Origin of the sequence: Geotalea uraniireducens, from assembly GCF_027943965.1 — a bacterium.
Classification (GTDB): Bacteria; Desulfobacterota; Desulfuromonadia; order Geobacterales; family Geobacteraceae; genus Geobacter; species Geobacter uraniireducens.
Window position 1 is genome coordinate 3,865,111 of the sequence record NZ_AP027151.1, and the last position, 328,001, is coordinate 4,193,111.

Annotated in this window: 308 protein-coding genes, 1 tRNA gene, 1 other RNA gene and 1 riboswitch (1 of these 311 running past the window's edge); of the genes, 107 read left to right on the plus strand and 203 right to left on the minus strand. The window is 62.6% G+C overall.

The annotated features are described in order from the left end of the window. Both QMN23_RS18050 and QMN23_RS18055 read right to left on the minus strand, forming a co-directional pair. A protein-coding gene (locus QMN23_RS18050) for an HD-GYP domain-containing protein (RefSeq protein WP_282000722.1) crosses the window boundary here: on the minus strand, nt 1-494 show its 5' portion. 448 nt of this gene lie to the left of the window's left edge; only the first 494 of its 942 coding nucleotides appear in the window; its start codon is at nt 492-494; its stop codon lies off the left edge, out of view. Between the two features lie 192 nt (nt 495-686). After that, nucleotides 687-1,559, minus strand: a complete 873-nt coding sequence (locus QMN23_RS18055) for a bifunctional 5,10-methylenetetrahydrofolate dehydrogenase/5,10-methenyltetrahydrofolate cyclohydrolase (protein WP_282000723.1) — start codon at nt 1,557-1,559, stop codon at nt 687-689. Nucleotides 1,560-1,779: 220 nt separating this feature from the next. Here QMN23_RS18055 and QMN23_RS18060 point away from each other — a divergent pair, with 220 nt between their 5' ends. Further along, complete coding sequence (locus tag QMN23_RS18060) at nt 1,780-3,483, plus strand: methyl-accepting chemotaxis protein (RefSeq protein WP_282000724.1); 1,704 nt, start codon at nt 1,780-1,782, stop codon at nt 3,481-3,483. A 280-nt stretch (nt 3,484-3,763) separates the two neighbouring features. Here QMN23_RS18060 and QMN23_RS18065 read toward each other — a convergent pair whose 3' ends face one another. From QMN23_RS18065 to QMN23_RS18080, 4 genes are all read right to left on the minus strand, one after another. Beyond that, nucleotides 3,764-4,750, minus strand: coding sequence for a serine/threonine protein kinase (locus tag QMN23_RS18065; RefSeq protein ID WP_282000725.1), 987 nt, complete (start codon nt 4,748-4,750; stop codon nt 3,764-3,766). Nucleotides 4,751-4,834: 84 nt separating this feature from the next. Continuing rightward, nucleotides 4,835-6,346 carry a B12-binding domain-containing radical SAM protein gene (locus tag QMN23_RS18070; RefSeq protein ID WP_282000726.1) on the minus strand — a complete coding sequence of 504 codons (1,512 nt, stop codon included), beginning with the start codon at nt 6,344-6,346 and terminating at the stop codon, nt 4,835-4,837. Between the two features lie 51 nt (nt 6,347-6,397). Then, entirely contained in the window at nt 6,398-6,664 is a 267-nt protein-coding gene (locus QMN23_RS18075) for a DUF2917 domain-containing protein (RefSeq protein ID WP_282000727.1), read from the minus strand. A 23-nt stretch (nt 6,665-6,687) separates the two neighbouring features. Continuing rightward, nucleotides 6,688-7,692, minus strand: a complete 1,005-nt coding sequence (locus tag QMN23_RS18080) for a GlxA family transcriptional regulator (RefSeq protein ID WP_282000728.1) — start codon at nt 7,690-7,692, stop codon at nt 6,688-6,690. Nucleotides 7,693-7,960: 268 nt separating this feature from the next. Between QMN23_RS18080 and scpB the strand changes: the two genes are divergently transcribed. Next, a complete protein-coding gene (gene scpB / locus QMN23_RS18085) occupies nt 7,961-8,740 on the plus strand; it encodes a methylmalonyl-CoA decarboxylase (RefSeq protein ID WP_282000729.1) in 780 nt (259 codons plus the stop codon). 33 nt (nt 8,741-8,773) lie between these two features. Here scpB and QMN23_RS18090 read toward each other — a convergent pair whose 3' ends face one another. Further along, on the minus strand, nt 8,774-9,403 hold the full coding sequence (locus QMN23_RS18090) for a hypothetical protein (protein ID WP_282000730.1): 630 nt from the start codon (nt 9,401-9,403) through the stop codon (nt 8,774-8,776). 224 nt (nt 9,404-9,627) lie between these two features. Between QMN23_RS18090 and QMN23_RS18095 the strand changes: the two genes are divergently transcribed. Beyond that, on the plus strand, nt 9,628-10,548 hold the full coding sequence (locus tag QMN23_RS18095) for an MBL fold metallo-hydrolase (protein ID WP_282000731.1): 921 nt from the start codon (nt 9,628-9,630) through the stop codon (nt 10,546-10,548). A 6-nt stretch (nt 10,549-10,554) separates the two neighbouring features. On the opposite strand, the gene QMN23_RS18100 is transcribed toward QMN23_RS18095, so the two are convergent. Beyond that, nucleotides 10,555-11,391 carry an MBL fold metallo-hydrolase gene (locus tag QMN23_RS18100; RefSeq protein ID WP_282000732.1) on the minus strand — a complete coding sequence of 279 codons (837 nt, stop codon included), beginning with the start codon at nt 11,389-11,391 and terminating at the stop codon, nt 10,555-10,557. A 387-nt stretch (nt 11,392-11,778) separates the two neighbouring features. On the opposite strand from QMN23_RS18100, the gene QMN23_RS18105 reads away from it, so the two are divergent. The 3 genes from QMN23_RS18105 (at nt 11,779) to QMN23_RS18115 (ending at nt 13,974) form a co-directional block, all read left to right on the plus strand. Then, on the plus strand, nt 11,779-12,267 hold the full coding sequence (locus QMN23_RS18105) for a hotdog domain-containing protein (RefSeq protein ID WP_282000733.1): 489 nt from the start codon (nt 11,779-11,781) through the stop codon (nt 12,265-12,267). A 130-nt stretch (nt 12,268-12,397) separates the two neighbouring features. Next, nucleotides 12,398-13,414: a hypothetical protein gene (locus QMN23_RS18110; protein WP_282000734.1), complete on the plus strand. Its 1,017-nt coding sequence runs from the start codon at nt 12,398-12,400 to the stop codon at nt 13,412-13,414. Between the two features lie 26 nt (nt 13,415-13,440). After that, nucleotides 13,441-13,974 (plus strand): hypothetical protein, encoded by a 534-nt coding sequence (locus QMN23_RS18115; protein WP_282000735.1) that lies wholly within the window; start codon nt 13,441-13,443, stop codon nt 13,972-13,974. A 14-nt stretch (nt 13,975-13,988) separates the two neighbouring features. On the opposite strand, the gene QMN23_RS18120 is transcribed toward QMN23_RS18115, so the two are convergent. The 7 genes from QMN23_RS18120 to QMN23_RS18150 all read right to left on the minus strand — a co-directional run bounded on the left by QMN23_RS18120 (nt 13,989) and on the right by QMN23_RS18150 (nt 21,478). Continuing rightward, nucleotides 13,989-15,074, minus strand: a complete 1,086-nt coding sequence (locus QMN23_RS18120; protein ID WP_282000736.1) for an ADP-ribosylglycohydrolase family protein — start codon at nt 15,072-15,074, stop codon at nt 13,989-13,991. A gap of 52 nt (nt 15,075-15,126) precedes the next feature. Next, nucleotides 15,127-15,324 carry a hypothetical protein gene (locus QMN23_RS18125; RefSeq protein ID WP_282000737.1) on the minus strand — a complete coding sequence of 66 codons (198 nt, stop codon included), beginning with the start codon at nt 15,322-15,324 and terminating at the stop codon, nt 15,127-15,129. A gap of 473 nt (nt 15,325-15,797) precedes the next feature. Next, on the minus strand, nt 15,798-17,864 hold the full coding sequence (locus QMN23_RS18130) for a transglycosylase domain-containing protein (RefSeq protein ID WP_282000738.1): 2,067 nt from the start codon (nt 17,862-17,864) through the stop codon (nt 15,798-15,800). A 155-nt stretch (nt 17,865-18,019) separates the two neighbouring features. After that, a complete protein-coding gene (ablB, locus tag QMN23_RS18135) occupies nt 18,020-18,880 on the minus strand; it encodes a putative beta-lysine N-acetyltransferase (protein ID WP_282000739.1) in 861 nt (286 codons plus the stop codon). Continuing rightward, nucleotides 18,873-20,183 (minus strand): lysine 2,3-aminomutase, encoded by a 1,311-nt coding sequence (gene ablA, locus QMN23_RS18140; RefSeq protein WP_282000740.1) that lies wholly within the window; start codon nt 20,181-20,183, stop codon nt 18,873-18,875. Before ablA ends, ablB begins: the two co-directional genes overlap by 8 nt. A gap of 355 nt (nt 20,184-20,538) precedes the next feature. Next, nucleotides 20,539-21,090 carry a glycine zipper family protein gene (locus tag QMN23_RS18145; protein ID WP_282000741.1) on the minus strand — a complete coding sequence of 184 codons (552 nt, stop codon included), beginning with the start codon at nt 21,088-21,090 and terminating at the stop codon, nt 20,539-20,541. Between the two features lie 4 nt (nt 21,091-21,094). Next, nucleotides 21,095-21,478, minus strand: a complete 384-nt coding sequence (locus tag QMN23_RS18150; RefSeq protein WP_282000742.1) for a hypothetical protein — start codon at nt 21,476-21,478, stop codon at nt 21,095-21,097. 265 nt (nt 21,479-21,743) lie between these two features. On the opposite strand from QMN23_RS18150, the gene QMN23_RS18155 reads away from it, so the two are divergent. Continuing rightward, the gene (locus QMN23_RS18155; protein ID WP_282000743.1) at nt 21,744-22,373 is read left to right on the plus strand and encodes a dTMP kinase; all 630 of its coding nucleotides are present in this window, start codon (nt 21,744-21,746) and stop codon (nt 22,371-22,373) included. Nucleotides 22,374-22,383: 10 nt separating this feature from the next. On the opposite strand, the gene QMN23_RS18160 is transcribed toward QMN23_RS18155, so the two are convergent. From QMN23_RS18160 to QMN23_RS18185, 6 genes are all read right to left on the minus strand, one after another. Continuing rightward, the gene (locus QMN23_RS18160; RefSeq protein WP_282000744.1) at nt 22,384-24,012 is read right to left on the minus strand and encodes an ABC-F family ATP-binding cassette domain-containing protein; all 1,629 of its coding nucleotides are present in this window, start codon (nt 24,010-24,012) and stop codon (nt 22,384-22,386) included. Nucleotides 24,013-24,034: 22 nt separating this feature from the next. Further along, nucleotides 24,035-25,672 carry an ABC-F family ATP-binding cassette domain-containing protein gene (locus QMN23_RS18165; protein ID WP_282000745.1) on the minus strand — a complete coding sequence of 546 codons (1,638 nt, stop codon included), beginning with the start codon at nt 25,670-25,672 and terminating at the stop codon, nt 24,035-24,037. A 130-nt stretch (nt 25,673-25,802) separates the two neighbouring features. Next, on the minus strand, nt 25,803-26,666 hold the full coding sequence (locus QMN23_RS18170; RefSeq protein WP_282000746.1) for a CvfB family protein: 864 nt from the start codon (nt 26,664-26,666) through the stop codon (nt 25,803-25,805). A 51-nt stretch (nt 26,667-26,717) separates the two neighbouring features. Beyond that, a complete protein-coding gene (locus QMN23_RS18175; protein WP_282000747.1) occupies nt 26,718-26,978 on the minus strand; it encodes a DUF3862 domain-containing protein in 261 nt (86 codons plus the stop codon). A gap of 205 nt (nt 26,979-27,183) precedes the next feature. After that, nucleotides 27,184-27,687 (minus strand): hypothetical protein, encoded by a 504-nt coding sequence (locus QMN23_RS18180; protein WP_282000748.1) that lies wholly within the window; start codon nt 27,685-27,687, stop codon nt 27,184-27,186. Beyond that, nucleotides 27,684-28,112 carry an arsenate reductase family protein gene (locus QMN23_RS18185; RefSeq protein ID WP_282000749.1) on the minus strand — a complete coding sequence of 143 codons (429 nt, stop codon included), beginning with the start codon at nt 28,110-28,112 and terminating at the stop codon, nt 27,684-27,686. Before QMN23_RS18185 ends, QMN23_RS18180 begins: the two co-directional genes overlap by 4 nt. Before the next feature lie 233 nt (nt 28,113-28,345). On the opposite strand from QMN23_RS18185, the gene QMN23_RS18190 reads away from it, so the two are divergent. Both QMN23_RS18190 and QMN23_RS18195 read left to right on the plus strand, forming a co-directional pair. After that, the gene (locus QMN23_RS18190; RefSeq protein WP_282000750.1) at nt 28,346-28,720 is read left to right on the plus strand and encodes a VOC family protein; all 375 of its coding nucleotides are present in this window, start codon (nt 28,346-28,348) and stop codon (nt 28,718-28,720) included. Nucleotides 28,721-28,931: 211 nt separating this feature from the next. Next, nucleotides 28,932-29,792 carry a hypothetical protein gene (locus QMN23_RS18195; RefSeq protein WP_282000751.1) on the plus strand — a complete coding sequence of 287 codons (861 nt, stop codon included), beginning with the start codon at nt 28,932-28,934 and terminating at the stop codon, nt 29,790-29,792. Between the two features lie 98 nt (nt 29,793-29,890). On the opposite strand, the gene QMN23_RS18200 is transcribed toward QMN23_RS18195, so the two are convergent. Both QMN23_RS18200 and QMN23_RS18205 read right to left on the minus strand, forming a co-directional pair. Further along, entirely contained in the window at nt 29,891-30,388 is a 498-nt protein-coding gene (locus QMN23_RS18200; RefSeq protein ID WP_282000752.1) for an SRPBCC family protein, read from the minus strand. Continuing rightward, nucleotides 30,385-31,158, minus strand: coding sequence for a SagB/ThcOx family dehydrogenase (locus tag QMN23_RS18205; RefSeq protein ID WP_282000753.1), 774 nt, complete (start codon nt 31,156-31,158; stop codon nt 30,385-30,387). The genes QMN23_RS18200 and QMN23_RS18205 overlap by 4 nt, the downstream gene beginning before the upstream one ends. A 79-nt stretch (nt 31,159-31,237) precedes the next feature. Continuing rightward, nucleotides 31,238-31,314, plus strand: a riboswitch (cyclic di-GMP riboswitch). A 59-nt stretch (nt 31,315-31,373) separates the two neighbouring features. Between QMN23_RS18205 and QMN23_RS18210 the strand changes: the two genes are divergently transcribed. Next, on the plus strand, nt 31,374-32,306 hold the full coding sequence (locus QMN23_RS18210) for a DUF4382 domain-containing protein (protein ID WP_282000754.1): 933 nt from the start codon (nt 31,374-31,376) through the stop codon (nt 32,304-32,306). Nucleotides 32,307-32,509: 203 nt separating this feature from the next. Here the strand turns inward: QMN23_RS18210 and QMN23_RS18215 are convergent, their stop codons facing one another. Continuing rightward, entirely contained in the window at nt 32,510-33,238 is a 729-nt protein-coding gene (locus tag QMN23_RS18215; RefSeq protein WP_282000755.1) for a cupin domain-containing protein, read from the minus strand. 33 nt (nt 33,239-33,271) lie between these two features. Then, nucleotides 33,272-33,850, minus strand: a complete 579-nt coding sequence (locus QMN23_RS18220) for a hypothetical protein (RefSeq protein WP_282000756.1) — start codon at nt 33,848-33,850, stop codon at nt 33,272-33,274. A 337-nt stretch (nt 33,851-34,187) separates the two neighbouring features. On the opposite strand from QMN23_RS18220, the gene QMN23_RS18225 reads away from it, so the two are divergent. Together QMN23_RS18225 and QMN23_RS18230 are read left to right on the plus strand one after the other, a co-directional pair. Beyond that, nucleotides 34,188-34,487: a P-II family nitrogen regulator gene (locus QMN23_RS18225; protein WP_282000757.1), complete on the plus strand. Its 300-nt coding sequence runs from the start codon at nt 34,188-34,190 to the stop codon at nt 34,485-34,487. Between the two features lie 120 nt (nt 34,488-34,607). Further along, complete coding sequence (locus QMN23_RS18230; RefSeq protein WP_282000758.1) at nt 34,608-35,516, plus strand: NmrA family NAD(P)-binding protein; 909 nt, start codon at nt 34,608-34,610, stop codon at nt 35,514-35,516. Between the two features lie 86 nt (nt 35,517-35,602). Here QMN23_RS18230 and QMN23_RS18235 read toward each other — a convergent pair whose 3' ends face one another. Together QMN23_RS18235 and QMN23_RS18240 are read right to left on the minus strand one after the other, a co-directional pair. Then, nucleotides 35,603-36,436 carry a DUF2238 domain-containing protein gene (locus tag QMN23_RS18235; RefSeq protein WP_282000759.1) on the minus strand — a complete coding sequence of 278 codons (834 nt, stop codon included), beginning with the start codon at nt 36,434-36,436 and terminating at the stop codon, nt 35,603-35,605. A gap of 54 nt (nt 36,437-36,490) precedes the next feature. Beyond that, nucleotides 36,491-37,126: an HAD family hydrolase gene (locus QMN23_RS18240; RefSeq protein WP_282000760.1), complete on the minus strand. Its 636-nt coding sequence runs from the start codon at nt 37,124-37,126 to the stop codon at nt 36,491-36,493. A 145-nt stretch (nt 37,127-37,271) separates the two neighbouring features. On the opposite strand from QMN23_RS18240, the gene QMN23_RS18245 reads away from it, so the two are divergent. After that, nucleotides 37,272-38,480 carry an MFS transporter gene (locus QMN23_RS18245; protein ID WP_282000761.1) on the plus strand — a complete coding sequence of 403 codons (1,209 nt, stop codon included), beginning with the start codon at nt 37,272-37,274 and terminating at the stop codon, nt 38,478-38,480. Between the two features lie 109 nt (nt 38,481-38,589). On the opposite strand, the gene QMN23_RS18250 is transcribed toward QMN23_RS18245, so the two are convergent. Then, entirely contained in the window at nt 38,590-39,225 is a 636-nt protein-coding gene (locus QMN23_RS18250) for a flavodoxin family protein (RefSeq protein WP_282000762.1), read from the minus strand. 134 nt (nt 39,226-39,359) lie between these two features. Between QMN23_RS18250 and QMN23_RS18255 the strand changes: the two genes are divergently transcribed. Continuing rightward, nucleotides 39,360-39,704 (plus strand): winged helix-turn-helix transcriptional regulator, encoded by a 345-nt coding sequence (locus tag QMN23_RS18255; protein ID WP_282000763.1) that lies wholly within the window; start codon nt 39,360-39,362, stop codon nt 39,702-39,704. Between the two features lie 78 nt (nt 39,705-39,782). Here the strand turns inward: QMN23_RS18255 and QMN23_RS18260 are convergent, their stop codons facing one another. The 4 genes from QMN23_RS18260 to QMN23_RS18275 all read right to left on the minus strand — a co-directional run bounded on the left by QMN23_RS18260 (nt 39,783) and on the right by QMN23_RS18275 (nt 41,869). Continuing rightward, nucleotides 39,783-40,301 (minus strand): hypothetical protein, encoded by a 519-nt coding sequence (locus QMN23_RS18260; RefSeq protein WP_282000764.1) that lies wholly within the window; start codon nt 40,299-40,301, stop codon nt 39,783-39,785. Between the two features lie 96 nt (nt 40,302-40,397). Next, nucleotides 40,398-40,733 carry an MGMT family protein gene (locus tag QMN23_RS18265; RefSeq protein WP_282000765.1) on the minus strand — a complete coding sequence of 112 codons (336 nt, stop codon included), beginning with the start codon at nt 40,731-40,733 and terminating at the stop codon, nt 40,398-40,400. Nucleotides 40,734-40,761: 28 nt separating this feature from the next. Then, nucleotides 40,762-41,460, minus strand: a complete 699-nt coding sequence (locus QMN23_RS18270; RefSeq protein WP_282000766.1) for an LrgB family protein — start codon at nt 41,458-41,460, stop codon at nt 40,762-40,764. Further along, nucleotides 41,447-41,869, minus strand: coding sequence for a CidA/LrgA family protein (locus QMN23_RS18275; RefSeq protein WP_282000767.1), 423 nt, complete (start codon nt 41,867-41,869; stop codon nt 41,447-41,449). The genes QMN23_RS18270 and QMN23_RS18275 overlap by 14 nt, the downstream gene beginning before the upstream one ends. Nucleotides 41,870-41,967: 98 nt before the next feature. On the opposite strand from QMN23_RS18275, the gene QMN23_RS18280 reads away from it, so the two are divergent. Beyond that, entirely contained in the window at nt 41,968-42,855 is an 888-nt protein-coding gene (locus tag QMN23_RS18280; RefSeq protein WP_282000768.1) for a LysR family transcriptional regulator, read from the plus strand. A 92-nt stretch (nt 42,856-42,947) separates the two neighbouring features. Here the strand turns inward: QMN23_RS18280 and QMN23_RS18285 are convergent, their stop codons facing one another. The 3 genes from QMN23_RS18285 to QMN23_RS18295 all read right to left on the minus strand — a co-directional run bounded on the left by QMN23_RS18285 (nt 42,948) and on the right by QMN23_RS18295 (nt 44,536). Beyond that, nucleotides 42,948-43,493, minus strand: a complete 546-nt coding sequence (locus QMN23_RS18285; RefSeq protein WP_282000769.1) for a YkgJ family cysteine cluster protein — start codon at nt 43,491-43,493, stop codon at nt 42,948-42,950. A 29-nt stretch (nt 43,494-43,522) separates the two neighbouring features. Next, nucleotides 43,523-43,978, minus strand: a complete 456-nt coding sequence (locus QMN23_RS18290; protein WP_282000770.1) for a YaiI/YqxD family protein — start codon at nt 43,976-43,978, stop codon at nt 43,523-43,525. Nucleotides 43,979-44,053: 75 nt separating this feature from the next. Next, nucleotides 44,054-44,536, minus strand: a complete 483-nt coding sequence (locus QMN23_RS18295; RefSeq protein WP_282000771.1) for a transcription elongation factor GreAB — start codon at nt 44,534-44,536, stop codon at nt 44,054-44,056. A gap of 414 nt (nt 44,537-44,950) precedes the next feature. Here QMN23_RS18295 and QMN23_RS18300 point away from each other — a divergent pair, with 414 nt between their 5' ends. Both QMN23_RS18300 and QMN23_RS18305 read left to right on the plus strand, forming a co-directional pair. After that, the gene (locus QMN23_RS18300; RefSeq protein ID WP_282000772.1) at nt 44,951-46,102 is read left to right on the plus strand and encodes a Fic family protein; all 1,152 of its coding nucleotides are present in this window, start codon (nt 44,951-44,953) and stop codon (nt 46,100-46,102) included. A gap of 272 nt (nt 46,103-46,374) precedes the next feature. Beyond that, a complete protein-coding gene (locus tag QMN23_RS18305) occupies nt 46,375-46,881 on the plus strand; it encodes a methyltransferase (RefSeq protein WP_282000773.1) in 507 nt (168 codons plus the stop codon). Between the two features lie 251 nt (nt 46,882-47,132). On the opposite strand, the gene QMN23_RS18310 is transcribed toward QMN23_RS18305, so the two are convergent. The 25 genes from QMN23_RS18310 to QMN23_RS18430 all read right to left on the minus strand — a co-directional run bounded on the left by QMN23_RS18310 (nt 47,133) and on the right by QMN23_RS18430 (nt 77,967). After that, nucleotides 47,133-49,844 carry a restriction endonuclease gene (locus QMN23_RS18310; RefSeq protein ID WP_282000774.1) on the minus strand — a complete coding sequence of 904 codons (2,712 nt, stop codon included), beginning with the start codon at nt 49,842-49,844 and terminating at the stop codon, nt 47,133-47,135. Nucleotides 49,845-49,919: 75 nt separating this feature from the next. Beyond that, nucleotides 49,920-51,152, minus strand: a complete 1,233-nt coding sequence (locus tag QMN23_RS18315) for an LL-diaminopimelate aminotransferase (RefSeq protein WP_282000775.1) — start codon at nt 51,150-51,152, stop codon at nt 49,920-49,922. A gap of 189 nt (nt 51,153-51,341) precedes the next feature. Next, nucleotides 51,342-52,145 (minus strand): 4-hydroxy-tetrahydrodipicolinate reductase, encoded by an 804-nt coding sequence (gene dapB / locus QMN23_RS18320; RefSeq protein WP_282000776.1) that lies wholly within the window; start codon nt 52,143-52,145, stop codon nt 51,342-51,344. Between the two features lie 159 nt (nt 52,146-52,304). Next, nucleotides 52,305-53,177 (minus strand): 4-hydroxy-tetrahydrodipicolinate synthase, encoded by an 873-nt coding sequence (dapA, locus tag QMN23_RS18325; protein ID WP_282000777.1) that lies wholly within the window; start codon nt 53,175-53,177, stop codon nt 52,305-52,307. A gap of 108 nt (nt 53,178-53,285) precedes the next feature. After that, on the minus strand, nt 53,286-54,539 hold the full coding sequence (gene lysA / locus QMN23_RS18330; RefSeq protein WP_282000778.1) for a diaminopimelate decarboxylase: 1,254 nt from the start codon (nt 54,537-54,539) through the stop codon (nt 53,286-53,288). A gap of 136 nt (nt 54,540-54,675) precedes the next feature. Further along, a complete protein-coding gene (lptM, locus tag QMN23_RS18335) occupies nt 54,676-55,428 on the minus strand; it encodes an LPS translocon maturation chaperone LptM (RefSeq protein WP_282000779.1) in 753 nt (250 codons plus the stop codon). A 51-nt stretch (nt 55,429-55,479) separates the two neighbouring features. Then, complete coding sequence (gene argH / locus QMN23_RS18340; protein ID WP_282000780.1) at nt 55,480-56,865, minus strand: argininosuccinate lyase; 1,386 nt, start codon at nt 56,863-56,865, stop codon at nt 55,480-55,482. Nucleotides 56,866-56,880: 15 nt separating this feature from the next. Further along, nucleotides 56,881-58,062 (minus strand): hypothetical protein, encoded by a 1,182-nt coding sequence (locus QMN23_RS18345; protein ID WP_282000781.1) that lies wholly within the window; start codon nt 58,060-58,062, stop codon nt 56,881-56,883. A gap of 31 nt (nt 58,063-58,093) precedes the next feature. Next, nucleotides 58,094-58,537 carry an NUDIX domain-containing protein gene (locus QMN23_RS18350; protein WP_282000782.1) on the minus strand — a complete coding sequence of 148 codons (444 nt, stop codon included), beginning with the start codon at nt 58,535-58,537 and terminating at the stop codon, nt 58,094-58,096. A gap of 52 nt (nt 58,538-58,589) precedes the next feature. Next, nucleotides 58,590-59,807: an argininosuccinate synthase gene (locus QMN23_RS18355; protein ID WP_282000783.1), complete on the minus strand. Its 1,218-nt coding sequence runs from the start codon at nt 59,805-59,807 to the stop codon at nt 58,590-58,592. Between the two features lie 111 nt (nt 59,808-59,918). Then, nucleotides 59,919-60,830: an ornithine carbamoyltransferase gene (argF, locus tag QMN23_RS18360; protein WP_282000784.1), complete on the minus strand. Its 912-nt coding sequence runs from the start codon at nt 60,828-60,830 to the stop codon at nt 59,919-59,921. Next, nucleotides 60,827-62,029 (minus strand): acetylornithine transaminase, encoded by a 1,203-nt coding sequence (locus QMN23_RS18365; protein ID WP_282000785.1) that lies wholly within the window; start codon nt 62,027-62,029, stop codon nt 60,827-60,829. The genes argF and QMN23_RS18365 overlap by 4 nt, the downstream gene beginning before the upstream one ends. Beyond that, nucleotides 62,029-62,904 carry an acetylglutamate kinase gene (gene argB, locus QMN23_RS18370; RefSeq protein WP_282000786.1) on the minus strand — a complete coding sequence of 292 codons (876 nt, stop codon included), beginning with the start codon at nt 62,902-62,904 and terminating at the stop codon, nt 62,029-62,031. Before argB ends, QMN23_RS18365 begins: the two co-directional genes overlap by 1 nt. Before the next feature lie 88 nt (nt 62,905-62,992). After that, on the minus strand, nt 62,993-64,150 hold the full coding sequence (locus QMN23_RS18375) for an ATP-binding response regulator (RefSeq protein ID WP_282000787.1): 1,158 nt from the start codon (nt 64,148-64,150) through the stop codon (nt 62,993-62,995). Between the two features lie 37 nt (nt 64,151-64,187). Continuing rightward, on the minus strand, nt 64,188-66,818 hold the full coding sequence (gene alaS / locus QMN23_RS18380) for an alanine--tRNA ligase (RefSeq protein ID WP_282000788.1): 2,631 nt from the start codon (nt 66,816-66,818) through the stop codon (nt 64,188-64,190). 21 nt (nt 66,819-66,839) lie between these two features. Beyond that, nucleotides 66,840-67,313, minus strand: a complete 474-nt coding sequence (locus QMN23_RS18385; RefSeq protein WP_282000789.1) for a regulatory protein RecX — start codon at nt 67,311-67,313, stop codon at nt 66,840-66,842. Further along, nucleotides 67,314-68,471, minus strand: a complete 1,158-nt coding sequence (locus QMN23_RS18390; RefSeq protein WP_282000790.1) for a type IV pilus twitching motility protein PilT — start codon at nt 68,469-68,471, stop codon at nt 67,314-67,316. A 3-nt stretch (nt 68,472-68,474) separates the two neighbouring features. Next, a complete protein-coding gene (recA, locus tag QMN23_RS18395; RefSeq protein ID WP_282000791.1) occupies nt 68,475-69,494 on the minus strand; it encodes a recombinase RecA in 1,020 nt (339 codons plus the stop codon). 115 nt (nt 69,495-69,609) lie between these two features. Next, nucleotides 69,610-71,748: a sensor histidine kinase gene (locus QMN23_RS18400; protein ID WP_282000792.1), complete on the minus strand. Its 2,139-nt coding sequence runs from the start codon at nt 71,746-71,748 to the stop codon at nt 69,610-69,612. Nucleotides 71,749-71,789: 41 nt separating this feature from the next. After that, on the minus strand, nt 71,790-73,031 hold the full coding sequence (locus tag QMN23_RS18405; protein WP_282000793.1) for a competence/damage-inducible protein A: 1,242 nt from the start codon (nt 73,029-73,031) through the stop codon (nt 71,790-71,792). Then, nucleotides 73,031-73,480 carry a phosphatidylglycerophosphatase A family protein gene (locus QMN23_RS18410; RefSeq protein WP_282000794.1) on the minus strand — a complete coding sequence of 150 codons (450 nt, stop codon included), beginning with the start codon at nt 73,478-73,480 and terminating at the stop codon, nt 73,031-73,033. The genes QMN23_RS18405 and QMN23_RS18410 overlap by 1 nt, the downstream gene beginning before the upstream one ends. Further along, a complete protein-coding gene (gene larC, locus QMN23_RS18415) occupies nt 73,477-74,649 on the minus strand; it encodes a nickel pincer cofactor biosynthesis protein LarC (RefSeq protein WP_282000795.1) in 1,173 nt (390 codons plus the stop codon). Before larC ends, QMN23_RS18410 begins: the two co-directional genes overlap by 4 nt. A gap of 22 nt (nt 74,650-74,671) precedes the next feature. Further along, the gene (gene larB / locus QMN23_RS18420) at nt 74,672-75,421 is read right to left on the minus strand and encodes a nickel pincer cofactor biosynthesis protein LarB (RefSeq protein ID WP_282000796.1); all 750 of its coding nucleotides are present in this window, start codon (nt 75,419-75,421) and stop codon (nt 74,672-74,674) included. Nucleotides 75,422-75,557: 136 nt separating this feature from the next. Then, nucleotides 75,558-76,166 (minus strand): DUF2269 family protein, encoded by a 609-nt coding sequence (locus QMN23_RS18425; protein ID WP_282000797.1) that lies wholly within the window; start codon nt 76,164-76,166, stop codon nt 75,558-75,560. 217 nt (nt 76,167-76,383) lie between these two features. Then, nucleotides 76,384-77,967 carry a peptide chain release factor 3 gene (locus tag QMN23_RS18430; RefSeq protein WP_282000798.1) on the minus strand — a complete coding sequence of 528 codons (1,584 nt, stop codon included), beginning with the start codon at nt 77,965-77,967 and terminating at the stop codon, nt 76,384-76,386. Between the two features lie 152 nt (nt 77,968-78,119). Here QMN23_RS18430 and QMN23_RS18435 point away from each other — a divergent pair, with 152 nt between their 5' ends. Beyond that, nucleotides 78,120-78,818 (plus strand): PilZ domain-containing protein, encoded by a 699-nt coding sequence (locus QMN23_RS18435; protein WP_282000799.1) that lies wholly within the window; start codon nt 78,120-78,122, stop codon nt 78,816-78,818. Nucleotides 78,819-79,127: 309 nt separating this feature from the next. On the opposite strand, the gene QMN23_RS18440 is transcribed toward QMN23_RS18435, so the two are convergent. After that, complete coding sequence (locus QMN23_RS18440; protein WP_282000800.1) at nt 79,128-79,577, minus strand: DoxX family protein; 450 nt, start codon at nt 79,575-79,577, stop codon at nt 79,128-79,130. 234 nt (nt 79,578-79,811) lie between these two features. On the opposite strand from QMN23_RS18440, the gene hemB reads away from it, so the two are divergent. Further along, complete coding sequence (hemB, locus tag QMN23_RS18445; RefSeq protein ID WP_282003941.1) at nt 79,812-80,825, plus strand: porphobilinogen synthase; 1,014 nt, start codon at nt 79,812-79,814, stop codon at nt 80,823-80,825. 84 nt (nt 80,826-80,909) lie between these two features. Here hemB and QMN23_RS18450 read toward each other — a convergent pair whose 3' ends face one another. Further along, the gene (locus QMN23_RS18450) at nt 80,910-81,872 is read right to left on the minus strand and encodes an NADPH:quinone reductase (protein ID WP_282000801.1); all 963 of its coding nucleotides are present in this window, start codon (nt 81,870-81,872) and stop codon (nt 80,910-80,912) included. A gap of 228 nt (nt 81,873-82,100) precedes the next feature. Between QMN23_RS18450 and QMN23_RS18455 the strand changes: the two genes are divergently transcribed. Continuing rightward, on the plus strand, nt 82,101-83,189 hold the full coding sequence (locus QMN23_RS18455; RefSeq protein ID WP_282000802.1) for a ribonuclease Z: 1,089 nt from the start codon (nt 82,101-82,103) through the stop codon (nt 83,187-83,189). A 12-nt stretch (nt 83,190-83,201) separates the two neighbouring features. Here QMN23_RS18455 and rdgC read toward each other — a convergent pair whose 3' ends face one another. Continuing rightward, the gene (rdgC, locus tag QMN23_RS18460) at nt 83,202-84,368 is read right to left on the minus strand and encodes a recombination-associated protein RdgC (protein WP_282000803.1); all 1,167 of its coding nucleotides are present in this window, start codon (nt 84,366-84,368) and stop codon (nt 83,202-83,204) included. Between the two features lie 257 nt (nt 84,369-84,625). Here rdgC and QMN23_RS18465 point away from each other — a divergent pair, with 257 nt between their 5' ends. The 4 genes from QMN23_RS18465 to QMN23_RS18480 all read left to right on the plus strand — a co-directional run bounded on the left by QMN23_RS18465 (nt 84,626) and on the right by QMN23_RS18480 (nt 87,091). Continuing rightward, the gene (locus QMN23_RS18465) at nt 84,626-85,135 is read left to right on the plus strand and encodes a chemotaxis protein CheX (protein ID WP_282000804.1); all 510 of its coding nucleotides are present in this window, start codon (nt 84,626-84,628) and stop codon (nt 85,133-85,135) included. A gap of 88 nt (nt 85,136-85,223) precedes the next feature. Then, nucleotides 85,224-85,742, plus strand: coding sequence for a thiol peroxidase (tpx, locus tag QMN23_RS18470; protein WP_282000805.1), 519 nt, complete (start codon nt 85,224-85,226; stop codon nt 85,740-85,742). Nucleotides 85,743-85,863: 121 nt separating this feature from the next. After that, nucleotides 85,864-86,661, plus strand: coding sequence for a DUF4350 domain-containing protein (locus QMN23_RS18475; protein WP_282000806.1), 798 nt, complete (start codon nt 85,864-85,866; stop codon nt 86,659-86,661). Nucleotides 86,662-86,710: 49 nt separating this feature from the next. Beyond that, nucleotides 86,711-87,091, plus strand: a complete 381-nt coding sequence (locus tag QMN23_RS18480; RefSeq protein ID WP_282000807.1) for a desulfoferrodoxin — start codon at nt 86,711-86,713, stop codon at nt 87,089-87,091. Nucleotides 87,092-87,145: 54 nt separating this feature from the next. Here the strand turns inward: QMN23_RS18480 and QMN23_RS18485 are convergent, their stop codons facing one another. The 6 genes from QMN23_RS18485 to QMN23_RS18510 all read right to left on the minus strand — a co-directional run bounded on the left by QMN23_RS18485 (nt 87,146) and on the right by QMN23_RS18510 (nt 93,253). Next, the gene (locus tag QMN23_RS18485; RefSeq protein ID WP_282000808.1) at nt 87,146-89,422 is read right to left on the minus strand and encodes a Tex family protein; all 2,277 of its coding nucleotides are present in this window, start codon (nt 89,420-89,422) and stop codon (nt 87,146-87,148) included. Nucleotides 89,423-89,514: 92 nt separating this feature from the next. Next, the gene (locus QMN23_RS18490; protein ID WP_282000809.1) at nt 89,515-89,991 is read right to left on the minus strand and encodes a MaoC family dehydratase; all 477 of its coding nucleotides are present in this window, start codon (nt 89,989-89,991) and stop codon (nt 89,515-89,517) included. Next, on the minus strand, nt 89,988-90,719 hold the full coding sequence (locus QMN23_RS18495; RefSeq protein WP_282000810.1) for a uracil-DNA glycosylase family protein: 732 nt from the start codon (nt 90,717-90,719) through the stop codon (nt 89,988-89,990). The genes QMN23_RS18490 and QMN23_RS18495 overlap by 4 nt, the downstream gene beginning before the upstream one ends. 32 nt (nt 90,720-90,751) lie before the next feature. Continuing rightward, nucleotides 90,752-91,798, minus strand: coding sequence for a M48 family metallopeptidase (locus tag QMN23_RS18500; protein ID WP_282000811.1), 1,047 nt, complete (start codon nt 91,796-91,798; stop codon nt 90,752-90,754). Beyond that, complete coding sequence (locus QMN23_RS18505) at nt 91,795-93,069, minus strand: YjgN family protein (protein WP_282000812.1); 1,275 nt, start codon at nt 93,067-93,069, stop codon at nt 91,795-91,797. The genes QMN23_RS18500 and QMN23_RS18505 overlap by 4 nt, the downstream gene beginning before the upstream one ends. After that, nucleotides 93,056-93,253, minus strand: a complete 198-nt coding sequence (locus QMN23_RS18510; protein WP_282000813.1) for an RNA-binding S4 domain-containing protein — start codon at nt 93,251-93,253, stop codon at nt 93,056-93,058. The genes QMN23_RS18505 and QMN23_RS18510 overlap by 14 nt, the downstream gene beginning before the upstream one ends. Before the next feature lie 98 nt (nt 93,254-93,351). Here QMN23_RS18510 and QMN23_RS18515 point away from each other — a divergent pair, with 98 nt between their 5' ends. Together QMN23_RS18515 and QMN23_RS18520 are read left to right on the plus strand one after the other, a co-directional pair. Next, nucleotides 93,352-93,915: an elongation factor P gene (locus QMN23_RS18515; RefSeq protein ID WP_282000814.1), complete on the plus strand. Its 564-nt coding sequence runs from the start codon at nt 93,352-93,354 to the stop codon at nt 93,913-93,915. Between the two features lie 64 nt (nt 93,916-93,979). Beyond that, nucleotides 93,980-94,055: transfer RNA gene (locus QMN23_RS18520), tRNA-Phe, on the plus strand. A gap of 261 nt (nt 94,056-94,316) precedes the next feature. Here the strand turns inward: QMN23_RS18520 and QMN23_RS18525 are convergent. The 3 genes from QMN23_RS18525 to QMN23_RS18535 are packed head-to-tail and all read right to left on the minus strand — an operon-like array spanning nt 94,317 to nt 95,520. Beyond that, nucleotides 94,317-94,745, minus strand: coding sequence for a hypothetical protein (locus tag QMN23_RS18525; RefSeq protein WP_282000815.1), 429 nt, complete (start codon nt 94,743-94,745; stop codon nt 94,317-94,319). A 15-nt stretch (nt 94,746-94,760) separates the two neighbouring features. Next, nucleotides 94,761-95,111 (minus strand): nucleotidyltransferase domain-containing protein, encoded by a 351-nt coding sequence (locus QMN23_RS18530; protein WP_282000816.1) that lies wholly within the window; start codon nt 95,109-95,111, stop codon nt 94,761-94,763. Between the two features lies 1 nt (nt 95,112). Then, nucleotides 95,113-95,520 (minus strand): nucleotidyltransferase substrate binding protein, encoded by a 408-nt coding sequence (locus QMN23_RS18535; protein WP_282000817.1) that lies wholly within the window; start codon nt 95,518-95,520, stop codon nt 95,113-95,115. Between the two features lie 327 nt (nt 95,521-95,847). On the opposite strand from QMN23_RS18535, the gene QMN23_RS18540 reads away from it, so the two are divergent. Beyond that, nucleotides 95,848-96,297 carry an SH3 domain-containing protein gene (locus QMN23_RS18540; protein WP_282000818.1) on the plus strand — a complete coding sequence of 150 codons (450 nt, stop codon included), beginning with the start codon at nt 95,848-95,850 and terminating at the stop codon, nt 96,295-96,297. Nucleotides 96,298-96,339: 42 nt separating this feature from the next. Here QMN23_RS18540 and QMN23_RS18545 read toward each other — a convergent pair whose 3' ends face one another. The 14 genes from QMN23_RS18545 to ttcA form a co-directional block, all read right to left on the minus strand. Beyond that, on the minus strand, nt 96,340-97,038 hold the full coding sequence (locus QMN23_RS18545; protein WP_282000819.1) for a Bax inhibitor-1/YccA family protein: 699 nt from the start codon (nt 97,036-97,038) through the stop codon (nt 96,340-96,342). Nucleotides 97,039-97,142: 104 nt separating this feature from the next. Beyond that, a complete protein-coding gene (locus QMN23_RS18550; protein WP_282000820.1) occupies nt 97,143-97,898 on the minus strand; it encodes a DUF169 domain-containing protein in 756 nt (251 codons plus the stop codon). Between the two features lie 98 nt (nt 97,899-97,996). Beyond that, nucleotides 97,997-99,301, minus strand: coding sequence for a pyridoxal phosphate-dependent aminotransferase (locus QMN23_RS18555; protein ID WP_282000821.1), 1,305 nt, complete (start codon nt 99,299-99,301; stop codon nt 97,997-97,999). A 266-nt stretch (nt 99,302-99,567) separates the two neighbouring features. Then, nucleotides 99,568-100,167 (minus strand): hypothetical protein, encoded by a 600-nt coding sequence (locus QMN23_RS18560; RefSeq protein WP_282000822.1) that lies wholly within the window; start codon nt 100,165-100,167, stop codon nt 99,568-99,570. Beyond that, a complete protein-coding gene (locus QMN23_RS18565) occupies nt 100,164-100,637 on the minus strand; it encodes a WbuC family cupin fold metalloprotein (protein ID WP_282000823.1) in 474 nt (157 codons plus the stop codon). Before QMN23_RS18565 ends, QMN23_RS18560 begins: the two co-directional genes overlap by 4 nt. Nucleotides 100,638-100,646: 9 nt before the next feature. Beyond that, nucleotides 100,647-100,997: a VOC family protein gene (locus QMN23_RS18570; protein WP_282000824.1), complete on the minus strand. Its 351-nt coding sequence runs from the start codon at nt 100,995-100,997 to the stop codon at nt 100,647-100,649. Between the two features lie 154 nt (nt 100,998-101,151). Beyond that, nucleotides 101,152-101,628, minus strand: a complete 477-nt coding sequence (locus QMN23_RS18575) for a HyaD/HybD family hydrogenase maturation endopeptidase (RefSeq protein ID WP_282003943.1) — start codon at nt 101,626-101,628, stop codon at nt 101,152-101,154. 4 nt (nt 101,629-101,632) lie between these two features. Continuing rightward, on the minus strand, nt 101,633-102,295 hold the full coding sequence (cybH, locus tag QMN23_RS18580) for a Ni/Fe-hydrogenase, b-type cytochrome subunit (protein ID WP_282000825.1): 663 nt from the start codon (nt 102,293-102,295) through the stop codon (nt 101,633-101,635). 12 nt (nt 102,296-102,307) lie between these two features. Then, a complete protein-coding gene (locus QMN23_RS18585; protein WP_282000826.1) occupies nt 102,308-104,008 on the minus strand; it encodes a nickel-dependent hydrogenase large subunit in 1,701 nt (566 codons plus the stop codon). Nucleotides 104,009-104,011: 3 nt separating this feature from the next. Beyond that, entirely contained in the window at nt 104,012-105,121 is a 1,110-nt protein-coding gene (locus QMN23_RS18590; RefSeq protein ID WP_282000827.1) for a hydrogenase small subunit, read from the minus strand. A gap of 250 nt (nt 105,122-105,371) precedes the next feature. Further along, nucleotides 105,372-106,094, minus strand: coding sequence for a ComF family protein (locus QMN23_RS18595; RefSeq protein ID WP_282000828.1), 723 nt, complete (start codon nt 106,092-106,094; stop codon nt 105,372-105,374). A 3-nt stretch (nt 106,095-106,097) separates the two neighbouring features. Then, a complete protein-coding gene (locus QMN23_RS18600) occupies nt 106,098-106,751 on the minus strand; it encodes a lactate utilization protein (protein ID WP_282000829.1) in 654 nt (217 codons plus the stop codon). An 88-nt stretch (nt 106,752-106,839) separates the two neighbouring features. Next, nucleotides 106,840-107,817 (minus strand): 4Fe-4S binding protein, encoded by a 978-nt coding sequence (locus tag QMN23_RS18605; protein WP_282000830.1) that lies wholly within the window; start codon nt 107,815-107,817, stop codon nt 106,840-106,842. Between the two features lie 226 nt (nt 107,818-108,043). Next, complete coding sequence (ttcA, locus tag QMN23_RS18610) at nt 108,044-108,817, minus strand: tRNA 2-thiocytidine(32) synthetase TtcA (RefSeq protein ID WP_282000831.1); 774 nt, start codon at nt 108,815-108,817, stop codon at nt 108,044-108,046. A 171-nt stretch (nt 108,818-108,988) separates the two neighbouring features. On the opposite strand from ttcA, the gene priA reads away from it, so the two are divergent. The 4 genes from priA (at nt 108,989) to QMN23_RS18630 (ending at nt 113,580) form a co-directional block, all read left to right on the plus strand. Continuing rightward, nucleotides 108,989-111,274, plus strand: coding sequence for a replication restart helicase PriA (priA, locus tag QMN23_RS18615; protein ID WP_282000832.1), 2,286 nt, complete (start codon nt 108,989-108,991; stop codon nt 111,272-111,274). Between the two features lie 82 nt (nt 111,275-111,356). After that, on the plus strand, nt 111,357-111,860 hold the full coding sequence (def, locus tag QMN23_RS18620; RefSeq protein ID WP_282000833.1) for a peptide deformylase: 504 nt from the start codon (nt 111,357-111,359) through the stop codon (nt 111,858-111,860). Between the two features lie 9 nt (nt 111,861-111,869). Then, on the plus strand, nt 111,870-112,829 hold the full coding sequence (gene fmt / locus QMN23_RS18625) for a methionyl-tRNA formyltransferase (protein ID WP_282000834.1): 960 nt from the start codon (nt 111,870-111,872) through the stop codon (nt 112,827-112,829). Next, nucleotides 112,822-113,580, plus strand: coding sequence for a DUF116 domain-containing protein (locus QMN23_RS18630; RefSeq protein WP_282000835.1), 759 nt, complete (start codon nt 112,822-112,824; stop codon nt 113,578-113,580). Before fmt ends, QMN23_RS18630 begins: the two co-directional genes overlap by 8 nt. A 360-nt stretch (nt 113,581-113,940) precedes the next feature. Here QMN23_RS18630 and QMN23_RS18635 read toward each other — a convergent pair whose 3' ends face one another. Genes QMN23_RS18635 through QMN23_RS18700 form a run of 14 tightly spaced genes read right to left on the minus strand, consistent with a single transcriptional unit; the run spans nt 113,941 to nt 128,915 of the window. After that, complete coding sequence (locus QMN23_RS18635; RefSeq protein WP_282000836.1) at nt 113,941-115,398, minus strand: NADH-quinone oxidoreductase subunit N; 1,458 nt, start codon at nt 115,396-115,398, stop codon at nt 113,941-113,943. Nucleotides 115,399-115,430: 32 nt separating this feature from the next. Next, nucleotides 115,431-116,996: an NADH-quinone oxidoreductase subunit M gene (locus QMN23_RS18640; protein WP_282000837.1), complete on the minus strand. Its 1,566-nt coding sequence runs from the start codon at nt 116,994-116,996 to the stop codon at nt 115,431-115,433. 33 nt (nt 116,997-117,029) lie between these two features. Beyond that, nucleotides 117,030-119,039, minus strand: a complete 2,010-nt coding sequence (nuoL, locus tag QMN23_RS18645; RefSeq protein WP_282000838.1) for an NADH-quinone oxidoreductase subunit L — start codon at nt 119,037-119,039, stop codon at nt 117,030-117,032. Between the two features lie 53 nt (nt 119,040-119,092). After that, a complete protein-coding gene (gene nuoK / locus QMN23_RS18650; RefSeq protein WP_282000839.1) occupies nt 119,093-119,395 on the minus strand; it encodes an NADH-quinone oxidoreductase subunit NuoK in 303 nt (100 codons plus the stop codon). Nucleotides 119,396-119,413: 18 nt separating this feature from the next. After that, entirely contained in the window at nt 119,414-119,917 is a 504-nt protein-coding gene (locus tag QMN23_RS18655) for an NADH-quinone oxidoreductase subunit J (protein ID WP_282000840.1), read from the minus strand. Between the two features lie 10 nt (nt 119,918-119,927). Then, nucleotides 119,928-120,326, minus strand: coding sequence for an NADH-quinone oxidoreductase subunit NuoI (gene nuoI / locus QMN23_RS18660; protein WP_282000841.1), 399 nt, complete (start codon nt 120,324-120,326; stop codon nt 119,928-119,930). A 25-nt stretch (nt 120,327-120,351) separates the two neighbouring features. Beyond that, on the minus strand, nt 120,352-121,386 hold the full coding sequence (gene nuoH / locus QMN23_RS18665) for an NADH-quinone oxidoreductase subunit NuoH (protein WP_282000842.1): 1,035 nt from the start codon (nt 121,384-121,386) through the stop codon (nt 120,352-120,354). A gap of 50 nt (nt 121,387-121,436) precedes the next feature. Next, entirely contained in the window at nt 121,437-123,926 is a 2,490-nt protein-coding gene (locus tag QMN23_RS18670) for a molybdopterin-dependent oxidoreductase (protein WP_282000843.1), read from the minus strand. Nucleotides 123,927-123,966: 40 nt separating this feature from the next. Then, complete coding sequence (gene nuoF, locus QMN23_RS18675; RefSeq protein WP_282000844.1) at nt 123,967-125,748, minus strand: NADH-quinone oxidoreductase subunit NuoF; 1,782 nt, start codon at nt 125,746-125,748, stop codon at nt 123,967-123,969. Nucleotides 125,749-125,784: 36 nt separating this feature from the next. After that, nucleotides 125,785-126,291 (minus strand): complex I 24 kDa subunit family protein, encoded by a 507-nt coding sequence (locus tag QMN23_RS18680; RefSeq protein ID WP_282000845.1) that lies wholly within the window; start codon nt 126,289-126,291, stop codon nt 125,785-125,787. 26 nt (nt 126,292-126,317) lie between these two features. Then, the gene (gene nuoD / locus QMN23_RS18685; protein ID WP_282000846.1) at nt 126,318-127,490 is read right to left on the minus strand and encodes an NADH dehydrogenase (quinone) subunit D; all 1,173 of its coding nucleotides are present in this window, start codon (nt 127,488-127,490) and stop codon (nt 126,318-126,320) included. Nucleotides 127,491-127,531: 41 nt separating this feature from the next. Continuing rightward, entirely contained in the window at nt 127,532-128,017 is a 486-nt protein-coding gene (locus tag QMN23_RS18690; RefSeq protein ID WP_282000847.1) for an NADH-quinone oxidoreductase subunit C, read from the minus strand. A 35-nt stretch (nt 128,018-128,052) separates the two neighbouring features. After that, entirely contained in the window at nt 128,053-128,568 is a 516-nt protein-coding gene (locus QMN23_RS18695) for an NADH-quinone oxidoreductase subunit B (RefSeq protein WP_282000848.1), read from the minus strand. Continuing rightward, nucleotides 128,559-128,915 (minus strand): NADH-quinone oxidoreductase subunit A, encoded by a 357-nt coding sequence (locus QMN23_RS18700; protein WP_282000849.1) that lies wholly within the window; start codon nt 128,913-128,915, stop codon nt 128,559-128,561. The genes QMN23_RS18695 and QMN23_RS18700 overlap by 10 nt, the downstream gene beginning before the upstream one ends. Nucleotides 128,916-129,212: 297 nt before the next feature. Here QMN23_RS18700 and hemL point away from each other — a divergent pair, with 297 nt between their 5' ends. The 5 genes from hemL (at nt 129,213) to atpE (ending at nt 132,191) form a co-directional block, all read left to right on the plus strand. Beyond that, entirely contained in the window at nt 129,213-130,499 is a 1,287-nt protein-coding gene (hemL, locus tag QMN23_RS18705) for a glutamate-1-semialdehyde 2,1-aminomutase (RefSeq protein ID WP_432613084.1), read from the plus strand. 66 nt (nt 130,500-130,565) lie between these two features. Further along, entirely contained in the window at nt 130,566-130,802 is a 237-nt protein-coding gene (locus tag QMN23_RS18710; RefSeq protein WP_282000850.1) for an AtpZ/AtpI family protein, read from the plus strand. Next, nucleotides 130,783-131,172 carry an ATP synthase subunit I gene (locus tag QMN23_RS18715; protein WP_282000851.1) on the plus strand — a complete coding sequence of 130 codons (390 nt, stop codon included), beginning with the start codon at nt 130,783-130,785 and terminating at the stop codon, nt 131,170-131,172. Before QMN23_RS18710 ends, QMN23_RS18715 begins: the two co-directional genes overlap by 20 nt. Nucleotide 131,173: 1 nt before the next feature. Then, nucleotides 131,174-131,863, plus strand: coding sequence for a F0F1 ATP synthase subunit A (locus QMN23_RS18720; protein WP_282000852.1), 690 nt, complete (start codon nt 131,174-131,176; stop codon nt 131,861-131,863). 52 nt (nt 131,864-131,915) lie between these two features. Continuing rightward, nucleotides 131,916-132,191: an ATP synthase F0 subunit C gene (gene atpE, locus QMN23_RS18725; RefSeq protein ID WP_282000853.1), complete on the plus strand. Its 276-nt coding sequence runs from the start codon at nt 131,916-131,918 to the stop codon at nt 132,189-132,191. A 50-nt stretch (nt 132,192-132,241) separates the two neighbouring features. Here the strand turns inward: atpE and QMN23_RS18730 are convergent, their stop codons facing one another. Both QMN23_RS18730 and QMN23_RS18735 read right to left on the minus strand, forming a co-directional pair. After that, nucleotides 132,242-133,735 (minus strand): leucyl aminopeptidase, encoded by a 1,494-nt coding sequence (locus QMN23_RS18730; RefSeq protein WP_282000854.1) that lies wholly within the window; start codon nt 133,733-133,735, stop codon nt 132,242-132,244. A 75-nt stretch (nt 133,736-133,810) separates the two neighbouring features. Continuing rightward, on the minus strand, nt 133,811-135,205 hold the full coding sequence (locus tag QMN23_RS18735) for a DegQ family serine endoprotease (protein WP_432613085.1): 1,395 nt from the start codon (nt 135,203-135,205) through the stop codon (nt 133,811-133,813). Nucleotides 135,206-135,391: 186 nt separating this feature from the next. Here QMN23_RS18735 and gspC point away from each other — a divergent pair, with 186 nt between their 5' ends. The 12 genes from gspC (at nt 135,392) to gspN (ending at nt 146,558) form a co-directional block, all read left to right on the plus strand. Continuing rightward, nucleotides 135,392-136,255: a type II secretion system protein GspC gene (gspC, locus tag QMN23_RS18740; protein WP_282000855.1), complete on the plus strand. Its 864-nt coding sequence runs from the start codon at nt 135,392-135,394 to the stop codon at nt 136,253-136,255. A 91-nt stretch (nt 136,256-136,346) separates the two neighbouring features. Beyond that, nucleotides 136,347-138,251: a type II secretion system secretin GspD gene (gene gspD, locus QMN23_RS18745; protein ID WP_282000856.1), complete on the plus strand. Its 1,905-nt coding sequence runs from the start codon at nt 136,347-136,349 to the stop codon at nt 138,249-138,251. Continuing rightward, nucleotides 138,248-139,810 carry a type II secretion system ATPase GspE gene (gene gspE / locus QMN23_RS18750; protein WP_282000857.1) on the plus strand — a complete coding sequence of 521 codons (1,563 nt, stop codon included), beginning with the start codon at nt 138,248-138,250 and terminating at the stop codon, nt 139,808-139,810. The genes gspD and gspE overlap by 4 nt, the downstream gene beginning before the upstream one ends. Next, nucleotides 139,791-141,002 carry a type II secretion system inner membrane protein GspF gene (gspF, locus tag QMN23_RS18755; RefSeq protein ID WP_282000858.1) on the plus strand — a complete coding sequence of 404 codons (1,212 nt, stop codon included), beginning with the start codon at nt 139,791-139,793 and terminating at the stop codon, nt 141,000-141,002. Before gspE ends, gspF begins: the two co-directional genes overlap by 20 nt. Before the next feature lie 21 nt (nt 141,003-141,023). Next, nucleotides 141,024-141,467: a type II secretion system major pseudopilin GspG gene (gspG, locus tag QMN23_RS18760; RefSeq protein ID WP_282000859.1), complete on the plus strand. Its 444-nt coding sequence runs from the start codon at nt 141,024-141,026 to the stop codon at nt 141,465-141,467. Next, a complete protein-coding gene (locus QMN23_RS18765; RefSeq protein ID WP_282000860.1) occupies nt 141,436-141,978 on the plus strand; it encodes a pilus assembly FimT family protein in 543 nt (180 codons plus the stop codon). Before gspG ends, QMN23_RS18765 begins: the two co-directional genes overlap by 32 nt. Next, nucleotides 141,975-142,337 carry a prepilin-type N-terminal cleavage/methylation domain-containing protein gene (locus QMN23_RS18770; RefSeq protein ID WP_282000861.1) on the plus strand — a complete coding sequence of 121 codons (363 nt, stop codon included), beginning with the start codon at nt 141,975-141,977 and terminating at the stop codon, nt 142,335-142,337. Before QMN23_RS18765 ends, QMN23_RS18770 begins: the two co-directional genes overlap by 4 nt. Continuing rightward, nucleotides 142,291-142,950 carry a type II secretion system protein GspJ gene (locus QMN23_RS18775; RefSeq protein WP_282000862.1) on the plus strand — a complete coding sequence of 220 codons (660 nt, stop codon included), beginning with the start codon at nt 142,291-142,293 and terminating at the stop codon, nt 142,948-142,950. The genes QMN23_RS18770 and QMN23_RS18775 overlap by 47 nt, the downstream gene beginning before the upstream one ends. Then, nucleotides 142,947-143,855, plus strand: coding sequence for a type II secretion system minor pseudopilin GspK (gene gspK / locus QMN23_RS18780; protein WP_282000863.1), 909 nt, complete (start codon nt 142,947-142,949; stop codon nt 143,853-143,855). The genes QMN23_RS18775 and gspK overlap by 4 nt, the downstream gene beginning before the upstream one ends. Further along, a complete protein-coding gene (gspL, locus tag QMN23_RS18785; RefSeq protein WP_282000864.1) occupies nt 143,855-145,171 on the plus strand; it encodes a type II secretion system protein GspL in 1,317 nt (438 codons plus the stop codon). Before gspK ends, gspL begins: the two co-directional genes overlap by 1 nt. Beyond that, complete coding sequence (locus tag QMN23_RS18790) at nt 145,168-145,719, plus strand: general secretion pathway protein GspM (RefSeq protein WP_282000865.1); 552 nt, start codon at nt 145,168-145,170, stop codon at nt 145,717-145,719. Before gspL ends, QMN23_RS18790 begins: the two co-directional genes overlap by 4 nt. Continuing rightward, nucleotides 145,716-146,558 carry a type II secretion system protein GspN gene (gene gspN / locus QMN23_RS18795; RefSeq protein WP_282000866.1) on the plus strand — a complete coding sequence of 281 codons (843 nt, stop codon included), beginning with the start codon at nt 145,716-145,718 and terminating at the stop codon, nt 146,556-146,558. The genes QMN23_RS18790 and gspN overlap by 4 nt, the downstream gene beginning before the upstream one ends. 74 nt (nt 146,559-146,632) lie before the next feature. Here gspN and QMN23_RS18800 read toward each other — a convergent pair whose 3' ends face one another. From QMN23_RS18800 to QMN23_RS18815, 4 genes are all read right to left on the minus strand, one after another. After that, nucleotides 146,633-147,901 (minus strand): M48 family metallopeptidase, encoded by a 1,269-nt coding sequence (locus tag QMN23_RS18800; protein WP_282000867.1) that lies wholly within the window; start codon nt 147,899-147,901, stop codon nt 146,633-146,635. A 74-nt stretch (nt 147,902-147,975) separates the two neighbouring features. Next, nucleotides 147,976-148,710, minus strand: coding sequence for a DNA-binding protein (locus QMN23_RS18805; RefSeq protein ID WP_282000868.1), 735 nt, complete (start codon nt 148,708-148,710; stop codon nt 147,976-147,978). A gap of 167 nt (nt 148,711-148,877) precedes the next feature. Next, a complete protein-coding gene (locus QMN23_RS18810; RefSeq protein WP_282000869.1) occupies nt 148,878-149,981 on the minus strand; it encodes a general secretion pathway protein GspE in 1,104 nt (367 codons plus the stop codon). Nucleotides 149,982-150,125: 144 nt separating this feature from the next. Continuing rightward, a complete protein-coding gene (locus QMN23_RS18815; protein ID WP_282000870.1) occupies nt 150,126-150,914 on the minus strand; it encodes a J domain-containing protein in 789 nt (262 codons plus the stop codon). A gap of 235 nt (nt 150,915-151,149) precedes the next feature. Here QMN23_RS18815 and QMN23_RS18820 point away from each other — a divergent pair, with 235 nt between their 5' ends. Further along, complete coding sequence (locus tag QMN23_RS18820; protein WP_282000871.1) at nt 151,150-151,512, plus strand: hypothetical protein; 363 nt, start codon at nt 151,150-151,152, stop codon at nt 151,510-151,512. Nucleotides 151,513-151,518: 6 nt separating this feature from the next. On the opposite strand, the gene QMN23_RS18825 is transcribed toward QMN23_RS18820, so the two are convergent. The 7 genes from QMN23_RS18825 to hypB form a co-directional block, all read right to left on the minus strand. After that, the gene (locus tag QMN23_RS18825; RefSeq protein WP_282000872.1) at nt 151,519-151,917 is read right to left on the minus strand and encodes a PilZ domain-containing protein; all 399 of its coding nucleotides are present in this window, start codon (nt 151,915-151,917) and stop codon (nt 151,519-151,521) included. 172 nt (nt 151,918-152,089) lie between these two features. Beyond that, complete coding sequence (locus QMN23_RS18830) at nt 152,090-152,947, minus strand: patatin-like phospholipase family protein (RefSeq protein ID WP_282000873.1); 858 nt, start codon at nt 152,945-152,947, stop codon at nt 152,090-152,092. 42 nt (nt 152,948-152,989) lie between these two features. After that, on the minus strand, nt 152,990-154,000 hold the full coding sequence (hypE, locus tag QMN23_RS18835) for a hydrogenase expression/formation protein HypE (protein ID WP_282000874.1): 1,011 nt from the start codon (nt 153,998-154,000) through the stop codon (nt 152,990-152,992). Between the two features lie 45 nt (nt 154,001-154,045). Beyond that, nucleotides 154,046-155,137: a hydrogenase formation protein HypD gene (gene hypD / locus QMN23_RS18840; RefSeq protein ID WP_282000875.1), complete on the minus strand. Its 1,092-nt coding sequence runs from the start codon at nt 155,135-155,137 to the stop codon at nt 154,046-154,048. After that, the gene (locus QMN23_RS18845; RefSeq protein ID WP_282000876.1) at nt 155,134-155,364 is read right to left on the minus strand and encodes a HypC/HybG/HupF family hydrogenase formation chaperone; all 231 of its coding nucleotides are present in this window, start codon (nt 155,362-155,364) and stop codon (nt 155,134-155,136) included. The genes hypD and QMN23_RS18845 overlap by 4 nt, the downstream gene beginning before the upstream one ends. Before the next feature lie 2 nt (nt 155,365-155,366). After that, nucleotides 155,367-157,688, minus strand: coding sequence for a carbamoyltransferase HypF (gene hypF, locus QMN23_RS18850; RefSeq protein WP_282000877.1), 2,322 nt, complete (start codon nt 157,686-157,688; stop codon nt 155,367-155,369). 4 nt (nt 157,689-157,692) lie between these two features. Next, nucleotides 157,693-158,454, minus strand: coding sequence for a hydrogenase nickel incorporation protein HypB (hypB, locus tag QMN23_RS18855; protein WP_282000878.1), 762 nt, complete (start codon nt 158,452-158,454; stop codon nt 157,693-157,695). Between the two features lie 309 nt (nt 158,455-158,763). On the opposite strand from hypB, the gene QMN23_RS18860 reads away from it, so the two are divergent. The 9 genes from QMN23_RS18860 (at nt 158,764) to QMN23_RS18900 (ending at nt 168,236) form a co-directional block, all read left to right on the plus strand. Next, a complete protein-coding gene (locus QMN23_RS18860; protein ID WP_282000879.1) occupies nt 158,764-159,099 on the plus strand; it encodes a cytochrome C in 336 nt (111 codons plus the stop codon). Continuing rightward, on the plus strand, nt 159,099-160,547 hold the full coding sequence (gene pyk / locus QMN23_RS18865) for a pyruvate kinase (protein WP_282000880.1): 1,449 nt from the start codon (nt 159,099-159,101) through the stop codon (nt 160,545-160,547). The genes QMN23_RS18860 and pyk overlap by 1 nt, the downstream gene beginning before the upstream one ends. A 13-nt stretch (nt 160,548-160,560) precedes the next feature. Continuing rightward, entirely contained in the window at nt 160,561-161,685 is a 1,125-nt protein-coding gene (locus QMN23_RS18870; protein ID WP_282000881.1) for an NADH:flavin oxidoreductase, read from the plus strand. An 80-nt stretch (nt 161,686-161,765) separates the two neighbouring features. Next, complete coding sequence (locus QMN23_RS18875; protein ID WP_282000882.1) at nt 161,766-162,671, plus strand: AEC family transporter; 906 nt, start codon at nt 161,766-161,768, stop codon at nt 162,669-162,671. Between the two features lie 81 nt (nt 162,672-162,752). Next, a complete protein-coding gene (locus QMN23_RS18880) occupies nt 162,753-164,048 on the plus strand; it encodes a putative DNA modification/repair radical SAM protein (RefSeq protein ID WP_282000883.1) in 1,296 nt (431 codons plus the stop codon). Further along, entirely contained in the window at nt 164,049-164,795 is a 747-nt protein-coding gene (locus QMN23_RS18885; protein ID WP_282000884.1) for a TIGR03915 family putative DNA repair protein, read from the plus strand. It abuts the gene before it with no gap. Between the two features lie 173 nt (nt 164,796-164,968). Continuing rightward, nucleotides 164,969-165,265, plus strand: coding sequence for a DUF2288 domain-containing protein (locus QMN23_RS18890; RefSeq protein WP_282000885.1), 297 nt, complete (start codon nt 164,969-164,971; stop codon nt 165,263-165,265). Then, nucleotides 165,258-165,986 carry a DUF1847 domain-containing protein gene (locus QMN23_RS18895; protein WP_282000886.1) on the plus strand — a complete coding sequence of 243 codons (729 nt, stop codon included), beginning with the start codon at nt 165,258-165,260 and terminating at the stop codon, nt 165,984-165,986. The genes QMN23_RS18890 and QMN23_RS18895 overlap by 8 nt, the downstream gene beginning before the upstream one ends. Before the next feature lie 33 nt (nt 165,987-166,019). Continuing rightward, on the plus strand, nt 166,020-168,236 hold the full coding sequence (locus tag QMN23_RS18900) for an ATP-binding protein (protein WP_282000887.1): 2,217 nt from the start codon (nt 166,020-166,022) through the stop codon (nt 168,234-168,236). Nucleotides 168,237-168,262: 26 nt separating this feature from the next. Here QMN23_RS18900 and uvrA read toward each other — a convergent pair whose 3' ends face one another. From uvrA to aroF, 3 genes are all read right to left on the minus strand, one after another. Continuing rightward, nucleotides 168,263-171,076: an excinuclease ABC subunit UvrA gene (gene uvrA, locus QMN23_RS18905; RefSeq protein ID WP_282000888.1), complete on the minus strand. Its 2,814-nt coding sequence runs from the start codon at nt 171,074-171,076 to the stop codon at nt 168,263-168,265. A 243-nt stretch (nt 171,077-171,319) separates the two neighbouring features. Beyond that, nucleotides 171,320-171,498, minus strand: a non-coding RNA gene (ssrS, locus tag QMN23_RS18910) — 6S RNA. Nucleotides 171,499-171,538: 40 nt separating this feature from the next. After that, nucleotides 171,539-172,573 carry a 3-deoxy-7-phosphoheptulonate synthase gene (gene aroF / locus QMN23_RS18915; RefSeq protein WP_282000889.1) on the minus strand — a complete coding sequence of 345 codons (1,035 nt, stop codon included), beginning with the start codon at nt 172,571-172,573 and terminating at the stop codon, nt 171,539-171,541. A gap of 158 nt (nt 172,574-172,731) precedes the next feature. On the opposite strand from aroF, the gene QMN23_RS18920 reads away from it, so the two are divergent. The 10 genes from QMN23_RS18920 (at nt 172,732) to QMN23_RS18965 (ending at nt 184,378) form a co-directional block, all read left to right on the plus strand. Beyond that, nucleotides 172,732-173,019 carry a DUF507 family protein gene (locus tag QMN23_RS18920; RefSeq protein WP_282000890.1) on the plus strand — a complete coding sequence of 96 codons (288 nt, stop codon included), beginning with the start codon at nt 172,732-172,734 and terminating at the stop codon, nt 173,017-173,019. 40 nt (nt 173,020-173,059) lie between these two features. Further along, nucleotides 173,060-173,332: a DUF507 family protein gene (locus QMN23_RS18925; protein WP_282000891.1), complete on the plus strand. Its 273-nt coding sequence runs from the start codon at nt 173,060-173,062 to the stop codon at nt 173,330-173,332. Continuing rightward, a complete protein-coding gene (locus QMN23_RS18930; RefSeq protein ID WP_282000892.1) occupies nt 173,326-173,901 on the plus strand; it encodes a hypothetical protein in 576 nt (191 codons plus the stop codon). Before QMN23_RS18925 ends, QMN23_RS18930 begins: the two co-directional genes overlap by 7 nt. Nucleotides 173,902-174,066: 165 nt before the next feature. Beyond that, nucleotides 174,067-174,354 carry a co-chaperone GroES gene (groES, locus tag QMN23_RS18935; protein ID WP_282000893.1) on the plus strand — a complete coding sequence of 96 codons (288 nt, stop codon included), beginning with the start codon at nt 174,067-174,069 and terminating at the stop codon, nt 174,352-174,354. Nucleotides 174,355-174,490: 136 nt separating this feature from the next. Next, the gene (gene groL, locus QMN23_RS18940) at nt 174,491-176,143 is read left to right on the plus strand and encodes a chaperonin GroEL (protein ID WP_282000894.1); all 1,653 of its coding nucleotides are present in this window, start codon (nt 174,491-174,493) and stop codon (nt 176,141-176,143) included. 235 nt (nt 176,144-176,378) lie between these two features. Further along, complete coding sequence (locus QMN23_RS18945; protein ID WP_282000895.1) at nt 176,379-178,439, plus strand: serine protein kinase PrkA; 2,061 nt, start codon at nt 176,379-176,381, stop codon at nt 178,437-178,439. Nucleotides 178,440-178,568: 129 nt separating this feature from the next. Continuing rightward, complete coding sequence (locus tag QMN23_RS18950; RefSeq protein ID WP_282000896.1) at nt 178,569-179,939, plus strand: DUF444 family protein; 1,371 nt, start codon at nt 178,569-178,571, stop codon at nt 179,937-179,939. 69 nt (nt 179,940-180,008) lie between these two features. Beyond that, nucleotides 180,009-181,649, plus strand: coding sequence for a SpoVR family protein (locus QMN23_RS18955; RefSeq protein WP_282000897.1), 1,641 nt, complete (start codon nt 180,009-180,011; stop codon nt 181,647-181,649). A 13-nt stretch (nt 181,650-181,662) separates the two neighbouring features. Next, entirely contained in the window at nt 181,663-183,954 is a 2,292-nt protein-coding gene (locus QMN23_RS18960; protein ID WP_282000898.1) for a serine protein kinase PrkA, read from the plus strand. Nucleotides 183,955-183,988: 34 nt separating this feature from the next. Continuing rightward, nucleotides 183,989-184,378, plus strand: coding sequence for a hypothetical protein (locus QMN23_RS18965; protein WP_282000899.1), 390 nt, complete (start codon nt 183,989-183,991; stop codon nt 184,376-184,378). Nucleotides 184,379-184,473: 95 nt separating this feature from the next. Here QMN23_RS18965 and QMN23_RS18970 read toward each other — a convergent pair whose 3' ends face one another. Further along, nucleotides 184,474-186,294, minus strand: coding sequence for a KUP/HAK/KT family potassium transporter (locus QMN23_RS18970; protein WP_282000900.1), 1,821 nt, complete (start codon nt 186,292-186,294; stop codon nt 184,474-184,476). A gap of 131 nt (nt 186,295-186,425) precedes the next feature. Here QMN23_RS18970 and QMN23_RS18975 point away from each other — a divergent pair, with 131 nt between their 5' ends. The 5 genes from QMN23_RS18975 to QMN23_RS18995 all read left to right on the plus strand — a co-directional run bounded on the left by QMN23_RS18975 (nt 186,426) and on the right by QMN23_RS18995 (nt 192,875). Then, nucleotides 186,426-188,798: a peptidase U32 family protein gene (locus QMN23_RS18975; RefSeq protein ID WP_282000901.1), complete on the plus strand. Its 2,373-nt coding sequence runs from the start codon at nt 186,426-186,428 to the stop codon at nt 188,796-188,798. A gap of 58 nt (nt 188,799-188,856) precedes the next feature. Further along, nucleotides 188,857-189,762, plus strand: coding sequence for an Hsp33 family molecular chaperone HslO (gene hslO, locus QMN23_RS18980; protein ID WP_282000902.1), 906 nt, complete (start codon nt 188,857-188,859; stop codon nt 189,760-189,762). 71 nt (nt 189,763-189,833) lie between these two features. Then, nucleotides 189,834-190,517: a cyclase family protein gene (locus QMN23_RS18985; RefSeq protein ID WP_282000903.1), complete on the plus strand. Its 684-nt coding sequence runs from the start codon at nt 189,834-189,836 to the stop codon at nt 190,515-190,517. 10 nt (nt 190,518-190,527) lie between these two features. Continuing rightward, nucleotides 190,528-192,309, plus strand: a complete 1,782-nt coding sequence (locus QMN23_RS18990) for a diguanylate cyclase (RefSeq protein WP_282000904.1) — start codon at nt 190,528-190,530, stop codon at nt 192,307-192,309. A gap of 65 nt (nt 192,310-192,374) precedes the next feature. Further along, nucleotides 192,375-192,875 (plus strand): BCAM0308 family protein, encoded by a 501-nt coding sequence (locus QMN23_RS18995; protein WP_282000905.1) that lies wholly within the window; start codon nt 192,375-192,377, stop codon nt 192,873-192,875. Nucleotides 192,876-192,926: 51 nt separating this feature from the next. Here QMN23_RS18995 and QMN23_RS19000 read toward each other — a convergent pair whose 3' ends face one another. The 3 genes from QMN23_RS19000 to QMN23_RS19010 all read right to left on the minus strand — a co-directional run bounded on the left by QMN23_RS19000 (nt 192,927) and on the right by QMN23_RS19010 (nt 194,845). Further along, nucleotides 192,927-193,274 (minus strand): hypothetical protein, encoded by a 348-nt coding sequence (locus QMN23_RS19000; protein ID WP_282000906.1) that lies wholly within the window; start codon nt 193,272-193,274, stop codon nt 192,927-192,929. A 132-nt stretch (nt 193,275-193,406) separates the two neighbouring features. After that, on the minus strand, nt 193,407-194,327 hold the full coding sequence (locus QMN23_RS19005) for an RluA family pseudouridine synthase (RefSeq protein WP_282000907.1): 921 nt from the start codon (nt 194,325-194,327) through the stop codon (nt 193,407-193,409). Then, a complete protein-coding gene (locus QMN23_RS19010) occupies nt 194,324-194,845 on the minus strand; it encodes an NUDIX hydrolase (protein WP_282000908.1) in 522 nt (173 codons plus the stop codon). The genes QMN23_RS19005 and QMN23_RS19010 overlap by 4 nt, the downstream gene beginning before the upstream one ends. 204 nt (nt 194,846-195,049) lie before the next feature. Here QMN23_RS19010 and QMN23_RS19015 point away from each other — a divergent pair, with 204 nt between their 5' ends. After that, complete coding sequence (locus QMN23_RS19015; protein WP_282000909.1) at nt 195,050-196,645, plus strand: sensor domain-containing diguanylate cyclase; 1,596 nt, start codon at nt 195,050-195,052, stop codon at nt 196,643-196,645. A 9-nt stretch (nt 196,646-196,654) separates the two neighbouring features. Here QMN23_RS19015 and QMN23_RS19020 read toward each other — a convergent pair whose 3' ends face one another. After that, complete coding sequence (locus QMN23_RS19020) at nt 196,655-197,098, minus strand: hypothetical protein (protein WP_282000910.1); 444 nt, start codon at nt 197,096-197,098, stop codon at nt 196,655-196,657. Between the two features lie 224 nt (nt 197,099-197,322). Between QMN23_RS19020 and QMN23_RS19025 the strand changes: the two genes are divergently transcribed. After that, a complete protein-coding gene (locus QMN23_RS19025; RefSeq protein ID WP_282000911.1) occupies nt 197,323-198,384 on the plus strand; it encodes a hypothetical protein in 1,062 nt (353 codons plus the stop codon). After that, nucleotides 198,381-199,676, plus strand: a complete 1,296-nt coding sequence (locus QMN23_RS19030; protein ID WP_282000912.1) for a M16 family metallopeptidase — start codon at nt 198,381-198,383, stop codon at nt 199,674-199,676. Before QMN23_RS19025 ends, QMN23_RS19030 begins: the two co-directional genes overlap by 4 nt. Before the next feature lie 6 nt (nt 199,677-199,682). Here the strand turns inward: QMN23_RS19030 and QMN23_RS19035 are convergent, their stop codons facing one another. From QMN23_RS19035 to nifH, 4 genes are all read right to left on the minus strand, one after another. After that, on the minus strand, nt 199,683-201,146 hold the full coding sequence (locus QMN23_RS19035) for a transglutaminase-like domain-containing protein (RefSeq protein WP_282000913.1): 1,464 nt from the start codon (nt 201,144-201,146) through the stop codon (nt 199,683-199,685). A gap of 107 nt (nt 201,147-201,253) precedes the next feature. Further along, a complete protein-coding gene (locus QMN23_RS19040) occupies nt 201,254-201,466 on the minus strand; it encodes a hypothetical protein (RefSeq protein WP_282000914.1) in 213 nt (70 codons plus the stop codon). Between the two features lie 406 nt (nt 201,467-201,872). Then, a complete protein-coding gene (locus QMN23_RS19045) occupies nt 201,873-202,268 on the minus strand; it encodes a NifB/NifX family molybdenum-iron cluster-binding protein (protein WP_282000915.1) in 396 nt (131 codons plus the stop codon). Nucleotides 202,269-202,308: 40 nt separating this feature from the next. Next, entirely contained in the window at nt 202,309-203,178 is an 870-nt protein-coding gene (gene nifH, locus QMN23_RS19050; RefSeq protein WP_282000916.1) for a nitrogenase iron protein, read from the minus strand. Between the two features lie 511 nt (nt 203,179-203,689). Between nifH and QMN23_RS19055 the strand changes: the two genes are divergently transcribed. Next, a complete protein-coding gene (locus QMN23_RS19055) occupies nt 203,690-204,118 on the plus strand; it encodes an FKBP-type peptidyl-prolyl cis-trans isomerase (protein ID WP_282000917.1) in 429 nt (142 codons plus the stop codon). Between the two features lie 47 nt (nt 204,119-204,165). On the opposite strand, the gene QMN23_RS19060 is transcribed toward QMN23_RS19055, so the two are convergent. Beyond that, nucleotides 204,166-204,759, minus strand: coding sequence for a hypothetical protein (locus QMN23_RS19060; RefSeq protein WP_282000918.1), 594 nt, complete (start codon nt 204,757-204,759; stop codon nt 204,166-204,168). Between the two features lie 54 nt (nt 204,760-204,813). Continuing rightward, a complete protein-coding gene (locus QMN23_RS19065; protein WP_282000919.1) occupies nt 204,814-206,028 on the minus strand; it encodes an ABC transporter substrate-binding protein in 1,215 nt (404 codons plus the stop codon). A gap of 467 nt (nt 206,029-206,495) precedes the next feature. Here QMN23_RS19065 and QMN23_RS19070 point away from each other — a divergent pair, with 467 nt between their 5' ends. Together QMN23_RS19070 and QMN23_RS19075 are read left to right on the plus strand one after the other, a co-directional pair. Continuing rightward, nucleotides 206,496-208,787 (plus strand): sigma 54-interacting transcriptional regulator, encoded by a 2,292-nt coding sequence (locus QMN23_RS19070; protein WP_282000920.1) that lies wholly within the window; start codon nt 206,496-206,498, stop codon nt 208,785-208,787. A 204-nt stretch (nt 208,788-208,991) separates the two neighbouring features. Next, entirely contained in the window at nt 208,992-209,180 is a 189-nt protein-coding gene (locus QMN23_RS19075) for a ribbon-helix-helix protein, CopG family (RefSeq protein ID WP_282000921.1), read from the plus strand. Between the two features lie 98 nt (nt 209,181-209,278). Here the strand turns inward: QMN23_RS19075 and cysS are convergent, their stop codons facing one another. The 6 genes from cysS to QMN23_RS19105 form a co-directional block, all read right to left on the minus strand. Next, nucleotides 209,279-210,727 (minus strand): cysteine--tRNA ligase, encoded by a 1,449-nt coding sequence (gene cysS / locus QMN23_RS19080; protein ID WP_282000922.1) that lies wholly within the window; start codon nt 210,725-210,727, stop codon nt 209,279-209,281. A gap of 47 nt (nt 210,728-210,774) precedes the next feature. Further along, entirely contained in the window at nt 210,775-212,442 is a 1,668-nt protein-coding gene (locus tag QMN23_RS19085) for a glutamine--tRNA ligase/YqeY domain fusion protein (protein WP_282000923.1), read from the minus strand. Nucleotides 212,443-212,473: 31 nt separating this feature from the next. Beyond that, a complete protein-coding gene (ispF, locus tag QMN23_RS19090) occupies nt 212,474-212,950 on the minus strand; it encodes a 2-C-methyl-D-erythritol 2,4-cyclodiphosphate synthase (RefSeq protein ID WP_282003949.1) in 477 nt (158 codons plus the stop codon). Nucleotides 212,951-212,979: 29 nt separating this feature from the next. Further along, the gene (gene ispD / locus QMN23_RS19095) at nt 212,980-213,696 is read right to left on the minus strand and encodes a 2-C-methyl-D-erythritol 4-phosphate cytidylyltransferase (RefSeq protein ID WP_282000924.1); all 717 of its coding nucleotides are present in this window, start codon (nt 213,694-213,696) and stop codon (nt 212,980-212,982) included. Between the two features lie 165 nt (nt 213,697-213,861). Continuing rightward, the gene (gene selA / locus QMN23_RS19100) at nt 213,862-215,250 is read right to left on the minus strand and encodes an L-seryl-tRNA(Sec) selenium transferase (protein WP_282000925.1); all 1,389 of its coding nucleotides are present in this window, start codon (nt 215,248-215,250) and stop codon (nt 213,862-213,864) included. A 108-nt stretch (nt 215,251-215,358) separates the two neighbouring features. Further along, nucleotides 215,359-216,066: a GntR family transcriptional regulator gene (locus QMN23_RS19105; protein WP_282000926.1), complete on the minus strand. Its 708-nt coding sequence runs from the start codon at nt 216,064-216,066 to the stop codon at nt 215,359-215,361. Between the two features lie 164 nt (nt 216,067-216,230). Here QMN23_RS19105 and QMN23_RS19110 point away from each other — a divergent pair, with 164 nt between their 5' ends. Together QMN23_RS19110 and QMN23_RS19115 are read left to right on the plus strand one after the other, a co-directional pair. Then, nucleotides 216,231-217,286: a potassium channel family protein gene (locus QMN23_RS19110; protein ID WP_282000927.1), complete on the plus strand. Its 1,056-nt coding sequence runs from the start codon at nt 216,231-216,233 to the stop codon at nt 217,284-217,286. After that, on the plus strand, nt 217,279-218,049 hold the full coding sequence (locus QMN23_RS19115) for a sugar phosphate isomerase/epimerase family protein (protein WP_282000928.1): 771 nt from the start codon (nt 217,279-217,281) through the stop codon (nt 218,047-218,049). Before QMN23_RS19110 ends, QMN23_RS19115 begins: the two co-directional genes overlap by 8 nt. On the opposite strand, the gene cls is transcribed toward QMN23_RS19115, so the two are convergent. Next, nucleotides 218,050-219,480 (minus strand): cardiolipin synthase, encoded by a 1,431-nt coding sequence (gene cls, locus QMN23_RS19120; protein WP_282000929.1) that lies wholly within the window; start codon nt 219,478-219,480, stop codon nt 218,050-218,052. It abuts the gene before it with no gap. A gap of 273 nt (nt 219,481-219,753) precedes the next feature. Here cls and htpX point away from each other — a divergent pair, with 273 nt between their 5' ends. From htpX to QMN23_RS19145, 5 genes are read left to right on the plus strand one after another with little or no spacing between them, the layout of a single operon-like run. Then, nucleotides 219,754-220,608 carry a zinc metalloprotease HtpX gene (gene htpX / locus QMN23_RS19125; RefSeq protein ID WP_282000930.1) on the plus strand — a complete coding sequence of 285 codons (855 nt, stop codon included), beginning with the start codon at nt 219,754-219,756 and terminating at the stop codon, nt 220,606-220,608. A 58-nt stretch (nt 220,609-220,666) separates the two neighbouring features. Further along, nucleotides 220,667-222,013 (plus strand): 16S rRNA (cytosine(967)-C(5))-methyltransferase RsmB, encoded by a 1,347-nt coding sequence (rsmB, locus tag QMN23_RS19130; protein WP_282000931.1) that lies wholly within the window; start codon nt 220,667-220,669, stop codon nt 222,011-222,013. Nucleotides 222,014-222,039: 26 nt separating this feature from the next. Next, nucleotides 222,040-222,705 (plus strand): ribulose-phosphate 3-epimerase, encoded by a 666-nt coding sequence (gene rpe / locus QMN23_RS19135; RefSeq protein ID WP_282000932.1) that lies wholly within the window; start codon nt 222,040-222,042, stop codon nt 222,703-222,705. Between the two features lie 37 nt (nt 222,706-222,742). Then, nucleotides 222,743-223,342: a CoA pyrophosphatase gene (locus QMN23_RS19140; RefSeq protein ID WP_282000933.1), complete on the plus strand. Its 600-nt coding sequence runs from the start codon at nt 222,743-222,745 to the stop codon at nt 223,340-223,342. A gap of 43 nt (nt 223,343-223,385) precedes the next feature. Continuing rightward, nucleotides 223,386-224,315, plus strand: a complete 930-nt coding sequence (locus QMN23_RS19145) for a diguanylate cyclase (RefSeq protein WP_282000934.1) — start codon at nt 223,386-223,388, stop codon at nt 224,313-224,315. Here the strand turns inward: QMN23_RS19145 and QMN23_RS19150 are convergent. The 10 genes from QMN23_RS19150 to QMN23_RS19195 form a co-directional block, all read right to left on the minus strand. After that, nucleotides 224,301-224,969, minus strand: coding sequence for an endonuclease III domain-containing protein (locus QMN23_RS19150; RefSeq protein WP_282000935.1), 669 nt, complete (start codon nt 224,967-224,969; stop codon nt 224,301-224,303). The two genes, QMN23_RS19145 and QMN23_RS19150, sit on opposite strands and share 15 nt — an antisense overlap. Next, nucleotides 224,966-228,145: a bifunctional [glutamate--ammonia ligase]-adenylyl-L-tyrosine phosphorylase/[glutamate--ammonia-ligase] adenylyltransferase gene (gene glnE / locus QMN23_RS19155; RefSeq protein WP_282000936.1), complete on the minus strand. Its 3,180-nt coding sequence runs from the start codon at nt 228,143-228,145 to the stop codon at nt 224,966-224,968. Before glnE ends, QMN23_RS19150 begins: the two co-directional genes overlap by 4 nt. Further along, nucleotides 228,142-229,182 (minus strand): S-methyl-5-thioribose-1-phosphate isomerase, encoded by a 1,041-nt coding sequence (gene mtnA / locus QMN23_RS19160; protein ID WP_282000937.1) that lies wholly within the window; start codon nt 229,180-229,182, stop codon nt 228,142-228,144. Before mtnA ends, glnE begins: the two co-directional genes overlap by 4 nt. Nucleotides 229,183-229,191: 9 nt before the next feature. Then, complete coding sequence (gene gatB, locus QMN23_RS19165; protein ID WP_282000938.1) at nt 229,192-230,631, minus strand: Asp-tRNA(Asn)/Glu-tRNA(Gln) amidotransferase subunit GatB; 1,440 nt, start codon at nt 230,629-230,631, stop codon at nt 229,192-229,194. 32 nt (nt 230,632-230,663) lie between these two features. Beyond that, nucleotides 230,664-232,121, minus strand: a complete 1,458-nt coding sequence (gatA, locus tag QMN23_RS19170) for an Asp-tRNA(Asn)/Glu-tRNA(Gln) amidotransferase subunit GatA (protein WP_282000939.1) — start codon at nt 232,119-232,121, stop codon at nt 230,664-230,666. Between the two features lie 19 nt (nt 232,122-232,140). Further along, a complete protein-coding gene (locus tag QMN23_RS19175) occupies nt 232,141-232,485 on the minus strand; it encodes a hypothetical protein (protein ID WP_282000940.1) in 345 nt (114 codons plus the stop codon). Then, entirely contained in the window at nt 232,463-232,750 is a 288-nt protein-coding gene (gene gatC / locus QMN23_RS19180) for an Asp-tRNA(Asn)/Glu-tRNA(Gln) amidotransferase subunit GatC (protein ID WP_282000941.1), read from the minus strand. Before gatC ends, QMN23_RS19175 begins: the two co-directional genes overlap by 23 nt. A 167-nt stretch (nt 232,751-232,917) precedes the next feature. After that, on the minus strand, nt 232,918-233,715 hold the full coding sequence (locus QMN23_RS19185; protein ID WP_282000942.1) for an ABC transporter ATP-binding protein: 798 nt from the start codon (nt 233,713-233,715) through the stop codon (nt 232,918-232,920). After that, nucleotides 233,712-234,620: an ABC transporter permease gene (locus QMN23_RS19190; protein ID WP_282000943.1), complete on the minus strand. Its 909-nt coding sequence runs from the start codon at nt 234,618-234,620 to the stop codon at nt 233,712-233,714. The genes QMN23_RS19185 and QMN23_RS19190 overlap by 4 nt, the downstream gene beginning before the upstream one ends. 121 nt (nt 234,621-234,741) lie before the next feature. Beyond that, a complete protein-coding gene (locus QMN23_RS19195) occupies nt 234,742-235,737 on the minus strand; it encodes an ABC transporter substrate-binding protein (protein ID WP_282000944.1) in 996 nt (331 codons plus the stop codon). A 231-nt stretch (nt 235,738-235,968) separates the two neighbouring features. On the opposite strand from QMN23_RS19195, the gene QMN23_RS19200 reads away from it, so the two are divergent. After that, nucleotides 235,969-236,703, plus strand: coding sequence for an SDR family NAD(P)-dependent oxidoreductase (locus QMN23_RS19200; RefSeq protein ID WP_282000945.1), 735 nt, complete (start codon nt 235,969-235,971; stop codon nt 236,701-236,703). 20 nt (nt 236,704-236,723) lie between these two features. Here the strand turns inward: QMN23_RS19200 and QMN23_RS19205 are convergent, their stop codons facing one another. Genes QMN23_RS19205 through QMN23_RS19225 form a run of 5 tightly spaced genes read right to left on the minus strand, consistent with a single transcriptional unit; the run spans nt 236,724 to nt 240,242 of the window. Continuing rightward, nucleotides 236,724-237,416 carry a class I SAM-dependent methyltransferase gene (locus tag QMN23_RS19205; protein ID WP_282000946.1) on the minus strand — a complete coding sequence of 231 codons (693 nt, stop codon included), beginning with the start codon at nt 237,414-237,416 and terminating at the stop codon, nt 236,724-236,726. A 37-nt stretch (nt 237,417-237,453) separates the two neighbouring features. Continuing rightward, entirely contained in the window at nt 237,454-237,921 is a 468-nt protein-coding gene (locus QMN23_RS19210; protein ID WP_282000947.1) for a methylglyoxal synthase, read from the minus strand. Further along, a complete protein-coding gene (locus tag QMN23_RS19215; protein ID WP_282000948.1) occupies nt 237,918-239,450 on the minus strand; it encodes a C13 family peptidase in 1,533 nt (510 codons plus the stop codon). Before QMN23_RS19215 ends, QMN23_RS19210 begins: the two co-directional genes overlap by 4 nt. 5 nt (nt 239,451-239,455) lie before the next feature. Next, nucleotides 239,456-240,004, minus strand: a complete 549-nt coding sequence (locus QMN23_RS19220; protein ID WP_282000949.1) for a MerR family transcriptional regulator — start codon at nt 240,002-240,004, stop codon at nt 239,456-239,458. A 52-nt stretch (nt 240,005-240,056) separates the two neighbouring features. Continuing rightward, nucleotides 240,057-240,242 carry a hypothetical protein gene (locus QMN23_RS19225; RefSeq protein WP_282000950.1) on the minus strand — a complete coding sequence of 62 codons (186 nt, stop codon included), beginning with the start codon at nt 240,240-240,242 and terminating at the stop codon, nt 240,057-240,059. Between the two features lie 317 nt (nt 240,243-240,559). On the opposite strand from QMN23_RS19225, the gene QMN23_RS19230 reads away from it, so the two are divergent. Next, nucleotides 240,560-241,216, plus strand: coding sequence for a hypothetical protein (locus QMN23_RS19230; protein ID WP_282000951.1), 657 nt, complete (start codon nt 240,560-240,562; stop codon nt 241,214-241,216). A gap of 15 nt (nt 241,217-241,231) precedes the next feature. On the opposite strand, the gene QMN23_RS19235 is transcribed toward QMN23_RS19230, so the two are convergent. Beyond that, on the minus strand, nt 241,232-243,460 hold the full coding sequence (locus tag QMN23_RS19235; RefSeq protein ID WP_282000952.1) for an ATP-dependent helicase: 2,229 nt from the start codon (nt 243,458-243,460) through the stop codon (nt 241,232-241,234). 219 nt (nt 243,461-243,679) lie between these two features. On the opposite strand from QMN23_RS19235, the gene QMN23_RS19240 reads away from it, so the two are divergent. From QMN23_RS19240 to QMN23_RS19255, 4 genes are all read left to right on the plus strand, one after another. Further along, nucleotides 243,680-245,098 (plus strand): B12-binding domain-containing radical SAM protein, encoded by a 1,419-nt coding sequence (locus QMN23_RS19240; RefSeq protein ID WP_282000953.1) that lies wholly within the window; start codon nt 243,680-243,682, stop codon nt 245,096-245,098. A gap of 4 nt (nt 245,099-245,102) precedes the next feature. After that, entirely contained in the window at nt 245,103-245,699 is a 597-nt protein-coding gene (locus QMN23_RS19245; protein WP_282000954.1) for an acyloxyacyl hydrolase, read from the plus strand. A 40-nt stretch (nt 245,700-245,739) separates the two neighbouring features. Further along, nucleotides 245,740-247,308 (plus strand): carotenoid oxygenase family protein, encoded by a 1,569-nt coding sequence (locus tag QMN23_RS19250; protein ID WP_282000955.1) that lies wholly within the window; start codon nt 245,740-245,742, stop codon nt 247,306-247,308. Nucleotides 247,309-247,401: 93 nt separating this feature from the next. Next, complete coding sequence (locus tag QMN23_RS19255) at nt 247,402-248,433, plus strand: lysophospholipid acyltransferase family protein (RefSeq protein WP_282000956.1); 1,032 nt, start codon at nt 247,402-247,404, stop codon at nt 248,431-248,433. A gap of 61 nt (nt 248,434-248,494) precedes the next feature. Here the strand turns inward: QMN23_RS19255 and QMN23_RS19260 are convergent, their stop codons facing one another. Next, nucleotides 248,495-249,193 (minus strand): Crp/Fnr family transcriptional regulator, encoded by a 699-nt coding sequence (locus QMN23_RS19260; protein WP_282000957.1) that lies wholly within the window; start codon nt 249,191-249,193, stop codon nt 248,495-248,497. Nucleotides 249,194-249,300: 107 nt separating this feature from the next. Between QMN23_RS19260 and merA the strand changes: the two genes are divergently transcribed. Next, complete coding sequence (merA, locus tag QMN23_RS19265; RefSeq protein WP_282000958.1) at nt 249,301-250,707, plus strand: mercury(II) reductase; 1,407 nt, start codon at nt 249,301-249,303, stop codon at nt 250,705-250,707. A gap of 71 nt (nt 250,708-250,778) precedes the next feature. Then, on the plus strand, nt 250,779-251,579 hold the full coding sequence (locus tag QMN23_RS19270) for a hypothetical protein (protein ID WP_282000959.1): 801 nt from the start codon (nt 250,779-250,781) through the stop codon (nt 251,577-251,579). Here QMN23_RS19270 and QMN23_RS19275 read toward each other — a convergent pair. The 26 genes from QMN23_RS19275 to QMN23_RS19400 form a co-directional block, all read right to left on the minus strand. Further along, nucleotides 251,573-252,484 carry a peptidoglycan endopeptidase gene (locus QMN23_RS19275; protein ID WP_282000960.1) on the minus strand — a complete coding sequence of 304 codons (912 nt, stop codon included), beginning with the start codon at nt 252,482-252,484 and terminating at the stop codon, nt 251,573-251,575. The genes QMN23_RS19270 and QMN23_RS19275 overlap by 7 nt on opposite strands. Before the next feature lie 16 nt (nt 252,485-252,500). Next, nucleotides 252,501-252,833, minus strand: coding sequence for a DUF3147 family protein (locus QMN23_RS19280; RefSeq protein WP_282000961.1), 333 nt, complete (start codon nt 252,831-252,833; stop codon nt 252,501-252,503). Between the two features lie 27 nt (nt 252,834-252,860). Beyond that, on the minus strand, nt 252,861-254,252 hold the full coding sequence (locus QMN23_RS19285) for an NADH-quinone oxidoreductase subunit N (protein ID WP_282000962.1): 1,392 nt from the start codon (nt 254,250-254,252) through the stop codon (nt 252,861-252,863). Further along, nucleotides 254,249-255,745 (minus strand): complex I subunit 4 family protein, encoded by a 1,497-nt coding sequence (locus QMN23_RS19290; protein ID WP_282000963.1) that lies wholly within the window; start codon nt 255,743-255,745, stop codon nt 254,249-254,251. The genes QMN23_RS19285 and QMN23_RS19290 overlap by 4 nt, the downstream gene beginning before the upstream one ends. Continuing rightward, nucleotides 255,745-257,649, minus strand: coding sequence for an NADH-quinone oxidoreductase subunit L (gene nuoL / locus QMN23_RS19295; protein WP_282000964.1), 1,905 nt, complete (start codon nt 257,647-257,649; stop codon nt 255,745-255,747). Before nuoL (QMN23_RS19295) ends, QMN23_RS19290 begins: the two co-directional genes overlap by 1 nt. Before the next feature lie 10 nt (nt 257,650-257,659). Further along, nucleotides 257,660-257,968, minus strand: a complete 309-nt coding sequence (nuoK, locus tag QMN23_RS19300) for an NADH-quinone oxidoreductase subunit NuoK (protein WP_282000965.1) — start codon at nt 257,966-257,968, stop codon at nt 257,660-257,662. Nucleotides 257,969-257,984: 16 nt separating this feature from the next. Beyond that, nucleotides 257,985-258,473, minus strand: coding sequence for an NADH-quinone oxidoreductase subunit J family protein (locus QMN23_RS19305; protein ID WP_282000966.1), 489 nt, complete (start codon nt 258,471-258,473; stop codon nt 257,985-257,987). 9 nt (nt 258,474-258,482) lie between these two features. Then, on the minus strand, nt 258,483-258,689 hold the full coding sequence (locus QMN23_RS19310) for a hypothetical protein (RefSeq protein ID WP_282000967.1): 207 nt from the start codon (nt 258,687-258,689) through the stop codon (nt 258,483-258,485). 12 nt (nt 258,690-258,701) lie between these two features. Continuing rightward, a complete protein-coding gene (nuoI, locus tag QMN23_RS19315; protein ID WP_282000968.1) occupies nt 258,702-259,232 on the minus strand; it encodes an NADH-quinone oxidoreductase subunit NuoI in 531 nt (176 codons plus the stop codon). A gap of 78 nt (nt 259,233-259,310) precedes the next feature. Then, nucleotides 259,311-259,733 (minus strand): ankyrin repeat domain-containing protein, encoded by a 423-nt coding sequence (locus QMN23_RS19320; protein ID WP_282000969.1) that lies wholly within the window; start codon nt 259,731-259,733, stop codon nt 259,311-259,313. A gap of 108 nt (nt 259,734-259,841) precedes the next feature. Further along, on the minus strand, nt 259,842-260,840 hold the full coding sequence (nuoH, locus tag QMN23_RS19325; RefSeq protein WP_282000970.1) for an NADH-quinone oxidoreductase subunit NuoH: 999 nt from the start codon (nt 260,838-260,840) through the stop codon (nt 259,842-259,844). 9 nt (nt 260,841-260,849) lie between these two features. Next, nucleotides 260,850-262,784 carry an NADH-quinone oxidoreductase subunit NuoG gene (gene nuoG, locus QMN23_RS19330; RefSeq protein WP_282000971.1) on the minus strand — a complete coding sequence of 645 codons (1,935 nt, stop codon included), beginning with the start codon at nt 262,782-262,784 and terminating at the stop codon, nt 260,850-260,852. A 1-nt stretch (nt 262,785) separates the two neighbouring features. Then, nucleotides 262,786-263,355, minus strand: a complete 570-nt coding sequence (locus QMN23_RS19335; protein ID WP_282000972.1) for a zinc ribbon domain-containing protein — start codon at nt 263,353-263,355, stop codon at nt 262,786-262,788. Then, on the minus strand, nt 263,352-264,623 hold the full coding sequence (locus tag QMN23_RS19340; RefSeq protein ID WP_282000973.1) for a complex I 51 kDa subunit family protein: 1,272 nt from the start codon (nt 264,621-264,623) through the stop codon (nt 263,352-263,354). Before QMN23_RS19340 ends, QMN23_RS19335 begins: the two co-directional genes overlap by 4 nt. 82 nt (nt 264,624-264,705) lie before the next feature. Then, entirely contained in the window at nt 264,706-265,044 is a 339-nt protein-coding gene (locus QMN23_RS19345) for a DUF488 domain-containing protein (protein WP_282000974.1), read from the minus strand. Then, complete coding sequence (gene nuoE / locus QMN23_RS19350) at nt 265,019-265,537, minus strand: NADH-quinone oxidoreductase subunit NuoE (RefSeq protein ID WP_282000975.1); 519 nt, start codon at nt 265,535-265,537, stop codon at nt 265,019-265,021. Before nuoE ends, QMN23_RS19345 begins: the two co-directional genes overlap by 26 nt. A gap of 45 nt (nt 265,538-265,582) precedes the next feature. Beyond that, nucleotides 265,583-267,958, minus strand: a complete 2,376-nt coding sequence (locus QMN23_RS19355) for an NADH-quinone oxidoreductase subunit B/C/D (RefSeq protein ID WP_282000976.1) — start codon at nt 267,956-267,958, stop codon at nt 265,583-265,585. Then, nucleotides 267,945-268,376 (minus strand): NADH-quinone oxidoreductase subunit A, encoded by a 432-nt coding sequence (locus QMN23_RS19360; RefSeq protein WP_282000977.1) that lies wholly within the window; start codon nt 268,374-268,376, stop codon nt 267,945-267,947. The genes QMN23_RS19355 and QMN23_RS19360 overlap by 14 nt, the downstream gene beginning before the upstream one ends. Nucleotides 268,377-268,479: 103 nt before the next feature. Then, a complete protein-coding gene (locus QMN23_RS19365; protein ID WP_282000978.1) occupies nt 268,480-268,932 on the minus strand; it encodes a thioredoxin family protein in 453 nt (150 codons plus the stop codon). A gap of 3 nt (nt 268,933-268,935) precedes the next feature. Next, nucleotides 268,936-269,403: a peroxiredoxin gene (locus QMN23_RS19370; protein WP_282000979.1), complete on the minus strand. Its 468-nt coding sequence runs from the start codon at nt 269,401-269,403 to the stop codon at nt 268,936-268,938. 58 nt (nt 269,404-269,461) lie between these two features. Beyond that, the gene (locus tag QMN23_RS19375) at nt 269,462-270,697 is read right to left on the minus strand and encodes an acetate kinase (RefSeq protein ID WP_282000981.1); all 1,236 of its coding nucleotides are present in this window, start codon (nt 270,695-270,697) and stop codon (nt 269,462-269,464) included. A 58-nt stretch (nt 270,698-270,755) separates the two neighbouring features. Beyond that, nucleotides 270,756-270,947: a ferredoxin gene (locus QMN23_RS19380; RefSeq protein WP_282000982.1), complete on the minus strand. Its 192-nt coding sequence runs from the start codon at nt 270,945-270,947 to the stop codon at nt 270,756-270,758. 53 nt (nt 270,948-271,000) lie between these two features. Next, nucleotides 271,001-275,542, minus strand: a complete 4,542-nt coding sequence (locus tag QMN23_RS19385) for a glutamate synthase-related protein (RefSeq protein ID WP_282000983.1) — start codon at nt 275,540-275,542, stop codon at nt 271,001-271,003. Between the two features lie 20 nt (nt 275,543-275,562). Continuing rightward, entirely contained in the window at nt 275,563-277,173 is a 1,611-nt protein-coding gene (locus tag QMN23_RS19390; RefSeq protein WP_282000984.1) for a thiolase family protein, read from the minus strand. Between the two features lie 161 nt (nt 277,174-277,334). Next, entirely contained in the window at nt 277,335-278,354 is a 1,020-nt protein-coding gene (locus QMN23_RS19395) for a hypothetical protein (RefSeq protein WP_282000985.1), read from the minus strand. A gap of 232 nt (nt 278,355-278,586) precedes the next feature. After that, nucleotides 278,587-279,831 (minus strand): MFS transporter, encoded by a 1,245-nt coding sequence (locus QMN23_RS19400; protein WP_282000986.1) that lies wholly within the window; start codon nt 279,829-279,831, stop codon nt 278,587-278,589. Nucleotides 279,832-280,005: 174 nt separating this feature from the next. Here QMN23_RS19400 and QMN23_RS19405 point away from each other — a divergent pair, with 174 nt between their 5' ends. From QMN23_RS19405 to QMN23_RS19415, 3 genes are all read left to right on the plus strand, one after another. Beyond that, nucleotides 280,006-280,725, plus strand: coding sequence for a cytochrome c biogenesis protein (locus tag QMN23_RS19405; protein ID WP_282000987.1), 720 nt, complete (start codon nt 280,006-280,008; stop codon nt 280,723-280,725). Between the two features lie 14 nt (nt 280,726-280,739). Next, nucleotides 280,740-281,444 carry a cytochrome C biogenesis protein ResB gene (locus tag QMN23_RS19410; RefSeq protein ID WP_282000988.1) on the plus strand — a complete coding sequence of 235 codons (705 nt, stop codon included), beginning with the start codon at nt 280,740-280,742 and terminating at the stop codon, nt 281,442-281,444. 107 nt (nt 281,445-281,551) lie between these two features. Next, entirely contained in the window at nt 281,552-282,676 is a 1,125-nt protein-coding gene (locus QMN23_RS19415; protein WP_282000989.1) for a hypothetical protein, read from the plus strand. 86 nt (nt 282,677-282,762) lie between these two features. On the opposite strand, the gene QMN23_RS19420 is transcribed toward QMN23_RS19415, so the two are convergent. The 3 genes from QMN23_RS19420 to QMN23_RS19430 form a co-directional block, all read right to left on the minus strand. Then, nucleotides 282,763-284,193 carry a DUF4139 domain-containing protein gene (locus tag QMN23_RS19420; protein ID WP_282000990.1) on the minus strand — a complete coding sequence of 477 codons (1,431 nt, stop codon included), beginning with the start codon at nt 284,191-284,193 and terminating at the stop codon, nt 282,763-282,765. Nucleotides 284,194-284,262: 69 nt separating this feature from the next. Then, nucleotides 284,263-284,853 (minus strand): peptidylprolyl isomerase, encoded by a 591-nt coding sequence (locus QMN23_RS19425; RefSeq protein WP_282000991.1) that lies wholly within the window; start codon nt 284,851-284,853, stop codon nt 284,263-284,265. Between the two features lie 138 nt (nt 284,854-284,991). Further along, nucleotides 284,992-285,588, minus strand: coding sequence for a 50S ribosomal protein L11 methyltransferase (locus tag QMN23_RS19430; RefSeq protein WP_282000992.1), 597 nt, complete (start codon nt 285,586-285,588; stop codon nt 284,992-284,994). Between the two features lie 172 nt (nt 285,589-285,760). On the opposite strand from QMN23_RS19430, the gene QMN23_RS19435 reads away from it, so the two are divergent. From QMN23_RS19435 to ppk1, 3 genes are read left to right on the plus strand one after another with little or no spacing between them, the layout of a single operon-like run. After that, entirely contained in the window at nt 285,761-287,170 is a 1,410-nt protein-coding gene (locus QMN23_RS19435; protein ID WP_282000994.1) for a phosphoglucomutase/phosphomannomutase family protein, read from the plus strand. A 36-nt stretch (nt 287,171-287,206) separates the two neighbouring features. Then, nucleotides 287,207-288,160, plus strand: a complete 954-nt coding sequence (gene corA / locus QMN23_RS19440; protein WP_282000995.1) for a magnesium/cobalt transporter CorA — start codon at nt 287,207-287,209, stop codon at nt 288,158-288,160. A gap of 3 nt (nt 288,161-288,163) precedes the next feature. Continuing rightward, nucleotides 288,164-290,326, plus strand: coding sequence for a polyphosphate kinase 1 (gene ppk1 / locus QMN23_RS19445; RefSeq protein ID WP_282000996.1), 2,163 nt, complete (start codon nt 288,164-288,166; stop codon nt 290,324-290,326). A gap of 24 nt (nt 290,327-290,350) precedes the next feature. On the opposite strand, the gene QMN23_RS19450 is transcribed toward ppk1, so the two are convergent. Beyond that, on the minus strand, nt 290,351-290,989 hold the full coding sequence (locus QMN23_RS19450) for a LexA family protein (RefSeq protein ID WP_282000997.1): 639 nt from the start codon (nt 290,987-290,989) through the stop codon (nt 290,351-290,353). 212 nt (nt 290,990-291,201) lie between these two features. On the opposite strand from QMN23_RS19450, the gene QMN23_RS19455 reads away from it, so the two are divergent. After that, nucleotides 291,202-291,558 carry a hypothetical protein gene (locus QMN23_RS19455; RefSeq protein WP_282000998.1) on the plus strand — a complete coding sequence of 119 codons (357 nt, stop codon included), beginning with the start codon at nt 291,202-291,204 and terminating at the stop codon, nt 291,556-291,558. A gap of 70 nt (nt 291,559-291,628) precedes the next feature. Here QMN23_RS19455 and QMN23_RS19460 read toward each other — a convergent pair whose 3' ends face one another. From QMN23_RS19460 to QMN23_RS19475, 4 genes are all read right to left on the minus strand, one after another. After that, nucleotides 291,629-292,855 (minus strand): c-type heme family protein, encoded by a 1,227-nt coding sequence (locus tag QMN23_RS19460; RefSeq protein WP_282000999.1) that lies wholly within the window; start codon nt 292,853-292,855, stop codon nt 291,629-291,631. A gap of 87 nt (nt 292,856-292,942) precedes the next feature. After that, complete coding sequence (locus QMN23_RS19465; protein WP_282001000.1) at nt 292,943-294,904, minus strand: hypothetical protein; 1,962 nt, start codon at nt 294,902-294,904, stop codon at nt 292,943-292,945. Nucleotides 294,905-294,917: 13 nt separating this feature from the next. Next, nucleotides 294,918-295,736 carry an AAA family ATPase gene (locus tag QMN23_RS19470; RefSeq protein ID WP_282001001.1) on the minus strand — a complete coding sequence of 273 codons (819 nt, stop codon included), beginning with the start codon at nt 295,734-295,736 and terminating at the stop codon, nt 294,918-294,920. 46 nt (nt 295,737-295,782) lie between these two features. After that, nucleotides 295,783-295,971, minus strand: a complete 189-nt coding sequence (locus QMN23_RS19475; protein WP_282001002.1) for a hypothetical protein — start codon at nt 295,969-295,971, stop codon at nt 295,783-295,785. 104 nt (nt 295,972-296,075) lie between these two features. Between QMN23_RS19475 and QMN23_RS19480 the strand changes: the two genes are divergently transcribed. Beyond that, nucleotides 296,076-296,975, plus strand: coding sequence for a protoglobin domain-containing protein (locus tag QMN23_RS19480; RefSeq protein ID WP_282001003.1), 900 nt, complete (start codon nt 296,076-296,078; stop codon nt 296,973-296,975). On the opposite strand, the gene hemH is transcribed toward QMN23_RS19480, so the two are convergent. Together hemH and QMN23_RS19490 are read right to left on the minus strand one after the other, a co-directional pair. After that, on the minus strand, nt 296,972-297,952 hold the full coding sequence (gene hemH, locus QMN23_RS19485; protein ID WP_282001004.1) for a ferrochelatase: 981 nt from the start codon (nt 297,950-297,952) through the stop codon (nt 296,972-296,974). The genes QMN23_RS19480 and hemH overlap by 4 nt on opposite strands. Then, a complete protein-coding gene (locus tag QMN23_RS19490) occupies nt 297,952-298,902 on the minus strand; it encodes an aldo/keto reductase (protein WP_282001005.1) in 951 nt (316 codons plus the stop codon). The genes hemH and QMN23_RS19490 overlap by 1 nt, the downstream gene beginning before the upstream one ends. 195 nt (nt 298,903-299,097) lie before the next feature. Here QMN23_RS19490 and QMN23_RS19495 point away from each other — a divergent pair, with 195 nt between their 5' ends. Genes QMN23_RS19495 through QMN23_RS19505 form a run of 3 tightly spaced genes read left to right on the plus strand, consistent with a single transcriptional unit; the run spans nt 299,098 to nt 302,016 of the window. Beyond that, on the plus strand, nt 299,098-301,041 hold the full coding sequence (locus QMN23_RS19495; protein ID WP_282001006.1) for an ATP-binding protein: 1,944 nt from the start codon (nt 299,098-299,100) through the stop codon (nt 301,039-301,041). Next, complete coding sequence (locus QMN23_RS19500; protein WP_282001007.1) at nt 301,038-301,430, plus strand: response regulator; 393 nt, start codon at nt 301,038-301,040, stop codon at nt 301,428-301,430. Before QMN23_RS19495 ends, QMN23_RS19500 begins: the two co-directional genes overlap by 4 nt. After that, entirely contained in the window at nt 301,423-302,016 is a 594-nt protein-coding gene (locus tag QMN23_RS19505) for a CheB methylesterase domain-containing protein (protein ID WP_282001008.1), read from the plus strand. Before QMN23_RS19500 ends, QMN23_RS19505 begins: the two co-directional genes overlap by 8 nt. A gap of 54 nt (nt 302,017-302,070) precedes the next feature. Here QMN23_RS19505 and QMN23_RS19510 read toward each other — a convergent pair whose 3' ends face one another. Next, nucleotides 302,071-302,274 carry a SlyX family protein gene (locus QMN23_RS19510; protein ID WP_282001009.1) on the minus strand — a complete coding sequence of 68 codons (204 nt, stop codon included), beginning with the start codon at nt 302,272-302,274 and terminating at the stop codon, nt 302,071-302,073. Between the two features lie 163 nt (nt 302,275-302,437). On the opposite strand from QMN23_RS19510, the gene QMN23_RS19515 reads away from it, so the two are divergent. After that, a complete protein-coding gene (locus tag QMN23_RS19515; RefSeq protein WP_282001010.1) occupies nt 302,438-303,742 on the plus strand; it encodes an HD-GYP domain-containing protein in 1,305 nt (434 codons plus the stop codon). A gap of 113 nt (nt 303,743-303,855) precedes the next feature. Further along, nucleotides 303,856-305,130, plus strand: coding sequence for a thioredoxin family protein (locus QMN23_RS19520; protein WP_282001011.1), 1,275 nt, complete (start codon nt 303,856-303,858; stop codon nt 305,128-305,130). Here the strand turns inward: QMN23_RS19520 and QMN23_RS19525 are convergent. The 15 genes from QMN23_RS19525 to dnaN all read right to left on the minus strand — a co-directional run bounded on the left by QMN23_RS19525 (nt 305,120) and on the right by dnaN (nt 328,001). Next, nucleotides 305,120-305,932: an alpha/beta hydrolase gene (locus tag QMN23_RS19525; RefSeq protein ID WP_282001012.1), complete on the minus strand. Its 813-nt coding sequence runs from the start codon at nt 305,930-305,932 to the stop codon at nt 305,120-305,122. The genes QMN23_RS19520 and QMN23_RS19525 overlap by 11 nt on opposite strands. A 123-nt stretch (nt 305,933-306,055) precedes the next feature. Continuing rightward, nucleotides 306,056-307,078, minus strand: coding sequence for a uroporphyrinogen decarboxylase (gene hemE, locus QMN23_RS19530; RefSeq protein WP_282001013.1), 1,023 nt, complete (start codon nt 307,076-307,078; stop codon nt 306,056-306,058). A 140-nt stretch (nt 307,079-307,218) separates the two neighbouring features. Continuing rightward, nucleotides 307,219-308,289: a radical SAM/SPASM domain-containing protein gene (locus QMN23_RS19535; protein WP_282001014.1), complete on the minus strand. Its 1,071-nt coding sequence runs from the start codon at nt 308,287-308,289 to the stop codon at nt 307,219-307,221. A gap of 82 nt (nt 308,290-308,371) precedes the next feature. Then, on the minus strand, nt 308,372-309,127 hold the full coding sequence (locus QMN23_RS19540) for an ABC transporter permease (RefSeq protein ID WP_282001015.1): 756 nt from the start codon (nt 309,125-309,127) through the stop codon (nt 308,372-308,374). Nucleotides 309,128-309,157: 30 nt separating this feature from the next. Beyond that, nucleotides 309,158-310,084 carry an ABC transporter ATP-binding protein gene (locus tag QMN23_RS19545; RefSeq protein WP_282001016.1) on the minus strand — a complete coding sequence of 309 codons (927 nt, stop codon included), beginning with the start codon at nt 310,082-310,084 and terminating at the stop codon, nt 309,158-309,160. Between the two features lie 9 nt (nt 310,085-310,093). Continuing rightward, nucleotides 310,094-312,289: a hybrid sensor histidine kinase/response regulator gene (locus QMN23_RS19550; protein ID WP_282001017.1), complete on the minus strand. Its 2,196-nt coding sequence runs from the start codon at nt 312,287-312,289 to the stop codon at nt 310,094-310,096. A 39-nt stretch (nt 312,290-312,328) separates the two neighbouring features. Continuing rightward, the gene (locus QMN23_RS19555) at nt 312,329-314,155 is read right to left on the minus strand and encodes a sensor histidine kinase (RefSeq protein WP_282001018.1); all 1,827 of its coding nucleotides are present in this window, start codon (nt 314,153-314,155) and stop codon (nt 312,329-312,331) included. Then, a complete protein-coding gene (locus QMN23_RS19560) occupies nt 314,152-315,681 on the minus strand; it encodes an ATP-binding response regulator (RefSeq protein ID WP_282001019.1) in 1,530 nt (509 codons plus the stop codon). The genes QMN23_RS19555 and QMN23_RS19560 overlap by 4 nt, the downstream gene beginning before the upstream one ends. Beyond that, nucleotides 315,678-317,972 carry an ATP-binding protein gene (locus QMN23_RS19565; RefSeq protein ID WP_282001020.1) on the minus strand — a complete coding sequence of 765 codons (2,295 nt, stop codon included), beginning with the start codon at nt 317,970-317,972 and terminating at the stop codon, nt 315,678-315,680. Before QMN23_RS19565 ends, QMN23_RS19560 begins: the two co-directional genes overlap by 4 nt. A gap of 69 nt (nt 317,973-318,041) precedes the next feature. After that, complete coding sequence (locus QMN23_RS19570; RefSeq protein ID WP_282001021.1) at nt 318,042-319,049, minus strand: NAD(P)H-dependent glycerol-3-phosphate dehydrogenase; 1,008 nt, start codon at nt 319,047-319,049, stop codon at nt 318,042-318,044. 45 nt (nt 319,050-319,094) lie between these two features. After that, the gene (locus tag QMN23_RS19575) at nt 319,095-320,669 is read right to left on the minus strand and encodes a HEAT repeat domain-containing protein (RefSeq protein WP_282001022.1); all 1,575 of its coding nucleotides are present in this window, start codon (nt 320,667-320,669) and stop codon (nt 319,095-319,097) included. A 45-nt stretch (nt 320,670-320,714) separates the two neighbouring features. Next, complete coding sequence (gyrA, locus tag QMN23_RS19580; RefSeq protein WP_282001023.1) at nt 320,715-323,225, minus strand: DNA gyrase subunit A; 2,511 nt, start codon at nt 323,223-323,225, stop codon at nt 320,715-320,717. An 87-nt stretch (nt 323,226-323,312) separates the two neighbouring features. Continuing rightward, the gene (gyrB, locus tag QMN23_RS19585; RefSeq protein WP_282001024.1) at nt 323,313-325,706 is read right to left on the minus strand and encodes a DNA topoisomerase (ATP-hydrolyzing) subunit B; all 2,394 of its coding nucleotides are present in this window, start codon (nt 325,704-325,706) and stop codon (nt 323,313-323,315) included. A 3-nt stretch (nt 325,707-325,709) separates the two neighbouring features. After that, the gene (gene recF, locus QMN23_RS19590) at nt 325,710-326,813 is read right to left on the minus strand and encodes a DNA replication/repair protein RecF (protein WP_282001025.1); all 1,104 of its coding nucleotides are present in this window, start codon (nt 326,811-326,813) and stop codon (nt 325,710-325,712) included. Between the two features lie 69 nt (nt 326,814-326,882). After that, nucleotides 326,883-328,001 (minus strand): DNA polymerase III subunit beta, encoded by a 1,119-nt coding sequence (gene dnaN, locus QMN23_RS19595; protein WP_282001026.1) that lies wholly within the window; start codon nt 327,999-328,001, stop codon nt 326,883-326,885.

Sequence of the window (328,001 nt, forward strand, 5' to 3'; positions counted from 1 at the left end):
GCCAGCCGCACGGCGTACTCGGCGACCCGGTCGCAATGGCCGCGGGTGTCCGGGTCCTTCAGCTCGATCGTCTGGGCAAGGGAGAGAAGGACGCTTTCCTGTTCCTGCTGCATCGCCTTGAGGGTCCGGTAGCGCCGCAGACCGTCCTTGACAGCGTTGACCATTTCGTCCCCCTGCCACGGCTTGAGGATGAAGCGAAACAGCTCGCTCCGGTTAATGGCGCTCAACGCCAGGGCAAGATTGCCGTAGGCGGTGGTCATGATCTTCACTGTATCCGGCGACACCAGCTCCGCCTTGGCCAGCAGCTCCAGGCCGCTCATCCCCGGCATTTGGTGATCGGTTACCAGCACCGCCACCTCCTCCCGTTCGAGCCAGAGCAGCGCCTCGTCGCCACCGGCAGCGGTGACCAGCCGGCACCCGCGCCGCTTGAAGAGCTCCCGTGCATAATCAAGAATCGCCTTATCGTCATCGACAAACAGTACGGTTCCGGTCATTGCCTCACATCCCCCCATGATCCGCCACCCCGGCGGCCCCAGCATTCGTCCCACAAGGTTTCGGGATCATTAGGAGTATATCGGCAGCCGGACCGATTTCTTTAGCGTCAAAGTGCGGAAACAGAAAAGGCGGCCAGCGGCCGCCCCGTGTCACGGTTGTTGTCTGCCCCTCCGGCCGGCGCACGCCGGCTTTCAGACCAGATTGAAGTTATGCTGGTAAGCCATCAGCGTGTTGATCATCAGCGCGGCGACGGTCATCCGCCCTACCCCGCCCGGCACCGGGGTAATCCACGAACATTTGTCGGCGACGGCGGCAAAATCGGCATCGCCAACCAGTTTGCCGTCCGGCAGCCGGTTGATGCCGACGTCGATCAGCACCACCCCCTCCTTGATCATGTCGGCGGTAATGAAGCCGGGGATGCCGACGGCGACGATGACGATATCCGCCCGCCGCGTCTCGTCCAAAAGCAGCTGCCGGGGCGTTTCGATGTGAGTCAGGGTCACGGTGGCATTACCGATGTCGAAATCGTTGGCCAGCATGATCGAGATCGGCTTGCCGACGATGTTCGACCGGCCGATGACGACGCAGTGTTTCCCCTTCACCGGCACTTCGTAGTACTGGAGAAGCTTGCAGATACCGTAGGCGGTCGCCGGCCGGAACGCTTTCTGGCCGAGGGTCATCCGGCCGAAGTTGGTCGGATGGAAGCCGTCGATGTCCTTCTCCGGCGCAATCGCGTTGATGATCTGCTGGGGATTGATATGCTTCGGCAGCGGGAGCTGGACAATCAGGCCGTCGGTGGTCTGGTCGGCGTTGAGCTCGGCGATCTTGGCCAGCAGCTCATCTTCCCGGACCGTTTCCGGAAAGCGTATCAGCACACTCTCGAAGCCGGAGAGGGCACAAGTGGCGATCTTCGACTTGACGTACGACTCGCTCGGCGCATGGGTCCCGACTAGGATAATGGCCATCTGGGGCTTGCGCAGCCCGGAATCGACATACCCCGCCACCTTCTTGGCGATATCGGCAATCAGGCTCTCCGCACATTTCTTCCCATCAAGCAGTTTCATAGCTTTCCCCCACCTCTCCGCGGCACCGTTGGGCACGGCCGGCAGCCGCTCTGTCCCCGTTGTAACACAAAACGGCGGACGCCACAACGGCAGGCCCCCGGCGTATACCGTATCGCCACGGCCGGTGCAACTTTTTCGCCGCTTTTGCCCCGCCGTAACGGCATTGCCACATCCTTCCCCTACAGTGCAGCTGTCACCATCCCATCGGAAAAGGATCGCCATGACACACGCCATCGTCCAATCGACTCCGCGCCGACCGCTACTGCGCCGGCTCCTCGATTCCTATCGCCGCTGCTCGATCACCACCAAAATCGTCGCCGTCTTCGCCGTCGTTACCGGCGGCGCGATCGCCGCCGCCCTCTGCAGCACCTGGATCATCGTCGACGTCAGCAGCCGCGGCGGCGCAATGTACGAGCGCAACCTCCTTTCCGTCAGCCGGATCTCCGCACTGCGCAGTGCCTTCGAAACCGGCCAGACGCTGGTGCGCGACCTGGTGATCGAACGCGCCCCTTACGTCCAGGACGAAATCCTCGCCAAACTCGCCGCCGAAGACAAACAGGTCAGCGACGGCCTCCGCGACATCCGCCCCTTCGTCGACACCCCCCGGCTTGCCGCGCTGCACCGGCAGGTGAGCGCCGACCTGACCCTCTATACCTCGTTCCGGCAGAAAGTGATCGAACTGGCCCGGCAGGGACAGACCGACGAGGCGGTCAACATCCTCCGCAACGTCGCCGGCGAGGTCAATGACCGGATTCACGACAACCTCCGGGCGATCGAAGCGGGATTCGCCGCCGAAGCGAAGGCGCGGAACGCCCTCAATGCCCGGCGGTCGCACCTCGGCTTCATCATCAACAGCGCCGTTGCCGCCTGCGGCATCCTGATCGCCGTCGCCGCCGCCTCCCTGCTGGTTGCCGGCCTGGCCAGACCGCTCGCCCGGCTGCGCGACATCGTCGAACGGCTGAAGCAGGGCGAACTGACCGCCCGGCTCGATGGTCTGGCCAGCGCCGACGCCCGCGACGAGATTTGCCTGCTGGCCACGGCAATCAACGAAATGGGTGAGCGCTTCCAGACGCTGATCGCGACGATTGCCGACAGCTCGGTCCGGCTCGGCCGGTCCGCCGCCCGCCTCGACCAGACCTCCCGCGGCATTGCCGGCGGCACCGCTACCGCCGCCCGGCAGGTGGAGGCAGCGTCGCTTTCCAGCGACGGCATGGCGGGCGGCGCCGCAGCCATCGCCGAAAAATGCTCGGTCGCCACCAACGAAGTCCGCCAAGCCAACCGCCAGCTGCAGGAGGGTGAGCAGGTCATCGGCGAAAGCGTCGCCGCGCTGCACACCATCGCCGCCGAAGTCAACCGGGCGGCGGAGTCGGTGGTCAGCCTCGGCAAGCGCTCGGAACAGATCGGCGAGATCGTCGGCACCATCGAGGGGATCGCCGACCAGACCAACCTGCTCGCGCTTAACGCCGCCATCGAGGCCGCCCGGGCCGGCGATCGCGGCCGGGGCTTCGCCGTCGTTGCCGACGAAGTCCGCTCGCTGGCGGAAAAGACGATGGCGGCCACCCGGGAGATCGGCGCAATGATCCGGGCGGTCCAGACGGAAACCAAGGCGGTCGTCCGACTGATGGAGACCGGGGCCAACCAGGCGCGATGCGGCCAGGACGCAGCGGCCCGCTCCGGGGAGGCGCTGCAGCAGATGACCGCCACCATCGCCACGGTCACCACTATCGTCGAGCGGATCGCCCTCACCGTCGACGAGCAGCAGTCGTCCGTCCAGGAGATGCGGCACAATATCGGCCGGGTGAACGAAGTGGTCAGCCTCACCGCCAGCGGCGCCCAGGAATCGGCGGCCGAAGCCTCGGAACTCGCCCGCCTGGCCGACGAACTCCAGGGGATGACCCGCCGCTTCGCCGCCCAGGCGGCATAGCACCGCAAGCTCGCCCCGCGTTATCATCCGGAATGCCGGCTTCGGCCGGCATTCCGCCCCGCTCGCCCACCGCCACAGTCCCTGGTCAGCCATTTCTGTCACCACCCCGCGCCGGCCCGGCAAGGGGATACAGAGGCTCGGCAAAATCTGACACCGTTTGAGATACGACCTGGCGGCATAAGCTGCCCGGGGGTACCGGCCGATACGGCGAGGGAGCGTTCGCAGGAGTTCGCCATTGCCCGGGACAGCGTCGAGCGCCAGGGCAGCCACGGCGGTCCGGTCAGGGTAGTTCGAGCGGCGGCTCGGCCAGAGCGGCCAGTTGTTCGCGGAGTTGGAGGATCTGTTCGCCCCAGTAGCGGACGGTGTTGAACCAGGGGAAGGCGGCGGGAAAGGTGGGATCGTCCCAGCGGCTGGCGAGCCAGGCGCTGTAGTGGAGCATCCGCAGAGCGCGCAGCGGTTCGATCAGGCGCAGCTCCCGCGGGTTGAAGTCGGCAAACTCGGCATAACCGGTCGCCAGCGCCTCCAGCTGGGCGGTCTGGCGCGCCCGGTCGCCGGAGAGCATCATCCAGAGGTCCTGCACCGCCGGCGCCATCCGGGCGTCGTCGAAATCGACGAACGCCGGGGCGTTGTCCCGCCAGAGAATGTTGCCGCTGTGACAGTCGCCGTGGGTGCGGATGAAGCGGAGCGGTCCGGCATCGGCCAGGGCGGCATCGATCGCCGCCAGCAGCTGGTCGGTCACCGCGCCGTAGCTGGCCTGATACTCGGCGGGAACGAACCGCTCCCGGAGCAGAGCGACGCAGTCGTAGCCGAAGCTCCGGCTGTCGAGGGTCGGCCGATGGACGAACGGGCGGGCGGCGCCGACCCCGTGAATCCGCCCGAGCAGCCGGCCGAGGATCAGCAGATTGTCGAGATTGTCGAATTCCGGGGCGTGTCCCCCCTGGCGCGGATAGAGGGCAAACCAGAAATCGCCGTACCGGAACAGGCTCTCCCCGGCGGCATCGCTCCAGGGGGCCACCACCGGCAGTTCCTGCTCGGCCAGTTCGCAGCAGAACTGGTGCTCCTCGCGGAGCTGCTCGGCCGACCAGCGGCCGGGCCGGTAGAACTTGGCGATCAATGGCGGGTTATCCTCGATCCCCACCTGGTAGACCCGGTTTTCATAGCTGTTCAGGGCGAAGATGCGGCAGTCGCAGCGCAGCCCCCGGCTTTCGACGGCATCCATGATGAAATCGGGGGTAAGGCTCTGAAACGGGTGCGGCGTGGCGGACATCGGAACACGCTCCATGACGACGTTGGGTGCTGCGTCCGCTCACCATACCACCGATCGCGCCAGGAACCAAGCGGAAGCGGCACGTCAGGGAAGGCCGGCAAAAAACGGCGCATGGTTGGAAGTGAACACCGGCGGGTCGCGGCGGAGGATCGCCGCCACCGCCGGCTGGCGGGTAAACTCGCGGGCCAGGAAACGGCGGACGTCCTGCCGCTCCCAGCCGTGGGGATGGCGGAAGGCGGTGTAGAGGGAGAGGTCGCCGTCATAGAACGGCGCCGTGTCGTGGCTGGCAGCCTCGGCACCGAAAGCCGGCATATTGAACACCGCCAGATTGAGAAAACCGATCGCTTCGTGGTGCCGGACGACGAACTCCAGGGTCCGCCGCGCCGCCGCCGCCGTCTCCGCCGGGGTGCCGAAGAGGAGGTAGCAGTAGGTGGCAATCCCGGCCTGCCGCAGCGCGGCGAGCACCCGGGAGACGGTGCCGAGCTCGATTCCCTTCTGCAGCCGGTCGAGCACCCTCTGGTCGCCCGATTCCAGGCCGAGCTTGAGCATCACGCAGCCGGCCCGGCGGAGCGCCCGGCAGAAATCGGGGTCGGCCAGCTGCTCGTCGATCCGGGCGAAGCCGTACCACGGGGCGTCGGGCGGCGCGGCCGCCAGACCGCGGAGCAGCGCCGGGCTGACGGCGTTGTCGAGCAGATGGAAGAGCGCCAGCCGGGGCGCCCCACTGAGCGACCGCAGTTCGGCCAGCGCCCGGGAGACCGGCAGCGGCCGGTAGGCGTTCCCCTCGGCCCGCTCCGGGCAGAAGGAGCAGCGGTTCCAGTAGCAGCCGCCGGCGGCGCTGTAAGGGAGGATCAAGCCGGGGGCAAGGTAATCGGCCAGGGGAAGATCGCCATAATCCGGTGCCACCGGCGGCACCGCCACCCCGTCGTGGCCGGCCAGGGTCAGCAACGGCGCTTCGCCCGGCCCGGCGACCAGTCGGTCGATCAGGCCGGCAAAGGGATTGCGCCAGTCGGGGCGGCAGAGCCAAGAGGTGACCAGCCCGCCGCCGAGGGTGATCGTCAGGGGGGGGAATTCCCGGCGGAGCCAGCCGGCAATGGCAAAGGTGCCGAGCGCCTGGCTCAGATAGTTGAGCGACAGGCCGACCGAGCGGACCCCGGCGAGCAGCGCGGGAAGCCGCCGGCTGAAGTAGGGATAGAAGGGATTGTCCTCGGGGTGGGCCGCCGCCCGGAGAAGATCGGCGCTCCGCAGCGGCGACAGCCGCTCGTGCTGGTAATCGGCGAGGCCGACGACTGTGCCGTGCGCCCGGCCGGCGACGGCCAGCAGCCGGTTCAGGTCGCTGACCGCCCGGCGGTAGCGGTCGGGGGTCCGGTACGCTGCCGGGTCCCGCAGGGTCGCCAGCTGCCGCGCCCGGCCGGCGGCCGCCCGCCTGGTCCAGGTGTCGCCGGCCGCCGGCACCTGCTCCAGCAGCCAGAGGAGCCCTTCGAGATTGGCGTCGAGCAGCCGGCACGACACGCCGCGGGCGCGGAGCGTTCCGGCGAGGCGGGCCAGGCCGGCCGGCGGTTCGCAGGCTTTGGCAACGGGTGGGTGAATGAGCAGCATCGGCCTATTATGCCGGAGCGGCAACGATTCGACAACCGGATTGCGCCCCGGTCAGCCGTTGTTGCGGGAGACTGCCGCCAGCAGCGGCAGGTGGAGCGGCCGTTCCACCGGGCAGTCGACGCCGACGACGGCGTCGGCCAGCGCCTCCAGCACCAGCAGGGCGTCCGCCGTAACGGAGAAGCGCTCGCCCCCGGCAAGCAGGTGATCGCGGGGGTCGCCGGCCACGGTGAGCCAGAGCGCCCCGGCACGGACCGTCACGGTCTGCCGGGCGACGCCGGCCAGCGTTACCACCTCTCCCTTGCCAAGCAGATAGTCCATCGTCGCCCCCCCTTCCCGACGGCTCAGAACCGTTCGCGGTAGGCCCGCGGCGTGACCCCCAGCCGCCGGAAGGCCCGGCGCAGTTGCTCGGCCGAGGCGAAGCCGCTCTCCGCGGCGATCCGGGCCAGCGGGTAGTCGCTATCTTCCAGCAGGCGGACCGCCTGTTCGAAGCGGAGTTGCTCCAGGTAGCGGGCCGGCGGCATCCCGGTTTCGCGGGCAAAGACCCGGGCGAAATTGCGCGGGCTCATCGCCGCCCGGGCCGCCAGCTCCTCGACCGTCAGCGGCCGCCGGAACTGCTCGCCGAGCCAGGCCAGGAGCGGCGCCAGAGGTCCGGCGACGGATGCCTGGGCCCGAAGCTGGGTGCTGTACTGGGCCTGACCGCCCGGCCGCTTCAGGAACAGCACCAGCCGGCGGGCGACGGCCAGCGCCATCTCCCGGCCGAAATCCTCCTCGACCAGCGCCAGGGTCAGGTCCAGGCAGGTGGTAACGCCGGCCGAGGTGGCGACCGTCCCGTCGCGGACGTAGATGGCATCGGGTTCCACCGCCAGCGCCGGATAGGCCCGGCCAAGCCGCTCCACGTCCAGCCAGTGGGTGGTCACCCGCCGGCCGGCGAGGAGCCCGGCCTCCGCCAGGAGGAATGCCCCGGTACAGACCGAGACCAGCCGCCGGACCTGGCCGGCGACCTGCCGCAGCCAGGCGATCAGCCGCCGGTCCGCCAGCGCGTCGGCCAGCGGGCCGTCTGGGCTGCCGACGACGACTAGGGTGTCGAGGTCGGCCGGAGCGTCTTCCCAGGCGGCATCGGCCACCAGCCGCACCCCGGCGGCGGTGGTGACCGGCCCCGCCGCCCCGGCCAGCAGGGTAAGCGCATAGGCGGGAGGCTCGCCCCGTTCGCGGAGCGTCCGGTTGACCATCTCGAAGACCTCGACCGGCCCGGCGGCGTCGAGGATTTCGATGCCGTCGTAGGCGACCACGGCCACGGTACGGAGGCCGGTCGTCCCGGCCGATGCGGCTTGGCAAAGGCTGTTCATGGGGGGATCATCGCACGAATCGGCCGACGGCACAATGACAACAAACCGGCAATTTCTGCCAGCCCGGCAGCAGGTTTTTCCGGCAAATTCGGCCCCACAGGAGAAAATCGTTGACGGCAGGAATTTCTCTGGTACTCATAGGGATTAACACTATTTAACAGACTGTCGGGAAACGTCATGATCGGCCGGGCGCACGCGGGCAAAAAGCCGGCGCGGAGCTCGGGACGCTAGCTGTTTTTCAACAGTCTGCCATGGAAGGAGGGGCATCATGTCCCTGATCCTCACCCAGTTGCAGAACCAGATCGGCACCATTACGTTCAATTACCGGGCCTACCGGAACATTCTGAGCAAAGCGATGGTCGACGAGATTCTCGAGGCGATCGAAGCGTTACGGAAAAGCAAGGCCCGGGTGATCATCTTCCGCGCCGAACCGGGAGCCGCCGTCTGGTCGGCCGGCCACGACGTCCGCGAACTCCCCCTCCCCGGCCGCGATCCGTTGGCCTACCACGATCCGCTGGTCACCATCCTGCGGACCGTGCAGGAACTGCCGCTGCCGGTGATCGCCATGATCGAGGGGGGAGTATGGGGCGGCGCCTGCGACCTGGCGCTGTCGTGCGACATCCTGATCGGCGCCCCGAACTGCAGCTTCTGCATGACCCCGGCGAAGATCGGCGTCCCCTACAACGTCACCGGCATTCTCCATTTCATCAACATCATGGGGGTCAACCGGGCCAAGGAGATGTTCTTCACCGCCCAGCCTCTCACCGCCGAACAGGCGCGCACCGCCGGCATCCTCAACCACTTGGTGGAAGCGGACCGGCTGGAGGAGTTCACCTACACGCTGGCGGAGCAGATCACCTGCAACAGTCCCCTTTCCATCGCGGTGATCAAGGAGCAGATCCGCCTGCTGGCCAGTGCCCACCCGATGAGCCCCCACACCTTCGAACGGGTGCAGGGGCTGCGACGGCGGGTCTACGACAGTCGGGACTACGCGGAAGGGATCAATGCCTTCAAGGAAAAGCGCCCCCCCAACTTCACCGGCGAATAGCTGCGGCGGGACGCCGGCGGAGCGGGCACGGGCTCAGTTGGCGACCGGCCGGTCCGGCAGCTTCGCCTGGAAATCTTCCAGGAAGGAGAAAAGGGCATTGTTGATGCTGCGGCCGATCAGCTTCTGCACCTTCTCCTGCGGGTCGATCGGGCTGAAGTGGTCCGTCGATGATTCGCTGACCTGCCGCTGCACCACCACTGCGCCGGTGCGGGTATCGCGGATCGCGGCATCGAGGGTGACGGTGGCCTCGAAGGTGACGATCGGCGCCAGCGGTTTGAAAAAGAAGATCGGAATGGTGGCGAACCAGATCGGGTTCAGCTTGCCGTTCACCGTCACATCGGAGATGTTGGTCGACAAGAGATAATCGGCACCGTAGATGGTCCGGACATCGGCCGGCGAGGCGAGCCGCGCCTCGGGCGGCAACAGCACCACCGTGGCGAACAGTTTCCCCGAGGTGGTGGCGACCACCGATTCAGTCGGATCGCTGAGCGCCTCCCGCAGCCGCTCGCCGACCGCCTGCACCGCCACCTTGGCCGGGCGGCTCACCGCCGTCGGTTGCGGCTTCTCCAGCGGAGTGACCGCCAGGGTGGCGCACCCGCCGAGGACAAAGGCGGCGCAGCCGGTCAGGATCAGGGTAACCAGGTTGTTCAGTGTCGGACGCATGGCACGCTCCTCGCTTGGTAGTTTCATAAAGCATACAAAATTTACCATCAGCGGCAACTCCGTCGCGGGCCAATCCAGTGAAAAATCGTCGGAATCGGCAACCGACGGCATGTTCCCTGCGCCCTGCCCGCGAACGGTTGACAAGTCCCACCCGCCGCGCGACAATGGCCGGCACCCCAGCCCGGGAAGGAATCGCCCCGCGCCAGATCACCCAAGGAGCCGCCATGAATCTCCAGCAGCTGTCCTGCATCGACCTCGACCAGCCCACCCTCGAAGGGTTCCGCCAGTTCATCAGCTCCTGGCTCTATCGGGGCGACGGTTTCACCCTGCTCGTCGATCCCGGCCCCCTCTCCACCATCCCCCGCCTCACCGCCGAACTGCGCCGGCGCGGGGTGACGCGGCTCGACTACGTGCTGCTCACCCACATCCACATCGACCATGCCGGCGGCACCGGGGCGCTGCTCCGGGAATACCCCGACGCGACGGTCGTCTGCCATCCGGACGGCATCCGCCACTTGGTGGCGCCGGCAAAGCTCTGGGAAGGGTCACGGAAGGTGCTCGGCCCGCTGGCCGACGCCTACGGCGAAATCGTCCCGGTGCCGGCGGAGCGGATCGGCTTTGCCGAGACCGTCGGCGCAACCGGGGTCCGGACCTTCCTCACTCCCGGCCATGCCCAGCACCACTGCTCCTATCTCCTCGACGACCTGTTGTTCGGCGGCGAAGTGGCCGGCGTCCGCTGCCCGCTGGCCGACGGCATTTTCATGCGCCCGGCCACCCCGCCGCGCTTCATTCTCCAGGTGGCCCTCGATTCCCTCGACCGGATGATCGCCCTGGCCCCCCGCGCCATGGTCTTCGCCCACTACGGGCTGGTGGAGACCGCCCTCGACCACCTGCGGCTCGCCCGGCGCCAGTTGACCCTCTGGGTCAAGGGGGTGGCGGCGACCGCCGCGGCCGATCCGGCGGGGCGCGAGGCGGCGCTGGTCGCCTGGCTGCTGGAGCACGACGCGCAGTACCGGAACGTCAGCCGGCTGCCGGCCGACATCCAAGCCCGCGAGCGCTACTTTCTCGGCAATACCCTGCGCGGGATGATCGAGTACGTCGATACCCTCTCCGCCGCCGAGCGGCAGGCGCTGGCGGCGGAATAAGCGGCTTCAGCCGCGCAGACAGGCGACAAGCGAGCGGGCGACAAGCGGATTGACCGCCTCCGCCGGCAACCCCAGCGGAGCCGCCACTGCTCGGCAGAGCACCAGCGGCTCCATTTCGGCGGCGCCGGGCAGGGCGCGCACCGTCTGCCGGAGCCGTTCCAGCCAGCGCCGTCCCTCGGCGAGCCGCTGCCCAACTTCCGCGCCGCGGCGCGGCTCGTCCCAGGCCGACAGCAGCCACTCGGCATCATACTGCGCCAGTCGATCCACCACCGCCAGCGAGGCCGCCACGTCGTCGAAGATCGGCATCGCCCCGGGAAGCGGCACGGCATCGCCGACGAGCAGCGCCCGTGCTCCCGGATGCCAGAGCGACAGCGAGCCGGCGGAATGCCCCGGGGTATGCAGCACCTCGAACCGCTCCCCCTCCCCCAGATCGAGGCGGTCGCCGTCGGCCAGCCAGCGATCGACCGCCACCACGCCCCCCACCAGCTGCCGGAACCCCGGCACCGGCCGCTCCCGCAGCTGCCGTTCCGGATCCTCGATCCAGGCCCGTTCGGCCGGATGGGCTGCCACCCGGCAGCCGCTGGCCGCGACGATCGCCGCCGCTGCGCCGAGATGGTCAGGATGGCTGTGAGTAAGCACCAGGGTGTCGATGTCCGCCGCGGTCCGGCCGAGCTGCCGCAGGCAGGCGAAAATCTGCGTCTCCGCCCCGGCCACCCCGCTGTCGACGAGGGTGATCGTCGGCCCGCAGTGCAGGACGACGTTGACCGTCCGGCGGACCGGACCGGCGGGGAGCGGAATGGTGAATGGGATGGTCAGCAGATGAAGGCGGGGGGTGAGTTGCATCGGCGTTTCTCCTTTCGGCGGATGAAATAAGGCCGCGAGTTGGTCCCGCGGCCTTATTCGTTTGCCGGGCGGCAAAACGACAAGAGCGCGGGGTGGGCCCGCGCTCCTTGATGTCTCAGTCGGACAGGCAGCGGCGAGCCGTCACGAGGTGACGACTACGACGACGACCCTGCCGACGGTATGATGGGCAGAACTGATCATGGGCGGATTGTAGCGGCGCCCGGCGGGCATGTCAACCCGGAATGACGCTCCCTGGCCGGGCGAACAAACGGCCCTTTCTGCCGCGTCTGTCACGCCCCCCTTTATTCTCCCGACCGACTCTGCTATTGTCGTTGTGCGGGACATCGGTCCCGGCAGCGGGACAATTTTTCCGAAGGAGCAGCTTCCGTGGCACAAACACCTGTCGAAACATCCACCCCTTCATCCTCTTCCCCGATCGATCTCAGCGGCGAGGCCGGCTGGGCGCCCTTCGATGCGCCGGCGCTGGTCGGCGAATCGCTCCGCTTCGTCTCCGGCGAACCGGACGGCAACCGCTTCCGGGTCCGTTACTACCGGGACAGCGAGAAGCATCTCCACGCCCGCATCTGGTTCGGCCCCGAGACTGGCGGCCCGCCGGGCCACGTCCACGGCGGCGCGGTCGCCGCGGTAATGGACGAGGCGCTCGGCCTGGCGGCTTGGGCGGCCGGCTATTCGATCGTCGTCGGCAACCTCAATGTCAGTTTCCGGACCATGCTGCCGCTTGAGCAGGTGGTAACGCTCGAAAGCCGGGTCATCTCCGCCGAGGGGCGGAAGGTGAAGGTGCACGGCCGGCTCTTCTGCGGCGAGGCGGTTTACGCCGAAGGGGAGTGCCTCTGCATCACAATCCGGGGGAAATAACCCCGCCCCCGCCAGGCGGGGAAAATTTTCGCGGCCCGGTTTCTTTTCCGGTCAATGGGGATACAATCAGTTACGGCAGAAAGCGCGGCGCCCTCCGGCGCCGCCATCCACCAGCGGAGAGAGGGAGCCGATGGCTGCGTTCATGCAACGAGCGGCCGGGCAGATCGCCCGGCGGGGGGTGTTGCCGCTGCTCATCCTCGGCTGGCTGGCCGCCCCGGCCCGCGCCCAGGAATTCTGCGCCCTGGGGGGCATCCTCCAGGACACCAGCGGCGGCAACAGTTCCAGCGCCTGGCAGCTGGAATACCGCCAGGGGCTGGGGGAGCATTTCGCCTTCGGCATCTCCTACCTGAACGAAGGACACGTGCCGAGCCACCATCGTGACGGCAACAGCGCCGCCCTCTGGGCCCGGACCAGCCTTTTCGACCGCAAGCTCTCCCTGGAAGCGGGCGCCGGCCCCTATTTCTTTTACGACACCACCAAGGCCGAGGCCGGCGCCTCCTTTTCCGACGATCACGGCTGGGGCGCCATCTTCAGTCTGGCGGCGACCTGGTACACCGACCACCGCTGGTTTTTCCAACTCCGCAACAACTGGGTCGAAACCTTCACCAGCATCGACACCTTCTCGACCCTGGTCGGCATCGGTTACCAGCTCGACCCGCCCCCCGCGCCGGGAGCCATTGCCGACCCGGAGCCGCAGCCCGCAACGACCACCCGCAACGAGCTGACATTCTTCGCCGGCCAGACGATCGTCAACAGCTTCGACTCGCAGCACTCCACCGCCCTGAGCCTTGAATACCGGCGGGGGCTCTGGCGCTACCTGGACTGGACCGTCGCCTGGCTCCACGAAGGGGACAACCGGCTGATCCGGCGCAACGGTATCGCCAGCCAGCTCTGGCTGGTCCGGGCATTTCTCGCCGACCGGCTGGCGCTCGGCTTCGGTGGCGGCGCCTACTTCGCCATCGACCGCTACAGCCAGTCGGCCGAAAGCCAGCAGCACGACACCGAGGAAGCCGCCGCCATCGTCACCATGACCGGCAGCTACCGCCTCGCCCGCCACTGGGACCTGCGCACCTCCTGGAACCGGATCGTCACCAACTACGACCGGGACACCGACGTCATTCTCGGCGGGATCGGCTATCGCTTCTGACGACGGCCCGGCAAGGAGGAACCACCATGCCCTTCACCCCGCATCACGACCCGATCCCGGCCCACCTGCAGGGGCTCTTCCGTCACTTCGCCGACCTCCGGGACGGTACCCACGGCCCCGGCGCGGTCAGCCGGGCCGACAAGGAACAGCTCTTCGCCGCGGCGGTCGACTTCCTTGCCCCCTACGCCCGCCAGGCCCTCGCGGAGCTAAACGCGGCCCTGCTGCTCTGCAGCGGCACCATCACCGCCAGCGGCGTCACCACGGCGGCCAACGGCGACGTCGCTGCTGCCTGGACCCTCGGCTGGCCCGAGCAGCAACGGGCGAACATCCCCCCGATCACCATCCAGGCCTTCTTCGGCCACGGCTTCCACCACCCCCACCTGCGCGGCGCGACCGTCGGCGTCTGGCCGCTCAACGTCTTCAGCGACGCCGATGCCGCCGCCGAGCTGGCCACCCTACGGACGATCGCCGCCGCCGACCTGCACAACCTGGTTTTCCAGCGCGACTTCCGGATCGTTCCAGCCATCACCCGGCCGGCCGGGGAGACCGAAGAGCGCTGATGGCCGCCGGGAAATCAGGCCTCGGCCGCTGCCTGGGCGGCCAGGTCCCCGGCCAGCCGGCAGAGCTGCGCCGATTCGGCCAGCCCGGCGAGAAAACGGGCGGGAATGCCGGTCAGACCGACCTGGGCGCCGACCAGGGCGCCGGTGAGGATCGCCCGGGCCTGATTCTGGCCGCCGCCGTTGACGGCATGGAGCACCGCGGCTTCGAAATCGCCGGCGAAGCGGGCCGCCAGGTAGTAGGCGGCCGGCACCTGGTGATAGATGGCACACGGCATCCCGTAGACCAGCGACACCTTCCAGGCCGGTTCGATACGGATCGCCGGATCGGCGGCAGCTGCGGCGATGCACGACGGGGTGAGCAGGGCATCGGGGGAGGCGAATTTGCCGGCCCGGGGCGGGTCCGGATCGCCGGGCCGGGGGGGCTGGAGATTGTCGGCGGTGACGGCATGGAACGGCAGGGTGCCGGCATGAACCAAGGCCATCAGTCGGCCCGACAGGCGGCTGTCGAGAGGATGTCCCCGGACCAGTTGACCAAGCACCGCGCCGAAGGCGACGGTGATCGAAACGACGGTCGGGTCGGTCTGGGTCAGGACGGCATTGCCGGCGACGGCGGCAGCCAGCTGGCCGGGATCGTCCGCATACCGCACCGCTAGGGCCAGGGTTCGCTCAATTGCCTCGGTGGTATCGGCATGGCCGCCGGTCTGCCCCCACGGCAGCCCCTGCACCACCCGCTGCCGCCACAACTCGCGGATCGACTGGCTGGTATACCCCCCCGGGCCGCAGATCGGCGTACCGTCGAGGAGCGGCAGTAACTCCTCGTCGAGCCGGCGGCAGAAGTCCGCCTCGTCGTAGCGGCCGCACTCGACCAGCGAGCGCAGGAGCAGCGTGAGGATGAAGCCGGCCTGGGAGAGCTGGCCGGCCTTCAGCCCGGCGTGGTAGCGGCCCGGCCGCGGATCGGTATAGTCGCTGATCCACTCGCCGTAATCCCGGCGCAGCTCGGCAAGATCATAATACCAGTGCGGCCCGAGGCCGAGGGCATCGCCGACGAAGGCGCCGATGATCGCCCCGGCAGCCCGGTCGTTGACAGTTGTCTCTGCCATGAGTCCTCCCCGAGCTCCCCGGCGGGGGAGCGGCATTCCCAGCCGCGCCCGGCTAACGGCGCTTGCCGAGTACCAACATCGCCAGCGGCACGGTGGTTACCGCCCCGACCAGGAACAGGGTCCAGCCGATGGCCTTGCGCTCCTTCGCCGCCAGCCGGTCCGCCAACAGCAGCGCCAGCCCGCCGCCGAGGGCGGCCCGCGTGCCGGCAATCAGGGACACTTCCGGAATGGTCAGCCTGCACTCTTTCATCACGCCTCCCCGCGGGCGTCGCCCTTGTTCCGCCGACCTTCGCCCGCCATCGCCGATTGATTAATCCCCCCGAGGAAATAAGCTCGCCGCAGCAGGCAAAAGGAGGCGACCATCCGCGGCGGGAATGCGGTGATCACCGTTCGCGACGGCGGCTTCGTCACCGCCTGCCGACGGCTGGAACCGTTCGGCCCGGGGCAAAAAAAACGGCTTCGCCAAGATCTTGGTGATGCATGCCGGCAAGCCGGAAAAGCGGGACGCCACCGGGAAGGGGGCAGGAGAAAAGGAGGGCTATCGGCACCGGCCCCGGGGGCTCGCCGGAAGAATTGATGCGTCCTAGGGGGAGTGTAGCGCAGAAAGGCGGGAGTTCAAGAAGTCGCTGCACCGGCGCGGCAAGCCGCTGAAGAACGTCGACAAGCGGCGACAGCAGGGGCTAAACGGGCTGGAACTCCGCCCGCAATTCACCGCACGGGACTCTAATGCGCCGGGGCTGGCGGCGGGACTTCGTCAGCTGCGCCGTTCTCCGTGGCGCCGGCCGGCAACGGCTCTGCTCCCGGCGCCGGCGCAGCCGGCGGTGGCTGGGGCGCTGCCTGCGGCGCACCGACGGCGCCGTGCTGTCCCGAGCAGTCGGTGGTCGGCTCGGTGCCGGCAAGGTAGTACTCCTGCCGGGCGTCCGGACTCCCCGGCGCCGCCAGGCAGCCGGTCGCCGGATCGATCGGCTCGGCGACCACCGTCGGCGGCTGCGGGAAATCACCGCTCGGCCGATCGGCCACCGCCTGGCGCATGAAGCGCTCCCAGATCGGGGCGGCGGCGACCCCGCCGGTAAAGCCTTTACCCCCCGGCTTCGGTTTGTCGTAGCCAAGCCAAACGCCGGTGATCAGTTGCGGGGTATAGCCGATGAACCAGGCATCGCGGTAATCGCTGGTAGTGCCGGTCTTGCCGGCGGCCGGGTGTCGCTGGCTGAATTTCTTCAGGGCCTTGGCGGTCCCGTAGGTCAGGACGTCCTTCAGCATCTGGGTGGTGACGAAGGCAGTGGCCGGCGCCAGCACCGGCGTGCTGGCCGGCGGATTTTCTGTCCAAGTACGGCGCCGCCGGTCGAAGATCCGGATGATCGCCCGTTCTTCGGGCCGGCTCCCGCCAGTAGCCAGGGGGGCATAGGCAAGGACCATGTCGTTGAGGCTGACGTCCGCGGTCCCCAGCGCCAGGGAGAGACCATTTGCCGCCTGTAGCGACACCCCCATCTTCCGGGCAAAATCGACGAAATAGGGGACGCCGATCGTCTCCAGCACCTTGACCGCAATGACGTTGTTGGAATAGGCCAGCGCCTGGCGGAGGGTGAGCTCTCCGAAGGTTTCCCTGCCGTAATTCTCCGGCCGCCAGGTTTCGCCGTTCCCCCGGTTGTAGGTCTCCGGCGCATCGCTCCAGATGCTACTGGCAGTGAGCCCCTTGTCCAGGGCCGCGGCGTAAAGCAACGGCTTGATCGCCGAACCGGGCTGGCGGCGGGCGGCAAAGACCCGATTGTAGGAACTCGCCGCGGCCTCGACCCCACCAACGGCCGCCAGCACATCGCCGCTGGTTGGATCGAGGCAGAGCAAGGCCCCCTGCAGGGTCGGCGAGATGCGCCCCGCCCCGTCGTGCAGCGCCTTTTCCGCCGTTTTCTGCAGTTTCAGGTCGAGGGCGGCGGTCACCTCCAGCCCCCCCTGGTCGACGACCCCGGCCCCGTAACGCTCGATCAGCTTGCCACGAAGATAGGCCAGGTAGCGCGGCGTCTGGCTCGGCGGGACGACCGTCACCGGATGGGCGCGCAGCTTCTGCCGCTGCCGGGCGGTGATGATCTTCTGGTCGACCATCCGCCGGAGGACCACGTCCCGCCGGGTCGCGACGTTGGCCGCTTTGCCGAGCGGGTTGTAACGGACCGGATTTTTGGGGATGCCGGCGAGCAGGGCGCATTCGGCATCGCTCAGCTCATCCGGGTTCTTGTCGAAATAGAGGCGGGCCGCCTGGGCAATCCCCCAGGCGCCGTTGCCGTAGTAAATCCGGTTGAAGTACATCTCCAGGATCTGCTGCTTGGTGTACTTCTTTTCGAACTCGATGGCCATCAGCCCTTCCTTGACCTTCCGGTCAAGGGTCTTCTCCCCGGAGAGATAGAGGTTCTTGATCAACTGCTGGGTGATCGTCGAGCCCCCTTCGACGAATTTCCCCTTGACGACGTCCTTCACCAGCGCCCGGGCGATCCCCACCATATCAATGCCGCCATGTTCATAGAAACGGGCATCTTCCACGGCGACCACCGCCCTCTGCAGGAAGACGGGAATCCGGTCGAGGGGGACCCAGTAGCGCTGTTCGGGGAGGATACGGCCGACGAACCGGCCATGACGGTCGAAGACCCGGATCGACGAATAACCGGCCGGCAGGAGCGGATAGGCGGCTATCCGGTCCTGGGCCTGGGCCCGGGCAGGGGCGGGGATGAGCAGAAGAAGCAGGAACAGGCCGGCGACAAACCGGCAGAGGATTTCTTTACGCAACAAGGAGAGGGAAACCAAGGATATCGTACTCCTTCAGGGAGACTGGCGCCCGATTCGCCTTTTGTCATACGCCTTCCCCGGCGGCAAGTCAACCCCCTCCCCGCGGGCCGCCGACAGACGCCATTTTCCCCCGGCCACCAACCCGGAGCCGGCGGCGCAAACCGGCCGCCGGCTTATGCGGCCCCGTCACCAGTGGCGGTTGGCAGCGACTTGTACCAGACATTCATGCTTTCCAGAGCGCCGGCGATATTGGTATTGGCAGGAAGGGTGCCCCCGAAGCGATAGCCGTTCCGGGCGAAGGTGATATTCATGCCGAACGAATAGGCCCGGGCGATGGTGAAGAGCGAGCGGATACCGCGGAATGCCATGGCCGTCTCCAGTTGGCGGAGCAGGTAGAGGGCCAGCCCCTGCCCCCGGTACTCGGGCAGCGTGGCGAAGTCGGTCATCTCCGCCGCCCCGCTCGCCGGGTCCATTTCCGCCGAAGAAAGGGCCGCGAGCCGCCCCGCGTGCCAGACGCCGCAATAGAGCGTCGCGTCTCCCATAGCGGCCCGGATAAACGCCGGATCATGGATCGGGAACGGATAGCTGGCAAACACCTGCCGGTAAACCGCAGCCATTGCCGTGACGTCCCCCTCCCCGGCGAGCCGGCAGGCAAACCCCTCGGGCAGTGGCCGGGCAGTGGCCATTGGTTCCTGCCGTCGCGCCGTTGCCAGGATTTCCTCGACTAGCACCGGCTGACGTTCGTCCTGCCGTGCGGTGTCGAGATACTTGCCAAGGAAACAGGCAGCGGACCCGTCAGCAAAGAAATCCGGAATGGCCGCTTCCAGCCGGTAGCCATTGTCGAGAAAGCCAGACAGCGCTCGCTCCGGCACCTTGGCAAAGATCTTGTCATAACCGCGGCCCGTGGCGAGGGCATCGAGCCGGCCGATAATGCCCGGATAGTCGCCGGCCTCCAGTTTCATGAGATAGACCCGATTGTTATGCGGACCGTGCTGGACCAGCGAACTGCCGATACGCTCCAGGACATCACTCATCGTTCCTCCGCTTCATCCGGTCATTATCCTCGGGAGTGAGTGAAATAGCCTCGTCGTAATCGGAGATCAGCCGTTCGATACCGATTGCCGGATACTCCTCCGTCCCCTCAAGATGCAGATCGAGCTTGCACCCGGCGCAGTCGCGGTCGCAGAAGGCCGGCTGATAGTTGTCCGGTTCCTGGTAGGTAGTAATCACTCCTTCGTAATTCCGGAGGACCACCTTGTTGGTCGCCTGGGAAATCAGGTAAGTGGGCATCACCGGGATCTTCCCCCCACCACCCGGCGCGTCGATCACGTAGGTGGGAACGGCAAAGCCGCTGGTATGGCCGATCAGACTTTCCATGATCTCCATCCCCTTCCCCACCGGTGTCCGGAAGTGGCTCAGCCCCTCCGCCAGATCGCACTGGTAGAGGTAATAAGGACGAACCCGGTTTTCAACCAGCTTCTGCACCAGCGTCCTGATGATCAGCGGGCAGTCGTTAACCCCGGCCAAAAGGACAGTCTGGTTGCCAAGCGGGATGCCGGCATTGGCCAGCCGCGCCATGGCTTCCCTGGCTGAGGTGGTAATCTCCCGCGGATGGTTGAAGTGGGTATTGAGCCAGAGGGGGTGGTGTTTCTTGAGCACCGCCACCAACGCTTCGGTGACCCGGTAGGGCAACACCACCGGCATCCGGGTACCGATCCTGATCACCTGCACATGCGGAATCGCCCGCAATTCGCCCAGAATCCAGTCCAGGTAGTCGTTGGCTAGCATCAGCGGGTCGCCGCCGGAGAGCAGCACGTCGCGGACCACCGGAGTTCGGCGGATATACGCCAGCCCTGCCAGGATTTGTTCCTTGCCGGGGATGGAATCCACGTCTCCCACCTTGCGTTTCCTGGTGCAGTGCCGACAGTACATCGAGCAGACGTTACTGACGTGAAAAAGAACCCGGTCGGGGTAGCGATGAGTAATCCCCGGTGCCGGGCTGTCGGCTTCTTCGTCCAGTGGGTCCTCATGGTCGTGCGGCCCGACCTCCAGCTCGGCCGATGACGGAAATGCCTGTTTGAATACCGGGTCGGCAGCATAGTTGTCCCGATCGATAAGTGACAGGTAATAAGGTGTTACAGCCAACGGGAACTTGGCAACGGTATGGGAGAACTGGGCTCTGGTTTCGGCTGAAAACTCCACGCCGAGCAGCCGTTCGAATGTCGGCAGGTCGTGGATCGTATGCCGGACCTGCCATCGCCAGTCCTCCCAGAGGGAGCGGTCGACGGCCCGATCGATTTTGCCGGCGATATCCTGCTGCTTCTGTGAATAAACCATGGTACGACTCCTTCACGGGAAATTTGCTCACAATCGCAGCACGGGATAACTCTCAGAGAGACAATGGAAAGGGACAATTAGGCGGGGCGGCAAATAGAGGGAGGATCGGTGCCGGAGTGCCGGTGCTGCCGATGGTCGAATATGCCATGCTGCGTTAATTTGTGTACGTATTATTTGCATACAAATAAATTTCTGTCAACCAGCCGCCAGTCGTCACAATGTAACACGTCAATTTATGGCGTTTTTTAGCAATCGCCCCTGAAATAAAAAAAGGGGCGGCCACATTTAGCCACCCCCTTGCAGGAAAGAATCTCTTGTACTACGTCAGCCAGACCGTCCCGGCGGACGCCCGCAGCTACTCGACCGCGTCCCCCTCGGGAACGTAGTCGGGCGGTACCGCACTACCGCCTGACGGCGGTGGGGGCGGGGTCGACGGGGTCAGCCGCCGGATCCGGTACCGGTGCACCTGGCCGGGAATCTGGTTCCCCTTGGCATACATGCACTGGACATAAGCGTAGTCGTACCGCTCCTGCGCCTGCCAGCCGTAGGTCTCACCGGCTCCGGCCCCGGCCGCCGTCCCGAGCAGCAAACCGCTGCCGGCACCAATGGCCGCCCCGGCGCCGGCATGGCCGGAGGCCGCGCCGAGAAGCGCCCCGGCGCCGGCGCCGAGAGCCGTCCCGATGGCGGCGCCCCCCAGGGTATTCTGGTTAGCGGTCTCCTGGGCGGAGAGGCCAATCTGCTGGCCGGCCCACTGCCGGCAGACCAAGTCATCGACCCGGAACTGTTCCAGGGATTTCCCCGGCGCCGGCAGCACCAAGACACTCGGCCCGGTCGGCATGGTCGCGCAACCGCCCGCCAAAAGGAATGTCATGATCAACGCCAGCTTTCGCACTCGTTTGCTCTTCATACGGTCACTCCTCTCCGTCCGGCGGATTTTCCGGCGGGACGACCTTCAGCCACCCCCGCGGGCATTTCTTCACATAGGGATAGTATCCTTCCGGTTCCGGGCAGTAATACCAGTACTGCGGCGGCTGTTCCTGCCGGGGTTCCGGCTGGACGTAAATCTCGGGTGGCGGCTGGACTACCACCGGCGGCGGCGAATAATACGGATAATAGGGATATGGCCCCCATCCCGGCCCCCACCAGTTCGGGCCCCACCAGTCCGGGCCGATGTACACGCCGAAACCGACGTGCCCACCGTGCCGGAAGTGACCGTGGCGGTCGGCATGTACCGGCGGCGCACCCAGCAGCAGCGCAACCATCAAGGCGAGGATGCCACGCGTAATCGTTTTCATACCGTGCCCCCTTGCGTCCTGTTCTTTCTTCGCCGCCCCGCTTTCTCCCGGGACGGCTGCGACATTTCTGTTCTTATTATACAACGCTTCGCCGGCAGAGTTGTTGACAGAAATGTAGAATCTCCGCCGCCGACCCGCTGCCGCGCACTCGGCGCTGGCAATGGCAGCAGTTTTAAGCTATAGTAAAATTCATTATTCTGACTAAACACCGGACGGTGTGACCGGCAAGCGCCGGTCGTCCGGATTCCACCCGGAAGGAGCGGCAATGAGCAAAGGGAAGCTGGTCGTCATCGAGGGGATTTACGGGACAGGAAAGCTGGCGGTGAACCTGGCCGAACGGCTGAGGGAAACGCTGGTCCGCCAGGGAAAAGAGGTCTACGAGATCGACAGCCCGGACACCGGCCGCGCCCAGCTGATGGGAGCCCAGGATCTGGACTGCGGCTGGCGCTACGGCCAGTTCCGCGCCGATTTCCTTTACGAACTCGCTTCGCGGGCCCGGGCCTGCGCAGTGATCCGCGACGAGCTGCGGTCCGGCAAGATCGTCATCTGCAAGAACTTCACGATCTCTTCCATCGCCTACGCCAAGATCAAGGGGCACGACTGGTTCCGCGAAGACCTCAACTGCCTCGAAGCCCGCGCCCGCGGCCTGAATTTCGGCGGCGAAGTGATCCCCGACCTGACCATCTATCTCGACCTCGCCCCGGAGATCGCTCTCGAACGGCTCGGTACGCGGATCGACGGTTTTTTCTCCCCCAACGACATCCATCGCCAGGCGGCCTGTTACAAAAAAGAGCTGTCAAACCTGCCGCAGGACAAGGTGGGGATTATCGACGCCGGCAAGCCGGAAGAGCTGATCGCCGCCGAGGCGCTGGCGCTCATCGCCGAACTCGCCTGACGGCCGCATTTCAGGCCGCTTCGCCGTGGACCTTGTGCAGGTAGTAGGCGTAGTCCCCCTGGTAAACCCGCAGCTCGCCATGGTCGATCTCGTAGACCCGGTCGACGAGGGAGCGGAGGAAGTGGCGGTCGTGGCTGACCAGCAGGACCGTGCCGGTGAAGTTCCGCAGGGCGTCGAGCAGGATTTCCCGTGACTTGATGTCCAGGTGGTTGGTCGGCTCATCGAGCACCAGGAAGTTGTGCGGCCGGGCCAAAAGCGTCGCCAGCACCACCCGGCTCCGTTCGCCGCCCGAAAGGTTCTCGATCCGCTTCTCCACCGCGTCACCGGAGAAGAGGAAGGCGCCGAGGAGATTGCGGATCACGCCGATGGTCGCCAGCGGCATCGCTTCCTGGACAGTCTCGAAGACCGTCTTCCGCGGATCGAGCAACTCCATGGCGTGCTGGCTGAAGTAGCCGAGCTCCACGTTCGCCCCCCGGACGACGGTGCCGGCGGTCGGGGCGGTCTGCCCGGCCAGCGCCTTGAGAAAGGTCGACTTGCCGGCGCCGTTCACCCCGACGACGGCAATTTTCTCCCCCCGCCGGACGATACCGGAAATACCGCTGAAAACCGGTTTTTCAAGACCGTCCGCCCCTTGCCAGCTCTTGGCCAGCCCATTCATCACCACCACGTCGTCACCGCTGCGCGGCGGTTCGTTGAAGGCGAAGCGAACCGCCCGCTCCTCGGCCGGCAGCTCGATCCGCTCGATCTTCTCCAGCTTCTTCACCCGGGACTGAACCTGGGCCGCATGGGAGGCGCGGGCGGCGAAGCGGGCGATGAATTCCTCCTCCTTGGCGAGCATCTCCTGCTGCCGCCGGTGGCTCGCCACCAGCTGCTCGTGGCGGAGCTCCCGCTCCCGTTCGTAGAAATCGTAATTGCCGCCGTAGGTGGTGACCGTCTTGTTGTTCACCTCGATGATCCGGCTGACGATCCGGTTCATGAAGTCGCGGTCGTGGCTGGTCATCAGCAGCGCCCCGCCGAACTCTGTCGCCAGCCACTCCTCCAGCCAGATGATCGATTCGACGTCCAGATGGTTGGTCGGCTCGTCGAGCAGCAGTACGTCGGGCTGGAGGGTGAGAATCCGGGCCAGGCCGATCCGCATCTTCCAGCCGCCGCTGAACGACTCCACCGGCAGGTTGAAGCGGTCGGGGCCGATGCCGAGACCGGTCAGCACCGCCTGGGCACGGCTGTCGAGATCGTAGCCGCCGCGATGCTCGAACTCCTCCATGGCGGTGCCGTAGCGCTCCAACAGCGCCGCCAGCTCGTCGTCCCCCAGCGGTTCGGCCATCGCCCGCTCCATCGCTTTCAGCTCGCCGGCCAGCTGCACCGTCGCCGCCGAGCCGGCCATCACCTCTTCCAGGGCGCTTCGGCCGGCCATTTCCCCCACGTCCTGGGAAAAGTAGCCGATGGTGGTCTTTTTGCCGCAGCTGATCTCGCCGGCGTCCGCCTCTTCCTCGCCGGTGATCAGCCGGAAGATGGTGGTCTTGCCGGCGCCGTTCGGTCCGACCAGCCCGGTCCGCGACCCGGGGAGGATCTGGAAGCTGGCGTCGCGGAACAGCAGCTGAGCGCCGTGCTGTTTGGTGATGTTCGACAGATGAATCATAACGGCTCCGTAACGGGGTCGGTTAGAGGGTCAGGTCGTGGTGGCCATGCCAGAGCCGGTCGCGGGTCTCGGCCACTTCGGCGCTTTCCAGGTACTCCTCGAAGCCCATCACCCGGTCGATGACCCCGCCGGGGGTGATCTCGACGATCCGGTTCGCCACGGTGGCAACGAACTCGTGGTCGTGGGAGGCGAAGAGCAGCACCTCGGGAAAGGCGATCAGGCCGTTGTTGAGGGCGGTGATCGACTCCAGGTCGAGGTGGTTGGTCGGTTCGTCGAGCAGCAGCACGTTGGCGCCGGTGAGCATCATCCGGGCCAGCATGCAGCGAACCCGCTCGCCGCCGGAGAGAACGGCGGTCTTCTTGGTCGCCTCGTCGCCGGAGAAGAGCATCCGGCCGAGGAAGCCGCGGGCAAAGGACTCGCCCTCGCTCGGCGGCGAGTACTGGCCGAGCCACTCGATCAGGTTCAGGTCGTTGGCGAAATAGGCGGCGTTCTCCTTCGGGAAATAGGCGCTGGTGATGGTCACCCCCCAGCGGAAGCTGCCGCTGTCCGGCTCCAGTTCGCCGGCCAGGATCTGGAAGAGGGTCGTCTTGGCCAGGCCGTTGCCGCCGACCAGGGCAATTTTGTCCCCTTTACGCACCGTCAGGGTCAGATCCTGGAGCACCGGCACACCGTCGATCGCCTTGGCGAGGTTGGTGATCTCGAGGATGATGTCGCCGCAGGGACGCTCCGGCTTGAAGACCACGTAAGGGTACTTGCGCGACGAAACCGGCATCTCCTCGACGGTCAGCTTCTCCAGCAGCCGTTTCCGCGAGGTGGCCTGCTTGGCCTTGGAGGCATTGGAGCTGAAGCGCTGGATGAACTCCTTCAGTTCGTTGGCCCGCTCGGTAACCTTGCGGTTCTCGTCCTGCTTCTGCTTCAGGGTCAGCTGGCTCGCCTGGTACCAGAAATCATAGTTGCCGACGTAGACCTGAATCCGGCCGAAGTCGATATCGGCGACATGGGTGCAGACCTGGTTGAGGAAGTGGCGATCGTGGGAGACGACGATCACCGTGTTGGGGAAGCGGAAGAGGAACTCCGCCAGCCAGGCGATCGACTTCAGGTCCAGGTGGTTGGTCGGCTCGTCGAGCAGCAGCACGTCCGGGCTGCCGAACAGCGCCTGGGCCAGCAGCACCCGGACCTTGTCGCCCCCCTCCAGCTCCTTCATCTGCTTGTGCCGCAGCTCTTCGGGAATGCCGAGGCCGTTGAGCAGCACCGCCGCCTCGGACTCCGCCTCGTAACCGTTCAGCTCGGCGAACTCGGCCTCCAGCTCCGCCGAACGGATCCCGTCCTCTTCGGAAAAATCGGCCTTGGCGTACAGCGCCTCCCGGGCGGTCATCACTTCGTACAGCCGGGCATGCCCCATGATGACGGTGTTGAAGACGGTATGCTCATCGAAGGCGAACTGGTCCTGTTTCAGCACGGCGATCCGCTCCCGCGGCCCGACCGAGACGGTCCCCGAGTCCGCTTCGAGCTCGCCGGCGAGGATCTTGAGGAAGGTGGATTTGCCGGCGCCGTTGGCGCCGATCAGGCCGTAGCAGTTGCCCGGCACAAACTTGATGTTGACGTCCTTGAAAATGACCCGCTTGCCATAGGCAAGGCTGACATTGGTAGCACTAATCATCCGTTGACTCTCTTTCTGCGCCCACAAAAAAGACCACAGGGGGGTGTCCCTGTGGTCCAGGTGCTTACCAGATATAGCATGTTACGGCGGCGCTCGCAACTCATTAGCCGCCCGGCCGCGCCGGTGGCGCTCAGGGCCGCTTCGGCCCGGGTTTCTTCGCGGTCAGCGCGACGCCGGTGGCGGCGAGCGTCACCAGCCCTTCCTTATAAAGGCCGCCGACCGCCTTCTTGAAGGTCTTCTTGCTCATCCCGAGGGTCTGCTGAATGGCCTCCGGCGAGCTCTGGTCATGGAGGGGGAGACTGCCGCCGTGGGCCGCCAGCGCCGCCAGGATCGCCTCGCGGGCGTCGGCCACCCCCGCCGCGCCGACCTTGTGCAACGTCACATCCAGCTTGCCGTCCGGCCGGAGCCGCTTGACGTAACCGGCCAGGCGGATGCCGGGGCGGACGCCGGCCGGCAGCTCGTCCCGATAGAGCAGCCCGGGGAACCGGTCGTCAACGATCACCTTGGCGCCGAGCTCGGTGAGCTGCCAGACGAGCAGGGTCACCGCCGCCCCTTCCTGCAGCGCAGGCCGGCCATAGTCCAGGCAATCGTCGATCCGGGCATTGCCGAACGGCCGCCCCTGCCGGTCGACGGCTACTTTCACCAGGCAGCTCTCGCCGACCTGCAAGCGCTCCTGCTGGAGACTGGCCGGCACGAGCAGGTCCTTGGCCAGCCCCCAGTCGAGAAAGGCGCCGTGGGGACCGACCGAACGGACCGTCAGCAGGGCGAATTCGCCGGCCTGGGCCAGCGGCTGCCGGCAGGTGGCCTGCAACTCCCCGGTCTGGTCCTGATAGAGGAACGCCGCCAGCTCGTCGCCGGCCGCCGCCTCCGGGACCTCCCGCCGGGGGAGATGCGCCAGTCGCCCGCCGGCCTCCAGCCAGATTCCCCGCTGGTCGACCCGGGCAACCCGCAGGATGTGCACCCGGCATAGTTCGGGTTGTGCGGAGTTTTCCACCTTTTCCTCCTTGCGCGCCCCGGAAACGCCGCGAGGTGTTCCGGGAGCCGGCTACTTGAGATTCTTGCTGGTGAACAGCACCACCTTGCCGCCGACGAAGTTGACCGTGATGTTCCGCTGTTCGTCCCCCCAGACGCAACTCCGGACGAACAGCGCCTCCGAACAGTGGTCGGGCTTGCCGAGGATATCGACCACCTCGTCATAACCGAGCCCCATCTGCAGCTTTTCGTAATTCTCCATGGTCAGCTTGCTGCAGCCGAACAGCAGTGCCAGCAGCGAGCAGGCGATCAGCAGCCGTATCCGTCTTCGCACCGTCGTCTTCCTTTCCCCGGAAAATGTTGCCCTTCCCTGCGCATTATAGCGGAAAACCGGCGGCGTGTCCCGCCGCGGCCGCGGCAGCACCCGCAAAAAAACCATGGGCACCCCCATGGTTCGTTCGCCTGCCAGCTCTAGCACGATCCGGCGCCCGACGCAACCCCTTTACCGCCGCCGGCGGACGCCGTGCCGGAATTGGCCGCTACTCGCCCCCCCTGCCCGGCAGGGAGGCAAGGAGCTGCTGCAGCTCCGCCCCCTCGACCGTCTCCCGGAGCAGCAACTCCGCGGCGAGCCGCTCGACCACCGGCCAGATCGCGCCGTCCGCCAGCCACTCCTCCAGCCGGCGCATGACGTTGCGGCTGACGAGCGCCACCCGTGCTTCGTCGCCCAGCACGCGCCAGGCCTGTTCCTGCCAGGCGGCCAGATCGCTCAGCGCCACGACCGGCTCGGCAGCCGGCGGGGAATTCGCCAGGTACCGTTCTTCGGCGGCGATCCCGGCCAGCGTCACCAGGCCAAATTCGTAAAGCCCGAAGAGGATTTCCTGGTCGAGGAGCGCCTCGCCGGCGGCGGGCAGGCCGCCCCAGGCGGCACCGTGCTCGCCGGCCAGGGAAACGCGGCGCACGGCGCTGCGTCGCCCCCCCACCAGGGTTTGCACCACCGCATGCCCGGCCTGGTGGATCGCCAGCCGCGCCGGTTCGGGGATCATGGCCGGCCTCCCGCCGGGGCGCTCCGGGTCACGCAGGGACAGTTCCGCGGATCCCGCTCGCCGACGGTGGCAAGCGCCAGCCCGAGCCAGTTGTGCACCTGGGCCACCTCGAAGCCGGCCAGCCGTTCCTCGCCGACCTGCATCAGCGGCCGGACGATGAAGAGCGGCTCGGCCACCATCAGCCGCAGCGCCTCCTCCCGGCCGAAGGACGCCGGCACCACCTCGCCCGATTTGATCCGCGGATGGGCCGGATTGAACCACTCCACGACCGGCCGGTCGCCGAAGAAGAGCGCCAGGCGCTCCTCGCTCCACGGCTCGGCAAGCAGGTTGCGCACCTCCAGCTGATGCCCGGAGGCAAGCAGGATTTCCTTCTGCCGGGCATTCCCCTGGCACCCCGGCTTTTCCCAGAAAATGATCGTCGCCATCGTTCCTCCCGTCGATACGGCTCCCCACGGCCGACAGAAAAAGAGCCCGCAGGGAATGCTTCCCCCGTGGGCTCCGTTGCCATGGCCGGCCGTACGTGTCGTGGATGTTGTTGCGGCTACCAGTATACCAGACTCCGGCCGGCGGAGCGGAAATTTCCTTCGCCCTTCCCGGAACCGGCAGCGATATAATGAAAGACAGCGGAGATCACCGCCGAGAGAAAGGAGTGCGTGTCATGGCAAATCCGTTCGTGCATGTTGAACTGGCGACCAACGACCTGGCCAGGGCCAAGGCGTTTTACGGCGAACTGTTCGATTGGCAGCTGGAAGAAATTTCGGGAATGGACTACACGCTGATCAAGGTCGGCGAAGGGACCGGCGGGGGGATAATGAAAAACCCCGTTCCCGGCGCCCCGTCGTTCTGGCTCGCCTACGTGCTGGTCGATGACGCGGCCGCCGCCACCGACAAGGCCCGCGCCCTCGGGGCAACGATCTGCAAAGGGGTCACCGAGGTCCCTGGCATCGGCTGGTTCAGCGTCATCACCGACCCGACCGGCGCGACGCTGGCGCTCTGGCAGATGAACCCGGCAGCCGGCAAAGCCGCCGGCTGAGCGGCGGTCCAAGCAGCCACGGCGGCCCACCGGCCGCTGTGGCGCCATCCGGCATAGCCGCCCCCTCCCGATTGACAGCCCGGCCACCGGGGATACACTAGAGGGGCACCCCCTGCGGGATGCCACCGCCTGCACCACCCGACCCGTCCGCCGGCACATACCACGCAGCCGGCCGGCGCCAGCCGCGCCGCCGGGCACCATGGAGGAGACCATGCGGAAGATACGTTACGGAATCGTCATGCTGGGGCTGCTGCTCTGCTGTTCGGCGCCCCCGGCCCAGGCCGGCATCAGCATCGGCATCGGCCTGCCGAACCTGCAGATCGGCATCAACCTGCCGCTGTTCCCCGACCTCGTGCCGGTGCCGGGCTATCCGGTCTATTACGCCCCCCGGGTTGATGCCAACTATTTCTTCTACGACGGCATGTACTGGGTCTATCTCGACGACAGCTGGTACGCGAGCTACTGGTACAACGGCCCGTGGTCGCTGGTCGACCCCTATGACGTGCCGCTGTTCATCCTGCGGATCCCGGTCCGCTACTACCGGCACCCGCCGCCCTACTTCCGGGGCTGGCGCCGGGATGCACCCCCCCGATGGGGCGAGCATTGGGGGAGGGAGTGGGAACAGCGGCACCATAATTGGGACCGTTGGAACCGGCGGGGCGCCCCGTCCCGCGCGCCGCTCCCCTCCTACCAGCGGAGCTATAGCGGCGATCGCTATCCCGCAATGGACCAGCAACGCGAGCTGCGCCGCCAGCATTACCGCTACCAGCCCCGCAGCAAGGCGGTCCGTGAGCACTTCAGGCAACAGGGGGGACAGCCGGCAGCGGCGCCGGTGCGTCGGCAAGGGCAGGAAGAGCGGCAGATGAGGAAGCAGGGACCGCAGGAAATCCAGCGGCCGGCCCCGTATCAGCCGGCACCGCAGCAGCGCGGCCCGACCTACCGGGAAGAACGGCGGCCGCAGGCGCCGGGACAGTACGAACGACAGGCGCCCCGGCCCCAGGGGCAGGAACAGCGGGGGCAGGGCCAGTGGCAGAAGAAAGACGATGAACGGGAGCGGGGCCGGGAACGGTGACCCCGCCCGCCGCGCCGGGGAAAGCAACGGCTCCCCTGCCGGCAATAGCTTTCACCTCATGCAGTAGCACACGGGCGGCCCCATGGCCGCCCGTCGTTTTATCCGGCCTCCCCCGGACCGCCGCCCCCGGCGGCGCCGCTCAAGCGGCCGAACCGCTCCTCCAGCACCCGACGGCGATAGGCGAAGATCCCGGCGAGCCGTCGCTGCACCAGCGGCGCGATCAGCCGGCTCAACGGTTCGAACGGCAGGCGGTAATGGACCAGATCGGTCATCTCGGTTCCGCCGGCGACCTCCCGGAAGAGGTGCTGGTGATGCCAGAAGCGGTAGGGGCCGCAGCGCTGTTCGTCGACAAAGAACCGCGGCTCCTCGGCCCGGGTGATCTCCGTCACCCAGGCGACCGGTAGCCCGACGAAGGGGGTTACGGTGTAGCTGACGATCATCCCGGCATACATCCGCGCCGGCAGCGGCGAGGTGACCCGGAAACCGAGGTCGGGCGGGGTGATCAGCGGCAGGTTGGCGGGATTGGCGAAGAATGCCCACGCCGCCGCCAGCGGGATCGGCAGCGCTTGGGTCTGCTGCAGCCGATAGAGTTTCATCGCCTGCCCCCGCCAACCTTGCCGACCGGGGCGAGATAGACGACGAACTCCTCGGCGCCATCCACCCCGAGCAGTTGATCGGCCAATTCTTGGTTATAGGCGGCGATGGCACAGGTCCCGGCGCCAATCGCCTCGCAGGCCAGGTAGAGATTCTGGCAGAGATGCCCGGCATCGAGGGCGATCACCTTGTAGGACGCCTCGGCATAGCGCCACTCGGTACGGCCGGGGATGGCCGTCCAGAGGAACGTCACCGCCGCCTCCCCGGCGAAGCGTTGTCCCCGGGCGGCTGCCGTAAGCCGGACCGCCAGATCGGCGGGTGCGCCGACCGCCACGAGGGCGTGGTCGAGCGGGAGATAGCGGTAGATGCCCGAAGGCAGGGTAGCGACTTGCAGCACGGCCAGGTAGGTCTCGAAGGGATGGCGGCAGCCGGCCGACGGCACGGTGCGGAACACCGCCGCCTCGGGGAGCTGCTGGCGCACCCCCTGGCTGCCCCAGAGGAGAAACGCCAGCTCGTCGAGGGTCAGCGGCGCCGCCAGGAACCGGCGCCGGCTTTCCCGCCGGGCTAGGGCGGCGACGAGTTCGCAGGGCGGAATCCGCCACTCCTCCGGCCGCGGCAGCGGGACGATCGTCGCGCCCGGTGCCGGCGGTTTTTGGACCGGCGGCGGCGCGACGCCCCGCGACTGGGGAGTGTCCCACCAATCGACTTCGTCCCTGATCCGGTCGGTAAGAAAATAGCGGCCCGATTCCCTGGTTATCGATGGTTTGGGCATCGGCATCCTCCGTAACAGATTGTCACTTGACTTTCGCCTGACGCTGTTATAGTTGGCAGTACAAAACGATTGACGTGGTAGACGATAATACTCAACCACCCGCGAGGGTGGGGCGGAAAGCCCACAGGGTCTCACCGAGACAGCCGGGTTGCCGAAATATCACCCTATTTCAGCGGCCCGGCTTTGTCATTTTCCGGGCCGGCAAAGGAGCGCCTATGTGGAAAAGAATGTCAGCCCTCTTAACAATGGTGGTCGCCCTTGGCATCGCGTCGTTCGCCCTGCTCCAGTTCCAGGGATGTGGTGGCGGCGGCGGGAGCGGCAGCTCCTCGACGGGAACCCTGCAGTTGGCCATCACCGACAAGCAGAGCGACAATTTCGCCCAGGTGGTCGTCAGCATCAGGGAGATCCGGGCGGTGCCCGCCGGCCGCGAGAATGCCGCGGACAATGACCCGGGGCTGCCGATCGTGGCCCAGTTCAGTATACCACGGGTCATCGACGTCATGCAGTTGCAGTTCGTGCAGCAGGCCCTGGGAGAAGCGCTTCTGCCGGCCGGGACCTACAGCCAGATCCGCCTGATCCTCGAACCGAACCCCACCGGGCAGGGACAAACACCGGTCAACTATCTCGTCCTGAAAACCGATCCGGCGACCAGAATCCCGCTGACGACGCCCAGTGCCCAGCAGTCCGGCCTTAAAATCCTCGGCCCGATCACCGTCAAACAGGGCCAGATCAACGCGGTGATGATCGACTTCGATCCGAATACCGCCATCGTCGCCCGCGGCAACGGCGCCTACAACCTGAAACCGACCGGCATCCGGCTGGTCCAGCTGGCGGCAGTCCTCGGCCAGTACGGCTCGATTACCGGCAACGTCACCGCCTTCGCCCCGTGGTCCAGCGCCACGGTAGCCGTCAAGCGGCGCGGCACGATCAACGACGTCGACCCGATCGCCAGCGGCCGCATCTTCAGCAACTACACCAGCGGCACCTGGCAGGCCCCCTTCGCCGCCTTCGTCCCCGGCTCGACGTCGGTCTCGTACAAGACCTTCATCACCGCCAACGGCTTCCAGGTCTACTCCTCGCCGGCGGTAAACGTCACCGCGGGGGCCGCCACCGACCTCGGCGATATCGGTCTGACCACAAGCCCCTGAGGAAGAACCATCGCCGGTGCCAACAGCAAAGGGCGGCCCCAGGGGTCGCCCTTTGTCAATTGCCGCCCCCTTCACTGAAGGCTTCCAGGCGGCCCTTTTCCCTCTCCCTCCCCCGTTTTCCCGTCGCTGCCGACAATTCAACTCTGGCCGGAGAACGCGAAACGTCAACGGGGGAGAATGGCGCCACCGGCAATGCCGGCCGGTCAGTCGGCCGGGGTCAGCCGCCGGATGATCCCGGCATGGGCCGGGAAGCGACGGAGCAGCTCGGCCCGGTGCCCCAGCTCGAAATCGGCAAAATCGAAGCCGGGAGCCACCGTGCACCCCACCAGCGAGTATGCGCCCGCCGTCTCGGCGCCGAACCAGCACCCCGCCGGGACCGCTGCCTGGAACGTCTCGCCCGCCGCCGGCTCGCTCCCCAGCCGCAGGGAATAGTAGTCGCCGCCGGGAGTGATGACATGGACGGTCAGCGGAGCACCGGCATGGAAATGCCACAGCTCGTCCGACCTGAGCCGGTGCAGCGCCGACACGTCCCCCCGTTCCAGCAGGAAGTAGATCGCCGTCGCGTAGGAACGCTCGCCGGCGAACGGCTCCGGGAGGAGGTGGCCGGGGATTGAGCCGCTTGCCCGATAGGTCTCCCGGTACCACCCTCCCTCCGGATGGCGGGCCAGGCCGAGGGAGTCGATCAGTCCGGCAGCGGTCACGCCAGTGGGATGGTCGGCGGCGATCAGCCGGAAACGGGGCTGCGCGACACCGTTCACCGTCACCGTCTCGCCGAACATCGCCAGCGGCCGCACCCAGAGGGAACCGTCGGCGGCGAGGCAGCGGTAGACCACCAGCGGTTCATCGGTCTCGCTGTGGCGGGCAATGCCGATGACCCGGTACTCGCCCCCCTTGTAGTGCCGGTACAATCCCGGCGCCGGTTGCCAATCCATTGTTCCCCCTTCCCGTCCGCCGATGGCCGCACTTTACGCCGGATGCGGGCGAAGTCGCCGGACCAGTGCCGGCACGATGAGCATCGCCCCGAGGACGAAGAGCACCGTCGTCTCGGGGTCGTGAAAATAGCTGTTCAGGCGCACGGTGGTCAGGGCGATCACCGCAAAATAGAGCATGTCGCCGGCGATGGCGAAGAGCCAGCCGGCGACGAAGCCGTAACCGGCGGCCAGCGCCGAGGAACGGCCGGTCATCGGATCGACGCCGAAGGCAATCATCACCAGTGCCAGCGGCCCGGCGCCGGTACCGCCGAAATGCGCCGCGCTCCGCGCCGTGGCTGCCTTCAGGGCGGTGCCGAGCCGGGCGAGAAACGGCACCCGGCCACAGAGCAGGGCGAGCAGCCGCAGCACCGGTTCGAAGGCCACAGCCAGAAGGAGATCCGAAACCAGGTAGAGCAGGGTGGTAACCGGCCAGGTCACCCCTTTGGCCTGGGCGAGCAGCACCCCGGCCGGGATGCCGCCCCCCACCGGGATGACGAACAGCTTCAGGACCGCCAGCAGGGCAGACGGCGACGGGGCCGGCCCGAAGGGGGAGGAGAGCGGAAATGCGGTCATAAACAGCCTGCTTCTCGAAGATGGCGCTGCCGCTGCAGCGCTGCCTGCCACTATAGCACAGCGGCCGGACCGCTGACGAACAGATAATGCCCCGCCCGCGTGCCCCAGTCCCCGCCGGAAAACGCCCGTCCCGCGGTGGCCTGACCATTTCCTGAACACCCGGCGCCCCCCTGCACAACTTTCCGGCACCCCGTCGTGTACCCCCCGAGCGGGCCACGGCTAACCGGCCGTGATCGTTACGTTAATGATCGACACTTGCCTTGGCACGGGCCATGTAACGACCTTCCCAAGCCGCTCCGGCACGTTGGGGCGGTAAAGCCCGCACCGGGAGGGAGCCATGCAACAGATCGAAGCGGTCATCCAGAAATTTAGGCTGCAGGAAGTCCGGGACGCCCTGGAGGAGATGGGAGTCGACGATTTCATGGAGAGCATCGTCCGCTGCCACGAAAAGGGGCCGCCGATGCGGTTTCGCGGGGCGACGTTCCCGGCGGACGTCGTCGAGAAGGTGAAACTCGACATCATCGCGGCGGACGCTGCTGCCGCCGGCATCATCGCCACCCTCGGTGCCATCGGCGGCAACGGGCACCGGGAAGAGTGCCGAATCGCCTGTCGCCCCTATCCGGAAGCTAAGCGGTAGCCTGGCGACAACTGATATTGAAATTCCATATCACCGTAACCTCCGGAATGTGCTATAGTAACTCCATAGCAGCTAAGTGAAAAGAGCGCACGGCGCTTCGCAGCGCCGGAGGAGGATACTATGTACGTCATCACCGGAGCAACGGGCAATATCGGCAGTAAAATTGCCGATATCCTGCTGACCGCAGGCGAGCAGGTGCGAGTGATCAGTAGGAAGAGAGAACATCTCCAGCGGTTTGTCAATCGGGGTGCAGAAGCGGCTATCGGCGACCTGACGGATAGGGCATTCCTGGTCGAAGCCTTCCGCGGCGCCACGGCGGTGTTCTCCATGATCCCCCCGGGATACAACGCCGGGGATTTCCGGGCTTACCAGAACGAGATCGGTGAAAATCTCGCCACGGCGATCACGGCGGCAGGAGTGAAGTACGTCGTGAACCTGAGCAGCCAGGGAGCCGAGCTGGCCGAGGGGACCGGGCCGATTCTCGGGCTCCGCGACCAGGAAGCGCGGCTCAACCGGCTGGCCGGGGTGAACGTTCTCCATCTCCGTCCTACCTACTTCATGGAGAATCTGCAGTTGAACATCCCCCTGATCAACGCCAAGGGGATCGCCGGCTCGGCCATCCGCGGCGACGTGAAGTTCGCCATGATCGCCACCCGCGACATCGCCGCCTACGCAGCAGAGCGGCTCGTCAAACGGGACTTCGCCGGCAAGGGTGTCCAGGACCTGCTCGGTGAGCGCGATCTCTCCCTCGCCGAAGCGACCGCCGTCATCGGCCGGAGCATCGGCCTCGCCAATCTGCAGTACGTGCAGTTCTCGTACGGGGAAGCGGAACGGTGGCTGCGCGAGATGGGGATCGGCAGCGACGCGAGCCGGCTGTTCATCGAGATGAACCGGGCTCTGAACGAGGGACGCTTTGCCGTCAACCGGCCGAGGACGTCGGAAAACACGACCACGACCTCAATCGAGGCGTTCGCCAAGACGACCTTTGCCGAGCACTTCGCGGCAGCAGCCGCGCGCAAAGCCGCCTGAGCCGGCTTCCGGCAGAGCGGCAGCAGCGAAAAAAGCCCGCTTTCGGCGGGCTTTTTTCGTGTTGAGGCGATATGTACAGTCCAGCCCTACCCTTCGGGCGCCACCGGCCACTTACCGGCTACCGCCGCGTCGGTCTCGCGCAACGCCCGGTCGTGAATCCGGGCCAGCAGGAGCTGGGCGGTCAGCGCGCCGATCAGACAGAAAAACATGTCCCACTGGGTATCCCAGACATCCCCCTGGGTGCCGAGGAAGGCATCGGCAGCCGACCCGCCGAGCAGGGCACTCCACCACTCGATGAACTCATAGCAGGCGCTGAAGGCGAGACAGACCGAGGTCGTCAGCAGGAACAGCCATTTTCCCGGCAGCAACGGCGAACGGCGGAGCAGGATTTCGCGGGTCAGGATCGCCGGAACGAACCCCTGGGCGAAGTGGCCGATCCGGTCGTAGTGATTGCGGGCGAAGCCGAACAGCTCTTTCAGCCAGTTGCCGAGCGGCACCTCGGCATAGGTATAGTGGCCGCCGACCATCAGAATCAGCGCATGGACGAACAGCAGCCGGTACAAGAGCGTGGTCAGCGGCAGGCGCCGGTAGCTGGCGACCAAGAGCGGCGCGATGATCAGGATCGGGGCGATCTCCATCAGCCAGGTCGGGTAATCGTGCGGCCGGATGGCGGAGACCGCCAGGCAGGTCACGGTGGCCAGCACAAGGAAGCGCGGTTCGCGGCGGTTGCGCGGTTGGGACATCGTCTCGGATCTCCTGTGCCTGACCGTCAGCCGACCAGCGGCCAGCCACGGTTCCTCTTCGAGGAAGCTCCCCGCCACGGTCGCCTCCATCTCCAGGAACCGCCGGTACGGCATGGTGAAGGTGAGCGTCTCCCGGCCCGCCTGGGGTCGGAGGTACTCGAGGGTCGCGGAAATCATGCCACAGGCGGAGCGGCACGGCAAAGAATTTCTGCTGCGCTCCCCTTTTCTGCCCTAGTCGAGGCCGAGCAGCGCCGGCAGCTCGTCGATCCCCGTCAGCAGCCAGCGGGCGGCGCCGAAATCGCCCCCCCGGTTCATCTCGCCGGGGATCGCGGCGACGGCCAGTCCGGCCCGGGCGGCGGAGATCACCCCCCGCTCCGAATCCTCGATGGCCAGGCAGCGGCCGGGGTCGAGCCCGGCCCGGACGCAGGCGGTCCGGTACGGCTCCGGATCGGGCTTGGAGGCGCCGTAATCCTCGCGGGTGAGGATGAAATCGAAATAGCCGAGCAGCCCGCTCGCCCGGTGCATCTGCAGGAAATTCTCCCGGCGGCAGCTGGTGACGATCGCCATCGGCAGCCGGCCGTGGAGCCGCGCCAGGGTTTCCGCCACCCCCGCCAGCGGCCGCGCCTCTTCGCCCAACAGCCGGTAATAGAGCTCGTCCCGCACCCGGCGGAGCGCCGTCGTCGCCTCCTCCCCCCTGCCGGCGGCCAGATCGAGGACGCTCTCCCCCTGGCGCAGCGAGATACGGCGGAAGTCGTCGAGGGTGAGCGTCACCCCCGCCTGCGCCAGCGCCGCCGCATTGGCCTGATAGTAAAGGTGCTCGGTCTCCATCAGCACCCCGTCGTTGTCCCAGAAAATCCCGTCGAACATCGTCGTCTCGCTGCCGCCTTCCGTCAAGGGTCAAGAACTGCCCGCTGCCGACAACCATTGTGCTGCAGCTCGCCGGCAAATTTCAAGCGCGGAATGCGCCGCAGCCGCCGGCAGCCGCACCTTCCCGCTTCATAATTGCGCCGGAATGGGCCATAATGCCGCCATGACCTCGCTCCGGCGCAATATCCCCCTGCTCTACGCCTTCTCCTTCCTGCAGATGACCCTCTTCCCGATGGCGATCATCACCCTCTTCTGGAAGGACCGGATCGGCCTCTCGCTGGCGCAGATCCTCCTTTTGCAAAGCATCTTTGCCGTAGCGATGGTCGTAATGGAATACCCCTCCGGCTACATCAGCGACCGGCTCGGCTACCGCACCGCCCTGACCCTGGCGGCGGTCCTCGGCGTTGCCGGCTGGGGGGTCTACACCGTCGCCTCCTCGTTCCGCGACGTGCTGATCGCCGAAACCCTGCTCGGCATCTCCACCTCGTTCATCAGCGGCACCGACAGCGCCCTGCTCTATGAATCGCTCAAGGGAACGGCGGACGAGGCGGCCTACGGCCGCTTCGAGGGGCGCTCCACCTTTTTCGGCCAGACCGGCGAGGCCGCCGGGGCGCTCTTCGCCGGGGTCCTCTACGCCCGCTACCCGCTCCTCCCCTTCCTGCTCCAGGTGGCGGTCTGGCTCCTGGCGCTCCTCCTCACCCGCGGCATGAGCGAACCGCCCCGCGAGCGGCACTGCCAGGTCAACCATCTGCACGAGGCCCTTGCCTCGGCGCGCTATGTCTTCGTCGACAACCGGCGCCTGCGGGTAACGGTCCTCCTCAGCATCGCCCTCGGCCTCGCCTCCTTCTACCCGGTCTGGCTGATCCAGCCCTACATGCGGCAGGCCGGCGTCCCCCTCGCCTCCTTCGGCCCGATCTGGGCCGGCGCCAACCTCACCGTCGCCCTCTGCGCCGTCAGCAGCCACCGGCTGCGCGAGCAGTTCGGCGACCGCGGTATGATCGTCTTCCTGATAGTGCTGGTCTGGGGCGGCTTTCTCGGGCTTGGGCTGGCGGTGGGGGTGTGGGGCTTTCTCTTCTATTACCTGCTGACGGCAATGCGGGGGTTGCGGGGACCGTTCCTGCTGCACGTCGCCCAAGCCGAAATCCCCTCCGCCAACCGGGCAGGGATGCTCTCGCTCCAGTCCCTCTGCTTCCGGCTGCTCTTCGCCGTCACCGGCCCGTTCATCGGCCGCTATGCCGACGCTCATGGGGTGGGGAACAGCTTCCGGCTGCTCTTCGTCGCCTACCTGCTCCTCCTGCCGCCGCTGGTCTGGCTGTTCCTGCGCCAGCGGCAGAAGAGTGCGGTGAGCCATTGAGGCCAGGAGCCAATTGCCGGGGAAGGCGGGGAAACCGGCCGGCTGGCAGGGCTGGCGAACTGACAAGACAAAGGCGGCCGCGTGGCCGCCTTGCCGTTTGTCGCCGCGTTCAGCGGATGAAGCTCATGTAGGTCTTCGGCTCCCGCGGCGGCGGGGGGACCGCTTCCCGGCCGTGGGCCACCAGTTTCAGCAACCAGGCCATGTTTTTCCCCAGCACCCGCATGATCTGCACCCCCTCCTCGTCCCGGACCACCTCGCCCGGCGCCCGGCCGTGGATGACGTTCCAGTAGTTGGAGGTCGGCAGCAGCATCTCGGCGTAGTTGAGGAAGTTGTTCAGCTGGTCGAAGGTCGGCAGGCCGCCCGAGCGGCGCACCGCCACCACCGCCGCGCCGACCTTGTGCCGCAGCATGCCGTCGTTGACGCCGGCGACGTAGAAAGCCCGGTCGAGGAACGACTTCATCGTCCCGGCAACGGCGGCATAGTGCACCGGCGAGCTGAGGATGATTCCGTCGGCCTGCTTCATCTTCTGCAGCCACTCGTTGACCTCGTCGCCCGGCAGTACGCACCGCTCGTTCTTGTTCTTCGCGCACTGGCCGCAGGCGATGCACCCGCGGATAACCTTGTTCCCCACCTGAACGATCTCGGTTTCGATCCCTTCCCGTTCCAGCTCCGCCGTCACCATCTTCAGCGCATGCCAGGTATTCCCCTCCGCATGGGGACTGCCGTTAAACGCCACCACCTTCATGATATCGCCCTCCCGTGAATTTCCGGTTCACATTCCCAACCGTTTGCGCTATTTTTATGCATAGGGATTTTACAGTCAATTACGTACTTATTTGGTACGTAGTACCTATTTTGGAACCATAGCGGAGCACGGCAATGAGCGAGACAACGGCGGACCGGCTGGTCTATCGGGGCAAAGAGTACACCTGCGGCATCGACGTCACCCTGGCGGTAGTCGGCGGCAAATGGAAGGCGTCGATCCTCTGGCACCTGGCGCAGCAGACGATGCGCTTTTCCGATCTGCAGCGACAGTTTTCGGATACCACCCGCAAGATGCTCACCCAGCAGCTGCGCGAATTGGAAACCGACGGACTGGTCCACCGGGAGGTCTATCCACAGGTGCCGCCGAAGGTCGAGTATTCGCTGACCGAAAAGGGGATGAGCATGTATCCGATCCTCCTGCAGATGGGCAACTGGGCACGGGAGCATCTGCGCGACTGAACCGGCGCCGGCGATTCCGCTGCACCAAAAGAAAAGGCGGCCGCTTGGCCGCCCGATGCAGGATGAACGCTCACGGCATTACCCTCCTGCCGGATTTTTCCCTTCGCCGGCAAGCGCCGCCAGAATCTCATGCAAGTGATCGATGTGAAACTGGATGTGGAACTCGCCCAGTGCCTTGATCATCCCGTCAAGCGTGGGATACTCGCCCAGCGGCGATTCTTTCAACTCCGGAATATGCGCCGTCCGGGCCAGCTGCGCCTCGGTCAGGCCCACCGCAAAGTCGGCCACCCGCCGGTAATTCCGCTCGCTCTCGGCGACCAGTTCGCTGAAGCTCATCGCCGCACGTTTTTCGGTAAAGAACGGATTCTCGGCATTGAGATCGAGCAAGGGGATGTCGTGATCGATAAAGGCCTTGAGGAGCGGCAGATGCCCCGTCCCCTCGGGGCCGCACAGATGGGAAAGGATCTGCTTGGGAGACCACCGGCCCGCCGGCGCCCGGGCGGCCAGACTCTCGTCAACGCCCGCACAGGACTCTTTCAGCGTCGCTACCTTCTGCAGGATTTCCTCAGCCAGTTGCTTACCACGTGAAGTTGTCATGGTGTCACCTCCCGGTACTGCGTGCCTCCTGCTCTCAGTGTACCGCAGATCGCCGGCTACGCCCACACCTCGTCCTGCCCCGAGACGAAAAAGCCGCTACGGATTGGCCGGCCCACCGCCCGCCGTTTCCAGCTCCCAGCCGTAGCGGCTGAGATCGACCCGCCGCCGGGCGTCGAACCGCACCCCTTCGGCCTCCAGCAGCAACCGCTGGATGAGGTCGCCGCCGCCGTTGCGGCGCGGGCTCACCTCCCCCCGGGCGTTGATTACCCGTTGCCAGGGGACGTCATGACCGGCCGGGAGCGCCGCCATGGCAAAGCCGACGGTCCGCGCCGTGCAGCCGACCTGCCGGGCGATCCGCCCGTAGGTGGTGACCCGCCCCGGCGGGACCCGGCGGACCAGGGTGTAAATGCGGGCATACAGGGGGCTGGACATGGGGTAACGAGCTCCTCTCTCTTCTACCCTAGCGCACCACGGCGGCCAAAAGCGGCGCCGTCAGCACATTGAGCAGACCGACCAGCACCATGACAAGCCCGGCGATGGCGCCGATCTCGCCGTCGATCTGGTGGGCCTTGGCGGTTCCGGCCCCATGGGCCCCCATGCCGAAAAGCGCCCCCCGGGCAACGGCGGAGCGGAGCGGCAGGCAGGCGAGAAGCCCCTCGCCCAGGGCTGCCCCCAGGACGCCGGTCAAGACCACGAATACCGCGGTGAGGGCCGGCACGCCGCCGATATCCCCCGAGACCGTCATGGCGAAGGGGGTGCTGAGGGAACGCGGCAGTAGACTGAGACAGAGGAGCCGGTCCAACCCCAGCATACTTGCCAGCCACCACGAGGAGAGAAACGAGGTGATGCTCCCCGCCAGGACCCCCAGCAAGAGCAGCGGCCAGGTGCGGCGGATCAGCTGCCGCTCCTCGTAGATCGGGATGGCGAAGGAGACCGTGGCCGGGGCCAGGAGAGCCAGCAGCCAGTGGGTTCCCCGGATGTATTCGGCATAGCTCTCGTGCAGCACCAGCGCCACCGCGATCAGCAGCACCGGCGAGATCATGAGCGGCGAGAGCCACCAGCAGGGCCGGCGACGGTAAAGCGCCTTGCCGAGGAAATAGAGGCCGATGGTCAGCGCCGACCAGAAGAGCGCCGCCAATAACCGGTCAGTCGGTCCCATGACAGACCTTCTTCCCGGCGTTCAGCCACCGGTAACAGAGATCGATGACCACCGCCGTCACCAGCATGACCATCACCGTGCTCACCAGGATCACCACCAGAATCTTCAGCCCCAGGACTCCCACCAGCTCCCGATGATCCAGCACCGCCAGCACGGCCGGGATGAAGAAGAGGAGCATATCCGCCAGAAAGAGCCGGGCCCCCTGGCGAACCGTACCGATGCCGATCTTGCCGCTCCCCAGCAGGATGAGCAGGAGGAACAGGCCGAGGATGGCCCCGGGGACCGGCAGGCCGGTCAAGCGGGCCACCAGGTCGCCGACGAACCAGAATCCCAGGATCACCAGGACCTGCAGCCAGCGGCTTCTCCGGCAGGTCCGGAGCCAGATCGCCCTGATGTGTCGGGTTGTCATACCTTCTCCTTTCGCGCGCACTGATTGCATGATAGGCGGTTCTATGCTATTCGTACAGTGAAATATCCGACTATAATTGATTCCAAAAAGGAATAGTCATGGACATCCGGGCGCTGCGCGCATTTGTCGAGGTAGTTCGCCAGGGGGGCTTTTCGCGGGCCGCCGAGGTAGTCTTCACCACCCAGTCGACGGTAAGCAAGGCGGTCCGGCAGCTGGAGGACGAGCTCGGTTTCCGGCTGCTGGAGCGGGTCGGCCACAAAAGCCGGCTGACCGAGGCGGGGGAGATCGTCTACCGGCGCGCCCTGTCGATCCTGGCGCAGCGGGACGACCTGAAGGCCGAACTGGAGGAGCTGCGGGGGCTGGAGGGGGGGACCCTCCGCCTCGGCTTCCCGCTGATCGGCAGCAGCATCCTCTTCGCCCGCTGGTTCGCCGCCTTCCGGAGCCGTTATCCGGGGGTGGAGCTGCGGCTCGTCGAGCACGGCAGCAAGAAGCTGGAGGAGCTGGTACTGGCCGGCGAGCTGGACCTGGCGGCGTCGCTCCTGCCGGTGGGGGAGGAATTTGCCTGGCAGGAGCTGCGGCGGGAGCCGGTCGACCTGCTGCTGGCTGCCGATCACCCCCTGGCCGGCCGCGAGACCCTGGCGTTCGCCGACTTGGCGGAGCTGCCGCTCATCCTCTACGGCGAGGGGTTTGCCCTCAATCCGCTGATCATGGCCGCCTGCCGGACGGCCGGCTTCCCCCCCCGGGTGGCGACCCGGTCGAGCCAGCTCGATCTGGTGGTCGAACTGGTTGCCTCGGGTCTCGGCGGCGCCTTCCTCCCCCGGCTGATCGCCGAGCAGCGCCCCCACCCGGCCACAAAACGCATCCCGGTGGGAGCGCCGGAGATCTACTGGCACATGGCCCTGATCTGGCGGCGCGACGGCTACCTCTCCCACGCCGCCCAGGCCTGGCTGGCCATGGCCGGCGACCCCGACGTCAGCGGTGGCTAGCCGGCGCTCGGTTACGTATTTCACAAGACCCGGAGCCAGTACGCAACGCTACTCCGGCAACAACAAAGGCGGCCGCTTGACCGCCTTTTGACTTATTGTATGCCGTCCCCGGAGCTCCGCCGCATCATGGAATTATAGCCGCCCTGGTAGGGGCCGAGGATTTTTTCCAGATGGGGTCTGAGGAAGGCCAGGAGTGCCAGCATGGCGTCGGCGGGATTCGGGCAGCCGTGGCGGGAAGCGGCGAGGTTGTAGTAAATCCGGCAGGCCAGCGGGCGCATGGCGTAGATGCCGCAGTTGCGCCGAGCGCGGTTGAAGAAGGGGCAGAAGCCGTCGTTGTCGTGCGGCTGGGGCAGAAGGTCGAGGAGCGCCTGCTCCCGGGCGAAGACGTCGGGGCGGCAGAGGCAGCAGGAGCCGGTGACGCAGCCGGCAGCGGCCGCATCGGTGTGGCAGAAGGTATGGGGGAAGACGCGCCGGCCGAAGCGGTCGGCCGCCCGGTAAATGAAGGCGAGCTGCCGCCCCTGGTCCGCCCCGGCCCGCTCGGCCCAGATGACCCGGCGTTTGAGTCGCTCGATCTCCCGCGCGACGAGTGCGGCACTCCCCGTGGCAGGGGCCAGGATGTGCAGAGGTGAACCAGGCATGGCTGAATCCCCCGAGACGTGGCTACCGACTAGCGCCGGAGCATGCGATGCAGCAGGCTGTCCAGGGCCGAAGCAAAGCGGTTGCGGTCGCTCATGCTGAACGGTGCCGGGCCGCCCCCCTGGATCATGCCGGTGTCGCGCAGCTCGCTCAACAGGTCGCGCATCGCCAGCCGGTCGCCGATAGACTCCTCGGTGTAGCGTTCGCCGCGCGGATTGAGCGCCACCCCCCCCTTGGCGACGACCCGGGCGGCCAGCGGCACGTCGGCGGTGACCACCAGGTCGGTCGGGAGGGCGTGCTCGGCGATGTAGTCGTCCGCCACGTCGAAGCCTTCAGCCACCACGATGGTCTCCACCAGTGGGCCGGCATGCTTGGCGAGGCTCTTGTTGGCCACCAGGCAGAGCGGCACCTGCAGCCGGGTCGAGGCCCGGAAGAGGATTTCTTTCACCGCCCGCGGGCAGGCATCGGCATCAATCCAGATCTTCATACAGCTCCCAACGATTCTTTTCGGGTGAACCTCTTGAAAACTACTGCGGGGCCGGTCTGCGGTGTTGCAAGAGGCTCAGGCGATAGCCACGATAGTGTAGAGCTTCCCCGCGCCGGCGTCCACCCCCGCTACCTCATCACCCGCCACCAGACCGAGCAGCCGTTTGCCCAAGGGGGAAGCCGGCGTAATAACCACGGTCTCTCCCGCCGGATCGGCCAGCTTCATCCCGCCGGCCTGGGGGCCGATGAACAGCCGGAGCGCCTCGCCCGCCTCGTCCTCCAAGGTCACCAGGGCGGTCAGCCGCACCGGCGTATCGTCGTCAAACGCCTGCAGCTCCAGGGTACGGTACGCCTCCAGACTCCGGCGGATCTCCTGCGCCCGGTTGGCCTGTCCCTGGGCGATGTAAGAGGCCTCCAGCGCCGTGGTGTCGTACTTGTTGTCCGGCTGACACTCCTCATGGGTGGCCGCGGCGTGGGCATGCCGGGCCGCCGCGGTGAACAGGGCCAGATCGGCCTCCAGCCGGGCGATAATCGTGGCGACGAGGTACTGTTTGGTCATACGCAGCGTGTTCCGCGGAAGAGATACACCCGACAGGCGGGCGAGGTGGCACTGTAGTTGATTCTCGCGTGGCCGTCAAGCAGCGGCTGGGCGGTCAGCCGAAGAATCTGCCGACCGAGTGGCCGCCGTCTTTATGCGTATCACCGGTACACCGCGTCATGGCTGCCGATGTCGAGGAGGATGATCTCGTTTTCGGTGATCATGGCGGTCAGAGTGATGCGGTAGGAATCGGTCAACCTGACGGCATGACATCCGGCCATGCTTGCCGGAAAGTATGGCTGTCCGTAAAATTTGGAGTTAGCGTAGTTCTTAACGGGATAGATTGTAGTTGTCTTTTTTATCGTGCCATATATTATATTGTATTATAAAGATGTTATGTAATGATTGTGTATTTAGCAAAAAGGTACGATAGAGATGACGCAAGCCGCCTTTGTAGATATTCCGCTCAAACTCCCGCTCCTGTCGTTCGACTCTCCGCTCACGGATGTGATCATGGAGCTGGAGCATCTGCGGCGGCTGACCTTGAGTGGCGACACGCCGGCAGCCATATTTTACCAATTAAAGCAGATCTTCCATCTGCTGGAAAGCCTCGGTTCTGCCAGGATCGAGGGGAATCACACCACCCTGGCGGATTACGTCGAGGCGAAAATCGCTGCCGAATCGTCGCAGGGCGAGCAGATGCGGGAAATCGAGAACATCGAGCACGCCATGTCGTTTCTCGAAGAAGCCGTTGCCAAGGGGAGTCCCATTACCCATCAGTTCATCCGCGAGCAGCACGTCCTGACGGTGCGGGGGCTGGACCGCGAAGGGGACCGGACGCCCGGCGCATACCGGACCGGCTCGGTCGCCATTGCCGGCGCAAGCCACCTGCCGCCCGATGCACTGCGGGTGCCTGACTACATGGAAGAGCTGGTAGGGTTCATCAACCGTGACGACCCGCCCAAGTACGACCTGCTGAAAGCAGCCCTTGCCCACCACCGGTTTGCCTGGATTCACCCTTTCAGCAACGGCAACGGCCGGGTCGTCCGCCTGCTCACCTATGCGCTGCTGATCAAATACGGCTTCAACGTGCGTGCCGGCGGGCGCGTGCTCAATCCAACGGCCGTATTCTGCAATGACCGTGAACGGTATTATGCCATGCTGTCGCGGGCCGACGGTGGCGGCGACGACGGAATTGCCGAGTGGTGCCTGTACGTGCTGGCGGGGATCAGGGACGAACTGGCAAAGGTGGACCAGCTGACCCGTTACGAGGTCCTCAAGGAACGGATTCTCTTCCCGGCCCTGGATTACAGCCGGACGCGCGGCCTGATCACCCGGACCGAAGAGACGGTGCTGCGCCGTGCCGCCGAGCTTGGCACCTTCAAGGCGAGCGACTTCGGGGAGCTGTTTCCCGATCTGACCGAGCGGCAGCGCACCTACCAACTGAAAAAACTCGTCGACGCCCGGATGCTCCAGCCGATCCGGCCCCACGCCCGGGCCTACACCATCAACTTCGTCAATAATGCCCTGATCCGGGCGGTCATGCGGATTCTTGTCAGAGAAGGCTTTGTGCCGGCGTTGGATTGATGGAGTGTTGCGGGCTGAAATGCTAAAGGCGGCCTGATAGCCGCCTTGAAATTGGTATGGTGTCCATTTATTTCAACTGCTCCCGCGCAGTTGCACGCGACCTACGCTGATCGGAGTCACGCATGAACCACGCCTCCCGTAACCGCCTCACCGACCGTCACCTCGAACGTTTCCCCGGTGAGAGTCTCTTCGACCGCATCGCCCGTGCCGTCTGCCGCGCCGGCTGCCTGCCGCGCAAGGAACTCTACGAGGCCTGGGAGGTGGCGCGGCGGGTGCGGCGACGTCTGCGCGGCGGCCGCATTATCGACCTCGCCTGCGGCCACGGCCTCCTCTCCAGCATCCTGCTTCTCCTCGACGATAGCTCCCCGCACGCCCTCGGTATCGACCGTGCCCTGCCGCCGAGCGCGGGAAAGCTGCAGACGGTGCTGGAGAACGCCTGGCCACGCTTGGCCGGGCGGGTGGAGTTGCGTCGTGGGGAGCTTGAGGAGGTGGCATTGACGGCGGACGATCTGGTGGTCTCGGTTCACGCCTGTGGCGGTCTCACCGACCGGGTCATGGATCTGGCCATCGCGGCGCGCGCCCGGCTGGCGGTGCTGCCGTGCTGCCACGAGCTGGCGAGCGGCAGCGGCGTGGAGTTGCGCGGCTGGCTGGACGGAGCGCTGGCGATGGATGTGGCCCGCGTCGGACGGCTGCAGGCGGCCGGCTACCGGGTGGTGACGCAGACGATCCCGGCGGAGATTACACCGAAGAACCGGTTGCTGCTGGCGGAGCCGGAGTGAGGTGAGGGGGCTGTGCTGTATGGGTGAGAAGTGGCAGCCGGTTGGTTGCCTTTTGAATTTAAATAGGTATGGTGTTCCTGTATTTCCCCTTGATCATCCGCGGGGATGAAACAGCAAAGGCGGCCAATCGGCCGCCTTTTGAATTAAGTATGCTGTCCCCGAAATTTGCCAGTGTTAGTTGAAACAAAAAGGAACAGCTGCGTTTTGAAAGGACATTAACATGTTATGTCCCATAAGCTTCCAGTCTTCATTTAGCCCACAGGTAAATTTGTTACCCATTTTGCCCATACTGAAAGGGCAGAACCATATCTTGCCTTAGTTGCATCAGACCAAGAATATCCGAATTTCTCCGCCAGTATTGTTCCAATCTCTTTTGTCTTGATATCTTTAGCTGATTTAATGATTGAGATTACAGCCTCAATGTTCTTAGTCTTTAAAACACAAGTCGCTAACCATTTTGTATAGTCAATATCTCCTATCAAATTTAATTCCAATTTTTTATTTGATTCGGTAACCATGTTCAATTCTTTGAGAACATAAATTGAGTTTCTTTTTCCGTTCTTTGTTAACTCTGATTTGCTGTTCTGACCCGAAGCAATTAATTGAATTACCTCCAAAACTACTGGCGGTGGTGCATCACCGAAAAAGTTTCCTGAAAATCTTGGAACATTTGTTCTTGGCTTAATTGAAATGTCTTTTGCTGAAGAATCTGGTATGTGGCTAATATAATTGCCATTCACAATAACAATTCCGATGGCTGCCAACCATTCTACAGTCCGTTTCACATATATATCCCAGGTTTTTTCTGCAAACTGTGATGTAGAGTACACTTCTTTTAAAGTTGATTTTATCTCGTCATAAGTTACTTCGAATCCAGAACCTTTATTTGAAATCAAGCTTCTCAATACAACATGGCTTTTCCAAAAGCGATGAAGCGCAATCAAGGACTCTTGCTCTGTTGCACAAAGTGAAGAAAGGGTCCTCTTTTTTCGACTTGATTCAGAACTACCCATCATAATCATATCACGCACGATGTTATCAGTAGTTCCATCACCTACCTTTAATTCAGCACCTAAATCCTCAAAAGTAATAGTACTCTTTCCCAAAATGTACTTTAGTGCATCTAAGTATCTTCTACAATCGCTCTGCGGAATATAACTAACAGGAATTTGTGGTACCTTGCCAGTGAGAACATAGTCTCTAAAAATATCCCAATAGAGGATCAATCTAGAACCACTTCGAAGAATTAACCTTTTATTTATTAAAGATTTAACGGTATCTCCACCATAATTTTCTTCTATCTGAAAAAATTCAGCTGGGGAGTCAGCTGCTATTTTTTGAATGCAACTTAATTCATTTGAAGGTAGTTCTTCGAGCTCTTTCTTGAACAATTCACTTATGTTTAATGATTTACCCAAGATTTCTGACTGGTCATATCCTTCTTTAATAAGCTTGTAAACATGTATACATAACTTTTTAAGTAACCAAGGATATCCTTGACAGTGATCAGAAAGTATTCTTTTTAGTTGAGGATTAATTGTTTGATTGAGTTCTTTAGTAAACATAGTCAAGGCACTGGCAACTTCAGAAGGAGAAAATGGTGTCAAACTAAATTCACGCCTACTATCAGAAATACCTTGCCACATGTGATACGCAGGATGGTCTTGAGGTATTGTGCCATCCGTTTTCCAAGAGAATCCTAGTATAATGTTTTCTTGCAACGAATCTATTGATGTACATATACTATAAAGTTCATTAAACAGTGGGGCTAATTCTTGTTTCGCAAATATTTCTTCAAACTGATCAAAAAACAACACTATTGTTTTCTTATTTTTACTAAGACTTTCTAGTAGTTCTTGCAAGGATGGATCTGAGAATGGGTCTGAGCTCGCTCCAAGTCTAAGATCATTTTTTGGTTTTTCTACAAAACCTTCTTCAATCGCATTTTTAAAACATTTTATTATGGCAAGTTCTGCGTAACGACGTGATACTGCTGCACGAGAATCCACAGCATAGAAATATATTTTCTTTTTATTTCGCTTGGATGAAGAAATTGACTTCAGCTTTAACAATATTGAACTCTTGCCCCAACCAGACGGTGCTTTAATTGCGATTAACCTCGTAGTAGTATCCTGACACCTTACTTTATCAAAATAATCATAGATATCAGATATCACTTGTTTTCGGCCTACAAAGTCTTGAGGGCGTGCTGGACGGTAGTCTGACCAATGGTCACTTGCAGGCACACTCACAATGCTTTGCATTTCGCTTTTAATATCTTGCAGTGTGGAAGAACATTTGGAAGACGCAGAGACCCAGTTTAATTCCTTTAGAGAAGTGTCAGTAGAGGATATATCTTTGATAATTTTATTATCAGTGATAGGGTTGCCTGTAATTGCATCAAAAAGTAATACATTTTGGTTAATGCCTGCACTCACATCAACTGTTGGTGTTGCCCAAAATCGCCCAAAGTTAGTTAGCAACAAATAAGTTTCATTTGCATATAAGTATCCATTCGGCTTAATAAGCTTGTTTGGATCGCAAACTATTTTTGAGCCAACCAATAATTCGATCAATCTTTGCGGAGTATAGAATTGTAACTTTCTACGCTCTGTCGGATCTTTTAATTCCCATTCACTAACTAATCCTTTTGCATCTTTTCCTAAATCACCAGTTGTGAGTAACCACCCTGATGAAACTGACTTAAAACTCACAGCACCATGAAGCTTTAAAATGACATCTGCTGCTAATGTCTGGCGATATGCTTTGCATTCTACATAAATGACTTCACCACTCAGACGGTGTTTTGCAAGTAAGTCAACTTCCATTCCAGTTAATCTGACTTCTTCCGTAACGTCGTACTGCATAACACTCAATACTTCACTACCAATATTTTCAAGAAGTTTTCCACGTTCAGTACTGGATATATTCTCAGAGACAGCAACCTCAATTTTTAATAACATTGCAACCTCATACGTAATATTAATTATGTTGGTATTTTTGTTGTAAAAAAGGGCGCCAAGTTGGCGCCCTCATTATTACTTCAAATTCCTCTTTATCCTCTCCACCGCCTCGATCACATTCTCGCGATGGCCGAAGGCGGAGAGCCGGAAGAACCCTTCCCCGCTGGGGCCGAAGCCGGAGCCGGGGGTCCCGACCACGTTGCACTCCTTGAGGAGCTTGTCGAAGAAGTCCCAGGAGCTCATGCCGGCCGGGGTTTTCAGCCAGATGTAGGGGGCGTTGACGCCGCCGTAGACCGTGAGGCCCGCTTCCTTGAGGCCCTCGCGGATGATCCGGGCGTTCTCCATGTAGTAGTCGATGATCTCCTTGTTCTGCTTCCACCCCTCGTCGGAGTAGACCGCGGCGGCGGCCTTCTGCACCGGGTAGGAGGCGCCGTTGAACTTGGTGGTGGTGCGGCGCAGCCAGAGCTTGTTGAAGGAGTATTTCTCACCCGTGCTGGTGGTCCCCATCACCTCTTCCGGCACGACCACCAGGCCGCAGCGGACGCCGGTGAAGCCGGCGGTTTTGGAGAAGGAGCGGAACTCGATGGCGCACTTCTTGGCCCCTTCGATCTCGTAGATGGAGTGGGGGATCTCCGGGTCGGTGATGAACGCCTCGTAGGCGGCGTCGAAGAAGATGACCGCGTCGTTGGCAAGGGCGTAGTCGACCCACTTCTTCAGCTCGTGCCGGCTGGCCACGGTGCCGGTCGGGTTGTTGGGGAAGCAGAGGTAGATGATGTCCACCCGCTCCTTGGGGAGCTCGGGGATGAAGTAGTTCGCCTCGGTGCAGGGGAGATAGACGATCCCCTGGTAGTACCCCTTGTCGTCGGCGTCGCCGGTGCGGCCGATCATGACGTTGGTGTCGTTGTAGACCGGGTAGACCGGGTCGCCGATGGCGACGACGTTGTCCAGGGCGAAGATGTCCAGGATGTTGGCGCAGTCGCACTTGGAGCCGTCGGAGATGAACATCTCCTCGGTCTTCAGCTCCACGCCGAGCGGCTTGTAGGACTTCTCGATGATGGCGTTGATGAGCCAGTCATACCCCTGCTCCGGGCCGTAGCCGGCGAACTGGTCGATGGTGCCCAGATCGTCGACCGCGTCGTGGAACGCCTTGATCACGGCCGGGGCGAGCGGACGGGTCACGTCGCCGATGCCGAGGCGGATCACCTTGGCGCTGGGGTTGGCGGCGGCGAATTCCCGCACGCGGCGGCCGATCTCCGGGAAGAGGTAGCCGGCTTTGAGTTTGAGGTAGTTATCATTGATTTTTGCCATCTTCGGTAGAACCTCCAATATTTTTTATAAAGGAAATGCCGCGCGAGCGGCATTCTGTGTGACATTCATCGTGAAACGTCGATTTTTCGGCAAGGTCAAGGCGGGCAAGAGGCGACGCGGAGGCGTAGCAGCGCTACGCCGCACAAGGAGGCGCGCCGCCCAACGCAGAGATTGCCAAAAAGCGGCGTTTCACTTAAGGCCCAGCACGTCCTGCATGTCGTACAACCCCGGCTTCTTCCCCACAATCCACTGGGCTGCCCGCACCGAGCCGCGGGAGAACATGTCACGGCTCATGGCGCGGTGGGTCAGCTCGATCCGCTCCCCCATGCCGATGAAGTAGACGGTGTGCTCGCCGACGATGTCGCCGCCGCGGACGGTCTGCATGCCGATCTCTTCCTTGGTCCGTTCGCCGCAGATCCCCTCGCGGTGGTAGTTGGCCACCTTGTTGTAGTCGCGGCCCAAGGCCTCGGCCACCACCTCGCCCATCCGCACCGCGGTGCCGGAGGGGGAATCCTTCTTCATCTTATGGTGAGCCTCGACGATCTCGACGTCGAAGTCGTCGCCGAGGGTCTGGGCGATGTCCTTGAGGATCTTGAAACAGACGTTCACCCCGACCGACATGTTCGGGGCGAGGACCGCCGGGATCTCTTTCGCCAGCTCGGCGGCCAGCGCCCGTTCCTCGGGGGTGAAGCCGGTGGAGCCGATGACGATCGCCTTCTTCTTCAGGGCGCAGGCCTCCAGGTTCTTCAGCGACACCTTGGGGGTGGTAAAGTCGATCAGCACGTCGCACCCCGCCACCAGGGCGTTGAGGTCGTCGGAAATGGCAACGCCGATGGCGCCGAGCCCGGCATTGAAGCCGGCATCCTGGCCGACCATCGGGTGGCCGGGCCGTTCCAGAGCCCCGGAAAGTTCGACCCCGTCGGCTTCCCGGACGGCGGCGATGATCCGCCCCCCCATCCGGCCGGCGGCGCCGCAAACTGCGATTTTAACCATGATATACCTCGTATGCTGTGCCACCGCGAAGGCTACCGCGCCCTCTCCCCAGCCCTCCCGCAGCGAGGGGGAGGGAGCATTGGGAGGGAGGCTGCGCGGACTTGCCGTCACCTTCGCCGCGAGCGACTGTGTCCCCGGTGGCGCAAGCTCGTTTGATCGTTAAATCAGCCGGTACTCTTTCATCACCGCCACCAGCTTGGCCTTGTTGGCCTCGCCCATCGGCGCCAGCGGCAACCGGACCTCGTCGGAGGCCTTGCCCATCAGGCCGACGGCGGTCTTGACCGGGATCGGGTTGCTCTCGATGAACATGGCGTTGGAGATCTTCAGCAGATGGAGGTGCAGCCGCCGCGCCTCATCCAGGTTGCCGGCGAAGAAGGCGTCGACCAGGTTGGCCACTTCCTTCGGCATGATGTTGGCGACCACCGAGATCACCCCCTTGGCGCCGCAGGCCATCATCGGGAAGGTGATGAAGTCGTCGCCGGAGAGGACGTCGATCTTGTCGCCGCAGAGGGCGAGCACTTCCGAGGCCTGCTGCAGCGAGCCGGTCGCCTCCTTGATGGCGACGATGTTGCCGATCTCCGCCAGCCGGGCGACCGTTTCGGGGAGGAGGTTGACCCCGGTGCGACCCGGGACGTTGTAGAGGATCTGCGGGATCGCTACCGCCTCGGCCACCGCTTTGTAGTGGCGGTAGAGCCCTTCCTGGGTCGGCTTGTTGTAGTAGGGGGTGACCAGCAGGCAGCCGTCGGCGCCGAGCTTCTTGGCGTGGCCGGTCATCTCGATCGCCTCGCGGGTCGAGTTGGAGCCGGTGCCGGCGATGACCGGGACCCGCTTGTTCACCTGTTGAACAACGATCTCGATCACCCGGTCGTGCTCCTCGTAGTCGAGGGTCGACGACTCGCCGGTGGTGCCGCACGGCACGATGGCATCGGTGCCGTTGACAATCTGGAACTCTACCAGCTCACGCAGTTTCTCTTCGTCGACGGCGCCGTTTCTGAATGGCGTGACAATGGCGACGATGCTTCCTTTGAACATATCCGTATCCTCCCTTTCGGCGGAATTAGCAATGATGGGGCGAAACAGCCAATGTGGGGCGCGAATGCCGCAGCGCAACGCAGAGCGGGCGCAACAGCGGCTATTCCGCTACAAAAACGACGGCAGCCGCTCTCCCTTGATCAAATCCTCGACCGTCTCGCGCTCGCGGATCACTTCGAAGCGGTCACCCTTGACCATCACCTCGGCGACCCGCGGCCGGCTGTTGTAGCTGCTCGACATGGCGAAGCCGTAGGCGCCGGCGGACATGAAGGCCATCTGGTCCCCCTGCTTGAACATCGGCACTTCCCGGTCTTTGACCAGGAAGTCGCCCGACTCGCAGATCGGCCCGACGATGTCGGCGACGACCATTCCGTCCTGGTCCTTGACCACCGGCTGGACGCCGTGGAAGGAGCCGTAGAGGGCCGGCCGGGCCAGATCGTTCATCCCGGCGTCGATCATGATGAAGTTCTTCTCGTCGCGCTCCTTGGTGTAGAGACAGGTGGCGACCAGAATGCCGGCGTTGCCGACGATGTTCCGCCCCGGCTCGAAGACCAGGTGCATGCCGAGGTCCTTGGTGGCGGCGACGATCTCCTTGCCGTAGTCAGCGGGGAGCGGCGGCTCTTCGGTGTTGTACTGGATGCCGAGCCCGCCGCCGCAGTCGAAGTACCGGAGATCGATCCCCTGGCTGCGCAGCGTGCCGATCATCACCTTCAGCTTCTCGATCGAGTCGACGAAGGGGTTGACCTTGGTCAGCTGGGAGCCGATATGCATGTCGATGCCGATCACCTCGATCCCCGGCAGGGTCTTGGCCCGGGCGTACTCGGCCATGGCCCGGTCGATGGTGATGCCGAACTTGGCGTTTTTGAGGCCGGTGGTGATGTAGGGGTGGGTCTGCGGATCGACGTCCGGGTTGACCCGGATGGCGATGCCGGCCTTTTTCCCCAGGCGGGAGGCGATCTCGGAGATCCGGGTCAGCTCCTGCTCCGACTCGACGTTGAACATCAGGATGCCGCTGTTCAGGGCGTACTCGATCTCGTCGTCGCGCTTGCCGACGCCGGAGTAGACGACCTTGCGCGGGTCGACGCCAGCCTTGAGCGCCCGGAACAGTTCACCACCGGAAACGATGTCAACCCCGCCGCCAAGGTTGATGAAGGTCTTCAGCACCGCCAGGTTGGAGTTGGCCTTCACCGAATAGCAGACGGTGTGGGGCACCGCGGCGAAAGCCTCGTCGAAGGAGCGGAAATGCCGCTCCAGGGTGGCCTGGGAGTAGATGTAGACTGGGCTGCCGACCTTGGCGACAATTTCCCGGATCGCCACCTCCTCGGCGTAGAGTTCGTTCCCCTTGTACTGAAAGTGATTCATGCCTTTCCTCCGTCATATGAAAATTGTATGAAAACGCATCGCGAACCGTAAACAAAAGTGGGTATTTTTACCACACGGCGTTATAAAAGTCAAAGTTTTAAGGACTTACCGCGCCCGGCCGGCACGCTGTGGCCGTCTATTCGGGGGGCGCCAGGGCAGCGCGCACCTCGTTGGAGGCGGCCCCTTCCACCGACTCCCCGTCGACGCCGATCACTTCGCGCACCAGATAGAGGTAGCTGACGCCCCGTTCGAGGCGAAGGTCTTCGAAACGACGTTCTTTCGTCGGCTGGGTGGTCAAGAGCTCCAGGGAACGGATATCGTCGCTCCGCCGCCGATAGAGGTTGTAGCCGAGGAAATCGGCCCCCGGCGCAGCCGCCGGTTCCCAGCTGAGCTGGACGCCGGTGGGGGTGGCAACCGCCTGCAGCCGCGGCGCCGGCGGTGGCACCACCATCCGCCAGCGAGCCCGGTTCGACGCCGCACTCTCGGTGCCGTCCCCCTTGAAGGCGATCACCTTGTACTGGTAGATGGTGCCGTCCTTCAGCCCGCTGTCGGCAAAGACGTAACGGTTGTTGAAGCGCCGGACGTCCTGCAGGTACTCCGGATCGACGGTCTTGAGCAGCTGGTAGGCATTGGGGCAGGATTCGCAATCCTGATCGGGAGGGAGCACCACGCGCCGGTAGAGGTGGAAGCCGGCCAGCCCCTTGAGCGCCCGGCCGGCGGCGTCGACGGTCGGCGCACTCCAGGAGACGTAGAGCCGGTCTTCTTTCTGTGCCACCTGCAGATCGGCGATCGGTGCCGGCTGGAACGCCTCGGGAGGGATCAGCGGCCCCTTCTTGCCGCAGCCGGCAACCACCCCGACGAGCAGGGCAACAAGCAGTAGTTTTTTCATCGGGGGCCTTCTCTCCATCCCTCGGCGGGCGAGGGGATATCGGGCGCCGGGCTAGCGCCCCGCCTTGATCCGTTCGATCTCCGCCTTCACCCGCTCCAGGGCGGTGCCGCCGGTGGCGGCGCGGGCGTTGACCGAAGCCTCCAGGCCGATCGCCGCGGCGATATCGGCGCCGATCTGCGGCGAGAACCGCTGCCACTCCTCGACGGTCAGGTCGGGCAGATCCTTGCCGTTGGCAATGCAGTAGGCGACGGTCTTGCCGACCACTTCGTGAGCGTCGCGGAACGGCATCCCCTTCCGCACCAGGTAGTCGGCGACGTCGGTGGCGGTGGAGAACCCCTTGGCCGCCGCGGCGCGCATCGTCCCGACGTTGACCCGCATCTCGCGGATCATGTCGGCGAAGATCTTCAGCGACCCCTTGACGGTGTCGATGGTATCGAACAGCGGCTCCTTGTCCTCCTGCATGTCCTTGTTGTAGGCGAGCGGCAGCGACTTCATCACCGTCAGGAGCGCCATCAGGTTGCCGTAGACCCGGCCGGTCTTGCCGCGGACCAGTTCCGGGACGTCGGGATTCTTTTTCTGCGGCATGATCGACGAGCCGGTGCAGAAGGAGTCGGAGAGCTCGATGAACTTGAACTCGCTGGTGGACCAGAGGATCAGCTCCTCGGAGAAGCGGGAGAGGTGCATCATCAGGATCGAGGCGGCGGCCAGGAACTCCAGGGCGAAATCGCGGTCGGAGACCGAGTCGAGGGAGTTGCGGGTCACCGCCGGGAAGTCGAGCAGCTCGGCCACGTGTTCCCGGTCGATCGGGAAGGTAGTGCCGGCCAGCGCCCCGGCGCCGAGCGGCAGGACGTTGGTCCGCTTCAGGCAGTCCTCCATCCGCCCCTTGTCGCGGCTGAACATCTCGACGTAGGCGAGCAGGTGATGGGAGAAAAGGATCGGCTGGGCGGTCTGCAGATGGGTATAACCCGGCATGATCACCCCGAGCTGCTCCTCCGCCCGGGCAACCAGCGCGTCGATCAGCAGGTCGAGGTAGGCGGAAATCTCGACCAGTTCGTCCCGCAGGTAGAGGCGGATGTCGAGGGCCACCTGGTCGTTGCGGGAGCGGCCGGTATGGAGCCGTTTCCCCGCCTCGCCGATCCGCGCCGAGAGGCGCGCCTCGATGTTCATGTGGATATCTTCGAGGGCGACGGAGAAGTCGAACTCGCCGGCTTCGATCTGGTCGAGGATCTCCTGCAGGCCATGGACGATCCGCTCTACGTCGGCAATCGGGATGATCCCCTGCTTGCCGAGCATCCGGGCGTGGGCGATCGACCCCCGGATGTCCTGGTGGTAGAGCCGCTTGTCGAAATCGATCGAGGCGGTGAATTCCTCGACGAACTTGTCGGTCGGCGCGGAGAACCGCCCGCCCCAGAGTTTATCCTTGCACTCGTCTGCCATGAGTCTGTCTCCTGATCATTGGTCTTGATGCGATTGCTCGGCCGCGCCGAGTTCGACGCCGCCGAGCAGCCGGTCTTCGGTCACTTTCACCCAGCTGTCGTCCCGGGACCAGCGCATGATGGTGTGGACCTTGAGCGGGATCCGACTGCTGCGCGGGTCGAGTTCGTGATGGAGCGGCAGGTTGAAATAGTAGAGCCGGGTGCCGCCGCCGAAGCGGAGGCGGCAGAGCGGCGCGCCGCTGAAGTCGTCGGTGGCGAACTCCGCCAGAATGAGCGGCGCCAGCCGGTGACGGCGGTTGATCACCACCGCCGAGTGGCCGTAGCCGTGTTTCTGGGGAAAATCCTCGATCTCCGTCTCGTCGGAGCTGTTGCCGAAGACGGTCACTGTCTCGCGCACCCCCGGCAGATCCTCCAGGTACTCGCCGTAGAAGCCGCTCAGCACGTCCCGGTAGGCGCGGTGCTCCGGCTTCGGATTGCACTGGATGACGAACAGGCTGTCCAGCCCCTGCCTGGTGCTGAAATAGAGCTGATTCGCGTGGTCGATGACCTGCTTGATGTTGGATTGGTAGAGATCCCGGTAGAGGTAATCGAGGCAGATCAGCATCATGAAGTTGAAGCACGACGGCCGGCTGCGGAACAGGTAGAAATGCCGCCCCCGGTAGAGGTCGTGGAACTTGTCGGGAAACTCCTCGCCGCTGAAGGGGTGGCTCTTGGCCTCAAGGAAGACCCGCAGCGCGCCGCTGGCCTCCTTGATCGCCACGCAGCCCCAGTTGACCGGCATCTCCAGCACGTCGCCCGAATCGATGTCGCGGTCGACCAGCTCGACCGCCTCGCCGTTGTCGGCCCGAAACCGTTCGAGGAGCTGGCGGTAGATCTTCAGGGGAACATGCTCCACACCGAACATCACCGTGCTGTTCGGCCGGAAGTCCCGGCCGATGATCGCCAGCATCTCGTCGAAGCGGGCGAACGGTACCGCGGTCTCGGGAAAGAGCAGGAAGTGGAGCTTCTTCAGGTTCCCTTCCCCGGCCGCCACCAGCTCCATCACCGCGGCGATCTGCCGCCACTGCCGCTCCGGCTCGGTCACCGCGAAGCCGATCTCCGAACGGCGCAGCCGGTTCGGCAGCTGGGCGATCAGGCAGTGGAGATGATGCCCCAGCGGGAACTCGAGGTTGACCTTCTTGTCGATGATCTGGACCATGCGGGGAAACCTGATTTGTCGAGGAACGTAGTCAGACTTCGCAGCTGCACAACTCCGGGAACACCTTGCCGAGGATGAAGCGGGTCCCTTCCGGCATGTCGTAGCCCGGCAGCTCGGAACGCGGCACCCAGCGGGCCTCATGCACCTCGTCGGGGTTGTGGCGGATGTCGCAGTAGAGGGGCCGGCAGCGGTAATAGAGGATCACGAAGTGATTGTTGTCGAGGCCGGGGGTCAGGTGCTCGAAGACGTCGATCAGCCCCACCACCTCCACCTCGAGCCCCACCTCTTCCATCACTTCCCGGTGCAGTGCCTTGAGGATCGGCTCCCCGAGGTCGATCTTGCCGCCGGGCATCACCCACTGGCCGAGGAACGGCGCGATACTCCGCCGCGTCAGCAGCACCTGCTCGTCGTCGTCGATAATCACCGCCACCACCGAGGTGACGATATGCTCTTTCTTGAACTGGATCTTCGGCATAATAAACGCCGGGGGACACGGCTGGCCGTGCCCCCGGCCGGCACTGACGGAACTATTTCTTCTGGCCCTGCATCAGCGAGCGAATCCGCAGCCGCAGCGAATTGATCTTGATGAACCCTTCCGCGTCGGCCTGGTTGTAGACCTGGTCCTTTTCGAAGGTGGCGAAGTCGAGGTTGAACAGCGAGTTGGTCTCCGACTTGCGGCCGACCGTGCGACAGTGCCCCTTGTAGAGCTTGAGCCGGGCGACGCCGTTGACCGTCTTCTGCGAGTCGTCGATCAGCGTCTGGAGCATCTCCCGTTCCGGCGAGAACCAGTAGCCGGCATAGACCTGGCGGGCATACTCGGGGATCAGCGAATCGCGGATCCGCATCACTTCACGGTCCATGGTGATCTGCTCGACCGCCGAATGAGCCTCGCGGAGGATGGTGCCGCCGGGGGTCTCGTAGACGCCGCGGGATTTCATGCCGACCGAGCGGTTTTCCAAGAGGTCGACCCGGCCGATGCCGTGCTCGCCGCCGAGGAAGTTCAGGTGGGCGAGGAGCTGGGCCGGCGACATCCGCTCGCCGTCGACCGCCACCGCGTTCCCCTTCTCGAACTCGATCTCGATGTACTGCGGCTTGTTGGGGGCCTTTTCCGGCGCCTTGGTCAGCACGTACATGTTCTCGGGCGGCTCGGCCCAGGTATCTTCGAGAATTCCCCCCTCGAAGGAGATGTGCAGCATGTTGCGGTCGCTGGACCAGGGGCGCTTCTTGGTGACCGGGATCGGAATGCCGTTCCGCTTGGCGTAGTTGACCAGCGCCTGGCGGCTGTTCAGCTTCCACTCGCGCCACGGGGCGACGACGGTGATCGCCGGATCAAAGTGATAGTAAGCGAGCTCGAAGCGGACCTGGTCGTTCCCCTTGCCGGTGGCGCCGTGGGAGACCGCGTCGGCCCCCTCGATCCGGGCGATCTCCATCTGCCGCTTGGCGATCAGCGGCCGGGCGATGGAGGTGCCGAGCAGGTAGTGCCCCTCGTAGATGGCGTTGGCGCGGAACATCGGGTAGACGAAATCCCGGACGAACTCCTCTTTCAGGTCGTCGATATAGACTTTGTCGGCACCGGTGGCGAAGGCCTTGTCGCGGATCGGCGCCAGCTCGTCGCCCTGCCCCAGGTCGGCGGAAAAGGCGATCACTTCGCAGCCGTACTCGTTCTTCAGCCACTTGAGGATGATCGAGGTGTCGAGTCCGCCCGAGTAGGCAAGGACGATCTTTTTCACTTCTTTCTTGGCCATGTGGTTCTCCTTATGTTGTCGGACTGAGCTTCATGGGATCGTCGCGGCTGTCCCGGCCCCGGGCACCCCGGAGGGAGCGCCGGGTCGGCGCGACAGCGGCGGGCCCTATTTCTATTTCATTACGGTTGCCATGATGGCTTTCTGGACGTGCAGCCGGTTTTCCGCCTCGTCCCAGACCGCCGAGTTCGGCCCTTCGATGACCCCGTCGCTGATCTCCTCGCCCCGGTGGGCCGGCAGACAGTGCAGCACCAGGCAGTCCGCCTTGGCGAGCTGCACCAGGGTCTCGTCGACGCAGAAGCCGGCAAAGGCTTTCTCCCGCACCTTCTGCTCCGCCTCTTGCCCCATGCTGGCCCAGACGTCGGTGTTGACGACATCGGCATCCGCTACCGCCTCATGGGGATTAGTGGTGAGACTGATCCGCCCCGGCGCCCGGGCGGTTGCCCACCGCAGTACCTCCGTCGCCGGTTCGTACCCCGGCGGGCAGGCCAGGGCGAGATCGAAGCCGAAGATCGCCGCCGCCTCGATCCAGGTGTTGGCCATGTTGTTGCCGTCCCCCACCCAGGCGAACTTGAGCCCGTCGTATCCCCCCTTGTGCTCGATCACCGTGAAGAGGTCGGCCATGATCTGGCAGGGGTGGAAAAGGTCGGTCAAGCCATTGATCACCGGCACCGTCGCATAGTGGGCGAACTCTTCGACGATCTCCTGGCCGAAGGTGCGGATCATCACCCCGTCGCAGTAGCGGGACATCACCCGAGCGGTATCCCGGATCGGCTCGCCGCGCCCCATCTGGGAATCGCGGTTGGCGATGAACAGCGGATGCCCCCCCAGCTGGTACATCCCGACCTCGAAGGAGATCCGGGTCCGGGTGGAGGATTTCTCGAAGATCATCGCCAGGCTCTTCCCTGCCAGCAACTGGTGGGGCTCGCCCTTCTTCTGCTGCGCTTTCAGCTCCGCGGTCAGGCGGAACAGGGCGTCGAGCTCGTCCTTGGTGAACTGGTTCAGGGCCAGGAAGTCGCGTTTCATCGGTTCGTCTCCTCCAGGATGCCATCCAGGATGGCGATCATCTCGTTCACTTCCTGCTTGGTCACCACCAGCGGCGGGACGAAGCGGAGCACCGAGTCGTGGGTGACGTTGAGCAGCACTCCCCGGTCGAGCCCCTTGAGGACGATTTCGCCGGCGGGGATCGTCAGTTCCATGCCGATCATCAGGCCGATGCCGCGCACCTCGCGAACCAAGGAGGGGTGCTTGGCCTGCAGCCGCTCCAGTTCGCCGAGCAGGTACTCGCCCATCTCCTCGGCCCGGTTGAGCAACCCTTCTTCGAGGATCGCCCGGAGCGCGGCGACCCCGGCGGCGGTGACCAGCGGATTGCCGCCGAAGGTCGAGCCGTGGGTGCCGGGGGAAAAGGCGGCAGCAATCTCGTCCCGCGCCAGCATGGCGCCGATCGGCGCGCCGCCGGCCAGGGCCTTGGCCAGGGTCATGATGTCGGGGAAGACACCGAAGTGCTCATGGGCGAACAGCTTGCCGGTCCGGCCGATGCCGACCTGGACCTCGTCGAAGATCAGCAGCAGCCCGTGCCGGTCGCAGATCTCCCGCACCCGGCGGAAGTAGTCGGCGGAGGGAACCACAACTCCCCCCTCCCCCTGGATCGGTTCGAGCATCACCGCGCAGGTCTGCGGGGTAACCGCCGCCGCCAGGGCATCGGCATCGTCGAACGGCACATAGCGGAAGCCGTGGAGCAGCGGATCGAAGAACTTCTGCACCTTCTCCTGACCGGTAGCCGAGATGGTCGCCATGGTCCGGCCGTGGAACGACGCCAGGGCGGTGATGATTTCGTAGCGCTCGGCGTCGCCGTGCTTCTCGCGGGCATACTTGCGGGCCAACTTGATCGCCGCCTCGTTGGCCTCGGCGCCGCTGTTGCAGAAGAAGGCCTTGTCGGCAAAGGAGTGGGCGCAGAGCAGCTCCGCCAACTCGATCTGGCTCGGGATGTGGTAGTAGTTGGAACAGTGGATCAGCTCCGCCGCCTGCCGCTGCAGCGCCGCCACCACCTTGGGGTGGCAGTGGCCGAGGTTGTTGACCGCCACGCCGGCCAGGAAGTCGAGATACTCCTTGCCGTCGGCGTCCCAGAGCCGGCACCCTTCGCCGCGCACCGGCACCAGCGGGTACCGGCCGTAGGTTTTCATGATGTATTTGTCTGCCTTGGCAATCCACTGACTTGCGTTCATTACTTGAACTCCGTGCCGACGCCAACGTCGGTGAAGATTTCCAGCAGGATGGCATGCTGCACCCGGCCGTCGATGATATGCGCCTTCTTGACCCCCTCGGCGAGCGCGTCGACGCAGCAGCTCACCTTCGGGATCATGCCGCCGGTGATCACCCCGTCGTCGATCAGCCGCGGGACGTCATCCCGGGTGATGCTCGACAGCAGCCGGCCATCCCGGTCCTTGACCCCTTCGACGTCGGTGAGGAGGATCAGCTTTTCGGCCTTGAGGGCACCGGCCACCCGGCCGGCCACCAGATCGGCATTGACGTTGTAGCTCTCGCCATGCTCGCCGACGCCGATCGGCGCGATCACCGGCAGGAATTTGCCGTGCTCCAGGGTCTGGATCAGTTCCTGGTTTACCTTGACCACGTCGCCGACAAAGCCGATATCGACCCGCTCGCTCGTCCCGTCCTCCCGTTTCACCTCCTGGAGGAGCTTTTCGCAGAGCAGCAGGCTGCCGTCCTTGCCGGAGAGACCGACCGCCCGGCCGCCGTGCTGGTTGAGATAGCCGACCACTTCCTTGTTGACCTGGCCGGTAAGGACCATCTCGACCACCGCCATAGTGGCGGCGTCGGTGACCCGCATCCCCTTGACGAATTCGGAGACGATACCGTAGCGCTTGAGGGTCTCATTGATCTGGGGACCGCCGCCGTGCACCACCACCGGGTTGATGCCGAGCGACTTGAGGAGGATCACGTCGAGGGCGAAGGACTCTTTGAGCGCCTCGTCCGCCATGGCGTGGCCGCCGTATTTGATGACGATGGTCTTGCCGGAAAAGCGCCGGATGTAGGGCAGCGCTTCCATGAGGGTGTTGGCTTTCTCGATCAGCTTCTGCATGCGGAGCAGCCTCCCGAAGGGGTGGATTGGGGGCGGGATTCGGCATTGGAAAGGAGCAACTATAGCAGAAAGGGGGAAATAATCAACATCAAAGAGGACTTGCGGCGGCCGGGTAAACCGGCTGTTCGCCGGCCAGGCCGAGACGGGGGAGGGTGATCACCACCCGGGTCCACTGCCCCGGTTCGCTGTCGACGGTAATCTGACCGCCATGGAGCTTGACGAACTCCCGGGCGTAGAACAGGCCGAGGCCAAAACCACGGATCTGGCCGGCGCCGTCCGGGTCGACCTGGTAGAATTTTTCGAAGATCTTCGGCAGTTCCTCGCGGGGGATCCCCACGCCGCTATCCTGGACGACGATCCGGCACCCCTCGCCTTCCGCTTTCAGGGAGATCATCACCGTACCGGCATCGTAGCAAAACTTGAAGGCGTTATTGATCACCTGGCTGAGGGCGAAGGTGATTTTTTCCCGGTCGAGCGGCAAGAGCGGCAGCGGATCGAGATCGAAGACCGTCTCGACGTCGGGCTTGCTGGCCGCCTCCTTGGAGGTGCGGGCCAGGTGGCGGAGGATTTCGTCGAGCCGGCACGGCTCCAGGTGCGTCCTCTCGCCGGCGTCCATGAAGCGGCTGAAGGCAAGCAGTTCGGTGACCAGCGATTCCAGGTAGCAGGACTGGCCGTAGATCAGCTCCAGGTTTTTCCGCGATTCGGGATCCTGGGGATCGTAGACGCCGCTGGCCAGGTTTTGCAGGAAGAGTGAAATAGTGGTGAGCGGGGTCCGGAACTTGTGGGAAATCAGCGACAGGAAGTTGCTCTTCAGCCGGTCCATGCTCTTCAGGTTGGCGATCTCTTCCTTGAGCGCCTTCTTGTCGAGCGCTTTGTCGACGGCGGTCTTGAGCTGGAGCAGGTTGAGCGGCTTGGTGATGAAGTCGTCGGCATCGGCCTTGAGCGCGTTGAGGATGATCTCCTTCTCGGCATAGCCGGTCATGACGATCACCACCAGCGTCGGCTCGATCTCTTTGAGTCGCCGCAAGAGATCGATACCGTTCAGTTTCGGCATCATCACGTCGGTCAGGATGACGTCGATGCCCCCCTTGCCGAACAGCCGGAGCGCCTCCTCGCCATCGGTCGCCTGCAGGACCCGGTACCCCCTGAGCGCCCGGGCGCAGAGATCGCGGATCACCGCCTCGTCGTCGACGACCAGGATCGATTTAGGGGTACGTTCTACTTCAAATTTGTCGACGACATCCATGGCGGCCTCACCGCAACGTGATTGACTGCTGATCTGTTCAGGAGATCAGGGTATAGACGCTTTCCAGCGCTGCGGCCAACTGGTCGGGACGGTTCCCCCCTGCCTGGGCCAGTTCGGGCTTGCCGCCGCCGCTGCCGCCAACCAGCGGCGCCAGCTGCTTGACCAGCTCGCCGGCTTTGTAACGGTCGGTCAGGTCCCGGGTCACCGCCACCAGCAGATTGACCCGCTCGCCCGTGGTACAGCCGAGCACGACGATCCCGGAGCCGAGCCGGTCCTTGAGGGTATCGGCCAGCTCGCGCAGCCCCTTCGGGTCGTCCACCGTCACCGTTACCGCCAGGACCTTGACCCCGCCGATCGCCCGGGCCCCTGCCAGCAGGTCGGCCGACTGAGCGGCGTTGAGCCGTCCCTGGAGGGTTTCGACTTCCCGCTGCAGGTCTCGCTGTCGGGTGAGGAGTTTCTGCAGCCGGTCCAGGTTGTCGCCTCCCTCGGCCTTGATCAGCTGGGCAATCTGCCGCTTTTCGTCTTCGAGCTCCTGGGCGTAGCGCACTGCCCCCATGCCGGTCAGCGCCTCGATCCGCCGGACGCCTGCGGCGATCCCCGCCTCGGAGACGATCTTGAAGAAGCCGATGTCGCCGGCCGCCCGGACGTGGGTGCCGCCGCACAACTCGGCGCTCACTTCGCCGACCTTGACCACCCGGACCCGATCGCCATATTTTTCGCCGAACAGCGCCGTGGCGCCGCTCTCCATCGCCTCGTCGACGTCCATCTCCCGGACGTCGACCGCTTCGTTGACCATGATGTAACTGTTGACCAAGTCTTCGGTCCGGCGCAGCTCGTCAGGCGACATGGCGGTAAAATGGGTGAAGTCGAAGCGGAGCCGGTCGGGGGCGACCAGCGAACCGGCCTGTTTGATATGCTCGCCGAGCACCTGGCGCAACGCCGACTGCAACAGGTGGGTAGCGGTATGGTTGCGCGCCGTCGCCTGGCGGTCGGCGGTCGCCAGCTTGAGGTCGCACGCATCGCTGTTCTTCAGGGTCCCCTCGATCACGGTGCCGCGATGGACGACCAGATCGGGATAGGGCCGCAGGGTCTCGTCGACCCGGAAATGGGCGCTGCCGGTGGAAATGGTGCCGGTATCCCCCACCTGGCCGCCCGAAGCGCCGTAGAACGGGGTTGTTTCGACGACCACTTCGACCTCTTCGCCGCTCCGCGCCTCGGCAACCTCGACACCGTCACGCACCAGGGCGGTGATGACGGAGTAGGCGCTCTGCTCATGGTAGCCGACGAAGGCGCTCCGCAGGCCGCGGTTGTGCAGCTCCTTGTAGATGGCGGCGATCCCCTCTTCGCCGGAGCCTTTCCAGTGCTCCCGGGCCTGCTCCCGCTGCCGCTCCATGCAGACCTCGAAGCCGGCTTCGTCGATGGAGAACCCCTCGCTCTCGACGATGTCGGCGGTCAGGTCGGTCGGGAAGCCGTAGGTGTCGTGGAGGCGGAACAGCACCTCGCCGGGGATGACGCTCTGCCCTTCCCCCTTGAGCCGGGCGACCTCGTCGTTGAGAATGCGGAGGCCGTTGTCGAGGGTTTCGGCAAATCGCTCCTCCTCGGCCCGGACAACCTTCTTGATATACTCTTCCCGCTCGAAAAGCTCGGGATAGGCCCCGCCCATCACCTCGTTGACCGCATCGACGATCCGGTAGAGGACCGGCTCGGCAAAACCGAGCATCTTGGCATGGCGGGCCGCCCGGCGCATGATCCGGCGCAGGACGTAGCCCCGCCCCTCGTTGGACGGCAGCACGCCGTCGCAGATCAGGAACGTGGTGGCCCGGGCATGGTCGGCGATCACCCGCATCGAGACGTCATCCTTGGCATTGGCGCGATACTGCTTGCCGGCGAGCCGCTCGACATGGCGGATGATCCCCTGCAGCAGGTCGGTGTCGTAGTTGGAGGTGACCCCCTGCATGACGGTGGTGATCCGCTCCAGCCCCATGCCGGTATCGACGGACGGCTTGGGGAGGGGGGTCAGGGTGCCGTCGGCGGCCCGGTTGAACTGCATGAAGACGTTGTTCCAGATCTCCATGTAGCGGTCGCAGTCGCAGCCAACCGTACAGTCGGGGCTGCCGCAGCCGACCTCGGGACCATTGTCGTAGAAGATCTCGGAGCAGGGGCCGCAGGGGCCGGTATCGCCCATCGACCAGAAATTGTCTTTCTCGCCGAAGCGGAAGATCCGCTCCCGCGGGACCCCTTCCTGGAGGTGCCAGATGTCCGCCGCCTCGTCATCGTCGGTATAGACCGAGACGTAGAGGCGCTCCTTGTCGAGCCCCAGCTCCTTGGTCAGGAATTCCCAGGCGAAGGCGATCGCCTCTTTCTTGAAGTAGTCGCCGAAGGAGAAGTTGCCGAGCATCTCGAAGAAGGTATGGTGGCGGGCAGTCCGACCGACATTCTCCAGGTCGTTGTGCTTCCCTCCCGCCCGGACGCATTTCTGGGCGGTGCAGGCCCGGCGGTAATCGCGCTTTTCGAGGCCGAGGAAGACGTCTTTGAACTGGTTCATCCCGGCATTGGCGAAGAGGAGGGTCGGGTCGTTCCGCGGAATGAGCGGCGAGCTGGCAACGATGGTGTGGTCGCGGTCGGCGAAGAATTTCAGGAATCTGGCACGTAGTTCTGTTCCGGTCATCTGATCCTCATTTAGGCAAAGTCATGGGTCAATTTCGTGTTCGGCCACCTGCAGGGCGGCCAGGACGTTGGCCAGGGAAAAGCCCCGGCGGAGGAACCAGCCGACCGCCCGCCGCTTCTCCCGGGGATCGGCCGCCGCCGTGAGACGGGGGAATTTCCGCGCCAGCAGCTCGCCGATGGCGGCCCGTTCGTCGTACCCGGCCGTCTCCCGGGCCAGTGCCTCCGCCGCCAGCTCCGGCGGAATCCCCCGGCGACGCAGTTCCTGCCGGAGACGGAAGCCGGCCAGCCGCCCGCTGGCCAGTGCGGTTTCAACCAGCCGCCCAGCCAGCCGCCGATCGTCGAGGTAGCCGCAATCGCGGAGCCGGGCAACGGTCTCGGCAATCTCCGCCGGCGCAAACCCCTTCCGTTCGAGCTTCCGGATCAGCTCCAGCTCGCTGTGGTCGCGGCGGGTGAGGATCGCCAGGGCAGCGGCAAAGCCGTTTTGCGGCCGGTCCATCTAGTATTTGTCGGGAACTGCGCCCCCGTCACCTTCAACCGGCGGTTCCTCGTCATGGACAAACTGGTCCCAGGTGCTGTCCGACGTTGACGAAATACCCGACACCTTGAGGGCGAAATCGTCCGGGTTGGAGGATTGGCGCAACGCTTCTTCGTAGGTGATCAGCTTCTGGGTGTAGAGCTGCATCAGCGACTGGTCGAAGGTCTGCATCCCGTAGGTGGTGTACCCCTGGGCGATCGCCTCCGGCAACAGTTTGGTCTTGTCCTTGTCGTCAATGTACTCGCGGATTCGGGCGGTGCCGATCATGATCTCCACCGCCGGCACCCGCCCCTTGCCGTCGGCCCGCGGCACCAGCCGCTGGGAGATGACGCCGCGCAACACCCCCGACAGCTGGATCCTGATCTGCCGCTGGTGGTACGGCGGGAAGACCGAGATGATCCGGTTGACCGTTTCGGCCGCGTCGAGGGTATGGAGCGTCGACATCACCAGGTGGCCGGTTTCGGCGGCGTGCATGGCAGTCTCGATCGTCTCCAGGTCGCGCATCTCGCCGACCAGGATCACGTCCGGGTCCTGGCGGAGGGCGCCCTTGAGGGCATCGGCGAACGACAGGGTGTCGAAGCCGACTTCCCGCTGGCTCAGGATGCTCTTTTTATCCCGGTGGAGGTATTCGACCGGGTCCTCAACGGTGATGATGTTGCAGGTCCGGTTTTCGTTGATGTAATCGATCATCGCCGCCAGGGTGGTCGATTTACCGCTGCCGGTGGTCCCGGTGACCAGCAGCAGCCCCCGCTCCTCCAGGGCCAGCTTTTTCAGGACCGGCGGCAGGTTAAGCGCTTCGAGGGAGGGGATGCCGAACGGGATGAAACGGAACACCATGGCGACGGTGCCGCGCTGGGAGTAGGCACTGACCCGGAAGCGGCCGAGACCGGGGACACCATAGGCCAGGTCGACCTCGTAGTGTTCCTCGAAGATTCGCTGCTGGCGCTCGTTCATGATCGCGAAGGCCATTGCCCGGACCTGATCGGGCGCCAGCCGCGGCGCATTCGGGATCGGCCGCAGCCGGCCATCGATCCGGACTACCGGCGGCAGGCCGGTCTTGATATGGACATCGGAGGCTTTCGCCCTTACCGCCACCGCAAGGATTTCATTCAGCTCCATGGCCTACCCCTGTCCTTCGCCGCTCTCCTTGGGCGCCAGGCCGACCGCGGCGAACAGCTTTCCTTCCACCTCGGCGGCGATTTCCGGATGCTCGCGGAGGAAGACGCGGGCATTCTCGCGCCCCTGGCCGATCCGTTCGCTGCCGAAGGAAAACCAGGCGCCGCTCTTGTCGACGATCCCCTTGTCCACCGCCAGATCGAGCAGGTCTCCCTCGCGGGAAATCCCCTCGCCGTAGAAGATGTCGAACTCGACCTCCTTGAAAGGCGGCGCGACCTTGTTCTTCACCACCTTGACCCGGGTCCGGGAGCCGACGATATCGTTCCCCTGCTTGAGGGAGGCGATCTTGCGGATATCGAGCCGGACCGAGGCATAGAACTTGAGGGCGTTGCCGCCGGTAGTGGTCTCCGGGTTGCCGAACATCACCCCGATCTTCATCCGGATCTGGTTAATGAAAATGACGCAACAGTTCGACTTGGAAATGATGGCGGTCAGCTTGCGCAGCGCCTGGGACATCAGCCGGGCCTGCAGCCCCATGTGGGAATCGCCCATGTCCCCCTCGATCTCCGCCTTGGGGACCAGGGCCGCCACCGAGTCGATGACCAGGACGTCGATGGCGCCGCTTCGCACCAGCATCTCGGCGATGTCGAGGGCCTGTTCGCCGGTATCGGGCTGGGAGACGAGCAGATCGTCGGTCTTCACCCCGAGCTTCCGGCCGTAACCGATATCGAGGGCATGCTCGGCGTCGATGAAGGCGGCAATCCCCCCGAGCTTCTGCGCTTCGGCGACGATATGGAGAGCGAGGGTTGTCTTACCCGACGACTCGGGACCGAAGATCTCGATGATCCGCCCGCGGGGGACCCCGCCGACACCGAGGGCCAGGTCGAGGGAGAGTGAGCCGGTGGGAATGGCGGCCACGTCGGGGAGCGCCTCTTCCGCGCCGAGCCGCATGATCGCGCCCTTGCCGAACTGCTTTTCGATCTGGCTGAGGGCCAGCTCAATCGCTTTTTCGCGTTCCTGTGTCACAGCGGCCTCCTGAAATCATCGCCCCGCGCCGGCCGGCGATGGATTGTGGTAGTAAGTTGATCAGAAATAACACAGGTGTTTCGCTCTTTTCAAGCGATCTTTGCGCCGCGACGGCTCACTCCTCGTCGGCCGCCATCCCGGTCGGCGCCGCCAGCCGCCGGTCGTCGGCGAGGGGAAAAACCGGCGGCCGCGCCCCCTCCTCCAGCGGCAGCAGGACGATAAAGGCGCTGCCGAAGCGGGCGGCGGCATCCGTCCCGACGCTCTCCACCCAGACCATGCCGCCATGGGCCTCCACCATTCCCTTGACAATGGCCAGGCCGAGGCCGGCCCCCTTGCCGAGGAATTTGTACTTGCCGCTGGAATGATGGCGAATCTCGCCGATCTCGTAAAACTTGTCGAAAATCTTCACCTGCTCGTCGTGGCTGACCCCGATACCGTTGTCCCGCACCGTCACCTCCAGGTAACAACGGGCCCCCATCTCGGCGTAGAAGCCGGCATTGAAACGGGCCATCGTGTCCCGCTTGGCGGCCAGTGCCGGCCGGTCAACAACCCGGGCATCGATCAGCACGCTCCCGCCGTCGGGAGTGAACTTGACCGAGTTGCCGAGCAGTTCGGCGAAGATCTCCTCGAAGCAGTCCCGGTCGCCGCTGCACGGCGGCAGCCCTTCCATGTTTCCCGTAACGATCTTGAGGTTACGCTCCTCGATGAGCGGTTCGAGCTTGGCGAGCACCTGCCGGACCACCTGGCCGACGCAGAGGGCGGTCTTGGTGACCGGGGAGGTCTTCGCCTCGAGGCGCGCCACCTTGAGGATGTCATTGACGATTTCGGAGAGCCGTTCGCCCCCCTGGTTTATCATGTCGAGGACCTGGCGGGCTTCGCTGTCGAATTCCGCCGACCGGGAGGTGAGTAGAAATTCGGTGCCGCTGATGATGCTGGTGAGCGGCGTCCGGAACTCGTGGGAGATCATGCCGAGGAAACTGCTCTTCATCCGGTCGAGCCGTTCCAGTTCAAGGTTCGCCCGCTCGACGAGCAGCAGGTTGTTGCGGAGCCGGTGCTGGGAAAGGGCCAGTTCGTGGCTGCTTTTTTCCAGCAGCCGGAAAGAACTCATCAGCTCGTCGCTTTTCCACTTGAGTTCGTTGAACAGCCGGACGTTCTCGATGACGATCCCCATCTGGTCGGCAATGGAGAGAAAGAGCCGCATCTCCTCTTCGGAAAAGCGGCGCGGATCGCGGCTCAGCAGATACATAACGCCGGTCACCCGATCCTTGGCCAGCAGCGGCACTGCGGCGATCCCCCCCCAACCGGCGGCGATCTCCGCCGGGATCCCGTCCGCGCCGGACGCCGTCAGGTCTTCGAGGGCCAGCGGGCTCCGGGTTACGGCGGTCCGCTCCAGCAGCCCTCCCGACGGACCATCGCCGCCAAGCGCGGCGGTCAGCTGCGGCGAGACGTTCCAGGAGGCGGCGGGGACCAGGTGTCCTTCCCGCTCCCGGAGATGAATCCCCCCGCCCGCGGCGCCGAACACCTCCACCGTCTCCCGCAGGGTAACCTCGAGCACCGTGTCCTGGTCCATCTCCCGGTTGGCCCGCTCGATGAGGGTGATGAGCGAGGAGAGTTCCCGGTTGCGCTGGCGAAGTTCCCGCTCGGCGCGGTACTTGTAGGTGATGTCCCGGACGGTGGCATGGACCACCTTTTCGTCCCCCAGGTCGATCAGCCGCGCCTCGATCTCACCGCGGAACCGGTCCCCCCCCTTGCGCCGGAAGGTGATCCCGTCGGCCCGCCCCCGGCCGCGCCGGACAACCCGCACCACCAGCGAGGAAAACTTCTCCTGGTCTTCCTCAGGCAGCAAATCCTTGATCCGCAAAGAGGGCATCTCTTCTTTGCTGTAGCCGAGCAGTTCGGTCCCCCGCCGGTTCACCTCAACCAGCAGACCGTTGTCGACGCTGAAAACGAAAATCGCCGTTCCGGCCCCCTCCAGGAGGCTCCGGTAACGGCGCACACTCTTGTCCAGTTCCCGCTGCACCTGCATCAGCTCCCGGACATGAGCCCGCTCCTCGCTGCTCCGCACCCGATGAAAACTGACCATCACCGCCACGAACGTGGCAACCAGCAGCAGGACGAGGAGGGCATGAATATCGAAGAACGGCGCATGCTGGCGGGAACAGAGGATCAGGGCGGTACTCCCCCCCCCGAGCAGCGCCAGTGCTGCCGTCCAGACGATAATCCGGTAAAGCTTGTCGCGTGATAATGTTGTCATGACCCCGCCTCCAGGCAGCGGCGCGGCGGCAGGAAGAGCAATCAGAGGGTCAAAAGCCGCCTCCTCAGCCAATCCAGTGCCGTGACTGCAGTAACCGTCCTGATCTGGTCCCTGCTACCGGAAAAACGATACTCCTTGCTCGTGCAGCCGGCCCGGTCCGCCAGGGCGATGAAGACCGTCCCGACCGGCTTGACGGCATCGCCCCCCTCCGGGCCGGCGATACCGGTGACGGCCAGGGCGAGGTCGCTGCCGGCGAGCCGCCGGGCTCCCTTCGCCATGGCCATGGCAACTTCGGCGCTGACCGCCCCCTTCGCCGCCAGCAACTCTTCGGGCACGTCCAACAGCCGCACCTTCGCCCCGTTGGCATAGGTAACCGCCCCGAGGAGGAAATAGGCCGAGCTGCCGGCCACATCGGTGATCCGCTTGGCAATGAGGCCGCCGGTACACGACTCGGCCAGGGCGAGGCTCACCCGCTTCTCGCGGAACAGCCGGGCCACGGCAAGGTCGATGCTCTCGCCGTCTTCGGCAACGATATGCTCGCCGAGCCGTTCCCGAACCTCCGCCGCCGCCCCGTCGAGCAGCCGCTGGACTGCCTCGCTGCCGTCCCCTTCCCCCCGCAGCCGGACCTGCACCAGCGGATAGTCGACACAGTAAGCGACGCCGAGACCGGGGCGGGCCACGGTCAGGCCGGTCAACCGGGCGCCGATCTCCGCCTCCGACACCCCGAAGAGCGTCAGTTGTCTGGTCCGGACAACCCGTGACTCGTCCCGCCGTGCCAGGACGAGCGGCAGGACCGTCTCCTCCAGCATCCGCACCATCTCCCCCGGCACTCCGGGGAGAAAGATCAGCAGGCAGTCCCGATGGAGGAGCTGGAAACCGCTGGCCGTGCCGGTCGGGTTCGGCACCAGCGTCACCCGGGCCGGCAGCAGGCATTGCCGCTCGTTGGCCGGATGCATCTCCCGTCCCCGCCGGGCGAAGAAATCCTGCAGCCGGGCCAGCGCCTCCTCGTGGAGCACCAGCCGGCGACCGCTGGCCTGGGCAGCAGCCCGGGCGGTGACATCGTCGTCGGTCGGGCCGAGGCCGCCGGTGGCGATCACCAGCTGGTGTTCCGCCGCCAGGCTATCGAGGGCCTCGGCAATCGCCTCTTCGTCGTCCCCGACGGTCAGCTGCCGCCGGACGGCGACCCCTACCCCATAGAGCCGGCCGGCAATGACCGCCGCGTTAGTATCGACGGTTTCCCCGAGCAACAGCTCGTCGCCGATGGAAAGGAGCGCGGCCTTCATTACAGCCATCTCGTCAGCAGATGGAGGACGGCGCAGGCGTACAGCCCGGCGACCACGTCGTCGAGGACAACGCCGTAGCCGTTATGGACCTGCCGGTCGAAGAAGCGGGCCGGCGGCACCTTGACGATATCGAAGAAGCGAAAGAGGAAAAAGCCGGCGACGACGTAACGCGGAGCCGGCGGCACCGCCGCCATGGTCACCAGGTAGCCGATCACCTCGTCGATGACGATCTTCCCCGAATCGTGCTCGCCGAAGAGCGCCTCCGCCCGGCCAGCCGCCCAGCAGGCGAAGAAGAAGAACGGCACGAGCGTCGCCAGGTAAAGCCAGAGCGGCATCCGGGCCAGGATCAGGTAGAACGGGATCGCCCCGAGAGTGCCGACCGTCCCGGAGGCGACGGGGCTGAAGCCGGTACCGAACCAGGTGGCTGCCAGGACAACGAAGCGTCTCATCCCCGGCCGACCTCCCCCTCGACGATCCGGTAGACCTCGAGCAGCGGCAGCCGGCAACGCTCGGCGATCTGCCGGCACGACTCGTATTCCGGTACCACCCGCACCACCGCTTCCCCGTCCCGCAGCACCTTCACCCGGACAGAACCGAGGGAGGTGTCCCGCTCTTCTTCCTGGCGGAGAAGCTTCAGCCGGGCTACCGGATAATGGCGGACGCCGATGGCGGTGGTCTCGTGGAGGATCAGGGCGGCCAGCGTCTCCAGCCGCTCGGGCGGGGCGATAACCGTCAACCGGACCGCCGGCCGGTTCTTCTTCATCTGCAGCGGCGAGAAGGCGGCATCGAGAGCCCCGGCGGCCAGCAGCCGCTCCAGGACGAAGCCGAGCACTTCCGGGTTCATGTCGTCGAGGTGGGTCTCGATCACCCGGACCTCGTCGCGGTCGAGCGCCGCCGGCCGTTCGCCGAGGAAAAGCCGCAGCACGTTGGGAAGATCGGAGAAATCCTTGCTGCCGGCCCCATAGCCGATACCGCTGACGGTCATCGCCGGCGGCTGCGCGACGCCAGTCGCCAGGGCGGCGACGATGGCGGCGCCGGTAGGGGTGACCCGCTCGCCCTCTCCTGCCGCTCCGTGGACCGGCAGCCCGCGAAGCAGTTCCGCCGTCGCCGGCGCCGGCACCGGCAGCAGGCCGTGGGCAGTTTCGACGAAACCGCCGCCGAGCGGGAGCGGGCCCGTCTCGATAACATCGATCCCCAGGTGGTCGAGGGCCGCCGCAGTACCGACGATGTCGACGATCGAATCGACCGCCCCCACCTCGTGAAAATGGACCAGGTCGAGCGCCACGCCGTGGACTTTCGCCTCGGCCTCGGCCAGCCGGAAAAAAATCCGCTGCGCCGTCTCCTTCACCCCGGCGGCCAGGGGGCTCGCCTCGATCATCGCCGCAATCCCCGCATAGTGACGATGCGGCTGATGCTCCTCCACCCGGACGACGAACCGGTTGGCGGCAATCCCCCGGCGGCTGGTCCGCTCAACCGCCAGTTCGTAGCTCGAAGGGGGAAGCGGCAGACAGGCCACCGCCTCGCTTACCACCGCGAAGGGGACCCCCAGGTCAAGCAGTGCCGCCACGGTCATATCGCCGGCGATACCGGCAAAGCAATCGAAATAAAGAACCTTCATCACCAATCCATTCCCCGCACCGTCACTCCCGGTTGATCAGGCTTGCCGCCACTGCCGCGCCGAAACCGTTGTCGATATTCACCACCGTCACCCCGGCGGCGCAGGAATTGAGCATGCCGAGCAGGGCGGCGATCCCGCCGAAAGCGGCACCGTACCCCACCGAGGTCGGCACGGCGATCACCGGCCGGTCGACCAGCCCCCCGACCACCGACGGCAGCGCCCCCTCCATGCCGGCCACGACGATCAGCACCGCGGCGGCGAACAGCTCCTCCCGCCGGGCCAACAGCCGGTGGATACCCGCCACCCCCACGTCGTAAAGATGTTCCGTCTCGTTCCCCAGCGCCCGGAGAGTAACCACCGCCTCCGCCGCCACCGGAATGTCGGAGGTCCCGGCGGAGATGACGAGTACCCGCCCCCGGCCACGGCGCTCCGGCGGTTTCTGTTCGAGGGTCAGGCAGCGGGCCGCCTCGTGGTAACGGGCGGCGGGAAAGGCCTCCAGCACCTGCAACGCCTTGCCCTCGTCGATCCGGGTCACCAGAATGTTGTTCCCCTGGGCGACAAGGGCAGTCATGATCCGCTCGATCTGGCCGACACTCTTCCCGGCGCCGAAGATCACCTCCGGAAACCCCTGGCGGAGTCCGCGGTGGTGGTCGACCACCGCTTCGCCCAAATCCTCGAACGGCAGATGGCGCAGCCGGGTCAGGACGTCGTCTTCGTTGAGATCGCCGTTCTTAAAATTACGCAGCAGGGTTTTCAGCTCCTGCGGATCCATGGTCACCATCCATTGCAGAAATATTGGGCAATCGTAATAAAATACCACTATTTCCGGGAGCTGGGAAGGAAAGATTTGCCGAGGGAGGGCCGGCACCCATCGTCGGGAAACGACGGGCGCCGGCACGGCAGACCGATCAGTCGTGTTCCTGGCGGAACAGGCTGCAGAGCTGGGCGGGAAAGTCGATAACCGGCAGCAGCGGGCGCAGCGCCGGCGGTATGCCCCGGCGCCCTTCACCCGGCGCCGGACCGAAATCGGGCTTGACGATGGAGAGGAGCACCAACAGCAACAGCACGACCGTCTGGGCGATGCCGAAAGCCACGCCGAGCCGGTAGGTCTGTACATAGGCCCCGTTGTCAAAGACCGCCAACCGATTGAGCCCAGTCAACGCCGACAGCGCCTCAAGCCACGGCCCGAGGAAAAAGACCCCGAAGGCGGTAGCCACCGCCGTCACCACCCACTTGACCACTACCCAGCGATGACGGAAAAACCCCCAGTTGGTCGTCAGGCAGATCAGCCCGCCCGAAACGATCGAACCGATCACCCCCGGCCCGATCAGCCAGTTGTCCAGGGAGCGGATCGCGTCGTTGACGGCGAACAGCTCGTCGCCGTTGGCCGCCTGGCGGTCCTTGTAGAGCAGGATGAGAATCGCCTGGGCGCCGCCGATCCACATCATCGCCGAGAAGGTGTGGAGATACTTGAGCAACAACCGGGTCTGCTGGCCTGCCTGGAGCGTGATCTGCATGTGCGCCTCCGAACGGTACGGCAGCCGGCCTGCCGACCGGCCACCTTGATGCGTGCGGAGGGAGAGAAGTGCAAGGCCGATTCCCGTATACAGGGGCGTGACGTATACGTAAAAAGCCCACAAAAACGGGCTATTGCCAAAACAGCAACAGCCCATTCCGGGGCTTTTCGTGCCAACGGGGACACACCCTGTGCCGATCGAGGCACAGGGGAGCCGCTCAGTTATGTTCCTGTGTGGCGTGGAACTCCAGCTCCTTCCAGTTCTCCATGGTATTGTCGAGTCGCCACTGGGAAGGGGCGAGATAGGCCAGCCGCCCCTCGCCGTCCAGGTAGCAGGCCATCGCTTCCCGCTTCTGGAACTCGTCGAGCTTGCGCTTGTCGCCGGTCACCCAGCGGGCCGTCACGTAACCGACCGGTTCATAGGTGGCCCGGACATTGTACTCGTACTCGAGCCGATGCATGACCACGTCGAACTGGAGGACCCCGACGGCGCCAACGATCCAGTCGCTCCCCATCAGCGGCCGGAACACCTGGGTGGTTCCCTCTTCGGCCAGCTGGGTCAACCCCTTCTCCAACGCCTTGGACTTCAGCGGATCGAGGAGCCGCACCTTGCGGAAGTGCTCCGGAGCGAAGCTCGGAATGCCGGTGTACTTGAGATCTTCTCCCTGGGTGAAGGTATCACCGATCTTGATCGTGCCGTGGTTGTGGATGCCGATGATGTCCCCCGGGTATGCCTCGTCGACGTTGGTCCGGTCCTGGGCCATGAAGATGGTGGCGTTGCTGAGCTGGGTGTCACGGCCGGTCCGGACATGGCGGACCTTCATTCCCCGGGTGAATTTCCCCGAACAGATCCGGAAGAAGGCGATCCGGTCCCGGTGGGCCGGGTCCATGTTCGCCTGGATCTTGAAGGCGAAGGCGGTGAACGGCTCTTCGTAGGGGGAAACGACCCGGCTCTGCGCCGCCCGTGGCAGCGGGGACGGGGCATGGTCAACGAAGGTGTCGAGCAGCTGCTGGATACCGAAGGTATTGATGGCACTGCCGAAGAAGACCGGCGTCTGCAGCCCGGCCAGGTATGCCTCTTCTTCGAAGGGATGGGCCGCTCCCTCCAGCAGTTCGACGTCGTTGCGCAGCTCTTCCACCTGGGAACCGAGCAGTTCGTCGAGCCGTGGATCGGCGAGGTCGTTCATGGTGGCGATCTGCCCGGTCCCCTGTTCGGCATCGGGATCAAAAAAAGTCAGTTCCTTGCGGTAGAGATGATAGGTGCCGCGGAAGCGCTTCCCCATCCCGACCGGCCAGGTCATCGGCGCGCACTGGATCTGCAGGACGCTCTCGATTTCATCGATCAGGTCGAGCGGCTCCCGCCCCTCCCGGTCCAGCTTGTTGATGAAGGTCATGATCGGCGTGCTGCGCAGCCGGCAGACTTCGAGCAGCTTCTTGGTCTGGCTCTCCACCCCCTTCACCGAGTCGATCACCATCAGCACCGAGTCGACGGCGGTCAGCACCCGATAGGTATCCTCGGAGAAGTCGTTGTGCCCCGGCGTGTCGAGCAAGTTGATCTCGAAGTCCCGGTAGGTGAACTTCATCACCGAAGAGGTCACGGAGATGCCGCGCTGCTTCTCCATCTCCATCCAGTCGGAGGTGGCATAGCGGGCACTTTTGCGCGCCCGGACCTCGCCGGCCTGCTGGATCGCCCCGCCGAAGAGGAGCAGCTTTTCGGTAATGGTGGTCTTCCCGGCGTCCGGATGGCTGATGATCGCGAAGGTGCGGCGTTTGTCGACTTCCAATTGGTTGTGCTTCTGCAAAATGGTTCTCCCGCGTTGGTTTTCCGAGAAAAATCTGGACAAACAAAAGGCGAAGAAGATATCTTCGCCTTGTTGATCATCCTACTATAGATCAATGGTTCATTACAACCGAAGAAATTCCACGGCGACTTCACCCCCCAAGGGACTGGCTCATGAGTGACTACTATCAGCTGACCACCGTTAACGACGTTCAGCAGGACAGCCAACAGATTCTGGCAATCCTGACGGACATCAAGAACGGCGCCCGCACCAATGATCTGCGGCTGCTCAACTACTACCGGTCGATTCCGGTCAACTACGGCGCCACTGTCGAGCATATCGACGGCGACGTAGTGGAACTGGCGGTGCAGCAACAGCAAGCCATCGTCATGCAGATGGAAAAACAGACCTTCATCAAGAGCGACCACTTCCCGAAGGACGTCCTGGCCGCCGTCAGCTACATCAACATCGACAAATGCCGGGCCCTGGTGAGCAAGTTCGCCTACGCGGTGATCCGGGCCGAACGCCGGCAATTCGTCCGGGTCGAGGTCCGGGAACGGATCGAAGTCGGCTTCACCGCCACCGGCGCCACCTTCAACGGCACCCTCCATGACATTTCCATCGGCGGGCTGGCGGTCGCCGCCGAACTCGCCAATCCCCCCGAAGACAACCTGGTGGGAACCGTCACCCTCAAGCTGCCGGACACCCCCTGCGAAATGCCGGCCAAGCTGCTCCGGCGGATCGAAGTCGACGACCGCAGCCTCTTCATCATGGAGACCAGACCCAACGCCCGGGCGGAAAAGGCGATCTCCCAGTTCATCTTCCAGCGGCAGGTGGAGATAATCAGAGAACTGAAAGACAGCATCTTCTAGGGGGCTCGCGGCTGTCAGCACGCCATCTTCGCCAGCGCCTCCCGCTGCCAATCCTCGCCGTAGCTCCGCTACGCCTCCGGTCGTCACTCCCGTGGCAATTGGCCCTATCTTCCACAAAGCCTCAAAAACTCCCTCCCCCTTTGATGGGGGAGGGCCGGGGAGAGGGTGAAAAGCGGTGGCGCGTCCACCCGCACCCTCCCAACAAAGGAGGGAGGAGAAAATGAAGCGGAAGATCGGTGATAATCAGGTCTCTCGTTACCAGCAAATCTGTCGCACTGCCAAGGCGATGAACCGCTCGTCCCTCGCCCGCTAACGCCGGAATATATAACGATCGAGGGTCCAGGAACCGCCGCCACTGAAAAGGAGCGAGAGGGCCATCCCGAGCAGCGCCAGATTGTATTCGAAACCGTTGCCATGACCGGGGACGCAGGCCATGTTGAGGAAGAAGCCGTTCGCCCAGTGAACCTTGTAGATCGCCACCGCCATCACTGCGGCGATGCCGAAGGCGGACAGCCGGGTAAAGATACCGCACAGCACGCCGACGCCGCCGCCGAATTCGGCGATGATCGCCAGCAGGGTGAAGATCGGCGGGATGCCGAGCTTCGTTTCGAAGGTAGCGAAGGTGGCGGTCAGCCCGTGACCGCCGAAAGCCCCGAACAGTTTCTGCGAACCGTGGGCGATGAAGATGAGGCCGAGCGGCAGCCGCAGCATGAGGAGCGCCAGGGAATCGGCCCTGGCACCCAGGCTTGATTTGGCCATGGAAACCTCCCGTCAGGAGAGATGGAACCGGGCGGCACGGCAAGTCCGGCCGACCCGCAGCTATTCATGCCACAACGCCGCGACGGACGCAACAGAAACCAGCCGCCGGTTCCGGTCGGCGAAAATGGTTTGAGCCGCAAGCGCCATTGCGGTATGATGAAAAGCCGGTCCGGCATGCCGGACGATCCGGCGGGCGCCGACGCGCCCCATGAAACCCAGCAAGGAGACGACGCCATGTTCTTTCCCCAGTTCCGCGCCCGGCGCATCCGCGGCAAGGAAGTCTTCCGCCGCATGGTCAGGGAAAACGCCCTTTCCGCCAACGATCTGATCTATCCGATGTTCTCCGCCTTCGGCAAGGGGATCAGGAAAGAGATCTCCTCCATGCCGGGCATTTACCAGCAGTCGATCGAATACATCGTCGAGGAGGCCCAGGAGGTCTACGAGCTGGGGGTTCCGGCGGTAATCCTGTTCGGTATCCCCGAGACGAAGGATGCGGTCGGCAGCGATGCCTACGCCGAACACGGCATCATCCAGGAGACGATCCGGGCGCTGAAGAAAGGGGTGCCGGGGCTGGCGGTCATCACCGACGTCTGCATGTGCGAATACACCGATCACGGCCACTGCGGCATCATCAAGGACGGCGACGTCGACAACGACGCCACCCTGGAGCTGCTCGCCAAGGAAGCCCTCTCCCACGCCCAGGCCGGCGCCGACATGGTCGCCCCCTCGGACATGATGGACGGCCGCGTCGCCGCCATCCGCGACACCCTCGACGAGAACGGCTTCGACCATCTGCCGCTGATGAGCTATGCGGTGAAATATGCCTCCGGTTACTACGGGCCGTTCCGCGAAGCGGCCGAGTCGACCCCCCAGTTCGGCGACCGTCGCTCCTACCAGATGGACCCGGCCAACCGGCGCGAAGCGCTGCGCGAGGCGAAGATGGATGTGGAGGAAGGGGCGGATATCCTGATGGTCAAGCCGGGGCTCCCCTACCTGGACATCCTCCGCGACCTGCGGGAGGAATTCGACCTGCCGATGGCGGTCTACAACGTTTCCGGCGAATACAGCATGATCAAGGCCGCCGGCCGGATGGGGTGGATCGACGAGGAGCGGGTGATCATGGAGACGCTGCTCTCTTTCAAGCGGGCCGGGGCCGACCTGATCCTCACTTACCACGCCAAGGAAGCGGCCCGGCTGCTCCACAAAGGCTACGAGGCGGCCCGTGCCGGCCGCTGCGGCTGCCCGTAAGCCAGACCTACCGGTCAGAAGACACGAAGCCCCTCTTCCCGCCGCCTTAACGGCCGGGGAGAGGGGCTTCTCTTTTTCAGACTCCTAAGGGACCAGGGCGATCTTGCCGAAGGTGCTCGCCTCGATGACCGCGTGGTGGGCGGTCGGCGCTTCGGCGAGCGGCAGTTCCCGGCTGACCACCGGCCGGAGGGTGCCGTTTTCCAGCCCGGCGCCAAAGGCGGCGTGCATGCTCGCCAGTTCCGGCGCCGTGGCGCTGTAGAGGCTCATGCCGAGGATCGCGCTTTCCGGCAGGAAGGTCGCCCGCGGATCGATCTCCACCGGGCCGCGGCTGCCGATCACCACCACCCGCCCCTTGGGCGCCAGCACCCCCAGGTCGTTCCCCAGGTTGACATTGGCCAGCATCTCCAGGATAAGGTCCGCGCCGCGGCCGCAGGTCAGCTCGCGGAGCTGCTCCAGATAGCCGGCGGCATGATGGTCGAGGACGTGGTGTGCTCCTTGGGCCAGCACCAGCTGCCGCCCCTGCTCGGAGCCGGCGGTGCCGATCACCCGCAGCCCCGCCGCCCGCGCCAGCTGCACGGCGCCGATCCCCACCCCGCCGCTGGCGCCGTGAACCAGCACCGTCTCGCCGGCAACGGCCCGGGCCCGCTGAAAGAGCGCCCGGAACGCCGCACCGTAAGGGACACCGAGGGCCGCCCCCTGACCGAAGGAGATCGCCTCCGGCAGCGGATGGGTCTGGAACTCCTCGCAAAGGACCTTCTCGGCGTAGGTCCCGGTCAGGCACCAGGCGACGTAAACCCGCTGCCCGACGGTCCGGTGCTTCACCCCGGCCCCCACCGCCTCGATCACTCCGGCGCCGTCGATTCCCGGAGTGTAGGGGAGCGGCAGGTCCGGGCGGTACAACCCGGCCCGGATGTAGGTATCCACCGGGTTCACCCCGGCGGCATGCACCCGCACCACCACCTGCCCCGTCCCCGCTTGCGGCTCGGCCACGTCCGCCAGCCGCAGTACCTCCGGCGCCCCGAATCCATGGACCTGGATCGCTTTCATTTCCCGCCTCCCGTTCGCCGCTCTTTGTTCCAGACCGGACCGCCGTTTAAGTATAGCAGCGGCAGGACGATCTTCAACGCCGGCCAGCGGGGACGGAAACGGCAAAGGCCCGCGCCATGGCGGGCCTTGTCATCAATCGGCAGAAGGGGAAACGTTCGGGATTCGATGGCATGGCCACAAGTATGGTACCATAGAGAGAAGCGCCGCGCGCCGGAGAAAGGAACCCCGATGGGCCGCCTCCTCTTCCGCTATCTCGAACCGACCTTCTGTGCCGGGCTCCTGGACGACCCGGTGCTCTACCTCCACTCCCGGCCCCTCGGGCGGGCGATCCTGATCGACTGCGGCCAGTTGCACCACCTGGCCAAGCGGGTCCTCAAATCGCTCGACGCCGTCTTCGTCAGCCACGCCCACATGGACCACTTCATGGGGTTCGACACCCTGGTCCGCCACATCCACGTCTCGCCCCGGACGGTAGAGCTGTTCGGCCCGCCGGGGATCGCCGCCAGGGTGGCCGCCAAGCTGGCCGGCTACGACTGGAACCTGGCCGAAGCCTCCTGGTGTACCTTCCGGGTCCACGAGGTCCATGCCGACCGGCTGCGGCACTTCGCCTTTCCCGGAGCCGCCGGCTTTTCCTGCCGGGAGGAGGGGGAAACGGCGCGCCGCGATCGAACGATCTGGGGCAACGATTTTCTCACCGTCGAGGCCGCGCTCTGCGACCACAAGATCCCCTCGCTGGCCTTCCGGATCACCGAGCGGCCGACCTTCTGGATCGACGGGGACAAGGTCCGGCAGGCAGGGCTGGTGCCGGGGGAATGGCTGCGCGAGCTGAAACGGCGCTTCTATCAGGGGACCCTGGCCGACGGTGGGCTGACAGTGCTGCGGCAACGGGGCGACAAAGTCAGCGCGGACGAGGTCGCCGATCCCGACGCTCTCCTGGCGGCGATCCGGCAGGAACAGACCCCCGCCAGCATCGGCTACCTGACCGACATTGCCATGAACGCCGCCAATCGCGCCACGGTACGTGAGTTCCTCGCCGGGGTGACCCTGTTGATCTGCGAAGCGTCGTTCCTCGCCACCGACCGGGCCAAGGCCCGCACCTCCCACCACCTCTGCACCGGCGACGTCAATCTTCTCGTCCGGGAGCTCCGCCCCGCCTTCCTCCTACCGATGCACCTGTCGAAGAGCAACAACGGCCGGAGCGCCGAGTTGTACGGGGAACTCTCGCTGCCGGCAACGACCGTCCTGCTCCGGCTCCCCGAACACCTCACCCCCCGGCCGTTCCTGCCGACAGAATTCCCCCGGATCGGCCGCCGCTGAGCGGGTTGGCCGCTACTCGGCGCCGAGCCAGGTCTCGACCCGCGCCAGCTCCTCGCCCCAGCCGGCGCCGAGCCGGGCGGCGAGGAACGTCGCGTAGAGGCTGTCGAAAAGCTGCAGCCCCTCCTCGAGAACGAACATCCGCTCGTAGAACGCCGCTTCCCGCTCACTCGTCTCGTCAACGGTGTTGTCCCGCTCGATGGTCACCTTCGGCGCCTTGAAGCCGGCGAAATGGAACAGCTCCCCCTTGAGGGTCAGCTTCCAGCTGTTCTCGTCCTTCTCCAGGTACAGGGTCGCTTCGGTGATCCGCTTGCCGTTGGCCAGGGCGGTCCGGACCTCGCGGAAGTGATCCTGGGGACCGGCAACGGTGATCTTCTGGGTGCCGTTCTCCCCGGCGCTCAGCAGCACCAGCCGGTCGTTCAGGTAGGCGACGAACGGCTCGCCGGCCAGGGCGGTCCCTTCCCGGGTCACCCGGTATTCCGACGTTTCGGTCATCGTCCGGTGCAGCAGCCAGAGGAGGAAATCCCAGCCGAGCCACTGGTTGCTCCGGATCAGGTCGATCGCCGCGTCGGAAGTTGCCTGGTTGGCCTTGGCCAGCGCCGGCTGCAGTTCGCCGGCCACCACCCGCTCGGCGCGGGCAAAGGGGTGGATCGCCACCAGGCGCAGGCCGTCGAAGGTCTTTTTGAACTGGCTCTCGAACAGCTCCATCACCGGTGCGGAGAGCGAGGTGAAGGAGACGATCCCGCTCCGGGTATCCCAGACCGCATCCCAGGCGCTCGGCACCGGCAGGGTCTTGGCCAGCAGATTCGCCCGCACCGCTTCTTTCAACTCCTCCCGCTTCTGCTTCGGCACTCGGTTCAGGCCGGGATTGGCCGCCAGATACTCATGCTCGGCCACCTGCAGGTAGGCCTTGAGCAGCGCCGCCGGCAGCTTCCGCTGGTCGCGGCGCAGGGTAAACACCACGTAGTGGTCGCGCCAGAAGGCGGCGGGAACGGCAAAATCCATCTGCCGGTGATCATCGAGGTGCACCCAGCCGACCGATTGCTCGGCCAGCTCCTGGTCGATGGGGTGGAACGCCTGGCCGGCCAGCCGCGCGGCCACCCACTCGTAGAGATCGCCGGCCGGCAGCTCGCCGGCGACCTGGAACTGGCAGAGGGCAACGGTGTTTGCTACTATTCCCATAAGGCAACTCCTTGGCAGAATTTTGAAAGGGACATTTGATACACCTTTTCCGCCATGAGGGCAAGGGGTTTGTCGGCGGCCGGCCGACGGCAAAAAAATGTCGGGCACCGGACAAATCATTAAAGATTCTAATGGAACCACCGATAAGCTAACTCAATAATCGTAATTGATTTTCCGGATACCGGCAGAGCCCGGGCGGCACCCGGCCCCGTCGCCGGCCCCGACCCCGTCCAGAAGGACGAAAGGAGCCATAGTTCATGGATAACAGCTACACCTTCGGCGACGTTACCGTCACCGAACAAGAGGTGGCGCAGCACATGGTCGCCGCGGTAAAGACGATTTTCTCGACGATGATCTTCATCGATGACATCGTCGAGGATTACCCGCTGGAAAAGCCGGTGTCGCATTTCCACTGCAGCATCTCCGGCATGGTCGGGCTCGGCGGCGCCTTTTCCGGAATGGTCGGCGTCCACCTTCCCGAGGACTTCGCCCAGGAAGCGACCGCCTCGATGCTCGGCATGACCGTCGAGGAAGTCGACGCCGAGAGCGATATCAATGATGCGGTGGGGGAGATCACCAACATGCTGGCCGGCGAGGTCAAGATGCTCTTTTCCGACAAGAATCTTCATCTCTGCCTGTCGACGCCGTCGATCATCTCCGGTAAGGACTACACCATCGAAGTGATGAACAACAATTGTGCGGTCATCGTCCCCTTCTACCGCGGCGAACAGCGCTTTATCGCCACCCTGCAGATTTCCGCCAGCTGAAAAGGGCGCCAGACCGGGCATCTTTCGCTTTCCTTTTGGCAAATTCCGGCTACACTTGAGCGGAGATCAGCCAAAGGAGGAAAGCAGCATGCAGGAACGTTCCGGTATCATCACATTCAAAGGAAACCCGATGACCTTGCTCGGGCCGGCATTGAAAGTCGGCGATCAGGCGCCACCGTTCACCGTTGTCGACACGGCCCTGGCACCGGTCACTCTGGCGGCCCTGGCCGGCAAGGTCAAGATCATCAGCGCCGTCCCCTCGCTCGACACCCCGGTCTGCGACACGGAAACCCGCCGTTTCAACCAGGAAGCGGCAACACTCCCCGACAACGTAGTGCTGCTGACCGTCAGCCTCGACCTCCCCTTCGCCCAGAAACGCTGGTGCGGGGCGGCCGGCATCGACCGGGTCAGCACCGTCTCCGATTATCGCGACCGTTCCTTCGGCCTCGCCTACGGTGTGCTGATCAAGGAGCTGATGCTCCTCTCCCGGTGCATCTTCGTCATCGACGGCCAGGATACGATCCGCTACATCCAGCAGGTCCCGGAAGTCACCAGCGAACCGGACTACGCCGCGGTACTCGCCGCGACCAGGGCGCTGCTGGCATAACCGCGGCCGACTCCGCTGCCCGGGGGGAATCCCCCGGGCACTTTGCCGTTGACAGGCGTGCTGGCATCCGTTATAAGGACAAACAAGACCTTTATTGTCTTTTTGTTGCGGGAGGATGAATATGGAGTATAGTAGGAAGTGCTTGGGCATCCTGCTCCTTCTGGCGGCCCTGCTCGGCACCCCGGCAAGCGGCGCCATGGCAGCCACGGTTCTCTTCGACCAGGGGCACAACCAGCGGTTTCTCGCCGACCGGCAGCAAGACCTCGACCTCTCCGGCCTGGCCGACCAGTTCATCAACGCCGGCTTCACGGTAAAGACCACCGCCGCGCCGCTCTCCGCGGCGACCCTGGCCGGGGTGGACGCCCTGGTGATCTCGGGGGCGCTGGCACCGCTCGCCCCGGCCGAAGAGACAGCGGTCCGGCAGTTCCTGGAACGTGGCGGCAGACTCAGCATCATGCTGCATGTCCCTCAGCCGCTGGCGCCGTTCCTGGAGCAACTCGGCGTCCTCACGTCCAACGGCGTGATCCGCGAGCGAACCGACATCATCGGCAACGAGGCACGCAATTTCCGGGTGAACCGGCTAGCCGCCGATCCTCTCTTCGCCGGCATCCGCTCGTTCGCTCTTTACGGCAGCTGGGCGTTGCTTAACGAAGGGAAGACATGCCGCCCGCTGGCGCTGACCGGCCCGGATGCCTGGATCGATCTGAATCTCGACAATCAGCAGGATCAGGGCGATGCAGTGCAGGCTTTCGCGGTGATCGTCGGTGGCGAGTACGGCCGGGGCCGGTTCCTGGTCTTCGCCGATGACGCCATTTTCCAAAACCGTTTCCTGCAGGAGGGAAATCTCCTCCTGGCACGGAATCTGGTGGCCTGGCTCGGTCAGCCGGCCGCCGATACATCCCGGTCACGACGGCTCTAGCCCTTGGCGCTGCCGCCGGACCAATCAACTTACCAGGAGGAATTGATTCATGGCTACCCGACTCGAACTTTACAAATGCTCCATCTGCGGCAACATCGTCGAAGTCCTGCACGCCGGCCCCGGCCCCCTCGCCTGCTGCGGCGCGCCGATGGAGCTGCAGACCGAAAACACCGTTGATGCGGCCAAGGAAAAACATGTCCCGGTCATCGAAAAGGGCAACGGCACCATCACCGTCAAAGTCGGCAGCGTTCCCCATCCGATGGAGGAAAAACACTACATCGAGTGGATCGAACTGGTTGCCGACGGCACCGTCTACCGCCAGCACCTCAAGCCGGGCGACGCCCCCGCCGCCACCTTCTGCCTCAGCGCCACCACCGTCACTGCCCGCGCTTACTGCAACCTGCACGGTCACTGGACGGCAGCCGCCTAGCCAGCCGGTCGGACATCATGAAAAAAGGCCTGCGTTCCCGCAGGCCTTTTTTCGTTACCGCTTTACCCGAAACCCCGCCTTCTCCAGCTTACCGAGGTCGAGGCCGTCTTGCCGCCGCTCCTCCTTGGGCGACGGCTGTCGCCGCTGCGGCTCCCCGCCACCACCAGGGCTCGCCTCGCGGATCGACAGCGAGATCCGCCGCCGCGCCTGATCAACCGCCAGCACCTTGACCTGCACTACCTGACCGACCTGCACCGCCTCGTGGGGGTCCTTGACAAACCGGTTCGCCAGGTGGCTGACGTGGACCAGCCCGTCCTGGTGTACGCCGACGTCGACGAAGGCACCGAAGGCGGTGACGTTGGTTACCACCCCCTGGAGGATCATCCCTTCGCGGAGATCGGCCAGCTCCTTGAGATCGTCACGGAAGGCGGCGGCGACGAACTCCTGCCGCGGATCGCGCCCCGGCTTCCGCAGCTCGGCCAGGATGTCGCGCAGGGTCGGCAGACCGACGCTCTCGCTCACGTAGCGGGCCGGGTCGAGCCGCCCCACCAGCGCCGGATCGGCGACCAGGGCCGCCAGCGACACCCCGAGATCGGCGGCCATCGCCGCCACCAGCGGATAGCGCTCCGGGTGGACGGCGCTGTTGTCGAGCGGATGGGCCGCCGCGCGGATCCGCAGGAAACCGGCCGCCTGTTCAAAGGCCTTGTCGCCGAAACGGGGAATCTTGAGCAGCTCCTGGCGGGAGGTAAACGGGCCGTGCGCGTCACGGTGGCGGACCACCGCCTTGGCCAAGGCCGGCCCGAGACCGGAAACGTAGGAGAGGAGCGCCGAGGAGGCGGTGTTGAGATCGACGCCGACGTAGTTGACGCACGACTCCACCACGTCGTCGAGGGCCTTTTTCAGGGCGGCCTGGTTGACGTCGTGCTGGTACTGGCCGACGCCGATGCTTTTCGGGTCGATCTTCACCAGTTCCGCCAGCGGGTCTTGGAGCCGGCGGGCGATCGAGATTGCGCCGCGGACGGTCAGGTCGAGCTCGGGAAACTCCTCCCGGGCTACCTCCGATGCCGAGTAGACGCTGGCCCCCGCCTCGCTGACCATCACCGTCGGCAGCCGTTTTCCCGCCTCGGCCAGGGTTTCCTTGACGAACTGCTCCATCTCCCGACCGGCAGTGCCGTTGCCGATCGCCACCATCTCGATGGCATGGTCGTCGAGGAGGCGCAGTAGCTCCCGCTTGGCCGCCGCCACCCGCCCCTCGCCGGTATGGGGATAAATGGTGACATGTTCGAGGAAGCGGCCGGTGCCGTCCACCGCCGCCAGTTTGGAACCGGTCCGCAGCCCGGGATCGATGCCGAGCACCCGTTTCATCCCCGCCGGCGGCGCCAGCAACAGGTTGCGCAGATTCTGGGCGAAGACCTGGATTGCCGCCTCATCGGCCAGTTTTTTCGCCTCCAGGCGAAGTTCCACCTCGATAGAGGGGGCGATGAGCCGCTTGTAGGCGTCCTCGGCCACCTGTTCCAGCAGCGGCCGGAAGATGCTCTCGCCGGTGACCAACCGCCGGCGGAGCCCGGCGTGTAGCTGCTCGACCGGCGCAACGATCGCCAACAGCAGCACCTCCTCCTTCTCCCCCCGGCGCATGGCGAGCATCCGGTGGGACGGGATGTTCCGCAACGGCTCCTGGTAGTCGTAGTACATCTCGAACTTGGTGACCGCCTCTTTCTTGTCGGCGGCCACCCGGGCGGTAAAGATCCCCTCCTCCCAGGTCAGGCGGCGGACGAAGGCCCGGGCGTCGGCATCGTCGGCCAGCCGCTCGGCCAGGATGTGCCCCGCACCGTCGAGGGCCGCCGCTGCGTCCAGGACGTCCCGGGCCGGATCGACGAAGGGGAGCGCCGCCTCTGCCGGCGTGCCGCTCGTCAGCTCCTGGGCGGCAATCAGCTCGGCAAGCGGCTCCAGCCCCCGCTCGCGGGCGATCGTCGCCTTGGTGCGCCGTTTCGGCTTGTAGGGGAGATAGAGATCCTCGACCTCGGTCTTCTGCCGCGATGCTTCGAGCCGGGCTTGCAACTCGGGGGTCAGCTTCCCCTGCTCGGCAATCGATTTCAGCACCGCGACCTTACGCTCCTCCAGTTCGCGGAAATAGCCGTAACGCTCCTCGATGGTCCGAATCTGCACCTCGTCCAACTCGCCGGTCCGCTCCTTCCGGTAACGGGCGATAAACGGCACCGTCGCCCCCTCGTCGAAGAGTTCGATGGTGTTCGCCACCTGAAACGGCTTCAGGCCGGTTTCGTCGATAAGGTAGCCGAGGATGCGCTGCCGGGTCTGGTCAGGAGTGGTCATTGCGGGTCGTCCTTCCGGGGCAAGGTGAAAAGGGAGAGGATACTAGCACAGCGGCCACGAAATGGAAAGCCGGGAAGAGCGCGGGAGAGCGCTCAAGGATAGACGCGGACGAGCTGCTCGGCGACGCAGCCGGGACGCTCCCCGCCGTCGATCTCGACGGTGATCTCGTAGCGGATCTGCACCGCCTCGCCGAGCGCTTCGGCGTCCTTGAGCACCGTCCGGGCCCGGACCCGGGAACCGGCAAGGACCGGTGCCGGAAAACGGACCCGGTTCAGGCCGTAGTTGACCCGCAGCCGCATCCCCGGGTAGTTGCGCTGGAAGTGGTCGGGATGGTTGCTCTGGGTGAGCAGGGGGAGAAGCGACAGGGTGAGGAAGCCGTGGGCCACCGTCGTGCCGTAGGGGGACTCGCGCCGGGCCCGCTCCGGATCGATGTGGATCCACTGCCGATCGCCGGTCACCTCGGCGAAACGGTCGATCCGTTCCTGGTCGATGGTCAGCCACTCCCCGACATGGATCTCCCGGCCAAACTGCGGCGCCAGGAAAGTCAGCAGCTCGGCTGCAGCGCTCATGGCAATGCTCCTTTCTCACCAAAGTCGATCCCCAGCGCCGCCAGCTGGGCCAGCACCGTCCCCGCCCAGTCCCGGTTGGCGGCCGGATTGGCCGGGCTCGGATGAAGGATCCGCCCCACCGCGACCCCGCTGCCGGCCAGTGCCTCCCGGGCCTGGGTTTCGGCAAAGCCGCCGACGCCGATCACCAGCCGCGGCCGCAAGAGCGCCACCGTCTGGCGAAGCGCCCGGTCGCAGGCCGCCAAGAGCGGCTGCCGCTCGCCGTTTTTCAGCTTGTCGGGGGTGATGTTCCCGCCGGCATCGTTCAAAAAGAGCAGCGGACAGTAGTTGACGACGAAGAAGCGGGCGAAGAACCGCTCCGGCTCGCCGAACCGCTCGCGGATCAGCCCCCAGAGCCGGCGGCCGCTCACCTCGCTCCGCCGGCAGGCAAAGCCGTCGACCCGTTTTTTCGGGTGTTCGCCGGCCGGATGGGCCACCGGGCCGTTAATCCCGAGCCAGCCAGTCACCGCCGCGATCTCGCCGAACGGCACGCCGGTCTGGGCCATCCCCCACGGCCCGGGGTTCATCCCGACGAAGAGCGCCTCCTTCGGCCCGGCGCCGTAGCGGCGCAGGTACTCCTCGTGAGGGGCTCGGGCGTAAACCAGCGGGTTGTAGACATGGGCCACAGGAGGCGAAAAGCTGAGCCGTTCCAGATCCGCCGCCAGATCAGCGGCAATCGTCGCCAGCGTCATCACTGCTCCTTCCTGCGCCGGATTCGGGCCGCTCACAGCCGTCCCCCCGCGAGAATCCGCTTGATCCGCTCCGCCGTCACCGGATGGCTGGCGAAGTAGTCCGAGAACGACCGCTCCTCCGGCTTGCCGGCCGCCGCCCGCTTGGCATGATCGGCCTCCAGCCGGCCGAGGATGTCGGCGAAACGCTGCAGCGGAATGTGGTGCGCCTTCAGGTAGACCACGGCGGCATCGTCCGCCTCGGTCTCGAAATCGCGGGAAAACTTGGCGTCGACCAGCGCCGTCGGCAGGCCGGCGGAGAGGGAGGTAGCCGAGAAGATGTCGCCGGTGACGGCGGCCATGATCAGGCCGGCCGCCGAATTCTGCAGCACCTGGCGGAGGGCGTGGCGATAGCGGACGTGGCCGATCTCGTGGGCCAGCACCGCCGCCAGTTCGTCGTCGTTTTTGGCCAGCGGCACCAGCGCGTCGGTGACGACGATGATCCCGGAAGGGAGGGCGAGGGCGTTGGCCCCCATCTCCGGGCTCGCCCGGAATTCGAGGTGGTAGCCGCGGGTCTCCGGCCGTTCGTCGACCATCCGCCGGAAGAGGGCGGTGATCTCCCGCCGCCGGGCGGCGGGAAGCCGCGTCGGGGCGAAGACCAGCTTGTCGAGCATCGCCAGGCTCTCCCGGCCGAGGGTCACCTCGGTGGCCGGCGGGATGGCGTAGGCCACTTTCTTGGCCAGGAACGGGATGCCGTAGGCGAAGAAGAGCCAGATCACCGCCACCATCACCGCCAGGGCGGCCAGCGCCCGGGGGATGCTCCGCTCCCAGCGGTGGAGGAAGGTTGCGGCGCGCCCTCGCCCCTGGCGGCTCAAAAGCCCGTCGAGGAAACGGTCGTCACTCACCTCGCAGAGGGCGCCGTCGGCAAAGCGGATCGCCCGGCGCACCGTGCCGAGCCGGGGGTCGACCGTCAGTTCCGCCAGCGGCGCGCTCCGGGTCAGCCCGTCGCCCCGCAGCACCAGTCGACCGTCTTCCACGGCAAGGAACACCCGCCGCTGGGCGGAGCTGACGCCGTCATAGAAAATGCCCCATACGCCGCTCATAAAGCGATGTCGATCCCGAACAGGTCGCCGATCTCCTCTCCGGCAGCGCTCACCTCCGCCTGGGAAGCGGCCACGAACCCTTCCAGCTCGTCCCGCGCCGCCAGCGTCAGGTTATCGAAGCGGTAGCGGGTCAGCCGCACCGTCGCCCAGGGGATCAGCAGCCCGAGAGTGCAGAGGATCGCCGCCGCATTGGAGAGATAGAGCCAGATCATCTCACCGCTCCGCAGCGTGCAGGCGAGCCGGTTGCCGGCGATGCTTGTCTTGCCCCAGACCAGGTTCGTCTGGGCAGTCTGGACGTAGATGGCGATCACGAAATAGGCCAGCGGCAGCACCACGACCGGCAGCACCACCAATGCCTGCGGTGCCCCCGCCGGCCGGCCGGTGAACGATAGCGAGGCGCCGAGCCCAAAGAGCGTCAGGAAGACCGCGCCACCGAGGAGGATCAGCATCCCGAACGCCTTCAGGTAGAGCTGGTAGAAATCGCCGGCGCTCCCGGCGAAGACGAAGGGGGTCTTGCCGTAGTCGCTCTGCTCCACCAGGAACTTCTTCTGCCGGTAAACGATATAGGGGAAGAGCAGGCCGAGGGTAAACGGCAGCAGCAGGTAGAGTCCGGCGAAGACCAGGTAGGCTCCCCGGTAGTCCGCCCGGAAGTTGAAGCGGATGTTGCGGTAGGAGGAGTTGCGCAGGTTGAAGAGCCGCGAGCGGACCACCAGCCAGGGCATCACCAGCAGGAAGAGCAGGCCCGACAGCGAGGCGACGGTGGGGCTGTAGCGGCTGCCGACCGTGTAGAGGAGCAGTGCCAGGACGCCGATCAGCCAGCCGCGGAAGAGCACCAGCGGGTCGGCCAGGTAGTCGAAGGGCGCGCCGTGGAGCATGGTGTTGCCGTAGAGGTAGCGGCGCTTGCGCACCTTGGCCCAGGCCGAGTAGACGCCGAGGGTGACAATCTTCAGCAGGGTATTGACGATCCAGATGCCGAAATACTCGCGGGCCGTGCCGCTGAAGGTGAAGCGCATGGTCCGCGGGGTCAGCGGCCGGGGGCGGGCGGCGGCGATGGCTGGCGGGGCCGGTCCCAGCTCCGGCGCAACGGCCCCCGGGTGAGGCGTCACCGGAGTGGTGACTGCTTCGCTGTACGTAAACTGCCCCCGGCAGCTCGGGCAGGTCACCCGCGCCCCGAGCGGGATGGTCCCGGCAGGCAGCGCGCGGGAAAACGCACAGTGCGGGCAGCTGACCGTCACCATTTTCGCGGCGGGTTGTTTCTCATTCGACGACAAACTCTTCCCCCTCAAGCGTGACCCGATCACCGGGCCGGAGTTTCCGACCGCGGCGCAGCTCCACCACCCCGTTCACCAGCACCAGCCCGTCGGCAATGACGATCTTCGCCTCGCCGCCGCTCGCCACGGCGTCCACCGCCTTCAGAAAACTGTCGAGCTTGATGTGGTCGGTTGCTATTTTCATTGCGGCCTGCCGCCTTTCCCACGCCGTTTACGCCATCAGGTTGTCTTTGTAGCATTTTTTTGTTAAGAATAGGAGACTTTTCACCAAGGAGAATCACCATGCTCACCACATCCGATTTCAAACGCGGCATCGTCATCAAGCTCGACGGCGCCCCCTGCCTCCTGATCGACGTCACCTTCCAGTCGCCGTCCGCCCGCGGTGCCAACACCATGGTCAAGACCCGCTTCCGCAACCTGCTGACCGGCCAGGTGCTCGACAAGACCTTCCGCTCCGGCGACAAGGTCGAGGAAGCCGACTTCGAGCGGCACAAGGGGCAGTATCTTTACGCCGACGGCGACCGTGGCGTCTTCATGGACCTGGAAACCTACGAGCAATTCGAACTGGCTGCCGAGGCCTTCGAGGCCATCCGCTACTACCTCATCGACGGCGTCGAAGTCACCCTCGGCATCTTCCAGGAGCAGATGGTCAGTGTCGACCCGCCCCAGGTGGTGGAACTGGCCATCACCGACACTCCGCCGGTCCTCAAGAACGCCACCGCCACCGCCCAGACCAAAGAGGCGACCCTCGAAACTGGCCTCACCCTCCAGGTCCCCCCTTACCTGGAGGTCGGCGAAAAAATCAAGGTCGACACCCGCGACTGCCGCTTTGTCTCCCGGGCCTGAGCGATTCCGGGAAAAAAGCTGTTGACACCTCGCCAATTTCGGGCTATAGATGATAGCTCTTTTCGCCCAGGTAGCTCAGTCGGTAGAGCAGAGGACTGAAAATCCTCGTGTCGGCGGTTCGATTCCGTCCCTGGGCACCATTTAGAAGTCAAAAAGGCCTTCCGTTAACCGACCGGAAGGCCTTTTTCTTTTTCGCGTGAGTCCTCACCACTTGCAGGCGGCTTTCAGCTCAAAAGGGCTACTTAGCTTGCGCGAACCAATCTCAATGGGACACCTGCCTCATCAGCTCGGAGATCCTCGTCACCTCGGGATAAGCCGAAAATCACATGCGTTATAATCTCCGACAACCGCTAATAGAGCCCACAGGGTCAGGTTAGACTTTCGGACATCCCTTCACAGGTTCAAACCAACTCCCGCCACCCAGGAACAACCTTGGCAAACTCCTCCTGAAAGGCCGGCCGGCGGAGGTTGTCACGCTTTACCTTGCCTGCAAACGCCTTCCAGCGATTCTCGTCCTTCAGCACGTCAACCAGCATGTGCCGGACCTTGAGCATGACCTGGGCCCGCTCGGCATAACCTTTTCGGGTGGCATTGCTGTTCAGGTTGCCAAGCCCGGACAGGTAGTAGGTGAAGATCTGCGCCGGGAAGTGGCTCTCCAGCCGCTTGGCTGCCCGCAGTTCATCAGTGGAGTCCCAGGCATAGCGGAGATATTTCTCCTTGAGTAGCACCGTTACCGCCCGCTCGTACTCTTTGCGGTGCATCAGGATCTTCAGGCGTTCCGACGTCCAGGACGAATGCTTCCCCAGCAAGTTCCGCCAGCCGCTTGCCATTTGGACCCGACTTCTTTACTCCACCCCGCCGTCCTCCCTGCACTCCTCCCCATCGGGTCTTGCCCGCTGGTAAAAAACCACCCCGACCCGATCGATATGCTCCCTCAGTTGCACATGGTCGATCTGGCCCCACAGAGTCAGGTCCACTTGGTACGGAATCGGCGATTCCTCAAGCCTGACAGCGATCTGCCCCAGGACGCGCAGGTCGAGTCCATCTCCCACGAGGGCCAGATCGATGTCGGAGCCGTGCCGGTAAGTACCCTTGGCCCGCGAACCATACAGAATCGCTTTTTCAACGGCGGGAAAGTCGGCGAGAATCTGCCGGATAACAACCAACGTCGTGTCAGGGAGACCGAAATCCGGCATATCAGACTTCTTTATCCAACCGCTCCAGCAGTTTCAGGAATGCCGGGTGGTATGCGTCGCGAATGGCGATTACCAGCTGGTTTGCCACCTCGAGATTATAGGTATGGCTGGAAAGATTCCGTTTCTCAATCATGTCCATCCACGTCTCGCCATCGCTGATTAGGCCCCGTTTGAACGCTTCTCGGACGGTGCTTCTGGAGCCCATGAGCCCTTGAATCCCTTCGTATTCCAGATAATCCTTCAATACATTCCAGGCGAGTTCGTGGGTAAACTCGAACCCTTGAATGATCCCTTGCTGTTCCAGATCGGAGAGCGGACGTTGCTCCAGAAGCAGCACGGCCAAGGTAAGCTGATGCAATGCGCGCTTGTAATTGTCGAAGCGCTGTTTCCAGCGAATGTCGTCAGACATAGATTTGCTCTCCCTTCACCACGGCTTTTCCCGCCCCGGCCCCGCCAACTCCGGCGTTTATGAGAAACTGTCGAAACATATCAGTTTTTTTTCGGTTCTTCCAGTTCTTTGGCAGGGCATGTGCCCGGGAGACCAGGATAGCACCGGCACCGACGCGACCATCCTTTTCCTGAGCCCACCTCGCAACGCAGACGTCGTCGCCGCAAACGATGCCCTTGTCGACCGCCAGAGTCCGGTGCTACACTTTACTGAATCAAGCCACACCACCGTCGCCGGCGGGACCATCGGCAGCATCGCCGGCCGTCTCCCAGAAGGAGAGTCCGCATCATGACCCATCGCGCCACCAGCACTGTCATCCGCAGCGCCGCCCTGTTCGCCCTCGCCCTCGTCGCTGCCTGCGCCACCGCGCCGGAGCCGACGATCCCCCAAGCACCATCGCCTTCCTTCGCGGCCGAAGCGTCACCCGAGCCGCCGGCCGCGGCAGCGCCATCACCGGCGGTGCCAAAACCGGTCGAGCCGGCACCGGCACCGACAGCCGCCGTGGTGGTGGTCACTGCCCCCGCCACGCCGGTCACCGCCCGGATCACCAGCCGTCATCGCAATGTCAACGTCCGGCAACACCCCGGCTCGCATGGCCGGCCCGTGGCGGTGCTTCGCGGCGGCGCCCCGGTGACGATCGTGGCAAAAGAGAGAAAATGGGTGAAGATTCGTTGGGAACACCGCGGCAAAGCGCGGGAGGGGTGGATCTACGGAAAGTACGTCGAGGAGGGGCGTTAGCCGGCCGCCCCCGAACGAAGGCGGCCGGCCAGCGAGAATGAATCAGCGGCGCCGGCCGAACAACCGGAGCAGCATCAGAAACAGGTTGACGAAATCGAGGTAGAGCTGCAGCGCACCGACGATCGCCCCTTTCCGCTCGGCGTCGCCGTCGGCGAAGCCGTACTGGGCCATCGCCTTCAGCTTCTGGGTATCGTAGGCGGTGAGACCGACGAAGACGATGATTCCGCAGTAGGTGGAGACCCAGTAGACCAGCGGACTCTTGAAAAACAGGTTGACCAGCGAGGCGAGGACGATGCCGATCAGCCCCATGAAGAGAAAGCTCCCCCAGGAGGTCAGGTCGCGGCGGGTGAGTGTCCCGTAGGCGCTCATGGCGCCGAAGGTGCCGGCCGTCACCAGGAAGGTGGTGGCGATGGACGACTGGGTATAGGCGAGAAAGATCGCCGAAAAGGTGACGCCGCTCAACGCCGAGTAGAGGAGGAAGAGCAGCGTCGCGGTGGCGGCGCTCAATCGGTTGATCGCCGCGGAGAGGGCGACGACCAGCCCCAGTTCGCCGATGACCAGGGCGTAGAACACCAGCCGGTTGCCGAAGACCAGCCGGAGCAGTGGTTCGCTGGAGATGGTCAGCAGGGCGGTCAGAGCGGTCAGGGCGAGGCCGGCGGCCATCCAGCCGTAAACCCGGCGGATAAAGGTATGATGGGTAACGGCAACCCGTTCCCGGCCGATAGTGAGTGGTGATTCCATTGCGGGATCTCCTTTGTGCCGATGATTTTTCCCTACCGTAGCACGGGGAGGCCGCCGGGCTCAAGGGCTTCTTCCGTCGCCCGGCCTGACGGTGCGTCCCGTCGCTACCGGTCGTCGTCCCGGGTGATGTAGTCCGGCGGCAGGTCGCAGCCGACCGGCAGTTGGAACGGCACCGGGTAGCGGATTCCCGCCTTATGGGTCGCGGCGAGCCCCTCGGCCGTCCGGTCGAGCCAGGAGACCGGGATGCCGACGATCAGTTCGTGGTCCTGCGCCATGGCGAACCGACGGTCGCCGAGACAGGGGATCTCTACCACCGGCCGGTCGGTCAGCGCCACCTGGGCAACACCCCGCGAGCAGACCCCGGCATCGCCCGAACTCTTCATCGTGAACTCACCCCCCTCCCGGTAGAGGAACGCCTGGACGAAGCGCATCGCCTGGGCCGAATTGACATAGAGTACCACCAGGTCCGCGGCGACGCCGTCGACCGGACGGCCGAGCGGATAGGTGAGCACCCCGGCCGTCCCCGGGGCGAGCCGTGGCATCTGTTGCTGCATCACCGCCGCTGCCGGCTGGTCCTGCTGATAGATGCCCGTGTTGACCGAACCGTCCAGTACCCGGGCCGGCGGAGCGATCAGCCCGGCGCAGGCGGCGCCGAGGACGCAGTGGGAGGTGGCCCGGTCGGCCCAGGTCGACCAGCCGTAGAGCCGGCTGTAGGCGATCTGCTGGCAGATCGCCAGCCGCTGCCCCCGGACCTTGACCTTTTTCCCCTCCACCAGCGCCGGGTCTTTCACCAGGGTGACCCCCACCGGCTGGGTGGCCGGATTCACCGTTTCCCGCACCGTGTGCAGAAATTTTTCCATGAGCCCCTCCTTTGCGGATACGTGGTATTCGTCGTTGGCAGCTTGAAGCGGAAAAAAACGGGGCGACCGTTTGGCCGCCCCGCTGCCCGTGCGTCGTTTCAGGAGTTGAGGTATTCGCCGATCTTCTGTGCCAGCGTCTTGTAGATTCGCATACACTCGGCCTCGTCCCTCTCCAGCAGCGTAACCCGGAACCCCTGGAGCGAGGTGTTGAAGGAGGAGAGCGGGACGATGCAGATGCCGGTATGGGCGAGGACGTAGTAAACGAACCGCTTGTCCGGGGAGACGCCGGGGGCATTCACCAGCCCCTCTACCAGCTCGCGCACCTCGGCGTTGGCAATCGGCAGGCTCTGGGTCTGGTTAAGCAGGCCGTCGCGGAAAGCCACCGACATGTAGAAGGCGCCGTTGGTCCGGTTGACCAAAAGCCCCGGCACTTCCTTGAGGCAGTCGTAGGTGATGTTGCTGATCCGCTCGTAGCGGCCGATCCGTTCCCGGAGGTAATTCTGGTACTCCGGGTGGCTCATGATGGCCGGAATGCAGCGCTGGGGCAGGGTGGTCGAGCAGACCTCGTTCATCTTCGAGCTGAGGATCGAGTTGATGTATTTGCAGAACCGCTCGTCCTTGTCGCTGTTGTAAACCTCGATCCAGCCGCAGCGGGAGCCGGGCCAGGGGATCTCCTTGGAAATCCCCTTCATGGCGATGGCCGGCACATCGCCGATGACGTCGGAGATCGGCACGGTCTTCTGACCGTTATAGACGATGTTGTTGTAGACTTCGTCGACGATCAGGAAGAGTTCGTAGGTGCTTGCAATGGCGACGATCCGCCGCAGGGTCTCTTCCGGGTAAACCATCCCGGTCGGATTGTCGGGGTTGATCAGCAGGATGCCGGAAATCTGCGGATTGTACTTGACGTGGTTTTCCAGGTCGATCAAGTCGGGGGCCCACAGCTCTTCCGGCCGCAGCCGGTAACAGACCGGGGCGGCGGTGGCATGGGCCGCTTCGCCGATCGAGTGGGTGGTGTAGGTCGGCGACGGCATCAAGACCCGGCTTTCGTGGCGCAGGTTGCCGTAAACGGTGGAGATGGCGTCGCCAAGGCCGTTGAAGAAGATGATGTCGTCGGGGGTGATCTGCGCCCCCCCTCGCCGGTTGGTCATCCCGCAGATGAACTCGCGGGTTTCCAGGACGCCGCGGGTGTGGCAGTAACCCCAGGTATCGTTGTGCATCACTTCGCCGGCGACGATCTCTTTCATCCAGCGCGGGATATCCTCCCCCTTGACGATTGGGTCGCCGATGTTCTCCCAGTTGATCTTCACGCCATGCTTCTGCAGCTTCTCCGCCACGTTGACAATGTTGCGGATTTCGTAGGTCAGTTCTCCCGCTCCCGGTGTTACAAGTTCGTTTCTCACAATTCCCCCGTAAATATTGATGGTGCGTATCCGTGCGATGATGGTGCCGTCAAGCCAAGAATGCAAAAAGGCCGTGGAGTTACCCACGGCCTTTGACTGCAAATCAGTATATACAGTTCCTCACCAGGCAGCGGGATCCCCTGCGGCGCGTCGCGCCGCGGCGCCGATAGCTCGTGCTGCCGCAATGATGGAAACAGTGTTTCTTTTCATACTGTCTCGAATAACACAGCGTTTTCCGCAAGTCAATGCTTTTTTCGCCGGCCGTTTCAATCGATGGCCAGGAGTATTCTCCCGTCCTCGTCCCGCCAGCGCAGCCACCCCATAGTGGTCAGATCGACCAGCACCCGGACCCGGTCGCCGGCCACCTCGATGATCCGCAGCTGCCGCTCCGGGGTCAGCGTCGCCCGCTCCGGGGCACCTTCTTCCGGCCCGCCGCGCAGCTGGTAGTATGGTTTGCGCAGCCCCCGCAGCAGGTGGGCCGCCTTGCCGCGCAGGTAGTCGTCCCAGCGGACGAAGGTCCAGGGCCGCTGCTCCTCGATCCACCCTTCACGCCCGGCGTCGTCATAGACGATCTTCAGCCAGTCGAGCCTGGTGGCGGTGACGGTCAGCGGGTATTCGCCGGAAGCGGTCCTGACCACTGTCGTCAGGGAATGCATCTTCGCCGGGCTCCGCTCGCCGAGCCGGCCGATCCCCGGCTCCCGATAGATGACCAGCGGCGCCGGGACCGGCACCGCGGCGCCGGCCGCCGGCCGCACCACCAGCAGACCAATCCCGGTTTCCGGCCGGGGGGCCGGGCGGGCGGCCGCCAGCATGGGGCAGAGGAAAACAAGCACGGCGAGGATCGTTAACGAACGGCGAAGCATCATGACTGGTGGAACAGCCCTTCCAGCGCGGCAAGATAGGCGACGGCCCTGGGATCGCCTTCCGCCGGCGCCCAACCGGCCTTCTCCGCCGCGGCGAGCGGCAGATAGGGACCGGCCTTGGCCTCGAAGAAAACGGTGCCGCTTTCGAGGCTGACGATACTATGGAACGAACCATGGGGGAGATCGACGGCCACGGTGTCCCCCCCCGGGCGGAGGAGCTGGCGGTCGGTCACGTTCCCGGCCGCATCGAAGGTGACGATGCCGAGGCAACCGCGCAGAATGATCATCGACTCGTCCTTGGCCGGATCGAGATGACAGTGGGGAGGGACGTAGGATCCCGGCTCGACGGCATTGAGCAGCCGATGGCAGCAGAAGTCGTCGCTCGGGTGGAGATTGAAATTCTTCCGCCGCCGCGGATGATTCCGCGCCTCGGCGGTAAGCCGGTCGAGCAGTTCACCGGTGATCGCAACCATCACTGCCGCCTACCGGTCAACCAGGGCAAAGAGGTTGCCGTCCGGATCCTGGACCACCGCCATCTTGCCCCAGGGGCTGTGCTCCAGCGGTTCGGCGAAGGTCACCCCTGCCTCGGCCAGTTCGCTGCAGAGTGTATCGATCTCCGACACCCGCAGGGTGATCCCGGTGTGCCGTCCGACCAGCGCCTTCGCCTCGTCGGTCAGGGCGGCCGCCACCCCCAGCGATGTCCCGCCGGGGAAAAATTCCAGCATCGTCATCGCTTCCTGCACCAGCGGCAGCTTCAACTGCTCCTTGTAGAAGGTCTTGGCGACCTCCAGATCGCTGACAAAAACCACAATGTTCTTCATCGCTTCAACCATGTTCTATCCTCACGGGCACAGGGATGTGATCCGCTTCGAACATAGCAAACGGCCTCCGTTCCGGCAAGTGGTTATTTGCCGGCGCGCGGGCAAAACGACACCGCCCGGACCAACTGCGGTCCGGGCGGTGTCTGCCGTTCAGAGAGATGACTGGTTAGCGCGTTGCCGGATGAGCACCCCAGGCTGCCAGCTCGTCGAGACTCTTCGCCACCAGGAAATCGAGCTGCGCCGCCACCGGCGCCGACAGCTCCATGCCGACCTCGATGTTCGCCGGCTGCACCCCCCAGAGAATCATCTCCTCCGGGCAGTTCCCCTGCAGCTCGGCCACCGCCAGGAGATCCTGCAACCCCATCTGGTGCGGCGACAGCTTGGTCTTGAGCGCCACCGGCAGCTCGTCGCCCACCAGCCGGACGGTGGTCCCCGGCGGCCCGCCGGTCTCCAGCGCATCGATCACCAGCAGCCGGGTCACCCCCTCGAAGCGGGGAAGCAGGTCGAGGCCGAGGGTGCCGCCGTCCAGCACCGTCACCCCGGCGGGGAAACGGAACTCCTGTTGCAGCCGTTGCGCCACCCGCACTCCGACGCCATCGTCGGACATGATCAGATTGCCTATGCCGAGAACCAGGATTGCCAGGGTGTCACTCCTTGGGCATCGCCTTATAGCCGCTGAACATGCTCGAAATCACCCCGCACCGCTCCTTGATGTCCATCAGCCAGGCACTGTAGACATGATGGATGGCGAAGGCGATCAGCAGCCACATCACCAGGTGGTGGGTGAGCCGCAGCCCCTGGTCGCTGAACAGCGCGTAGAGCGGTGTGGCGAGGAGATGCATCACCCCGCCGGGGGCATGCTCGGCGTAGAGGGCGAAGCCGCTGCCGATCATCACCAGGTAGAGGAGAAAGACCATCGAGTAGGCCATCCCGGCCAGGGCGTTATGTCCCGGCGGATGGGGGACTTTCCTGGTGAGAAAGGTGTAGAACTTGAACGTCGCCCAGGCATTCTGCCGTCCCTCCCGGCTGAGCAGCGGGAAGAACTCCCGCCACCGGGCATAGCGGTTACCGACGAAGGCCCAGTAGATCCGGCTGGCGACGCTGACGGCAAAAATGAAGCCGGTGGTGAAATGGACAAACCGCACCCACCCCATGACATAATCCGCCGGGGTGAGACCGAGGCTCTTGGGGGAGCCGATGTAGTAGCCGGTCACCGACAGGATGATGATGGCGAGGAAGTTCACCCAGTGGCTGACCCGGACCGGGATTTCCCAGACGTACTTTTCAGCGAGACAGCTCTGCCGTGCCATGCTTCACCCCCCTCAGAGAACCTGGACCCTGACCAGTTCGCCGCCCGCCGGGTCGACAACGTGGACGGCGCAGGCCAGGCACGGGTCGAAGGAATGAATGGTGCGGAGGATCTCCAGCGGCTTGGCCGGATCGGCAATCGGCGTCCCGAGCAGCGCCGCTTCGTAAGGGCCGCGCTGGCCCCGCTCGTCCCGCGGCGAGGCATTCCAGGTCGAAGGGACCACCGCCTGATAATTCTCGATCTGCTGTTCGCGGATCCTGATCCAGTGCCCGAGGGAGCCGCGGGGGGCATTGTGCCAGCCGTAACCCGCCGCCTCGCGGGGCCAGGTGGCGGGATCCCAGCGCTCGTTGTTGTGGATGGTCAGATCACCGCCACCGATGTTGGCCACCAGTTGATTGAGCCAGTTGGGAAGCTCGCGGGCCACCAGCAGGGTTTCGATGCCGCGGGCAGCGGTCCGCCCGAGGGTGGAGAAGAGCGCCTCGGGACCGACCCCGAGTTTCTGCAGTACCATGTCGACCGCCCCCTTCGCCCCCGGATGACCGGCGGCGTAAGCGACGAGGACCGTCGCCAGCGGGCCGGTCTCCAGCGGGATTCCATCATAGCGGGGCGACTTGACCCACGAGTACTTCTGGTCGGTGTCGAGCAGGTCGTAAGGCGGTTTCGGGCCGGTGTACTTTGCCTCGGTCTGCTCATCCCACGGATGAACACCCTTGGCCCCCCCTTCGTACCAGGAGTGGGCCACCGATTCGGTGACTTTCCGTTGATCGAGCGGATAAACGCGGGAGAGATCCCGGTTGAGGATGATCCCCTGGGGAAGCCAGAGCCGCTCCGGCTTGCCGCTGTTGTCGGCGGGATATTCGCCACAGCAGAGATAGTTGCCGACCCCGCCGCCGATCCCGGCCCATTCCTTGTAGAACGAGGCGACCGCCAGCAGGTCGGGAATGTAGACTTTTTCGACGAAGGTCTTGGCCTTCTTCAGCAGCTCGCCGATCTCGGCAATCTTGTCGACATTGAGGGCGTTTTGGGAATTGGGATCGACCGGAATCGCCATCCCGCCGACCAGGAAGGTCTGGGGATGGGGATTCTTGCTGCCGAGAATCGCATGGATCTTGATGATTTCCCGCTGCCAGTCGAGAGCTTCCAGATAGTGGGCGGTAGCCATCAGGTTCGCCTCCGGGGGGAGCCGGTAGGCCGGATGCCCCCAGTAGGCGTTGCCGAAGGGGCCGAGGCGGCCCTTGGCAACAAAGGCGGCCAGCCGCTCCTGGACCCCCTTGAAATAGGTGGGAGAATTGAGCGGCCAGTCGGAGAGCGAGGCCGCCAGCGCCGCCGTCTTGGCCGGATCGGCCTTCAGGCCGGAGGTGATATCGACCCAGTCGAGGGCGTGGAGGTGGTAGAAATGGATCACATGGTCCTGGACCGCCTGGACACCGATGATCAGGTTGCGGATCAGTTCGGCGTTCAACGGCACCTTGATGCCGAGGGCGTTCTCCACTGCCCGGATCGAGGCGATGGAATGGACCGTGGTACAGACGCCGCAGAACCGCTGGGTGAAGAACCAGGCATCGCGCGGATCCCGTCCCCGGAGAATCTTCTCGATCCCCCGGAACATGGTGCTCGAACTCCAGGCATCCTTGATGCTGCCGCCGTTGACCTCCGCCTGGATGCGGAGGTGCCCTTCGATGCGGGTAATCGGATCAACGACAATTTTCGCCATGGCCTACTCCTCCTTTTTCCCTGCGGATTCGTCATCATGCCGGAAGGCGCTCACCACCCCGTGGGCGGCAAAGGCCGCCGCAGTCGCCGCGGCGACGCCGAGGCCGATCTTGTCGGCGGTCGTCTCGATGCCGAAACCGGGGACATTGGGGAGTCGCCGGTAGAAGGGGGTCATCGAATCCCAGAAGTACGGCTCGGAGCAGCCGGCGCAGCCATGGCCGGCCCCCACCGGCCAGCTGGTCCGTTCGTTGTAGCGCTGGATGCTGCAGTTATGGAAGGTCTCCGGCCCCTTGCACCCCATCTTGTACAGACAGTACCCCTTGCGGTGCGCCTCGTCCCCCCACTGCTCCACATACTGGCCGGCATCAAAATGGGGCCGGCGCTCGCAGTTGTCGTGGATCCGCTTGCCGTAGGCGAAGAGTGGCCGCCCTTTGCCGTCGACCACCGGCAGTTTGCCGAAGGTGATGAAATAGACGATGGTGGCAACCAGATTGTCGGTATTGAGAGGACAGCCGGGAAGGTTGATGACCGTTGCATTCGGCACCGCCTCCTTGACGCCGACCGCACCGGTCGGATTGGGGGCGGCGGCCGGGATGCCGCCGTAGGAGGCACAGGTACCGACGGCGATGGTGGCCAGCGCCCCGCCGCAGACCTCGCGGACGATATCCACCGCCGCCTTGCCGCCGACACAGCAGTAGACGCCGCCATCCTTGAGCGGAATCCCCCCCTCGACCACAGCGATGTATTTGCCGTTACGCGCCTTCATCGTCTGCAGGCGAGCATCCTCGGCCTGGTGGCCGGCGGCAGCCATGATGGTTTCATGATAATCGACGGAGAGAACATCGAGGACAATCTCGGCTACCGTCGGGTTGGCCGCCCGGAGAAAGGCCTCCGAATCGCCGGTGCACCCCTGGAACTCCAGCCAGATCACCGACGGCCGGTTGTCGCTCTCCAGCGCCGCGGCGATCCGCGGCACGAACGACGCCGGCAGGGCCAGGGCGGCCGTCATGGCCGTACAGAACTTCAGGAAGTCACGGCGCGAGATTCCCCGCTCCTCCCACAAATCGGGGCCGGTCACCGGCCCCACTTCCAGACCATCACGCTTCTTCGCCATATCGGTTCCTCCTTGGGCAAGTGAGGGAGAGCGGGCCTGCTTGCGGCGATGCGTCCCGGGTCGGAATACCCGGCACGGGATAAAACGGCATTTACCAACAAGTCTTACCAATTCTCATGATTTGTCAAGAGGAGGAACGGATCAACGGGCTGGAAGCGATGCGAAATCATACTGGCGATCGACAACGATATAAAACATTATTCTACAGATGCCGGCAGTCGCGGCCGCCACACCAGGAGAGGCGGCACCCTCAGGGCGCCGACGTCCGGGCAACGGTGACCGCCACCACCTCGGCGGCCCCCGCCCGGCGCAACTCCCGGGCGCACTCCGCCAGTGTGCTGCCGGTCGTGTACACGTCGTCGACCAAAAGGATCTTCTTGCCGGCGATGCGGTCCGGCGCGGCCACGGTAAAAGCCCCGCAGACATTTTCCCGCCGCTCGCCGGCACTGAGCCCGACCTGTGGGGTGGTCGGCCGCTGTCGGCGCAGAGTATCGCGCAGCAGCGGCACCCCCCAGGTGGCGGCCAGCACCTCGCCGACTAGGATTGCCTGATTGAACCCCCGCTCCCGCAGGCGGCGCGGATGGAGCGGCACCGGCACCATCAGTTCCGGGCCAGCCGTCTGGACGAAGGGGGCCAGCGTTTCCCCGGCCAACAGGGCAAGCGGTCGGCGCAGGTGCACCTTGTGGCCATACTTGAAGCGGTGCACCAGCTGCTGGACCGGCCCGGCAAGCAGGACAGCACTCCGGGCGGCGGTGAAGGGCGGAGGTGTAGTCTGGCACGCTCCGCAGCGGTGGTCAATTCCCTCCTCGGTGGCAAAGGGAACTCCGCAGGTGACGCAGCAGGGGGAGGAGATGAAGCGGACGTCCCGGTGACAGGCGGGGCAGAGGTGCAACGGCCCCGCCGCCGGGATGAAGGATTTGCAGACATGGCAGAGGGGCGGGAAGAGGATATCGAGAAACGCCCGGAGGATCACCGCCTAGAACCCCAGGTCCTCGTTCACCACCAGCACCCGGAGGTCGGTGAGCCGGGGTTTGCGGTCGATCACCGTGGTGATCCGGCAGATTCGGTCGGGGGCGTTGCAGTCGGCACAGAAGCCGGTGCTGCCGCAGGGCGTCTGGTAGTTGAGCCGGCGGGCGTTCGGGGGCGATGCCCACTCCTTGACCCGGCGGATCGCCGTCTCGAGATCGCCGTCCACCAGCTTGTTCCGCCCGGCGACGACGATCACCTCTTTCGGGCCGAAGAGCATCGAACCGACCCGGTTGCCAGTGGCATCAATATTGACCAGCCAGCCGGAAAGGGTCAGGGCGTTGGTACCGGTCAGGAACAGGTCGCAGGTGAGCTGGCGGCGCATGATTGCCAGCCGCTCCTCCGGGGTCAGCCCGGGGCGGCCGTGGATCAGGAGCTCCTTCCCCTCGCCCTGCAGCCGCTCCGCCACCTGGAGATCGGCGATCGACATGGAACCGCCGAAGCCGACCGATTGGGCAGGCGCTGCTTCGTTGACGATATAATCGAAGGCCTCCTGGCGGTTGGCGCAGTAGCAGGCGGTGAAGCCGTTTTTCTCCAGCGCCGCGACCGCCGTGCGACATTTCTGTTCATAGGACCAAGCCGCCAGTTCGCTTGTCAGTGACATCTGCATTCTCCTTATTCCTTAGTGTGTAGTGGTGTGCAGCCGGCACATGGGGGAGGGTGTCCCCCCGGCCGATTCTTGCGCCGGTGCCTCAGTCGCCAAGCAGCCGGACGTATTCGCTGAGCGGGATCGCCGTCCGCCAATGGCCGGTGATCTTGCCGATCACGGTACCACCCCAGAACAGCCCAACCACCAGCATGGCGAAGACGATCCCGCTCACGGCGATCTTTCGGCCGGGCAGCTTCATCTCCAGGGCGCCGGCTGCCCGGCAGTGACTGACGCAGCGCCAGCAGCCGATGCACTCCTCGGAATGGACCCGCTCCTTGGCCATCACCGGGATGTAGGCGGGGCAGACCTGGGTGCAGAGGCCGCAGGAGACGCAGGCGGCCCGTTCCCGGGTCACCTTAAGCGGCGAAACGAGCGCGACGAGCCCGAGCAGCGCTCCGTACGGGCAGAGGTAACGGCAGAAGGGGTTGCGCACCGGCAGGGAGAGGATCACCAGGACGATGATGATCGCCAGCGGCACCCCCGAAAGGCCGAGGAAGAAGTCGAGCAGCCGAACGTCGGCGATCTTGTTATAGTCGGAGTTGACGAAGCCGGAGACCGCGGCCGGCGGCATAACCCAGAGGATCGAAGAGAGAAAGAAGAGAAGCAGCAGGTACTTTATCCCCCGCAGCACCCGGTCAAGCCAGAGCGGCGGGCGAACATTGCGCCGCAGGACGACGAAGCCCCGTTTCCAGAGCAACTCGGAAAGAGTGCCGACCGGGCAGATCCAGGAGCAGAATGAGCGTTTCAGCAGTAACGACACCGCCACTACCGTCAGCAGGATCACCACGGCGGCCGGATGAACCGGGTTGATGGTGCCGTTGACCAGCCAGTCTTTCACACCCAGCAGACCGGAGATCGGCAGGAAGCCCTCAACACCGTCCGGACGGGGCGCGAGACCGGCCAGGTCACCGGCGCGGACCGCCTGGACGAAGAGGTAAAGCCGGGCGCCCAGGTAGAGCATGAATAGCAGAAAAATCCACTGGATAGCGATCCGCAACGGCTGTACGTAGCGACTGTTCACGTGCACTCCCTTGTCCGGGCGGGATAGAGGCTGCTACTAAGCGACATATTCTGTCACAACCTTGCGTTATCCTCACCATATCATTATCGGGAGGATACTATGGAACCGTTGGTTGTCTTTGGTGCCGGTCTCGTAATTTACTGTAGCTATCTCAGCTGGGTCGACCTGCGGCGAGGCCGAACCGAGCCGGCCGTCTGCCGGAGCAAGTCCCCGGCAAAGCGTACCGTCAGGGCACGGCACAAACCTGCTGCAACTCCCGGTCGAGGAGATGGCGCGGCTGCACGTTGGCCAGTGCCCGCAGGAGGCTCCGCTTGACCGACGGGTTCTCCCTCTCCAGTTCGGCGAGGAGCTTTTTCATCCGCTGCCGCTGCAGATCCGCCGTCCCGCAGACCGGGCAACAACAGCAGACCACCGGAAAGCCGCTCTGTTGGGCAAAGGGGATGATCTCCTGTTCCTCCACATAGACGAGCGGCCTGATGACCACCGTCGCGCCGTTGTCGGCGAGCATCCGTGGCGCCATCGCTTTCAGCGAACCGACGTAGAACTGGTTGAGCAGCAGGGTTTCGATGAAATCGTCGAGATGGTGGCCGAGCGCCAGCTTGTTGCAGCCGAACTGCTGAGCGAGGGTATAGAGTACGCCGCGCTTGAGCCGGGCACAGATCGAACAGTAGGAGGAACCGGGGCGGCGTTTTTCCGTGATGATCTCAAAGTGATTGGTCTTTTCCACGTGATAGGGGACGCCGGTTGCCTGTAAATGCGCGGCAATGATGTCCGCCCGGAACCCCGGGTAGCCGGAATCGATGGTCAGCGCCAGCAGTTCATATTTGACCGGCGCCCGGCGGCGCAGTGCTTCGAGCATCTGGAGCAGGGTATAGGAATCCTTCCCCCCCGAGACCGCCACAGCAATCCGGTCCCCCTCCTCGATCAGGTTGAAATCGGCGATCGCCCGGCCGACCCCGTTCTTGATTCTTTTGTACAGCCTCTCTTCAACCGCCGTCATGCAACCCTCACCTGGTAACTAATTTTTTCAGGGTACTTTAACTGGACGATTGAAGTCAAGAATGGCCTTTACGGTTTTCCCGGCAGCGCCCCCCTGCCGTTCTCCTTGTCCCGCCCCCCTCTCTGCTGCTATGATAGAGGCAGTCGCTTTCCCGTCAAAGCGGTCTTCTCAATGAAATGCCGGTTGAACGGCGCCGAGGCCATGAGCAACCCCCTTTCCATCATAATTGAAGTCGCCGTCCCCCTGCCGCTGGACAGCACCTTCCACTACCGGGTGCCGGCATCCCTCGCCCGGCAGGCCGAACTCGGCCGACGCGTGCTGGTCCCTTTCGGCAAGCGGAAGGTGACCGCCTATGTCCTTGGCCACGCAGCGACCAGCGAACATCAACTCGTCGATATCCTCGACGTGCTTGACGAACAGCCGCTCTTTACCCCGCAGGAGCTGAAATTCTACCGCTGGGCAGCAGCGTATTACCTGCATCCCTTGGGCGAAATCCTTAAAGCGGCCTTGCCGGCAGGCATTAACCAGCAAAGCGGCAGAAAGGGTGCTGCCGTGACGCCCGGCACTGCGCCAGCCGAGCTTCTGACCGGCGGCCAGCGCATCAAGACCGAGACGGTCTATCGCCTCACCCCCGGGGCAACCGTCGAGCGATCTCCGCGCGGCAAGGCTGCTTTGCTCCTCGACCATTTCCGCACCGGCGGCGAATATTCCGCGACCGAGTTGCGCCGATTGTTCGCCGACTGCACCGCGCCGTTGCGTCGTTTGGCTGAGCTGGGTCTGGTACACTCCCGCCAGCGCGAAGTATACCGGGACCCATTCAAGGATGTGATCTTCGACCGAGACGCTCCCCTTCCCCTCAATCCCGAGCAATCGGCGGCTTTGCACCAGATCAGCGACGCCATGGCGGCTGGACGCTTCCAGCCGTTCTTGCTGTTCGGGGTTACCGGCAGCGGCAAGACCGAGGTGTACCTGCAGGCAATCGCCCAGCTGCTGCCACTCGGCAAGACCGCACTCGTATTGGTCCCGGAGATCGCTCTCACTCCCCAGCTGGTCAACCGATTCAAGCGCCGTTTCGACTGCGGAATAGCCGTGTTGCACAGCGGCTTGTCCACCGGCGAGCGTTACGATGAATGGCGCCGGATCAGGCGCGGCGAGGTATCGATCGTCATTGGTGCCCGTTCGGCGATCTTTGCGCCCCTCGAACGACTCGGCATCATTGTCGTTGATGAAGAACACGAGGGGTCCTACAAACAGAACGAGGGATTCCGCTACAATGCCCGGGACCTGGCGCTCGTCCGGGGCAAGATGGCCCACGCCTGTGTCGTCCTCGGCTCGGCCACGCCCCAGGTGACAACCTGGCACGCGGCACATGCCGGCCAGGTAACCGTCTTGCCACTCCCGCACCGGGTTAATGGCCAACCGCTCCCCCGGGCTGAAATCATCGACATGCGGCAACGCCGCGGGGAATTGATCATGCCACCGCTCGCTGCCGCCCTGACCGACAACCTCGCGGCGGGCGGCCAATCCCTCCTCTTCCTCAACCGCCGGGGATTCGCCACTTGGCTTACCTGTGCCGAGTGCGGGCAGGTTCTTCGCTGTCCTAACTGCGCCGTGACGCTGACCTACCATCAGCGCCGCAACCGCCATTGCTGCCATTACTGCGATTACTCGATCCCGGCGCCGTCGGTCTGTCCCGCTTGCAACGGTCCGGTCACTCATTTCGGCATCGGCACCGAACAGGTTGAGGCCCGACTGCGCGAGCTGTTCCCTGCCGCACGGATCGACCGGATGGACCGCGATACGACGTCCGGCAAGGGGAGCCATTCACGGATTCTCCAACGCGTTGCCGAACGGCAGACCGACATCCTGATCGGCACCCAGATGGTGGCAAAAGGCCACGACTTCCCCGGCATCACCCTTGTCGGGATACTGTCTGTCGAGTCAACACTCAATATTCCCGATTTCCGGAGTGCCGAACGGACATTTCAACTGATTACCCAGCTTATGGGACGGGCCGGCCGCGGCTCGGAGCCGGGGAAAGTAATGGTGCAGAGCCTAAACCCCGAGCACTACGCTCTCACCTTCAGCTGCGGGAGTGAGATCGACGGTTTTTACCGGTGCGAGGTGGATTTTCGCCGGGAGGCCGGTTACCCCCCCTTTGCGTTTCTGGCGGCACTCTACCTGACTGGAACTGCCGGCGAGGCTGTCGAGCGGGAAGCACGGCTGGCCGCTGATAAATTGTTGGCGGTCCGCCGCCGGGCCGGCACCCGCTTGGAGATACTCGGTCCGGCTCCCGCCCCCTTGGCCAAGCTGCGCGGGCGATTCCGCTGGCAGATTCTCCTGAAATCCCGTAACCGGACCGAACTGCATCATCTGCTGGTCGACTTCCGCTCGGCCTATCTTGCCCCGGCAGGGATTCGTCTGCAGATCGACGTCGACCCGGCAGACCTCATGTAACCCTGCTCTTTCAGTATTGATTTGATTTTTTCAGGGCAAATTTATATATTCATGAGATGATCTATTGATAAAGGTGTGCGTAATGATCCGCAAGATCCTCGCCTATCCCGACCCGATATTGAAAAGAAAGTCCGCCCCGGTGGCAATTATCAGTGACGCCATCAAGGAGTTGGTGCGCGACATGGCCGAAACCATGTATGAGGCCCAAGGCGTCGGTTTGGCTGCTCCTCAGGTCGGCGTGAACCAGCGACTGGTCGTGATTGATGTCTCACAACGCGACGACCGTCCTGAGCTGATCGTGGCGATCAACCCGTTGATCGTCCATGCCGAGGGGGACAGTTACGAGGAAGAAGGGTGCCTGTCCATCCCCAAGTATGCGGCAAATGTCCATCGTCACGCCCAGGTTGTCGTCAGGGCGCTCAACCTCGCCGGCGAAGAAATTACCTACCATGCCGACGGGTTGCTGGCGATCGCCTTTCAGCACGAAATCGACCACCTCGATGGCATTCTTTTCGTTGACCATCTTTCCCCCCTCAAAAAGGAAATCTTCAAAAAGAAGTACCGCCGTCAGACTGAAGAAGGTTAAGGAGATACCATGCCCGGACTGCGCATCATCTTCATGGGGACCCCTGACTTTGCCTGCCCGACCCTGCAGAAGCTCATCGAGCGTGGTGAACGCGTAATCACTGTGGTCACCCAGCCCGATCGCCCCAAGGGTCGCGGGCAGAAGCTTCTCCCTCCGCCGGTAAAGGTTCTTGCCGAACAGCACGGGGTCCCGGTACTCCAGCCGGTAAAGGTGCGCAATCCGGATGTTATTGAGCAAATTCGGGAGCTGGGCCCCGACTTGATTGTCGTCGTGGCCTTCGGCCAGATTTTGCCCCAGGCGCTCCTGGACATCCCCCGGCTCGGCTGTATCAACATTCACGCTTCGCTGTTGCCCCGTTATCGTGGCGCAGCCCCCATCAACTGGTGCCTGATCAACGGCGAAACGGAGACCGGCATTACCACCATGCTCATGGATGCCGGACTCGATACCGGTGATATGCTGGTCAAGCGCCAGCTGGCCATTACTCCAGACGAAGACGCCCAAGCGCTCCATGATCGCCTTTCACAGCTCGGTGCCGAAACGATTGACGAGACCCTGAACCAACTCCAGGCCGGTACGCTGCAGCGCCAGAAGCAGGATGATACACAATCCTGCTATGCCCCCTTGCTGAAGAAGGACAACGGCTTGATCGATTGGACCAAGTCCTCTCTGCAGATCAAAAACCTTGTCCGGGGGATGACTCCCTGGCCCGGAGCATTTACCTACCTGCACGGGCAGCTAGTGAAGATTTTTCAAGTTGATGTGGCTGCAGAATCGGGGCCGGCCGGAACCATTCTGAGTGTCGGCCCGGCCGGAATTGTAGTCGGCTGTGGCACCAATGAAAGCGTGCTGGTCAGGGAATTGCAGCTCGAAGGGCGGAAACGCCTGAAGGTTGCCGACTTCCTTGCTGGCTACAAAATTAGTGTCGGCGACACTTTTTCCGCTATCACCAGGACCGGCGATGCCTGACCGTCAACCGCAAAAACGCCTTTTCATCGCCCTGATGGGGCTAACCTGCCTGATTATTGTCGGGGTCATCTATTTACTCTGGTGGGTCCCGACCACCGGGCTTGCCAATATTCACCCCAAACTGCCGGGGTTGGTAGGCATCGTCTTCGGATCGCTTTCGGCCCTAGCGCTCCTTGGCACACTTGTACTGGTACTGACCACGGCGCTCGGCAAGGATATCCTTTTCACCCGTTTTCTTCGCGGCGTCGTGATCAAGTTCCTCCTCCCGGCCATCGAATTACTCGGCCGCTCACTCGGCATTTCCGTCGATACGATTCGCCAATCCTTTATCGCTATGAACAACAGCCTTGTCCTGTCTCAGCGTTATCGGGTAAAGCCGGATCGGATTCTGATCCTGCTTCCCCATTGTCTGCAGCTTTTCGACTGCGAGATCAAGGTAACCGGCAACATTAACAAATGTGTTCGTTGTGGCAGATGCGATATCAAAGGGCTTGCCGATCTGGCGCAGAAATATCAGATAGATATTTCCGTGGCAACTGGCGGAACGTTGGCGCGGAAGGTTATCATCGAAAAACGTCCCAAGCTTGTGCTGGCTGTTGCTTGCGAACGTGACCTCACCTCGGGCATCAAAGATTGCTATCCACTCCCGGTAATCGGCGTTCTTAACGACCGTCCTTTTGGGCCTTGCTTCAACACCAAAGTTGATGTCGAAAAGATCGACGAATCTCTGAAAATTATCATGACTCATTAATGCCTGCCGGCTACCACTGCTGGTTACCGGACAGCTTCTTTTGTCGTCGAAAATTCCCACCAGATTACTGCCAGGTTCCTTCGCAAATCACCAGACGACAGTCGCGCGCTAACAGTCTTACAAGCTAAGGCAATTACTTTGCCAGAAACCTCGGTTCACGTTCGCCAATGGCATGATACTGCGCGCACAGCCGCTGCCATCCCAACGGATATTCCTCTGCCAATATCCTGTCCGTAACTAGCCCTGGGCCTTGCTAAGCTGGCGGTTCTGGTTAAAGACGATTCCTTCGAGCATCTGAGTTAATAAAAAAAGGCCCTTTCTTTCGAAAGGGCCTTTTCTCCATATATGAACAGCTGATTCTTACAGCAATACCGCTTTTTGTGCAAGTTCGAGCAGGTACGAAGGAAGCACGCCCGGGATCAGCGCACCGGCCACCGAAACCAAAATGCAGAGCATAACGGCCGGAGAGGCCTTCATCCAGTCAAATTCTTCGACCGGATCTTTCATGTACATGTAAACCATCACCCGCAGGTAGTAGTAAACGGATGCAGCGCTATTCAGTACCCCGATAATGGCGAGCCAGATATAGCCTGCCTTGATAGCGCTGGAGAAGAGATAGAATTTCCCGATGAAACCGGCAGTCGGTGGCATCCCCGCCAAGGAGAAGAGAAATACCGACATCGCGAGCGCAAGTACCGGATGCTTAGTGGCAAATCCGGCGTAATCGCTTACGTTATTGTTTTCCTCGCCTTTTTTGCCCACCAAGATGATGATGGCAAACGCGCCAATGTTCATGAAGGTGTAGGACAGCATGTAAAAGAGAATACCCGCAGTCCCCTCAGCATTCCCGGCCGTAAAACCGACCAGCGCATAACCGGCGTGGGCAATCGACGAATATGCAAGCATCCGCTTGATATTGTTCTGATTGAGGGCGATGATATTGCCTATCGTCATCGTCAGGACCGCTAACACCCAAAGGAGGTCAGTCCAATCAGCCTTCAAGGAAGGGAAGGCTACGATCAGTACCCGAAGAAAGGCGGCAAAACCAGCAGCCTTCGGCCCGGCAGACATATAGGCAGTTATGGGGGTCGGAGCGCCTTCATACACATCGGGGGTCCACATGTGGAACGGGGCCGCAGCAATTTTGAACGAAAAGCCCGTAGCCATCAGCAACATCCCGATGTAAAACATCGGATTCGCGGCCACCGAAGTATTCTGGGCGATGAATTCAGCAATCTTTGCGATCCTTGTCGTTCCAGTTGCGCCATAAGTCAGAGCCATTCCATAAAGGAGAAAGCCGGTCGAAAATGCACCGAGAAGGAAATACTTAAGCCCAGCCTCATTCGACTTTACGTTAGCCCGGTTAAAGCCGGCCAGAACATAAAGAGAAACCGAAAGCACTTCCAAACCAAGGAAGATCGTCATCAGGTCCGTTCCGGAAGCCATCAACATCATCCCGGTAGTCGCAAACAGAATCAACGGATAGAGTTCACCAACGTTGCACTCTTCGCGCTTCATATAGTGGTCAGAGATCAATATGGTCAGCGTAGCCGAGAGTAGGAAGATCCCTTTAAAGAAAATCGCGAAATTGTCGAGTTGTACAGAGCTGCTAAAACCCTCCTGAGGAGGTGCTCCCCAGCCATTGAGCAATGTCAGCGCAGCAATGATGATGCCTCCGAGACTTAGGTACCCCAGATAGGCCTTCTGCTCGCTCGGCACAAATACATTAACGAGGAGCAACGCCATACCAAAGATCGAAAGAATCACCTCTGGCATGATCGGGGCGAAGTTAATGGCTGGAATTGCAATTGTTTCCATCTAATTTCCCTCCGGTGGCTATTCTGAGACGCTTACTTGGAATCTGCGGGTATCACCGCCGCTGCGGGACTTACCTGTGCAACCGGAAGCTGGGGAACTTCCGCTTTTGCGGTCTGCTGCTTCGATTTACAATGCACTATCAACTTCTCTAGAGAAGGACTCATCTTGTCGATAAAAGGAGTCGGGTAAACACCCATTACAAAGATCAGCACCAACAGGGGCAACATAATGACAATTTCACGGGCATTGAGATCAGTCAGGGTCTGGTTTTTCGGATTGGTCAGCTCGCCAAACATAACTCGTTGGAACATCCAGAGCATGTAGACAGCGGCGAGAATCACGCCGCTCGTTCCGATTACCGCATACCATCTGAGGCTGCTTTCAAACGAGCCGAGCAGGACAAGAAACTCTCCAACGAAACCATTGGTACCCGGCAAACCAATCGAAGAGAGTGTAACAATCATGAAGATTGTCGCAAAAATCGGCATCTGCTTGGCAAGCCCACCAAAGTCAGTGATCAAACGGGTATGACGCCGCTCGTAGATAAAGCCGACGATAAGGAACAGTGCGCCGGTAGACACACCATGATTCAGCATCTGCAGCATCCCACCGGACAGCCCCTGCTGGTTGAGAGCAAACACGCCAAGCATGACGTATCCCAAGTGAGCAACAGATGAGTACGCAACCAGTTTTTTGACGTCTTCCTGCACCATTGCTACCAATGCAGCGTAAATAATGCCGATTACCGACAACGTGGCAAAAAGAGGAGTAAAACGTGCTGTGGCATCGGGGAAGAGCGGCATGGCAAACCGAACAAAGCCGTAAGTTCCCATTTTCAGCAGCACAGCGGCGAGGATCACGGAACCGGCTGTCGGTGCTTCCGTATGAGCATCTGGCAACCAGGTATGCAGCGGAAACATCGGCACTTTAATTGCGAAGGCAAGTGCAAACGCAAGGAACATCCAGGTCTGTGTTGCGGGATCAAGAGAAACCTCATAGAACCTTAGGAGACTGAAATCACCACCGCCAGCTTTGAAGTACAGCGCGATCAGTGCAACCAACATCAGCATCGAACCGACCATGGTATAAATGAAGAACTTAACCGCAGCATAAATCTTGTTCTTGCCACCCCAAATACCGATGATGAAGTACATCGGGATCAACATGACTTCCCAGAAGATATAGAACAGGAAGAGATCAAGAGAGATAAACGCTCCCAACATCCCGACCTCAAGGAGAAGCAGACAGATCATGTATTCCTTGACCTTCTCCTCAACCGCTGTCCAGGTTGAAAGGATTGCAATCGGCATGATGAAGGTGGTCAGAATCACAAGCCAGAGGCTAATCCCGTCGATACCGACATGGTAATTCATCTGGAAGGGGCCGACAGAGATCCAGGGCACCTTTTCCACGAACTGGAACTCGGCGTTGGACTGAAAGCCGGTGACCAGGGGGAGCGATACGACAAAGGTTGCCAGGGATACTACAAGAGCAATAACCCGGTGCAGTGAGTAGCTCTTCTTATTGACGAAGAAGAGCAGAATGACCCCCATGAGAGGAAGAAAGGTCATCACGCTGATTAACGGAAACTGGCTCATGAATTCTGCTCCTTTGGTCCTATTAATTCACTGTTAACGGAAGATGTAGAAGCCTACGATTACAACCACACCTAAGGCCATGGTAAATGCGTAATTGTGAACATAGCCTGTCTGGATATTTCTCAAAACGCCACCGAACCCCTTCACTACCGCAGCAACCCCGTTGACAACCCCATCAACAATCAGCACGTCGAAGCCTTTCCAGAGGAAATTCCCCAACCACTTGCACGGATTGACGAAGAGGAAATCATAAAGTTCATCGATGTACCACTTGTTGTAGACAGCACGATGCAGCGCAGGGAATGCAGCAGTAAACTTCGCCGGGATCGACGGAGCGGCAACATACAGCAAGTAGGCGATGGCAATTCCAACCACGGCAATAATTACCGAGATGCTCATCAAACCCCACTCTAAACCGACACTGTGATGAACCGCAGCGTGTTGAATCTGCTGCTGCACAAACTCGTTGGAGCTTGCAAACACCGGCTCGAGGTACTGTTCAAGATAGTTAGGCATCCCGCCCAGGGCATCACCCAAAAGTTTCGGCACCCCAATCCAGCCTCCAACCACCGACAGACCGGCAAGAACAAGCAAAGGAAAAACGATGACAAAAGGCGACTCGTGCAGATGTTCCTTTGCTTTCTCCTTGATCCGGCACTCGCCGAAAAAGGTCATGAACACAAGCCGGAACATGTAGAAGGCAGTCAGGCCGGCAGCTATCGCCCCAACAGCCCAGAGAACAGTGTTTAATTCACCAAAATGTGGATTCGCGTATGCCTGCCACAGAATCTCGTCCTTACTGAAGAAGCCAGCAAAGCCCGGAATACCGGCAATGGCTACCGTTGCAAGCAGGAAGGTCAGGAAGGTCAACGGCATGGCTTTCCGCAGGCCACCCATATTTCTCATGTCCTGAGGATCATCGTGCGAATGGATATGATGGAGCGCATGGTGCATTGAGTGGATTACCGAACCGGAGCCAAGGAACAGACATGCCTTGAAGAAGGCGTGGGTCATCAGATGGAAGATACCGGCGGTGAACGCGCCAACCCCCATACCGAGGAACATGTATCCCAACTGGGAAACAGTAGAATAAGCTAGAACCCGCTTGATATCGTTCTGCGCCGTACCGATAGTGGCCGCAAACAGCGCGGTTGCTGCGCCAACGATTGCAACCACCATCATGGTTTCGTGGGAGCGGATATAGACAAAGTTCAGCCGGCCGATCATATACACACCGGCGGTTACCATGGTGGCCGCATGGATGAGGGCGGAAACAGGAGTCGGACCTTCCATGGCGTCAGGGAGCCAGGTATAGAGAGGGATCTGGGCTGATTTGCCAGTGGCACCCAGGAAGAAACAGAGCGTAATTATTGTCACAATTCCACCAACCGGCAGCAGATGCGCACTGGCGGCTAGCTCGCGGAAATTGATCGTCCAGACGTTGTGATTTTGCCCCAAATACCAGAATAGCGTGAAGGTACCGAGCAAAAAGCCGAAGTCGCCGACTCGGTTCATGACGAACGCTTTCTTACCGGCATCACCCGCGGACTTTTTGTGGAAATAATAACCAATCAAGAGGTAGGAGCAGAGACCTACACCCTCCCAGCCAACAAACATAAGAAGAAGGTTGTTGCCAAGGACGAGAAGGAGCATCGAAAAGGTAAACAGATTCAGGTAGGCGAAGTAGCGATAAAAGCCCTCTTCACCGTGCATGTAGCCTATGGAGTAAACATGAATCAGAAAGCCAACGCCGGTGACAACCATGATCATCAAGGCTGACAGCGGGTCGATTAGGAAGCCGATATCAGCTTTAAACTGGCCAGACTTGATCCAGGTAAAAAGAATCTTCTCGAAAACGCGTTCCTCACCCGGGAGCGAGAGCAGCTGTTTCAAGATACCGCAGGAGACGACGAAGGAGCAGAAGACCATCAGTGCACCAAGGCCGCCAATAACCTTCTCGTTTTTGATCTTTTTCCCAAGAAGGCCGTTAATCACGACACCGATCAGCGGGAACAGGGGTATCAGCCATACGTACTCGAACATTCCAGACTCCTTTAGAGCGAGAAATTCAGTTTGATAAAGTCTCTGTCTCTCTGCTACAGCTTCATAAGCTTGATATCTTCAACATCAATGGATTCTCTGTTTTTGTAGTAGGCAATCATCAGCGCCAAGCCTACTGCCGCCTCTGCTGCAGCAACAGTCATAACAAAGAAAACGAAGATTTGCCCATCGATATTGCCAAGCTGCCGAGAGAGCGCAATGAAGGTTAGGTTTACGGCGTTAAGCATCATTTCAACGCACATGAAAATGACAATCGCATTTCGCCGGATAAGAACCCCGATTGTTCCAATTGAGAACAAGATTGCGCTGAGAATCAGATAGCTGTGCAAAGGTACCATTTGCTTCACCCCTGTCGGTTAAATTTTCCGTTTGGTAAGTACGACTGCGCCGATGATCGCCACCAGAAGCAGAATAGAAGTAATTTCAAAGGGAAGGAGAAAATCGGTGAACAGTGCCTTGCCGATAATCTCAGTATGCCCAACGTTGTTGATGATGTCCGCGTCCAGCGGCCCCTTTGCTCCAGTCAGCGAGCTTCTGTTCAGGATATAAACAAGTTGGAAGAGTGTGAAAACTCCAACCAAACTACCGAACAGCACCGTATGGGAGCTTCTCCTGCCCGACTCGGCCCGCAGGTTGAGCAGCATGATGACGAACACTATCAAGACCATGATCGCGCCCGCATAGACAATCACTTGCACGGCTGCCATGAATGGCGCATCAAGCATTACATAGAGCGTGGCCAGGCAGAAGAATGTCATGACAAGAGAGAGCGCACTGTTAATCGGATTTTTACAAGTAATGACCATAATGCTGGCCACGACAGCTATTGCTGCCACAATGGTGAAGAAAATGGTTTCCATTGCTGCTCCTTTATCTCTTTTCTAAAAGTCTCTCTTTGACAAAAACAAAATCTTCTCTCTTGTAATTAGCCAGCTCAAACTCCCCAGTCATCGTCAAGGCATCGACCGGACATGCTTCAACACAGTACCCGCAAAAAATGCACCGCAACATGTCGATCTCGTACTTGGCTGCAAACTTGTCGTGGTTCTGGTCTTCACCGGCCTCAACAGTAATGCATTTCGCCGGGCAGACGGTCGGGCAAAGATAGCACGCAACACACTTCGCACGATCATGCGACACCTTGAGAGCATGGAGTCCCCGGAAATTCGGAGAAACAACCGGCTTCTCGTCTGGGTATTGCAGCGTAATCGGCTTTTTGAAGAGATGAGTCAGGGTGATTTTCAGACCTTTAAGCAGCGGCACAATCATTTCGATATCCTCGTCATGGAATTGACTAGAGTGCTACAACGACACCGGTAACAACAATGTTAAGAAGCGCCAACGGGAGGAACACCTTCCAACCCAGTCTCATCAGCTGGTCATAGCGGTAGCGCGGATAGGTAGCGCGAATCCACATCAGACAGAACATCAAGAAGTACACTTTGACAATGAAGTTGAGCACCGACGGAAGCGGACCATGCCACCCACCGAGGAAGAGCGTCGTCGTTACGGCACAGACCGTTACCATGTTGGCATATTCTGCCATGAAGAACATCGCATACTTCATACTCGAATATTCGGTGCAGAATCCGGAAACAAGTTCACTTTCGGCCTCCGGAAGGTCAAAGGGAGTCCTGTTGATCTCTGCAACGGAGCAGATGAAGAACAGAACAAATGCCAGTGGCTGCTTGAAGGCGTACCAGCCGAATCCGGCCTGGTCGGCAACGATCTGATGCAACGACAGCGACTGCGACAGCATAAACACCGAGATAATCGAGAGTCCGGCGGCAAGCTCATAGGAGATCATCTGCGCAGATGCCCGTAGGCCACCCAACAGAGAATATTTGCTGTTAGAGGCCCAGCCCGCCAATACGATCCCGTAGACCCCCAAGGATGCCAAGGCAAGGATGTACAAAACCCCGACATTCACATCGACCACCTTGCCGGCGGCAGTGTCGTAATAGGCAGCAATCTGCAACGGTATCTTATTTCCCGCAATTTCGATTGTGTCGCCAAACGGTATCACCGCAAACGCAATGAAGGCGGGTACCAGTGAGATCAACGGTGCCACAAGGAAAGCGAACTTGTTGGCATTCGCCGGAATGATCTCTTCCTTGAAGAACAGTTTGACCCCATCGGCAATAGGCTGAAGAAGCCCGTGCCAACCGGTCCGCATCGGACCGAGTCGCACCTGCATGTGGCCAATGATCTTTCGCTCAGCATAGGTGGCGTATGCCACGGTCAGCAGAACAAACACAAACACGACAACAACTTTGGCCACCATGGCGATGTAATACGCCATTGGCAATCCCAATATTTCGTATCCCATTTGCTCCTCGTCCCCTCTGTTATTTTAGTCTAGTTTCTGTTCGTACTTTTCTACTTGCTGACGCTGACCCATTGGACCGCAGCACCATTTGTAACGTTATTGATTGAATTTTCCGCGAAATGGTATGGGGCAAAGACCATGCCGGCTGGCAATCGCACACCGACCTTGACCTTGAGTCGTACTTCACCGACAGACGATTTCAGCGTAACGAGCTCATCCTGATTGACACCAAGTCTCGCCGCATCTTCTATGTTCAGTTCGGCATAACCTGCCGGACAAACGTACATCGGCCCTTCACCATGCAATGACAGCGTACCGCAATGATTAAGCGCACTCCCCGTGACAAGTGCCAATTTCCCTGCTTCAGCATTGGGTACAGCACCGGCAACCGGGATCAGCTTTGGCTTTGGCGTCACCGCATATATCGCCCCGGTGTCGCCGAGCGCAGCATACTCGATTGCGCCGTAGCAAGGCACCGTTGCAGCAATTTCCGCGAAGACCTGCTCCGGACCAGCGAATTTGTCGCCGCCAAGGGCTGCATACAACTGGTTGAATATCTCGAAATCACTTTTCGCAAGGCCAATAGGCTTAATTGCCTTATGAATTCTCTGCACTGCTTTACCAACGCTGGTATAGGTTCCTTCTTTCTCGGCAAAGGAACACACTGGCAGCACGACATCGGCTTTGGCAGCTGTATCAGTAAGGAACAGGTCTTGGACGATTACAAACTCTGCCTTGTCAATGGCAAGTTCCACCTGCTTGCGATTCGGATACGAGACAACCGGATTCTCGCCGGCGATATAGAGGGTTTTAACCGCCCCGGCTATGCAGCCATCAAGAATTGCAGCCGCATTTTTACCGGCCGCAACCGGGTGAATTTTAAGATCCGCTGCTCCCTGACTGTTGTTCTTCTCACCGAGAATCAAGACGCCGCCGCCAGCCGCACCAATCTTTCCAGCGACCAACGCCAAGTTGATAACGGCATGAGCCAAATCGCTGCCATGGCCTGGATATCCCATACCGGTCGGCATTACTATCAGCGCCTTAGGAGCGGCTACATAGTCACGCGCAAGGGCTGTAAGCTCATCAACCGTAACCCCGCATTGCTCGGCAGCCTGCGGCAGCGAAACACTTTCAAGCGACCGCTTGAATTCGCCATAGCCTGGGATCGTGGCGGCAGCTTCCGGAGCCCCCAGCCCTTCGTCGACAACAACCTTGGCCAGCGCATTGAAGAATTGTATTTCATAGCCCGGCTTATGAAGATACGTTGCCGCGCCGGGTAATTTGGCAAGCTTGCCGCGCTTGTCGGAAACAATTCGCAGCTTGACCCCTTTTCTCTTGACCGCAAGGTTGATTTCAAAACCGAGCACCGGATGCGTTTCATAGGCGTCAGTCTTGACAACCAGCAACAAATCCGCATCCTGAATATCGGCTATCACCGCAGGAGAAGCAGGGATTCCGACACTTTGAGCAGCACCGACGGTCAACGCCTCATGAGCATACCCTGCCGCATGGTCGATATTGTCAGAGCCAATCGCCCCATTAAACAGCTTTTTAAACAGGTACAGCTCTTCATTGGTAAGGCGTGGGGTCACAAGGCCGGCAACAGTCGAGCCTCCTGCTGCTTTCCCTTCGACAAGGCGCTGGCTGATGACGCCCAGCGCTTCATCCCAACTGACAGGCTCAAGCTTACCGTTTTTCCTCAACAACGGTGTTGTAAGCCGGGAGGCGCTGTTCACGAACTGATAGCCAAATCTCCCCCGGGTGCAGAGTTGCCCGTTATGAAAGCCCTGATCTTCATCGTAAACAGTTGTAAGTACCTTGTCATCTTTGACACCCAAGGTCAGGTTGCAGCCGGTCCCGCAATACGAGCAAACGGTCTTGACCTTGTTCAAAGACCACCACCGGGCTTTGAATTTAAACGGCCGGGAGATAAGTGCTCCCACCGGACAGACAGAGATACATGAACCGCAGAATTCACAGTTCAGGGGGCCGTCGAACGGCGTGCCGATTTTTGCTTCAATACCGCGATTGATAAACGAATACGCCCCAAAGGAGACAATCTCATCGCAGATGCGTGCACATTTGCCACAATGAACGCATCTGTTCATATCGCGTTCAATCAGTGGATTTTCGTAGTCGATCTGGTGTTGGAACTTCTCGTCCTGGAACCGATTCGCATTTACTTCGTATTCATAGGTGAGATTCTGCAGGTCGCAATCACCTGCAGCATCACAGACTGGACAGTCGATGGGGTGCTTAAGCAGAAGCAGTTCCAGCACCATCTTTCTTGCTTGAACAATTTCCGGCGTCATGGTGCTGACTATCATCCCCTCCGTCACCGGGGTAGTACATGCCGGGATTTGCCGCCCCTTCATCTGTTCCACTTCAACGAGGCACATACGACAACCACCAAAAGGATGGAGCTTTTTGTCGTGACAGAGAATGGGTATCTTGATGCCTGCCGACTTTGCGGCATCATAAATGGTAGCGTCTTTTGGTACCGTTACCTGTTTTCCGTCGATCGTGAGATTTACCATCGTGACCTCTGTTTCCCTCGGAAGTTAGCTCGTCGAGCGGCTACTCAATCGCCATGAAGCGACAGGCGTCATAACACGATTTACACTTAGTGCACTTTTCCTTGTCGAGATACGCTATTTGCCCCTTTTCCCAAACGATCGCATCGGACGGACAAGCTTTAAAGCACGCTCCGCATTTAACGCACTTGTCTTCAACTACCTGCCACAAAAGCAGTTCCTTACAACAATTGGACGGGCATCGCTTATCGTTGATATGTGCTTCATATTCATGCCTGAAATACCGGATTGTCGAAAGAATCGGGTTGGGTGCCGTCTGACCCAAACCACACAGAGACGCTTTTTTGATGGTTGAACCCATCTCAAGCAATGTCTCAATGTCCCCTGCCTGGCCGCGACCTTCGGTGATCCGTTCCAGAATGTCCAGCATGACCTTCAGCCCGATCCGACACGGCACACACTTGCCGCAGGACTCATCCCGGGTGAATGTCAGAAAGAACCGGGCAACGTCCACCATGCAGGTCGTCTCATCCATAACGACCAGACCGCCCGAACCCATCATTGCACCGGCCTTGATCAGCGAATCGTAGTCAACGGGGGTATCAAGAACTTCCGACGGGATACAGCCACCCGACGGCCCCCCAGCCTGAACCGCCTTGAATTTGCGGTTATTGGCAATCCCGCCGCACACGTCGTAAATGACGGATCGAACGGTCATCCCAGCTGGAACTTCGACGAGACCGGTATGCTTCACTTTGCCGGTTACGGCAAAAATCTTGGTCCCCTTCGTCGTATCGGTGCCGAGCGAGCCATACCAATCGGCGCCTTTGTTGATGATGTGCCGGACATTGGCAAAGGTCTCAACGTTATTGATGTTGGTAGGCTTAGCCCAGAGCCCCTTGACCGCAGGAAACGGCGGACGCGGACGCGGCATGCCGCGCTCACCTTCAATTGAGGCCATCAGGGCGGTCTCTTCACCGCAGACGAACGCCCCTGCGCCTTTCTTGATGATCAGGTCGAAGTCGAACCCCCACCCTTGAATATTGTGCCCCAGGTAGTTTTTTTGATAGCAGACATCCAAGGCCTTTTGGAGACGATCAATAGCCAGCGGATACTCGGCGCGGACATATACATAGCCCTTCGTGCAACCGATCGCGTAGGCAGCGATCATCATCCCTTCGATAATGCAGTAGGGGTCGCCCTCAAGAACCGAACGGTCCATGAACGCACCGGGGTCGCCTTCGTCAGCATTGCAAATCAGATACTTTTGTTTTCCCTGCGAGGCGGCACAAAACGACCACTTCATGCCGGTGGGGAAGCCCCCGCCCCCTCTACCACGGAGTCCAGATTTCTTTACTTCATCAATGACGTCAGCGGGTTTCATTTCCTTGACGCATTTTTCGATCGCCTTAAAGCCATCTTCTTCAAGATAGGCCTGCAAACTCTCTGGATCGATCTGGCCACAACCACTCATGACGATTCGCATTTGCGAATCAACAAACGTATTGTAGTAGGGCTTTGCCTTGCGCTTTTCGATCGGCGAACGTTTGACGATATGTTCGTCGATAATCTGTGCAACTTCCTCGGGCTGAACAAAATCATACGTGACCCGGCCCAACTCGGGGTCGACAATATCAACCAACACGTCATTGGCACAAAGACCACGGCACCCGGTATTGATAACATCGCAACGTTTGCCGACTACTGCCTGAATTCCTTTTTCGTCAAGAACCTTCCTGAACTCGCTTTCGACCTTTCTGGCCCCAGCCGAGATACCACCCGTTCCCTGACAAATCAGAATCTTGATTTCCGCTTGTGCGCCCATATCAATGTATCCTCTGATGGAAAGTTGAGAACTCTCTTACTTCAGCGGTCTCTGGTTGTATTCCGTGATGATTTCGCCGACCTTCTGGACGGTCATCTTGCCGAAGGTATCATCGTTCACCATCGCCAACGGAGCCATACCACAGGCCCCCAGACACGCTACCTTCTCAAAGGTATAGCGAAGGTCGGGAGATGTTTCGGCATGCCCGATGCCAAGTTTTTCAAAAAAGGTCTCTACAATCCGCTCGGCACCTTGCACGTGACATGCTGTACCAACACAGACACGAATAATGAACCGCCCACGAGGCTTCAGATGAAACTGTGCATAAAACGTCAACACGCCATAAATCTGGCTCGGGTAAACGTTGAGTCGCTCGGCAACGAGATCAATTGCCGGCTTGGGCACAAAGCCGTACTCATCCTGAATCCCCTGAAGTACCGGCATGAGATTGCCAGGCAACGTCAGGTATTTATCAATTACCTTGTTTGCGTAGGAAAGATCGACCTCTTCAGTCGGCAAAGCCTCAGCAGGAGCGTTGCTCATGTAACCCTTCTCCTTTATCGCACTATTTACCGGTCAATTTCACCAAGGACGATGTCGAGCGTACCAATAACCGCCACAAGGTCGGCAATCATGGATCCCTTTGACATCTTCTCAATCGCGCTGAGATTAACGAATGAAGGCGGCCGGATTCTCATCCGATACGGTTTCGTTCCCCCGTCGCTGACAAGATAGTAGCCCAGCTCCCCTTTTGGCGCCTCAACTGACTGATACACCTCGCCTTCAGGTGCCGGGAATCCCTCACTGGCAATCTTGAAGTGATGAATCAAGCCTTCAATGGTGTTATAGACATTCTCTTTCGGCGGATAACAAACCTTGGGGGCGTCGGCAAGAACCGGCCCGGGCTTCAGCTGCCCAAGCGCCTGCTTGAGAATATTGATCGCTTCCCGCATTTCGATGAGACGCACCTTATAACGATCAAAGGTATCGCACTTCTCGCCGACGGGAACTTTGAACGAAAACTTATCGTAGCCGCTGTACGGATTGTCGCGGCGAAGGTCCCAGTCGACTCCGGATCCCCTGAGCGCCGGCCCCGTAATGCCGCAATTGATGGCGTCCTCCGCGGAAATAACACCGTTACCTACGGTCCGCTGCAGCCAGATAGTGTTTTTCGTGAGCAGACCCTCATACATGTCGAAATGGGCAGGGAACTCATCAACTATCTGCCGCACATCCGCTTCAAACCCATCATAGACATCCCGCGACAGCCCACCGACCCGGAAGTAGCTACTCGTCATACGAGCACCGGAGAGCTTCTCGTAGATACTCATGATCAGCTCGCGCTCACGGAAGCAGTAAAGAAAAACGGTCATCGCGCCGATATCGAGGGCGTGGCAGGCAAGCCAGACCAGGTGCGATTTGAGACGGGTCAGCTCTGCCATGATTACCCGGACAACCTGGGCACGTTCCGGCACTTCGAGGTCGAGCAGCTTTTCCACTGCCAATACATAACCAAGGTTATTGCTCATTGGCGCAAGGTAGTCGAGTCGGTCGGTCAGCGTCATCGCCTGATGGTAGGTGCGATGCTCGGAAAGCTTCTCAACTCCCCGGTGAAGATACCCGATATGCGGGGTAATTTTCTCAATGACTTCGCCGTCCAGCTCGATGACCAGCCGAAGCACCCCGTGCGTACTCGGGTGCTGAGGCCCCATGTTTACTGTCATAATTTCTTTGCTTGCCATTTATCGCCTCTATTGTCGAATGGAATTCTTGCTCGCTGTATTTACGAAAGCCGGCCCTTGTATGGCTCGCGTCCCGGCCCCTGGAGAGGATAATCCTTGCGTAGCGGATGACCGACCCAGTCGTCTGTCATCAGAATTCTTCTCAGATCAGGATGGTTGGCAAACACTATCCCGAACAGATCATACGTTTCGCGCTCAAGCCAGTCTGCCGAGTTCCACAGGCAGGCCACCGACTCGATCTCCACATTCTCCTCACCAACCGGCGCTTTCAGCCGCAACCGATCCTTATTGGGAATCGAATACAGGTTGTAAACCACCATGAAACGCGGATCCTGCCCCAAATAATCCACAGCGGTCACATCAGTGAGCATATCGTATCTCAATTCTTCCTTGAGACACTTACAGACACTGATGATATCTTCCTTCTTCACCGTGACCGTCACTTCACCCCGAAACTCTTTGACATCAAGGATCGACGAGGAGAACTTCTCTTTCAGTTTGATAACCGCACGATTGTTGTCTGTCATGACCACGTTACCTTTTCCCTTGATGAAGAATCTGATCAGGCAGCAGCGGGCTCAAGCCGCTCACCAAAGCCAAACGAAGACCCGAAGGAGTTCCGCTCATTCGATATCTTTTCCTGCAGTTTGAGCAGACCATAGAGCAGCGCTTCGGGGCGGGGAGGACAACCCGGAATGTAGACATCCACAGGAAGAGCTTCATCAACCCCCTGCACAACGCTATAAGTGTCAAAGATGCCACCCGAACAGGCGCAAGCCCCCATCGCCACAACCCATTTCGGTTCCGGCATCTGCTCGTAAACCGTCTTGATGACGGGAAGCATCTTCTTGGTAACCGTCCCGGCAATAATGATGCAGTCGGACTGGCGGGGCGACGCACGAAAGATAATCCCGAAACGGTCAAGGTCATGACTCGACGCACCGGTTGCCATCATTTCGATAGCGCAGCACGCGAGACCGAAGGTCATCGGCCAGATCGAAGACTTCCGTGCCCAGTTGACCAGCTTGTCCAGAGACGTCGCTACCACATTATCTCCCATTGGTTGCTCTACTCCCATTCCAAAGCTCCTTTTTTCCAGACGTAGATATAGCCGACGAAGAGAATGACTATGAATACTCCCATCTCAACAAGCCCAAACATGCCGAGACGCTTGAAAAGAATCGACCATGGATACAGAAACACCGCTTCAATGTCGAACAAGATGAACAACATCGCTATAATGTAGAACTTAACCGAGAAACGTTCCCGGGCGGACCCAACCGGCTCGCAACCGCACTCGTACGGACTCAGCTTCACCGAGCTGGGCTTTTTCTGCCCGATCAACGACGATGCGACCAACGAGATCAGACCGAAGGCAATGGCAACAATCACGAGTCCTATAATGGGCAGATAAGCGGCAAGCATGTTTCCCTCCAAGAATGAGGTTGTATAAACCCCTCGTTTATCTCTGATTCTTTATAGCGCCTGAATATCCGGTTTTCTTATTGCGTATACTGTATACAATTTGGTGGGAACTTATGTCATTTAAAAAACTTTGTCAAGAAAAAAAATTTCTAATGCAAGCCCTTCAATTTGTTGAATTCGTATTGAAAATTCACCTACTTTGCCGTATTGGGCCAAACACGATTATCCCTTGACACCGCCACCCTGCCCATGGTAATAACTACTTAATTTTTCAGAATATTTTCCAGGAGACCACCCATGATAACCACAACAACCTCCCGGCAGCTTTTCGCACGAGCAATCACCTCCATTCCCGGTGGCGTCAACAGCCCGGTACGTGCCTTTAAATCCGTCGGCGCCGACCCGCTGTTCATATCCAAAGCTTCAGGCAGCCGGATTATCGACGCCGACGGCAACGAATTCATCGATTATGTCGGCTCATGGGGACCGATGATCCTCGGTCATTGCCACCCCCAAGTCGTTGCGGCAGTCAAAAATGCCGTTGAGAAAGGGAGTAGCTTTGGGGCGCCGACCGAGCTAGAGATCATTCTTGCTGAAATGGTAATCAAAGCAGTGCCTTCTATTGAGATGGTCCGCATGGTCAGCTCGGGCACCGAGGCCACAATGAGCGCCATTCGCCTTGCCCGCGGCTACACGGGCAAGGACAAGATCATCAAGTTTTCAGGCTGCTATCACGGCCACGCTGACTCGCTTCTCGTCAAGGCAGGCTCCGGTGCAGCCACATTCGGTGTCCCTGACTCCCCGGGCGTACCGGGCGATTTTGCCAAACACACCCTGACCGCCCGGTTTAACGATCTGGCCTCGGTGCGACAACTCGTCTCCCAGAACAAGGACCAGGTTGCCTGCATAATCGTCGAACCGATTGCGGGCAACATGGGAACGGTCCCGCCGCGGGAGGGATTTCTCGAAGGACTTCGCAGCATCTGCACCGAGGAAGGAATCATCCTTATCTTCGATGAAGTGATGACCGGATTCCGGGTTGCGTACGGCGGCGCCCAGGAGCTTTTCGGCGTTACACCCGACATGACAACCTTGGGCAAAATTATCGGTGGCGGACTTCCCGTTGGCGCATTTGGCGGCAAAAAAGAGATTATGGAAAAATTATCGCCAGCTGGTGGAATTTACCAAGCGGGCACCCTTTCCGGCAACCCGCTGGCAATGACTGCCGGTATCGAAACTCTTCGTCTGCTTCAGCAGAAGGACTTCTATACACAACTTGAGGAAAAAAGCCAACTGCTCGCCGGCGGGATTCTCACCGCGGCAAAAGCTGCCGGCTGCCCGCTCTACGGTACACGGGTCGGGAGCATGTTCTGTGCATTTTTCGGCACTGAAGAGGTCCACGACTGGGATTCTGCCGCAAAATGCAATACCGCGGCATTCGCCAAATATTTTCGGGCGATGCTCGAAGAGGGGATCTATCTGGCACCATCCCAGTTTGAAACGGCCTTCATGTCCGCTGCCCACACGCTGCCTGAAATCGAGCGGACAATCGACGCGGCACGCAAAAGCTTCAAGAGTCTGTAACGATTTGACACAAATGAGATTGACATACTTACTGCGGGTATGCTATGAAGCCTAGGTTTCTCCTTAATGGACGACGATAAGCGAAGTCTTATAAAAAATCTTGGACTCGTTTCGAGCATGGGGATCTCGATGGCGCTGGCAATCGCCATCGGAGTTTTCACCGGGCTGACGCTGGACCGTTGGCTGGGAAGCAGCCCGTGGTTTTTCTTCATTTTTCTGTTTTTCGGCATCGCAGCAGGCTTCAGAAACATATATATAATTGCGGGACGTGAAATTAAGAAGGATGACAGCGGCAAGAATTAGCGAACGCAACCTCATCGCTTTAACGAGCGTCGGAAGCGGAATCCTGCTGCTCCTTTTTACCGCCGGTGGCTTCGTTTTCGTTTCCGGGCGTTTTGCCGTCGGCGTGCTGGCCGGAGGGTGCCTGATCCTGGCCAACCAGTATTGGCTGTTGAGGGCGATGAGACGCGCCTTGAACTTGCAGCCGCATCAGGCCGCCAGTTTTGCCGCCCTTCGCTTCCTACTTAGATTGATGATCACCGCTGGATTGGTCTACGTGCTGGTTGTTGAAATCGGCGTCGACATTTTCGGCTTGCTCGTCGGCCTTTCCGTACTGGTGATAACGATAACAGTTCTGGCAATTTATCTGTTTGCAGCAAAAGGAGAAATTTAACATGGTTCACCCGTTACTGTTCCTGCAATTTTTCAGAAAATTCCTTGAACCGCTCCACATTTCCGAGGCAGGCGCCGATGCAATCGCATACACGTGGCTGATCATCCTCATGCTGGTCATCCTCTCGATCCTGGCTACCAAAGCCATGAATGCAGTGCCTTCAGGCGTGCAGAACTTCATGGAAGTGGTAATCGGCGGCATTGAGAACATGGTCGAAGAGACCATGGGTGAAAAGGGCCGCCCCTATTTCCCGCTGATTGCCACCCTGGCGCTCTTTATCCTCGTCTCCAACCTGATCGGGCTCATCCCCGGCTTTTTCCCGCCGACGGCAAACCTGAACACGACGGCGGCCTGTGCGGTCATTGTCTTTTTCTCCACCCACGTGGTCGGCATCAAAAAACATGGGTTTCATTACCTGAAGCATTTCATGGGACCGATCTGGTGGTTGGCACCGTTGATGTTTTTCATTGAAATAATCGGCCACCTGAGTCGGCCGCTTTCGCTCTCGCTGCGTCTTTTCGGCAACATGAACGGCCACGAACTCGTGTTGATGATTTTCTTTGCCCTGGCCCCCTTCCTCGTGCCGCTGCCGATGATGTTGATGGGGGTACTGGTTTCCTTCATCCAGGCTTTCGTATTCATGCTCCTGGCCATGATCTATATCCAAGGTTCCCTCGAGGAAGCTCACTAAATCGCTATCCTATATTATTTAGGAGAAGACAACCCAAAGGAGGAAGTAGAAGATGGAATTTTTGACGATGTGTATGTTGGCGGCTGGCTTCGGTATGGCAATCGGCGCATTTGGTACCGGCATCGGCCAGGGCCTCGCCGTGAAGAGTGCTGTTGAAGGTGTGTCCCGCAATCCGGGCGCTTCCGGGAAAATCCTGACCACCATGATGATCGGTCTGGCCATGATCGAGTCTCTGGCCATTTACGTTCTGGTTGTCTGCCTGATCATCCTCTTCGCCAACCCTTACAAGGACGTGGCGATCGAAATTGCCAAATCCGTGGCGAAATAAGTTCTGCCAAGCAGTCGCAAAAAGGGTGTGTCGTCAGACACACCCTTTTTTTATTTCGCCGCCTTTTTCCGCAGGTATTCCACCAAGAGACGGACACCGACCCCGGTCGCCCCTTTCGGCTGGTACGACCGCCCCTTTTCCTCCCAGGCCGTTCCGGCAATATCGAGATGGGCCCACCTCGTCTTGCCCACAAAACGGCTGAGGAACCAGGCCGCCGTGATGGTTCCCGCCGACGATCCACCGGCATTCTTCAAGTCGGCCACTTCACTTTTCATCAATTCGCCGTATTCATCCCACAGCGGCAACTCCCACAGCCGTTCCCCCGTAGTCTCTCCGGCGCGTTTCAACTCCTGCAGCAGGGCGGGATTATTTCCTAACAGACCGGAAGCGGCAGTCCCCAGAGAAACAAGGCACGCCCCCGTTAAAGTCGCCAGATCAATGAGCGCCGCCGGCCGATACCGTTCGGCGTAGCACAGGGCGTCGGCAAGGAGCATCCGGCCCTCCGCATCGGTATTGACGATCTCGACGGTCCGACCGGACATGGTCCGAATGATATCGCCCGGCTTGTATGCTCCGCCACCAGGAAGATTCTCAGCGGCAGGAACCAGGCCGACGACGTTAAGCGGGAGTTTCAGGCCGGCAACGGCCATCAGCGTTGCCATTACTGCGGCGGCCCCGGCCATGTCATCCTTCATTCGTTCCATTCCGTCCCGGGGCTTGAGCGAGATGCCTCCCGAATCGAAGGTGACCCCTTTGCCAACCAGCACAATCGGACGCGTCCCGGCAGGAGCGGCATTATATTCCATGATAATAAACCGTGGCGGATGATGAGCCCCCTGCCCCACGGCGATAAGCCCTCCCATCGCAAGACGTTCCAGGTCATCACACTCAAGCACCCGACAGTCTATGCCAAGGCGGGAACTCACTTCCAGGGCTCGTTCCGCAAGATATGCTGGAGTGGCAACGTTACCCGGCTGGGAGACGAGATCGCGGGCCATGGCAACCGCCGCGCAAACGGTCTCAACGTCCTTGACCGTCTTACTGCAGTCGTCGAGTACGGCCGGATCAGCACAGAGGACTGTCGCTTCGAGCAACGGTCCTTCCTCAAGCGGTGCGGTTTTATAGCGGTCGAACGAATAGCCACCGAGCAGCAACCCTTCAACCGTTGCCGGGACGGCGTCTGGCAAGGAAACGGCAGTTTGGTGAAGAATGCTGGTAAAACGCCCCAAACCCGCCGCCTTCAAGGTCCTGGCAGCGGTCCCGGCCGCCTGTCGCAACCGCTCAGCGGTCAACAGCCCTTCTTGCCCAAGGCCGACCAAGAGAAGACGCTCGGCGGGCAATCGGCCACAGGTATGGAGCAGCTTGACGGTATTCAGCTTGCCGGAGAACTCGCGATCGCGCGCCAACAGACCAATCGTGCCGGCCAGGGAGTCGTCCAAATCGGCAACGACCCGATCACGAGAGGGATTACCCTCATGGCAACCGACCACCAGTACCGGGCATTGATGCTCCCGATAGCTTCCCGTTTCGACAGAAACCTTCATCAATTGATCCTTTCACCAAAAAAAGAAGGTGCGCCTGGCGAGAAGCGCACCTTTGAGAGCACAACGGCAGAAAGCTTAATCAATCCTGAACGCCAGGAAGTAGTTGCTGTCGCCACGACGCAACAGGAATCGGGCCACGTCACCGGATTTGTATGAATTCATCGCCTGCTCGTAATCGCTCAGTGTCTTGATAGTCCGGCCACCGATTTCCCGAATGATATCGCCGGGCAGGATGCCGGCCTCTTCGGCTACGCTCCCCGATTGAACACCGGAGACAACTACCCCCGAACTCTCTTTTAGCCCCATTCGGGCAGCCAGGTCTTTATTCAATTCGCTGACGCTCATCCCGAACTTCACTTCGGCCGCCTTCAGGTTTCCCTCGCCGCTGCCGTCGGCCAACCGGCCAATCTTAACGGTAACTTCCTGAGATTTGCCGTCACGGGCAATCTTCATCGTGACATCCTTGCCAACGGGGGTAGCAGCAACCAGCCGCGGCAGTTCGCCCACCTCGCGGATCTTTCTGCCAGCGAATTCAAGAACGATATCGCCGCTTTTCAACCCCGCTTTTGCAGCCGGGCCGTCCTTGACCACATCAGAGACCAGGGCACCGTTGTCGCTCTCCAGGCCGAAAGACTTTGCCAAGTCAGGAGTGATCGGCTGAACCGTAACCCCCAGCCAGCCGCGAATCACCTTCCCTTTATCTTCCAACTGCGGAATAACGTCTTTAGCCATGTTGATCGGGATTGCAAAACCGATCCCCTGCCCCCCGGCAATAATGGCGGTATTGATGCCGATCACCTTTCCGTCGGCATCGAACAACGGTCCGCCGGAATTCCCGGGATTGATCGAAGCATCGGTCTGAATGAAGTCATCGTAGGGCCCGCTACCGATCACCCGCCCGGTAGCGCTGACGATACCGGCAGTAACGGTCTGGGAAAGCCCGAAAGGATTGCCAATCGCCAGCACCCATTCCCCCACCTTGATATCGTCGCTGTTGCCCAGTTCGGCAACCGGTAGATGCTCTTTCGTATTGATCTTGACCAAGGCGAGGTCGAGCTTGTCGTCGGCGCCTTTCACTTCGCCCTTGAATTCACGGCCGTCGGACAGGCGGACCTTGATTTCATCGGCACCGGCGACCACATGATTGTTGGTCAGGATATAACCTTGATCGTTGATGATAAAACCGGAACCGAGACTGCGTTGCTGCTGGGATTGCCGGGGCATATCCTCGAAGAAGCGGTTGAAGAAATCCTGGAAAGGGTCGGCAGATTGATTGGGGGATCGGTGAAATCGCTTAATGGGGCGGGGATTCTTGGTGGTACTGATGTTCACGACGACCGGCTTGAGTTTCTCGGCCAACGCAACGAAGTCGGGGGCGATGACTTTGGCCGAGACGTTCGCCACCGTCATGAGCGTCAAGGCTCCGGCAACGGCTAACCAATTGAGAAGCCGCACAGGAAAAAGTTTCATATGGACCTCCACGAGTTTAATGATAGCTCTACTGTAATAAGCTCCCCGGTATTTGTCAACCAAGGGGGGTAACGGGTACCACAGGGACAGGCTGCCGCGATACAGCGGCATAAAATCTGTTTTCGCTTGCTTCGCCGCACTTTTTCGGCTTACTATGTCGGCATTTCGCGTGTGAGATAACTGCCGATGAAAAAAATTCATCTCCTCACCATCCTGCTCATCATCCTCAATTCCTTTGCCGCTGCCAGGATCGCTGCCGGCATCGTCTCCTACCGCCTTGCCCATGTCGTCGGCAAGCGCCCCGTCCTCGCCACCTCCGCGACAACGCCGGCCAGCAGCGAAAGTCTGACTGCCTTCGCACCGATCCTGGAACAAGGTCTTTTCGGCAAGGCCACCCAAGGGAAATTGACTCCGGTCGTCGTCGCCGCCCCCGCTGCCGGCGAACAACCGGTGAATCAAGCAAACCTGACCCTGGTCGGTACGGCCCAAGGCTCATACCGCGAGACATTTGCCCTTATCCGGCGTGCGTCCCCCCCGGAAGAGCGGGTTTTCCGCCTTGGGGAATCGGTCTTCGGCCTCGGCCCCCTGGTCGGAGTACAGAAGGAGCGTGCGGAAATCATGGCCGGGGGCCGGCGCATCACCCTCTTTACCCCTACCGCAGCCCCGACGGAACCCCCGGCTCAGCAGGGAGGACCGCCAGCATCGCCGATCGCGGCAACGCAGACGGCGCCAGGCAGCTTCGTCATCGATCAACGGGCACTTAACGCCGCTCTCGACAACATCGGCCAGGCAATGACCGACGCCCGGCTCCTCCCCAGCGTCAAGGATGGCAAGGTTGAGGGTTTCCGGGTTTCAGAGGTCAAGCCGGCCGGCGTTTTCGGGATGGTCGGAATCCGGAATGGCGACGTGCTGCGCAGCATCAACGATCTCCCCATCGATTCGCCCGAACGGGCGATCCAGTCGCTGGCCTCACTTAAGGGGCAAAGCAGGATAAAACTCGACCTTATCAGGGATGGTCAACCGACCACCTTTACGTATGACATCCGTTAGGATTTCTGCGACGAAATACCCGGAGACGACGACCGGACAACCGTTCGGGCTCATGTCACCACGTCCGGATCACTGGAGGCTATAGCCAATCATGCGTATTGCGTCAACTCTTGCCTCAGCAGCGCTCATCCTCTCCTTGCTCGCGCCAGCCCCGTCTTTCGCCAAGGGGGTCGTTCTCAACTTCAACGACGTGGATATTGCCACAATGGTCAAGTTCATCAGCGACCTGACCGGCAAAAACTTCATCATGGACGAGCGGGTAAAAGGGAAGATCTCGGTCTATTCCCCGTCGAAGCTCTCGCCGGACGATGCTTTTAACGTCTTTACCTCGGTGCTGGAGTTGAAGGGGTTCACGACCATTCCTGCCGGCAAGGTCTACAAGATCGTCCCGACGGCAATGGCAAAGCAATCCGGGACGAAAATCTTTACCGGGAAGGAACGTCCGCCGGTCAATGACGCTTACGTGGCCCGCATCATCCCCCTGGAGAATATTGCCTCCCAGGAGGCCGTTCCCTTCCTGCAGCCGATCGTCTCCCGGGATGGCTATCTTGCCTCGTTCGGCGCCAACAACATGCTACTCGTGGTCGATTCGGCCTTCAACATCCAGAAAGTGATGGGAATCCTCGCCCTGATCGACACTCCCCAGAAACGGGAAGGCGCCGAGCTGGTCTTTCTCAGAAACGCCTCCGCCGACAGCGTTGCCGACGTGGTCCGCGAATGGCTTGGCGACCGGAGCAAAACACAACGAGCTCCCGGCCAGCCGGCGACGGCGGCCAGCTCCTCCGGTGCTGTCGTTGTGCCGGACAGCCGACTCAACGCCCTGATCCTGTTCGGTTCCGACAGCGACAAGGAAGACATCAAGAAGCTGATAGCAATGGTTGATGTCGTCCCCCCCACCACCAGCAGCAAAATCAATGTCTATTACCTGGAAAACGCCGACGCCACCGAGGTAGCCAAAGTCCTCGAAGGCCTAGTCAAGGGGGCACCGGCCACCACCCCCACCCAGCCGGGAACCGCAGCCGCTGCGGCCGCTCCCCAGCAGTCGCCGTTCGAAGGCGGGAAAATTTCGATCACCCCCGACAAGGCCACCAACTCGTTGGTGATCATGGCTTCGCCGGCCGATTACCAGAACCTGCTCCAGGTCATCGAAAAGCTCGACAAGCGGCGCCGCCAAGTCTTCGTCCAGGCGGTCATCGCCGAAGTCTCCCTCGACAAACTGAAAGACCTCGGGATGCAGCTTGGCATCACCGGCGGCGGCATCAGCGGCAATACCGCCGGTGCCGGCGCCTTCGACCCGTTCAGCTTCATCGGTTCAGGTTCAGACCCGCAGAAGACAATCTATAGTGTTCTACAATCCCTGGCCACTGGCTCCAATATCCAGATTGCAGGCAATCTCAAGGCACTCGCGACCAACGGCGCCGTCAACGTCCTCTCGACGCCGAACATTTTGACCTCCGACAACAAGGAAGCGGAAATCTTCGTCGGTGAGAACGTCCCCTTCGTCACCTCCAACACCACATACAGTACCGGCGTAGCCCAAACATCCAATGTCGAACGGAAAGATACCGGTATCACCCTCAAAATTACCCCGCAGATCAGCGAGGGCGAGTACGTCAAGCTCGACATCTACCAAGAGATTTCCGCCGTCAAGAGCAGTAAGGGTGATGCGACCGACCTGGTGACCACCAAACGGTCAGCCAAAACGTCGGTGGTGGTCAAGGACAAGCAGACCGTGGTGATCGGTGGGCTGATCCAGGACCAGGACACCGAAACGGTCAACAAGATCCCGGTTCTCGGCGATATCCCCCTGCTCGGCTGGCTCTTCAAGACCAAGCATAAAGAGCGGGTCAAGACCAACCTGATGATCGTCCTGACCCCCCGCATCATTCGCGGTGCCGATGAGCTGGCGGAGGTCTCGGCGACCCAGAAAGGGAAGTTCAGCGACGCGGTCAAATCGGATGCGCCGTTCAGCCTGGAGCAGCAGCTTAAGCCATGAGTGAAGAGCGTACCCCTCAACAGGTGGCGGAACGGCTCGGTATGCCGTTTCTGCCAGAGATCGAAGATGGCGCTGCCGACCCGGCGCTCCTTGCCCATCTCCCCTTAAGTTTTGCCCGGGGACGGCTGGTGCTGCCGCTGCGGGAGAGCGACGGCCGCGTGCGAATCGCCACCGGCAACCCGGCCGATCTGGCAACGCTCGACGAGCTGCGGGCAGTTTACGGTCGGGACGTCGAGGCAGTGGCCTGCCCGGCAAAAGTAGTTCTCGACGCCGTCAACCGTCTCTACGCCCGGCTCGGCAGTTCGGCCCAGGAAGTCGTCGAGGAGCTGGAAGGCGAAGACCTGTCGGTGATCGCCACTGAACTCTCCGAGCCGAAGGATCTCCTCGACCTGACCGAAGAGGCGCCGGTGATCCGGCTGCTCAACTCGATCCTCTCCGAAGCGGTCAAAGAGCGCGCCAGCGATATTCACATCGAGCCCTACGAACGGGAGCTGGAGGTCCGGTTCCGGATCGATGGCATCCTGTACCGCAAGCTTGCCCCACCCAAGGTAGTCCAGGAGGCGCTCGTCTCCCGGGTGAAAATCATGGCGGGGCTGAACATCGCCGAAAAGCGCCTTCCCCAGGACGGGCGGATCAGGGTGATCGTTGCCGGCCGGGATGTGGACATCCGCGTTTCGATCATCCCGACTTTTTTCGGCGAACGGGTCGTGCTCCGGCTGCTCGATAAACAGAAGGGCCTGATCTCTCTGGCCGATATCGGGCTCAACGAGGGGGGGGTCCGGGCCATGGAGCGGCTCCTGTCGCGAACCAGCGGCATCATTCTCGTCACCGGACCGACCGGCAGCGGCAAGTCGACCACCCTTTACGCCGCCCTCAACCGGCTCAACTCGCCCGAGAAAAACATCATCACCATCGAAGACCCGATCGAATACCAGGTCAAGGGGGTCGGCCAGATCCAGGTCAATCCGAAAATCGACCTCACCTTCGCCAGCGGGCTGCGGGCCATCCTCCGCCAGGACCCGGACATCGTGATGGTCGGCGAAATCCGTGATGCAGAAACGGCCGAGATCGCCATGCAGGCCTCGCTCACCGGCCACCTGGTTCTCTCCACCCTCCACACTAACGATTCGGCAACGGCCATCGCCCGGCTGATCGACATGGGGATTGAGCCGTTCATGGTTGCTTCCTCACTGTCGGCAGTAATGGCCCAGCGGCTGGTCCGGCGGATCTGCCCCCACTGCCGGGAACCATACACCCCGGAACGGGAATACGCGGGTTTCGCGCTGCCTGCGACCCTCTACCGCGGTCGGGGCTGCGATCACTGTTTCGGCATCGGGAGCTGGGGAAGGATCGGCATCTATGAATTGCTCCCCATCGATAGCGAAATCTGTTCGATGATTATCAAGCGGACCCCGGCAGGGGTTATCAAGGAGTACGCCCTCTCGAAGGGGATGCGCACCCTACGGGACGACGGCCTGATCAAGGCTGCCGCAGGCCTCACCACCATCGAGGAAGTGCTCAGGGTAACACAGGAAGAGTATGCCGACCTTCAGGTATAGTGCCTATACGGCAGGAGGCAGGGAAACCTCCGGGACCGTCGAGGCGGAGAGCCTGAAGGAGGCCAAGCTTCGCCTGAAGCACGACGGGCTCTTCCCCCGCGAGTTGGCCCCGGCGGTCGACGAACAGGGACCGGGTCGCCGCGCCCTGTTAACCAAAGGGGTCGGTCCCGCCCAGCTGGCCCTGATGACCCGCCGACTCGCCACCCTGGTCGGCTCGCAGGTGCCGATCTACGAAGCGGTCACCACGCTCTATGATCAGGAAGAGCCGGGCGAGCTAAAAAAGGCGCTGGGCCGCATTCGCGAACGTCTTGCCGAAGGGGCACCGCTGGCCCGGGCGCTGGCCCTTGACCCCCGCATCTTCAGCGAGAGTTATGTTGCCATGGTGGCGGCCGGCGAGGCGAGCGGCGCCCTCGACACGATTCTGGAGCGGCTGGCGCTTTTCCTGGAAGAACAGCGGGCTATCCAGAGCAAGGTAACCTCCTCCCTCGCCTATCCGCTGCTGATGATTGTGGTGGGCAGCAGTGTCATGTTCTTCCTGCTGACCTTCGTCATTCCAAAGATTGTCACCATATTCGAGGACAACAAGGCCGTCCTCCCTCTCATCACCATCCTGCTCATCAAGCTCAGTCATTTCCTCAGGAGCTTCTGGTGGCTGGTGCTCGCATTCGGTGCCGGGCTGGTCGTTCTGTACCGGCGCGCCATGCAGCAGGAACGGTTCCGTCAGCGGCGGGACCGGCTGTTGCTGCGACTGCCGCTGATCGGCAGTCTGGCCAAACGGTTGATCATGGCCCGCTTCGCCAAGGTACTCGGCCTACTCCTCGCCAGCGGAGTGCCGGTTATCAAGGCGCTGGAAATCACCGCCGAAGTGGTCGTTAACCGCGTCTACCGCCAAGCGCTCCGGGGAATTGCCACGGAACTGGCGGAAGGGGGCAGCCTGTCCGGTGCCCTGCAGGGAACGCGGCTTTTCCCCCCCCTGCTTGTGCACATGGTTTCGGTGGGTGAAAAAGGGGGAGAGCTGGAAGAGATGCTGGCCAAGGCCGGTACCGCCTTCGAGCGGGAATTCGAAACCGCCGTCTCCAGCTTGATGACCTTGCTGGAGCCGCTTCTCGTGCTCGCCATGGGGGTCGCGGTCGGGCTGGTGGTTTTGGCGGTGCTGCTCCCCATTTTCGAACTCAATCAACTCATACGTTAACATCAGTGGAGGTTATTGACGATGTACACCCCGTTACGTGACAAGCGCGGCTTCACCCTGATCGAGATTATGGTGGTTATCGCCATCCTGGCTTTGCTGGCAGCCCTGGTCGCCCCGAAGATCATCGGCCGCTCCGACGACGCCAAGATTGCCGATACCAAGGTCCAGATCAAGAACATCGAAACGGCACTCAAACTTTACAAACTGGATAACGGCAACTACCCTTCCACAGAGCAGGGACTTCAGGCGCTGGTCACCAAACCGACCGTCGGCATCATTCCAAAGAACTACCGGGACGGGGGATACCTGGAGAGCAAGAAAGTCCCCCAGGATGCCTGGAGCAATGACTTCGGGTATCTCTCCCCTGGCGAGCACGGCGATTACGACCTCTACTCCCTCGGAGCAGACGGGGTAAAAGGCGGCGAAGGAAAGAATGCGGACATCGAAAGCTGGAACCTCCAGTAAGACGGTTCCCCGGTGGAGGGCAGGCTTCACCCTGATGGAACTGGTGGTGGTCATCGCCCTGCTGTCGCTGGTAACGATCATGGTGGTGCCGCGACTTTCCGTTAGCAAGGCCGCCGAGCTTGCCCGGGCCGCCCGGGAACTGGCAGCGACCATCCGCTACCTGCAAGACCAGGCCATTACCACCAAGAGCGCCTATCGGCTGCATCTTGAAACCGGCGGCAGCACCATCACCGTCCGGACGGTGCTCGCCGACGGCTCGGAAGGAACTCCGGGCGAACCGATCCTCAGCCAGCCCCTGTTGACCGACGGGATGTCCGTTGCCGACGTCTTCAGCCAACGGGCCGGCAAGCTCGCTGACGGCGAGGCAATGATCGACTTCGGCCCCGGCGGGATCCAGGATTTCACGGCAATACATCTGAAAGACAGTGCCGAGGAGTTCTATACCATCATGATCTACCCCTCTTCCGGCAAGGTTACCGTAACCAAGGGGTACCAGGAGGCGCCGCAGTGAGCAGAAGACCGTCTGCCACAGCCGGCTTTACGCTTCTGGAAGTGATGATCGCCCTGGCCATTATCGCCGCCGTCGTCTTCACCGTCATCGCGACGATCAACCACCACCTCGACATCATGGCCGACGACCGGAGCGAGACACTGGCGGTCCTGCTGGCACGGCAGCAATTGGATGGCCTCGATGACAAGCTGGATTACCCGGACAAGGAAGACGGCACCTTCGCTCCCGACCAGCCGGATTACACATGGGAGCTCCGGGTCACCCCGACCGAGATCCCGGGCTTCCGCCGGGCAGCGCTGACCGTCTTCTGGGATGGGAAAAAGAGGAGTCTCGCGCTTGTGCGCTTCCTTGGGAAATAGCTCGTCGGCCGACCAGCGCGGATGCCGGGGATTCACCTTGCTTGAGGTTTTGGTGGCACTGCTCCTGCTGACCATCGTCGCCACTGCTCTCTATACGAGCTACTTCACGGTGGTCCGCGCCCGTGATCGGGCGCTGGCCAACAGCGAAGCGCGCCGGGAATTCGAGGGAACCCTTGATCTGTTGCGCCGCGAAATTGCCGGCGTCCTGTTCAAATCCCGGGACAAGCGGCTCCATTTCGTGGTGGAGGATCGTGACGTCTTCGGCAAACCGGCCTCGAACCTCGACATGACGGTCATCGCCCCGCCGCGAATCGGCGAACAGCCCGGCTCGGACCTGCTCACGGTTCGTTACGAGATAGTGGAAAAAGATGCCGCCCTGCAGCTGACGCGGGCAGCCAGCGACCTCTATCTCGGGATCAAACCGGTTCCCTACCCGCAGATTGAGGAACTGGAGGGTTTCCTGGTCGAATGCTACGACGGCGGCAAGTGGGTACGCAGTTGGAACACCGACCTGAATCCGCGGCTGCCGGAACAGGTCAGAATCACTCTGACGGTAAAGGATGGCGACAAGACCGCCAACTTCGTCGCTCTTGCCCGGCCGAGGATCCGATGAGCGTGCGCAACGAACGGGGCTTCGCCCTTGTCCTCACTCTGGTGGTGACAGCCCTGCTGATCGCCGTGGCAACCGAATTCATCCGTGAAGCCTATGTGGAGATGTCGTTCAGCCGGAACTACATCAATCAGCAGCAGGCGAGTCTGCTGGCCGAGGGGGGGATCAAGGGGGGAATGACCCTGATCCGCCAGTTCGGCAACAACACGGCCGACCCGCAGTTTCTCGCCCTCGTGGGACAGCCGCAGCAACTTGACGACGAGCGGGGAACAGTTTCGGTCACCATCGAGGATGAAGGCGGCAAACTGAATCTCAATGCCGTTACTTTGCCCAACGGTGATCCCAACTCCGCCTATGACGCTGTCGAACAGCGACTGCTGGTGTTACTCGGCCTGCCGGCGGAGCTGCACGACACGCTCGCCGACTGGGTGGATTTGAACGATGCGCCGCTCCCCGATGGGGCCGAAACGAATTACTACCGCTCGCTGCCGACGCCATACAGCGCCAAGAACGGACCGTTCGACACCTTCGGCGAGCTGGGGCTGGTCAAGGGGATCACCCCACCGATCCTGAATGGTCTGCGCGGTTACTGCACCGTTTACGGACCCGATTATCCGATCAACATCAACACGGCACCGGCCAAGGTCCTGCTGGCGCTTGACGGCGACATGAACGACACCCTGGTCAAAGAAATCATCGACCGCCGCAACACCAAGCCGTTCACCTCGACGGGAGAACTGAGCAACCTCGCCGGCATGGACCGTATTTTCCCCCGGATCAGCGGCATCATCCGGGTCAGCGGCACAGTCTACCGCCTGGTGGCGGAAGCATCGGTCGGAGAGGTAAAGCGGATCGCCGAAGCAGTCGTGACCACTGACGGCAACTATCTATACTGGAGAGAGTACTGATGACGTACCTGATAATCGAACGGACCGCGACCGCCATCGCCGTCAGCCGTTTCCTGCGCCAAAGGGGCGAGCTCGTTTTTCAGGGTGAGGAAAACCGGGAAGTGGCGACGGACAGCGAGCTTCCCGACCTCCTCGGCGAACTGGTCCCGCCAGCCGCAGCCGACGCCCGGGTTATCTGGGCGCTCCCTTTCAGCCAGCTGTTTAGCAGAGAGCTCGACATGGAATTGCGGGACCGCCGCAAGTTGCGGGAGATCCTCCCCATCGAGCTGCGAGGGGAGACCGCGCTGGAAAGCGACGAGTTGGTCTTCGACGGGCTGCCGCTCGCCAGCGACGCAGTGCTGGCGCTGTGGGGCCGAAAACATGACCTAGCGACGGCAATCCGAATCGGCACGGAAGCCGGCGCCGAACCGGAAGCAGTAACCGCATCGCCACTCCATTGGCAGCTGTTGCTGCCTGACGCCGACCGGACCGGCACCGTCGCTCTCTGCGATGGTACTGCCCTGGCTGTCTACCGGGACGGCGAACCGCTGTTCTTCCGGCCGCTCCCCGGCGGGGTTGACGAGATTGACCGCACCCTGGCATCGCTGGAGATCGGCAAAGGGATCACCATCGACCGGCTCTACCTGCATGGAGCGCTTGCCCCCTCCGATATGCCGGCAGCCGGGACAACCCCGATCGCCCCGCTACCGCTGACCGGCGCCCTGGCAGCGGCCTTCGGCGATGACGAAGCCACCGCCCGCCGGCGGGCCGGCGCCTGGGCTCTTGCTGAGGCGCTGCACGCCGACACCATCATCTCTTTCAGATCCGGCGACCTCGCCTACACCAAAGGCCGGGAGCGACTCAAACGCCAGCTCCGTCTTCCCGCGATCCTCGCCCTGCTGTTGCTGGTGCTGCTGGCTGCCGACAGCGGTCTCCGTTACACGCTGGTAAAGCGAGACCTGGCCTCGCTCAACGCCTCCATCGGCGCCATCTACCACGAGCTGTTCCCCACCCGCAAGAAGAGCGTCGACGAAGTGGCGGAACTGCGGGCGGAGATTCGCAAGCTCGGTGCCGCCAGTGCCCGGAGTGCCGTCCTTGACACCATGAAGAAACTTGCCGAAGCCAAGGGCAACGATATCAGTGGTCTCTATGAGGTTGAAATCGACGGCTCGCAACTGCGTGTAAAAGGAGATGCCCGCTCGGCCCAAGCAGTCTCCGACTTCAAGAACCGCCTCGCCGGCTTCGTTTCGGGAACCGAGCTGGGGCCGATTACCTCCAAGCCTGACGGAAGCGTCACCTTCAGCATCCGCGGCAGTATCAAGGAGGCAGGACAATGACCACCATCCTGGACCGTCTCCGCGACGCCTATAACGCCCTCGACAGTCGGAACCGGCTGCGCCTCGGCTATGTCCTGATCGCCCTGCTGGTGCTGGCGATCGCCTTTTCCACGCTTTCCGACCGGATCGCCAGGCTGGAACGGCAGCGCGAGGGACGCGAGGCCGACCTAGTGGAAATGCTGCAGCTCAAGGGGAAATTCCTCGAAGTGCGGGCGCTTTCCCAGCGTTTTTCCAACCGGCTGGCCGCGGCCCGCGGCGAAGATTCCCCCGCCAAGATCATCGAAGATACCGGCATCAAGGGAAAATCAATCCAGATCGCCCCGATGAAGGGCGAAGAGCGGGCCGGATTCATTGAGGAAGCGGCCGAAGTGAAGGTCGATGGCCTCACCGCCAATGAGGCGATCAACCTCATCTACCGTCTCGAAAAAGGCGCCAAGCCACTGATCATCAAGAAAGCGCTCCTCAGGACCCGCTTCGACGACCCATCCCGGCTCGACCTGGTCCTTAACGTTGCCTTGCTGCGGGTCGCCGCACCGGGGGGACGATGACCGGACGTCAGTTTCTCGTCAGGGGGGGCGCCGTTGTCGCGGCACTCTTCCTGACCGTCATTTTTACCGTCTTCCTGATCCCGGCCCGGCAGATCGAAGGGATCGTGGCGCAGCTATGCCAACGCAACGGCTACACCTTCAGCGCTACCCGCTTCGGCAAGACTCTGCCGCTCGGAATTGCCGCTCGCGGTGTTACCATCGGCACGGAGCAAGGACCGGTGGTCCATCTTGATCGGGCCGCGGCAAGGCTGGCGCTTCTCCCGCTTCTGGCCGGCAAGGTAAAGATCGTCTTTGACGGCAACATCGGTGCGGGCCGGATCGACGGCGAACTTTCGCCCCGGGGAAACGGCGCGGCCAGCCTCACCTTGACCGGTATCCCACTTGCCGACGTCCCTTTTTTCAAGACAGTGGCCGATGCGGACCTCAAAGGGGAGCTGCGGGCCGATGCCGAACTAAAGGGCCTGGGGCCGCGCGCCACCGGCCGGCTGCGGCTCGAAGTGCGCGGCGCGGAGATCCGCGGCGTAAAGATCAGCGGCATGCCCTTGCCTGATGCCTCCTATGACACGGTGCGCGGGATGATTCGCTTCGGTAGCGGCCGGGCCACCATTGACAGCTTTACCCTGCAGGGAGCGGACGTTTACCTCCGCCTCAAGGGAGAAGTAATGCTGGCATCTCCCCCCGGCAATTCGCCGCTCAACCTTTCACTGGAATTGATGCCCCAACCGGCCTTCCTTGATCGCCAGAAGCTGATCTTCCTCCTGATGGCCAAGTACCTGGTTACTCCCGGCGACTACCGGATACCGGTGCGCGGTACCTTGGGCAAACCCCTTCTTCTGTAACCGCGCACGAACACGACTGGCACGACGTGGGGCGGCTCGACCAGCTCAGCACCGCCGCCAGAGCCGGCCGACGTCTATCGCTGCGGTACGGGCGGGTTGCGCCGGGCAGCCGCCAGGCGCAGGGCCGTGATCCGCTCGACGACCGGCGGATGGGAGTAGTAAAATGCGGCGTAGAGGGGATGGGGATGCAGATTGGCGAGATTCTCCTTCGACAGCTTGACCAGCGCCGAGGCAAGAGCTTCAGGGTCACCGGACAGTTCGGTGGCAAAGCGGTCCGCCTGCCATTCGTGGCGGCGGGATAACCAGCTTGAGAGCGGCGTAATGGGGAAGGAGACAATGGCCCCGAGAAAGCCGAGGATGACCAGTTGGGCGGCGAACGAGCCGCCCGGCAGGCCGATGAGCCCCGGAAGCCCTCCCCAGTCGATCAGCCGCCAAACCAGGTAGGAGACCGCCAGCGCCCCCACTTCCGTCAGGAGCAGCCGGTTCCGGATATGCCCTTTTTTCCAGTGGCCGATCTCATGGGCGAGCACCGCCAGAATCTCGCGATGGGTCATCTGCTGGAGCAGGGTATCGTAGAGAACGATCCGCTTTACCCGGCCGATGCCGGTGAAGTATGCGTTGGAATGGCGGCTGCGCCGGGATGCATCGACCTGCATCACCCTGCTCACCCGCAGGCCGGCCCGCTCGGCCAGGCTTTTGATCTCTTCTTCGAGCCCTTCCTCACTGACCGGTTCAAACTTGTTAAACAACGGTTCGATGACATAAGGCGCGAGATACATCATGACGACGGTAACCAGGGCAAAAAAGAGCCAAACCCAGAGCCACCACCGTTGCGGGCTTGCCTTGACCAGGGCAAAGGCCCCGGAAAGAAGCAGCGCCGAAATGACGAGTGACAGTCCGGTGGACTTGAGCAGATCGGCAAACCACAGCCGCATGGTGGTAGTATTGAAGCCGTATCGGCTTTCCAGGCGAAAGGTCTCGTAAAGGTCGAACGGAATCGACAGGACGGCCTGAACCAACGTCAGGGGAAGAAAGAAGGCAAGCCCGGCGACAACGAACGAACCGCCGGCATTGGTGAGGACCCAGTGATCGAAAACGGGGAGGATGCCGCCGAAGAGGAAAAGGAGCAGCAGGATATCGTCGAACAGGGACTCGATGAGGCCGAAGCGGCTGCTGTCGACGGTATAGGCGACGGTCCGGTCGAGCGTCTCCGGCGAAATTGCCCCGGCCAGCGCAGCGGGAACGGTGGTGCCGTGGCGTTTCAGGAACTGGAGATTGAGCAGCCGCAACGCGTAGGCTGCGGCGCTGGTCAGCAGGTAACAGATAATGATGGCAGCGGTCATGGCGTCAGCATACCCGATCCGCCGCGCCAATACAACAGGGGGGCTTGCGCCCCCCCTCAACAGGCCGCAATGAATTATTGCTTGATGGTGCCGTCTTCGACGATCGCCTGATACTTGTAGCCGCCGCCGAAATCCCTATTGCTGTGCAAGGTGCCGTTGACCGTCACCACCTCACCGACGGCCGGCAGATCCTGGGATGTTACGGTAAGATCGTGGGAGCCGGCCTCGGCATTGCCGGTACCATCCTGGATATGCACCCAGTTCCGGCCCATGATCCCTGCCGACACCTTGGTGACCTTGCCCCGGACCGTGACCTTCTTGCCATCGAGCTTGGCCTTCTCTTTGTACACCTCGGCAATGGTATAGGCATCGGGACCGGTGGCCTTTTTCACCGTGATCTTTTCCGCCGGCACCGTCACCCCGCCGCTGCTCCCCTTCGAACCCTTGCCCTTGGTGCTTTCCACGCTCGAAGCCAGCCCTTCGGAAAAATAAATCGTGGCAAACGTCCTTTTCAGCCCTTTGCTCTGGAAATTCGTCATCTCGACACCGGGTTTCAACGACAGTTCGCGGCCGACTTCAACGGCCGTTTCCGGGATGGCGACCCAAGTCTTCTTCCCATCTTTCTCCAGCGAGACATACGTATAGCCGCCGCTATTGAACGTCTCGACAACTTTGCCGGAAAGCGGCACCGTCGTCACCCCCCCCATCGTCGTGTCACCGCCCATCGGTTGCGAATGGCTGAAAGCGTGCGCCTGCAGGGTGAAGGATAGAACTCCGGCGAGGGCTGCCAATCGTAATGCCATTTTCATACGTTGTACTCCTTGCTTAAAGGGACTTCGGTTTCATCAGCCGGGAATGCGCCGACTACGCCGTTTCGCATCAGACTACAGAGTTCCCGGCAAATCTACAACCCTTTTCATGAAAACAGTCTCCCCCACGGCAGCGGTGCCGCACAGCCGGCGACCGCCCCCCATACCTAGGTCATCAGTATCTTGTTTCGCAGGATCAGGACTTCGAAGGCCATCACCGCTTTGCGCACGATGTTCTGCAGCTGGCCGACCCCGGAACCGAGCGCCGCGGATTCGCCCTCGACACAGAGAATTGCCACGGCCCGCCGGTTGATGACCAGTGGGAGGATGAGAACGGTTCGCAGCGAGTTCCCGCCAAGTGCCGCCGCAAACCGGCGATTAGCCGGCGTTTCGGGGATTTCGCCCAGATAGGGGGTTCGCCCCGTTACCCCCCGGTTAAAGACCGACGGCTCGTCAAGGGCAATCCGCAGTTCGTGAAACGCGGCTACCCGAGTCTGGCCGTTTACCGCCTCCCAGCCAGCCAACACGTCGCGCAGCACCAGCAATAGGGCGGCCCGGCCGAACTGCTGCGCGGCATAATCGACCAGCGCAACGGCAATGACATTTCGATCCTCCGCCCCAGCCAACTGCCGGGAGAGCGAATCGACGGTGTAACTGGCAACCGCTTCGTCGCGGGATCCCGCCGGCTGCGCCCCCAGCAGTGGGAAATCGCCGTCGCCCGGAATAGCGGAAAAGTCCACCACATCTTTCCGCGGTCCCGGCACGTTGGCAAATCCCGGGTGCTGAAAGCGAACCCGGCGACCGCCCAGTTCCTTGGCTACGGGCAGTGCCCGGGCATCGCGCCGGATACCGTAGTATTTTTCGAGCGCCCGGTACAGCCAGACCTCCGGGGCGACCATCGGACTGATGACCAGCCCGGTGAGGAAGGCAAGCTCGTCGATCAGCGACAGATCGGAAGGATCGGCCATTGCCAACGTCAGGCGATGGCCGTCGACCCGCAGCGGCACCACCTGGTGCGTCTTCGCCACCTCGTGGGGAATCAGGGCAATAACCGCCGCCGGAATGGCCAGCAACGCCCCGGGCTCGGCAAACGGCACGTGCAGCTTCTCACTGAGCACTCGCGCCAGGTGCTCTTCCTCGATGCATCCCATTTCGACCAGGTTGGTTCCGAGTCGGCCACCGAAGATGATCTGGCTCTTCAGCGCTTCATCAAGTTCCGCCGTTGTGATAATCCCTGCCCGTCGTAACATTTCCCCGAGCTTGATCTCCATCCGCGCTCTCCATTGCCGCTGGATCTACCCGGCAAGCCTGCTGCCGGGACTCGAATTGACTCAGTATACCATCTCGGGGCCGCAAATCATGCACTCCGTGGCAGGCGGTGTCCGGGGCCGCCGGGAGAAACATCCGGCTCCGGCTCAGTGCGCTGGCGGCACGAGAGGCGCCAGCGGGGCCGCCGGTGCGACCGGCGCCGCTGGCACGGTCGGCGCAACCGGTGGACGAGCGCCGGACAGCCCCGGGTGCCCCCTTCCCATGCGGCTCTCTTCGAGAACTCCGCCGGAGAAGCTCCTGGCCGGGGATGCTTCCCCGCCACCGGCACTGAAAGCCGGGCCGTCTGCCGGGGCGGCGGAAAGGCCGGGTTCCCCCGGTTCCCGGCCGACGGCGACGGCCGTCGCTACAACCAGCACCAAGGCCGCTGCCGTAAACCCGACATACAGGTTCCTGACCAGGAGACCTTCAACGACAAGGAAATTGTACGCCAGGGAGAAAAGGGCCGGGACAAGAACAAGCTCCGCCAGGTAGGCCGCGCCCTGCCCGGACCAGCCGAAACGTACCGTCGCCAGCAACCCGGCGGAGAAGAGCAGCGCCAGGAACAACCGGTTGGGGAGCAGCCCGGATAAATTCCCCACCCCCGTAGGGCGGCGGATCGTTCGCGACGCGGCATCGCCCGGCCAGCCGGGCGAACGCCGGCTTCCGGCACCGCGGGGCGCCCGCACATCAGCAGCCGGCTCCGCCAGCAGCCCATGGTAGGCTTCGATAATCTGCCGCAGCCGGTCGGCAGCGCGACGCTGGGCAATGGGATCACCGGCAAACCGATCGGGATGCCAGACGCCGACCTGTTCCCGGAAGGCCCGTTTGACCTCCTCGGGAGAGGCGCCGGGCTCGAGATTCAGCAAGCGATACCAGTGTTGCCGTTCATCGCTCATCGTCGTGCACCCCCCCTATCCGCCTTCTCGGGCTGCAAATTACGGCCCAAAAACCGTCTCCCCAGCCAGCTTTTTGTTTCGACCGGTCGTGCTATACTTGTTCGGTAGGCACCGCCGGCCCAGACGAAGGGGCGACACCAGCGTGCGGCAACCACCAGCAGCCAGAGCCGCTCCCCCGGAAGCCGGGCCGATCGCCAGAGCCACCACGGCTCCGGTCGAGAAAGGAGGGGCGAGTATGACTGGCCGGGAAATCGCGAAACAAATTCTGGAGACACGGAAGGGGGAACAGTATTTCATCAAATGGTGGCGGAAGGAGAATGATTTTATCGATTTCGAGCTCATCGACACCTTCATCAAGAACGCCCGGACCGACGAGGAGTTCACCGGGTACGAACTGCTGTCCATGGAACAACTGTGGGAAATCGCCAGGTCACTCGATCCCGACCGGTTGTCGCGCCAGACCACCGATGGTCAGCAAAGCATTGCCTGGCAACAAAAAAGGGATGACGGGACAACTGTCGACCGCGTCTGTCCCTTCACCCCCGATTCGCTCATTTCAATTGTCGATGTCCTGACCAAGGGGAATTACGTCGATTAACCCCGATCAGGCAGGAGTGGGGACAGGCTGCTCGTCCCCACCCTCCTCGTTATCCTCGACAAAGCCGTAGAATTCTTCGATTACCTGCTGGCGATCACCGTCGCTGGTCGTCACGAGTTGCTCGGAGCGAACCAGTGAATCGACATCGAGCCGCCGGAAATTAAGCCCGAGGCCGTCATTGGTGATCCGGACGACATTGGCTTCCAGGCTGAAGGAAAGTTCCGACGACGAACCGTAGAAAAACATCGTCACGTCAACCTGCTCGTCGAGGGGAATCTGGTGATCGGTCCGGATGAAGAGCCCTTTCAGGCTGAGGTTCTCGACCTCCCCCTTGAACGCTACCCCGCGATGGCGGATGACCGCTTCGGTCTTGAAATCGACCCGTTCAAACTTTCTTTTTTCCACCCCACACCCTCCGTTACCCGCTGTTACATACAGTAACCATATCGGCCGCCAGCGATCGACCTTTAAGATTTTTCAATCGTTTCACCGAAAAAAACATCGTCTATGGCGCCGCATCCTAACAAAAAACGGCCAAAGAAAACAGCTGAAAGAGGGGAAGTCCGGCGGGAAAAGGCTACAGCCCCCATTTGTAACGGAGGTACTTGACGGTCTGCTGATACCCCTGTTCGAACAGGAATGCCTTCTCCTCGTCGGAGAGGGAAAAGGAGATCGGCGCAACCGAGCCGCAGTGGATGGTAATCGTATCCCGCCACCGTCCCCCCTTGAGGAATTCGCGATCCATGGCATGGGAAAAGATGGTCAGCAGATCGGCGCCGTAACGGCGGAAGGTCAGGGTTGAGGAGCCGGACGACCCCATGCTGCGCCGGGAGAAGGTCTTGATTACCAGGGTCCGGCCGGTTTCGGCGCACTGGGTTTCCACGACGTTCGCCATCAGCGAGCCGTCGATGAAGATATGCTCGCGCCCCCGGTTGACGAATTTTTTCCAGGTGAACACCAGGGGAATCCCCGCCGAGAAACGCACGGCGGTCGAGATTTTCAATCCGGGGCAACTGTCAGCGGTCAAGAGATGGGGAGAGTGATTGAGAATGTCGGTAGCAACGAGCCCGAGCGGCACCCGCCCCGCTTCACCGAGGGTCCGCCCGCCGAGCCGCTCGTCGAGCCACTGCTCCAGCACGTCTCCGGCACAGAACCCCATCCCCCTCAGCAGGCCGCGGGGCTTGAAGTCGCGGAACCGGCCGGTATCGGTTTCCAGCAACAGCCGCTGGATATCGTCGGGGGAAAAGCCCGCCGCATAGAGGGCCGCCACGATCGCGCCGGTGGAGGCGCCGATAATCCGCCGGATCGGCACCCCCATCTGTTCCACCGCTTGCAGGGCGCCGATGAAGGCCGGGAAACGAATCCCGCCCCCGACCAGCAGCAAGGTGATCGGCTCGATTCCGGCGGCAGGCTGCGCTGAGGCTTGTTCTTCCATAAATCTCCAGATATTCCGACAAGATGAAGTTCGACGCCGAACTCAACAGATGCGCGGCAGCTGCTCTCCCGCCAGCATCTCCACGGCTCGTACCCCGCCAACGGCGGTTTCCAGCTGCAACCGGCCGGCACCGGCGGCGGTAACCTCGCCGATAATGGCGGCCTCTTTGCCGAGCGGATGCCGACGCATCCGCTGCAGCGTCCGTTCGGCCGCCTCCGGGGCAACGAATGCCAGCAGTTTCCCCTCGTTGGCGACATAGAGCGGATCGAGGCCGAGAATGGCGCATACCCCCTTGACGGCACCCTGCAGCGGCAGGGCAGTCTCGGTGAGGGTAATGGTCACGGCCGACTGGAGAGCAATCTCCTTCAACGTCGTGGCGACGCCGCCCCGGGTGGGATCGCGAAGAACGTGGATCGCCTCCCCTTCGGCGAGGATTTCCGCCACCAGGCCGTTCAGGGCCGCACAGTCGCTCTGGATGTCCGTCTCCAACTCCAGCCCCTCCCGCTTGGCCAGGACCGCAATGCCATGGTCGCCGATCGTGCCGTTGACGATCACCTTATCGCCGACTTTGGCCCCGGCGCCGGTGATGGTCAGACCGTGCTCGATCGCCCCGACCCCCGAGGTGTTGATGAATATCCGATCCGCCTTCCCCCGCGGGACCACCTTGGTGTCGCCGGTAACGATCCGGACCCCGGCACTGTCGGCCGCCTGCCGCATGGTGGCAAGGATCTTCCCCAGCTCGATCCGGCTGAAGCCTTCCTCGATGATCAGACCGGCACTGAGAAACAGCGGCCGCGCCCCCATCATTGCCAGATCGTTGACCGTACCGTTGACCGCCAGGCTGCCGATGTTCCCACCCGGGAAAAAGATCGGCTCGACCACGTAGGAGTCCGTGGTAAAGGCAAGCCGCACCCCGCCATGGTCCAGGACGGCGGCATCATTCTGTCCCGCCTGGGGGATACTGGAAAGCGTCGGGATGATCAGGTCGTCGAGAAGCTGGTGGGACAACTTGCCGCCGCTGCCGTGACCGAGAAGGATCAGATCTTTGTTCACTGTTGCGCTCCTGGGGAAAATGGTCGCTCGCCGGCGGGAAACCGGCTATTGGCCGTACTTGTAGGCGGCGGCGCAGGTCCCCTCGGAGGAGACCATGCAGGCGCCGACCGGCGCCTCGGGGGTGCAGGCGGTGGCGAAGAGCGGGCAATCGAAGGGTGACACCTTCCCTTTGAGAATCTCCCCGCAGAGACACCCCTGATGCTCTTTCGTCTCCTCCACCGCCACCGGGATCATCCGCTCGGCGTCGAACGCCGCGTACGGTTCGGCAACCCGCAGCCCGCTGTCGGGGATGACGCCGATGCCGCGCCACGGCGCATCACAGGGGGTAAAGACTTCCTTGAGCACTTCCTGGGCCTTGCGGTTCCCTTCCCATTTCACCACTCGGCTGTACTGGATCTCCACCCGCGGTGCCCCCTCGACCACTTGCCGCACCAGCATCTCCACCCCCTGCATGACGTCCACCGGCTCGAAGCCGGTCACCACGCAGGGGACGCCGCGCTCTTCGGCGAGGAACCGGTACGCTTCCGCGCCGATCACCGCACTGACGTGGGCCGGGCAGAGATAGCCGTCGATCTGCAGCTCCGGATCGGCCGAGAGGAGGGCCATCGGGATCGGGATGGTCTTGTGCGAGGCGAGCACGAAATAGTTGGTCAGCCCCTGGCGGCGGGCGGCGATGATGCTGCCGCCGACGGCGGGAGCGGTGGTTTCGAAGCCGACGCCGAGGAAAACGACCTTTTTCTCCGGCGTCCGGGCGGCAAGCGCCACCGCGTCGAGCGGAGAGTAGACGATCCGCACATCGGCCCCCTTGGCCCGTTCTTCAAGCAGCGACGAAGACGAACCGGGAACCCGGACCATGTCGCCGAACGTGGCGACGATCACTCCGGGGAGCCGGCAGAGGGCGACGGCCCGGTCGACATAGTCGTTGGGGGTGACGCAAACAGGACAGCCGGGGCCGGAGATGAGCCGCACCTGGGGGGGGAGGAGGCTACGCAGACCATACTGGTAGATAGACATGGTATGGGTGCCGCAAACTTCCATGAACGAGAGCGGCTCACGCCGGTCGGCCACCAGCTCGGCGATCCGCGCCGCATAGCCGAGCACCACGTTCCGGTCACGAAACTCGTCCTGGTAATTCATGCCATATCCTCGGGGTTGAAGACCTCGCGCATCATCTGCAGCGTCACCCGGGCATCCTCCTCGTCCAGCTTGGAGATGGCAAATCCCGCATGAACGATGACGAAATCACCAACCGCCACCGCTTCGTCGAGCAGCATCAGGCTCGCTTCCCGCTTCACGCCGTCGATCTCGGCAACGATCTCACCGTCAGCGATACTTACCACCTGCATCGGTACTCCGAGACACATAGCTACTCCTTCTCCGTTACGCGTAATCCGGCTATCATCGCCTGGCCGAGAGCCAGGCCGCCATCATTGGGCGGCACGAGACGATGGGTGAACACGGTAAACCCATCCCTCTCCAGCAGCTGCAGCACCATCTCGGTCAGCAGCTTGTTCTGGAAAACCCCGCCGGAGAGCACGACCCGGTCGACCCGGTCGCGCTCCCTGATCCGGCCGCACCCTTCCGCCACCGCCGCCGCCACCGTGTTATGAAAAGCCCGGGCCAGGGCGGCCGGCAGCTCACCTGACGCCAAGTCGGCGACCAGGGCCCGGGTCGCCAGCCGGAAGTCGATGGCAAAGGAACCGTCACGGCTGGTCAGGGAAAAGGGATACGTCCCCTCCGCGCTGCTCTCCTCCGCCAGCGCTTCCAGCTCGATGGCCGCCTGTCCCTCGTAGCTCACCTGCCGGCGCAGGCCGAGCAGGGCGGCCACCGCATCGAAGAGCCGGCCACAGCTGGAGGTGAGCGGCGAATTGATTCGCCGGGCCAGCATCTGCAGGTAGAGCTTCCGTTCCGCGGCGGCAATCTCCGCCAGCCAAGGGAGCGGTTGGGCAAAACACTCTTCGCCGAAAGCGTCAAAGAGATAGGCAAGCGCCATCCGGAAGATCTCGCGGACCGCCGCGTCGCCGCCGGGGAGCGGCACGGGCCGGAAATATCCCGCCCGCCGGTAGCTGGCGTAGCCGCCAAGGAGGAATTCCCCCCCCCAGACGGTACCATCGTCACCGAGGCCGGTGCCGTCGAAAATGACCCCAATCACTTCGCCATCGAGACCGTTTTCCGCCATGCAAGACGCCAGATGGGCGTGATGATGCTGGACCGCCACCCGCGGCAGCCCCGGCATCTCTTCCGCATAGGTCGTCGAAAGATAATCGGGATGGCGATCATGGGCAACCAGCTCGGGAACGATCTCCAGCAGCGTCTGCAGCTGGCCGGCCGTCTCCGCCAGCGACCGGAGGGTGGCAGCGTTCTTCAGATCGCCGATATGCTGGCTCAGGTAGGCCCGCTCACCGGCGGCGAGACAGATCGTCCCCTTGAGCTCGGCGCCAACCGCCAACACTTTCGGCAACGCGATCGGCAAGCGCACCTCCCGCGGCACGTACCCCCGGGAACGGCGCAAAAACAGTGGATTCCCCCGGAACACCCGGATCACCGAATCGTCGGTCCGGGTATGGATCTCCCGGTCATGGACGAGAAAAGCATCGGCAATCCCGGCCAGCCGCTGTCGTGCCTCGTCGTCCCGGTAGGCGATCGGCTCGTCCGCCAAGTTGCCGCTGGTCATCACCAGGGCGGTGAACCGCTCGCGAAGCAGCAGGTGGTGCAGCGGCGTATAGGGGAGCATGGTGCCAATATAGCCGTTGGTTGGCGCCACGAGCGGCGCCAACGGATTGTCGGCACGCTTGCGCAGCAGGACGATCGGATGCTCCGGACCGGTCAAGAGCCGGCTTTCCAGCGCGTCGCACCAGGCAAACCGGGCCACTTCGGCCAACCCCGGTGCCATCACCGCAAACGGCTTCTCGTCGCGCCGCTTGCGCCGCCGCAGTTCGGCGACCGCCTCACCGTTCGTGGCATCGACCGCCAGGTGAAAGCCGCCGAGGCCTTTGACCGCGACGATCTTCCCCGTCGCCAGGAGATCGACGGCCGCGGCCACCGGATCGCCGGCCAGCTCGCTGCCAGCCCGGTCAACGAGTCGCAACCGGGGGCCGCAGACCGGGCAGGCTACCGGCTGGGCATGAAAGCGCCGGTCGGCCGGGTTCTCGTACTCGGCCCGGCAGCGGTCACAGAGCGGGAACGGCGCCATGGTGGTCTTGGGACGGTCGTACGGAATGCCGGTGATGATCGAATAGCGGGGACCGCAGTTGGTGCAGTTGATGAACGGGTAGCGGTAACGACGGTCGGCCGGGTCGAACAGCTCCCGGAGGCAGTCCGGACAGACATCGCCATCCGGTGCCACCCGCACCGCCCCGGAGCTCTCCTCGCTGTCGTGGATGGCGAACCCCGGTTCGCCCGTCGGGACGAGTTCCTGCCGGCCGATTGCCGCGATCCGAGCCAGCGGCGGCGCCTGGGTCTCCAGCGCAGCGGCAAAACCGGCCAGGGCGGCCGGCTCTCCTTCCGCTTCGATCACCACGCCGGCAGTGGTATTTTTCACCCAACCGGCCAGCCGCCAGTCGGTGGCTAGGCGAAAAACGAACGGGCGAAACCCGACCCCCTGGACGATCCCTTCGACGGTAATCCTCCATCGCGCCGCACCCGGCCGGCAGATCGTGTCTGGGGAAGGGACGGGCCGGGCCCTCATTCGATCATCTCTGGCTCTTGACGGCGGCAATCCGTTCGGCAAGCCAGCCGTACCAGGCATCCATCCCCTGACCGGTGCGGCTGGAGATTTCGAAGATCGTAATCCCGGGGCTGACCCGCCGGGCCATCTCCTGGCATTTATCCGAATCGAAGTCGACGTACGGCAGGAGATCCACCTTGTTGAGCAGCATCACGTCGGCGGCATGAAACATGTTCGGGTATTTGAGCGGCTTGTCTTCCCCTTCGGTAACCGACAAAACCGCAACCTTGTGATGTTCGCCGAGATCGAACGAGGCAGGGCAGACCAAGTTGCCGACGTTTTCGATCAGCAACAGATCGAGAGCGTCAAGATCGAATCCCTCGACGGCATGGGCAACCATGTGGGCGTCGAGATGGCAACCGGCACCCGTGTTGATCTGCTTTACCGGCACGCCGGTCGCGGCGATTCGCCGGGCATCGTTGTCGGTCTGCTGGTCACCCTCGATGACCGCACAGCGATAGCGCCCCGCCAAATCCTTCAGGGTCCGTTCCAGAGTCGTCGTCTTGCCGGAACCGGGCGAACTGACCAAGTTGAGGACGAAGATCCCCTTGGCGGCAAAGATGGCCCGATTCTCGGCAGCGAACAGGTTGTTGCGCGAGAGGATGTCGGTTTCGACGGCAATCCGCTTCGCCTCTTTGTCCTCGCCATGGTGGTGATGATGCCGGTCATCGTGCTGATGATCGTGATGATGGTGCGAAGCGCTTTCGCACCCACAGGTGGTACACATCGTCGAAGTCGCCTCCTGTCCCGAATCGAAATGGGGTACGGCTCCCGGCCGCAAGGCGGCTCCTGAGCGTGCCGGTGGCCAGTTGATCTGATGATGGGCGTCAATGGTGGGGCGGGGTGGTAAAGGTGCGAGAAACTGCCGGAACTCACCATTTTCAGGCTCTTAGCCTATAGGATTTGCCAGGAAAGGTCAAGCATTCTGCCGCCACGGCCGGGGTCGGGCGCCCCGAACGCCATTTCGCCTTGTTTTGCCGGGCCAATGTGCTATGATTTCCCCAAGTTGACGTACCCACCTCAAGGAGTTCTTCCCATGCGAAAATCCCTGTTCCTTTTTCTGTTCGCCTCGCTGCCTCTGTACGCCGGCTGTGCCATGTTCATGTCATGGAAGAGCATTCCGCCACCGGGAGGATGCGACCAGTGCCATACCGTTCCGATCAGCAGCAACTGGCAGGTTACCTACCAGGCGGCCTATCTGACCGACGAGCGGGACCGGAATTATTTCCAGACCAGTGAATACACTATGCCCCAGACCAGCCGGCCGGCATCGTCCCTCGACATCCGCAAGGTCGACGAGCTCCCCTGCTTCGAGTGCCACAAGGCACCGACTCCGGCTCACAAAGGGAGAATCGGGAGATTCCACCACTGATGAAAGCGTTTACAACCTCGGATCGCAAGACCAAGATCATTGCCACCTTGGGCCCGGTCAGTTCCTCGCCGGAGATGATCGAACAACTGATGGCGGCGGGGGTCGACCTTTTCCGGCTCAATTTCTCCCACGGCACCAATGAGCAGCGGCGCGAGGTGATCGCCATCATCCGTCGCCTCTCCGGGGAGCGGGGGAAAGAGATCGGCATTCTGGCCGACCTGCAGGGGCCGAAAATCAGAACCGGCCGAATGGAAAACGGTGCCATCCAGCTCATTACCGGCACCGCCCTCGACATTACCACCAATGAGGTGCTCGGCCGGCCGGGGCTTATTTCGACGATTTACCGCGCCCTCCCCCGCGATGTGAAACCCGGCTCCCGCATCCTGCTCGACGATGGACTGATCGAACTGAAAGTAACCTCGGTGACTGGCAATACCGTCCACTGCACGGTAGTAGCCGGCGGGATCCTCAAGGATCTCAAGGGGATCAACCTCCCCGGCGTCCATGTATCAGCCCCGTCCCTGTCGGCCAAAGACCTCGCCGATCTCGACTTCTGCCTGGAGCAGCGGGTCGACTACATCGCCCTCTCCTTCGTCCGCGCACCGGAAGACGTGGACGACTTGAAGCGCATCCTCTACGAGCGAAACATCCACATCCCGGTGGTGGCCAAGATCGAAAAACCGGAGGCGCTTCGCAACTTCAAGGGAATCCTGGCCATCGCCGACGCGGTGATGGTAGCCCGGGGCGACCTGGGGGTGGAAATCAATCCGGAAAAGGTGCCACTGATCCAGAAGGAGATCATTCGCGCCTGCAACGAAGCGGGGAAGCCGGTGATTACCGCCACTCAGATGCTCGAATCGATGATCAACCACCCGCGACCGACCCGGGCCGAAACGTCCGACGTGGCCAACGCCATCCTCGACGGCACCGACGCGGTGATGCTGTCGGGCGAAACCGCCTCCGGCCAGTTCCCGCTGGAAGCGGTTAAAACCATGGACAAGGTGGCCCTCGACGTGGAGCGATACGCTCTGGAGGGGGGGGAACACTCCCGCCGTCACAGCGCCAGCATTGCCGAAGCGGTTGCCGAAGCCGCCTGCCACGCCGCCGTCGCCCTCAAGGCTAAGGCAATCGCCGTCCACACCCAGTCGGGCAGCTCCGCCGCCCGCATCTCCCGCTATCGGCCGCCGCTGCCGATCATCGCTTTCACCCAGTCCGTCGACACCATGCGTCGGCTCTCCCTCTACTGGGGGGTCAAGCCGCGACCGATCGGCAGCATGACCGGCACCGACGAGCAGATTTGCGCCGTCGAATCGTCGCTCCTGGCCACCGGCTACCATAAGGGGGATGTCATTGTGATCACCATGGGAGTGCCGGTGGAAGCCCGCGGCTCGACCAATCTGATGAAGGTCCACAAGCTCGGGACCGGCCAGTTTTACGAGATTTTCTGAACGAGGGATCGCCATGAGAAAGGTATTCGACGAAACGAAGATCAATCACCTGCTCATCCGCAACCGGCTGGTCCGTTCCGCCACCTGGGAAGGGATGTGCCGTGACGACGGTCGGCCAACCAGGAAGCTCGTCGAATACTACCGCACCCTCGCCCGGGGAGGAGTGGGACTGCTCATCACCGGTTACGCCTTCATCCGCCGTGACGGCCGGCAGATGCCGGGCCAGTTGGGCGCCCATGCCGCCGACTTTGCCGACGAAATGCACGGGCTGGCCGCAGCAGTCCACGAGGAGGGGGGAAAGATCTGCCTCCAGCTGGTGCATTGCGGCGGCCAGACCGTCGCCCATGCCGCCGGCGCCCAACCGGTGGCGCCGATGGCCGTCCAGGCGGACCAATTCCCCGAACTGCCCCGGGCATTACCGGTCGAGGAAATCGCCGAGCTGGTCGAGCTGTTCGCCGCCGCCGCCCGGCGCGCGAAGGAATGGGGGTTCGATGCGGTCCAACTCCACGCCGCGCATGGCTTTCTGATCAACCAGTTCCTTTCGCCGCTGACCAACCAGCGCCCCGACCGGTACGGCGGCCCGCTCGAAAACCGCAGCCGCTTTCTGCTGGAGATCTGCCAGGCGGTGCGATCCGCCGTCGGTCCGGATTTCCCGCTGCTGATCAAGCTGAATGGTGACGACAACCTGCCGGGCGGTTTTGGACTCGACGACGCCGTGCAGGTTGCCCGGATGCTCGATGACGAAGGAATCGACGCCATCGAGGTTTCCGGCGGCACTCCCGCCTCCGGCGAATTCACCCCGGTACGGCAGGAGATCGAAACCAGGGAACAGGAGGCTTATAATCTCCCCTTCGCCTACCGGATCAAGAACGTGGTTTCCTGCCCGGTAATGGTGGTCGGCGGCATCCGCTCCCTCGATGTCGCCGAAGGGATCATCCGCCGCGAAGAAGCCGACTACATTTCACTCTCCCGCCCCCTGATCCGCGAACCCAACCTCCCCCGGCGCTGGCAGGAAGGGAACGAAGCCCGGGCGCGCTGCATCTCCTGCAACGGCTGCTTCAAGCCGGGACTGAGCGAGCACGGCATCTACTGCGTGGTCGACCGCATCGAGCAGGAAAGCCGGGGAAGAACTCTTTAGCCCCTTTTCCCGCGAAGCTTCCACCGACCGTTCTTTCACATCCGGCAGTGTTATAGCTGCCCCAGAGGAGTTCCGACGACATGGCGAATATCATGCTGCTCATTGTCTGCTTTGCCGCCGGCATCATTCTCCGCCGGACCGGCCGTTTCCCGGAAAGCACCCCCCAGGCCCTCAACGGCTTCATCATCTACATTTCGCTCCCCGCCATCGCCCTGCTCCATATCCACAGGCTCCAGCTCGACCTTTCACTGGCCTACACCGCCAGCATGGCCTGGCTCCTGTTCGGTGCCGGCATGCTCTTTTTCCGGTTCGCCGGCCGGGCCGCCGGGCTGTCGCAGGAAACGATCGGCGCACTGATGCTGGTAGGTGGGCTCGGCAATACCTCCTTCGTCGGGCTGCCGATGATCGAGGCGTTCTACGGCAAGGAGTACCTCGGGATTGGCCTGATTGCCGACCAGCTCGGCTCCTTTCTGGTCCTCTCCACCTTCGGCATCCTTACCGCCACCGTTTACTCGTCGGGCGCCGTCTCTGCCCGCCAGATCATCCGGAAAATCGTTTTGTTCCCCCCGTTCCAGGCAGTGGTCCTGGCCCTGCTCCTCAAACCGGTTCTCTTCCCCGGCTGGCTGGAGATCGTCCTGCAGAAGATCGGCGATACCCTGACGCCGCTGGCACTGGCCTCGGTCGGTTTCCAGTTGCAGCTCAGCCAGCTGCGCGGCGAGCTGAAGCCGCTGTCCCTCGGCCTCCTTTACAAACTGCTGATCGGCCCGGGGCTGATCGCCCTTCTTTTCATCGGCCTGCTTGGCGGCAGCGGCCCCGTCATCCGGGTAACCCTGTTCGAAGCTGCCATGGCACCGATGATCTCCGCCGGCATCATCGCCGTCGACCACCAGCTCAATCCCCCCTTGGTGACGCTACTGCTCGGCATCGGCATCCCGCTCTCCTTCCTCACCCTTACCGGCTGGTGGTGGTTGTTGCAGCACATGTAAGTTTACGACATATTCCGTCCCAAATGGGATTTACGCTGCGGCAACGACAAAACCCTGTCGACTACCCAGCGGAGAAGGCCGATGACCGATCCCGGCAGCCTCGAAGAAAAACTGGCCATTCTGGCCGAAGGCGCCAAATACGATATCTCCTGCGCCTCGAGCGGCAGCAGTCGCCGCAATCGGCACGGGATCGGCAACGCGGCATCGTGCGGTATCTGCCACAGCTGGACCGCCGACGGCCGCTGCGTCTCGCTGCTCAAGATTCTCCTCACCAACGCCTGCATCTACGACTGTGCCTACTGCATCAACCGGCGGAGCAACGATACCCGCCGGGTAATCCTAACTCCGGCGGAAGTGGCCGAACTGACTATCGGCTTTTACCGGCGCAACTTCATCGAGGGGCTGTTTCTCAGCACCGGCGTGGTCCGCAATCCCGACTACACCATGGAGCTCTTGATCGAGGCGATCCGCACGTTGCGCGAAACCTACCGCTTCAACGGCTATATCCATGTCAAGGTCGTGCCGGGGGCCGACCTGCTGCTGGTCGAGCGGGCGGGGCGCTATGCGGACCGGGTGAGCGTCAATATGGAGCTGCCGACCAGGGAAGGATTGGCTCTGCTGGCGCCCGACAAGAGCCGCGAAGCGATCGTCACGCCGATGCGCCGGGTGGGTGCGCTGATCGTCCAGACCAAGGCCGAACGGAAGGTTTCCCGCACTGTCCCGCCGTTCGCCCCGGCCGGCCAGAGCACCCAGTTGATCGTCGGCGCCTCGGGGGAAAACGATCTGCAGATCGTCAGGCTCTCCGCCGGTCTCTACGACCGGCTGGCCATGAAACGGGTCTACTACTCGGCCTTCGTTCCGGTCAACCGCGACAACCGCCTCCCGGCGCCGGTCGATACGCCGCCGCTGCTGCGGGAACACCGTCTCTACCAGGCCGACTGGCTGCTCCGCTATTACGGCTTCGCCCCCGATGAGATCCTCGATGACGACCGCCCCTTCCTCGACCTGACGCTCGACCCGAAAGCCGACTGGGCGCTGCGCCATCTGGAGCTCTTTCCCGTCGAGGTGAACCGCGCCCCTTACGAAATCCTGCTCCGGGTGCCAGGAATCGGGGTTCGGTCGGCGGAACGGATCGTTCGGGCCCGACGCGGCGGGCACCTGGCGCTCGACTCCCTGGCCAAGCTCGGAGTCGTGATGAAACGGGCCCGCTACTTCATCACCGCCCGCGGCCAGTTCGCCGCCGACCTCTCGCCCGATGCCGCCGGTCTGCGCAGCCGGTTGGCCGAGCGGCCGACCCGCGACCGCTGGAATCAGCCGTCGCTGTTCGATGACCACGGCCGCGGCGACTGGCGCTCGACCATCACCGGAGAACTCTGAATGGACTATCTTTACGACGGCACTTTCAGCGGCTTTCTGACCGTCGTTGCCACCGCCCGCCGGGCCGGCACGTCACCGATGGCGATCTGTCGCGTTGCCCCGGACCAGCAGGCACTGTTCTCGCCTCTTGTTCGGGTAACCACCGAACCGGAGCTGGCAGCACAACAGGGGGACGAGTTGGCCGCCATCCTGTCGCCGGCCGGCCGGCGACTCATCCATGCCGCCTTTCTCTCCGCTGCCCCCGGGGTGGAACTCCGGCTCTGGCATTACCTGGAACTGGCGCGACGGGTTGGACCGGCTATCGGCAGCATGCTCACCCACGAGCAGGTCCAACCGGTCTGGGAACTGGCCCGGGCGGTCGGCCGCGAAGCCCATCGTTTCAAGGGATTCGTCCGCTTCCGCCAGTTGGCCGGCGGCTACCACTACGCCGCCATTGCCCCCGATTACCGGATCCTGCCGCTGATCGCCCCCCATTTTGCCGCCCGCTTTGCCGATCAGCAGTGGCTAATCCACGACGAACGCCGCAGCGAAGCGGTTGTCTACGATCCGGTACCCCAGCAGTGGCTCATCGTCCCCCTCGAGGTGCGCGCACCGCTTTGCGACACTGCCGACGAGCAGCTATTCCGGTCGCTCTGGCAGTGCTACTTCGACAGGCTCGCCATTGCCGAACGCCATAACCCCCGCCTGCAGCAACAGCATGTTCCCCGCAAACACCGCCGACATCTGCCGGAGTTCGATAAACGCTAGGTCACGTCACTCCCCCGCGGTGGTGCCGTAACCATCCTGTCGCATCTCGTTGGCTTTTTTGCAAAAGGCTGCTATCCTAGGCAGAAATGGCGCGGCAGGACAATCACCCCCGCCGTGGAATTCCGACCAAGCGGCCCGGCAGCTGCCGGGCACCGGTTCAAGGAGCACATGACGTGAAAACGACTCAGGAGGAGTTGGCAACTCAGATCGACGAGGCCCAATGGGACTGGCTGCGGGCACACCTGGAACGGGGCGGGTTGATTTGCGTCGCCGCCGACCTGGACATTGCTGCGGTCGGTGAGCGGATTGCCGCCGATGATGCGGCCTCTGTCCAGACATGGATCGAAACCCGGAAACTGACCAAACCGACCGCGGAACAGATTGCTGCCTGGGACGGCGATCAGACAGTTCGATTCACGACCCTGATCATCAGCCCCTATGTACTTATCCAGGAGAAACTACATGGCTGACCCGGCGAAAGGCCCACACTGCGCCGCCTGCAGCGGCGCCTGGCTGAAGACCGGTGCAACCAACTGCCTGACCACTGCCGACGAACGCCCGCAGCAACCGGGCCATTGCCCCGCAAAACATCACGGGGAAATCATCGAAGCCAGCTTCCGGGAATACCGGGCCGAGGAAACCGAGGATGGAAAGCTCGCCCGCGCCGCGGCCCGCGTCGAAGGGCTCTGCTACCAGCAGCTGCCGGGGAGCGATGCGGTAATCGCCCGCTGGACCCGGGTCGAAGACACCATCGCCCTGGCCAAGATGATGGGCTGGCAACGGATCGGCATCGCCACCTGCGTCGGTCTGCTGGAAGAGACGCGCCAACTGGCGACCATCCTGGAGGCTCAGGGGCTCACCCCCTACAGCGTTTGCTGCAAGGCTGGCAGCATCGACAAGCTGGAACTGGGCATTGAGGAAGATAGCAAGGTACGACCGGGGACCTTCGAACCGGCATGCAACCCGATCGCCCAGGCGGAGATTCTCAACCGGCTCGACTGCCAGATGAATATCATCGTCGGCCTCTGTGTCGGTCACGACATGCTATTCGCCAAACATTCCCGGGCACCGGTCACCACTTTGGTCTGCAAAGACCGGGTTACCGGGCATAACCCGGTGGCGGTCCTTTATGGCCAGAACTTTTATTTCAAGCGGTTACAGAAGCAGCCGGTGATTGTGCCGACGGACTGACGCCATCAGGCCCACCCATCCCAGGATCTTCCCATGACGCAGCCGAACAGACATTCCCGCCTCCGGATCGTTGCCGGCAGCGGAATCCTTGTCGCTACGGTACTTTCTTTCCTTGCCGTACATTCGCTGTTGCGTCCCTCCCCCCCTTCGGTCACGCTGACCTCCCAAGAACAGGCTTGGCTGAATGCCCACCCGATCATCAGACTGGCCCCCGATCCCGAATTCCGGCCCATCGAATATTTCGACGACAACGGGCAGTATCAAGGGGCAGCTGCCGACCACATCCGCCTCCTGGAACAGAAACTCGGCATCCATTTCGCCATCGTCCGGCTGAAAAACTGGGATCAGGTCATCGACGCCTTTAAGCGCCACGAGATCGACGCCCTGGGGGCCGTAGCCGCCACCCCGGCCCGGCGAAAGTACATGCTCTTCACCACGCCACTGGTGGAGATTCCCGGCGGCATATTCGTGCGCACCGGCTTCCCTCGCCGGTCTCTGACCCTGAACGCGCTGAAGGGGCTCAAGGTGGCTGTCGTCTCCAACTACATGGCCCACGACTATTTGCGCACCGAGCGGCCGGAGATCGACCTCGATGTAGTGCCGGACGTGGCGACCGGCTTGAGCAGGGTTTCCCTTGGCGTCGACGACGCCTATATCGAAAACATGGCCAATGCCAGCTACTATCTGCAGAAAACAGGGATCACCAACCTGCGGCTGGCCGGCTACACCAGCTTCACCTACCAGTGGGGAGTCGGCATTCGCAATGACTGGCCGGAGCTGCAGAGCATCCTGAACAAAGGCGTGGCAGCAATCACCGCCGACGAACGGCAAGCTATTATCAGCCGGTGGATCTTCGCTGAAAAGCAGAGTTGGCGACCATCGAGAGCGTTCATCATCTCAGCCGCGGCCTCAACGATCATGCTCATCCTTCTTGCAGGGGCCCTGTGGAACCAGTCGCTACGGCGAACGGTCCGCAGCCGCACCGCCTCCCTGCAGCGGGAGCTGGAAGAACGAACCCGGATCGAAACGGCACTCCGCGCAGAAAAAGAAGCCGCCCAAGGCTATCTCGACGTCGCCGGCGTCATCCTGCTGGTACTCAATGTCGATGGGACCGTCCGGTTAATCAACCGCAAGGGGTGCGAGATCCTCGGCTATACCGAGGACCAGATTCTCGGCCACGACTGGTTTGCCACCTGTCTGCCCCTTCGTCTGCGCGACGAGTTCAGGACGCTTTTCCACGGCGTCGTCACGAAAGAGATCAGTCCACCCCAGTCTGTGGAAAACCCGATCCTGACCCGGGCGGGGGACGAACGGCTGATCCGCTGGCATAATTCGGCATTGCACGACGACCGGGGCGTGATCACGGCGCTCCTCTCTTCAGGCGAGGATATCACCGAACAACGACAAGCCGAACAGGCCATTACGACCTTGAATGCGGAGCTGGAAGAGCGGGTTGCCCAGCGGACGGCAGAGTTGAGCAGGGAAATCGGCGAGCGGAAGGCAATGGAAGAACAGGTCCGGCAGCTCAACAGCGATCTGGAACGACGCGTCCGGGAACGGACCGCCGATCTGCAGGCTTCGAACCGGGAACTGGAGGCGTTCTGCTACACCATTTCCCACGACCTGCGGGCGCCGCTTCGGGCAATCGACGGGGCAGTCGGCATCCTCCGGGAAGATTTCCCCGCCGCTTTGGACAGCGAAGAGGAAAAACTGCTCGAAGGGCTGTCACGAAATACCCGCCGGATGGCGGCGCTGATCGACGATCTGCTGGAGTTTTCCCGGCTGAGCCGGTCGGAAGTGCAAAAAAGCCCCATCGACATGAGTGCCCTGGCTGCCGAGGTTTACCACGAACTCACTGCCACTGTGGGCGACCGGCGCATCAGCTGTACGATCGCCCCGCTCCTCCCCACTGCAGGGGAGCGGACAATGATCCGCCAGGTGCTGGTCAACCTGCTGGCCAACGCCATCAAATTCACTGCCACCCGAGAAGAAGCGCTCATCGAAGTCGGCTCCCGTCCCGGCGCCGGAGAAACGACCTATTTCGTCAGGGACAACGGCGTTGGCTTCGACATGCGCTACGCCGACAAGCTGTTTGGCGTCTTCTCCCGCCTCCATCGTCCCCAGGAATTCGAAGGGACCGGCATCGGCCTGGCAATCGTCAAGCGAATCGTCACCAAGCACGGCGGCCAGGTCTGGGTGGAAAGCGCCGTCGGCGAAGGGGCAACCTTTTACTTTTCGCTGCCGGTCTGACCCTTGCGCACAGCTCCGACGCTAGCCTACACCAGCTTCCGCAAAAACTGCCCGGTGTACGAGCGGGTCACCTTCGCCACTTCCTCGGGTGTCCCGGTAGCGATCACCTCGCCCCCCCGGTCTCCCCCTTCCGGCCCCAGGTCGATCAGGTAGTCGGCGGTTTTGATGACATCGAGGTTGTGCTCGATGATGACGATGGTGTTCCCCCCTTCGATCAGCTTCTGTAGCACATCGAGGAGCTTGGCGATGTCGGCAAAATGGAGGCCGGTGGTCGGCTCGTCGAGGATGTAGATGGTCCGGCCGGTGGCCCGCTTGGAGAGTTCCTTCGCCAGCTTGACCCGCTGGGCCTCGCCGCCGGAGAGGGTGGTGGCCGACTGGCCGAGCCGGATGTAGCCGAGCCCGACGTCCATGAGGGTCTGCAGCTTGTTGCGGATCCTCGGGATGTGCTCCATGAACTGGACTGCCTGGTTGACGGTCATGTCGAGGACTTCGGCGATCGATTTCCCTTTGTACTTGACCTCCAGGGTCTCGCGGTTGTAGCGCGCCCCCCGGCAGACCTCGCACTGGACGTAGACGTCGGGGAGGAAGTGCATCTCGATCTTGATGATCCCGTCGCCGGAGCAGGCCTCGCAGCGCCCCCCCTTGACGTTGAACGAATAGCGGCCCGGCTTGTACCCCCGGACCTTCGACTCCGGCAGCTGGGCGAACAGGTCGCGGATGTCGGTAAAGACCCCGGTGTAGGTGGCCGGATTGGAGCGGGGAGTCCGGCCGATCGGCGACTGGTCGATATTAATCACCTTGTCGAGCAGTTCGAGTCCCTTGATCTGCTGCACCGCCCCGGCCCGCTCGCGGCTCCGGTAGAGCCGCTGGCAGAGCACCTTGTAAAGAGTATCGATCACCAGCGTCGACTTGCCCGAGCCGGAAACCCCGGTGACGCAGGTCATCACCCCGAGCGGAATCTTGGCGGTGACCTTTTTCAGGTTGTTCTCGCTGGCGCCGACCAGGGTAAGGAACTTTTCCGACCGGCGCCGCTTTTTTGGCACCGCAATGGTCAGTTCTCCCGACAGATATTGGCCGGTGAGGGAGTGCGGATTTTTCAAGATCTCCGCCGGGGTCCCCTGGGCAACCACCTCGCCGCCGTGCACCCCGGCCCCAGGCCCCATGTCGATCACGTGGTCGGCCTCGAGGATCGTCTCCTCGTCATGTTCGACGACGAGTACTGTGTTCCCCAGATCGCGCAGGTGCTTGAGCGTCTGCAGCAGCCGGGCATTGTCCCGCTGGTGCAGGCCGATCGACGGCTCGTCGAGGATATAGAGAACTCCGACCAGCGACGAGCCGATCTGGGTCGCCAAGCGGATACGCTGCCCCTCGCCGCCGGAGAGGGTGCCGGAGGAACGGTCGAGCGACAGGTAGTCGAGGCCGACATTGACCAGGAAATAGAGCCGTTCGCGGATTTCCTTAAGGATGCGCCGGGCGATTTCCTCTTCCTTCGGAGTAAACGCCAGGCCGGCGAAAAACTCCAGGGCATCCTTGATCGACAGTGCGGTCACCTCGCAGATATTCCGCCCCGCCACCCGGACGAACAGCGCCTCCTTTTTGAGTCGGGCCCCGTTGCAAGTCGGACAGGGCATCACGTTCATGTACCGCTCCAGCTCCTCCCGGACCTGTTCCGACTCGCTCTCCCGGTACCGCCGCTCCAGGTTGGGGATCACCCCCTCGAACTCCTTCCAGTAGGTATGGCGACGACCGCTCTCCTCTTCCCACCAGAATTCGACCTTTTCCCCCTTCGAGCCATAGAGGATGATCTCCCGCGCTCGATCCGCCAGCTTTTTGAAAGGGGTCCGGATATCGATATCATATGCTTTGGCCAGCGCTTCGAGGGTCAGGTGGTACCAGCCGGAGAGCCGCTTTTCCCATGGAGCGATGGCCCCTTCGCGGATCGAAAGGTCCGGATTCGGCACCACCAGTTCCTCGTCAAAATACATCCGGGTGCCGAGACCGGTGCAGTCGGGACAGGCACCGTAGGGATTGTTGAAAGAGAACATTCGCGGCGTCATCTCGGGATAGGAGATGCCGCAGTCGATGCAGGCCAGGGACTCGGAAAAGAGGATGGTTTCACCGTCGACAATCGCCACCTTGACCACTCCTTCGGCGTGATTGAGGGCAGTTTCCAGTGAATCGGCGAGGCGCCGCTCGATCTCCGGCTTGACGATCAAGCGGTCGACGACGATGTCGAGATCGTGCTTCTTGTTCTTGTCGAGGGAAATCTCTTCTGTTAGATCGTGCTGAACCCCGTCGATGATCACCCGGGTAAAGCCGTCCTTGCGGAGCTGATTCAGTTCCTTGCGGTACTCTCCCTTCCGCCCCCGCACCATCGGCGAAAGGAGGTTGAATTTGGTACCGGCGGGAAGCGCCATGATCTGGTCGACCATCTGGGAGACGGTCTGGGAGGTGATCTCGCGGCCGCACTGGTAGCAGTGGGGATGGCCGACCCGGGCGAAGAGGAGCCGCAGATAGTCGTAGATCTCGGTGACGGTGCCGACGGTGGAACGGGGATTGCGGCTGGTGGTTTTCTGCTCGATGGAAATGGCCGGGGAGAGCCCTTCAATGGATTCCACATCCGGTTTTTCCATCTGCTCGAGGAACTGCCGGGCATAGGCGGAGAGCGATTCCACGTAGCGCCGCTGCCCCTCGGCATAAATGGTATCGAAGGCGAGGGTCGATTTTCCCGAGCCCGAGATGCCGGTAATCACCACCAGCTGATCGCGCGGGATCTCCACGTCGATGCATTTCAGGTTGTGCTCACAGGCCCCTTTGACGATGATCTTATCGCTTGCCATACTACTACCCCGAATCCGCTGCTGCGCGTTGGTGGACTGCCGCTCGACGGACTGAAGACCGCCGGCGAAAGGGATACTATAGCACAATTCGCTCTGGCGGTGGGGGATTCAATCCCGTCCCCCCAGCCGGGAGCGACACCTCTGCGCTGCGCTTCCATCCACCGGAAGTTAAGGAGAGATTTGGAGCAAGATTGGCACCAAGCGACAAAAAAAGAGGAGCGGTTAAACCGCTCCTCTTTTCCGTATCTCTCCACCATGCCGTTGGCTTGCAGGGCCTCACAGCGAGTTCCCTCACAGGTGGGCGCTTCTGAGCCGCTTCAGGCAAGTCCCGTAAAGGGACAGCACACCACGGCTTGAAGAAACCCCCGATTGTGTAAATGTTCCGCTCGGGCGTGTCAGCCTCACGCACATGGCAGAGAGAACCTTAATTTTATTTCAGTCTAGCGCCCCACCACGGAGAAATCAAGCAGGTTTTTCCACCGCCGCCTCGAAACCGAGAAAGGTGTTCAGCCGCCGAATCTCATCCATCAGCGACTCGAAGCCATGGAAAGTCAGCGACTGGGGACCGTCCGACATCGCCTTGTCCGGTTCGGGATGCACCTCCAGCAGGATACCGTGGGCACCGGCGATCAGCGCTGCCTTGGCCATCGGCGGAACGAGGCTCCGCTTCCCGGTGGCATGGGACGGGTCGATCATCACCGGCAGATGGGACAGTTCCCGGATCAGCGGCACCACCGCCAGGTCGAGGGTATTGCGGGTCGCGGTCTCGAAGGTCCGGATGCCCCGTTCGCAGAGGATCACATGCGGATTCCCCTCGGCAAGGATATACTCCGCCGCGGCCAGGAATTCTTCGAGGGTGGCGCTCATCCCCCGTTTCAGGAGTACCGGTTTCCTGATCCGGCCCAGTTCCTTGAGCAGTTCAAAGTTCTGCATGTTGCGCGCCCCGACCTGCATCAGGTCGGCATACTCGGCAACCAGGCCGACGGTGTCGGGGCTCATCACCTCGGTCACCACCGGCAGGCCCGTCTCCTCGCGCGCCAGGGCAAGCAGTCTGAGCCCCTCTTCCCGAAGTCCCTGGAACGTGTGGGGCCCGGTCCGGGGCTTGAACGCTCCGCCGCGCAGCATGTCCGCACCGGCCTTCTTGACGGCGCGGGCGGTCTTGAGAATCTGTTCCTCGCTTTCGACGGCGCACGGCCCCGCCACCACCACCGGTCGCTTTCCCTCGCCGACCGGGACGTCGCAGACCTTGACGATCGTATTCCGAGGATGAAAATCGCGTGAGACGAGCTTGTACGGTTTGGAAACGTGGATGACTTCCTGCACCCCCGGCAGATCGCGAATCGTGGTATCGTCCACATACCCCCGGTTGCCCAGCACCCCGATAGCGGTCCGCTCGCTCCCCGGGATCGGCGCCGCCGTGAGCCCCATCCGGTCTACCGCACTGATCACTGCATCGATCTGTTTCTGCCCAGCCTTGTGGTTCATGACGATAAGCACGCGCCCCTCCATTCTCTGCAGGTGGTGATGCGCGATCAAGATACCAGAGGGAAGGGAGCGGGGTCAACAGCAACCTGGGACTCCGGGCAGATGCCAATGTTGCTTTTTCCGGTAAAACCAGTAGAATGGGGAAACTTTCGCAGGGCACCGGGGTGCGTATGAAACTGAAGGACGGGCAGATAGAGAGGCTTGCCGAGCGGATTCTGGAACGGCTCACCGTTGCCGGCCTGATCCAGCTGAAAAGCGAGCGCGGCAAGCTTCTTGCCGGGATCAGAAGCGTAATCGCCGCCGACTGCAAAGGCGAGGAAGATTTGGAAAAGGAAGCGGAGCGACTGCTGGAACAGACCCTCCGGTCAATGGGAGGAGCTGCCGGTGGCATCGACCGCCACAAGATGCTCCGGATGATCAAGGAACGGCTGGCCAAGGAGCGCGGCATCGTCCTCTAACAAGGGACCAACATCCACCAGCTCTTGGTGCGAGGTAATCATGGCTATCTCAGAAGATCGTGTCTCCCATCTTGCCCACCGAATCTACGACCGCCTCTGGCGCGACGATCTGGCCGACTTTCCCGACGAAAGCAGACCGCTCGCCTGCATCAAGGAGGCGATCACCTCGTTTTTCGCCGTTGCCGAAGAGATCGACGACACCGTTCGGCGAAAACTCGCTTCCTACGCCCAGGCCAAGGTCCCCGGCAGCCGCGAGTATGAAATCCTCTACCAGAAATTCTACCAGGAAGAGCTGGCCAAACGGAAATGGTGACCTCTCGGCTTTCCCAGAGGGGGAGACTGCGTCGGCTGATCCCTCTCTTCCTGCTCCCGCTACTGTTTACCGCCGGCTGCGGCCCGAAGCCGCAACTTACCGTTGCGCCGGCCTTCAAGCCGGTAACCGGCATCGATTCGGCATACATCGTTCCGTTTGCCGCCGTCTTGGTCCCCGATTCGTTCAATGAAACGGTGTTCAACGATTTCGTCGACCAGCTCAACCGAAACCGTCGTCAAGTCGGCGCAAAATCCTTCCTTATTCTCAAGGAGGAAGTCAAGGACGTCGATCCGGCCTGGCTCGCCCGGCAATATTACATATCCGGCGAAATCTGGAGCTATGTGGAGGATTCGGGCTGCTGCTCGACCAACATCCGGGTCAAGGCCCGGGTCTATCTTCATGAGCCCGGCCAGAAAGAGCCGTCAGTGGAAATTTTTGTTCCGCTCGAAGCGTTCTTCGACCACGACAAATCGACCCTGGAGCGCGAGCAGGACCGGCTTGCCCACAACCTTGCCCGCGAACTCTCCCAGCGTCTGCTCGCCGTTATGGCCACTGCCGCCCCCCGCTAGGCTCCCCTTCCCATCACCATCTCGCCGATTTTTTTTTCATATAGACTTGATTTTTGATGGACAGGTGATTATAGTTACTCCGTGTTAGCACTCGGCAGGGTTGAGTGCTAATTTTTTTCGATAAAACCTCATGGGCATATCATGGAAGAAAGGAGAAGCAAGCAGATGAAATTGAGACCGTTGCAAGACCGCATCCTGGTGAAAAGGATCGAAGAAGAGCAGGTAACCGCCGGAGGGATTCTCATTCCCGATACCGCCAAAGAAAAACCGCAGCGTGGCGAAATCGTCGCCGTCGGCAATGGCAAGAAGACCGAAGATGGCAAGGTCCTGCCGATTGATGTCAAGGTTGGCGACAAGATTCTGTTCGGCAAGTATGCCGGCACGGAGATCAAAGTCGAAGGACAGGAATACCTCATCATGAGAGAGGACGACATCCTCGGTGTTATCGAGTAAGATGGCTGGCCTCGCCAAAGGTCCGGCCGCGGCGGTGCGTTCGTCATGCGCCTTGCGTCCGGAGCCGTTGGCCATGGCAGATAACAGTGGTCTAAGCATCGAAAGACAAAGTTAATTTATCGGGAGGAAAAGAATAATGGCAGCCAGAATCATCAAATTCGACCAGGACGGCCGCAACGCCATCCTGAAAGGTGTCAATACCCTTGCCAACGCCGTCAAGGTGACCCTCGGCCCCAAAGGGCGCAACGTGGTCATCGAGAAGTCGTTCGGCTCGCCGCTGATCACCAAGGACGGCGTCACCGTCGCCAAGGAAATCGAGCTGGAAGACAAGTTCGAGAACATGGGAGCCCAGCTGGTGAAGGAAGTCGCCTCCAAGACCTCCGACATCGCCGGCGACGGCACCACCACCGCCACCGTCCTAGCTCAGGCCATCTACCAGCAGGGTTCCAAGCTGGTCGCCGCCGGCCATAACCCGATGGAAATCAAGCGCGGCATCGACCGGGCCGTCGAGATCATCGTCGCCGAGCTGCAGAAAATCTCCAAGCCGATCAAGGATCACAAGGAGATCGCCCAGGTCGGCACCATCTCCGCCAACAACGACCGGACCATCGGCGACATCATCGCCCAGGCGATGGAGAAGGTCGGCAAGGAAGGGGTCATCACCGTCGAGGAAGCCAAATCGATGGAAACCACTTTGGAAACCGTCGAAGGGATGCAGTTCGACCGCGGCTACCTCTCCCCCTACTTCGTCACCGATCCGGAGCGGATGGAAGCCAACCTGGAAAACGCCACTATCCTGATCCACGACAAAAAGATCAGCAACATGAAGGACCTGCTCCCGGTTCTCGAGCAGACCGCCAAAAGCGGCCGGCCGCTCCTGATCATCGCCGAGGACATCGAAGGCGAAGCGCTCGCCACCCTGGTCGTCAACAAGCTGCGCGGCGTGCTCAACATTTGCGCCGTCAAGGCCCCCGGCTTCGGCGACCGGCGCAAGGCAATGCTGGAAGACATCGCCATCCTGACCGGCGGCAAGGTGATCTCCGAAGAGCTCGGCTTCAAACTCGAGAACACCACCATGGATATGCTCGGCGTTGCCAAGCGGATCACCATCGACAAAGACAACACCACCATCATCGACGGCGCCGGCACCGAAGCCGACATCCAGGGCCGGGTCAAGCAGATTCGTGCCCAGATCGAAGAAACTACCAGCGATTACGACCGTGAGAAACTTCAGGAGCGTCTCGCCAAACTGGTCGGCGGCGTAGCGGTGATCAAGGTCGGTGCTGCCACCGAAACCGAAATGAAAGAGAAGAAAGCCCGCGTCGAAGACGCCCTCCACGCCACCCGCGCTGCGGTGGAAGAAGGGATCGTCCCCGGCGGCGGCGTCGCCTATCTCCGTTCCCTGGCCGCTCTTGACAGCGTTTCGCTGGCCACCGAGCAGCAGTTCGGCGTTAACGTCATCAAGCGCTCCCTGGAAGAGCCGATCCGTCAGATTGCCCAGAATGCCGGCGTCGACGGCTCCATCGTCGTCGACAAGGTGAAAAACGGCGCCGAGTCTTTCGGTTACAACGCCGCCGAGGATGAGTATGTCGACATGCTCGTCGCCGGGATCATCGACCCGACCAAGGTTTCCCGTTCGGCACTGCAGAACGCCGCTTCCGTGGCCGGCCTGATGCTGACCACCGAAGCGATGATCGCCGACATGCCGAAAGAAGAAGCCGCGATGCCGGCAATGCCCGGCGGCATGGGCGGCATGGGCGGCATGGGTGGCATGGGCGGCATGATGTAACCCCGCCACTGCGGCAACGCTGCAACAGAGGGGAGACCGGACGGTCTCCCCTTTTTTTTTCACCGCCGACCCTCCTCGCTGTTTACAGCACGGTTTCCCTCTCGTAACACCCTGAAATAACGCCGAATCATTTATTAAAAATAACCCGGTCGATCTTGGCGACCCGGAAAAATGTGTATAATTGATAGCGATGGGGGGTGCCCCGCGACCTGTGCTCCGAGGAGGGGAATCGACGATGAACGCTAACAGCAAATGGACGCTGCATCAACACCTCGAGGCCGTCAAGAACGGCAGCCGGCGTTTTGAAAACGCTTTCCAAGGGGTCGCACGGATGATTCTCGAAGGAGAAATCGAAAAGATCACCGTCAATGGACGGATGACCTACGATTTCAAAATCTTCCGCACCGGCCGCAAACACCCGATCGGCATGTACGACGAGATCAACAGCTTCGTGTCGTTCGTCAAGGATGCCGCCGAAGGGGGGTCATCGAAAGAGATGGCATTCGTCCTGGTCGGCGAACCTGGTAACGGCAAGACATTCTTCGTCGAATTCGTCTGCGCCAAGTACCGGCAGTTCCTCAACCGGGAAGAGAATCGCAAGTTCACCTTCCAGTTCACCGGCATGGACCGGCTCGGCAGCTACGGCAAGATTGCGACCATCGAATCGCAGACTTACGAAGACCCGATGATCCTGGCGATGAACCTGGGGGAAACGACGGACGAGACCCGGAACTACCTTGCCGCCCAGTTCGGTTTCAGTGACGATGAGCTCGAAACGTTCTACGACGATTACCGGCCCCTCGGGGCATGCTCAGGCTACATGTGGAACGACATCCGAAAATTCACCGGCGGCGATCTGGCGGAGATGCTCTCGTTCGTCGAGGTGGTGCCGGTGCCACTGACGGAGAGCCTCGGCACCGTGACCGGCAAGTATGCCGCCAAGGACAAGATTACCTCGTCGGCCGTCGACCTGCTCGGCGAGGAGTCGATCCAGCGGCTTCTCCACATCACCGACACCAACAACCCTTACCGTTTCGACCTGCGGCGCGGCGCGCTGGCCCGGGTCGCCGGCGGCGGCATCCATTTCTCCGATGAAATCTACAAGAATAAGAAGGACCTGGTCCAGGTCTATCTCGGCGTAATCCAGAACCGGGTGATCGAAATCGACGGCTACAAGTGGCCGATCGACACCCTGATCATCGCCACCAGCAACAATTCCGAATTCAATCGTTTCCTGGCCGAAAAGGAAGAGGCGCCGATCATCGACCGCTGCCGGATCTGCTACGTCTCCCACAACACTAACTACCGGATGCAGGAGAGCCTGACCAACTACGCCATCGGTAGCGAGACCAAGACCACCCTGACCAAGGAAGAGCTGCACCAGGACCCGAACCTGAATTATGCGGCATCGGTGGCCATCACCCTCACCCGCCTCCCCCGCTCGGAAAAACTCACCCCGATCGAGACGATGAAGTTGGCCGCCGGCGAGATCGCCGGGGAGAAGAGCCTCAAGACCCTGGCCGAAGTGATCGACGTACTCAACCAGGAACCGGACATCACCAAGCGGTTCGGCCAGAGAGGGCTCGGCCAGCGGAACCTCGGCCGGGCGATCCAGTTGCTGGTGGAAAGCTCAGAAACCAACGAAGGGCGCTGCATGGTCGCCCACGACGTCTTTACTTCGCTGGAGCGGATCGTTCTCGATTATGTTGCTGACGCCAACGACCGGGCCAAGTACCTTGAAGACTTGAAGACCGCCAAGGGGCTCTACCGGGAACGGATCATGACCGAGATGTTCAACGCCTACATGGACGAGCCGTACGCCATCAAGAAAGACGTCATGAACTACGTCAATATGGTCATCGGCATCGATGCCGAAAATCTCGGCCCCGACAAGATGTGGAAGTACAAGGATCCCCAGACCGGCGAACTGAAGGCGCTGAAAATCGACGAGCGTTACGTGCGGAACGTCGAAGATCGGCTCGGGCTCAAAACCGACGAGCAGCGGGAGAGCTTCCGGACCTCCGTCCGCAAGATCTATGGCCAGAAGATCTCCGTCGATCCGAACTATGACTTCATGGATAACCTGGAACTGGTGAAGGCGGTGACCGACGTCCGCCTCAAGTCCGATATCGCCGGCGCCGGAAGCCTGATCGGGGCGCTGGCCAACCGGACCAACGAGGAGAACCAGAAGCTCTACGACCGGATGATCACCACCATGCTGAAGAAACTCGGTTACTGCCGGACCTGTGCGCAGAAAACCATCGAGTACTTCTGCACCCAGGAAGACGAGACCTAGCCGCAGCGCAACGCCGGGACCCTCCTCCTCGCCCCCTCCTCCAAAAGATGGAGAACCTACCGCTTCCTCTCCCCCGGTGGGAGAGGGTCGGGGGAGAGGGGGAGCATCCGAGGCTCGGAAATCGAGAACATGGACCAAAAGCTCTTACACCTTCTCAACACACTGAACGAACAGGACCTCTCCCCGGAGCGGGAGGCCCGGCTCAGGCAGGAGCTTGCGGAGGGAAGAAAGCACATTCTTCCCTCCCCGCCCCTCGTCGCGCCGCGGCAGCCCGGCATCTACGACTACGCTGATCCGGCCGCGCTGCAAGGGATCGCTGCCATGCAGGGCAGCAGCGCCACCAGCATGCATTCCCTCGACGAACTGTTGGAGCGTGACCGGCTGCGGGAGGAAGACGGCTTTCCGCGCAAGATTCGGATCGGCAAGCTGATCAAGCCGACCCGGGGAGGAAAGGAAAAATTCGTGGTGGTACCGACCACCGTCGAGGAAAAGTTCATCCATGACCGATCGCCCCTGCCGCCGGAGGAGGAAGAGCCGCTGGGCGGAGCCGGCGACGGTGAGGAAGGGGAAGTGATCGGCGAACAGCCGGTTCGCCCCGAACAGGGAGGGGGGAGCGGCACAGCCGGCCACGGCGAAGGTGAATCTCACGAACTGGAGTCATCGGCTTACGACCTGGGGAAGATCCTGACGGAACGGTTTCAGCTGCCGAATCTGAAGGAAAAAGGGAAAAAGAGTTCGCTGTCCCATTACACCTACGACCTGACCGACCGGAACCGGGGTTTCGGCCAGATCCTGGAAAAAAAGCAGACCCTGCGCCGGATTATCGAAACCAACATCAACCTCGGCACCATCACGGACGTGGCCGACATCGATACGACCCAACTGCTCATCGCCCCGCGGGACCGGATTTACCGCATCCTCTCCCGCGAACTGGAGTACGAATCCCAGGCGCTGGTCTTTTTCATCCGCGACTATTCCGGCTCCATGGAAGGGCTGGCGACAGAAGTTATCTGCTCCCAGCACGTGCTGATCTACAGCTGGCTCCTCTACCAGTTTGCCCGCCAGGTCGAATCCCGGTTTGTTCTGCATGACAATGATGCCCGAGAAGTCCCCGATTTCTACACCTACTATAACCTGCGGGTGGCCGGTGGGACTCGCGTTGCCGCCGCGCTCCGGCTGGTCAACGAGCTCGTGGAGCAGGAAAACCTGGCCAAGGATTACAACATCTATGTGTTCTACGGCACCGACGGCGACGACTGGGACACCAACGGCGAGCAGACCCTCCCCGAATTGCGGCGGATGCTCGGCTACTCCAACCGGGTCGGCATCACCATCGCCGAGCATAATGCCTACGGCTCCACCGGAGCCACCGAAGTGGAGCGTTACCTGAAGCGGTCGGGCCTTCTGGAAGAACAGCCGGAGCTGCTCCGGCTCGACATCATGGGTGAGGACGCCGACGAGCCGCGGATCATCGACGGGATCAAGAAGCTGATTTCTTAGGAGACGGATTCGGAGGGGCAGGCCCCCGTGCCTGCCCTTCACGGGGACCGTTCCCCCGCAGGCGGGAAAATGCAACTTATCGACCAGCACACGAAAAAGATCATGGAGGGGTGCAAGGAGCGGGCACGGGAGGCTGGCCTCCGCTTCCAGGACGAAACCCTCGAATACATTGTCACCAATCGGGATATGCTGGAGCTTTCGCCAAAGGTGATGATCCCGACCCTCTACGACTATTGGGTGCATGATGTCGAAGTGATGAAAGGCAAAGGGAAATACGAACTCTATCCCCACAATCCGTACGAGACGGTAATCAACACCCGGCCCCCAATCTCGTTCTACAACGACAATAACCCCGATTGGCTGAACGTGATGATCTTCTATCATGTCCTGGCCCATATCGACTTTTTCCAGAACAATCTCTACTACCGCCATACCTGGGACTACGACCTGACCGGCAAAGCCCTCTCCGACAAGCGGCTCATCGCCCGGCTCCGTTCCGAGCACGGCCGCTGGGTCGATTACTTGATCGAATTCGGTCGATCCATCGACAATCTCGTCGGTTATTTCGACGAACTGTCCGGGTTGTTCCGCGAAGAAATTCCGCCCTTCACCCGGCGCCTCGACTTTTACTTCGACTACTTTCTCCAGACCATCAAGAAGACGAAAACGGCAGATTACGTCAAAGAGATCGAACGGTACAATCGATCGATGCGGGAATATGGTGAGCTGGGCGAGGAGACTTTTTTTGCCGACACGGCCAGAAAATACCCGGAATTCGAAGCGATCTACCTGAAGAGCACCCAAGGCGGGAAAACGCGCAAACAGGATCTCCTGCAGTTCATCATGGAGAACTCGGAGTTCCTCAACCAGAGTGAAAACAAATGGATGAAATCGGTCCTCGAACTGCTCCGCTCAACCTCGATTTACTTCCAGCCCCAGATCAGGACCAAGATTATGAACGAAGGCTGGGCCAGCTACTGGCATGAGCAGCTGTTCCTTACCGACGAGCGGATCAAGGGCCACGAGATCGATTTTGCCCGCTGCCATTCGGGTGTCACCGCTCTCAGCCGGGTGGGGCTCAACCCGTACGCCATCGGCATGCGCCTGTTCCAGTACCTCGAAGAGATTGCCGACCAGGGGAGGCTGTCACTCGATTTCCAGCGGCTCGCCGACATCGGGCTCAGGGAGCGCTACGACCGGCAAACCGGCACGGGACGGGAGATGATCTTCGCCCTGCGGGAAAACTACTGCGACTTCAGCTTCATCAGTACCTTTATCGACCAGGACTTCGTCAACCGGCACAAGCTGTTCGTCGCCGGCCGACGGTTCAACAAGGAGCGGATGGCGTGGCAGTATTACGTCAAGAGCCGCAAGGCGGAAGAGTATCGAGCCATGTTGCTCAACTCCCTCTACCATCCGCCGAAGATCGAGATCGAGCTGCACAAGGGCGGGGGAAAGTACCTTTATCTGATTCATCAGTTCGAGGAAAAACCGCTGATCAGGGAATTCATCGCCAACACGATGATGGGCATCGAATTCCTCTGGGGCGGTCCGGTGCAGTTGGAAACCAGCGAGGTGGTTTCCGGACCGCCCGCGGAAAGCTATCAGACCCTTGCCCAGCAGCCGAAGCGGGGCCAAGGGGCGAAAATTCACTGGCGCCGGTTCGTGTACACCATGGAAAACCGGGCACTCACCAAGACCGCTTTGTGATCGGAACCGACCTATGGACACCATTGCCCGGGCATTGCAACATATCGACTTGAAAATGAAGGATTGGAACCACCGTGCGCCGATCCCCTTTGAAGAATTCCTGAATATCCTCGTCAGCAGGCCGAATGCGGTGATCAGGAACATCTTTCAGCTGTTCCACGACATGGTGATGAGCCACATCAGCATCGGCTCGGACGAGTACCCGGACGACCCGGAATCGATCCACTACATGCCCTACGATTGTCGGAAGCTCTTCGTCGAGAATACCGACAACCCTTTCTTTGCCGACCGGCTCTTCGCCAACCGGCTGGTGAACCTGGTCGAAGCGTGGCAGCGTGGTACCCAGCAGAACAAGATCTACGTCTTCGAGGGTCCGCCGGGGAGCGGCAAGAGCACCCTGTTGAACAACCTGCTGATGAAATTTGAAAACTACGCCAATACCAGCGAAGGAATGTGCTACGAAGCGGTCTGGCGCCTCGACCGCCAGGCGCTCGGCGGCTATACCCGCCGGGAGACGGCGGTCTTTCTCGACAAGTTGTCCAAACTGCTCGACGAATATGAGTTCAATCAGGAGGAGTTGCTCGAAGCCGAGCACGTTCTGCACGCCGGGGACGATCTGGTGGAGATCCCCTGCCCGAGTCACGACAACCCGTTAATGATCATTCCCAAGCACTACCGGCGGCAGTTCCTCGACGACCTGTTCAAGAACGACGAGATGAAATGGCGGCTGTTCACCGAAAAGGAATACGAGTGGATCTTCCGCAACACCTCCTGCACCATCTGCAGCTCACTCTACCAAGCGCTGCTGGACCGGCTGAAAAGCCCGGCCGAGGTATTGAAGATGCTCTATGCCCGCCCCTACCATTTCAACCGGCGGCTCGGCGAAGGGATCAGCGTTTTCAACCCCGGCGACAAGCCGATGCGCCAGAACGTCTTCTCCAATGAAATGCTGCAGACCCGCATCAACTCGATCCTCCGGGACAGCAACCAGGTGAAATACCTCTTTTCCCTCTACGCCAAGACCAACAACGGCATCTACGCTATGATGGACATCAAGGGGCACAATACCGACCGGCTGATCGAGCTGCACAACATCGTCAGCGAGGGGGTCCACAAGGTGGACGACCTGGAAGAAAACGTCGATTCGCTGTTCCTGGCGCTGATGAACCCGGAAGACAAAAAAAATATCGAGAGCTTCCAGTCTTTCCTTGATCGGATCCAGTATATCAAGGTACCGTATATCCTCGACCTGAACACCGAGGTGGAGATTTACCGGAACGTCTTCGGCAAGCATATCGATCACAGCTTTCTGCCGCGGGTACTGCACAATTTCGCCCGGATCATCATTTCGTCGCGCATGAACGAACAGTCGCTGGCCATGGCGGAATGGATTCCCGAGCCGCACCGCTACAGCACGTTCTGTGACTTCAACCTGCAACTTCTGAAGATGGAGATCTACACGGGCTATATACCCGCCTGGCTCTCCGAGGATGACCGCAAGAATCTGACGGCAAAACGGCGCCGGCAGATCATTGCCGAATCGGAGATGGAGGGGGACCGCGGCTTTTCCGGCCGGGACGCGATCAAGATTTTCAACGATTTTTATTCGACCTACGCCCGGAAAGACAAACTGATCACCATGACCATCCTCAACAACTTCTTCACCAAGGTCCAACCGGAGCTGGGGCGGCAGATCCCCCCGGGATTTCTCGAATCGCTGATGCGCCTGTACAATTACACCATCCTGCAGGAAGTGAAAGAATCCCTCTACTATTACAACGAAGAGCAAATCTCCCGGGACATCCAGAACTATCTTTTTGCCATCAATTTCGAGCCGGGAGTCGACGAAACCTGTACCTGGACCGGGGAGAAGCTGCACATCAGCGAAGCGTTCTTCGAAGGGATCGAAAACCGGCTGCTCGGTGGTAGCGTGGATAGCGAAAAACGCCGGCAGTTCCGGCTCGCCACCCAGAAGGAATATACCGCCCGGACCCTGACCCAGGAGATTCGTTCCGAGGGAAAACCGATTACCGGCACCCGGCTCTATCAGACCCTCTTTGAACGCTACCTCTTCAATCTGAAGGAAAAAGCCCTGGACCCGTTCCTCGATAACGCCAACTTCCGGCGGGCAATCAAGGACTTTGGCCGGGATGAATTCAAAACCTACGACAAACGGATCAGAAGCGATGTCACCTTCCTGATCAACAACCTTGGCAGCAAATACCGCTATACGAAAAACGGCGCCAAAGAGGTCTGCATCTACGTCATCGACAACGACCTGGCCCGGACATTCGGCCGACCCTGATGCCGTCGGCCAATTTTACTGTGATGGAGGTTTTATGGTAGTGCGATGGATCAGCGTTTTGCTGGTGGTACTGTTCGCGGGAACCGGAGTCGCGACGGCCGCCGCTCCCACAGGAACACCGAACCAGGAACTCCTTGAGCGGATCAAGAACCTGGAAAATCAGATCCGTGAAATGAAAGATCTGCAAAAACAGCACGAAGACCAGCGACTGCGGGAAAAAGAGAATCAGTGTATGACGGCGATCGGGATCAAGGAGTTCTGCGGCTGCCTAACCGCCAACCTGCCGAAGGAAGTTGACTTTACCCGGTATATTCAGACCGTGGTCGGCACCCAGGATAAAGGCGTCGTCCCGGCCGATATGGACAAGAAGCTCGCCGAACGGATTTTCATGACCCGGGACATTTGCACCGGCAAGGGGAAATAGCCGGCCAGCCCGATATGCTCGGTCGGAGATCCACAGAAAAAGCCCGCGGCATGCTGCGGGCTTTTTCTGTTAAGTCTGGCGTACCCCCCACCCCTTTACATCTCTACCCGTGTCACCACCCCCTGGAGCTTGCTGGCGGGCATCTTGTTGAACTGGACAAAGTTGGCCGACTGGCGCTTGATGGTGGAAAAAATCTTCCAGATCGGGTTATTGGTGGCGATATCCTCGATGCCGTAGAAAATGACCTTCTCCTGAATCTCGTGCTTTTTCAGCAGCCGCTCGATATCCACCATTTCCATGTAGCCCGCCCGGACTTCAAAGGCGTCGAGACCGGTGCCAAACCCCGTGGTGAGCTTTACCTTGACGCCGAACGGCTCTTCGGTCCGGGTCAGCGAAACGAAGATGTTCCGTTCGTAGATGATATTGCTGCGGATGATGCAATGAATTACGTAGGGAGGGACCACCACCGCTTCACGGGTAAAGAACAGCGCGGTGCCGGGAATATTATGCCCCTTGGCATAAATCTGCTCGTAGGAAAGGAGAAAGGTCTCCAGATCGAGCGGCTTCAGCGCCCGGTAAAGCGCCCGCTGGCCGAAAGTCCAGATGAGAATGGTGGCAAAGGGGAGCGAGGCGAGGATGATCGACCAGTAGCCGCCATGGGGCAGCTTGTTGAGACAGGCGAAGAAAAAAATGAAGTCGACGATGGTCACCAGTGCGGCAAAGGGGACTTTCCATTTCTTGGTGGTCCGGGAAAAGATCATGATCATCATGATACCGGTGATGGTCATCGTCCCGGTAACCGCAAGGCCGTAAGCAGCCGCCAGGTTGTCCGATCTCTTGAAGATGAGCATGATGAAGATGACCGCCGTCAGGAGCGCCCAGTTCACCGAACCGATGTAGATCTGGGACTTGAGGTGGCTGGAAGTGTAGTCCACCTTCATCAGCGGCATGATCCGGGTGGTAATCCCCTGGTAGATGACGGAGAAGACCCCGCTGATCATCGCCTGCGAAGCGATGATGGTCGCCAGGATGGTCAGGATCAGGAACGGGATGTAGAGCAGCGGCGCTTCCCACTGGATCATGCCGAACAGCAGGTTCTTGTTCGTCCCATGGGAGAGGACGTAGGCCCCCTGCCCCAGATAGTTGATGACCAGGGCACAGAAGACGAAATACCAGGCGCGCCTGATCGGCTGGCGGCCCAGGTGTCCCATGTCGGCATACAGGGCCTCACCGCCGGTAGCGCAAAGGATTACTTCCGAGAGGACGAAAAAACCGGCGAAGCCGTTTTCCCTGAGGAACAAAAATGCGTAGTGGGGGCTTATCGCTTTCACTACCTCGGGATTGGTGGCAATGGCAGCAACACCCGAGATCGTCAGGGCGCCAAACCAGATCACCATGATCGGCCCAAAGGCGCCGGCAACTTTGTCGGTGCCCTTGAACTGGAAGACGAACAGGGTGACTGCCACCAGGGCGGCAATCAGGATCAGCGTCCAGTGGTGGAGATTTTCCAGGCCGGGAATCAGCACCATCCCTTCCACCGCGGAAAGGATACTGATCGCCGGCGTGATAACCCCATCACCCAAGAGGAGCGAGACGCCGAGGTAAGAGAGAAAGACCACGAAGGTCAGCCGGCGGCCCGGTTTGAGGAGCCGGATCAGGATCTCCTTGAGAACGATGGTCCCCCCCTCCCCTTTGCGGCCAAGCCCCATGGCAAGCCAGGAATACTCGGCAGAAACGAGGACAGTCATGGTCCAGAAGACCAGGGAGAGAATCCCCATCACATTGCCGATGGTCGGCTTGGTCAGGGCGAAGATGACAGTCAGGGTATAAATGGGGCTGGTGCCGATGTCGCCGAAAACCAGCCCCATCGACTTGATGATCCCCCCCCAGAATGAGGCGCTGCCTCCTTGTTTCATAACAGTTTCTCCCGAGAAAAATAACCGGCCCCTTATATCATTTAAGGCTTGGCAACACAATATGAAAAGCCGGCCGACCATTCCGACAAACCTGCTTGACGCACCGGCAAGCCATCGGGTAGTCTGGAGAGATGACCTACCAGCAGCAACAGCCGAAAAAAACGGAACTTCTCGCCCCCGCCGGCTCACTGGAAGCATTCTTCGCCGCCATGGAGAAGGGGGCCGACGCAGTCTACGCCGGGTTGCGGGATTTTTCCGCCCGGGCCAAGGCGAAGAATTTCAGCGCCTACCAGCTGGAACGGATGGTGGCCTACGCCCATTCGCTCTCGCGCAAGGTCTACGTTACCCTCAATACCCTGGTCAAGGAAGGCGAACTCCCCCAACTGGTGGAGACGCTGGCAGCCCTGGAGGCAATGGGCGCCGATGGGGTCATCATCCAGGACCTCGGGGTGGCACGGCTCATCCGTGACCATTTCCCTGCCCTTCCCCGCCATGCCTCCACCCAGATGACCATCCATAATCTGCCAGGAGTCCGGATGCTGGAGGAGCTTGGTTTCGAGCGGGTGGTCCTGGCCCGCGAGCTGCACCTCGACGACATCCGGGCGATCACTGCCGCCAGCAGCGCCGAAATAGAGTGCTTCATCCACGGCGCCCTCTGCTTCGCCATCTCGGGGCAATGCTATTTCTCCTCGTTCCTCGGCGGCCACAGCGGCAACCGCGGCCGCTGCGCCCAGCCCTGCCGCCGCCAGTACCGCTACCGCGGCAAGGAGGGGTACTACTTCTCCACCAACGATCTCTCGACGATCGAAATGGTCCCGCAGCTGGTCGCGGCCGGGGTTGCCTCGCTAAAGATCGAAGGGCGGATGAAATCGGCCGAATACGTCGCCAGCGTCGTCGAGGCCTACCGGCAGGTGCTCGACGCGCCGGAGCGGAAACGAAGCGAGGCGGTGGCGGCAGCCAAAGAGCTCCTCAAACTCTCCTTCGGCCGGGTGCCGACCAAGGGTTTTCTCGGCTCGCGCGAGCCGACCGATATCGCCACGCCGACCCTCCGCGGCGCCACCGGCCGGTTCCTCGGCGAGATCAGGAGCATCCGCGGCGACCGGATCACCTTCGAGACCCGGGACCGGCTCTTTGTCGGCGACCGGATTCGGGTCCAGCCGAAAAGCGACATGGCCGGGCGGGCATTCACGGTCAAGGAGCTGTTCGCCGGCAAGGAACGGCTCAAGTCGGCCAAGGAGAAGAGCCTCGTCACCGTTGCCGCCCCCTTTGCCTTCAAGGTCGGCGACGCGGTGTTCAAGGTTTCGTCCGAAACCGCCTTCACGATGAGCGAAAGCGCCTGCCAGAAACGGCTGGAAGGGGTGCAGCCGGGGAAACTCCCCTGCGCGCTGACGGTAACGTTCGTCGCCGGGGCGCTCCAGGTGGCCGGCCGGGTCGCCGGCTTCTGCCACGAGGCGTCCTTCCCCCTCGGTCCGCTGGAAGAGGCGCGCACCGCCGACATGGCGGGGGTGCTCCGCGCCCAGTTCAGCCGCACCGGTGAGACGCCGTTCACCCTGGAATCCCTGGACGCCGCCGATTTTCCTCCGCTACTCATTCCGGCCGCCCGCTTCAAGGAACTCCGCCGCGAGTTCTACCGGCAGCTGGCCGAGCGGGTAACGACCGAACTGGCCGGGCGGCGGCGCGCTGCCACCCGCCAGGCGCTGGCGGCGCTGGTGTCGGCCGGCCCGCCGGCGAAGGGGGCCCGGCCGGAGGTAACGGTCCGGCTCGAACAGCTCCGCGACGCGGCGATCCTCCACCAGCCGGGGGTCGATGCGATAGCGCTGCCGGTATCCCGGGCCAACCTCCACCAGCTCCCCCAGGCTGGCCGGCGGTTGCGCGGCGATGCGGAACGGATCGTCTGGCAGCTGCCATTCACCATCTTCGGCGGCGAACTCCCCTTCTACGAAGCGGCGGTGGCAACCCTCATCGCCGCCGGCTTCCGCCGTTTCGAGGCGAGCAACCTCTCCCACTTCGCCCTGCTCAAAGGCCGGGAGGTGGAGATCGCCACCGATTTCCGGCTTTTCTCGCTGAACAGCCAGGCGATGCTCTCTTGGCACGAGTTCGGCGCCACTGCCGCCACCCTCTATATCGAAGACGATGCCGAAAACATGGCGGCGCTGCTCCGGGCCCGCGTCCCCCTGCAGCGCCGGGTACTGATCTACGGTAGCGTGCCGGCCATGACCACCCGCGTTGCCATCAAGGGGATCAAAAGCGATGCGCCGCTGGTTTCGGACCGGGGAGAAGAGTACGAGGTGGCGGTACGCGGTTCCCTGACCACGATTACCCCGACCACCCCCTTCTCCCTGACCCATTTCCGGGGCCGGCTCTCTGAGATGGGCTGCAATTCCTTCGTCATCGACCTGACCAAGGCCCATCGCGACCAGTGGCGCCGCATCCTCGACGCTGCAGCCCGCGGCGAGGAGCTGCCGGGCACCTCGGAATTCAATTTTGTCAACGGACTCGTCTAGGATGTCCTTTGCCGTACCCTGACCGCAAGCCCCGTCCCCCAGTGAAAGGTTGTGTCCCATGAGCATTCCCCGCGAATCGAGCGACTATCTCGTCCGGATCATCAGCAGAAGCGGCACCGTCCGGGCATTGGCCTGCGTCACCACCGGCCTCGTCGCCGACGCCTGCCACCGGCACGGCACCTTCCCCACCGCCTCGGCGGCGCTCGGCCGGGCGTTGACCGGCGGTGCCCTGTTCGGGGCGCTGCTGAAGACCGGGCAACGGATCGCCCTCGCCTTCGAAGGCAACGGGCCGCTGCGGAAAATCCTGGTGGAAGCCGATGCCAACGGGGCCGTGCGGGGGTGCGTCGGCAACCCCGAAGTCGTGCTGGTCAGGGACGACGGCAAGCTCGACGTGGGACGCGCCCTCGGCCATGCCGGACTGCTCACCGTCACCAAGGACCTGGGGCTCAAGGAACCGTACCGGGGAACGGTAACGCTCTACACCAGCGAGATTGCCGAAGACTTGGCCTACTACCTGACCGAATCGGAACAGATCCCCTCGGCGGTCGGGCTCGGGGTATTCGTTGAAGCGGATGGCTCGGTCGGCGTGGCGGGCGGCTTCCTGGTCCAGGCGCTCCCCCCCCACGACGAGGCGGTCATCGAGCAGCTGATGAGCCGGATCGAGACTATGCCGGCCGTTTCGGAGCAGCTGCGCGGCGGGGCCACCCCGGAGAAAATGCTGGAGTATCTCTTTGCCGGGATCCCCTACGACACCTTGGAAAAACGGGCGCTAGCCTTCGTCTGCTCCTGCAGTCGGGAACGGCTCGAGCGGGTGCTGCTCTCCCTCGGCAAGGACGAACTGGCAGCAATGATCGCCGACCGGGGCGAAGCCGAGGTGACCTGCGAACTCTGCGGCGAGCGCTACCACTTCAGCCGTGAGGAGCTGCAGCGGCTCCACGACGAGCCGCAGCCGTCCGCCGGCTAACTCTCCCCGCCTCGCAAATCCCCCCGCGACGTGTATACTTGTTGTGACCCGACAACGTTGCGGAGGCCACCATGAAACTCTATGACATCACCGTGCCCCTTTCCGCCGACCTGCCCACCTATCCCGGCGATCCGCCGGTGACCATCGAGCCGGTAACCCGAATCGCCCGGGGCGACACGGCCAACGTTTCCCGCCTCACCCTGACCACCCACAGTGGTACCCATCTCGATGTCCCGCTGCACTTCCGCGACGACGGCAGCAGTGTTGACCTGCTGCCGCTCTCGCTGCTCGTCGGCAAAACCCGGGTGATCGATCTCCGCGGAGTGCGGGCAATTGACCGCAAGGAGCTGGCCCGCCTGCCGGTGCGCGGCGAAGAGCGGCTGCTCCTCCGGACCGACAACTCGCTGCTCTGGGAGCGAAGCGGTTTTTGTACCGAGTATGCCTGCCTCACGCCCGACGGAGCCGACTATCTACTGGAAACCGGCGCCAAGCTGATCGGCATTGACTATCTCTCCATCGAGCGTTTCGACAGCGACGGTGCCATCCACCGGCAGCTGCTCGACGCCGGCATTGTCATCCTTGAAGGGCTCAACCTCGACGGCGTCGAGGCGGGGGAATACGAGCTCCTCTGTCTGCCGCTGAATGTCCGTGGCGGCGACGGCGCACCGGTCCGGGCGCTGCTGCGGAGCCACGAACGACCCGAAACCGTGGAACGCCCCTTCGACCCCCACACGAGCCGCTGGCCCCTGTCCTGACGAGGCACCCATGTCCCGCGCGCGGAAAATAGTCAGTGCCCGGGAGCTGGACCTGCTTCGGCGCCTGCTCACCGAACGGACCGAGGAACTGGAGCGGACCAACGAACGGCTGTTCATCGCCAACCAGGTCAAGGCCGAGTTCCTTGCCCACATGTCCCGGGAGTTCCAACGCCCCCTCGATTACATCGTCGAATTTGCCACCTGCCTGCGCGACGGGGTCATGGGAGCTGTCAGCCGCGAGCAGCGTATCGGCCTGGAAACAATCATCAGCCGGGGGCAGGGAATCCAGCGACTCCTGGAGCGGGTGCTGGCGCTCTGCAACAGCGATCTCGGCACGGCGGTATTCCTGCCGAAAGAGTTCCCGGTCGACGAGCCGCTGACCCGGGTGCTCGACCAACTGAGCGAAACCGCCGCCCGGCAGGGGATCGCGATCGTCGCTCAACGTGACGAGACAGTCGGGACCATCACCGCCGACGAAGGAAAATTCACCTTCATCATCGATGAACTGCTGACCAACGCCCTCCACTTTTCCGACCGGGGGGGAACGATCACCGTCGCCCTCCGCCCGGTAGCCGCGCGCAATGACGCCGAGCCCGGCTTCCTGGAAATCCGCGTCGAGGACCAGGGGCGCGGGATCAACGAAGACGAGCTGGAGCATATCTTCAAAAGCTTCGAAGGAGGGGCGGGGATTGCCACCGGGCCGGGGAGTCTCGGTATCGGCCTAGCCCTGGTCAAACATTTCGTCGAACTGCACGGTGGGACCATTTCCGTGCGGAGCGAAGCCGGCAAAGGGAGCGTCTTCACCGTTCTCTTGCCGGAAAAGGGGCCGCCGGACCGGCTGCTCCGCACCCCGCAGGTACTGGTGGCCGCCGGCAGCGACGAACTGCTGCAGCCACTGCTCGCCCGGCTGCGCGGGGAAGGATACGCCCCGCTGATCGCCCGCGACGGCCTGGAGGCCCTCGACAAAGGAGTATCGCTGGCCCCCGATCTCTGCATTCTCGCCCTTGCCCTCCCTGAGCTGGGGGGGATCGACGTCTGCTTCCGGCTCAAGTCCCATGAGCGGAGCAAGCAGATTCCAGTAATGATCATCGCCCCGCTCCGCGAACGCTCCATAGCGATCCGCAGCGCCCAGGCCGGCGCTGACGGTTTCTTCGCCTTCCCCGGCGAAAGCAGGGAGTTGTTGCTGAAGGCGAAGAGCCTGATTGCCCAGAAATTCAACTACGATTTCCTCAAGCGGAATTACGAGATTGCCACCAGCGAGGCGTTCACCGATTCCCTGACCACCCTCTTCAACCGGCGGCAGTTCTGGCTAAGCCTCGACCACGAGCTGGCCAGGGCACACCGTTACCGGCGGAGCTGCTCCCTGGCGATGATCGATATCGACTTTTTCAAGCAGTATAACGATCGGCACGGCCATCTGCAGGGGGACGAGGTTCTCAAAACGGCGGCCGCCCTGTTCTGCAGCAGCATCCGCCATTCCGACATCGTCGCCCGTTACGGCGGTGAAGAGTTCGTCGTCATCATGCCGGAAACCGACCGCGAACTGGCATTGGTCGTCGGCGAGAAACTACGGCACGCCGTGGCCGAACACCTCTTTCCCTTCCGTGAGACCCAGCCGGGGGGAAAACTGACGGTCAGCGTCGGCATCGCCACCTTCCCCGACGATGCCCGTACCGGACGGGACCTAGTGGCAGCAGCGGACCGGGCGCTCTATTGCGCCAAGCAGCGGGGCCGGAACCGGGTCGAGGGGTGTGTTAGCGAGCCCGCCGCTGGCGACCGCTCCGGGGGATGATATACTTTTGGTTCCGGAACCGACAAATGATCAGCAGGAATTCTTTCGGGGAAAGGAGACGGCCCATGGCACAGGTTTCCCACAAGGCAGGGGTTGAGGAAAAGGGCAAGCGGACGGTGCACAGTCCCGATGTCTATCTACCGAAGGGAGGACTCAAGGAAACCGCGCTCTGCAAGAAATGCGGCGCACTGTATCACGACAAGCGTTGGACAATGGAAGGAGGGAAACCGGCGGAAGGAAACGTCACCAAGGTCACCTGTCCCGCCTGTCAGCGGATGGCCGACAACAATCCGGCGGGGGTCGCCACCTTTTCCGGCGAATACCTGCTGGCCCATGAAGCGGAAATTCTCAACTCGATCCAGAACATCGAGGCAAAGGCACGGCAGAAAAACCCGCTCGGGCGAATCATGGAGATCCGGCAGGACAAGAACATCCTCACCGTAACCACCACGGAGGAAAAGCTGGCGCAAAAGCTCGGCCGGGAAATTTTCCGGGCACACAAAGGGGAGCTCCATTATCAGTGGAGCCATGAAGAGAGTTTCGTCAGGGTCAACTGGTCGCGCTGACCCGCGACCCTGTCGGGCGTCCCGTCCGGCAAAACGGACGGGACAACCCTTTCAGTTCTTGCCAAGAGGGCAGGCGGTGACCCCCGTCGCCGCCCCGGTCCCTTTGCTGGCAACCTTCGGGCAGTTCTTTTTCACCGTTTTCCCAACCGTTTTCGGGCAATTCTTCGGGCAGTTTGCCGTTTTTTGCGGACAGCTTTGGCAATCGACCGGACACGGGGCCGTAGCAGCCGCCTGTTGCCGCTGTTTCTTGGCGGCCAGGCGACACATTTTATTACAGACCGGCGACTGCTGGTTCGCTGTCCCTCCCTGCGTTACCTCGGCAGGGCCCGCCCAGGTAACGGCAGCGCCGACAACGAGGGCGACAACGAACGATACCGCAACGGTTGCTCTCCTGACCATGTGACCTCCGGAAAAGTGATTTTCGCGCATGGTGCAGCATCGGCCGGGTAAAAGCAAGGCAATTTTCCCCCGTCGGGAAGGGCAACGGAAACCACCACGGGCGGTTGGGGCTAGCCTGCAGTCATGCCAGAGTTAATCGCTGGCAAGCCCGCCGGCCGCCGGACGAGCAACGGGGAGCGGAATGCCGGCGGCGGCACAACAGGCGGCAAAATCCCGGTCGACCGGCGCCGTGGCCGAAATGGTCCGGCCAGCCGCGTTGGCGAAGGTCATCGATCGGCAATGGAGCAGCAGCCGTGCCGCCGGATCGCCGCCATACACGGTATCGCCGAGGATCGGCAAACCGCAATGGGCCAGATGGACCCTGATCTGATGGGTGCGACCGGTAAGGGGCCGGGCTTCGACGAGCGTGAGCCCGACACCGGACGCCCGGACCCGGAAGAGCGTCTGGGCGTCCTTGCCGGGGAGGGCAACGCCGTACCGGGCACGATCGATCTTGGCGATCGGAGCGTTGACGGTCCATTGATCGGCATCGGGCGCTCCGGCCACCAAGGCCCAGTAAATCTTCTCGACCGCTCCCCGCTGCAGGGCGGCGGAAAAATGCGCGGCGGCCCGACGGTTCTTGGGGAAGACCATCACCCCGGAGGTCCCGCGGTCGAGCCGATGGACGACCCGGGCCGGTTCGTGACTGCCGGCGGCGCGGAAATAGAGGGTAACGGCGTGTTCAACCGTTCCTTTGAGCTGGTAGGGGGTTCGCTGGCAGTTGAGGCCGGCGGCCTTGTTGACCGCCAGATAATCGCGATCGTCGTAGAGGATCTCATCCCGGGCAAGGAGCCGCTCCCGGTATTCGTCCGGCTCCATGACGCCGAGGACGATTTCGTCGTGCTCGGCGAGCGTCCGGGAGGCAACCCGGACCATTGTCCCGGCAATGCTGCATCCGCCCCAGTCGATGATCTTGCGGATCCGGCTCTTGGAGAGACCGGGAAAGAGCCTGGCTGCACCGTCGTCGAGTCGCATTCCCGCCTGGACGGCCGTCACCCGCGCCGTCAGAATCATCGTTGCCTTGCCTGGGCCCGCATCAGGGCCACGATCGTCTTGCCGTCACGGATCCGGCCGTCGGCTGCCATCGCCACAGCCTCCGCCAACGGGAGGCGGACCGTCGCGATATCCTCGTACTGTTCCGGCATTGCTTCTCCCTGAGAAAGACCGTTGGCCAGAAAAAGGTGGATTCGTTCGTCGAAGACTCCCGGCGAGGTCAGAAGATCGCCGAGAGATTCAAGAGACGTCGCGGTTAGGCCGGTCTCTTCGGCCAGTTCGCGCACACCGCAGGCGGCTGGCTCCTCGCCGGGGTCGAGCCGACCGGCGGGTATTTCCAGCAGACTGACGCCGATGGAGGGACGAAGCTGGCGAATCAGGGTCACCGTACCATCATCATGGAGCGGCACGACGCCGACGCCGCCGGGATGGCGGACCACCTGGAAGCGGTGCCACCCTTTGTTGCCGATCTCCACTTCAAACTGCTCGATGTCGACGACCAGCCCCCGGAAGAGAACGGCCCGATCCCGTGTGTTCATGCGAATCCCTCCTGGACAATTGTTCACAACATAGCACTAATCGCCGCGCCCTGGAAAGGTTCTTTCCCCGTCACTGCCGCCGGCACCAGCCCCATAGCGCCGGGAGACTGGCACGAATCTGGCATTTCAAACTCATTCTTTTCCGCCGAACGCCGAAAAGGATAAACAGACTTGCCCCGACACTTCGCAAAGGCACAACAAGCAATGCCAAGGAACAGAATCACCCGTCTCAGCCTCAAGAGCAAGATCGCCTTTTTCATGCTGGCACTGATCGTCGCCTGCGTCCCCCTGGCCGCTCATGTCATGCTCTCTCTTTTCCAGGGGGAGTTCGCCCGTACCGTCCAGACGCAGCAGCAAACCCTGGTAGCGCTGATCGCCGGGGAACTCGACGACAAGATCCGGGTGGCGCAAGGCGCCCTGATCGATGCCGCCAACTCCGTCTCTGCCGACGATATCGCCACGCCTGGCAAAGCGCTACGCTTTCTGCAGCGCCTCCCCGGCCTCAACTCGCACTTCGACAACGGCACCTTTCTCTTCACCCCGAACGGCGACCTGATTGCCGGCACGGACCCCACCACCGCCCGCGCCGGCAACAGTTTCGGCGACCGGGAGTACATCAGGGCGACCAAAACCAGCGGCGCGCCGCACATCTCTCCGCCGTTCGTTTCCCGCCAGGCACACCATCACCCGATCATCATGTTCACTGCCCCGGTCATCGCTCCCAACGGCACACTGATCGCCATTCTCTGTGGCAGTTTCGACCTGATGAAGGACAATTTCCTCGGCTCGCTGGCCGCCACGAAAATCGGCCAAACAGGCTTTTTCTATCTGTTCACCACCGACCGGCAGATGATCATGCACCCCGACCGGCAACGGATTCTCGACACGACCCTTTTGCAGGGCTACCGGAACTTCGCCGCTCAGGTTGACGCCCGGGGAAGATTGACGGTACGGATGGCCAACCGGCAAGGGGTTCCGGTCATCTCAACGTTCGTCAGGCTGCTGACCGTCGACTGGATCCTGGCAGCCGATTTCCCGGTCAAGGAGGCCTATGCACCGCTCAGAACCGCCGAGCGCTCCGCCTGGCTGAGCATCATCCCCGGCGGATTCTTTCTCGTCATTGCAATGTGGCTTTTCATGCGCCACCTCACCTTGCCGATCGTCCAGCTGAAAGAACAGATTCGCGAAACGGAGGAGACCGGCGTCTACCGCAACGTCCTGATCAAATCGGGCGACGAGATCGCCGATGTCGCCGAAGCATTCAACAGCCTGATGAACCGGCTGCACGAAAAGGAAGACAAGCTCTACCACCTCTCCACCCATGACGCGATGACCGGCCTCTACAACCGGCTCTTTTTCGAAGCCGAGCTGGAAAGGCTCAATTGGGGGCGGACCTATCCGGTTTCGATCGTCATGGTCGATGTGGATAATCTCAAACGGGTCAACGACACGTTGGGGCATGCAGCCGGCGATACACTGATTGCAGCGGCCGCGCGGGCATTGCGGGAAGCCTTCCGGACCGAAGACGTGGTGGCACGGATCGGCGGCGACGAATTTGCCATCCTTCTGGAGCTGGCCAATGAAGGCGCCGCCGCTGCTGCGCTTGCCCGCATTCGGGAAGCGGTGGTGCGCTGCAACGGGCCCGAATCGGAATCATTTCTCAGTCTTTCCCTGGGGGCAGCTACGGCAACGGTCGTCAATACGCTTTACGAGACCTGGAAACTGGCGGATCAGCGGATGTATGAAGAGAAAGGACGAAGGAAGGGCCGGCGGCGGGACGATGTCGGCCGGGACGAATGACCGGCCGGATCAGGCGCAACGGAGGAGTTTTTTGCCGGCACTGAACAGGATTTCGACTTTGTTCGGCTTGCAGAGGGCGGTAACGATCCCGAGGCCAAAAACCGGATGGGCAACCAGTTGTCCGACGGAAAAAGACGCATCCATGGCATAGGAAACAGCGGTGGCCGGATCGAGATCTTTCACCGTTACTTCCCATTCCGAAGGCCCCGCCGGAGCTTTTTCCTTACGCGGCCGCTCCACGGCAGCTTTCCTGACTGTGGTCCGCTCACCGCCGCGTTCCGCCTGCGGCGGGTGGTAGTTGTGCTGGCCGCCGCAGGTGTTACACTGGACCCGCACCACCCGTTCGCCGACCATCGCGACGATCGTATGGTTGAGCAGCGACCTGCATTTGGTACACCGAGCTTCGATAATATCTCCCGCGGCCCGCCGCCTGCTACCAATCCCTGTCACCATTGCCCCCTCCTGCAACATCTCTCCGTGATTCCCCGACCGGGTCGAACGCCCGGCGACGGGAGAAAGGACGGCGGTTATAGCACTTTGCCCGGCGGCTGTCAAGGCGGATTAGCCGCCCGGCAGGGACGACCCGCTGGACCTCGCTTCGCCAAACGTGGTATGCTGGGAGGGTTGAGCAGGTCCGGAAGCCTGCCGGCAACAGAGAGAAAGGTATCCTTGCAGCCATGAATGTCGAACAGATGAAGAGTGTCCTTCGGGAAATCATCACCAAGACCGATCTGACTCCCTGCGTGGTCGGCCACCGCGGGGTCGGGAAGACCGCCGGCATCATCCAGCTCACCCGCGACCTGGAGCGTCGTTATGTGCCGCTCCGCCTCGGCCAGATGGAAGTCGGCGACCTGGTGGGAATCCCCTACCGGGAAGAGGACGTGATGCACTGGTCGCGCCCCTGCTGGTGGCCGTCCGACACCGACCCGGAAACCGTGATCCACTGCGACGAGCTCAACCGAGCCCAGCAAGAAGATACCCTGCAGGCAATCTTCCAGTTCATCGAACCGCCGGCCGAAGGGAAACGGCGGGCGCTCCATACCCACAAGCTTCACCCGCGGCACAAAGTCGTGGTGACCATCAACCCGCCCGACGGCAGTTACCAGGTAGCGACCCTCGACCGGGCGCTCATCGACCGGATGGTGATGCTGTACGTCGAGACTGATTACAGTTGCTGGGCCGGTTATGCCGCCGCCCGCGATCTTGATCGGGGGGTACGGCAGTTCCTCGCCGCCAACCGGTCATTCCTGGCCGCGCAGGGAAGCCCTCTGGAGATGGAAGCCGAACCGACGGAGCGGGGCTGGGAGATGGTCAGCATCCTGCGCAAGAACTGCCGCTTCCCCAAGGATCTGGAGATTGAAATCTATGCGGGGATTGTCGGCAAGGAATCAGCCATCGCCTTTCTCCACTGGTGCAGCGAGAATGCCTCCCGACCGGTAACCGCTGCCGAGGTGCTCAACGACTGGCCGCGGGTCCAGCCGCAACTGGTAAATCAGCGGGACGACCAGCAGGCAGTGACCATGAGCGACCTTGTAACCACCCTCACCGCTACTCCCGCTCTCAACCCGGAACAGGAGGAGAACCTGGTCCGTTACATCGATATCCTGTCGCGGGACATGCGCTTCGGGCTGGTCAAATCGCTCCTCAAGATCCCCGCCGTCGCCGCAATTCTCTGTCAGGACAAGTACGATACGGTGGTCTTCGACGCCATTCGCCAGATCAGCGTGGACGCCCAATGATTGTTGCTCCGCGCCAGACGATCCTGGCCAACGGTCTCCGGGTGATCGCGGTGGAAATGCCCCACCTGCACAGTGCCGAGGTGGCGCTCTACATCCGGGCCGGTGGCCGCAACGACCTGCCAGAGAAAGCGGGGCTAGCCCACTTTCTCGAACATATGCTCTTTCGCGGCACCGCCGAACATCCGACCAACCTGGAGCTGGAAGCGGCCTTCGAAGCGATCGGCGGCGCGGTCAACGCCGCAACCGACGCTGAAAGCACCTGCTACTATTCGCGAATCCACCCCGACCACCTGCCGGAAGCGGTCCGGCTCCTCTCGGTCATGCTCCTGTCACCAACGTTTGCCGGCATCGACATCGAAAAGCGGATCATCACCGAAGAGGCGCTGGAAGATATCAACGAGCGGGGCGAAGAGATCAACCCCGACAATCTGGCCAGCCGGCTACTCTGGCCCGACCATCCGCTTGGCATGCCGACAATCGGCTTCCTTGAAACGATCGCCGGCTTCACCGAGTCCGACCTCCGCGACTACCTGGGGCGTCATTACGTCCCGGGTAATGCCGTACTGGTCGCCGCCGGCCGACTCGCCGCCGGGGAGCTGTTCGCCGCAGCCGCGACCGCATTTGCCACCTGGCAGGGACCCCTGCCGCTGCCGGGCTCTCCGGCCCCGGCGGGACAGACTGCCCCCCAGGCATTGTTCGTTAAGGACGCGGACAGCCAGATCAACCTGCAAATCGCCTTCCGGGGATTTGCCCGGGACGACCGCCGCAATCCGGCGGCCCGGCTGCTGCGCCGCCTCCTTTCCGGCGGCGGCTGCTCCCGACTTCATCTTTCGCTACGAGAACGGCTGGGCATTGTCTATTCCGTCGATGCTCAGTTGGCCTCCTACGATGAAACCGGCTGTTTTTCGGTCGATCTGGCAACGGCCCCGGAAAACCTGATCGTGGCCGTCCGGGAAGTGCTGCGGGAAGTACGGTTGTTGACACAGGAGCCGGTTGACGCCGAGGAACTGGAGCGGGTCAAGCAGGGCTATTTCTTTGATCTGGCCTATAGCCGCGATTCCACGTTCGATATGCAGGTGCGTTACGGTTGGGGCGAGCTGATGGGCATGGTGAAGAGCATCGAGGAGGATCGGGCCGAAGCGGCAGCAGTAACGCCAGCGCTAATCAGGGAAGTGGCCGGCCAGCTGTTCGCGCCGGCCGGGCTCAACCTGGTGGCAGTCGGTCCGCTCACCGCCCGGTTGAAGAAAGAAGTGACCGGCATGCTCGACAGCTATGCCGCCGACTGCCGTTGAAAAGACTCACCGGGCCGGCGCAGCCCCCTCCGCAGTCACCGCCCGGACCTGCAACATGCCGACGACCCCTCCCAGGGCAACGAGATCGGCATCGGTATCGCCGGATACCAATTTGACATGGGTTGCATCCACCGGCAGTTGCCCAAAGGTCGGGTCAAGTTGCCGCCAGCCTTCGGCGGTGGCGCTTTCAGCCCAGCTGTGGTAGAGGAACCCTTTTCCCGGCAGATACACGATGCCAGACACCACCCGGGAGGGGATGCCGGCAGCCCGGGCCAGGGTAACGAACAACCGGGCCCGGGCCAGGCTGTTTCCTTTGTTGTTTTTCAGGGCGTCAAGGGGAGAATCGGCGGTAGCGGCGGCATCATCCTTGACGGTCTCGGCCACCCAGCGGACAAGAAGCTTCTCCTGCACTGCCGGCGCCGGCTCGGTTCCAACGATTTCCCGAAGGCAGCTTTTGACGGTTGGATCATCGACCGGCAGCTGTGCTGTGGCGCCCAAGAATGATGCCGGATCGGGCGGCAGTCCTCCCTCCGGCCGGATCGGTTCTTCGCTGAACCGGACCAGGCCGTCGGCAAGCCGCTCGGCGTGCTGCCCCCCGCCCTGCACGAGCGGCAACGCAGGCGGTATCCCCGTAATTTCCAGCACCAGGCGCCGAAGGGCAGCCGGATCGGCAAGCGGCGGATCGACCCGGATCAGGCTGTAATCAAGGAGCGACCCGCTGCGGGCCAGGGCGGCGCAGGCAATAAAGCGCAGCGCCTGCTGCGGCTCCTCGGCGGTGGTCTCAACCAACCCGTCCCGCACTGATTCACGAACGGTATGCCCCGTCAGATCGACCCAGACCTCGTTGTCGACCAGCGGATAGAGATCATTGGTAAATTTGACCACCCGCCGGCCATCCGGCAGGGCTTCCACCCCCTGCACGATCATGGTCACTTCTTTGAGCTTGACCGCCTCGATGTCAAGCATCTGCAGCCGGTATTTTTTCCCCGGCACCACCCCTTTGATAAGTGGGTAGAGATTGACCAGCGGCGGCGGATAGACCGGCCCCCTGGTCTTGAGCAGTTTTTCCTTCTCTTCGCCGCCGGTCCGAACGATCACCTTCACCCCCTTGGCGGTCATCTCACCGGTCAGCTGTTGCGGAACGCCGTCGAGGGTCTCCGCAACGCTGAACGATCGCAGGGAAAGATCCCGGTTGACCCGATATTCCTCCCGGGAGGCGGCTTGCCGGGAAAAGCCGAGCACCTCCATCTTGACGCTGCCGGCCGCCGCAACGGCAAAGCCATCTGCCGTCTCAACGATTGTCTGCTCGGCAAAACCGGTCCGCTCGCCGCTCAACGACAGCCGGAACCAGAATTCACCGAGCGGCGGTTTAGCAAGCAGGGGAAGGCGCGATGCCCCGGAAGCGGCTGCCGGCAATACGCCTGCCGCAATCATCAGGGCGAGCGCGATGATAAATCGAAGAAAAGCCATGAAATGATTCCGCAACGTTTTTTTCAGGCGAGCCCAGCCGCCGGCGCGGCCGGTGAACTGGCAAAACGGGGACGATCTGCCGGCAGCCCCCGGCCCCTCGGACAGGGTCACTCGGTAAAGATCGGTTCTTCGGCGGCTTCCGGCCGGTCAGCTTTTTTCTTCAGCGCACAGCGGTCCGCTGGGGAAGCGGATTCTTCCGGCAGCTCGGCGACATCTTTTTTGAGCAGGCAGGCTACGGTATCGAGCAGCTCTTTTTTCCCGGCAGGGCCCAGTCGACGGAAGTCGGCGATCAGCTTGTGTTCGTCGAGAGTCAGCTCCATGAAAATCTCCTTGGTGTGATGAACTGGCAGGTGGTTGGTTGTTGTTCAGCTTATACCATAAACCGGCTGGCGAGGCAATCGGCGCGGCAGGGGGAACCACCCATCCCGGCACTAGGCGGTTTGATTAAATTCTATTAAATATTAGCAGCTTAGCTATATTTATTCGCTTGCGGAGGAAATACTGAGGAGGTATACTGACTATAGAAAGAATTGCGAGGATCGCAAGATCCTCATTATGCCCTAGTTGACTTCCCTCCTAGTCGCTAGGGTGTTTTTTTGCCTGAACGATCTCTCTCCTGACCAACCGCTCCCACCTGCACCACAAAAATTCGGGGGGGGAATCCCCCCCCCGCACCACATGAAGGAGAGTACTTCCGTATAGCTCCCGTTCCGGCAGGGCAACAGGTTACCGCCAGACGTGGCCGTCCTCGTCACAAAGCGTGTCCCTGATCCGCATTTTTTTCAGCCACGGCGGTGGAGTGCCGCGTAGCACCTTTTCCAGTTTCCCGATAATTCCTTCCACGGAGCTCTCATCGCCCGTTTTCAATGGCTGGATGCTGCGCGCGACCAGCTTGGCCGCCGCCGGCCCGTTGATTTCGCGCGTAAAGACCATGGTGCAGCCGGCGAGCGCATCGGCCCGGGCAATGATGCTCCCTTCGGGATCATCGGGCGACGCATCAACCGTCACCGTGGTAACGTAGCACGACTCGCCCGGTTCGATGTTCCAGACGGTGAAGTCTCTGGCACTGCGGAAATTGAGATCGACCGCAACACCCGTCGATGTGGCAAATGCAACTTTCATCCGAACCTCCTTTCCAGGGAGGATCTCACCGCGGGCGAGATTACCCTGCCACCGTCTCGGCCTTGCCGACGACGCTTTCGTCCTCCGCCTCCATGATGCCGAACTCCATCAGCAGCGCTTCCAGCTCGTCCATTTCCAGTGGGCTCGGAACCACCAGCATCTTGTTGTCGATGATCTTTTGGGCAAGGGCGAGATACTCCTTGGCCTGGGGATGGTCCGGGGAGTACTCGATGACCGTCATCCGCCGCAGTTCGGCCCGTTGTACCTGGTTGTCACGGGGAACAAAATGGATCATCTGGGTACCGAGCTTGGCCGCCAGCGCCTCGATCAGATCAGCTTCCCGGTCGGTCTTGCGCGAATTGCAGATCAACCCACCGAGCCGTACCTTGCCCGAGGAGGCGTACTTGAGAACCCCCTTGGCAATGTTGTTGGCCGCGTACATGGCCATCATCTCGCCGGAGCAGACGATATAAATCTCTTCCGCCTTGTTCTCCCGGATCGGCATGGCGAACCCGCCGCAGACGACGTCGCCAAGAACGTCGTAGAAGACGAAATCGAGATCAGGGGTATAGGCACCATTCTCTTCGAGAAAGTTGATGGCAGTAATGACGCCACGACCGGCGCAGCCGACGCCCGGCTCCGGACCGCCGGATTCGACGCACCGCACATCCCTGAAGCCGACCTTCATGACTTCCTCCAGCTCCAGATCCTCGACCGTCCCCTTTTCCCGAACCAGGTCCATCACCGTGTCCTGAGCCTTGGCATGAAGAATGAGCCGAGTCGAATCGGCCTTGGGGTCACAACCGACAATCATGATCTTCTTGCCAAGTGTCGCCAGCCCCGCCACGGTATTCTGGGTGGTGGTCGACTTGCCGATCCCCCCTTTGCCGTAAATTGCTACCTGTCTCATGACCTTCTCCTTTTCTCAATTGTCCGGAGTCGCCGGGTGGCACCCCCATTGTGAATGGCGGCCCCCTCGCCGTCATGATGCAGTTATTGCTTCCTCTCGCGGCAGGGTTTATCGGAACTGCTGCCGCAACCGCCGTTGTTGTCGTCCCCGCACCGTTGCGGGAGGTCGCTGCTTCCTTGCGGAACTCCCTTTTCCCAGTTCATAAGTCGTGCCAGCTGCACCGCACCGGTTAAGCCGCCGTAAATGCGGAGCTTTTTCATCGGCAGTCCCCTATCGTTATATAGTCTTCAACATAACGTTGGGCAAATTGCGTGCAGCTGCCGTAAAATTCGGCAGCTGCTGTTGCTATGCAGGCACTCGCCCGGCCGCTCCGGTGATCTGCCGGGGCCGAATTCGCTGCTCGCCTCGGCAAGTGCCTGATTTACCTTGATGAGAAGTACCACTACCGGTTATCGGCGAGCCCTTTGCATGATCCGTGGCAGGTGGGGATCACTCGACAGGAGTTGCTTTTATGAAACGCGCGCAGCACGGCAGCACCGTCTCAATCCAGTACATTGGCACGCTCGACAACGGCCGCATTTTCGACAGTCGTACCGAGGATGAACTCCTCGTCTTCACCATCGGGACCAACGAGGTTTTTCCGGCGCTGGAACAGGCGGTCGTCGGCATGGCGACCGGCGAGGCAAAGAACATCGTTATTCCCGCCGCCGAGGCCTTTGGCCCGCGTCTGGCCGAAAATATCATCAAGGTTGAGCGGACGGAATTTCCCCCGGGCCGGGAAATCAAGGTGGGACAGAAACTGCGGGTCGGCTTCGCCGCCGGTGTCGAGCGGGTATTGTTGGTCACAGAGGTGGATGAGACGATGGTAACCCTGGACGGTAATCACCCGCTGGCAGGCCTTGATCTGACTTTTGCCCTGAAACTGGTTGCCATCGACTGACCGCCGCAGCACCCGACAGAGCGCCAGATCCGTTGCCAAGTGCGCATTTAGCGCATCTGGCGCTCCAGCCACTGCCTGAGGGCCAGCGTAGCCGGCTCCGATGGCCTCGAGCCGGCCATCCCTTTCAGCCAGAAGCGGTCGAAGACTTCATTCCCCACGGTATCGATGGTCATTTGTACCGGGAAAAGGCAGTTCATACTAAAACCGGCCAGTAACGCGTCGAGAAAACCGAGCCGGTCCAACCCAGTCACTTCAACATAAAGGCAGCCGCCATGCCGGCTGGACGGCTCCACCACGAAGTCGTGCAGCGTGATGCTCCCTGCCGGCACTGCCGCTTGCTCCTCGTTGGCACAGGCAAGGAAATCGATCCCGAACGGTTCCGGCGCAAGCGGATGTCGGGAGATTTCGAAGGACGCATGCCATGTCGTCGCGGATATTTTCTCCGCCTCACCACCGATTATTCCCAGGCGGCTCCGCACCAGACCGGCTGCAAGCCGCCCCATCCAGCCGGTAGTCAAGTAGCCGTCCATGGTTAACTGATAACGGTCGGTACCCCGTTGTTGGAGCTGAAAACTCGCATCCTTCCAGCTTCCCTTCTTGGTTGCTTCGGTATCCTGCCCAAGCGACAGCGATGTCGACATGATCCCTCCTGTGGGTCGTACATTAGAACTGCGGCAACGCAGAAATGAGTATGTTCACTCGGCAGAACGGCGAAAACCACGGCGAAAGGCTTCATTGGCCTGCGCGATGAGCGTCTTTAGATCGTGGCCGGTGACGTAATCCCAGCCGATCCATTTGAACGTGGCATTATCCGGTAACCGGTTGTCCACTTCCGGATGCACGGCCGGGAACAGCGCGCCGGCGCAAATCCGGGCAACTTCCGGCCCAGCCAGGAAATCGACGACCTCCCGCAATTCGCTCCGCTTTTCCGCCTTGATCAGCATGGTAACCGGGCTCACTAGCGCGCCGTCCGCCGGCCAGACGATCTCAACCTGTTCCCGGTTTTTGATGGTAGTGGTAAAGAAGAGCGGCATGATACTGATCGCCGGGCCCTCTTCCCGACCGTTGCCGGCCGTCTTGGCCATCTGGGATGGATGCCAGCCGTAGCTGACATTCCGCCCCAACTGTTCAAGGCCTGTCGGGCCGAACTCCTTGAGGATCGCCAGCAGCAACGTTTCGCAAAAAGTCCCGTCACTGTTGCCGCGAATGGCAATACTGGCACGATACTGCGGGTCCAGGAGATCCGCCCAGCACCGCGGCACCGGTCGGCTGCCGAGCCGGAACCGGTCGACTACCGGCACCAGCAGATTCATCGCCAGCATGGTATAGTGCCCCGCCGGATCGATCACCCCGAGCGGTGCCAGATGGCGATCACCGGCGTAGCCGCTGACGCTGGTGAAGCGGCCGACCCGGATAAAACGCTCGACAAAATGTGGATGGAAAAAACTGTTGAACCCGGGCGTGATGACAATGTCCGGGATCTCGTCCAGCCGCTCGAAGTGGTCGGCGTAGTCGGCATAATCCAGCTGATGGTTGGCATTCCCCTCGATAAAGAATGTGAGCCGCTCCCGGCGATCGGCGGGAAGACGCTGCAGAAAGGCGGCAAACGCCTCCTCGATCGGGACCTTCAGCGGACAGGGTAACAGGGCGAAGAGGTTTGGGACCGTCGACACCGCCGGTACCGGTTCACCGTCGACAACGGTCGACTCTGCCGCCAAGCGGGCACAAAATGCCCCTTCATCGATCCGCTGCGCCTTGAGCAGCGTCCTGACCTTCAACAATCCGCCATAGGTGGCGAGCGTTTCTGGATCGTCGAACTGGGTGATGCCATGGCCGGCCAGCAGCTGGCGGCTGGCCGGGTATCGGCGAACTAGCTCGGCAATGGATAAATCGAGTACGGCGCAGCTCATGGTAGCTCCTTACAACCTCGGTTGCACAGCCCCGCGTCAATCGGACGGTAGCACTGGAACGGTTCCTGCTTTCCTCTCCGGAGGCCGTCACGGCCAACGGAGCGAGGACCTGAACGGTCGGCGTCCGTTCGGACAGTCCACCCCCGCGTCCCCTCGAGTGGGTTCATGGAGCGTGCCAAAACGACTGCAGCACAAGAGTCAACAATTACGTGTGGTTGCATCTCGCAAAAGCTGTCCGGTGTATTGCCTGCTACATAGCGCATGCCGATATTTGTGGCAATTGCTATGAAAGCCGGCACCCGCTCCTGCTTTTCCGGATCGGTCCAGCCAACCGATCCGTTCCGTGGCCCGGGCCTTTCCGGCCGTGCCATACATGGCACAGCAACTCAACAGTGTGTCAATTGTTGCACAACATGCCAAAGTAAGCTATTCTGGACAAGATTTTTTGCAGCCCGCCAAGGAGCATCATGGAACCGATTGTCACCCTCAAGGAAAAATGCCGAAAGTGCTATTGTTGCGTCCGCAGTTGCCCGGTTAAGGCAATCAAGGTCGACAAAAGTTACACCGAGATCATCTTCGACCGCTGTATCGGCTGCGGCAACTGCCTGAGCAACTGCCCGCAGCAGGCGAAGACGGTTGCCGACAAGGTCGGCGTTACCGAACAGCTACTCGCCTCAGGGGACATGGCGATTGCCGTCCTTGGCTCGTCGTTTCCCGCCTTCTTTCACAATGCCACCCCCGGCCAACTGGCCGCCGGACTTAAAAAACTCGGTTTTGCCGAGGCCCACGAAGGAGCGTACGGCGCCGAGCTGATCGCCGGCCACTACGCACGGATCACCCAGCAACGCTCCATGCCGCTCATCTCTTCCCACTGCCCGGCCATCGTCGACCTGATCGAGCGGCATTACCCGAAACTGTTAAAAAACCTCATCCCCGTTGTCTCGCCGATGGTGGCCATGGGGCGATTCCTGAAGGAGGTCCTCGGCCCCCAGGTCCGGATCGTCTACATCAGCTCCTGCATTGCCGCCAAGTTCGACACCAACATGAAGGAAACCCGTGGCGCAATCGACATCGTGCTGACCTATCGCGAGCTCGAAGGCATCTTCAAAAGCCGGCAAATCACCCTGCAAAGCCTGCCGGATGAACCATTCGACGGCATCCCGCCACACCTGGGCAAACTCTTCTCGATCGACGAAGGAACGTTCCGCGCCTTTTCGATTCCGGTAGACCCCCTCGACACCGAATCGGTCAGCGCTTGCGGCGAAGTTAACGTTATGGGGGTCATCAACGACCTCGCGGCCGGCCGGATCTCCCCCCGTCTCGTCGATCTGCGCTTCTGCTACGATGGCTGCATCGGCGGCCCCGGCCGCAACCACGACGTCACCGAATTCTACCGCCGCAACCTGATCATCAACCATTACAAGCGGGAGGTGCCCCACCAGACGGCCGAACACTACCTGCGCCACCGCGAACCGGTTTCCCTGACCCGCGGGTTTACCAGCAAACATTCCCGTCTCGACAGCCCCAAGGCGAACGATATCAAGAACATCCTTCAGTCGACCAACAAGTTTTCCCACAAGGACGAACTCAACTGCCGCGCCTGCGGCTATCGGACCTGCCGGGAGTATGCCGTGGCGGTTTACCAGGGGCTGGCGGAAATCGAGATGTGCCTCCCTTACAACCTCCAGCAGCTGGAGGAGGACCGTGGCCGGCTGATCCAGAAGTACGAGCTGGCCCGGCGCGAGATCGAACGGGAATACGGCGACGAATTTATTGTCGGCAACGACCGGAAGACCCTTGAGGTGCTCGACCTGATCAAACAGGTCGGCCCGACCCCCACCACCGTACTGATCCGCGGCGAATCGGGGACCGGCAAGGAACTGACCGCCCGCGCCATCCACCGTTACAGCAAGCGGAACGACAAGCCGCTGGTGACGGTCAACTGCACCACCATCACCGACTCGCTGCTGGAGAGCGAATTGTTCGGCCACAAGCGCGGCGCCTTCACCGGCGCCATCGCCGAGAAAAAAGGTCTTTTCGAGGCAGCGGACGGAGGGACAATCTTTCTTGACGAAATCGGCGACATCACTCCCAAGCTTCAGGCGGAATTGTTACGAGTTCTCGACACCGGCGACGTCCGGCCGGTCGGCGGCACCGCGGCCAGAAAAGTCGACGTGCGATTGATCGCGGCAACGAACCGAAATCTGGAAGAAGGGGTAAAGGAAGGGTGGTTCCGCGAGGATCTCTACTACCGGCTCAACGTTTTCACCATTACCATGCCGCCGTTACGGAACCGGGTCGAGTCGATCCCGATCCTGGTGCACCACTTCCTCGACAAGGCGAGCACCAAGCTCAACAAGCGGATTGTCGGCATCGAAGACCGGGCAATCAAGGCGCTGATGCGCTATCCCTGGCCCGGCAACATCCGCGAGATGCACAACATCATCGAACGAGCGTCGGTCTTGACCCACGATGATATCATCCGCCTCGAGAACCTGCCGATAGCCTTTGCCGAAAACTACGAAGAAGGTGCACCAACTGCCCTGGATCTCCGCAATTCCTTCCGCGCCGAGCGGGAACGGCACGTGGGGAAACTGGAAAAGAAACTGGTTCAACGCTTTTTGACAGAGGCCAACGGCAACGTAACCCGGGCCGCAAAGCTGGCAAATATCCCCCGGCGAACCTTTTATCGCCTTCTCGATAAATATCGCCTCAAAGATAGTGACGCGAAAGGGCGGCACAACAATCCGGGAGAATAGTGCGCACTTCTGGCCCGATTTGTGCCAATCGTGACACACCAATGTAAACAAAATATTGCGTTAAAACAAACTAACGTTATAAAGCACAACAATTTCGCTTTGTTATAATTTTTACCGTCCACATCAATTCTGGCATGTATATAGCAATATACAAGGGCATTACAAGCGTTATCAACCAAACCAGAATACATGGAGGACAAACCAATGGGCAAGATGAGAGAGAATCCGCGCTACAATGTCATTTCGATGAGGATCAGCGACGAAGAGCGCGAGCGGTTGCAGCAAATCATGGAGACAACCCAGATGAGCGTCTCCGACATCATGCGGGAAGCGATGGACCTGATCACCTGCCAGCTCGAAAAAGCCCGGCCGGCTGACAAGAAGGCAGCATAAAGAAAAGGGTCGCGCAGCGACCCTTTCTTATTTTTGCCCCGGATTTACGCGTGGCATGCCGGCAAGAAATTTCTGCCGGCAGCAGCGGGCTCTGTGGGCTATTTCACCTTCCAGCTCGTCCCCTGCGGCGAGTCGAGCAGGACGATATTCAGCGCCAGCAACTGGTCCCTGATCTCGTCGCCCCGCCGGTAATCCTTGGCCGCCCGAGCCGCTTTCCGCTCCTCGATCAACCGCTCGATTTCCTCTACCGCAACCGGTAAGTCGGCAGCCTTGCGACTTTTCAACCGCGCCGTGAATTCGTCCGGTGACGAGGTAAAGAGGCCAAGGACCGCTCCGGCCCCACGGATACTCTCCTGAACGGCAAGCAGGATATCGCGACTGACGGCCGTTTCGGCAAGCACCCGGTTCACCGCCCGAACCAGCTCGAAAACGTGACCCAATGCCTGAGCGGTGTTGAAATCGTCGTCCATCGCCTCGGCGAATCGGACCGGCAACCCGGCGGCCTTTTCCGCCAGCTCACGGGCTCCGGCGGAATCCCCGCCCCCTCCCCCCCCAGCCAGTGCCGCTTCAACGGCGCCAATTGCCTTGTATATCCTTTCCAGACCGGCTTCCGCCTCGGTCAGGTTCTGGTCGGAGAAGTCGATTGGGGAACGATAGTGAGCCGAAAGCAGGAAAAAGCGGAGCACTTCCCGATCGTACTTGTCCAGCACCTCCTTGATGGTAAAGAAGTTGCCGAGAGACTTACTCATCTTTTCGGCGTTGATATTGACGAAGCCGTTGTGTAGCCAGTATTTGACGAAGGGCTTGCCGTTAGCCGCCTCGGACTGGGCAATTTCGTTCTCGTGGTGCGGGAAGATCAGATCCTTGCCGCCACCATGGATGTCGAAGGTCTCCCCAAGGTACTTCATGCTCATTGCGGAACATTCGATGTGCCACCCCGGCCGCCCCCGGCCCCACGGCGACTCCCAGAACGGTTCACCCGGCTTGGCTTCTTTCCAGAGGGCAAAATCCATCGGATGGCGTTTTTTCTCCCCGACCTCGATCCGGGCACCGGCCTGCATCTCTTCGAGATTGCGTTTGGAGAGTTTCAGATAAGAGGCGAATTTCTCGACGCAATAATAGACGTCTCCTTCCGCCTGATAAGCGTAGCCGCCGGCGATCAGCTTTTCGACGATGGCGATGATTTCCGGAATATTATCAGTCGCTTTCGGCTGATGGGTCGGCAGATCGAGTCCCAGCGCCGCCATATCATGATCGAACTCACCGATGAACCGCTCCGAGATGACATTGTAGGGCACCCCTTCCCGATTGGCCCGATTGATGATCTTGTCGTCGATGTCGGTATAGTTCCGGACATAGGTCACCGCAAAGCCGCGGTGCCGAAGATATCGGTAGATCATGTCGAAAACCACGTTCGCCCGGGCGTGGCCGATATGACAATGGTCGTAAACCGTAACGCCGCAGACGTACATCTTGACCTTGCCCGGCTCGAGCGGGACGAATTCTTCTTTGGCTCCCGACAGGGTGTTATAGACGCGCAATCCCATGCCTACTCCTTGCTCCCGATCACTCGGTGTTTGTTTGCCACGCCCGCTCAGCGCGGTTTCGCCCAGGAATCGCGCAGAGTAACGGTCCGGTTGAAAACCGGCGTCCCGGGGCGGGAATCCTTCCGGTCGGCGCAGAAGTATCCTTGCCGCTCGAACTGGAAACGCTCTTCGGCGGCGGCATGTGCCAAAGATGGCTCAATTTTGCAGTGGCTAAGCAGCTCCATCGATGCGGCATTGAGATACTGTTTCCAGTCATCGCCGGCCGGGTTGGCAACCGTGAAGAGCCGGTCGTAGAGGCGGACTTCCACATCGACGGCATGGCGGGCCGACACCCAGTGGATAGTCCCTTTGACCTTGCGGCCGGCGGCAGCCCCGCCGGCATGGCTGTCCGGATCGTAGCTGCAGCGCACCTCGACCACCGCCCCCGTTTCGTCCTTGACCACTTCGCTGCATTTGACGATGTAGGCGTAGCGCAACCGCACCTCCTGCCCCGGCGCCAGCCGATGGAACCCCTTGACCGGCGTCTCCATGAAATCGTCCTGCTCGATATACAGTTCGCGACAGAAAGGGATCTTCCGCGTCCCCAGCTCCGGACGTTGGGGGTGATTGGCGGCATCGAATTCTTCGGCCCGGTCGGCCGGATAGTTGTCGATCACCAGCTTGAGCGGTTTCAATACCGCCATCGCCCGGGGTGCCCGCTCGTTCAGGTCCTCCCGCACGCTCTCTTCGAGGATGCTCATGTCGATCCAGCTATCGCTCCGGCCAACGCCGATCCGGTCACAGAAACCACGGATCGCCTCGGGAGTGTAGCCGCGGCGGCGCAACCCGACCAGCGTCGGCATCCGCGGGTCGTCCCAGCCGGCCACGTCGCCATCTCGCACCAGTTGCAGCAGCTTGCGCTTGCTCATCACCGTATAGGTCAGGTTGAGCCGGGCAAATTCGTACTGCCGCGGCCGACTCGGAACCGGCAGATTGTCGAGGAACCACTCGTAGAGCGGCCGGTGATCCTCGAACTCCAGAGTGCAGATCGAGTGGGTAATCCCTTCGATGGCATCCGACTGGCCATGGGCGTAATCGTACATCGGATAGATCCGCCAGCCGTCGCCGGCATGCGGATGTGACGCATGGATAATCCGATACATCACCGGATCGCGGAGGTTGATATTCGGCGAAGCCATATCGATCTTGGCCCGGAGAACCTTGGCTCCTTCGGCAAATTCGCCGCCCCGCATCCGGCGGAACAGGTCGAGGTTCTCCGCTGCGGAACGCTGCCGGTAGGGGCTCTCTTTCCCCGGCTCGGTCAGGCTCCCCCGGTAGCTGCGGATCTCCTCGGCGGACAGATCGTCCACATAGGCCTTTCCCTGCCGGATGAGCTCTTCGGCCCACTGGTAGAGCTGCTCGAAATAGTCGGAAGCATAGTGGAGGTGCTCCCCCCAATCGAAACCAAGCCAGTGGACGCTTTCCTTGATCGATTCGGTATACTCCACATCCTCTTTGACCGGATTGGTGTCGTCGAAGCGGAGATGGCAGCAGCCGCCGAAGTCGCGTGCCAGACCGAAATTGAGACAGATCGACTTGGCGTGGCCGATATGCAGATAGCCGTTCGGTTCCGGCGGGAAGCGGGTGACGATGGACTGGTGCTTGCCGCTCCGCAAATCCTCTTCGACGATGTTGCGGACAAAGTTGGTAACGTGGGTCGGTTCCTGGTTCGTCATGAAGTGGCCTCGCCTTCCGTAAGGTTTACTGTTATCCCAGCCGGTTCATCAGGACTACCGCGTAGGCGGCGATCCCCTCGCCCCGCCCGGCGAACCCGAGTTGCTCGGTGGTCGTTGCCTTGACATTTACCTGCTCGATATCGGCGGCACAGGCCCGGGCGATATTCGCCCGCATCGCCTCGATATATGGCGCGAGCTTCGGCCGTTGGGCAACAATGGTCGCATCCAGGTTGCCGAGCCGATAGCCGCGCTGCCCGGCCAGCTCGACCACATGCTGCAACAGCTTGAGGCTGTCCGCCCCCTTGTAAGCCGGATCGGTATCGGGGAAATGCTTACCGATGTCCCCGGCGGCAATGGCCCCGAGGATGGCGTCGGCAATGGCATGGAGCAGCACGTCGGCATCGGAATGGCCGAGAAGCCCCTTTTCGTAAGGAATATCGACGCCGCCGAGAATCAGCTTGCGGTCCGTCACCAGGCAATGTACGTCATAGCCATGGCCAATGCGCATCATGTCGCTCTCCCGTCTGCAGGTATGGATCATCCGGCCGGATGAGGCACCGGCGTCGCCCGTTCCCGGAGGAACGCCCCGGCAAGGAGCAGATCGTCGGGGGTTGTAATCTTGATGTTGCGGTAATCTCCCATGACGATCCGGACCTCCCGGCCGAGCCGCTCGACGAGCATGGCGTCGTCGGTACCGAGAAACCGCTCCGCATCGGCCACTTCATGGGCGGCACGGATCACCGCATAACGGAACGCCTGCGGCGTCTGGGCAAGCCAGAGACTCTCCCGCGGCGGGGTGGCGGTAATAACGCCGTTCTCCACCACCTTGATCGTATCCTTGGCTGGGACGGCAACCAGCGCGCCGTCGGCCTCCCGCGCCATCTCTGCGGCCCGGCACAGCACCTCTTCCGGAACAAAGGGACGGACCCCGTCATGGATCAGTACCACGTCATCGGCAGCCGTCCCTTCCATGGCCCGTAAGCCGTTGAGTACCGACTGCTGCCGCTCTTTCCCACCGGCGACGATCCGGCGCACCTTGGTCAGCCGGTACCGTTCGACCACCTCTGCCCGGCAGTAAGCGATTTCGTCTTCCGGGATCACCAGGTAAATTCCCGCCACGAACGCCGCCTGCTCGAATACGGCCAGGGTATGGGCAAGGATCGGCTTGCCGGCCAGCTGCAGGTACTGTTTATTGATCGAGGCCCCCATCCGCTTGCCCATACCGGCAGCCGGGACCAGCGCATACACTCCCATGCTCAACCTCGCAGCCGCTCCCGGCGGAAGCGGTGGTCACCCCCGGCCCGGGTACAAAGTCGGCCGGCCGGCAGGAAACTTCAGATTATACAAAAGGATACGGAAAAGACCAGCCAAAATTCTCGGCGCCGGGGAGTCGCCGCCAAGGCCGGGTGCCCGGCGCCATCAGCCCGCCAGTTCAGCCAAAGCCGTGGCCAGGAGCGGCAGATCGCGCTCCTGGATAGTCCTGACGTCGAGCAGGAAGCGCCCTTTGTGAATTCGACCGAGTACCGGCACCGTCAGCCGGCGGAGCTGCAATTCCAGCTCCTGTGGAGACAGCTGGCCGACCTCGACGGCAATCAGGGTCGTGACCAGTTCCAGGAGGGGATAGGCGCCACCGCCGACCTGGGACACGCCGGCCAGGGGCGTAAGGGTAACCGACGCCGGGAGCTCCCGGCACAGCCGCCGGACAATCCGGCGCCCCCGCGTTTTCAGTTCGTCGGCAGAAGCAGTGAGCATCCGCAAGGTCGGGATCTCGGCCAGCGCCTGGCGTTCGTCGCGATAGAGGCGGAGCGTTCCCTCCAAGGCTGCAAGGGTGAGCTTGTCGATCCGTAGCGCCCGGAGCAGCGGATGGCTCTTGAGCGGGGCGATGCATGAGCTGCGGCCGACGATGATCCCTGCCTGAGGACCGCCGAGCAGCTTGTCACCGCTGAAGGTAACGACGTCGACCCCGGCAGCGACGAATTCCTGGACCGTCGGCTCGCCGCAGATACCGTAGCGACCGAGATCAACCAGGCAGCCGCTGCCGATGTCCGCCATCACCGGCAGGCCGAGTTCCCGGCCGAGCACGACCAGATCTCCGGCCGCCACCTCGGCGGTAAAGCCGACCACGGCAAAATTGCTGGAGTGGACCTTGAGCAGCAGTCCGGTTTCTCCGGTCACCGCCCCCCGATAGTCCCGAAGATGGGTACGGTTGGTGGTTCCCACTTCGCGGAGGAGGGCGCCACCTTGCCGCATGACGTCGGGAATGCGGAATGAGCCACCGATCTCCACCAGTTCCCCGCGGGAAACGATCACCTCTCTGCCGGCGGCAAGCGCCGACAGGGCCAGCAGCACCGCCGCCGCATTATTGTTGACCACCAGGGCAGCCTCGGCACCGGTCAACTCGCAGAGCAGACGTTCCACATGGGAATAGCGGCTCCCCCGCTCACCTTTTTCCAAATCGTATTCCAGATTGGAATAGCCGAAACCGATTTCGTCAAGCGCCGCATGGACCGAATCGGCAAGGAGCGAACGACCGAGGTTGGTATGGATTACGACTCCCGTGCCGTTGACGACCCGCCGGAGACTGGCCGCCGCCAGCCGCTCCACTTCAGTGGCGACCCGACCGGCGAGTACCGCCGGGGCAAGATCGGCATCCTGAAGGAGTCCCGTTCGGGCGGCGGTACGCAGTTCATCAAGCACACCGCGGATTGCCTCGATGACGGCGGGACGGGGATGACGGGAGAGGAGGAGCTGAATCCCCTCCCAGACAAGGATTTTGTCAACCTTGGGAATGCGCTGGAGAGATGTCACGAAAAGGCCCTCTGCCCACGAAAGATGGCGGTGTCAACCCGTTGTGACCTCAGTACCAGATTGACCAGGACCTGTCAAGGAGAGCAGTGTCGCGAGGAGGGACAACAGCTAGAGATCCATATGCAGGGCGGCGGCGCGTTCCGCCGGCTTGAGCGGCGGAGTCCCGTCGGTTTCCTGCATCAGGACCTTACCGCCATATTCGGCATTCTTGCGCACCAGCGTTTCGGCCAGATCGGGGTTGCGGCTCCGGAAAGCATCGATGATCTTGTCGTGTTCTTCCACCGAGATGGCCATCCGCCCCGGAAGACTCAACGAGGCATAACGGAGCCGCTGGAACTTGCGCACCAGATTGCCGACCATTTCGTAGAGCTTGTCATTATCGGCCGCCCGGATGAACAGGTCGTGGAAGTCATTATGAATTCTGAAGAAATGTCTGATATCGCCTTCGGTGGCAAGTTGCCGGAGCCGGTCGTTGATCCCCTTGAGCTTTTCCAGCTCCTTGGCGCTCAGCTTTTCACAGGCCCGCCGGGCCGCATACCCTTCCAGAATGCTCTTGATGGCGTAGAACTCTTCGACGTCCTTGGGGGAAAACGAGGTAACGACCGCCCCTTTCCGGGGAATGACCGTCAGGTATCCTTCAGATTCCAGCTGCCGGAACGCCTCGCGAATCGGCGTCCTGCTGATGCCGAACCGCTCGGCCAAATCCGGCTCGGCCACCTTTTCCCCGGGCCTGAGGGCGCCGGTGAGAATGGCGTCGCGAATAGTCTCCAGGATTTTTTCCCGGAGGGTCAGATGCTTCTCGATGGCTTTTTTCATGGATTTTCTCCAGAGCGGGGCTGCCTAATTGTATACAGTATACAATATTTGTCAAGTACGAGTTAAGGGGCGCTTAAAAAAAGCGCGGCAACTCCGCTCGACATCCTTCATTCTTGCCATTTCGCCTGGCCGATAGTATCTTTAGCGCGAAAGGACCGCTGAGCATGGATCCCGTCCGCCATCTCAAAATTTCCGTCGCCATCCTGGCCGCGCTTATCACCGGCGGAACGATCGGCTACATGTCACTGGAGGGATGGAGCTTCCTCGACGCCCTCTACATGACGGTCATCACCCTCGGCACGGTCGGGTTCAAGGAAGTGCACGATCTCGACGCTGCCGGCAAGCTGTTCACCATCGGACTGATCATCTTCGGCGTCAGCGTTCTCGGCTACATCGTCGGCAGTCTTGCCCAGATCATGTTCGAGGGGCAGTTTCAACGGATCATTGGGAGGAAAAAGGTGGAACGAAAGATCGACGCGCTCCATGACCACTACATCATCTGCGGCTATGGCCGGATCGGCGCGCTGATCTGCCGCGAATTCGCCGCCCGGCCGCTGCCGTTCGTCGTGATCGAAAAGGGGAGCGAGGTCGTCAGCAAGCTTGAGCAGGAGGAATATCTCTTCCTGCGCGGCGACGCCACCGAGGACGACACGCTGCTTCGGGCCGGAATCAAGCGGGCCAAGGGACTGATCTCAGTGGTCACTTCCGACACCGAAAACGTCTATATCACCTTGACCGCCCGCGGTCTGAATCCCGACCTCTACATCCTGGCCCGTTCGGGTGAGGACGGCTCGGAAATCAAGCTGAAACGGGCCGGCGCCAACAAGGTAGTGTCGCCGTACCAGATCGGCGGCAGCAGGATGGCGCAGGCCATCCTCCGCCCCAATGTCGTCGATTTCATCGAGATCGCCACCGGCCGTGAACATCTCGACCTGCAGATGGAGGAGATCCGGATTCCCGAAAAATCGCCGTTCATCGGCGAAACCCTCGTTACCTCAGGAGTGCGCAAAGCGACCGGGGTAATCATCGTCGGGATCAAGAAGGCCACCGGCAAGATGGTTTTCAACCCCCATTCCCATACCAAAATCGAAGCCCTCGACACCCTGATCGTCCTCGGCGAACCAGGCGAGATCACCAAGCTGGAACAGCTGGTTTCCTGCGAATCCTGCGCCGATTCAATCATCAACCACGACACGAAAGAGCCCCATGACCATGCGTAATCGCGTTTATGCCCACGTTCCCTATCCGATGCTGGTGGAAAATCTGCAAACGATTATCAGCCGCCAGCTCAATCCGGAAATCTTCTTCCCCGGCGAAGTTCTCGACAGCCTGATCCCCGAGGAGGTCGGCACCGTTGCCCAGACATTGGCCGCGGCCGGAATCCGCTGTACCTTCCACGCTCCGTTCATCGACCTCAACCCGGGCTCGGTGGAACGCCTGATCCGCGAAGTGACCAGGCACCGGCTCGACCAGGTCCTCAAGGTCGCCGCCATCCTCAAGCCGGACGTCATCGTCTTCCATCCCGGCTACGACCGCTGGCGCTACGGGGAAAACCAGGAGCGCTGGCTCGCCCACAGCATCGAAACCTGGCAGGCGGTAATCGCCAAGGCGGAGCCGATCGGCTGCACGGTGGCCGTAGAGAACATTTTCGAGGAAGAGCCGTCAACGCTCCGGGCACTGTTCGAAGCGCTCGACCACCCGCAGTTCCGCCACTGTTTCGATATCGGTCACTGGAATCTGTTCCACAAGGTGGGGCTGGAGGAGTGGTTCGCCGAACTGGGGAGCTACATTGCTGAAACCCATATTCACGACAACCGGGGAACACGGGACGACCACCTGCCGTTGGGGGAAGGAGCGATCGACTTCGACCGTTTCTTCGCCCTGATGGAGCAATACGCGCCGAATGCCGCCTGGACCATCGAGGCCCACTGCCGGGAGGCGTTAGACCGGGCGCTGGTCAATCTTGCCGCCTATGCAAAGTAATCAGAGGTAGGGAGAAAAGAGCTTTGCCGTGCTGTCGCGAAGTTTTTCGGACAGCGGCCGGCTATCCATCTCGGCCAGGGTCACTTCGCGGGACTTGGCGAGGGCGGCGGCAAAATGGCGCGCCAGCCGGCCGCTCAGCTCCCGGTCGTAGACTTCCAGGTTGAGTTCGAAGTTAAGGCGGAGACTGCGGGGATCGAGATTGGCGGAGCCGATCAGGCTCCAGAGCCCATCGACGAGCAACAGCTTGGTATGGACGAACGGCGGCGGCTGGTAGAAAACCCGAATCCCTTGCTGCAGCAGTTCCCACAGGTAGGCCCGGGTCGCCCAGTGGACGTAGGGGAGGTTATTCCGTTCCGGCAGAATGAGAGTTACCTCCACCCCGCGCAGCGCCGTGGTTACCAGGGCGGCGATCAACGTTCGGTCCGGAATGAAGTACGGAGTCATGATCCGCACATGGCGGGTGGCACGGGAGAGGGCTCCCAGCAGAATCCATTGCAGCTTGCGGAACTCCTTGTCTGGGCCGTCGCCGATTGCCCGGGCCAGCGCTTCCCCGGTCGGCGGCACCGCCGGGAAATACCGCTCGTCATCGAGCAATTCGCCGGTGACGAAGTGCCAATCCTCGAGGAAAACCCGCTGCAGCTCTCCCACCACCGTCCCTTCCACCACAAAATGCAGATCCTTGACGGCCGTCGGGTCCGGCCGGTTGACCAGATGCCGGTCCCCAATGTTCATCCCACCGGAATACGCCTTGAGACCATCGACTACCAGCAGCTTCCGGTGACTGCGGAGATTCATGTAGATTCCCTGCCGCAACGGCAGAAAGCGGGCGACCTGGATTCCAGCCCGCTCCAGGAGCTTGCGGGCGCGGGGAAAGGAATACTTTTCGCCGATCCCGTCGATGATCACCCGCACGGTCACCCCGCGCGCGGCCGCGGCGGCCAGGGCAGCGATAAAACGCCGGCCGGTGCCATCGGTATCGAAAATATAGGTGGAAAGGTGAATGGAATCCCGGGCGGCGGCAATGGCCGCCAACATGGCCGGGTAGGCTTCTTCGCCGTTTTCGAGCGGCTCGACCCGGTTGCCGCCAACCAGCGGCGCGCTTACCACCCGGTCGGCCAGCCGGCGGAGTTCGCCCATGTATTCGGCCCCTGGGGGCATGACAATTGCCGCATCGTGCTCGGGAAAGGCACGGAAGTATTCCGAGCCGGCCAGCCGCCGCCCGCTCTCCTGCCACTTGCGGGCCCGGCGGAAAATCCGGTTGACCCCCATGCTCCAGTAGGACAGGGCGCCGATGAGAGGAATGGTGAGACAGATAGTGATCCAGCCGAGCGCCGAACGGGGATCACGCTTCATGATCAACGCATGCCCGGCGGAAAGGACGGAGAAACCGGCCACGATCACGACGGCTATGGCAAAGAAGAGATGGTCCATCTCGTTTCGGCTCCTCTCCCCCTGTACGCCGCTTGAGACGACCGGTGGGGAATGCCGCTTACGCAGCAGTTGTCACCTTTTACCGTAAAAGTACTTCAGATTCAACATGAGAGGCACCTTAACGACAAATTCCCTGTCGATTCGGCAGGTTAATTGGCCCGACCGGGCCACGGCAGATCCAGGGACGGGCTCCTTGAAGTTTTGCCGGCGAATACCTATAATGAAGCGGTAGCAGTGTTCGCTATTCTCTCGACACCAAGGAGTACCAATCATATGAATACCTTACGCACAACCTTACTCATGGCACTGTTGACGGTGCTGCTGGTCCTGGCCGGCGGCGCCATTGGCGGCAGGCACGGCATGGCTTTCGCCCTGGTGATGGCCGCAGTGATGAATTTCGCTTCCTACTGGTTTTCCGACAAGATCGTCCTGGCCATGTACGGCGCCAAAGAGGTGAGCGAGGCGGAAAACCCCGAGCTGTACGGGGTGGTTCGTCAGCTTGCCCTGCAGGCAGCCATTCCGATGCCACGGGTTTATGAAATCCCTTCCGACACCCCGAATGCCTTTGCCACCGGCCGAAATCCGGAGCATGCGGCAGTTGCCGCCACCACCGGCATCATACGTATCCTGTCCCGCGACGAGCTGCTCGGAGTGATGGCCCACGAACTGGCGCACGTCAGACACCGCGATATTCTCATCTCGTCTATCGCCGCCACCATCGCCGGCGCAATCACCTATCTCGCCAACATGGCCCAGTGGGCCGCAATCTTTGGCACCGGCCGGGACCGCGACGACGAAGGGGGCGGTGCCGGCATGCTGATGATGGCGATCATCGCCCCGATTGCCGCCATGCTGATCCAGATGGCGATCTCCCGCTCCCGCGAATACGCTGCCGATGCCGGCGGCGCAGAACTGGCGGGCAACCCACTCTACCTGGCCAACGCCCTCCGCAAACTGGAAATGGCGAACCAGCAATTGCCGATGGACGCCAACCCGGCTACCGCCCACATGTTTATCGTCAACCCGCTGCGCGGTGGCGGGATCATGTCGCTCTTCTCGACCCACCCTCCCATGGCGGAGCGGGTGCGGCGGCTGGAAGAGATGGCCTATGGCCGGCACAACCACTGATCGCCGACGTACCCCAGGCTGATCCGCCGCAGTCAATAACCATTCACCGGGAGCAACAGTGAACCGTCCAACACCGCGCCGCCTTGCCTACGACATTCTGTTGCGGGTCGACCGGGATCGTGCCTTCGCCGAACCGCTCATCGACCACGCCCTTTCCCGCAACCTCCTGCAGGGCGCGGATCGCGGCCTCTTGACCGAGCTCGTTTACGGGGTGCTGCGGCGGCGGGCCACCCTCGATCACCTGATCGACGTCTTTTCCTCGACCAAAGCCGCCAAACTGGAACGGGCCGTCCTGCTCCTCCTCCGTCTCGGCCTGTACCAGCTCTTCTTCCTCGACCGGATTCCCATTTCCGCCGCGGTCAACGAAACGGTCAACCTGGTCAAGGTGCTGGCGCCCCGAGCCACCGGGCTCGTCAATGCCATTCTCCGTCGGGCCGACCGGGAGCGGGCCACGGTCCCCTATCCCGACCGAGAGGTAGACCCGGCGGGCTTTATCGCCCTCCGCTATTCCCAGCCGCGCTGGATTGTCGAACAATGGCTTGGCCAGCTCGGGCCCGCGGAAGCGGAACTACTGGCCGCCGCGATGGCCGAACCGGCTCCGCTGACCGTGCGCGTGAATACCCTGCGGATTTCTCGCGATGCATTGGCAGCGCGCTGGAGCGCGGCCGGGATCGATGCCGAGCCGACCCACTTTGCCCCTTGCGGCCTCCGGCTCCGCTCGCGGCTGGCCGTCCCCCAGTTGCCGGGCTTCCAGGAGGGGCTTTTTACCGTCCAGGACGAGTCTTCCCAGCTTGCCGCGCTGTTCCTCGCCCCCCGCCCTGGCGAGCGGGTGCTCGACGCTTGTGCGGCGCCGGGGGGGAAGGCGACCTATCTCGCTCAACTGATGGAGAACCACGGGGAAGTTTTCGCCTGCGACAGCGCCGGGCAGAAGTTGCGGTTGATCGAGGAGACCGCCGACCGGCTCGGCATCACCATCATTCACACCGCCCAGGCCGACGCCGCTTCGTCCCCTCTCCCCGCCGCCGACGCCCCTTTCGACCGGATTCTCATCGATGCCCCCTGCTCCGGCCTCGGTGTCCTGCGCCGAAATCCGGACGGAAAATGGTGGAAATCGGCCGCCGATGCCGGCCAGCTCGCGGCAACCCAGCGGGCGATCCTCAACCATCTTGCCCCCCGGCTGGCGCCGGCCGGCGTCCTCCTCTACTCGACCTGTTCCACCACCCAAGAGGAAAACGAGGCGGTAATCGCCGATTTCCTTTCGCAGCACGGCGATTTTATGTTAGAAAACTTGCACGAATTGTTTCCCGATTTTACCGAGCTCTTCACTGCGACAGGCTGCTTCCGGAGCTGGCCGCACCGGGACGGGATGGACGGCTTCTTCGCCGCCCGGCTGCGCAAGCGGTAATTTCTGTTGATACCCGTGGAGGATTCATGAAAAAGATTGCCCCATCCATCCTGTCCGCCGACTTCTCGCGCCTCGGCGATGAAGTGCGTGCCGTTGCCGAGGCCGGCGCCGACTATATCCACATTGACGTGATGGACGGCCATTTCGTGCCGAATATCACCATCGGCCCGCTGGTCGTCGAGGCAGTGCGCCGGGTGACCGACCTCCCGCTTGACGTTCATCTGATGATTGCCGACCCGGACCGTTACATCCCCGAATTTGCCGCCGCCGGTGCCGATATCATCGTCTTTCACGCCGAAGCGACACCGCACAGCCACCGGACCATCCAGTTGATCAAGTCGCTCGGCAAGAAAGCCGGCATCTCGCTCAATCCGGCAACGCCGCTCTCGGTCCTCGACTATATCCTCAACGACCTCGACCTGGTGCTGCTGATGACCGTCAATCCGGGCTTTGGCGGTCAGTCATTCATTGAGGCCTGCCTGCCGAAAATCCATGCACTCCGGTCGATGCTCGACCGTCACGGCTGCGAGGCGGAGCTTGAAGTCGACGGCGGGATCAAGATCGCCAATATCGACCAGGTGTCCCATGCCGGTGCCGACGTTTTCGTCGCCGGCAGTGCCGTGTTCGGCAGTGACAATTATGCAACGACGATAAAAGAGTTAAAGCGACGCGCCAAAGAGCCGATACTGTAACTACGCGTCCAGTAACTTATTTCAGGCAAATCCAGCTATGCAGGCAGTGCTGTTTGATCAGCAGGAATTACTGACGAAAATACGGGCAGCCCTGGCCGCCCGCACCCGGGTGCCGTTGGCCGCGGGGCCGGTCCCGGCGGCAGTGCTTCTGCCGTTGTTCTTCCGGGGCGGCGAACCTCACCTGCTGCTGACCAAGCGGACGGAGCGTCTGAATCATCATCGCGGGGAAATTTCGTTCCCCGGCGGGGTGCGCCAGCAGGAGGACCGTAACGCACAGGCAACGGCACTGCGCGAAACCTGGGAAGAAGTGGGAATCCGGCCGGAGGACGTGGAGATCCTCGGCGAACTGGACGATTTCTACTCAATTCACAACTATCTGGTAACTCCGTTCGTCGGCTTGTTCCCCGCCGACTACCGGCTGCAGCCAAATCCGGCCGAAATCGACCGGCTCATCACTCCCCCGCTGGCCGGCCTTCTCGATCCCGGTCGGTTCAGGGTTGAAGACTGGACGTGGCAGGGCCGGCACCAGCCCGTCTATTTTTATTCGTACGGCGAAGATGAGATTTGGGGGCTAACCGCGGCAATCATCAAGCAGTTTCTTGACTGCGTCTTCCCGCCGCCCCGTTCCGCCCCGTGAACATGCAATGCAGATTGCCACCGGCATGGAGAACCGCACCGCTATGGAGAGAACCGTTCTCATCATTGATGATTCAGAAACCCTTCGGGATGAAATTCGCCGGATCGTCAGCGAGGTATCCCTCTTCACCTCTTATCTGGAAGCAGGAGACGGCCTCGACGGTTTCAAGAAACTGTTGAACAACAAGGTCGATCTGGTGCTCTGTGACCTGGAAATGCCGCGGATGGACGGCTTCCGCTTCCTGTCGATGACGCGGGCTCGCGAAGAATTCCAGGATCTGCCGGTGATCATCCTGACCGGCAAGGAAGACCGGGAAACCAAGATCAGGGGGCTGGAACAGGGAGCCTCCGACTTTGTCACCAAGCCCTTCGACGCCGGCGAACTGGTGGCCCGGGTCCGGGTGCAGATGAAGATGAAGGCGCTGCAGGATGAGCTGAAACGCTCTAACGAACTTCTCCGGACCCTGTCGATTACCGACCCGCTCACCCACCTCCACAATCGCCGCCACCTCATGGAAATGGTCGACAAGGAGTTTCACCGGGCGGCCCGCAAGGGCGGAGCCCTCTCGCTGATCATCCTCGACATCGATTATTTCAAGAAGGTCAATGACACCTACGGCCATCAGGAGGGTGACCGGGTCCTGGCCAGCCTGGCGGAGATCGTCCGCGCCCGGTTGCGCAGCTACGACATCGCCGCCCGTTATGGGGGAGAGGAATTCGTCCTGCTCCTGCCGGAAACCCCACTGGGCGAAGCCAGGACGATCGCCGAACGGCTTCGCCTGGAAGTCCAGGATCACGTCTTCGGCGGCCGGTTGCAGAACAATGTGCTGACCATCAGCCTCGGTGTCGCGACATTTCCCTCGTCCTGCGTCGAGAGCGTCGACTCGCTGTTCCGCCAGGCCGATGAAGCGTTGTACCGGGCCAAGCAGGGGGGGCGCAACCGCGTGGAATTGATGATTTCAGGGGATACATAGCAGGTGCAGGGCGCAGCCGCTGCAGCGCGGCTTCTTCCGGCAATGCGCCTTGCAATGTTCGACAATCAGGGCGTGGTATTCGTTGAACAGCTGCGGATCGTTCGGCAGGTTCTCCATGAACAGGGCACGGACCTCTTCGTAACCAGCCGTCGGCACCGCCAGTCCGAGCGCGGCTAAGAGTCGCTTCGTGTAGGCATCGACGACAAACGTCGGCTTTCCCCCCGCATAGAGGAGGATCGAGTCGCAGGTTTCGCGGCCGATTCCCCGGACCCCAAGCAAGGCTTCCCGCAGTTCGCGCCAATCTCCGGCAAACATCCGCGCCAAATCCCCTTCGTAACGAGCAAAGAGAAACGCCACGAACTCCTTTAGACGGACACTCTTGACATTGAAAAAGCCGGCCGGCCTGATCACCTCGGCCAGGTCCCTTACCGGCACCGCCCGAAGCGCCCCGGGCGTCAGCAGCCGAGCCTCTTTCAGGTTGGCGATCGCCTTCTCCACGTTTCCCCAGTTGGTATTCTGGGTAAGGATCGCCCCGACGCAGACCTCGAATGGCGTCTCCGCCGGCCACCAGTACCGGGGGCCGTACTGCTGGAAGAGCAGCTCATAAATCTGCAGCAAGCGGCGCGACGGCCCCTCGCTGGACTCCCTGCTCACTCTTCACCGCCCCCCATGATGGTGTCATAAACCGCCCGCACCGCCTCGGTGGTCCGCTCGTACTCGTTCAGCAGCGCCGTGCCGGGGTGACGGAGCTTCGGATCGTAGCCGAGCCGGCGGGCCAGCTTGTCCAGATATTCCCGGGAGCCTCCCAGGTCGTTAATAGAATAGTCGTGAATGAGCCGCAGGCGGTTTTCCAGCCGGCGCAGGAACTTGTAGCCGGCCTGCAGGACCGTCGACTCCTCCTCGCCGATCACGTTGCAGAGCCGCATCGCTTTCAACGCGAGGAGAGTGTTGGTACTCCTGACCTCGGGGTGGTGGCGGCCATGGCAGAGCTGCAGGTACTGGACGAGGAATTCGATGTCGACGATGCCGCCCCGACCGGTCTTGATGTTGTAACTCCCCGCTTTCTCCTTAGCCAGTTCCACTTCCATCCGGGTCCGCAGCCGGCGGATCTCCCGGCGGACCGTATCATCGGCCCCGGCGCCGTAGACCGTTGCCCTGATCACCTCCTCGATGGCCCGGCGCAGTCGCTCGTCGCCATAGACGACACGCGCCTTGGTCAGCGCCTGCCGCTCCCAGATCTGGGCTTCGTCGCGATGATAGTTGCGGAACGACTCGATGGAAGTGACAAGGGGGCCGGCATTGCCGGAGGGGCGCAAGCGGGTATCGATTTTATAGACATACCCTTCACGGGTCAGGGTGGTCAGAATGGAGATGATCTTCTGGCCGAGCTTGGCAAAATACTCGTGGTTGCTGATCTGCTTCTCCCCATCGGTATATCCCTGACGATCGTAAATGTAGATGATGTCCAGATCCGAGTGGTAGTTGAGTTCGTTCCCCCCCATCTTCCCCATGGCAACCACGGCGAAGTGGGCCTGGCGCTCGTCGCCGTCGGCGTCGCGGAAAATGGGCCGCCCGAAGCGGGCCAGTTCCTTCTTGGCCAGCCGGCAGGCAGCGGCCAGGCAGACTTCGGCCAGCCCGGTCAACTGGTAGGTCAGTTCCGACTGGCCGAGCTTGCCGTAGATGTCGTTCATGCCGATCCGCAGGAACTCCTCGCAGCGGTAGCGCCGGAGCACGTCCAGCCGTTCCTCCAGGTCTTCGGCGGTATCGAGCATCCCGTTCAGCTCCATCTCCATCGCCTCCCGGTCCTTGATGTAGCTGGCATAGGAGCGGGCAACGAGGCCGTCGAGCAGTTCCGGATGGCCGATGAAGATCTTTGAGAGGAATTCGGAGGTGCCGAACAGCGACACCAGCAGCCTGAGGATCTCCCGATTCTCGGCCAGCAGGGCATAGACGGCGGAACGGCTGCCGACGGCGCAGAGGAACCGTTCCAGGTTATTGAGGGCCAGGTCCGGATCGGGGGAGGCAAAAATCTCCTGCAAGAGGAGCGGTGAGATTTTTTCCAGCAGACGCCGGGCCCGTTCGGTCAGCGGAGTCCGGGTTGGACCATCCCGGAGCAGCAGCAGGTTTTCGTAAGCGGCATCGACATTTTCGAAATGTCGTTCGGCAAGCATGTCCTTGATGTAGTCGGGATCGGCATTCCGGTCGAAAAAGTGGAGAATCTCCGGCTTGACCTCCTCCTTCAGCTTTTCATCGCGGGAGAGGAAAAGATCGCCGTAGATCGCCGAAACCCGCCGGCGATGCTGTTCGAGCTGCTCCGAAAATGTCGCCAGGCCATTGCCGCGCCGATAGCCGCAACGGCGGGCCAGGGCCAGCAGCTCATCCTCTTTCCTCGGCAGCGAATGGGTCTGCCGTTCCTGGACCACTTGGATGCGGTGCTCCACCGTCCGGAGAAAGCGGTACGCCTCACTGAGGGCCGAGGCGTCCTCGTCACTGATCAACCGAGCATCGCGCAGCGACTGCAGCGCCTTGAGCGAGTTCCGCTCCCGTAACTGCGGGTTGCGGCCGGCATAGACCAGTTGCAGCGCCTGGATAAAGAATTCGATCTCGCGAATCCCGCCCCGGCCGAGCTTGATATTGTACTCCCCCTCCCGTTCCCGGGCCAGCGAGGCGTCGATCTTCTTCTTCATCGCCATCATGTCCTCGATCAGGTTGTAATCGAGGTATTTCCGGTAGATGAACGGTTCGATCGCCTTGAGAATCTGCTCGCCGAGGGAGATGGAGCCGGCCACCGGCCGCGCCTTGAGCATGGCGACCCGCTCCCACGACTGTCCCCAGTACTCGTAATAGGTCGCCGCCGAGCGAAGGGAGCAGGCGAGGTCGCCGCTCTTCCCCTCGGGCCGGAGTCCGAGATCGACCCGGAAAACGAAACCGTCGGCGGTCACCTGGGAAAGCGCCTTGGAGATCATCTCTCCCAGCTTGGTGAAGAAGGCGTGCAGCGACAGCACGCCTTTCATCCCCCCCTGGCCGTCGGGAACGCCGGCAGTTTCGCCCTGATCCGACGAGTAGAAATAGATCAGGTCGATGTCCGAAGAAAAATTGAGCTCGCGGCCGCCGAATTTCCCCATCCCCATGATGGTCATTTCGGCCTCGCGGAGGCCGTCCGGGGTCCGCATCAGCGGCAGACCGTGCTCCGCTACCAGCTTGGCCCGGGCCACCTCGTAGGCAATCTGCAGCGAAGCGGCCGCCAGGGAGGAGAGCTCGGCGGTCACCTCTTCCAGGGGTGCCAGGCCGACCAGATCGCGCGCGGCGATGCGGAGGATCTCCATGAATTTGTAGCGGCGCAGCAGGGGGAAAAGCGCCGGATAATCGACGTCGGCGGGGAGTTGGGCGCGGAGCAGGCCGAGCATCTCCCGCTCGCTCCGCCGGAGGTCGATCGCTTTCTTGGCAAACAGCTGATGGAAATAGGAGGGATCGCGGCAGAGGATGGTAACGAGGAACGGCGAAGAGCCGCAAACGGCGAGGAATTGAGCCAGCCGCTCCTTCCGGTTGCAGACCGCCAGCAACTCGTCCCGCTCGACGACACCGCTCACCCGCTCCAGGGCATTGAGCGCCATGTCCGGTGACGGCGTCGCCAGCGCGGCAACGGTCACCGTGCGGAGGAGGTGATCGGGAAACACCTGCTGGAGCAGGCGAAGGTTGGCGACAGAGCGGCTGGCATAGGCAAAGCCCCGCTCTTCCAGGAGTTCGACCAGCAGATGGTCGTTGGCGACGCCGGGGTCCCCGGCCAGCGCTTCGTCGAGCCGGCGGGCGAAGTCGTCGTTGCGGCTCATGGTTCCACCAGTGCCCGCAGTCCCTGCCGATAGTCGCCGCGGACCACCCCTTTCTCGGTAATGATCCCGGCAATGTAGCCGGCAGGCGTGACGTCAAACGCTGGATTGCGCACCCTGATCCCTTCCGGGGCCACCGGGAAGCCGTGGAGATGGGTGACCTCCCGGGCATGGCGTTCTTCGATCGGAATTTCGTCGCCGCTGGCCAGCGAAAGATCGAGGGTGGTGGTCGGTGCCGCTACATAGAAGGGGATGTTGTTCTCCTTCGCCAGCACCGCCACGCTATAGGTCCCGATTTTGTTCGCCGTGTCGCCGTTGGCGGCAATCCGGTCGGCCCCCACGACGCAGCAGCTGATTTCGCCCCGCTTCATGAAAAAGCCGGCCATGTTGTCGGCGATCAGGGTAACGGGGATGCCATCCTTCATCAGCTCCCAGGCGGTGAGCCGGGCGCCCTGCAGCCAGGGACGCGTCTCGTCGGCAAAAACCTGGATATTCTTTCCCGCCTCGTGGGCGGCGCGGATCACCCCGAGGGCGGTACCGTAGCCGGCCGTTGCCAGCCCGCCGGCATTGCAATGGGTAAGGATCGTCGCCCCGGCGGGGATCAGCTCGGCACCGTGCCGGCCGATCGCCTTGCAGAGCGCCAGGTCTTCCTCTTCGATCCGGATCGCCTCCTCCTTGAGGATGGTCCGCAGTTGATCGAGAGTCCGGTCGCGGTTGGCCTCGGCCACCCGTTTCATCCGCTCGATGGCCCAGAAGAGGTTGACTGCCGTCGGCCGGGTCCGGGCCAGGACTTCGCAGACGTTGTTCAGTTGCTGGAGAAAGGACTCGTGGGTATCGGCGATGATCTCCCGGGCGCCGAGGGCCACCCCCATCGCTGCCGCCACCCCGATCGCCGGGGCGCCGCGAATCACCATCCCGCGGATCGCCTCGGCCACACTTTTATAATCGACGTATTCGACATAGACCTCCTCGCCCGGCAGCCGGGTCTGGTCGATCATCACCACCTTGTCGTCGCGCCATTCAATGGTTCGAAATGACATGATTACTCCTCAGCCCTTGAGTTTCTTCAACAGCAGCTCGTTCACCACCGCCGGGTTCGCCTTCCCTTTGCTGGCCCGCATCACCTGGCCGACGAAGAAGCCGAAGACCTTCTCCTTGCCGCCGCGGTACTCCTCCACCTGCCCCATGTTGGCGGCCATGATCTCGTCGATGATCTTCTCGATGGCGCCGGTGTCGGAAACCTGGACCAGCCCCTTTTCCTCCACGATGGCCTCCGGGGCCTTGTCGCTACTCCACATCTCGTCGAAGACGGTCTTGGCAATCTTGCCGGAGATGGTCCCTTTCTCGATCAGCTGGAGCAGTGCCGTCAGTCGGGCCGGCGCCACGGGACAGGCGCCGATTTCCAGGCCGGCCTCGTTGAGCGCCCGGGTCACCTCCCCCATCACCCAGTTGGCCGCCGTCTTGGCCGGGGCCCCCGCCGCCACGCAGGCTTCGAAATATTCGGCCAGCTCACGGCTGGCAACCAGCACTTCGGCGTCATAGTCCGGCAGCCCCAGCTCTTCCCGGTAGCGGAGCCGCTTGGCCTCGGGAAGTTCGGGCAGCGCCAGCCGGACATCGGCCACCCAGTCGTCGGAGATGACCAGCGGCACCAAATCCGGATCGGGGAAGTAGCGATAATCGTGGGCTTCTTCCTTGCCACGCATCGAGCGGGTCTGGCCGGTGCCCGGGTCGAACAGTCGGGTTTCCTGGACCACTGTCCCCCCCTCTTCGATCAGCTCGATCTGCCGCTCGATCTCGTATTCGATCGCCTGTTTGACGAAGCGGAACGAGTTGACGTTCTTGATCTCGGCCCGGGTGCCGAACTGGCCGGCACCGACCGGCATCACCGAGACGTTGGCATCGCAGCGGAAACTCCCCTCTTCCATGTTGCCGTCGGAAACGCCGAGATAGACGACGATCTGGTGCAGCTTTTTCAGGTAGGCCACCGCCTCGTCGGCCGAGCGGAGGTCCGGCTCGGAAACGACCTCCAAGAGCGGTGTGCAGGCACGGTTGAGGTCAACCCCCGAGCCGTTCCCCAACTCCGGCACATCGGCATGGACCAGTTTGCCGGCATCTTCTTCCATGTGGATCCGGGTGATGCCGATCCGTTTCGTCTCCCCTTCGACCTCGATATCCAGATGGCCTTCCTGGCAGATCGGCAGCTCGAACTGGCTGATCTGGTACCCCTTCGGCAGGTCGGGATAGAAGTAGTTCTTGCGGGCGAAAACCGAGCGGGGGGCAATCCGGCAATTGGTGGCCAGACCGGCCCGGATGGCGAATTCGACGACTTTCTTGTTGAGGACCGGCAGCGCTCCCGGCATGCCGAGACAGACCGGGCAGGTCTGGCTGTTCGGCGCCGCGCCGAAGGTGGTCGGGCAGCCGCAGAAGATCTTGGTATCGGTCTTCAGCTGGACGTGAACTTCAAGGCCGATGACAGCTTGGAATTTCATGAGTCAACTCCGGGAATTGGATAAAGGTCGCGTCAAAGGGCAGCGTGCCGCTGGTGCCAGGCCGTCGCCTGCTCGAAGGCATGGGCGGCGCGCAGGATGGTCTCCTCGCCGAACGGCCGGCCGACCAACTGGAGGCCGATCGGCAGCCCGGCAGCGGAAAAGCCGGCCGGCACCGAGATGCCGCAGGTTCCCGCCAGGTTGACCGGGATGGTGAAGATATCCGACAGGTACATCTGCAGCGGATCGTCTACTTTTTCGCCGATCTTGAAAGCCGGGGTCGGCGCCACCGGCGTGAGAAGCAGGTCGACGCTCTCGAAGGCCCGGCTGAAGTCCTGCATGATCAGGGTCCGGACCTTCTGCGCCTTCAGGTAGTAGGCGTCGTAGTAGCCGGAAGAGAGGGCGTAGGTGCCGAGCATGATCCGCCGTTTCACCTCGGCGCCGAACCCTTCGGCCCGGCTCTTGCGGAACATGTCGAGCAACCCTTCGGCAGTCGCCGTCCGGTGGCCGAAGCGGACCCCGTCGTAGCGCGCTAGGTTGGAGCTCGCCTCGGCGGTGGCGATCAGGTAGTAGGTGGCCACCGCGTAATCGGTATGCGGCAGCGACACCTCGACGAATTCGGCGCCGAGCCCCCGGAAGGTTTCGATGGCCGCCTCCAGCGCCTGCTTGACCTCCGGATCGAGCCCTTCCCGGTAATACTCCCGGGGGAGACCGATCTTCAGGCCGGTGGCCTTCCCGGTCAGGGCGGCCCGGTAATCGGGCACCGGCCGCTCGACGCTGGTCGAATCGAGCGGATCGTAGCCGGCGACGGCGCCGAGCATGATGGCGGCGTCGGTGACGTCGCGGGTCAGCGGCCCGACCTGGTCGAGCGACGACGCATAGGCAATCACCCCGTAGCGCGAAACCCGCCCGTAGGTCGGCTTCAGCCCGACGCAGCCGCAGTGGGAAGCCGGCTGGCGGATCGAACCGCCGGTATCGGTGCCGAGGGTGGCGGTCGCCTGGCGGGCGGCGATGCAGGCCGCCGAGCCGCCGGAGGAGCCGCCAGGCGTCCGTTCCGGATCCCAGGGGTTGCGGGTGACGCCGAAAGCGCTCGATTCGGTGGAGGAGCCCATGGCGAACTCGTCCTGGTTCAGCTTGCCGAGCAGCACCGCCCCCTGGGCCTTCAGCCGGGCCACCACCGTGCCGTCGTACGGCGGGACGAAATTTTCCAGGATACGCGAACCGCAGGTGGTCCGCACCCCGGCAGTGACGAAGATATCCTTGAGCGCCACCGGAATCCCGGTCAACAGGTCGATTTCGCCAGCGGCGATCCGCCGGTCCGCCGCTTCGGCGGCGGCCAGCCCCTCGGCGGCGGTGACGGTGATGAAGGCCCCGACCTGCGGCTCGGTGGCCTCGATCCGGGCGAGCAGCGCCCGGGTCGCCTCCACCGAGGAGACCTCACGCTTTTTCAGCTTGTCGTGCAGTTCATGTATGGTCAACTCGAACAGTTCCATGCCGTCCTTCTCCACTCTGTCAGGATTTCTTCAGCCGGTACGAGGCAACCTCGACCGGATACATAGTGCCGCCGCAGCAGTCGCACCCCTCCGGGCCGCCGTCGACGACGATCAGCGCCTGGTTGCCACACTCCGGGTGGCAGACGGCAAAGGCGATCTCCAGCTCCTTGGGGAGCGCCGCCTCGGCCGGCCGCTGGTAATCGACCGGCTCGGCGGCAAACCGCGCCAGGTTGCGGAGCCGGTTGAGAAACACCCGCCGCTGACAGGCGGTATCGTCCAGTTCGGCATAGCGGCGGCGGAGCGCCTCGATCAACGGTTCCAGTTCCAGGTCGGCGGGAATGTTATTCGATGACTTTTGGCACACGGAAAAATCCTCCCACCCGGTCCGGGGCGTTGTGCAGCGCCTGATCGACGCCGATGGCCGGCCGCACCTCGTCGGCGCGGAAAGCGTTCTCCACCGGCACGGCATGGGAAGTGGGGATGATCCCGGCCGTGTCCAGTTCGTTCAGTTTTTCGACGTAGGCAAGGATCGCATCCATCTGCCCGGTAAAGGTCGCCGTCTCCGCCTCGGTCAGCTCCAGCCTGGCCAGCAGGGCGACATGCTCGACATCCTTTTTGGTGATCTTCATGACCTTCTCCATCGGCGATAATTCGGCAAAAGCAAAGGTATTTTTTAACATGATCGGGGGAAAAAGGCAAGGCAGGCGGGGCAGCATGTTGCGGCCGGCCAGGCGGCCGCAATAAAAAACGGCCTGCAGAGGCAGGCCGTTGTCAAAAGTGGCGGAAATCGCCCCCCTTACTCTTCCGCCAGGAGGGTCCGGTCGTTCTCGAAGCTCTTGTGCCGGAGCTGATGGAACTTGTCAATCAGCTTCTCCACCGTCAGCTGCTTCTTGGCTTCCCCTTCGACATCGAAGATGATCTCCCCCTTGTCCATCATCAGCAGGCGATTGCCGAACTCGATGGCATGGCTCATGTTGTGGGTGATCATCATCGCCGTGAGCCGGTATTCTTCGATGAACTTGTTGGTCAGCTCGAGGACGATCTGGGCATTCTTCGGATCGAGAGCCGCGGTGTGCTCGTCCAGCAGGATCAGGGACGGCTTGGAAAGAACCATCATCAGCAGGGTCAGCGCCTGCCGTTGCCCGCCGGAAAACATCACCAGGTTCTCCTTCATCCGGTTTTCCAGCCCCATGTTCAGCTGGACCAGCTCTTTCCGGAAGTAGTCCCGCATCCGGTGGTTGAGGCTCCGCTTCAGCCACTTGAACCCTTTCCGGTAGGTGATCATCATGTTGTCTTCCAGGCTCATGTTGGAAGCGGTGCCGAGCAGCGGATTCTGGAAAATCCGGCCGATGTAGCGGGCGCGCTTGTATTCCGGCTCCCGGGTCACGTCCCGGTCGTTGGCGAAGATCGCCCCCCGGCTCGGAGCGATGGTGCCGGCAATCAGGTTGAAAAGGGTGGTCTTGCCGGCGCCGTTGCTACCAATAATGGTAATGAAATCACCCTCTTTTACCTTCAGGTTGATCCCGTTGAGTGCCAGGTTCTCGTTTACCGTCCCCTGGCCGAAGAGCATGGAGACATCCTTGAGTTCGATCATTTTTGCACCATTGCCTTAAGCGCGAATTTCTTCAGTTTCTTGCTCTGGCTGATGACCAGCAGCAGGATGATCAACACCCCCTTGATCAGGTTCAGGTCGTTGGGGGTCATCTTGATCAGGTAGCCGTAGTATCGCCCCACGTACATCACCCCGTGGAAGAGGATGGAGCCCATCAACGCGCAAAACGTCAGGACACCGATCCGGTTGCTCTTCATCACCAGGAACTCGCCGATCATCACCGATGCCAGCCCGGAGATAATGATCCCCTGGCCGAGCCCGACGTCGGCAAAGCCGAGGTACTGGGCGGCGAAGGCGCCGGAGAGGGCGACCAGCCCGTTGGAAAGGCCGACGCCGATGGTCTTCAGGGTTTTCGGATTGACCCCCTGGGAGATCACCATCTGCTCGTTGTTGCCGAGAGCGCCGAGGGTCATCCCGAGATCGGTGCGGAAGAACAGGTCGAGCAGCACCTTGACGACGATCGCCACGACGACGAAAAACACCAGCAGGATGTAATCGTCCGGAACGATCCCCGTGAGCCGGTCCGTTATCTGGGTAAGGATCGTTTCCTGATTGAGGATCGGCACGTTGGCCCGGTTGCCGAGGATCCGGATGTTGATGGAATAGAGCATGGTCATGGTGAGGATACCGGCCAGGAGGTTCGGCACCTTGAGGTGATTGTGGATCAGGGCGGTGACCATCCCGGCGAGCACACCGCCGGCGAAGGCGACCAACAGCGCCAGCCAGTTGTTCACCCCGAGCAGCATGCACTGCACCATCAACGCCGCCCCCAGCGGGAACGAGCCGTCCACCGTCAGGTCCGGGAAGTCGAGCACCCGGAAGGTGATGAACACCCCAAGGACCATAATGCCGTAAATCAGACCTTCTACGAGAATACCTTCGATCATAGCGACGCCACTTCTCTCCGAGTTGTCCGTAACACGCGCATGCCCCCAAGAACCCGTGCCAGTGCCTTGCCTGGCGGTCGCCGGGTCTTGGGGGCAATCAACAAGCCATCAGCCTGTCTGCCTATTTCTTTTTGATCAGTTTGCCGTTTTCCACCAGTTGGTTGGCGCTCTTGACGATGTCCTTCGGCACGGTCAGGCCAAGCTTCCGCGCCACGTCAAGGTTGATCAGCAGGTCGATATCCGAGGTTTTGGTCATGAAGCGGGTCGGGATCTGCGCCGGCTTCTTCCCGCGGAGGATCTCGGCGACCAACCGGCCGGTGGCCCGGCCCATCTTGTAGTAATCGAAGCCCCAGGCGGCCAGCACCGGGTAGGTTTCAGCGGAACTCGGATCGGCCGACATGATCGGCACCCGGTTCTTCATCGCCACGTCGGCAACGGCGCTCAGGGCCGAGACCACCGTGTTGTCGGTGCTGATATAGAGGGCATCGACCCGGTGGATGATCGCCTGAACCGCCTGCTTCACCTCGGCGGACTTGGAGACGGTGGTCTCGACATATTCGATCCCGAGCTCCTTGCAGGCCTGCTTGACGATCCCGGCAAGCACGACCGCATTCTCCTCGGAGCTGGTGTAGATATGGCCGAGCCGTTTTACCTTCTTAATCCGGAGCAGCAGCTGAATCTGCTGTTTTACCGGGGTCATGTCGGAGACGCCGGTAACCGATTTGCCCCCCTGGCGCAGCGACGGGACCAGGCCGGCCTTGACCGGGTCGGTAACGGCGGAGAAGACGATCGGAATTCCCTTCAGGGTGTTGGCCAGCGCCTGGGAGGTGGGGGTGGCGATGCCGACGGCGAGATTGACCCGCTCCGACTGGAATTTGTTGGCAATGGAAGAGGCGGTGCTGATATCGCCGTTGGCATTCTGCAGGTCATACTGGGCGTTGATCTTCTCCGCTGCCAGTTCATCCTGGATCCCTTTTTCCACCGCATCCAGCGCCGGGTGGGCAACGATCTTGGAGATGCCGATCAGGACCCTCTTCGGCGGATTTGCCGCCAGCACCGGCGCAGAGATCACCAGGACCGCAAGGAAGGTTAGCAACAAGCCGATTCGTTTTCTCACCGAAAACCTCCTGTTCACCATGCATTTTCCCGCCGGCCACCCCGGAGGATGGCGACGGTTTTAATTTAATGAAGAAGGATAGCACCGCCGCCAAGTTGCCGTCAATGTGATTTTACGAGATTTTTTTGCCATATCCGCCCGGCTGCAGCCGGTTGTCAACGGCACGGAGCGTGGTAGATTTGGGGAAGCGACGACAATCGGACACGTCGGCAACCAGGAACGGAGGGAACGATGAGCGACGATCTGGCGGGGAAAATTGCCCTGGTCACCGGCGGCAGCCGGGGGATCGGCCGGGCGATCGCCCTGGCCCTCGCCGCGGCAGGGGCGGAGGTGGCCGTCAACTACCGGAGTCGCGACAGCGAAGCCCGGGAAACGTGCGAGGCGATCCGGCAACTCGGCCGGCAGGCAGTGGCAATCCGGGCGGATATTGCCCGGCCGGCAGAGGTTCGGCAATTGCCGGCGCAGGTGCGGCGGGAGCTGGGACCGGTGGCGATCCTGGTGAACAATGCCGGCATTGCCACGGCCCGAACCATCGAGACGATCACCGAACAGGAATGGGATGAAACCCTGGCGGTCAATCTCACGTCCGCCTTCCTCGTCACCCAGGCGGCCCTGCCCGACATGCGTGCCGCCGGCTGGGGACGAATCATCAGCATCTCTTCCGTCGCCGCCCAGATGGGCGGGGTGGTCGGCCCCCATTACGCGGCATCGAAGGCCGGGATCATCGGCCTGACCCATTACTATGCCGCCCAGCTGGCCGGCGAGGGGATCACCGCCAACGCCATCGCCCCGGGGCCGGTCGCCACCGACATGGCTGCCGCACTGCCGCAGCTCCGCCCGGAGTCACTGCCGGTGGGGCGATTCGGCACCGCCGCCGAAATCGCCGAGGTGGCGGTCCTCTTGGCCCGCAACGGCTACATCACCGGCCAGACCATCAACATCAATGGTGGCCGCTACCTCGACTAAGCGGCAAGGAGAGCGGGTCGTCAGCCGGCCCGCCCTTTTTTGACCCCAATAATCAGACCGATCAGGTAATTCTTGTAAATGCAGTCCACATCGGCGAAGCCCGCCTCCTCCAGCCAGCGGAGCTGGTCGGCGAGTGTCGCCTCCCGGTCGTAGGCCAGCCGCCGCTCGATACCGGCCCGGACCTCCTCCTCGGTGGCGCCGGCCTGGCGGATCTTCGCCAGCCAGGTATTCCAGTACAGCTCCTGCAGTCCCGGCGTCGGCCCCTTGATCTGGTCGATATTGACGAACATCCCCCCGTCCCGGAGCAGCGCATAGACCCGCCCGCAGAGCGCTTTTTTCTCCTCGTCGGCCAGGTGATGGATCGACAGGCTCGAGATGACCAGGTCGAAGCGCCCCGGATCGCGAAGCTCGCGGTAGTCGCTCAGCAGATAGCGGAACTGGTCGGGATAGTCGCGGAACCGCTCGCGGGCCACATCGAGCATCCGGTCAGCCACGTCGCAGAGGACGAACCGCGCCTGGGGATACTTGGCCAGCACCTGCCAGGAAAAGAGCCCCGTCCCCGCGCCCAGGTCGAGAACCTCGATCGGGGCCGCCGCCGGAAACGGCAGCAGTTCCCGGGCAATGGCAAACAGGTCGTCGTAGCCGGGCACCGCCTTCCTCACCCAGCCGTCATAATAGGCCACCGAATTGTCGAACGCCTCGCCTATCGCCATGATCTACAGTCCCTCCCTGCGGGAAAAAATACGCGGCTCATCCGGCGATCACCACTTTCCGGGTCCGATGGACCTCGTAATCGGGGACGAGCCGTTCGTAATCCTTGTCCATCAGCGGCGAGGAGATCATGAAATCGGCCGAGGCGCGGTTGCAGGCCACCGGGATGTTCCAGACCCCCGCCATCCGGAGCAGCGCCTTGACGTCGGGATCGTGGGGCTGGGGTTCGAGCGGGTCCCAGAAAAAGATGAGGAAATCGATCTCCCCCTCGGCAATCTTGGCGCCGACCTGCTGGTCGCCGCCGAGCGGCCCGCTCTGCAGCTTGAGGATTTCCAGCTCCAGTTCCTCCGCGAGGATGGTGCCGGTGGTGCCGGTCGCGTAGAGCCGGTGCTGGGCCAAAAGGTTCCGGTTGAAGCGCGCCCATTCGACCAGGTCGCGCTTTTTGTTGTCGTGGGCAACCAGGGCAATCTGCTTGTTGCGCCGCATCACGATCTTTTTGTAACTCATTCGGATTGACTCCTTTGCGGCAGTCGGCCGCGCCCTGTTCTGCCGGGACCGTCCGTGCTGCCACCGTTTTTCAGGTGCTTTTCCAGCCGGGCCAGCTGCCGCTCGATCGCCCCCCCGGCGCTGATTTGCGGATTGGAGGGCGTTTCTCCCTCCTGACGCTCCCACTGCCGGATCGTCTCCCGGGCCCGGGCGAACGCCCCGGTGAAGGAGTAGGTCCGGCGCAACGCTTCGTCAAAGTACGCTTTGCCGAACCAGGTGAACCGCTCGCCATAGCTGCAGCCGAACGAGGCGTGGTCGGCATCGGCCGCGGTGATGACCAGGGTGTGGTCGTCGGCCAGCGGCGCGATGAAGCCGCCGGCGTAACAGGAGGAAACGACCACCACCTTCCAGGTGATCCCCGATGTGCGGAGCATCGCCCGCAACTGCGCCGGCGTCAGGCCGCCGAGCTCCAGCGGCGGATTGTCGACCACCAGCTCGTGTCCCGGCGAGCCGTGGGAGGTAAGATAGAGGAACAGCAGATCGTCATGCCGGTTCATCACCCGGCCGATCCGCGCCAGGGTCCGCGCCAAGTTGGCTTTGGTGGCAAAGGGAAGAATGGTGGCGGTCCGCGGGTTGTTGGCAAGCAGCACCGTCCGGCCGGCGGCACCGAACCGTTCGGCAAAGAGCCGGCCGACCGCCGTCAGCTCCCGGGTAAAGACATCCTGCCCCGCGTCGCCGGCAAAGCCGACGAAATAGAGATGCGGCGTCGCCGGCCGGCCGGGAAGCAACTGATCGAGCTGCCGGTCGAGCAGCTGCTGCTGGGTCGCCAGGACGTCGCCGGTCAGGTGCAGTTCTCCCCCTTCGGCCCCCTCGTCGGGCGCCACCCAGAGGTCACCGCGGGGGAAAAACCAGAGCGGGACGACAACCAGCACGGAGAAGAAGAGCAGCACCGGCAGCCGGCGGCGCAACGTCGGCACCAGCCGGCCGAGAAACACCGCCCCGGCGGTCAGCCACCACCAGAAAAAACGGTAATAGTGGGATTCTTCCAGCCAATCGTTCAGCCGGTCCAGATGAGGGAGCTGCGCCAGTCCTTCCAGGAGGGCATGGCAAAGCTCCAGGGGGATGCTCAGGGCAACGAGCGCCACCGGGATCGCCGTCACGAGCGCGGGGCGATCGAGCCGCCGGGCCGCCAGGGCGCCGAGCAGCAGGAAGAGCGGCAGGTGAAAGAAAAACGAAGGGATGGCCTGGTAGGCAAACTCGCCACTCCGGCCGACCAGCAGGAAGGAGGCGACCAGATTGAGCAGCAGATCGGCAACGGCCAGGATCGCCAGATCGCCCGGCGTGCCGCAGAATGTCTCGGCCGTCACCCGGCGCAGCAGGGCGAGCCGTACCCCGCTCCAGAGGTTGTGCGCCACGTTCCGCCCCCGGCATGGCGCTGGCGCCGGGAAGGGCCGGCTCTGATCGTCATTCTCCATAGTGGCGGCATCATAGCACGCCGGAACTGTTTTGGCGAGTCCGGGCAACGGCTTGCCCCCGCCGGCCACCGGCATGATCGTCAGCCGCCGCTCGGCGCTTCACCGGCCGACCGGGCCGACCACTGCCGAATCAGGAGCGCCTCTTCCTCGGTTATCCCCAGCGAGCGGAGAAAATCGTGATGGGCCTGCGGCGCCCGCCGCTCGAACTCGGCGTGCCAGCGCCCCATGGCGGCGTCGTCCATGCCGGCGGCCCGCAGCATCGCCACCCAGGTTTCCTTGTCCACCGTCGCTGGCAGATCGCCGCCGGCCACCTGGCGCAGCATGCCGGCCAACAGGTGCTGCTTCACCTGCAGCGCCCGGATTTCCTCGCCCAGTTCCCGCAGCCGGCGTGCCAGGACCGGACTGTTCTCGTTTTCCCGGGTCGTGAGGATTCGCTGGATATCCTCGATGGTCAACCCCGCCCGGCGATAGCTGCAGATGGTCGCCAAGCGCCGGCTGTCCGCCGGCGCATAGAGCCGGTAGCCCGCCTCGCTCCGCCCAGTCGGGGAGAGCAGGCCGATCCGATCGTAGTAGAGGAGGGTGCTGCGCGATAGCCCGAAGCGCCGGGCAAGCTGGCTGATCCGCTCCATGAGCTCTCCGGAATAAGTGGGCGCGGCCCCGGTTCCGGGGCCGCGGTAGAGGTCAGTATGTGCCGGCCCGGATCGCCGCGATCCGTTCGGCGGGGAGGCCGAGCCATTCCAGGAAACTCTGGTGGCCGGCCGGGTTCTCCTCTTCGAACAGCTGGTGCCAGCGGCGCATCGCCGCCTCGTCGAGCCCGATGGCGCGGAAGCGCCGGACCCATTCGTCAACCGTTACCGTCTGGTGCATTGTCGTTCTCCTTTCGTCGTGCAGAGTCTGTCGTGGCCATGACAAAGACCACGCTAAACCGTGCAGCGATAGACGGGTCAACCGAAAACCTGCGGCGAAAGAATTTTGCTCTTATTCTCCGGCAGGCGGCCGCGCGGCTTGCGGCATCCCAAACCGGGATTATACTTGGTTTATCTTTATTAATTCAAGCGGTTGGCCGTGATTGGCGTAGCAGGCGACCGCAAATCGGCCGGTGGCGGACAAACGGGGGAAACAGGCGCCAGGATGCCCAACGGACCTGGCGGTGCCGAAGAGACTTCCCGGGAAAGGCGGACTCCATGGACATCGAGCGGCTGGCGTTTATCTTCGGCTGTATTCTGGTCCTGATCGGCATCATCGGCGGCGGCTTCGAACTGAAGGAGCTGAAAATTCCCAAGATGAGCTGGCCGACCCGGCTGGTCGCCATCATCGGCGGCGCCATCTTCGTCGGCATGGGCTTTTTTCTGCCGGCCGCCAAAGAAGAGGCCAAACATCCGGCCGAGCCGGCACCGGCCAGCCAGACCGCCGGGAGCCCGCCCGCCCCGGTGCAGCAGCCGGCGCCGGCCCAACCGGCCACGCCGCCTCCCGACGCCGAAGAGCGGCCGGCGGAGGAACCGGCAACCCGCCCGACGCCGGTGATGGTGAAACTGCGCTGGCTCGACAACGCCCTCGTCTATGCCGGTTACATCAAAAGTTACGGGCAACGGGCCGAGTTGACCATCGACGTTTTCGATCTGCGGACCGGGACGTTCATCAAAACCCACCGCCAGGAAGTCCGGTCAATCCCGGCCGCCGGCGGCTTCGTCGTCTCCGGGGCAGTCGATGTCCCCGGCGACTCGGTCACCCCCTATCCGCACAGCCACCAGTTCAACCTGGTTTTCCAGAACCAGGGCGGAGCGCTCGCCGTGGCCAACTGCACCGGCAGCAACTGCTATCCGGCCGAGATCTCGCGGTAGGAACCGACGTGGCGGCTACGCCCGCTCCAGCCCGGCAAAGCGGACCAGCAGCTTTTTCGGTCCCACCGAGTTGAACCAGACGATCACCTTCTGCTCGTCCCCCTTCCCTTCAATCTTGCGGATCACCCCGACGCCAAACTTGCCGTGGCGAACGCGCATCCCGAGCCAGACGCCGTCCTCCGGCTCTTCGGGCACCACTTCGAGATCGTCAAAGTCGGGTTCGATCTCCGTTTCGAGGATCGCCGCCAGGTTGTGCCGGGGCGGCTCGGCAGCCGATGGGGGGACTTCCGCCGGCGCCGGACGTGCGCCGAAGCCGAAAGCCGGCTGGTATTCGTCCTCCAGGTCAAGGAGCTGGCGGGGGATGTCGGCAATGAACCGCGACGGCATGTTCAGCTGGTCCTGGCCGTAAATTCGCCGGCGGCGGGCATTGGTGATGAAGAGCCGTTCCCGGGCCCGGGTCATGCCGACGTAGCAGAGCCGCCGCTCCTCCTCCATCCCTTCCGGGTCGTCGAGGGAGCGAACGTGGGGGAAGAGCTTTTCCTCCATGCCGATCATGAAGACCAGCGGGAATTCCAGTCCTTTGGCGGCATGGAGGGTCATCAGCGTCGCCGACTCCCGTTGCCCTTCGCCCCGCTCCAGGTCGGAGACGAGCGCCACCTGTTCGAGGAAGGCGGCAATACTCTTCTCATCGCTGGTTTTCTCGAACTCTTCCAGGGCGGTGAGCAGTTCCTGGAGGTTGGCGAGCCGGTCGGCGGCCTCGTCGCTCCGTTCTTCCTGGAGCCGGGCAGCATAGCCGCTCTCCTGGATGATCCGCGCCGCCAGCTCCGCCGGGGTGGCACTATCGACCAGGACGGCAAAACGGTCGAGCAGTTCCAGAAAGCCGGCGACCTTGCCGCGCGGGCCGTTGCCGAGGAGGCTGCCGCCGGCCGCTTCCCGCAGGGCGTCGTAGAAGCCGAGCCCGGCGCGGGCCGCCAGCTCCGCCACCCGGTCGATCGTCGTATGGCCGATCCCCCGCGGCGGGGTGTTGATGATCCGTTTCAGCGACACCTCGTCGGCCGGATTGACCAGCACCTTGAGGTAGGCGAGAATATCCTTCACCTCCAGCCGCTCGTAAAAGCGCATCCCCCCCACCATGTGGTACGGGATGCCGTCGCTGACCAGGGCATCTTCCACCACCCGGGACTGGGCGTTGGTCCGGTAGAAAACCGCCACGTCCCGCAGATCGCCGCCGCGCCGGACATGCCGTTCGATCTCCCGGCAGACGTAACGGGCCTCGTCCCGTTCGTCGGCGAGGCGCCGATAGACGATCCGGTCGCCGGGCGGGTTCTCGCTCCAGAGGGTCTTGGCCTTGCGGCCGCGGTTCCTGGCCACCACGCTGCCGGCGGCGGCGAGGATATTCTGGGTCGAGCGGTAGTTCTGTTCCAGCTTGACGGTCCGGACGGCGGGAAAATCCTTTTCGAAGTCGAGGATATTGCGGATGTCGGCACCGCGCCAGCGGTAGATCGACTGGTCGTCGTCGCCGACCACGCAGAGGTTCTGTCGGTCGCCGGCCAAAAGCCGGACCAGCCGGTACTGGATCGGGTTGGTGTCCTGGTACTCGTCGACCAGAATCCAGCGCCAGCGGTCCCGATAGGCATCGAGGACGGCGGGATGTTCCTCGAAGAGCCGCACCACCAGCATGATCAGGTCGCCGAAATCAAGGGCGTTGCATTTCTGCAGCCGCTCCTGGTAGGCAGCGTAGACCTTGGCCAGCAGCTCGCCCATGAAGTCGCCGGTCGGGATCTCCCCGGGTGGAATGCCGCGGTTTTTGCAGTCGTCGATGGCGGCAGCGAATGAGGAGGCGGAGAACCGCTTCTCGTCGAGGCCGAGGCCGGCAACGATCTCCTTGAGGAGCTTTTCGGCGTCCTTGTCGTCATAGATGGCGAACGTGCTCTCGTAGCCGAGGTGGTGGATCTCGCGGCGGAGAATCCGGGCACAGGCGGAATGGAAGGTCGAGATCAGCGGCAGCTCGCTCCCGCCGACCAGCCGCGCCACCCGGTCGCGCATCTCGCCGGCCGCCTTGTTGGTGAAGGTGACGGCGAGGATCTGCCAGGGGGGGACCCCCCGCTCGCGGATCAGGTAAGCGATCCGGTGGACGATGACCCGGGTCTTGCCCGACCCGGCGCCGGCCAGGACGAGCAGCGGCCCTGCGCCGTGGAGTACAGCCTCCCGCTGGGGAGAATTGAGATTTTTCAAAAGGTCCATGGAAGTACCTGCGGCAGAGTGAACGGAATGGAGCAGCGGTTCGTTGTCGGGGCCGAGCGGACGGAAACGGGGATGCTTCGCTGACTATAGCGAAAGGGCCCCGACCGTTCAACCGAAAATAAATTTATTTGACAGTGGCGCGGCAGCCCTCTATCCTAGATATCTGATTCTGGCGCAATTACGCTAAGTTAGCTACAGCAAACCCGTTTCGAGGTCCCCGTGAAGGTCCTTTTCGTCCATCCCCATGGCAGCAACTGGCTGGGGACCGGCCAGGATATCAGCGCCATCTTCAACCTGATGCCCCCCCTCGGGATGATGAGCATCGCCGCCTTTCTCGAAGCGCGCGGAATCACCACCGAGATCATCGACTGCTACGGCACGCCGCTGCGCGGCGAGGCGCTGGCGGCCGAAATCCTCCGCCGCCAGCCGGACGCGGTCGGCTTTTCCTGCACCACCTCGTCGTTTCTCGAAGGGTACCGGATCGCCGAACTGCTCAAGGAGCGCCGGCCGGACCTGCCGGTGGTCTTCGGCGGCGCCCACGCCTGTTCCGTCGGCGTGGCGCTGCTCGACCGCTTTCCGGCCATCGACTACCTGGTAATCGGCGAGGGGGAGAACACCCTCTACGAGCTGGCGGCGGCCGGTTTCCGCAACCCGGCGGCCATCCCCGGGGTCGGTTTCCGCCGGGACGGCTGCGGTACCCTGGCGGCCCCCCGGGAGCTGATCGCCGATCTCGACACCCTCCCCTTCCCGGCTTACCACCGGCTGCCGGGCTTCCCGCGCCGTTACAACCTGCCGCTCTTCAGCTACCCGACGGCCCCCAACACCAGCGTCATCTCCAGCCGCGGCTGCCCCTACCACTGCAGCTACTGCGACCGCTCGGTCTTCAGCCGCGGCTTTCGCTTCAATTCGCCCGAGTACATCGTTGAGCACCTCGCCTACCTGCACCGGGAATTCGGTATCCGCCACGTTTTCTTCTACGACGACCTCTTCACCTTCGACCGGCGCCGGGTGGAGCGGCTCTGCGTGCTGATGGAAGAGCGGCGGCTGCCGGTGACCTACAACTGCATCGCCCGGCTGGAGCACGTCGACGACGAGCTGCTCCGGTTGCTCCGCCGCTCCGGCTGCTGGCAGGTCAACTTCGGCATCGAATCGGGGGACCCGGAAGTCCTGAAGCAGCACCGGAAGTTTTACGGCCTCGACGAGGTCCAGCGGAAGCTGCTGATGGTCCGCAAAGCCGGGCTGCGGGTGAAGGGGCTGTTCATGATCGGCCTCCCGGGCGAGACGGAGCAGTCGATTCGCCGAACCATCGATTACGCCCTGTCGCTCCCACTCGACGAGATCAACGTCACCAAGTTCACCCCGTTCCCCGGGGCGCCGATCTACCGGACCATCGGCGAACAGGGGACCTTCACCGAGGAGTGGCCGCTGATGAATTGCCTGAACTTCGTCTTCGTCCCCCACGGCATGACCCGGGAACAGCTGGAGGGGCTCTACAACGAATTCATCCGCCGCTTCTACCGGCGGAGCCGAATTCACTGGGGCTACACGAAAATGCTCTGGAAATCCCCCCACAGCGTCGCCCACTTCCTCCGCCACCTGCCGGCGATCCTCCGCTTCGAGCGGGAACAGAAATGGTGACCCCATGAGACGGTCGACCCAGCGGCTTTTCGGCGCCTGCCTGCTGGCGCTGCTCCTCGGCGTCCCGGCGGCACGGGGGGCCGACGCCCCCCGCTTCCGCTCCGCCAGTGGGGAACTGGCGCTCCTCGCCGGCTACGGCATCACCCACCGCGGCTTCGGCGCCACCCGCACCCAGGTCCAGACCGCCGACACCATCCTCCGCTACGGCTATTTCCTCTCTGCCGAGCACGGCAGCGGCTGGTACCGCGGCCGGCACGAGTTGTTCATGGAGCTGCCGGTCCATCTGGTGGTCGATCCGCGGCTCCGGGCGATGACCGGCGGCTACCTGCTCGGCAGCTGGAAGTTTACCTCCCTGGAGAGTCTCGCCCCCTACGTGTTCGCCGGCGGCGGGGTGCTTTACAACGACCTCGGCCTGGCAACCCAGGGGACCCGGCTCAATTTCTCCTATCAGGGAGGGTGCGGTCTCCAGTATCTGATCCGCCCCGACACGGCCATCGGCATCGAATACCGCTACCACCACGTATCCAACGCCGGCACCGCCGAGCCTAACGAACCGCTCAATTCGAGCAAGATTTTGCTGAGCATCTCCCTCTTCCGCTGAGCCACGCCCACCGCGCCACCATCCCTGTTATACTGTTCCTGTGCGCACGACCGAACCATCCATAAGCCGCCGCGATTTCCTCCGGCTGGCTGGGCTGGCCGGCGCCGGGCTCGCCCTGCCGGGGTGCGCCGGCGATCCGCCGCTTCGGGCCGGCGTTTTCCCCGCCTTCGGGGATGCGGCGCGCCCCTACCTGGGGCTGGCCACTTCGCTCCGCCACGAGTACGATTATACCCCCCGCATCGAAGGCACACTTCCCGCCGGGCTGCAGGGGGACTACTACCGGAACGGCCCGGCCCTCTTCGAGCGGGGCGGCCTGCGCAAGCGGACCCTCCTCGACGGCGACGGGATGATCCAGCTGTTCCGTTTCGCTGGCGCCGGAGTCCGCTACCGCAACCGCTTCGTCCGGACCGCCAAGTTCGTTGCCGAAGAGGCGGCCGGCCGCTTCCTCTACCCCACCTGGAGCACCGAGGTTCCCGGCGGCATCTGGGCCAACTTCTGGCAGGCGGGAAAGATCCCCTCCCAGGCGGGGATTACCGTCTTCCGGTGGCGCGGACGGCTCTACGCCTTCGACGAATCGACCCTCCCCTACGAACTCGATCCGACAACCCTGGCAACAACGGGAGAATCGACCCTCGGGCTGCCGCCCGGCGCCTCGATCTACTCCGCTCACCCGAAGCTCGACCCCCAGACCGGCGAATGGCTCCACTTCGGCCTCAAGTACGGCCCCACCACCTTTGTCCACCTTACCGTCTTCAGAGCCGACGGCACCCTGAAGTGGCACCGGGCGTTGCCACTCCCCCGGATGGTCTACATGCACGACTGGTTCGTCGCCGGCCGCTACCTGGTGCTCAGCCTCCATCCGGTGGAGATCGCCTACTGGGGCTTCCTCCTCGGCTTCCGCAGCCTGGCGGCCTCCCTCCGCTGGCGGCCGGCGGACGGCAACCTGCTGCTGGTGCTCGACCGGAACGGCAGCGGCGAACCGCTCTACCTGGAAACGGAGGCCTGCTTCATGTGGCACTCCTACAACGCCTACGAGGAGGGAAACGAAATCGTCGGCGATTTCATCGGCTACCGGAATCCCGACCACTTCGTCGGTGCCGACCCGGTCATTGCGGCAGTAATGGAGGGGCGACAGGGAAATTTCCGCTATCCTGGCGAGGTGATGCGCTACCGGATCGATCCCGGCCGCCGGACGGTCCGCCGGGAAAGCCTCAACCCGGGAAGCTGCGAATGGCCCCGGATCAACGAGGCGCACCGCTGCCGCCGCCAGCGGTTCGGCTACATGGTCAAATCCCTCCCCGGCGAATTTTTCTGGTCGATCGTCGTGCGGATCGATCTGCAGAGCGGCGCCACCACCGAGTACCGTTTCGGCCACGGCATCTACTGCACCGAGCCGGTCTTCATCTCGCCGCCGGGAACGGTCACCTCCCCCCTGGCGACGGCCGAGCCGGGCTGGCTCCTGTGCGAGATCTACGACAGCCAGAGCCAGCGGAGTGCCCTGGCTGTTTTCACCGCCGAACGGCTCGCCGACGGCCCCCTCGCCCTCGTCCAGTTGACCCACCACGTCCCGTTCAGCTATCACGGCTGGTGGCATCCCGCCGGCAATTGACCTCACGACCACCACGTTTTTTGGTTCAATGATCCGTCAGATTGTGTTAGTAGTGAATATTCCGCCCCAAGGGCGGGATAGGAACTTTTATTCATGCATTCTGGCGTTTACGATCATAACCGGCAGGACGGCGGCGGATGCCCTCCGCACCAGGCCGTCGGACCCGGCACGAACGACCCGACCAACGACAATGTCTCTCCGGCGGACCAGCCTCTTCGGGACAGCCTGAAACAGTTGAAATGGCACCTGGGGCTCGGTGCGTTCCTGCTGTTCTCCTGGCCAATCGCCCTGTTGCCGCGACAAGTGGCTGTTTGGTTGGGCGGAACAGCCGGCAACCTTGCCTACCTGCTGCTCCGCAAGGAGCGGACCACCGTTGTCGAAAACATCCGCAGCTCCCTCCCCTACCTGGAAACCGTCCCCGGCTGGACGCCTGATCACGGCACTCCCGAGGCGATTGCCCGGCGGAACTTTGCCAATTACGGGCGGACCATCGTCGAGGCCCTCAAGCTCTATTACGGGCTCGGCAAGCCGTTCATGAACGAACTCGAACTCCGCGGCATCGAGCATTTCGAACGGGCGCGGGAGCAGGGCAAGGGCACCTTCTTCATTACCGGCCACTGCGGCAACTGGGAACTGATGGCGCTCACCTTCGGTGTCCGCTATAACGAGGTTGCAGTGGTGGCCCGGCGGCAGAAATACGACCCGCTCACCAATTTTCTCGAACGGTTGCGCCATCGCTTCGGCAACCACGTGATTTACGCCGACGGTGCGGCACGGAGCATCTTCCTCAAGCTGCGCAAGAACGATACCATCGGCATCCTCATCGACCAGGCGGTCCAACCCGACGAAGGGGCGATCGTCGACTTTCTCGGCCGCGGCGCCTGGACCACGACCATGCCGGTCAAGATTGCCGGCAAGACCGGCACGCCGCTGTTGCCAATCTTCATCCACCGCGAAGGAGGGCGTCACGTGGTGACCATCCACCCCGCCGTGGAACTTCCCCCGCACAACCCCATCGCCGGGACCCGACTCCTCAACCGGGCCATCGAGGAGTACATCGCCCGCCACCCAGACGAATGGCTTTGGGTCTACCGCCGCTGGAAACGGGTGCCAGAGACCGATTAACACAAAGGGGGCGACGCCGACCGGCATCGCCCCCTTTGTTCTGTTCGCCCCCCTCCCCCGCTCAACCGCCGTTCAAACGCCGGCCGGCCAACCCTTGCAGCCGCGAAGCATCGAGGATGACCACCCGGCTCCCCTCCACTTCGATGATCCCCTCTTCCTTCAGCTTGCGGAGCGAACGGGAGAGGGTCTCGCTCACCGTGCCGAGCCGCGACGCCAGTTCCCCTTTTTTCATGTCGAGATCGAGGTAGGTCTTCCCCTGAAACGTAGTCGATTTACGCTCGGCCAGTTCGAGCAGATAGGCAGCCAGCCGGGCCGGCACCTCGGCGAACGAAAGCTCCTCGATCTGCCGGGCGAAGCGGCGCAACAGCAGCGACAAGGAAACGATCAGGTTGAGGGAGAAGCGGGGATTACGCTCCACCAACCCCATGAAGGCTTCCCGCGGGAAGAAGAGCGCCTCTCCTTTCTCCAGGGCCCGGGCTTCGGCCGGATATCGGCCGTCACCGAAAAAGGCCGCCTCGGCAAAGGTTTCGTTCGGGTGGACGAAATGGAGCACTTTCTCCTTGCCGTCGGGCGAGACCTTGCAGAGCTTGAGGCTGCCCGTGGCGAGCAGGTAGAAGCCGATCGCCGCCTCCCCTTCGCTGAAGAGTGTTTCCCCTTTCGCGAAGGCCCGGCGGGCGGCGATGGCCGCCACCTCGGCGAGATGCTCGTCGGCGAGACCGGAAAAGAGCAGGGATTTTTTCAGGATAGCGCTGGTTTCCATCGGGAGGATCCTTTGCCGTACGGGAATTGATCTGCTGGTGGCGAAACCATTTTGCCGTTTGTCTGGCTGGCGGGTTGGAGGTACACTAAGTAAACACAGGAGGCCTCATGTCCGATCCGCACGATCTCGTCATCCTCGGCTCCGGTTCCACCGCTTTCGCCGCCGCCCTGCGCGCCCAATCCTACGGGGCTCGGGTGCTGATGGTGGAAAAGAGCGTCCTCGGCGGAACCTGTATCAACTGGGGGTGCGTACCGAGCAAAACCCTCATTCACGCGGCGCTATTCTATCAGGAAGGAATGCTCGGAGCAAGGCTCGGCCTCGGCAGGTGCAGCGGCGATATCGACTTTCCCCGCCTGCTGGCCCACAAGGAAGAGGCGGTCCGCTACCTGCGCAAGAGCAAGTATCTCGACATCCTACAGAACGTGCCGGGACTCGAGCTGGTCAAGGGGACCGGCCGTTTCATCGCCCCCGACTGCCTGGAAGTCAACGATCGGCAAATCAGGGCGCAGCGGTTTCTCATCGCCACCGGCGGCAATCCCCGGATCCTGAACTTTCCCGGGATGGAGCAGACCCCCTATCTGACCAGCCGCAGCGCCTTGTTATTGAAGCGGCTCCCCCGCTCGCTGGTAATCATCGGCGGCGGAGTGATCGCCCTGGAATTGGGACAGATGTTCCTCCGCCTCGGCAGCAAAGTGACGGTTCTCGAACATGGTCCCCGGGTCCTGCCGCCGGTTGAGCCGGAAGTTGCCCAAGCGGTCCAGCAGGCACTGGCCGCCGAAGGGATGGAGTTCGCCCTGGACACGGCCATCTGCGCGGTGAGCGGCGACGAGACGGCAGTCCGGGTCGAAGTCGAACGGGAGGGCCGTCGGGAAAGCTATACGGGCGAGAAGCTGCTCCTGGCGGTCGGAACCGCACCGGCTACCGCCGGCATCGGCCTGGAGCAGGCCGGGGTGGCGACCGACGCCAAGGGATTCGTCACCGTCGACGCCAGAATGCGCACTTCGGCCTCAGGCATCTGGGCCGCCGGCGACGTAGTCGGCGGGATGATGATCGCCACCGTCGGCGCTCGGGAGGGAATTGTCGCGGCGGACGACATGTTCAACCCCGGCTGCAGTTGCACAATGAATTACCAGAGCATCCCGATGGCTATCTTCACCGACCCGGAAGTCGGAACCGTCGGCTACACCGAAGAAGCAGCCCGCCAGGCCGGCTTCGAGGTGACAACCAACGTCATGCCGGTCACCGCCATTCCCAAGGCCCACATTACCGGCCATACCGCCGGCGCAATCAAGCTGGTGGCCGACCAGGCCAGCGGCCGGCTGCTCGGTGCCCACCTGGCCTGCCACCGGGGAGCGGAGCTGATCAACGAGGCAGCGCTGGCCATCCACCTCGGCGCCACGGTGCAGGATCTGGCAAATGCCTTGCATGTTTACCCCTCGATAGGTGAAGGACTGCGCCTCTGCGCCCAAGGCTTCAGCCGGGACATCAATCGCCTCTCCTGCTGCGCCGAGTAGCTCGCCGGCCACCGGGGAGAGCGAGCGCGGCTGCACCACCGGGTTGCGTCTCCCGGCACCAGGTGAGGACTATGGGACTCGACAGCCACGCAAAAAGTGCATCGCTCGACCCGAAATTGTCACGGCGGCTCCACACGGCGCTGACCTGCGGCAAAGACGAGCTGTTCCAGATCATCCTCGATCCGTCGATGGAAGTGCTTCAGGCGTGCTGCCATAACCCGGCGCTAGACGAAATCCATCTGCAGCTCCTCCTCGAGCGGCGCGATCTGACCGAGGATTTCATCCGGAACGTTGCCCGGCTCGAAACCGTCATCGGGAGCCACAAGCTGACCGTCGCCCTAGTGCATAACCCGACCACCCCCGCCACCCTCACCATGCGGTTGCTTCCCCATCTCTACCTGTTCGAACTGGTGGACGTCTGCTACCTTCCCGGCGTCACCCCCGACCAGCGGCTGGCTGCCGAACGGGCGATCATTCAGCGCCTGCCGACTACCCCCCTTGGCAACCGGATCACCCTCGCCCGCCGCGGCACCGCCCCGATTCTCGATGCGCTGATGAAAGAAGGAGACCTGCGGGTCGTCGAACCCTGTCTCAACAATCCACGCCTCAAGGAGGCAGCGGTCTTCCAACTGGTTTCGAGCGCCCGGGCGGCCGGCGAAACGCTGGCGGTCGTCGCACGGAATCAGCGCTGGAGCAACCGGCCGAACCTGAAGGCGGCGCTGCTGAAAAACCCCAATACTCCCCTGGCGCTGCTCCCGACGCTGCTGGCGTCAACCCCATTCCCCGAGCTCAAGAATCTGGCCGCCTCCGAGCGGCTCGGCCCCGAGCGCAAACGACTGGCCCGGGCCGAACTGAAGCGCCGCGGCTACTGATACCAGCGCCGGACGACGAAGGTCTTCCCCCCCGGGCGGTCCTCGTACCGGTCGGCCGGCACCCGCCCCCGCATGATTTCCGCCAGCACCTCAGCAAGCGGCCTGACCAGCACGCCATCGTGCTGTGCCACCCCCGGGCCGTAGTCGAGACGGCTCTCGATGGCCCGGTCCCGGTCGAGGACAATGATCACGTGCCCCTTCCAGACGAGCAGATCGAGCGGCTGGAGACGCTGGCGAAGCTGCGCCGCCGTCAGCCCGGCGGCCGGTACCCCCTGGCCGTAGGCGAGCAGCGCACTGGTGTTGCGCGGCGTAAAGCCGTCCGTCGCTTCGTAGAGGAGCCCCGAGCAGTCGACCCCCTGCAGGATCCAGCGCCGCGTCGCGTCAGCCGAAAGCGGCACGTCCGGCGGATAGTACTCCAGCAGCTCCGGCACGCCCAGCCGGACATTCCCCCCCCAGACATACCGGCTCCCCTGGGCCGCCAGCAGCCGCCCGATGATCTCGGCCGCAGCGGGGAGCCGCGCCTGGCGCGCCGGCGGCGGGGACGCCGCCAGGCGGACGAAGCGGCTGTCGATGAAATAGCCGGTGGTCGACGGATAGGGGTAGGCGTCAGTGGTTACCCGGTAGATAGTCGCCGCACCGTCCCGACGCATCTCGCGAAGGATGAAGACCGTACCGGGCAGGGCAATGAACTCCAGTGCCCGGAGCTGTCCCTGCGGATCGGTGCGGAGGGTCTTGCCGTCCCGGCAGCCGAACACGCCGGCAAAATCGGCGGTGTTGAGCACCGGACAGGGGCGGAGCGCCACCGCGTAGGGCTGGGGCGGCGGCGACGCCACCCCGGCGGCCGGCGCAAGAGTCAATAGCAGCAACATGAACATCCGGGCGACCATCGGCAAGGAGACCGGCATAACGGATCCTTTCAGGCTAACGCAGGAAATAGTGGTGAACCGCCGCTCCCGCAAGCCAGACGCCGAAGCTGGCCGCCAGGACCAGCGACAGCGGAAGGTGACGGCGGAAAAGAAGGTGGGCGACGACGAAAAAGAGAATCGTCGGAATGATCCCCCACAGCACCCCTTTGGTGTATTCGGTCATCAGCCGGTAGTCGCCCGGCTGATCACTCCAGAGCCAGAGCAGGACAAGCAGGCTGATGAGCGGCATCGTGGCGATCAGGCCGCCAAGAGTCGGGTAACGCTTGCCGATCTGGGAGCAGGCAACGATAACTGCCAGGCTGGCCATTGCTTTGACGAACAGCTGCATCGGGGGAAACGCCTCCGTGAGGGATGCCTAACGGAGCACCGCCGCCACCAGGTCGAAGAGCGGGGCGGGATAGATGCCGAGCGCCACGATGGCCAGGCTCGCCAAGGCGAGGGCCGCCGCTTCCGGGACTGTCGGCGCCTCCCCTTCGCCTTCTCCGGCAGCAGAGCGCATATAGAGGTTCACCACTACCCGCAGGTAGTAATAGGCAGAGGTGGCGGCAGTGAGGATGCCGATAACCGCCAGGGCAACTTCACCGCTCCGGATGGCGGCAAAGAAGATGGCAAACTTGCCGGCAAAGCCGACCGTCGGCGGGATTCCAGCCAGGGCGAACATTGCCAGGGCCAGTACCGCGCCATGCACTGGCTGCCGATAGCCGAGTCCCCGGTAGTCCTCCACCAGCTCCCGGGAGCCGGTCTTCTCCAGCGAAGCAATCACCCCGAAGGCCGCAAGATTCATCGCCGTGTAGGCCACCGCATAGAAAGCGGCCGCCTCGTAGCCCCGCTCGCCGCTCAACAGTGCCAGGGCCACATAGCCCATCTGGGCGACCGACGAATAGGCGAGCAGCCGCTTCAGGTTGGGTTGAAGCAGTGCTGCCAGGTTGCCGACGGTCATCGACAGGAAGGCGAGCAGCCAGAGCGGGAGGCGAAGCGGGCCGAGGGCCGCCAGGTGGGGGAGAAGGAGCAGCAGGAAGGCGATGGCCGCCCCCTTCGAGCCGGTGGAAAGAAAGGCCACCACTGGGGTGGGCGCCCCTTGGTAAACGTCCGGAGTCCAGAGATGGGCAGGGACGAGCGAAATTTTGAACGCCAGCCCGGCCAACAGGAATCCCCAGCCGGCCAGGGTCGGGCCGGTGAGGGCCGCTCCCGCTGCCCCGGTGATGTAGAGAGTGCCGCTGCCGGCATAGATCAGGGCGATGCCGAAGGCAATAAATGCGGCGGAGATGGCACCGAGAAGGAGATACTTGAGTCCCGCTTCGGCCGATGTCGGCCGGGTCCGGTCGTAGGCGACCAGGATGTAGAAGGCGAAGGTGAGCGACTCCAGTCCGAGGAACAGATTGAGCAGGGTGGCCGAGGAAACGAGCACCGTCATGCCGAAGGCGGCGAAGAGGATGGTCGCCGGATATTCCTCGCCGTTCATCCCCGGCCGGCAGAGATAGTCGTGGGAGAGGAGCAGAGTGATAGCGGCGGTGACCATGAAGAGGACGATGAACAAGCGGCTGAAGGGGGTAAACGCCACCCCGAGGGCCGGTAGTGTCGTCTGCGGCGGAACCTGCAGCGCCCAAAGCGCCGCGCCGAGGCAGGCGACCACCCCAACCACCGTGCCGTAACGGCCAGGGAGCACCGCGCCGCAGAGGAGGATGACGAGACTGCCGCAGACAAGGATCAGGAGCGGCATGAGGGGCCACAGATCGAGCAGCGTCATTGGCCCCCCCCCACGCCGGTCAGCAGGCCCACCGGAACCCTGAGCAGATCGAGCAGCGGTTTCGGATGGCAGCCGAGATAGATGTCAATGGCGGCCATCACCGCCAGGATCGCCCCCTCGCGCCACGACACGTCGCTCAATGCCAGCGGGCGCCGTTCGGTCTGGAACAGCACCTCCTGAACGAGCCGTACCGTATAGATCAGCGGCAGGACAATGCCGATGAAGGCAATAACCACCGCCGCCGGCATCGTCGGGAAGGTGCCGACCAGGATCAGGAACTCGCCGACGAAGTTGTTGAGTCCGGGCAGTCCGGCCGATGCCATGGCAAAGAGGAGAAAGAAGAAGGCATAGACCGGCACCTTCCCCCATAATCCACCGTAGGCGGCGATTTCCCGGGTATCTGCCCGTTCGTCGAGCATCCCGACCAGGGCGAACAGCGCGCCGGTAGTGACCCCGTGATTGACCATCTGCAGGATCGAGCCCGACAGCGCCACCGGTGTCCACGAGGCGATCCCGAGGGCGACGAAGCCCATGTGGCCGACACTGGAGTAGGCGACCATCCGTTTCATATCCTCCTGGGCGAAAGCAACCCAGGAGGCGTAAATGATGCCGATTACCGCCAGCAGGGCAAGGAGCGGGGCGAAGGCGCGGGCCGTCTCCGGAAAGAGCGGATAGCCGAAACGGACCAGGCCGTAGGCGCCAGTTTTGAGCAGCAGGCCGGCAAGGATGACGCTACCAGCGGTCGGGGCATCGGTATGCGCATCGGGAAGCCAGGTATGGAGCGGGAAGAGCGGAAACTTGATGGCGAAGGCGAAGAGAAAGGCGGCAAAGAGCCAGGGAGCGGCGGCAGTGCCGAGCCTGGCCTGGGTAAGCAGCGGCAGCGCGAAGGTGTAGACGCCGGTCCGGTCGCCATGGATGAGATAGACGCCGATGATTGCCAAGAGCATCAGCAACGAACCGGTCAGGGTATAGAGAAAGAACTTCACCGCCGAATAAATCCGCCGGCCATGCCCCCAGATGCCGATCAGGAAGAACATCGGCACCAGCATCACCTCCCAGAACAGGTAAAAGAGGAACAGGTCCAGCGCCAGGAAGACCCCGACAATACCGCTCTCCATCACCAGGATCAGCAGATAGTGGAGGGGAGCCCGTTCATGAATGCTCCGCCAGGAGACCAGCAGGGCAATAACGGTAATGAAGGCGGTCAAGGCCACTAACAGCAAGCTGATCCCGTCCATCCCGAGCAGGTAGCCGATGCCGAAGCGGTCGATCCAGGGGGCGCTTTCCCAAAGGAAGAACCCGGGCGGCGCACCCGGCGGCCGCGGCAGCCCCCCGGCGACGGCGAGGAGCCAACCGGCGAGCGCCAGTTCGGCCAGCGCCACCCCCAGCGCCAGCGGTCGGAGCAACCGACGGCAGTTCCAGAGCGGTAGAATCAACAGCCCGCCGAGCAGCGGGAGAAACGTCAGGATCGTCAGGAGCGGCAGCTGTCCCATCAGAGCACCATCCACGCCAGGTAACCAATGATCAGGGCCATGCCGGCGGCAAAGCTGAGGATGTAGACCGACACCCGGCCGCAGTTCCAGCGGCCCAGCCCCTGGCCGACCTTGCCGAAACCAGCCGCCAGCCGGTCGAGCGAATCATCGATCACCCCTTCGTCGACCCGCCGCCAGAGCAGTCCGGCCAGGAATTCATAAGGACGGATCAGCAGGAACCGATAGAGGTTGTCGACATACCAGCCGTGCAATAGAAAAGCGGTCAGGCCGGTCGGCGGCGCCGCCGCGGCAACGAGCCGGTCCTGACGCCGGGCGCCGCCGTAACGGAGATGGGCGGCGGCAAACCCGACCAGGCAGGCAAAGGCGGCAATCCCCTGCAGAAGCAGTTCGGTGCCGGAGGCAAGCCGGCTCCCGCGGCCAGCGGCCAGCGGAGCAAGGAAGCGGCCGAGCCATCCTTCACCGAGATATTCGGGCACGTTCAGCACGACCCCAGCCAAGGCCAGTAGCGCCAGCGGCACGAGCATCACCTCCATAACCCGCGGCACCGGCCCGGTATGCCCCTGCTCAGCGGCCTCCTCATGGGAGGCGCCGGTCGGTTCGCCGCCGAAGACCAGGTAGAGCATCCGGAACGTATAGAACGAGGTGATCAGGGCGGTGAGCAGCCCAACGAGGTAGAGGCAGCCATAGAGTCCCCCACCCTTGGCCCAGACCGCGCCGAGAATGGCATCCTTGCTGAAAAAACCGCCGGTCAGCGGCACGCCGGCAAGGCAGAGTGCCCCGGCCAGAAAGGGCCAGAAGGTGGCCGGCAACCGGCGGCGGAGTCCACCCATCCGGAATATGTCCTGTTCGTGGTGCATGGCGGCAATGACACAGCCGGCGCCGAGGAAGAGCAGCGCCTTGAAGAAGGCATGGACCAGCAGATGGAAGGTGGCGGCAGTAACGGCCCCGGCCCCAACGCCAAGCATCATGTAACCGATCTGGCTGATGGTCGAGTAAGCGAGCACCCGCTTCAGATCCCGCTGGGCCACGGCGCAGCTGGCACCGTAGAAGGCAGTGGCCGCGCCCGTCACGGCGATGGCGGCCATGACGATTGAGGAGAGGCCGAACAGCGGCTGCATCCGGGCCAGCAGGTAAACGCCGGCGGTGACCATGGTAGCGGCATGGATCAGCGCCGAGACGGGCGTCGGGCCGGCCATGGCGTCGGGGAGCCAGACCATCAGCGGCACTTGGGCCGATTTCCCCATCGCTCCGGCAAGGAAAAGCAGGCCGAGGGCGGTGATCACGCTTCCCGGCATCAGAAATCCCATCTGATTGATCTGGCTAATCGACTCGGTGTGGAAAAGAAGAAAGCACCAGACAATGCCGATCCCGAAGGCGGTATCGCCAATCCGGGTGGTGATGAACGCCTTGCGACCGGCGGTGGCATTGCGCGGCTCCCGATACCAGAAGCCGATCAGGGCGTAGGAACAGAAGCCGACCCCTTCCCAGCCGAGATAGAGGAGCGGCAGGTTGGCAGCCAGCACCAGCACCAGCATGGCGAAGACGAAGATGTTGAGCAGAGCGAAAAAGCGAACGTAGTTCGGGTCCTCAGCCATGTAACCGACGGCGTAGACGTGAATCAGTCCACAGACGAAGGTGATCATCAGGATCATCGTCAGCGACAGCGGATCGAGATAAAGCTCGAGCGGCGCGGCAAAGTCGAAGTCAGCCAGCCAGCTCGCCAGGGTGACTTGTTCGGCCCCTCGGTAGGCAAGGAAGGCGAGCAGAGCAGAGCCGAACGCCCCCCAGACCACGCCGCAGGCAAGGACTTCGCAAAGCCGGCGTGGCAGTTTCCGCCCGGCCAGGGCGTTGACGGCACCGCCGAGGAGAGGGAGCAGGAGTATGAGGGCAAGGTAGAGTTTCATGCAATACCCGTCAGTCTTTCAACTCGTTGAACTCGTCGGCCGCAACGGTTTTTTTCCGCCGGTGGAGATAGACCACCATCGCCAGGGCAAGCGAGACTTCGGCGGAGGTCATTGCCATGATCAGCAGGGCGAACACCTGGCCGTCGGCCATTCCCCAGCGGGAGGCCCCGCCGACGAAGGCGAGCATCGCCGCGTTAAGCATGATCTCGATGCCGATCAGCAGCATGATCAGATTCATCCGCCAGACCACTACGCAGATCAGACCCAGGACAAAGAGAATCCCCGCCAGGATCAGAATATGGGCCAACGGCACGATCATCGGTACGCCCCTCTGCTCACTTCTCCCTCCGTTTCCCCAGGTAGAGGGCGCCCACCAGGGCGAAGAGCAGCTGCATCGAAATCACTTCCACTGCCAACCCGTATTTCCGGAACAGGGCCACGGCGAACTCCGTTACCCCGATACCGCCCCCGCCTGCGGCGACCGGTTGGGATTTGACAACCAGCGTGGCGGCGGCCGCAACCGTCACCCCCCCGAGGACCAGTGCCGGCCACCAGTCGCCGATTCCCGGCCGCTTCGCCTTCTCCGGATGCCCGAGATCGAGCATCATGATGACGAAGAGGAAGAGAACCATGATGGCACCGGCATAGATGATCACCTCGAAGACCGCCACCACCGGGGCGCCGAGGAGGAAAAACAACACTGCCAGGGCGAAGAATGACGTAACCAGATAGACAATGGCATGCACGGCATGCTTCTCGGTAATCGAAAAGACCGTGGCAATAACCATCACTGCAGCCAGAATGTAGAACAGGAGTTGCGTCATGCCGCTTGTTCACTCTCCGTTTCCGCTTTTGCCGACGAACATCAGGAGCAAGGTCGCCAACAAGGCTATGGGGATGCTGTAGCCACACGCCACATAAAGCGAATCCCCGAGACCAATCGTGGGGTTGGTTCGTTGCAGGTAGAGCTGGAACAGCAGCGCCACCCCAAAAAACACTAGGAACAAGCCGAGGAATTTCCGCCCCCGTTTGCCAAGCATGTCACCATCCCCCTATGGCAGCAGCCCCCGTACATCCACCGGCGCGTCTTCCCCTGCGCCGGCACCCCGCGGTTGGGCTACACCGATGCCGGCATGGCGGTAAAAGTTGTACTCCGGGTCTTTGCCACCGTTGTCGATCAGCAAGTCTTCCTTTTCATATACCAGTTCCATGATCTCTCGTTCGCAGATTTCATAGTCGGGAGACATCTGGATCGCCATCGTTGGGCAGGCCTCGGCACAGAGGCCGCAGAAGATGCAGCGTGAGAAGTTGATCCGGAACCAGCGCGCATAGCGTCTCCCCCCCTCGCCCTCGGCCGCCTCCATCGAAATGCAGTCGACGGGGCAGGCCGCCGAGCAGAGATAGCAGGCAACGCACCGCTCGCCGCCTTCAGGGTCCCTGGTCAGGACAATCCGCGCCCGATAGCGGGGTGGTGGGGTCCGCTTGACGTCCGGGTACTCGATCGTCACCGCCCGGCGAAAGATATGCTTCCAGGTAACGAGGAAGCCGCTCGATAGCGCTTTTAAATCGTTCAGAATGGACATGGTGTTGCGGGGCAACAGCCCCGCCGGTCTCCCTTTGCCGGTTACGGGCGGACGTGCCGTCCGCCCGTCGTCAGATAATCATACCATCGCTTTGGCTCGTTGCGCCTTTCTGAGCAGATCGAGGGTGTCGGGATGCCCGTTGGCTTCCGCATAGGTCAGGGCCGTGTTTCCCAGCTTCATCTTGGCATTGACGTCGGCACCCGCCGTGAGCAGGTACTCGATGCATTCGTTGCAGCCATAATTCGCCGCCAGCATCAGCGGGGTATGCCATTCGTGATCCCGGGCATCCACATCGGCTCCGGCTTCGAGCAGGATCTTGATCGCCTGGGCATGGCCGTTGGCCGCGGCGTAGTGGAGGGGAGTCTTCCCTTTGTCACTCTTCGCCTCAAGCTCGGCGCCCCGATTCAGCAGGTCGCCAATCACCTCCAAATCCCCCCCCTTGGCGGCATCGATGAGGGGAGTGTGCCCATTCTTGTCCTTCGCATTGACATTTTCAACCATGACGCTTCCTCCTTTGAGTTCAGAGATCGGCTGTTTAGGGGTCAATGACTGCGCAACGTGCCAGGCTGTTCCGTACGACGGTGGTCGTGGACACCTCCTTTCGGTTTATCAGTATCTTCCGGTGATCATCAGCCACCAGCCGGTGGCCAGAATATTGATGAGCGCCAACGGCGTCAACAGCTTCCAACCGAGATGCATCAACTGGTCATAGCGAAGCCGCGGCAGGGTACCGCGCATCCAGATGAAGAAGAAGGCAAAGGCCAGCGTTTTCACCGCGAACCAGACGAACGGCGGCAGTAGCGGGCCGTGCCAGCCGCCGAGAAAAAAAGTCGTCGCCAGGCCACCCAAGACGATGATGTTGATATACTCGCCGACGAAGAACAGGCCGAAGCGCATCCCCGAATACTCGGTGTGGAAACCGGCCACTAGCTCCCCTTCCGCTTCCGGGATGTCGAAGGGGATCCGCTTGCACTCCGCGGCGATGCTGATCAGAAAGATGACAAAGGCCAGTGGCTGGTAGACGACAAACCAGACCTGCTCCTGGGCGGCGACAATCTTCGACAGCCGGAGCGAGCCGGCCAGCATCACCGTCGGCACCAGCGACAATCCCATCGACAACTCGTAGGAGATCAGCTGGGCCAGGCCGCGGATGGCGCCGAGCAGGGCATACTTAGAATTGGACGCCCAGCCGCCGAGGGCCACCCCGTAGACGGCGATGGACGAGAGCGCCATGAAGAAGAGCAGCCCCACGTTCAGGTCGGCGACCTGCAGCGGCACCTCCCGGCCGAACAGGGTCACCGGCGCGCCGAAGGGAATCACCGCAAAGGTAAGGATCGCCGGGATCGCCGCCATCGCCGGCGCCAAGTAGAAAAGCCACTTGTCCGCACCGGCCGGCCGGAAATCCTCCTTGGTCAGCAGCTTGATCAGGTCCGCCAGCGGCTGCAAAAGCCCGAACGGCCCCACCCGGTTCGGCCCTTTCCGGTCCTGGATCCAGGCCAACAGCCGTCGTTCGGCGAAGACCAGATAGGCCGCCAGCGTCAGCACGACAAAGAAAATCAGGGCGATCTTTGCCAAGTGAATGGCTATGTCGAGGGCTAGCGATGACATGTGGAACGATTATTCTCCCTCATTTCCCAACCTGATCCCTTCGCTCTCCGGATCGAGCTTCCGCAACGGCTCCCAGCGGCCGGTGAAAAGTTCCGCGGCCGCATCGCCGCCGAAGCGTTCCGCCAGGTCGGCAAGAATCCGCCAGGCAGGACGAAGCTCCCCGCCGGGCGGCACATGGCGGGGCAGCCGGGGCGGGTGGAATGGCGCCGGCTTGTCGGGGGAGGCGTGGTAGCGAGCCGGCAGCCCGCGGATCGGCAACCCCGGCGCCATCGCCTTGTCGAACCGCTGCGCGCGCCCCTCGTAGTTGACGAACGTTCCGGCGCTCTCCACCCAGGCAGCAGTGGGGAGGACAATTCCGGCATGGCGGACGGCTTCCGTCGGCTGCCAGTCGAAGGCGGCCACGAACGGGACGCCGGCGAGCAGCGCCTCGGGGATATCGGCCTCCACGGCAAGAATCCCCTTCACGGTGCCGGCGGCCACTGCCTCAGCCAGGGCGACCGCCCCCTCCTCTCCTGCCAGAATCCCGGCACCAAAGGCATTGGGACCTGAGAAGAGACAGGCGATTTTGGCCTCGGCCCGGGCCAGTACCTCAAGGTCGGCAGCATGGGTTCTGCTGCCGCAGATGATCACGGGACGCTCGAAGATTGCCAGCGGCACCTCTTCGATGATGCTGAGTTCGATGGCTTCGATGGCGACGGTCCTGGTCTGCTCCAGCGGCGCATGCTCCCCCACCAGGAAGACCGGCGCGCCGTTTCGCCATGCCTGCCGGACCGCCAGAAGCATCATCGGCCCCTCGTCCCGGAGGTCCGATTCGAAAATGACGACACAGTCGGACTTTCGCACCTCCGCCATGGAGGCACTGCGCTCGCCGGTAAAGAGGGAAACGGCAGCGATGGCCCGCGTCGCTTCTTCCCCGTCGACAAAATAGCAGAGCTTACCGGCACCGAGGAGTCCGGCCAATCGTGCCAAGAGGATGTTCCCCTCCAGGGAGAGGCGCGACGAACCGACCACCGCCAGGCTCTCCGGCCCATAGAGGTCGCCCAGTTCGCCAAGCCGTAGCGTCAAGGCGTCGAGAGCTTCGTCCCAGGACCTTTCCTCCCCGTCCACCAACGGGGTTCGCGGCCGGGCCGGGTCGTTCACCGGAGCAGTGGTGAAACGGCCCCGGTCACAGAGGAAGGGGCCATTCACCGCCCGGTTCTCCCGGGCAATGGTCTTCAGAAGCTCCCGGTAGCGGGCCGCCGGGACGGTGTTGCAGCCGAGCGAGCACCAGGGGCAGACCGACGGCGCCATCTCGTAATCCCAGTAGCGGGCCCGGAAGCGGGCCGGCTTGTCGGTGAAGACCCCGGTCGGACAGATGTCGACCAGATTCCCCGAGAACGGCGACTCCAGCGCTCCCTCGGCGAAGCGGCCGTAGTAAACGCGGCGGGCGCTCCCCAGGACGCCGAAGTCGCTGCCGCCGGCATACTCCTGATAGAAACGGACGCAGCGGTAGCACTGGATGCAGCGGTTCATCTCGTGCTGGATGTACGGCCCCAGGTCCTGGTTGACGTGGGTCCGCTTCTTCCCCTCGTAGCGGCGGATGCCGTGACCGCCGGCGACAGTGTAATCCTGGAGGAGACACTCCCCTCCCTCGTCGCAGACCGGGCAGTCGTGGGGATGGTTGGTCATCAGCCATTCGATGACCAGGCTCCGCATCTTCAGCGCTTCGGGATCGGTGGTGGACACCACCATCCCGTCCTGGGCCGGCAGCATGCAGGACATCTGGATCCCCTTGACCGGCCCGTCGAGCAGCTTCACCGCGCAAAGCCGGCAGGCGCCGACACTTCCCAACGCCGGATGGTAGCAGAAATGCGGAATCCAGATCCCGACGCTCTTCGCCGCCTCCAGAACGCTGGTGCCGGCGGGAACTTCCACCGCTATGTGGTCGATAATCAGTTTGGGCATGTCAGAGGATAATCACCCGGGGCGCCGCCCCTTTGTCGTAGTTGAGTGCCAGCACCAGGTATCCCCAGCCGAGGGTGATAACGATGCCGATGCCGAACAGCAGGGCGCCGGCCGCCGCAAAAATGCCGCCGATCACCACCGCCAGCAACCAGTTGACGAAACCGGTCCTGACCGTTTCAAAACTCCAGCGGAACGCTGCCATGAATTTCATCTGCCGGTCGACGATCGCATAAATCCCCGGCGTTATCGCAACCAGCAGGACAAAACCGGCCACCTGGCCGAACACCGGCACGTGCATCAGCACGAACTGGGCGGCAACCACCAGCAGCAGGTAGACCAGCAGGTCGCCAAAACAGTCCCAGGCGCCGAACAGCTCGCCCGGCCGGGCCTTTCCCCCCCGGGCCACCTTGAGGATCTGTCGGGTATAGCCGGCGGCAAAGCCGACGTTGGCCAGCGGGATCCAGGCCACGAGGGCGAAAACCAGCGAGAGGAGCAGCAGGTCGCCGAAGTTCTCCCGCCAAAGCGTTGTCGCCCGGTTGATGAGCCCGCCGAAATCGTCGTCCACCGTCATTGCCGCCCCCCGAGCGGGCACCGCTTCCGGACGATGTGCTCGCGAATCTCGTCCTCGAACAGCCGCAGCAGCCCCTCCACCGGCCCCATGGCACCGGGAGCCAGGGCGCAGAAGGCATTGTTGAGGTAGTGGACATGCTCCCGAAGCAGGGTGATATGCTCTTCCGTTCCCGTGCCGGCTTCGAGGCGGGCCAGAATGTCCCGGACGTACGGCAGCCCCTCCCGGCAGGGGGTGCACCAGCCGCACGACTCCCGGGCGTAGAATTCGATCATGTTCAGGGTTGCCGCCACCATGCAGGTTTCCTGACCGAACACGACGATACCGCCGGTGCCGAGCCGTGAGCCGGCCCGCGCCACCGTATCGAAATCGAGCGGCAGGCCCCAGTGCTCCCGGGTCAGATACGGGGTCGAAGCCCCGCCGGGGATGCATGCCTTGAAAGTCCGGCCCGGCAGCATGCCGCCACAAGGACCGTCGATGATCTCGCCCAGGGTCGTCCCGAGCGGCAATTCGAAGCAGGCGGTGTGCCGCACCTGGCCGCTGACGCAAAAGAGCTTCGTCCCGGCCGCCCCGGGAATCCGGGCCAGCCCTTTGAACCAGCCGGCGCCGTTGGCGACGATCGCCGGAATATTGGCCAGGGTCTCCACGTTGTTCACCACCGTCGGCCGGCCCCAGAGCCCCTTCACTGCCGGGAACGGCGGTTTGGAACGCGGGTTGGCCCGGCGCCCCTCCAGGGCGTTCATCAGTGCCGTCTCTTCGCCGCAGATGTAGCGCCCCGCCGACTGGTGGACGTCAATTCCGAGCGAAAAGCCGGAGCCGAGGATGTTTTTCCCGAGCAGTCCGGCGGCCGTCGCCTCGGCAATGGCCCGGCGGCAGTTGGCGGCCGCCTCCTCGTAACCGCGGCGGATGAAGATGAAGGCATGGGCCACGCCGATGGCGTAAGCGGCCAGCACCATCCCCTCGATCAGCGAATAGGGGTTCGCTTCCAGCAGGACCCGGTCCTTGTAGGTTCCCGGCTCCATCTCGTCGCAGTTGCAGATCAGGTAGCGGGGCCCGGGGAGGTCGCGGGGGACGAAGGACCACTTCTTGCCGGTCGGAAAGCCGGCACCGCCACGGCCACGGAGGTTCGAATCGATCACCGTCTGCTGGACATCGTTGGGCGACATGCCGGAGAGGGCTTTCTCCAGGGCCGCAAAGCCCCCCTCGGCCCGGTATTCGGCGAAGGTCACGCACCGGCCGGGCCGGTTATGGCGAAAAAGCACCTGTTCCATCAACACCTTTTCTTTGCCACCGAGGGCTCCGGAACCATGAAATCACCACTCCACCCCGGCAGAGCTGGTCCGGCCTCGACAGCTAATCGAGCAGTTCTTTCAACACCACGGCATTGTTGTGCGCTACGTCATGGGCGGCGAAGAGGAGAGTCACCGGCCCCTGGCCGGCCAGCGCCCGGAGCCGCGCCATGGATTCCGGCCGGCCAGCCAGCTCCTGCCGGTAGCGCTCCCGGAACTCCTCCCAGCGGGCCGGATCATGGCCGAACCATTTTCGCAATTCGTCGCTCGGCGCAAGCTCCTTCAGCCAGGCGTCGAGCCGCGCCTTCTCCTTCGTCAGCCCGCGGGGCCAGAGCCGGTCCACCAGTATCCGCAGCCCGTCGGCTGCTGCCGGTTCGTCATAGACCCGCTTGATCCTGACCATGGTCCGCTCCTTTCGCGGCACCGACCGCCTCCCGCTCCCGGCGGAGAATCTCCTCGGCCCGCTCCGGCGTTACCCGGCCGTAGAGGGTGTCGCCAATCATCATCGTCGGCCCTTCGCCGCAATTGCCCAGGCAGCAGCAGGGGAGGAGGGTGAAAACGCCGTCGGCCGTCATCCCGCCCGGCGCCACCCCGAGGTGCTCCGCCAGGAAATTCATCAACGTCACCCCACCGACCGCCCAGCAGGAGATGGAATCGCAGACGTGAATCACCCGCCGCCCGACCGGCCGGCGATAGATCATCTCATAGAAGGTCGCCAGCTCCTCCACCTGGAGCGGGGTAAGCCCGAGCAGTTCCGCCGCCTCCCGCACCGCCTCGTCGGTCAGCCAGCCGTAATGGCGCTGGAGCTCCTTCATGACGTCCACCGCCGCCTCGCGGTTGGTGACGGCATGGGCGACCCGGGCCTGCAACTCATGTCTCAACGCTTCAGGTATCAAGGTTTCTCCAGCACGGGGCAATTATACCCCCCGTAGCTCCTTCCCTCACCGATCCAGGTCCGCCAGGACGAAATCGATCGACCCGATGATGGCGAGAAAATCCGCCACCAGCCACCCCCGGCAGAGCACCGGCAACGCCTGGATATGGGGGAAGCTCGGTGTCTTGATCCGTACCCGGTAGGGGACGTTGATCCCGTCGGAGACGACGAAGTAGCCGTTCTCCCCCTTCGGCGCCTCAATGGCATGGTAGGTTTCCCCCCGGGGGGGCGCCATGCCGCGCGTCGCATTGATGAAGTGATGGATGAGCGATTCGATATCGTGCAGGGTATCCCGTTTCTGCGGCAGCACGTAGCGATAGTCATCGGTAATCCAGCGCCCGCCCGGCATCTCCCGGGCCGCCTGATGGACGATGTGCAGCGACTGGCGAATCTCCTCCAGGCGGACCAAGTAGCGGGCCAGGCAGTCGCCCCCCTCGGCGGTTGCCACCTCGAAATCGAAGCGGTCGTAGCCGGCGTAGGGAATCTTCTTGCGCAGATCCCAGGCAAAGCCGCAGGCGCGAAGGTTCGGCCCGCTCAACCCCCAGTCGATCGCCTCTTCCCGGGAGATCGTCCCGACACCCCGCAGACGGGCCAGAAAGATCGGGTTGCCGTTGAGCAGCGCCTCGTATTCCTTGAGCCGCCCCGGCATCCAGGCAAGGAAGTCGCTGACCGCCGTCTCCCACCCGCCGGGAAGGTCTTCGGCAACCCCGCCGATCCGGAACCAGGAAGGGTGCATCCGACCACCGGTAATCAATTCGATGATGTCGAAGATCTTTTCCCGGTCGGTGAAGGTGTAGAAGACCGGCGTCATCGCCCCGACATCGGCGGCAAAGGTGCCGAGCCAGACCAGGTGGCTGGCGATCCGGAACAGCTCCGCCAGCATCACCCGGATATGAATGGCCCGGTCCGGGACGGTGATGCCGCAGAGGCGTTCGACGCTGGTCACGTAGGCCAGGTTGTTCTGCACCCCGGCCAGGTAGTCGATCCGGTCGGTATAGGGGATGAACTGGTTCCAGTGCTGGCGTTCGCCGATTTTTTCCGCCCCCCGGTGGTGATAGCCGATGTCGCTATCCATGTCGACGATCTCTTCGCCGTCCAGCTTGAGCACGAAGCGGATGATGCCGTGGGTGCCGGGATGCTGGGGGCCGAGATTGAGGATCAGCGTCTCCTCGTCGACCCGATCGAAGAAATCGGCGCCGGGGAGCGGCTGGTGACGCCGGGCGTCCGCCGTGGTGTAAGGGGGCATTTCGGTGGCCCGAAACGGGTGTTCCTTGCGCAGCGGGTGCCCCTGCCAGTCGGGCGGCATCAGGATCCGGCGCAGGTCCGGATGGCCGGCAAAACGGATACCGTACATGTCGTACACTTCCCGCTCGTACCAGGCGGCGGCGGGCCAGACGGTCGTGGCGCTCGGCAACTCGGGGTAGGCGCCTTCCAGTTCGGTTTTCAGACGGAGATGACCGGGGATATCGAAATTGAGGAGGTGATAGTTGACGGTGAAATCCTTGAACCGTTCCCGTTCCCGGCGGCACGACTCGTCCACGGCGGCAATGTCTTCCAGGCGCCGGAAAGGGGCGGTCGGCCGGTGCTTCAGGTATTTCAGCACCTCCGGCACCAAGTCCGCCGGACAGCGGTAGGTGAGCATGTCGGTGGCGGTCGGATCGGCCACCACCCGCCGCTCGAAGATCGTCTCCAATTCGCCGGCGAGGCCGAAATCGGGGTAGGGGTGGCGGGGAGCCGGCGGCCGCCACATTTCGTCGGAGCGGGCCATCCGGAAAGCGGGCTGCTGGACCGAGGTGCCGCGAATGGCGATCCCTTCCATGCCGGGACCCCGGGTATCGCGGGACTTGGTTTCGCCATCCACCAGCACCGGCCGGGTGGTCCCCTGGCTGCCGCCCGGCAGGTGGAGGACGGTTCGGGCCGGCCGCTCGTCGCGGCGGATCTTCTCCTGCAGCAGGAGAAGCCCCTGAAGGAACGCCTCAGGGCGTGGCGGGCAGCCGGGGACGTGGACATCCACCGGGATGATCTGGTTCACCCCCTGGACCACGCTGTAGACGTCGTACATACCGCCGGAATTGGCGCAGCTCCCCATGGAGATCACCCATTTCGGCTCGGCCATCTGCTCGTAGAGGCGAAGGATCGACGGGGCCATCTTCTTGAAGACGGTGCCAGCGATCACCATCAGGTCGGCCTCGCGGGGGGTACCGCGGAGCACCTCGGCGCCGAAACGGGAGATGTCGTGGCGGGAGGTAAAGGACGTCATCATTTCGACGAAGCAGCAGGACAGGCCGAAAAACATCGGCCAGAGGGAGTTGGCCCGTCCCCAGTTGATCAGGTCGTCAAGACGGGTCAGAATGATATTCTGGTAGATCTCATTCTCCGCCACGGCCCCTCCGTTCCCGGGACGGCCCCCAGTCGAGCCCCCCTTTCAGCCAGAGCCAGACCAAACCGAGGAGCAGGATGACAATGAAGAAGGTGATGTGCAGCAGGCCGGCGAGGCCGAGCGGCCGCCGGGCGACGGCCCAGGCGAAGATGAAGGCTGCCTCGACGTCGAAGACGATGAAGAAGATGGCGATCAGATAAAAGGGAACCGGATAGGCGAGCCGGGCACTGCCGGTCGGGATGACCCCCGATTCGTAAGGAATTTCCTTGTTGCGCGAGGTTGAGCCGCCGCCGAGCCACCAGGCGACCAGCAGCAAGATGCCGATCAGCAGGGTTGCCGCCGCCGTGTAGAGCGCCAGAGGGAGGAACTCGGGCGGCAGGGCCGAGAGGGAGAAGGTTTGGGCTGGAGTGGCATGAGGCATTCTACTCTCCCTTGGTCGAGTGAAATGCTGAGCTCATACTCTAGCGCAATTCCACGGCATGTCAACGAATTTGACACCGGGGTGTGATACCGCGGTAAAAATCCTACCGGCCGAGCGCGTGGCGAACCCAGGCAACGACCGCCTCCTTCGGCTGGACACCGCTGGTGGTGGCAATAACCCGGCCCCGCTTGAGAAGGACCAGCGCCGGGATGCCCCGGACGGCAAATCGGCTGGCGGTCCGACTGTTTTCTTCCGTGTTGACCTGGGCCACCGCCGCCTCACCGGCCAATGCCAGGGCTACTTCCCGCACCACCGGTGCGAAGGTCTGGCAGTGCGGTCACCAGGGAGCCCAGAACTCCACCAGAAGCGGCCCCGGATAGCCGGCGGCAAAGGTGTCGAAATCACGATCGGTAAGGGAAAGGGGGTGCAGATAGAGCGGCGGCAGCGGCTGCCGACAGTCGCCGCACCTCCCGGCCCGACCCTCCTTGTCCGCCGGCACCCGGTTGGCGGTGCCGCAGGCCAGGCAGGTAACGGTGAAGACGCGCCGCTCGTCCATCGGCTACTCCTGGCCGGAGAGGTACGCGAGCACCTCGGCCGGATGCTGTTCCGCCTTGGCTACCTTGGGCCAGTGGCGGAGGATCGTTCCGTCGGGGCCGACCACCACCGTGGAGCGGATCACGCCGGTAGTCTTTTTGCCGTACGACACTTTTTCGCCGTAAGCGCCGTAGGCGGCCATCATCGTCGCGTCAGGATCGGAGAGAAGGGTGAATGGCAGCCCGAAATTGTTGATGAACTTGTCGTGGGAGGCAAGACTGTCTTTGCTGACGCCGAGAAGCACTACGCCCCGTTCGAACAGCTGCCGGTGCAGATCGCGGAAGCCGCAGGCTTCCTTGGTACAGCCCGGCGTGTTGTCCCGGGGATAGAAGTAGATTACCACCGTTTTGCCGGCATAATCGCCAAGCGCGTGTTGTTTGCCGTCACTCCCCGCCAGGGAGAAAGCAGGAGCCGGTTGGCCGGTTAATGGCATGGTACCCCTCCACAGGATAATAGGCTACAGAACAACTCTAGCAGATTTTTCGCCCCCGTCAGGCGGCCGGCGAAAAGTGCGCCGCCGGACCGGCACCGAGGATTCCCGCCACTTCCTCGGCAAGGACCATCTCTTCCTCGGTCGGAATCACGTAGATCGGCACCGCACCTCCAGCTGCGCCAATAAACTCCTCCCGGTCCGCGCTTTGCACACGCCGGTTCTTCTCCCGGTCAAGGGCAACCCCGAACAGCTCCATGCCGGACAGCGCCTTTTCCCGGATCAACCACTCGCCGGCGCCGGTTCCGGCACTGAAGATCACCGCATCGAGCCGGCCGAGCGTCGCCGTATAGGCGCCGAGGTACTTCTTGAGCCGGTAGGCTTCCATCTCCGCCGCCAGCAGGCACCGCTCATCGCCGGCCGCCGCCCGGGCCAGGTAGTCGGGACGCTCGAGGCGGTTGCCGGTGATCCCGGCCGCTCCGCTCTTCTGGTTGAGGATCCGGTCCATGTCCCGAGCCGTAAAGTCCTGCTCCTGCATCATGAATGGGACGATCCCCGGATCGATATCGCCGCAGCGGGTCCCCATCATCGTCCCCTCAAGGGGGGTCAGTCCCATGCTGGTATCGACCGATTCCCCCCCTTTGATGGCACAGATCGAAATGCCGGTACCGATATGGACGGTCACCAGGTTGCACTCCCGCGACGGCCGTCCGAGCAGCGCGGCACCACGCCGGGCGGCATAGCAGTGGGCAGCACCGTGGAACCCGTAGCGCCTGATCCCATAGTGCTCGTACCACTCGTAGGGAAGCGGGTAGATGAAGGCATGGGCCGGCATGGTCTGATGAAAGGCGGTATCGAAAACCGCCACCTGGGGAACGGCCGGAAGGAGTGCCAGGGCCGCCCTGATGCCGGTGACGTTGGGGGGGTTGTGCAGCGGCGCCAGATCTTCCATCTCGTGGACCGCTTCGACCACCCGGTCGTTGATGATCGTCGAGCGGGCGAAGGTTTCCCCGCCGTGCACCACCCGGTGGCCAACGGCCGCCAGTTCGTCGGTCCGGGCCAGGAGGCCATGGGCAGGGTCGGTAATCGTCTGCAGGATCAGGTCGATGGCCGCCCGGTGGTCCGGGCAGTCGGCCTCGACCCGCTGCGGCGGTTGGCCGGGCCGTTCCAGGGTGAGGAACGAATCGCCAAGTTCCACCCGGTCGACGATCCCCCGGGCGAGGACGGCGCGATCCGTCCATTCGAGCAGCTGGTAGCTGATGAAAAAGCTGCGGCAGTTCAAAGTCAGAATCTTCATACGATATCCTTGTCGATAGTTCGGTGCTGCAGGCCGCGGGCGCTCCGCCCGCTCGGGCTCAGTCGCCCCAGTGGATGCAGCTCACCGGGCAGGCGTCGATCGCCTGCTGGATCTTTTCTTCGGCCGCCCCGGCAGGGTCGAACACCTCCGCCAGGTTGTCCTCGTCGAAGCGAAACACTTCGGGAGAGGATTCCACGCAGAGGCCGCAGCTGATGCAGGAATCCTTGTCAACATAGACGTTACGGGCCATGATTCTATCCTCCTTGCCTGGTTGCCGGCGGCGCGGCCGCCGGAAGAAAGTGCCTACTCGGTACTGGCCGGAGCCACCACGCTCTTCTCCGGCACGATTTTGACGAACCGGTTGCGCGCCGTGGCGATGATCGCCGCCACGGCACCGGCTTCCTCTTCCTGGTGGGAATGGAGCAGTTCCCGGTGGTAGAGCAGCAGGAGCTCCTCGATGGCGGTCACGTCATGCTCCTCCGGGTCGCGGATCTCGACCCCCGCCCCCCGGGCCAGCCGCCGGCGCAACGTCTCCCGATCCAGCCCCGCCGCTTCGTCCAGATGGCAGTAGACGGTGCCGCCGGTCATCCCCGAACAGATCCACGGTCCCGGATCGCCGAGGACCACCGCCCGGCCGGCAGTCATGTACTCGAAGGCGAAGCCTTTCAGATTGGCCCGGCTGGCGATGTCCCCCCGGCCGTCGTCGAGAGGCGCGGCAATCCGGCCCCCGAAAACCACATCGGCGCCGGAAAGCCGGATGCAGGCCCGGCTGTCGGCATTCCCCTGGACCAGAAAGGTCCCCCCCTGGGCGCCGTAGGCGAACCCTTTGCCGACCGCCCCGCCGACCCGCCGGCCTTCGCGGTTTTCCCCCTTGAGAATGACCACCGTGCCGCCGCTGGCACTCTTGCCGACCCCGTCCTGGGCACCCCCCTCGACCCGGATGTCGATCTGTGGGATGGTGAATGCGGCCAGGCCGTTGCCGGGGATCGAATCACGGCGGAAATGGAGCAGGGCATGCTGTTCGGGCTGGAACCGTCCCGCCGCCACCCCGCGGACGAAGGCCCCCGCCAGATGGGTCCCCAGCGCCCGATCCGAGCTGGAAGCGCTATCATCGTCGTAGCGGACCCGCTCCTCGCCGGCGGTGAAGGCGTCGCCGACCAGCCCCGAGATCAGCGAGGTCAGATAATTGAGCGGCTTGCGGATGATCCGCGCCTCCTGTTCGGCGGCACGGGCCGGGCCGGGGCGGCCCGGGGTGAGCAGTTCGCCAAGATCGAGGCGATCGAGTCCCCGTGCCTGGTGCAGCAGGTCGCTCCGCCCGACCAGGTCTTGGGTGCGCCGGAAGCCGAGCTTGGCAGTGAGAATCCGGATTTCCCGCGCCATCCCCCGGAAGAAGGTGCTCATGTAGATGACGCCGTTTTCCTGGACCCGCGGCACGAACCGCTTCAATCCCCGCGCCTCGGCCTCTTCGAGGGTTTCGATCTGGGTGGCGATGCCGACGTGACAGGTGCCGAGATGGCAGCCGCGGCAGGCGGTACAGCCGATCACCACCATCGCCATCGTCCCGAAGCCGACCCGGTTGGCGCCGAGCAAGAGCAGCTTGATCACGTCCCGGCCGGTGCGGGCCCCGCCATCGGCCCAGATTTCCACCTTGTGCCGCAGCCCGGCTCCGACCAGGGCCTGGTGGGCCTCGGCAACGCCGATTTCCGCCGGCAGGCCGACAAATTTGATGGCGTGTTTACGGGCGGCGCCGGTGCCGCCGTCATAACCGCTGACGGTGACGATGTCGGCGCCGGCCTTGGCGACGCCGAGGGCGATGGTGCCGATGCCGGCCACCGCCGGCACCTTGACCGAGATCCGCGCCTGCGGGTTGGCAGTGCGCAGCTCTTCCACCAGCTGGGCCAGGTCTTCGATGGAGTAGATGTCATGGTTGTTGGAAGGGGAGATCAGCGACACCCCCGGGGTGGCGTGACGCGCCGCGGCGATCTTGGCCGTCACCTTGAAGCCGGGAAGATGGCCCCCTTCACCCGGCTTGGCTCCCTGGCCGACCTTGATCTCCAGGATGTCGGCGGAGTTGAGGAAGGCCATGTTGACCCCGAACCGCCCCGAGGCCACCTGCTGGCCGCGGTTCTCCCGGTAGCGGCCGAGCATGTCGGCAATCTCGCCCCCCTCGCCGTTCATGCAGACGATATTGAGCCGCTTGGCCGCCTCGGCATAGATGCGAAACGGCGTCTCCCCCTGGGAACCGAAGCTCATGGCCGAGATGAGGATCGGCAAGCTGTGCCGGCCGATGGCGGTATCCACCTCGTCCGGATCGACGACCAGCTCCGGGAGGTAGCGGAGGTCGAGGAGGTGACGGATCGCCAGCGGATACTCGGCCTCGTACTGCTGGATCAGCCGCGACAGGTCGGCGTAGCTCTCCTCCATTTTCGCCACCGCCCCGACCATCTTCCAGATCTTCGGGTAAAGCCGGAACTGCACCGGCACCGGCTGTTTCTCCCGGCTCCGCGCCACCGCGCTCCGCAAACGGTTCTCCGCTTCCAGCCGCTCCAGGGTCAGCCCCCCCTGGCCGGAACCGCAGAAGTTCGGCGTCTCGAAAATATCCGCCAAGTGGCCACAGAGGCCGATGGAGGCGAAATACTTGCCGTAGCCGCCAATCTCATGGGTCCCCATGGTCGAGATGACCTTTTCCAACCCCTTGGCCAGCACGGAAACAAGGCTGGCGAGCTCGTCCCCACCCTCGGCCCCCTCCCAGAGCAGGTAGGGACAGAGGGCATCGGCCCCCATGCCGAGGGCGAAGATCAGGTCGTGGAGATTGCGCAGCGCCCCGCTCCGGAGAACCAGCGACGTCCGCCGGCGCAGGCTTTCGCCGCCGGCGTCGGTCACCTCCTTGAGTCCCTTGTGCAGCACCGCCGTCACCAGGAACGGGTCGATGAACTCCCGCCCGGGCGTGAAGCAGTCGCCGTCGTCCAACAGGAGCAGCCCGGCGCCATGCTCCACCGCCTCGATGGCGGCACAGGTAAGCCGGACCAGCGCATCGCTGAGGCTCTCGTCCCGCTGCAGGGCGCAGGAGATCGTCCGGCAGCGTCCGGCGCCGGCGCCGAAGGCCGTCAGCAACGCCTCCAGGGTGACGGTACCGAACTGCCGGGCCACCGCCGGGTCGCTGTCGTCCGCGCCGGTCCGCCGGCCACCGGTAACGAGCGGCACCTCCAGGACGACGCCGGGGCGCAGCGGTCCGCGGAACTGCGGCCGCGGACCGAGGTAGACGCGGGTGGAAAAGTGCTCCGCCTCCCGCTCCCGGTCGATGGCCGGATTGGTGACCACTGCCACCTGTTCCTTGAAGTAGTCGGAAAGATTCTGCCGCTGTCCGGAAAGAGCGGCCAGCGGCCCGTCGTAGCCGAGGGAGGCGATCGGGTCCTGGCCGGTGCGGACCATCTCCTTGAGGTTGTTGAGGTCGCTGCTCTTCCAGGCGAAGGCGGACATCAGGTTGTCCTGGTGGAGGCGGGCGCTCCGCCGCCAGCGTGCCGGTCCGTCGGCCGCCGCCGGACCCGACAGGGCCGGGTCGGCGGCGGTCAGCAGCCGTTTCATGGCGCCGCCCAGGTTGACCCGCTTGCGGAACCACTGGTACACCTCGCGGCGGAGAGCCGGGTGATCGAGCAGCTCCAGCCGCTGGCCGGGGGTGATCGTCACCCCCATCTTCTCGCCGGGAGCCAGCGGTTTCGGGTCGCTGACGATCTCCTCGTGGGGAACGACCCCCAGTTCCGACGAAGCGAAGAATTCCTGGGCCGTCTCGCCGATCCAAAGCGGCCGCAGCCCCATGGCATCGACACTGAAGACGCAGTGGTCGCGATGGCGGGCGATGATTGCCGCCGGCCCCTGGGCGGAGGCCTTGAGAAACCGCCGAAACCAGCTGTACATGGCGCGCAGCTCCGGCGCCATGGCGTCGAGGGCGCTGAAGATCGGCGGAAATACCAGTTCCATCGCCTCGAAGAGGGTGAGGCCGTGCCGGCAGATCAGCCCTTCGAGGGTGCGGTTCAGGTCCTGGGAGTCGGAGCCGTCGGTCGGCAGCGGCACGCCGATCATCCGTGCCTCCTCCCGGAGCCGGGCGATAGTGTTGATCTCGCCGTTGTGGCCGAGCAGGCTGAAGGGCTGGGCCCGCAGCACCGTCGGCAGGGTGTTGGTGGAGTAGCGGCTGTGGCCGATGGTGACCGACGAAAGAAACTCGCGCCGCTTCAGTTCCGGATAGTAGCGGGGAAGCAGCTCCGGCGCCCCGTGGATTTTCCAGGCGGCGACGGCAGTAGAGAGAGAGGCGACGTGGATCGGGAAATCCCGTTCGAGTGCCACCTGCAGGTCGTAGAGCAGTTCGGCGCTGCGGGCCGGCTCGGGGCAGCGGAGCGCCAACTGCCAGAAGAGCGGTTCACCCTCGCGGGCCCGGCGCGACAGGACCTCGCTCCGGACGCTGCCCGACCGCTCCAGCAGCACCTCAGCACCGGCGGCGGCCAGTCGGGAGAGGATCTTCACCTGCAGCTGCGGATCGGCGGCGGTGGCCTCCTGAGGCAGCAGCAGGTGACCGACGGCAAAACCGGGCTCATCGGCCAGGCCGGCCGGCCGGCCGGCGCCTGCCAGGCTCTCCCGCCAGAGCAGCCGCGGAATGTCGGTCAGGACGCCGCAACCGTCCCCTTCGCCGTTGATCTCGCCGGCCCGGTGTCCCATCTTGATCAACGCCTCGATGGTCCGCTGCAGGTTGCCGTGGGTCGGCTGGCCCTCCTTGTTGAGGTAACAGATGATGGCACAGGCATCCCGTTCGGCGGGGACAAGCCCGGAGGGATCGATCGCGCGTTTGGTCATTCGCTACTCCTGATAGATGATCAGCTTTTTCCGGTCAGCTTCTTCCAGCCGCTGCCGGCCAGTTCCACCAACCCGTCAAGGGTCCGCTGATAGAACCGCTTTACCGGCATCCGGTTGATCAGGATCTGCCCCTCGCTCCGCTCCAGGCTGATCCGCTCGCCGGCGGCGAGGGCGGCGACCTGTTCGTAGTTCTCACCGCCGATGCCGAAAAGGAACCGGTAGTTCCTGCCGTCGGCCGCCCGGCAGGCAACGATCATCACGGTCGCCTCGGGCTCGCCGCTCTTGTGGTGGAAGCGGGTGGTGGCCGTGACAAAGGTCCCTGCGACAACGCCGTTTTCCGCCAGCAGCCGGTCGACGGTTACCTCTTTCGGCTTGAGCCGGCCGAGCGCCGGGACTCCCCACGGCCGGAACGGCTCGGGCCGGCGCCGCGCATGGCTGTCGCTCCGCTCCAGCAGAATGACGATGTTGTTGTTGATCGGTCCGCCGATGGAATGGGAGAGACCGGCGGCAAAGCGACCGGCGGTGATCAGCCGGTGATTCTCCACCACCTGGATCATCCCGGTGGCGCCGAGCGGGTGGCCCCGCCCCTTCAGCCCGCCGGTCAGGTTGGTCGGGAAGAGCCCCTGTTCGCCGGTCAACCGGTCGTCGAGCAGGGCATCGAGGAGACGGCCCCGGGAGACGAAACCGAGATCGACCATGTTGATCGGGCCGAAGCCATTGAACGGATCGTGCATGTTGACGTGAATCCGGCCGGCAAAGGTGCGGATATCCTTGATTCCCGCCATCCCGTAGGCCTCGGCGGCCGCGGCGACGGTGGCGGGAAAGGAGTGGAAGTAGGGGCGGTCGGCAATGGTCGGAATGTCGGTGGCGCTGCCAAGTCCGGCGACCAGCACCTCCTGGGGCTCGGCCGAGAGGATCACCGCGGCGACGCCGTCGGACATGGGACAGAAGTCGTGGTAGCGGAGCGGCCACCAGTAGCGATAGTTCCTGCCGTTGACGATCTGCCGGTAATACTCCTCCAGCGGAATCTCCTGCTGCAGGTGCGCCTCCGGGTTGCGGGCGGCGAAACGCTGGGCCCGCTGGGTGAGGAGCGCCGAGAAAGCGGTCCACTCGTCGAGCGACAGGCGGAGGCGTTCCATCAGCGCCCGGGCCACCAGGGCGCCGCAGGCGGGCATCGTCAGGCCGAATTCCGCCTCGTCCCGGTCGATCACCCCGGCGACGATCCGGGTCGCCTCGGCGGTGGCGGCATCGCTCATCTTCTGGATGCCGATGGCCAGCACATGGTCGCAGCGGCCGGAGGCGATCTGCAGGTAGGCGTTCTCGAAGGCAGAGGCTCCGGAGGATGAGGCGGTATCGATCAGCACCGATTTGGCGCCGGAAACGCCGACCACCCCGGCGATCTTGGCAGCGGTATTGTCGACACCGGAGAAGGCCACCGGGCTCTGGGAGCCGACCACCACCGCCTCGATCTGTTCCGGGCGGATGGGCGAGCCGGCAAAGACCGCCCGGGCCCTTTCCGCAAGATCGAGGAAGGAGAGTTCTTCCCGGTGCCGGCCGTCATAACGGCCCACCGGGGCCATCCAGGAGGCGGCGAGATAGACCTTTCGCGGCACGAAGTCGCGCTGGCGCATGGTTCCTCCGTTCGTGGCCGGCCGTTCGCCGGCCCGGCCACGGGGCAGGCATTCCTTGCTTTCATTCTATACGAAGCGGCCTGCCGGCGGCAAGGCGGCAGGGCAAAAAAAGCCCGCGCCGTTCCTGCCGGCGCGGGCTTCGTTGCTCACCCCGGATTCCGTTACTTGGTATCGAGCGGCACTTCCCGGATCGGGGTCGGTTCCGGAATCGCCGTGCTGTCGGCCGGCGCGGCCGTCGGCGCACTGCCAGCCGGCGGCGTCGTTGCCGTCGGTGTGGTCGCCGGCGGCACCGCTGGCGTGGCAACCGGCTGGGCAACCGGCTGGACGGCGGCCGGCGGAGCGGGCGACGGCGTCACCGCCTGCTGCTTGTCCTCGCCGAACAGCCGGAACGGCGGTTTGAGAATCCCCACCATGTCGTCGAAAAGGCGATAATAGGGGGCCGTCGCCTTCCGCTCGCGGAACAGCAGGTCCTTATCCTTCTGCCCGAGATAGCGGGCCAGCCCCGGAATGGTCTTGAATTTGACATCGACCCGCTCGTCGAGATTGGCTCCCGCCTCGTCGAAGTCGGGATACTGGAGTTCGGCCAGGACCGGGGTGCTCGGGCCGCCAACCCGGAAGTTGGGGTATTCCCAAAGGGTAACGCCGTTGGCGTCGAGAACCTGGGCGGTCATGATCAGGTCGTTATAATCGGCATCCAGATACTTGAGCAAGTTGCTGGAAAAGAGCCGGTCCCGCTTGGTCAGGCCGCTGACCACCACCAGGAGTACCGCGTCGACGTTGTTCCGGGTGATCAGGTTGCGGATTTCGTCGGTCTTGTAGAACTGCTTGTTATAGGCCACCCCGGCATCGTCGCGCCGTTCGTCGCGGTAGAGGAGCGTCCGGAACAGCTGGTCGGGGTCGGCGGCATCGATGAAGCGGACCGAGAAGTAGGCGCCCGTATCCTTGATCATCGTTACCAGTTCCTTTTCGTTCTTCTTGTTGAACTCCTTGACCAGGGCGAGCAGCGCCTCCTTTTCCGGGTGGCGGATGTCCGAATCGGTGTCGACGAAGATCGGGGCGACGCCGAGCACTTTCACTTTCTGTTCATAGCTGTCGCGGGGGATGTTGAAAGGATTGTGGGCACAGCCGAAGGCGGTGAGTGCCAGAACCGTCACGAGAAGCCATTGCGCAAGCCGTTGCATCGTTTCCTCCTGAATCGATTAGTGCGAAGCCGGGAGACACAAGCCGGCTCCCTGGTTATCAGGCATCGTAAAACCATGACCGAGCCGGGCTGGCATCATTGCCGCCCGCGCGAAACCTCGACACACCCCTCGGTCCGCCCCGGTTTCTTGCTCGCTGGCCGGTATCTCGGCCTCCTGCTGACGTTTTTCAACAGCTTGTTATAACAGAAGCGGACCCGATTGACCACCCCTTTCAATGCTTGCCGGGCGTGGTATCGCGAACGAAGAGGAACAGCGTCCAGGCCATGGCCAGCCCGCAGACCGGGATGAGAAAGGCGCTGTGATAGGCGGCAGCCGGATAACCGGCGGCGCCGCGCGGGAAGCGGCCAATCACCAGCCCCATCGCTTGCTGGACGGTGGCCGCCCCGGTCAGGACGAAAAAATTGAGCGCGGTGCTGGCGGTGGCGGAAATGCGGGGCGGGAACATCTCCTTGACCATCGGGTAAATGGTCACCCCGGAGGAGACCGCCAGGCCAAAGGCGAAGAACAGCAGGGCGAGCAGCGGCCCGGAAAGCCGCTCGGCAGGGCCGAGGGTGAGGGTCAACAGGCCGAGCAGCAGCCCCTGGCCGGCCAAAAGCGTCCGTTTCCGCGACTTGAACAGCCGGTCGGCGACCGTACCGAGCCCCAGGCAACCGGTGATGAAGCCGGTGGAGACGAGGAGCAGCAGCCGGCCGGCGCCGGTACGTGACAGACCGAGAATCTCCATCAGCCAGGGGCCGCCCCAGAGTCCCTGCAGCGCCATATAGCCGGCGTACCAGAAAAAGGCGAGCAGGGCCAGCAGCCAGAACGAAGGGGTTCTGAAGACAGTTCCCCAGTCGGCAAGAGGGGTGGCGGCCGCCGGCGTTGCAGCGGCCCCTGCCGCACCAGCCGCAGATGGGGAGGGTGGCGCGTCGCGAACCACGGCGAAGACCAGCAGCGTGACCGCCAGTTGGACCGCCCCCACGGCGACGAACGGCGGTCGCCACCCCGCCAGGGAAACCGCCCAGGCGAGGGGTGCGGTGGCGGTGAGATTCCCCAGGTTGCCGACAGCGACGATCAGGCCGGAGACGGTGGCATATTCGCGGGGGGAAAACCAGCGGGTGAAGACCTTCAGCGCCCCCATCAAAACCGCGGCGGTGCCGGCGCCGATCAGGAGCCGCCCGGCCAAAAGCGGCAGAAAGCCGGGTGCCAGGGCGAAGAGGAACGAGCCGGCGACAGTGAGCAGGCCGAACAGGCTGACGATCCGCCGGCCGCCGAAACGGTCGAGCAGCGGCCCGAGAGGGATCTGGGCCAGGGCGAACGCATAGAAGAGGGCGCCGGATAGGATGCCGATCCGCGGCGCGGGGAGCTGGAATTCGGCAGCCAGGTCCTTTGCCACCACCGCCATCGAGACCCGGTAAAAGTAGGCAACCAGATACATGAGGGCCAGAACGGCAAATATTCTCCAGCGCTTCCGCATGGGGCTCCCGGGAGGGTAGGGGGTACGGCCGACGAGGCCGCCGGCGCTGTCCGAGACTACCGTTAAACGGCCGATAACTCAAGGGCAATCCGCCCTACTGCCCCGCCGGCTTCCCTTCGCGGGGCAAATATGCTATAGCCGATACGGCAGCATACCTTCTTCCGGGACGGTCCCATGCAGTGGCTCCTCATCGTCTCCGCCGGGTTCTACCTGTGCGGCTCGTTCAAGCGCCCCCTCTTCGCCGGCGGTCTATTGGCGGGAGCCGCCTATCTGGCCGGGCGGGGGATTGCCCTCGGCCGGCTCCCCCTGGTCGGCCCCCACGACACCCTGGCGTTTTTCTCGGTATCGCTCGGCCTGATGGCCCTGCCGTTCCTGTTCGCACCGGCGGCGCCCGACTCGGCCGGCTTTCGTCGGGGGGCCGGGTTGCTGGCCGCCCTGTTCGCCCTGCTGGCGCTCCTCTTTCCCGCCTTTGCCATGCCACTGCCGCCGGTGCTCCGGACCTTCTGGTTCGAACTCCATGTAGCACTGGCCTTCTTTGCCTATGCGCTGTTCGGCATCGGCGCCGTCGGCGGCGCCGTCTTCCTGAACGGCGGCGAGCGGCGGCTGCTCGATCTCCAGTACCGGGCACTCCTTGTCGGCTACAGCTTCTTTTCCGCCTCGATGGTCGCGGGAGGGATCTGGGGCTATTACGCCTGGGGCACCTACTGGCTCTGGACCCCCAAGGAGCTCTGGACCTCTATCCTCTGGCTCTGCGCCACCTTCTTCCTCCATCTACGGCTGCGGGGCGGAGGAGGGGACCGGCTGGCCGCCTGGGGAGGGATCGTGACCTTTGCCGTGGCGCTTTTCACCTATCTTGGAGTGAGCATCCTGATGCGCAGCTCCCACAGTTTCTGACAGAGAGGACCCCGATGCTGGCACGGCTCTATCAACGTCTTGCCTCCCTGACCCTCGGCCTCTGGCTGATGGGCGGGGTGATGGCGCTCCTGGCGAGCGGCTCGGTGGCCGCCGGCGAAGGGAGCGGCATCAACGAGATGGCGCTGTTCGCCTGGCTCGGCGCGGCACCGTTCGCCCTGACCTGGTGGCTCTGGGGGACCCTGGCGCTGCTCGCGCTCTTGGTCGTGAACACGCTCCTCTGCAGCGTCGAGGCGCTGCGCCGCCGGGCCGGTAAGAGCGGCCCCGTCGCCTTGCTGGCGCCGCAGTTGATGCATCTCGGCTTTCTGTTCATCGTCCTCGCCCACCTGCTGAGTGCCAGCGGCGGAGCCCATGAGGCACTGCAGGTGGAGGAGGGGGCGGTGATCGGCTTTCCCGACGGCAGCACGGTCCGGGTTGCGGCACTCGATGCCGTCCCCGGGCCGATGGGAATGCCGAGCGATTACCGGGCCCAGCTGCTGACCGCCAGCGGCGGCCGCGAAACGGCCGTCACCGTCAGCCCCAACCATCCTCTGTTCCATGGCGGTTTCGGCATTTACCTGAAGCAGGTGGAACTCGTTCCGTACCGGGCCGCCCTGCTGGAAATCCACCGCGAACCGGGCGCCAGCTGGGCGCTGGTAGGGGCACTGTTCTTTACCGCCGGCAATGTGGCGCTCCTCTTCGTCAGGCGGGAACGGCGGTAACACGCAAATCGCTGGCCCGCCGACACCACGGTATGCTATGATGAAAAACTCTTAAAGCGTGACCGCCAGCGAAGAGCGACAGGGACAATCAAGCCGCGGAGGAGACGATGGGAAAATCTATCAACCATATGATGGTTGCCGTACTGACGCTGCTCGCCGCATTCGCCGGCGAAAGCGCCGCCGCCGGCCCCCCCGTCGCCACGGTTTCCGCGGAGCAGCTTGCCGACGGTGCCGTCACCTACCGGGCCATCGCCCCCAACAGCATCGCCAACAGCAAGATCCTCGACGGGGCGGTTTCCGACGCCAAGCTCGGCTTCGGCGCGGTCACGACCCCCAAAATCGCCGACGGGGCGGTCACCGATGCCAAGATCACCGGCCCGATCGCCGGCACCAAACTCGGCCGGCACGGCCACGATGCCGCCGACATCGTCCAGGGGACGATCGACATCGCCCGGTTACCGGTCGGTACCGGCCCGGAGATGGTGGCCGCCGGCAACCACACCCATCCCGGACTCAAAAAGCCGGCCAACGTGATCGTCGTCGCCCGGAGCGGCGGCGACTTCACCAACCCGCTCGAAGCACTCAACGCCATCAGCGACGCCAGCGCCGACAACCCCTACCTGGTGAAGATCATGCCGGGGATTTACGACCTGGGTCTGGCGACGCTGGTTATGAAGGAATACGTCGATATCGAAGGGAGTGGCGAAACGACCACCCGGCTGCGGGGCAGCGGCGGCAGTGCCGGGGTAGTGGCCGGGGCCTCCCAGGCCGAGCTGCGCAACCTGACCGTGGAAGCAGGCGGTGTTGACGGCGAGGTAGTCGGCATCTTCAACGGCAACGCCTCGCCCCGCCTCTCCCACCTGGCGGTGGAAGTTCACGGGGAAAAGAGCAGTTTCGGCATCTATAACATGATGGCCGCCCCCCGGCTGAGCGATGTCATCGTCTCGGTAACCGGCAGCGACACCACCTTCGGCATCTTCAACCTTCATTCCTCACCGGAGATCAGGAACGCCACCGTCACCGCCGGCAACGGCATCTATACCGCCTCGTCCGGGACGGTGCTTCTGGAGGGATCGGCAATCACCGGCAGCATCCTCACCATTTACAACGACTCCGGCACCACCACCCGGATCGCCAATACCCGCCTGGCCGGCGGCCGGATCGCCAACAACGGTCTCCTCAGCTGCGCCGGGGTATACGACGACACCTTCCTGCCGGTCTCCTGCCCCTAGCCGGGTCGCCCGCAATTGATGGGAACAAAACAAAAGGCGGTGGGAATTCCCACCGCCTTTGTCGTATCGTCCGGCCGCGGCCCACCTCAATAACGGAGCCGCACCCGATAGTCGAGGATCGCCTCGCCGTCCTTCGGCACCGGCACCGTGAACTCGGCGGTGTGGCCCTCGCCCGTCCGGCAGGGGACGGTGGAAGAGAGGATGGTCCAGTCGCCCGGCACCGGCTCCACCACCCGGATGGCGATATCCTGCTGCTTGTGGTTGCGCAGGATGATCCGGAAAGCGGCCTCGTAGGTATCGCTGGCAATCTTTTTCCAGTCGGTCTGGCGCCGCTCACCCACCACGTCAAAGGCATCCCCCAGCTTGACCCGCACTTTCTCCTTGGCCGGCGTATGGTCGATGGTATCCTCGCCGACGAACTGCAGGCTACCGTCCTTATCGCGCTTGTAGACCCGCACGATCCCCTTCGGCAGCGGCAGGCCGAGGTGCTCTTCGGCCCGGTTGGCAAATTCCACGAAGACCCCGACCTTGCGGTTGCCGGCCGCTTCACCGGCGGGGTTGAGGTAGGAGAAGGCGTCCCCCTTGAAGACGAACTCCTTCTGCAGCGGAATTCCCCCGGCCTGGAGCAGGCTCAGTTGCTTGGTCTGGTTGTCCTTGATCGTTGACGGCCGCTGCAGCGTATAGAGGTGGTATTCGAAAAACCCCTCTTCCCGGAATTGGGGCACCGGAGCGGCGGCAGAGCGCATCACCAGCGCCTCTTTTCTGAACTGCTGCTCGGGCACCCGGTTGATGTCGCCGGCTACCAGCTTGAGGGTGGCATTGCGGTAGGTGGTGCCACTCCGGTTGTCGATGGTAACCCAGCCGGCCAGGTCGGCCAGATCGTCCCCTTCGTTCAGGGTAAGCACGTAGTCGGCCCGCCAGCCGATCCCGCCGGTGAGGTAGGAGGCATCGAGCTCCCGTGGCCCGCTGCCGCTGTTCGCCAGCAGCCAGACCAGGGTCGGCCGGGCGATCAGGTCGTCGGGAACCCGGGGGAAGATCACCCGGCCGGGGTGGCCAAAGGTTATCTCGTTGCCGATCCGGTAGACCGGCCCGCCGTTGGTCGAAAGGAGCGTAGCGCTCACTACTTCCTCCCGCTCGGTCTGGGGATTTTTCTGGTAGAGCTTCACCTCCTTGCCGACATACTTGTCGAGGAGCTTTTGCGGTGAAAGGAGGTCGTACTCGTAGTTTTGCTCCAACACTTGCAGGCCGCCGGTCGGCGAGGTTACCGAGACGCTGGCGGGGATGATCTGGGATGCCACGTCCATGAAGCGCAGCTCGCCGTTCCCGGTGCCGAGGCGTACCGTCCGCCGGTCCTTGACCAGGGCGAGATTGTCGTTGTAGATGGTGAGGGCCAGGCCGGTCTGGTCGGCTTCACTACTGACGACGGGAGCAACGGGGGAAGGTGGGGCGGCGAAGACGGCCGGCGCCGCCAGGAGCAGCGCCAGGGTAGGGACGGCCAGCAGGGAACGCTTCTTCACGGGCGACCTCCTTCAGCCTGGTGGAAACGGCGGCGCAGGGGTGGCCCGCGCCGCCGGCCGAGCCGGAAATTATTTGACGATTTTTACCGAGGTGATGACTACCGGAGTGATCGGCAGGTTCTGGAAAAGCATGTTGAGCGCCCGGGTGGGGGTGGTGGCAATCTTGTCGACCACGTCCATCCCCTCGACCACCCGGCCGAAGACCGCATAGCCGTACCCGTCCGGGCTGGGGCGGTTGAGGGCATTATTATCCACCACGTTGATGAAGAACTGAGCGGTGGCGCTGTCGGGGCTGGCGGTCCGGGCCATGGCAATGGTCCCCCGGTCGTTCTTCAGCCCATTGCCGGCCTCGTTTTTGATCGGCGCTTTCGTTTCCTTCATTTTCCGGTCAGCGGTAAAGCCGCCCCCCTGGACCATGAAACCGGGAATTACCCGGTGGAAGATGGTTCCGTCGTAATAGCCGCTCTTCGCGTAGTCGAGGAAGTTCTGCACCGACACCGGCGCCTTCTGGGCATCGAGCTCGATCTTGATCGCACCGAGGGACGTCTCCATGAGGACCATCGGGTTGTGCCGCTTCCCCGCCGCATCGGCATTGCCGGCCAAAAGCAGGGCGCTGAACAGGCCACCCAACAGCAGGGCCACCAGCATTCTCTTCATCATTTCCAACCTCCGTCTGCCCGGTTCCGGTCGGGAACCCGGCCCAGTATGCTGCCGCAAGCGGTAGGGGTGTTGCGTGCTCCCCGCCCCCAGCAGGAGCGATCCTGCCATTCTCCATTGTGGAGAAAAATCGCCGTCAGGTCAACCCTTGCGCAGCACCAGGGTGACAAAATCTTCCATGATCCGCAGGTTGAGCTGCTCGCACCCCAGGGCGCCGAAGCGGCGCTGGATGTCGAACTTGTCCTGGAGAGGGATGCCGGAAAGGAGCAGAATGCCGCCGGGACGGACCGCCTGGACCATTTCGGGGGCCAGCGCGAGGTGAATCTCCGCGTAGATGTTGGCCAGCAGCAGGTCGAACTGCCGGCCGGCAACACAGGCCAGCTCGCCGCAGACGGAATGGATCCGTTCTTCCAGGCCGTTCAGCCGGATGTTGGCGGCGCAGGAAACGGCCGCCCGCCAGTCGATGTCCACCGCCGCCACCGTCGCCGCGCCGAGCCGGACGGCGGCAATGGCCAGGATGCCGGTGCCACTGCCGAGGTCGAGGGCGTGCATCCCGGCAAGGTCGGGGATCTGCGCCAGTTCCTCCAGACAGCTGGCGGTCGTTTCATGCTCGCCGGAGCCAAAGGCGCCCTTTTTCCCCATGATCAGCGGCAGCTCCGGACCGCCCGGTGGCGGGGCATCTTCCGGCACGATAATGAACCGGCCGACGGTGAAGGGGGTGAAAATGCGTCCGCACATGGTATACAGGTACTCCAGAGAGTGGATTTAGGCGCCACCATATCCCATTTCCCCAGCGAATGAAAGTAAACAAATGGTTGACTTTTATGGCCGCTTCCCCGGAAAATCGGTCGGCACTCGGCCGTTTTCGCGCGGCGACGTGCCAAGTGGCTCACCCGACAAGGAGGTTTTCGTGCAGATCAAGTTCGGCACCGACGGCTGGCGCGGCGTTATCGCCCGCGATTTTACCTTTGACAATCTCTCCATGGTGGCCCAGGCCACCATGGATTACCTGCAGCGGGAGGAGCTGGCTTCCCGCGGCCTCGTCGTCGGCTACGACCGGCGCTTCCTGTCGCGGGAGTTCGCCGAGCGGGTGGTGGAAATCGCCGCCGGCAACGGCATCCGGGTCTGGCTGACCGACGGCTACGCCCCGACGCCGGCGGTCTCCTGGGCGGTCCGCGAATTCGGCGCCGGTGCCGGGGTAATGATCACTGCCAGCCACAATCCTCCCGCCTACAACGGGTTCAAGGTCAAGGAGGCTTTTGGCGGCTCGGCCCGGCCGGCAACCACCAGTCAGCTGGAAGAACTGGTGGCGGCGAATCAGGCGACGGGCCGCCCGGTGGTGGCAATACCGTTCGCCGCGGCAACCGCCGCCGGCACCGTGGCGCTGTTCGACGCCAAGGCCGGCTACTTTCGGCAACTCGGCCACTATGTGGACCTGGAGCTGATCCGCGCTGCCCGGATTCCGGTGGCGGTCGATCCGATGTACGGCGCCGGCGCCGGCTTCTTCGGCGAACTTCTCCCCGGCATCCATGAAATCCACGGTGCGGAGAACCCGGCCTTCGGCGGCCAGCCGCCGGAACCGACCGAGGAACACCTGACCGAACTGGCGGCCCTGGTCGGCAGCGGCAGCTACCGGGTGGGACTGGCCCTGGACGGCGATGCCGACCGGATCGGCGCCGTCGACGAGCGGGGGGAGTTCTTTTCTTCCCACCGCATCTTCACCGTGCTGCTCCGGCATCTCTACGAACGGAAGGGGCTGCGGGGCGGAGTGGTCAAGACCGTCTCCACCACCCGGATGATCGACCTTCTCGCCGACAAATACGGCGTACCGCTCCACGAAACGCCGATCGGCTTCAAGCATATCTGCGAGCTGATGCTCGACCACGACATCCTGATGGGAGGCGAAGAGTCGGGGGGGCTCGGCGTCAAGGGGCACATACCCGAGCGGGACGGCATCCTGATGGGGCTCTTGCTCCTTGAGGCGATGGCGATGACCGGCAAGGGGCTCCGCCAACTGCTCGACGAGACGATGGCCGAAATCGGCACATTTTACTACCAGCGGCTCGACCTGCCGATCGCCAACGGCCCGAAGGAGCAGCTGGTGCAACGCCTCCGGGGCGGCGGCCTCACCACCATCGCCGGCCGGCCGGTGGCGCGGGAGAATTTCCGCGACGGTTTCAAATTCATCTTCGGCGACGGCTCCTGGCTGCTGATCCGCCCCTCGGGGACCGAGCCGGTGCTCCGGCTCTACAGTGAGGCAGGCGATCCGGCAACGGTCGGCGAGCTCCTGGCAGCGGGGCGCGAAATCGCCGGCCTTTAACGCCGGGCCGCCCACCCACCCCGGAAAGGAGACCGCATGATCAAAGCCTTTGTCCGGAATGAAGAAACCTTCCGCCCCCTAGTCGTCGAGCCGCCCCAACTAGCGACCCTGGCGGCGGAAGAGCTCGTCTGGCTCGACCTGCTCTCGCCGACATCGGCGGAATGCAGCGCCGTCGAAGAGGCGTTCGGCCTTGGCCTGCCGACCCGTCAGGAATCGGAGGAGATCGAGTTCAGCTCCCGCTATTGGGAAGATGAGGGTGGGATTACCATCAACTCATACTTCCTGGTAAAGCAGGCCGACGGGCTGGCCAACGAGACGGTTTCGTTCGTCCTGAAGGGACAGGTGATCGTGACGATCCGCTTTGCCGAGCTGCGGCTCTTTACCGAGTTCTCCCGCAAGCTTCGCCTCAACCCGCGGGTTTTTCACGACGGCGCCGACATCCTGAGCGGCATGCTGGCAATGCGGGTCGACATGGATGCCGATATCCTCGAGGCGCTCTCCAAGGAGATCGTCAGCATCGGTCGCCGGGATCTCAAATCTTTTGCCGACCCGGGAACCTTCCTCGAATACCTCACCGATTATGAGGACTTCAACATCACCATCCGCGACAATCTGACCGACAAACAGCGGGTCCTCTCGTCACTGCTGAAAAGCACGACCATCTCGGAAGGGCAGAAGAAGGAGTTCAGCATGATGATCAAGGACGTGAACTCCCTGATCATTTCAGCCAATTTCAACTTCGACCGGCTCGATTACCTGCAGAACCTTTTTCTCAATTATCTCGGGGTCGAACAGAACAAGGTAATCAAGATTTTTACCGTCATGTCGGTGATCTTCCTGCCGCCAACCCTGATCGCCAGCATCTACGGGATGAATTTCCGCCATCTTCCCGAACTGGAGCTCTCTTACGGCTACCCCTTGGCCCTTGTGCTGATCGTCGTCTCGGCGGTCCTGCCGCTTTACGTTTTCAAAAAGAAAGGATGGCTGTAACCGATGCCCTCTCCGCGCCCGCACACCGATCCGGAAGCAACGGCTCCTCCCCCCCCGCTGGCTCCGGACCTGTTCCTCAACCGGGAGCTCACCTGGCTTGAATTCAACCGCCGGGTCCTCCACGAGGCGACCGACAGCCGGACGCCGCTCCTCGAACGGCTCAAGTTCATTGCCATCGTCAGCGCCAACCTGGACGAATTCTTCATGAAGCGGATCGGCGGTCTGAAGCAGCAGGTCGGCGCCGGCCTGCAATACCTGACGGTGGATGGCCGCACCCCGCGGCAGCAGATCGACGAGTGCTCGGCGGTGGTCCGGGAACTGGAAGGGGCCAAGCTGCAGCTATTGGACAACCTGCTGGCGCTGCTGCGCCGGGAGGGGATCGAGCTGCTCACCTACGCCGACCTGACCGCCCGGGAGCGGAAGCAGCTGCGCGATTTCTACTTCCGGAACATCTATCCGCTGGTCACCCCCCAGTCGATCGATCCGGCCCACCCGTTCCCATTCATTTCCAACCTGTCGCTCAATCTGCTGGTCACCCTCCGCTACCCGAAGGAGGCGGAACGGTCGCTGGCCCGGGTAAAGATCCCAGTCGGCACCGGAATGCCGCGCTTCATCCGGATCGGCAGCAGCTCGCGCTTCATCCCGCTCGAAGAGCTGATCCGCCACAACCTCGACATGCTCTTCCCGGAGATGGAAGTGGTTTCTTGCGCGCTGTTCCGGGTGACCCGCAACGCCAACACCGAGCGGAACGAGGAGCAGGCCGACGACCTGCTGGCGATGATCGAATCGGAGCTGCAGGACCGGCGCTTTGCGCCGATTGTCCGCCTGGAGGTAGCGGCAGGGATGGAGGTGGTACACCGCGGGATGCTCGCCGCCGAGTTGGCGCTGGACGAAGCCGCCGACGTCTACGAGGCGACCGGGATGCTCGCCCAGCGCGATCTCTTTGAAATTGCCGCCCTCGAGTACCCGGCGCTCCGCGATCCCCCCCACCACCCGGTGGATCACCCCCGTTTCCTGACCGAGCGGAACATCTTCCATGTCATCCGCGACGCCGGCTCGCTCCTCCTCCAGCACCCCTACGAATCGTTCGCCACCACCGTCGAGCGGTTTCTCCTCGAAGCGTCGGCCGATCCCAAGGTTCGGGCGATCAAGATGACCCTCTACCGGACCTCCAGCGAGAGCAGGATCATCGACTGCCTGGTCAATGCGGCAAGCAACGGCAAGCAGGTGGCGGTGGTGGTCGAGCTGAAGGCCCGTTTCGACGAAGCGGCCAATATCCGGCTCGCCGAGCGGATGGAGGAGGCGGGGATCCATGTCACCTACGGGGTGGTCGGGCTGAAGACCCACTGCAAGGTGATCCTGGTGGTTCGTCAGGATTACGACGGCCTGCGGCGCTACGTTCATATCGGCACCGGCAACTACCACCCAGGGACCGCCCGGATCTACGCCGACCTGGGGCTGTTGACCAGCGACGACGACTTCGGCCGCGACGCCACCGAGCTGTTCAACTACCTGACCACCGGCTATACGCCGAAGCGCCACTACGCCAAGCTCCTGCCGGCCCCCAAGCACCTCAAGCGGGCGCTGCTGGCGAAAATCGACCGGGAGGCGGCCCTCCATTCGGAGAAGAGCCCCGGCCTGATTCAGTTCAAGATGAACGCCCTGGAAGACGCGGAGATCGTCGCCGCGCTCTATCGGGCCGCCCAACGCGGGGTACGGATCGAGCTGATCGTTCGGGACAGCTGCCGGCTCCGGCCGGGGGTACCGGGACTCTCGGAGACGGTGCGGGTGGTGAGCATCGTCGGCCGCTTTCTGGAACACTCCCGGGTTTACTACTTCCGCAACGGCGGCGCCGAGGAGTATTTCATCAGCTCCGCCGATGCGATGAAGCGGAACCTGGAATATCGGGTGGAGGTGATGGCGCCGGTGGAGGCGCCGGAGTTGTGCCGGGAGCTGCGGACGATCCTCGATCTCCATCTCCGCGACCGGCGCAATGCCTGGGAGATGCAGTCGGACGGCAGTTACCGGCAGCTGGCCCCTGCCGCCGGCGAGGAAGGGGCGGGGAGCCACGATCAGTTGATCGCCCTGGCGGAAAAACGGCTCAAAGCGGGTGCCCGGCTGAAGAAAAAGAAAACCCGCGGCCCGGTCGGCCGCAACCTCCGCTGACCGGTACCCCGCCGGCGGGGAGCTTCAGAGCTTCACTTTGCGCCAGACCTGGACGACCGTCCCCAGAATCCGCGTTTCAGGATCGGGCCGGAACGGGGTATAGGCAGCGTTGTCGGGCGACAGGTAGACCTCGCCTTCTTTCACCCGGTAGCGGCGGAGAATCGCTTCGCCCCACCGATTGGTGACCAGAACGATAACGCCATGCCCCAGCTCACCGTGCGGCCGGAAGATCACCAGGTCCCCGTCGTGGATGGTCGGCGCCATGAAATCACCGTAGCAGACCAAGGCATAACATCCCGGCGGCACGTCCGGCAGCGCAACCACCTCTTGGATCGCCTCCGGCGGGATCGCGGTCGGGAAATCGGCCGGGACAGCCTTCAATAACGGGGTGCCGCCGGTAGGCGCCCCACCCGCCCGCTCCGGCAAGCGGACCATCTCCCCCCGGCCGGTTGTCAGCCACTCCTTATTTATTCCGTAGTAATGGCACAAGGCGATCAACAAGGTATCTGACGGACTTTTTTTCCCCCGCTCGATACTACTGAGGAAGCCTTGCACAATGCCGAGCGAATCGGAAAACTCCTTCTGTGTCAATCCCTTGGCCTGCCGAAGCGCCTTGATCCGCCGCCCGATACCTGTCGCCACCATTGATATTTCTGAATGCATAAAATATCGCTCTGTGTATTTTTATATTGACTAAATATCTCTAAAGAGAAATAATATTACTGTGAACTTTAGATCATCGTGCCATACCGTTCGAAAAATTGCTGATTTGCAGATTAACACGCTTTCGACGTGGCACTCAAGTAAAATTACCAAGAAATATTTCCACAGAGTTCCGGGAGAGACGCCGCGCAGGGCCGCCTGAGAAAGGAAGCATGGGAACCATGACCGAGCGGTTGTTCGAAATTTCCCGCGAGTTGCAGGATGATCGACAGGGTGGGGCGCTACTGGAGGAACTTTTTGACGCCTGCTTCGACCAGGCACTGGCAATGTGGCAGTGGCTGCCGAAAGGAATGGAAGCCGACCCGAAGCCAATGCGGCGGCTGATGGATGCCCTGGCGCGGGTCAACACTTACCTGGCCGACACCAGGGGGGCGGCCGATGCCGTCTTCGCCGGGAACAGCGACGAGCTGGCGGCATGGGCCGAAGAGGTGACCCTGGACGTGCTGGAAAAGCGGCCTGAGCACGCCGCCCTCGCCGGGAGATCCCGCGCCGTCGGCCCCTCGAGTTAGTTGTGATTCAATGCAATGTCCCCCGCTCCGGACGGGCTGGTCGCTAACGGCCAGCCATTTTTTTATCCGCTCAGCCGGAGCGCTTGCCCGACAGCTCCCGGAGAATGGCGGTAAAGAGCGGATTGTCATCCGATTTCGACATCGACAATGCCATCTCCACTTCGGCTACCTCTCCCCGGATATCATGCACCCGGTGGAGCGTCGCCGTACCAACCATCCCACCGCTCCCCCGCCGCAGGAACTCGGCAACCGCCGCCTGGACCGTTTCGCCGTCCTCGATGAAATTGTAGATCGAAGCGCCGAGCAGCTCCCCTTTCGGCAGACCGAAGAGCCTTTCCGCCTTCTGGTTGGTGATAACCAGCTTGCCATCGGCCAGAAAGGTGACAATGGCCGACTGGGCCATCTCCAGGACGTTCTGGTAACGATCCTCCGATTCGGTCCGTTGCTTGGTCTTGCGATCCAGCTCCGCCATCAGTTCGTTGAACGCGTCGACCAGTTCACCGATTTCATCGCCGGAACGCTTGGGAATCCGGTCGGAAAAGCTGCCGGTGGCCGCAACGCGGGTGATCGAAGCCGCTACCGACCGGACCGGATCGATGATGAACCGATGGATCAAGGCGCTCATCACCAGGAGGATCAGCAGGAAGAGACCGCTGATGTAGGCAAGATCGCGCTTCAGGTTGACGCCGATCTGCCGGTAGAGGTCGGCCATCGGAATGGAAACCGACACGGCGCCGATCACTTCGCCGACCCGGTAATTGTAGGAAGGATGTCCCTTGGGGAAACGGACCTGGACAAACCGCGGCGCATCCTCGTAACGCCCGTGACAGCGCAGGCAGGACTGCTGCGCCTCCATCGGCAGCATATAGCGGAACATCCGCCGCCCCCCCTCGTTCACTACGCCGTAAGTTTCTTTCGCGCCGCCGTGGGCAAAGCTTTCCAGCTCTTTCGTTTCAAAAGGATCGGGACGATTGTCCGGGTTGCGGTAGCGGAGCGACACCTGGCGGACATAGAACTTGCTGCCCTCGGTGATCCGCTTGGCAATCTGGGTGGCAACCACCTGCGGCACCAGGTTGTAGTTGGTCTCCGGTTCGTTGCGGACCACGCTCGACATGTAATCGCGGGCCTGGATGATCTGTCGGGCCAAGATCCGGGCGTTGTCCGCCGCATCCCTGAGCACCAGCCCCTGCTGGCGGAGATAGTCGTCGACGGCGTTGGTAGCGAGCAAAATGGCGAAGAAAACGGTAAGGATCAGGGAAAACTTGCCGTTGATTTTCATGGAGCCGAACCAGGACATGCGGGCCTCCGGCGGATAAATTCCTGTCAAGTATACCCGGCGAAACGGCGGAAGCAACCGGAAATTCGGGGGAAATCCCGCTGCTGCCTACCAGATGTAATCGGCGGCGATCTCCCGCTTGCCGTGACCGTGGAGAATATGAAAGACCCGGAGTTGTTTCAGCTTGGGGGGGGAGAGGGAGCCGAGCGGCAGATAGACGATCTGCTTGCCGAGTCGGGCCGCCAGCAGGCGGAAGGCGCTCCGCGGCGGCCGGGCCGCGACATAGACGACATGCTTCTCCACCGAGTAGTCGAGGGCGGCGAGAAGCAGTACCTCGGCCTTGCTCCGGGCGAAGGCGTAGTCCGGGTCGTGCCAGACGTCCATCATCCGCCGCGGTGGGTAGCAGAGGAGAAAGCCGCCGTACTCGCAACGGCAGATGCCGGGGCCGACCACGTTGTCGGGCGGTGGCGTCGCGTAAAAGGCCATGTCCGATTCCTGGTCATGCTCGCCGAGCCAGGTCATCCGGTAGGGAAATTTGACGTTGTTCCGGTCGTCGTCGAAGATCACCACCACCCCGCCGACCCCCCCCTTGGCCCGCTGCTGCTCGCGGACGTAGATCCGCCCGTCGGCGAGGTTGCGCAGGGTCTCGCGCAGGTCGATGCCGTCGAGGAGCGAGGCGGTGAACGGCTCGGTCCGGGAGAGCTCCTCCGAGAGCTGCAGCGCACCCTTCTGTTTGAGAAACCGGCCATACTCCTCGATCACCACGTCTTCGGGCGGATAGGAGCAGACTGCCGGGTCGTCGAAACCTTCCAGCCATTCGCCGGGACGCTTCTCCCGCTTCCGCTTGAGAAAGCCGAGCGGCGAAAGTCCCTTGTGCCGCTTTTCGCGGGGGCGGAAACGGATGCGCCGGGCGCCCCCCCACAACTCCTCGGGGGAGATGGTAATGGTGGGAAGATCGGCGGCCACCTGCTGCCATGGGTAACAGGTGGCGAGTCGCCAGAAGGCGTAAGCGAAATTGTCGTCGAGGCAGCCGCGGGCGGCGGCCAGCAGCTGGAAGAGATCGGGGAGGAGCATCCCGTTGACCAGGGCATAGTTGCGGGCGAAGCGGAAAAAGGCTCGTTTTTGCCAGAGATGGACCGGCTCGCCGGTTTCCTGCCGGTAGTGGCGGGCGGCCTCCTGGAAGAGCCGGAGGATACAACGCTGCCGGTCGGGAAACTCCCCCTCGCGGCCGACGTGGCGGGCGCTCCGTTCGATGGCCCGCCGCAGCACCTCCGCTTCGGGTACCTCCCGTTTCCCGCCGGCAACCAGCTCGAAGGCGCTAAACCGCTTGCGCAGACCGGCACTGTCGTCGGCCGGCTCGGCGGGGAGCGGCCCGCGCCGCAGCTCGTAGACCGCCGACAGGAAAGGGAACTCGCCGAGAACTTCGCGGCACGAATCGGGATGGAGGTTGCAAAGGGTCACCCCGCTGCGCCGCAACCGCTCCAGCGGTGCCGCCTGGGGCAGGCCATACTCCGCCTTCACCCGCTCCAGATGGTACATCCCGCAAAGAAAGAGAATCCGGCCGTATTCTTTCGCCAGCTGCTGGAGCCGGAACGCCATCCCCCGCTCCCGCCGCCGGTCCTCGGGGCCGGGCGGGACAGCAGCCGCCTGCCGGTACTCCGCATAGTAGGGAGCAAGGCCGAGCCGCTGGACGGCATAGGGATCGGGGAGCGCCTCGTCATGGCGGGGATAGGAATCGGTATCGACATCGACGCACCGGAGCGGTATTGCCCGCTCCAGCGCCAGCCGCGCCGCTTCCGCCAGGGGATCGGCCGGCTCGACGAGCAGGTAGACCGTCTCTCCCCGGCCGGCCCGGGCCGCGGTCTCGTAATGGAGCACCGAAATCTCGGGAAGGCGGCGCACTCCCCGGAGAAAGGGCGCTTCAAGGGTTGGCGGCAGTTCCAGGGCGATGCAGTCGGGCTTGACGTGCTCCACCGCTTGCCGAACCAGTTGGGCGAACTCCAGCCGGTAATGGAGGATCGGCAGGGCGTGGACCGGACCGAAAGTTTCCAGGTGAAGGCGGTGGGGCATGGGAAGACCGTCGCTAGTGGAGATACCGCAGCGCTTCGTCGCCGAGCACCCGCTCGACGGCCAGCGGAAGAAGTGCCGCCGTCTTCTGGCCGGTGGCGGCGGTCATCTTCAGGGCGTAACGGGCAATATTAATCCCGTCGCGGACCGAGTAGAGCTCGTCGGCGGCGTGGGCCCGCTGGAGGAAGTCGACCACGTACTGGAGAATCTGCGGCGGAGCGAAGGGGAGGTTTTCCCGGAGGATCAAGAGTTCCTCGTCGGCTTCGGGAAAGTCGATGAAGATCTGGGGCTGGAGCCGTGAATGGATATACTCGGGAATCTCGAAGGTCGAAGCGTCTTCGTTCATGGTGACGACGATCCGGAAATCCCGGTGGGCCGGGACCCGCAGCCCGGTGATGATCGACTCCACGTAACGCCGGTCGTCGAGAAGCGGCGCCAGCGACGCCCAGGCCTTCTCGCTCATCCGGTTCCCCTCGTCGAGGATCAGCACTCCCCCCTTGAGCATCGCCGCGACCAGCGACGAGGCGGCATACTGGATTTTGCCGTCGGGGCCGATCACCGGCGTGATGATCAGATCTTCGGGCCGGGTATCCATGGTCGCCTGGAAGAGATAGACCGGCCGGCCGAGCCGCCGGGCGGCGGCGTAGGCAAGGGTGGTCTTGCCGACTCCCGGCTTGCCGATCAGCCGGGGATTGAACGGGAGATCCCGCTCGTCGATCACCATCCAGGCAGCCAAAAGCTGCTGCAGCAGTTCGTCCTGCCCGACCCACTGCAGGGACAGGTCCACCGGCCCGGCCAGGGAAAGGGCTATTCCGTCAATCGTCAGCTGTTCCATCCGCTTCTCCATCCCGACGGGCGGCCGGCCGCTCCGCCAATTGTCCTCAGGTGTTGTATTCGTGCAGGTACATCATCGCCAGCCGGGCCCGGTTTTCCAGGCAGCTCGGGCAGAGTTCGCCGGCATCGCGCCAGACCTCGCCGGCAAGCCATTCCCCGGCTTCGGCGTAGAGCGACCGCACCTCTTCCGGAGTGAACGGTTTCCCGCAGACTGCGCATGTTTTGCTTGCCGACACGGTCTCCTCCGCTGCCCGCTCGTGCGGGCGTGGCGTATACACCGGTTGCGTTCGCCCGGCTTTGCCCTATACTTGGGTAGATCGAAATTTCCAAGGAGTACGCGATGATAACCATGCAGGTCCTCAAGGCCCACTACCTCTTCACCGAAGACGACGCCGAACTGCTCGCCTCGCTCCGGCCACTGGCCGCCGCCAGCAAGGAGCAACTGGCCGATCGTTTTTACGACTACCTGCTCGGCATCCCCGAAACCGCCCAGTTCATCAGGGAGCCGGCGACCCTCGAAAAACTGAAACAGACCCACCAGAACTGGTTTCTCACCCTTTTCGACGGTATTTACGACAACCAGTATCTCCACAACCTGCAGAAGATTGGCTCCGCCCACGTCCGGGTCGGCCTCAACGCCCATTATGTCAACGTCGGCATGAACATCGTCCGACAGTTCGCCCTCAACCTGATCCAGGACAATTTCACCGACCTGACCGAGCGGAAACGGCTGCGCGAGGCGGTGGAGAAGATTCTCGACATCAACCTCGACATCATGACCGCCTCCTACCGGGAGGAGGAGATGCGCAAGGTCTTCGTCTCCCGCCGCCTGGAGAGCAAGCTGATCAAGGCCGCCGAGCGGTTCACCCACGGCCTCAACCTGGTCCTGGTGGTCGCCCTGGTTGGCGTTTCGCTGTCAGTGGTCGGTCTGTTTATCTGGGAACTCCTGCACATCCTCGAAGGAAGTATCGAGCGGGGAATCCTCTCCGCCCTCGGCACCCTGCTGATCCTCTGGATGATGATCGAACTGATGGACAACGAGATCAAGAACCTGAAGGGAGGACGGTTCAACATCCTCGTTTTCATCGGCGTGATCATCGTCGCCCTGATCCGGGAGATTCTCATCTCCACCCTCCGCCACGACGCCCTCGAAACCCAGGTTTTCCTCGCCGGCACCCTGCTGATCCTCGGCATCGTCTACTTCCTGGTCTCCAAGAGCCAGCAGGCTTCCCCGAGTTAGTCTCCCGCCGTCGTCGCCGCCTGGCGCACCAGCTCGGCCAGGCAGGCGATGAAGGTCGGCGAATCGTTGAGCGATGGAGCGCGGAGGAACCGGGCGAAGCCAAGTTTGTGCGCCTCCATCGCATACTGGATGTCGATCTCGTGAAGCGTCTCGATGTGGTCCGAGACGAAAGAGAGGGGAACCACCAGGAGGCTCTTGCAGTCGTGGGCGGCCAGGGTCGCCAGCATCTCCTCGGTCGACGGCTCCAGCCACTTGACCGGCCCGGCCCGGGACTGGAAAGCGAGGTGGTACGGCACCCCGTCGAAGCGCTCCATCACCAGCCGGACGGTTTCTTTAATCTGGTCGAGGTAGGGGTCGCCGGCGTCGATGAACGACTGGGGGAGCGAATGGGCGGAAAAGAGGAGCTCGACCTCGGCCAGGGGATGAAACGCCGCCAGCCCCTCGCGGATCTTTTCCTCCAGGGCGTCGATATAGCCGGGGTGGTTGTAGAAGCGGTCGATGTAGACCACCTCGAACGAGACCCCGGCCGCCCCCAGCACCCGTTTCAGCTCGTTGACGCTCGAACCGGTGGTAGCCCGGGAGTAGTGAGGATAGAGGGAGAGGGCAATGATCCGGGAGATCCCCTCCCGCTTGATGGCGGCCAGGGCATCGATGGTCGACGGCTTCCAGTAGCGCATCGCCACGAAGCAGCGGTACCCGTCGCCGAGGAGCGTTTCCAGCGCCTGCGCCTGCGCCTCGGTCAGCTCGCGCAGCGGCGATTTGCCGCCGATTTCCTCGTAATTCCGCTCCGCCTTGCGCGATCGCCGCTTGGCGATCAGCCGGGCGATCAGCGGCTGGAGAAACGCCGGACCGATCTTGATGATGTCCCGGTCGGAAAAGAGATTGACGAGAAACGGCTCGACGGCGTCGAGCGAATCGGGTCCCCCCATCTGCAGCAGGAGGACGGCAGTCTTGTCGGACTTCGCTCCCCCGCTCATCACACCACCCGGATGATGAACTGCGGGCAGGCGGCGGCACAGTAACCGCAGAGGATGCAGAGCGATTCGTCGAGCGTCGCTTTGCCGTCGACGACCGACAGCGCCTTACTGGCGCATCCCTCGGCGCAATTGCCGCAGCCGGTGCAGAACTGGTCCATGATCCGCAGCCGGCGCCGGCGGCGCTCCAGCTCCTGCCAGGTTTCTTCCTCGCTCCGCCCTTCCTCGAAGAGGAGGATGTTGGCCTCGACCTCGGCCGGGGAAAGCATCCCGATCGCCACCCCGTGCACCCCGGCCAGCCCCATCACGTAACCGATGCTCGCCCGCGCTTCGGAGATCAGGTTCCCCCCCGCCAACGCCTTCATCGCGTAGACCCCGGTCCCGGCAGCCGCACAGGCGGCGATCGCCGCCGCCATTTCCGCCGCCGAGCCGTCGAGAATCCCCATCCCGGTGCGGTTGATCAGCGGGTGGACCACCTCGATCTCGGGATGGTCGGCCGCTTTGCGGATCGCGCTGATGTAGTGGGAGGAAAGCCCGACATGACCGATCTTCCCCTCGTCCTTCAACCGCAGCAGCTCCTCGAACACCGCCGCCCGTTCGGTGAACGGATCGGCAATCCGGGCACCATGCAGATGAACGATGTCGAGCCGTTCCCGTCCCAGCTCCCGCAGCCCCCGCTCCACGTGAGCACGGGCAGTCGCCGCGTCGGCGGCATGGGTCTTGGTGGCGATGGTCACCTCACCCCGCCAGCCGGCCAGGCCCTCCCGGACATGGGGGTAGGTATCGTACATCGTCGCAGTATCGAGCATGGTGATTCCCCGTTCGAAGGCATGGCGAATCAATTGCCCCCCTTCGGCGGGTGAAAGTCCCGCCTGTAACGGCCCCAGGGGAAGTGTGCCGTAAATCAGCGGGAAAATGCTGATGCCGGTTCTGCCGAGCGTAATCCTTTTCATGACGGGCTCCCTGACTGAACTATTCCGGTATCCATTATCTACCATACCTTTCCCCCGATAATCCAGTCTTCATCGGTCAGCCTTTTCGGTCGATTCCGCTCAAGCAGCCGCCGGCGGCACCGATAAGCAGTAGAAGATGTTTCCGCTTTTTCGCCGCCGGCGGCAAGGACCGGGCCACGCCCGGATAGTGTAAGCATGCGAGATGGATTTATACGAAATAGTGCCCTGGGCGCACTGGCCGCGCTGCTCGTTGTCGGGCTGTCGATCTTTCTCCATCGGGATTTCCGCGATCTCGACCTGCTGGTCAACGGCCGGATCGCCGAAAAAAAGGCCATCTTCGAGCAACTGACCCGGCTGCGGACGGAGCCGCTGGCCAAGGCGGTGGCCGATTACACGCTCTGGGACGACATGGTTCGCTACGTCCGGCACCCCTCCGAGCAGTGGGTCAGGAACGAGGTCGACGTCAGCCTCGAAACCTTCAACTTTAACGGGCTGTGGCTCTACCGCGCCGACGGCACGCTGCTCCATGCCCTGTTCAAGGAGAAGCCGGGCCAGCCACATCGGGAGACGCTCCTTCTCCCCATTCAATCAGTGCGGACCGTTTTCGCCGGCGGCAACCCGTTCCCGCGGTTTTTCATCAGGACCGACCGGGGAGTGATGGAAATCTTTGGCGCCGGCATCTTTGGCATGAACGACCCCCAGCGCCGGGGCCAACCGGCCGGTTACCTGCTGGCCGGCACCCTCTGGGACCGGCGGCAGCTGGCAGAGCTTGGCCGGCTCACCGGCTGTTCCCTCACCCTTGATGAGCCGACGACCACCGACGGCTCCGCCGCCGCGCCCCGCCGCAAGGACCGGCTGACGTTTTTCCGGCCGCTCCCCGGTTTCGACGGCAAACCGGTCGGTCAGCTGCAGGTCAGCGCCGACCTGCCCGACGTCCAGCACCTGCTCCGGAACAGCACTGCCAATGCCATCATGGAAGGGCTGCTGATTGCCGGCTTGCTGACGATGGTCATTTTCGCCCTCATCTCCCGCCAGCGTCTGCACAAGGCCAATCGCAGCCGCGACCTGGCGCAACGGCTCGCCCAGGCGGGCAGCTGGGAACGGGACCCCGCCAGCGGGGTCTGCAGCTGGTCGGCGAACCAGTTCCGGATCTTCGGCCTTGCCAAAGCCGGCACCATTCCCTCGCTGGAGGCCTTCTACCGGCTGGTTCATCCGGAGGACCTGGAGCGGGTCAGGGAGACCATCGAGCGTGCCACCCGGGAGCGAACCGGCTACGAAGTCACTTTCCGACTGATCCGCCCCGACGGCGAGCTCCGCTGGATGACCAGCAAGGGAGAAATGTACTCCTTCGATGGTTTGTCCTGGAAGATCGTTGGCAGTACCCAGGACGTCACCGAGTTCACCATGATCGAGAACCGGCTGGCGACCATCGTCAAGCAGAAGGATATGTTCATCAGCCGATTGGGTCACGACCTGAAGACCCCGCTGACGCCACTCACCCTGCTGCTGCCGCTGATCCGCGAGATGGCCGACGACGGCGAAATCAGGCGCATGGCGGAAATCTGCACCGACAGCGCCCGGCACATGCAGAATATCACCGGCAAGTACCTGAAGCTGGCACGCCTGACAACCGCCGTTTCCCACCACGAGCTGCTGCCGGTGAACCTGACCGCGGCCGCCGCCGGCTCCTGCACCGAGTTTGCCGAAACGGCCGGCCGGCGACGGATCACCCTCGATAACCGAATCTCCGGCGACCTCGACGTCCTTGCCGACCCGGCACAGATCGAAGAGCTGTTTGCCAACCTGCTCGACAACGCCGTCAAGTTTTCCCCGCCGGAGAGCGCCATCGTACTGGAAGCCATCCGGCAGGAGGAGATGATTGTGGTAATGGTTCAGGATCGGGGAATTGGCCTTGAACCCCATCAGACGGAACATATTTTCGACGAATTGTACAAGGCCGACGATTCGCGCCACGAAACCGGCGCCCCGGGACTCGGCCTGTCGATCAGCAAGCGGATCGTCCTCAATCACGGCGGGACGATCCGCGCCGCCAGCCCCGGCAAGGATCAGGGAACGACCATCTCGTTCACTCTGCCGGCAGCCGGCCGAGCACATCCAATGGAGGGAGAACAGCTATGACCGGGAGAGTCATGCTCGTCGACGACGAGCCGTTCATCAGGGAAGCGATCCAAATCTTTTTCCGTTCCCGCGGCATGGAGATCGTCATTGCCGCCAATGCCGAGGAATGCCTCGACCACCTTGAGCGGGGGTTCCGGGGGATCATTCTCATGGACATCATGATGCCGCGGCTGGACGGCTGGGACACCATCCGGGAGATCGTCCAGCGGGGCCTTTTCCCTGGCAATATCATCATCATGCTGACGGCCAAGGATGAACCGGACGAAAAGATGAACGGCCTGCAGGAGTATGTCGCCGATTACGTTGCCAAACCGTGCGCGCCCCAGGAATTGCTCGACACCGTATCCTATTATCTCGGCCTGCTCGAACCCGGAGTCGCCCTTGTTTAACGGTAACATCGTCATCATCGGCGTCTCTACCGGCGGTCCCAAAACCCTGGAAACGATCTTCGCCGGATTGCCGCCCCTCAATGCCGCAGTGATCATCGTGCTGCACATCCCCTCCGGCACCGATCGGACTTTTGCCAGGCGACTCAACAACGTTTCGACGATGCCGGTAACCTTGGCGGAGCACGGCAGCTATCTGCAGACCGGTCATGTCTATCTGGTCCCCGGCGCCATGCATTTGCGGCTGGAGGGGAACAGCCGGCTGATCCTCTTCGCCGGGGACCGGATCAACTTCGTCCGTCCCTCCATCGACGTGGCAATGACCTCGCTCAGCAAGCCGCTGCACGGCAGGATCATCGGCGTGGTCCTCACCGGCATGGGGAAGGACGGCGCCGAAGGAATCCGCCACATCAAGAGCATCGGCGGCACCACCATCGCCCAGGACCAGGACACGTCGGCCATTTACGGCATGCCGAAAGCCGCCCTGCAAACCGGGGCGGTCGACTTCGTTCTCCCCTGCCAGACAATCGGCTCCAAGCTCCACACTCTGTTAGATCATTCTAAAGATCGCACCGCAGCTGCCGACTAGTATCTATAGGTAGTTGATCCACCGGCCCCGGACACGAGCGCAGCAAGCAGTCGCTCAGTAGTGAGGCGGCGGTTCATCCTCTTCCGGCCGGCGCACCGGCGATGGCTCGAGTGCCCGGAGGTGGGCCTTGACCGCCTGCAGCTCGCCGCTGAGCCGGTCGATGACCTGTTGCTGGCTAAAAAGCGCCTCGTGCAACTCCTGAACGGTCTGTTCCAGGTGCATGCAATGAATTTCCAGATCGGTAAGCCGGTCGTTCATCCGTTCTCCTTCCGTTTTGCCGGTGCCACCGCCGCACATGTCCCGCGGGATCGGCCAGTTGAAATAAATGGACAATTTTAGTCCGCTTTGTTAACCTTTGATCTTTTCAGGGATGGGCACCACTCCTGCGGAACGCCGCCCATCCAACCAAGGAGTTGTTGCCATGTTGGCCCGCAAAGCAGTACAGATTCCCCTTTACGACCTGATTTCCTGTCTGTCCGACATCATCGACCTGATCAATCCGGAGTTGGTCAACCACCACCAGAAAGTTGCCTATATTGCCTATCGCCTCGGCACCGAACTGCGCTTTTCCAGCCGCGAGATCAGCGATCTGCTGCTGGCCGGCAAGCTCCACGACATCGGCATTCTCTCCAGCAGCGAGCGAATCAGGTCGATGCAGTTCGAAACGACATCGGCCAACGCCCATGCCGAAATCGGTTACCGGCTCCTCTCCGCCTTTGCCCCGCTGGCCGGAGTGGCGCAGCTGATCCGCCACCATCACGCCAGCTGGGAGGAAGCCCGCAACGACCGGCGGGGAGAAATTCTCCCCGGCAGCCAGCTGCTCCACCTCGCCGACCGGGTTGCCGTCCTGACGGTCCACTGTAACGGCAACCTGCTCAGCCACAGCCGGACGATTCTCGAAACAATTACCGCCCAGCGGGGAACCATGTTCATGCCGGAAGCGGTGACCGCCCTGGAACGGCTGGCGGAAAAGGAATTCTTCTGGCTCGACCTCTGCTCGTCCGGGGTCGGAAATCTGCTGCGCCGGCGAGTCGCCCAGGAAAGCATCATCGTCAATCTGGCCAGCCTGCTTGATCTGGCGCGGATCTTTTCCCGGATCATCGACTTCCGCAGCCGCTTCACCGCGACCCATTCCAGCGGCGTGGCGGCCAGCGCCGAAGCGCTCGCCCGGTTGATCGGCTTTTCGGAACACGAGTGCACGATGATGAAGATCGCCGGTTTTCTCCACGACCTGGGAAAACTGGCGGTCCCGACCGAAATCCTGGAAAAGCCGGCGCCCCTCTCCTCGTCGGAGCGGGACCTGATCCGCTGCCATACCTTCCACACCTTCCGCACTCTGGAGAATATCCACGATTTCGCCCTGATCAACGCCTGGGCATCGTTTCACCACGAATGCCTCGATGGCAGCGGCTACCCGTTCCATCTGACCAGGGACGAGCTCTCCCTCGGTTCCCGGATCATGGCGGTGGCCGACGTCTTCACCGCCATCACCGAAGACCGCCCCTACCGCCGCGGAATGACGAACGAGCAGGCGCTCGCCACCATCGGCGAGATGGTGGAGCGCCAGGCGCTCGATCCACTGGTGGTGGATGTCCTGCGGGCCAACTTCACGATGATCAACGCCGTCCGAATGGAGGCCCAGGCGGCCTCGATCCGGGAATACAGCGAGCTGCAGCAGTTCATTGCCGAACCGGCTGTCCGGCAGCCGGTCCCGGCGCTCGGCTAGCTTTTTCCTTTCTGCCGATGGCCTTTCCCGCGGGGCCCGTTACACTTATAGGCGGACGGCTCCGCCCGTGTCACTGGGCAAAACACCGCCGCCCCGACGGGAGGTTGCCGGCCATGCGGCCTTTTCCGGTTTCCCGCCGCCCGCTGCGGCGTTTCATGCTGCCCCTTATCGCCCTGGCGCTCTGCCTCGCCGGCATCGCCCGGGCGACCGCTCCGCCGCGCCCCGTGACGCTTCATTTCTTCTGGGAACAGGGGTGCCCGGTCTGCGCCAAAGCCGCCCCGTTCATCGCCGGCCTGCAACAGCGCTACCCAAACCTGCGGATCATCCGTTACGAGGTGGTCGAGCATCCGGAAAATCTTGATCTGCTGGTCGCCATGGCCAAAGCCCGCGGCCAGGAGCTGCAAGGGGTGCCGACCGTCTTCGTCGGCCGGGCCATGTTCGTCGGTTTCTCGGCGGAGATCGGCCGGGCGATCGAGGAACGGGTCCGGCGCTGTCTGAGTGCCGGCTGCACCGATAGCGGCGACGGCACCCTGGTCACCGCCGGCGATGCGTCCGCCATCGACCTGCCGCTGGTCGGCCGGGTCGATGGCGGTTCGCTTTCGCTGCCGCTCTTCACCCTGATGATCGCCGGGCTGGACAGCCTCAATCCCTGCTCGATCTTCGTCCTCTTTTTCCTGCTCAGCCTGCTCATCCACGCCCATTCCCGCTTTCGCCTGGCCGTGGTCGGCGGCACGTTCGTCTTCTGCTCCGCCCTGATCTACTTCCTGTTCATGGCCGCCTGGCTCAACTTCTTTCTCTTCGTCGGCCGCAACCCGCTCGTTACGGGAGCGGCCGGCACGGTCGCCCTCCTGATCGCCGCCCTCAACATCAAGGACTTTTTCCTTTTCGGCCACAGCATTTCTCTGTCGATCCCGGCCACGGCCAAGCCGCGGCTCTTCGAGCGGATGCGGAGAATCATGCAGAGCGGCTCGCTGCCGGCAATGCTGGCGGCAACCTGCCTCCTCGCCATCGCGGCCAATTCCTACGGACTGCTTTGTACCGCCGGTTTTCCGATGATCTTCATCCGCGTTCTCACCCTCCATCCGTTACCGGCCACCAGCAACCTGTTTTACCTCCTCCTCTACAACCTCGTGCATGTGATCCCGCTGACAGCGATCGTCGCATTTTTCGCCGCCACCCTCGAAAGCCGCAAGCTCAGTGAGCGGGAAGGGCGCCGGCTGAAACTGAGCTCCGGCATCATGATGCTCTGCCTCGGCCTGATCCTCCTCATTCGGCCGGTGCTGCTGAACAGCGCCGGCACGGCGCTCTCCATCCTCGCCGCCGCCCTGGGCGGCTCCTGGCTGCTCGTCCATCTGGCCGAGAAACGGGCAGGCGGCGTCAGCGAATAATACCGGCCGTCACCAGGAAACCGCTGACTGCCCGGCGGATCGCCGCAGCCGCGACGGGCCAATCGTTGTGGCCGCAAGAGAGGGCGACCAACCGGCCGTGGGGAACAGCCGCCGCCAGGTCCCGTCCTTCGGCGAACGGCACGATATCGTCGTCCCGACCATGGAGGACGAGCACGGGTCCCTCGTAACCGCGCAATGCCGCCCGGTTGTCGTAACGGTCCCGCAGCAGCAGGGCAGGAAGGAGCATCCGCCGGGCGAAGGGGCGGAGGGAAGTGAAAGGGGACTGCAGGACAACCGCGGCCAGAGGCCGCTGCCGGGCGAGGGCCGCCGCGGCACCGCCGCCGAGGGAGCGCCCGAAGGCGACGATCCGCCGGGGATCGACATCATCGCGGGCGGCAAGCAGGTCGAACGCCGCCACAGCCGCGGCGGTAATGCTCGTTTCGGAGGGGCTGCCCGACGACCGGCCATAGCCCGGATATTCGACAAGGAGCACCTGCATGCCGAGGTTGCGCAGCCAGGCGAACTCGGCGGGGAGGAAGTCGATCACCTCGCCGTTGCCGTGAAAGAACAGCACCGCCGGCCGCCGACCGGTTCCCGCAGTCGTTGCCGGCAGCAGCCACGCCTCCGAGCGGCCGAAAGCGGTCCGGAGCGGAAACGAAGCCACCCCGGCCGGCGGGGCCGGGGAGACCCGGATGGTCCGGCCGGGATAGATGACGGCACGCTGGCCGAAGAACCAGAGCCCGGCATAGCCGAGATAGATGACGGCGAGCATGGCCGCAAGTCGGGAGACAGTGACGGTCATGGTTCAAATTGTACCCGCAGGCGTTCCCGCCAGGGAGAAAAAAGTTCGCCGCCCAGCCGGCCCCGAACGAAGAAAGGCGGCCTTTCGACCGCCTTTCGGATCATTCTGTTCCGGCGTTCCCGCTTACCGTTGCGACAGCCGGTGGACGCATTCGACCATGTGGATGGCGTTCTCCGGCGGCACCGTCGGGAGGATGCCATGCCCCAGGTTGAAGATGTGGCCGGGGCGACCGGCGTTCTCGTCCAGCACCCGCTGCACCTCGGCCTCGATCACCTCTTTCGGCGCGTAGAGGACCGTCGGGTCGAGGTTCCCCTGGACCGCCATGCCGGGGCCGAGGATATCCCGGGCCTTGCCGAGATTGGTATGCCAGTCGAGCCCCATCACATCGCCCCCCGCCTGAGCGACGATCTCCAGCATCGTTCCCGCTCCCTTGACGAAGTGGATGACCGGGACGTTCTGGCGGTTCAGGCCGTTGATCAGTTTGGTGGTATAGGGGAGGACGAAGCGAGCGTAGTCGGTCGGGGAGAGGACCCCACCCCAGGTATCGAAGATCTGGATCGCCTGGGCCCCGGCCCGGATCTGGGCATTCAGGTACTCCATGTCCATCATCGTCACCTTCTCCATCAGCGCCGCATAGACCTCGGGCGCGGCGTACATCATCCGCTTGATGTTTGCCCAGTCCTTGGAGCCTTTCCCCTCGACCATATAGCAGGCAAGCGTGAACGGCGCCCCGCCGAAGCCGATCAGCGGCACCTTGCCGGCCAGTTCGCGGCGGAGGATCTTGACGGCCTCAAGGACGTAGGGAACATCCTCCTCCGGATTGGGAATGCGCAGGGCGTCGACATCGGCCATGGTCCGGATCGGATGTTCGAAAACCGGCCCGGGAACGAAATCCAGCTTCATTCCCATCGGCTCCACCGGGGTAAGGATATCGGAGAAGAGGATCGCCGCATCGACGCCGAGGATGTCGACTGGCTGGATGGTCACTTCGGCCGCCAGGTCGGGCGTTTTGCAGAGTTCGAGGAAGGTGCACTTGGAGCGCACGGCCATATATTCCGGCAGGTAGCGCCCCGCCTGGCGCATCAGCCAGACCGGCGTCCGGTCGACCGGCTTGCCCCAGCAGGCGTCGAGAAAACGAGTATTCATTAAAAACCCTCCTCAGACAAATTGTTTTTGTTGGATTTTGATTGAAAAAATCAGGAACGTGAGAGTTGCGTTAGCTTGGTGCACCCGCAGAAGGAGAGCTTCGAGGACGGCGCCAAGATAGCGTACATATCGCGTTCCACCTACGCCTTCTTCTGGATCCGGATCGGGACGTAGTTGCAGAACGGCTCTTCCGCCATGTAGTCGCCGTAAACCGCATCGGCCCTGGCCCGGCAGCCGCCGCAGACATTGAGGAACTCGCACTCGCCGCATTTCCCCTTGTAGGCCTTGAAGTTGCGCAGGTCCTTGAAGATCGCCGAATTCTCCCAGATCTCGCGGAAGGGGGTCTCCTTGACGTTGCCGGCGGTGCGGTGGAAGTAGGAGCAGGGTTTAACGTTGCCGAAGCAGTCGATCAGGCAGATGCTCTGGGCGGCGATACACCCCTTGCCGCCGCCGGTGGAAAAGGTCAGCGAACGGCGCTCGAACTTGACCCCCTCGGCCTTGGCCTTCTGCGGCACCATCCGGTAATAGTGGGGGGCGCAGGTGGGACGCATCAGGATCTGGTCTTCCAGCTTTTCCTGCTGGTAGTGCCACTCGAGGATCTCCTCGTAATCCTCCTTGGAGATCAGTTCGTTCATGATCTCTTCGCCACGGCCGGTCGGAACGATCATGAACATGTACCAGGCGGTGGCGCCGAGGCTCTTGGCCAGTTTGAAGGTGGCGGCAATGTCGTGCTGGTTCCGCTTGGTGAACGAGGAGTTGATCAGGAACTTCTGGCCATGCTTGCGGAAATGGGCTGCCGCGCGGACGACGCCATCGAAAGCACCGGGGCACTGGCGGAAATCGTCGTGGATGGCGGCGGTGGAGCCGTCAAGCGACAGCGACACCATCTTGATGTCGGCCTTTTTCATCCGCTCGCAGACCTGGTCGTCGACCAGGGCGCCGTTAGTGGCCATGCACATCCGCAGCCCCAGCGAAGTACCGTATTCGGCCAGCTCGAAAATATCCTTGCGCATCAGCGGCTCGCCGCCGGACAGGACGACCACCGGTTTCGAGAACTCGGCGATCTCCTGAAGGAGCTTTTTCCCTTCCTCGGTGGTGAAATCTCCCTCGGATGAGGTCAGGTCGGACGAACAGCGGCAGTGGACACACTTCAGATTGCATTTCTGGGTGGTTTCCCAGGCAATCCACTTGGGAATGAATTCTTCGGCCATAGAATCTCCATTGATGGGCTATCTGAAAATCCTACTATGAAAAGCGTCGGCAGCACAAGAAGTTTCACCGGCCGGACGACCGTCACTCCTCGATCTTGCGGTTGAAGACGACCACCGCCACGGCGAAGGCGATGACCGCCGTACCGGCCAGTAGCACCAGGTAGGCGAGGTCGACGGTGCCGGCCAACAGCGCCCGCCGCGCCCCCTCGAAGAGGGCGGTAGTCGGCAGCGCCATCACGTAGGGGCGAGCCGCCGCCGGATAGGAGGAGACGGGGAAGAAGATGCCGGACATGAAGATCAGTGGCATGATGATCACCGCCTGTACCTTGCCGATGGTTTCCGGCTTGTCGAGAACCGTGCCGCAGACGGTGCCGAGGCAGGAGAAAATCATCGAGCCGAAGACGATGAAGGTGAGGTAGGCAGCCAGGTAACCGATCTTGAATGGGAACGAGGTGAGGAGGAAGATGACCACCGCCACCGTCAGACCCTTCAGGGCGCCCTGGGTAAAGCCGGAGATGATCTTGCCGACGACGATGTCGTAGACGGTAATCGGGGTGACGCGGTACGCCTCGATGGTCCGCTGGACCTTACGGTGGAACCACATGCTCCAGGCGCTCTCGTCGAAAGCGGCAGTCACCGCGGTCATGGTGATCAGCCCCGGGGCCATGAAGACCGGATAGGAAACCCCCTCCACGTTGGCGATGTACCCCCGCAGACCGAAGCCGAAGGCGAGGTAGAAGGTGAGCGGGGAGGCGATCACCGCCAGGAACTCCGAAAAGATGCTGCGGCGGAGCACCAGCATGTCGCGATTCCAGATGGAAAAGGCGCCCTTAAGCATCGGCCCTCCCGTTGGCCGGTCCGCCGGTCCTCATTCCCGCACCTCCCGGCCGGTCAGCTCGATGAATACGTCCTCCAGGCTCGGCTCCCGCAGGCAGAGCTTGCGGATGTCCTCGTTGCCGATGGCGTCCAGAAGCGGCTTGAGATATTCCTCGCCGGTCAGGGCGAGGCGGAAGATGTCGCCGGTCCGTTGCAGTGAGCGGACGAAGGGGAAGGAGCGGAGCAGCGCCTCGTAGCGGTCACTGCCGGCCCGGAACTGCAGCTCGTAGAGATGGGCATGGGCCAGCCGCTCCTTCAGTTCCGCGGCCGTGCCGTCCACCAGGGCGCGGCCGTGGTCCATGATGACGATCCGGTCGCAGAGGGCGTCGGCCTCGTCCATATAGTGGGTGGTGAGAAAGATGGTCATCGAGTCTTTGAGGGATTCGACGTACTCCCAGACCGCCCGCCGCGACTGGGGGTCGAGGCCGGTGGTCGGTTCGTCGAGGAAGAGGACCCGCGGCCGGTGGACCAGCGCCCGGGCCACCACCAGCCGACGCTGCATGCCGCCGGAAAAGGTATCGGGGAAATCGCCCTGCCGGCCGCTCAGCCCGACCAGTTCCAGCAGTTCGTCGATCCGCCGGTTGTAGCCGGCCGGCGCCATGCCGTGGAGACGGGCCTGGAGGACCAGGTTTTCCCGACAGGTCAGGTAGCGGTCCAGGTTATTCTCCTGGGGAACCACGCCGATCAGCCGGCGCACCTGCTTGCCGTCGCGCTGGACATCAAACCCTTCCACCTGGGCACTGCCGGCGGTCGGGCGCATCAGAGTGGTGAGGATCTTGATAATGGTGGTCTTGCCGGCGCCGTTGGGGCCGAGCAGGGCAAAGATGGTGCCGCGCGCCACTTCGAGGGAGAAGGCATCGACCGCCGTCAGGGTGCCGAAGGTCTTGGTAATCGAACGGAGCGACAGGGCGGCCGGCATGACAGGGGATTACTCCTTACCCGGGCCGGTGGCCCCGCGCCGCGGCATGACGCAGGCATTGTCGAGCGGAAACAGCAGGGAAAAGACGCTCCCCACCCCCTCTTCGCCCGGGAAGACCCAGACCATCCCGCCATGGGCGTCGATGATCCCCTTGACGATGGAGAGTCCCAGCCCCGACCCTTTGGACATGAAGCCAGTCTTGCCGGAGGAGTGATAGGCGATGTCGCCGACCCCATAGAACTTGTCGAAGATCCGCGCCCGTTCCTCACGGGGGATGCCGACACCGGTATCGGCGACGTCGAGCCGGTAGAAGGCGTCGACGCCGGTAATGTTTTCCGGGAAGTCACGATAGAAGAAGCGCAGTTCATCGGCCTGGGCTGCGAGTTCGTCGGGCGCGGCCAGCCGGCCGGTAATGGTGATCCGCCCGCCGTCCGGCGTGAATTTAATGGCATTTTCCAGCAGGTTGCGAATCACCAGCCGGCAGAATCCCTCGTCGGCAGGAACGCTGCAGGGGTCGTCCTCGATGGTCACCTCGATCTCCCGCTCCGAGAGGGGAAGCACCAGGGTCTGGCGAACTTCCCGGCAGAGGGCAGCCAGCCGCACCGGCCGTTTCTGGATGGCAAAGCCGGTCGCTTCGATCCGGGAAATGGAGAGGAGATCGTCGACGATGCCGCGGAGCTGGCTGACCCCTTCGTAGACCGACAGCAGCATCTCCTTCTGTTCCGGGGTCATCTCCAGGCCGCTGTAATTGATCAGGAACTGCAGGCCACCGATCACCGAGGTGAGCGGCGTCTTCAATTCGTGGGAAGCCATGCCGATGAAGTTGTTCTTGACGTCGTTGAGGCGTCCCAATTCGATGTTCGCCCGCTTGACCTCCTCCAGGTTCTCCCGGAGAGCCCGCCGCGAGCGGAGCAGTTCCTCGTTCTGCTCCTTCATCCGGTCGTAGAGGGTATGGTTCTCGATCAGCACCGCCATCTGATTGGCAATGGAGTTGAGGAGGAAGAGCTCACGGTCGGTATAGTTGCGGGTGGAACGGTGGGAAATGAACAGCGTGCCGATCACCGACGAACCGATCTTGAGCGGCAGGGCGCACCAGGCGCCCATTCCCATGGTCTCCGCCGCTTCGGCCACCTCCCCGGCAAAGTGCCCCTCGATCTCGTCCGACTTGACCGACCGGCCGTCGAGAACCTCCCGTACCCAGGCCCACTCCTTGGCAAGGGTTCTGAAGGCAGCGGTGAATTCCCGGGTCAGACCGAGCGACGCCGACAGGGCGAGGGAATCCTTGTCCATCAGGTGGATGCAGGAAAAATCGATCTGCAGCATGTGATGCAGCTGGGAGAGGAGGTCGACCATAATCCGCTTGGAGCCGCGCCGCGAGTTGAGGCGGAAGGCAACGGCATAGAGGGTCAAAAGCTCCCGGTCGGTCAGCCGCTTTTCCTCCTCCAGCCGTTTCCGCCCGGTGACGTCCTTGATCACGTAAACATAGCCGTGCTTGCTCTCGGTGGGGTGCATCGGATAGCAGGAAACGTTGAACCAGCCGGGAAGCTGCGGGAAGCGCACATCTTCTTCATCGGGCTTCAGATCGGCACAGAGTCTGAAAATGCAATCCGGCGCCTCGCTCTCACCGTAGAAGAGCTCGATGAGCTTTCTGCCGAGGACTTCGTTGTAGGTGGTGTGGAAGTACTGGATGAGCTTGTTGTTACAGCGGATGATCGTCCCTTGGGGGTCGGTGAGGACGACAATGTCGGAGACGGCGTCGAACGCCGCTTCCCATTCCATTTTCCCCTGTCGGATCGACTGCTCGGCCCGGCGCCGGGTCCTTCGCTCGGCCGCTTCGCGCAACTCACGCTCGATGGCCGGAATCAGCCGGGAGAGGTTCCCCTTGATCAGGTAATCGTGGGCTCCGGACCGCATCGCCTCAACAAGCATATCCTCGCCGATTTTCCCCGAGACGATAATCACCGGCAGGTCGAGACCGCTCCTCTTCAGCAGATTGAGGGCAGCGGGAGCGCTGAAGGTCGGCATGCGGTAGTCCGAGATGACGATATCCCACTCCCGGCGCACGAGGGCATCCTTCATCGCCGGCCCGGTATCCACCCGCTCGTACTCCACATTGTAGCCGCCCCGGCAGAGTTCCCGCAGCAGCAGCAGCGCGTCGTCTTCCGAATCTTCAACCAGCAGCATGCGCAAGTTTTTCTGGCTCATCGCCAACCCCACAGCCGTCTTACCATAGTGATCCCATCGTTATGCCCCGATCGTAAAGAAAAACGTCGCGCCGCGGTCGACACCCGCTTCTGCCCAGACTTCACCACCATGCCGCTCGATGGCCCGGCGGACCGTCGCCAGGCCGATCCCGCTCCCCTCGAACTCATCGAGGCCGTGCAGCCGCTGGAATGGCTGAAAGAGCTTGCCGGCATAGGCCATATCGAAGCCGACGCCATTATCCCGGATGAAATAGGTCGGGCGGGCGGTCCCTTCCGCCACCCCGAATTCGATCTCGGCTTCGTCCCGGCGGCTCGTATACTTCCAGGCATTGCCGAGAAGATTCTCCATGATTACCCGCAGCAGCCGGGCATCGCCGATCGCCGTCACCCCTTCGGCAATCCGGAAGGTGACCTGACGCGCCGGTTCGCCCTGCTTGAGCTCGAGCGCCACCACCTGGGCCATGGTACTCAGGTTGACCGGCAGGAACTCCATCTCGCTCCGGCTGACATTGGCCAGTTTCAGCATGTCGTCGATGAATCCCCCCATCCGCTGGGCGGCACCCTGAATCCGGTTCAGATAATTAAGCCCCTCGGCATCGAGCCGGTCGGAGTAGTCCTCAAGCAGCGCCCGGCTGAAGCCGCTGATGTGACGCAATGGAGCCCGCAAATCGTGGGAAACCGAATAGCTGAACGACTCCAGCTCCCGGTTGGCCCGCTCCAGCTCGACGGTACGCGCCCGCACCCGCTCCTCCAGCTCGGCATTCAGGCACACCAGCTCTTTCTCCATCCGAAAGCGCTCGGTCACGTCGTTGGCCAGGACCAGCGACGCCTGCCGCCCGGCAAAATCGATAGCATGCGAGATCACCTCGACGGTAATCTCCGTACCGTTTTTGAGCCGATGGCGCCACACGCCGTCAAAGCGGGCCTGCTCGGTTATCCGGCTGATCGCTTCCAGCAACGCCGGAATCTCCTCGGTCGGCCGGATGTCGCGAATGGTCATCGCCAGGAACTCTTCGCGGGAGTAGCCGTAGTGAGTTATCGCCGCATCGTTCACTTCGAGAAAGGCGAGGGTCTCCCGGTCGAAGACCCACATCGGGTGGGGATTGCTGGCAAAGAGCAGCCGGTAGTTTTCTTCGCTCTGCACCAGGGCTCGCTCGGCACATTTCCGCCGGGAATTATCGGCCAAAAGGACGACGATCCCGCTGATTTTCCCCTGCGGATCGGCGGTCGGAGCCGCCGACATGCTGATATCGAGCAGCTGGCCGTCCCGCCGCGGCAGGCAGGTTTCCAGATCGTTCACCACCGCACCGGCCAGCGCTTCCGCCAGCAATGAGGCGAAATCGTCCGCCCCTGCACCGGCGGCAAAAGGGTGAGGCATGCCGACGCTCTCTGCCGCGGGCCAACCGAAGAGCAGCTCCGCCGTCTGGTTCCACATTGTCACCGTGCCGGCGCCATCGAGGGCAAGGACTGCCACTGGCGAGGCATTGAACAGCGCATTCAGGGTCTGATGGGCTTCGTGCAGCTCCAGCTGGTTGCGACACTGCTCATCGAGTTGCTGCTGCAGTTCCTCCTCGGTCAGGGTAAGTTCTTCATTCCGCTCCCGCAGCAGCCCTTCGGAGCGGTGCATCTCATCGGCATAGCGGGTGATGAGCCAGTAGAGGAGGCCGGCGGTGACCGCCACATAAACCCACCCCTTGACCGTACTCCAGACGGTGAGCCTGGATCTGTCCGCCACCAGCAACGAAAGGAAATGATCGGAAAAGAGAATCCAGATTCCGCCGAACAGGGCGTAGAGCAGGGCGATCTTTAGCGGGATCAGCCGGTGCCTCTCGACGAGACGATCAAGCTTGCGCGGGAAGAGGGTCATGAACGCTCCATCGGGAAAAGAAGGTGAAAGGAGCTCCCTTTGTCCAGCTCGCTCTCAGCCCAGACAAAACCGTCATGGGCATCCATCGCCTTGCGGCAGAAGGCGAGACCGAGGCCACTGCCGCCGGTTTTCCCCTGTCGACGATTCTTGGCCTGAACGAAGCGATCGAAAATCGAGACGAGGCAATCGGCGGGCACGCCGGCCCCCGTATCCCTGACCGTCAGAAGGAGGAAACGCCCGGCAACCGGCAGGTTGGCAGGCGGATAGGCGGCAGCCGACAGTGGACCTGCCAGCGCCAGCGGCTCAGCGACGATTTCGGCCCGGATCTCAATTTCCCCCTCTTCGGGAGTGAACTTGATGGCATTGGAAAGGAGGTTCCCCAGCAGACGAAAGAATTTCGACCGGTCGACCGGGAAAAGAATCGGCGCTGGCGGCAGGTGGAGAAAAAGCCTGATCCCGGCCCGCAGGGCCACCGGTTCGAAGCGGCTCAGGATTCGCCGCAACAACGGGGCAAGTTCCTCCTCGGCAATAGCCATCTGCATCCGCCCCGCCTCGAACTTGTGCACATCGAGCAGGGTATCGATCATCTCGACCATTTCGTCGCAACTCTCGACGGCGGAGTCGAGATATTCCTTCTGCTCGGCATTGATTGTTCCCAGCCGCCCCTCCCGCACCAGATCGATGGAGCCGACCACCGCCGTAATCGGTGTCTTGAGGTCGTGGGAGAGCATGCTGACGAAATCTTCCCGTTCCTGCTCCAGCGCTTTGAGGGTCGACATGTCGTGCAGGATTTCGACACTGCCGATCATCTCGCCGGTGGCATTGCGCAGCGGAGTGGCACTGGAGAGTACCGGTAGCCGGCGCTTCCCCTGGGCCACGACATAGGTGACGTCGAGGCAGGGCTCGCCGGTGGTCAGCACCACCCGGCAGGGGAGCCGGCTGGCCGGGATATCCGCCTGCAGCAACTCCTCCACCGGCCGGCCCAGCACTTCTTCGGCCCGGATGGCCAGCAACTCCTCCGCCTTGCCGTTGAGGGTGATCACGTTGCCCTGCCGGTCCACCGCCACCACCATGTCGGCCATGCCGCGGAGGATCGCTGCCATTTTCTGCCGCTGTTCGTCAAGCTCCCGCTGCAGCCGTTCATTTTCCAGCCGGGTCCGGTTGTACTGGATCGCCCGTTCGACCCGCCCCTTCATGTCGTCGGAGGAAAAAGGCTTGGAAATATAGTCGACCGCCCCTTTCTTCATCGCCTCGACTGCAATGTCTTCGCTGCCGTGGGCGGTCATCATCACCACCACCAGCTCCGGATAGTCGCGGCGAATCCGGGCGAGCACCTCCATTCCGTCCATCCGCGGCATCCTGATATCGAGCAGCACCAGGGCGAACGACTCACCTTCAAGGATTTCCAACGCCTCGGCACCGTCGCGGGCGCGCACGGTCCGGTAGCCGATATCTTCCAGCTGGAGCTTGAGGATCAGCGCAATATCCGCTTCGTCGTCAACGATGAGAATTCTATCCCCATTCATGCCGGCTCCTCATAGACTGGTACGGTAAAGGTAAAGACATTGCCGCCGTTTAACCCCTCGCTGTAGAAGATGCGGCCGTGGTGCCGCTCGACAATCTCCTTGCAGATCGCCAGGCCGAGGCCGGTGCCCCCCTGCTGGCGCCGATCGGTGTTATCGAGTTGCTGGAACTTCTTGAACAGCTTTTCGCGGTCGGACCATTGAATTTCCCGGCCCCGGTCGGCAACGGCAACCGCGATGTAATTCTCGTTGCGGCTGACGCTCACCTCAACCGCTTCACCGGGCGGAGAAAACTTGATCGCATTGGACAAGAGGTTGGTCAAGACCTGGACGAGCCGGTCATGGTCGCCGTAAACCTGCGGCAGTCCGCCGGTACTCCGGCTGACGACCGTGACATGGTGGTCGCGGGCGAACCCTTCCAGTTCCTCGATCGACTGGGCGATCAGCCCATGCAGGTCCTGGGGGACGAAGATAAATTCCATCCGTCCCGATTCGATCTTGGCAATGTCGAGGATATCGTTGACCAGCCTAATCAGCCGATCCGTATTGCGCAGACAGATGTTAAGCAGCTCATCTTCCATTCCCGACGACACTTTCCCTTTGTCGAGAATGAATTGCAGCGACCCCTTGATCGAGGTGAGGGGAGTCTTGAGTTCATGGGAAACGGTAGAAATGAATTCGGTCTTCATCCGGTCGACCTCTTCCTCGGCCGTCACATCCCGAATCGACATCACTACCCCGGCAAAACGTCCCTCGGCATCGGTGAAGGGTGAGAGGTTCACCTTCAGTTTCTTTCCCTTCGCCTGCAGCTCCACATCTCTGAGTGACGTAATTTTGTCATTTTCCCTCATTATCGATAAATATTCAACCAGCCGGCAAAATTCTCCCCGGGTACAGACCTCGGTAATGGAATGGCCGACGACCCGATGCGGCACCATTTCGAACATTCGCTGGGCGGCCGGGTTGAAGAGGATGATCCGCCCATCCCGATCGGTAACCGCCACCCCTTCGGCCATCCCGGTAAGGATCGCCTCCAGCCGCTCCATCTCCATCTGCAGGTCGGCGGTCCGCTCCGACACCCGTCGCTCCAGCAGCTCGTTCATCTCCTGCAGCTGCTGGTTCAGCCCTTCAAGATCATGGGCTTTGGAACGGATGGTTCGGTCCCGCTCTTCCACGCTCTTGGCCATCCGGTTGAAGGCATCGGCCAGCAGGCCGACTTCGTCGGAAGTGTCGACCGCCACCCGCTGCCGCAGATCGCCGCTCTCAATCATCCGAACCCCGGCGGACAGTTCGTTGATCGGCTTGGTCAGCCGCCGAGCCACCAGATAGGCGAGGATAAATGACAGCACCAGGCTGATCGCCGCCGACGCCATGATGTTTTTCAGGCTGTCGCGCAGGACCACATTGAAATCGTCGCGGGAGAGCGCCACCGACAGGGAGCCGACGAATTTCCCCCCGCAGTCGGTAATCGGATCGAAGACCGTCTTGTACACCTTGTCGCCGATGGCGGTATCGCCGCGGTAGGGAATACCGCGCTCCAGCTGGCCGAGCACTTTGGGATCGATCACCGACGGGTAGGGAATTTTGCTGCCGAAACTGCCGGTTACCAGTTCGCCTTTCCGGGTTACCACCACGATGACCTGTTTGCCGAAGACCTCCTGGATCTGCCGCGGAATCCGGCTGTCATTGTCGACCACATCCCCCGCGACGATGGCGCCGAGGACCGAGCCGTTGTTGGCCAGGACCGGCACGGCAACGGTAATCATCATGACCCCGTCCGCTGCTTCCGCCGCCGCACACTTGCTGTATCTTACCCCCCCCTCGCGGCAGAGAAAACGGGAACTGACCAGTTCCGTCGCCAGAACCGGCCGCTTTTCCCTGAAACAGCGGTTAAGGATCGGCGCGAGGTCGGCGGTACTGCCGGTCCCCTCCGGGCTGCCGCCGGCAATGATCACCCGACGGGAATCGACGACGACCAGCATCTCCAGATAGGGCAGGATGGACCGCCACCTGCCGACCGCATCCTCCAGCCAGAGACGGTCGTTGGCAGCCAGATGCTGCTTGACCGGCGGGGCGGCGGCCGGGTTTTCCAGGGAGTATTTCGCCTGCTCGGCCCGGGCGAAATACTGGTCCCGGGCATACATGAGATTTTCCGAGAGCTCTTTGGTCAGCCGGTCTTCCAGGGAGGCATCGATACTGCGATAGGTCGTGCGGATCAGGATCGAATATGAGATGAGCAGGATGATGAGAATCGTCAGAAACAGCTTGTTGCGAATGGTAAGTCGCAGGTGCATGGGACTCCCTTCAAGCGGTGACGACTCGCCGTCACCGGCAGGAGGCTCGGGCACGGGACCGGGAGGAGTTTATCCCCGTTCCGCCTTCAGATCGCGAGTCATCAGTTCCAAAACTGCCTGGCGGGCCGGTTTGTCCTCGTAAAGAATCTGGTAGACCTTTTCGGTGATCGGCATTTCAACACCGACCTGCCCGGCAAGGCGCCAGGCCGAGGCGGTGGTTTTCACCCCCTCGGCTACCATCCGCATCTCGCCAAGAATCTCCTTGAGCGGTATCCCCTGGCCAAGCTTCATGCCGACGGTCCGGTTGCGGGAGAGATCGCCGGTACAGGTCAACACCAGGTCTCCCATCCCAGCTAAGCCGGCAAAGGTTTCAGGATGGGCACCGATGGCAACACCCAGCCGGGTCATCTCGGCCAGGCCGCGGGTAATCAGGGCAGCGCGGGTGTTGTAGCCGAGCCCCAGCCCATCGGAGATCCCGGCGGCCAGCGCGATAACGTTCTTCAGCGAGCCGCCGATCTCTACCCCAACGACGTCGCTATTGGTATAAACCCGGAAATACTCGGTGGTGAAACAGCGCTGCACGGCGATCGCCACCTCCGGATCGGCAGCGGCGGCAACCACCGCCGTCGGCATCTCCTGCGCCACTTCGCGGGCGAAGCTGGGGCCCGACAGAACGCAGAACCTGCCGAACAGCGCCGGCGACAGCTCCTCGGCACACGCCTGGGAAACGGTCTTCAGCGTGTCGAGCTCAATCCCCTTCGCGGCGCTGACCAGCAACGTTTCGGCCCGGAGAAACGGGATCAGCCGGCTTACCACTCCGCGCATCACCTGGGACGGCGAAGCCAGGAGCAGCAGCTCCTTGCCAGCCGCCGCTTCTTCGAGAGAGTTGGTAAACTTCAGCGCCGGTGCCAGGGTAATACCGGGGAGAAACGGCCCGTTTTCGCGGCGCAGCCGCATCTCGTCCACCAGTTCCGGCTCATAGGCCCAGAGGGTTACGGCATACCCTTTTTTGGCCAGCAGATTGGCAAGGGTCGTTCCCCAGCTTCCGGCACCGATTACTCCGATATTCTTGTTCATCCCCGTTCTCCTCGGCTTACTGTTTAACGTCACGCCGCCGGTCAGCTACACCCACCCGCCGTCGTCATCCGCTTCCCGGCGGGGAGGAGGAAATTCGTACCCCTCGGCACGGGCGTCCCGCACCATGTCGATCAGCTCCAGCAGCCAGCGCCGCAGGAAGGGATGGCGATGCAGCGGCACCATTCCCTGGGCGATGCTGTGGGCGGCCACCAGGGTCAGCTCGATCAGTTGCCGATCCCGTTCCGCCTCGTCCATCAACGCCGCGGTGAGCCGCAGTCGCCGGACAAGCTGTTCGAGCTGGGGCGCAACCTGATCCCGGCACCACTCTTCGAGGAACTGTTCCACGACAGCACCATCGCGACCGGCGAACGGTTCGTCCCCCAACCGCTCCAATTCTCCGCTCAACAGCCGGACCTGCTCATTGAAAATGAACCAGCCATCGAAAAAATAATCGCCGAACAGTTCCATCCCCTCGGCAATCCGTTGCGGCGTGACACTCGCCTCGGGCGCAAAATCGGCAAAAGCCGGCTCGTAGGGGGCCGGCACGAGTTCGAGCCCGGCAAACAGTCGCTGCCGCACGTAAAATTCGGGGGGCATGTAGAAGCCGTTGCCGAAACTCCGGTGCATCGCGTCGCAGACCAGGGCGACGAGGTAGGCGGGCTCGACCTGGACCAGCGAATCGTCGACATTGTTGTCGGTAACGATCTTGCGGTACTCCTCGGGGGTTACGCCGCTCCAGCCCCATGCTTCCCGCATCCCCGTCGTTTCATGGAGTTCGAGGAACAGCGTGTCGAGACGGTCCGGACCGGTCCAGCGGGCAACGAACAGGCAGCTGATGCCGGAAGCATCGGGCGGCGACGCATAGGTGGCGCAGAACGCCAGCAACGGCTCCGGCTCGACGGTGATATCGAGGCCGAGAAAGGAGAGCCGCCGCAGACTCCGCTCCGCCGCGCCCCGCAGTTCGCCGCTGGCGGTGCCGAGATAGCTTTTGAGCAGGGTCACCGCGCGCGGGGCGCGGATCCTGCCAAGCATTTCGACCGCCTCGCGCTGGGTCTCCGGCTCATCGAAGCCGAGCAGCACGGCAAAGATATCGAGGACGCGGGGATCGTCGACCTGCGCCAGCTCCCGGACCAGGGCCCGTTGGGCGTCCGGGGTGTAGGAGACGAAATCCTCCATGAACATGACCAATCCCCGCTCACCCTTGTCGAGCAGCCGCGGGACGATAAGCTGGAGCGGTCCGCCCACCTCGTCGAGCAGCCTGGCGAAGGGCGGAGCCGAAACATCAACGCCGTATCCCTCGAGGGCCGAGAGGAGAACCGACTTCCCCTCCTCCTCCAGATCCTTGCGGGTGAGGGTGATCTTGATCAGCTGGTCGAGCCACGAATCGTCCTCGAAGAAATCGAGCAGATAGGTATAACGGGAAATAATGTCGCCATTCTTCTCCCGCCAGAGCCGCCGCACGAGGGGGGAAAGGGCACGGCGCCCGGCCTTCTGCAGGCGGGCGCCGATCTCCTCCATCTCGTCGACGGTGATGTTCTCTTTCCGGAGCCGTTCCAGCAGCGAAAGGATGTTGTGGCGCTCCCGGAGGCTCGTGTCGATTTTGCGGTGACGTTGTTCCATAAAGCCTTTAACCTGCCCGACGCGACAGCCGCGCCCGGTGGTCGATCATTCGTCATCCTCGTCGGCGGAGATCGGCGTCCCGGCAGAATCCTCGTCGGCCTCGCCCGGTTCGTCCCCCTCGTCTTTTTCGGCCAGTTTGGCGACAGCAACGATCCGTTCTTCGTGCTCGGTCACCATCAGCCGGACCCCCTGGGTGTTGCGGCCGATAATCGAGAAGCCGGCCACCGCCATCCGGAGGATTTTCCCCTGATCGGTGATCAGCATCAGGTCGTTCTCGTCGGTTACCTGGAGGATATCGACCACACAGCCGTTCCGCTCGGTGGTCTTGATGGTGATGATCCCCTTGCCGCCGCGGGACTGGAGTCGGTATTCGGCCAGCTCGGTCCGCTTGCCGTAACCGTTCTCGGTAACGGTGAACAGGGTGGAGCCGAGGGCATCGCTGATGATTTCCATGCCGATCACCAGATCGTCGTCCTCGAGGGTCATCCCCCGGACGCCGCGGGAAACCCGCCCCATCGACCGGACGTCATCTTCGCGGAAGCGGATCGACTTGCCGTTCCGGGAGGCGAGCAGTACATCCTGCTTGCCGTCGGTCAGCGCCACCGCAATCAGCTTGTCGCCGTCGTCGAGGTTGACGGCGATGATCCCGCCGGCCCGGGGATGGGAGTACTCGACGAGCGGACTCTTCTTTACCACCCCGCTACGGGTCGCCATCATCAGGAACTTGTCCTCGCTGAACTCCTTGACCGGCAGGATGGTGGTGATTTTTTCAGTGGCTGCCAGGTTCAGCAGGTTGACGATCGCCTTGCCGCGGGTGGCACGTCCCCCCTCGGGAATCTCGTAGACCTTCAGCCAGTAGACCCGCCCGGCGTCGGTGAAGAACATCAGGTAGTCCTTGGTCGAGGCGATGAACAGCTGTTCGACGAAATCCTCTTCCTTGGTCTTGATGCCGGTCTTCCCTTTGCCACCGCGGCGCTGGGCCCGGTAGAGCGAGAGGGAACTCCGCTTGATGTAGCCGGTATGGGTAACCGTCACCACCATATCTTCCTCGACGATCGTATCTTCGAGGGAAATCTCGGCAGTCTGGTCAACGATCTCGGTCCGGCGCGGATCGCCGAATTTCTCTTTCAGCTCGGTGAGCTCGCCGACGATGATGTTGAGAATCTCGGTCTCGGAGGCGAGGATTTCCTTCAGCCGGGCGATGTACTTGAGGATCTCGTGGTACTCGTCGATGATCTTGTCCCGCTCCAGGCCGGTCAACCGCTGCAGCCGCATGTCGAGGATCGCCTGGGACTGGATTTCCGAGAGGCCGAAGCGGCTCATCAGGCCGCTCTTGGCCTCGGCGGGGGTGGCCGATCGCTTGATCAGCTCGATCACCTCGTCCAGGTTGTCGAGGGCGATCTTGAGCCCTTCCAGGATATGGGCCCGGGCTTCCGCCTTCTTCAGCTCGAAGATGGTCCGGCGGGTGACGATTTCCCGCCGGTGATCGATGAAGCTGGTGATCATTTCCCGGAGGGTGAGGATCTTCGGCCGGCCGTTGGCGATCGCCAGCATGATGATGCCGAATGAAGACTGCATCTGGGTCTGCTTGTAGAGGTGGTTGAGGATGACCTGCGGATTTTCATCCTTTTTCAGCTCGATGACGATCCGCATCCCTTCGCGGTCCGACTCGTCGCGGAGATCGGAGATCCCCTCGATCTTCTTCTCCCGCACCAGTTCGGCGATCTTTTCGATCAGTTTCGCCTTGTTCACCTGGTAGGGAATTTCGGTAACGACGATCGATTGCCGTTCGTTCTTCTTCTGGGTCTCGATCACCGCCCGGGCCCGCATCTGGATGATTCCCCGGCCGGTCCGGTACGCCTGGACGATCCCCTCGCGGCCGTAGATGTAGCCGGCAGTCGGGAAATCGGGACCGGGAATCTGTTCCATCAGCTCCTCGAAGCTGATTTTCGGATTGCGGATCACCGCGACGATGCCGTCGATCACCTCCCCCAGGTTATGGGGAGGGATATTGGTGGCCATCCCGACGGCGATCCCCGACGAGCCGTTGACCAGCAGGTTGGGAAACTTCGAGGGGAGAACGAGCGGCTCCTGGAGGGAGTCGTCGTAGTTCGGCCCCATATCGACCGTTTCCTTGTCGATGTCGTTCAGCAGTTCGTGGGCCAGCTGGGCCATGCGGATTTCGGTGTACCGCATCGCTGCCGGCGAGTCGCCGTCGACCGAGCCGAAGTTCCCCTGGCCGTCAACCAACGGATAACGGAGCGAGAAATCCTGGGCCATCCGGACGATGGTGTCGTAGACCGCCGTATCGCCATGGGGATGATACTTACCGATGACGTCGCCGACGACGCGGGCCGATTTCTTGTACGGTTTGTTCCAGTCGTTCCCCATGTCGTACATGGCGAAGAGGCAGCGCCGGTGGACCGGTTTGAGGCCGTCCCGGACGTCGGGCAACGCCCGGCCGATGATGACCGACATCGCGTAGTCCATGTAGGACCGCTTCATCTCATCTTCAATGTTAACGGCAATCTTGTTGGTATTCTGGTGTTCGAGCATTCCACCCTCATTGATCAAGGCCCGGGCAAAAATGAACCGGCGGCCGGCACGTTTCGCCGGTCCGCCCAGCATCCCGGGCCGGTAGTATTAGATATCCAGATTCGATACGTTCAGCGCGTTCTGTTCGATGAACTCGCGCCGCGGCTCCACCTGATCGCCCATCAGCACCGTAAAGATCTCCTCCGCTTCGACGGCATCCTCGATCTTCACCTGGAGCAAGACCCGGTTCTCGGGGTGCATGGTGGTTTCCCAGAGCTGCTCGGGATTCATCTCTCCCAGCCCTTTGTAACGCTGGATGTAGAGCCCCTTCTTCGCCGTTTCGAGGAAGAAGGAGAGCATCTCGCGGAAGCTGCCGGTCGTCAGGAGGGTTTTCCCCTCGGTGGAGACCACCGCCTCGCCGGCGCCGAATGAACCGCGCACCCGCTCGTAGCTTTCCATCAGCAGCCCGTACTCGTGGCTGGTGAGGAGAGAGATCGTATTCTGGTCGATCCGGGCCCGCAGGTTGCCGAATTTGAAGATCGCCCGGTTTTCCTTGAGCAGGTAGTCCGACCCCGGCGACGCCTCCTTCATTTTCGCCAGGTACGGTTCGAGGTCTTTTGGCTCTTCGAAGCCGTTTTTCACCCCGCAGCTCAGGAAGAGCGCCAACAGCTTCTCGTTGATCCCCTTTTTCGCCAGCTTGTCGAACAGCGTCGTGTAGTCGATGATCTGCCGGAGCAGGGGAATGATCTGTTTCCCCCGGTAGGTCCGCTCCTCGCCGCCAGCCTGGAGCTGGAGGGTCATCTCATCGGTCCCTTCCTCGAGGAGGTAGTTCTGCAGTGCCGCTTCGTTGCGCAGGTACTGCTCTTTCCGCCCCCGCTTGATCTTGTAAAGCGGCGGCTGGGCGATGTAGAGGTGCCCCCGTTCGACCAGTTCCGGCATCTGTCGGAAGAAGAAGGTCAACAGCAGGGTGAGGATGTGGGAACCGTCGACGTCGGCATCGGTCATGACGATGATCCGGCCGTAACGGAGCTTGGCGATATCGAAATCATCCTTGCCGATACCGGTGCCGAGCGCGGCGATCAGGGTGCGGATCTCCTGGGAGGAGAGCATCTTGTCGAAGCGGGCCTTCTCGACGTTGAGGATTTTCCCCTTCAGCGGCAGGATCGCTTGGTATTTCCGGTCGCGTCCCTGTTTGGCCGAGCCGCCGGCGGAATCACCCTCGACGAGGAACAGTTCGCAGAGCGACGGGTCTTTCTCCTGGCAATCGGCCAGCTTGCCCGGCAACGTACCGACGTCGAGGGCACCCTTCCGCCGGGTCAGGTCGCGGGCCTTCCGCGCCGCTTCGCGCGCCCGGGCCGCCTCGATCGATTTTTCGAGAATCCGCTTCGCCACTTGGGGATTCTCTTCGAGGTACATCGCCAGCTTTTCGTTCATCAGGGTTTCGACGTAACCTTTGACTTCGGAGTTGCCGAGCTTGGTCTTGGTCTGCCCTTCGAACTGGGGCTGGGGGATTTTCACCGAAATGACGGCGGTCAGCCCTTCTCGCAAGTCTTCGCCGGAAATGGCGACCTTGGCATTCTTGAGGAGGTTGTTAGCGTTGGCGTAAGTGTTCATGGTCCGGGTCAGGGCGGCCCGGAAGCCGATCAGGTGGGTTCCCCCCTCGTGGGTGTTGATGTTGTTGGCGAAGGAAAAGACCTTTTCGTCGTAGGAGTCGTTGTACTGGATGGCGATCTCCATGTCGATGCCACCCTTTTCGCCGTGGAAATAGATCGGTTTCGCGTGCAGCGGGGTCTTGCTCCGGTTCAGGTATTCGACAAAGGAGACAATTCCCCCCTCATAGAAGAATTCGTGCACCTTGGGCGATTCGGTCCGCTCGTCGGCGATCTTGATCCGGACCCCCGCGTTGAGGAACGCCAGTTCCCGCAGCCGTTGGGAGAGGATATCAAAGGAGAACTCCACCGTTTCGAAAATCTCTTCGTCGGGGAAAAACGTGATCTTGGTGCCCCGTTTCTTGGTTTCGCCCGTCACGGTCAGCGGCCCCTGGGGTTCGCCGCGGCGATACGACTGACGGAACAGTTTTCCGTCGCGACGAATTTCCAGCTCCAGAACCTTGGAAAGGGCGTTGACCACCGATACGCCAACGCCGTGAAGGCCGCCGGAAACCTTGTAGGAACTGTTGTCGAACTTGCCGCCGGCGTGGAGTACCGTCAGGACCACCTCGGCCGCCGAGCGCCCTTCCGTCGGATGGATGTCGGTCGGGATACCACGGCCGTTGTCGATTACCGTCACCGACCCATCCAGGTTGATGGTTACCGAAATGTCGTCGCAGTAACCGGCCAGAGCTTCATCGATGGAGTTGTCGACGATTTCGTAGACCAGGTGGTGCAGGCCCTGGGCAGAAGTAGAGCCAATGTACATCGCCGGTCGTTTCCGGACCGCCGACAGTCCTTCAAGCACTTTTATCTTGTCTGCACCGTAATCGTAGTTCTGTTCGTCTGTCATTCCTTACCTCTGAGTAAGAATCACCTTCCCCTGTTCGACTCGGAAGGCTGCATGGGTATCGATTCCGTCCAGCCGCAAGGTGGCCGGGTCGGTAGTGGTGACAAAAACCTGCATACTTTTTTGCCGGAGAAACTGCATCAGGTTCTCGTTCCGTTGTCGGTCGAGTTCCGAAGATATATCGTCCAGGAGCAGGATCGGCGGGGCGCCGTACAGCTTTTCCAGATATTCCACTTCCGCCATTTTCAACGCCAGGACGAAACTTCGCTGTTGCCCCTGGGAGCCATGATGCTTGATCACCCGCCCGTTCAAAAGAAATTCGAGATCGTCGCGGTGGGGCCCGACCACCGTGGTCCCCCGGCGAAGTTCTTCGGCGCGGTGCTCGGACAGTGCCCTGATCAGTGCCTCTTTGCCGTCACGGTCAATTGCCGCCGGATCGCAGGCGTGCGGGCGGTACGCCAAGCCGGCAGTTTCGTCTCCGCCGGCAATCTGCCGGTAGAAATGGCCGAGCAGTGGCTCGGTGGCGGCCAGATAGGCGATTCGCTTCTCCATGAGCCGGATCCCGGCCTCGGCAAGCTGGTCGGTCCAGACTTCGAGCCCCGCCTGGTCGCCTCGTTTGAGCAGCGAATTCCGCTGCTTCAGAATCCGGTAATACTCATGGTAAAGCATGAGATAACCGAGATCGCTGCTGAAGATGGCCCGGTCGAGGTAACGGCGGCGCAGTTCCGGCCCGCCCCGCGCCATGCCGATCTCCTCCGGCGAGAAAACCACGGCGTTGACAGCACCGAAGAAATCGGCCAGCCTGGTAACCGGTTTCCGGTCGATGCGTGCCTTGCGCCCCTCCTTGCCGAGATAGAGCGCTATTTCCCGGGTAACCCCGTCCTTTTCGGCCCGCCCCTGGACAAAGGCGTGCGGCGTATCCCAGCTGATCAGGTCCTGGGTCCGGGCCAGCCGAAAAGACTTCATGGTTCCCAGGAGGTAGATGGCCTCCAGAATGGAACTCTTTCCCTGGCCGTTATCCCCGGTGAAGATATTGAATCGCCGGTTAAAGACGAGGTCCGCGGCGGCAATATTGCGGAACGAGTTGATCTGAATCTTAGTCAAGAACATCGCGGCCTGACCACTAAAAAGGCCTCTCCCGTGGAAGCGGCCTCTCAAGCTGGCTGGAAGGATCGAATCCTACAGGCGCATCGGCATTACTACTGCCGTGAACCGCTCGTCGCCGGCCGGCCTGATAATCGCCGGCGACAGTTCGTCTTTGAGAATCAACGCCACATCGCTTTCTCCCAGTACCGACAACACATCAATGATGTATTTGGCATTGAAGCGGATCGACAGAGGCGTTCCATTATAGGCGATGTCAAGTTCCTCCGAAGCCTCGCCGAGTTCGGGATTGCTCGAGGATATCACCATTGTCTCCGCCTGGATATCCATTTTGATCCCTTTGAACTTTTCGCTGGAAAGGATGGACATCCGGCGCAATGAATGGAAGAACGGTTCCCGGTTGACGGTAACGATCTTGTCGTTGGCCACCGGAACGACCCGGGTGTAATCGGGAAATTCGCCATCCACGAGCCGCATGACGACCACCGTATTCCCCTTCTTGATGACGGCACTGTTGTCCATGAAGCCGAGCATGATCTCGGCATTTTCCTCTTCGCACATCTTTTTAAGCTCGAAGATCCCTTTTTTGGGGAAAATGACCCCTTTGGCCATCTCCGGGCCGACGGCACCGTTGAATTCCCGCTCGGCAATCGACAGCCGGTGACCATCCGTAGAAACCATCCGCAGCAGGGAACAGTCGTTTTCCGCGACCGCTTTGACGAACGTACCGTTGAGATTGTACTTGGTTTCGTCGAAACAGATGGCGTAGGAAGTCTTTTCGATCATTTCGGAGAGGAGAGCGCTTTCGATCTTGATTAACCGCTCCTCGCTGATCTTCGGAAAATAGGGAAACTCTTCCGAAGACAAGCCGACGATGTTGAAATGTGCCTTGCCGCAACGAATCTCAACCCAATCATTTTCTTTGGTTGCAAAGGAAATGGTTTCATCGGGAAGTTCCTTGATGATCTCGTAAAGTTTCTTCGCCGAGACAGTGATTTTACCGTTCTGGGTCACCGTCGTCGGATAGACGCTCTTCATGCCGACTTCGAGGTCGGTTGCGGTTAGCTCGATCTGGTCCTCGTGGGCTTCAATCAGGACATTGGAAAGGATCGGCATGGTGTTGCGCTTTTCGACGATCCCCTGGATTTTCTGGAGCGCCTTTACAAAGGTGTCCTTGTTAATTTTGAATTCCAT

Bases quoted from the DNA above. Each gene is read 5' to 3' on its own strand.
- QMN23_RS18990 (WP_282000904.1), top strand. From the start codon at position 190,528: ATGTCCCGCGCGCGGAAAATAGTCAGTGCCCGGGAGCTGGACCTGCTT.
- QMN23_RS18125 (WP_282000737.1), bottom strand. From the start codon at position 15,324: ATGAAAGAGTGCAGGCTGACCATTCCGGAAGTGTCCCTGATTGCCGGC.
- QMN23_RS18075 (WP_282000727.1), bottom strand. From the start codon at position 6,664: ATGGACTATCTGCTTGGCAAGGGAGAGGTGGTAACGCTGGCCGGCGTC.
- groL (WP_282000894.1), top strand. From the start codon at position 174,491: ATGGCAGCCAGAATCATCAAATTCGACCAGGACGGCCGCAACGCCATC.
- QMN23_RS19260 (WP_282000957.1), bottom strand. From the start codon at position 249,193: ATGGAAACCAGCGCTATCCTGAAAAAATCCCTGCTCTTTTCCGGTCTC.
- ablB (WP_282000739.1), bottom strand. From the start codon at position 18,880: ATGAGTGATGTCCTGGAGCGTATCGGCAGTTCGCTGGTCCAGCACGGT.
- QMN23_RS19490 (WP_282001005.1), bottom strand. From the start codon at position 298,902: ATGAAAAGGATTACGCTCGGCAGAACCGGCATCAGCATTTTCCCGCTG.
- mtnA (WP_282000937.1), bottom strand. From the start codon at position 229,182: ATGTCATTTCGAACCATTGAATGGCGCGACGACAAGGTGGTGATGATC.
- QMN23_RS18765 (WP_282000860.1), top strand. From the start codon at position 141,436: ATGCGGACATCGAAAGCTGGAACCTCCAGTAAGACGGTTCCCCGGTGG.
- QMN23_RS19310 (WP_282000967.1), bottom strand. From the start codon at position 258,689: ATGCTTGGCAAACGGGGGCGGAAATTCCTCGGCTTGTTCCTAGTGTTT.
- larC (WP_282000795.1), bottom strand. From the start codon at position 74,649: ATGAAGGTTCTTTATTTCGATTGCTTTGCCGGTATCGCCGGCGATATG.
- QMN23_RS19560 (WP_282001019.1), bottom strand. From the start codon at position 315,681: ATGAATGGGGATAGAATTCTCATCGTTGACGACGAAGCGGATATTGCG.
- nifH (WP_282000916.1), bottom strand. From the start codon at position 203,178: ATGAGACAGGTAGCAATTTACGGCAAAGGGGGGATCGGCAAGTCGACC.
- QMN23_RS18090 (WP_282000730.1), bottom strand. From the start codon at position 9,403: ATGCGTCCGACACTGAACAACCTGGTTACCCTGATCCTGACCGGCTGC.
- QMN23_RS19075 (WP_282000921.1), top strand. From the start codon at position 208,992: ATGGGCAAGATGAGAGAGAATCCGCGCTACAATGTCATTTCGATGAGG.
- QMN23_RS19070 (WP_282000920.1), top strand. From the start codon at position 206,496: ATGGAACCGATTGTCACCCTCAAGGAAAAATGCCGAAAGTGCTATTGT.
- hemL (WP_432613084.1), top strand. From the start codon at position 129,213: ATGATAACCACAACAACCTCCCGGCAGCTTTTCGCACGAGCAATCACC.
- QMN23_RS19010 (WP_282000908.1), bottom strand. From the start codon at position 194,845: ATGAACACACGGGATCGGGCCGTTCTCTTCCGGGGGCTGGTCGTCGAC.
- QMN23_RS18060 (WP_282000724.1), top strand. From the start codon at position 1,780: ATGACACACGCCATCGTCCAATCGACTCCGCGCCGACCGCTACTGCGC.
- QMN23_RS19545 (WP_282001016.1), bottom strand. From the start codon at position 310,084: ATGCCGGCCGCCCTGTCGCTCCGTTCGATTACCAAGACCTTCGGCACC.
- QMN23_RS19400 (WP_282000986.1), bottom strand. From the start codon at position 279,831: ATGCGGAAGCGCTGGAGAATATTTGCCGTTCTGGCCCTCATGTATCTG.
- QMN23_RS19470 (WP_282001001.1), bottom strand. From the start codon at position 295,736: ATGGAACAGCTGACGATTGACGGAATAGCCCTTTCCCTGGCCGGGCCG.
- hypF (WP_282000877.1), bottom strand. From the start codon at position 157,688: ATGAGGGCCCGGCCCGTCCCTTCCCCAGACACGATCTGCCGGCCGGGT.
- QMN23_RS18955 (WP_282000897.1), top strand. From the start codon at position 180,009: ATGCAACTTATCGACCAGCACACGAAAAAGATCATGGAGGGGTGCAAG.
- QMN23_RS18440 (WP_282000800.1), bottom strand. From the start codon at position 79,577: ATGGCCAAATCAAGCCTGGGTGCCAGGGCCGATTCCCTGGCGCTCCTC.
- nuoH (WP_282000842.1), bottom strand. From the start codon at position 121,386: ATGGGATACGAAATATTGGGATTGCCAATGGCGTATTACATCGCCATG.
- QMN23_RS19430 (WP_282000992.1), bottom strand. From the start codon at position 285,588: ATGTGCGGACGCATTTTCACCCCCTTCACCGTCGGCCGGTTCATTATC.
- QMN23_RS18925 (WP_282000891.1), top strand. From the start codon at position 173,060: ATGGCTATCTCAGAAGATCGTGTCTCCCATCTTGCCCACCGAATCTAC.
- QMN23_RS18265 (WP_282000765.1), bottom strand. From the start codon at position 40,733: ATGTCCAGCCCCCTGTATGCCCGCATTTACACCCTGGTCCGCCGGGTC.
- QMN23_RS19380 (WP_282000982.1), bottom strand. From the start codon at position 270,947: ATGGCCCGTAACGTCTATGTTGACAAGGATTCCTGCATCAGCTGCGGC.
- QMN23_RS18700 (WP_282000849.1), bottom strand. From the start codon at position 128,915: ATGCTTGCCGCTTATCTGCCCATTATAGGACTCGTGATTGTTGCCATT.
- QMN23_RS19510 (WP_282001009.1), bottom strand. From the start codon at position 302,274: ATGAACGACCGGCTTACCGATCTGGAAATTCATTGCATGCACCTGGAA.
- QMN23_RS19030 (WP_282000912.1), top strand. From the start codon at position 198,381: ATGATTGTTGCTCCGCGCCAGACGATCCTGGCCAACGGTCTCCGGGTG.
- nuoD (WP_282000846.1), bottom strand. From the start codon at position 127,490: ATGGCAAGCAAAGAAATTATGACAGTAAACATGGGGCCTCAGCACCCG.
- gspC (WP_282000855.1), top strand. From the start codon at position 135,392: ATGAAAAAAATTCATCTCCTCACCATCCTGCTCATCATCCTCAATTCC.
- QMN23_RS19115 (WP_282000928.1), top strand. From the start codon at position 217,279: ATGCGTAATCGCGTTTATGCCCACGTTCCCTATCCGATGCTGGTGGAA.
- QMN23_RS18270 (WP_282000766.1), bottom strand. From the start codon at position 41,460: ATGGGACCGACTGACCGGTTATTGGCGGCGCTCTTCTGGTCGGCGCTG.
- QMN23_RS18920 (WP_282000890.1), top strand. From the start codon at position 172,732: ATGAAACTGAAGGACGGGCAGATAGAGAGGCTTGCCGAGCGGATTCTG.
- QMN23_RS18800 (WP_282000867.1), bottom strand. From the start codon at position 147,901: ATGACCGCTGCCATCATTATCTGTTACCTGCTGACCAGCGCCGCAGCC.
- QMN23_RS19005 (WP_282000907.1), bottom strand. From the start codon at position 194,327: ATGATTCTGACGGCGCGGGTGACGGCCGTCCAGGCGGGAATGCGACTC.
- QMN23_RS19405 (WP_282000987.1), top strand. From the start codon at position 280,006: ATGCAGTGGCTCCTCATCGTCTCCGCCGGGTTCTACCTGTGCGGCTCG.
- QMN23_RS19535 (WP_282001014.1), bottom strand. From the start codon at position 308,289: ATGGCCGAAGAATTCATTCCCAAGTGGATTGCCTGGGAAACCACCCAG.
- QMN23_RS18255 (WP_282000763.1), top strand. From the start codon at position 39,360: ATGAGCGAGACAACGGCGGACCGGCTGGTCTATCGGGGCAAAGAGTAC.
- QMN23_RS18775 (WP_282000862.1), top strand. From the start codon at position 142,291: ATGGGAAAAAGAGGAGTCTCGCGCTTGTGCGCTTCCTTGGGAAATAGC.
- cls (WP_282000929.1), bottom strand. From the start codon at position 219,480: ATGGACCATCTCTTCTTTGCCATAGCCGTCGTGATCGTGGCCGGTTTC.
- QMN23_RS18310 (WP_282000774.1), bottom strand. From the start codon at position 49,844: ATGTTATTAAAAATTGAGGTTGCTGTCTCTGAGAATATATCCAGTACT.
- QMN23_RS18455 (WP_282000802.1), top strand. From the start codon at position 82,101: ATGGGCCGCCTCCTCTTCCGCTATCTCGAACCGACCTTCTGTGCCGGG.
- QMN23_RS18730 (WP_282000854.1), bottom strand. From the start codon at position 133,735: ATGAAGGTTTCTGTCGAAACGGGAAGCTATCGGGAGCATCAATGCCCG.
- QMN23_RS19515 (WP_282001010.1), top strand. From the start codon at position 302,438: ATGTTGGCCCGCAAAGCAGTACAGATTCCCCTTTACGACCTGATTTCC.
- QMN23_RS18670 (WP_282000843.1), bottom strand. From the start codon at position 123,926: ATGGTAAATCTCACGATCGACGGAAAACAGGTAACGGTACCAAAAGAC.
- QMN23_RS18545 (WP_282000819.1), bottom strand. From the start codon at position 97,038: ATGGAATCACCACTCACTATCGGCCGGGAACGGGTTGCCGTTACCCAT.
- QMN23_RS18590 (WP_282000827.1), bottom strand. From the start codon at position 105,121: ATGGCGAAGAAGCGTGATGGTCTGGAAGTGGGGCCGGTGACCGGCCCC.
- QMN23_RS18345 (WP_282000781.1), bottom strand. From the start codon at position 58,062: ATGGTCCAGATCATCGACAAGAAGGTCAACCTCGAGTTCCCGCTGGGG.
- QMN23_RS18900 (WP_282000887.1), top strand. From the start codon at position 166,020: ATGACGCAGCCGAACAGACATTCCCGCCTCCGGATCGTTGCCGGCAGC.
- QMN23_RS19225 (WP_282000950.1), bottom strand. From the start codon at position 240,242: ATGCACCAGACGGTAACGGTTGACGAATGGGTCCGGCGCTTCCGCGCC.
- tpx (WP_282000805.1), top strand. From the start codon at position 85,224: ATGCAGGAACGTTCCGGTATCATCACATTCAAAGGAAACCCGATGACC.
- nuoK (WP_282000965.1), bottom strand. From the start codon at position 257,968: ATGATCGTGCCGTTGGCCCATATTCTGATCCTGGCGGGGATTCTCTTT.
- argF (WP_282000784.1), bottom strand. From the start codon at position 60,830: ATGAAACGCGACTTCCTGGCCCTGAACCAGTTCACCAAGGACGAGCTC.
- QMN23_RS18155 (WP_282000743.1), top strand. From the start codon at position 21,744: ATGAGCAAAGGGAAGCTGGTCGTCATCGAGGGGATTTACGGGACAGGA.
- nuoL (WP_282000838.1), bottom strand. From the start codon at position 119,039: ATGTTCGAGTACGTATGGCTGATACCCCTGTTCCCGCTGATCGGTGTC.
- QMN23_RS18180 (WP_282000748.1), bottom strand. From the start codon at position 27,687: ATGATCCCCGAACCGGCGCGGCTGGCGATCCACCAGGCCGGGCATGCG.
- QMN23_RS19085 (WP_282000923.1), bottom strand. From the start codon at position 212,442: ATGACGAACCAGGAACCGACCCACGTTACCAACTTTGTCCGCAACATC.
- QMN23_RS18970 (WP_282000900.1), bottom strand. From the start codon at position 186,294: ATGAAACAAGGAGGCAGCGCCTCATTCTGGGGGGGGATCATCAAGTCG.
- nuoF (WP_282000844.1), bottom strand. From the start codon at position 125,748: ATGGGCGCACAAGCGGAAATCAAGATTCTGATTTGTCAGGGAACGGGT.
- QMN23_RS19245 (WP_282000954.1), top strand. From the start codon at position 245,103: ATGAGACGGTCGACCCAGCGGCTTTTCGGCGCCTGCCTGCTGGCGCTG.
- QMN23_RS18525 (WP_282000815.1), bottom strand. From the start codon at position 94,745: ATGGCAAGCGGCTGGCGGAACTTGCTGGGGAAGCATTCGTCCTGGACG.
- QMN23_RS18150 (WP_282000742.1), bottom strand. From the start codon at position 21,478: ATGAAAACGATTACGCGTGGCATCCTCGCCTTGATGGTTGCGCTGCTG.
- QMN23_RS19525 (WP_282001012.1), bottom strand. From the start codon at position 305,932: ATGACCGTCACTGTCTCCCGACTTGCGGCCATGCTCGCCGTCATCTAT.
- QMN23_RS19205 (WP_282000946.1), bottom strand. From the start codon at position 237,416: ATGGCGATAGGCGAGGCGTTCGACAATTCGGTGGCCTATTATGACGGC.
- QMN23_RS19565 (WP_282001020.1), bottom strand. From the start codon at position 317,972: ATGCACCTGCGACTTACCATTCGCAACAAGCTGTTTCTGACGATTCTC.
- nuoI (WP_282000841.1), bottom strand. From the start codon at position 120,326: ATGATTGTGCCGCTGCTTAAAGGTCTGAAAATCACCCTGACTCATCTC.
- QMN23_RS19385 (WP_282000983.1), bottom strand. From the start codon at position 275,542: ATGACCAAACGCGCGATCGATCCCTCCGGGCTTGTCCCCGCCGAACGG.
- QMN23_RS19550 (WP_282001017.1), bottom strand. From the start codon at position 312,289: ATGAGCCAGAAAAACTTGCGCATGCTGCTGGTTGAAGATTCGGAAGAC.
- QMN23_RS19280 (WP_282000961.1), bottom strand. From the start codon at position 252,833: ATGCAGCTGTTCGTCAAAGCAATGGCCAGCCTGGCAGTTATCGTTGCC.
- QMN23_RS19055 (WP_282000917.1), top strand. From the start codon at position 203,690: ATGAAACGCGCGCAGCACGGCAGCACCGTCTCAATCCAGTACATTGGC.
- QMN23_RS19340 (WP_282000973.1), bottom strand. From the start codon at position 264,623: ATGGAACAGGTGCTTTTTCGCCATAACCGGCCCGGCCGGTGCGTGACC.
- QMN23_RS18405 (WP_282000793.1), bottom strand. From the start codon at position 73,031: ATGAAGGCCGCGCTCCTTTCCATCGGCGACGAGCTGTTGCTCGGGGAA.
- QMN23_RS19015 (WP_282000909.1), top strand. From the start codon at position 195,050: ATGCCAAGGAACAGAATCACCCGTCTCAGCCTCAAGAGCAAGATCGCC.
- def (WP_282000833.1), top strand. From the start codon at position 111,357: ATGATCCGCAAGATCCTCGCCTATCCCGACCCGATATTGAAAAGAAAG.
- QMN23_RS18875 (WP_282000882.1), top strand. From the start codon at position 161,766: ATGGCGAATATCATGCTGCTCATTGTCTGCTTTGCCGCCGGCATCATT.
- gspG (WP_282000859.1), top strand. From the start codon at position 141,024: ATGTACACCCCGTTACGTGACAAGCGCGGCTTCACCCTGATCGAGATT.
- QMN23_RS19540 (WP_282001015.1), bottom strand. From the start codon at position 309,127: ATGCTTAAGGGCGCCTTTTCCATCTGGAATCGCGACATGCTGGTGCTC.
- QMN23_RS19105 (WP_282000926.1), bottom strand. From the start codon at position 216,066: ATGAAAAAAGCCATCGAGAAGCATCTGACCCTCCGGGAAAAAATCCTG.
- hypB (WP_282000878.1), bottom strand. From the start codon at position 158,454: ATGTGTACCACCTGTGGGTGCGAAAGCGCTTCGCACCATCATCACGAT.
- QMN23_RS19200 (WP_282000945.1), top strand. From the start codon at position 235,969: ATGAGCGACGATCTGGCGGGGAAAATTGCCCTGGTCACCGGCGGCAGC.
- recF (WP_282001025.1), bottom strand. From the start codon at position 326,813: ATGTTCTTGACTAAGATTCAGATCAACTCGTTCCGCAATATTGCCGCC.
- QMN23_RS18165 (WP_282000745.1), bottom strand. From the start codon at position 25,672: ATGATTAGTGCTACCAATGTCAGCCTTGCCTATGGCAAGCGGGTCATT.
- QMN23_RS19000 (WP_282000906.1), bottom strand. From the start codon at position 193,274: ATGGTCAGGAGAGCAACCGTTGCGGTATCGTTCGTTGTCGCCCTCGTT.
- rpe (WP_282000932.1), top strand. From the start codon at position 222,040: ATGAAAAAGATTGCCCCATCCATCCTGTCCGCCGACTTCTCGCGCCTC.
- nuoH (WP_282000970.1), bottom strand. From the start codon at position 260,840: ATGTCATCGCTAGCCCTCGACATAGCCATTCACTTGGCAAAGATCGCC.
- QMN23_RS18240 (WP_282000760.1), bottom strand. From the start codon at position 37,126: ATGTTCGACGGGATTTTCTGGGACAACGACGGGGTGCTGATGGAGACC.
- lysA (WP_282000778.1), bottom strand. From the start codon at position 54,539: ATGAATCACTTTCAGTACAAGGGGAACGAACTCTACGCCGAGGAGGTG.
- hemE (WP_282001013.1), bottom strand. From the start codon at position 307,078: ATGAATACTCGTTTTCTCGACGCCTGCTGGGGCAAGCCGGTCGACCGG.
- gspD (WP_282000856.1), top strand. From the start codon at position 136,347: ATGCGTATTGCGTCAACTCTTGCCTCAGCAGCGCTCATCCTCTCCTTG.
- QMN23_RS19020 (WP_282000910.1), bottom strand. From the start codon at position 197,098: ATGGTGACAGGGATTGGTAGCAGGCGGCGGGCCGCGGGAGATATTATC.
- QMN23_RS18425 (WP_282000797.1), bottom strand. From the start codon at position 76,166: ATGCAGATCACGCTCCAGGCAGGCCAGCAGACCCGGTTGTTGCTCAAG.
- QMN23_RS18315 (WP_282000775.1), bottom strand. From the start codon at position 51,152: ATGGCAAAAATCAATGATAACTACCTCAAACTCAAAGCCGGCTACCTC.
- QMN23_RS18680 (WP_282000845.1), bottom strand. From the start codon at position 126,291: ATGAGCAACGCTCCTGCTGAGGCTTTGCCGACTGAAGAGGTCGATCTT.
- QMN23_RS18215 (WP_282000755.1), bottom strand. From the start codon at position 33,238: ATGGATTGGCAACCGGCGCCGGGATTGTACCGGCACTACAAGGGGGGC.
- QMN23_RS18860 (WP_282000879.1), top strand. From the start codon at position 158,764: ATGCGAAAATCCCTGTTCCTTTTTCTGTTCGCCTCGCTGCCTCTGTAC.
- argH (WP_282000780.1), bottom strand. From the start codon at position 56,865: ATGGCAGACGAGTGCAAGGATAAACTCTGGGGCGGGCGGTTCTCCGCG.
- nuoI (WP_282000968.1), bottom strand. From the start codon at position 259,232: ATGTCCATTCTGAACGATTTAAAAGCGCTATCGAGCGGCTTCCTCGTT.
- QMN23_RS18195 (WP_282000751.1), top strand. From the start codon at position 28,932: ATGCGGAAGATACGTTACGGAATCGTCATGCTGGGGCTGCTGCTCTGC.
- QMN23_RS19190 (WP_282000943.1), bottom strand. From the start codon at position 234,620: ATGATCGAAGGTATTCTCGTAGAAGGTCTGATTTACGGCATTATGGTC.
- QMN23_RS18185 (WP_282000749.1), bottom strand. From the start codon at position 28,112: ATGGCGACGATCATTTTCTGGGAAAAGCCGGGGTGCCAGGGGAATGCC.
- QMN23_RS18510 (WP_282000813.1), bottom strand. From the start codon at position 93,253: ATGAAAATAGCAACCGACCACATCAAGCTCGACAGTTTTCTGAAGGCG.
- QMN23_RS19500 (WP_282001007.1), top strand. From the start codon at position 301,038: ATGACCGGGAGAGTCATGCTCGTCGACGACGAGCCGTTCATCAGGGAA.
- QMN23_RS18820 (WP_282000871.1), top strand. From the start codon at position 151,150: ATGACTGGCCGGGAAATCGCGAAACAAATTCTGGAGACACGGAAGGGG.
- atpE (WP_282000853.1), top strand. From the start codon at position 131,916: ATGGAATTTTTGACGATGTGTATGTTGGCGGCTGGCTTCGGTATGGCA.
- pyk (WP_282000880.1), top strand. From the start codon at position 159,099: ATGAAAGCGTTTACAACCTCGGATCGCAAGACCAAGATCATTGCCACC.
- merA (WP_282000958.1), top strand. From the start codon at position 249,301: ATGTCCGATCCGCACGATCTCGTCATCCTCGGCTCCGGTTCCACCGCT.
- QMN23_RS19455 (WP_282000998.1), top strand. From the start codon at position 291,202: ATGGGAACCATGACCGAGCGGTTGTTCGAAATTTCCCGCGAGTTGCAG.
- QMN23_RS18640 (WP_282000837.1), bottom strand. From the start codon at position 116,996: ATGAGCCAGTTTCCGTTAATCAGCGTGATGACCTTTCTTCCTCTCATG.
- QMN23_RS18450 (WP_282000801.1), bottom strand. From the start codon at position 81,872: ATGAAAGCGATCCAGGTCCATGGATTCGGGGCGCCGGAGGTACTGCGG.
- gspN (WP_282000866.1), top strand. From the start codon at position 145,716: ATGACCGGACGTCAGTTTCTCGTCAGGGGGGGCGCCGTTGTCGCGGCA.
- QMN23_RS19045 (WP_282000915.1), bottom strand. From the start codon at position 202,268: ATGAAAGTTGCATTTGCCACATCGACGGGTGTTGCGGTCGATCTCAAT.
- QMN23_RS18500 (WP_282000811.1), bottom strand. From the start codon at position 91,798: ATGAGCGGCGTATGGGGCATTTTCTATGACGGCGTCAGCTCCGCCCAG.
- QMN23_RS19290 (WP_282000963.1), bottom strand. From the start codon at position 255,745: ATGGGACAGCTGCCGCTCCTGACGATCCTGACGTTTCTCCCGCTGCTC.
- QMN23_RS18815 (WP_282000870.1), bottom strand. From the start codon at position 150,914: ATGAGCGATGAACGGCAACACTGGTATCGCTTGCTGAATCTCGAGCCC.
- nuoK (WP_282000839.1), bottom strand. From the start codon at position 119,395: ATGGTACCTTTGCACAGCTATCTGATTCTCAGCGCAATCTTGTTCTCA.
- scpB (WP_282000729.1), top strand. From the start codon at position 7,961: ATGTCCCTGATCCTCACCCAGTTGCAGAACCAGATCGGCACCATTACG.
- gspK (WP_282000863.1), top strand. From the start codon at position 142,947: ATGAGCGTGCGCAACGAACGGGGCTTCGCCCTTGTCCTCACTCTGGTG.
- QMN23_RS19460 (WP_282000999.1), bottom strand. From the start codon at position 292,855: ATGTCCTGGTTCGGCTCCATGAAAATCAACGGCAAGTTTTCCCTGATC.
- QMN23_RS19425 (WP_282000991.1), bottom strand. From the start codon at position 284,853: ATGATGAAGAGAATGCTGGTGGCCCTGCTGTTGGGTGGCCTGTTCAGC.
- uvrA (WP_282000888.1), bottom strand. From the start codon at position 171,076: ATGGCAAGCGATAAGATCATCGTCAAAGGGGCCTGTGAGCACAACCTG.
- QMN23_RS19235 (WP_282000952.1), bottom strand. From the start codon at position 243,460: ATGGACCTTTTGAAAAATCTCAATTCTCCCCAGCGGGAGGCTGTACTC.
- QMN23_RS18515 (WP_282000814.1), top strand. From the start codon at position 93,352: ATGCTCACCACATCCGATTTCAAACGCGGCATCGTCATCAAGCTCGAC.
- QMN23_RS18410 (WP_282000794.1), bottom strand. From the start codon at position 73,480: ATGAGACGCTTCGTTGTCCTGGCAGCCACCTGGTTCGGTACCGGCTTC.
- QMN23_RS19255 (WP_282000956.1), top strand. From the start codon at position 247,402: ATGCATTCTGGCGTTTACGATCATAACCGGCAGGACGGCGGCGGATGC.
- QMN23_RS19370 (WP_282000979.1), bottom strand. From the start codon at position 269,403: ATGCCATTAACCGGCCAACCGGCTCCTGCTTTCTCCCTGGCGGGGAGT.
- QMN23_RS19345 (WP_282000974.1), bottom strand. From the start codon at position 265,044: ATGGTCAGGATCAAGCGGGTCTATGACGAACCGGCAGCAGCCGACGGG.
- QMN23_RS18695 (WP_282000848.1), bottom strand. From the start codon at position 128,568: ATGGGAGTAGAGCAACCAATGGGAGATAATGTGGTAGCGACGTCTCTG.
- groES (WP_282000893.1), top strand. From the start codon at position 174,067: ATGAAATTGAGACCGTTGCAAGACCGCATCCTGGTGAAAAGGATCGAA.
- QMN23_RS18275 (WP_282000767.1), bottom strand. From the start codon at position 41,869: ATGACAACCCGACACATCAGGGCGATCTGGCTCCGGACCTGCCGGAGA.
- QMN23_RS18400 (WP_282000792.1), bottom strand. From the start codon at position 71,748: ATGACAACATTATCACGCGACAAGCTTTACCGGATTATCGTCTGGACG.
- QMN23_RS18560 (WP_282000822.1), bottom strand. From the start codon at position 100,167: ATGATGCTTCGCCGTTCGTTAACGATCCTCGCCGTGCTTGTTTTCCTC.
- QMN23_RS18365 (WP_282000785.1), bottom strand. From the start codon at position 62,029: ATGAACGCAAGTCAGTGGATTGCCAAGGCAGACAAATACATCATGAAA.
- hslO (WP_282000902.1), top strand. From the start codon at position 188,857: ATGAGCATTCCCCGCGAATCGAGCGACTATCTCGTCCGGATCATCAGC.
- QMN23_RS18100 (WP_282000732.1), bottom strand. From the start codon at position 11,391: ATGCAACTCACCCCCCGCCTTCATCTGCTGACCATCCCATTCACCATT.
- QMN23_RS19570 (WP_282001021.1), bottom strand. From the start codon at position 319,049: ATGAACAAGAATATCGGAGTAATCGGTGCCGGAAGCTGGGGAACGACC.
- QMN23_RS18220 (WP_282000756.1), bottom strand. From the start codon at position 33,850: ATGACCGCATTTCCGCTCTCCTCCCCCTTCGGGCCGGCCCCGTCGCCG.
- QMN23_RS18285 (WP_282000769.1), bottom strand. From the start codon at position 43,493: ATGCCTGGTTCACCTCTGCACATCCTGGCCCCTGCCACGGGGAGTGCC.
- QMN23_RS18530 (WP_282000816.1), bottom strand. From the start codon at position 95,111: ATGCCGGATTTCGGTCTCCCTGACACGACGTTGGTTGTTATCCGGCAG.
- QMN23_RS19220 (WP_282000949.1), bottom strand. From the start codon at position 240,004: ATGGAGCGGATCAGCCAGCTTGCCCGGCGCTTCGGGCTATCGCGCAGC.
- QMN23_RS18960 (WP_282000898.1), top strand. From the start codon at position 181,663: ATGGACACCATTGCCCGGGCATTGCAACATATCGACTTGAAAATGAAG.
- QMN23_RS18735 (WP_432613085.1), bottom strand. From the start codon at position 135,205: ATGAAACTTTTTCCTGTGCGGCTTCTCAATTGGTTAGCCGTTGCCGGA.
- QMN23_RS18965 (WP_282000899.1), top strand. From the start codon at position 183,989: ATGGTAGTGCGATGGATCAGCGTTTTGCTGGTGGTACTGTTCGCGGGA.
- nuoG (WP_282000971.1), bottom strand. From the start codon at position 262,784: ATGCCCAAACTGATTATCGACCACATAGCGGTGGAAGTTCCCGCCGGC.
- larB (WP_282000796.1), bottom strand. From the start codon at position 75,421: ATGGATCCGCAGGAGCTGAAAACCCTGCTGCGTAATTTTAAGAACGGC.
- dnaN (WP_282001026.1), bottom strand. From the start codon at position 328,001: ATGGAATTCAAAATTAACAAGGACACCTTTGTAAAGGCGCTCCAGAAA.
- QMN23_RS19395 (WP_282000985.1), bottom strand. From the start codon at position 278,354: ATGCAACGGCTTGCGCAATGGCTTCTCGTGACGGTTCTGGCACTCACC.
- dapB (WP_282000776.1), bottom strand. From the start codon at position 52,145: ATGGTTAAAATCGCAGTTTGCGGCGCCGCCGGCCGGATGGGGGGGCGG.
- QMN23_RS18260 (WP_282000764.1), bottom strand. From the start codon at position 40,301: ATGACAACTTCACGTGGTAAGCAACTGGCTGAGGAAATCCTGCAGAAG.
- QMN23_RS18495 (WP_282000810.1), bottom strand. From the start codon at position 90,719: ATGACGCTGGCGACGATTGCCGCTGATCTGGCGGCGGATCTGGAACGG.
- ttcA (WP_282000831.1), bottom strand. From the start codon at position 108,817: ATGACGGCGGTTGAAGAGAGGCTGTACAAAAGAATCAAGAACGGGGTC.
- QMN23_RS19480 (WP_282001003.1), top strand. From the start codon at position 296,076: ATGATAACCATGCAGGTCCTCAAGGCCCACTACCTCTTCACCGAAGAC.
- QMN23_RS18485 (WP_282000808.1), bottom strand. From the start codon at position 89,422: ATGACCACTCCTGACCAGACCCGGCAGCGCATCCTCGGCTACCTTATC.
- priA (WP_282000832.1), top strand. From the start codon at position 108,989: ATGAAATGCCGGTTGAACGGCGCCGAGGCCATGAGCAACCCCCTTTCC.
- QMN23_RS18355 (WP_282000783.1), bottom strand. From the start codon at position 59,807: ATGGCCAAGAAAGAAGTGAAAAAGATCGTCCTTGCCTACTCGGGCGGA.
- QMN23_RS19145 (WP_282000934.1), top strand. From the start codon at position 223,386: ATGGAGAGAACCGTTCTCATCATTGATGATTCAGAAACCCTTCGGGAT.
- QMN23_RS18070 (WP_282000726.1), bottom strand. From the start codon at position 6,346: ATGCTGCTCATTCACCCACCCGTTGCCAAAGCCTGCGAACCGCCGGCC.
- QMN23_RS19320 (WP_282000969.1), bottom strand. From the start codon at position 259,733: ATGGTTGAAAATGTCAATGCGAAGGACAAGAATGGGCACACTCCCCTC.
- corA (WP_282000995.1), top strand. From the start codon at position 287,207: ATGATCAAAGCCTTTGTCCGGAATGAAGAAACCTTCCGCCCCCTAGTC.
- htpX (WP_282000930.1), top strand. From the start codon at position 219,754: ATGAATACCTTACGCACAACCTTACTCATGGCACTGTTGACGGTGCTG.
- QMN23_RS18190 (WP_282000750.1), top strand. From the start codon at position 28,346: ATGGCAAATCCGTTCGTGCATGTTGAACTGGCGACCAACGACCTGGCC.
- ppk1 (WP_282000996.1), top strand. From the start codon at position 288,164: ATGCCCTCTCCGCGCCCGCACACCGATCCGGAAGCAACGGCTCCTCCC.
- QMN23_RS18880 (WP_282000883.1), top strand. From the start codon at position 162,753: ATGACCGATCCCGGCAGCCTCGAAGAAAAACTGGCCATTCTGGCCGAA.
- QMN23_RS18080 (WP_282000728.1), bottom strand. From the start codon at position 7,692: ATGAACAGCCTTTGCCAAGCCGCATCGGCCGGGACGACCGGCCTCCGT.
- QMN23_RS19230 (WP_282000951.1), top strand. From the start codon at position 240,560: ATGGACATCGAGCGGCTGGCGTTTATCTTCGGCTGTATTCTGGTCCTG.
- QMN23_RS18230 (WP_282000758.1), top strand. From the start codon at position 34,608: ATGTACGTCATCACCGGAGCAACGGGCAATATCGGCAGTAAAATTGCC.
- QMN23_RS18715 (WP_282000851.1), top strand. From the start codon at position 130,783: ATGACAGCGGCAAGAATTAGCGAACGCAACCTCATCGCTTTAACGAGC.
- QMN23_RS18885 (WP_282000884.1), top strand. From the start codon at position 164,049: ATGGACTATCTTTACGACGGCACTTTCAGCGGCTTTCTGACCGTCGTT.
- QMN23_RS18600 (WP_282000829.1), bottom strand. From the start codon at position 106,751: ATGTCACTGACAAGCGAACTGGCGGCTTGGTCCTATGAACAGAAATGT.
- nuoL (WP_282000964.1), bottom strand. From the start codon at position 257,649: ATGAAACTCTACCTTGCCCTCATACTCCTGCTCCCTCTCCTCGGCGGT.
- QMN23_RS19035 (WP_282000913.1), bottom strand. From the start codon at position 201,146: ATGGCTTTTCTTCGATTTATCATCGCGCTCGCCCTGATGATTGCGGCA.
- QMN23_RS18845 (WP_282000876.1), bottom strand. From the start codon at position 155,364: ATGTGTCTCGGAGTACCGATGCAGGTGGTAAGTATCGCTGACGGTGAG.
- QMN23_RS18570 (WP_282000824.1), bottom strand. From the start codon at position 100,997: ATGGTTGAAGCGATGAAGAACATTGTGGTTTTTGTCAGCGATCTGGAG.
- hemB (WP_282003941.1), top strand. From the start codon at position 79,812: ATGTTCTTTCCCCAGTTCCGCGCCCGGCGCATCCGCGGCAAGGAAGTC.
- QMN23_RS19555 (WP_282001018.1), bottom strand. From the start codon at position 314,155: ATGACCCTCTTCCCGCGCAAGCTTGATCGTCTCGTCGAGAGGCACCGG.
- gspL (WP_282000864.1), top strand. From the start codon at position 143,855: ATGACGTACCTGATAATCGAACGGACCGCGACCGCCATCGCCGTCAGC.
- QMN23_RS18390 (WP_282000790.1), bottom strand. From the start codon at position 68,471: ATGGAGCTGAATGAAATCCTTGCGGTGGCGGTAAGGGCGAAAGCCTCC.
- gyrB (WP_282001024.1), bottom strand. From the start codon at position 325,706: ATGACAGACGAACAGAACTACGATTACGGTGCAGACAAGATAAAAGTG.
- QMN23_RS18720 (WP_282000852.1), top strand. From the start codon at position 131,174: ATGGTTCACCCGTTACTGTTCCTGCAATTTTTCAGAAAATTCCTTGAA.
- QMN23_RS18435 (WP_282000799.1), top strand. From the start codon at position 78,120: ATGAGTGACTACTATCAGCTGACCACCGTTAACGACGTTCAGCAGGAC.
- QMN23_RS18295 (WP_282000771.1), bottom strand. From the start codon at position 44,536: ATGACCAAACAGTACCTCGTCGCCACGATTATCGCCCGGCTGGAGGCC.
- QMN23_RS18375 (WP_282000787.1), bottom strand. From the start codon at position 64,150: ATGGATGTCGTCGACAAATTTGAAGTAGAACGTACCCCTAAATCGATC.
- QMN23_RS18565 (WP_282000823.1), bottom strand. From the start codon at position 100,637: ATGGTTGCGATCACCGGTGAACTGCTCGACCGGCTTACCGCCGAGGCG.
- QMN23_RS18690 (WP_282000847.1), bottom strand. From the start codon at position 128,017: ATGACAGACAACAATCGTGCGGTTATCAAACTGAAAGAGAAGTTCTCC.
- ispD (WP_282000924.1), bottom strand. From the start codon at position 213,696: ATGGGAGTGTATGCGCTGGTCCCGGCTGCCGGTATGGGCAAGCGGATG.
- QMN23_RS18630 (WP_282000835.1), top strand. From the start codon at position 112,822: ATGCCTGACCGTCAACCGCAAAAACGCCTTTTCATCGCCCTGATGGGG.
- QMN23_RS18280 (WP_282000768.1), top strand. From the start codon at position 41,968: ATGGACATCCGGGCGCTGCGCGCATTTGTCGAGGTAGTTCGCCAGGGG.
- gspF (WP_282000858.1), top strand. From the start codon at position 139,791: ATGCCGACCTTCAGGTATAGTGCCTATACGGCAGGAGGCAGGGAAACC.
- QMN23_RS19495 (WP_282001006.1), top strand. From the start codon at position 299,098: ATGCGAGATGGATTTATACGAAATAGTGCCCTGGGCGCACTGGCCGCG.
- QMN23_RS19270 (WP_282000959.1), top strand. From the start codon at position 250,779: ATGGGACTCGACAGCCACGCAAAAAGTGCATCGCTCGACCCGAAATTG.
- QMN23_RS18810 (WP_282000869.1), bottom strand. From the start codon at position 149,981: ATGGAGATCAAGCTCGGGGAAATGTTACGACGGGCAGGGATTATCACA.
- QMN23_RS18475 (WP_282000806.1), top strand. From the start codon at position 85,864: ATGGAGTATAGTAGGAAGTGCTTGGGCATCCTGCTCCTTCTGGCGGCC.
- QMN23_RS18540 (WP_282000818.1), top strand. From the start codon at position 95,848: ATGACCCATCGCGCCACCAGCACTGTCATCCGCAGCGCCGCCCTGTTC.
- QMN23_RS18055 (WP_282000723.1), bottom strand. From the start codon at position 1,559: ATGAAACTGCTTGATGGGAAGAAATGTGCGGAGAGCCTGATTGCCGAT.
- QMN23_RS18115 (WP_282000735.1), top strand. From the start codon at position 13,441: ATGCCCTTCACCCCGCATCACGACCCGATCCCGGCCCACCTGCAGGGG.
- QMN23_RS18110 (WP_282000734.1), top strand. From the start codon at position 12,398: ATGGCTGCGTTCATGCAACGAGCGGCCGGGCAGATCGCCCGGCGGGGG.
- ablA (WP_282000740.1), bottom strand. From the start codon at position 20,183: ATGGTTTATTCACAGAAGCAGCAGGATATCGCCGGCAAAATCGATCGG.
- QMN23_RS18465 (WP_282000804.1), top strand. From the start codon at position 84,626: ATGGATAACAGCTACACCTTCGGCGACGTTACCGTCACCGAACAAGAG.
- QMN23_RS19110 (WP_282000927.1), top strand. From the start codon at position 216,231: ATGGATCCCGTCCGCCATCTCAAAATTTCCGTCGCCATCCTGGCCGCG.
- QMN23_RS19410 (WP_282000988.1), top strand. From the start codon at position 280,740: ATGCTGGCACGGCTCTATCAACGTCTTGCCTCCCTGACCCTCGGCCTC.
- alaS (WP_282000788.1), bottom strand. From the start codon at position 66,818: ATGACCGGAACAGAACTACGTGCCAGATTCCTGAAATTCTTCGCCGAC.
- hemH (WP_282001004.1), bottom strand. From the start codon at position 297,952: ATGAGCGGGGGAGCGAAGTCCGACAAGACTGCCGTCCTCCTGCTGCAG.
- gatC (WP_282000941.1), bottom strand. From the start codon at position 232,750: ATGAAGATCACCAAAAAGGATGTCGAGCATGTCGCCCTGCTGGCCAGG.
- QMN23_RS19040 (WP_282000914.1), bottom strand. From the start codon at position 201,466: ATGGAGCTGACTCTCGACGAACACAAGCTGATCGCCGACTTCCGTCGA.
- hypD (WP_282000875.1), bottom strand. From the start codon at position 155,137: ATGAATTACCAGGACGAGTTTCGTGACCGGAACGTGGTGCTCGGCTAT.
- gspE (WP_282000857.1), top strand. From the start codon at position 138,248: ATGAGTGAAGAGCGTACCCCTCAACAGGTGGCGGAACGGCTCGGTATG.
- ispF (WP_282003949.1), bottom strand. From the start codon at position 212,950: ATGCGCATTGGCCATGGCTATGACGTACATTGCCTGGTGACGGACCGC.
- argB (WP_282000786.1), bottom strand. From the start codon at position 62,904: ATGCAGAAGCTGATCGAGAAAGCCAACACCCTCATGGAAGCGCTGCCC.
- QMN23_RS18065 (WP_282000725.1), bottom strand. From the start codon at position 4,750: ATGTCCGCCACGCCGCACCCGTTTCAGAGCCTTACCCCCGATTTCATC.
- gyrA (WP_282001023.1), bottom strand. From the start codon at position 323,225: ATGCTCGAACACCAGAATACCAACAAGATTGCCGTTAACATTGAAGAT.
- QMN23_RS19465 (WP_282001000.1), bottom strand. From the start codon at position 294,904: ATGCCCCACCGCCTTCACCTGGAAACTTTCGGTCCGGTCCACGCCCTG.
- QMN23_RS18250 (WP_282000762.1), bottom strand. From the start codon at position 39,225: ATGAAGGTGGTGGCGTTTAACGGCAGTCCCCATGCGGAGGGGAATACC.
- QMN23_RS19215 (WP_282000948.1), bottom strand. From the start codon at position 239,450: ATGCCGGTGGCCGGCGGGGGCAAGCCGTTGCCCGGACTCGCCAAAACA.
- QMN23_RS19060 (WP_282000918.1), bottom strand. From the start codon at position 204,759: ATGTCGACATCGCTGTCGCTTGGGCAGGATACCGAAGCAACCAAGAAG.
- QMN23_RS19575 (WP_282001022.1), bottom strand. From the start codon at position 320,669: ATGGAACAACGTCACCGCAAAATCGACACGAGCCTCCGGGAGCGCCAC.
- QMN23_RS18895 (WP_282000886.1), top strand. From the start codon at position 165,258: ATGGCTGACCCGGCGAAAGGCCCACACTGCGCCGCCTGCAGCGGCGCC.
- QMN23_RS18385 (WP_282000789.1), bottom strand. From the start codon at position 67,313: ATGGACCGGCCGCAAAACGGCTTTGCCGCTGCCCTGGCGATCCTCACC.
- QMN23_RS18210 (WP_282000754.1), top strand. From the start codon at position 31,374: ATGTGGAAAAGAATGTCAGCCCTCTTAACAATGGTGGTCGCCCTTGGC.
- gatB (WP_282000938.1), bottom strand. From the start codon at position 230,631: ATGAAATTCCAAGCTGTCATCGGCCTTGAAGTTCACGTCCAGCTGAAG.
- QMN23_RS18535 (WP_282000817.1), bottom strand. From the start codon at position 95,520: ATGTCTGACGACATTCGCTGGAAACAGCGCTTCGACAATTACAAGCGC.
- QMN23_RS18095 (WP_282000731.1), top strand. From the start codon at position 9,628: ATGAATCTCCAGCAGCTGTCCTGCATCGACCTCGACCAGCCCACCCTC.
- glnE (WP_282000936.1), bottom strand. From the start codon at position 228,145: ATGAGCCGCAACGACGACTTCGCCCGCCGGCTCGACGAAGCGCTGGCC.
- fmt (WP_282000834.1), top strand. From the start codon at position 111,870: ATGCCCGGACTGCGCATCATCTTCATGGGGACCCCTGACTTTGCCTGC.
- QMN23_RS18290 (WP_282000770.1), bottom strand. From the start codon at position 43,978: ATGAAGATCTGGATTGATGCCGATGCCTGCCCGCGGGCGGTGAAAGAA.
- QMN23_RS18985 (WP_282000903.1), top strand. From the start codon at position 189,834: ATGAAACTCTATGACATCACCGTGCCCCTTTCCGCCGACCTGCCCACC.
- QMN23_RS18300 (WP_282000772.1), top strand. From the start codon at position 44,951: ATGACGCAAGCCGCCTTTGTAGATATTCCGCTCAAACTCCCGCTCCTG.
- cybH (WP_282000825.1), bottom strand. From the start codon at position 102,295: ATGGCACGGCAGAGCTGTCTCGCTGAAAAGTACGTCTGGGAAATCCCG.
- QMN23_RS19140 (WP_282000933.1), top strand. From the start codon at position 222,743: ATGCAGGCAGTGCTGTTTGATCAGCAGGAATTACTGACGAAAATACGG.
- QMN23_RS19450 (WP_282000997.1), bottom strand. From the start codon at position 290,989: ATGCATTCAGAAATATCAATGGTGGCGACAGGTATCGGGCGGCGGATC.
- QMN23_RS19375 (WP_282000981.1), bottom strand. From the start codon at position 270,697: ATGAAGATTCTGACTTTGAACTGCCGCAGCTTTTTCATCAGCTACCAG.
- QMN23_RS18870 (WP_282000881.1), top strand. From the start codon at position 160,561: ATGAGAAAGGTATTCGACGAAACGAAGATCAATCACCTGCTCATCCGC.
- QMN23_RS18350 (WP_282000782.1), bottom strand. From the start codon at position 58,537: ATGCCGAAGATCCAGTTCAAGAAAGAGCATATCGTCACCTCGGTGGTG.
- QMN23_RS19415 (WP_282000989.1), top strand. From the start codon at position 281,552: ATGGGAAAATCTATCAACCATATGATGGTTGCCGTACTGACGCTGCTC.
- dapA (WP_282000777.1), bottom strand. From the start codon at position 53,177: ATGTTCAAAGGAAGCATCGTCGCCATTGTCACGCCATTCAGAAACGGC.
- QMN23_RS19335 (WP_282000972.1), bottom strand. From the start codon at position 263,355: ATGACGGTGGACGACGATTTCGGCGGGCTCATCAACCGGGCGACAACG.
- QMN23_RS18205 (WP_282000753.1), bottom strand. From the start codon at position 31,158: ATGCCCAAACCATCGATAACCAGGGAATCGGGCCGCTATTTTCTTACC.
- QMN23_RS18145 (WP_282000741.1), bottom strand. From the start codon at position 21,090: ATGAAGAGCAAACGAGTGCGAAAGCTGGCGTTGATCATGACATTCCTT.
- QMN23_RS18975 (WP_282000901.1), top strand. From the start codon at position 186,426: ATGACCTACCAGCAGCAACAGCCGAAAAAAACGGAACTTCTCGCCCCC.
- QMN23_RS19065 (WP_282000919.1), bottom strand. From the start codon at position 206,028: ATGAGCTGCGCCGTACTCGATTTATCCATTGCCGAGCTAGTTCGCCGA.
- QMN23_RS18245 (WP_282000761.1), top strand. From the start codon at position 37,272: ATGGGCCATAATGCCGCCATGACCTCGCTCCGGCGCAATATCCCCCTG.
- QMN23_RS18120 (WP_282000736.1), bottom strand. From the start codon at position 15,074: ATGGCAGAGACAACTGTCAACGACCGGGCTGCCGGGGCGATCATCGGC.
- QMN23_RS18550 (WP_282000820.1), bottom strand. From the start codon at position 97,898: ATGGAAAAATTTCTGCACACGGTGCGGGAAACGGTGAATCCGGCCACC.
- QMN23_RS18710 (WP_282000850.1), top strand. From the start codon at position 130,566: ATGGACGACGATAAGCGAAGTCTTATAAAAAATCTTGGACTCGTTTCG.
- QMN23_RS19390 (WP_282000984.1), bottom strand. From the start codon at position 277,173: ATGCGCCAGCGCGACTTCGTGCCGCGAAAGGTCTATCTCGCCGCCTCC.
- QMN23_RS18790 (WP_282000865.1), top strand. From the start codon at position 145,168: ATGACCACCATCCTGGACCGTCTCCGCGACGCCTATAACGCCCTCGAC.
- lptM (WP_282000779.1), bottom strand. From the start codon at position 55,428: ATGAAAAAACTACTGCTTGTTGCCCTGCTCGTCGGGGTGGTTGCCGGC.
- QMN23_RS18995 (WP_282000905.1), top strand. From the start codon at position 192,375: ATGGCACAGGTTTCCCACAAGGCAGGGGTTGAGGAAAAGGGCAAGCGG.
- QMN23_RS18930 (WP_282000892.1), top strand. From the start codon at position 173,326: ATGGTGACCTCTCGGCTTTCCCAGAGGGGGAGACTGCGTCGGCTGATC.
- QMN23_RS19185 (WP_282000942.1), bottom strand. From the start codon at position 233,715: ATGATCGAACTCAAGGATGTCTCCATGCTCTTCGGCCAGGGGACGGTA.
- QMN23_RS19025 (WP_282000911.1), top strand. From the start codon at position 197,323: ATGAATGTCGAACAGATGAAGAGTGTCCTTCGGGAAATCATCACCAAG.
- QMN23_RS19275 (WP_282000960.1), bottom strand. From the start codon at position 252,484: ATGCCGGTCTCCTTGCCGATGGTCGCCCGGATGTTCATGTTGCTGCTA.
- QMN23_RS18830 (WP_282000873.1), bottom strand. From the start codon at position 152,947: ATGGAAGAACAAGCCTCAGCGCAGCCTGCCGCCGGAATCGAGCCGATC.
- QMN23_RS18225 (WP_282000757.1), top strand. From the start codon at position 34,188: ATGCAACAGATCGAAGCGGTCATCCAGAAATTTAGGCTGCAGGAAGTC.
- QMN23_RS18945 (WP_282000895.1), top strand. From the start codon at position 176,379: ATGAACGCTAACAGCAAATGGACGCTGCATCAACACCTCGAGGCCGTC.
- QMN23_RS18480 (WP_282000807.1), top strand. From the start codon at position 86,711: ATGGCTACCCGACTCGAACTTTACAAATGCTCCATCTGCGGCAACATC.
- QMN23_RS19210 (WP_282000947.1), bottom strand. From the start codon at position 237,921: ATGAGTTACAAAAAGATCGTGATGCGGCGCAACAAGCAGATTGCCCTG.
- rdgC (WP_282000803.1), bottom strand. From the start codon at position 84,368: ATGGGAATAGTAGCAAACACCGTTGCCCTCTGCCAGTTCCAGGTCGCC.
- QMN23_RS18490 (WP_282000809.1), bottom strand. From the start codon at position 89,991: ATGAGCGCTGCAGCCGAGCTGCTGACTTTCCTGGCGCCGCAGTTTGGC.
- QMN23_RS18200 (WP_282000752.1), bottom strand. From the start codon at position 30,388: ATGAAACTCTATCGGCTGCAGCAGACCCAAGCGCTGCCGATCCCGCTG.
- QMN23_RS19285 (WP_282000962.1), bottom strand. From the start codon at position 254,252: ATGACGCTGCTCGATCTGTGGCCCCTCATGCCGCTCCTGATCCTTGTC.
- QMN23_RS18950 (WP_282000896.1), top strand. From the start codon at position 178,569: ATGGACCAAAAGCTCTTACACCTTCTCAACACACTGAACGAACAGGAC.
- QMN23_RS18235 (WP_282000759.1), bottom strand. From the start codon at position 36,436: ATGATTTCCGCGACCCTCGAGTACCTCCGACCCCAGGCGGGCCGGGAG.
- QMN23_RS18635 (WP_282000836.1), bottom strand. From the start codon at position 115,398: ATGGAAACAATTGCAATTCCAGCCATTAACTTCGCCCCGATCATGCCA.
- QMN23_RS18585 (WP_282000826.1), bottom strand. From the start codon at position 104,008: ATGGCGAAAATTGTCGTTGATCCGATTACCCGCATCGAAGGGCACCTC.
- QMN23_RS19520 (WP_282001011.1), top strand. From the start codon at position 303,856: ATGCGGCCTTTTCCGGTTTCCCGCCGCCCGCTGCGGCGTTTCATGCTG.
- QMN23_RS19305 (WP_282000966.1), bottom strand. From the start codon at position 258,473: ATGACGCAACTCCTGTTCTACATTCTGGCTGCAGTGATGGTTATTGCC.
- QMN23_RS18160 (WP_282000744.1), bottom strand. From the start codon at position 24,012: ATGATTCATCTGTCGAACATCACCAAACAGCACGGCGCTCAGCTGCTG.
- gatA (WP_282000939.1), bottom strand. From the start codon at position 232,121: ATGGAACTGTTCGAGTTGACCATACATGAACTGCACGACAAGCTGAAA.
- QMN23_RS19360 (WP_282000977.1), bottom strand. From the start codon at position 268,376: ATGCCTCATGCCACTCCAGCCCAAACCTTCTCCCTCTCGGCCCTGCCG.
- QMN23_RS18805 (WP_282000868.1), bottom strand. From the start codon at position 148,710: ATGAAAATGGCATTACGATTGGCAGCCCTCGCCGGAGTTCTATCCTTC.
- cysS (WP_282000922.1), bottom strand. From the start codon at position 210,727: ATGGGATTGCGCGTCTATAACACCCTGTCGGGAGCCAAAGAAGAATTC.
- QMN23_RS18655 (WP_282000840.1), bottom strand. From the start codon at position 119,917: ATGGAAACCATTTTCTTCACCATTGTGGCAGCAATAGCTGTCGTGGCC.